The sequence below is a fragment of the Chryseobacterium salivictor genome, from assembly GCF_004359195.1.
Classification (GTDB): Bacteria; Bacteroidota; Bacteroidia; order Flavobacteriales; family Weeksellaceae; genus Kaistella; species Kaistella salivictor.
Map to the genome: position 1 here is coordinate 576,714 of NZ_CP037954.1, position 461,373 is coordinate 1,038,086.

General features: G+C 37.7%; 403 protein-coding genes, 10 tRNA genes, 6 rRNA genes, 1 other RNA gene and 1 pseudogene (2 of these 421 running past the window's edge). 185 read left to right on the forward strand and 236 right to left on the reverse strand.

The genetic code is table 11. The features are described 5' to 3' along the window. The 3 genes from NBC122_RS02695 to NBC122_RS02705 all read left to right on the forward strand — a co-directional run. Positions 1-3,314, forward strand: partial view of a translocation/assembly module TamB domain-containing protein gene (locus tag NBC122_RS02695; protein WP_133441038.1) — the 3' portion only. The gene continues 1,624 nt to the left of window position 1, outside the view; only the last 3,314 of its 4,938 coding nucleotides appear in the window; its start codon lies beyond the left edge, outside the window; its stop codon occupies positions 3,312-3,314. Beyond that, positions 3,314-5,659 (forward strand): translocation and assembly module lipoprotein TamL, encoded by a 2,346-nt coding sequence (gene tamL, locus NBC122_RS02700; protein WP_133438899.1) that lies wholly within the window; start codon positions 3,314-3,316, stop codon positions 5,657-5,659. The genes NBC122_RS02695 and tamL overlap by 1 nt, the downstream gene beginning before the upstream one ends. A gap of 102 nt (positions 5,660-5,761) precedes the next feature. Next, positions 5,762-6,673, forward strand: a complete 912-nt coding sequence (locus NBC122_RS02705; protein WP_133438900.1) for a YihY/virulence factor BrkB family protein — start codon at positions 5,762-5,764, stop codon at positions 6,671-6,673. 396 nt (positions 6,674-7,069) lie between these two features. On the opposite strand, the gene NBC122_RS02710 is transcribed toward NBC122_RS02705, so the two are convergent. From NBC122_RS02710 to NBC122_RS02725, 4 genes are all read right to left on the reverse strand, one after another. Further along, positions 7,070-7,144 (reverse strand) — tRNA-Glu (locus tag NBC122_RS02710). A 25-nt stretch (positions 7,145-7,169) separates the two neighbouring features. After that, the gene (gene rpsT / locus NBC122_RS02715; protein ID WP_133438901.1) at positions 7,170-7,424 is read right to left on the reverse strand and encodes a 30S ribosomal protein S20; all 255 of its coding nucleotides are present in this window, start codon (positions 7,422-7,424) and stop codon (positions 7,170-7,172) included. 89 nt (positions 7,425-7,513) lie between these two features. After that, positions 7,514-7,585: transfer RNA gene (locus NBC122_RS02720), tRNA-Glu, on the reverse strand. A gap of 60 nt (positions 7,586-7,645) precedes the next feature. After that, positions 7,646-8,935 carry an N-acetylmuramoyl-L-alanine amidase family protein gene (locus tag NBC122_RS02725; protein WP_133438902.1) on the reverse strand — a complete coding sequence of 430 codons (1,290 nt, stop codon included), beginning with the start codon at positions 8,933-8,935 and terminating at the stop codon, positions 7,646-7,648. Between the two features lie 66 nt (positions 8,936-9,001). On the opposite strand from NBC122_RS02725, the gene NBC122_RS02730 reads away from it, so the two are divergent. From NBC122_RS02730 to NBC122_RS02740, 3 genes are all read left to right on the forward strand, one after another. Then, on the forward strand, positions 9,002-11,587 hold the full coding sequence (locus NBC122_RS02730) for a putative LPS assembly protein LptD (protein ID WP_133438903.1): 2,586 nt from the start codon (positions 9,002-9,004) through the stop codon (positions 11,585-11,587). A 126-nt stretch (positions 11,588-11,713) separates the two neighbouring features. After that, complete coding sequence (locus tag NBC122_RS02735; RefSeq protein ID WP_133438904.1) at positions 11,714-12,094, forward strand: Rid family detoxifying hydrolase; 381 nt, start codon at positions 11,714-11,716, stop codon at positions 12,092-12,094. Continuing rightward, entirely contained in the window at positions 12,095-12,538 is a 444-nt protein-coding gene (locus NBC122_RS02740) for a hypothetical protein (RefSeq protein WP_133438905.1), read from the forward strand. It abuts the gene before it with no gap. Positions 12,539-12,685: 147 nt separating this feature from the next. Here the strand turns inward: NBC122_RS02740 and NBC122_RS02745 are convergent, their stop codons facing one another. Continuing rightward, positions 12,686-14,197, reverse strand: coding sequence for a trypsin-like peptidase domain-containing protein (locus tag NBC122_RS02745; RefSeq protein WP_133438906.1), 1,512 nt, complete (start codon positions 14,195-14,197; stop codon positions 12,686-12,688). Between the two features lie 306 nt (positions 14,198-14,503). Here NBC122_RS02745 and NBC122_RS02750 point away from each other — a divergent pair, with 306 nt between their 5' ends. Continuing rightward, a complete protein-coding gene (locus NBC122_RS02750) occupies positions 14,504-15,418 on the forward strand; it encodes a dimethylarginine dimethylaminohydrolase family protein (protein ID WP_133438907.1) in 915 nt (304 codons plus the stop codon). A gap of 285 nt (positions 15,419-15,703) precedes the next feature. Here the strand turns inward: NBC122_RS02750 and NBC122_RS02755 are convergent, their stop codons facing one another. After that, complete coding sequence (locus tag NBC122_RS02755; RefSeq protein ID WP_133438908.1) at positions 15,704-16,366, reverse strand: copper homeostasis protein CutC; 663 nt, start codon at positions 16,364-16,366, stop codon at positions 15,704-15,706. A gap of 75 nt (positions 16,367-16,441) precedes the next feature. On the opposite strand from NBC122_RS02755, the gene ctlX reads away from it, so the two are divergent. Further along, on the forward strand, positions 16,442-17,365 hold the full coding sequence (gene ctlX, locus NBC122_RS02760; protein ID WP_133438909.1) for a citrulline utilization hydrolase CtlX: 924 nt from the start codon (positions 16,442-16,444) through the stop codon (positions 17,363-17,365). A gap of 343 nt (positions 17,366-17,708) precedes the next feature. On the opposite strand, the gene NBC122_RS02765 is transcribed toward ctlX, so the two are convergent. From NBC122_RS02765 to nadD, 3 genes are all read right to left on the reverse strand, one after another. Continuing rightward, positions 17,709-19,925, reverse strand: coding sequence for a TonB-dependent receptor domain-containing protein (locus NBC122_RS02765; RefSeq protein WP_133438910.1), 2,217 nt, complete (start codon positions 19,923-19,925; stop codon positions 17,709-17,711). Between the two features lie 339 nt (positions 19,926-20,264). Next, positions 20,265-20,606 (reverse strand): DUF3817 domain-containing protein, encoded by a 342-nt coding sequence (locus tag NBC122_RS02770; RefSeq protein ID WP_133438911.1) that lies wholly within the window; start codon positions 20,604-20,606, stop codon positions 20,265-20,267. A 162-nt stretch (positions 20,607-20,768) separates the two neighbouring features. Beyond that, positions 20,769-21,353, reverse strand: coding sequence for a nicotinate (nicotinamide) nucleotide adenylyltransferase (nadD, locus tag NBC122_RS02775; RefSeq protein WP_133441039.1), 585 nt, complete (start codon positions 21,351-21,353; stop codon positions 20,769-20,771). Positions 21,354-21,587: 234 nt separating this feature from the next. Here nadD and NBC122_RS02780 point away from each other — a divergent pair, with 234 nt between their 5' ends. After that, entirely contained in the window at positions 21,588-23,090 is a 1,503-nt protein-coding gene (locus tag NBC122_RS02780; RefSeq protein WP_246012427.1) for a BamA/TamA family outer membrane protein, read from the forward strand. Positions 23,091-23,136: 46 nt separating this feature from the next. On the opposite strand, the gene NBC122_RS02785 is transcribed toward NBC122_RS02780, so the two are convergent. The 9 genes from NBC122_RS02785 to NBC122_RS02825 form a co-directional block, all read right to left on the reverse strand. Then, a complete protein-coding gene (locus NBC122_RS02785) occupies positions 23,137-24,135 on the reverse strand; it encodes an MlaD family protein (protein ID WP_133438913.1) in 999 nt (332 codons plus the stop codon). Position 24,136: 1 nt separating this feature from the next. Then, positions 24,137-24,853, reverse strand: a complete 717-nt coding sequence (locus NBC122_RS02790; protein WP_246012429.1) for an ABC transporter ATP-binding protein — start codon at positions 24,851-24,853, stop codon at positions 24,137-24,139. Positions 24,854-24,889: 36 nt separating this feature from the next. Further along, positions 24,890-25,672, reverse strand: a complete 783-nt coding sequence (locus NBC122_RS02795; protein ID WP_133438915.1) for an MlaE family ABC transporter permease — start codon at positions 25,670-25,672, stop codon at positions 24,890-24,892. A 785-nt stretch (positions 25,673-26,457) separates the two neighbouring features. After that, entirely contained in the window at positions 26,458-26,613 is a 156-nt protein-coding gene (locus NBC122_RS14525; protein ID WP_246012431.1) for a hypothetical protein, read from the reverse strand. Positions 26,614-26,901: 288 nt separating this feature from the next. Then, positions 26,902-27,009, reverse strand: a 5S ribosomal RNA gene (gene rrf, locus NBC122_RS02805). Between the two features lie 173 nt (positions 27,010-27,182). After that, a 23S ribosomal RNA gene (locus NBC122_RS02810) occupies positions 27,183-29,945 on the reverse strand. A 367-nt stretch (positions 29,946-30,312) separates the two neighbouring features. Then, positions 30,313-30,386, reverse strand: a tRNA-Ala gene (locus NBC122_RS02815). Between the two features lie 93 nt (positions 30,387-30,479). Continuing rightward, positions 30,480-30,553, reverse strand: a tRNA-Ile gene (locus tag NBC122_RS02820). A gap of 212 nt (positions 30,554-30,765) precedes the next feature. Beyond that, positions 30,766-32,282: ribosomal RNA gene (locus tag NBC122_RS02825) — 16S ribosomal RNA — on the reverse strand. A 1,351-nt stretch (positions 32,283-33,633) separates the two neighbouring features. Between NBC122_RS02825 and NBC122_RS14645 the strand changes: the two genes are divergently transcribed. Together NBC122_RS14645 and NBC122_RS14650 are read left to right on the forward strand one after the other, a co-directional pair. Next, positions 33,634-33,912, forward strand: a complete 279-nt coding sequence (locus NBC122_RS14645; RefSeq protein WP_165983182.1) for a transposase — start codon at positions 33,634-33,636, stop codon at positions 33,910-33,912. A gap of 28 nt (positions 33,913-33,940) precedes the next feature. After that, on the forward strand, positions 33,941-34,195 hold the full coding sequence (locus NBC122_RS14650) for a transposase (RefSeq protein WP_262709576.1): 255 nt from the start codon (positions 33,941-33,943) through the stop codon (positions 34,193-34,195). A gap of 18 nt (positions 34,196-34,213) precedes the next feature. Here NBC122_RS14650 and rrf (NBC122_RS02840) read toward each other — a convergent pair. The 13 genes from rrf (NBC122_RS02840) to leuS form a co-directional block, all read right to left on the reverse strand. Then, positions 34,214-34,321: ribosomal RNA gene (gene rrf / locus NBC122_RS02840) — 5S ribosomal RNA — on the reverse strand. Between the two features lie 173 nt (positions 34,322-34,494). Continuing rightward, positions 34,495-37,257 (reverse strand): 23S ribosomal RNA (locus NBC122_RS02845). A 367-nt stretch (positions 37,258-37,624) separates the two neighbouring features. Then, a tRNA-Ala gene (locus tag NBC122_RS02850) sits at positions 37,625-37,698 on the reverse strand. A gap of 93 nt (positions 37,699-37,791) precedes the next feature. Beyond that, positions 37,792-37,865, reverse strand: a tRNA-Ile gene (locus NBC122_RS02855). A gap of 212 nt (positions 37,866-38,077) precedes the next feature. Next, positions 38,078-39,594 (reverse strand): 16S ribosomal RNA (locus NBC122_RS02860). The 16S, 23S and 5S rRNA genes sit together here with 4 tRNA genes alongside, the layout of an rRNA operon. Before the next feature lie 988 nt (positions 39,595-40,582). Then, a complete protein-coding gene (locus tag NBC122_RS02865) occupies positions 40,583-42,247 on the reverse strand; it encodes a tetratricopeptide repeat protein (RefSeq protein ID WP_133438917.1) in 1,665 nt (554 codons plus the stop codon). 102 nt (positions 42,248-42,349) lie between these two features. Continuing rightward, on the reverse strand, positions 42,350-43,222 hold the full coding sequence (locus NBC122_RS02870) for a PstS family phosphate ABC transporter substrate-binding protein (RefSeq protein ID WP_133438918.1): 873 nt from the start codon (positions 43,220-43,222) through the stop codon (positions 42,350-42,352). Next, positions 43,212-43,409, reverse strand: coding sequence for a C4-dicarboxylate ABC transporter (locus tag NBC122_RS02875; RefSeq protein ID WP_246012433.1), 198 nt, complete (start codon positions 43,407-43,409; stop codon positions 43,212-43,214). The genes NBC122_RS02870 and NBC122_RS02875 overlap by 11 nt, the downstream gene beginning before the upstream one ends. Positions 43,410-43,482: 73 nt before the next feature. Next, positions 43,483-44,322 (reverse strand): energy transducer TonB, encoded by an 840-nt coding sequence (locus NBC122_RS02880; RefSeq protein WP_133438919.1) that lies wholly within the window; start codon positions 44,320-44,322, stop codon positions 43,483-43,485. A gap of 30 nt (positions 44,323-44,352) precedes the next feature. Then, a complete protein-coding gene (locus NBC122_RS02885) occupies positions 44,353-44,922 on the reverse strand; it encodes an ExbD/TolR family protein (RefSeq protein ID WP_133438920.1) in 570 nt (189 codons plus the stop codon). A 7-nt stretch (positions 44,923-44,929) separates the two neighbouring features. Then, positions 44,930-45,532, reverse strand: a complete 603-nt coding sequence (locus NBC122_RS02890) for an ExbD/TolR family protein (RefSeq protein WP_133438921.1) — start codon at positions 45,530-45,532, stop codon at positions 44,930-44,932. Positions 45,533-45,610: 78 nt separating this feature from the next. Continuing rightward, positions 45,611-46,480, reverse strand: a complete 870-nt coding sequence (locus NBC122_RS02895; RefSeq protein ID WP_133438922.1) for a MotA/TolQ/ExbB proton channel family protein — start codon at positions 46,478-46,480, stop codon at positions 45,611-45,613. Positions 46,481-46,735: 255 nt separating this feature from the next. Beyond that, positions 46,736-49,549: a leucine--tRNA ligase gene (gene leuS / locus NBC122_RS02900; protein WP_133438923.1), complete on the reverse strand. Its 2,814-nt coding sequence runs from the start codon at positions 49,547-49,549 to the stop codon at positions 46,736-46,738. 96 nt (positions 49,550-49,645) lie between these two features. Between leuS and NBC122_RS02905 the strand changes: the two genes are divergently transcribed. Both NBC122_RS02905 and NBC122_RS02910 read left to right on the forward strand, forming a co-directional pair. Then, on the forward strand, positions 49,646-50,398 hold the full coding sequence (locus tag NBC122_RS02905; protein ID WP_133438924.1) for a glycosyltransferase family 2 protein: 753 nt from the start codon (positions 49,646-49,648) through the stop codon (positions 50,396-50,398). Next, positions 50,398-51,009, forward strand: a complete 612-nt coding sequence (locus tag NBC122_RS02910; protein WP_133438925.1) for a deoxyuridine 5'-triphosphate nucleotidohydrolase — start codon at positions 50,398-50,400, stop codon at positions 51,007-51,009. The genes NBC122_RS02905 and NBC122_RS02910 overlap by 1 nt, the downstream gene beginning before the upstream one ends. Before the next feature lie 13 nt (positions 51,010-51,022). Here the strand turns inward: NBC122_RS02910 and NBC122_RS02915 are convergent, their stop codons facing one another. The 5 genes from NBC122_RS02915 to NBC122_RS02935 all read right to left on the reverse strand — a co-directional run bounded on the left by NBC122_RS02915 (position 51,023) and on the right by NBC122_RS02935 (position 55,114). Beyond that, the gene (locus tag NBC122_RS02915) at positions 51,023-52,273 is read right to left on the reverse strand and encodes a 3-deoxy-D-manno-octulosonic acid transferase (RefSeq protein ID WP_133438926.1); all 1,251 of its coding nucleotides are present in this window, start codon (positions 52,271-52,273) and stop codon (positions 51,023-51,025) included. Next, positions 52,273-52,758 (reverse strand): hypothetical protein, encoded by a 486-nt coding sequence (locus NBC122_RS02920; RefSeq protein WP_133438927.1) that lies wholly within the window; start codon positions 52,756-52,758, stop codon positions 52,273-52,275. The genes NBC122_RS02915 and NBC122_RS02920 overlap by 1 nt, the downstream gene beginning before the upstream one ends. Positions 52,759-52,807: 49 nt before the next feature. Next, the gene (locus tag NBC122_RS02925) at positions 52,808-53,518 is read right to left on the reverse strand and encodes a C40 family peptidase (protein WP_133438928.1); all 711 of its coding nucleotides are present in this window, start codon (positions 53,516-53,518) and stop codon (positions 52,808-52,810) included. Positions 53,519-53,534: 16 nt separating this feature from the next. Next, on the reverse strand, positions 53,535-54,182 hold the full coding sequence (locus NBC122_RS02930; protein ID WP_133438929.1) for an O-methyltransferase: 648 nt from the start codon (positions 54,180-54,182) through the stop codon (positions 53,535-53,537). Between the two features lie 95 nt (positions 54,183-54,277). Continuing rightward, the gene (locus NBC122_RS02935) at positions 54,278-55,114 is read right to left on the reverse strand and encodes an OmpA/MotB family protein (RefSeq protein ID WP_133438930.1); all 837 of its coding nucleotides are present in this window, start codon (positions 55,112-55,114) and stop codon (positions 54,278-54,280) included. Between the two features lie 89 nt (positions 55,115-55,203). On the opposite strand from NBC122_RS02935, the gene tilS reads away from it, so the two are divergent. Both tilS and NBC122_RS02945 read left to right on the forward strand, forming a co-directional pair. Next, positions 55,204-56,505: a tRNA lysidine(34) synthetase TilS gene (gene tilS, locus NBC122_RS02940; protein ID WP_133438931.1), complete on the forward strand. Its 1,302-nt coding sequence runs from the start codon at positions 55,204-55,206 to the stop codon at positions 56,503-56,505. A gap of 41 nt (positions 56,506-56,546) precedes the next feature. Beyond that, complete coding sequence (locus NBC122_RS02945) at positions 56,547-58,616, forward strand: protein-disulfide reductase DsbD family protein (protein WP_133438932.1); 2,070 nt, start codon at positions 56,547-56,549, stop codon at positions 58,614-58,616. Positions 58,617-58,728: 112 nt separating this feature from the next. Here NBC122_RS02945 and NBC122_RS14310 read toward each other — a convergent pair whose 3' ends face one another. The 7 genes from NBC122_RS14310 to NBC122_RS02975 form a co-directional block, all read right to left on the reverse strand. Next, positions 58,729-58,875 (reverse strand): hypothetical protein, encoded by a 147-nt coding sequence (locus NBC122_RS14310; protein WP_165983183.1) that lies wholly within the window; start codon positions 58,873-58,875, stop codon positions 58,729-58,731. After that, on the reverse strand, positions 58,859-59,446 hold the full coding sequence (locus tag NBC122_RS02950; protein WP_133438933.1) for a zeta toxin family protein: 588 nt from the start codon (positions 59,444-59,446) through the stop codon (positions 58,859-58,861). The genes NBC122_RS14310 and NBC122_RS02950 overlap by 17 nt, the downstream gene beginning before the upstream one ends. A gap of 31 nt (positions 59,447-59,477) precedes the next feature. After that, positions 59,478-60,191 carry an AAA family ATPase gene (locus NBC122_RS02955; protein ID WP_133438934.1) on the reverse strand — a complete coding sequence of 238 codons (714 nt, stop codon included), beginning with the start codon at positions 60,189-60,191 and terminating at the stop codon, positions 59,478-59,480. A 67-nt stretch (positions 60,192-60,258) separates the two neighbouring features. Then, on the reverse strand, positions 60,259-61,086 hold the full coding sequence (locus NBC122_RS02960; protein WP_165983184.1) for a GLPGLI family protein: 828 nt from the start codon (positions 61,084-61,086) through the stop codon (positions 60,259-60,261). Beyond that, positions 61,076-62,242 (reverse strand): hypothetical protein, encoded by a 1,167-nt coding sequence (locus tag NBC122_RS02965; protein WP_133438936.1) that lies wholly within the window; start codon positions 62,240-62,242, stop codon positions 61,076-61,078. Before NBC122_RS02965 ends, NBC122_RS02960 begins: the two co-directional genes overlap by 11 nt. A 352-nt stretch (positions 62,243-62,594) precedes the next feature. Then, on the reverse strand, positions 62,595-63,101 hold the full coding sequence (locus NBC122_RS02970; RefSeq protein WP_133438937.1) for a hypothetical protein: 507 nt from the start codon (positions 63,099-63,101) through the stop codon (positions 62,595-62,597). Between the two features lie 98 nt (positions 63,102-63,199). Further along, entirely contained in the window at positions 63,200-63,730 is a 531-nt protein-coding gene (locus tag NBC122_RS02975; RefSeq protein WP_133438938.1) for a hypothetical protein, read from the reverse strand. Between the two features lie 540 nt (positions 63,731-64,270). Here NBC122_RS02975 and NBC122_RS02980 point away from each other — a divergent pair. Further along, positions 64,271-64,492, forward strand: coding sequence for a PspC family transcriptional regulator (locus NBC122_RS02980; protein ID WP_133438939.1), 222 nt, complete (start codon positions 64,271-64,273; stop codon positions 64,490-64,492). 41 nt (positions 64,493-64,533) lie between these two features. Then, a complete protein-coding gene (locus NBC122_RS02985) occupies positions 64,534-65,046 on the forward strand; it encodes a GNAT family N-acetyltransferase (protein WP_133438940.1) in 513 nt (170 codons plus the stop codon). A gap of 51 nt (positions 65,047-65,097) precedes the next feature. Here the strand turns inward: NBC122_RS02985 and NBC122_RS02990 are convergent, their stop codons facing one another. The 3 genes from NBC122_RS02990 to NBC122_RS03000 form a co-directional block, all read right to left on the reverse strand. Continuing rightward, complete coding sequence (locus NBC122_RS02990; protein ID WP_133438941.1) at positions 65,098-65,829, reverse strand: SIMPL domain-containing protein; 732 nt, start codon at positions 65,827-65,829, stop codon at positions 65,098-65,100. A 129-nt stretch (positions 65,830-65,958) separates the two neighbouring features. Next, positions 65,959-66,723, reverse strand: a complete 765-nt coding sequence (locus tag NBC122_RS02995; RefSeq protein WP_133438942.1) for a carboxypeptidase regulatory-like domain-containing protein — start codon at positions 66,721-66,723, stop codon at positions 65,959-65,961. After that, positions 66,723-67,520, reverse strand: a complete 798-nt coding sequence (locus tag NBC122_RS03000; RefSeq protein ID WP_133438943.1) for a hypothetical protein — start codon at positions 67,518-67,520, stop codon at positions 66,723-66,725. The genes NBC122_RS02995 and NBC122_RS03000 overlap by 1 nt, the downstream gene beginning before the upstream one ends. A 459-nt stretch (positions 67,521-67,979) precedes the next feature. Here NBC122_RS03000 and ssrA point away from each other — a divergent pair. Next, positions 67,980-68,378, forward strand: a transfer-messenger RNA (tmRNA) gene (ssrA, locus tag NBC122_RS03005). 172 nt (positions 68,379-68,550) lie between these two features. Here the strand turns inward: ssrA and NBC122_RS03010 are convergent. From NBC122_RS03010 to NBC122_RS03065, 12 genes are all read right to left on the reverse strand, one after another. Next, the gene (locus NBC122_RS03010; protein ID WP_133438944.1) at positions 68,551-69,114 is read right to left on the reverse strand and encodes a DUF4468 domain-containing protein; all 564 of its coding nucleotides are present in this window, start codon (positions 69,112-69,114) and stop codon (positions 68,551-68,553) included. 50 nt (positions 69,115-69,164) lie between these two features. Next, positions 69,165-69,764 carry a hypothetical protein gene (locus NBC122_RS03015; RefSeq protein ID WP_133438945.1) on the reverse strand — a complete coding sequence of 200 codons (600 nt, stop codon included), beginning with the start codon at positions 69,762-69,764 and terminating at the stop codon, positions 69,165-69,167. A gap of 84 nt (positions 69,765-69,848) precedes the next feature. Then, the gene (locus NBC122_RS03020; protein WP_133438946.1) at positions 69,849-70,082 is read right to left on the reverse strand and encodes a hypothetical protein; all 234 of its coding nucleotides are present in this window, start codon (positions 70,080-70,082) and stop codon (positions 69,849-69,851) included. Positions 70,083-70,095: 13 nt separating this feature from the next. Continuing rightward, the gene (locus tag NBC122_RS03025) at positions 70,096-70,395 is read right to left on the reverse strand and encodes a hypothetical protein (protein ID WP_133438947.1); all 300 of its coding nucleotides are present in this window, start codon (positions 70,393-70,395) and stop codon (positions 70,096-70,098) included. Positions 70,396-70,406: 11 nt separating this feature from the next. Further along, positions 70,407-71,666: a hypothetical protein gene (locus tag NBC122_RS03030; RefSeq protein WP_133438948.1), complete on the reverse strand. Its 1,260-nt coding sequence runs from the start codon at positions 71,664-71,666 to the stop codon at positions 70,407-70,409. Positions 71,667-71,757: 91 nt separating this feature from the next. Then, entirely contained in the window at positions 71,758-72,159 is a 402-nt protein-coding gene (locus NBC122_RS03035) for a hypothetical protein (protein WP_133438949.1), read from the reverse strand. An 11-nt stretch (positions 72,160-72,170) separates the two neighbouring features. Continuing rightward, on the reverse strand, positions 72,171-72,449 hold the full coding sequence (locus tag NBC122_RS03040; protein WP_133438950.1) for a helix-turn-helix domain-containing protein: 279 nt from the start codon (positions 72,447-72,449) through the stop codon (positions 72,171-72,173). A gap of 105 nt (positions 72,450-72,554) precedes the next feature. Then, the gene (locus NBC122_RS03045) at positions 72,555-73,277 is read right to left on the reverse strand and encodes a hypothetical protein (RefSeq protein ID WP_133438951.1); all 723 of its coding nucleotides are present in this window, start codon (positions 73,275-73,277) and stop codon (positions 72,555-72,557) included. 41 nt (positions 73,278-73,318) lie between these two features. Further along, positions 73,319-73,633: a helix-turn-helix domain-containing protein gene (locus NBC122_RS03050; RefSeq protein WP_133438952.1), complete on the reverse strand. Its 315-nt coding sequence runs from the start codon at positions 73,631-73,633 to the stop codon at positions 73,319-73,321. Further along, a complete protein-coding gene (locus NBC122_RS03055) occupies positions 73,615-73,953 on the reverse strand; it encodes a type II toxin-antitoxin system RelE/ParE family toxin (protein WP_133438953.1) in 339 nt (112 codons plus the stop codon). The genes NBC122_RS03050 and NBC122_RS03055 overlap by 19 nt, the downstream gene beginning before the upstream one ends. 48 nt (positions 73,954-74,001) lie before the next feature. Next, on the reverse strand, positions 74,002-75,330 hold the full coding sequence (locus NBC122_RS03060; RefSeq protein WP_133438954.1) for a tyrosine-type recombinase/integrase: 1,329 nt from the start codon (positions 75,328-75,330) through the stop codon (positions 74,002-74,004). A gap of 775 nt (positions 75,331-76,105) precedes the next feature. Further along, positions 76,106-77,701 carry a BspA family leucine-rich repeat surface protein gene (locus NBC122_RS03065; protein WP_133438955.1) on the reverse strand — a complete coding sequence of 532 codons (1,596 nt, stop codon included), beginning with the start codon at positions 77,699-77,701 and terminating at the stop codon, positions 76,106-76,108. Between the two features lie 374 nt (positions 77,702-78,075). Between NBC122_RS03065 and NBC122_RS03070 the strand changes: the two genes are divergently transcribed. Beyond that, the gene (locus tag NBC122_RS03070) at positions 78,076-79,365 is read left to right on the forward strand and encodes a tetratricopeptide repeat protein (RefSeq protein WP_133438956.1); all 1,290 of its coding nucleotides are present in this window, start codon (positions 78,076-78,078) and stop codon (positions 79,363-79,365) included. Positions 79,366-79,431: 66 nt separating this feature from the next. Then, positions 79,432-79,911, forward strand: coding sequence for a helix-turn-helix transcriptional regulator (locus NBC122_RS03075; protein ID WP_133438957.1), 480 nt, complete (start codon positions 79,432-79,434; stop codon positions 79,909-79,911). A gap of 411 nt (positions 79,912-80,322) precedes the next feature. Here NBC122_RS03075 and pckA read toward each other — a convergent pair whose 3' ends face one another. The 6 genes from pckA to NBC122_RS03105 form a co-directional block, all read right to left on the reverse strand. Beyond that, complete coding sequence (gene pckA / locus NBC122_RS03080) at positions 80,323-81,927, reverse strand: phosphoenolpyruvate carboxykinase (ATP) (RefSeq protein WP_133438958.1); 1,605 nt, start codon at positions 81,925-81,927, stop codon at positions 80,323-80,325. Between the two features lie 128 nt (positions 81,928-82,055). Next, the gene (locus tag NBC122_RS03085; RefSeq protein ID WP_133438959.1) at positions 82,056-82,952 is read right to left on the reverse strand and encodes a GYDIA family GHMP kinase; all 897 of its coding nucleotides are present in this window, start codon (positions 82,950-82,952) and stop codon (positions 82,056-82,058) included. Between the two features lie 13 nt (positions 82,953-82,965). Continuing rightward, positions 82,966-83,844, reverse strand: a complete 879-nt coding sequence (gene fabD, locus NBC122_RS03090) for an ACP S-malonyltransferase (RefSeq protein ID WP_133438960.1) — start codon at positions 83,842-83,844, stop codon at positions 82,966-82,968. A gap of 56 nt (positions 83,845-83,900) precedes the next feature. Then, on the reverse strand, positions 83,901-85,841 hold the full coding sequence (locus tag NBC122_RS03095; protein WP_133438961.1) for an amino acid ABC transporter substrate-binding protein: 1,941 nt from the start codon (positions 85,839-85,841) through the stop codon (positions 83,901-83,903). A gap of 36 nt (positions 85,842-85,877) precedes the next feature. Then, positions 85,878-87,464, reverse strand: a complete 1,587-nt coding sequence (gene bshC / locus NBC122_RS03100; RefSeq protein ID WP_133438962.1) for a bacillithiol biosynthesis cysteine-adding enzyme BshC — start codon at positions 87,462-87,464, stop codon at positions 85,878-85,880. Between the two features lie 9 nt (positions 87,465-87,473). Next, a complete protein-coding gene (locus tag NBC122_RS03105) occupies positions 87,474-89,402 on the reverse strand; it encodes a putative porin (RefSeq protein WP_133438963.1) in 1,929 nt (642 codons plus the stop codon). Between the two features lie 148 nt (positions 89,403-89,550). On the opposite strand from NBC122_RS03105, the gene NBC122_RS03110 reads away from it, so the two are divergent. Next, a complete protein-coding gene (locus NBC122_RS03110; RefSeq protein ID WP_133438964.1) occupies positions 89,551-90,246 on the forward strand; it encodes a hypothetical protein in 696 nt (231 codons plus the stop codon). Positions 90,247-90,498: 252 nt separating this feature from the next. Here NBC122_RS03110 and NBC122_RS03115 read toward each other — a convergent pair whose 3' ends face one another. The 10 genes from NBC122_RS03115 to rimP all read right to left on the reverse strand — a co-directional run bounded on the left by NBC122_RS03115 (position 90,499) and on the right by rimP (position 111,416). Continuing rightward, positions 90,499-91,680, reverse strand: coding sequence for an IS256 family transposase (locus tag NBC122_RS03115; RefSeq protein WP_133438965.1), 1,182 nt, complete (start codon positions 91,678-91,680; stop codon positions 90,499-90,501). A 242-nt stretch (positions 91,681-91,922) separates the two neighbouring features. Further along, entirely contained in the window at positions 91,923-93,347 is a 1,425-nt protein-coding gene (locus tag NBC122_RS03120; protein WP_133438966.1) for a RagB/SusD family nutrient uptake outer membrane protein, read from the reverse strand. Between the two features lie 12 nt (positions 93,348-93,359). Further along, positions 93,360-96,212: a SusC/RagA family TonB-linked outer membrane protein gene (locus tag NBC122_RS03125; RefSeq protein WP_133438967.1), complete on the reverse strand. Its 2,853-nt coding sequence runs from the start codon at positions 96,210-96,212 to the stop codon at positions 93,360-93,362. Between the two features lie 388 nt (positions 96,213-96,600). After that, a complete protein-coding gene (locus tag NBC122_RS03130; RefSeq protein WP_133438968.1) occupies positions 96,601-98,112 on the reverse strand; it encodes a RagB/SusD family nutrient uptake outer membrane protein in 1,512 nt (503 codons plus the stop codon). Positions 98,113-98,123: 11 nt separating this feature from the next. Then, positions 98,124-101,057: a SusC/RagA family TonB-linked outer membrane protein gene (locus NBC122_RS03135; protein ID WP_133438969.1), complete on the reverse strand. Its 2,934-nt coding sequence runs from the start codon at positions 101,055-101,057 to the stop codon at positions 98,124-98,126. A gap of 311 nt (positions 101,058-101,368) precedes the next feature. Next, positions 101,369-102,976, reverse strand: a complete 1,608-nt coding sequence (locus tag NBC122_RS03140; protein WP_133438970.1) for a RagB/SusD family nutrient uptake outer membrane protein — start codon at positions 102,974-102,976, stop codon at positions 101,369-101,371. 11 nt (positions 102,977-102,987) lie between these two features. Continuing rightward, positions 102,988-105,867, reverse strand: coding sequence for a SusC/RagA family TonB-linked outer membrane protein (locus tag NBC122_RS03145; protein ID WP_133438971.1), 2,880 nt, complete (start codon positions 105,865-105,867; stop codon positions 102,988-102,990). A gap of 772 nt (positions 105,868-106,639) precedes the next feature. Continuing rightward, positions 106,640-109,519, reverse strand: coding sequence for a translation initiation factor IF-2 (gene infB / locus NBC122_RS03150; RefSeq protein ID WP_133438972.1), 2,880 nt, complete (start codon positions 109,517-109,519; stop codon positions 106,640-106,642). A gap of 75 nt (positions 109,520-109,594) precedes the next feature. After that, positions 109,595-110,842, reverse strand: a complete 1,248-nt coding sequence (gene nusA / locus NBC122_RS03155) for a transcription termination factor NusA (RefSeq protein ID WP_133438973.1) — start codon at positions 110,840-110,842, stop codon at positions 109,595-109,597. 106 nt (positions 110,843-110,948) lie between these two features. Next, entirely contained in the window at positions 110,949-111,416 is a 468-nt protein-coding gene (rimP, locus tag NBC122_RS03160) for a ribosome assembly cofactor RimP (protein WP_133441042.1), read from the reverse strand. 188 nt (positions 111,417-111,604) lie between these two features. Between rimP and NBC122_RS03165 the strand changes: the two genes are divergently transcribed. The 7 genes from NBC122_RS03165 to NBC122_RS03195 all read left to right on the forward strand — a co-directional run bounded on the left by NBC122_RS03165 (position 111,605) and on the right by NBC122_RS03195 (position 118,723). Next, on the forward strand, positions 111,605-112,915 hold the full coding sequence (locus NBC122_RS03165; protein WP_133438974.1) for a UDP-glucose dehydrogenase family protein: 1,311 nt from the start codon (positions 111,605-111,607) through the stop codon (positions 112,913-112,915). 30 nt (positions 112,916-112,945) lie between these two features. Further along, positions 112,946-113,923 carry a hypothetical protein gene (locus NBC122_RS03170; RefSeq protein WP_133438975.1) on the forward strand — a complete coding sequence of 326 codons (978 nt, stop codon included), beginning with the start codon at positions 112,946-112,948 and terminating at the stop codon, positions 113,921-113,923. 36 nt (positions 113,924-113,959) lie between these two features. Further along, positions 113,960-114,808 carry an ABC transporter permease gene (locus NBC122_RS03175; protein WP_133438976.1) on the forward strand — a complete coding sequence of 283 codons (849 nt, stop codon included), beginning with the start codon at positions 113,960-113,962 and terminating at the stop codon, positions 114,806-114,808. A 102-nt stretch (positions 114,809-114,910) separates the two neighbouring features. After that, complete coding sequence (locus tag NBC122_RS03180; protein ID WP_133438977.1) at positions 114,911-116,137, forward strand: ABC transporter ATP-binding protein; 1,227 nt, start codon at positions 114,911-114,913, stop codon at positions 116,135-116,137. Between the two features lie 12 nt (positions 116,138-116,149). Beyond that, positions 116,150-116,983 (forward strand): FkbM family methyltransferase, encoded by an 834-nt coding sequence (locus tag NBC122_RS03185; protein ID WP_133438978.1) that lies wholly within the window; start codon positions 116,150-116,152, stop codon positions 116,981-116,983. Then, positions 116,983-117,828 (forward strand): glycosyltransferase, encoded by an 846-nt coding sequence (locus NBC122_RS03190; protein WP_133438979.1) that lies wholly within the window; start codon positions 116,983-116,985, stop codon positions 117,826-117,828. Before NBC122_RS03185 ends, NBC122_RS03190 begins: the two co-directional genes overlap by 1 nt. Further along, positions 117,794-118,723: a glycosyltransferase gene (locus NBC122_RS03195; protein ID WP_165983185.1), complete on the forward strand. Its 930-nt coding sequence runs from the start codon at positions 117,794-117,796 to the stop codon at positions 118,721-118,723. Before NBC122_RS03190 ends, NBC122_RS03195 begins: the two co-directional genes overlap by 35 nt. Here NBC122_RS03195 and NBC122_RS03200 read toward each other — a convergent pair. Next, positions 118,698-119,567, reverse strand: a complete 870-nt coding sequence (locus tag NBC122_RS03200; RefSeq protein ID WP_133438981.1) for a glycosyltransferase family A protein — start codon at positions 119,565-119,567, stop codon at positions 118,698-118,700. The two genes, NBC122_RS03195 and NBC122_RS03200, sit on opposite strands and share 26 nt — an antisense overlap. Before the next feature lie 112 nt (positions 119,568-119,679). Between NBC122_RS03200 and NBC122_RS03205 the strand changes: the two genes are divergently transcribed. After that, the gene (locus NBC122_RS03205; RefSeq protein ID WP_133438982.1) at positions 119,680-120,798 is read left to right on the forward strand and encodes a glycosyltransferase; all 1,119 of its coding nucleotides are present in this window, start codon (positions 119,680-119,682) and stop codon (positions 120,796-120,798) included. A gap of 53 nt (positions 120,799-120,851) precedes the next feature. Here the strand turns inward: NBC122_RS03205 and NBC122_RS03210 are convergent, their stop codons facing one another. Then, positions 120,852-121,847, reverse strand: coding sequence for a glycosyltransferase (locus tag NBC122_RS03210; protein WP_133438983.1), 996 nt, complete (start codon positions 121,845-121,847; stop codon positions 120,852-120,854). A 133-nt stretch (positions 121,848-121,980) separates the two neighbouring features. On the opposite strand from NBC122_RS03210, the gene NBC122_RS03215 reads away from it, so the two are divergent. The 6 genes from NBC122_RS03215 to NBC122_RS03240 all read left to right on the forward strand — a co-directional run bounded on the left by NBC122_RS03215 (position 121,981) and on the right by NBC122_RS03240 (position 127,619). Further along, positions 121,981-122,802 carry a glycosyltransferase family 2 protein gene (locus tag NBC122_RS03215; protein ID WP_133438984.1) on the forward strand — a complete coding sequence of 274 codons (822 nt, stop codon included), beginning with the start codon at positions 121,981-121,983 and terminating at the stop codon, positions 122,800-122,802. Between the two features lie 97 nt (positions 122,803-122,899). Then, the gene (locus NBC122_RS03220; protein ID WP_133438985.1) at positions 122,900-123,919 is read left to right on the forward strand and encodes a glycosyltransferase family protein; all 1,020 of its coding nucleotides are present in this window, start codon (positions 122,900-122,902) and stop codon (positions 123,917-123,919) included. Positions 123,920-123,924: 5 nt separating this feature from the next. Then, a complete protein-coding gene (locus tag NBC122_RS03225) occupies positions 123,925-125,064 on the forward strand; it encodes a glycosyltransferase (protein WP_133438986.1) in 1,140 nt (379 codons plus the stop codon). Positions 125,065-125,304: 240 nt separating this feature from the next. Further along, positions 125,305-125,865, forward strand: coding sequence for an acyltransferase (locus NBC122_RS03230; protein WP_133438987.1), 561 nt, complete (start codon positions 125,305-125,307; stop codon positions 125,863-125,865). A gap of 4 nt (positions 125,866-125,869) precedes the next feature. Then, the gene (locus NBC122_RS03235) at positions 125,870-127,042 is read left to right on the forward strand and encodes a glycosyltransferase (RefSeq protein ID WP_133438988.1); all 1,173 of its coding nucleotides are present in this window, start codon (positions 125,870-125,872) and stop codon (positions 127,040-127,042) included. Between the two features lie 19 nt (positions 127,043-127,061). Next, positions 127,062-127,619: a serine acetyltransferase gene (locus NBC122_RS03240; RefSeq protein WP_133441043.1), complete on the forward strand. Its 558-nt coding sequence runs from the start codon at positions 127,062-127,064 to the stop codon at positions 127,617-127,619. A 295-nt stretch (positions 127,620-127,914) separates the two neighbouring features. Here NBC122_RS03240 and NBC122_RS03245 read toward each other — a convergent pair whose 3' ends face one another. From NBC122_RS03245 to NBC122_RS03260, 4 genes are all read right to left on the reverse strand, one after another. Beyond that, entirely contained in the window at positions 127,915-128,268 is a 354-nt protein-coding gene (locus tag NBC122_RS03245; RefSeq protein ID WP_133438989.1) for a hypothetical protein, read from the reverse strand. A 140-nt stretch (positions 128,269-128,408) separates the two neighbouring features. Beyond that, the gene (locus tag NBC122_RS03250; protein WP_133438990.1) at positions 128,409-129,290 is read right to left on the reverse strand and encodes an SDR family oxidoreductase; all 882 of its coding nucleotides are present in this window, start codon (positions 129,288-129,290) and stop codon (positions 128,409-128,411) included. Between the two features lie 257 nt (positions 129,291-129,547). Beyond that, a complete protein-coding gene (locus NBC122_RS03255; RefSeq protein ID WP_133438991.1) occupies positions 129,548-132,475 on the reverse strand; it encodes a M16 family metallopeptidase in 2,928 nt (975 codons plus the stop codon). Positions 132,476-132,608: 133 nt separating this feature from the next. Beyond that, positions 132,609-133,943: a dihydroorotase gene (locus tag NBC122_RS03260; protein ID WP_133438992.1), complete on the reverse strand. Its 1,335-nt coding sequence runs from the start codon at positions 133,941-133,943 to the stop codon at positions 132,609-132,611. 332 nt (positions 133,944-134,275) lie between these two features. Here NBC122_RS03260 and NBC122_RS03265 point away from each other — a divergent pair, with 332 nt between their 5' ends. From NBC122_RS03265 to ribA, 9 genes are all read left to right on the forward strand, one after another. Then, on the forward strand, positions 134,276-135,727 hold the full coding sequence (locus tag NBC122_RS03265; protein ID WP_133438993.1) for a lipopolysaccharide biosynthesis protein: 1,452 nt from the start codon (positions 134,276-134,278) through the stop codon (positions 135,725-135,727). A 2-nt stretch (positions 135,728-135,729) separates the two neighbouring features. Next, a complete protein-coding gene (gene dut, locus NBC122_RS03270) occupies positions 135,730-136,161 on the forward strand; it encodes a dUTP diphosphatase (protein ID WP_133438994.1) in 432 nt (143 codons plus the stop codon). A gap of 70 nt (positions 136,162-136,231) precedes the next feature. After that, the gene (locus tag NBC122_RS03275) at positions 136,232-137,260 is read left to right on the forward strand and encodes a sugar phosphate nucleotidyltransferase (RefSeq protein ID WP_133438995.1); all 1,029 of its coding nucleotides are present in this window, start codon (positions 136,232-136,234) and stop codon (positions 137,258-137,260) included. A 97-nt stretch (positions 137,261-137,357) separates the two neighbouring features. Beyond that, a complete protein-coding gene (locus NBC122_RS03280; RefSeq protein ID WP_133438996.1) occupies positions 137,358-138,152 on the forward strand; it encodes a DUF4292 domain-containing protein in 795 nt (264 codons plus the stop codon). After that, positions 138,149-139,732 carry a peptidoglycan DD-metalloendopeptidase family protein gene (locus NBC122_RS03285; protein ID WP_133438997.1) on the forward strand — a complete coding sequence of 528 codons (1,584 nt, stop codon included), beginning with the start codon at positions 138,149-138,151 and terminating at the stop codon, positions 139,730-139,732. The genes NBC122_RS03280 and NBC122_RS03285 overlap by 4 nt, the downstream gene beginning before the upstream one ends. Before the next feature lie 34 nt (positions 139,733-139,766). Further along, positions 139,767-139,973, forward strand: coding sequence for a Sec-independent protein translocase subunit TatA/TatB (locus NBC122_RS03290; protein ID WP_133438998.1), 207 nt, complete (start codon positions 139,767-139,769; stop codon positions 139,971-139,973). Between the two features lie 11 nt (positions 139,974-139,984). Further along, positions 139,985-140,605: a DUF4254 domain-containing protein gene (locus NBC122_RS03295; protein ID WP_133438999.1), complete on the forward strand. Its 621-nt coding sequence runs from the start codon at positions 139,985-139,987 to the stop codon at positions 140,603-140,605. Continuing rightward, positions 140,593-141,048 carry a hypothetical protein gene (locus NBC122_RS03300; protein WP_133439000.1) on the forward strand — a complete coding sequence of 152 codons (456 nt, stop codon included), beginning with the start codon at positions 140,593-140,595 and terminating at the stop codon, positions 141,046-141,048. Before NBC122_RS03295 ends, NBC122_RS03300 begins: the two co-directional genes overlap by 13 nt. Positions 141,049-141,059: 11 nt before the next feature. Continuing rightward, positions 141,060-141,662: a GTP cyclohydrolase II gene (ribA, locus tag NBC122_RS03305; RefSeq protein ID WP_133439001.1), complete on the forward strand. Its 603-nt coding sequence runs from the start codon at positions 141,060-141,062 to the stop codon at positions 141,660-141,662. A 4-nt stretch (positions 141,663-141,666) separates the two neighbouring features. On the opposite strand, the gene deoD is transcribed toward ribA, so the two are convergent. Next, positions 141,667-142,374 (reverse strand): purine-nucleoside phosphorylase, encoded by a 708-nt coding sequence (deoD, locus tag NBC122_RS03310; RefSeq protein WP_133439002.1) that lies wholly within the window; start codon positions 142,372-142,374, stop codon positions 141,667-141,669. Between the two features lie 148 nt (positions 142,375-142,522). Next, entirely contained in the window at positions 142,523-143,041 is a 519-nt protein-coding gene (locus tag NBC122_RS03315) for a hypothetical protein (RefSeq protein ID WP_133439003.1), read from the reverse strand. Between the two features lie 109 nt (positions 143,042-143,150). Between NBC122_RS03315 and NBC122_RS03320 the strand changes: the two genes are divergently transcribed. The 4 genes from NBC122_RS03320 to NBC122_RS03335 all read left to right on the forward strand — a co-directional run bounded on the left by NBC122_RS03320 (position 143,151) and on the right by NBC122_RS03335 (position 149,177). Beyond that, positions 143,151-144,881, forward strand: a complete 1,731-nt coding sequence (locus tag NBC122_RS03320; RefSeq protein ID WP_133439004.1) for a glycoside hydrolase family 3 protein — start codon at positions 143,151-143,153, stop codon at positions 144,879-144,881. Between the two features lie 46 nt (positions 144,882-144,927). Continuing rightward, positions 144,928-146,061, forward strand: coding sequence for an N-acetyl-alpha-D-glucosaminyl L-malate synthase BshA (gene bshA / locus NBC122_RS03325; protein ID WP_133439005.1), 1,134 nt, complete (start codon positions 144,928-144,930; stop codon positions 146,059-146,061). Positions 146,062-146,120: 59 nt separating this feature from the next. Continuing rightward, positions 146,121-147,383, forward strand: a complete 1,263-nt coding sequence (locus NBC122_RS03330; protein ID WP_133439006.1) for a DUF2851 family protein — start codon at positions 146,121-146,123, stop codon at positions 147,381-147,383. Between the two features lie 105 nt (positions 147,384-147,488). Next, on the forward strand, positions 147,489-149,177 hold the full coding sequence (locus NBC122_RS03335) for a putative transporter (RefSeq protein WP_165983186.1): 1,689 nt from the start codon (positions 147,489-147,491) through the stop codon (positions 149,175-149,177). A gap of 148 nt (positions 149,178-149,325) precedes the next feature. Here the strand turns inward: NBC122_RS03335 and yajC are convergent, their stop codons facing one another. Genes yajC through nusB form a run of 3 tightly spaced genes read right to left on the reverse strand, consistent with a single transcriptional unit; the run spans position 149,326 to position 151,052 of the window. Continuing rightward, on the reverse strand, positions 149,326-149,652 hold the full coding sequence (yajC, locus tag NBC122_RS03340; RefSeq protein WP_133439008.1) for a preprotein translocase subunit YajC: 327 nt from the start codon (positions 149,650-149,652) through the stop codon (positions 149,326-149,328). Positions 149,653-149,665: 13 nt separating this feature from the next. Next, entirely contained in the window at positions 149,666-150,145 is a 480-nt protein-coding gene (locus tag NBC122_RS03345) for a DUF1573 domain-containing protein (RefSeq protein WP_133439009.1), read from the reverse strand. Position 150,146: 1 nt separating this feature from the next. Then, positions 150,147-151,052 carry a transcription antitermination factor NusB gene (gene nusB / locus NBC122_RS03350; protein WP_133439010.1) on the reverse strand — a complete coding sequence of 302 codons (906 nt, stop codon included), beginning with the start codon at positions 151,050-151,052 and terminating at the stop codon, positions 150,147-150,149. Between the two features lie 200 nt (positions 151,053-151,252). Here nusB and NBC122_RS03355 point away from each other — a divergent pair, with 200 nt between their 5' ends. Both NBC122_RS03355 and NBC122_RS03360 read left to right on the forward strand, forming a co-directional pair. Next, entirely contained in the window at positions 151,253-152,914 is a 1,662-nt protein-coding gene (locus NBC122_RS03355; protein ID WP_133439011.1) for an ABC transporter ATP-binding protein, read from the forward strand. A 113-nt stretch (positions 152,915-153,027) separates the two neighbouring features. Beyond that, positions 153,028-153,363 (forward strand): DUF3276 family protein, encoded by a 336-nt coding sequence (locus tag NBC122_RS03360; RefSeq protein WP_133439012.1) that lies wholly within the window; start codon positions 153,028-153,030, stop codon positions 153,361-153,363. 18 nt (positions 153,364-153,381) lie between these two features. Here NBC122_RS03360 and NBC122_RS03365 read toward each other — a convergent pair whose 3' ends face one another. The 20 genes from NBC122_RS03365 to topA all read right to left on the reverse strand — a co-directional run bounded on the left by NBC122_RS03365 (position 153,382) and on the right by topA (position 178,679). Next, complete coding sequence (locus NBC122_RS03365; protein ID WP_133439013.1) at positions 153,382-154,599, reverse strand: hypothetical protein; 1,218 nt, start codon at positions 154,597-154,599, stop codon at positions 153,382-153,384. 64 nt (positions 154,600-154,663) lie between these two features. Then, a tRNA-His gene (locus tag NBC122_RS03370) sits at positions 154,664-154,739 on the reverse strand. 34 nt (positions 154,740-154,773) lie between these two features. Further along, positions 154,774-155,493 carry a bacillithiol biosynthesis deacetylase BshB1 gene (bshB1, locus tag NBC122_RS03375; RefSeq protein ID WP_133439014.1) on the reverse strand — a complete coding sequence of 240 codons (720 nt, stop codon included), beginning with the start codon at positions 155,491-155,493 and terminating at the stop codon, positions 154,774-154,776. A gap of 19 nt (positions 155,494-155,512) precedes the next feature. Continuing rightward, complete coding sequence (locus NBC122_RS03380) at positions 155,513-156,187, reverse strand: hypothetical protein (RefSeq protein ID WP_133439016.1); 675 nt, start codon at positions 156,185-156,187, stop codon at positions 155,513-155,515. Then, positions 156,184-157,053 carry a dTDP-4-dehydrorhamnose reductase gene (gene rfbD / locus NBC122_RS03385; RefSeq protein ID WP_133439017.1) on the reverse strand — a complete coding sequence of 290 codons (870 nt, stop codon included), beginning with the start codon at positions 157,051-157,053 and terminating at the stop codon, positions 156,184-156,186. The genes NBC122_RS03380 and rfbD overlap by 4 nt, the downstream gene beginning before the upstream one ends. Next, complete coding sequence (locus tag NBC122_RS03390) at positions 157,053-157,541, reverse strand: acyl-CoA thioesterase (RefSeq protein WP_133439018.1); 489 nt, start codon at positions 157,539-157,541, stop codon at positions 157,053-157,055. Before NBC122_RS03390 ends, rfbD begins: the two co-directional genes overlap by 1 nt. Positions 157,542-157,602: 61 nt before the next feature. Next, positions 157,603-158,097 carry an OmpH family outer membrane protein gene (locus NBC122_RS03395; protein ID WP_133439019.1) on the reverse strand — a complete coding sequence of 165 codons (495 nt, stop codon included), beginning with the start codon at positions 158,095-158,097 and terminating at the stop codon, positions 157,603-157,605. A gap of 33 nt (positions 158,098-158,130) precedes the next feature. Beyond that, positions 158,131-158,775 (reverse strand): OmpH family outer membrane protein, encoded by a 645-nt coding sequence (locus tag NBC122_RS03400; protein WP_133439020.1) that lies wholly within the window; start codon positions 158,773-158,775, stop codon positions 158,131-158,133. A gap of 11 nt (positions 158,776-158,786) precedes the next feature. Next, positions 158,787-161,324, reverse strand: coding sequence for a BamA/OMP85 family outer membrane protein (locus tag NBC122_RS03405; protein ID WP_133439021.1), 2,538 nt, complete (start codon positions 161,322-161,324; stop codon positions 158,787-158,789). Positions 161,325-161,352: 28 nt separating this feature from the next. Continuing rightward, a complete protein-coding gene (locus tag NBC122_RS03410) occupies positions 161,353-162,105 on the reverse strand; it encodes an isoprenyl transferase (protein WP_133439022.1) in 753 nt (250 codons plus the stop codon). A gap of 3 nt (positions 162,106-162,108) precedes the next feature. Continuing rightward, positions 162,109-163,014 carry a type IX secretion system protein PorG gene (gene porG, locus NBC122_RS03415; RefSeq protein WP_246012435.1) on the reverse strand — a complete coding sequence of 302 codons (906 nt, stop codon included), beginning with the start codon at positions 163,012-163,014 and terminating at the stop codon, positions 162,109-162,111. 155 nt (positions 163,015-163,169) lie between these two features. After that, the gene (locus tag NBC122_RS03420) at positions 163,170-165,656 is read right to left on the reverse strand and encodes a polysaccharide biosynthesis tyrosine autokinase (protein ID WP_133439023.1); all 2,487 of its coding nucleotides are present in this window, start codon (positions 165,654-165,656) and stop codon (positions 163,170-163,172) included. Position 165,657: 1 nt separating this feature from the next. Beyond that, entirely contained in the window at positions 165,658-166,521 is an 864-nt protein-coding gene (locus NBC122_RS03425) for a polysaccharide biosynthesis/export family protein (protein ID WP_133439024.1), read from the reverse strand. A gap of 32 nt (positions 166,522-166,553) precedes the next feature. Next, on the reverse strand, positions 166,554-167,675 hold the full coding sequence (locus tag NBC122_RS03430) for a glycosyltransferase family 4 protein (RefSeq protein ID WP_133439026.1): 1,122 nt from the start codon (positions 167,673-167,675) through the stop codon (positions 166,554-166,556). Between the two features lie 5 nt (positions 167,676-167,680). Further along, a complete protein-coding gene (locus NBC122_RS03435) occupies positions 167,681-168,787 on the reverse strand; it encodes an EpsG family protein (protein ID WP_165983187.1) in 1,107 nt (368 codons plus the stop codon). Between the two features lie 40 nt (positions 168,788-168,827). Next, positions 168,828-169,817: a glycosyltransferase family 2 protein gene (locus NBC122_RS03440; RefSeq protein ID WP_133439028.1), complete on the reverse strand. Its 990-nt coding sequence runs from the start codon at positions 169,815-169,817 to the stop codon at positions 168,828-168,830. Positions 169,818-169,821: 4 nt separating this feature from the next. Beyond that, complete coding sequence (locus tag NBC122_RS03445; RefSeq protein ID WP_133439030.1) at positions 169,822-171,363, reverse strand: hypothetical protein; 1,542 nt, start codon at positions 171,361-171,363, stop codon at positions 169,822-169,824. Between the two features lie 63 nt (positions 171,364-171,426). Beyond that, positions 171,427-172,503: an arginase family protein gene (locus NBC122_RS03450; RefSeq protein WP_133439031.1), complete on the reverse strand. Its 1,077-nt coding sequence runs from the start codon at positions 172,501-172,503 to the stop codon at positions 171,427-171,429. 83 nt (positions 172,504-172,586) lie between these two features. Beyond that, on the reverse strand, positions 172,587-175,694 hold the full coding sequence (locus NBC122_RS03455; RefSeq protein WP_133439032.1) for a T9SS type A sorting domain-containing protein: 3,108 nt from the start codon (positions 175,692-175,694) through the stop codon (positions 172,587-172,589). Positions 175,695-176,120: 426 nt separating this feature from the next. After that, positions 176,121-178,679 carry a type I DNA topoisomerase gene (gene topA, locus NBC122_RS03460; RefSeq protein WP_133439033.1) on the reverse strand — a complete coding sequence of 853 codons (2,559 nt, stop codon included), beginning with the start codon at positions 178,677-178,679 and terminating at the stop codon, positions 176,121-176,123. Between the two features lie 127 nt (positions 178,680-178,806). On the opposite strand from topA, the gene NBC122_RS03465 reads away from it, so the two are divergent. The 8 genes from NBC122_RS03465 to trpS all read left to right on the forward strand — a co-directional run bounded on the left by NBC122_RS03465 (position 178,807) and on the right by trpS (position 187,074). Beyond that, on the forward strand, positions 178,807-179,307 hold the full coding sequence (locus NBC122_RS03465) for a DUF2062 domain-containing protein (protein WP_165983188.1): 501 nt from the start codon (positions 178,807-178,809) through the stop codon (positions 179,305-179,307). A 69-nt stretch (positions 179,308-179,376) separates the two neighbouring features. Continuing rightward, the gene (locus tag NBC122_RS03470) at positions 179,377-180,828 is read left to right on the forward strand and encodes a sensor histidine kinase (RefSeq protein WP_133439036.1); all 1,452 of its coding nucleotides are present in this window, start codon (positions 179,377-179,379) and stop codon (positions 180,826-180,828) included. Positions 180,829-180,920: 92 nt separating this feature from the next. Continuing rightward, positions 180,921-184,304 carry an isoleucine--tRNA ligase gene (gene ileS / locus NBC122_RS03475; RefSeq protein ID WP_133439037.1) on the forward strand — a complete coding sequence of 1,128 codons (3,384 nt, stop codon included), beginning with the start codon at positions 180,921-180,923 and terminating at the stop codon, positions 184,302-184,304. Between the two features lie 48 nt (positions 184,305-184,352). Next, positions 184,353-184,733 carry a TraR/DksA family transcriptional regulator gene (locus NBC122_RS03480; RefSeq protein ID WP_133439039.1) on the forward strand — a complete coding sequence of 127 codons (381 nt, stop codon included), beginning with the start codon at positions 184,353-184,355 and terminating at the stop codon, positions 184,731-184,733. An 83-nt stretch (positions 184,734-184,816) separates the two neighbouring features. Continuing rightward, positions 184,817-185,065: a DUF6576 domain-containing protein gene (locus NBC122_RS03485; protein WP_133439040.1), complete on the forward strand. Its 249-nt coding sequence runs from the start codon at positions 184,817-184,819 to the stop codon at positions 185,063-185,065. A gap of 2 nt (positions 185,066-185,067) precedes the next feature. Next, entirely contained in the window at positions 185,068-185,268 is a 201-nt protein-coding gene (locus tag NBC122_RS03490; RefSeq protein ID WP_133439041.1) for a DUF2683 family protein, read from the forward strand. Continuing rightward, positions 185,268-185,906, forward strand: coding sequence for a lipoprotein signal peptidase (locus NBC122_RS03495; RefSeq protein WP_133439043.1), 639 nt, complete (start codon positions 185,268-185,270; stop codon positions 185,904-185,906). The genes NBC122_RS03490 and NBC122_RS03495 overlap by 1 nt, the downstream gene beginning before the upstream one ends. 199 nt (positions 185,907-186,105) lie before the next feature. Then, the gene (gene trpS, locus NBC122_RS03500) at positions 186,106-187,074 is read left to right on the forward strand and encodes a tryptophan--tRNA ligase (RefSeq protein ID WP_133439044.1); all 969 of its coding nucleotides are present in this window, start codon (positions 186,106-186,108) and stop codon (positions 187,072-187,074) included. 52 nt (positions 187,075-187,126) lie between these two features. On the opposite strand, the gene NBC122_RS03505 is transcribed toward trpS, so the two are convergent. From NBC122_RS03505 to NBC122_RS03525, 5 genes are all read right to left on the reverse strand, one after another. Further along, entirely contained in the window at positions 187,127-187,822 is a 696-nt protein-coding gene (locus NBC122_RS03505) for a YjjG family noncanonical pyrimidine nucleotidase (protein WP_133439045.1), read from the reverse strand. A 202-nt stretch (positions 187,823-188,024) separates the two neighbouring features. After that, positions 188,025-188,615: an RNA polymerase sigma factor gene (locus NBC122_RS03510; protein WP_133439047.1), complete on the reverse strand. Its 591-nt coding sequence runs from the start codon at positions 188,613-188,615 to the stop codon at positions 188,025-188,027. Positions 188,616-188,791: 176 nt separating this feature from the next. Then, positions 188,792-189,283: a hypothetical protein gene (locus NBC122_RS03515; RefSeq protein WP_185145775.1), complete on the reverse strand. Its 492-nt coding sequence runs from the start codon at positions 189,281-189,283 to the stop codon at positions 188,792-188,794. A gap of 70 nt (positions 189,284-189,353) precedes the next feature. Beyond that, on the reverse strand, positions 189,354-190,634 hold the full coding sequence (metK, locus tag NBC122_RS03520; protein ID WP_133439049.1) for a methionine adenosyltransferase: 1,281 nt from the start codon (positions 190,632-190,634) through the stop codon (positions 189,354-189,356). Positions 190,635-190,822: 188 nt separating this feature from the next. Continuing rightward, positions 190,823-191,776, reverse strand: coding sequence for a hydrogen peroxide-inducible genes activator (locus NBC122_RS03525; protein WP_133439051.1), 954 nt, complete (start codon positions 191,774-191,776; stop codon positions 190,823-190,825). A gap of 90 nt (positions 191,777-191,866) precedes the next feature. Here NBC122_RS03525 and NBC122_RS03530 point away from each other — a divergent pair, with 90 nt between their 5' ends. From NBC122_RS03530 to NBC122_RS03555, 6 genes are all read left to right on the forward strand, one after another. After that, the gene (locus tag NBC122_RS03530; RefSeq protein WP_133439053.1) at positions 191,867-193,357 is read left to right on the forward strand and encodes a catalase; all 1,491 of its coding nucleotides are present in this window, start codon (positions 191,867-191,869) and stop codon (positions 193,355-193,357) included. Positions 193,358-193,469: 112 nt separating this feature from the next. Further along, positions 193,470-194,237 (forward strand): enoyl-CoA hydratase/isomerase family protein, encoded by a 768-nt coding sequence (locus NBC122_RS03535; protein ID WP_133439054.1) that lies wholly within the window; start codon positions 193,470-193,472, stop codon positions 194,235-194,237. A gap of 73 nt (positions 194,238-194,310) precedes the next feature. Next, on the forward strand, positions 194,311-194,700 hold the full coding sequence (locus NBC122_RS03540) for a deoxycytidylate deaminase (RefSeq protein ID WP_246012437.1): 390 nt from the start codon (positions 194,311-194,313) through the stop codon (positions 194,698-194,700). A 22-nt stretch (positions 194,701-194,722) separates the two neighbouring features. Beyond that, a complete protein-coding gene (xerD, locus tag NBC122_RS03545; RefSeq protein WP_133439056.1) occupies positions 194,723-195,631 on the forward strand; it encodes a site-specific tyrosine recombinase XerD in 909 nt (302 codons plus the stop codon). Next, the gene (locus tag NBC122_RS03550) at positions 195,628-196,143 is read left to right on the forward strand and encodes an NUDIX domain-containing protein (RefSeq protein ID WP_133439057.1); all 516 of its coding nucleotides are present in this window, start codon (positions 195,628-195,630) and stop codon (positions 196,141-196,143) included. Before xerD ends, NBC122_RS03550 begins: the two co-directional genes overlap by 4 nt. 64 nt (positions 196,144-196,207) lie before the next feature. Further along, positions 196,208-196,888 (forward strand): RluA family pseudouridine synthase, encoded by a 681-nt coding sequence (locus NBC122_RS03555; RefSeq protein WP_133439058.1) that lies wholly within the window; start codon positions 196,208-196,210, stop codon positions 196,886-196,888. Positions 196,889-197,076: 188 nt separating this feature from the next. Here the strand turns inward: NBC122_RS03555 and NBC122_RS03560 are convergent, their stop codons facing one another. Together NBC122_RS03560 and NBC122_RS03565 are read right to left on the reverse strand one after the other, a co-directional pair. Next, complete coding sequence (locus tag NBC122_RS03560) at positions 197,077-199,269, reverse strand: outer membrane beta-barrel protein (RefSeq protein WP_133439059.1); 2,193 nt, start codon at positions 199,267-199,269, stop codon at positions 197,077-197,079. A gap of 124 nt (positions 199,270-199,393) precedes the next feature. Continuing rightward, a complete protein-coding gene (locus NBC122_RS03565) occupies positions 199,394-201,670 on the reverse strand; it encodes an aconitate hydratase (protein ID WP_133439060.1) in 2,277 nt (758 codons plus the stop codon). Positions 201,671-202,449: 779 nt separating this feature from the next. Here NBC122_RS03565 and NBC122_RS03570 point away from each other — a divergent pair. The 9 genes from NBC122_RS03570 to NBC122_RS03610 all read left to right on the forward strand — a co-directional run bounded on the left by NBC122_RS03570 (position 202,450) and on the right by NBC122_RS03610 (position 211,866). Continuing rightward, positions 202,450-202,824 (forward strand): DUF2752 domain-containing protein, encoded by a 375-nt coding sequence (locus NBC122_RS03570; protein WP_165983189.1) that lies wholly within the window; start codon positions 202,450-202,452, stop codon positions 202,822-202,824. Positions 202,825-202,854: 30 nt separating this feature from the next. Further along, a complete protein-coding gene (locus NBC122_RS03575) occupies positions 202,855-203,613 on the forward strand; it encodes a WG repeat-containing protein (RefSeq protein ID WP_133439062.1) in 759 nt (252 codons plus the stop codon). Positions 203,614-203,817: 204 nt separating this feature from the next. Beyond that, entirely contained in the window at positions 203,818-205,935 is a 2,118-nt protein-coding gene (locus tag NBC122_RS03580; RefSeq protein ID WP_133439063.1) for a TonB-dependent receptor, read from the forward strand. Between the two features lie 117 nt (positions 205,936-206,052). Next, a complete protein-coding gene (locus tag NBC122_RS03585) occupies positions 206,053-206,817 on the forward strand; it encodes a hypothetical protein (RefSeq protein ID WP_133439064.1) in 765 nt (254 codons plus the stop codon). Continuing rightward, entirely contained in the window at positions 206,784-207,299 is a 516-nt protein-coding gene (locus NBC122_RS03590; protein WP_133439065.1) for an acyl-CoA thioesterase, read from the forward strand. Before NBC122_RS03585 ends, NBC122_RS03590 begins: the two co-directional genes overlap by 34 nt. A 101-nt stretch (positions 207,300-207,400) precedes the next feature. Beyond that, a complete protein-coding gene (locus tag NBC122_RS03595) occupies positions 207,401-208,336 on the forward strand; it encodes a 2-hydroxyacid dehydrogenase (protein WP_133439066.1) in 936 nt (311 codons plus the stop codon). Between the two features lie 80 nt (positions 208,337-208,416). Further along, on the forward strand, positions 208,417-209,676 hold the full coding sequence (locus tag NBC122_RS03600; protein WP_133439067.1) for a serine hydrolase domain-containing protein: 1,260 nt from the start codon (positions 208,417-208,419) through the stop codon (positions 209,674-209,676). Between the two features lie 28 nt (positions 209,677-209,704). After that, positions 209,705-211,411, forward strand: coding sequence for an Ig-like domain-containing protein (locus NBC122_RS03605; RefSeq protein WP_133439068.1), 1,707 nt, complete (start codon positions 209,705-209,707; stop codon positions 211,409-211,411). Continuing rightward, on the forward strand, positions 211,408-211,866 hold the full coding sequence (locus tag NBC122_RS03610) for a heme-binding domain-containing protein (RefSeq protein WP_133439069.1): 459 nt from the start codon (positions 211,408-211,410) through the stop codon (positions 211,864-211,866). Before NBC122_RS03605 ends, NBC122_RS03610 begins: the two co-directional genes overlap by 4 nt. Positions 211,867-211,941: 75 nt before the next feature. Here NBC122_RS03610 and NBC122_RS03615 read toward each other — a convergent pair whose 3' ends face one another. From NBC122_RS03615 to NBC122_RS03630, 4 genes are all read right to left on the reverse strand, one after another. After that, positions 211,942-212,274 carry a hypothetical protein gene (locus NBC122_RS03615; protein WP_133439070.1) on the reverse strand — a complete coding sequence of 111 codons (333 nt, stop codon included), beginning with the start codon at positions 212,272-212,274 and terminating at the stop codon, positions 211,942-211,944. A 126-nt stretch (positions 212,275-212,400) separates the two neighbouring features. Next, on the reverse strand, positions 212,401-213,126 hold the full coding sequence (locus NBC122_RS03620; protein WP_165983190.1) for a carboxylesterase family protein: 726 nt from the start codon (positions 213,124-213,126) through the stop codon (positions 212,401-212,403). Beyond that, positions 213,107-213,922, reverse strand: a complete 816-nt coding sequence (panB, locus tag NBC122_RS03625; RefSeq protein WP_133439072.1) for a 3-methyl-2-oxobutanoate hydroxymethyltransferase — start codon at positions 213,920-213,922, stop codon at positions 213,107-213,109. The genes NBC122_RS03620 and panB overlap by 20 nt, the downstream gene beginning before the upstream one ends. A gap of 173 nt (positions 213,923-214,095) precedes the next feature. Further along, positions 214,096-214,809 carry a Crp/Fnr family transcriptional regulator gene (locus tag NBC122_RS03630; RefSeq protein WP_133439073.1) on the reverse strand — a complete coding sequence of 238 codons (714 nt, stop codon included), beginning with the start codon at positions 214,807-214,809 and terminating at the stop codon, positions 214,096-214,098. Between the two features lie 91 nt (positions 214,810-214,900). On the opposite strand from NBC122_RS03630, the gene NBC122_RS03635 reads away from it, so the two are divergent. The 8 genes from NBC122_RS03635 to NBC122_RS03670 all read left to right on the forward strand — a co-directional run bounded on the left by NBC122_RS03635 (position 214,901) and on the right by NBC122_RS03670 (position 223,762). Further along, positions 214,901-217,291 (forward strand): heavy metal translocating P-type ATPase, encoded by a 2,391-nt coding sequence (locus NBC122_RS03635; RefSeq protein WP_133439074.1) that lies wholly within the window; start codon positions 214,901-214,903, stop codon positions 217,289-217,291. 117 nt (positions 217,292-217,408) lie between these two features. Then, complete coding sequence (ccoS, locus tag NBC122_RS03640; protein ID WP_133439075.1) at positions 217,409-217,630, forward strand: cbb3-type cytochrome oxidase assembly protein CcoS; 222 nt, start codon at positions 217,409-217,411, stop codon at positions 217,628-217,630. A 5-nt stretch (positions 217,631-217,635) separates the two neighbouring features. Beyond that, positions 217,636-219,915, forward strand: a complete 2,280-nt coding sequence (ccoN, locus tag NBC122_RS03645; RefSeq protein WP_133439076.1) for a cytochrome-c oxidase, cbb3-type subunit I — start codon at positions 217,636-217,638, stop codon at positions 219,913-219,915. A gap of 24 nt (positions 219,916-219,939) precedes the next feature. Then, entirely contained in the window at positions 219,940-220,131 is a 192-nt protein-coding gene (locus NBC122_RS03650; protein WP_133439077.1) for a cbb3-type cytochrome oxidase subunit 3, read from the forward strand. A gap of 19 nt (positions 220,132-220,150) precedes the next feature. After that, a complete protein-coding gene (locus NBC122_RS03655; RefSeq protein ID WP_133439078.1) occupies positions 220,151-221,026 on the forward strand; it encodes a c-type cytochrome in 876 nt (291 codons plus the stop codon). An 89-nt stretch (positions 221,027-221,115) separates the two neighbouring features. Further along, a complete protein-coding gene (ccoG, locus tag NBC122_RS03660; protein ID WP_133439079.1) occupies positions 221,116-222,564 on the forward strand; it encodes a cytochrome c oxidase accessory protein CcoG in 1,449 nt (482 codons plus the stop codon). Between the two features lie 8 nt (positions 222,565-222,572). After that, positions 222,573-223,028 (forward strand): FixH family protein, encoded by a 456-nt coding sequence (locus tag NBC122_RS03665; protein ID WP_133439080.1) that lies wholly within the window; start codon positions 222,573-222,575, stop codon positions 223,026-223,028. Next, complete coding sequence (locus NBC122_RS03670) at positions 223,019-223,762, forward strand: sulfite exporter TauE/SafE family protein (RefSeq protein WP_133439081.1); 744 nt, start codon at positions 223,019-223,021, stop codon at positions 223,760-223,762. The genes NBC122_RS03665 and NBC122_RS03670 overlap by 10 nt, the downstream gene beginning before the upstream one ends. A gap of 111 nt (positions 223,763-223,873) precedes the next feature. Here the strand turns inward: NBC122_RS03670 and serS are convergent, their stop codons facing one another. The 10 genes from serS to NBC122_RS03715 form a co-directional block, all read right to left on the reverse strand. After that, positions 223,874-225,142 carry a serine--tRNA ligase gene (gene serS, locus NBC122_RS03675; protein ID WP_133439082.1) on the reverse strand — a complete coding sequence of 423 codons (1,269 nt, stop codon included), beginning with the start codon at positions 225,140-225,142 and terminating at the stop codon, positions 223,874-223,876. 68 nt (positions 225,143-225,210) lie between these two features. Further along, on the reverse strand, positions 225,211-225,705 hold the full coding sequence (locus NBC122_RS03680; RefSeq protein ID WP_133439083.1) for a hypothetical protein: 495 nt from the start codon (positions 225,703-225,705) through the stop codon (positions 225,211-225,213). A 147-nt stretch (positions 225,706-225,852) separates the two neighbouring features. Beyond that, the gene (locus NBC122_RS03685; RefSeq protein ID WP_133439084.1) at positions 225,853-227,115 is read right to left on the reverse strand and encodes an MATE family efflux transporter; all 1,263 of its coding nucleotides are present in this window, start codon (positions 227,113-227,115) and stop codon (positions 225,853-225,855) included. A 1-nt stretch (position 227,116) separates the two neighbouring features. Continuing rightward, entirely contained in the window at positions 227,117-228,253 is a 1,137-nt protein-coding gene (locus NBC122_RS03690; protein WP_133439085.1) for a glycosyltransferase, read from the reverse strand. 71 nt (positions 228,254-228,324) lie between these two features. Continuing rightward, positions 228,325-228,822, reverse strand: a complete 498-nt coding sequence (locus tag NBC122_RS03695; RefSeq protein ID WP_133439086.1) for a hypothetical protein — start codon at positions 228,820-228,822, stop codon at positions 228,325-228,327. After that, positions 228,812-228,988: a hypothetical protein gene (locus NBC122_RS14315; RefSeq protein WP_165983191.1), complete on the reverse strand. Its 177-nt coding sequence runs from the start codon at positions 228,986-228,988 to the stop codon at positions 228,812-228,814. The genes NBC122_RS03695 and NBC122_RS14315 overlap by 11 nt, the downstream gene beginning before the upstream one ends. Beyond that, positions 228,988-229,770 carry a (Fe-S)-binding protein gene (locus NBC122_RS03700; protein ID WP_133439087.1) on the reverse strand — a complete coding sequence of 261 codons (783 nt, stop codon included), beginning with the start codon at positions 229,768-229,770 and terminating at the stop codon, positions 228,988-228,990. The genes NBC122_RS14315 and NBC122_RS03700 overlap by 1 nt, the downstream gene beginning before the upstream one ends. A gap of 69 nt (positions 229,771-229,839) precedes the next feature. Next, positions 229,840-231,168, reverse strand: coding sequence for a 4Fe-4S dicluster domain-containing protein (locus tag NBC122_RS03705; RefSeq protein ID WP_133439088.1), 1,329 nt, complete (start codon positions 231,166-231,168; stop codon positions 229,840-229,842). An 11-nt stretch (positions 231,169-231,179) separates the two neighbouring features. Next, positions 231,180-232,130, reverse strand: a complete 951-nt coding sequence (locus NBC122_RS03710; protein ID WP_133439089.1) for an MlaD family protein — start codon at positions 232,128-232,130, stop codon at positions 231,180-231,182. A gap of 129 nt (positions 232,131-232,259) precedes the next feature. Then, on the reverse strand, positions 232,260-234,401 hold the full coding sequence (locus NBC122_RS03715; protein ID WP_133439090.1) for a SurA N-terminal domain-containing protein: 2,142 nt from the start codon (positions 234,399-234,401) through the stop codon (positions 232,260-232,262). 235 nt (positions 234,402-234,636) lie between these two features. On the opposite strand from NBC122_RS03715, the gene lon reads away from it, so the two are divergent. From lon to NBC122_RS03760, 9 genes are all read left to right on the forward strand, one after another. Beyond that, complete coding sequence (gene lon, locus NBC122_RS03720) at positions 234,637-237,042, forward strand: endopeptidase La (protein ID WP_133439091.1); 2,406 nt, start codon at positions 234,637-234,639, stop codon at positions 237,040-237,042. 75 nt (positions 237,043-237,117) lie between these two features. Next, entirely contained in the window at positions 237,118-238,227 is a 1,110-nt protein-coding gene (locus tag NBC122_RS03725) for an AI-2E family transporter (RefSeq protein WP_133441046.1), read from the forward strand. A gap of 294 nt (positions 238,228-238,521) precedes the next feature. Next, a complete protein-coding gene (pgi, locus tag NBC122_RS03730; protein WP_133439092.1) occupies positions 238,522-240,162 on the forward strand; it encodes a glucose-6-phosphate isomerase in 1,641 nt (546 codons plus the stop codon). 29 nt (positions 240,163-240,191) lie between these two features. Next, complete coding sequence (locus NBC122_RS03735) at positions 240,192-241,076, forward strand: bifunctional 5,10-methylenetetrahydrofolate dehydrogenase/5,10-methenyltetrahydrofolate cyclohydrolase (RefSeq protein ID WP_133439093.1); 885 nt, start codon at positions 240,192-240,194, stop codon at positions 241,074-241,076. After that, positions 241,069-241,701 carry a 7-carboxy-7-deazaguanine synthase QueE gene (locus NBC122_RS03740; protein WP_185145776.1) on the forward strand — a complete coding sequence of 211 codons (633 nt, stop codon included), beginning with the start codon at positions 241,069-241,071 and terminating at the stop codon, positions 241,699-241,701. Before NBC122_RS03735 ends, NBC122_RS03740 begins: the two co-directional genes overlap by 8 nt. 34 nt (positions 241,702-241,735) lie before the next feature. Beyond that, positions 241,736-243,109: an exopolysaccharide biosynthesis polyprenyl glycosylphosphotransferase gene (locus NBC122_RS03745; RefSeq protein WP_133439094.1), complete on the forward strand. Its 1,374-nt coding sequence runs from the start codon at positions 241,736-241,738 to the stop codon at positions 243,107-243,109. Positions 243,110-243,146: 37 nt separating this feature from the next. Beyond that, entirely contained in the window at positions 243,147-243,899 is a 753-nt protein-coding gene (locus NBC122_RS03750; protein WP_133439095.1) for an MlaE family ABC transporter permease, read from the forward strand. Next, on the forward strand, positions 243,899-244,708 hold the full coding sequence (locus NBC122_RS03755) for an ABC transporter ATP-binding protein (RefSeq protein WP_133439096.1): 810 nt from the start codon (positions 243,899-243,901) through the stop codon (positions 244,706-244,708). Before NBC122_RS03750 ends, NBC122_RS03755 begins: the two co-directional genes overlap by 1 nt. After that, on the forward strand, positions 244,701-245,318 hold the full coding sequence (locus NBC122_RS03760) for an outer membrane beta-barrel protein (protein WP_133439097.1): 618 nt from the start codon (positions 244,701-244,703) through the stop codon (positions 245,316-245,318). The genes NBC122_RS03755 and NBC122_RS03760 overlap by 8 nt, the downstream gene beginning before the upstream one ends. Positions 245,319-245,356: 38 nt before the next feature. Here the strand turns inward: NBC122_RS03760 and NBC122_RS03765 are convergent, their stop codons facing one another. Together NBC122_RS03765 and NBC122_RS03770 are read right to left on the reverse strand one after the other, a co-directional pair. Continuing rightward, positions 245,357-245,683 (reverse strand): DUF1049 domain-containing protein, encoded by a 327-nt coding sequence (locus NBC122_RS03765; RefSeq protein WP_133439098.1) that lies wholly within the window; start codon positions 245,681-245,683, stop codon positions 245,357-245,359. A gap of 73 nt (positions 245,684-245,756) precedes the next feature. Beyond that, positions 245,757-246,566 carry a M48 family metallopeptidase gene (locus NBC122_RS03770; protein ID WP_133439099.1) on the reverse strand — a complete coding sequence of 270 codons (810 nt, stop codon included), beginning with the start codon at positions 246,564-246,566 and terminating at the stop codon, positions 245,757-245,759. A 100-nt stretch (positions 246,567-246,666) separates the two neighbouring features. Here NBC122_RS03770 and NBC122_RS03775 point away from each other — a divergent pair, with 100 nt between their 5' ends. After that, positions 246,667-247,197 carry a DUF4251 domain-containing protein gene (locus tag NBC122_RS03775; protein ID WP_133439100.1) on the forward strand — a complete coding sequence of 177 codons (531 nt, stop codon included), beginning with the start codon at positions 246,667-246,669 and terminating at the stop codon, positions 247,195-247,197. Between the two features lies 1 nt (position 247,198). Here NBC122_RS03775 and meaB read toward each other — a convergent pair whose 3' ends face one another. Further along, entirely contained in the window at positions 247,199-248,182 is a 984-nt protein-coding gene (gene meaB / locus NBC122_RS03780; protein WP_133439101.1) for a methylmalonyl Co-A mutase-associated GTPase MeaB, read from the reverse strand. Between the two features lie 234 nt (positions 248,183-248,416). Between meaB and NBC122_RS03785 the strand changes: the two genes are divergently transcribed. From NBC122_RS03785 to NBC122_RS03800, 4 genes are read left to right on the forward strand one after another with little or no spacing between them, the layout of a single operon-like run. Further along, positions 248,417-248,728 carry a cytochrome c family protein gene (locus NBC122_RS03785; RefSeq protein ID WP_133439102.1) on the forward strand — a complete coding sequence of 104 codons (312 nt, stop codon included), beginning with the start codon at positions 248,417-248,419 and terminating at the stop codon, positions 248,726-248,728. Between the two features lie 13 nt (positions 248,729-248,741). Beyond that, positions 248,742-249,083 (forward strand): tRNA-binding protein, encoded by a 342-nt coding sequence (locus NBC122_RS03790; protein ID WP_133439103.1) that lies wholly within the window; start codon positions 248,742-248,744, stop codon positions 249,081-249,083. A gap of 19 nt (positions 249,084-249,102) precedes the next feature. Continuing rightward, positions 249,103-249,801, forward strand: a complete 699-nt coding sequence (locus tag NBC122_RS03795; RefSeq protein WP_133439104.1) for a 3'-5' exonuclease — start codon at positions 249,103-249,105, stop codon at positions 249,799-249,801. Between the two features lie 15 nt (positions 249,802-249,816). Further along, positions 249,817-250,143 carry an SUF system Fe-S cluster assembly protein gene (locus tag NBC122_RS03800; protein WP_133439105.1) on the forward strand — a complete coding sequence of 109 codons (327 nt, stop codon included), beginning with the start codon at positions 249,817-249,819 and terminating at the stop codon, positions 250,141-250,143. A 40-nt stretch (positions 250,144-250,183) separates the two neighbouring features. Here NBC122_RS03800 and NBC122_RS03805 read toward each other — a convergent pair whose 3' ends face one another. The 3 genes from NBC122_RS03805 to NBC122_RS03815 form a co-directional block, all read right to left on the reverse strand. After that, positions 250,184-250,588 carry an OsmC family protein gene (locus NBC122_RS03805; protein WP_133439106.1) on the reverse strand — a complete coding sequence of 135 codons (405 nt, stop codon included), beginning with the start codon at positions 250,586-250,588 and terminating at the stop codon, positions 250,184-250,186. 139 nt (positions 250,589-250,727) lie between these two features. Continuing rightward, positions 250,728-251,135, reverse strand: coding sequence for an OsmC family protein (locus NBC122_RS03810; protein WP_133439107.1), 408 nt, complete (start codon positions 251,133-251,135; stop codon positions 250,728-250,730). Positions 251,136-251,163: 28 nt separating this feature from the next. Next, positions 251,164-252,012: a hydroxymethylglutaryl-CoA lyase gene (locus NBC122_RS03815; protein ID WP_133439108.1), complete on the reverse strand. Its 849-nt coding sequence runs from the start codon at positions 252,010-252,012 to the stop codon at positions 251,164-251,166. Between the two features lie 186 nt (positions 252,013-252,198). Between NBC122_RS03815 and pepT the strand changes: the two genes are divergently transcribed. Next, on the forward strand, positions 252,199-253,458 hold the full coding sequence (gene pepT, locus NBC122_RS03820; RefSeq protein ID WP_133439109.1) for a peptidase T: 1,260 nt from the start codon (positions 252,199-252,201) through the stop codon (positions 253,456-253,458). A 111-nt stretch (positions 253,459-253,569) separates the two neighbouring features. Here pepT and NBC122_RS03825 read toward each other — a convergent pair whose 3' ends face one another. The 10 genes from NBC122_RS03825 to NBC122_RS03875 all read right to left on the reverse strand — a co-directional run bounded on the left by NBC122_RS03825 (position 253,570) and on the right by NBC122_RS03875 (position 267,006). After that, positions 253,570-254,136, reverse strand: a complete 567-nt coding sequence (locus tag NBC122_RS03825; protein ID WP_133439110.1) for a hypothetical protein — start codon at positions 254,134-254,136, stop codon at positions 253,570-253,572. 104 nt (positions 254,137-254,240) lie between these two features. Beyond that, positions 254,241-254,627 (reverse strand): hypothetical protein, encoded by a 387-nt coding sequence (locus tag NBC122_RS14320; protein WP_165983192.1) that lies wholly within the window; start codon positions 254,625-254,627, stop codon positions 254,241-254,243. Positions 254,628-254,917: 290 nt separating this feature from the next. Next, entirely contained in the window at positions 254,918-255,982 is a 1,065-nt protein-coding gene (locus NBC122_RS03840; protein ID WP_133439112.1) for a transposase, read from the reverse strand. Between the two features lie 914 nt (positions 255,983-256,896). Further along, positions 256,897-257,667 carry a hypothetical protein gene (locus tag NBC122_RS03845; RefSeq protein ID WP_133439113.1) on the reverse strand — a complete coding sequence of 257 codons (771 nt, stop codon included), beginning with the start codon at positions 257,665-257,667 and terminating at the stop codon, positions 256,897-256,899. A gap of 874 nt (positions 257,668-258,541) precedes the next feature. Continuing rightward, complete coding sequence (locus tag NBC122_RS03850; protein WP_133439114.1) at positions 258,542-259,873, reverse strand: quinol:cytochrome C oxidoreductase; 1,332 nt, start codon at positions 259,871-259,873, stop codon at positions 258,542-258,544. Positions 259,874-259,888: 15 nt separating this feature from the next. Then, positions 259,889-260,599 carry a c-type cytochrome gene (locus NBC122_RS03855; protein ID WP_133439115.1) on the reverse strand — a complete coding sequence of 237 codons (711 nt, stop codon included), beginning with the start codon at positions 260,597-260,599 and terminating at the stop codon, positions 259,889-259,891. After that, on the reverse strand, positions 260,592-261,113 hold the full coding sequence (locus NBC122_RS03860) for a DUF3341 domain-containing protein (protein ID WP_133439116.1): 522 nt from the start codon (positions 261,111-261,113) through the stop codon (positions 260,592-260,594). The genes NBC122_RS03855 and NBC122_RS03860 overlap by 8 nt, the downstream gene beginning before the upstream one ends. Next, complete coding sequence (gene nrfD / locus NBC122_RS03865; RefSeq protein WP_133439117.1) at positions 261,100-262,500, reverse strand: NrfD/PsrC family molybdoenzyme membrane anchor subunit; 1,401 nt, start codon at positions 262,498-262,500, stop codon at positions 261,100-261,102. Before nrfD ends, NBC122_RS03860 begins: the two co-directional genes overlap by 14 nt. Before the next feature lie 18 nt (positions 262,501-262,518). After that, positions 262,519-265,617 (reverse strand): TAT-variant-translocated molybdopterin oxidoreductase, encoded by a 3,099-nt coding sequence (locus NBC122_RS03870; RefSeq protein ID WP_133439118.1) that lies wholly within the window; start codon positions 265,615-265,617, stop codon positions 262,519-262,521. A gap of 21 nt (positions 265,618-265,638) precedes the next feature. Continuing rightward, the gene (locus tag NBC122_RS03875) at positions 265,639-267,006 is read right to left on the reverse strand and encodes a c-type cytochrome (RefSeq protein ID WP_133439119.1); all 1,368 of its coding nucleotides are present in this window, start codon (positions 267,004-267,006) and stop codon (positions 265,639-265,641) included. A gap of 186 nt (positions 267,007-267,192) precedes the next feature. On the opposite strand from NBC122_RS03875, the gene NBC122_RS03880 reads away from it, so the two are divergent. After that, positions 267,193-267,741 (forward strand): SPOR domain-containing protein, encoded by a 549-nt coding sequence (locus NBC122_RS03880; RefSeq protein ID WP_133439120.1) that lies wholly within the window; start codon positions 267,193-267,195, stop codon positions 267,739-267,741. 87 nt (positions 267,742-267,828) lie between these two features. Here the strand turns inward: NBC122_RS03880 and NBC122_RS03885 are convergent, their stop codons facing one another. Together NBC122_RS03885 and NBC122_RS03890 are read right to left on the reverse strand one after the other, a co-directional pair. Then, on the reverse strand, positions 267,829-268,515 hold the full coding sequence (locus NBC122_RS03885; protein WP_133439121.1) for a response regulator transcription factor: 687 nt from the start codon (positions 268,513-268,515) through the stop codon (positions 267,829-267,831). Between the two features lie 77 nt (positions 268,516-268,592). After that, complete coding sequence (locus tag NBC122_RS03890; RefSeq protein WP_133439122.1) at positions 268,593-270,143, reverse strand: sensor histidine kinase; 1,551 nt, start codon at positions 270,141-270,143, stop codon at positions 268,593-268,595. A 187-nt stretch (positions 270,144-270,330) separates the two neighbouring features. Here NBC122_RS03890 and NBC122_RS03895 point away from each other — a divergent pair, with 187 nt between their 5' ends. Beyond that, a complete protein-coding gene (locus NBC122_RS03895) occupies positions 270,331-270,825 on the forward strand; it encodes an SRPBCC family protein (RefSeq protein ID WP_133439123.1) in 495 nt (164 codons plus the stop codon). A gap of 27 nt (positions 270,826-270,852) precedes the next feature. Here NBC122_RS03895 and NBC122_RS03900 read toward each other — a convergent pair whose 3' ends face one another. From NBC122_RS03900 to NBC122_RS03915, 4 genes are all read right to left on the reverse strand, one after another. Next, complete coding sequence (locus tag NBC122_RS03900) at positions 270,853-271,203, reverse strand: hypothetical protein (protein WP_133439124.1); 351 nt, start codon at positions 271,201-271,203, stop codon at positions 270,853-270,855. Continuing rightward, the gene (locus NBC122_RS03905; protein WP_133439125.1) at positions 271,193-273,289 is read right to left on the reverse strand and encodes a S9 family peptidase; all 2,097 of its coding nucleotides are present in this window, start codon (positions 273,287-273,289) and stop codon (positions 271,193-271,195) included. The genes NBC122_RS03900 and NBC122_RS03905 overlap by 11 nt, the downstream gene beginning before the upstream one ends. Positions 273,290-273,373: 84 nt before the next feature. Continuing rightward, positions 273,374-274,114: a uroporphyrinogen-III synthase gene (locus NBC122_RS03910; protein WP_133441048.1), complete on the reverse strand. Its 741-nt coding sequence runs from the start codon at positions 274,112-274,114 to the stop codon at positions 273,374-273,376. A 12-nt stretch (positions 274,115-274,126) separates the two neighbouring features. Then, positions 274,127-274,768: a DUF4271 domain-containing protein gene (locus tag NBC122_RS03915; protein WP_246012440.1), complete on the reverse strand. Its 642-nt coding sequence runs from the start codon at positions 274,766-274,768 to the stop codon at positions 274,127-274,129. Between the two features lie 143 nt (positions 274,769-274,911). Between NBC122_RS03915 and NBC122_RS03920 the strand changes: the two genes are divergently transcribed. From NBC122_RS03920 to NBC122_RS03935, 4 genes are read left to right on the forward strand one after another with little or no spacing between them, the layout of a single operon-like run. Continuing rightward, a complete protein-coding gene (locus tag NBC122_RS03920; protein WP_133439126.1) occupies positions 274,912-275,628 on the forward strand; it encodes a polyprenol monophosphomannose synthase in 717 nt (238 codons plus the stop codon). After that, entirely contained in the window at positions 275,625-275,993 is a 369-nt protein-coding gene (locus NBC122_RS03925) for a DUF4296 domain-containing protein (protein ID WP_133439127.1), read from the forward strand. The genes NBC122_RS03920 and NBC122_RS03925 overlap by 4 nt, the downstream gene beginning before the upstream one ends. A gap of 1 nt (position 275,994) precedes the next feature. After that, positions 275,995-277,131, forward strand: coding sequence for a tRNA guanosine(34) transglycosylase Tgt (gene tgt, locus NBC122_RS03930; RefSeq protein ID WP_133439128.1), 1,137 nt, complete (start codon positions 275,995-275,997; stop codon positions 277,129-277,131). A 20-nt stretch (positions 277,132-277,151) separates the two neighbouring features. Beyond that, positions 277,152-278,246, forward strand: coding sequence for an LptF/LptG family permease (locus NBC122_RS03935; protein ID WP_133439129.1), 1,095 nt, complete (start codon positions 277,152-277,154; stop codon positions 278,244-278,246). Here the strand turns inward: NBC122_RS03935 and NBC122_RS03940 are convergent. Continuing rightward, the gene (locus NBC122_RS03940; RefSeq protein ID WP_133439130.1) at positions 278,240-278,956 is read right to left on the reverse strand and encodes a biotin--[acetyl-CoA-carboxylase] ligase; all 717 of its coding nucleotides are present in this window, start codon (positions 278,954-278,956) and stop codon (positions 278,240-278,242) included. The genes NBC122_RS03935 and NBC122_RS03940 overlap by 7 nt on opposite strands. Positions 278,957-279,043: 87 nt before the next feature. Between NBC122_RS03940 and rsfS the strand changes: the two genes are divergently transcribed. The 7 genes from rsfS to NBC122_RS03975 all read left to right on the forward strand — a co-directional run bounded on the left by rsfS (position 279,044) and on the right by NBC122_RS03975 (position 286,522). Then, positions 279,044-279,406 (forward strand): ribosome silencing factor, encoded by a 363-nt coding sequence (gene rsfS, locus NBC122_RS03945; protein ID WP_133439131.1) that lies wholly within the window; start codon positions 279,044-279,046, stop codon positions 279,404-279,406. 51 nt (positions 279,407-279,457) lie between these two features. Then, entirely contained in the window at positions 279,458-281,455 is a 1,998-nt protein-coding gene (ftsH, locus tag NBC122_RS03950) for an ATP-dependent zinc metalloprotease FtsH (RefSeq protein ID WP_133439132.1), read from the forward strand. A gap of 115 nt (positions 281,456-281,570) precedes the next feature. Further along, positions 281,571-282,152 (forward strand): LUD domain-containing protein, encoded by a 582-nt coding sequence (locus NBC122_RS03955; RefSeq protein ID WP_133439133.1) that lies wholly within the window; start codon positions 281,571-281,573, stop codon positions 282,150-282,152. A gap of 61 nt (positions 282,153-282,213) precedes the next feature. Beyond that, positions 282,214-283,092 (forward strand): phosphatidate cytidylyltransferase, encoded by an 879-nt coding sequence (locus tag NBC122_RS03960; protein ID WP_133439134.1) that lies wholly within the window; start codon positions 282,214-282,216, stop codon positions 283,090-283,092. A gap of 1 nt (position 283,093) precedes the next feature. Further along, on the forward strand, positions 283,094-283,747 hold the full coding sequence (locus tag NBC122_RS03965; protein ID WP_133439135.1) for a phosphatidylserine decarboxylase family protein: 654 nt from the start codon (positions 283,094-283,096) through the stop codon (positions 283,745-283,747). 90 nt (positions 283,748-283,837) lie between these two features. Continuing rightward, positions 283,838-284,389: a hypothetical protein gene (locus NBC122_RS03970; protein WP_133439136.1), complete on the forward strand. Its 552-nt coding sequence runs from the start codon at positions 283,838-283,840 to the stop codon at positions 284,387-284,389. A gap of 3 nt (positions 284,390-284,392) precedes the next feature. Then, entirely contained in the window at positions 284,393-286,522 is a 2,130-nt protein-coding gene (locus tag NBC122_RS03975; RefSeq protein ID WP_133439137.1) for a cation:proton antiporter, read from the forward strand. 4 nt (positions 286,523-286,526) lie between these two features. Here the strand turns inward: NBC122_RS03975 and NBC122_RS03980 are convergent, their stop codons facing one another. The 4 genes from NBC122_RS03980 to NBC122_RS03995 form a co-directional block, all read right to left on the reverse strand. After that, positions 286,527-286,778: a DUF3820 family protein gene (locus NBC122_RS03980; RefSeq protein WP_133441050.1), complete on the reverse strand. Its 252-nt coding sequence runs from the start codon at positions 286,776-286,778 to the stop codon at positions 286,527-286,529. Positions 286,779-286,812: 34 nt separating this feature from the next. Continuing rightward, on the reverse strand, positions 286,813-287,895 hold the full coding sequence (locus NBC122_RS03985) for an AI-2E family transporter (RefSeq protein ID WP_133439138.1): 1,083 nt from the start codon (positions 287,893-287,895) through the stop codon (positions 286,813-286,815). A gap of 80 nt (positions 287,896-287,975) precedes the next feature. Next, on the reverse strand, positions 287,976-288,704 hold the full coding sequence (locus tag NBC122_RS03990) for a beta-carotene 15,15'-monooxygenase (protein ID WP_133439139.1): 729 nt from the start codon (positions 288,702-288,704) through the stop codon (positions 287,976-287,978). 67 nt (positions 288,705-288,771) lie between these two features. Then, a complete protein-coding gene (locus NBC122_RS03995; RefSeq protein WP_133439140.1) occupies positions 288,772-289,494 on the reverse strand; it encodes a hypothetical protein in 723 nt (240 codons plus the stop codon). A gap of 56 nt (positions 289,495-289,550) precedes the next feature. Between NBC122_RS03995 and NBC122_RS04000 the strand changes: the two genes are divergently transcribed. Together NBC122_RS04000 and NBC122_RS04005 are read left to right on the forward strand one after the other, a co-directional pair. Continuing rightward, positions 289,551-290,528, forward strand: coding sequence for an aminodeoxychorismate synthase component I (locus NBC122_RS04000; protein ID WP_133439141.1), 978 nt, complete (start codon positions 289,551-289,553; stop codon positions 290,526-290,528). Further along, positions 290,512-291,138 (forward strand): aminotransferase class IV, encoded by a 627-nt coding sequence (locus tag NBC122_RS04005; RefSeq protein ID WP_133439142.1) that lies wholly within the window; start codon positions 290,512-290,514, stop codon positions 291,136-291,138. Before NBC122_RS04000 ends, NBC122_RS04005 begins: the two co-directional genes overlap by 17 nt. A gap of 5 nt (positions 291,139-291,143) precedes the next feature. Here NBC122_RS04005 and menD read toward each other — a convergent pair whose 3' ends face one another. After that, positions 291,144-292,811, reverse strand: coding sequence for a 2-succinyl-5-enolpyruvyl-6-hydroxy-3-cyclohexene-1-carboxylic-acid synthase (gene menD / locus NBC122_RS04010; RefSeq protein ID WP_133439143.1), 1,668 nt, complete (start codon positions 292,809-292,811; stop codon positions 291,144-291,146). An 88-nt stretch (positions 292,812-292,899) separates the two neighbouring features. Between menD and NBC122_RS04015 the strand changes: the two genes are divergently transcribed. From NBC122_RS04015 to NBC122_RS04025, 3 genes are all read left to right on the forward strand, one after another. Continuing rightward, positions 292,900-293,850 carry an isopenicillin N synthase family dioxygenase gene (locus NBC122_RS04015; RefSeq protein ID WP_133439144.1) on the forward strand — a complete coding sequence of 317 codons (951 nt, stop codon included), beginning with the start codon at positions 292,900-292,902 and terminating at the stop codon, positions 293,848-293,850. A gap of 255 nt (positions 293,851-294,105) precedes the next feature. Further along, positions 294,106-295,488 (forward strand): phosphoglucosamine mutase, encoded by a 1,383-nt coding sequence (gene glmM / locus NBC122_RS04020; RefSeq protein WP_133439145.1) that lies wholly within the window; start codon positions 294,106-294,108, stop codon positions 295,486-295,488. 367 nt (positions 295,489-295,855) lie between these two features. Further along, positions 295,856-297,226 carry a tetratricopeptide repeat protein gene (locus NBC122_RS04025; protein ID WP_133439146.1) on the forward strand — a complete coding sequence of 457 codons (1,371 nt, stop codon included), beginning with the start codon at positions 295,856-295,858 and terminating at the stop codon, positions 297,224-297,226. 72 nt (positions 297,227-297,298) lie between these two features. On the opposite strand, the gene NBC122_RS04030 is transcribed toward NBC122_RS04025, so the two are convergent. The 5 genes from NBC122_RS04030 to NBC122_RS04050 form a co-directional block, all read right to left on the reverse strand. Continuing rightward, positions 297,299-298,591, reverse strand: coding sequence for a DUF6080 domain-containing protein (locus tag NBC122_RS04030; protein WP_246012441.1), 1,293 nt, complete (start codon positions 298,589-298,591; stop codon positions 297,299-297,301). 12 nt (positions 298,592-298,603) lie between these two features. Continuing rightward, positions 298,604-300,148 carry a protein adenylyltransferase SelO gene (locus NBC122_RS04035; protein ID WP_133439147.1) on the reverse strand — a complete coding sequence of 515 codons (1,545 nt, stop codon included), beginning with the start codon at positions 300,146-300,148 and terminating at the stop codon, positions 298,604-298,606. Between the two features lie 75 nt (positions 300,149-300,223). Beyond that, positions 300,224-302,605: a penicillin-binding protein 1A gene (locus tag NBC122_RS04040; protein ID WP_133439148.1), complete on the reverse strand. Its 2,382-nt coding sequence runs from the start codon at positions 302,603-302,605 to the stop codon at positions 300,224-300,226. 8 nt (positions 302,606-302,613) lie between these two features. Continuing rightward, positions 302,614-303,078: a gliding motility lipoprotein GldH gene (locus tag NBC122_RS04045; protein ID WP_133439149.1), complete on the reverse strand. Its 465-nt coding sequence runs from the start codon at positions 303,076-303,078 to the stop codon at positions 302,614-302,616. Next, positions 303,071-304,378 carry a PSP1 domain-containing protein gene (locus tag NBC122_RS04050; protein WP_133439150.1) on the reverse strand — a complete coding sequence of 436 codons (1,308 nt, stop codon included), beginning with the start codon at positions 304,376-304,378 and terminating at the stop codon, positions 303,071-303,073. The genes NBC122_RS04045 and NBC122_RS04050 overlap by 8 nt, the downstream gene beginning before the upstream one ends. A gap of 388 nt (positions 304,379-304,766) precedes the next feature. On the opposite strand from NBC122_RS04050, the gene NBC122_RS04055 reads away from it, so the two are divergent. The 7 genes from NBC122_RS04055 (at position 304,767) to NBC122_RS04085 (ending at position 311,308) form a co-directional block, all read left to right on the forward strand. Next, complete coding sequence (locus tag NBC122_RS04055; RefSeq protein WP_133439151.1) at positions 304,767-306,005, forward strand: OmpP1/FadL family transporter; 1,239 nt, start codon at positions 304,767-304,769, stop codon at positions 306,003-306,005. A gap of 14 nt (positions 306,006-306,019) precedes the next feature. Beyond that, positions 306,020-307,555, forward strand: a complete 1,536-nt coding sequence (locus NBC122_RS04060) for an SGNH/GDSL hydrolase family protein (RefSeq protein ID WP_133439152.1) — start codon at positions 306,020-306,022, stop codon at positions 307,553-307,555. 88 nt (positions 307,556-307,643) lie between these two features. Continuing rightward, positions 307,644-308,582 carry a ribose-phosphate pyrophosphokinase gene (locus tag NBC122_RS04065; RefSeq protein ID WP_133439153.1) on the forward strand — a complete coding sequence of 313 codons (939 nt, stop codon included), beginning with the start codon at positions 307,644-307,646 and terminating at the stop codon, positions 308,580-308,582. A 48-nt stretch (positions 308,583-308,630) separates the two neighbouring features. After that, positions 308,631-309,266, forward strand: a complete 636-nt coding sequence (locus tag NBC122_RS04070) for a 50S ribosomal protein L25/general stress protein Ctc (protein WP_133439154.1) — start codon at positions 308,631-308,633, stop codon at positions 309,264-309,266. 348 nt (positions 309,267-309,614) lie between these two features. Next, positions 309,615-310,160 carry an energy transducer TonB gene (locus NBC122_RS04075; RefSeq protein ID WP_246012443.1) on the forward strand — a complete coding sequence of 182 codons (546 nt, stop codon included), beginning with the start codon at positions 309,615-309,617 and terminating at the stop codon, positions 310,158-310,160. A gap of 65 nt (positions 310,161-310,225) precedes the next feature. After that, positions 310,226-310,771 (forward strand): DUF3575 domain-containing protein, encoded by a 546-nt coding sequence (locus NBC122_RS04080; RefSeq protein ID WP_133439155.1) that lies wholly within the window; start codon positions 310,226-310,228, stop codon positions 310,769-310,771. A gap of 105 nt (positions 310,772-310,876) precedes the next feature. Further along, the gene (locus NBC122_RS04085; RefSeq protein WP_133439156.1) at positions 310,877-311,308 is read left to right on the forward strand and encodes a nucleoside deaminase; all 432 of its coding nucleotides are present in this window, start codon (positions 310,877-310,879) and stop codon (positions 311,306-311,308) included. 134 nt (positions 311,309-311,442) lie between these two features. On the opposite strand, the gene NBC122_RS04090 is transcribed toward NBC122_RS04085, so the two are convergent. The 4 genes from NBC122_RS04090 to NBC122_RS14655 all read right to left on the reverse strand — a co-directional run bounded on the left by NBC122_RS04090 (position 311,443) and on the right by NBC122_RS14655 (position 316,141). Beyond that, positions 311,443-312,204, reverse strand: a complete 762-nt coding sequence (locus NBC122_RS04090; RefSeq protein ID WP_133439157.1) for a type III pantothenate kinase — start codon at positions 312,202-312,204, stop codon at positions 311,443-311,445. Between the two features lie 68 nt (positions 312,205-312,272). Then, a complete protein-coding gene (locus NBC122_RS04095; protein WP_133439158.1) occupies positions 312,273-314,117 on the reverse strand; it encodes a M1 family metallopeptidase in 1,845 nt (614 codons plus the stop codon). 123 nt (positions 314,118-314,240) lie between these two features. Continuing rightward, positions 314,241-315,923 (reverse strand): DUF6909 family protein, encoded by a 1,683-nt coding sequence (locus tag NBC122_RS04100; protein ID WP_133439159.1) that lies wholly within the window; start codon positions 315,921-315,923, stop codon positions 314,241-314,243. A gap of 83 nt (positions 315,924-316,006) precedes the next feature. Further along, a complete protein-coding gene (locus NBC122_RS14655) occupies positions 316,007-316,141 on the reverse strand; it encodes a hypothetical protein (RefSeq protein WP_262709571.1) in 135 nt (44 codons plus the stop codon). A 100-nt stretch (positions 316,142-316,241) separates the two neighbouring features. Between NBC122_RS14655 and NBC122_RS04105 the strand changes: the two genes are divergently transcribed. Both NBC122_RS04105 and NBC122_RS04110 read left to right on the forward strand, forming a co-directional pair. Further along, positions 316,242-318,440: a glutamine synthetase III family protein gene (locus NBC122_RS04105; RefSeq protein WP_133439160.1), complete on the forward strand. Its 2,199-nt coding sequence runs from the start codon at positions 316,242-316,244 to the stop codon at positions 318,438-318,440. A gap of 324 nt (positions 318,441-318,764) precedes the next feature. Further along, the gene (locus NBC122_RS04110; protein WP_133439161.1) at positions 318,765-319,451 is read left to right on the forward strand and encodes a C40 family peptidase; all 687 of its coding nucleotides are present in this window, start codon (positions 318,765-318,767) and stop codon (positions 319,449-319,451) included. Positions 319,452-320,167: 716 nt separating this feature from the next. On the opposite strand, the gene rodA is transcribed toward NBC122_RS04110, so the two are convergent. The 5 genes from rodA to NBC122_RS04135 are packed head-to-tail and all read right to left on the reverse strand — an operon-like array spanning position 320,168 to position 325,814. Further along, positions 320,168-321,397, reverse strand: coding sequence for a rod shape-determining protein RodA (gene rodA, locus NBC122_RS04115; RefSeq protein ID WP_133439162.1), 1,230 nt, complete (start codon positions 321,395-321,397; stop codon positions 320,168-320,170). Continuing rightward, positions 321,394-323,409, reverse strand: a complete 2,016-nt coding sequence (locus NBC122_RS04120; protein ID WP_133439163.1) for a penicillin-binding transpeptidase domain-containing protein — start codon at positions 323,407-323,409, stop codon at positions 321,394-321,396. Before NBC122_RS04120 ends, rodA begins: the two co-directional genes overlap by 4 nt. Next, positions 323,406-323,912, reverse strand: a complete 507-nt coding sequence (locus tag NBC122_RS04125; RefSeq protein ID WP_133439164.1) for a rod shape-determining protein MreD — start codon at positions 323,910-323,912, stop codon at positions 323,406-323,408. Before NBC122_RS04125 ends, NBC122_RS04120 begins: the two co-directional genes overlap by 4 nt. After that, positions 323,909-324,760: a rod shape-determining protein MreC gene (gene mreC, locus NBC122_RS04130; protein ID WP_133439165.1), complete on the reverse strand. Its 852-nt coding sequence runs from the start codon at positions 324,758-324,760 to the stop codon at positions 323,909-323,911. Before mreC ends, NBC122_RS04125 begins: the two co-directional genes overlap by 4 nt. Positions 324,761-324,788: 28 nt before the next feature. Beyond that, the gene (locus NBC122_RS04135; protein ID WP_133439166.1) at positions 324,789-325,814 is read right to left on the reverse strand and encodes a rod shape-determining protein; all 1,026 of its coding nucleotides are present in this window, start codon (positions 325,812-325,814) and stop codon (positions 324,789-324,791) included. Positions 325,815-326,063: 249 nt separating this feature from the next. Between NBC122_RS04135 and hemA the strand changes: the two genes are divergently transcribed. Genes hemA through hemE form a run of 4 tightly spaced genes read left to right on the forward strand, consistent with a single transcriptional unit; the run spans position 326,064 to position 330,038 of the window. Next, the gene (hemA, locus tag NBC122_RS04140; protein WP_133439167.1) at positions 326,064-327,338 is read left to right on the forward strand and encodes a glutamyl-tRNA reductase; all 1,275 of its coding nucleotides are present in this window, start codon (positions 326,064-326,066) and stop codon (positions 327,336-327,338) included. After that, entirely contained in the window at positions 327,325-328,239 is a 915-nt protein-coding gene (hemC, locus tag NBC122_RS04145) for a hydroxymethylbilane synthase (RefSeq protein WP_133439168.1), read from the forward strand. Before hemA ends, hemC begins: the two co-directional genes overlap by 14 nt. Positions 328,240-328,287: 48 nt before the next feature. Next, the gene (locus NBC122_RS04150; RefSeq protein ID WP_133439169.1) at positions 328,288-328,977 is read left to right on the forward strand and encodes a uroporphyrinogen-III synthase; all 690 of its coding nucleotides are present in this window, start codon (positions 328,288-328,290) and stop codon (positions 328,975-328,977) included. A 32-nt stretch (positions 328,978-329,009) separates the two neighbouring features. After that, positions 329,010-330,038: a uroporphyrinogen decarboxylase gene (gene hemE, locus NBC122_RS04155; RefSeq protein WP_133439170.1), complete on the forward strand. Its 1,029-nt coding sequence runs from the start codon at positions 329,010-329,012 to the stop codon at positions 330,036-330,038. A 64-nt stretch (positions 330,039-330,102) separates the two neighbouring features. Here the strand turns inward: hemE and NBC122_RS04160 are convergent, their stop codons facing one another. Both NBC122_RS04160 and NBC122_RS04165 read right to left on the reverse strand, forming a co-directional pair. After that, entirely contained in the window at positions 330,103-330,606 is a 504-nt protein-coding gene (locus NBC122_RS04160) for a GNAT family N-acetyltransferase (protein ID WP_133439171.1), read from the reverse strand. 11 nt (positions 330,607-330,617) lie between these two features. Continuing rightward, positions 330,618-331,091, reverse strand: a complete 474-nt coding sequence (locus NBC122_RS04165) for a YdeI/OmpD-associated family protein (RefSeq protein ID WP_133439172.1) — start codon at positions 331,089-331,091, stop codon at positions 330,618-330,620. Between the two features lie 71 nt (positions 331,092-331,162). On the opposite strand from NBC122_RS04165, the gene NBC122_RS04170 reads away from it, so the two are divergent. The 6 genes from NBC122_RS04170 (at position 331,163) to NBC122_RS04195 (ending at position 336,199) form a co-directional block, all read left to right on the forward strand. Then, the gene (locus NBC122_RS04170; RefSeq protein ID WP_133439173.1) at positions 331,163-331,594 is read left to right on the forward strand and encodes an META domain-containing protein; all 432 of its coding nucleotides are present in this window, start codon (positions 331,163-331,165) and stop codon (positions 331,592-331,594) included. A gap of 101 nt (positions 331,595-331,695) precedes the next feature. Then, a complete protein-coding gene (gene hflX, locus NBC122_RS04175) occupies positions 331,696-332,916 on the forward strand; it encodes a GTPase HflX (RefSeq protein ID WP_133439174.1) in 1,221 nt (406 codons plus the stop codon). A gap of 98 nt (positions 332,917-333,014) precedes the next feature. Beyond that, a complete protein-coding gene (locus NBC122_RS04180; RefSeq protein WP_133439175.1) occupies positions 333,015-333,935 on the forward strand; it encodes a glutaminase in 921 nt (306 codons plus the stop codon). A gap of 1 nt (position 333,936) precedes the next feature. Continuing rightward, positions 333,937-334,647 (forward strand): DNA alkylation repair protein, encoded by a 711-nt coding sequence (locus NBC122_RS04185; protein ID WP_133439176.1) that lies wholly within the window; start codon positions 333,937-333,939, stop codon positions 334,645-334,647. Beyond that, entirely contained in the window at positions 334,647-334,982 is a 336-nt protein-coding gene (locus NBC122_RS04190) for a DUF6122 family protein (RefSeq protein ID WP_133439177.1), read from the forward strand. The genes NBC122_RS04185 and NBC122_RS04190 overlap by 1 nt, the downstream gene beginning before the upstream one ends. Positions 334,983-335,122: 140 nt before the next feature. Continuing rightward, complete coding sequence (locus tag NBC122_RS04195; protein ID WP_133439178.1) at positions 335,123-336,199, forward strand: calcium:proton antiporter; 1,077 nt, start codon at positions 335,123-335,125, stop codon at positions 336,197-336,199. Here the strand turns inward: NBC122_RS04195 and NBC122_RS04200 are convergent, their stop codons facing one another. Continuing rightward, complete coding sequence (locus NBC122_RS04200; RefSeq protein WP_133439179.1) at positions 336,200-336,583, reverse strand: group III truncated hemoglobin; 384 nt, start codon at positions 336,581-336,583, stop codon at positions 336,200-336,202. It abuts the gene before it with no gap. Positions 336,584-336,795: 212 nt separating this feature from the next. Between NBC122_RS04200 and NBC122_RS04205 the strand changes: the two genes are divergently transcribed. Continuing rightward, entirely contained in the window at positions 336,796-337,764 is a 969-nt protein-coding gene (locus tag NBC122_RS04205) for an ion channel (RefSeq protein WP_133439180.1), read from the forward strand. 5 nt (positions 337,765-337,769) lie between these two features. After that, positions 337,770-338,261 (forward strand): YkgJ family cysteine cluster protein, encoded by a 492-nt coding sequence (locus tag NBC122_RS04210; RefSeq protein ID WP_133439181.1) that lies wholly within the window; start codon positions 337,770-337,772, stop codon positions 338,259-338,261. A gap of 226 nt (positions 338,262-338,487) precedes the next feature. On the opposite strand, the gene gdhA is transcribed toward NBC122_RS04210, so the two are convergent. From gdhA to NBC122_RS04225, 3 genes are all read right to left on the reverse strand, one after another. Continuing rightward, on the reverse strand, positions 338,488-339,846 hold the full coding sequence (gdhA, locus tag NBC122_RS04215; RefSeq protein ID WP_133439182.1) for an NADP-specific glutamate dehydrogenase: 1,359 nt from the start codon (positions 339,844-339,846) through the stop codon (positions 338,488-338,490). 186 nt (positions 339,847-340,032) lie between these two features. Next, positions 340,033-341,142 carry a DNA-processing protein DprA gene (dprA, locus tag NBC122_RS04220; protein ID WP_133439183.1) on the reverse strand — a complete coding sequence of 370 codons (1,110 nt, stop codon included), beginning with the start codon at positions 341,140-341,142 and terminating at the stop codon, positions 340,033-340,035. A 28-nt stretch (positions 341,143-341,170) separates the two neighbouring features. Next, positions 341,171-341,941 (reverse strand): rhomboid family intramembrane serine protease, encoded by a 771-nt coding sequence (locus NBC122_RS04225; RefSeq protein ID WP_133439184.1) that lies wholly within the window; start codon positions 341,939-341,941, stop codon positions 341,171-341,173. A gap of 150 nt (positions 341,942-342,091) precedes the next feature. On the opposite strand from NBC122_RS04225, the gene NBC122_RS04230 reads away from it, so the two are divergent. Beyond that, on the forward strand, positions 342,092-343,201 hold the full coding sequence (locus NBC122_RS04230; protein ID WP_246012445.1) for a DUF3078 domain-containing protein: 1,110 nt from the start codon (positions 342,092-342,094) through the stop codon (positions 343,199-343,201). A 64-nt stretch (positions 343,202-343,265) separates the two neighbouring features. Here the strand turns inward: NBC122_RS04230 and NBC122_RS04235 are convergent, their stop codons facing one another. The 9 genes from NBC122_RS04235 to NBC122_RS04275 form a co-directional block, all read right to left on the reverse strand. Beyond that, positions 343,266-344,801: a YifB family Mg chelatase-like AAA ATPase gene (locus NBC122_RS04235; RefSeq protein WP_133439185.1), complete on the reverse strand. Its 1,536-nt coding sequence runs from the start codon at positions 344,799-344,801 to the stop codon at positions 343,266-343,268. Between the two features lie 133 nt (positions 344,802-344,934). Beyond that, a tRNA-Val gene (locus NBC122_RS04240) sits at positions 344,935-345,009 on the reverse strand. A gap of 42 nt (positions 345,010-345,051) precedes the next feature. Then, a tRNA-Val gene (locus tag NBC122_RS04245) sits at positions 345,052-345,126 on the reverse strand. Between the two features lie 517 nt (positions 345,127-345,643). After that, positions 345,644-345,718, reverse strand: a tRNA-Val gene (locus NBC122_RS04250). 52 nt (positions 345,719-345,770) lie between these two features. Continuing rightward, entirely contained in the window at positions 345,771-347,009 is a 1,239-nt protein-coding gene (locus tag NBC122_RS04255; RefSeq protein WP_133439186.1) for a bifunctional folylpolyglutamate synthase/dihydrofolate synthase, read from the reverse strand. Between the two features lie 205 nt (positions 347,010-347,214). Next, positions 347,215-348,069: a ferric siderophore ABC transporter substrate-binding protein gene (locus tag NBC122_RS04260; protein WP_133439187.1), complete on the reverse strand. Its 855-nt coding sequence runs from the start codon at positions 348,067-348,069 to the stop codon at positions 347,215-347,217. A gap of 34 nt (positions 348,070-348,103) precedes the next feature. Further along, on the reverse strand, positions 348,104-348,502 hold the full coding sequence (locus NBC122_RS04265; RefSeq protein WP_133439188.1) for an ExbD/TolR family protein: 399 nt from the start codon (positions 348,500-348,502) through the stop codon (positions 348,104-348,106). Next, positions 348,502-349,182: a MotA/TolQ/ExbB proton channel family protein gene (locus tag NBC122_RS04270; RefSeq protein ID WP_133439189.1), complete on the reverse strand. Its 681-nt coding sequence runs from the start codon at positions 349,180-349,182 to the stop codon at positions 348,502-348,504. The genes NBC122_RS04265 and NBC122_RS04270 overlap by 1 nt, the downstream gene beginning before the upstream one ends. Positions 349,183-349,275: 93 nt before the next feature. After that, the gene (locus tag NBC122_RS04275; protein ID WP_133439190.1) at positions 349,276-349,737 is read right to left on the reverse strand and encodes a hypothetical protein; all 462 of its coding nucleotides are present in this window, start codon (positions 349,735-349,737) and stop codon (positions 349,276-349,278) included. Between the two features lie 350 nt (positions 349,738-350,087). On the opposite strand from NBC122_RS04275, the gene NBC122_RS04280 reads away from it, so the two are divergent. From NBC122_RS04280 to NBC122_RS04290, 3 genes are all read left to right on the forward strand, one after another. Beyond that, positions 350,088-351,881 carry a DUF885 domain-containing protein gene (locus tag NBC122_RS04280; protein ID WP_133439191.1) on the forward strand — a complete coding sequence of 598 codons (1,794 nt, stop codon included), beginning with the start codon at positions 350,088-350,090 and terminating at the stop codon, positions 351,879-351,881. A gap of 202 nt (positions 351,882-352,083) precedes the next feature. Further along, entirely contained in the window at positions 352,084-354,324 is a 2,241-nt protein-coding gene (locus tag NBC122_RS04285; protein WP_133439192.1) for a PAS domain-containing sensor histidine kinase, read from the forward strand. Positions 354,325-354,331: 7 nt separating this feature from the next. After that, the gene (locus NBC122_RS04290; protein WP_133439193.1) at positions 354,332-354,685 is read left to right on the forward strand and encodes a response regulator; all 354 of its coding nucleotides are present in this window, start codon (positions 354,332-354,334) and stop codon (positions 354,683-354,685) included. Positions 354,686-354,724: 39 nt separating this feature from the next. On the opposite strand, the gene NBC122_RS04295 is transcribed toward NBC122_RS04290, so the two are convergent. Next, positions 354,725-355,342 (reverse strand): endonuclease III domain-containing protein, encoded by a 618-nt coding sequence (locus tag NBC122_RS04295; RefSeq protein ID WP_133439194.1) that lies wholly within the window; start codon positions 355,340-355,342, stop codon positions 354,725-354,727. A 32-nt stretch (positions 355,343-355,374) separates the two neighbouring features. On the opposite strand from NBC122_RS04295, the gene bcp reads away from it, so the two are divergent. After that, positions 355,375-355,827 (forward strand): thioredoxin-dependent thiol peroxidase, encoded by a 453-nt coding sequence (gene bcp / locus NBC122_RS04300; RefSeq protein WP_133439195.1) that lies wholly within the window; start codon positions 355,375-355,377, stop codon positions 355,825-355,827. Positions 355,828-355,890: 63 nt separating this feature from the next. Here the strand turns inward: bcp and NBC122_RS04305 are convergent, their stop codons facing one another. The 4 genes from NBC122_RS04305 to NBC122_RS04320 form a co-directional block, all read right to left on the reverse strand. Then, positions 355,891-357,111, reverse strand: a complete 1,221-nt coding sequence (locus NBC122_RS04305) for an aminotransferase class V-fold PLP-dependent enzyme (protein WP_133439196.1) — start codon at positions 357,109-357,111, stop codon at positions 355,891-355,893. 318 nt (positions 357,112-357,429) lie between these two features. Continuing rightward, entirely contained in the window at positions 357,430-358,569 is a 1,140-nt protein-coding gene (locus NBC122_RS04310) for a serine hydrolase domain-containing protein (protein ID WP_133439197.1), read from the reverse strand. A 96-nt stretch (positions 358,570-358,665) separates the two neighbouring features. After that, on the reverse strand, positions 358,666-360,207 hold the full coding sequence (locus NBC122_RS04315; RefSeq protein ID WP_133439198.1) for a glycine--tRNA ligase: 1,542 nt from the start codon (positions 360,205-360,207) through the stop codon (positions 358,666-358,668). 105 nt (positions 360,208-360,312) lie between these two features. Beyond that, a complete protein-coding gene (locus NBC122_RS04320) occupies positions 360,313-360,807 on the reverse strand; it encodes a hypothetical protein (RefSeq protein WP_133439199.1) in 495 nt (164 codons plus the stop codon). A 90-nt stretch (positions 360,808-360,897) separates the two neighbouring features. On the opposite strand from NBC122_RS04320, the gene NBC122_RS04325 reads away from it, so the two are divergent. Beyond that, the gene (locus tag NBC122_RS04325; protein WP_133439200.1) at positions 360,898-361,905 is read left to right on the forward strand and encodes a quinone-dependent dihydroorotate dehydrogenase; all 1,008 of its coding nucleotides are present in this window, start codon (positions 360,898-360,900) and stop codon (positions 361,903-361,905) included. Between the two features lie 37 nt (positions 361,906-361,942). On the opposite strand, the gene NBC122_RS04330 is transcribed toward NBC122_RS04325, so the two are convergent. After that, the gene (locus NBC122_RS04330) at positions 361,943-363,187 is read right to left on the reverse strand and encodes a DUF445 domain-containing protein (protein ID WP_133439201.1); all 1,245 of its coding nucleotides are present in this window, start codon (positions 363,185-363,187) and stop codon (positions 361,943-361,945) included. Positions 363,188-363,303: 116 nt separating this feature from the next. Between NBC122_RS04330 and msrB the strand changes: the two genes are divergently transcribed. Together msrB and NBC122_RS04340 are read left to right on the forward strand one after the other, a co-directional pair. Then, positions 363,304-363,798 carry a peptide-methionine (R)-S-oxide reductase MsrB gene (gene msrB, locus NBC122_RS04335; protein WP_133441054.1) on the forward strand — a complete coding sequence of 165 codons (495 nt, stop codon included), beginning with the start codon at positions 363,304-363,306 and terminating at the stop codon, positions 363,796-363,798. A 24-nt stretch (positions 363,799-363,822) separates the two neighbouring features. Further along, positions 363,823-364,005 (forward strand): CPXCG motif-containing cysteine-rich protein, encoded by a 183-nt coding sequence (locus tag NBC122_RS04340; protein WP_133439202.1) that lies wholly within the window; start codon positions 363,823-363,825, stop codon positions 364,003-364,005. A gap of 113 nt (positions 364,006-364,118) precedes the next feature. Here the strand turns inward: NBC122_RS04340 and NBC122_RS04345 are convergent, their stop codons facing one another. The 3 genes from NBC122_RS04345 to miaE all read right to left on the reverse strand — a co-directional run bounded on the left by NBC122_RS04345 (position 364,119) and on the right by miaE (position 366,817). Beyond that, positions 364,119-365,495, reverse strand: a complete 1,377-nt coding sequence (locus NBC122_RS04345) for a tryptophanase (RefSeq protein WP_133439203.1) — start codon at positions 365,493-365,495, stop codon at positions 364,119-364,121. 88 nt (positions 365,496-365,583) lie between these two features. After that, positions 365,584-366,207, reverse strand: a complete 624-nt coding sequence (locus NBC122_RS04350; protein WP_133439204.1) for a DUF502 domain-containing protein — start codon at positions 366,205-366,207, stop codon at positions 365,584-365,586. Between the two features lie 73 nt (positions 366,208-366,280). Next, positions 366,281-366,817 (reverse strand): tRNA-(ms[2]io[6]A)-hydroxylase, encoded by a 537-nt coding sequence (gene miaE / locus NBC122_RS04355; protein ID WP_133439205.1) that lies wholly within the window; start codon positions 366,815-366,817, stop codon positions 366,281-366,283. 179 nt (positions 366,818-366,996) lie between these two features. On the opposite strand from miaE, the gene NBC122_RS04360 reads away from it, so the two are divergent. Beyond that, the gene (locus NBC122_RS04360; protein WP_133439206.1) at positions 366,997-367,242 is read left to right on the forward strand and encodes a hypothetical protein; all 246 of its coding nucleotides are present in this window, start codon (positions 366,997-366,999) and stop codon (positions 367,240-367,242) included. A gap of 37 nt (positions 367,243-367,279) precedes the next feature. Here the strand turns inward: NBC122_RS04360 and NBC122_RS04365 are convergent, their stop codons facing one another. Continuing rightward, complete coding sequence (locus NBC122_RS04365; protein WP_133439207.1) at positions 367,280-368,371, reverse strand: acyltransferase family protein; 1,092 nt, start codon at positions 368,369-368,371, stop codon at positions 367,280-367,282. Positions 368,372-368,505: 134 nt separating this feature from the next. On the opposite strand from NBC122_RS04365, the gene NBC122_RS04370 reads away from it, so the two are divergent. The 3 genes from NBC122_RS04370 (at position 368,506) to rpmA (ending at position 369,614) form a co-directional block, all read left to right on the forward strand. Further along, complete coding sequence (locus NBC122_RS04370; RefSeq protein ID WP_133439208.1) at positions 368,506-368,736, forward strand: hypothetical protein; 231 nt, start codon at positions 368,506-368,508, stop codon at positions 368,734-368,736. 165 nt (positions 368,737-368,901) lie between these two features. Beyond that, positions 368,902-369,330, forward strand: coding sequence for a 50S ribosomal protein L21 (rplU, locus tag NBC122_RS04375; RefSeq protein ID WP_133439209.1), 429 nt, complete (start codon positions 368,902-368,904; stop codon positions 369,328-369,330). Positions 369,331-369,356: 26 nt separating this feature from the next. Next, positions 369,357-369,614 carry a 50S ribosomal protein L27 gene (gene rpmA, locus NBC122_RS04380; protein ID WP_133439210.1) on the forward strand — a complete coding sequence of 86 codons (258 nt, stop codon included), beginning with the start codon at positions 369,357-369,359 and terminating at the stop codon, positions 369,612-369,614. A 246-nt stretch (positions 369,615-369,860) separates the two neighbouring features. On the opposite strand, the gene thiL is transcribed toward rpmA, so the two are convergent. Next, on the reverse strand, positions 369,861-370,919 hold the full coding sequence (thiL, locus tag NBC122_RS04385; RefSeq protein ID WP_133441055.1) for a thiamine-phosphate kinase: 1,059 nt from the start codon (positions 370,917-370,919) through the stop codon (positions 369,861-369,863). 31 nt (positions 370,920-370,950) lie between these two features. After that, the gene (locus tag NBC122_RS04390) at positions 370,951-371,490 is read right to left on the reverse strand and encodes an acyl-CoA thioesterase (RefSeq protein WP_133439211.1); all 540 of its coding nucleotides are present in this window, start codon (positions 371,488-371,490) and stop codon (positions 370,951-370,953) included. 197 nt (positions 371,491-371,687) lie between these two features. Here NBC122_RS04390 and NBC122_RS04395 point away from each other — a divergent pair, with 197 nt between their 5' ends. Together NBC122_RS04395 and NBC122_RS04400 are read left to right on the forward strand one after the other, a co-directional pair. Continuing rightward, a complete protein-coding gene (locus NBC122_RS04395; protein ID WP_133439212.1) occupies positions 371,688-372,902 on the forward strand; it encodes a BaiN/RdsA family NAD(P)/FAD-dependent oxidoreductase in 1,215 nt (404 codons plus the stop codon). A gap of 65 nt (positions 372,903-372,967) precedes the next feature. Continuing rightward, a complete protein-coding gene (locus tag NBC122_RS04400; protein ID WP_133439213.1) occupies positions 372,968-373,285 on the forward strand; it encodes a bacteriophage spanin2 family protein in 318 nt (105 codons plus the stop codon). Positions 373,286-373,344: 59 nt separating this feature from the next. Here NBC122_RS04400 and uvrB read toward each other — a convergent pair whose 3' ends face one another. The 5 genes from uvrB to NBC122_RS04420 form a co-directional block, all read right to left on the reverse strand. Then, positions 373,345-375,336, reverse strand: coding sequence for an excinuclease ABC subunit UvrB (uvrB, locus tag NBC122_RS04405; RefSeq protein ID WP_133439214.1), 1,992 nt, complete (start codon positions 375,334-375,336; stop codon positions 373,345-373,347). Positions 375,337-375,454: 118 nt separating this feature from the next. Further along, the gene (locus NBC122_RS04410) at positions 375,455-375,592 is read right to left on the reverse strand and encodes a type II toxin-antitoxin system YafQ family toxin (RefSeq protein ID WP_246012449.1); all 138 of its coding nucleotides are present in this window, start codon (positions 375,590-375,592) and stop codon (positions 375,455-375,457) included. 168 nt (positions 375,593-375,760) lie between these two features. Continuing rightward, positions 375,761-375,913 carry a toxin-antitoxin system HicB family antitoxin gene (locus NBC122_RS14325; RefSeq protein WP_165983193.1) on the reverse strand — a complete coding sequence of 51 codons (153 nt, stop codon included), beginning with the start codon at positions 375,911-375,913 and terminating at the stop codon, positions 375,761-375,763. Positions 375,914-376,013: 100 nt separating this feature from the next. After that, complete coding sequence (locus NBC122_RS04415) at positions 376,014-377,384, reverse strand: M56 family metallopeptidase (RefSeq protein ID WP_133439215.1); 1,371 nt, start codon at positions 377,382-377,384, stop codon at positions 376,014-376,016. A 3-nt stretch (positions 377,385-377,387) separates the two neighbouring features. Further along, positions 377,388-377,756, reverse strand: a complete 369-nt coding sequence (locus tag NBC122_RS04420) for a BlaI/MecI/CopY family transcriptional regulator (protein ID WP_133439216.1) — start codon at positions 377,754-377,756, stop codon at positions 377,388-377,390. A 133-nt stretch (positions 377,757-377,889) separates the two neighbouring features. Here NBC122_RS04420 and NBC122_RS04425 point away from each other — a divergent pair, with 133 nt between their 5' ends. Together NBC122_RS04425 and NBC122_RS04430 are read left to right on the forward strand one after the other, a co-directional pair. After that, positions 377,890-379,131, forward strand: coding sequence for a PQQ-dependent sugar dehydrogenase (locus NBC122_RS04425; RefSeq protein ID WP_133439217.1), 1,242 nt, complete (start codon positions 377,890-377,892; stop codon positions 379,129-379,131). A gap of 53 nt (positions 379,132-379,184) precedes the next feature. Then, the gene (locus NBC122_RS04430) at positions 379,185-379,697 is read left to right on the forward strand and encodes a DUF6646 family protein (RefSeq protein ID WP_133439218.1); all 513 of its coding nucleotides are present in this window, start codon (positions 379,185-379,187) and stop codon (positions 379,695-379,697) included. A 112-nt stretch (positions 379,698-379,809) separates the two neighbouring features. Here NBC122_RS04430 and NBC122_RS04435 read toward each other — a convergent pair whose 3' ends face one another. The 5 genes from NBC122_RS04435 to NBC122_RS04450 all read right to left on the reverse strand — a co-directional run bounded on the left by NBC122_RS04435 (position 379,810) and on the right by NBC122_RS04450 (position 385,879). Continuing rightward, a complete protein-coding gene (locus tag NBC122_RS04435) occupies positions 379,810-381,933 on the reverse strand; it encodes an elongation factor G (protein WP_133439219.1) in 2,124 nt (707 codons plus the stop codon). A gap of 436 nt (positions 381,934-382,369) precedes the next feature. After that, on the reverse strand, positions 382,370-382,522 hold the full coding sequence (locus NBC122_RS14330; RefSeq protein ID WP_165983194.1) for a hypothetical protein: 153 nt from the start codon (positions 382,520-382,522) through the stop codon (positions 382,370-382,372). Continuing rightward, the gene (feoB, locus tag NBC122_RS04440; RefSeq protein ID WP_133439220.1) at positions 382,522-384,555 is read right to left on the reverse strand and encodes a ferrous iron transport protein B; all 2,034 of its coding nucleotides are present in this window, start codon (positions 384,553-384,555) and stop codon (positions 382,522-382,524) included. Before feoB ends, NBC122_RS14330 begins: the two co-directional genes overlap by 1 nt. Before the next feature lie 37 nt (positions 384,556-384,592). Next, entirely contained in the window at positions 384,593-384,847 is a 255-nt protein-coding gene (locus NBC122_RS04445) for a FeoA family protein (protein ID WP_133441057.1), read from the reverse strand. 141 nt (positions 384,848-384,988) lie between these two features. Further along, positions 384,989-385,879: a GLPGLI family protein gene (locus NBC122_RS04450; RefSeq protein ID WP_133439221.1), complete on the reverse strand. Its 891-nt coding sequence runs from the start codon at positions 385,877-385,879 to the stop codon at positions 384,989-384,991. 129 nt (positions 385,880-386,008) lie between these two features. On the opposite strand from NBC122_RS04450, the gene NBC122_RS04455 reads away from it, so the two are divergent. After that, complete coding sequence (locus tag NBC122_RS04455) at positions 386,009-386,506, forward strand: DinB family protein (protein ID WP_133439222.1); 498 nt, start codon at positions 386,009-386,011, stop codon at positions 386,504-386,506. Between the two features lie 58 nt (positions 386,507-386,564). Here the strand turns inward: NBC122_RS04455 and NBC122_RS04460 are convergent, their stop codons facing one another. Beyond that, a complete protein-coding gene (locus NBC122_RS04460; protein WP_133439223.1) occupies positions 386,565-387,437 on the reverse strand; it encodes a GLPGLI family protein in 873 nt (290 codons plus the stop codon). Between the two features lie 8 nt (positions 387,438-387,445). Continuing rightward, the gene (locus tag NBC122_RS04465; protein WP_133439224.1) at positions 387,446-390,172 is read right to left on the reverse strand and encodes a TonB-dependent receptor; all 2,727 of its coding nucleotides are present in this window, start codon (positions 390,170-390,172) and stop codon (positions 387,446-387,448) included. A gap of 163 nt (positions 390,173-390,335) precedes the next feature. On the opposite strand from NBC122_RS04465, the gene NBC122_RS04470 reads away from it, so the two are divergent. Next, positions 390,336-391,217: a cupin-like domain-containing protein gene (locus NBC122_RS04470; protein WP_133439225.1), complete on the forward strand. Its 882-nt coding sequence runs from the start codon at positions 390,336-390,338 to the stop codon at positions 391,215-391,217. A gap of 175 nt (positions 391,218-391,392) precedes the next feature. On the opposite strand, the gene NBC122_RS04475 is transcribed toward NBC122_RS04470, so the two are convergent. From NBC122_RS04475 to NBC122_RS04495, 5 genes are all read right to left on the reverse strand, one after another. Continuing rightward, complete coding sequence (locus tag NBC122_RS04475) at positions 391,393-393,090, reverse strand: M14 family zinc carboxypeptidase (protein ID WP_133439226.1); 1,698 nt, start codon at positions 393,088-393,090, stop codon at positions 391,393-391,395. A gap of 193 nt (positions 393,091-393,283) precedes the next feature. Then, a complete protein-coding gene (gene lepA / locus NBC122_RS04480) occupies positions 393,284-395,080 on the reverse strand; it encodes a translation elongation factor 4 (RefSeq protein WP_133439227.1) in 1,797 nt (598 codons plus the stop codon). Between the two features lie 247 nt (positions 395,081-395,327). Continuing rightward, complete coding sequence (locus tag NBC122_RS04485; RefSeq protein ID WP_133439228.1) at positions 395,328-395,837, reverse strand: hypothetical protein; 510 nt, start codon at positions 395,835-395,837, stop codon at positions 395,328-395,330. 9 nt (positions 395,838-395,846) lie between these two features. Next, positions 395,847-396,392, reverse strand: a complete 546-nt coding sequence (locus tag NBC122_RS04490; protein WP_133439229.1) for a hypothetical protein — start codon at positions 396,390-396,392, stop codon at positions 395,847-395,849. 12 nt (positions 396,393-396,404) lie between these two features. Further along, positions 396,405-396,956, reverse strand: coding sequence for an RNA polymerase sigma factor (locus tag NBC122_RS04495; RefSeq protein ID WP_133441058.1), 552 nt, complete (start codon positions 396,954-396,956; stop codon positions 396,405-396,407). 103 nt (positions 396,957-397,059) lie between these two features. Here NBC122_RS04495 and NBC122_RS04500 point away from each other — a divergent pair, with 103 nt between their 5' ends. The 4 genes from NBC122_RS04500 to porW all read left to right on the forward strand — a co-directional run bounded on the left by NBC122_RS04500 (position 397,060) and on the right by porW (position 401,549). Next, positions 397,060-397,812, forward strand: coding sequence for a Rossmann-like and DUF2520 domain-containing protein (locus tag NBC122_RS04500; RefSeq protein ID WP_133441059.1), 753 nt, complete (start codon positions 397,060-397,062; stop codon positions 397,810-397,812). Continuing rightward, entirely contained in the window at positions 397,802-398,320 is a 519-nt protein-coding gene (locus NBC122_RS04505; RefSeq protein WP_133439230.1) for a KdsC family phosphatase, read from the forward strand. The genes NBC122_RS04500 and NBC122_RS04505 overlap by 11 nt, the downstream gene beginning before the upstream one ends. 21 nt (positions 398,321-398,341) lie before the next feature. Continuing rightward, the gene (locus NBC122_RS04510) at positions 398,342-398,911 is read left to right on the forward strand and encodes a Maf family protein (RefSeq protein ID WP_133439231.1); all 570 of its coding nucleotides are present in this window, start codon (positions 398,342-398,344) and stop codon (positions 398,909-398,911) included. Positions 398,912-398,987: 76 nt separating this feature from the next. Beyond that, positions 398,988-401,549 carry a type IX secretion system periplasmic lipoprotein PorW/SprE gene (gene porW / locus NBC122_RS04515; protein WP_133439232.1) on the forward strand — a complete coding sequence of 854 codons (2,562 nt, stop codon included), beginning with the start codon at positions 398,988-398,990 and terminating at the stop codon, positions 401,547-401,549. A 14-nt stretch (positions 401,550-401,563) separates the two neighbouring features. Here porW and tsaB read toward each other — a convergent pair whose 3' ends face one another. From tsaB to rpiB, 7 genes are all read right to left on the reverse strand, one after another. Next, the gene (gene tsaB / locus NBC122_RS04520) at positions 401,564-402,259 is read right to left on the reverse strand and encodes a tRNA (adenosine(37)-N6)-threonylcarbamoyltransferase complex dimerization subunit type 1 TsaB (RefSeq protein WP_133439233.1); all 696 of its coding nucleotides are present in this window, start codon (positions 402,257-402,259) and stop codon (positions 401,564-401,566) included. Between the two features lie 48 nt (positions 402,260-402,307). After that, positions 402,308-403,057, reverse strand: coding sequence for an SDR family NAD(P)-dependent oxidoreductase (locus tag NBC122_RS04525; protein ID WP_133439234.1), 750 nt, complete (start codon positions 403,055-403,057; stop codon positions 402,308-402,310). 111 nt (positions 403,058-403,168) lie between these two features. Continuing rightward, positions 403,169-403,540, reverse strand: a complete 372-nt coding sequence (locus tag NBC122_RS04530; protein WP_133439235.1) for a YraN family protein — start codon at positions 403,538-403,540, stop codon at positions 403,169-403,171. 14 nt (positions 403,541-403,554) lie between these two features. After that, the gene (locus tag NBC122_RS04535) at positions 403,555-404,487 is read right to left on the reverse strand and encodes a S66 peptidase family protein (RefSeq protein WP_133439236.1); all 933 of its coding nucleotides are present in this window, start codon (positions 404,485-404,487) and stop codon (positions 403,555-403,557) included. Further along, entirely contained in the window at positions 404,475-405,167 is a 693-nt protein-coding gene (locus tag NBC122_RS04540; RefSeq protein ID WP_133439237.1) for a LysE family translocator, read from the reverse strand. The genes NBC122_RS04535 and NBC122_RS04540 overlap by 13 nt, the downstream gene beginning before the upstream one ends. A 68-nt stretch (positions 405,168-405,235) precedes the next feature. Next, positions 405,236-407,389, reverse strand: coding sequence for a ribonuclease R (gene rnr, locus NBC122_RS04545; protein ID WP_133439238.1), 2,154 nt, complete (start codon positions 407,387-407,389; stop codon positions 405,236-405,238). 33 nt (positions 407,390-407,422) lie between these two features. Continuing rightward, positions 407,423-407,854: a ribose 5-phosphate isomerase B gene (gene rpiB, locus NBC122_RS04550; protein ID WP_133439239.1), complete on the reverse strand. Its 432-nt coding sequence runs from the start codon at positions 407,852-407,854 to the stop codon at positions 407,423-407,425. A 618-nt stretch (positions 407,855-408,472) separates the two neighbouring features. Here rpiB and NBC122_RS04555 point away from each other — a divergent pair. Next, the gene (locus tag NBC122_RS04555) at positions 408,473-409,663 is read left to right on the forward strand and encodes a phosphoglycerate kinase (protein ID WP_133439240.1); all 1,191 of its coding nucleotides are present in this window, start codon (positions 408,473-408,475) and stop codon (positions 409,661-409,663) included. Positions 409,664-409,930: 267 nt separating this feature from the next. Here NBC122_RS04555 and NBC122_RS04560 read toward each other — a convergent pair whose 3' ends face one another. From NBC122_RS04560 to NBC122_RS04585, 6 genes are all read right to left on the reverse strand, one after another. Further along, positions 409,931-410,749, reverse strand: a complete 819-nt coding sequence (locus NBC122_RS04560; protein ID WP_133439241.1) for a class I SAM-dependent methyltransferase — start codon at positions 410,747-410,749, stop codon at positions 409,931-409,933. A 45-nt stretch (positions 410,750-410,794) separates the two neighbouring features. Beyond that, positions 410,795-412,654 carry a tRNA uridine-5-carboxymethylaminomethyl(34) synthesis enzyme MnmG gene (gene mnmG, locus NBC122_RS04565; RefSeq protein WP_133439242.1) on the reverse strand — a complete coding sequence of 620 codons (1,860 nt, stop codon included), beginning with the start codon at positions 412,652-412,654 and terminating at the stop codon, positions 410,795-410,797. A 148-nt stretch (positions 412,655-412,802) separates the two neighbouring features. Then, the gene (gene ybeY / locus NBC122_RS04570; RefSeq protein WP_133439243.1) at positions 412,803-413,216 is read right to left on the reverse strand and encodes an rRNA maturation RNase YbeY; all 414 of its coding nucleotides are present in this window, start codon (positions 413,214-413,216) and stop codon (positions 412,803-412,805) included. A 3-nt stretch (positions 413,217-413,219) separates the two neighbouring features. Next, complete coding sequence (locus NBC122_RS04575) at positions 413,220-415,385, reverse strand: patatin-like phospholipase family protein (protein WP_133439244.1); 2,166 nt, start codon at positions 415,383-415,385, stop codon at positions 413,220-413,222. Then, a complete protein-coding gene (locus NBC122_RS04580; protein WP_133439245.1) occupies positions 415,386-417,830 on the reverse strand; it encodes a bifunctional UDP-N-acetylmuramoyl-tripeptide:D-alanyl-D-alanine ligase/alanine racemase in 2,445 nt (814 codons plus the stop codon). It abuts the gene before it with no gap. Then, positions 417,827-418,417 carry a thymidine kinase gene (locus NBC122_RS04585; protein ID WP_133439246.1) on the reverse strand — a complete coding sequence of 197 codons (591 nt, stop codon included), beginning with the start codon at positions 418,415-418,417 and terminating at the stop codon, positions 417,827-417,829. Before NBC122_RS04585 ends, NBC122_RS04580 begins: the two co-directional genes overlap by 4 nt. Before the next feature lie 61 nt (positions 418,418-418,478). Here NBC122_RS04585 and NBC122_RS04590 point away from each other — a divergent pair, with 61 nt between their 5' ends. The 7 genes from NBC122_RS04590 (at position 418,479) to NBC122_RS04620 (ending at position 425,525) form a co-directional block, all read left to right on the forward strand. Beyond that, on the forward strand, positions 418,479-419,504 hold the full coding sequence (locus NBC122_RS04590; RefSeq protein ID WP_133439247.1) for a hypothetical protein: 1,026 nt from the start codon (positions 418,479-418,481) through the stop codon (positions 419,502-419,504). A gap of 17 nt (positions 419,505-419,521) precedes the next feature. Then, the gene (locus NBC122_RS04595) at positions 419,522-420,898 is read left to right on the forward strand and encodes a UDP-N-acetylmuramate--L-alanine ligase (RefSeq protein WP_185145778.1); all 1,377 of its coding nucleotides are present in this window, start codon (positions 419,522-419,524) and stop codon (positions 420,896-420,898) included. A gap of 99 nt (positions 420,899-420,997) precedes the next feature. Next, positions 420,998-421,732 (forward strand): 16S rRNA (cytidine(1402)-2'-O)-methyltransferase, encoded by a 735-nt coding sequence (gene rsmI / locus NBC122_RS04600; RefSeq protein ID WP_133439249.1) that lies wholly within the window; start codon positions 420,998-421,000, stop codon positions 421,730-421,732. Between the two features lie 10 nt (positions 421,733-421,742). Next, positions 421,743-422,486: a 3-oxoacyl-[acyl-carrier-protein] reductase gene (fabG, locus tag NBC122_RS04605; protein WP_133439250.1), complete on the forward strand. Its 744-nt coding sequence runs from the start codon at positions 421,743-421,745 to the stop codon at positions 422,484-422,486. 278 nt (positions 422,487-422,764) lie between these two features. Continuing rightward, a complete protein-coding gene (gene egtB, locus NBC122_RS04610) occupies positions 422,765-423,916 on the forward strand; it encodes an ergothioneine biosynthesis protein EgtB (protein WP_133439251.1) in 1,152 nt (383 codons plus the stop codon). Continuing rightward, a complete protein-coding gene (gene egtD / locus NBC122_RS04615; protein WP_133439252.1) occupies positions 423,913-424,866 on the forward strand; it encodes an L-histidine N(alpha)-methyltransferase in 954 nt (317 codons plus the stop codon). The genes egtB and egtD overlap by 4 nt, the downstream gene beginning before the upstream one ends. Continuing rightward, a complete protein-coding gene (locus NBC122_RS04620; protein ID WP_133439253.1) occupies positions 424,863-425,525 on the forward strand; it encodes an aspartate/glutamate racemase family protein in 663 nt (220 codons plus the stop codon). Before egtD ends, NBC122_RS04620 begins: the two co-directional genes overlap by 4 nt. Positions 425,526-425,600: 75 nt before the next feature. Here NBC122_RS04620 and NBC122_RS04625 read toward each other — a convergent pair whose 3' ends face one another. Next, positions 425,601-426,641: a GMP reductase gene (locus NBC122_RS04625; protein WP_133439254.1), complete on the reverse strand. Its 1,041-nt coding sequence runs from the start codon at positions 426,639-426,641 to the stop codon at positions 425,601-425,603. Between the two features lie 58 nt (positions 426,642-426,699). Continuing rightward, positions 426,700-427,464: a 5'/3'-nucleotidase SurE gene (gene surE, locus NBC122_RS04630; protein ID WP_133439255.1), complete on the reverse strand. Its 765-nt coding sequence runs from the start codon at positions 427,462-427,464 to the stop codon at positions 426,700-426,702. 218 nt (positions 427,465-427,682) lie between these two features. On the opposite strand from surE, the gene NBC122_RS04635 reads away from it, so the two are divergent. From NBC122_RS04635 to NBC122_RS04665, 7 genes and pseudogenes are all read left to right on the forward strand, one after another. Then, entirely contained in the window at positions 427,683-429,965 is a 2,283-nt protein-coding gene (locus tag NBC122_RS04635) for a DUF5686 family protein (protein ID WP_133439256.1), read from the forward strand. 156 nt (positions 429,966-430,121) lie between these two features. Further along, the gene (locus tag NBC122_RS04640) at positions 430,122-432,242 is read left to right on the forward strand and encodes a carboxy terminal-processing peptidase (RefSeq protein WP_133439257.1); all 2,121 of its coding nucleotides are present in this window, start codon (positions 430,122-430,124) and stop codon (positions 432,240-432,242) included. 143 nt (positions 432,243-432,385) lie between these two features. Further along, a complete protein-coding gene (locus tag NBC122_RS04645) occupies positions 432,386-433,699 on the forward strand; it encodes a 2TM domain-containing protein (RefSeq protein WP_133439258.1) in 1,314 nt (437 codons plus the stop codon). Further along, positions 433,699-433,980: a 2TM domain-containing protein gene (locus tag NBC122_RS04650; protein WP_133439259.1), complete on the forward strand. Its 282-nt coding sequence runs from the start codon at positions 433,699-433,701 to the stop codon at positions 433,978-433,980. Before NBC122_RS04645 ends, NBC122_RS04650 begins: the two co-directional genes overlap by 1 nt. 4 nt (positions 433,981-433,984) lie before the next feature. Then, a complete protein-coding gene (locus tag NBC122_RS04655) occupies positions 433,985-434,275 on the forward strand; it encodes a 2TM domain-containing protein (RefSeq protein ID WP_133439260.1) in 291 nt (96 codons plus the stop codon). A gap of 256 nt (positions 434,276-434,531) precedes the next feature. Then, positions 434,532-434,836, forward strand: a pseudogene (locus NBC122_RS14535) (methyltransferase family protein). Between the two features lie 9 nt (positions 434,837-434,845). Continuing rightward, entirely contained in the window at positions 434,846-435,589 is a 744-nt protein-coding gene (locus NBC122_RS04665; RefSeq protein ID WP_133439261.1) for a LytR/AlgR family response regulator transcription factor, read from the forward strand. A gap of 631 nt (positions 435,590-436,220) precedes the next feature. Here the strand turns inward: NBC122_RS04665 and NBC122_RS04670 are convergent. Both NBC122_RS04670 and NBC122_RS04675 read right to left on the reverse strand, forming a co-directional pair. Next, positions 436,221-436,628, reverse strand: coding sequence for a hypothetical protein (locus NBC122_RS04670; RefSeq protein ID WP_133439262.1), 408 nt, complete (start codon positions 436,626-436,628; stop codon positions 436,221-436,223). 3 nt (positions 436,629-436,631) lie between these two features. Beyond that, on the reverse strand, positions 436,632-437,423 hold the full coding sequence (locus NBC122_RS04675) for a hypothetical protein (RefSeq protein ID WP_133439263.1): 792 nt from the start codon (positions 437,421-437,423) through the stop codon (positions 436,632-436,634). A gap of 309 nt (positions 437,424-437,732) precedes the next feature. On the opposite strand from NBC122_RS04675, the gene NBC122_RS04680 reads away from it, so the two are divergent. After that, the gene (locus tag NBC122_RS04680; protein ID WP_133439264.1) at positions 437,733-439,028 is read left to right on the forward strand and encodes a DEAD/DEAH box helicase; all 1,296 of its coding nucleotides are present in this window, start codon (positions 437,733-437,735) and stop codon (positions 439,026-439,028) included. A gap of 124 nt (positions 439,029-439,152) precedes the next feature. Here the strand turns inward: NBC122_RS04680 and mnmA are convergent, their stop codons facing one another. Next, on the reverse strand, positions 439,153-440,340 hold the full coding sequence (mnmA, locus tag NBC122_RS04685) for a tRNA 2-thiouridine(34) synthase MnmA (protein WP_133439265.1): 1,188 nt from the start codon (positions 440,338-440,340) through the stop codon (positions 439,153-439,155). Between the two features lie 305 nt (positions 440,341-440,645). On the opposite strand from mnmA, the gene NBC122_RS04690 reads away from it, so the two are divergent. Next, on the forward strand, positions 440,646-441,185 hold the full coding sequence (locus tag NBC122_RS04690; RefSeq protein ID WP_133439266.1) for a hypothetical protein: 540 nt from the start codon (positions 440,646-440,648) through the stop codon (positions 441,183-441,185). Positions 441,186-441,534: 349 nt separating this feature from the next. On the opposite strand, the gene NBC122_RS04695 is transcribed toward NBC122_RS04690, so the two are convergent. Then, the gene (locus NBC122_RS04695) at positions 441,535-443,649 is read right to left on the reverse strand and encodes a prolyl oligopeptidase family serine peptidase (protein ID WP_133439267.1); all 2,115 of its coding nucleotides are present in this window, start codon (positions 443,647-443,649) and stop codon (positions 441,535-441,537) included. A 322-nt stretch (positions 443,650-443,971) separates the two neighbouring features. Between NBC122_RS04695 and NBC122_RS04700 the strand changes: the two genes are divergently transcribed. From NBC122_RS04700 to NBC122_RS04735, 8 genes are all read left to right on the forward strand, one after another. Then, on the forward strand, positions 443,972-444,166 hold the full coding sequence (locus tag NBC122_RS04700) for a hypothetical protein (RefSeq protein WP_133439268.1): 195 nt from the start codon (positions 443,972-443,974) through the stop codon (positions 444,164-444,166). Between the two features lie 832 nt (positions 444,167-444,998). After that, entirely contained in the window at positions 444,999-446,402 is a 1,404-nt protein-coding gene (locus NBC122_RS04705; RefSeq protein WP_133439269.1) for a nucleoside recognition domain-containing protein, read from the forward strand. Between the two features lie 63 nt (positions 446,403-446,465). Continuing rightward, positions 446,466-446,828: a four helix bundle protein gene (locus tag NBC122_RS04710; protein ID WP_133439270.1), complete on the forward strand. Its 363-nt coding sequence runs from the start codon at positions 446,466-446,468 to the stop codon at positions 446,826-446,828. A gap of 43 nt (positions 446,829-446,871) precedes the next feature. Next, positions 446,872-447,258 carry a hypothetical protein gene (locus NBC122_RS04715; protein ID WP_133439271.1) on the forward strand — a complete coding sequence of 129 codons (387 nt, stop codon included), beginning with the start codon at positions 446,872-446,874 and terminating at the stop codon, positions 447,256-447,258. 6 nt (positions 447,259-447,264) lie between these two features. After that, positions 447,265-449,052 carry a MutS-related protein gene (locus NBC122_RS04720; protein ID WP_133439272.1) on the forward strand — a complete coding sequence of 596 codons (1,788 nt, stop codon included), beginning with the start codon at positions 447,265-447,267 and terminating at the stop codon, positions 449,050-449,052. A 156-nt stretch (positions 449,053-449,208) separates the two neighbouring features. Continuing rightward, positions 449,209-450,558, forward strand: coding sequence for a TolC family protein (locus NBC122_RS04725; protein WP_133439273.1), 1,350 nt, complete (start codon positions 449,209-449,211; stop codon positions 450,556-450,558). Between the two features lie 76 nt (positions 450,559-450,634). Next, positions 450,635-451,225 (forward strand): SprT-like domain-containing protein, encoded by a 591-nt coding sequence (locus NBC122_RS04730; RefSeq protein ID WP_133439274.1) that lies wholly within the window; start codon positions 450,635-450,637, stop codon positions 451,223-451,225. Between the two features lie 2 nt (positions 451,226-451,227). Then, entirely contained in the window at positions 451,228-452,310 is a 1,083-nt protein-coding gene (locus tag NBC122_RS04735; protein WP_246012451.1) for a mannose-1-phosphate guanylyltransferase, read from the forward strand. Between the two features lie 50 nt (positions 452,311-452,360). On the opposite strand, the gene NBC122_RS04740 is transcribed toward NBC122_RS04735, so the two are convergent. The 4 genes from NBC122_RS04740 to NBC122_RS04755 are packed head-to-tail and all read right to left on the reverse strand — an operon-like array spanning position 452,361 to position 455,106. Beyond that, a complete protein-coding gene (locus tag NBC122_RS04740) occupies positions 452,361-453,323 on the reverse strand; it encodes a glycosyltransferase family 9 protein (protein WP_133441061.1) in 963 nt (320 codons plus the stop codon). Then, positions 453,323-453,742 carry a SufE family protein gene (locus NBC122_RS04745; RefSeq protein WP_133439275.1) on the reverse strand — a complete coding sequence of 140 codons (420 nt, stop codon included), beginning with the start codon at positions 453,740-453,742 and terminating at the stop codon, positions 453,323-453,325. Before NBC122_RS04745 ends, NBC122_RS04740 begins: the two co-directional genes overlap by 1 nt. 38 nt (positions 453,743-453,780) lie before the next feature. Then, positions 453,781-454,878 (reverse strand): glycosyltransferase, encoded by a 1,098-nt coding sequence (locus NBC122_RS04750; protein ID WP_133439276.1) that lies wholly within the window; start codon positions 454,876-454,878, stop codon positions 453,781-453,783. 9 nt (positions 454,879-454,887) lie between these two features. After that, positions 454,888-455,106 carry a uroporphyrinogen decarboxylase gene (locus NBC122_RS04755; protein WP_133439277.1) on the reverse strand — a complete coding sequence of 73 codons (219 nt, stop codon included), beginning with the start codon at positions 455,104-455,106 and terminating at the stop codon, positions 454,888-454,890. A gap of 159 nt (positions 455,107-455,265) precedes the next feature. Between NBC122_RS04755 and NBC122_RS04760 the strand changes: the two genes are divergently transcribed. Then, positions 455,266-457,785, forward strand: coding sequence for an ATP-dependent Clp protease ATP-binding subunit (locus NBC122_RS04760; protein ID WP_133439278.1), 2,520 nt, complete (start codon positions 455,266-455,268; stop codon positions 457,783-457,785). A gap of 81 nt (positions 457,786-457,866) precedes the next feature. Here the strand turns inward: NBC122_RS04760 and NBC122_RS04765 are convergent, their stop codons facing one another. After that, complete coding sequence (locus tag NBC122_RS04765; protein WP_133439279.1) at positions 457,867-458,370, reverse strand: superoxide dismutase family protein; 504 nt, start codon at positions 458,368-458,370, stop codon at positions 457,867-457,869. 35 nt (positions 458,371-458,405) lie between these two features. Here NBC122_RS04765 and NBC122_RS04770 point away from each other — a divergent pair, with 35 nt between their 5' ends. Together NBC122_RS04770 and NBC122_RS04775 are read left to right on the forward strand one after the other, a co-directional pair. After that, a complete protein-coding gene (locus NBC122_RS04770; RefSeq protein WP_317127520.1) occupies positions 458,406-460,742 on the forward strand; it encodes a TonB-dependent receptor in 2,337 nt (778 codons plus the stop codon). 108 nt (positions 460,743-460,850) lie between these two features. Further along, positions 460,851-461,373 carry the 5' portion of a hypothetical protein gene (locus tag NBC122_RS04775; RefSeq protein ID WP_133439280.1) on the forward strand. The gene runs 119 nt beyond the window's last position, so 523 of the gene's 642 nt are visible here — the first part of the coding sequence; it begins with the start codon at positions 460,851-460,853; the stop codon falls past the right edge of the window.

A 461,373-nucleotide genomic window follows, 5' to 3' on the forward strand; every position in this document is an offset into this window, starting at 1 on the left:
ATACAAATCTGGTCGTAATTTCCACTTTAGGAAATGCCGGAATTCGAGCATCAGTCGATATGAAACGTAAAAATCAGGAACGTTACGATGTTCGGGCGAACCTGCAAAATTTACAAATCGGAAAAATTATTCAGAATAAAGATGTTGGTTCCATCACCGGACAAATCGCGGTGAAAGGACAAAATTTCGATCCCAATAAAGCGAATGCCGACATTAAAGGAAACATCAAATCGGTTGCTTACAAAGGTTATACGTACCAAAATATGGCGCTGAACGGAAAAATAAATCATGGCGCTTATGTTGTTAATCTCGATTCTAAAGATCCAAATGCGGACTTAAAATTATTGGCTTCCGGTAATTTTTCGCAAAAAGAACCTACCATTAAAGTGAAAGGAACGATCCGAAAACTGGATTTACACCAACTCGGTTTTTACGAAGATCAAATGATTTTGGCCGGAGATATCGACGGCGATTTCACGAGTTTAAATCCCGACGCTCCGAACGGATATTTGAATTTAAAAAACTTTGCGATTTCTGACACCAAAGATATTTTTCCGTTGCAGGAAGTTTCTCTAAAAGCTGTTTCAACCGCAGATCAGAATCAAATTACACTGCAATCCCAAATCGCAGATATCGATTTGACAGGGAAATATAAATTGACACAAATCTTAGGTTCGCTGCAAAACACGATTAACCAATATTATCAGTTTCAAAAGCCGGGAACGAAAGTTGAAAAAATCGATTCAAACCAGTTTTTTACTTTTAATGCTAAAATTAAAGACGATAATTTACTTCGGAAATTTGTTCCAGAATTAACGGAATTTGAACCGATCACTTTGGCTGGAAATTATAATGCCGATTCCCGGAAATTAGAAGTCAGCGGACAAATTCCGCAAGTGACTTACGGTGCGAATAAAATCAGCGGCGGCGTTTTAACCATTAATAATTTGAATGACGCCTTGGTGTATGATGTGAAACTGGCAGACTTTAAAAATGAAAAAATTGCTTTAATGAAATTAAGTTTAAATGGCGACATTAAAGACAATCTCATCTCCTACAACGCTTCTACCAAAGACCAGAAAGACGTTACTAAATTTTTAGTTGCGGGAAATGTTGAAAAAATCGGCGACCTTACCAAAATCAGTTTAAATCCTGATGGTTTAACTTTGAATTACAACAACTGGCAAGTTTCATCTGATAACTTTATCCAGTTAAGCAGCAAAGGAATTTTGGCTAATAACTTTGCAATTTCAAATAACGGAAGTGAAATAAGTGTTCAATCTGAAACAAATATTCCAAACAGTCCGCTCAATATTGACATTAAAAACTTCAAGATTGAAACGGTAACGGAACTCATTAAAAAAGATTCGCTTCTGGCAAAAGGGAATATTAATGGAACTGCACAAATCCGCGACTTGCAAAACAATATGACTTTTACGTCAGATATTGATGTGACTGATTTGTATGTTTACGGAAGTCCGGCCGGGAATTTAGAAATTAAAGCCAATAACCAATCTTCGGATTTAATCCGTGCAGATATCGCACTTTCCGGCTTTGATAATGATGTAAAACTGGGAGGAACTTACAATACCAAATCCAGCGATTTGGATATGAACCTCAACATGAATCAGCTTCAAATGAAAACGGTTCAGGGATTCTCGATGAATGCCATTGAAAAAGCTGAAGGTTATCTTTCCGGAAATTTAAAAATAAGCGGAAAAACCGATGCGCCAAATATTTTGGGCGGAATTAAATTTAACGAAGTTGGTCTGGGACTAACCCAATTGGGAAGCCGTTTTAAAAACATTAATGATGAAATAAAATTCACCAACCGTGGAATTGATTTCGATAGTTTTAAAATTAAAGACGAATCCGGAAATGCCATTGTAATCGACGGAGCCGTGCTTACCAAAACGTATAAGGATTTTGCTTTTAACTTAGATGTAAAAGCGAGAAACTTTAAAGTAGTCGATTCTGAAAAAGACAACGACAAAATAATGTATGGCGTTCTCGCGATGAATGCAGATTTAAAAATCCGTGGTAATCTGGATTTACCAAAGGTTGACGGAAATTTAAAGGTGACCGATAAAACCGATTTCACTTTTGTTTTACCGCAATCTTCACCTGCTTTGCAAGAGCGTGAAGGAATTGTAGAATTCATTGATCAAGATCAAATTGCTTTACAAAAAACTATTAAAGCAGATTCACTAACCGACCAAAGCCAAATTAAAGGAATGGACGTGAACGTGAATATCGAAGTCGTTAAAGAAGCGAAAATCTCTTTAATTATCGATCAGGCGAATGGTGATTTTGTAAAACTTCAAGGTGAAGCACAGTTAACGGGCGGCATCGATCCTTCGGGAAAAACAACTTTAGTCGGCATTTATCAGGTTGAAAAAGGAGCGTACGAAATGTCGGTAAGTTTACTGAAAAGAAAATTTGAAATCGAAAAAGGAAGCACCATTACCTGGACAGGCGAACCGATGACGGCGAACTTAGACATTACCGCAGTGTACAAAACGGATGCGGCGCCACTCGATTTATTACAGCAGCAACTGGCCACCGCTTCTGCCAGCGAACTCAATCAGTACAAGCAAAGAATACCCTTCAACACTTTACTGATCATGAAAGGTGAATTGCTGAAACCTGTGATTACTTTTGACATCACCACTTCTAAGGAAAACAATTCTGTCTCTTCTGAAGTGATTGACAATACGACGGCGAAACTCGATCAGTTGCGGCGCGAGGAATCCGAAATGAATAAACAGGTTTTTGCCTTGCTTCTTTTAAACAGATTCGTGGGTGAAAACCCTTTCCAAAGTGAAACCGGTTTGTCGGCTTCTACTTTAGCGAAACAAAGTGTGAGTCGGATTTTATCGGATCAGCTGAACAATTTGGCTTCGGATTTAATTGGTGGCGTAGAATTGAATTTTGATCTGGAATCCACTGAAGATTATTCCAGCGGCAATAAAAATGAAAAAACCGATCTGAATGTCGGCCTGACCAAAAGATTATTTGATGACCGCCTAAAAGTGACGGTGGGAAACAATTTCGCTTTGGAAGGAGATGCCAGACAAAATGAACAGATGACCAGTATCGCAGGCGATATTACTTTGGATTACAGTCTTTCTAAAAACGGCAGATACATGCTGCGTGCTTACCGTAAAAACGATTATCAGGTCGCCTTGCAAGGACAGATTATCGAAACCGGAGTTGGATTTGTCATCACCTTAGATTATGATCAATTCAGGGAAATATTCGAACGTTCCAGGAAAAATAAAAATTTCAGAAAACAAAATACGTCTTCAAAATAATGATAAAACTGAACAATTCTTATTATAAAATAGTCACGACACTTTCTTTGGCATTCCTAATTTCATCCTGTAGCAATACTAAATTTCTGCAGGAAGGTCAAATGTTATACACCGGCGCGAAAATCAACATTAAAAATGATACGCTCTCAAAAAAAGAAAAATCAAATTTAAAAGAAGCGATTCAGGAGCAACTTCGCCCGAAACCGAATTCTTCTTTTTTAGGTTTAAGGCCTAAACTTTACATTTACAATATCACCAAAGAACCTAAAAAACAAAAAGGAATTGGCTACTGGCTGAAATATAAAATCGGAGAAAAACCCGTTTTGCTGGGTGATGTCGATCGGGAATTCAATAAAAAGATCATCGTAAATTATTCTGAAAACAAAGGTTTTTTTAATGCAAAAGCGTCATCAGACACCATTTCTAAAAATAAAAAAGCGCAGGTTATTTACACCTTAAAACCTGGTGCAAGATATTTGATCAGCAAAGTTAATTTCCCCGAAGATTCTACCGTTATCAATTCTGAAATCCAATCGATAAAGGATAAAACTTTTTTAAAAACAGGAAATCCTTCCGATTTAGACATAATCAAAGCAGAGCGTGAGCGAATTGATGAACATCTAAAAAACCGTGGTTTTTATTATTTCAGTCCTGATAATATTATTGTTCAGGCAGACAGTACCGTGACCAAAAAACCTGAAGTTGAACTTTTCGTAAAACTGAAAAACAATACGCCGGCATTGGCAAAAGACCAGTTCACGATAGACAAAACGATCGTTTTTGCAGATTATGATATCAGAGACGTAAAACTGGGGAAATATGGAGTTCCTTATAATACCGATTCTGTAGAAATATACAACAACATTCACATCATCGATCCTAAAAATAAATTCAAACCGAAAATTTTCGACCGTACGCTTTATTTTGACAAAGGAGATCTGTACAACCGAACAGACCACAATCTTTCATTGAACCGACTGATCAGTTTAGGCGTTTTCAAATTTGTGAAAAATGAGTTTATCGTTTCAGATTCACTGAATCATCAATTTGATGCATATTATCTTTTGACACCGAGACCTTTTCAGTCTTTGCGTTTAGAAACTTTAGGAAAAACCAATTCCGCCAATTATACCGGTGGAGAAGTTAATCTGAACTGGACGCACCGGAATTTTTTCCGCGGCGCTGAACAGTTAAAAGCGGCTATTTATGGCGCAGCAGATGTTCAGGTCGGCGGTCCAAAAGACGCAAACAATATTGTCAGAGTCGGTGCCAATGCGCAACTTTCTATTCCGAGAATTGTGGCGCCGTTCCGATTTCATTCTTCAAGTGCTTATGTTCCGCGAACGAACATCAATATCGGTTATGAATATCTGAGCAGAACTCAATTGTACACTTTGCACAGTTTCACTACTTCATTCGGATATCTTTGGAAAGAAAACGAAAGAAAGGAACATGAATTAAAAATTTTGGATGTAACCGTTGTTGCCCCACAAAAGGTAACAGAGAAGTATCTGGAACAAATTAAGGGAAATCCATCGAAAGAAATCCCGGCAAATCCATCGCTTCAAAGAGTAATTGACAAACAATTGATTTTTGGTCCCACTTACAGTTACACCTATACCAATACGATGCTTCCGAAAAAGAACACTTTCTATTATAAAGGAAGTGCAGATTTGGCAGGAACAATCACCGGTTTAGTGAGTGGCGCCGATGCAAAAGCCGGAAAACAAAAAGAACTTTTCAATATTCCTTTCAGTCAATATGCGAAGATGGAACATGATTTCAGATATTACAGAAAGGTGAACGATAAAAGTACTATTGCTACGCGGTTTATTGCAGGAATCGGATATCCTTACGGAAATTCAATGACAATGCCTTACGTAAAACAGTTCTTTGTGGGCGGAAGTAATAGTATTCGTTCCTTCAGAGCCAGAACTTTAGGGCCGGGAAGTTATGATCCAAGAATCCAAAATGCGTCTTTCTTTTTTGATCAGTCCGGAGATATTAAATTAGAACTGAATGCAGAATACCGCGCGAATATTTATAAGTTTTTAAATGCCGCCGTATTCGCTGATGCAGGAAATGTCTGGCTCGTGAATGAGGATCTTACCCGTCCGGGTGGAAAATTCTCCAAAGACTTTGTAAAAGAAATCGCAGTTGGTGCCGGCGTCGGATTAAGACTTGACTTTTCAATTCTTATTTTAAGACTGGATTTGGCAATGCCTCTCCGCATTCCTTATTATGAAGAAGGCGACCGCTGGACTTTTAATAAAATTGATTTTGGAAGCAGTGCCTGGAGAAAAGACAATTTGATTTTGAATATCGCAATTGGTTATCCTTTCTGATAATTTGATGAAAAAAGTTAGACCACATTACTTTTTGAAGTATTCTTTGGTAACTCTATGGTAAAAAAAATAAGTGTTTTACTCTAAAAAAAAGATAATGAGATGAAGAAGTTAACTTTTTTATGGACGACTTTAATGGAAACCTTCACCGAATGGAATAACTCGCCGGCGGGTAAAGACGCTGCGAGTTTGGCCTATTATGCGATTTTTTCGATTCCGGGATTATTGATTATCATTATTTGGATTGCCGGAAACTTTTTCGGGGAAGAAGCCATTCGTGGTGAAATCAGCCATCAGATCAACAGTGTGATGGGACAGGATGCCGCCCAAAGTATCGAGGACATGATCGCAGGAGCGTTGATAGACCGGCAGAATATCTTCATGAAAGCATTGGGAGTCGCTTCGCTGATTTACGGTGGAACGACTGTTTTCTTTCAGCTTCAAAAATCATTAAATAAACTTTGGGATGTAGAAGCAGCACCGAAAAAAGCCATTATCAAATTTTTACTCGACCGCGCCAATTCTCTGGGAATGATTATCGTGATTGGTTTTTTATTAATGATTACGATGGTTCTTTCTTCCCTGATCAGCCTGCTGAATAATTTCATCATGTTTCGGTTAGGATTTGAAACCTATGTTTTAATGGAGACCGTGAATTATTTGTCTGGATTTATTCTGGTCATCCTGGTTTTCGCTTTTATGTTTAAGGTTCTTCCGGATGCAGAAATTTCATGGAAAGCGGTTTGGCCGGGCGCATTTCTTACGGCACTTCTTTTTACCGTCGGCAAGTTTTTGCTCAGTCTTTACTTTTCAGAACTGAAACCAACCTCCGCTTTCGGGACCGCAGGAACAATCGTTTTAATTATGATGTGGATTAATTACTCCTGTATGCTCATCTTTTTTGGCGCAGAATTTACTAAAGTGTACTCCCGGAACAAAGGAATTAAGATCGTGCCGTCCCGCCATGCAAAATGGAGTGCAGAAAAACTATATCACGAATCATTAAAAGAATAACTTAATCCTCCTCGGAAAGACCTAAAAACCTGTAACGATTATATTCATCACAGGTTTTTTTGGCTGGAATTAAAATATTTTGATAGAATTTGCTGATGATTAGTCTACAATAATAAGCCAACTTTTTTTTTGCTGATGATTAGTCTACAATAATAAGACAACTTTTTATCAGCAAGAAATAAATTGTGCAGCGAAAAATGATAGTGAATAATGCCGCTTTTTGAAATTATGTTGATCATTTTTCTTTAACCTGCGTGATAAAAAGCTCATCGCCTTGAGAAATGCAAGCATTTATTAAAACATTGATATCCTAAGTTGGTTCCATGATATTGTAAATTTAGACAAACCTATGAACAGGGCACAAAAAAAACTTCCGAAAAATTAATTTCGGAAGTTTGGTAGCCCGTAGGGGAGTCGAACCCCTCTTACCAGGATGAAAACCTGAGGTCCTAACCGATAGACGAACGGGCCAGTGCGTCTTTGCTTTTTTATATAATTACGCTAATTTATTAACGTGCTTAGTCAACTTACTTTTAAGGTTGGCCGCCTTGTTTTTGTGGATGATGTTTTTCTTCACCAACTTGTCTAACAAAGAGATTACTGATGGCAACTGTAAGGTAGCGGCAGCTTTATCTTCTTCATTTCTCAATACTTTCAAAACCGTTCTAGCAGTCTTGTGGTAATATCTGTTTATTACTCTTCTCTTTTCGCTTTGTCTGATTCTTTTCAGAGCTGATTTATGATTTGCCATATCTTCTTAAAACTTGGGTGCAAAGATAATAATCTTTTTTTAATTACAAAATCTTTTTTAATAAACTTTTCAAAAACTTTCATCTTTAGTAGCCTATAAGGGAATCGAACCCCTGTTGCAAGACTGAAAATCTTGAGTCCTTACCACTAGACGAATAGGCCTTTGCTTTGAGGACTGCAAAAATAGAAATTAGTTTTTAATCCTGCAACATTTTTTCAAAATTATCTTGAAATTTTTTGAATCACCGAATTATTAATTCCTTTTCCCTCCAGATCATTTTGCACTTTTACCGCTTCTTCTAAACTGGAAAACTTGCCGTAGGTATAGTAGAACTTGCCTTTCTCCTTTGTGCGGATCACGTCTTTCAAGGTATTGAGCACCGCAGAATTGGCACTTAATTTCTGATCACTCACCGCAACTTCTAAAGTATAATAACCAATACCTAATTTCTGATGGGGTACAAATGATATCGCCACAGCATTTTTAAAGCCGGCATCTTTAACCGTTTTTAAATTATTATCCCGAACAGAGGCCAAATTAGTCACGCTATAATAATACTTATACAAATCATTGTCTTTGATCGTTAGAACGTAATTCAGGCCTTTTAAAGCCGGATCACTGCTGTTATACTTCATCGGTGATGACATCAGTAAAATTCTGAAATCATTTTTCAAAGCGATTTCTGCCGGCCTCTCTGGTTCTTTTGGCACATTTACAATGCTTCCATTTCTTTCAATCGCTTTTTTATAACTTACAATAGCGTCATAAATACTTTCCGCAATTTCATTTTGACCCTTGTCCGAGGCCAAATACATTCCTTCCTCGTAATTACTGATGAAACCGGTTTCAATTAAAACAGAAGGCATCGCGTTTAACCGCAGCACGTGAAGATTCTGTTGTTTTACTCCCCGCGAAAACCGCTGATTCTTTTTTTCAAAATTCCCTTCTACAAAACTGCCGAAGAGAAGACTGCTTTCTAAATATTTACTTTGCTGAATTTTAAGCGCAATTAATGATTCAGGAGATTTCGGATCGTACGAAGCAAAGGTCTCGCGGTCTTTTTCATCCAGGAAAATCACATCATTTTCTGCTTTGGCCACTTCAAGATTTGTTTTATTCTGATCTGGACCCTGCACAAAGGTTTCGGTTCCATATGGCGAAGTTTTCGTACTTGCATTGCAGTGAACGGAGACGAATAAATCTGCTTTACTCCGGTTCGCTAAGGTAGTCCGATCGGTTAATGACGGAAATTCATCGATTTTCCGGGTGTATATGATTTTAAAATCCTTGCTTTTTTCGAGCATACGCCCTAATTTCAATACCACAGCCAGGGTAACATCTTTTTCCCGTAAAGTTCCAAGTTCACTGTAATACCTGTTTGCCCCATGATCAGAGCCACCATGCCCCGCATCCAGGACAATCGTGAACTTTTTTTGAGCACTGGGAAGAATAAATATCAATGAGAAAAAAAGGAATAAATATTTTTTAAAAGAAAAACTATCAGTAATCATCGGTAAATTTTAAAATTTATATTAATTTTGACGGCAATATATAATATATAATAGAATAAAAGCGCTTTGGTCAAAACTGGCTTCAAAAATATACCTCTCGTTTTAATTATCCTAATTTTTAACAATTTTTTAGCACATCTGCATGCTCAAAATTTGACTGGAAATAAGATAGTTGCTAAGACTGTACCCAAATCTGATACGGTTGTTCTAAAGAAAGAACAGTTGCAAGCAGTGGTGAAAACAAAAGCCGACCGCACCAGAAACGACATCCCAAAAAAGATGACCTACCTGAACAAAAATGCGCAGGTGAAATACCAGGACATGACCATCGATGCCGATTACATCTCTATTGACTGGGACAAGTCGCTGGTCTTTGCAAGAGGAGAACTCGATTCTTTGGGGAAGATTATAAAACCTGCAGCCGCCATTCAGGGAGGCAAAACTTACGAGTACGATGAGTTCACCTACAACATCAAAACCCGCCAGGCAATCGCTTTCAATGCCCGGACTGAGGAAAGCGAAGGGGTAATCGTTGCCGAAAAAACAAAGAAATATAACGATTCGGTCTTCTTTATGAAAAGAGGAAAATATACCACCGACGAATATTTCATCAAGAAAAAAGATACGATCGCGGATTACTATTTGCTCGCTCCCAACATTAAATTAATTAAAGGAAAAAATAAATCGCAGGTCATTACCGGACCGATTCAGATGTATATCGAACAGGTTCCTACGCCTTTGATTATGCCGTTTGCGATTTTACCCTTTTCGGATAAAAGAAGCGCAGGGATTTTAATTCCAAGTTTTGGTGAAAGAGAAGATGTTGGATTTTTCCTGAATTCTCTGGGCTATTACCAACCAATCGGGGAACATTTTGATTTCAAAATTCTGGCCGACCTCTATACCAAAGGAAGCTGGAATTTAAAACCTGAAATCAATTATAAAAAGAATTACAAATATACGGGGAACTTTTCTGCGGATATGGGAACAACTGTACGTGGGATAAAGGGTCTTGCCGATTATTCCAAAACCGGAACGTACCGGATTGCGTGGCGACACCAGCAGGACTCCAAAGCCAATCCATTTCTTACTTTCTCGGCATCCGTGGATGTGGTGAGCAACAAGTTCTATAATAATACCGTAAATAATAATTACGCCTTTAATCAAAACAACCTCAACGCGCAACAGAATTCATCAGTCAGTATTGTTAAAAGATTTCTGACTTTACCGGTCACCATTACAGGAACTTCTTCTTATTCTCAGAATTTCTCGACCGGTTTATCAGATTTAAAACTTCCGCTCATGAATGTGGCGATCAACCAGTTTTATTTATTCAAACCAAAGACGGGAATCCGACAAGGCTTATTAGAAAACATTACGGTAAATACAGGGCTGAACCTGAATAATTACGTGCAGACAAATGAGGGCGAGCTGTTTACCAAAGCGATGTGGGATAAAATGCAAACCGGACTCCGAAACAACATTACCTTAGGAACCAATACCACTATTGCGAAATTTTTCACATTCTCGGTTTCTGCGAATGTAGATAATGCGCTGACCACCAAAACACTGACGAGAAATTACAACCCACTTACCAATAAAGTAGAGGATCTGCTAAACAATAAAATCGCAGGATATTCTTCTTTCTCCACCAGCACGAGTTTACAGACTGTTCTGTACGGAATGTTAAATTTCAAAAAAAATTCATCCATTCAGGCGATTCGTCACATGATGACGCCGCAGATCGGCTTCAGTTATTCGCCGGATTTTTCTGCGGCCAGTTTCGGATATTATAAAAATTATTATAATGACCGTGGGGAAATGACGCCCTACTCTATTTTTGACCGCGGGATTATTGGCTCTCCCAACTCAGGTTTAGTACAGGCGCTAAGTTTTTCGGTCAATAATAATTTAGAGATGAAAGTAAAGTCTAAAAAAGACTCTACCGGAACGAAGAAGCTTAAGATTTTTGAAAGTTTAAATTTCAATACCAATTACAATTTCGCGGCACCCAATCATAAATGGTCGCTGTTCAGTTTCAGCGGACAAACCACCTTATTTGAAAAATTGAATTTGAACACCAACTTAACATTGGAGCCCTATCAGATTATTTTTGCCCCAGGAAGTGAAACCGGCATCAGAACAGAAAACTTCGGACATTTCAGCATACAGGGTTTCAATGCACAACTTTCTTATCCGTTGAGTGAAGCCATCTTTGGTGAAAAAGAAGAACTCGCGAAGAAATATAAAACCAAAGGAGAAATACGGAATGAAGATTATTATTTTGATGAAGATCATTACGCCAGATTTAAACAGCCCTGGACTTTAAATGTAAATGCACAGTATGGTTACACCCGAACCTTAACCCGATTCGGGAACAATGTAGCGTCATTAGGACTAGATGGCAGCATTAAATTAACGCCTTTTTGGAATATCACAGGAAACTTATATTACGATATTGTCACCAAAGAAATCGCGACCACGCAGTTAGGATTCTCCCGTGACCAAAGAAGTTTTACCATCAACTTTAACTGGATTCCCTATGGACAGTACAAAGTGTACGATTTCTTTATCGGAATCAAAGCCAACATTCTGCGTGATGCAGTGAAATATAAGGACCGAAGTTTCACCCAACCCAATGCGCCATTTTAAATTTTAAAGAATTAAACTTTAGTTTTATATTTGCCAAAAATCAATCCTATGAAATCGCCATTATCAAATACTGTAAACAAACACAAATAGAGGCGATTCCATATGACTTAAAAAAACTACCTACTTATGAAAAAGATTATCTCTACTTCGAAAGCTCCAGCTGCGATTGGACCTTATGCACAAGCGAATTTTGTGAATGGAATCCTTTATATTTCCGGGCAGATTCCCTTTAATTCAGAAACTGGCAAAATAGAAGAAGACATTGATAAAGCGACTCATCAGGTGATGAAAAATTTAGAAGCGATTCTTACTGAAGCAGGACTCACCTTCGATAACGTGGTGAAAGCAACTATTTTCCTGAAAAACATGGATGATTTCGCCGTGATGAATGACATCTATGCCTCTTACCTTAACCCGGAAAGTTATCCGGCAAGAGAAACAGTTCAGGTATCTTGTTTACCGAGAAATGTAGACATTGAAATCTCTATGATCGCACATCAATTTTAAATGAACTTTCTAAGAAATACATTTGCAGTTCTCACAGGTCTGGCTGTGGCGGCAATTCTTATTTCACTGGGAATAAGGCTGAACTCATCGTGGATTACCTACGGGGAATACGCCCCTTTTCAACGATGGGAAACACTGTTGAAATCGATGGAGCACAAACCTTATTTTTTTGTAGCCTTACTCATTTCTTCCGGCATTGCGGCGACCGTAGGCGGTGTTGTTACTGCAGTTATTGTAAAATACGCGAAAGTGGCTTATGCCATATTAATAGGTTTTATCTTGCTGTTTATGGCGATGCTGGACATCATTATTTTCCCGTATCATCCAACCTTTTATAAAATTTTAATCTTCCTTACCTTCTTCCCTTTTGCATGGATCGGCGGCAAGATTACAGAGGTAATTTATGAAAGAAAAAAAAGACAGCGACGGAAACTTAACAAATAAAAAGAAAGTGTCTCAATACTCCAACTAACCCTCAGAGATTCTAATATTTGAACCCTATGCTCGAACAGGAGTCCGTGAGAAAACCATAAAAAAAGCCGTTTCATATAGTTATGAGACGGCTTCTTTTTTATTTGTTAATCAATCCAGTTAAGGCATTTTGAATCCTCTTGTCGTAATTCTGCCCATTTCGTCAACATATTTCACCTGTACGTTTCCGCTGTAACCCTGCAGAATTTTCTCAATGTCTTTTTGGGAATTCACGGGTTTACCGTTCACTTCGATGACGATGTAATTATCGACAATTCCGATTTTCGACATTTCACTGCCATCCTGTACATTTTTGGCAATAACGCCACTGGTTAAACCATAATCGGTTTTGAATTTTTCACTTAATGGTTCGAATTCTGAGCCGATTTTCTCGGTAACACTTAAATCCGCCTTGCTTCTCAGTGAAGTTCCCCCTGTCTGGTCTTTCAAAGTCACATTTACGGTGCTTTGTTTTCCGTTACGCAGATAACTGACTGCTACTTTATCGCCTGGTCTTTTACTTCCTACCGCAAAGGACAGGTCATAATAACTGGAAACCGCCGTATTATCAACTTTGGTAATAATATCACCCGTTCTTAAACCGGCATCTTCAGCTCCCCCTTTATCGGCAACTTCAATTAAATAAACACCGTCCCCACTTTTCAGATTGCTTTTTTTCTGCTGATTGTAGGCGGCAACAGTTCTTTCATCGGAAAGATCCAAAGGCACTACGCCCAAAAATCCTCTCTGTACCAATCCAAACTGTTTGATATCTTCAACTACTTTTCTTGCTAAATTCGATGGTACCGCAAAACCGTACCCTTCATAATAACCGGTTTTGGAAGAGATCGCAGAATTAATCCCGATCAATTCACCATTCGGATTAACCAGCGCTCCACCTGAATTTCCCGGATTAATGGCCGCATCGGTCTGAATAAAGCTTTCAATCGGCGATTTAGACTGCTGGCTGAGCAAATCGATACTTCGTCCTTTTGCAGAAACAATCCCTGCGGTAACCGTAGAATTTAAACCCATCGGATTTCCGACTGCTAAAACCCATTGCCCGACTTCTACATTATCGGAATTCGCAAAATTAAGGTAAGGCAATCCTTTTTCCTCGATTTTTAAAAGGGCGATATCGGTGGTAGGATCCGTACCTACCAAATTGGCAACATAAGACTTCTTGTTAGAAAGAACGACTTCTAATTTGGTTGCACCGGCAATTACATGGTTGTTAGAAATAATATAACCGTCCGGCGAAATGATTACTCCAGAACCCATTCCGGTAGGCATATTAGGCGGCGGAGCCTGTTGCTGCTGTCTTGGATTTCCGCCAAAAGGATTGAAAAAGAAATCAAACATATCCTGATCACTTGTTCTGCTTTTTTTGTTGGAAAAGTTTTTGATACTCACTACGGCTGGAACTGTCATTTTGGCAGCTTTCACGAAGTCATCGCCTACTCCCGCCATATTAAAAGAGGCGTATTTTGCATCGCTTGTCTTGGGAGCAAAATAATTAAAATCTGAATCATGGTTTTTTACATTAAAGTAATTGAATGCGCCAAAGGTTGTGGCTCCAGACATTACTCCTACTACTGCATACGGAATCAGTTTTTTTAAGGTGTTTCTCATCGTCATAAAATATTTAAAACGTTATATTTAATTGTTTACTAAACAAATTTAGTGCTAAATCAGTATTCATAAAAAGGGGTTCGTTTCAACTTTAACTAAACATTAACAACAATTACCATATTTTAAATATTTTTATATAAATTCACCTTACCTATCCTGTTTTTTAACAATTTCTTGAGAATCATTTCCAATGACAAAATAGCAGATAAATGATGACAGACAAAAAAATCTTTGTTATATTTGAAACCTATTCTTAAAATCAAAACAAACTAATTACTTCTTTAAATTTCTAATCAGCAATATCGTATGAAACTCAATATCAAAAATGAAACAGGAAAGCTTAAATCGGTTGTTCTGGGGCAGCCTAATTCTTTAGGAGCCATTCCCACTTTAGAGGAAAGTTACGATGCGAAATCTTATGACACCATTCAGAAAGGCATTTATCCTACCGAAAAAGAGGTCATACATGAGATGAACGAATTTGAAAAAATATTAAAAAAATACGGTGTTCAGGTATTCCGTCCGGAAATTATCGAAAATTACAATCAGGTTTTTGCCCGTGACGTCGCTTTTGTTATTGATGACAAAATGATTATTTCTAATGTGATTGCCGACCGTGCGGATGAACAGGAAGCCTACCGTAAGATTTTCGAGGAAGTGAAATGGAGAGACATCATCAATCTTCCAGAAACAGCCCACATCGAAGGTGGCGACGTAATCGTCTGGAACGATTTTCTTTTCATAGGAACCTGTTTTTCTGAAGATTACAGAAATTTCAAAACCGCCCGGACCAACGAATACGCCATTAATATCCTGAAGGAGTATTTTCCTAAAAAAAGAATTCTTGATTTTGAATTAAAGAAAAACGACCGCGAACCTTATAAAGGGATCTTGCATCTCGACTGTACTTTCAATCCTGTCGGGACCGATAAATGCATAATTTATAAAGACGGTTTTGTGGATGAAAGCGATTATCTTCTGATCCTGGATATTTTCGGTGAAGAAAACTGCTTTCATGTGACCGATGAAGAAATGTTCGAAATGTATCCTAATATTTTCTCGATTTCACCGGAAATCGTCGTTTCCGACTCCTCATTTACAAGAATGAACAATCACCTGAGAAACGAATGGGGAATGACGGTGGAAGAAATTCCGTATCGTGAGATTTCGAAAATGGGTGGCTTGCTCAGATGTTCTACGATGCCTTTGGTGAGGGAATAATTTTAAAAATAGAATTCTTTTTTAACCGCAAAAGAGACAAAAAAGTAATGTGAAAATAGATTGCCAAAAGAATTCAAAAAAAACAGAATTTTTATTCCACTTACATTTTGCAATCTTTTGAGTTACTTATTATAGCAGAATGCTTTTGTATCTTTTGCGGTAAACATTTTTTCAACTGAATGACGCTAAATTTACAAAAGTCAGATTTTCAATACCATTTTTTTGAACTTTTAAATTTCTTTCAAGTACAAAACTTTGGTGTCTTTTGAGGTTTAAATAAAGGTTCTAAGAACTTAACAGTTTCAACTTTTTAATTTCATCGTCGGTAACGAAGGTATCATAATCCTTTATCGCAGAAGAATGAAAACTTTTTCCGCCCGTAAACTTTTTTAATTCCAAAATATTTTTGGAACGTACGCCGCCGCCAATCAGAATCTCAATTTGATCAGAATATTTTTCAATTAAAGTTTTCAGCATCTCTTTTCCTTCCATGGCTGTTGGTTTTCCACCGGAAGTGAGCACCGTTTTGAAACCTAATTTAATTAAAGTTTGAATAGATTTTTCCAAATCTGCGGTCCGGTCGAAAGCACGGTGAAAAGTACACGGCGTTTCTCCGGCAAGCTCGAGAAGTTCCTTATTTCTGACTACGTCAATTTCGTTGTCAGAAGTCAATACCCCAAACACAAAACCGTCTGCTCCTCCTTCTTTAAAAGTGATAATACTGTTTTTCATCTGAACAAATTCATCCTCAGAATAAAAGAAAGGCCCACCTTTGGGACGGATCATCACATAAACAGGCATTTTATAATTTCTTTTGAGATGCAAAAATTCGTAGAAGTCGGGAGTGGTACCGCCGAGCTCCTGATTATCACAGAATTCGATTCGATCCGCCATCGACTGGCAGGCGGTTTCCGCAGAGGTCACTTCAAAACAGGCAATTTCTAACATAGGTTTTTTATTGTCTATAAATTTAAGTATTTTTGTGACATAAAGGGGTGAATATCCTGCTAAAACATACAATTCATGCAAACAGCCAATACCGTTCTGATGGTAGAACCGATCGCTTTCGGTTACAATTCTCAAACTGCTCAAAACAATTATTTTCAGGTTGAACAAAAAGAAGCCGATATTCAGGAAAAAGCGCTTCAGGAATTCAATAATTTCGTTGCAAAACTTAGAGACAAAGGAATTCAGGTGATTACGGTGAAAGATACTTTAGAACCCCATTCCCCGGATTCTATTTTCCCGAATAACTGGGTGAGTTTTCATGAAGACGGAAGAGTGGCTTTGTACCCGATGTTTGCGCCCAACCGGAGAGTTGAAAGGCGCGCCGATATTTTAGATACCGTTCGCAATGAAGGCTTTGTAATTAAGGAGGTCGACGATTTATCATCTCCCGAAAATGAGGACAAATTTCTGGAAGGAACGGGAAGTATGATTTTCGACCATGACTATAAAATCGCCTACGGTTCTGTTTCTCTCCGTTTAGATGAAGAATTATTCCGTGATTTTTGTAAGCAGTTTGACTACACGCCGGTTGTTTTCCATTCGTATCAAAATGTCGGAAATCAAAGATTACCCATTTACCACACCAATGTGATGATGTGCGTTGCAGAACAGTTTGTGGTAATCTGCCTTGATTGTATCGATGATGAACTGGAAAGGGAAAAAGTACAGGAAGTCATCAAATCAACCGAAAAAGAAATCATTGAAATCACTGAAGAGCAGCTTCACCAGTTTGCAGGAAACATGTTACAGGTTCAAAATGGAGAAGGAACGCAATTTTTAGTGATGAGCGAAACGGCTTACAAATCACTGACTCCGGAACAAATTCAAAGAATAGAGAATTACTGCGAAATCATTTATGCCGATCTGAATACGATTGAAGTCAACGGCGGCGGAAGCGCAAGATGCATGCTGGCGGAAGTTTTCCTACCGAAGAATTAATATCAGTTATTGTGGACGAATACGAAACATCTTTTCCACAGCAATTATTTATAAGCGAACCAAACTGCAGTTTATTATAAAAAAGAAGCCACTTTATTGAGTGGCTTTTTGTTTGCAGTGTTGAATTAAAAATCCGATTTCTGACTAGTTTTGGTAGCGTTCAATGTCGGAAGAGTTTCCGTGGCTGAAGGCTACGATACTTTTTGTAACACCAATTGATTTTTACTGCCGCAGCAAAACTTTCCAACCAGATTAAAATCCCAACCCTTTTAAACATCAAAAATCCACAACATAACGTCATGGATTTTTTTTACAATTTAATATGAAGTATGAAAAATTTAAATTATCTGGTTCTGTTTTTAATGTCTTTATCAGCGCTGTCGATAGTTCGAACTTTTTTCACCTTCTGGTTTCCAAAGTTATAGACAATGGTCAGTTCCACTCCTCTTCTGTATTGATTTTGATTGACATAATTGTAATTCCCGTTTTGTTGGTAATCTTCAATAACTATTTTATGCGTATTTAAAACATCATCAAGTCCAAGCGAGAAAGTCCATTGATCCCAGATTTTTTTAATATTCAAATCTAAACTCATCAAACTGTGAAGTTGTCCCAATTCAATTTGCTGTTGGTCAACATAAAAATAATTCATCCCTAAAAACCAGGTTTTGTTTTTGTCGAGACGGATATTATTATTGGTTTGGATCAATAAACTATTCGACGCTATATGATTTTCGTAGGTTGGAAAAATATCGCCTGTCAGGGGATCCTGATTCAAACTTCCATTGTTCATATTCCGTTGCACACCGATATTAAAATTGGATGTCAAATATCCTTTAAAGAAAGTTTTCTGCATTCCAAGCATCGCACTCAACTGCTGTTTGTCACCGAAATTCGTCCGGATGTATCTCAGCTGATTTTTCCCGTCGATCACGCCTTGCAAAGGAACCTGGGTGATCTGATCTTTGGTTAAACTGTGACTCAATATCAGAAAATAAGAACTTTTATACATATAAGTCAATTCCTGATTATAGACCGAAGATGCTTTTACAAAAGGATTGTTTTGGGTATAATTAAATTCGGTTAAAATATTCCGCACCGGATTGAGTTCCCAAAAACTTGGTCTTCTCATTCTGCTGGAAAAGGCGTAGGAAATAGTATTCTTGTCATTAATTGCATAATTCATACTCAGATATGGCAGCAGCTTGTCATAATCTCTTTTGATATTTCTGAGGTTTTCATCCTGCGCATTATCAGAGTGGCCTTCGCTGTTGGTCAGTTCATACCGGGCGCCCAATTTACCGGAGAATTTTGGGGAAAATACTTTTTCAACCGTAAGATAACCGCCAAAAATATTCTCATCATATAGGAAATGGTTAGGTTGTGGATCTACAACATTTGTAATATAGTTGTACGTATCGTATTTGGTGTCATTATCAGTTTTTGTCTTGTTGAAGTTTCCACCGAAAGAAACAGTTAAATCTTTTTTAAACTTCTGAACATAATCTGCGGTTGCCGAAAAATTATGGATGACTTGCGGCTGTTCCTGATAAATTTTCAGAAGCCTTCCGCCATCATTTCCATTTTGATCAGAAGCGATGGTGAAATTATTCGAATTTTGAAATCGTTTGTACAGTAAACCTGCAACATTCAGATTCAGTTTACTTCCCAGAGAATCGGTCTTCAACTCGTAATTTAAATTCGCGGAATTGTTATAAGAACGCGCGTCTTCTTTACTTCTCGTCCAGGTATAATCGGTTTCATTTTTAACGGAATCGGTCGTGGTATTAAAAAGATTGACGGTGGAATTATAACTTCTGTTCGCCCGTGAATTATACGTTAATGCCAAACTGTTCTTGTCATTCAACTGATAATCAATATTCAGGTAACCTCCTAAATTTTTATTCGGATCTGTAATTCTTCCTTCAGACTGGTTGGTCGCGGTGCTGTTTCCGTTTTTTAAAATATAATATTGCTCCTCTATATTTTCACTGGTGTTGATGTTGGTGCTGATTCCCAACTTGTCTTTTCTGTAGTTCAGGCTTAAACCGGCACCTGTAGAATTGTAATAATTTTGCTGATTATTCATTCTCAAACTTCCGTTCAGACCGTTGCTGGCCTTCTTTTTCAAAACAATATTGATGATTCCGTCGGAAGATTCCACTTTATATTCACTTCCGGGCATGGTAATCACTTCGATTTTTTGGATATTTTCTGCCGGCGTGTTTTTTAAGAACTGAACCAAAGATTCTGCATCCATCTGCGTAACTCTTCCGTTGATGTAAATGACGGCGTTGGATTTTCCGGCAATTTTTAAAGTTTTATCGTCGGTAGAAGACACCAAAGGAGTTTCTTTTAACAGTCCGAAAGCAGTATTTCCTTTAGCAACTGGCGAAGCCGCAACATCATATACAAAACGGTCGCTTTCTTTTTTGAACACTTTTTTGGTCATTACGACTTCTTTGATTTCCTGCACTTTTGCAGAATCATTTTTTTGAGTTCCCTGTGCTAAAGCAACAAATCCGGTAAGTAGTGGGACGGTGATGATAAGTTTTTTCATGGCGTTTAATTTTAAAAAAAGAAAAAAAAGGAAGCGGTGTTATTAGTTTAGAGCAGGTTATTAGTTTGGGTTATTGGTTTTTTGCTTCCTTCTTTTATTCAGTTATAGTTTTTTTAGTAGTATTACTATGCAAAGATATGTCATTTATTTAGTATCATGCAATACAAAGTAGTGAATAAACTTAATTAAAACAACTAAATAACTGATAATCAGTAATAAAAATTTTTACTTTTTTAGAAGCTACAAATAGAAGACAACCAAACAGACCAAAACATTACCCTAAAAAACAAAAAAAGAGCAGAAATTTCTGCTCTTTTAAATAATGTGCTGCTAATCAGTTTATTCCCTGTCAAGCCTTGCCAGTTTTTTATCAACCCAAATCGTAGCGAAAGGGAAAAACGCCGACAGTAAAGCAAATACGGTATCTTCATCGTCCCAGGTATAGATTTTTCTGGCAGGAATTAAAAGCAATAAGTACAATGTAAAAAATAATCCGTGGATGTTTCCGATGATGATTATAAAAACCGTCGGCCACAAACCTTCCTGATCATACCGTTTCCAAACCATGGCAACGCAATAAAGTAGAAAGCAGGAAATGGCTTCGGCAACGCAAATCTGTTTAAACCATTTAACAATTTGCTCATGGCTATATTTTGCAAAAAAATTCTCGATAAAATGCATAGAAATCTTTGTTAAAAAACTTTAGTTAAAGTGAAGCAGCAAATTTAAGAATTATAATATTGATAAGATGAAACTGATGTTTTTCAATATTGCTTTTTGTGAACTTTAAGAAATATTTTCACGGACTTTAATAATCATAAAACTATTGTGATTTAAAATTTCCTATTTATAAAAATTACTTCCGTCCAGATACTCAAAAACTTCAGGCGGCAGCATCGGCCTCACGTTCTTACCGTCTTTAATCATCTTGCGGATTTCAGTGGCAGAAAGTTCGATAATAGGCGCTTTAATTAAAGAAACATTTTCGTGTTGTAGATATTCGTGCGCTTCTTTCGACTCCTCAAAAACTCTTGGATAAACGATGATCTGATGGTTTTTAATTAAAGTTTCTGCGTTTTTCCATTTTGAAAGACCGTTTAAATTATCTTCGCCCATAATTAAGGAGAAGGAATAATCCGGATATTTCTCATGCAGGTAAGTCAAAGTATCGATCGTATAACTCGGAATGGGCAAAGAAAACTCAACATTGGAAGCCCGCATTTTCGGATAATTCTTCACGGCAAGCTGCACCATATCCAAACGGTTATGATCTTTCAGTAAAGATTTTTTATCTTTAAACGGATTTTGCGGACTGACCACAAACCAAAGCTCATCCATATCCGTATTTTCAACAATATAATTTGCCAAAATCAAATGACCAATGTGAATGGGATTAAAACTCCCGAAAAATAAACCAATTTTTTTCATAAATAAAAGTACTGAAATGCGCAAAGTTAAGCGCCATTTCATTGAAAACAGTTAATTTGATAAAGATAAAAAAATATTGCTGAACATATAATAAACGCCCACAAATTGAGTTCAAACAAAGAAACAATTTTATTGAAAACCCTATTTCACTTTTTTTTCCTTTTTTCCTGTGTTTTTCTTAAAGCGCAGACAAAAGAATATTGGTTAATCGACGTACAGACGAACAAAAAGACGATGGCAAAAGATTCTGCTTCTGCGGTGAAATTCCTAGATTCTTTAACCCAAAACCATTACTATTTTACCGAAATAAAAAAAGTAAAAAGAGAAGGTAATTCAACACAAATCTACTTTAATAAAGGAAAAAACTACAATGAAGCACAGGTCAACCTTTCCGGTGAAATTGTAAAGAGCTTTAAATATAGACCGGAGTTTTTTACCAAGAATTTAGATTCTTTAAAAAAGGAAATCAGCGAAAAATATAGAAATCAGGGATTTGTTTTTAACCGCGTAAAATCTGAATTTAAAGGGCTGAAAGAGGAAATTGCACAAATTGAGATTTCTGTCGCTAAAGGCGAACAAAGGAAAATTGACGGCATTGTTTTGAAAGGTTATGAGAAGGTTCCGCACCGTTTTGTGAAGAATTTAGAAAAGGAATATCAGGGGAAAAGCTATCAGGAACAAACGTTAGCCAGCTTGGCACAGTCGCTGCAAAATCATCCTTTTCTATTATTGGAAAAACCACCGCAAACTTTATTTACCAAAGATTCTACTCAGGTTTTTCTTTTTCTGCAAAAGAAAAAATCCAACTCGTTCGACGGCGTTATCGGTTTTGGAAACGATAAAACGGAGAAATTTACTTTCAACGGAAGTCTTAATCTGAACTTTAGAAATATGTTTAATGGTTTCGAAACGGTAAATATTTTCTGGCAAAGAAATCCGGACAAAGGCCAGACTTTCGATTTGCAAAGTGATATTCCTTATTTGTTTAAATCAAATATTGGTGGGAATTTTAAAGTCAATATTTTCCGTCAGGATTCTACTTATGCGAACGTAAAATTAACGCCGACTTTCTATCTGCATTTGCGGAATAATCAGAAAATCGGATTGCGGGGAACCTTTGAAACATCCACCGTTCTAGATTCTCTGTACGTTCAGGGAAGAGATTACGATAAAAAAGGAATTGGAATGTGGTACGATTATTCCCAACCATCCGATGTTGAATTATTTCTCTTCAAAACCCGTCTCCGTGCCGAAGCTGATTATATCGCGACCAGTTATACGGCCGAAAATATCAACGCCAGCCAAACCAATTATTTCTTTTCGGGAGAAAGAAACTTCCATATTTCCGGGAATAATTATTTAAATTTAAGAGGAGAAACTGCGCTTCTGAATTCCAAAAACGATTTTGCGGTCAACGAATTATTGCGGTTCGGAGGTTGGAATTCTTTCCGGGGATTTAATGAAAATTCGCTGTACGCTGATTTCTACTATTTCGGAACTGCCGAATACCGCTATCTGGCCGGAAACCAGGCGTTCTTCGATGTCTTCGGCCAGTACGGCGAACTGCACAATAAAAACTTAGGACTAAAACCGAAATTGTACAGTTTGGGATTAGGTTTTAATTTTATTCTGCCAATTGGTTTAATGAGTTTTCAAATCTCCAATGGGAGTGAATTTGGAAATCCTATAAAATTCGGCGACACCAAAATCCACTGGGGAATTTTGAGCAGGTTTTAAAATAAAATTACTTTTCTATTGCTAAGGAACTAATCGACATTAAAAATTATTTTAATTTACTGCGTTTGATACTGTCCTTTTTTTTCTGTTCTGCCTGCTTTCTAAAATAGCCACGGAAAAGGAAATTGTGTTTTAGGGCTTCCAAATTATCGTTCAGTTTTTCGGTGGCTTTCTTGATATTAACCATCGTTGAATCTATATTTTTTGGTAAATCCTGATCCCCGGTAATATAATTGAGTGCACCTTTTCCGGATTTCATTTCCCTGATGTAATCATCCAGATTTTCCGTCATATCATTGATATGATTACTCGATTGCTCAAGATTGGCAAATACTGTTTTAATTTGTTCAGCCGATTCTTTATCACTCAGCAGCACTGCAGCAGCACTTTGGTCATAATTTACTTTAGAAATAATGGTATTTATTTTGGCAATCGCAGCAGAAGTACCCGCAGTCGATTTTTCGATCTGAGCCACGGACTTGCGGATGTTTTTTGCCATCAATGTATCACTCAGCATGATTCCCATTGTCCCTTTGCCTTCGAGAATTTTATGGGTAATTTTTAATAAATCCTGGGTCAGCAACGCGGCGTTTTTGTTGGTTTTACTCAGGGTGGCAAGCATCTCATCAGTCGCAATCCTGAAGCGCACATGAATCGTATCTCCGGACACTACCCGCCTTGCGTTCGGATTTTCTCCAGGAACGATGTTCACCACCATGCTGCCAACCAAACCATCGGAAGCAACTGAAGCAACTGCATCTTTCCTAATGAAGCGGCCTGCTTTTGCATCCACCGACATTTGAACTGATATTCTTCCTCCTTTCATCATTTCAATATCGCTGACTGTGCCTACATTCACACCGGAATAGCGTACATAATTTCCCGACTGCAATCCATTTACGTTCGTGAAAACAGCATAAAGCTTAATGGTTTTACTAAACATCTGCTGTTGCTGGCCAATGAAATAAAGGGCAGCAATAAGAAGTACGGTTCCGACCACTACAAAAATACCGACTTTTACTTTCTCTCCAGATTTTTCCATCATTTTAGTTTTTAAAGAATGCCCGCACTTTTTCGTCTTTAGAAGCAGAAAGTTCCGCAAAAGTTCCTTCAATATAATTAATGCCATCGATCAGCAAAATCATTCGGTTCGCGATTACCCTTGCACAATCTACATCATGAGTGATGATGAGCGACGAAGTACGGTATTTGTCCTGGATCGTCCGCATCAGTTGGATAATTTCCTTTGCTGTGATTGGATCCAAACCTGTTGTGGGTTCATCATACATAATAATTTTCGGTTTCAGAATTAATGCCCGCGCCAATGCCACTCTGCGCTGCATGCCACCTGAAAGTTCGGAAGGCATCAAATCGATGGCATTTTCCAAACCGACATTAGCCAAAGCTTCTCTAACCAAAAATTCGGTTCCCTGAAAATTTTTAATTTTATCTTTATGATGCCGCAGGGGAAATTCAAGATTTTCGCGAACGGTCATCGAATCATACAGTGCGCTTCCCTGAAAAAGAAAACCGATCTCGGTACGCAGCATATCCAGTTCGTCATGTCCCACTGCAGTAATATCGTGATCATTAATAGTGATACTCCCGCTATCGGGCTGCATCAAACCCACAAGACATTTAATCATTACCGATTTACCCGCACCCGATTTACCCATGACCACTAAGTTTTCTCCTTCATAGAGTTTCAGGTTGAAACCATTAAGCACATGATTGTCACCAAAACTTTTATGGAGGTTTTTCATCTCCAGGACGATTTTTATGTTTTTTACGGTATTCATCTACACATCAAAAAAAATATCGGTTACAAATACAGCAATAAAATCAATGATAAACAAAAGCATCGATGTATACACCACAGCAGAATTAGATGCATCTCCTACTCCTACAGTACCATTGGAGCAGTTGTATCCTTTATAACAACCGACCAGACCAATAGCAAACCCAAAAAAATAAGTTTTTATCGTTGCCGGAATAATATCGCTAAAACTAAGTGCACTGAAAACTTTGTTGAAATAGAGCATATAAGAGACATCTCCTTTCATATTTTCAATAATAGCCGAACCCAGCAGCGAAACAGCATCTCCCATAATGACTAAAAGCGGCAGCATTAACGTGGTGGCTGCGATCCGCGTAACAACTAAATATTTAAAAGGATTGGTGCCGGAAACTTCCATAGCGTCGATCTGCTCGGTAACCCTCATAGAACCGAGTTCGGCCCCAATTCCCGATCCGATTCTGCCGGCACAGATAAGGGCGATAATTACTGGGCCGATCTCACGAACGATCGAAATACTGACCATATCCGGCATCCAGGATTGCGCGCCAAACTGTATCAAAGTCGGCCGCGATTGTAATGTAAATACCAGTCCCAAAATAAAACCCGTAACTCCCACCAATAATAAGGAACGGTTTCCCATATTATAACATTGCCGGATAAGCTCCTTAAACTCAAACGGTGGCTTGAAAACTTCCCTGAAAAAGCGTCCCGCAAATAAAGTCATATCTCCTATTTCGGAGAAAAATGATTTTGCGTTAGCCGATATGGAATTTGGATTGAACATACAAAAAATGTATTAATCAAAGTTAGTAATTATTCAGGCTAATTATAATGACTTTATGAAAGTTTAATACTGTAGAAATTTTATTAAAAAAAGCAAAAAAGATATTTTATCGGTTTTCAAATCAAATAATATTATTGAAAATCATATTTAACCGAATGTTTTTCACGAAGGTTTACCTCTCCGAAAAATAAGCAGTCTGTATTTTGAAATGCGGAATGTTTTTATCTACCTGCAATCAAATAGTATTTCTAAAGGTTCAGCATTATGCGACGAATTTCAGAGTAAGTTTCTATCGAAATCAATGGTAATTTATTTAGGTAGATCAGCCGTTTTATACCCTTTCAATTTTACCACAATCTACTTCACATATTTCCGCACAAATAAATATCGATCTGTTTAGGTGGAAAAGCAACGATGCAGTATACTTTTAAAAGAATCGCTATTATCCTGCTCTATATAGAAATCATTTAACTGCAATTCGTGTGGTTCCGTTTATTAATCACTTCCGACGTTTGCGGAAATCACGGGCTGCTTTAGCTTGAAAGCAAGGTGGTTGTATCATCCTGGTTTTCCACACAATGTATATTTAAAGGTTTAAAATCCATTTTTCAAATCATCGTCAAAGCTTTCATCTGGTTTGTTGCATCTTTCTAACAGGACAAAATCTTTCCACGGGCAATCAGGTCCGTAACCTGAGCAATAATCAAAATGAACGTCTTTTGGACGAGATAAACTGGCGACTAGTTCACTCTTTTCAATGAGTTTAGAGTACAAAAAAACCTCAATCAAATAAATGATTGGGTTAAAAAACTGGTTTCGTGTCTTGTTCTTGGTACTTTTAAAATCATCTCTTTGCCAAATCCCCTGGCTTTTCTCTCCCGGTATCCATTGCCATAGTCTCCTTCATTCTCCTGCTGATGAAGATGTCTTTCACTTTTCATAAAAGCATTTAAGGTTAATTGCATCAATAAGTTGCTCCCATTTTCAGAATTTGCGACATTTAATAATAAATCCGAAATTTGTTCTGTGTAAAGTTCATAAGTCTGTACATTTATTTGTTGTAATTTAAAAATACAACTTTTTACTTTACACACTTTTTTAGTACAGTATCAACTTTTTGCTTAGTCCCCAAGTTTTGAAACTGATCCTTTTCTTTTTTATTTCAGTATTTTCTCTGATTTCAGGTCACAAAAAAAAGCCCATCAAAATAAATTGATGAGCTTTAAAAAAACTGGCGGCGACCTACTCTCCCGCGTTAGCAGTACCATCGGCGCTAGAGGGCTTAACTTCTGTGTTCGGAATGGGAACAGGTGAGCCCCTCTGCTAAAACCACCCTAAAGGTTGTTTTGTACAAAAGGTTGTACAGTATATGTATATTAGTAGGTTATAGATGCTAGGTGGTAGACCGTGGTCTATCATCTATCCGTCTATCATCTTTTAGTCTAACTAAAAAATCGATAAAAACGTTCACAAAGAGCAAACCTTGTTGCACTTCCAAGTACCTTAATTAGGCAATAAATCTACGGGTAATTAGTACTACTCGGCTATGACATTACTGCCTTTACACCTATAGCCTATCAACGTTGTCATCTCCAACGACCCTTAAAAGATGTCTCATCTTGAGGCAGGTTTCGCACTTATATGCTTTCAGTGCTTATCCTTTCCAAACGTAGCTACTCAGCGGTGCTCCTGGCGGAACAACTGATACACCAGAGGTTTGTTCAAATCGGTCCTCTCGTACTAGATTCAAGCCCTCTCAAACATCTAACGCCCGCAATAGATAGAGACCGAACTGTCTCACGACGTTCTGAACCCAGCTCGCGTGCCACTTTAATGGGCGAACAGCCCAACCCTTGGGACCTTCTCCAGCCCCAGGATGTGACGAGCCGACATCGAGGTGCCGAACCTCCCCGTCGATATGAGCTCTTGGGGGAGACTAGCCTGTTATCCCCGGAGTACCTTTTATCCTATGAGCGATGGCCCTTCCATACGGAACCACCGGATCACTATGTCCTGCTTTCGCACCTGATCGACTTGTAGGTCTCACAGTCAAGCACCCTTATGCCATTACACTCTACGCACGGTTACCAAGCGTGCTGAGGGTACCTTTGAAAGCCTCCGTTACTCTTTTGGAGGCGACCACCCCAGTCAAACTACCCACCACGCAATGTCCTTCCGTTAAGAAGTTAGGCTCCAAATAAACAAAGGGTGGTATTTCAACGTTGACTCCACCGACACTAGCGTGCCAGCTTCAAAGTCTCCCACCTATCCTACACATTGTTTATTCAAAGTCAATACGAAGTTATAGTAAAGGTTCACAGGGTCTTTTCGTCCCATTGCGGGTACTCGGCATCTTCACCGAGACTACAATTTCACAGAGCTCATGGTTGAGACAGTGCCCAGATCGTTACACCATTCGTGCAGGTCGGAACTTACCCGACAAGGAATTTCGCTACCTTAGGACCGTTATAGTTACGGCCGCCGTTTACTGGGGCTTCAGTTAATTGCTTCGGTTACCCTAACAACCTTCCTTAACCTTCCAGCACCGGGCAGGTGTCAGACCCTATACAGCATCTTTCGATTTAGCAGAGTCCTGTGTTTTTGATAAACAGTCGCCTGGGCCTCTTTACTGAGGCCAGCATTGCTGCTGGCGTCCCTTCTTCCGAAGTTACGAGACTATTTTGCCTAGTTCCTTAACCATGATTCACTCTAGCACCTTAGGATTCTCTCCTCGACTACCTGTGTCGGTTTTGGTACGAGTTGCTTCACTTCGGCTTTTCTTGGAAGCACTTTCCCTACAACAACTTCGCCCGAAGGCTAGGTCTTGACTATTCCGTCAGTCTCCAGTAAGTACGGCACTCCGTCCCCTTTTTAGTGTGAGCAAGTATGGGAATATTAACCCATTATCCATCCACTTCCCCTTTCGGGTTCGCGTTAGGTCCCGACTAACCCTCAGCTGATTAGCATGGCTGAGGAAACCTTAGTCTTTCGGTGAGGGGGTTTCTCGCCCCCTTTATCGTTACTTATGCCTACATTTTCTTTTCTGTCCGCTCCACAACATCTCACGACACTGCTTCGGCGCAAACAGAATGCTCCCCTACCAGATATAATTCAAAAATTATAAATCCATAGCTTCGGTACTATACTTATGCCCGATTATTATCCATGCCGAACCGCTCGACTAGTGAGCTGTTACGCACTCTTTAAATGAATGGCTGCTTCCAAGCCAACATCCTAGCTGTCAATGCAGTTCAACCGCGTTATTTCAACTTAGTATAGATTTGGGGACCTTAGCTGTTGGTCCGGGTTCTTTCCCTCTCGGACATGGACCTTAGCACCCATGCCCTCACTGCTGCGAAACATTTATTAGCATTCGGAGTTTGTCAGGAATTGGTAGGATTTGACTCCCCCGCATCCAATCAGTAGCTCTACCTCTAATAAACTTGTCGCAACGCTGCACCTAAATGCATTTCGGGGAGTACGAGCTATCTCCCAGTTTGATTGGCCTTTCACCCCTACCCACAAGTCATCCGAAGACTTTTCAACGTCAACCGGTTCGGTCCTCCACTTTGTGTTACCAAAGCTTCAACCTGCCCATGGGTAGATCACAAGGTTTCGCGTCTAATACTACTAACTAAGCGCCCTATTCAGACTCGCTTTCGCTCCGCCTCCGTACCTGAAGTACTTAAGCTCGCTAGTAAAATTAACTCGTAGGCTCATTATGCAAAAGGCACGCCGTCACCCAACTTGTGGGCTCCGACCGCTTGTAGGCGTACGGTTTCAGGTTCTCTTTCACCCTTCTATTCGAAGTGCTTTTCACCTTTCCTTCACAGTACTTGTTCACTATCGGTCTTTCAGGAGTATTTAGCCTTGGAGGATGGTCCCCCCATATTCAGACAGGATTTCACGTGTCCCGCCCTACTCATTTATCATCTATGTATGCCTTTTAAATACCGGGCTATCACCGTCTATGGCTGTTCTTTCCAGAACATTCTTCTAAACATATAAAGACTTTTGGGCTAATCCGCGTTCGCTCGCCACTACTTACGGAATCTCTTCGATTTCTTTTCCTCCGGGTACTTAGATGTTTCAGTTCTCCGGGTTTGCTCTCTAATAAATTAGAGTGACTGGTCTTCAACCAGCCGGGTTGCCCCATTCGGACATCTGCGGATCAATTCGTGTGTGCCGATCCCCGCAGCTTTTCGCAGCTTACCACGTCCTTCGTCGCCTCTGAAAGCCTAGGCATCCGCCATACGCCCTTAACGATTTCTTTCCTAATAATATATTAGTTCAGTTTTTTGTCTAACATTGCTGTTAGACTAGTTTTATTTAAACTCGGCACTCGAAAGTGCTCGGTTTTCTCTTTGTGATGTTCTTATCGTTAATGTCAATGATCTTGTATCTTATTAATCGTCTAATGAACAGAAATTGTTTTTGGCTCTTTCCGTAACTTTTAAACTAAACGCTTAATACGTGAATAATTAAGGTATCGCTCCTTATAATAAACATTCTATTATGTCTATTCTGCCTCCTCTGGCATCATTCTTAATTCTATATTGTAAATATCTTCTGTGCTTGCTTCTTTTTGAAGCGTTTCGTTACATCTCTGTAACTATTCTCACTATATTGCTATAGTATCGTGGAGAATAAGGGAGTCGAACCCTTGACCTCCTGCGTGCAAGGCAGGCGCTCTAGCCAACTGAGCTAATTCCCCGCTAGTCTGAGTAGGTGAGTGATCAGTAATTGAGTCTTTGAGTACTGCTACTCTACAACTCATCTATTTTACAACTCCTGTACTCGCAATTAGTAGTCTCGGGCAGGCTCGAACTGCCGACCTCTACATTATCAGTGTAGCGCTCTAACCAGCTGAGCTACGAGACTCTCAATGAGTAATGGGTGATGGGTAATTAGTAATGTTTTTACTTAATTCCTCCCTCATACTCTATCTCCTTCCCTGATTACTAATCCTAGTGGGTATATTTTTTAAATAATCAACCGTCCAAATAAGAAAAAACTGAAGCTAACTTTGAGCAAGTGCTCTGATACTTGCGTATCGTGTTGTTTGTTTATACTCTCCTAACGGAGAGTCTCAAAAATGAGATGTTCCAGCCGCACCTTCCGGTACGGCTACCTTGTTACGACTTAGCCCTAGTTACCTGTTTTACCCTAGGCAGCTCCTTTTACGGTCACCGACTTCAGGTACCCCAGACTTCCATGGCTTGACGGGCGGTGTGTACAAGGCCCGGGAACGTATTCACCGCGCCATGGCTGATGCGCGATTACTAGCGATTCCAGCTTCATAGAGTCGAGTTGCAGACTCCAATCCGAACTGAGACCGGCTTTCGAGATTTGCATCACATCGCTGTGTAGCTGCCCTCTGTACCGGCCATTGTATTACGTGTGTGGCCCAAGACGTAAGGGCCGTGATGATTTGACGTCATCCCCACCTTCCTCTCTACTTGCGTAGGCAGTCTCACTAGAGTCCTCAACTAAATGTTAGCAACTAGTGACAGGGGTTGCGCTCGTTGCAGGACTTAACCTAACACCTCACGGCACGAGCTGACGACAACCATGCAGCACCTTGAAAAATGTCTTGCGAAAGGTCTATTTCTAAACCGGTCATTTCCCATTTAAGTCTTGGTAAGGTTCCTCGCGTATCATCGAATTAAACCACATAATCCACCGCTTGTGCGGGCCCCCGTCAATTCCTTTGAGTTTCATTCTTGCGAACGTACTCCCCAGGTGGCTAACTTATCACTTTCGCTTGGTCTCTGAGACTTGCGCCCCAAAAACGAGTTAGCATCGTTTACGGCGTGGACTACCAGGGTATCTAATCCTGTTCGCTCCCCACGCTTTCGTCCCTCAGCGTCAGTTAAATTATGGTAACCTGCCTTCGCAATTGGTGTTCTAAGTAATATCTATGCATTTCACCGCTACACTACTTATTCCAGCTACCTCTAATTTACTCAAGACCGACAGTATCAACGGCAGTTTCATAGTTAAGCTATGAGATTTCACCACTGACTTATCGGCCCGCCTGCGGACCCTTTAAACCCAATAAATCCGGATAACGCTTGCACCCTCCGTATTACCGCGGCTGCTGGCACGGAGTTAGCCGGTGCTTATTCGTACAGTACCTTCAGCTATCTACACGTAGATAGGTTTATCCCTGTACAAAAGAAGTTTACAATCCGTAGGACCGTCATCCTTCACGCGGGATGGCTGGATCAGGCTCTCACCCATTGTCCAATATTCCTCACTGCTGCCTCCCGTAGGAGTCTGGTCCGTGTCTCAGTACCAGTGTGGGGGATCTCCCTCTCAGGACCCCTAAAGATCATCGACTTGGTGAGCCGTTACCTCACCAACTATCTAATCTTGCGCGTGCCCATCTCTATCCACCGGAGTTTTCAATATTAAATGATGCCATCTAATATATTATGGAGTATTAATCTTCCTTTCGAAAGGCTATTCCCCTGATAAAGGTAGGTTGCACACGTGTTACGCACCCGTACGCCGCTCTCTCTATTCCGAAGAATAAATACCGCTCGGCTTGCATGTGTTAGGCCTCCCGCTAGCGTTCATCCTGAGCCAGGATCAAACTCTCCATTGTATGTTTGTCTGACTCACTCAAAGTTATTATCGCTTTAGTTTTTCCTTACTTTTTTGGTTGTTATTTGTATGTCAATGATCTATTGTTCTTTTCGCTTATATCCGGAAACTCTTTCTGTCGTTCGTTCCGAATTGCGAGTGCAAAAGTATAACGTTTTTTATTAATGACCAAATGTTTTTGAAAGAAATTTAAAAGTTTTTTAAGTAACCAATAATCTCTCCTCATACCCATCCAATCCGCTTCTCCTTCGCTCCCATACTCTTTCGATTTGGGATTGCAAAGATAAGAAGTTTTTGTTAATCCACAAGCTTTTTTAAAATTAAATAAAAGAAATCTAATACTCCTACCCTTTCTATATTACCTGCTCTGTCTACTTCGCTACTCTGTTTTTTAGAGTGGTGCAAATGTAAACACACTTAAAATATCTCGCAACTCTTTTGTGAACTTTTAGTAACATTGAAGAAAATATTTTTATAATGCTATGATTGACAGAATGCTACAGCTTCATAAAGTTATCCACTTTATCAAAAGTATCCATTTTGCGGTAAGGATAGAAGCGGAAATCCCGCAGCAAGCGCAGGCTTTAGCCAAGGCGTGAGGAATTGAAACGGATAGCCCGACCCGAAAGTGGGAAAACGATACGGTGCTTGGCTAAACCCGCAGAGCAATAAAAAGTACATTTGTGCTGGATAAGTAAATAAATTTTGGATCACTTTTCTTTAGTAAAAGAATAAAACACTATCAAAACGAATAGAATTTGAAAAGTTTTACAATAAAAACATAATGATGGATTTTTAAGCTTGGAACTTATTTCGCATTTATAATTTAAAGAAGATTTACTACAGCATGACTAAGTAATGAGTGTATTAAAGAGATACATTAGTTTCTCTTCTAATATTATCGCAAATTTCGGTCAAGTCTATATGATTTCCAGGTGATCTGGATTATCCTCAGTATGAAATATAAGAAGATGTCGAAATCTTAAAAGCTGAAGTTAAAACTTATTTTTTCTGAGAGAAAGAGTAAAACTTGGGAAAAAAGATAAATGTCAAAATTTTGCTATATGATAAATAAAACAGAAGTCCTAAAATTTTATTACCTGAACTTTTGATTCACCATTTTGAGATTGTGCAATTTCAAGAAGTAAATAAAGTACTGCATCTTTATTTTGAAGAAAAAAAATGTTTCCCAAAGGGTTTTCTACTTGAAATAACAGTCGATAACTTTCCACTTGCATAAAAAGTTACTAAAACTACATATCATACGCCGAAGATGATGGGTGTAAAATCCGCAGCCATTATTATACGGAATTGCAATCTCATGGACAAAGTAACTCGCATAAAACAGAATTTTGCAGAGTTTTAAAAAATCAGCCGATACAACTCCTGAAATTGAATTTTTTGAAAATGGTGATACCAGAAAGCAACTCTGGGTAAGAAGCCGATATTTTCTCTATAAGACCAGGGAAAAGTGGACATCAACACAAAATGAAAGAACGAAAATACCTTTCTCTCACTATCCTGATTTAGAAAAAGCATATAATTTATCAGACGGGGTGAGGGAAATTTACAATCAAAATATTCAAAAGTCTGTAGCAATCCTAGAATTGCACATTGGTTCAAAGAAGTAGAAGAATGTGGGTTTCATTTTTAGTACTCATGAAGACCAGTATAAATCATTATAATGATATTCTCAATTATTTTGACCAAAGAAGTACCAATGGTTCGGCAGAATCTTTTAATGCAAAAATAAAAAACTTCAGATTACAAATTGAGGGGTATAAGACAAAGTGCTTTTCCTTTTCAGATTATCCAAAATTTTTGCTTAGTCCCCAAGTTTTGCTACTGATCCCTTTCTTTTATATTTCAGTATTTTCCCTGATTTCAGGTCACAAAAAAAGCCCATCAAAATAAATTGATGAGCTTTAAAAAAACTGGCGGCGACCTACTCTCCCGCGTTAGCAGTACCATCGGCGCTAGAGGGCTTAACTTCTGTGTTCGGAATGGGAACAGGTGAGCCCCTCTGCTAAAACCACCCTAAAGGTTGTTTTGTACAAAAGGTTGTACAGTATATGTATATTAGTAGGTTATAGATGCTAGGTGGTAGACCGTGGTCTATCATCTATCCGTCTATCATCTTTTAGTCTAACTAAAAAATCGATAAAAACGTTCACAAAGAGCAAACCTTGTTGCACTTCCAAGTACCTTAATTAGGCAATAAATCTACGGGTAATTAGTACTACTCGGCTATGACATTACTGCCTTTACACCTATAGCCTATCAACGTTGTCATCTCCAACGACCCTTAAAAGATGTCTCATCTTGAGGCAGGTTTCGCACTTATATGCTTTCAGTGCTTATCCTTTCCAAACGTAGCTACTCAGCGGTGCTCCTGGCGGAACAACTGATACACCAGAGGTTTGTTCAAATCGGTCCTCTCGTACTAGATTCAAGCCCTCTCAAACATCTAACGCCCGCAATAGATAGAGACCGAACTGTCTCACGACGTTCTGAACCCAGCTCGCGTGCCACTTTAATGGGCGAACAGCCCAACCCTTGGGACCTTCTCCAGCCCCAGGATGTGACGAGCCGACATCGAGGTGCCGAACCTCCCCGTCGATATGAGCTCTTGGGGGAGACTAGCCTGTTATCCCCGGAGTACCTTTTATCCTATGAGCGATGGCCCTTCCATACGGAACCACCGGATCACTATGTCCTGCTTTCGCACCTGATCGACTTGTAGGTCTCACAGTCAAGCACCCTTATGCCATTACACTCTACGCACGGTTACCAAGCGTGCTGAGGGTACCTTTGAAAGCCTCCGTTACTCTTTTGGAGGCGACCACCCCAGTCAAACTACCCACCACGCAATGTCCTTCCGTTAAGAAGTTAGGCTCCAAATAAACAAAGGGTGGTATTTCAACGTTGACTCCACCGACACTAGCGTGCCAGCTTCAAAGTCTCCCACCTATCCTACACATTGTTTATTCAAAGTCAATACGAAGTTATAGTAAAGGTTCACAGGGTCTTTTCGTCCCATTGCGGGTACTCGGCATCTTCACCGAGACTACAATTTCACAGAGCTCATGGTTGAGACAGTGCCCAGATCGTTACACCATTCGTGCAGGTCGGAACTTACCCGACAAGGAATTTCGCTACCTTAGGACCGTTATAGTTACGGCCGCCGTTTACTGGGGCTTCAGTTAATTGCTTCGGTTACCCTAACAACCTTCCTTAACCTTCCAGCACCGGGCAGGTGTCAGACCCTATACAGCATCTTTCGATTTAGCAGAGTCCTGTGTTTTTGATAAACAGTCGCCTGGGCCTCTTTACTGAGGCCAGCATTGCTGCTGGCGTCCCTTCTTCCGAAGTTACGAGACTATTTTGCCTAGTTCCTTAACCATGATTCACTCTAGCACCTTAGGATTCTCTCCTCGACTACCTGTGTCGGTTTTGGTACGAGTTGCTTCACTTCGGCTTTTCTTGGAAGCACTTTCCCTACAACAACTTCGCCCGAAGGCTAGGTCTTGACTATTCCGTCAGTCTCCAGTAAGTACGGCACTCCGTCCCCTTTTTAGTGTGAGCAAGTATGGGAATATTAACCCATTATCCATCCACTTCCCCTTTCGGGTTCGCGTTAGGTCCCGACTAACCCTCAGCTGATTAGCATGGCTGAGGAAACCTTAGTCTTTCGGTGAGGGGGTTTCTCGCCCCCTTTATCGTTACTTATGCCTACATTTTCTTTTCTGTCCGCTCCACAACATCTCACGACACTGCTTCGGCGCAAACAGAATGCTCCCCTACCAGATATAATTCAAAAATTATAAATCCATAGCTTCGGTACTATACTTATGCCCGATTATTATCCATGCCGAACCGCTCGACTAGTGAGCTGTTACGCACTCTTTAAATGAATGGCTGCTTCCAAGCCAACATCCTAGCTGTCAATGCAGTTCAACCGCGTTATTTCAACTTAGTATAGATTTGGGGACCTTAGCTGTTGGTCCGGGTTCTTTCCCTCTCGGACATGGACCTTAGCACCCATGCCCTCACTGCTGCGAAACATTTATTAGCATTCGGAGTTTGTCAGGAATTGGTAGGATTTGACTCCCCCGCATCCAATCAGTAGCTCTACCTCTAATAAACTTGTCGCAACGCTGCACCTAAATGCATTTCGGGGAGTACGAGCTATCTCCCAGTTTGATTGGCCTTTCACCCCTACCCACAAGTCATCCGAAGACTTTTCAACGTCAACCGGTTCGGTCCTCCACTTTGTGTTACCAAAGCTTCAACCTGCCCATGGGTAGATCACAAGGTTTCGCGTCTAATACTACTAACTAAGCGCCCTATTCAGACTCGCTTTCGCTCCGCCTCCGTACCTGAAGTACTTAAGCTCGCTAGTAAAATTAACTCGTAGGCTCATTATGCAAAAGGCACGCCGTCACCCAACTTGTGGGCTCCGACCGCTTGTAGGCGTACGGTTTCAGGTTCTCTTTCACCCTTCTATTCGAAGTGCTTTTCACCTTTCCTTCACAGTACTTGTTCACTATCGGTCTTTCAGGAGTATTTAGCCTTGGAGGATGGTCCCCCCATATTCAGACAGGATTTCACGTGTCCCGCCCTACTCATTTATCATCTATGTATGCCTTTTAAATACCGGGCTATCACCGTCTATGGCTGTTCTTTCCAGAACATTCTTCTAAACATATAAAGACTTTTGGGCTAATCCGCGTTCGCTCGCCACTACTTACGGAATCTCTTCGATTTCTTTTCCTCCGGGTACTTAGATGTTTCAGTTCTCCGGGTTTGCTCTCTAATAAATTAGAGTGACTGGTCTTCAACCAGCCGGGTTGCCCCATTCGGACATCTGCGGATCAATTCGTGTGTGCCGATCCCCGCAGCTTTTCGCAGCTTACCACGTCCTTCGTCGCCTCTGAAAGCCTAGGCATCCGCCATACGCCCTTAACGATTTCTTTCCTAATAATATATTAGTTCAGTTTTTTGTCTAACATTGCTGTTAGACTAGTTTTATTTAAACTCGGCACTCGAAAGTGCTCGGTTTTCTCTTTGTGATGTTCTTATCGTTAATGTCAATGATCTTGTATCTTATTAATCGTCTAATGAACAGAAATTGTTTTTGGCTCTTTCCGTAACTTTTAAACTAAACGCTTAATACGTGAATAATTAAGGTATCGCTCCTTATAATAAACATTCTATTATGTCTATTCTGCCTCCTCTGGCATCATTCTTAATTCTATATTGTAAATATCTTCTGTGCTTGCTTCTTTTTGAAGCGTTTCGTTACATCTCTGTAACTATTCTCACTATATTGCTATAGTATCGTGGAGAATAAGGGAGTCGAACCCTTGACCTCCTGCGTGCAAGGCAGGCGCTCTAGCCAACTGAGCTAATTCCCCGCTAGTCTGAGTAGGTGAGTGATCAGTAATTGAGTCTTTGAGTACTGCTACTCTACAACTCATCTATTTTACAACTCCTGTACTCGCAATTAGTAGTCTCGGGCAGGCTCGAACTGCCGACCTCTACATTATCAGTGTAGCGCTCTAACCAGCTGAGCTACGAGACTCTCAATGAGTAATGGGTGATGGGTAATTAGTAATGTTTTTACTTAATTCCTCCCTCATACTCTATCTCCTTCCCTGATTACTAATCCTAGTGGGTATATTTTTTAAATAATCAACCGTCCAAATAAGAAAAAACTGAAGCTAACTTTGAGCAAGTGCTCTGATACTTGCGTATCGTGTTGTTTGTTTATACTCTCCTAACGGAGAGTCTCAAAAATGAGATGTTCCAGCCGCACCTTCCGGTACGGCTACCTTGTTACGACTTAGCCCTAGTTACCTGTTTTACCCTAGGCAGCTCCTTTTACGGTCACCGACTTCAGGTACCCCAGACTTCCATGGCTTGACGGGCGGTGTGTACAAGGCCCGGGAACGTATTCACCGCGCCATGGCTGATGCGCGATTACTAGCGATTCCAGCTTCATAGAGTCGAGTTGCAGACTCCAATCCGAACTGAGACCGGCTTTCGAGATTTGCATCACATCGCTGTGTAGCTGCCCTCTGTACCGGCCATTGTATTACGTGTGTGGCCCAAGACGTAAGGGCCGTGATGATTTGACGTCATCCCCACCTTCCTCTCTACTTGCGTAGGCAGTCTCACTAGAGTCCTCAACTAAATGTTAGCAACTAGTGACAGGGGTTGCGCTCGTTGCAGGACTTAACCTAACACCTCACGGCACGAGCTGACGACAACCATGCAGCACCTTGAAAAATGTCTTGCGAAAGGTCTATTTCTAAACCGGTCATTTCCCATTTAAGTCTTGGTAAGGTTCCTCGCGTATCATCGAATTAAACCACATAATCCACCGCTTGTGCGGGCCCCCGTCAATTCCTTTGAGTTTCATTCTTGCGAACGTACTCCCCAGGTGGCTAACTTATCACTTTCGCTTGGTCTCTGAGACTTGCGCCCCAAAAACGAGTTAGCATCGTTTACGGCGTGGACTACCAGGGTATCTAATCCTGTTCGCTCCCCACGCTTTCGTCCCTCAGCGTCAGTTAAATTATGGTAACCTGCCTTCGCAATTGGTGTTCTAAGTAATATCTATGCATTTCACCGCTACACTACTTATTCCAGCTACCTCTAATTTACTCAAGACCGACAGTATCAACGGCAGTTTCATAGTTAAGCTATGAGATTTCACCACTGACTTATCGGCCCGCCTGCGGACCCTTTAAACCCAATAAATCCGGATAACGCTTGCACCCTCCGTATTACCGCGGCTGCTGGCACGGAGTTAGCCGGTGCTTATTCGTACAGTACCTTCAGCTATCTACACGTAGATAGGTTTATCCCTGTACAAAAGAAGTTTACAATCCGTAGGACCGTCATCCTTCACGCGGGATGGCTGGATCAGGCTCTCACCCATTGTCCAATATTCCTCACTGCTGCCTCCCGTAGGAGTCTGGTCCGTGTCTCAGTACCAGTGTGGGGGATCTCCCTCTCAGGACCCCTAAAGATCATCGACTTGGTGAGCCGTTACCTCACCAACTATCTAATCTTGCGCGTGCCCATCTCTATCCACCGGAGTTTTCAATATTAAATGATGCCATCTAATATATTATGGAGTATTAATCTTCCTTTCGAAAGGCTATTCCCCTGATAAAGGTAGGTTGCACACGTGTTACGCACCCGTACGCCGCTCTCTCTATTCCGAAGAATAAATACCGCTCGGCTTGCATGTGTTAGGCCTCCCGCTAGCGTTCATCCTGAGCCAGGATCAAACTCTCCATTGTATGTTTGTCTGACTCACTCAAAGTTATTATCGCTTTAGTTTTTCCTTACTTTTTTGGTTGTTATTTGTATGTCAATGATCTATTGTTCTTTTCGCTTATATCCGGAAACTCTTTCTGTCGTTCGTTCCGAATTGCGAGTGCAAAAGTATAACGTTTTTTATTAATGACCAAATGTTTTTGAAAGAAATTTAAAAGTTTTTTAAGTAACCAATAATCTCTCCTCATACCCATCCAATCCGCTTCTCCTTCGCTCCCATACTCTTTCGATTTGGGATTGCAAAGATAAGAAGTTTTTGTTAATCCACAAGCTTTTTTAAAATTAAATAAAAGAAATCTAATACTCCTACCCTTTCTATATTACCTGCTCTGTCTACTTCGCTACTCTGTTTTTTAGAGTGGTGCAAATGTAGGATTACTATCTGTATCCCGCAACTTATTTTGGGACTAATTAGGAAATGTGAATAACTAATATTGCAACTTATTAATTAATAGTAAAATACAAAATATTTAGAGTTATCCACTTTATGTGAGGCAGCATTTTTTCAGCAGCAAGCACACATTAATCCCAGCATATACAAGCATTCTGGGTGCTGACCGGCTTTGTCTGTCCGCTATTATTTGCAGCACTGGCAACTTAAAAACTGAAAAGAGGCGAAATTTCAACCCATGTTTCCAAGGAAATGATGGGAATATTCTAAAAAAGGCTTTATTATATAAAGAGTAGATTGTCTTTAAGAAAAAAAACATCTATTAATACAGAGATTCCCCCATTTGTAATGTATTCCCTCCTCATTATTCGCTGTGTTTTTTTTTAAAATCATTTCATCAGCAATTCTGAACCACCCAGCTATATCGTCATCAACATAAAACAAAGATAATTGGCATTAACAAGAATATAATTTCTATAACCATTTTTAGAATTTGCTAAAGCCATTCAAAACAAAAATCCCACTCTTTCGAATGGGATTGTATATTATTGAATTAAATATTATTTATTCAACTGCTTGTTCAGATCAATTGCATCCTGATAAGAAGGATTTAACTGCAATGATTTACTCACGTAATCTTTGGCTTTTGCCGGATTAGTATCTTTTTCTAAATAAGCTACTGCAAAATACGCGTAAGAAAGAATCTCTTTGCTGCTTTCAACTTCTGCAGGCTTCACAGTTGCAATAAATTTCTCGTAAGCGATTTTAGCCAATTCTTTATGGCCAGCTTGCTGCTGCGCATAGCCTTGACTATAATAAGCTGGTGCCCAGTCAGGCAACAATCCACTCATTTTTTGCCAAGAGAGAATCGCGCCGTTCCAGTTCTTAACTTCCTGGTATGCGTTTGCCAACTTGAACAATGCATCAGTATCCTGAGGATTTGCGGCCACTTGTTTTTTCAATGCTTCGATTTCCGGACTGGTCGCTCCTGCGTCGACAGCAGCTTGATTGACGCCACCGCCACCTTTGATTTTCACCAATTCGTCATCCCACTTCATGGTTTCATCTTTAGCTGCTTTGGCAATCGCGATTTTTTGCTGTGCTTCTGCATTTAAAGCTGATTTTTTAACAGGATCTGTTTCCTTTTGTGCTAATCCTGCAGCGATAAGACCCATTAATCCTTCATCAGATGTTTTAACTCTCGATTTGTCGGCTTTGCTAATAAACGAATCCATGCTGATTTTTGCACCAGCATAATCTCCATCAGCATATTGTAGATAAGCTCTTAATTTAAACTTAATAGGATCATCTACTTTATCAAATACTTTATCCAAATACATTTTCGAGTTTCCATAATCTTCATTAGTAAAGAAAAGTTTAGAAATTTCTAACTGGGTATCAGGATCTTCATCTGCATATTTTGCATAATTGATCAAATCCTGAGTTGCCAATGCATTTTCCTGATATCTGATGTCATAAGCAGCTTTTGCTTTATAAGCAGGAGCATACGTTGGATCTGCCAGAATGGCTTTATCGATATTTTCTTTAGCAGGTTTCCATTGCTGGGCTTGCATCCAAAGTGTTCCAATTCTCGTAAAAACAGAAGCTTTGTTTTTTGCACTTGGCAAAGCTTTCTCGTAAGCAGTCATTGCAGAGCCTGCAACTTGTGGACTGTTTGTCAATTTCAGACGGTATGCATCCCCAAGCGTATAATAATAATGCGCAGGCGTTCCATTTTTAGCAGATTTCTCTATGGCTTTGTTCAAATAATCAATTGCCATGTCAGCGCTGCCCGTACCACCGAAAAGGGTAAGTGCTTCTGCAGCTCTGTAAAGTACTTCGGGATCTTTTTCTTTAGAATCCTTCACAATATTTTGAATTTCAGCTATTGCCGATTTATCTCCTTTTCCTAATCGAATAGATGCTAATCCAATTTTATTAAGATTACTTTTTTTATCTATTTGTAAACCTTTATCGAAATCTTCTTTTGCTTTTTCAAAGTTGGGTTCAAACTGAGTTAGATAGGAATTTCCTAAATAAAAATAATTATCTGCAGTGGCAGATTTTGCAACCATTTCTGTAAAAATCTGTCTGGCATGGGCATACTTGTGACTGTCTGCACTATTAATCCCTTCCTGCAAAGTTTGACCAAAAGCAAAATTGCAGAAAATACCAACTGAAACCCCGAAAGCAATCTTCTTCGTTAAATTCATTATATCTTTCATTTTAAATTGTTTAATATGTTTTGTAAAAACTTTCTATCGATAACACCCAATTTTTATACCAAAACTGCAGGTGATGATAGTGAACGCTAATTTTATAAAAATTTAACGCATCTGTACTTCTCTTTTAAAAATATAGTAAGGTTGTAAACCCTCTTTTGAAACTACAATCTGCCCAAGCTGGGTACAGGAGAACCGGATAAAACCATTTGCCAAACCAAAATACTTTTCATTGGTCAGAAAATACAAAATACGAGCAAAAGGATAAGACATATCGACCAGATTTTCTACCCGTGGTTCAAAAGATTTACTATCCTGAACAACCTTCAAAATCTTGACCGATTTTTTTAAATTTTCGGATTCCGGATCGTAAGGTCTGCTGACCGTATTTAAGCCAACAGCTCCGATTTTATCTGGAAATTTATTTAATTGTTCTATGATATTTTTATTTCCATTAATAATAGAAAACTTTAATTGATCCGGTTTAGTATTTAATTTCTGAGCGACGAAATTAAGGTTGCTCGAATTGGTTCCATCAAAAATAATATTCTTTTTGTCACTCGTCAACTCCTGCTTAATTTCTTCCATGGTGATTGATTCTCTTGGAGAATCATTTGGAACGACAAACACCACTGCGTCAGCGGCGAATTTTGCCGGAAGCCAATCCAGACCGGTTTCTTTATTGTAAGCTTTTTTTTCATCTTCGCTTAATTCCCGAGACATTACAATCACGTCAACTTTTGCTTCTAATAAATCTAAAAAACAAAAATCTTCTTTTTTAATTTTCAAATTAATCTTGGCGTTGGGATAAAGTGCCATATACCGCTCAGACAATGCTTCTGAAACACTGGCGAAAGATTCATCTACTTCCATAGTGATTTCACCTTGCTGAGGACTACCCACAACAACATCCGGTTTCTTTTTGCATGATATCAACAGTGCAAAAATACTTATCATTAAAACCAGTTTATTCTTCATTTCGGTATTCTCTGATTCTATAGATTGCGCGAATGATTCTAAAGACACCGTACAGCACGAAGAGGCCTCCTAATGGATAAGCGACATTCGGTTCTAAAAAGATGACGAAGAATTTATAAACTATTACCACGATTCCTAAAAGAACATAGAAAAATCCGGCAACTATGGAAAGCCAATTAAATATCATATCCCACAAAACTACAAAAAAAATAAAAAAGAGAAGCTTTCACTTCTCTTTTCTATTCGTATAATTAAAAATCTTATTCGAACTGCATTGTTAGAGGTAATCTGTAACGATATCTTACAGCTTGACCATTAATTTTTGCAGGAGACCATTTATTTTTTACAGACTTCACAGTTCGCACTGCTTCAGCGTTAAATGTTTTGTTAGGGCCGTCAGCTTTAACATCGGTAATTGAACCATCCCGTTCAACTACGAAAGTAATTGTTGTTTTCACAACACCTTCATCCCCTTCCATTGCTCCGGTATCAAAATTGTTTTGAACACTGGATCTAAACTTGTTAATTCCACCCGGGAATTCAGCTAACTGCTCTACTTCCGTATAAACCTGCGTTTCTGAAACCTGAGGTTTTACTTCTACCGACTGCACCTTTCCGGTTGATGGAGGCGGTGGCGGCGGTGCATAAGCAGGAGCTTTCACTCCTTCCTGAGCCACAACTCCTGTCGTTGTTTCCAACTGTTTTGAAATTGGCGGCGGTGGTGTCTCTACCTTAGGCGCTTTTACCGGCTCCGGCACTACGTTCTGAATCACCTCAATTTTAGGTTCTTCTTTTGGTGGCGGTGGTGGCGGTGGCGGTGGTTCGTTGGGCGTTTCTATAATTTGCTCCTGTTCCGGAAGAATGTCAATTAAATTGGCATTTACTTCTGTTGTTTCTTTCGCCGTCATTTGTTTTATTTTCATAATTACAAATGGGGTAATTGCGCAAACAAGGAATAAAACCGTTCCGAAGATGAAAGCTTTGGTAAGGACTGATCTATAACTTGTTCTTAAATCAAATGCACCATACGCTTTATTTCTATTTTCAAATACAATCTCATCCAAGGTAGGAGTCGTATTGTAAGTGTGTTCATCTGCCATTATTCTGTCTTTTAATATTAAACGTATCTTCTAGTTGGTCGGTTTAGCAGGAGCAGTTTTTGATTCCCCTACTTTTTTCTCATAAACAGCTTCTTCCCAAGGTTTAATATCGGTAATACCGTATATTTCATTTTTGGTAATGGCCATTTCATCTAGCATATCTACGAAATTTTTATATACTGCATCGTCCGTTGGCTTAATGATCACCGTAAATTTGGCTGGATCTTTTGCTCTGGCTTTTGCCTGCTCGATTACTTTTGTAATCCCTTCTCTATCAAAAGTAGTTTCATTAAGAGTTGCTTCTGTAAGCTCATCTCTTGATAACTGGTGATAGAAAATCTTATTGTCTTTCCCTAAAATTATTGAAATAGAGTTTGATAAGTCAATTTCTGTATCAGGTGGTTTTTGGTTTTCTTTCGGTTTTGCCGGAAGACCTAAATCCATCACATTCGGTTTGTTAAAAGTGGTCACTAACATAAAGAATGTAATCAAAAGGAACGCCAAATCCACCATGGGGGTTAAATCTACGTGGGGTACCTGCTTTTTCGAGCGTACCTTTCCGCCTTTCCCGCTGTTGTCTTTTACTTGTACTTCTGCCATTTCTTAATTATTTTGCCACTTCCTGACTTGTTATTAACCAGAATTTCAAGAAATCAATATCTCTCAATCCTTCAAATAAAGATTTAACTTTAGGATACTCAGTGTCCACATCCCCTTTGATTGCTAATTTGTAATCAGGGTTGATGGCCAAACTTTGTTGTACCCAATCTATTAACTGTTTATTTGTACTATCCATAGGGATTCCCGTTTTGCTTTTAAAAGCTTTACGGTCTTCCTCTGAAAGATCCAAGAATCCTTTAAGTTGATTCATCGGAACTCCAATTGACTGAACATTGGAAAAAGCAACTTTTTCCGGGTCAGTAAATTTCATACCATACTTCTCTCCCATTTTATCCAACAGAGCAATTCGCTCGGTTCCGTTTTCAACTGGTGTAAAATAGAATCTTCCGTCCTGTGTGCTCAAAATAGTCATTAAACTCGCATCTGGAAGAAGCTTTTCAGATATAGAAGATGGCGTGGTTATCGTCTCGATATCAGGTTTTGCAAACTGAGCCGTGAGGATAAAGAATGTAAGGAGTAGAAACGATACGTCGGTCATCGCCGTCATATCTACCCTTATATTATGTCTTTTTGGTTTGACTCTCGCCATTGTAAATTATTTTTTATTAAACTTCTGTTTTTTTTGAGATTTTTTGAAATTCAAATCATCTCTATCATTGCTGAATTCTTAGTGGAATTCGGCAAATGACTGCTGGATTGACATTGCGATTTCGTCAATTTTGAACGTTAATCCGTCAATCTTAGAAGTAAAATAGTTATAAAGAATAATTGCAACCGCAGATGTACCAATACCTAAAGCAGTATTTACTAACGCTTCAGAAATACCGATTGATAATGCAGCAGAATCTGGAGTACCTCCACCAGAACCCAATGCGCTAAATGCTTTAATCATCCCGATTACTGTTCCCAATAGTGCTACCAAAGTTGCTACGGTACCCAAAGTAGAAAGAATCATCATGTTTTTCTCTAACATTGGCATTTCAAGAGTTGTAGCCTCTTCGATCGATTTGTTAAGTGCTACCATTTTCTGCTCTTTGTTCATGGTAGTATCATTGGATAATGCTTTGTAGGTGGTTAATCCTTCTTTCACTACATTTCCGATAGATCCTTCCTGTCTGTCGCATTCTTCGATTGCTTCATCAACTTTGTTTTGATTCAATAATCTTCTTACAGTTAATACGAAATTATCAACGTCTCCTTTTCCTGTTGCTTTACCTAACACTAAAGCACGTTCGATTGAGAATACGATTACGATAATCATAAAAGAAATAAGAATAGGTACGATTGGTCCTCCCATGTAAATAACTCCCATAAAACCATTACCTGGGTGTAATTCTTTGGTTTCTAAACCTGAAAAAGCTACAGATGAAAGACCATCAAGCCTTGGGTCAGCTTTAAAATTACCTGGGTTACCTAATACAAAGATGTAAATAGCGATTCCTATTAATATAAGAACAGGGATTATTAACGCCGGATTTAAACCTCCTAATTTTTTAGCAACTACTTGCTCCTCGTTGTTTGAAACATTCATTTCCATACTAAACTAAATTATAATTGTTATTTTAAATTTTCGAGTTGTAAAATAAAGTTAAAATATTTAATAATGCAAGTCTTTAAGGATCATTAAATTTAAATTTATGCAATGTTACGATACATTAACATTGAATTATTGATAATAATTGAATTAAAAAATGATTATAATTTTCAATTTCAAAAATACCTTTAAAAAATCACACAAATTACATGCACTTTTTTATGATTGCACCATAAAAATATTTTTCATTATTTATTTTCAGAGAACAATATTAATTATTTTTTTCGGTACAATGATTACTTTTTTTGGATTATTTCCCTGTAATTGTTCCATTGTCCGATTATCAGCTAAAACTATTTCCTGAATTTCAGGTACTGATAACTCTGCGGAAAGACTTAATTTAAATCTCATCTTCCCATTAAAACTCACCGGATATTCGATTTCATCTTCTATCAAAAACTTTTCTTCAAATTTGGGGAAAGGCGCAAACTCGATCGACCCGGTATGTCCTAATTTGCTCCACAACTCCTCTGCAACATGTGGAGCATACGGCGAAACAATAATTGCTAAAGATTCCAGGATATTTCTTTTATTGGTTTTCAGCTTCTGCAATTCGTTTACCGCAATCATAAACTGCGAAACTGAGGTGTTAAATGAAAAATTATCAATATCCGACACCACTTTTTTAATTAGTGTATGCAGGATTTTATATTCCTGTTTTGATGGTTCATCCTCTGAAACTTCGAAATCATCTCCATTAAAATAAAGGTTATAGAACTTTTTCAAAAATCCGTAAACCCCACTTAAGCCTTGGGTATTCCACGGTTTTGACTGCTCCAACGGACCAAGGAACATTTCATACAAACGCAGACAGTCTGCGCCATATTCGTCACAAATATCATCGGGATTTACGACGTTGTATTTGGATTTGGACATTTTTTCGACCTCGCGTTCGCAAATGTATTTCCCATCTTCTAAGATAAATTCAGCATCAGCGTATTCTGGACGCCAGTTATTAAATTTCTCTGTATCGAGTTCATCGGTTCCTCCTTTTAATAAAGAAACATCAACATGGATTTTTTGAACCTGGTAATCTTTTGCTAAACCTTTAGAAACAAATTGGTTCGTTCCATCAATTCTTAAAACATACGCGCTCATCCCCAAAATCATTCCCTGATTAATCAGTTTTTTAAACGGTTCTTCATGATCAATGTAACCACGGTCTTTCATAAACATATTCCAGAAACGGGAATACAGTAAATGTCCGGTGGCGTGTTCGCTTCCGCCAATATACAGATCGACCTGTCCCCAATAATCTGAAAGATTTTTATCGGTAAAGACTTCTTCGTTTTTAGGATCCATATATCTTAAGAAATACCATGAACTTCCTGCCCAACCCGGCATCGTGGATAATTCTAAAGGAAAAACCTTTTCATCGTCGATCAGATCAGTCGAAACAATTTTCTGATTTGCTTCATCCCAGGCGAAATTTTTAGCGTTTCCTAAAGGTGGATCACCATCTTCAGTTGGAAGATATTTCTCAACGTCAGGTAATTCCAACGGCAACGCTGAAACCGGCAAAGTGTACGGCATTCCCTCTTTATAATAAACAGGAACCGGTTCTCCCCAATATCTCTGGCGGGAAAAAATCGCATCCCGCTGTCGGTAATTGGTTGTCCTATGACCGATATTTCTCTTTTCAATCTCAGAGATAATTAATGATTTAGCGTCATCATATTTTAATCCATTTAAAAATTCTGAATTCACACAAACAGAATCTTTCGAATCAAAAGACTCTTCCTGAATATCATTGTCATTTTCAATAACATTAATGATCGTCAAACCGAATTTTTTCGCAAAACGGTGATCGCGTTCGTCATGTGCAGGAACAGCCATTACCGCGCCTGTTCCATAACCCATCAACACATAATCAGAAATATAAACCGGCATCTCCTGATTGGTAAACGGATTCAAAGCATAACTTCCGGTGAATGCACCACTCACATTCTTCACGTCAGACATTCGGTCCCGCTCCGTTTTCTTAGAAGTCTGTTCGATATAATTTTCAACCTCTTCTTTTTGACTTTCTATCGTTAAGCTTTTAACCAAAGGATTCTCAGGTGCCAAAACCATAAAGGTTGCCCCGAAAATCGTATCTGGACGCGTGGTGAAAACGGAGATTTTTTCTGCAGAATCTTCAACACCGAAAGTCACCTGCGCACCCTGAGATTTTCCGATCCAGTATTCCTGCGCATCTTTCAGCGGTTGGGGCCAATCCAAAGAATTTAAACCTTGCAGTAATCTTTCAGAATAGGCAGTGATTCTCATGCTCCACTGCATCATTTTCTTTTGAAAAACAGGAAAACCACCTCTTTCAGATTTCCCATCTTTTATCTCATCATTCGCCAAAACAGTTCCTAAACCCGGACACCAATTTACAGTAGTTTCTGCACGGTAAGCTAAACGGTAGTTTAACAAAATATCCTGTTGATCCAGCTCAGAAGCACTTTTCCATTCTTCTGCAGTGAAATCTAACTGATCGTTTTGAACCGCTGATAAATTTTGAGTTCCGTGGTTTTCGAAATGACGAATCAATTCTTTAATATCTTCTGCTTTATCAGTCGTTTTATTATACCAGGAATCGAAAAGCTGAAGAAAAATCCATTGTGTCCACTTATAAAAAGAAGAATCTGAAGTTCTCACTTCTCTGCTCCAATCAAATGAAAAACCGATTTTACGCATTTGCTGTTCGTACCGCGTGATATTTTCTTCCGTTGTTACCGCAGGATGCTGACCGGTTTGTATCGCATATTGTTCCGCCGGAAGTCCAAAGGAATCGTAACCAATCGGATGCAGGACATTATAACCCTGATGCCTTTTATATCTCGCATAAATATCTGACGCGATATAACCCAGCGGATGACCAACATGTAAACCCGCACCGGAAGGATAAGGAAACATATCCAAAACATAAAATTTCGGTTTATCAGTTGTATTTTCAGTTTTATAGGTTTGATTTTCTTCCCAGAATTTCTGCCACTTTTTGTCGATGGATTGATGGTCGTAAAACATTTCTTGATTTTAATTAAGTCACAAATTTAAGGTTTTGAAATGAATTTCTGAATGAAACTAATTATCGTAAATTTGAACCTTAAACTTTAAAACACAATGCCCGAAGTTTCCATCATTACGCCCTGCTATAATTCTGCAAATTTCTTAGAAGAAACCATTCAGTCGGTGCTCAATCAAAAATTCACTGATTGGGAATGGTTGGTCACAGATGATTGTTCTTCGGATGATTCTGTGAAAATAATCAAGAAAATTAATGATTCGCGAATTACCCTGACGGTCGCAGAAAGAAATGGTGGCGCTGGTCATGCCCGAAATTTATCTCTGGAAAAAGCCACAGGAAAATTCATTACTTTTTTAGATGCTGATGATTATTGGGAACCCGACTTTTTAGAGGAAATGGTTTCGTTTATGAAAAAAGAAAAAGCCGAACTCGCCTATTCCAATTATGCGAGATGTGATAAGAGTTTAAATCCAAAAATAGCAGATTTTCAGGCAGACAAAGAGGTTACTTTTGATAACCTGTTAAAAACCTGTCGCTTATCTTTATTAAGTTCCATGTACGATTCTGAAAGAGTAGGCAAAGAATATTTCCCGGCTGGAAGCAAACGGGAAGATCATGTCATGTGGCTGAATTTATTAAAGAAAATTCCGGTCGGAAAACCATTGCCGAAAACCATGGCAAAATACAGAATGCACGCAAGCAGCATTTCCAGAAAAAAGACCAACATTATGAAAGACCAGTATTTGGTGTATAAAGATTATATGCATTTTTCTACCTTAAAATCCTGGTATTACACGGCGAATTGGGCATTAAACGGATTTATGAAATACTCTAAATTTTTTAATTAATGGAATATTCAAAAGAATTTAAAGAAGCGATTTCAAATTTCACCTCTCAGGAAAAAGATAAATTGATTATCCGTTTGCTTAAAAAAGACAGGATTTTATCGCACCGGCTTTATTTCGAACTCATCGATCCGGAAACTGCCGATGACAAGAGAAATCAAATGGAATCTCTCATCAAAAATGAAGTTTCGGTTGCCGTGAAAAAATTCGGACGAACCAAATATTTCCTGCCAGCGATTCGAAAAGTGAGCGCAAAAATAACAGAACATGTTAAGATTACAACGGATAAATTCGGCGAAGTTTCTTTAACGCTTTTATTAGTGAGTGAAACATTAAAACAAGCCCCAAAAACCGGTGATCACTACAAATTATATATTTATCTCCTTAATAAAATATTCCGTTCTTTTGTTTTAACTAAAAAATTAGATCCTGATTATTATTTAGATTTACGGGAAATTTTTGAAGAAGTTCATCAGCAAATTGTAAAAAATAAAAGCCTGGAAGATCTCACGTTGCACAACGGATTATTTCTAAGTTGGTTCGATCCTGAAAACATTCCTGACCACATTGATTTAATTCTGAAAGGAATCAAGGCAGAAGGATTATTGCGCTGAGAAAAATTTTACGCTATTGTTTAAGCTGATGCTTTTTCACAATCTGTTCAAGAATAATTTCGGAAGCTATTGGCTGTTCTTCAATAAAATTCCGGGCATTATTTCCCATCTTTTTTAAACCGGCATCATCTTTTAACAAACCTAATAAATAAGGAGCGGCAAAAAATTCGTCTTCAAAAGATTGCCCACCGTTTCTGGCAATAAGCTCGTCAGCTTCCGGATTTTTCGTGTATTGATTTCCGAAGAAAACGGGAATTCCGAAAGTGGCTGCTTCTAAAATATTGTGAAGCCCTTTTGAATGAAAACCACCGCCAACCACTGCTAAATCACCGTAAGAATACAATTTGGAAAGCAGTCCGATACAATCGATAATCAGCACTTTTACATTTAAGAAGCGTACAGATTCTTTGTCGGTAATCTGGGAATAAAGAATCGCCGCCGGAAATAATGTTTTCAAATGAGCGACCCTTTTTAAATCGTGAGGTGCGATAATTATCTTCACGTCTTTATTTTTTGCAGCGATAATTTCTGCCAGCCGTTCTTCCGCCTCCCAGGAACTTCCAAAGATAACCGTTTTGTGACCTTGCGTAAACTCGCCGATAAAATCCACCGAATTATCTCTCTCGCGCAGCTTGCGAACCCTGTCGTACCGGGTATCTCCTGTGGTCATCGAATTACTCAAGCCAATTCCCTTCGCCAGCGCAGTTGAATGTCTGGTTTGATGGAAAAAGAAATCCACATTTTTTTTCAGCTGTTTTGCAAACCAACCTCCATAGACTTTAAAGAAAATTTGTGTTTCATAAAACAACGCCGAGACAACGTATATTTCTGCTCCCTGCTTTTTCAGTTCTTCTAAAAGATGATACCAATAATCATATTTTACGGTAAAGAAAATAGCTGTTTTAAAATTTGAAGTAAACTCTTTCACCCATTTCTCGGTATCGAAAGGAAGATAACAAATCACGTCGGCAACCGTATCTTTTTTAATGAGATTCTCGTAACCCGATGGTGAGAAAAAGGTAATTAAAATTTTATGATCAGGATATTGATCCTTCAATTTTTCCAGGACAGGAAGTCCCTGTTCATATTCTCCCAAACTCGCGGCATGCATCCAGATTACGTGATCTTCCGGAGAGAATTCAGCCTTCACCAAATCACAACTCTGCCTTCTTCCGGCCAAACCTTTTTTTAATTTATAATTAAAAACGGCTCCAATTCTCATGAAGGAAATCAGCAAACGGATGAAAAGGTTGTAAAAAAACATTAATGGGTAAGGTTTTGCGAACCGGTTCTTTTAGCAATCCGAACAGAGTAAGCCACCATGGTGATTACTCCTAAAAAAAGAACAACGATCAGATAATTGTTAATTGGGCTTAAAGCATCATTTTCGCCTAATCCGATAGAGACACTTTCGTAAGTAATGACGGTCAAAAGCAACATAACTATCAGCTGGAAAACGCTCAGTGTTCTCTCTGCCTTTCGGGTCTTCTTTTTATTGTTTTTAGGCATTTTCAGAAAAAGAGAATTGATGATTTTCGTGAGATAAAAATTCAGTAAATAAATAAAAGAAGCAACTGCCGCGAAAAGCCAGATCAGTATCCGAGGCACAAAAAAGCTCGGTTTTTCATCCCATCCTAAACGCACAGGAACTGACACAGGCAAACTTCGGAAATTCATAAAAATATAATCCCAGATAAAAATCAACAGACAAAAAGCGATAATTTGCAGATAAAAGGGTAGTTTTTTCATGATGATTAAAAATAAATAGCGAGCCCTAAATTAAGCATTATATTTTTTTTTAAAAAATACTGCGCAAAAACCGAAGTTTATGGGTGTGTTTATTCAATTCTTTATTAAAAATCCCGGTGGAATCCAGCGAGTCGATTCTCACCTTTCCGTAGGCATGAATTATTTCCTGATTATCGAGCATCATTCCAACGTGAGAAATTTTTCCTTCTGCATCTTCAAAAAAGGCTAAATCTCCGGGTTTACTTTCTTCGACGAAACTCAAGACCTCGCCTATTTCCGATTGATGTTGAGCTTCTCTTGGAAGAAAAATTCCGTGAACTTTATAAATGAGCTGTACAAATCCGCTGCAATCGATACCGAAAAAACTTCTGCCACTCCAGAGAAAAGGTACATTTAGGAATTGCTTAGCCGTTTCCGAAATAGTTCCGACCTTTAAGAATGAACGTTCCGCTTTTTCAGAATTCACTTCACTCCCTATCGACAGCAGGATTGCACCTTGCGAAGTGTTATACATCTGAATGGTATTCAGTACCAGTTCCGTCTTTCTTTCAAGGAAATATTCTTCGGAAATCTCACAAATCTGCTGTGCATCAATCCAACCTTCATAACCATCAAAATCCATTTTTACTTTGACGAACTTTCCTGTACTTTCAAGAATATCAAACGTTTCGCCGTAAAGAAGCTGCGAAGTCATTTCTGACTGATGAGATTGTTCTGCGCGGATTGCCGCCACCGAAACCGTACAAATTCCTTTGTTCATCGTTATTCCTAAAGTTTTATTTTTTTCTGATTAAGTGAAGTCCGTCCCGCAAAGGTAAAATAACATTTTCGAAATTCTCCTCTTTTGAAACCATGTCATTCAGTTCTTTTATTATTTGCGTTGATTTTTGTTTTGGATGCTCTTCTAAAACCTTTCCATACCACAATACATTATCAAAAAGAATAACTGCACCGCTTTTGATTTTGGGTTTTATTAAATTGAAATACTCAACATAATTTTCTTTGTCAGCATCGATGAAAACAAAGTCAAATATCTCCTCTGTTTCTTCTAAAAAAACTTTGGCATCTTTTAACTGAAAATCGATCTGATCTGCAAATTCACTTTCATTAAAATATTTCCTGGGTAAATAGGCCAATTCTTCATTAATGTCTAAAGTGGTTATTTTCCCTTCTTTTGATAAACCTTCGGCTAAACACAAAGTCGCATAACCGGTAAAAGTTCCTATTTCCAGAATATTTTTCGGCTGCAACATCTTCGACAAAAGCGCCAGAAATCTTCCCTGCAGATAACCGGAAATCATGTGCGGCTGCGTCGTTTTCTGGAAAGTTTCTTTTCGTAATCTTTTCAGAATATCGGGTTCTGCCGAGGTGTGATTTTCTAAATAGCGGTCCATTTCGGGACAATTTTCTTCAAAAAAACTCATTGGGTATTAATTTAAGTCAAATTTAAGCATTTAAAATAAAAGCGCTGTTAGAGCTTCAACCTCTAACAGCGCTAAAAATATATCCTGAAATTTGTTTAGTTTTTCACTGGAGCAATATCCATTAACTTCATAAATTCATCTAATTTAGGCATGATGATAATTTCTGTTCTTCTGTTCTCCGCTCTTCCGGAAACAGATGCGTTGGTGGTTTTCGGGTTGTACTCGCTTCGTCCGCCAGCCGTAATTCTCGCTGGATTAACGCCGAATCTTGTCTGAAGAACTTTCGCCATTGATGTTGCTCTCAACGCTGATAAATCCCAGTTGTCTTTTGGTAAATTATTAGAACTCAACGGAACATTATCGGTATTTCCTTCGATCAATACAGAATAAGTATCGTAATCGTTAATCACTTTCGCGACTTTTCCTAACACATCCTGTGCGGCAGGTAAAATGTTATAATCTCCCGTTTTGTACAACATATTGTCAGACAGAGAAATCATGACCACTCCTTTTAAAACCTTCACCTGAACATCGTTATCTGCGATATTATCCAAAGAACGTTTTAATTTATTAGACAAAGCCAAGTTCAAACTGTCGTTTTTAGAATTGGTAGAAATTAATTGCTTGATGTATTTGTTAGAAGAATTGATCTCTCCAATTAATTTATCAATATTCGCAGAACCTTTTCCACTATTTGATAAACACGCATCGAGGGAAGATTTCAAAGCATCGTTTTGTCCTTTTAGCAAAGCATTTTCGCTTGCCAGACCGGAATTAACACCTTTCAAATCCTGAATCTCACGTTGTCTCTCACCAACATTGGTAATACACTGGTTGTAATTTGTATTCAATGCATCAAACTGCTTCTTGCTTACACAAGAAGTCATCAATAATGCCATTCCCAGAACGGCTCCTATTTTTCCAATATTCATAATAATCTTTTTGTTCGTCCAAAAATAGAGAATTCAATTTGAACAGAAGAATTATCTTTGCTAAATATTCCTTAAAAAATCCTTAAAAATTGGTTAACTCAAAGACTTTTCAGCATGCTTTGGAAGAAATCTCCGCTGATTACCGGAATGCAAATTTTCTACTTGCAGTTAGTGGTGGCGCTGATTCTATGGTATTGCTTCATTTATTTAAATCAACGGATTTAACATTGCAAGTCGCTCATATTAACTATAAACTCCGTGGAAGCGATTCTGATGAAGACCAGAAGTTAGTACAGGAGTTTTGTAAAAAACACACGATTCCGTTTCATCTATATCAAGTTTCCGAAAAAGACAACCAACCCAAAAATTCGATACAGGATTGGGCGAGAACCATTCGGTATGATTTCTTTCGGAAAATTCAGCAGGATCAAAAACTGGACTTTATTGTCACCGCACATCATCTGAATGACCAACTGGAAACTTTCATCATCAATCTTTCAAAAGCATCCGGAATTAAAGGATTAAGTGGAATTCCTGCGAATGAAAACAAAATTCTGAGACCGCTGCTTGGTTTTTCTAAACAGGAAATTTATGATTTTGCTAAAGAAAATAAGATTGAATTCCGGGAAGATTTATCCAATCAAAAAAATGATTATTTAAGGAATAAAATCCGCAACGAAATCGTGCCGCACCTGCTGAAAGTCAATGAAAATTTTTTGGAAAACTTTGGAAAGAGCATTTCATATCTCAATCAATCCAAAAATTTCATTGAAGAACAAATTTCAGGGATCGAAAAAGAAATTATCATCCATCAGGAGGATTATTTAATAATGAAGAAAGATCTCTTTTTTAATCAAAGTAATTTTGTCCGGTTTGAAATCCTGCGAAAATATGGTTTTAATGAAGGTGAAGAAATTGAAAAAATCCGAAAAGCAAAAACCGGTAAGAATTTTATTTCCAGTGAATATCAGCTCACCATCGACCGTAAAATCTTGATTTTAAAAAAGATTGCGGATGAAATTGAAACAGAGGATAAGGAAGAAATTATTTTGACTTTAAATGATGAAAATCAAATCCTGATTCCCGACCTGGTTCTTTCAGAAATTAAAGAATTAGGAAAAATGGAATGGAAATTTGATGCTGAAAAAATCCTGTTTCCTTTAAAGTTAAGACGAAAAAAGGATGGCGATTTATTCTTTCCAATAGGAATGATAGGCAAAAAGAAGATCTCAAAATTTTTTAAGGATGAAAAAATCCCTATTTTAGCCCAGCAAAAAATCTGGCTTTTGTGCGACGGTGAAGATCGTATATTAGGAGTGCTCCCGTTGCGCCAGGACAGAAGATTTGTAGCATCTAAAGAAAGTCCAGAAATCATAAAAGTAAAATCATAGTGTCCGGTAAAGCAAGCGGACCGCAAAAAAGTAAAGTGAAAATGAAATTTAAAAATTGGTTTATCCTCATCGTCCTTTTCCTTTTTCAAGGAATTAGCGCACAAATAAAAGATCCTGTAAAATTCAAATACCAAATTAATTCATTACCAAACAATGAATATGAAGCCGTTTTAACCGCCACGATTGATAAAAACTGGCACATTTATTCCAAAGATTTGCCACCAGATTCCGGGATTCCTACCGAAATGAAACTCAGTTCCAAAGACGGGATCAACCTCATCGGGAAAGTCGCAGAAGTGGGTAAAAAGCATGATGAATTTTCGGAAGCTTTCGGCGCTCAAATCGTTTATTATTCTGACAAGGTTTTATTTAAACAGAAATTCAGCCTTAAAAATAATGCAAAACCGGCAAATGTTGTTGCTGAAATCACCTATCAAACCTGTGATGACCGCGTTTGTCTGGCACCGAATACTTTAGAATTCGAGCAGAAAGTAATTCCCATTGCGGCTACCGAAACAGTAAGTACAACCGAAGAAATCACCGCGACGGCCATTACCGGCGAAAATAAAGACAGCATCCGAACCATTGAAATTCAGGAAACAACAATTACTACTCCAATTCCTGCAGTTCAGGAAGGTTTAAAAGTAGCCTCTATTGATTTCGCCAATCCGCAAACAGATTGTGGAATTGTTCAGGAAAAAAATTCAGAAAATTTCTGGACGTATCTGCTATTAGGATTTTTCGGCGGATTGATCGCTTTGTTGACTCCATGTGTTTTTCCGATGATTCCTCTGACGGTTTCTTTCTTCACCAAAGGATCGAAAGACAAAGCAAAAGGGAAAAGAGATGCCTTTATTTACGGATTTTTCATCCTCTTGATTTTTGTATTACTAAGTGTTCCGTTTCATATTATTGACGGAATTGCCGGAAATGTTTTCAATCAAATTTCCACAAGTGTTTGGTTGAATATTGTATTCTTCATCATATTTCTGTTTTTCGCCGGAAGTTTCTTCGGCTATTACGACATTACATTACCGAGTTCGATTGCCAACAAATCTTCGAAAGCAGAAGATGCAGGCGGAATTATCGGAATCTTTTTCATGGCTTTAACGTTGGTCATTGTTTCATTTTCATGTACGGGACCCATTTTAGGAAGTTTATTGGGAAGTTCTCTTACCGGTTCGGCAAATATTCCTATGTTACTGACTTTTGCTCTTGCAGGATTTGGATTTTCATGGGCAATCGTTTTTGGATTGCTGGCTTTGTTTCCACAGGCTTTGCAAAGTTTACCAAAATCTGGAGGTTGGATGAATACGGTGAAAGTTGTTTTAGGTTTCATCGAATTAGGACTGGCTTTAAAATTCTTATCAAAAGCAGATTTGGTTTCCAAAACATTCTTCCTGAAAAGAGAATTATTTATTGTGATCTGGATTCTGATTTCGATTGGTTTAGTTCTTTATTTATTCGGGAAAATCAAATTTCCACATGATGATAAAAAAGCTAAAATTTCGATGACCAGAAAAGTGATCGGCGTTTTAGGAATCGGATTTATCATCTATTTAATTCAGGGATTATTTCCCGGAGAAAGACCGAAGCTGCAATACCTGAGTGGAATTTTGCCTCCAATCAATGTGAGTTATCTCCATGATGAAAAAGACGGGATTTTAGGAATGCATCCGGAACATGATTATTTCAAAGCCATTGAAATTGCGAAAAAAGAAAACAAACCCTTGTTGATCGACTTTACAGGTTACGGTTGTGAAAACTGCCGTAAAATGGAGGAATTCGTCTGGAGCGAACCGGATATTTTACCGATTTTACAAAACGAAGTAATATTAGCCTCTTTATATGTTGATGATAAAGAAGCGCTTCCAGAAAACGAGCAAACCTCGGTTGACATGGGCAACGGACAAAAGAAAAAAGTGAAAACGATTGGTGACAAATGGAGTTTGTTCCAGCAGATCAACTTTAATAATAATTCCCAGCCGCACTATGTTTTGGTAACACCGGACGGAAAAGTAATCAATACGCCCGTTTCCGGATATATGCCAAAAGAGGATTTCAAAGCCTTCCTGGAGTGCGGGATTGCTTATTTTAAGACGAAGAGATGATAGCCTTATAGAGAATAGACGAAGAGACAATAGATTTTAGTTTTGATATAAAAATAACCGGCAGTGATTGCCGGTTATTTTTATGGTTAAGATTTTAAAATCAACTCTGAAGTTATGGTTTTATTTTCACTATTTTATCATCTTTAATAACCACAATTTCACCATTATTTTTTCTTTTCAGTTCAATCATTTTATCATACGCTTTTTCAAGCCCTTTTATGATTTTATTCTTTCGTTGAATTTTATCTTGTTTTGTCATGATATTTTTTTAAGGTGTTAAATTTTTCTTGATGAACGATAAAAACATTTTCGTCCCCATATTTCTCAGCAATTAAGTGATGGCTTCCTTCTGAATTATCAAAAATTAGAACCTGGTCAACAATTGAAAGATAAATATCAAATAAGTTTTTAATGCCGTTCAAATACCTTCTCTCAATAACTTCAGGCGGAATATTATGCCCTCCTTCCTTTACTCTTAATTTTACCCGCTCTTTTGCCAAGTCCGGATTTTTAAGCCAGAAGAAAAGTAAAATCGTGTTATATCCCTGTTGTTTTGCTTTTAAAATTTTTTGTTTATATGTTCTCGTTGCTAGAGTTGTTTCAAATGCGAAATTTTCCTCATTGTTAAAGAGCTCATCTATTCGCTTCAGCATAATTCTACCGGCTTCAAAAGCAACTTTTTCAGGCTGAAATGGCGACAACCCTTTTGCTATTTCATCGGCGTTCACAAATTCTTTACAATCAAGGATTTCAGGTAAAATAGTAAAAGACGCTGTGGTTTTTCCAGCACCATTACAACCAGCAATTATATAAAGATTTTTCTCACTCATTAATACAAATTTACGCTAAAAGATCTTGCAATCATTTATTTTCTTCCTTTTCTAATTTTGCGATCAGTAAAGATTTTATTTTCGTAAAAGCATAATCTTTTGCTTCGGCGAAAGAAACATGATACAACCGCTCAAAATTCTTCAGATGTTCGGGAAAAGATTTCAAAAGCCTGTCATAGTAAGAGTCCAAGACAGCATCATTGGGCATTTCAAAATTAATTCTGAGCTGAAATCTTCTTAACAAAGCAATATCGATAATTTCGGCGTGATTGCTAGCGGCGATAAGCATAGCATTGGCCGGATAATAATCGATGAGCTGAATAATCGTATTGACCAGTCTTCGCATTTCGCCAACATCTTTATCATCGCTTCCTCTTTCCTTACCGATCTGGTCGAATTCATCCAGGAAAAGAACTGCTTTTTCCCGGGCAGCTTTATCGAAAACCTGTTTCAGATTCTGTGAAGTCTCCCCAATTCTGGAACAGACCACATTACTCAGGTTCAAAATCATGATAGGCTTTCCGAGTGCGTGAGCGATGGCTTTTGCGGTCGTGGTTTTTCCGCAGCCGGAATGTCCCTGCAGTAGAATTTTGTTATTCACCGGCAAACCGTATTTGGTAAGTTCGTCAACATATCTGTGTTCTTTGATGAGTTGCTGAATATTTTGGTGATTGTATTTATTCAGGAAAACATCTTCTAAAGAAACGGCTTCTCTGTCATTGATAATAAGGTCGAATACATTCATGATTGCTGATTTCTAAGTGCAAATTTAGGGAAGATTTGGGAAATTAATGATTTGAAGAAATCAAAATCTATGGATAAAAAATCGCCATATTCAAATTAATAGGATTATTATATTTTTTGATAATATTTCTCAATCGATCGTTCACTTCCCTACTATTTGAAGAATTGACAATTGTTCCATCGTTCAGATAAAATTCATTATTACTGGAATTTCCTGTTCCGTTTTTTATAAAATTCACAGGAGATTCATAATATTTTAATTTTGCACTTTTATACTTTTCCCAAGTTACGGGAACACTCATTTGATGCGCTATTTCAAGATATTGATTTCCTGCCGGTTCTTTTATTTTTTCCGATTTTGCTAAAGAAAATTTATAATTGTTTTTATCGTCCGAAATCTCGGTAATTAATCCCGGCAGGCCATGAAATTTATAAGGTCCTTCCTGAAAAGGGAATTCTGTAGTAAACCACGCAATCCAATTTCTACCTCCCCAAGTTGTGGTGGCTTTTTGAAGTATTAAATCTTTGACCAACTTTTTATCGGTGCTTAGTTTCCAGATTTGGGAATCTTTTGTTTGCAATCCGAGAATTGTATTTTCTAGCAAATCGTATTCGCTGAAATCTGAACTTCCTTTTTGATGTTTGACAATGGTGGAAGTATTCAGTTTCATCTCTTTGGGAAAAGGAATATTATTTGCGACCAAGGAATCTGCAATAAAATAATCTCTCGTGTAGTAAAGAACTTCATTCCCGGTAATATCTAAATGGTAGTTTTCTTTGGTGGTCAGGTTCATGGTAGAATCTTTTTTGTACTCAACATCATAAATAAATCGGTGAGTTTGCGCATTACCATAAACACTGCAAAGTATGATCAAAAAAATAAAATTAGTTTTCATCTGCTTTATCATTTATAAAGTTTAATTCTTCCTCGCTTAAATTCACAAGCCCTTTGTCATCACTAATCTTCATGTTTTTCCAGAAATAACCGTTAATATCAACTGGATTCTGAACGCCACGTTCTTCAGTCGGTTTAAAACTTTTGAAAATGATATCTCTGGCATTCCGATATTCAAAAACTTTATCACCCATTGCATATTTAATACCCTCGTATCTAATGCTTATTTTGGAAGGCACGTATTTTTCTCCGCTTTTATAAAATTCAAAAATATAAGTTCCATCCGGCGACTGGCGTTGGTATTCAAAACCATCTTCATCTTTAAAAACCTCCAGACTGGCATTACTCTGCTTAAAATTCATTTCGAATAAAGTAATTACCTTATCTGCTTTGTTATATCTGAACGTTCCAGTATAAGTGATGTTGTCAGTCATTTTAATTTTATAAGAAATTTCCTGTTCGAATTCATTTTCGTAAAGTAGTTTACCGGAGGTTACCGCATTTTTATTTTTACTGCGTCGCATCATATAAAAAAGTTCATAGTCAAAAAACATACTTCCGACAGGTTGATGACTTACCTTTTGTGGTTTTACTTTAATATTAAAGTCATTGTTTTCCAATTTTAAATATCTCAAGGTGTCAATTTGTAATTGCACAAAATTTTTATGCTTCCCATTAAATGCTTCTTTCGCATTATATTGTCCATCTCGGGTCCAAAATTTCCCGTCTGCTACCACCAATAATTTCATTTTATTATTTTCAAATCTTTTTTGAGAATAAGTGACATCAAAGATGGCGGGCTTATCATAATATCTGTTTGTATAATTTTTGGAAACATCTGTAAAAATCTTTTTGATGTCAACCGAAACTATTTTCACCTCATCTATATCATTGTAAAGCGGTTTTAGTTTTATACTTGATTGAAATTTGGAGGTTTTCAAGGTTTCATATCCGGTGAAAGAAACTTCAAATTGTTTCGCATCTTTCGGAAGCGAAATAGAACCATCATCATTAGAATAGAAAATCTGATCTGCCAGAATAATTCTCACATTGGGAATTGCCTTACCTGTTTCAGCATCCTCGATTTTGACTTTTTTAAGAGTTTGAGAATTGAGTATTGAAAAAGAAAATACAAAAAAAAGTAAAATTTGCTTCATAAAATAAGTTTGTTAGTGGAACATTTAAAGTTCGTCTAAAATTATATTAATTTTGAATACAAAAGTGATAAGGAAAAGATAAATTTTCGGAGATTTAGTTAATTATTACTAATTAATAAGCACTATAAAATCATTACTGTTAAAAACACCAAAAAGAAATTTCTAAATAAAAAATAACCAACACAAAAATGCAGGTTATTTTGAAAATATAACTGAAAATTATTTTAGCCCGGATTGAGCGGGTTTGTCTGAGCTCTTTTTCTGCGGTTCCTGAACCGCAGAAAAAAGCGAGCCGTGAAAGCCGGACCGAATTTCATAAGTAGCAAAAATCCTGTTGCTCCTAAAAAACAAATTAATTAGTAATCGGAAGACTGCTGAATCCAATCGAAGTTTTCACTGAAATATCGGAAGTAGGCGATTGCTTCAATACATACACCAACCGCTGCTGAACGCTGCCCGATTTCATCATACGGTCTAAAGTAGCCGAAGTGCTTACATCCAGCGAAAGTGAGCTTCCAACATTATCCGGAATATCTTCCCGTGAGGCAACCAACACTTCATTGCTGCCATTATTAGAAAGATACACTTTCACCGATTTGAAAAGCCCGACACTGGTATTTGAATTTACAGAAAGGGTGGCATTGGAAACGCGGATATCTTTTACATTAGCTCCCGCTCCCGTTAACTGATTAATACTTTGCGCCGCAGAAATACTGGATAATGTAGTGTTTGCCGGAGATCCCGAAGTGACCAAAACCGTTGCATTATACGGAAAGGTATTCTGCAAAATCGAAGAAACAGTGGAACAACTCGCGAGAGTCGCAGTGGCAACAATCGCAGATAAAAAAATATTTTTCATAACTGTAGTAATTTAATTAATTTCTCATATCCAGAAATTGTACCAAGTCTTTCTTTTAACAAAATCTTAACGGTAGGCGGAAAATATTTTGAAAGTGATTATTCTAAATTTACGGTGAATTTTCCTTTGGCTTCACCTGACGCCATATTGCTTTTCCCAATGATGAGCCAGATTTCTCCTTTTTCTTTGATATCATATTTTATTTCTCTGCCGAAAGGACCGTCATAATGGCCGTTCGCCAATTTAATTTGGTTAAAACGGATGTTCATATCAGAATTTTCCGGACTTATTTTTCCGATGAGTTGTCTTCGGTTAAAATCCCGGATTTTCACAACCATCTGCTGATTTTCAGTGGTGAATTCATCGGAAAGCAGTATTGGAAGTTGATCAGCATTAATGGTCTGAATAATTTTATTCCCGCCAACCGTTCTTTCTGTTTTGAATGACTCTTTTAGGGCGTTGTTTTCGTCAATAGAAACAATTCCGTTTGCGGCGGAGTCCATTTTATTATGAATAGCCTTTTGCTCTGAAACAATGACAGAATCATTATCTACGGTATTTTCCGATACTACTTCCTTTTTCTGACACGACATGATTATTAAGGGAAGGATTGCAAGAATTTTTTTCATTGATTTTATTTTAAAGATTCGTGAAAGAGCGTTTTGGGAAAGAAATGTTTTTTCCCATTATATTTTTAATTTGGTTAAAATCTCTTTTTCCTAATGTTGATCGTACTTTTCATCTGTATAATTCAGCAATTGTCTTTCATTAGAATCAAAACCTGCCGAGGAAAATTGAACTCAGAACCATATTATTTGGATTGGTTATTTCGGACAGTTAATAAAACAACGAGCCAAAATTGTTCCATAATAAAACCAACATTTGACTGATTACAAGGCATTCTTATTACTATTAATTTTGGATATGGGACTGAATATTTAGAAAAACCATAATTCACCACGATTAAGATAAAGCTGCAAAATCGCACGCGCAAAGTCTTTAAATCAATTCAAACAATCTTTTACCTTGCTAAAAACCGCCTTTTCTAAATCCTCTGAGAGAATTCCTGATACTCAAAACCCTGTTACTTCCTCACTTTCATTTAATCTTACCGCTGATGAAATTCAGACAGTCGCTAAAAATAATTACCTTTGTAGTCAATAAAAAAAATGCTGAATAATTTAAGACATAAAATGGAAAGACAATGGTTTGGAGTGCTCACAAGAATGGGCGCCAAACTGGGAATTCCGGTTTCTAAACTTCGGGTATTTTTTATCTACTCCACTTTTGCAACTGCGGGCGTTTTCTTTCTCATTTATTTGGGTTTAGCCTTTACCCTGTGGATTAAGGATATGTTTATCACCCGACGGCCAAACGTTTTTGATTTATAATAATACGAATTCCACGAATTTTCACAAATGAAACGAATACGATGATTTGGTTTGAAGAATTGCAGATGCGTAAAAAACTTTCGAGAATTTATGCGGCTTACGAAAGCACTTTTCCGGAAGACGAACGAAGAGAGCAGAAACAATTTCTCGCTTTATTAGAAAATCCTGACTGTTTTATTTTCGCCGTAAAAAACGATGATGATTTTGTCGGTTATTTAATTCTTTGGAAATTAGAAAATTCCTGTTTTTTGGAACATTTCGAAGTCTTTGAAGAATACCGAAATCTGAAATTAGGTTCGCAGATTTTAGCAGAATTAAAGGAAAAATTTGGCAATATCGTTTTAGAATCTGAACCGAATTCTTTAGGTGAAATGGCTGAAAGAAGAATTAATTTTTACATCAGAAATGGTTTCTCGGTTATTTCGCAGGATTATATCCAACCGAGTTACGGGATTGGCAAGAATTCAATCAATTTATTTTTGCTGAGTAATTTTGCCGTGGAAAACGTGAAGAAAATTGAAGAAGAACTGCTTTCTAAAGTTTATCAGTTGTAAAAAAAAGTGATAAAGCTTTTTGTAGAAATACAACTTTAGCAAAATAAAACATTAATCAACCTCATATTCCAGCTTAATTGTAATACGCGCCTCCTTGTCTTTGGACGAAGTATTAAACGTCCCGCCATAAGAATATTCTTCCGTGGAATTGGGTGCGGTGATTTGGGTAACACCCATCGTAGCTCTTTTTAAATGTCCCAATTTTGAACCGGAATTTTCGGCGATTTTTTCTGCGCGCTGTTTGGCATCTTTTGTGGCATCGGCAATCATCTGCTGTTTGACGTCGGCCAATTTGGTGTAGAAATAATTCGGTGGAGAAGAAGTAAATTCGATTCCCAAATTGATAATTTCGGTAATGTTTCGCGAAAGATTTTCGATTTTCGCCACCTCTTTGCTGTTGATAGAAACAGTTTGTGAAAGTTGGTAACCTGCAAAAGTCTGATGACTGGATCCATTAGAATCATTGGTATAAGTGAATTGCTTCTGAATATCTACGGCCGAAAAAACCATCTTATCTTTCGGAATTCCTTTGGACACCAAATAATTTTCAATGATCTTTTTATCGTTTGCCAATTCGTCGTAAGCGGATTTGAGTTCGAAACTGTTACGGGAAAAATTTCCGCTCCAGGTAATAAGGTCTGAGGTAAATTTATTACTTCCCAATCCGGTAACAGAAATGGTATTATCCGCTCTATTTCTATTTTTAATGGCGCTGCCTAAAAACGCAAGACCGATGATGAAACCTGCTGCCGCAATGGCGATGGCGATAATGTTTTTATTCATAACGAAGTATTTTTATGATTGCGTTTCGCAGTTTGTTTAATGAAGTTTAAAGGTAGGAATAAATTATTTTACTTTTTCACAAAATAACTCAGCATAAAAAAGCATTTTAAGGGAACAATCATCATTTGCTTATCTGTTTAAATATTGCGGAAGCGTTTCTTCTAAAAGGAAAAGTACTTTTGATAAATTTCCTGCTTTAATCAATTTGCTGATTTCAGGTTTAATTCCGATGGAGAACTGAAGGAATTCTGCTGTCTTTTCGCCAGGAATTTCCATTTTGGTAAAATATTCATCGCCTACTTTTCCCCTAATCCATGAAATATTATCCTGAAGATCTTCATACTTATATAGCTGTCTCATTCTTCTGCCATCACCTGAAATATTTTTATATAAAGTATTTAGATTTAAATTACTTGCAGCAAAAGCCAAAACCCCTACTTTTTCAATGGTCGGAGGCGGGGTTTCTCTTGGTTTCTCAGGCGGTCCCGGAACGCCGACTTCTCTTTGAAGCTGTGCGACTTTATCAAATTTATTTAAATTTCCCGTATCATGATTCAGATCACCGGTCAATCGAACAGCCGGAATTTTCACTTCTTCAATTTCCTGAACACTCCGAATAAGTACAATAGAAAATGAACTGTAAAAACTCTGCGAATTCACTATTGCAGAGCCTCTTTCAAAACCCTGTCTGATGAACCGCAATTCGTCACTTACAGAAGCTTCGATGGTAAATTCACCGTTGAAATTGGTAAACACTTCTTTTTCTGTTTTCATATTAAAAACCATCACTGCCACAAGCGGATTTTGCTCTTCATCGGCAACTGTTCCCGAAACTTTCTGAGAAAATAATGAGGTGGAAAAAGAGAGGGCAAGCAATAAAATAATTCTAACCATTAAGAACCTACTTTGTGGGTTTTGATATACTCTTTGTAGGCTAATTTCATAAGCATATCAATGGCCGAAACATCAAAATTCTTACGGTACAGTTTTGCCAAAGAATAATTCTGATCGGCATAGATGAGAAAGCGGTCGATTTGTTCTTCGTCCCAGCCTTTGGAAGTATAGAAACTTAAATCAACGGTGTTTTTTACGCGGCGATAAAACTCCTGGGTTTCTGCATAATTCGCTGTAGTTATAGGCGGCGTTTTTGCTTTCCTGATTAATCCGACTACCGCAGAAGCAATCCCTAAAACATTTACCTGTCCTGCATTATAATTCGGTGCCGCAAAAGCGGATGGAGTCGAAAGTTTCGGCGCTACTTCAGTCGGCGGTGTCCTCATATACGATTTCATATCTGAATTTAAAGCGACCACTTTCTTTGGTGGATCTAAAGCCTTAATATCTTTCTTTAAATTTCCGGTTGCCTGAAAAGTCAGGTCAATTTCTGCAATCTCGTAAGGTGATTTTGTGAGGACGATATTTAAAGGTGCGAGGAAATTCTGCGCTGAAATTTTAGAAGAGTTTCTGTCGTAACCACTTTTTATAAAACGGAGTTCATCGGTTTGTTTCGCTGCAATCATAAAGTTTCCGTCTTTATCAGACAATACTTTTTCATCGGTTCGAGTATTAAAAATAACGACACTTTGCAAAGCAGTATTGAATTCGGAACTTACTTTTCCAATAATATATTCTTGCGAAAAGAACGACACCGAAAAGCTGAAAAATAAAAGAAAAAGTAGTTTTGTTTTCATTCCGTATATTTTAGTAAAAGTAATCTGATATGGGATTGGTTTGATGTTTTTATTTTCAGATCGAGGAAAGTTTAACCAGCTTTAACGGGTTTTATGATTTTTTTAGAATTGTATATTTCTTTTTTGTTAAAATTTGTAATGAAATTTTCTCACGATTTTCGAAACAGGACTAATTTCAGGACAATTATGGAGATTTGAACGCAGAACCATCTGCATTGCATAAAAAATTGCGAAAAAGTTTCTTCTTTGCTTAAAGATTGAAGTGAAAATCTTTTTTCGTGTTGGTTTCTTTTTCAGTGCAGTGAGTTGGCATCGGAAAAATAAACGATAACGGATCCACCTGAACGGATAAGATCGACAATTTGAGATAGGGACTTAGAGTGCGGAATGAAATATACGTTTTGAAATAAATATTATTCTGGAATAAATTTTGCTTATCTTTGTTGTCTTATAAACATTGGGGTTGACTGGTTTCGACAGCAAGATCAATGGGTAAGGTTGCATGCAGAGAACCGTGACGCGATCTCTTTAATCCCTTGTCACAAAATTTTAACTGGCGACCAAGAGTTTGCTCTTGCAGCTTAATCCGAATTACAGTAGGATTCAGCGCTCTCCCGAAGATAGTAAGGAGGCAAGATGTCTCTCAAATGCTTCGTTCTGCGGCGTTTGATTTCGAGGCATAGCAATGCGGAAATAAGTTCTGAGAAACTTCGGCTCAGGATCGAAAACCAAAGAAGTTAAGTTGAAAATTGGGTGTCTGTGCTCTGTTTTCAGTCGAAAATTAATTGCAGAATAAGCATGTAGAAGTCTTATGTATTGCTTGTTTGGACGAGGGTTCGAATCCCTCCAACTCCACTTAAACTAAAATAACTCATTGTAAATCAGTGAGTTATTTTTTATTTAGTCAGTATTTAGTCAGTATCTTTTAATTTCAACTTTTTTCTACCTTTTTACGGTTTCCGAAAACTCCACAAAAAAACTCACTAAATTTACAGTGAGTCATTTTGTAATTAGGGCAATATCTTTTAAACTACCAATTTTCCGACTTTGCAGAACTGCCATTTAAAATATACTCCTTTAAAGAACTATTAAGACCGTCAAAAAAGGGCGGTAAGTTATGTAACTGTTTATAAACCCCTTTTAACTCACCTTTTTTATTATAAACCGTTGGGCCGGTCTGCTCTAAGTTATACCATCCTGCAGCAACATATGCTCCAATTCGAGGTCTGTAGTAATTAAGATTAATTACAGAAAATTTATATCTATCGTCCTTTACATAAATTTCTATTTCGTACTTAATTTTAATACAATCGAAAATAAATTTGTTGTCCGGGTTTTGGCACATTACCTCTGCAGATACACCATCAAATCTAACATAGTCATTAACTACAGACCCCTTTAACACATAGTCAGGGTTTTTATAGGTCTTTTGCAACCATTCGTTTACTTTCGTGTAAATTTCTGCAGCGGAATGCCCCGGAATAACTGTTACAACATATTCAGAAAGTCCCTTTTCTTTTGAAAAGTCAAATTTTTCCTGCCCAAAAACCGTAGATGAAAGAATTACGGTAAAAAATAAAATCAGTTTTATCATATCTTTATGTTTATATCAAATCTAATAAAAAAACCGGGAACGGATCCCATTTATTTTTTAAAACTCTTAAACAATTTCAAATACTCATCTGCATTAAATTTATTTTCGTTTTCCTGCAGTTTCTTACTGATCCGGGCAAAACGTTTTGTCACCTTACCGTTATAATACTGTTTGAAATACTTACTGTATAATTCAGTATAAAGTTTATCATTAAAATCCTTTGCAAATATTCTGTTCCATTCCCTCCACTTTTTAGATTCTAATTGTTTCTCATACATTAAACCCGGTAAGGCGGAACGGTGTTTGAAATATCCATTTATCAAATGTAGTTTTCTGCAGACCTTACCAGTATAAGGGCAAACAAAAAACCAAATTAAACCTTTGCCGAGGTTAGACGGGCGTGTTATTAGTTCAATATCATATTTTATCTTTTCGGTATTGTTGAAAGTATAATCTACAGTTAAACTTCCGTTGGTGTCCCCTGTTACCACTTTAATACTAATACTGTTTTTAGTTCCGTTTGATGACGTCCAAATAATGGAACCCGTTTTAGTCTGATCAGGTTTTATATATTCGTGTTTCGATAAAAAAGAAATATCAAAACTTTTTAAATCGTTTACCGTTGTCGGAAAGTTTCCCCATCTGCCCATAATATGTAATTTATTTGAATGTTAGTTTTTATAAAGTTTCCCAGCTCTGAAATAATAACCTAAATTATTAGAGAAAACGGGATTTTAATCTTTGTTCCTGTAAAGTGTTGTTATATCAAATAACGGCTGTTCTACAGTCAAACTTTCTTTGCTCTCAATACTTTTTAAGGTAGGCAAAACAAACCGGGTAATTTCTAATATAAACTTAATACGGTCTTTGGGTTCCAGTTCCTGCAAATCCTTTGCTAATTGATCAAAATTATCTGTTAAGATACTTTGGAACCTTTCCCGGATTCCGTTAGTTTTTTCATCATCCATTTTTAAGGGCTCTTTATCTAGATTGTGAAAGTTTTATTAAACCCGCAATAAAATTTGCAGTACTGTCTATTTCGTCCGGTGTTTCGATATTGTATTCTCTGCAAAGGAATTTAAAAGTAAAATAGTATTCCAATAATTCGTCAAATTCTGTAAGTTCCATAAATTCCGCTCCGTCCACCTCATCGGGTAACACTCCGTTAATGCCTATCTTATCCATTATTTGCCTCTGCAGCTGGTCACAAAAAATGATAAAATCGTTTTCAGTCAGGACAAATCTGTTTTCATCGTTTTTAGAAAATCTGAAATAATTCATAATTAATATTTTTAGTTAAAATTAAATTGTAATTGTTGTTTAGGATAATTCCTCTGTTCAAATTTTTTCCGGTTGTGTATCTCATTAAAAAACTTATTCCGTACGTTGTGCGCTATGTAATAAAACTGATCAGGCAAACCTAAACCCCATTTATCAAAAGTTAAATATTTTTCTTTTAATCGTTGGTAAGTTTCAGGCTCCGTTTCACTGTAATATTTCAAACCTGCAGAACATATAAATTCACTGCCTTTTTTCTGCATTGAAATATTAAGTTTGGTTACTTCACAAAGTCGGACTGTTTCCCGTTGGTTGGGTGTGTTAGATTCCATCTTTACTATAGGTGGAAACTGCACAAGGGCTTTGGGTGAAATTGGGGCGGTCTGCAGTTCGGTGTGTGCCAGTGTTCCGGTTGCTGAAATCGTGGAAACTGCACAAATTTTTAACTGATCCAATTTATCCGAAATCCTTTTATAGATGAGGTTTTGCAGTCCTTTTTCACCTAACATTTTGTAATATTTCTTTTTAGTGTTTACAAAGGTGTTCCGGTGGTTATTTTCCAGTATTTCTAACCAAAAATCAGTATTACAAAACCGTTTCCCTTTTTTCGTCCGTTTATCAAAAATTAAAACGTTATTCCATTCTGATAATAATACTTTTAATAATACGCTGTAGGTGGTCGGTTTTAGCAAATCTGAAAGGGTTTCAATGCCTTTTGATAACAAGTATTTACTTTGTCGGGTTTTGCCCTCAAATCTCATTAAATTAGGTTGTGCATATTCAGGATAATTAAGAGTTTTATTATATGCCTTTACTCCGAAATAAGACGTTCCGGCAAAATAACATTCTGCCAAATCCGGATATTTAATAAATTGGTTTTTATTGTGAAACCGTAACCATTTCACCACCTCCGAAACATTGCCGGGCGTTTCAAAATTAACTCCAAATTCGAGGTTATTAATATAACAGTCATCAGGAACCAAACCGAACCGGGAAACAAGATTTTCGAGCGTATTAATGCAGTCATTTACTGTAAAATCGTTGGCATTATGCAAACCATTATTAAAAAGTTTGTGCAAACTCCCGGAAACCTCCAATTTATTTGGGTGTTTAGACAAAATCAGATTTACATACTGTCTATTATCTACAGTTCTAATTTCACCAGTATTTTTATTTACAAAACTATGCTCACTCTTATAAACCAAATCTGAATGGCTCCAAATTCTTTTAATCAGATCAGTATTTTTTATTTCAAATTTGATATAATCTAACATTGTTTAGTATCTTTGTTTTGACAAATGGTTTACCAGTTGCTAGGTTTGAACACCTAAAGGGAATGCAGTTTTGCACTCCTTTTTTTGGGCTCTAAAAATTATTGATGAGGTGCTGTATTAATCGGTTCCGGTAATCGGGGTTTCCTTTTGGATAGAATTGTTTACAGACTATTAAAACCATCGTTTCCCAGTCGTCGCGTACATATACCAATATTAAAGATTTAACGTTATTAACGGGCAAATCTGAATAATAGAAATTAGGCGTTCCCGTTGGTCTTAATCCGGCTAAATTGCATTTAGTCCAGTTGTTGGTGTTCCGGATTCTTAAAAGGTTTTCGGCTCCGGTAATGGAATTAAAACCGTTATTCTTTTCGGTGCGGATCAGATCAGGCAAAAGACCGGTGCGGTCTGCAGAATTTAAAACATATTGCCGGAATGTCTTTTTTACGGTGTCTATTCCGTAAACCAGTTTATAAGTGTCAGGTGTGAACATTGCAATAAATATTAATCGTTAATAATCATTGCGTTTTCAATCTCATCTAACCGGTAATAAACCCGGGAACCCAGTTTGTAACTTTTGATAATGTTACGTTTTCGGTATTCGTGAATAGTGGGTTTTGTAATGCTGAACCGTTCGCAAATTTGATCTGCAGTATAGTAGCGGTTCGGCTCATTGTCTTTGAAAGACTGTTGTAAATCATTCAGTAAGGCGGTCTTAACTCTACTTACTAATTCGTTTAGAAAATTATCGGGCGTTATGCCGACGAAATTAATTGTTTCCATAATATCAGATTTAATTTTGTTTCGTTTAATCTGATACAAAGGTTTCCTAAGTAATTTGCTAAGTATACTTATTTTTAATTGACTGAAATAAAAAAGACAAACTGTTTAGTTTGCCTTATCTTTTATTTTGAATTTGTTATAAATTTCGTTTGCCCTTTCTTTTGTTTTATAACTATAATAGGGACTATTTCTATGAGTAGGTTCGGAACGTATGAGATAATTACAATATCCCGTTAAAGTTCCTTTTTGGTTATCTATCCCCGTTATGGCTCCCAGTATTTCGGCTAAATGAGTGGCATTGTCTGAATAGTCTAATTTACCAGTAAGAAAATTAATAATTCCCAGTTTGTCAAGTACTATTAACTTTTCTTTTGGTGAAAGTTCGTTTTTACCGGAATAGTCGTTTGCAGAACTGTCCGAGGGCTCCGATGACGTAATACTTGAAATCTTTAATCTAATTAATTCGCTATTTATAAACTGTATAATTTCTTCAGTATTTACTTGCCAGAACATATAAATTGCATACCAGTTAGCCTTACAAACTTCACTCAATAATTTTTTTTCGTTAGTATTAGGATCTATTTCTGGATTATCTTTTACGAAGCCCTGCAATAAAGTTTGGTTAATCTCAATATTGTACATCATCCGATTACGACCTTCTTCACCCAGAAAGTCTTCTTCGTTTTGTTCCAATCCTTCTGAAGTTTCTCTATAAAGCTGTCGCAGTCCCTCCAAATACTCTCTGTAAGATTCGATACCAGAGTTTTCAAAATCTGTCAGATAATTTAGTTTGAAAGCGGATAAACTATAGTAAGTTCCTGATTCCATAATTACGGTTTGCATGTTTCCTACGTGAGTTTATATCCAATTTATATCAACTTCATTTTTAACCCCAGCGCATTAATAATCTGTATAAAGTTAGAAATCTGCAGATCGGTTTTGCCCTGTTCTATTTTGGCTATGTATGCCCTTTCTTTGCCTATTTTATCGGCTAACTCCTGTTGGGTCAGTTTCTTTTCTTTCCGGGTTTCCTTTATCAGCTCACCATAATAAAAAGATAATGCCTTTGCGCTGAAATCTTCCCGGTCAGGTGTTCCCACTTTACCAAACTTTTTATCTAAATAATCGTTTGCGGTGGGTAATTCTCTTTTTATTCTTTCTAAATCTAATTTCGGTCTTTCCATTGCTCTAAAATTTTAAGTGCCTTTTTTATTTGTTTGTCGTAATCCTTTGTAGATTTTTTAATAAACCCCGAAATCAATAATATGTTTTTGGCTTCAATAATATTTTCGTGATCTATTGCAAAAGTCAAAATCCTATATTCATTATTAATTTGCAGCCTAATTTCATAAAGATTCTCATTAGTCAATTTCTTTACAAAATTCGACGTTAAAACCTTTTGGGTCTGAATTAGATCATAGATATAACTGATTTTATCCTGCAGCTTCTCATCTGCCTGATCAAAAAATTCATCATATTCCTGGGTTCGGTATATTTCTCTCATACAAAGATAATGCAAATGTAATTAATTAATTACAATTTATGTTTTAATTTAGTTGGCGGTTTTGGTTTCGGGGGCGGTTTCGGTTTCGTCTATTTGTTGGGCGGTTTTCCAGTATTGCAGTATTTCTTTTGACTGATCGTTAAAATCCTTACCAATATAATTTAAAAATTCCTTTTCGGTTTTGTGTCCGGTTACTGCCATAATGATGGGCGTGGGAACCTTAATATAATTGTGGGTTGCAAAACTCCGTCTGCAGACGTGAGAAGAAATAATTTCACAAATAGGATATTGACCGTAAATAAATCTTTTATTAATTGCATCGTATTTTTTACCAAAGTCCATTCGGTTAATTTGTGCCTTTTTTGCTATGGTTCGCAAATGGTTGTTAAAGATTGTTTTTGCACTCTCAATATTATCAGAGAATATGGGCGGAAATTGTCCGTTCCTTTTTTCGATTATCTTTTTTACTTCGTCGTGCATCGGGATTAAAACCCCGTTTTTGGTCTTTTGTTGGTGTAGGTTAATGAATGTATGCCCGTCTATATTGGTGAACATTTTGGGTGTCATTGTGAGCAAATCAGACGCTCTTTGCCCGGTATAAAATCCAATAATTAACCAGTCTTTGGCTGTTTCTAAATTGGTCTCTAAAAAAGTAAGTTTCTGTATGGTCTGCAGTTCCGTTTCTGTAATAAATATGGTGGGCGTTTCGGTGGTGTAACCTTTAATTTCATCAATATTTTTATTGACTTCAATATTTAAGGTTTTGGCGTGGTTAATAATGGTTTTAGGATATTTTATATAACGTCCTATTGTTCCTTTAGCTATTCCCTGCCCCTCTAAAAACAGTTCAAATTTATTAGATACTGATACGTCCCAGTCAGATACTTTTAACCGTTGGTTTTGGGTTTTTAGAAAGTCTTTTATTTTACCAATAATGGTAATTTGTTTTTTAGTGGTGGCGTCTGCAATTCTTTTGCCCCGGTTTTTGCGGAATGGCAAAACATCTGTTTTATAATAATCTAAATAGTTATCCAAAAAATCCAACTGAACCAAACGACGTCCACCGGTATAATGGGCGGTTAATATTTCATCTAACCAAATACCGTTAATTATTTCGGTGTCGTTCCGTTTTCGGTATTGCTCCAAAACAAAAGATTCAATTTTGATCAGGTTTTTTTTCACCTCATCAATATGTTTTAAGGTGGTTTTTTCTGCAGACTGAATATTTTTAGGTTTCCCCGTCTTTGGGTTCCAGTAATCCGGGTTTATGGTTTCCCGGGTTTTGCGTTTAAATGATTCCTTTGCAGAAATTGAAAGACGAGCGTAAATAGGGGCATTTTCCCCTTTTGACTGTAGAATAAATTTTATAGTTGCCATAATTGTTAGTTTGAACAAATCAAAGATACAACTTAGTCAGTATCTAGTCAGTATCTAGTCAGTATATTTTAAACCTATTTAAACTTATCTTACTACTCATCATATTTAATTAGCCCTTAAAACCCCATTAAATAAGGGTTTCCACTACTTAGGTAAAAAATAGAAAATCGGTTGAATTAAGGTAAATTAAGGATTTATAGTCCCTCCAACTCCACTTAAAAACCTGTAAATCTATGATTTACAGGTTTTTTTTTAAAAGTGCTAATCTTTTACTGCACAAAAGAAACCCAATACAAACTTGCCGATGTAACCAAGACCAAATGGGAATATTTACACGTTCAAAAACAAACACTACTGCACAGATGATTTTCGAACGCTTCAAAGGAGAGATACCCTCCGATATCGTAGCACATACAAACAATTTGCGGATAAATATTGGCTCGAAGGAGGAGCTTTTATACCGCAGGCTCCTCTTTTCCGTCAGTCTATTTTAATTCAATTTGAAAAGACAAATAATGTAAAAATACTACTTTTACCATAATGCTTGCCCACATTTTAGAGATACAAAATGATTAAGGACAAAAAAAAATAATCCCCGACACGAATTCGTATCTGGGATTATTTTTTTTTGACTTTTCAAACAGCATTATTGAGCAGTCTTAAGCGTCGCAATTTTTTCTTTTTATAAGGTTTAAACGAACATATTTTGACGTTGCAAAAAACATTTCGGTAAACTTTGAAGAAAAATGACTGCCGCTCTTTAAAGGAGTAACTCTTATTCCTTCACAATCTTTTTGCTGATCACTTTGCCTTCTTTCGTAGTGGCAGAAATAAGGTAAACGCCTTTAGCTAGATGGGCAACATCCGCTGTCTTTACAGAGGCTGCAATTCCTTTTACCATTCGCCCCGTAAGGTCTGTTATCTTAATATTAGATACTTCTTCCGAGAAATGAAGCCTGTCTTTTACCGGATTTGGGTAGAGCTTCACATTTTTTTCGCCAAGGTCTGTTACAGATAAGGTGCCGTTACAGGTGCTGTCATAGGCATCTCCATAGATATTCCAGCCTTTGCCGCCTTGGACTGCAGATTTTGTAAGAAAGTCTCTGTATACCTTTCCCTCTTTGCCGTATTTTAATCCTGGTGGATTAAAGGTTCTGCCAATGGGTGTATCACTGTTTTCCGCCCATCCTTTCAGAGTTTTACTGTAATTTTCGCAGTTTAATCCCGCAGAAGATAAAAGTCCAGTTAAATTCACATCTTTATTTAAAGTCCAGCTGCCGAGGTTCTGGTTAAAAACGGTAGCGCCATTAAACATATCACTCATATTATATACATTTACCGTATTCCATCTGCCAAGATTCTGGTTGAAATTTTTAGCTCCTTTAAACATAGCGCTCATATTGTTCACAGCAGCGGTATTCCAATTGCCAATATCTTGGTTGAAAGCGGTAGCTGCGGTAAACATATCGCTCATTAATGTAACTTTTCCGGTGTCCCAATTTCCGATGTTTTGGTTGAAGGCCGTAGCTCCATAAAACATAGCGTCCATATAGATAACTTTAGAGGTATTCCAATTTCCGATGTCCTGGTTGAATTTAGTTGCTCTAGCAAACATTCCAGACATATTGAGAACATTAGTAGTATTCCAACTTCCGATATTCTGGTTAAAAGAATAAGCTAATCTGAACATAGAGCCCATATTAGTAACGTTATATGTATTCCAACTCCCGATGTCTTGATTAAAAACGGAAGCTTCATTAAACATACTGGACATATTGGTAACATTCGCAGTGCTCCAACTTCCGATATCCTGATTGAAAGCTTTAGCTCCATAAAACATGGAGCCCATGTCGACAACATTTCCTGTATTCCAACTGTTGGCATTGGGAATAGTGGTTATTGATGAACATCCGTAAAACATTTCCCTCATACTTAAAACCGCAATAAAATTAGGGACATCTGTGGCCGTTATTTTCAGTTTGGAACACTCGCTGAACATGCCGGATAAATAAAGGTTCCATGTTTGAGGTCCCCACTGCTGCAGCTCGGTAAACTTGTTTTTTACATCAGCCGGTATATCCTTGTTACCGAAATCAAATTTGAAAGAATAATTTAGAATAGGAGTTATCGTTACAATATATTCCCCTATGGACGGTAATTGTATAATATTAACACTGGAATGACAGGTTCCGCTTCCCGTAACCGAGGCATTATTAGCTTTTACATAAGTATAATTAAAACTGCCTTTTGAGGCAATGGTAATTTCTTTGGAATTATCGTTGTTGGCGTTCGTATTCCACTTGGTGATGATCTGTGCGTCGATCCAAACCATGGTCATAAATAAAAAACTGAAAAGTAATGTTTTCCTCATAGCATTGATAATAAAAATTTTGTGTTAATAAATAAGGGATCTATGTAAAATTGTGTTTTTAATTTTTTTATTTTAAGTCCATCTTTCGATGATTTAAAAAACTGACATTTTTCGGAATATCTTCTGGAACATTCATTTTCTGAATCAGCGCACAAAACTAGATATCACTCTTTATAAAACATAAAACAGAGCGTTACAAAAGCGTTACAAAACATAAAAAAATGAAAACCAATACAATGCAGCACACGAAAATAGGTTCGAAATAATTTTATGCTGACTTTTCTGTAATATTCACTGAAGTGGCGTTAATTGTTTTCTTAAAACTTATCTTTGTCTGTCATATTCATGAGAAACTTCTACAACTTCACTAAAAAATGACAAGGCCTGCAAAGATTTTATTTTTAAGTTTACTCTGTTTTTTTCTTCCGTCCGGCATTTTTGCCCAGCATCAAAAACTTCTTGATTCTCTGGAACGTCTTTCGCCCATCGAGAGGCAGAGGGTTATTTATGGATATGCAGAGTCCAAAGCTGATGAGTTGAATCCAAAAGAAAAGCGTCTGATCTTTTTTGAGCAGATCCGGAAGTTTGCAGTTCAGAAAAAAGACCGGGACCTGCTCCTGCATCTTCAGTTGATGAAAAGAAAACAAAGCGAAGTCATGGATTTTCCCAGAGCAGAACGGGAACAGAAATGCAGAGCATGTATAGAAAAGCATAAAGATTCCGGCGATTTGCTTTTTCGGGCATTTTGCCACCACGAGCTGGGACAGATTTTGTTTCAGAACCAAGACTACGCTCAGGCTTTTGATCATGATCTGAAAGCTTTGGAAATCTATAAGAAAATAGGGTACCAGAACGTTCCCAACATCGGAAAAATTCTTCACGAGATTGCCTTGCATCACTACTTTTTTCAGGATTATGAAGAAGTGATAAAACTGATGCGGATTTCGCTCCGTTTTCCCCCGTTCAGCGAAAGCCTGGATATCCAGCGTTACAATAATCTGGGAATGTCTTACATGAATCTCAAAATGAATGATAAAGCCAGATATTTTCTGAACAGAGCCATTATTGCGGCCAACCAATATCAAAATGAGGTATGGAAAGGGATACTATATGGCAACATGGGAAATTTGTATTTTAAGGAAGAAAAATACAATTCGGCTTTGGTCTATTACCGCCGGAATTTCGAATTAAACAAAAACGAAAGCAGGCACTCAACGGTAAAGATCAATTCACATAGTAATATGGCAAAAGCGCATCTTGCTTTGGGTAACATCGCTCAGTCAGATCAATTTTTGAAAATGGTGGAAAATTCTCTGAATATACTGCAGACCGACCCTTCTTATAATGGTGCAAAGCACGTGGGAGAACGCCAGCAAATAGAAAATGCTAAGAAATTATACTTCGAGACCAAAATAAATTACCTGAAAAAAACTGGCGGTTTCCCGGAAGCGGTGAAATATCAGGACAGTCTGATGAACCTCCACAAAGATATCGATGCAAAATACAACGCTGCAGTAGGAAAAATGGCATCCCATAGGTTGACCATCCGAAACAAAGAGTTGCAGCTTGCTCACAAAGAACAGGAAAAATTAAAACAGAGGCTGATATACTCAACTTTGATTCTTCTGGTTTTGGTTATGGGAGGTATTGGCTACTTCAACTAATACAAATCCCGACAAAAAAAGAAACGCCAAAACGCAAGGCTTATCGCAGAGAGCAGAATCTCGGTTTTGGAGAAACAAAAGGTTCAACAGCAACTGGCACATACGAAAAAGGAAATCAATCACTTTGTTTCCAGAATCAATGAGCAAAACCAGATGGTTTCCAATTTTGAAACAAAACTGGAAAAACTAAAGAATCTGAAAAACGACGAGCAAAGAAATATCCGTGAAAAACTGGATAAAATGAAAAAAGTAAAAATCCTGACCGATGAAGACTGGATCGGCTTTCAGAATAATTTCGATGCCATTTTTCCTGATTTCACAGATATTTTAAAAGGCAACTCGCCGGATATGACCGCTTCCGAAATGAGATATCTGATGTTGATAAAACTCAAGTTTTCTCATAAAGAAATGGCCCGGGCTTTAGGGGTTTCCGATAATGCGATACGGGTAACCTGGAGCCGTGTCCGCAAAAGACTTAACGGAACTTTAGAGGATACCCCTGAGGATTTGATAAAAAGATTATTTACAAGAGAAAATGCAGTGTAGAAGAGCTGAATAAAACAGCTGATTTGACATATAGGTAAGCAGAGAATAGCGTACCCATTAATCACAAACAACATTTCATCATTATTTTAACTGTTTGTCCATAGTATTAGTCATTACAAAACCCAGAGATAAACGGACTCAGATGTTCACCTTCGAACGTTGCGCAAACTTACTGTTATCCTGAGGTACGACTAAGTCATATAAATCAGAATAGGCACTTAATTGAATTTTTTGCTGTTGTAATAACATAGGTGAATCGCCGTTAATCAGTATTAAATATACGAAAAAAAGAGCGTAAACTCTTCTGTTTACACTCTTTTTTAATTATAAATAAATCCAATTTTTGAAGAGACTTTTTCAGTGGCCTCCCTTTTGGTCGGGGGAATCTCTATATAAAATAATTTATTAATTCTAAAGTTGCGGTCCTGCTTCTACTAATCTTCTCGCCTCATCATTATCACAATATTGTTCGAAGTTTTTGATGTAACGCGCTGCCAGATCTTTCGCTTTAACCTCCCATTCAGAAGCGCTTGCGTAAGTTGATCGTGGGTCCAGGATCCCTTCTGAAACATTTGGCAATGCAGTAGGGATTTGCAAATTCATTACAGGAATTGTTATTTTTCCTGCATTGTCGATTGATCCATCAATAATAGCATCGATGATTGCACGGGTGTCTTTCAAAGAGATTCTTTTTCCAGTTCCGTTCCAGCCGGTGTTTACCAAATAAGCTTTTGCACCGTGTTCTTTCATTTTCCCGATTAAGGTTTTAGAATACATGGTCGGGTGCAACGTTAAGAATGCCTCACCAAATGCCGGAGAAAATGATGGTTCCGGTTCTGTAATCCCTCTTTCTGTGCCCGCTAATTTTGAGGTATATCCACAAAGGAAATGGTATTGTGCCTGATCTTCGTCTAATACAGAAACCGGCGGCAATACTCCAAATGCGTCTGCTGACAAATAAACAATCTTCTTAGCATGTCCTGCTTTTGATGGCAATACAATTTTGCTGATATGATAAATCGGGTAAGAAACTCTGGTGTTTTCGGTAATTGAATTATCGGTGTAATCTGCCTCTCCATACTCGTTAACGACCACATTTTCCAACAGAGAATCTCTTCTGATCGCTTTGAAAATATCCGGTTCTTTGTCTTCTGAAAGGTCGATTACTTTTGCATAACAACCGCCTTCAAAGTTGAAAACTCCGTTGTCGTCCCAGCCATGCTCATCGTCACCAATCAAATATCTTTTTGGATCTGCAGAAAGCGTTGTTTTACCGGTTCCTGAAAGACCGAAGAACAAAGCAACATCTCCTTCTTCACCCACATTTGCAGAACAATGCATCGATGCCATTCCTTTTAGCGGAAGGTAATAATTCATAATGGCAAACATGCCTTTCTTCATTTCTCCTCCGTACCATGTTCCGCCGATAATCTGTATTCTTTCGGTCAGATTGAACATCACGAAATTCTCAGAATTCAATCCCTGTTCTTTCCAGTTTGGATTGGTTGTTTTAGAACCGTTCATCACGATGAAATCCGGCTCGCCGAAATTTTCCAATTCAAAGTTAGAAGGACGGATAAACATATTGGTCACGAAATGGGCCTGCCATGCAACCTCCATAATGAAACGGACTTTCAGTCTTGTATCAGGATTGGTGCCGCAAAATGCATCAACCACATATATTTTTTTGGACGAAGACAATTGCTTCAAAACCAAATCCTTACAACTTTCAAAAATTTGCGGAGTGGTTGGTAAGTTGACTTTACCATCCCAATGAATGGTATCTTTGCTTACATCGTCTTTTACAATAAAACGGTCTTTCGGTGAACGTCCGGTAAAGACACCGGTTTTTACAGCCACAGCTCCAGATTTGGTCACGGCACCTTTTTCGAAACCCGCATTTTTGCAGGACATTTCCGCAGTGTACAATTCTTCGTAGCTCGGATTATAAGATACTTCTTCGTAACCGGTAATCCCGAGATTATGGAGTTGTTGGATGATTTTAATGTTCTTCATAATGTCTTTATATTTCTGATTTTTTATTACAACACAAATTTAATCATTAATAGGTTTAATGATGTTTTAAAAATAATGATATTCATCAGAATCTGCAAGAAATTTTAAAATTAGCAAATGATTGATTTTCAGTAAATTAAATCTTCAAACGCAAAGACAGTGGAAAAACCCTTTCCCCGAAAATAATCCTCAAAACCTAAAAACTTTGAACTCATTACAAAATCTCCACCCCAAGCTCCTAGGCTTTTCACGAAACCGGGGCAGTTTTCGAAATGCTTTTCTTTTACCGTTTCAATTCCGAGGAAGTCGCTCAATTTACTTTCGTGTAAGATCATTAAATCTGAAAAATTTTCTAAAGATTTCGCCTCTAAAACCTGATGCGTAATTTGCGAAAATTCTTCAATAAGCTCAGCTGATTTTTCTCTGGACCGATAGAGATTAATCCCTTCCCGGCTGTTTTGCTTTTGGTTGAGATGAATGAAAATTAAATCCTTTTTAAAATCGGGATCAAAATCGATTTTCTGAATAATCCTTTCAGGTTGATTTTGGTAGAGAATTGCAGACTTTTCCTGTGCCACCGCTATATCGTAACCGCTTCCTCCCAAACAGGATTCATTGAGTCGGAAAGCGTCGACTGCTGCCCATTGTGCCAAATTATTCATTAAAGTAGAACTGCTCCCCAAACCGAAATTCGCTGGAAACTGTAAATCCGTCTTTATAGAATAAGAAGTGTTACTCTTTAATTTAGAAGCAGAAAGTTCTTTAACTTTCATTAAAACCTTTAAAATAAATTCGGCTGACCCGGGAATATTCGTATTGAGCACGGTTCCGTTACGATAATCCAAAGTTGCATTCAGCCAGGGTTTGCCCTGATGAAGTGCTGTCCAATGAACTAATGATCTGCCATCGGGGTTTTCTGAAACAAAAAACTCCTGCCCCCATTTTGTAGGAAGAGCAAGAGCCAAGGCGCCATCGAGGACGACATATTCAGACGTGAGCAATAATTTTCCGTGGGAAAAAATCATACCCGTGTTTTTTTTAAATGGCAGAAGAAACTTCTACGGTATTATTAATTTTTTTAATTAATCCCTGCAAAGTTTTTCCAGGACCCACTTCCACGAAAGAAGTCGCCCCTCTTTGAATCATATTCTGTACAGACTGCGTCCATTTTACCGGTCCCGTTAACTGTGCAATCAGATTAAGTTTAATTTCATCAGGATCAGTCACTGCGGTTGTAGTGATGTTTTGGTAAACCGGCATTGTCGGTTTGTAAAATTTGGTATTGTGAATGGCTTCAGCTAATTTTTCCTGTGCAGGCTTCATCAAAGGGGAATGAAAAGCGCCGTTTACTGGAAGCATTAAGGCACGTTTTGCACCCGCATTTTTCATGTTTTGGCAAGCCAGTTCTACCGCCGCAGTTTCACCTGAAATCACCAGTTGTCCGGGACAGTTGTAATTGGCAGGAACCACGATTCCGGGAGTTTCTTCACAGATTTTTTCCACAAGATCATCAGCAAGACCGAGGATCGCTGCCATGGAACTTGGGTTGGCGTCACACGCTTCCTGCATTGCTTTTGCACGCGTAGAAACCAACTTCAAACCGTCTTCAAAACTTAAAACTCCGTTGGCCACCAACGCAGAAAATTCGCCCAAAGAATGGCCGGCAACCATTTCCGGCGCCACGCCGTTCAGGGCAGTTTTCAGAGCAGCAACAGAGTAGATGAATATCGCAGGCTGCGTAACTTCGGTTTTTTTCAGATCTTCTTCTGAACCATTAAACATGACCGAAAGAATATCGAATCCTAAAATTTTATTGGCAGAATCCATCAAATCTTTGATGTCTTTACGGGATTCATATAATTCTTTTCCCATCCCGACATATTGTGAACCTTGTCCAGGAAATACAAGTGCTTTCATAAAGTTATTTACAGATATATTTGGCTTAAAATAATTTTTATCACCAGTGTTTTTTATTAATTAGGAATCAACCGTATCACGCGGTATCCTTTGTTGACGTATGCTCCGTTTTTTGTTTTTTCAAATTCAAACTTTGTAGCCAATTGTGTTTGCACTTTATTCATTTGTTTGAAAATTTCTCCTTTTTTATTCTCGCGGCTCAACATATCATTGACGACATCAAAACCGATGACCGCGTATTTTGAGGGGGTTTTACAATATTTCTTTTTGTAAGCTTCCAGAATTTGTTTTTCGAAAACGCCGTCGGTATCTATTTTCCGGTCCATTATATATACCAGATTACTTTGGCTCAATTCATCTATCTTTTTCTCAAACATTGGAGAATAGTACATGCTGAAGGATTTCAGTCCATCGACTTCTTTGGAAAGAGCAATCATTCTGTTGGCAAATGCATCTCCGGCATCATCATTTTTATTTGCTAAAATGGCAATAACAGGTGCTGGTTTTCCGGTCATCATATTTTGATCAGGCTGAATATCGGCGGCCGATTTTACCAAAATAATATTTGCGTTTTTTAAATTCTTTTTCAGATTGGTTTCCAGATACTTTGCATAGGTTTGATCTGCGTCTGCAACAATATAGATTTTCTGATCCGAGAAGGCATCTTTTACTTCCTTCACAATTCGGTCTGCATACACGAAATCACTTGTTTCAATAATGATCAGATTCTGGTAAGACCACAGATCTTCTGAATTTGCAAAAGGTGCTACTACAGGTATTTTGCTGCTTTTCACATAATCCAGAACCTGTAACACATTGGATTTAAAAAACGGGCCGATAATTAAATCAGTATTATCTCTATTGATTTGGGTTAAAGAATTTATAAAACTTTTCTCGTTGCCGGCATCAATTATCTTGACATCCAAGCTTTTACCACTTTTTGTATTTTGCTCAATGGCTAATTTTGCACCAGCGAGAAAGTCCAGAGACAAAGTTCTGTATTTCGAATCATTGCTGTCAAAACCAAAAGGAAGCATAATTACAACATTCAGCGCATTTCCGGATTTCTTAACATAGGCAGAATCCAATTTCTTAATTTTCAAAACCATTCCGGATTTCAAACCTTGCGATAAGTTCGGGTTCAAAGACAATAAATCATCCAGTGTGATTCCGAATTTATTCAAAATCCCGAATACGGTATCACCTGCCTGAACGGTATAAGTAACATAATCATCCGCAACCGATGTTGTAGAATAAGTTGGCGCGGAAGCGCTCTGTGAAACGGCCGTCGTTTGCACTTCTGACTTTTCCTGTTCAGAAGACCCCATTCCTTTTACCTGAATAACATCACCAGGCTGCAGCCCTTTTTCTTCCAAACCTGGATTCAACGCGAAAAGTTCCTTTTGATTTAAATTAAATTTGCGGGATAATTTATAGTAATTGTCTTTTGGCTGAACGGTATAAGCGTTTTCGTCATTTGCTGCAACTGTAACGGCGGCAGGAGTTTTTTCAGGTTCGGGATCTGGTTGTGAAACCGTTTTTGCAGGTTCCGCTACTGCAACAGCACCTTGCTGAGCATCACCAAATTTCTGAATATTGGCTAATGGTAAAGTTACTTCGTCACCGATTTTCAGGTGGGAATCCAGTTCAGGATTCAGGGTTCTTAACTCGGTTTCGGAAATCTGATATTGCTTGGTAATCCCGTAAATCGTTTGCTTCGGTTTCAGGATGATTTTTCCTAATTTAGCGGCAGATGATACAGCTTTTTGCGGTGTCGATACGGCAGTTGCAGCCGACCTGTTAATCACCAAAATATCGCCGACCGATACTTTACCGTCTTTTGAACTGGGATTTAATTTCACCAAATCATCAACGGTCATGGCATATCTTTTCGCGATATTATAAGGAGTATCTCCCTTCACCACGGTATGGGTTTTCTGGGCAGACAAACCTGCTATTGCTGTGAGACCAGCTAAAATAAAAAACTTTTTGATCATCTTGTAGAAAATATTTACAAAAATACTGCTTTAAAATTAAATAGTAAAAATTATTAATTCTGAGTTTTCAACCTCCAATGCGTCATAACAATTATGAAGCCACTCATTGCCAAAGTCTGAGTAGAATACAGAAAAATTATAAGTCCTTTCCTGCCAGGTGTTTCCCGGATGAATCTTGAGGAACAAATTTTCTAAGCGTTCCAGTTTTTCCCTGTGTTTGATTTTCTCGGCGCGGAGCAGTCTTTTTTTCATTCGGTCAAAAGATTTCAACTGTCGGGTCTGTTCGGCTTCCACCAGATTCGCAAAGGTTTTCTCGGTTGATCCTGCTTTTGCTTTCAAACGGATGAACTGGTCTTTTAACTGCGTTTCCTGTTGATTTAACAAGGGTAGAATTTCATTGTCGTTTAATAAAATATGCTTGGTGACGGCCGCAAAATTTCTGAAAAAATCATTAATTTTCAAACCTAAATTTTCAGCCTTCGAAACCGTTTTTTCAGCAATCATCAACATAGAATTTCTTGGAATAAGGATCGGGAACGGGAGGCCGAGTTTTTCAAAATAATCCCGCAGTTCCAGCCAATACATGATTTCGGCATTCCCACCGACGTAGGCAATATTGGGCAAAATGGTTTCCTGATACACCGGCCGCATCAAAGCATTCGGGCTAAACCGTTCCGGATGATTTTCTAATTCGTTTAAAATTCCCTCTTTACTAAAAGATATGTCTTTATCAACGAGAACAAATTGGTCATGTTCAAAAGCAATCCTGTCCCGTGTTTCTGAAAGATAAAACAGATTAATCTCGCGCGGATTGACCTGAACCTTTCCGTATTTTCCGCTTAAGAAATCAACCGTACTTTTTGTGGTTTCAAATAAATTTTGGTTCAGCAGTTCATCCCTGAAAACCGTTTTCATTTCCCTTTTCAATTTCGCTTCATCTCCATCAAGAACCAATAAACCGTAGTCCGCAAAAAGTTCGTGCACGATAATTCTGGTTGCTTGTGAAAGTGTATTTCCTTTTTTATAGGCGCGCTTTAACAATAAAATGAGTTCAGTCCCGAAAACCGAATCTTTGAATTCTTCTTCAAACTGAGCAATAAAAAAGTCATCTTCCACCATAATTCTGCCGACTGCGCCCCCTGATTTTGCTTTGGTTTCGTAATAATTATTTTCCGTTTTGAAATGATTGATTTCTTCAAAATCATGATCTTCCGAAGCCAGCCAAAATAAAGGGACGAAATTCTTAGCCGGAAATTTTGCGTTTAAAAACTCCGCCAATTTAATGGTCTGTAAAATTTTATAAATAAAGAAAACCGGACCGGTAAAAAGGTTTAACTGATGACCGGTTGTGACGGTGAAAGTTTCTTCTAATGCTAAATGCTTCAGATTAGATTGCTGTTTTTCCGACTGTGGAAAATCGGCATATTGATTTTGTAAAACTTCGCAAAGCACTTTCCTTTTCCCCGAAGAGAAAGATTTCTCTTTTTGTAGAAACTGCTTTTCAATATTTTCAAGGTTAAAAAACTGCGGTTCGAAACCGGCAATTTTTTGCGTCAGAAAATCTTTAATAAGCAAAGGAATGCCCTCAATTTCTAAAAAAGGAATGTTGGTTAGTTTTTTCACAATTATTTTTTAACTAAATAAATACCATACAATTCCCAGATTCAACCGGAAATCATACAACGGATAATAAGGTGCGGTAAATGATTTATTCTTCATAAAGGTAGTGTTGAGGTGCTGCGCTTCGATGAAGAAAAACATTCTTTTCACTTTCATATTAAAATAAACATCGGCAATTGGCTGCCCACCAATCGCGTACGAATTTTCATTAGGCAAAATAAATTCATTCAGCACCGGGAAAAATTCACGGGAGGCAAACTTTGAAAAATAATAAACTTTAACTCCGGTCTGAATTTCGGCAGCGTTTTTAAATGCTTTGGTCTGGTAAAAAAGATTGGCTCTTCCGACAAAATTCGGCATCGGCAAAAGTTCTTTATTATTGATCGCAGATTGGAAAAGCACTTTCGGATTGAGATGGAATTTACCATAAGAAAATGTTGCGTCGCCACCGATCTGGGAAATATTTACCGAGGAAGAACTCTGCTGTGGAAATGCTTCTGCATTCAAATAAGTATAATTATCGATTCTGAAATAATTGGCAAAAACACTGCTTTTAAACCATTTCAAATTCAGGTCACCACCAATTTCGGTAATGCTTTGGTTTTTCGGGTCTGCAAAATAATAATTAAATTTTTTATAAACCGAAGGATTGAGCAGCAAATTAAAACTTGGTGAAGCCGACTGGAAGTTCACTTTTGCATTGACGAAATAATCGGGAATGGGTTCAAACCGCACCACGTTTTGAGAACGGATAAAACTGCCGAATTCTTTTCCGGTAGAGAATTCCAGATTTGAATTTAGTGCTATTTTATCCCAAAGTTTCACCACCAGATTTCCGACAGCACCAATTCTGTTTTCCGAAATTTCCTGAGGAAAACCCAAAGCAGCCGGAAAAGGCGTACCAACTCCCAGTTTGATCATTTGATGGCGAACTCCTGCATCCAACTTAAAGTTTTCTTTATCAAAAAGAATGCTTACCGTATTGCTCAAATTTTTTGAATATTTTTTTAAAGAGGCCGGATAATCATCCAACTCTAAAGGATCGCTGAAGTAATAGCGCTCCGGCGAAGATTGATTATAATAATATTTATTCGTCTGACTGAAAATGGTATGCCGGATTTTAAACGGAAATTTTTCTGAATTGAAAGGTTTAAATTCATGGCTGAAATAATAGCGCCGGTACGCAAACTGCGAATTGGAACCGCTCAGGTTAACCTGCAGATTTTCGCGGTTGTTAAAGTCGGAATTTCCATTGAGAAACAAATCCAGATCGGCGATTCCACCATTCTCCTGATTGTTGACGTTCTGATGAATAAAATGCGCAAAGGCTTCGTATTTGCCGTTTTTTGAAAGGTAGTGTCCGGAAAACAGGACTTCATTATTGGCAGCCAAAGAGTTGAGATAATGGCCTTGTGAGCGAAGTCCGGTATATTCTACGGCGAAGTTGAATTCTCTGCCGATATTTTGGGTGTAGGTGGATTGCAGAACCGCTCCATTCCGCACCGAATTGTGGTAAATAAATGAGGCGGTTGGTGTTTTTACATCATAATACCTGATCTCCTTAATTCCTTTAATAAAATAAGATTTATTGGCCGGAAGCAGCGACAGGTTTTGCTCCGTATCTACTTCGAATACCAAAGGATTAAATCCTGAACCGACATTGGCGAACTGAACTTTGCCGAAATTATCCCGGTTATTGTATTGAGAAAATATAAAAGTTTTGTCGTGGGTAAAAACCGTATCGAAGATTTTCTTCTCCGAGAACTGTGTTCTGTAGGTATAATCGTAAATGGTTGGTTTAAAAATTTTCAGCGAATCTTTGAATCCCGAATCGATCACTAAGGTGTCACCGGGTTTCACACGGTTAGAGTCAGTTTTGTTAACAATCTGTGCATTCAGGTTATAACTAAAAAGGAATATGCAGAAAAGGATGAATCTCATTCTATTTGTTTGGTGTACAAATGTAAGAAATATGGGGAAATAAAAAAGGGAGGTGAATTTGACGACCTTTCAGAATAAATAACAATCATTTGCCGTTTCCTATTAGAAACAAATCATTATATTTGTTTCTAACAACAATTACTTAAAAATGAAAAAGACACTCTTATTACTTCTGTTTCCTATAGTATATAACGCACAAGTTATGACTGATGTATCTGTCTTCAATAATTCAAATGGAAGTGTTTTCGATGTTAAAAACACCAATTTTAAATCATACGAAGGCATTGATGGCTCCCCATATATTGATGAAGCATTTTCAATTATCAAAATTAAAGGATATAACGAAGTCCTCCCTCCGGTAAGGTATAATGCATACGAGGATGAAATGGAATTCAAAATTGACAATCAATTAAATTATGTTCAAAAAGTACCAGAAATGAACTTTACTTTTTTGAACAGTGCTAAAAAATATGCCCTGAAAAACTATACCCTAGAGGGAATTACCACCAATGGATGGCTTGTAGAACTTGTCCAGGAAGATGGTCCTTTTAAGCTTTATAAAAAAGAAAGGGTCCAAATAGTAGAGTACAATAATAATACAACTAACACGTACTTGAAGCAGAAAAACCCTTATTTTGAGAAGACAAAGGATCTCCTTATTCTGTTTGATGGGCATAATTACATTAAGTTTCCTAAAAACTCAAAAGAATTTAAGTTATGGGTGGATAATAAAGGGATAGATTCTGCTTTAAAAAGTTCTGAAGATTATTTCAGGAAGAATAAAATTAACTTCAGCAAGGATTCTGATCTTGTCAATTTGGTAATGTATATGAATACTTTATAAAACATTTTGGCGCAGGTAATTCCAAAATTAGGAAATTGGGCAACACTTTAAATTATTGAAAAACTTTCAATAATTTTTTTTGTTTTTTTATTATAGTCTGAAATAGAACTTTGTTTTAAAATTAAGGTAGTGTCTTAAAAAGTGTGTAAAAAAAATGTTGTTGTTGTTGTTGTTGTTGTTGTTGTTGTTGATTTGGTTTAGAAATGTGGGTAACTTTAAGCGAAGCGTAAAAAAGTTATCCATATTTCTAAATCAAACCGCTACTTCTATTGTTTGCTTTTTTTTAAGTTCCTCTATTTCTCGAAACGCTGTTACTGGATAACTGTAAGATTTATATTCTTTTTCCATCGCAACAGAACCCATTAAAAAAAGTATTGATTCTGGACTAGGCATCGCTCCACGCATTTTTAAAACCCTTTTGTAATCCCTGTTCAAGCGCTCGATCCAGTTCGTTGTATAAATCATTCGCTGGATCGAGGGTGGATAATTTAAGTAGGTAAAATAAGCGATGTTTCGCTCGTTTGAGAACGATTTCAAACTTGAATAACTTTTTTGGTACTTCTCTACAAAACTACACAAATTTTTAAATGCTTCTACAGCAGTGATACTTTTTGTTTCAATAGCAAATATTTCCAGTAGTTCTTTACCAATTTCCAGTCTTTTTGTACGTGGAAAAACTGCTAATATATTCCGTTTGATATGCACCACACAAAGCTGATGTGAAGCATTGGGAAAGGATTCTGCAATCGCATTCTCAATTGAAGTCAAACCATCTGAAGCAATTAATCCAACACTTTGTACACCTCTTTCTTTTAGGGATTCCAGTTCCATTTGCCACAATGTAGCACCTTCTGTTGGATGATTGACAATACTCAGAACTTCTCTTGATCCGTCTTCTTTGATCCCCAAAATCGTGTAATAACCTTCTTTACTAACTGATTTGTCTCTTCGTGTATGTACAAAAGTAGCATCAATGTAAAGTACCAAATAATGTGATTCTAATTTTCGTTTTAGCCAAATATCAACTTCCTCACGACTATCTTTCATCAGATAACTAATCTGCTGTTTGCTGTATTCTTTGCCATAAATCTCTTCGTATACATCGCTAACCTGCTCCGTGGTTAAGCCACGACGATATAAACTGAAAATTAATTTGCGGCGTTCTTCATCTTCGTTGCGAAGTACATTTAATAAAACTGGATAAAATGTACCATTTCTTGTTCTTGGTACTTTTAAAATCATCTCTTTGCCAAATCCCCTGGCTTTTCTCTCCCGGTATCCATTGCAATAGTCTCCTTCATTCTCCTGCTGATGAAGATGTCTTTCACTTTTCATAAAAGCATTTAAGGTTAATTGCATCAATAAGTTGCTCCCATTTTCAGAATTTGCGACATTTAATAATAAATCCGAAATTTGTTCTTGTGTAAAGTTCATAAGTCTGTACGTTTATTTGTTGTAATTTAAAAATACAACTTTTTACTTTACACACTTTTTTAGTACAGTATCTCCTATGGTATTATCAAGTCGCCTTAATATTTTTTTGGATTTTTCTGAGCAGCACAAAAGAACCAGATGAATCATTCGCACTCTGCATAGATCGAATACTACAATATTTAATTATTACATAAAAAAAGGCTCTCAAATTTTGAGAGCCTTTCAAATTCACATTGAATTATTTAGTTATCATAACCTGGATTTGAAACTACAGGAGTTCCGGAAATATCAGTTTCTGATCTAGGAATTGGGAAAGCCAATTGGTTAATATTTATACTAGCAGGTTTGAATGAAGTATCACCCCATCTCAATTGATCCCACTGTCTGAATCCTTCACCAAGTAATTCTTTTCTTCTTTCTACCTTAATCATGTTAAGATTAACGGAAGTTATCGCATCCAATTGTTCCTGAACTGAAGTTACCGTAGTACCCACAGTTATTGGTCCTAATCTATTGGCTAAAATTTCTTTGTAATATTTTAGTGCTTTTGCAGGATCTCCACCGTTTAATTCAGCTTCAGCTCCATTTAAAAGTACTTCTTCATATCGGATCATTTTAATATTATCCGCCCCAGTTCTATTTAAATATTTACCTCTGGTACTGTAAGAAAGATAATTTACTCCACTCACTTTGCTTACCAGATTTCTTCTAATATCATTAGTTGCATACAATGCCAAGGTTGATTCATATACCACCAAATTTTTGTATCCGTTGTAGCTTAGAATCTGGTTGTAGGAACTTGTAGAAAGAGAAGAATCAGTCCCTACTTCCAATTCGAAAATTGAGTTAGGAGCAGCCCCTCTTAATGTAAAATCAAAAGATGGCTGATAAAGATCCCTTGCCACAACGCTGTATTTACCATACAACTCATTGGTTAATGTTCTTACTTTGGCATAGTCTCCTTTGTAAAGATAAAATCTAGACATTAACACTTTTAAGGCGTTAATTGAAAGCTCTGTCTTATTTGACGGAGTATCATTTGCTACTTTCGCTGTCATTACTGCCAAAGCTTTATTGAAATCTGCTTCGATTTGAACTTCAGTCTGTGCAATAGTACTTCTCGCTTGCAGAGCTTTAGGATCATACTTCGTTGGTGTTACCACTCCAAGGGGACCACCCGTATATTTCTGACCATAAAGTCTTAACAAATCAAAGAAACCCTGTGCTCTGAGCGCATAAGCCTGTCCTTGGTAATACTCCGCTTTTGCAACGTCAGCTGCGGTACCTGTCAACTTAGCTAAATCAGTATTAATTACAATATTTGTTTTACCCACCATCGTATAAATTTGATTATACGTATCTCTAGCGTAAGCATCACTAGAAGTCATGTTATATTGTCTCACACTATTAAAGTAGCCACTTCCGCCATTACTAAACATTTCATCCGAACGGATTTCTCCAAATGCAAGGTAGTCACGTCCATAATACGTAGCTGATCTCATTGATACGTAAGCTCCTCTCACAAAAGATTGGATTTCCTGTACTGTCTTTAGATCCGATTGAATAACTGACTGTTGAAATTCTCTTTCAACAAAGTCATTACTACAAGATGTTGCTGCTGTTAATACCCCGAGAGATATAACACCTATTTTTAATATATTTTTCATTTTTTTTATCTTTTAAAAGCTTAAATTAACACCAAATAAAAATGATTTAAGAATTGGTAGCCCTAAATTTGACGCTCCAGAAAGGTTAATCTCAGGGTCAAATTTCAATCTATCATCAAAGGTATGTGTCCAAGCGTTATTCGCCATTACATAAATTTGTGCACCTGTTAGACCTGTTCCGTTCAACAACTTATTTTCAAACGAATAAGAGAACTTCGCATTGCTTAATCTGATATAATCAGAATCATATAAGACACGGTCTGATACTCTGTAAGAATTCTTATTTCCGTAATAATACATTGGTTTTGGATTGGCTGCAGTTGTATTTTCCGGAGTCCAGTAGTTCCCCATTACATCTGCATATCCTGGGTAGTAATCGGAGTAATATCCATCAGAATACAAGTACGAAGCCCAGTCATCAAGAATCTTTCCTCCAAATCCATAGGTAAATTGTAGGTCTAATGCAAATCCTTTGTAGCTCATTTTTGTATTAAGTCCACCGTAAAGATTACTCAACATCGATCCTTGAACTGCTTGTTTAGCGGCAAAATAATCGTTTGTAGTTTCGCCACCTACGCCATCTTTGAACCATAATGGATCTCCGTTTGCAGCATCTACACCAGCCCATTTTCTAAGATACCAAGTTCTTACACCTTCACCAACTCTCAGGGTAGTTGTTCCACCATTCACATCACCTCCATAGAGTTCTGTAATTTCGTTTTTCAAAGTTGAGAGATTGAATCCTAAATCCCATGAGAATTCGTTTCTATCACCTCTAAATATATCTGCATTCAACGCAAATTCAAAACCTTCGTTAACCAAAGTACCAATATTATCTACGTACGAGGTAAGACCTTGTGATCCTGATAACGGCAGGTTATAAATCAAATCTTTTGTTTTCTTGTTAAAATATTCAGCAGATAAGGTAACTCTGTTATTCCAAAAACCTAAATCTAATCCTATGTTTAATGGATTAACTGTTTCCCATGACAGATTTGGATTATATAGTCCTGAATACCCACCTGCAGCAAAATCATTATAGTTGCTAGTAAATGAGTAAAGAGCATAAGGATTCGCACTAACTTGGTTTCCTAGTTTACCATATGAAGCTCTGAATTTCATCTGAGAAATCATATTGATGTTTTTGATGTAGTCAATTTTAGCAAGGTCTAGACCAACCCCAGCAGACCAGAAATTACCTGCTTTCTTTTCAGGAACAAATTGAGAGAGAACATCTCTTCTAAATGAAGCATCTATCAAGAACAATCTTTTATAGTCATAGTGTCCTGTTACCGCATAACCATATCTTGAACTGTTACCTTTTGTACCTTCGTAACCATAAGGAACGATAAAGTTAGATAATGTTTCAAGCGTTGGTGTTCCTACAGTAATTCCCGTAGCTGCTAAAAATTTATTATCGGTTTTATAGGCTTCTTGAATTAAAGTAGCACCGACATTATGTACTCCAAATTTACGATTCCAATCCAAGATGTTTTGAACGTTGAAATTAAAATACCTGTTATTTGATGTTCTTTGGTAACCACCGTAGGTGTAGCCATCTCCGTGCAATGGGTTCCAATATGTATCTTCTTCGATATTGATATACTCCGGAGAGAAGACAAATTTATAAGTTAAATCCTTGAAAATTTCATACTCAACTCCTAAATTAGCATACGCTCTTAAAGTTCCTGCTTTTGAATAATTCTTTTCTTGGAGGTATGGAATATTGTATAATCCATTAGAAAGTCGTGAGTTACTTGCTGCCCAATACCATGATCCGTCATCGTTTTTAGTTCTGTCGGTAGGTCTGTTAAAATATTGCGCTAAAATAGGGTTTGAAAAAGCACCACCCTGACTTAAAGTTTTCAAATTTGAATGAGAAACCTGAAAATCACTTGTCACTTTTAATTTATCAGTTGCCTGATATCCAACTTTTGTTGTAAATGCCAATCTGCTGAATGCAGAATTTTTAACAATACTTTCTTGACTAAAATAATTCGCAGAGGTATAATACGTTAATTTATCATTTCCTCCAGACATGTTGAAGTCAACATTTTGCTGATATCCTGTCTTTTGGGTCTCTCTTCTCCAGTCAGTATCATTAGTGGAAGTGAAGATATTTTGCAGATCAGCACCTTCTCCGCCCGCTTCCAAAAAAGTATAAACTTCACCAATGTTTGCGAAGGTTTGCCCCCAAGACGGTGTTGCATTATAAGTATTCATTACTGACTGTGCCAAATACTCTCTCCATTGAGCTGTATTGAAAGCTTTGTGCCCTTCAATAGCCCTCTCGTTCATACCTGTGTTCATTGAAAGGTTAAATCTCGCCTTTCCTTTTTTGCCTGATTTTGTGGTAATAATAATTACCCCAGCTCCTGCATCAGCACCATAAACGGCAGTAGAAACTGCATCTTTCAGCACTGTAATATTTTCAATATCATCAGGGTTCATACTTGCCAAAATATTAGCTGTCGTATTTCCCGTAGTTAAATCCCCCGAAGCAACTCTCACACCATCCACCACATAGATAGGAGACACTACTCCATTAATAGACGACACTCCTCTAACACGTACGCTGGCCATACCTCCAGGCTGGCCCGAAGAACTTCCTGTTTGCACACCAGTTACTCTACCTTGCAGCATTTTATCTACAGAAGCAACCGGAACATCTTTAATCTTGTCTGCCCGCATAGTACTTGCTGATCCGGTCATTTCCTGAACAGTTCTTTTCTGTCCAAAACCCACAACCACAACCTCTTCAATGTCGCTCACTTTTACAGTGTCTGAAGTAGTCTGTGCTGAAGCCATAATAGCCCCAACAAAAAACATGGCTCCAACGCTCAATGTTTGTAATTTCAAATTCATATTAACACATTTTTAATATTTAAGCTACAAATATGTTAATTATATTTAACATAACCAAATTAAATATATGATTCACATTATATGAAAACCCTTCGGGAATTATTATAAATTTATCATTATTATGTCCTAATGATAAAAATACTACCACTCTATGCTTTTTTAAGATATTTATGATAATTTTATCATAAATATTTGATAAATTTTGTTTCCTCAGCATTTATTGAAAACTTTAAACTTAGTTTCCACAGGAAAGCACGAGGGTAAGGATTACTTACAAATTTGGATTGAAAGTTTTGATAACGATAAACATAAAAAAACCGCCATTGCTGGCGGTTTCTCTTATTGAAAAAATTCTATTGAAGATTTACTGTATCTTTCAGATTAGCTTTTATAAATCATTTTGCTTCACCAATCCTTTAGAAGCATCAATTTCACCTTGTGGTATCAACCATGTCCATCTTTTGTCTCCTGCAGGAACAGTAAGCAAGTTGTTTGTTACAGCGGAGACCTGATTGGTACCCGTTCTGTCTAAAGGTAAGTTCAATCTTTTGAGATCTAGGAATCTGAAACCTTCCCCCCAAAGCTCCAGTCTTCTGCTATTAAGGATCTCATCGACATAAGCTTGACCGGTTGTGGTAGCGCCAGCATAAGAAGGGTTTCTATTTTTCTCGAATTCGTTAAAAACGATCTTAGATTGTGCCTCTTTATTATCTCTAGCCAAAGCTTCTGCTTCAATCAAGTACATTTCTGCTGCTCTCATGAATGGAATATCTCCTAAACTTGTATTATTATCAATCGCGCCAGATGAGTTTGTTGATAAGAATTTCTGAGAAGTGTAAGGCACTTTCAAATAAGTTGAAGGCAAATTAAGAGCTGTATGAGCGCCCGTCGGGTCAATAACTTGAGTTCTCACATCTGTAGTTGCAAACTTAGCGTACAATAAATTGTTCACTACTTTTGGAGCCTGACGAATCTGAGATGAGTTATAATTTCTAGACATATATGCCATAAAGTTTCCAAAATAATCAGAAGTGGTATCTAAAGGCTTATATCCCCATAACCATTCAGTATTATCATAACTATTGAATCCTTTTTTATAATCAGCATTCGTCATTAATGCAAAACCAGCTCTCGCTTCTTTGGCATAAGTAGCCGCCTGTGAATATTTCCCTTGAGTTAAAGCTACTCTAGCCATCAAACCTTTTACAACGCTCGCATTAAAATGCGATTTATTTGTCCTTGCTTTACCAGAAAGCAATCCAAATGATGAAGTAAGATCATTATTGATAGAAGTATAAACTTCTTCTAATGACGCTCTAGGAATTGCTTCGAACTCTAGATCTAACCTTAACGGAACTCCCATTTGAGTATTATTACCACCAGCAACATATCTATTTGCATAAATTTGAGAAAGCATGTAGTAAGAGAATGCTCTAAATGCATAAGCTTCACCCATTAATTTATCTTTAACAGCCTGATCACCTGCAACTGCTGGAGTTTTAAGGATTACGATATTGGCCATTCTGATCTGCTCATAATAGAAATCGTAAGGGTAAAATAAGTTTCCAGAGTTTGCATTGGCATTATCCAACCATCTGATTGTACTCACATACCAGTTTGGACCGGCAGCAGGGAAAATTAAATCCTCACCCATGACGTCCATATAAATCATAATTCCGGTATTCCCGTTCTGACCCTGACTAGAGTTTTGTCTTAAATACATATTTCTATGCATTCCGTTAATAATAGTACTTATATTCTCGATAGAACCAGAAGCCAACTGCTCACTTACAGAATCTGTTGGACCTGTTTCCAAATAATCTCTGTCGCATGATGAAACCATGCTCAATACTACTGAAGCAGCAGCAAATAAGATTGTTTTTTTATTAATAAATTTCATTTTTCGATTTTTTAAAAAGTTGTACTTAATCCAAAAGTAATAATTCTGGCACTAGAGTATCTAGGGTTTACAGTTCCGTTAAATGATTGGTAAGGCTCTAATCCCTGTCTTTTACTTGACAACCAGAGATTTTCACCACTTACAAATAGTTTCAGACTGTTTATTCCTACATTTTTCACTACATCTTTATTGAAGTTATATCCCAATGAAGCATTCCTCAACATCACATAACTTGCATCCACCAACCATCGGGAAGATCCTGCATTAGCTTCAACTGCTGTAACTGAATTAAGTACCGGCACATCTGTTATTTGACCTGGAGTCGTCCATCTGTCTAACAAATCTACGTGTGCTGCTCCACCTTGTAGGTAAGATACCATTAGGCCTGCATAGTTCGTATCATAGATTTTACCACCAAACTGATAGTTAAATGCTGCTGACAACTCAAAATTCTTAACATTTAAAGTAGTAGAAATATTCCCGAAGAAATCTGGAATTGCAGAACCTTGGTACTCATATTTAGCTTTTGCTTGTTTTGTTGTTACAAGCGTGCCATTCACGGTTCTAACATCTGCCGCTTTTAAATCCGGATATAAAGTCTGATCTAAGACATACAATGCTGCTCCATCACTAGAATCTACTCCATACCAAGTTTTCAGCCAGAACGCATACAGGTCTTTCCCCACCATCAATTTCTTACTTCCGTTAATAATTGACTCCTGTGGAAGTTTAGTAATCTCATTTTTGTAAGAGGTACCATAAGCATTAACGGTCCATTTTACATTTTGGTTTTTGATTACATCTACACCGATTGTGAGCTCATATCCTTTATTGGTAACATTACCAACATTGGTCTGGATACTGTTTCCAGGAATACCAGGATTCAAAGGAGTTGGAACAGGGAAAAGAAGATCTCTTGTTTCTGAGTTATAGTATTCTATCGTCCCTCTTACGCGTCTGTTAAATAATTCAAACTCCAAAGCGATATCTGACTGGGCTTTAGTTTCCCAGGAAATAGATGGATCCGCTACATTTGACAAAATAACTCCCGGTTCCGTACCATTATTATACCCTAAATCGAATACAGATTGGTAAGGATACCATGAAGATAAAGCATCGTTTCCTACTTCACCGTAAGACCCTCTTAATTTTAAGAGATTAATCGCTTTAATATTGCTGATGAAATTTTCTTTAGACATCACCCAACCTGCACCGGCAGACCAGAATGAAGCCCATCTAACATCTGTTGCGAATCTAGAAGAAGCATCCCATCTGATAGATCCTTCTAATAAATATTTCTCAGAGAAGTTATATTTTAAGCTACCAAACCAGCTTTCTTTTGTTCTGGTGTCAATTTGAGAATTGATGCTTGTATTGTCTACAAATCCACCAAATTCATACGCTCCAGCGACACTTTGGTTTCTTTTATAACCATATAAATAATCACGTAAAAAAGCACTGTTTTCATGACCTGCAAGAGCAGTAAAAGCATGATTACCAAAAGACTTGTCATACGTTAAAACTTGATTAAAAGTATAATCACGGTTAAAATAAGCAGTTCTTGAAGCAGACCCAACACCGATAGCATCACCTATAAAAGTATTGGTAAAGATTTTATTAAGAGTTCCCCTATAGTTATATGCACCATTAGTTCTGAAGGTTAATTCAGGAAGTAATTTCATTTCTGCATATACATTTCCTTGGGCATTATAAGTATTAGTGGTGTTATTATTTAATAATGTTTCCCAAACGATGTTACGTCCTGATGCTGCATCCGGACCTCTCATTGCACCGGCATCATAAAGCACTTCTCCATCTGGACCGTACATTCTTTCCCCGGTTACCGGATCATGCTGGTATGGGCTATAAATAGGCCCCATCCGTCTTGTCCAGGAATATGGATTAATAAAAGAAGAACTGCTGTCGACACCATCTACGGCATTACCGCCACTACTTACCGAAGCATTTAAGCTTGTTCCTAATTTCAACCAAGATTTAACTTGAGAATCAGCGTTAAGACGCAATCCGATTCTTTCGAAGTCTGATTTAGTAATATATCCTTCCTCTTTTAAATAACTCAAAGAAGAAAAGTAAGTACTTTTATCATTACCACCTGTAAAGCTTAAGTTGTGATCCTGCCTAACTCCAACACCAATTAGAGGTTCCGCCCAGTCAAAATCATTGTATTTCAGTTGTGCATTAGGATTTAAAACCCCGTCTACAACTAACGTACTATTTGGTACGTTAAAAACATTAGTTTTTAAGTTTCCTGTTATCAAGTTAGCAGAAGCCCAGGCGTTTGAGGCTGCAATACCTTCAGCTGGAGTTGACGTTCTTCTACCATTTCTCATTGCCTCCCAAGCTAACACATAATAATCAGCAGGACCCACTCTGTCGTATTCTTTAATAAATCTACTGCTAATACCAGTACTGGTATTCAAAGTTATTTTTGAAGAATTTTTCTTACCTCTTTTAGTGGTAATCATAATTACTCCATTCGCAGCAGATGAACCATATAGTGAAGTCGACGCCGCATCTTTCAATACGTTCAAACTTTCAATATCGTTAGGATTAATCGAATTCAAGTTTCCCGGAAAAGGAACACCATCTACAATAATTAAAGGCTCATTTGAAACTGAATAAGATCCCGTTCCTCTAATTCTAATAGAAATCCCATCACCTGGTTGCCCACTACCGGAAGCAACTTGAATACCAGCACCAGCTCCGTCTAAAGCTTGCAGCACATTTGAAATTGGACGCTCCTCAATCTCTTTAGCACCAACCTGTACGTTTGCTCCTGTCAAAGTAGACTTTTTCTGAACACCATATGCAACAACTACAACCTCTTCGATATTCTGAGTTTTGGTTGAGTCCTTTTGCGCCATAACTGCCTGTCCTGTAAAAAACAAAACCCCGGCAGTTAAAACTTTTAATTTCACATTCATATTAACACATTTTAATATTTAAGATGCAAATATGTTAATTAGTTTTAACATGAGCAATAGAGAATTTCATTTTCTACTATAATAGTGTCCATTTATATGTATATTTTGAGTATTAAAAACACATTATGCATTTAATATTCAAAATATACACTCTTTAAGTAATTTTTAATCCATTCAAGCTCGCCTTTTTAATAATGTAATATTTAAAAAAAACATTATTTAGAATAATTATAAACATAAAAAAACCGCCATTGCTGGCGGTTTCTTTTGAAAAAATACATTTGATATTTCTTATCAAAATCTGACTTTAATTAATAACCTGGATTTTGCTGAGCAGCCAAAACAGGATTAGCACTCGTTTCCAATGTTGGGATTGGCCATACATATTTATGATCAGCATAAGGAATAGCCGGGACATCAGTAGTTTTATAAACATATGGAGTTCCGATTTGGTAATCCGCATAGGTTGGATTCTGACCATTTCTGTATTTCGCCGGAATTCCAACTGCTGGCGTAAGAGCATCCTGCTGTAATCTATGGATGGTGTTCCACCTCAATCCCTCTGCCAGGAATTCGATTCTTCTTTCCAGTAACACTGCATTTACAGCCGCCGCTGGTGTTGTGAAAGCAACATACTGCTCTGTTGCAGGATTTGTTAGAGATCGGTTTCTCACCGAATTCAGGTCTGCCAAATACGTAGCATCACCCAACCTTGCCTTAGCCTCAGCTCTGTTCAGCAGAACTTCTGCATATCTTAAAAGCGGTGAAGCATCCGTCAAAGTACTTGTATCCTTGTATTTATTCGACAGCAGAAATGACGGTTGCGAAGGCTGAGTAGGAGTACCAGCAGTCATTACAGTTTTTACTAGATTGGCACCTCTTCGTTTATCTGTTGCCAGCCATGATGGCTGATTCCAGATTACAGGGCTGATTGCGATTAAAGCTCTACCATTATATTGTGAAGCCAAAGCACCATTTACACTTGGATTGTTGGTTGCAGAATTTTCCAAAGAGAAAATACTTTCAGTATTACCGTAATTGTTAGCAAAAGGAGTATTCGGATCCGCAGTCAGTGTATAAAGACCATTTAATTTATTGGCTTCTTCAATGACTTTCGGATAATCCGCTTTGCTTAAATACACTCTTGTTTTTAATGCAATCGCTGCCTCTTTAGTTGCGTATACTATGGCGTTTTTAGCAGATCTTGCCGCCTTAGAAGTCATCAACGTTTCTGCCTTATCTAAATCCGCTAAAAGCTGCGTGTAATTCGCGGCTACAGTTCCTCTTGGAAGACTTGCATTCTCTTCAATAGTTGGCAAAGAGTTGCTTGCTTTCAACCTATAAGGAACCCCAAGGTGCGATGCATCTGCAGTATGTTTATAAGGCCGCGCAAAGAAGTTAAGCAATTCATAATGACTGAATGCCCTAAAAAACAAAGCCTGTCCGATATAATCATTCCCTTCTGCTTCCGGAATAACTCCACTCTGAATAGCCTTGGTAACGCCTTCGATCACAAGATTAGCCCTGTTAACTAGCCTGTAAGTATCTACCCAGTAGTACACGGTATTTAATGCCCCTGAAGGATCCCAAGTCCCTGTATAAGTTATTGCATAGAAAGAAGCTGTATTCACCATATCTTCGCCCCTCATGTCGTTTTGCTGAAAATAAGCGGCACCAAAAGGATAACCCCTACCTGCGGATGATGGATTTGCGTTATTATACTGCCCGATTGCCGCTGCCTGATACATCCCATTCACCGAGAGGATGATGTTTTCTTTGGAGCTGAAAGCCACCTCTTCACTAATCTGATTATGAGGTGTAAGTTCCATAATATTCTCCCTGTTACAGCCGGTGAGAGTGAACGCAGCAACTGCCAGTGACAAAAAATACTTTTTTGTTTTGATATTTTTGATATTCATATTAATAATTTTTAGAAAGTTGCATTAATTCCGAAGGAAATTGTTCTTTGTCTTGGTACTGCATTATAATCCATTCCCAGATTTTCCATCTCAGGATCAATCCCTTTATAATTGGTAAACATTATTGCATTCTGCACAACGCCATAAATCCTAAACTTAGTTAGATTGATACTGGACAGCATTGCAGGATCTAAGGAATAACCGAGGGTAATGTTATCAATTTTCACGAAGTCACCCTTCTCCACAAATCTAGAAGTAGCCTGGCCATTTAAATTAATGAAATTTCCTCTACCTCCATGTAATTTCGGAGTCCAACCATCTCCAGGATTGCTGGCACTTTGCCATCTTCCTAAGATTTCAGATCCGTTGTTATAAAAGTCCTGGTTGAGCAATTCTCTTCTTGTAACATTAAAAATATTATTTCCCCCGCTAAATCTTGCCATTACACTAAAATCAAATCTCTTATATTGTAATGTCGTATTCACAGAACCAAAATAGGTTGGAAGCGTATTCCCTAATATTTGTCTATCATCATTTGTCAATGAAGAAGCGGTTCCCAGGTTACCTGGATTGGTAGGATCAAATAAATAATAGCCCTGATTGGCAATATTCGCCTGCACCAAAGAACCATCAGCTTTATAGTACACCGGATTACCGTTTGCTGCATTCACTCCCCAATATTTATATCCGTAAAGGGATCTTAAAGATTCTCCTTCTCTGATAAGATAAGCGGTTTCGCCGTTTTGGGATTGAATAATATCCTTACCATCTACCAAACCTGTAACTTTATTATCCATTAAAGTCAAATTACCTCCAATACTCCATTTCAGATTTTCATTTTTTAAGATATCAGCGTTCGCGGAAAATTCGAAACCACGATTCTCCATACTTCCAATATTTTTATTGACCGAATTACCCGGAACCCCTAAAGAAGGCGATAATGGTACTGCAAGAATTAACCCGTCATTCTCATTAACAAAATAATCAGCACTAAATGTAATTCTGTTTTTCAATAATCCAAAGTCTGCACCTAAGTTTTTCTTTGTATTTGTTTCCCATTTAAGCTGATCATTCCCTGCCTGCGAGTAGCCAATACCATTATAATCAGCATATTTAAAACTATTATACAATCCTAAATATGGATAATTTCCAATATCGGTATTTCCCACTTTTCCATAAGATGCCCTCAGTTTCAATTCAGAAAGCGTGTTAAGATCCTTCATAAAACCTTCATTTGAAACTGTCCATCCCAAGGAAACTCCTGGGAAATTACCCCATTTATTCGCCGTTGGTAAAGAAGACAAACCATCTCTTCTGATTGTTCCCTGAACAAAGTATTTATTCGCAAAATTATAGCTCAATCTTGCAGCATAAGAAATTAGACCGTTCTCCGTAGCACCTCCACCGGAATATTGAGTTGCATATGAACCAGAAATCACCCCTACATCACCAAAGAAATCAGAGGACAATCCCTGACCATCAGCAAAAAAACTGTTTGTTTTCTGCTTTTGGTATTCATTAACCAAAACCACATTTAAGTTATGTGATCCAAATGTTTTGTTAAAGTTCAGGATATTTTGAATATTCCACCGATCAAGGTTCAGGTAATTATTATCGATATACCCTCCTCTTGAAAAACCGTCACCGTGAACCCTATTCCAATAGAGAAACCCGGTAGTGACAGAACGGTCTTTACTTACTTGCAGTTTGTAATCTAACCAGTCAGTAATTTTCACATCTCCCGCTATACTCCCAATAAATCTGGAAAGATCAGAAGTGTATTTATTATTATTCACAACATAAGCGATGTTTGTAAGATCACTGGTAATTGGGATTAAGTTATCCCATTGACCAACTCTGCTTACGGTGCCTTGCGTATAAATATTATAACCAGTAGGTGTTCTGGTATCATATATCGGTGTATTAGGCAATTGACGCACTGCACTAAACATTGCTCCGGAAATTGAATTATATCCATTATTCAATCCTTTATAAGATGTTTCCGAGTAGGCAAAATTAGTACTGAGTTTAAACCAATCTGTAACCTTTTGATCGGCGTTCATTCTCAGTGAAATTCTCTCCATGGCATTTGGGGTAATCACCCCTTCCTGCTTTGTATATCCTAGAGATGCGTAATAGTTACCCTTTCCGAGCCCACCAGTCATCGACAAGAAATGATCGGTCTGCGTACCTGCTCTAAGCACCGCTTTTTGCCAATCAGTATTATAATCGCTTCCTTTAGCCCATACTGTTCCAGCTGCTTTTGCTTTTTCATTAGAAATTGTCAAGAAGTCGGGAGTCTCCAGTAGATCCAATTTCTTCACTACACTTGCTACACTGAACATGTTATTATAAGATACCGTAAATTTTCCGTTTTTCCCTTTTTTTGTAGTAATCAAGACAACCCCATTAGCGGCGCGAGAGCCGTAAATTGCAGTTGCTGCCCCATCTTTCAGCACGGTCATCGATTCAATATCAGCGGGATTAATATCCGCCAATGCATTGGTGTAAGTATTCCCGCCACCGGTATCGCCGGCAAAAATAGGAACTCCATCAACCACATATAATGGCGATGTACCAGACGTTATCGTATTCACCCCCCGAATACGCACTGTTGGCGCTCTGCCAATATCGCCTGAGCTACTTACCACCTGTACGCCCGATGCCCGACCCGCTAATTGCGCTTCGAACGTAGGAGTATTCAAATTGGCGATATCACTTCCTTTCACGGTTGTAATAGAGGAAGTTACATCTGCCTTCTTTTGGGTCCCATAGCCGACTACAACAACCTCCTCAATATTTTGAGTTTTAGTTGAGTCCTGCTGTGCCACTAACGCCTGTCCTGTAAAAAACAAAACACCTGCGGTCAAAATTCTTAATTTCACATTCATATTAACATATTTTAATATTTAATTGGCAAATATGTTAATAAAATTTAACATCAGCAATACCCTTTTGTGAAGTTTATCACAATAACTTAAATTAACAACCTATAAAACATCATTTTACTAAATTAATAACAGATATCGCATTGTATATTAAATTTCAACTAAAAAATATCAATTTTTATCAACACAAAAATATTACATCAAACGCTAATCTATATCCATTCTAAATAATTACCCATCAATAATGTTATTTTGTTGTAAAAAACAATAAAATATTTAGCTTTTCGTTTAAATTTAACACCCATAATAAGACAGCAATGATAAATTGAAAATAACGATTATCAGAAAATCTTATGATCATCCACATTTTAAAAACATTAAATATACAGGAACAGGGATCCTCAAAAAAAATAATATAGTAAAACACAGTACTTTAAATTTTCACAGGATTCTTTTCGGGAGTTGAAAAGCTAACTTTTGACCATAGCCCTTTAACATCATTCTCATGAACTCCTCATGAACTATCCATGAAGTATCCATGAAGCATCTATGGAGCATCCATGAAGCAATATTGTGCGTGACCCGTCCTAAAATAATTATACAGATTAATAGATAAATCCTGATATCACTATTTCAGGGCAAGACACTCGAACCCATTCTGAAATAGCCGATACAAATCATCTAGGCACTTTAGAAGTTTCTTCTTGACCTAAAAATATCTTTCTTAAAACAAAAAAACCTGCTAAGCTAGCAGGTTTTAAATATATTTAAAGAATTACTTTAATTTTTTCTTTACAGAAATCTCTTCGTAAACTTCCAGAATATCGCCAACTTCAATATCATTGTAGCCTTTAATATTCAGACCACATTCGTAGCCTTTGGTTACTTCTTTTACATCGTCTTTGAAACGTTTCAAACTTTCAAGTTCTCCATCGAATTTTACGATACCGTCGCGTAACAAACGAATTTTCGAGTTTCGGGTTACTTTTCCGGTAAGAACCATACATCCTGCAATAGATCCTACTTTCGAAATTTTGAACACTTCACGGATTTCTACGTTCCCGATTACCTGTTCTTTTATTTCTGGTGAAAGCATTCCTTCCATCGCTTCTTTTACCTCGTCAATTGCCTTATAGATAACTGAATAGGTTCTGATCTCGATTTCTTCTTTGTCAGCCAGTTCTTTTGCATTAACACCTGCTCTCACATTAAAGCCGATCATAATTGCATCTGAAGCCGCTGCTAATAAAACATCTGATTCAGTAATCTGACCTACTCCCTGGTGAATAATTTTCACGCTGATTTCCTCGGTAGATAAACTTTGAAGCTGATCTGAAAGTGCTTCTACAGAACCATCCACGTCCCCTTTCAGGATAATGTTCAATTCTTTGAAGTCTCCTAACGCAATACGTCTTCCTAATTCGTCTAACGTTACGTGTTTCTTGGTTCTAACGGATTGCTCACGCTGCAACTGTTCTCTTTTGGTTGCAATTGTTTTGGCTTCCCGTTCATCTGCAAATACCCGGAAACGATCTCCGGCAGTTGGTGCGCCATCTAACCCCAATACCGTAACCGGCATCGATGGTCCTGCCTCTTCCATCGGTTTCCCTCTTTCATCAAGCAATGCTTTTACTTTACCATGATTTTTACCTGCAAGTACATAGTCACCTACTTTCAACGTTCCAGCCTGTACCAGTATTGTGGAAATATATCCTCTACCTTTATCTAAAGAAGCCTCGATTACGACACCACTAGCATTTTTATTTGGGTTGGCTTTTAATTCTAATAATTCCGCCTGCAATAATACTTTCTCTAAAAGAGCGTCCATATTATTACCAAACTTGGCAGATACTTCCTGTGACTGTACATTACCACCCCACTCTTCTACCAGAACATTCATGGCAGAAAGCTGCTGGCGGATGTTGTCTGGGTTAGAGTTTGGCTTGTCCACTTTATTAATAGCAATAATCATTGGAACTCCCGCCGCCTGTGCGTGAGAAATTGCTTCTTTCGTTTGTGGCATCACATCATCATCAGCTGCGATTACGATAATTGCAATATCTGTAACCTGTGCCCCTCTGGCTCTCATCGCGGTAAACGCCTCGTGACCCGGTGTATCTAAGAATGTTATTCTCTGACCATTCTCCAGCTTCACGTTATAAGCACCAATGTGCTGTGTAATTCCACCGGATTCACCAGCGATTACATTTGTTTTTCTGATATAATCGAGTAACGAAGTCTTACCGTGATCTACGTGTCCCATTACGGTAACGATCGGCGCTCGGGTAATCATATCCTCCGCAGTATCGGTATCTTCTTCCAGTGCAGATTCCTCTACATCGGCATCAGAGAATTCAATGTTGTATCCGAATTCGTCAGCAACAAGTAATAAAGTATCAGCTTCTAAACGCTGATTCATGGTTACCATAACTCCCAGTGAGAAACAGGCAGATATTACTTCTGTTGGACTCACGTTCATTAATGAAGCTAATTCACCTACGGTAATAAATTCTGTTATCTTAAGAGTTCTGTCTGCTGCATCGATCTCATCCTGACGCTCATCCTGTTCTCTTCGGTAAACTCTTTTCTCTTTTCTGTATTTGGCTCCTTTATTTTTCCCTGCCTTGCTGGTCAGTTTTTCTAAAGTTTCCTTAATTTGATTTTTAACTTGCTCGTCAGTCAGTTCGACAGGCATTACAGGACCTCTTCTTACAGGACCTCTGTTGGCGCCTCCACCACCCTGATATCCAGGTCGGTTGCCACCACCACCTTGACCAGGCGGACGATTCCCACCCTGACCAGGAGGACGGTTGCCTTGACCTTGTCCAGGAGGGCGATTACCCTGAGTCCCCTGCTGAGTTGCCCCACCAGTAGGATTGGGTTTTTCAATACGCTTTCTTTTCTTCTTGGCAGCGGCTGAATTTGCGGAAGGTTTTGGTTTATTAAACTGTGATAAATCCACGGTTTGTTTCAGGATTTTCACCCCTTCCAATTTTTTATAAACCGTTTCAATTTTATCCGATTCAGGCGGTATTACCGCTTCAGGTTTCGGAGTTTCTACGGCCGGCGGCGCTGGAGTTTCTACCACTGCAGGCACAACGGGTGCTTCCTGTATTTTTTCTACAGGTGCTTTTTCCGTGATGGCCTCTGGTTTTTTGGATTGATCGTTCTTGGACGATCGTGGCTTATGGCCTTCAATTTTCGACAAATCAATTTTATCCAAAACCTTAAATTCCTGTTTTTCAGAAACAGGTGCTTTTTCAGCAACAGGTGCTTTTTCAACCACAGGTTTTGGCTCTTCCGCTGGTGGAGCTGGCTGCTCTTTCTTCACTTCGGATATCTTTTGATCTAAGTCTATTTTACCTAAAATCCGGGTTTCAGGTCTAAGACTTGCTTTGGCTCTTATTACCTCAGGTTGTGATGGCTCGATTTCCAGTTTTTCTTCCGGAACTTTAGCGATCACCACCTCATGAGAAGCTTTTCTCTGTTCCCCGTCTTTGCGGAACTCAGCTTCTAATGCAGAATATGCCGATTCTTCCAATTGAGCGTTCGGGTTACTTTCTACCTCGATTCCTTTGGCATGTAGAAATTCTACAAGTCTTGTCATCGAAATATTAAATTCCTTAACCGCTTTATTTAATCTAATTTTTGGCATGTATACTTTATACTTTTATTTTAATTTTTGGCAAAGTTAACCTATTTTAACTTTAGATACAGTATTTAGAATTTTTTAGTCTTCTAACTCTTCTTTCAGGATGCGTTTTACCTCCGCAATGGTTTCTTCTTCTAAATCTGTTAAATTAACCAACGCGTCGGTTTCTTTATCCAGAACACTTTTTGCGGTATTCAGGCCTACTTTCTGGAACTCGTCGATAATCCACTGTTCGATATCCCCTTCGCCGGATCCTGCGAATTCTCTTAATTCAACATCATCATCTTCACTTGTCTCCCGGTATACATCAATGTCGTAACCGCTTAACCAGGAAGCCAATCTGATGTTTTGACCTTGCTTACCAATGACTCTCGAAATTTCTTCTACCGGTGTATAAACCAATGCATAGTTCGTTTCTTCATTGATCTCAATTTTATTAATGGTAATATTTCCCAAGGCTCTTTTCACCATGATTTCAGGGTTTTTTGACCACTGAATAACATCAATGTTTTCGTTTTTCAACTCGCGGACAACGCCGTGAATTCTGGAGCCTTTTACTCCAACGCAAGCTCCAACCGGGTCGATTCTGTCATCATAAGCATCTACCGCGATTTTCGCTTTTTCACCAGGGATACGGACTACTTTTTTCAAAATAATAGTACCATCCTGGATCTCCGGTATTTCCATTTCCAGTAATTTCTCCAAAAATCTTGGTGCCGTTCTGGAAACGATAATCTGAGGTTTTGAACCTTTAAAATCAACACTTTCTACAATCGCACGAACGCTTTCTCCTTTTTTAAAGAAGTCCGAAGGGATTTGATTTTCTTTTGGCAAGATGAATTCATTTTCTTCATCATCCAACAAAATAACGTGTTTGTGACGAATATGGTGCACTTCACCAATTACGATTTCACCAATTTTATCTCTAAACTGATCGTATAAAACCGCATTATTATGTTCCTGAAGTTTGGTCGCCAAAATTTGTTTCAGCGTAAGAATACTTCTTCTTCCTAATTGTTCGATAGGAATTTCTACGGTAAAATCTTCACCGACGTCAAAAGTTGGATCTATTTTTTTTGCTTCTGAGATTTCTATTTCCAGATCATCATCTTCAGACATTTCGTCTGCTACAATCGTTTTATTTAAAAATATCTGAAAATCTCCTTTATCTGGATTTACAATGACATCAAAATGATCATCAGAATCGAATCTTTTTCTCAGTAAAGTTTTCAATGAGTCTTCGATAATCGCCATCAGATCTATCTTGCTGATGTTTTTGTCTTCTTTGAAATCGCCAAATGCTTCAATCAATGCTAAACCGTCCATTTATCTATGTTTTGTTTAAGGTTTGAAATATAAAGTTTTTACCCTTTAAATTTAATTCAATTTATCATAAAAGAGTGCCTAATTATAAATTATCACTCTTTTGTTTTTAGAACTTTATCGCAACAAGTGCTTTTTTAATATCGGAATAAGGGATCTCTTTTTCTTCAACCACATCTACTTTTCCTTTTCCTATTTCTTTTGGTTTTCGGTATTTCAGAACCAAGGTGATTTTATCTTCCTCCACTTTCGTTAACTCGCCTTCAATTTCCGAAGAATCATTCATTACCAACTCCAGGGATCTGCCAATGTTTTTACGGTATTGCCTTGGCATATTAAGTGGTTCACTTAATCCGGCGCTCATCACTTCCATCGAAAAATCATGTTCATCACGATCCATATTGAATTCAATCGCGCGGCTTGCATCTAAACAGTCCTGAAGCGTCACTCCATGGTCACCATCTAAAATCACCCGAATATGATCGGTCACAGAAAATTTAATATCAATCAAAAAAAGATCTTCTCTTTCTGCTAAAAAATCGTTTAATAGTTGTTCTATTTGCGCTTTAAACTCCATATCTTTCTCAAATACTCTTACGAAAAAAGGCTTTCTTCCGAAGGCCTTTTCATTATAATTTCCGTAAATCTTTTGCAAATATACACATTTTAAATAAAATATCAAAATAATTACATTTTATTGAAAGCGCAATAAACACCAGAGAAACGATTAATTCTTATATTTGCAGCAATAAAAAAACTTGCATTGTGAATATTACGATCGTTGGAACAGGTTATGTAGGCCTGGTTACCGGAACTACTCTGGCAGAATTGGGAAACACGGTTTACTGTGTGGATATCGACGCCAAAAAAGTAGCGCGCATGAAACAGGGAAGCGTTCCTATTTATGAGCCGGGTCTCGAAGAAATGTTCCTTAGAAATATTCAGGCACAACGATTATTTTTCACCACCGACATCAAAGAAGCCCTTGACAAAAGCGAAGTCATTTATCTTGCTTTACCGACTCCACCGGGAGAAGACGGCTCTGCCGATCTTTCTTATGTGATTTCTGTAGCCAACCAAATTGGCGAAATGATGACGGACTACAAAGTGATCGTGAATAAATCTACCGTTCCGGTGGGGACTGCGGATAAAGTTCGCGAAACCATTGCTGCTAAAACAAAAATACCATTCGATGTGGTTTCTAATCCTGAATTTCTCCGGGAAGGATTTGCCGTAGAAGATTCTATGAATCCTGCGCGCGTGATCGTAGGAAGTGAATCTGAGAAAGCCCAGGAAGTGATGGCAAAGATTTATCAACCATTTACCAATACCGGAATTCCTATTATTTTCATGGATGAAAAATCTTCGGAATTAACCAAATATGCCGCGAATTCTTTTTTGGCCGTAAAGATTACTTTCATGAATGAAATCGCCAACTATTGCGAAAAAGTAGGTGCCGATGTCGACAAAGTCCGTTTAGGAATGGGTTCTGATGACCGGATCGGGCATCGGTTTCTCTTCCCGGGAATCGGTTATGGCGGAAGTTGTTTTCCGAAAGATGTGAAAGCACTCATCAAATCCGGAAAACAGGAAGGCTTTGATTTCCAGATTTTAGAAGCAACGGAAGAAGTGAATCAGAATCAAAAAATAATTCTGGTTTCTGAAATTGAAAAGTATTTTAAAGGAAATATAGAAGGAAAGAAAATTGCACTCTGGGGGCTGGCTTTTAAAGCGAATACCGACGATATCCGGGAAGCATCTTCTTTAGACAACATCAAAATTCTTCTGGAAAAAGGTGCCGAAATCACCGCTTACGATTCTATTGCCGAAGATAATGTACGCCAGGTTCTTGGAGATCAAATTTCTTATGCTAAAGATATGTACTCCGCTCTGGAAGGGGCAGACTGTCTTTTGATCGCTACAGAATGGAGTGAATTCAAAAACCCCAACTTCGAACTGATGGCGCAGAAGATGAAAAACAAAGCGATCTTCGACGGCCGGAATATGTTTGCCCTGGAACAGGTGGAAGATAAAGGGTTTTTCTACAAATCGATCGGTAGAAAAACTTTAAGATAAAGTTTTTTAAAAAATATAAAGCAATCCAATTTGAAATTAAATTTATTTTCAAAAATTATATTTGCAGTTCTGTTGGCTTTCACGGTTAACAGTTTTGTGTATTTTGGATTCGCGAATATCTACTCTTCCAAAATTTTTACTTATCCGAGTTTTCAGGAACAGTTTCATTCCGGAATTTATCAGTACAGGATTTTAAGCGGTTATTTTTTAATTTGGATTTATGATTTTTTATCCATTTTAAATATTGATTACAAAATATTAAAGTTAAAATTTCTGAGCGCCAATTCTGAACCGCAAATGTATCTGTCCTTTTACCTTCTCAACACTTTCTTTATTATGTTATCGGCAATTATATTAACTTTAATTACCGAATCCAAAAACTTTATCGCGACCAACTCTGAAAAGATCCTCATCACTTCGGTGGCGATATTCAGCATTGCTTTATCTCAATTCGTGGTGGTTCCGTACGATATCCCGAGTTACTTTTTTATATTGCTTTTCTTTTATTGCTTCATTGGGTATTTAGAAAAACAATCCGTTTCAAAATTAATCCTTTTAAGTGCGGTCATCATTATTTCTACTTTTAACAGAGAATCTTCAGCGTTGTCCCTTTCATTGGCCGCCACCTTATTATATGCAAAGTTTGGGATGAAAAAAGAAACCTTTTTGCCAGTTATCGTTTTGGGAACCGCATTCCTCAGCGTTTATTCCGGACTCAGATTGATGAGTGACAATTTCACGACGAACGATGGCAATTTATTTGTTCAGAATTTCACGCAGCCTAAAAACATTTTAGGATTATTATTTTGGCTGGTGTTTTTTACACTTCCCTTGGTACTGGCCAAAGATCAAAAAACGGTAAAGCTGATTCTTGTGTTCCATTTACTTTCTGTACCGTACTTGCTATTGTGTTTCTACACGGGAATATTATATGAAATCCGCTTATATATTCCACTTTTGATAACATCTTTATCATTAAGCAGGACAGAACTTACTGGAATTCATTAATTTATCTTATTTTTGATAAAAATTTATCAAACACAAATGAGCGAAAATCAACAGCAATGGACGGAAACTATTGAATCCAGCCACTCTTTATTCGACCTGAAGCTTGCGGAAGTTTGGCGGTACAAAGATTTGGTGTATATGTTTGTGAAAAGAGATTTCATCTCAAGTTTTAAGCAAACGGTTTTGGGACCGGTTTGGTTTTTCATCAATCCTATATTTACCACGGCTGTCTATTTAATCGTTTTCGGAAATATTGCCAATCTTTCTACCGATGGCGCTCCCAAAATTTTATTCTATCTGGCGGGAGTCACCCTTTGGAACTATTTTTCAGCCTGTTTAACGGGAACCTCCAATGTATTTACCGGCAACGCCGCCATCTTTGGCAAAGTGTATTTCCCCAGACTGGTGATGCCTTTATCGATTGTGATTTCAAACCTTATGCGTTTTGGGGTGCAGATGTTACTTTTTATCGGTGCATTTTTATATTTTTATTTTAAAGAGGAAGTTCACCCGAATATCTGGATTTTAGCGACGCCGTTTTTAATTGTACTAATGGCTGCATTTGCATTGGGAATGGGAATGATTTTTTCTTCTTTGACCACCAAATACCGGGATATACAAATGTTATTGAGTTTTGGCGTAAGTTTATTTATGTACGTGACTCCTGTAATTTATCCGCTTTCGGCTCTTCCTGAAAAATTGAGAACAATTGCTTATTACAATCCGCTTTCCGGGATTTTCGAATGTTTCAAATATGCCTGGTTAGGCGTAGGCGATTTCTCCGCGTGGATGCTGGTCATCAGTACCGTTATTATTTTTATTTTACTGGCAATCGGCACCGTTGTCTTTAATAAAGTCGAAAAAAGTTTTATGGATACCGTTTAAAAGACCCAAGTAAAAAGTAAAAAGAGCCAAGTAAAGATTGTGAGGAAAACACGTCATAATTACATCAATAGTTTTTAAAGAAAATTTATTAAAGAACACAAGATGCTCGCATTAAAGGCAGAAAACATATCAAAACAATACCGGCTCGGACAGGTGGGAACGGGAACTTTATCCCACGACCTCAACCGTTTCTGGCATCAGATCCGTGGAAAAGAAGATCCCTATTTAAAAATCGGTGAAGCCAATGACCGTGCTTCCAAAGGAGTAAGCGATTATGTCTGGTCTTTGCGGGATATTAATTTTGAAATCGAACAGGGCGACGCCGTGGGAATTATTGGCCGGAACGGCGCAGGAAAATCAACTTTATTAAAGCTGTTAAGTAAAGTCACCAAACCGACCACAGGGAAAATTTTCACCAACGGCAGAATTGCTTCTTTATTAGAAGTCGGCACAGGATTTCACCCGGAAATGACGGGCCGCGAAAACATTTATTTAAACGGCGCAATTCTGGGAATGACCCGAAAAGAGATTAGACGCAAATTTGATGAGATCGTTGATTTCTCCGGCGTTGAAAGATATATCGACACGCCTGTAAAAAGATATTCATCTGGAATGTATGTTCGTTTGGCTTTTGCGGTCGCTGCTCATTTGGAGTCCGAAATCCTGATTGTCGATGAAGTATTGGCGGTGGGTGATGCAGAATTCCAGAAAAAATGTTTGGGAAAAATGGGCGATGTGAGCAAAGGGGAAGGCCGAACGGTTTTGTTTGTGAGTCATGACCTCAACGCGGTTTCTCAAATCTGCAAAACCGGCATTTTACTAAATCAAGGTTTGGTTGAATACAAAGGAAATATAAGAGAAACGGTGACTACTTACCTTAATGCTGACAATGATGACGTTATCTATCTGAATAACAAAAACAATTCGGGCAAGAAAATGTTCATCAAAGAAATTCTGGTAACGAAGGACAATGGAGCGGTCAGCAAACAATATCTATACAATGAACCCATCCATTTTAAATTTCAGATCGGCATTAATGAAAATGTAACGAACTGCAGTTTTTTCGTTACGATACTGGACTCGAGAAAACGAAGGGTATTTTCCTGCGAGCGGGAATCTGTAAATGATTTAATGACGCTAACAATTGAACCGAATACTTTAGTGCGAGGAAAATATTCCATCCACGCATTTATTAACCAGCCGAAAATTGCTCAGCTCGATGTGGCGGAAGATGTTTGTAAATTTGTAGTCACCGATCCGGATTCCTATTTATCAAAACATGGTGAATATGATTATGGGGCGGTTTTCGGTAGATATTCCTGGAAATAAAAACCACAATTCATGATTAATTTATTAAAAAAAGTCTATCGTCTTAACAAAAGAGCTTTTAATGAATACAAAAGCAAGGACTTGTTGCACCCTAAGACAGGAATATCCGAGAGAGAGCGTAAGCGCCTGCAAAATTATCCTCCATTTACAGAAGGAAAAGTAAATCTTTTTGGAAAGCCGATTTATTTTACTGATGCCGCCGGATTTCTTCATTCCCTGGATGAAATTTTCGCAGACGAAATTTATAAATTCACTACGGATAGAGATGATCCATATATCATCGATTGTGGCGCAAACATGGGTCTCAGCATTTTATATTTCAAGAAATTGCACCCAAAATCCAAGATCATCGGTTTTGAACCAGACGAAAACACTTTTGACGTTCTTCAGAAAAACACACTTGAATATAGTGATTCTGTGAAAACACATAAGGAAGCTGTCTGGACTGAAAATACAGAACTGACTTTTTTTTCAGAAGGCTCACTCGCCGGATCTACAGTGGTTGACTTTTCAAATAAAAATGACACTAAAAAAGTAAGGGCAATTGATTTCAAAAAGTATTTAGATCAAAAAATCGACTTTCTGAAAATTGATATTGAGGGAGCCGAAAACCAGTTAATTTTTGATATTAAAGACCATTTAGTCAATGTGAACAAAATGTTTTTAGAATATCATGGCATCATCGGTGAAACCCAAAATTTAGGAAATATACTAAACTTGCTAACTGATGAGGGTTTTGAATACTACATCCGTTTAGCGGGAGAAACGATTAATTATCCTTTTTGTGATGAGAAACCTGTGAGTTTCAATCAGCAGCTAAACATACTCTGTTACCGGAAAAAATAATGATTTCAATAATAATCTCTTCATACAGACCCAACTGCTTTAGCGATGTAGAAAAAAACATCGCAGCGACTTGCGGGGTTACCTATGAACTTATAAAGATTAATAATCCTGGGATTATGGGAACCTCCGAAGCATATAATAAAGGGGCTCTTGAAGCCAGATATGATATATTGCTTTTTATTCATGAGGATATTAAATTTATGACTCCCAATTGGGGCAGACTGCTTATAAACCATCATCTGCTAGAAAAAGCTGGAGTGATAGGATTAGCTGGTGGAATATACGTCCCTTCGGCACCTGGGGGATGGTTCACGGATAACGAACATGCATTGATCAATATAATCCAGGGTGAAAAAGATGGCCCTAAAAAGAAGATACAGACGTTTTCTGAGGTTCAAAAAGCTTTTGCACTAGACGGAGTTTTCCTGAGTATTAAAAAACAAATCTTTGCACAATACAAATTTGATGAACATCTTAAAGGACATCATGGATATGACACAGAAATCACTCTTAGAATTGCAAAAAGATATTTCAATTATGTTATTTCTGATATTTTAATAGAACACTATTCCGCTGGAAAACCCGATTTGGAATGGAATAAAGCAAATATTTATATCCGAAAAAAATTAGGCTCAAATTTTCATAAGGAATCCAATGATGAACTTGAATTAACGTTATTCGTAAATTACCTCCATCAGTATTTTAGTCAAAATAGAATTAATCTAATTTCCATTTTAGAAACATTCCAATTTTTCCCGATCCGAACCAGTTTCAGAACAAAAAAGATTATTTTGAATAAATACTATAATTTTGTTAAGTTTCGAAATTCTTACCACCGTGAATAATTTAGCGATCATCATCCCTTTCTACAAGAAAAAGTATTTTGAAAAAACTTTGAAGTCTTTGGTTAACCAGTCAGAGAGAAATTTCTCAGTATATATTGGGAATGATAACAGCCCGGATGATATAGAAGATTTATTAAGTGAGTACGCTGACCAATTAAATTTTAAATATAAAAAATTCAGTCAAAACTTAGGAGCAGATTATCTTACGCTCCAGTGGGATCGGTGCATTGCACTTTCTGATAAAGAAGAATGGATCATGATTCTGGGAGATGATGATGTTTTGGGTGGTAACTTCGTGGAAGAATTTTACAGTCATCTGGATCGTGTAGAAACTTCTAAAATTAAAGTCATCAGATACGCCTCTCAACTTATCGACGAAGCTGACAGAAAGACATCGGAAATCTATTACAATCCCGAATTGGAAAAGGCCGGAACATCTTATATCAGAACATTAAAAGGTAAAGGACGAAGCACTCTTTCCGAACATATTTTTGCGCGCTCCGCTTATGACAAACACGGTTTCAAACATTTTCCTGTCGCTTTTGGCAGTGACAATGTTGCCTGGCTGGAATTTCCCGATATGGAAAACATATATAGCATTAATACCGCGGTCGTGAGCGTCCGGATTTCAAAAGAGCATCTATCTTCCCGTGAAGACAATGGTTTGAAGTATAAAAGAAGAGAGGGAATTTATCTCTTCAACCGGTATATTATCGAAAATTATGCGCTTTTTTTTACTAAAGAAGAGAAGTTTTTAATTCTTAAAAAAGCGTACAGAAATTTAAGATTTGCCACCCGTAATAAACTCAAAACTTTTGAATTTCTATTTTTCATGTTTAGAAAAATCGGTTGGAAGACGGTAGATATTATCAAAAACAACCGGTATAAAGATTAAGTTTTTTCATCAGTTTACTTTTAAAAACTTTAAAAGTCCATTTCAGGTGTATTCCTTCCAGTTTTTCCCACCAGGGAATGTTTTTATTTTTCAAAGCGATATCCCAATAATTATTAGCCAACTCTTCCTTTTCCTCACAGGCCTTTGCTGCATTAAGTTTAGTGTTAAAAGAAAGCATCGCATATCTAGGGTTTTCCATTAATCTTTGATACAGATTCTGACTTAAACCGTCTTCCCGATATTCTCCAAAAGCCAAAATATAATCCGTAAAAAGAATATTATGGTTTTTAATAATCGGTATGAGCTGCACGCTTTCCTGACAAAATTTTTCATTCTCAAAAACAGGAAATGGATATTTTTTAATGACCTCCATTTTCAAAACGTAAACCATTTCCCCGGCAAAACTCCATTTATAGCTATTATAGTGTGTCCACCGTTTGCTGCCAAATTCTTTATTTTCACCGACCCTATCTTCGGGCGCATGAATAAAAGTAAAGCCACCAAACTCTTTACCTTCTGCCTCCTCAGATAATTTCTGGCAAATTTCCAGGCAATTGCTGCTTACAAAATCATCGCTGTCAATGGGCAGATACCATTTTCCCAGTGCGTTTTGCAGGGCCGTATTAATTGCAATATGTTTTCCCTGATTCTTTTGTTTGATATAACGAACAGGAAAATCTGCGGCAGTAATAAAATGCGAAACCAACTCTTCTGTACCGTCAGTTGACCCATCATCAACAATCAGCCATTCAAAATTACGAACGGTTTGTTTCGATAAACTTTGAAAGAGACGGTCAAGTAAGTAACTTCTATTGTAAGTTGGGGTAAAAACAGTAAACAACATCTGTGTTTTATAATTGAACCAAAATTACATAATAATATTACAAATCATTAAAACTAACTCCAAAAAACACCATTATCCCTAAAAATTGTAACTTTCAGCATAATTTCCATTCATGAAGAAAAAAATACTTTTTGAAGTCGATATTAAAGACTGGGCTTTCTATTTTATGGTGAAATCATGGTCGTCAAAATTGGCCGGTGAATACGACTGTTACTACGTTTGTAATGACATTTACCGCATTAAAGAACTGCCGAAAATGAGCCGGATTAAGATTGCTCTTCTGAATACCATTTCTAAAATCCGCTTTAAAATATACCGAACATTTTCTAATCAGAATAAAAAAGTTCAGTTTATCGATTCTTCCGGAAATTACTCTTTTCCAAAATATACAAAACCGCTCGTAACGCCTTTTAGTGACGAGACAAAAAAGGTTGAAATCTTAAATTTCGATTATCTGGTTTCGATGGCGTATTTTTTTCAGTACGTTGCAGAAATCCCATTTAAAGGCAGAAAAAATCTGATTGGGATTTTTAATGATTCCTTTCCTCATCTCGGACCCGAAAACGATTTAAAAACTAAAACTCACGTCAATTCTCTTTCCCGGGAAGCGTTTTTTAATAAATACTTAAAGTCGTACGATTTTCTTTTACTTGCCAATGACAATCTCATTCGCGCTTATCAGGAATATACTGAAAATTTAGAGTTCGCTCTGGGTATTTACAAAGAAGAATTTTTTGGTAGAACTAAAATTAAAAGTGAAGTATTTACGTTAGGCTGGACCGGAAATCCGCACCGGGTTGTAAAGGGTTTTTTTGAAGTCATCGAACCTGCCGTAAAAAAAGTTCTCGAAACCGGCAGAAAAGTTCGGTTAAAAACTTCTTTCAATGCATCTTACGAAGAAATGATCGAATTCTATAACGATGTGGATCTTGCCGTTATTGCATCGAGTGGCGATGGTGCTCCTACGATGTTTTGTGAAGCGAGTCTTTCAGATATTCCGTCCGTATCCACATTTATCGGACTGCCATCGATGGTGATCCAGGATAAAGTGAACGGCCTTTTTATCAATCGTGATATTGATGAAATGGCAAATGCAATTATTTACCTTTACGATAATCGGGATATTCTGGAAGGTTTTTCAAAAAGAATTAAAAAGGATTATCTGAACATCATGAGTAATGAGAAAAATATTGCCAAAATCAGAAAAGTGTTGCAGAAATTAGAAAGTTGAGAAGTGTTATTCATAAAAATGGACAAGAATATATTGCTAAATCTATTTTTAATTTACCGTTCATAACGCCATTTAAAAACCATAAATCCCAACTCAGTAGGAAGTTGATTGAACAAATTCAGTTTCTTCGAACTACTGGGATAGTCTGCTGATAAATAATCGCGCAAAGAAAGGCTTGAAAGCATTTTATAGTTCTTATAACTCTCTTTCCAAAGTTCTTTATTTTTCTGTGCCTTCCAATTCATCTGAAGCGTTAAGGATTTGTAATGAATCAAATACTTAAGGATTAAATTTTTCCTGGCTCTGTTGGTTTCTTTCTTATACTCATCATCGATGTACCGGCCGATGGTAAACCAATTATCAAAGTTTCGCTTATCCCGGTTATGGATTACAGACTTATCATGTAAATAATAAGTGTAGGTCGTATCCTTTTGAAAAGCTACTGAATTTAATTTTAAAGTGAGCTGAAAGGTCCAAAGTTCATCTTGCGCGAATAACCCAGGCACGAAGTAAATTTTTTCCTTCTGCAAATACCTTACAATAAACAGTTTATTGACCGCTGAACTTAATATTTTACCCTCAGCGAATGCTTCAAATACCTTCTCGTTTCCGACGATGGTTTCTAAGTGATTCAACCGGCCCATGCAGAAATGATGATGGCCGGTTTTAAACTGCTTACATTCGATTTGCGAAACGACCATTTCTGCTCCGGTACGTTCTCCAACCTCTACCAGTTTCATGATGCAATCAGGCGAGATGGTGTCATCACTGTCCAAAAAAAACAGATATTTGCCCTTTGCGGTATCAATACCTTTGTTTCTTACAACTGATAAACCCGAATTTCTTTCTAAGTGAATAATCTTCCATGTTTCAAGTTGGTGTTCTGCAATAAAACCCTCTGCAATCTGTACGCTGTTATCAGGAGTATTGTCATTGATCAAAGTCACTTCGATATCAGAGTAAGTCTGTGCCAGAACTGAATCCAGACATCCTTCCAGAAAATCGGCACAATTATAAAGCGGGATGGATATTGTGACTAAAGGATTCATCAATTTCATTTTTTCAAAAATACTTAATAATTCTTAAATTCATATCTTTGAAATACTGAAAAAAAGGAACGCAAATACAATACTGCTTCATTTTTTTTGAAATTGGCAGATATTCTATATTTAAAAACCAGATATGTTATTCTCCATACTTGTAGCGCATTATAATAATTTTGAGTATTTCAAAGATTTCTATAAAAACGTTCTTTGTCAGACTTATCAGAATTTTGAAATCATCATTGTTGATGATCAATCCACCGATAATTCATTAGAAAAGCTAAAGAAGTATACCGCTGAAGATCCGAGAGTGAAAATTTTCGAAAACGAAACCAATAAAGGGGTTGGCTTTACAAAAAGAAAATGTGTAGCAATGGCCAGTGGCGAAATATGCGGCTTTATAGATCCTGACGATGCGGTAACAGAAAACGCGCTGGAATTAAGTATTAAAAGTTACCTGGACAATCCCAAAATTGTAGGAACCTATTCACAAATTATGTTGTGCGATCACTTGCTTCGTCCACAAAGGGTGTATGCAAGAAGCAGAAAGGTGATCAATGGAAACCCACTTTTCTTTAACATAAATAATGAAATTTCCCATTTTTTCACTTTCCGCAAAGAATCTTATCTTAAAACGGCTGGCATCAATCCAAATCTTACAGCTTCTGAAGATTTTGATCTGTATTTAAAAATGTACGAAGTTGGTGATTTGACTTATATTCCTAAACCTTTATATTTTTACAGATTACACGATAAAGGAATTTCCCAGGACAAATCCAAAACGGAAAAAGTTCACAAAAACTGGAATGAGATGTTAAAGGAGGCTTGTAAAAGAAGGAATATTAAAAAAATTGGAAATATTATTTTAACAGAAAACAGTGATTTATCAAAAATTATATTTGAAAAAGAAAACACATTTGCCGCTAAAGTGCAGAGAAAAATAACCGCGTTTTTACAGTGACCATTTTCATTTTAACTTTAATTAAATATCTACCGTCCAGTATTGATTATTGCGTTACTTTTATTAATTATATTCGCCTAAATATTCATCATCACAAATGATAACCATCCTCATCAAATCCTTTAACCGCCCGTTTTATCTGGACCGTTGTTTATCCAGCATTCATCGGTTTGTGAAGGGGAATTATAAAGTGAACATTCTGGATGATGGAACGCCCGAGAAATATTTGAATAAAATTAAAGAGAAATATCCCGAAGTAAACATTCAACGATCCGGGCAATACCATCAAAAAGTTAAGATAATTCAGGAAAATTTAGAAACCGGAAAAGAAATAGATGGTTTTCAGATTCCCACTCAATTGTGGATCGATGCCGTAAAAAATGCGACCGATTTCGTTTTGGTTACCGAAGATGATGTTTGGTTTACAAAGCCAGTTGATCTGGAAGAAATAACGACTCAGATGAAAACACATGAAACCGCTTTGGTAAAACTGGGCTGGCATGGAAATACTGATGCTTTTAAAAAACTGGATACATCGATGATATCAGAACATTTAAACCGCTCCTATCCGAAAAAACTATTCACGTCCAACCGCTGGGTGATGGATTTGTTCATGCACAATAAATTCAAATTTTTCTCCCTCCTGTATCGGTTAGGTTTAGTAGACCACTTTACCCAACAAAAATATTGGCACCTGAATTCTATTTTGATGGGAGTCTGGCAAAAAGACTATTGGTTATATGTTTGGAAAGATGTTCAGGGAAGAGTCGACGAGAAAATGCAGTTGCGAAATGCGGCGGTGTGGTTTCATGAACATAAAAAGAACCTCAACATGGTTGCGATGAGCCGGGAAGAATGTATGAAAACAACCTTTCAATCATCGGCAACGAACTCTTACCACAAATCTGATTGTGATTTTGATGTCAATTACTTTAATCACTTAATAAACGAAGCCTGGCTTAATGAATCTTTTGATGTGATGCAAAATTTCCCGCAGGATATCAGTTTAAGTTACTTTGAGAAATTTTTAGATAAAAAAATCAATCGAGAAGAATTTCGAAAGTGGGTTGCACAATTTAAAGATCTATACCGAAGCTTAGGGGCGACCGTAGACTAAACCGAATGGAACAGAATATACCTAAAAAGAAAATTTTATTTCGCCACCGTTCATTGGAGATGGGTGGAATCGAGAATGTATTGCTTGCCATTTTAAATCATCTGGATCAGTCAAAATATGAAATTACTTTATTGTTAAACTATAAACAGGGCGAATTTCTGGATAGAGTTCCTGAAGGAATTAGGGTTTTGAGTATTGGAAAAGGCACCCAAAATTTCTCTAAAAACACAACTATTTACTTATTGCAAAAGAGTTTGCGAAGATTAAAGTATTTCCGGTTTCAAAAAAACCCAAAAGCATTTTACAGAAAACATCAACTTTTAAATTTAGATTTTGAAGTAGCGTTCAGTCATTATATGTTTGATGATATTTTGAACAGTCCGAATCTGAAAAGCAAAAAGATATTTTGGTTTCATGGTGATTTAAGAAATTCCGGCTTTACCGTTGCAGAAAACAACCGGTTCGTGCAGCAAATGGCGCAATTTGATACAGGTGTTTTTGTTTCTCACTTTTCTAAAAACAGTATCGAAAAGACTTGGGGCGTTGTTTTAAATAATTCACAGGTCATTTATAATCTGATGCTAATAAATGAAATCCTGGAAAAATCACAGCAGACTCAACAGGATTTCGGTAAAATTGATTTCGTTTCTGTTGGTCGATTGTTTCATCAAAAAGGCTTTAAAGATTTACTATCGGCACACATTCGCCTCATAGAAGAAGGATATCCTATTAAAACATTATTGATTGGTGAGGGGAATCAGCGGGCAGAGTTAGAAAAAATAATTCAAGATCATAACGTGGCAGATAGTTTTATTTTGGGTGGATATCAACAAAATCCCTATTTCTATATCAAAACAGCATTCTGTTTTATTTTACCTTCTTATAGTGAAGGATACGGCCTTGTAGTCGCAGAAGCACTGTTGCTCGACACTTATGTATTATCTACAAACGTAGGGGGAATTCCGGAAATTATAGCATCTGAGGATCACGGGGCATTATTTTTACCCGGACCTGAGAATGTTTACACCGCAATGAAAAAAGTTTTAAATGAGAAAGAGTCTGTTGGTGGGAAAAGCAACTCTAAACAAAAAACAATCAAAAGAAATCAAAACACTTATGATCAATTAAATGATCTTTTTAAATAATCATAAGTTGCCTTATTCATCATACTTATCACGATTACACGTTGAATGAGTTTGGTTTTTCCCGCAAATATCCTAAAGTTTTCAATTTTCTCATCAAAGCATTTTCGTATTAATATTTTCGGTGCCCATCTTGTAAAAATTCATAAAGCGTACATCTAAACTAATATTTTCTAAAATTTCCAAATTATATTATTCCCAAAAAAACGGAGTATATTTGCTATGGCAGCAAAAAACTAACAGATGAATTTACTCTACCGAATTATTCTAAAAGCTGAAGACATTTTTAAAAGACTTCGTGACAAAGCCTATATCGAAATCTGCAAATCCCGTGGATTGAAAGTCGGCAAAGACGTAATTTTTATCGAAGCTCCAAAATTCGGGTCAGAACCGTATTTAATAGAAATCGGTGACCGCACAAAAATCACTGCAAACTGTACTTTCATCAATCATGATGGCGCAATGTACGTGATCCGCTCCATGGAAAAATACCGGGATGCCCGAAATTTCGGACGAATAAAAATTGGTAAAAACTGCTTTATTGGAAACAATTGCACGATTCTTCCCGGCGTTGAAATGGCCGACAATTGTATTTTGGGCGCCGGTTCAGTTTTGAATTCATCAACTCCACCGAACTCGGTTTTTGCTGGAGTTCCGGCAAAATTCATTTGCACTGTTGAAGAATACGGTGATAAAGCTTTGAAAAACAATGTGATTTACGCGAGAGAACTGGAAAATATCCGTCCAAATTTAGATGCTTATATTAAAGAAAATTTACCGCATACGTACAAACCAGTAAAATAATTCTGTGGCTGCAAAAAAGAAAATCCTCATCAGAATTGGCTCTCTCCGTCACGGGGGCGCAGAAAAAGTACTGGTGACTTTGCTGAAAAATCTACCGAAGGATCAATATGAAATCGATCTTTTATTAAATTTACATTCAGGAAAATATCTCGCCGAAGTCCCAAGCTGGATTACTGTTTTGTATCTGAACAAAGGTGAAATGATTACCACCAACCGACTTCAGGATTTACCGGTGAAAGCTTTTCGGGTTTTGTATCAAAAGGTTTTGAAAATGTTTCCTAAAATTTTTTACCAATTTATTTTAAAAGGGAAAAAATACGATATTGAGTTTGCAGCCATTCATGGAATGCGCGATGAGATTTTGAATTCTCCTTTAAAATCATCAAAGAAAATTATTTGGATTCATAATGATTTAAAGAAAACCGAATTCCATCACTATACCGATGAAGAAATCCGGAAGTTTTTCGGCTTCGATAAAATCATGGTCATTTCTGAAAAAATACAGCACGATTTCGGAAATTTAGCGGCGACAGAAAAAGAAAAACAGAAAATTGTCAGAATTTATAATCCTTTAGATACTGAAGAAATTTTGGTGAAGTCAAAAGCTGGAAGCTGGAAGCTGGAAGTTGGAAGTCGGAACTTGAAAGATGAAATTCCTGTTTTTATTTCGGTAGGAACCGTTTTTCCGCAGAAAGGATTTGACCGGTTGCTGAAAGTTCACAAACGACTTTTGGATGAAGGATTTAGTCACAAAATTCTCATTCTGGGCGATGGTTATGATTTTGAAAACATCAAAAAACTAAAAGAAGAACTAGGCGTTTCTGAAACCGCTACTCTTTTGGGGTTTACCGATAATCCTTATCCTTATTTTAAAGAGGCTGATTATTATATTTTAAGCTCGAGATATGAAGGTTTCCCGACGGTTTTGTTTGAAGCCATTACTTTAAAAAAGAAAATTATTGCGACAGACGTTTCCGGTGTCCGGGAAATGCTGGAAGACGGGAAACTGGGCTTAATCGTAGATAATTCGGAAGATGGAATTTATGACGGCATGAAAAAAGCACTTCAGAACCCTGAAGATTTTAAGGCGTATTCTGCACAACTGGAAAATTATGAAATGCCGTTCAACTTAGAAAATTCGATCAATGCAATCATCAGAATTATGGATGAATTATAAATCTTTTATCTTTGTTCTAATGTCTGAAAAAACTACCCTTCAAAAAGATTTTTACCGGGAAAGCGGAAAATGGCTTTCTACATTTCAAATTTGGATGAAATGTTTCAGCCCCAATCTGCATTTTATTTATCTTTTAAGAACCACCCAAAAATATCCGAAAAATACTTTTTTAGGGAAAATATGGCGTTTGATTTTGAGACATTATCAAATTAAATATGGCTTCCAGATCTATCCGGAAACCCAAATCGGCGAAGGATTATATCTTGGTCACTGGGGAACTTTGGTCATCAATCCGAAAGTGAAAATCGGCAAAAACTGCAATATTGCTCAAGGCGTTACGATTGCACAGGCGAACCGCGGCAAAAATGAAGGCGTCCCCGAAATTGGCAACGAAGTCTGGATCGGTCCAAATGCTGTGATTGTTGGGAACATCAAAATCGGCAATAATGTTCTGATTGCTCCGAACGCTTATGTAAATTTCGATGTACCAACAAACTCAGTTGTAATAGGAAATCCCGCCACTTTTTCAATGAAGGAAAACGCTACTTCCAACTATATTAATAACAAAATTTCCTAGAATTTTCACCACAAGTAATTAATGGTGACCAGACTGTCCGCTTGCAGAGCGGGTTTCAATACCATCATTTAGATAGAAATATGGTTTAAGTGCTTAAGTACAACTGTACTTTGGCGCGTCATTTTGTGTAGAGAAATTCAGAGAAACTACAACCGCCAGGGCAACTAGTGGTTTGAAAAGCTTAAGATTCATGTGAGTGATTTTGATAATAGGTTTAAAAAAAACCCAACATTGTTACAAATGATGGGTTTAACTTATCTATTCCTTTGCTAACTAACTGCATTTATTGCAGAACTTAAGGTGGCGACTGAATAGTCCCCATATGTTTAAACGCATTTCCTAAAACTGCCGCAATGATAACGGTTCCCACTACAACCGAACCTCCAACATATAAAGCAGCTGTTTTAGCAGCTGAAAACTTTCGTTTTTTCGGGTTGGTAAATTCGCTATTTGCGATGGTAAACTGTTTACTGTTTTTTAAAACAACCAGCGAATCCTGCCTAATTTCAATAAGCTGTATTTTACTAATTCTTTTATGTTCATCTGTTATCTTATAAATCCCTCCACTTTCTGTTGGTATATTCTGAAAATTACGGTAAGAATAACAACTCGAAAGGGCTAGCAACACAACAACCAGGATAATTGACATTCTCATAATCATTTGATTTAAAATTTATTTTCTTTATAAAAAGCCTTTAACCACAAATAACAATGTTAAAACTACACAAAAACAACTTAAAAAAGATATTTTATATGGTTATAAAACTTAAATTACCCTCCAAAACATTGCTAATTTGATTTCTTCGCTTTAATCATCGCCTCCAACATATCCCACATTTCCTGCGGAATTTCTTCGAGCATATTGAATTCTCCGGCTCCCTGCAACCATTCGCCACCATCGATGGTTACGACCTCACCATTCATATAAGCTGAATAATCTGAAACCAGATAGGCCGCCAGATTCGCTAATTCCTGATGCTCGCCCACTCTTCTCAACGGAACCTTTTTGCGCATATCGAATTTTTCCTGCAAGTTTCCGGGTAGTAATCTATCCCAAGCGCCTTTGGTTGGAAATGGTCCCGGTGCAATAGCATTGAAACGGATTCTGTATTTAGCCCATTCTACCGCTAAACTTCTGGTCATAGCCAAAACCCCGGCTTTTGCACAAGCGGACGGAACAACGTACGCAGAACCTGTCCAGGCATAAGTGGTGACAATATTTAAAACGGTTCCCGGGATTTTGTTATCGATCCAGTATTTTCCGATGGAAAGGGTGCAGTTTTTTGTTCCTTTTAAAACAATATCCAAAATGGAATCAAATGCGGAGTGCGTTAACCGTTCGGTAGGTGAAATAAAATTTCCGGCTGCATTGTTTAAAAGAATATCGATTTGCCCGAATTCTTTCACAGCAGCATCTTTCATGGCTTCAACCTCCTCCCAGTTTCTGACGTCACACGCCACACACAAAACTTTTCCGCCGGTTTCATCTTCAAGTTCTTTTGCCGTGGCCTGAAGTTTTTCTAAATTCCGGGAAGTGATTACTACCTTGGCTCCCAACTGAAGGAAATATTTGGTCATTGCTTTTCCAAGTCCGCTTCCGCCGCCGGTTACGACTGCTACTTTATCTTTTAATGCCCCTTCTTTGAGCATCGGCTGAGTGTATAAGTTCATAATTTTATTGTTTTTGTAAATTTAAGAGAATTTGCCGGAAGAAAGTTACGAACAATTATGCGGAGGATAAAAGAAGGATCTTTTTGCGGGAACTGGTTGGGAAAGTGCTGTTAGGGCTCTAAGCTCTAACAGCGCTCGCTACTCTTCACGCCCGGAGACAGACTCAGGATAAACTTAGGACGAAAAAGGCGCCCCAAAAAATAAAAAAACTGCTCCAATTTTGAAGCAGTTTTAAATTATCAATTATTTCAGTTCATTTAATATCCGAAAAGTTCTTCGAGAGAAATTTTCTTTACTTCGCCCAGTTTCTCCATATCTTTCAAAGGAACTTTTTTCTCGGACGCAACGATGGCGTAGGTGTAAGGTTTCCCTGAAAAATGGGTCTCGTGGAAATTCTTCAAATCCTGCATATTGATTTTATCTACAGAATCATAGATTTTTTTTCTGGGATCTTCAGTTAAACCCAACTGTTGAGCCGCCAGATAATTGAAGATGATTTTGTCTTCGGTAATTCTTTCGGTCTGAATATCTTTTCTAACCTGAATTCTTGCCAAATCTAAATTGACAGGCAAATTCGGCATTGTGGTTAGAAGTTCGTTCATCGCCGTGGTGGCATCATTAAATTTATCAGCCTGACTTCCGACATAACTCATCATATAATACTCCTGATCTTTTTTCTGCGGCTGCATATAAACACCGTAAGTGCTGTAAGCCAACGCCTTACTCTCTCTAATGGTCTGGAAAACAATGGAGCCCATTCCGCCACCAAAGTAATTGTTAAAGACTTTGATAATGGTGTTTTTATTAGGGTCGTAATTTTCGGTATTTCTAATCCATCGTGTTTCTGCCTGAACCATCTCGTAATCGGTAAAGAGAACCTGGTTTTTGGTTTGTGCCGTTTGATTGAAAACTTTCGCCGGAGCGGCCACCGCAAACTTGGCAGGAATCTGATGCACGTTTTTCAGTTTGTTTTCTACATCTTTAATGGAAACCGGTCCGTAATAAATCACGGTTTGCTCATAATTATTCAGATTTTTAATCCTGTTGACCAACTCCGCAGACGTTACAGAAGCCAGGTCGGAATCGGAAAGAACATTATTAAATTTATTGTTTTTTCCGTAAATCGCGTAACTCGTTAAACCCTGAAGAATAGCACCTTTATTGGCTTTCACATCTTTTCTCGATTTTGCGATTCTTTCTTTTAATCCTTTTAATGCAGCATCGTCGGCTTTTACATTTTGAATTAGATCTTCATATAATTTCACTGCTTTATCAAAATTCTCCTGTAAACCTTCGATAGAAACCGTGGTATATTCTTCGCCTGTTGAAACATCGAAACTACACGCGATCTTGTAAAATGCTTTCGAAATTTCTTCGGCAGACATTTTATCGGTACCCAAAAACTGAAGATACTGCGAGGCAAGCGGCTGTTTCAAATCGTTGAGAGAACCCAGTTTATAGCGGTATTTCAACCGGAAAATCTGATTGTCTTTATTGGGAACATACAATATTTCAGCTTTTCCTAATTTTGCTTTCTGGATATCTTTGTTATAATCTAAAAACACAGGAGCTGACGGAGAATTCGGCATATTTGCAACCATTTTCACAAAATCAGACTGTAAAGCTGCATTGGTTTCCACCGGTGTAATCTGTGGTTTTTCAATCTTAACGGTTTGAGTAGATTCGCCTTTTCTTTTCAAAATGGCAACATAATTTTCGCCTAAATATTTGTTTGCAAAACTTACGATATCAGCTTTCGTAATCTTTGATAAATCATTCACGTAAGCAACCTGGTCTCTCCAGTTTAGTTCAGAAGTAAAAGCGTCCATCAAAGCACCTGCACGGTCGCCATATTTTTCTGATTCGTAGATTTTACCCTTTTTAATATTATTGATAATGGAAGTTATCAAATCATCATCAAAGTTTCCTTTTTTCAGATTATCAATTTCACCCAAAACCAGAGTTTTCACTTCTTCCAGACTTTGTCCGTTGGTTGGTGCCGCATTCAGATATAAAATTCCGTAATCAATCAATGTAAAGGTAGAAGCTGAAGCGCGCAACAGTTTCTGTTTTTTCACTAAGTTTAAATCCAATAAACCTGCTTTTCCGTTGGTTAAAATTTGCCCAACCAAATCGGCGATCAAAACATCTTTGTCTTTATTTCCCGGCAATCTGAAACCGATGGTTAAATTTTCGGCATCCGGTCCGGTAATTTCTTTGATGATTGGTTTCGCAATCGGCGTTTCCGGAATGAAAGTATATTTAGGAACTTCTTTAAATTTCATATTTGAAAAAGCTTTATCCACTTTCGCAATTACTTCATCTGGATTAAAATCTCCGGATAAAATCACGCCCATATTATTGGGCACATAATAATTGTTGAAATATTTCCTGATTTCTACCAATGAAGGGTTTTTCAAATCTTCTACTGTCCCAATTGTTGTCTGCTGCCCGTAATTGTGATTTTTGAATAATTCAGAAAAAAGGGTTTCGAAAACTTTACTGCCATCGCTGTCCAAACTTCTGTTTTTTTCTTCATAAACCGCTTCCAATTCGGTATGGAAAATTCTTAAAACAGGATTTCGGAATCTCTCGCCCTGAACCGCCAGATATTTATCCAGAGAACTGCTCGGAACGTCATCGGTATAAACGGTTTGTTCGAAACTCGTAAACGCGTTGGTTCCCTGCGCTCCCATGGAAGTCATCATTTTATCGTATTCGTTTGCGATCGCAAACTTACTCGCAACACCGGAAACAGAATCGATTTTCTTATAGATCGCTTTTCTTTGATCCGCATCTTTGGTCTTGTTGTATTGCTCATACAGCGCATCAATTTTATCCAACTGCGGTTTTTCTTTTGCCCAGTCCAGAGAACCGTATTTGTCGGTTCCTTTGAAAAGCATGTGTTCCAGATAATGCGCTAAACCGGTATTGGTTCGCGGATCGGTTTTACTTCCGGCTTTCACGGCGACGTACGCCTGAATTCGCGGATCTTTTTTGGTTGGACTCAGAATAACAGTGAGACCATTTTTCAAAGTGTAAAATCGGGCATTCATGGGATCATTGGTCACGTACTTATACGTGTATCCGTTTCCTGATGCTTCTTTCCACTGAAACTGATTCTGTGCAAAAGCCTGCACCGAAATCAGCAAAGCAGCAAGAACTAAAGTGAATTTTTTAAACATAGATTATATTTTATGAGATTAGACGAAATTATTTCAGAATTGTTTCAAGAATGTATAAAATTATAGTAAAAAATTTTTCAGAGTGATTATATTTAACAAAACTCAGGTTCAGCTTTTTTGGATTTGAAAAGAATTATCTTTCAAAAAGCAATCTTTCGCCATGCTTTTCCTCAGAAACTTTTCCGTTTTCGAAAGCCAGAAATCCATTGACAAAAGTGTGCGTGATTTTGGAATGAAAAGCTGTTCCTTCGAAAGGACTCCAACCGCATTTGTATAAAATATTTTCTTCGGAAACTGTGTAACTTTGGTTCAAATCAACCAAAACCAAATCAGCTTTATATCCTTCTTTAATAAATCCCCGCTTTTCAATCTGGAAAAGAATTGCCGGATTATGACACATTTTTTCCACAATTTTTTCTAAAGAAATTTTATCATTTTTAAAGTTTTCGAGCATGACATTTAAAGCATGCTGTACCAAAGGTCCGCCGGAAGGTGCTTTCAAATATTTTTGCGATTTTTCCTCTAAAGTATGCGGCGCGTGATCGGTGGCAATTACATCAATTCGATCATCCAGAAGTGCTTCCCACAAACCGTCTTTATCTATTTGGGTTTTTACCGCAGGATTCCATTTGATGAAATTCCCTTTGGTTTCGTAATCTTCATTGGTAAAAGTGAGATGATGGACACAAACTTCCGCCGTTATTTTTTTCTCCTTTAAAGGAATATCATTTCGGAAAAGCGCTGTTTCTTTTGCCGTAGAAAGATGGAAAATATGCAGTCTCGCACCCGTTTTTTTTGCCAGCTCAACCGCTTTAGACGAAGAAATATAACACGCTTCTTCACTTCGGATCAAATGATGGGCAGTTACAGGGATATCTTCGCCATATTTCTCTTTAAAGATTTCGGTATTTTTTCTGATAGTCGCTTCATCTTCGCAATGAACGGCGATCAGCATTTTGGTGCTGCTGAAAATCTTTTCTAAAGTATCCGGATTATCTACCAACATATTTCCTGTCGAAGAACCCAAAAATAATTTAATTCCCGCCACATTTCGCGGATTGGTTTTCAGAACTTCTTCGAGATTATCATTGGTTCCGCCCATCATAAAAGAATAATTCGCGAATGATTTTTCGGCGGCAATTTTATATTTATCTTCCAAAAGTTCCTGAGTGACTGCGTTCGGGACGGTATTCGGCTGCTCCATAAAACTCGTAATTCCACCGGCGATTGCTGCTCGGGATTCACTTTCGATATCGCCTTTCCATGTTAAACCCGGTTCGCGAAAATGCACCTGATCATCAATAATTCCCGGCAAAAGATATTTCCCCGAAGCATCAATTATTTGATCCACATTTTCTTCAGAAATATTTTTTCCGATTTTAGAAATCAAATCATTTTCGATGAGAATGTCACTTTCAAAAATTTGATTTTCATTGACGATTTTGGCGTTTTTAATTACAATTTTCATTTTACAGGGAGAGAGATTTAGTGGTTTGGAAAATTAAGATTCGCTTTCGGAAATCAGCTTTCACAAATTTAATATTTAAAAACGATTAAAAAACGCTTCCTCTTCATTTCAAATAAATTAAAATTAATGAATGAATCAAAAGCCACAAATTCACGAATATTCTTTATTCTTTAAATTAAAAAGCACCTACTTAAAATCGGCAATTCATTTAAACAGAGTAAAATAGATTCGTGTATTCGTGGCAAAAAAAAATAATTTATTTAGAGTAATCTGAATTTTGAAATGTTTTCAGCTCAAATCTATTTAATTATATTTGCAGAAATTCAGAAATTTTGTATAAAAAATTATTGGGACAAACCGCGATCTATGGTCTAAGCACTGTTATTATCCGATTATTCCCATTTATCATCAGTCCTTTTGTCACTCACGCATTTGGTCCGCAGTCATTGGCGCCGTTTATCGATTTTTATTCGGTGGCCGGAATCATCATTGTTTTGCTTTCTCACGGTATGGAAACTACGTTTTTCAGGTTTGCCGAAAAAGAAGATGACATCAGGAAATTGATTTCCACTTCTACGTTAAGTGTCGTCGCAGCGTCATTTTTATTTATGTTTTTCTGTTATATTTTCCGACAGGATTTAGCAGTCGCCTTCAAAACACCTGATCAGATCAACCTTTTAACCATGATGCTTTTCGTGCTTGGTTTGGATGGACTTTCTACCATGCCATTTGTCATTTTAAGAAAAACCGGCCGCCCCAAAAAATTCGCTTTAATTAAAATTATTAATGGCGTTATTAATTTTCTTCTGGTTTTATTTTTCATCGTTATTTTACCAAAATTAGGAGCAAAAGGGCTCTTCGGATTTACCTATCATAAAGAGTTTGGAATCGGATATGTATTTGTCGCCAATTTAGTTGCGAGTGCCGTAACATTTATTCTGCTGTCACAAGAAATAAAGTCAGTACGGATCGGTGCTTTTGACTGGAAGCTCTGGAAGAAAATGATGGCATATTCCTGGCCCATTACGATTGCTGGTTTAGCCGGAGTGATTAATGAAACGATGGATCGCCAGTTTTTGAAATATCTTTTACCGGACGGAACCAATACAGAACAAATGGCAATTTACGGAGCAGTTTGTAAAATCGTGACTTTCCTTACCTTGTTCCGGCAAGCGTATCTTTTGGGAATTGAACCTTTCTTTTTTTCCCATGCTAAAAATGAAAACTCCGGACAAGCGTATGCAAAACTGATGGATATGTTCGTCATTGTAAACTGCATTATTCTGCTGGCTTTATGCGTTAATTTGGATTGGCTTGCGAAATTATACCTCGCAAATCCTGCCTATAATGTTGGAATATCAATTGTGCCGATTGTTTTGATCGCCGCTGTTTTTCTGGGAATTTATCTGAACATGTCGGTTTGGTATAAACTTTCTGACAAGACAATTTTTGGTGCTTATATTTCGGTTTTAGGAGCCGCCGTAACGGTTGCGGTGAATGTGTATTTTATCCCGTCTTACGGATATTGGGCTTCAACATGGGGAACTTTTTTAAGCTATTTCTCGATGATGACGGTATCGTATTTCCTTGGTCAATATTTTTATCCGATTCCTTATCACATGAAAAAAATAATGGGATATTTGAGTTTAAGCATTTTCTTCTCGCTCCTCTCTTATTATGTGCTCGGCGGCAATTTACTTATAGGAAATTCATTATTATTCGTATTTTTAGCCATTGTTTTTTATGTGGAAAAAGAAACTTTAAAAAAAATCAGAAAAGCTTAAATATGAAAATAAAAATCATCAATAAATCACAACATCCTTTACCGCAATATCAGACAGCACTTTCTGCAGGAATGGATCTGTACGCTAATTTGGAAGAAAGCATCACTTTAAAATCTTTGGAAAGGAAATTAATTCCCACCGGACTGTTTCTCGAACTCAGTGAAGGTTTTGAAGCACAGATCAGACCCAGAAGTGGATTATCTATAAAAAACGGAATTACAGTACTGAACGCGCCCGGAACCATCGACGCGGATTACCGCGGAGAAATTGGGGTTATTTTAGTAAATTTGTCCACCGAAGATTTCAACATCAATAATGGTGACCGGATTGCTCAAATGGTAATTGCCAAATATGAAACCGCAGAATGGCTGGAAGTTGCTGAAATCAGTGAAACTGAAAGGGGAGCCGGAGGATTCGGAAGCACCCATTTATAAATATTAAAAAAGTCTCTTTCTATAAATTGATTTCAATCATAAAAAATCAGACAAAAAAAACATACAAACTATGAAAATTATCGTTCCTATGGCTGGTCGTGGTTCCAGATTAAGACCACACACTTTAACCGTTCCGAAACCATTAATCCCAATTGCAGGCAAACCCATTGTTCAACGCTTGGTTGAAGATATTACAAAAGTAGCCGGCGAAAAAATCGATGAAATCGCTTTTATTATTGGAGATTTCGGAGCAGAAGTTGAAGCGTCTTTAATTCAGATTGCAGAAAGTCTGGGGGCGAAAGGAACCGTTTATACGCAAGATGAACCATTAGGAACAGCACACGCTATTAAATGTGCGGAACAGTCAATGCAGGGCAATGTAGTTGTTGCTTTTGCGGACACTTTGTTTAAAGCAGATTTCAAATTAGATAAAAATTCAGATGGTGTAATTTGGGTGAAAAAAGTAGAAGATCCTTCTGCATTTGGCGTCGTAAAATTAGACGATTACGGGTTCATTACTGATTTCGTAGAAAAACCTAAAACTTTTGTCTCAGATTTGGCCATTATTGGAATTTACTATTTCAATTCTGCCGAAAAACTGATGAGCGAAATTAATTATATCATGGATAATGGTATTAAACAGGGCGGTGAATATCAACTGACAACCGCTTTAGAAAATCTTCGCCAAAAAGGAGCAAAATTTTCATTGGGCAAAGTTGATGACTGGATGGACTGCGGAAATAAAAATGCAACCGTGGATACCAACGGGAAAGTTTTGGAATACGAAAGAGAAAATGTTTCGCAATTTCCTGCTTCTGCAAAAATTGACAACTGTATGATCATCCCACCGTGTTTCATCGGTGAAAATGTGGAAATCTCCAACTCGAAAATTGGACCGAGGGTTTCTATCGGAAACAACACGAAGATTATCAACTCGAATATTGACAATTCTCTGATCCAGGAAAACACCATGATCGACCACGGAAATCTAAGCAATTCAATGATCGGAAATTCGGCAGAATACTATGGCGTTGCCCGCGAGATCTCTCTGGGAGACTTTTCTGTTCTGGATTTTCTTTCGAACCATAAAAATCTTTAAACCGATATCAAACTGATTCGCCATCAACCACACGAAACAATTGGTGTGGTTTGGCGTTAATATTGTAAACTTTCCCGAAAGTTTAAATAAAATTCAAATGAAAAAATATATCCTTGCATCTGCATTCATGATTGCGCTGATTTCCTGTAAAACAAAAATGGCTGTTGAAAATCCGATCAGCACCACTGCGCCGGTTGCTTCAGGCGCTAATTTTTTCAGCAAAATTAATGAGAAGACAGATTTTCAGCAATTGAAAATCAACTCCCGGATTACCGCAGAAACAGGTAAATTCATTCCTCCATTAGACGCCACCATTTATATTGAAAAAGATCAAAAAGTCTGGATCAATATGATCGCCCTGTTTTTAAACGTAGGAAGAGGAATTGCAACTCCTGAAGGAATCAAAGGATATGAAAAATGGAACAGGACCTACATCGAATCCGATTTCTCTTATTTGAATTCACTATTGAATGTCAACTTCATCGATTACGGTGCTTTTCAAAATCTTTTATTAGGAAAAACATTTATTCCGGTTAATGACAAAGACTTTAAACTCACCAAAAACGCTCAGGGTTACCTTTTAACTTCTGAGAAAAATTTAAGTTTTCAAACTAACGGAAAGGTCTCTGAATATTCGGCTACATTGACTTATAATAACGAAATGAATCTTGAGAATGTTTCTTTGCAAAAAATAGATGCACCTGATCAGCTCGAAGTTTCCTATTCTAACTGGGAAAATTTTGAAAACATACAACTTCCTAAAAATGTTAAAATAATAATAAAAGGCTCAAAAAACAGCCAGATTTTACTGGAAAATACGAAATTTGAGAGTTCGAAAATGGAAGCACCTTATTCCGTTCCCAATAATTATACGAAAACTGAGATTAAATGATCAAAAGAATAAGCTTTTTAATAGGAATTTTTCTGTTCGCTTTTTTTTCTGGGCAGAAAAAAGAACAACTTCAAAAGCAAAATGCTGAACTTAAAAAACAAATTTCGACCATCAATGCCAATCTGGCTAAAACCCAACAACAATCAAAACTTTCTGTCGCTTACCTAAACGAAGTCGAAAAGAAAATTGGCCTTCGCGAAAAGGTATATACCAATACGCAAAAGGAAAAACGATTGATTGAGGACGAAATTTACCTGCGCCAATTAGAAATCAACCGCCAAAACCGGGAACTTGCGGTCCTGAGAAAAAACTATGCGGAAGTTCTCGTTAAAGCCTATAAAAATAAAGGTGCACAAAATAAAGTAACTTTTATTTTATCCTCTAAAAATTTAGGCGAAGCACTCAGAAGAATTCAATATTTAAAAGATTACTCGGATTATCAGGATAAAAAAGCGGCAGAAATTTCCACCGCGGCAAAAGTTCTGCAGGAAAACATCACCTTGAAACAGAAATCTGTAAAGGACAAAGAAATGATTCTTACCAATCAGCAAAAGGATTTGTTGACCATTGAAGCTGAGAAAAAAACAAAACAGTCGCTCTTAGAAGAATTTAAGAAAAACGAAGTTCAACTTACCAATGAGCTGAAACAAAAGCAGGCAGAATCTAAACAGCTGGAAGGTCAAATCCGATCAATTATTGCTGATGAGATAAGAATTGCAAAAGCAAAAGAAGAGGAAAACAGAAAGGCAGAAGCTGAAAAAATACGGGTGGCAAAAATCGCTGCTGAAAGAGAAAAAGCAAAAATAGAAGCGGAGAACAAAGCGCGAATGGAAGCCTTGGCTTTAGAAAAAAAGAAAGCAGACGATGAAGCAAGAAAACTGAAAGAAATCTCTGAAAGAAAAGCAGCAGACGAAGCCGAAAAAGCAAAACTAGCCGCTTTGGCAGATGCAAAAAAGACAGAGGATTCTAAAAAAGCAGCAGAAGCCGAAAAAGCGGAAGCAAGAAGACTGGCTGCCGCAAAAGACGCTGCCGAAGCTGCCGCAAATGCAAAAGCCGCTGCCGACAGAGCATCTACTGCCCGGGCAGCAGAAGCGACAATGGTGAAGAAAAACGATGATGAAAAGAAAGCGGCAGAAACAAAAGTAATGACGAATTATGGCGTTACAGCAGCGATCGGAAATAACTTTGCCGCGAACCGCGGAAAAATGGGAATGCCCGCCTATGGCACCATCACCCACCGTTTCGGAAGACAGCCTCACCCGGTTTTCAAAAATATTGTTGAGGAAAACAACGGTATTAAAATTGCGGTATCAAAAGGAACAGTTGCAAAATGCGTTGCTCCCGGAACCGTTTCCCGTGTGGTTGCATCTGCAGACGGTTCCAAAACCGTCATTGTAAAACATGGTGATTACTTTACAATCTATGCAAACCTCTCCAGCACAATGGCATCGGCAAACCAGCAGGTCTCAGCAGGAACATCTATAGGGTTAATCGGCGAAGATTTCGACGGCAGTTATACCTTAGATTTCCAGATCTGGAATGGCAGCAGTCCGGTTGATCCATTAGGTTGGGTGAATTAAAAAAATAATATAACTTTGTACAAAATTTTAAAAAATGAATACACTTACAATATTGGCACTTTCCTGGCAACATTTATTAATCGTCGGAATCATTATTTTGGTTTTTTTCGGTGGTAAAAAAATCCCGGAAATGATGAGAGGATTAGGTTCTGGTATCAAAGAATTTAAAGATGCTGTGAAAGAAGAGGACTCTAAAAAAACTGAAGAACCAAAAAGCAACTCCAGCTCTACGACCCCTTAAATTAGATTTTAATGATTTTTACAGAAACTGCGTGGAAGGTCTTCAACCAATCGATAATTGACTATCACATTACTGATAATGTAGACACTCCAGTAAATAATCCCTATTCAAAAGATAGTTTGGAACATCTTTTGTATGCAAAGAATTGGATTGATACCGTTCAATGGCATTTGGAAGACATAATTCGTGATGAAAACATCGATCCAACTGAAGCTTTAAAATTAAAGAGAACAATAGACGATTCCAATCAGAAAAGAACTGATTTGGTGGAGTATATCGACAGTTGGTTTCTAGAGAAGTATAAGAATATTTTACCAAATGTCGACGCTAAAATTAATTCGGAGACTCCTGCCTGGGCAGTAGATCGCCTGTCTATTTTAGCATTAAAAGTCTATCACATGAAACTTGAAGCTCAACGTGAGTCCGCAAGTGATGAGCACAGAAAAAATTGCTCCGTAAAATTAAACACTTTACTGGAACAGCAAGAAGATCTTTCTGAAGCAATTGACCAATTGCTTTTTGATATAGAGAACGGCAATATTAAGATGAAAGTGTATAAACAAATGAAAATGTACAATGATGAAAGTCTTAATCCGATCCTTTATCAAAATGTAAAAAAATGTGTAAACTGAACTTTGGCTACATTATATTATTAATGCTCGCTTTATCCTGTTCTGCGGAGAAGATCAATCTTTCCCCAATTGGCGCAGTGAGTGTTCAGGAAGAAATGTACTCTTACGGTGACAGAAAAAATCTCATCGTTTATTCAGCTGAAATTACCAATCTGATCGCATCATTTCCTAAGTTTAGAAATGAGACCGTAAACGCTGAAGTAGCGAAACTCAAATATTATCTAAAAGATTATATCGGTGCTATGGATGCCTATAATATCAACGGACGAAACAACGCGCACCGCAATTTCGAAAAATCGTACAAAAACCTTCAGATTCTCAGGAAATATTTGAATAAGGACGATGATCAGATTCTCAACCGATACCTGGTAAGAATTAAAACCAATATGACTTTTCTGGAAAGCAACATTTCAAAAGATTCCACCTCGAAGCCCTCAAAATAGCAACAAACTCCATGTTAAAAATTCAAGCAGAATCAAACGTTCCGACAGAGTACGGGGAATTTCGTATGATTGCATTTTCTGAATCTGACCAAGATTGGATGCCTCATATGGCAATTATTGCTAAAAACACCGATTTTACAAAACCGATTAATGTACGTTTTCATTCTGAATGTATTACCGGCGAAGTCTTTCATTCCAAGAAATGTGAGTGCGGCCAACAACTTGATGCGGCAATGAATTTCATGCACAAAAACGGCGGGATTATCATCTATTTAAGACAGGAAGGAAGAAACATCGGCATCATCAATAAACTGAAAGCTTATGCTTTACAGGAAAAGGGTTTCGATACGGTAGAAGCCAACTTAGAACTTGGTCTTCCTGCTGATGACAGAAATTTTGGTGTTGCAATAGAAATTTTAAAGATTCTAAATGTTAAGGAAATTAATCTATTAACGAATAATCCGCAAAAATTAAAATTTGTAACGGACAGCAGCATCCGCCTGAATAAAAGAATTCCTTTGCAGATGGACTCTACAAAGGAAAGTGAAGCTTATTTGAAAACTAAAAAGGATTATTTCGGTCATCTTCTGGATGACGAAAATAGCGCTCATTAATTCTTTACATTTTAATAGCTGTTTCTAAAGCCAACTCAATCATTGGCGTCAATGCTGTTTCCCGCTGATCGGCAGAAATCTGATCTCCTGTAGGAATCACATCTGAAACCGTGAGAATCGTTGCCGCATTTTTCCCCAAATACTGTGCATTAGCGAAAAGTGCAAAAGCTTCCATTTCTACTGCCGTACAGTTATATTTTGTAGCAATCTCCGGAAGTGCCAGATTTTTTCTGTAGAAAATATCACTGGTATGAATATTTGTTGCTTTTAAATTTAAAGCTAATTCTTTCGCAGAATCATTGATTAACCCGAAAGTGTTTCCTTGGTGAGACAACAAATCCTCTTCAATTTCCCAGGCAAACTTTGCATAAGTAGATTCGCTTGCCGCATGTTCAACATTTAACAGATCGTAAACTTTCAAATCGGTAGTATATGCACCGCAGGTTCCAATTCTGATAATCGTATCGACATCAAATTCTGTAAACAGCTCGTAGGAATAAATCCCGATGCTTGGGATTCCCATACCACTAGCTCCCACGGAAACTTCTTTCCCTTTGTAAAGTCCTGTGAAATAAAAAACATTTCTGGTTTTACTTACCAATTTCACATCCGTTAAGAAATTATCGGCGATGTATTTTGCTCTTAAAGGATCACCTGGCTGTAAAACCGTTTTAGCAATTTCTCCTTTTTTGGCTGCAATGTGAACACTCATTATTTATCTGTTTTTGATTAATTATTAAAGTGATAAAGTTACTAAAAAATCACCGATTACAGAATCGAAACCGGTACTTTTAACCTGACTTTTAGCACAAAAAACCACAGTAAAAACTGTGGTTCATGTTTATTTTAAAGATTAAAATTTACAGGTTCTTTACTTTAGAATCATCAATTTTAAAATAAGTAATCACACTGTTATAGTCCGAATAATCTACATTAGCATTTTTTGCACCTGAAGAAGCAGGCACTAAAACCACTCTGAAAGTCTGAGTGTTCAAATATTGAGGAGTTGTAGAAATGTCATAATTTCCGCTGGCATAAATCATTATATCATTTTTGGTAAAGTCAAAATCATAATCCAATTCATTGCCGTTATTTAAATAAAGTGTTCTTGGAATAGACTGCCAAACCGGAGAGCCATCTGAAGCAGTTCCTGTTTTTCTGTAAATCAACACAACATCTGTATTATACAAAGGTTTTGTAAATGACCTGCTGATGAAATATCCATCCTGAGCATTATACGAAAAATTCACATTATTAATATCCAGTACTACCGAATAAGTATCGTTGTCATTGACTAATACGTCATCGTTTCTGTTGTCACAGCTAATCGCTATTATTCCGAACATTGCAATCAGCATTAGGGTGAAGTATTTTTTCATTTTAAAAAAGATTAAAGATTATTATGTTTGGTCAGTCAATTTGTATGCCATTAGGAAATACGTTTTAAAAATTAAAAATTGTATTTTTGTTTCCATTATTTCTAATAGTATGAAAAACATCAAGATAAAAGCCTCTTTTTTTACAACTGCATTCCTATGCTTTAATTTCATTGCAAATGCGCAATATCATCCCAAGAATATTTCACCGGCAGAAACCCAAAAAGCGAATCAATGGGTAGAAAAAACCTACCAAACGCTCTCTCAGGACGAAAAACTGGGACAGCTTTTTATTGTTGCATTGTATACCAATAAAGGAGAAGATTATATCAATAACGTGAGAAATATCGTCGTGAATGATAAAATCGGTGGGTTGATTCTGATGCAGGATGACGCCGCACGGGAAATTAATTTGGTGAATGAATTCCAGCAAAAAGCAAAAATCCCTCTGATGATTGGGATGGATGCAGAATGGGGCGTTTATCAAAGAATTGCTGCTGCACACAAATTCCCTTGGGCATTGACACTCGGAGCAATTCAGGACAAAAATCTCATTACAGAAATGGCGGCAAAAATCGCTGAAGACTGCAAAAGAATGGGCGTCAACTGGGATTTCGCACCGGTTGTGGACGTGAATACCAATCCCAATAATCCGATCATCGGAAACAGAAGTTTCGGTTCAGAAGTTTCTAATGTGATCAGCTCTGCTTTAGCTTATTCTAACGGATTACAAAATAACAACATCTTAGCAGCGATCAAACATTTCCCGGGACATGGCGATACCGATCAGGATTCACATCTGGATCTTCCCGTCGTTTCTCATTCTCTGAAAAGATTAAATGAGGTAGAACTCGCTCCCTTTAAAGCGCTGATGGATAAAGGAATTGGCGGCGTTATGGTCGCTCATCTTTACGTTCCTGCCTTCGAAAAAAAGGAAGGAGTTCCCGCCTCTATATCCAAAAATATCATCACCGGTGTTTTAAAAGAACAATTGGGCTACAAAGGTTTAATTATTACTGACGCGTTAAATATGGGTGCGGTTGCAAGCAGATTTAAAGCCGGCGAATTAGACGCATTGGCGTTCGAAGCAGGGAATGATATTATGCTGTTTTCTCAGGATGTGGCCACTGGAAAAAAACTGATTCAGCAGGCGATTGACAAAGGGCAAATCCCACAGCAGAGAGTTGAAGAAAGTGTAAAGAAAATTTTACTGACAAAATATTACCTTGGTTTAACCCAATATACACCGGGAAATCCGGCAAACATTAATGAAGATTTAAATAATTCCACGCATTCAGAAATCGTTCAGAAAATGTACGCAAATGCACTGACTTTAATTAAAGATGATAAAAAAATGCTGCCGCTGAACTGCAAGGAAACGTATTATTATGTTCCTTTAGAAGAAGCTCCGTACCAGACTTTTCTGGATCAGTTAAATTTAAACAATACCATCATTGTAAAAAAAGCTTCGGAAATTTCTACAATTCCTGCCAATTCCAAAGTAATTGTAGGCTTTCATAAAGACAACTCGTCGGCTTACAAACCTTATCTAATATCTGCAGAAAGCAAAAAAATTCTGGGTGATTTAAGTAAAAATCAAAACGTAATCTTAAATGTTTTCGGTTCTGCTTATGCTTTAAGAGATGTTGAAATTTCCAGTGTTTCTACAGTTTTGGTTTCTTATGAAAACAATGATGATTCGATGATTGCGACTGCAAAAGCGTTTTCGGGACAAACGAAAATATGGGGGAAACTTCCGGTTTTGGTGAATGAGCGTTTAAAAGCAGGAATAGGTTTAGAACTCAATTCCTCTTCCAGAATCGACTTGCCTTTAAAAAATTAATAAAAAAACAGAATTGAGTAATTTCAATTTAAAAAAAATAAATAAAATGAAAATCGGAATTCTCTGTTATCCAACTTACGGTGGAAGTGGCATCGTTGCTACAGAACTTGGTATGGCGCTCGCTGATAAAGGGTATGAGGTACATTTTATAAGTTCTGCGCTGCCGGCAAGATTAGATATTACCAATCCCAATATTTTTTTCCATAAAGTAAATGTGCAGACGTATCCGCTTTTTCAATACCAACCGTATGACATTGCGCTTTCGTCGATGATTTACCGCGTGGTGAATTTGTATAAACTGGACTTACTGCATGCGCATTACGCAATTCCATATGCATATGCGGCGTTTACCGCCAAACAAATGTTGAAAGAAGAAGGAAAAGACGTTCCTCTGGTTACGACCCTTCACGGAACGGATATTACGTTGGTAGGTCAGCATCCGAGCTACAAACATGCTGTGGAATTCTCTATCAATCAATCAGATACCATCACAAGCGTTTCCGAAAGTTTAAAAAAAGATACTTTACAGTTATTTAAAATCACCAAAGAAATCCAGGTAATCACCAATTTTATTGATAATACTGAATTTAAAAAGGACAGTATCTGCCAGCGCAACCATTTTGCAACGAAAGATGAAAAGATCCTGATTCACGTTTCCAATCTTCGTCCTGTGAAGCGTGTGCAGGATGTTTTACAGATTTTCAAGAATGTCAACACAAAAATAAAATCAATGCTCATCATTATCGGCGAAGGTCCTGATATGGAGATTGTCAATGAGTTTTTAGAGGATCATCCGGATTTGATTGGCAAAGTTCGCCTGCTCGGAAAAGTAAATGATTTATATAAAATTCTGCAGCTTTCGGATGTATTTCTACTTCCGTCGGAACAGGAAAGTTTCGGTTTGGCGGCGCTGGAAGCGATGGCCGCAGAAACGCCGGTGATCAGCTCTAATGCCGGCGGAATCCCCGAAGTGAATATTCAGGGCGAAACCGGTTATCTCACCGAAATCGGCAACGTAGAAGCCATGAGCAACTACACTATAAAACTGTTGAGCGACGAAAGTCTTTTGGCTCAAATGAAGAAAAACGCCAAAGAACAAGCTTTAAGATTTGATCTAAAAAACATTCTGCCCATCTACGAAAAAATGTATGCCGATACGCTGAATCGTTTTAAAATATAGTTATTTCACCTTTTTTATTCAGAATTTGCTTTGTTACTTTGTAATTAAAGTTTTCTGATATGAATGAAAAACTGCTTCAATATTTGTGGAATTTCAAAATTTTCAACAGTTTTGATTTTAAAGATGTGGAAGGAAATGAGCTCGAGATCTTAGATTTCGGCAGGTGGAATTTCGACTCGGGACCGGATTTTCTTTTGGCAAAAATAAAGACGAACGGTTTGGTGATCGCAGGAAATATAGAGCTTCATGTAAAATCATCGGACTGGATTTTTCACAAACATTCGGGCAACCCCGAGTTTGAAAACATCATCGCCCACGTCGTTTTCATCCATGATGTTGAGATAGAAGAATTCAAAAACAAGAATATTCCGACCCTGGAACTGAAAGACTATATCGATGAAAATGTGTTTTCAAAATATAAAACGCTGTTACAGGAAACCCAATTTATTCCGTGTGAAACCATTTTTAATTCTAAAAATTTCCCCATTAATTTTCATGAAGAAACTTTACTGAAAAAACTAGATGAGAAATCGATTGAAATTGAGGAATCATTAAAACAACATCAAAATAATTACGAAGCCATATTATTCCAGCAACTGGTTTACGCTTTTGGTTTAAAAGTAAATGCGCTTATTTTCAAACAACTGGCAGAAAGCATCGACTATAAAATTTTCAGTAAAATTCGGCAAAATCAAACGCAGCTGGAAGCTCTTTTCTTCGGAATCTGCGGCTGGCTCGACAAACCGACTGATGAGCAATCCAAAATTTGGAGACGGGAATTTGAGTTTTTAAAAGTTAAATATCAATTACGCGATTTCTATATTCATCCGAAATTTTCAAAACTCCGGCCGCCGAATTTTCCAACAGTCCGGCTTTCGCAACTGGCGTCTCTGTACCATCAAAACCAAAATCTATTTTCAAAACTCATTAATGCGAAAAACATCGACGATATTCATCAGCTCTTTCATAAAGTGAAAGCCAGCGAATATTGGGACAACCGGTTTAATTTCGGAAAAATATCGTCTGTAAACGGCAAGAAAACTTTAACGAAAGATTTCGTTGAATTGGTGCTGATTAATGCCGTTTTACCTTTAAAATATACCTATCATAAAAGCACCGATGAAAATATCCCGGATGAAATTCTGACGATCTACCAAAGTATTGCAGCGGAGAAAAACACCATTATCGATCAGTGGAAAACATTAAAAGTAAAACCAAAAAACGCCCTTGAAACCCAATCTCTTCTTTTTCATCATCGAAACTTCTGCGAGAAAAAAGAGTGTTTACGCTGCAGTATTGGAATTCGGCTAATGAATGCTTAACCAACCTGCAACGCCAACTTCCAAATGCTGATAGAATTCATTCCAAGGATTTCTCTATTGCAGATTTTTAACAGTAATTTTGTTAATAAACTAAAAATAGAGAAGATGTTTGATTGGTTAAAATTACTTTTATTACCCGGCGAAAACCCAACGGTAACGCAATCTATTGTCGCCATAATGCTCGCCATCGGGACCGGTGTTTTTTTGGGAAGATTAAAATTAGGGAAGATTACTTTCGGTGTTTCGGCAGTGATGTTTACGGGATTAATTTTGGGACATTTCGGCTACCGGATTCAGCCCGGGATTTTAGATTTCATCCGTGACTTCGGTTTAATCCTTTTTGTTTACGGAATTGGTTTACAGGTCGGACCTTCCTTTTTCTCGTCTTTCAAAAATGAAGGTTTAAAGTTTAATATTCTGGCTGTTTCCTGTGTTCTTCTTGGCGGTATTATTACCGTAGGTCTCTTTTATCTCACCGGCCTCAAAATAGAAGATTTAGTAGGAATCATGAGTGGTTCGGTAACCAACACGCCCGGATTAGGAGCCGCTAAAAACACGATCGAAGAAATTACAAATTCGTTCCCGGATAAGAAATTCGGTGACCCCACCATTGGTTACGCGATTACTTATCCGCTGGGAGTTTTCGGAATTATAGCGACCATTATCATCTCTAAACTTTTATTAAAAATCAATCCGGATGAAGAAATGAAGAAATTCCGGAAATCAAAAATTAACCGGGAGCTGCCTTTGGTTCATAAGAAAGTCCGGATTACCAATCCGTATTATTTTGGAAAAACCCTGCACCAAACGATCAAAGAGTTCGGTAGAGAAATTGTTATTTCACGATTAAAACACAGCGGAACCATTGTCGTACAGTCTCCGACCATGGATGTTCAACTGCATGACCGGGATGTGCTGATGCTGGTAGGTTTAGAAAAAGATCTTGACGATTTCATCGCAACCGTTGGCCGACCGTCGTCGGATTTGTTCATCGAGTCTGATAAACAGATTCTGAAGAAAAACATTTTCGTTACCAATCCGAAAATAATTCATAAAAAACTCTCGGAGCTTGATCTATACAACACGTTCGATTTAAAGGTTACACGGGTTTTCCGGGCAGGGAAAGAAATTCTGCCGCGACCTTCCCTGGAACTGTTTTACGGAGATAAATTACGCGTTATCGGTTCTAAAGAAGGCATCGAAGAAGTTGCAAAAATCATCGGAAACTCTGAAAAGAAATTATTGGAACCGGATTTTTTATCCTTATTCGGCGGATTATTATTGGGCGTCATTTTGGGTTCGATCCCGATTGTAATACCAAGTTTGCCGGTTCCTATTAAATTAGGATTCGCTGCCGGACCTTTGATTGTGGCGCTTTTGATATCGCGTTATGGCGGGATCGCATTCATCCATTCTTATATTAATACCGGGGCTACTTACTTCATGAAAGACTTTGGAATCTGTCTTTTCTTTGCGGCGGTAGGCATTCATGCAGGGGACGGTTTCTATGATAATTTTATTCAGTATCATGGTTGGCTCTGGTTATTGTATGGTTGTGCAATTACCTTTATTCCATTGATTTTAATGGTCATTATCGGCCGGTTTATTATGAAAATCAACTTTCTTCAATTGGCTGGCATTATGAGCGGAAGTTATACCGATCCGGCGGCACTTTCCTTCAGCACGAATTATTTAGATTCCGATATCCCCATTCAAACTTACGCTCAGGTTTATCCTTTAGTAACGATTTTCAGGATATTTGTAGCGAGTTTACTGATTCTTTTCTTTAGTTAAATTAAAGAAATTGAGTAGTCATTTAATCATTGACGACTTGACTATATTAAAAGTTTATTGAACTCTGTTTCAGTATTCTTTTTTTGCCCGAAAAACAAAAAAAAGCAACCTCACTGAGATTGCTTTATAAATAGTTCTTTCGAAAATATTATTTAGTTTCCGAAGCGTTATCCGGGAAACGCTGTTGTGTAAATTCTCTTGAAATCGCTGCTTTTTCAAACTTCAATTTTCCGGAAAGGGTTTCGATAATAACACCATCTTCCTGAATTTGTGCGATTCTACCGTGCATTCCAGAAGTAGTAACTACTCTGCTTCCTACTTTTAATTCAGACTGAAAGTTTTTTTCCTGCTTCGATTTTTTCATTTGCGGACGGATCATCAGGAAATAAAACCCGACGAACATCAGTCCCATCATGATCATGGTCGGCATCATAGAACCTTCCGGTGCTGCGGCCTGTAAAAATATTGTTATCATTATATTAATTTAATTATGGTTGAATATCTGCAGAAAAGCCAATCACAATCGGTGCTTTTTCTACATTTGCATATATTTCTGCCTGTTTGTTAACGAGTCCGTCGAAATTAGAAGAATCGAATTTTAAAGTAATTTTTCCTTTTTGTCCCGGAAGAATCGGCTCTTTGGTATAATCAGGAACGGTACATCCGCAACCCGGTTTTACCTGAGAAATAATTAGGGGATTTTTTCCGGTATTGGTCACTTCGTAGGTGTGTTCTTTATGTTCTCCTTTTTTAATTTTTCCGAAATCGAACTGCGCTTCAGAAAGTGCAATGTTGGTTAAAGGTTTAGACTGTGCTTCTTTCACCATATCCTCGTGAGAATCGATATTCGGTTCAGCAACCGGAGCAGCGCCCTGCTCGATGACGAGTTGATCTGCGCTCTGGTCTTTTTTACAACTTACTAAAGCTAAAGCCACAACAAGTGGTGCTATTTTAATAAAATTTTTCATATTAACTTCTGTTTAAATCTTTGGTGTATTTATCTAAAATCCCATTGATGAAAATGTTGGAACGGTCGGTTGAAAACACTTTAGAAATTTCGATATATTCATTAATAATAACTCTTCCCGGCGTTAATGGGAAATAATCGAGTTCCGTAATAGCTGCAATCAGAATGATTTTATCCATTAAAGCCACACGGTCCAGCTCCCAGTTATCTAATCTTCCTTCCAGTTTTTTCTCATTTTCTTCCCAATGGTTCAGGGATTGTTTTAAGAGTTTACGGGCGAATTCACGGTCCTCTTCATCTTTAATCATTTTAATTAAAGTATGGCTCGGTTCATTTTCTTTAAAAAAACCAATGGTTTTCTGCATCATCGAATTGGCGATATGGAAATCATCTGCCCAACTCAATTCTTTTCCTTCAAGATGGTCATGAAAATCATCGTTTTCAGCGATATACCTTAAAAATAATTTCCCGATAAATTTCTGGTCAGCTTCGAAAGAATGTCCTTCTTCTTTCATAAAATCCTGATATCTTTTACCGGCCGACATTCTCTGAAACGTCTTCACCAGCAATTCATCATAGATATCCCATTTTAAATCCTGATTTTTAGAAGTAAAAGAAAGGCGCTCGTCATTTTCTTCTAATTTAATTAAAACCTGATTGTTGATGAATTTTTGGTTGGGATTGGTTTCTTTATCAGTTTGAATATACTTATTTTTACCGATTTCGATTTGCCGTTCTGCCAGATCTTTCAGCGCCACCAAAAAATTAAGTTGGTAAATGTAAAGATGATAGATTTTATCGATTTCTGAGAACATGTTTTTCTCTAACACATCGAATTTAATGGGATTTTGATAATATGAATACAGCGATTCTACTACCTTTTCACGGATTTGTCTTCTTCCTAACATTTCAAAGAGCTTTTTAGGGTGCAAAGATAATAAAATTGTTCCAAGTTGAGACTTATAAGATGTAATTTATACCAAACAATAATCTGTTCCGATCATACCCAAGCATCCGTTTTTTCTCAACTACGACAAAATATCAATTTTCAATTTCTTATTTTTGCAGAGGTTTCTAGGCAAGCAAACCGCTAAAAACCTTATGATTTATGAACGCACTGAAAACCCTTAATCCCTATTTCTGGAAACATAAAAACCTGTTGTTTTATGGTTTTCTATTCATTATTGCCAGTAATTTTTTCAATATATTTAAAGTACAGTTCGTAGGAAAATCCGTGGATGAAATATCAAACACTAACAGTTTAGGTTTTAATAAGCAGGTTTTAATTTATGTTGCGATTATCGTAGGTTCTTCATTACTGACGGGATTTTTCACTTTTATGATGCGCCAAACCATCATTGTTGCGTCCAGAGAAATCGAATATGAACTGAAAAATAAAATCTACAATCATTATCAGGAATTATCGTTAACCGACTTCAAGAGAACAACCATCGGTGATCTGATGAACCGCTTGAGTGAAGATGTTGTTGCCGTAAGAATGTATCTCGGGCCGGGAGTAATGTACGTCGTCAATTTACTGATCCTGTTGATCATTACGAGTATTTATATGCTCAATACGAATGTAGAAATGACTTTGTGGTCTCTTCTGCCGTTGCCTGTTCTTTCTTTTCTCATTTACAAAGTAAGTTCGATTATCAATAAAAAATCGAAAATTATGCAGAAGAGCCAGTCTGCGATTTCAACTTTTGTACAGGACAGTTTTTCGGGAATTCGGGTGGTGAAATTTTTTGCGAAAGAAAGTTATATCGAAAAAAGTTACGGAACCAAAGTAAAAGATTATCAGGACAAATCGCTGGATCTTGCCAAAACAGAAGCCTATTTTTTCACCATTATTCTGTTTGTCATTGGATTATTAAATGTGGTCATTCTGTTAATCGGCGGCCAGAAATATATGGCGAATGAGCTCTCGGTCGGCAAGATTGCAGATTTCTTTCTGTACATTAATATCTTAATTTTCCCTTTCTCTATGGTCGGTTGGGTAACTTCTGTGAATCAAAGGGCAGAAGCATCGATGGCGAGAATTAATGAATTTCTCGATATGAAAACTGATATCATTAATACCAATAATGAAGTGTATCCGATAAAAGGAGATATCGAATTTAGAAATGTATCTTATGTTTACCCAAATACCGGAATTAAAGCCCTGGAGAATTTAAGTTTCAAAATTGAAGCCGGTAAATCGTTAGCCATTATGGGAAAAACCGGAAGTGGTAAATCAACTATTGCCCTTTTACTTTGTCGGTTAATCGATCCTACGGAAGGGGAAATTCTTATCGACGGAAAAAATTTAAAAGATCACAATTTAGAAAACTACCGGAAATTCATTGGCTATATTCCGCAGGAAAGTTTTCTTTTTTCAGACACCATTGAAAACAATATTGGATTCGCCATCGACAAACCTTCTCATCAGTTGGTCGAAAAATACTCGAAAAAAGCAGATGTTCATAAAAATATCGTAGAGTTCAAAGATCAGTACAAAACGATGGTTGGCGAGCGCGGCGTGATGCTTTCCGGCGGACAGAAACAGCGGATCTGTATTGCAAGAGCGTTAATTAAGGAACCGTCTGTTTTGATTTTTGATGATTCATTATCGGCATTGGATACGGAAACCGAAGAAAACATCCTTCAAAATATTGAAAATGAAATCCAAAACTGCACTTCAATCATTATTACGCACCGAGGAAGCAGTGCAAAACGCGCAGATAAAATCCTGAACCTCACTCCGATAGAAAATGAAAATCTGAATTAAGTGATAGTTTCTTTATGGATAAGCCGCTTTTTTTCATAAATAATTAAAAATAAATTCCACAATTAAAAGAAATCTTTTATATTTGTTATACAAGATTTGAAAAATAGCTACAAATGAGTGATTACAAGGAACGCCATGAAAATGAAATTTTCACCAAGGTATTGAAGGCAGGAAGAAGAACCTATTTCTTTGATGTACGGGAAACCAAAGCAGGAGATTATTATTTAACGATTACCGAAAGCAAAAAGAACTTTGGTGAAAATGGAGAAGCCACTTTCGAAAAACATAAAATTTATCTATACAAAGAAGATTTTAAAAGTTTTGAAGAAATGTTTAAAGAATCAACAGATTTTATCATCGGTCAAAAAGGCGAAGATGTAATTTCTGAAAGACATGACAAGGATTTCAAAACCCGGTCATTCACGATAGAATCTGACGAAGAAGTATAAGTAAAATTAGACCACATCTTAGGATGCGGTTTTTTTTTGCCTAATTTTAAAATAAGAACCGTTTTCGTCCTGAAAAGATTTAACTATTATTACAGTAAAGATTGGATAGAAGAGCAGAAAGTATCTCGGCATTGGCGCAATAGTGTAGAAGAACAGTGAAAAAAGATAAAAACTTAATGTAAACATTAATAAGTAATTGTTTTTAGCATCTTTCAGTCTTTTCATTGCCAAAATTAAGACCGCCTGGAAAATCACAAAAAATATGCTGTAAAAAATATAAATTCGATATTTAGATAATCCTTTATAATCAGGAAAAAATTGTAAAAAATTAATTGCAAGCTTTTGAACTGTTAATTTCAAAAACAAACCTGGATGCTGATCTATAAAATCTTTATTCAGAGCGGACAGATGCTCATCTACCTCTTTCTCACCTTTCAATTCCTTGTATAAGAGGCCTATAGACTCCTTTCGCTTAGTTTCAGGAGCGTAAGGAAAGTTATAACTCGAAAAAATATCGTAGACCTCATTGTAGCCCTTTGCAAAATTATAATTAAGGGACGTAGAATAGGTAAATTTGCCGATGTAAATATAATTCCTAATAGTCCAAGGTAAATACGCCAGAAAAACAAAGACAAGAATCTTGATGAAATTAAGCACGCTGATTTTTCGAAGGAATAAGTAGATGAGTCCAGATAATATCAGTATAAAAATAAATTCATATCTAATATATAGTCCTGCGATACTTATCACTGCTATATAAATCATATTTTCTATTTTCACATCCTTTTCATCATAAATTTTATAAAGTAAGGCAAAGAAGACACACAATATACTTACTGAAAGGGAAAAGGAACTTATACTTAAGCTACCTACCAATATGGGCGGAAAAAACAATACCGATAAAAAGAGAATAATGATTCTCCATTGATGAAGTCCATCTTTCAGAAATGTCTTAAAAAGATAATGTAGGGAAAAATAATAAATGATTGCCTGAATGAAACAGGACACTTTTATCCAGGAAGTAAAACCAAAAACCTTTTTACAAATCAACAGATAGTACGAATAAAATGGGGGCATATACGCTGTCGGAACTCCTAACAGTCTATATCCTTTATCCATTAAAAAATCATTCATAATGGCTTTCCACTCATTCTCTAATTGCACCTCTTTTTGTAACGAAATCAATAAAACAGTTACGTAAAGTAAAAAAAGAATGTAATATATTTTATTTTTCATAGGGAATTTCATTCTTAAACTTAGAAAACGAAAAAACGCACTGATAATCAATGCGTTTTAACTTGGGTGAATGAGGGGTCTCGAACCCCCGACCTCCGGAACCACAATCCGGCGCTCTAACCAACTGAGCTACAATCACCGTTTGAGGTTGCAAATATAATACTTTTCGATATACTACAAAATTATTCCGTCAAAATTTTTGAAAGCAATCAATTTTTCTGTCGTAAACCCCTCTGCAAAGGCCACTCCAGACAGCCGACCCAAGTCCTGAGCCCGGTAAGTGAGGCTTTCCAGGAAGTCTTTGGAAGCAATCGGCGTCATCGGCTCATCAGAATTCGGATCGTAAAACTGGGTTTTGAAAGCAAGACAAGCTTCAATCTTCTTCGGCATGAAATCTGAAATATCAACCACGAAATCCGGTGTAATGTGCTTCCACTGAATATAATGGAAAATATGTTTCGGGCGCCACGCTTCCTGATTTTCATTTTCCAAATGAGTTTCTATTTTGACAAGCCCCGAAAGAAAACAGGCATCAGAGACCAATTTCGCTGCTTTAGCATGATCAGGATGGCGGTCGTCAACAGCATTGGCCAAAACAATCTCAGGCTGATATTTACGGATCATTTTCACAATCTGCATTTGGTACTCTTCTGTATTCAAAAGAAAACCATCTTTCATTTTCAGATTGGTACGGTCAGAAATCCCTAAAATCTTTGAGGCGTTTCCGGCTTCCTCTGCTCTGGTGACATTTGTTCCGCGGGTTCCGAGTTCACCTTCGGTTAAATCAACGATAGCAACCGTTTTCCCTTCTGAAATCAGTTTTGCTAAAGTTCCGCCGCATCCCAGTTCTACATCGTCAGGATGTGCTCCAATTGCTAAAATATCTACTTTCATATCGTTAGAATATCATTATTTAAAAATTCTGATAGATGGTGGTTAAAAACTCTCCGTAAGACCGCTCGAGTCTAATGATATCTCCGGATTTCAAATTAATTCCCGGCTTTCCGTTTTCATTCGAATTTACCGAAAGACCGGAAAGTTGGAAATATTGAACCGGTTGGTTTTGTTGCGCTCCAATTTTTATACTGGATCCCAAAAGTTTCCGGGTCGATATGGTATAAACTTGTCCCGGTGCCAATTTTAATTCGGTATACGTCCTTGGTTCAAAAACCATCTTTTTATTATTAATGGAAATGGTTTGTTTGGTATAAGGCGATGAAATGAAATACACCGTGTTGTCTTCTTTAGGGAAATCTGAAGCTGAAACATAATACAGCCTTAATTTGTAATGAATCGGATTGAATTTAGATAAAGTTCCGTCAATCTCTTCAAAAGGCTGGTAGGAAAAAGCGTTCGCTCCGATTTCCTTTGCTTTTTTATAGATCATGCCAAATACGTTGGCGTCGTTATCTGAAAAGCCCTGAACTTCAACTTCTCCCAAATATTCTGAAGGAGTCGACTGGGGATTTATTTTATAAAAAACCTTATCACCGTTTGGATGAGATTTTACCACTTTGTTCAGCACCACATTTTGTGCAAAAAAGAACGGTGACAAAGCTATTAAATATAAAAAGAGGAATTTTTTCATTCGTGAGTTGTTGTTAAAGTTTCGATACAATCCTGTAGGGAATGTTCCCAGTGGATGGGTTCGATCCGGTACACCTTTTCTATTTTGTCCAAAGCCATCGTGCTCCGTCTCGGGCGTTTCGCAGGTGTTGGAAATTCTTCGGTGGTAATGGCTTTCAGTTTAATCCCGGAGTTGGAAAATTCTGCAATCTTAGAGGCAAATTCAAACCAGTTGGTTTCCGGGTAATTTGAAAAATGGAAAATCCCGAACATTTTCGGATCTGACTGAATAATTTTCATGACGGCGTTTGCCAAATCATTCGCATTCGTCGGTTGGCCAAACTGATCGGCAACAATTCCCAATTCATCTTTGGTTGAAAAGAGATTCAACATCGTTTTTACAAAGTTTTTATTAAACTCCGAATACAACCAGGAAGTTCTGATGACCATCGTTTGCGGATTATTTTCCAGAGCGAGTTCTTCGCCTTTCAATTTAGATGCTCCGTAAACGCCTTGTGGATTGGTAAAATTATCTTCTGAATAAGAAATATTGCTTTCACCATCAAAAACATAATCGGTCGAAATATGAATTAAAACGGTTCTCGAAGCTTTACAGGCTTCCGCTACATTTGCGACTCCATCAGCATTGACAGCAAAAGCTTTGTCGGCTTCTTTCTCTGCCAAATCTACGGCGGTATAGGCCGCAGCATTGATACAAAAATCAGGTTTATAGTCCTCAAAGAAATCTTCAACTGCCCTCCGTTCGGTAATATTCAGTTCTTGAGAGTCAGCGAATCTGAATTCAAACTGATTTTCAAAATCTGGTGCTAATTTTTTAAAACAGCTTCCTAATTGTCCATTGCTGCCAATTACAAGTATTTTCTTCATTATAGATTTGCCTTTTTGTTTTGTTTTCTAAAATACGATGCGCGGCTTTTAAAGTCTTTTTCTTCCAAATCGACCAGAAACTTTTCAAATAACCGTCTGGTATCTTCCGGATGAACATCAGATTTCCGTGTTTTCATATTGAAATAAATCACGGTCACCCACAAAAGACAGTGAATAGTCTTACCGTCTGCACTTTTCATTAAAATTTCAACTTTGGAAAGACGGTCACCCACTTCAATGGTTTTGCTGGAAATAAGAACTTTTGCATTATACCGGACTTCTTTTAAATAGGCGATTTCATTTTGAATGGTAATCCAGGTACAGCCTGTTTTTCTGGTATATTCTTCATAGGTAAATCCATAACCGGCTTCTACATGATCTTCTCTGGCGTTGAGCATGTATTCCAAATATTTCACATTATTGAGATGGCCGATCGGATCGCAGTCGCTAAAACGGATTTTTGACAGGTTTGAAATTTCTTTTTGCATGGTACAAAATTAAAAAACCATCCCGGATAAATGGGATGGTTTAGGATAATAAAACAATCTCTTAAAGTCCTAATTCTTTCTTTACTGCTGCGGTAGCGTCTGGTCCTCCTTTATAAATCAATGCACCTGCATCAATAATAAATTCATAACCGTTTGCTTTTGCTACTTTTTCTACTGCTTTGTTCAATTTTTCGATAATCGGTTTAATCGCGGTATCTCTTTTTTGCGCCAAATCGCTTTGAGCAGTAGTCTGAATCTGCTGTAGGTTTTGTTGTTTTTTCTGAAGTTCAGCTTCTTTAGCCTGTCTTTGAGCTTCGCTTAATTTTGCTCCTTCAGCTTGATACTGTTGTACTTCTTTTTGAAATGCTTCTGCTTGTTTATTTATTTCATCACCTTTAGTTTTACTAAAAGTTTCCAGATCAGTCGTCATTTTCTTAGTTTCTGGCATTACAGCTAATACAGCTTCATAATCCATACTTGCAACTTTCTGCGCTTTTGCAACTCCTACGGTTGCAAACATCATTACTGCTGCAAATAATACACTTAATTTTTTCATAATTGAGGTTAAATAAATTTATAGTTTGGTTTGTTAATTACTTTGTTTTGTTTCTTCACCAAAAGCTTTACTCCCTTTGGCTTTCATCACTCTTATCTTTTCAGTTCTTTCCTCCGTCGCATTTCTTTTCCCTGGTTTAGCTTCGGTTTCTGTGTTTTTCGCGGGAGAATTTTTCAGCAGCAAATCTAACACTTTATCTGTATAATCATATCTTTTATCTAGGAAAATCACACTGATGTTATTGCTTTTATCAAGAACTATGCCCAAAGTATTTTTCTCTGAAACGGTCTTGATTGCTCCCCAAATGAGATCCTGGAACGGCTTGGTCAAGTTAGATCTCGCATTATTGATTTCTCCCATCGACCCAAAACGATTATTGATCATTCCCTTAATTTTCTTATCCAGATCATCAACTTCTTTTTGACGGAGTTTCAGCTGATCCCCGATGAGAAGAACTTTTTCATTTTCAAGGGTTGTTTTTTTCTTTTCAAATTCCGTCTGCAAAGTTTGAATTTCATTTTGCCAATTGGTAATCTGCTCATTCAGCCGCACTTCTGCTTCTTTATACTGTGGCAATTTACTGAGGATATAATCCGTATCAACAACTCCGATTTTCTGGGCATTTGCAAAAACTGTAAAACACAGAAGAGGAATGAATAACAATAGAAACTTTTTCATTTTTATTAAATTTATAGTGACTGGTTCATCAGGAAGTGTGTTTTCCAACCTGAAGGTTCAGTTCCCATAAGAGTTTTATCAAATCCGTATGCGAAATCAAATCCGATCAATCCGAAAGCTCCCATATAAACTCTAATACCTACGCCTGCAGAACGCTTCAACTGGAAAGGATTATAACTTCCGAAGGAGTTGTACGCATTTCCTCCTTCGAGAAAAGAAAGTGCATAAATCTTCGCAGTTTGGTTCATTGAGATCGGGTAACGCAATTCCAGGGCAAATCTGTTATAAATGGTTGCTCCACCGTAAGGCGTAACATCATCGATGGTTCCTCCTGTGGAAGAAGCATTTTCGTACCCACGAAGCGGTACCAGTTCTCTTCCGTCATATCTTCCTCCGAAAAGTCCGGTTCCTCCGACGTAGAATCTCTCAAATGGCGGCGCTCCCAGTTCTTTATTATAACCGTTTAAGAATCCCATTTCAGCGGTACTTCTTAACACCATTTTCCCTACAACGGTGTTATAAATATCGGCTTTCATTTTAACTTTGTAAAACTCGAGCCATTTATACTTGTCAATCGCTGACATTGTTGAATAATCTTTATTGCTAAAGAGTGAATACGGCGGCGTAAATTTCACAGACGCTTCAATATTCGAACCTTGAGTCGGGAAAATAGGATCTAAACCTGCAGAGTTTCTGCTTAATCCTATATTTAAACTAAAGTTCTTTGCAGATCCATAATATTCGGTCGTATTCCCAAACTGGAAAGGATAGTTTTCGAAATCATAACTCTGATACTGAATCCCAGTGTACAAAGAGAAAAAATCATCCGGCCATCTTAAGAGTCTGTTTAAACCGGCGCTTGCCGAGAAAATATTTAATTTTTGTGTTACCCCAAACTGATCCGAATAACGGACTAAAGACTGGTTAACTCCCACTGATAATGCAGTCGGCTTTGTCCCGAACAACCATGGCTCTGTAAATGAAATCCCATAATTCTGGAAGAACTGCCCAGCCTGCGCCTGAATAGATAAAGTTTGTCCGTCACCCTGTGGAACAGGTTTGAAATCTTTAAATTTCAAAAAGTTTTTCAGTGAGAAGTTATTAAAAGTAAGCCCTAAAGTTCCGATAAATGAACCTCCACCGTACCCGGCCTGCAACTGAATTTGCGACGAGCCTTTTTCTACCAGAGTCCAGTGTACATCTACCGTATTATCCTGCGGGTTTGGTGTAATTTGCTGACCAACCTGCTGTGGATCAAAAAACTGCATTCCTGCTAAATCAAAATAGGTTCTTTTAATATCGCTTTTAGCGAATAAACTTCCCGGTTTTGTTCTTAATGAACGAAGAATTACGTGGTCATGCGTGGTGGTGTTTCCACTCCAGGTGACTCGGTTCCAGGTTGCTTTTTCGCCTTCATTAATTCTGATTTCAAGGTTAATGGAATCACCTTTTACTGATTTTTCAACCGGCGTTACATTCGAGAACAAATATCCATTATTCATATAAGTGGACTTGATGTCAGAATCATCTTCTTTACCGCCGTCTTCCCCAACTTTTTTGTTGAAACCAACTGCGTCATAAATATCGCCTGTTTTGTATCCCAGTACTTTTTGTAAATAATCGGTAGAGAATGCGGTGTTTCCTAAGAAATTAATGTCTCCGATATAGTATTTTTTACCTTCGGCAAGTTTTACATTAATTTCAAACTGATTCTTTTGATTTCTCCACACCGAATCAGAAACGATTTGTGCGTCACGGAAACCTAAAGAGCGGTAATAGTTGATCAAGTTCCCTTTATCATCTTCATACTTTTCTTCGATAAATTTGGAAGGTTTTAAAATTCCTTTGATACTTAAACTTTTTTGTTTGGTATCTTTAAATCCGTTCTTGCGAAGTTTTTTATCAGAGATGCTTTCGTTGCCTTCAAATTCAATATGGCTGATTTTGATTTTTCGGCCTTTATCAACGGTGATTGTCCAATCCACCAAATTAGGATCGCCTGCATTCACCTGGTCCTGAATCGTGACTTTAGCATCGGCAAAGCCTTTTTTAATGTATTCCTGCGGGATATTGGTTTTAAGTGTTGACACTAAATTCTGAGTGATTTTGGTTCCCGGCTTCAGATTATTGTCTTTCGCCATTTTTTCACTTTTCGATTTTCCAATTCCTTTGCCTTTAAATTTAACTTCTCCCAGATCTTTTAAATCCTGAAGGTTAAAACGCAAAACAACCTGATCGCCTTCGATGCTTTCAACATATACCTCGACTTCCGAAAAAGACTGAGTTTCCCAAAGTTTTTTAATCGCGTTGCTGATTTTTTGACCCGGAATTTCTACGCTCTCGTTTTTATTAAGACCTGTAAATCTTAAAATTTGAGCGGGCGTATATTTTTTTACACCATCTACGACAATGTCTTTCAGGATATAAGTTCCGGCTTCGTCTTGAGCGTGAACAGGATTGTTTTCCTGGGTGTTTTGCTGGGGCGTAATCTGTCCATAAAAATGGGCTGATGCCACAAACATGATGATGGGTAAGAATTTAAACTTCATTTTTTATCTTGCTAACTATTTCTTATTTCTATATTTGTTCGTCAAGCTGCTCGCTTGTTTTACCGAATCGTCTTTCTTTGTTCTGATAATCATAAATGCATCTGAAGAAATCTTCTTTGCCGAAATCCGGCCAAAGAATATCTAAAAACTGCAGTTCTGCGTAGGCAATCTGCCAGAGCAGAAAGTTACTGATTCTTACTTCGCCACTGGTTCTTACCAATAAATCAACTGGCGGCAGATCTTTGGTATATAAATGTTTTTCAAAAACTTCTTCGGTGATATCTTCTTCGTTCAGCTGGCCACTTTTTACTTCGGCACTGATCTGCTTTACGGCGTTCAAAATCTCTTTCTGTGAACCGTAGCTTAAAGCCAAAACAAGATTCCCCCGATCATTATTTTTGGTAATTTCTACCAGTTGCATTAATTGCTCCTGCACCAATGGTGGCAGTTTTTTGATATCGCCGATGATGTGCATTCGCAGACCTTTGCTAAATATATCTTCCGCTTCCAAAAGCAGGGTTTCTGATATCAAACTCATCAGCGTGCTTACCTCATCCTGAGGCCTGTTCCAGTTCTCAGAAGAAAAAGTGTAGAGCGTAAGGTAAGGAATATTAATTTCGTTACACGCATTCACTGCATTTCTCACTGCCTGGATCGCGTGCTTGTGCCCGAAGGTTCTTTCCTTCCCGCGGGATTTTGCCCATCTCCCATTCCCATCCATAATGATGGCAACGTGTTTTGGGAGATGATCCGGATTTAATTTTTCTTTTATCGACTGCATTTTTTAATCACAATAACATGGTGGTCTTCCGAATGAATAACTTAAACCTATCGAAACAGAGTTCACCCAATCTTTAGAATTAATATTTCCTATTTGCCTGGCTTTAAGAATATCAGCTACTCTGGCTTCGGCAATTTCCTTATAAGGAGTTTCCTGCAAAAGAGATTTGCTTTTACTTCCCGCAATATCTTTGTTATAAGTTACTTTTACACTTGTCTCATCGATCACGCTGTAATCAATGGAGTCTGAAAAGGTAGGTCTGAACATGAACTCACCAAATAAAGCCCAGTTATAATTAAATTTATATTTCAAGCCCACTCCAAAAGGAATAGCCATGGTTAATTTGTTTCCTGAAGTGTAAGTTGTATTGGTTACAAAATCATTAGGATCATTTGGCGCTATAGCTGCCCCAGACGTTCTGTTAAAATCATTTTCTACAATCAGTTGCGGGGTATTGGCAAGCATGGCTCCCAGACCTCCGAAGATGTACGGACTCAATAAACTCTTCTGCTCCTCATTGACCGGAAAAAAATTATACTCGAAAACCAGATCCGCTTCTAAAATAGAGTTGGTCCCCCACAGCTTCCTGTTTCGCCGGTATTGTTCTTTTGCCAGAGCATCAATAAACTGAATGTGACTGTAGCCCAAGTTTAACCTTACCGTTTGATAAGGGTTAAAATTCATCCGGTAAAGGATACCTCCGTAGAAAGGAATTCCATAGTCAGAAATATTTCTAGTAGGTTTCTGTAAAGTATAATTGGTTCTGCCGATATCCCCAACTAAATTACTCATCCCCAGCTGCACTCCTACTTCATGACGCTGACCTTTGTAGCCAACTGAAATAAAAAACAATGCGATGAGCGTATAGATCACTTTTTTCTGCATGAATGACTGTACATCAATTTTCATAAATAATTTTGCAAATATAAAACATTTTTACCGTAAGGAAATTCTTAATTTTTAGTTAAATAACCTCAAAAAAGCATAATTTCTTGATTTGAAAACGATGAATTTTAGTTTTTATGATTTTTTAAATAAATAACCCGCTAAATGGGAAGGTTTTTTTATCTGGTTTTTCCCAGTATTTTATTCATTTTATTTCTAATCCTGATCAGGGTTGGCTCCTCATAATGAGCATCTTCTTCGAAATAACCATAGCCATAACCGTAGCCGTAACCATACCCGTAGCCGTAAGTATTGTCTGCCTGATAATCGTTATAAACCAAACCAAGGTTCTGCACTTCATGGTGATGATACTTTTCTGTAATCATTTTCAACATGTGCTTTTCTGTATATTCGTGTCTTACGACATAAATACTGGCATCTGCGAGCTGCATGAGTTCAAAGGAATCTGCAACCAGTCCTACCGGTGGCGAATCGATAACAATAAAATCATAGTGATTTCTTAATTCTTTTATAAATTCAATATTACGTTTACTCATCAAAAGCTCTGACGGATTTGGCGGAATGGGTCCCGAAGTTGCCACGTCAAGATCCGGGACAGAAGTTTTATTAATGATTTTATCCATTTCAACTTCGCCGGTTAAATAGTTGGAGATTCCGTAGTGGTTATTAATTTTAAAATCGCCAAAAATCTTAGGCTTTCTCAGATCCATTCCCAAAAGAATTGTTTTCTTGCCACTTAAAGCCATTACTGACGCAATATTAATTGAAACATACGTTTTTCCTTCACCACCGACTGATGAGGTCACCAGAATGACTTTGGACCTGTTATCTTCTTTATGTAAAAATCTGAGATTCGCCCTGATTCCCCGGAACGCTTCGGAGATCGAAGACCGCGGCTGTTCTAAAACAGTCAGATTATTATCATGGCTGCTTCTCCCTATAACGCCTAAGAGTGGGATTTTTGTCGCTTGCAGTAATTCTTTGATATTTCGTATTCTGCTGTCCAGCAACTGGCCGAGCCCCAAAATAAGCAAGGGTAAAATCAGCAGTCCGCCAATAATGGTGTAGGTGATTTTGGCAATATCCGGAGCGATAGGTCCCTGTCCCAAATTTTTAGCAGGATCAATAACATTGATATCGGATTTATTGGTAGCCACTCTGATCTGCGTCTCATTCTGCTTGGCAAGCAGCGTGTTATAAGTCGCTTCGATCATGTTGTATCCTCTTTCGGCATCCAGATACCTGCGCTCTTTTTCGGGATACGAAACCAGATCAATATTTGCTCTGGCGATTTCGCGGTCTATTTTCGAAATTTCATTAAGATAGGTATTATAATAATTTCGAAGCGACCCGTTGGAATTCGTTTTCGCTTCATGTATCAACCGGTTAATTTCCCGCATGGGCTCTGAGGCTGGCGTATAGATCAAGGCAAGTTCGCGCCGCTTGGCATATAAAGCTTTCAGTTCTGAAACTGTTGCATTGAAAACACCATCCTCTACACCAGCTGTATTGGTACTGATCATGCGGTCTAAATTCTGCGATTCCAAAGAATTTTTAATACTGTTTAAAGAGTTGATCCGCGTGAGGAAATCTGCTTTCCGGGCATCAAGATTTTTTATATTTTCCAGAGATTTTTCGTCGCGGTCCTTGATGTTATATAATCCTTCTGAAACTTTCATGTGGTTTAAAACCGTTGCACTGGAATCTAATTTTTTGCGGATATTGATCAGGTTATCCAGCAGATACTTTTCGGTATTTTTATCGACCACATTTCTGTCGATTAATCTTTTTTTCTCGAGTTCGTCGACCGATGTATTAAGAAAATTAACTGTACCATTCAGGTTAAATCCTTTTTTACCGATGATCATAATGGTATTGATTTCTTTATCGAAGTCAACTGTAATGGTACTCACCAAATTATTAACCGCATTATTAACCGTGGTCAGCGATACGATAATATTGTCAAATATAATTTCGCTTGGATGTGGGTTTTTTATCAATTTGAATTTAAGATTCGGCGATGTGTACCATTGGTTCAGAGCAATGATTTTATTTGCCGGTCTCTGGTATTTCGGTATGGTTTTGAAACCTTCTGTTTCGTAGGAATACACCGAATTAGATTCGCCTTCTTTTGGCAATTCAATTTCAAACTGATCTCTTCCTTTAGGAATAATTGTTATGGGATAATTTACCTGTTGAGGATATGATTTATCAATCTCAAAGAAAACCGGTGAATCATATTTATCAAGGTATGTTTGTTTGATAAGCCCTTTTGTTGCATAATTGGCATATAAATCCAGTTGTTTTACCAAGTATTCATTGTGTGATCTGGAAAGCAACATTTTTTTCAGATATACTCCATCCTGATTACCGGTTTGTCCCCAGATGAAATTAATCGACTGATTGGGAGTGAAATAACTTGCTGAATTATTGGAGATACTTAAAGACAGATTTGAGGCATAGACCCGCTGTGCGTAATACTTGCTGTATACCACCGAAATCCCATATCCTAAAGCAGCCATCAGAAAAAACCAGTACCAGTTTCTCAGTACTTTTCGGATAAAATGTTCGACATCAAAAATTGCAAATGACCCGATTTTATCCTGGGCTGCAGTCGCACCTGTATTTTCTTTTCCGGGAATCATCTTAAAGCTTTGTAAAGATTAAGTAAATCGTGAGTGCGGTAGTAACAAGGGAAACCCCGGTAGTCAATGTCTGAATAGGATCCTTGCCAAATCCATTCAGGTTTTTAGACCGGGTATTCAGAAATATTTCGTCACCATTCTGTACCCAATAGTAGGGAGAATTCATTACATCTTCGCGGGTTAAATCTATTTTGGCTCTTTTAATTCCTTCCGGTAACTTTCTATGAATAACAACATTCGTGCGGTCAATGGTTCTGTTCAAACCTCCGTTAATTGCTAATGCTTCGGTGATTGTTAATGTATTTTTATGTGCTTTTTTCTCGCCGCCTATTCCCACGGTTTCTACATCTCCTAAAATATAATACGTAATGCCGTCAATATTCAGCCTCGCTTCAGATTTGCCTGCTACAAAATTCTCATTTACTTTATCCTGAATTTCTTTGGTCAGCTCTTCCACTGTCCTGCCTTCCGCTTTGATGTAACCGATTCCGAAAACGTTAACGTCTCCATTAGAATCCACTTTCAGCCCGTTAAAATAGATAGTTGTATTACCGCCCTGCCCGGATCCCTGATTAGAAATATTCATACTTGCTGATCCCGCGCTGCCGACCTGCGCTCCGTTTGGCGCCGACGCATTTAGTGCCGAATAGAATTGTGCAGCATCACCTTGCGGCGTGGTCACGATATTGAGTGTTAAAATATCATTTTTGGTAATCCTGTAAACAGGAATATTATACGGAACCAAACCTTCTTCATTAATGACCAAACTTTCGTTAGGCTGCATATACCGTACATCTTTACTTGAAATGCACGAAAAAAGGAAAAAAGGCAGAAGCATCAATAAAGCTGTTTTAAGTATTTTCATCGTAAGTATGTTGTTTGCAAATTAACAAATAATTAATGGGTTTTTTCTTTTGTATATAAAATGATACGCGGAATGTATGCTCCTGTAAATCCCAGTGTTAAGATCACCAGCAGCAAGACATTCACATCAATATGTCTTAAAAAATAAGCAGCCATCACCACGAATAAATAATATACTAAAATGTAAAAAGAAGACCGGCGGTGAGTTAAACCCAGCATTAAAAGCGCATGGTGAATATGGTTTTTGTCAGCAATAAATATTGACTGTTTTTTAAATAAACGGATAAAAATTACATTTAAAGTATCTACAATCGGGAGAATTAAAATAGCTACTGTTACCGCCGGCGCACTTTCCAGGAAATATCTTGGCACCCCGGGCAATTTTTTATCAATGAAAATATCGATAAAGCAGATTGCAGTAAAGGCCAGTAAAAACCCCAAAATCATCGAACCCGTATCCCCCATAAAAACCTTATTATTTCTGGAATCAGAAAGATTATAATATAAAAAACCGAGTACCGAACCGATAATTACAGCAGATAGCACTACTAACGGATAATTATATTCCCCTAAGCGGAAATAGCTGATTCCAAACAAAGCACTGCAAATAATTGAATATCCGCCTGATAAACCATCAATACCATCAATTAAATTAAATGCATTGATTAAAGAGATAAATGTGAAAATACTAAAAATCACACTGAAAGTATAGCTCAGTTCGTAGATGCCGAATAGACCAAAAAAACTTCTCACCCTTACATCAGAGCCCAGAACCATTAATGAAGTGACGACAATTTGCGCCAGCAGTTTCTTGTAAGCCCGCATTACCACAACATCATCCATCACGCCGATATACAGCAAAATGACCAGCGAAGCGAATAAAAATTTATAGAGTTCAAAAAGTTCAAATGCAAAAATAGACGCGCATACCGCCAAAGAATAAAAAATTGCAATTCCGCCAAGATTGGGTATTTTCCGGAGATGAGAACTTCGTGCTCCGGGTTCATCCATCAGATTTTTTCTTTTAGAAATCTTCACAATGGTAGGAATAGAGAAAAAGGTCAACATAAAAGAAAACAGCAAACCCAGCACTAACTTTGCATAAAACAGGGAAATTCCCAAATTTGCTAACCCATCTTTAACTATATCATTCATCGTAATTACCAAAGTGCGTTAGTATATTTATCTGATGAGAACCCGCCTTTGTCCCCGTTGCCTTTGCCAAAGTAGAAAAACATGGCAATAAAGTAGCTCATAAAACCAAGATAAAGGATTTGTCGCGTTCTGCCTTTAGTCGCATACACAAGGCTCGTCATGCAGAACATGGTCACAAAAAACATATAAGCGCCGGGAAGCCGGACGGCAAATATTTCGTTTGACCTGAAAAAATAAAAAAGAGCCAGACCAAAGACCGCTAAGTTCCGCATGTATTCATACCACAAAACCTCCTCGCAGCCTTTTTTATCAAATTTAATTAAAATTCCGATAAATATTAATTTGACAATATCATTCAAACCAGTTTCCACTTCCGTTCCGTAGTAATGGTCATTTAAATAGCCGGTGTACGCATTTGAAAGATCGTCTGGCGCAAGGGAGCTGAACAAACCTCCGCCCAAACGGTAGAGCTCAAAAGGAGAGGATAAAAGCGCAATGATTAATACCCAGAAAATTCTTTTGCTGTTCATCGGAATTTTTACAATCCAGTAGGCGGGCAAAAACACAATCGATGTCTTGTGAAAACCCAGTGCAATGTACATGCAGAGTAAAAACAGAATCAGATTCCTTTCTTTGATAAATTTGAAAGAGGCCACGCAGACCGCAATTCCCAAACCCTGCCGCATCTGTCCTGAATCTTCAAAAAACATGATCGGCATAAAGTAAAACAGTAAGGCTAAAGTAGGAAAAGCCACGTTCTTATAAATCGCGGTAAATTTTAAACTCACCGCGATGAGCGCCATAATAAATGTTACAATGTAAAACGGCATTCCGATATCGAAGACCAGTTTATTAATCAGGACAAAAATCCATTCTATTTCCTCGGAATTGGGGCGGAAAAGTGCCTTGTCGAAAACATCTCCGTACGAAGTATATATTGCAAAGCCCGAGAAAAGCACCTTGTACACCGGATAATCAGCGCCCGCATTGAGCCGGAAACCTACAGCCGCAACTATTAACACTCCTGCAATCCAAACAAAAACACTCTGCTTCTTCTCTAACCTGAAAATCTCCCAATAACTCGCAAATGCAAGAAAGAGAAAAATGATCATAAAAATAGGATGTAGAATTGGCATCAATAATGTTGTGTTTTTATATTAATTTTCTCATCAATTGACCGAGCCCCGAAAAATAAAGGATATAATAAATTTTTTTCCTTAAAGACAAAGATAAGAGATAATTCTTTTCAAATCGTTGATAGATTAATATTTCTTTCATCGAAATATGATGATTTTCAACAAAGGTCTTCAGCACTTTTTCCATCTTCTGATAAGCGTCCTCTTCGTTTACAAAAGCCAGGTAGGCCAGATAAGTATAAACGCCCTCCAAAATATTGAAATTCTTAAGTTCTGCCTTTCTATCTGCATACTGTGATTTTTCAAAAGCAGCATTCACCTCTTCTACCGCTTTCAGAATATCTAATCCTTTTCTGCTATGGTTTTTTGTGATAGAACCGGTTCGTTCTAAATATTGATAATGGTAATTCTGCGTTTGTGCAACCGTTTTACACTTCAATAATAATTGGGGAATCAACTGAATATCCTCAAAATGAACGCCTTTTTTAAATCTGCTGTTTTCAAAAAGTTCTCTTTTGAAAATTTTATTACAGGCGAAATAAGAAAGATCTGAAAAAACGGAAAAATTTTCCCGCAGATCTATTTTTTCAGGCATATTAGGAATCTGCGTCAGTTTTTGAGTGACATTTCCGTGCTGATCAACTTTTTGCAGATTGCATATCACCATTTCTGCTTCATGTTTTTGGGCCAAAGAATACATCTCATCAAACATCGTTTTCGAAACCTCATCATCACTGTCTACAAAACCGATAAATTCGCCCGTTGCTTTATCTAAACCATAATTCCTGGCATCGCTCAAACCCCCGTTTTCTTTAATAAAGGATTTTATTTTTAAAGGAAATTGTTCTTGAAATTCATCAATGATCTTTTGAGACTGATCCGGACTTCCATCGTTTACAACCAGAATCTCGATATCCTTCAAAGTCTGATTCACCAAAGAATCCAAACATTTTCTAAGGTATTTCTCCACCTGATAAACCGGAACAATTATCGAAATTTTCGGCATATCATTATGGTTTTTCGGAACGTTTTTTATAGAGAAAATAATCTTTACCGACCGGTCTTATCTGGTAAATCCATTTTAAAACTGACGGCGCATTATCGTGAATTCTTGCGATAGGATATGTTTTTACCAGTTCGTAATCACGGTCAAACTTCTCCCTGTTTTCCGGCTTCATTTTATAAAAACTGTTGATATCTCCTGGCTTTTTAGCAATGGTCAGAATATAATCGGGATGAAACTTTTCCACTGAATTCATCCACCAGTATTCTTCATCTTTCAGCATTTCATCATTTATCCTGGCATTCACCAAACCGACCTCATCGTAAGTATAAAGTCCCGTATAGAAAGGAATAATCCCAGCCGGCTCCAACAAAATCGATTTTCCGATACCCACTTTATCTTTATTAATATCTGCCGCGATGCTCATCCTCTGCCGTTCTTCCATATAGCCGACCGTGCAGGACTGCAGCATTTGAAAAACATACAACCCAACAAATACAATAGAAATCCCCAGCAGAACAATTTTCTTTTTCCAGGTATTAACGCTCAAAAAATAATACAGAATTACCACAAAAAGAAAAACCCGCGGAATCCAGTAATACCAATCGAAGTACGCTTTAAACAAAGAAAAGACGGTAATTTTCGCCAGCGCAAAAACAAGAACCGAAACCAATATTACTTTGGAAGTTAAAGTTCCGGCTTTTTTGTTTTTAATAATTTTAAAAACCACATAACTCAAAAAGACAAGGAAGGCAACGAAAAGCAAAAAGCTGAACAATCCGTATTTCTTGATCAAACCACCATAATACGCCCATTGGTAAAGCAAAAATTCAATACTGTTATTCTGCATTAAATTTTTATAGGCGATTTTTTTGGCCGTAATCGTATGATTTACAATTTCGCCGAAATACAGATAATTGAAACCAACCACCGTTGCAACTCCTGTGACGCCGCCTAAAACATAAATAAAGTTAATTTTTCTTTTAAGATAAAAATCTGCTAAAAAGAAAATCCCAAGAAAAATCACGGCATCCATTCTTGTCCAAAGCAGAAGAACCGGAAACAGGAAATAGGCCCATTTTTTATTTTTATAAAGTCCGAAATAAATGAGTCCATTATAGAGGAAAAACAAAATCCCATACTCCATTCCGAGAAAAGAAGCGGTTAAGGCAGGCGGTGTGATATTGAGCAATAAAACAAAAAAACCACGTTTCATCACCTCATCCGGAAAAAGAATTTTCGCCAGCCACCATGATCCGACCGCAAACAGAATTCCACTAAAAACAAGCAGAGGATCAATAAAATTTCGGCCAAAAATCAGCTGGAAAAACGCTGTTACAAAAACATATAAATGCGTAGTAGAAGCAGAAATTCTTTCATCACCATTAAAACCAATGACTCCGTATTTTACAAAATTTCCCGCAACCCGCCATGTAATAAATGAATCTTCCTGAATATTCCCGGTAAAAAGCAAAGGGATCTTCACCAAAACAGCAAGAAGAATAAGCATGAAAGGAGCGTTGAAAACCCTGGACAGAATTATTTTCATTGGTGTGTTTAAAAAGCTAAAATAAGTATTTTAATCTATCCGCGTCATCTGCCCCGAACCGGGTTAATTTCTCAGAAAACGGGGATTTATGAATCCTCTTTTTGCGGCTTCATAATCCGACAGCGAGCACGGAATTAAATTTTCTTCTTTCTCCTCATCACCGAAATACCACAGATCGCTGAAGGTCTCCCGCTGGAAAGCATATTTCCGGTCATCGATCATCAGCCAAAAGGTTTCAAATGATCTTTCAACCGGATGAGATTTCTGAATATTAATTCCTTCGATGAGGTGCCAAATCATTTGTGCTAAAAGCTGATGATTCAGAAAGTACCGTGAATTGGCATTATAATTAAAGATTCCTGCAGATTTTAAGTTCTGGCTCAGACCGGTTTCTTTCATATAAGCGCAGATTTCTCTTTTATTTAAACCGTTGACTTGCGGATTTACAGAAAAACCATCGCCCATACTTTCTACCGCGTCACAGTTTAAAGTCACCAAATCTGCACGGCGGAAAAACGGCTCTGTTTTTTCGGTACTGTTCATTAATTCCGCCAAACGCACGACATCGAACTCTACTTCTTTCATCAGTTTCACCGAATCCATTTCATTCAGGTGTTTCTGATAACCAAGATGGTGGTAATTTTTAATATCGAAAGTTTTGGAACTTAAAATTTTAGAAAGAAAATTTTTCTCTGTCAACTCTTCACCATCATTTGCCAAGGAAATAAGATTGGAAATCTGAGTATAACTACTGTTTTTCTGATGAAAACTCAAGGCAGAAAAAAGCGTAAAAGTCAGATCATTGCTGCCGCCAACAACAACCGGAATCGCATTTTTTTGATGACACACCGACAAAACTTCCTGCAAAACATAATGCGTATCCTGATGAGACCTTCCGGAAATCAGATCTCCCAAATCACAAACCGGAACTTCAAAATCTAATTTCGACAATTGATAGAGTTCTTTTCTCACCTGTCTAAAATCGAGAATTTCTGCTGTGCCATTTTCAATTCCGCGGTAATCTGAGCAAAAAATAAGCACGATCCCGTTTTCTTGTATTTCATTGGAAATAATGTTTCCGAGTTGCCATTTTTCGGTTTTCACTGCTTTAGGCGGAAGGAGAATGTCTTCGAGGTTCATAGTAGGAATTATTGATTTTGAACAAAAATAACAAAAAAAGCACCACCAAACGGTGATGCTTTTACTTTAAAATTAAATAATAACTATTGCTTGATTATTTTCTTGGTAATGAAAGACTGATCCTTCATTATAATTTTAACAATGTAAATTCCGTTCAGTAAATTTCTGGCTATTACACTTCCATTTTCTACTTTTGTTTTCAATACTAATTTACCGCTTAGATCATACAGTTCGACAAACTGCGCGTCTTTGCTGTTAATTGTAAATTGATCTTTAAATGGATTGGGATACAGATCTACAGGCTTGCTGTCCGTCGGAATTACAACTTCCTCCGAATTCAGGACTGCTCCTCCATTAACGTGCGAGGTCGGCACTCCCAGCAATCTTTTTTCATCTTTGGCGCATCGAACAGACATTCCCGCCTGTGGATAAACGGCAGTTCCGGTTTGCATCTTTGTTCCCTGAAACTGCATCGCAAGGGCATATCCTGTATTGTAATCCGCCATAGAAGCAGTCCAAACGCCGGATCGGTCAAACGATATTTTATTTTCGCCAAGCTCGCCGCGAATTCCGTCTTTCGGGAAATTTCCGATTGGGAAGAGTGCATTTTCAAATTTCCAGCCGTTATTTCCGGCAACAGTTCCGGAGTAATAGTTGGCGATATCGTGCCACTGATCCTGAATAACGCCCGCTTTTCCATAGGCATCTTTCTGGTAACCGTTGAACCATGGGGAATTCCCTTTGGATCCTGTATAAAGGTTGGTTAAAGTAACATCCGGTACCCGCCATCCTTCAGGGCAAGGATCGAACGGTGATTTTTTATCGGCGTGTCCCCATCGGTTGTCTGCAGCGGCTCTTTCATCTGAAACCCAGTCTCTTACTTTCGTTAAATCATTGCTGTAATGATTTCCGCCATCATATATTTTTCCTGTTCCCGAATGATATAAGAAACGCAAAGGATTTTGAACTGAATAAAGTATATTTTCTGCTACTTTTTTGTGTTTCCTGGCATTTTTAGATCCATAATTTTCGTAAGCCACGGTTTGGGCATTCAGATAATCATCGGCACCAGTTTCATTAAAACTAAGAAGCATTCCTTTAAAAGCATCCCCGGGTTTCAAGTTCGTACCGTTACCGGAGGAAGTATAAATTACTTTTGGATTCCCTTCCTGAAATAAAGGCAGTGGATCTTTTCTTCCCCACTGGTAATGAAGACCATTTGCTTTTCCTGATTCCAAAGCATTACTTTCTGCCCCTAAATTCCTGTCCATAAAAACAGTGAGCATCGGAGGCGACTTGCTTGCTGTTGGATTCACAAAATTATAAGAAGTCGGTGCGGGAGTTTCCGTAAGATAAGTAATTGGCTTCGCGGTGGGATCGTCGTTGGTAGCCCAAATATGCCAACTCCAAAGTGCAGGACTGTTTACATCACCGTTATGAAGAGAGATTACCGCGTTTCCGGTTTCGCCAGGCACTGTATTTACCGCAATCACCGAGTTTCTTAAATCTGCCGGATTGGGTTTAAGTGTAACTTCGGAAATTAAATTTTTATTAGTGGTCCAAAGTACTTTCGCCTGTAAATTGTCCGTCGGTAAAGTTCCGTGGTCAGAAAGATATTGGTTATAAACAGAAAATGCTTTATTAACAGGAATCTCTATATTTCTTTCATTAATAATGATGTATGAGTTCGGATCATCCAATCCTACGCGGTAGTCTTCTTTTTGGGAGATATAATATTGGGTGGCAAAATCACCGATTTTTGAAAGATTGGGATCTCTCATACATTTTACGGCATTTCCGGATTTTGTAGGATTGGTCTGATTCACAAAAATCTCATGAAGACCCACAGAAGTGGTGCTGCGCATCGGATCCGAGATCATAGAAAATAATCTTGCTCCATCGTAAGCATAAGTCGCACTCCAGATTCCTCCGTTTGCGGCATTATCCTGAAACACAATCCCTACAGGTGCATCAGGCGAGACCGAATTGGGATAATAAACATAGCCGCCTGAAACCGGCACAAGTCCTAAATTCCGCACTCCACCCTGCGCGTTGCTGAAATCCATTCCTAAACCAGGATACACTTTAACACCATCTAATCGGGCATTAACAGCATTTGGAGAAATTTGTCTCGCAGCCACATCTATGTCATCATTTGCACCGCTGTTTTTTCTTCCGAAAAAAGACAAATTATTATTCATTGTTTCCCTTCCATAATAAGACGGAATTCTCCAGCCATTGGGACAGGGATCCAATTCTGATTTTAATTCGTAGGAACTGCTTTCCTTTTTTAAAGCGGTATCAGAACTGCTTGCATTGCTGTTTCCGCCTTTTGCATTGTCTGACCACAAATCCCAGGTCTTATAATCAGGACTTGCTCCCGCAACTTTATATCTGCTGCTGGAAAACCAGTTGCCATTCGCATCAGTATTCACGATATAGGTAATGGGATTATTTACTGAATATTGAATGTTTTTTTCAATTTCATCAAATGGCCTCACCGCAATCGGAATTGTATTCACCGGATCGATGCCGGGGTGTTTTAAAACACCTACTTCCCCGGAAATTTCGTAGAAGTTGGCGTCTTTGTACACCAGCGGTGGAAAAGGATCCTTCCTTCCCCATTCATACATTAATCCACCCGACTTTTGCCATTGATTGTCTAAAAAACTGTTGCTGGCTGCACCCAGATTACGATCCATATACTGAACAGTAATCAGTTTTCCGTCAATATCAGTTTCAAATCCCTGGGTATAGGCCACTCCGTTTTCCGGATTATCGGTTACCCAGATATGCCAGCTCCAGTAAATGGTCCCATTCACTTTGAAAGCGACCACTGCATTCCCCTTGCCTTTTCCTTTATTTATTTCTACAATAATTTTCGAATCAGACGGTTTTGAGCCACTTTCAATACTTAAATTCTCCACCAATCCGGGCACGTCTTCCCAATACAGAGAAGCGGTTTGCACTCCTGCGGGGATCGGACTTGGAGCGCCATTCGTTTTTAAATATTCGTAATTAGCCCACATTTCATAGGCCTTTAAAACGGGAATTTTTATACCGCCGTAATTATTGGCATCTGCAAGATCTACATCGTAAATGTAACTATTGGGTGCCTTTGCTCCATTAGAAGTTTGCGAATAGAGAAAACTTGCGAAAAAACAATAAATTATTAATTGATATTTAATCATTTGTAAAAAAATTATAGAATTATTATAATTTTTTTAACATCCTTTGTGTGTTTTGTGTCGGTTTTTTTCGTATTTGTGACGAGCCAAATTTAATAAGATTTCGATACAAATGCCCTCTTTTTTAAAAAAGAAACGCTGTTTAAATTTTATTAAATGTGCTCAGTTTTTCACATTCCATCGCTCAGTTTAGTACAAACGTGCTTTTTCAGAGAACAAAAACTTTCAGAAACCAAACTCGAAACCACATTTAAAGACCTGTGTTTAAATTAATTATCATCAAAATAGGGAATTTTGACGCTAATTTTGGAATTGAAATTCATTTTTAAGTCCCAAAAAATAAGGGGAACGCTCAAAATTTTTTTTTAAAACAAAAAAAATCTTCAAATGACAAGCATTTGAAGATTCTAATTTTAAAAAAAGTGCGGTTTATTTCTTTTTCGGTGCTGCTTTTTTTACAGGAGTTTTTTTAGCAGCAGGTTTCTTCGCAGCCGCTTTTTTAGGTTTCTCTTTAAAAGCATTTTTATCCTGAGCGGTAATCCAGCTTTTCACTTCTTCCAAAGAAACTTCGGCCAGTTCTTCGGCAGTAAATTTTTCGTCTTTTTTATTTTTAGGAATTTTAAAAATGTTTTTTCCAAGTTTTACAATAGGACCCCATCTCGCATTTTCTATAGAAATTTTTTCTGCTTCCCACTGCTGAATATAGCGGTTCGCTTCTTTTTCCAACTTGGCTTCAATCAATTCATTAATATCACTTTGCGAAAGATTTTCAAAATCATAGCGCTTGGGAACATTGATGAACATTGATTGAAATTTAATAAAAGGCCCGAACCTGCCTGTCCCTTTGGTGACCGGTTCTCCTTTATAAGTCGCAATTGGTGCATCGGCGAGTTTCTTTTCATTGATGATTTCCTCTGCTCTTTCCTGAGTGACAGAAAGCGCGTCTTCGCCTTTAGGAATACTGATGAAAGCATCGCCCCATTTCACGTAAGGTCCAAATCTTCCGACGCCAATCGTTACCGTTTGACCTTCGAAATCATTTAGGTCAAAAGGGATTTTGAATAATTCCAAAGCTTCTTCTAAAGTAATGGTTGCGATATTCTGGGTCGCCATCAAACTTGCGAAAATTGGTTTTTCCTCATCATCCTGTTCGCCAATCTGCACCATGGGTCCAAATCTGCCGATTCTTGTCAACACGTTTTTCCCTGATTTTGGATCTACTCCTAAAATTCTTTCACCGTTTGCACGATCCGCATTTTCTTCTACATCAGCAATTCTCGGATGAAAGTCTTTGTAAAAACCCTGTAAAACATCTTTCCACTTTTCTTCGCCATTTGCGATAAGGTCAAAATCCTGCTCTACTTTTGCCGTAAATCCATAATCAAGGATTTCTGCAAAATTCTGGGTCAGGAATTCATTCACAACTTCACCAATATCGGTTGGGACAAATTTATTTTTATCTCCACCAAACTTTTCGGTCAACACTTCTTTTTTAAGATTGGTTTTCCCCAAAGTCATCTTCATGATTTCGCGCTCCTGTGGAATAATTTCTCTCTTATCCACGTATTCGCGATTCTGAATCGTCTGAATGGTCGGCGCATACGTTGACGGTCTTCCAATACCGAGTTCTTCTAATTTCTTAACCAAACCGGCCTCGGTATATCTTGCTGAAGGACGGGAGAATTTCTCGGTCGCTTCTATTTTTTTATACTCTAAAGCTTCACCAACAGAAACTTTCGGCAATAATTTTTCGTTGTTTTCCTCATCGTCATCCTCGGCTTTTACAATGCCATAAGCTTTAAGGAAACCATCGAAGATAATCACTTCTCCCTGCGCTTCAAAATGCTGTGGAAGTTTTGAATTCCCGATTTCAATAACTGTTTTCTCGATTTTGGCATTCGCCATTTGAGATGCTAAAGTTCTTTTATAGATTAACTGGTATAATTTATTCAATTGCACATCACCAATCGTTTTCACTGAAAAATCGGTCGGACGGATTGCTTCGTGAGCTTCCTGCGCCGTGGCTGATTTGGTGGTGTAATTTCTTGGATTAGAATATTCTTCGCCATACTCTGAAAGAATCTGCGCTTTTGCTCCGTTAATCGCTTCCTGAGAAAGATTCACGGAATCGGTTCTCATATAAGTAATATATCCTTCTTCGTACAATCTTTGAGCAACTCTCATCGTGGCAGTTACACCGTAACCCAGTCTATTACTTGCTTCCTGCTGTAAAGTTGACGTTGTAAATGGTGCCGAGGCGGTACGGGTTCCCGGTTTTGTCTCAACATTTAAAACTTTGAAATCCGTATTTTGACATTGATTTAAAAAATCTTCTGCTTCTTTTTCCTGTACAAAATCTTTCTTGAGTTTTGCGGTGATTTCCTGTTTAGCGTTATTAAGAAAAATACCTTCGAGTTTAAAAGTAGATTTCGGCTGGAAACCTCTGATCTCCAATTCTCTTTCTACCACCAAACGCACGGCGACGGATTGAACACGTCCTGCAGAAAGTCCGGTTTTTACTTTTTTCCAAAGAACCGGCGACATTTCAAAACCTACAATTCTGTCGAGAATTCTTCTGGCCTGCTGTGCATTGACCAAATTCTGATCGATCGCTCTGGGGTTTTCAATCGCTTTTAAAATGGCATTTTTTGTAATCTCATGAAAGACAATTCTTCTGGTATTATCGTCCTTCAATTTTAATTCCTGCGCCAGATGCCAGGCGATAGCTTCTCCTTCGCGGTCTTCATCGGAAGCCAACCAAACAATGTCTGCTTTTTTCACTGCGGCTTTCAGTTCGGTTACCAGTTTCTTTTTATCTGCAGAAACTTCATAATCGGGTGTAAAAGTTTCCAGGTCGATTCCCATTCCTTTTTTAGGCAAATCCCGGATATGACCGAAACTTGATTTCACCTCGAAATCTTTCCCTAAATATTTTTGAATCGTTTTGGCTTTTGCCGGTGATTCTACAATCACTAAATTTTTTGACATCCTCGAAATTTTTGCAAAAGTAGAAGTTTTTTTTTAATACTGCGTTTTTCACTTTTATTTCACCGCTTTTACTTTAGAAATAAAAAAGAAACAAAACCCTTACATTTGCGGTAAACAGAAACCGATTTTGAAAAAATTCATTCACAATACCATTCAAAGTCAAAAGGTTTTCTACCGCTATTTCCGCAAAAAAGGACTCAAAAGATTCTTAAAGGAGAATGTTTTAGAAAGCACCGGCAGCAATGAAACCAAAGCAAAATCGATTGCCTTGGGCGTTTTTATTGGGCTTTCGCCATTTTGGGGTCTGCATTCTTTTCTGGCAGTTACTTTATCTGTGTATTTTAAACTGAACAAGCTTTTGACTTTTATGTCCGCACAGGTTACCTTTCCTCCTTTGATTCCGTTAATCATATTTTTATCAATGATGGCGGGCGGTCCTTTTGTGAGCAATACCACGAGTTTAGAAAATCAAAGTTTCGATTTTGAATTCATCAAAAATAATTTAACACAATATATTATAGGGAGCTTTATTTTATCGGTAGGCTGTGCTGTGATTCTCGGCTTTCTGTCTTATTTCATTCTTGAAAGATTTAATCCGCAGTCAAAAAATGACGTAAAAAAAACTTAAAAATTCTTAATCCAATTGATAACCAGAAATTTAAAATACATACTTTTGCAGCAACCTTGGTAAACAAATATGTCACAAGTATTCAACACTATTATTGAGCGAGATACTTATGGCAGCATATTATATGCTGTTCTCGGCGGATTGCTTTTACTATCTATTTATCATTTGGTGCTTTTTTTTCAAAACCGGGATAAATCTTATCTTCTTTACAGTTTCTACACTTTTTTTTCATTTTTAGCTTATATTCCGGTTGCCGAAGGTGGCTTTCTGTTTGACCTTTCCAAATATTTCAATCTTGATTTCCGGTCGAAACAGTTTTTCACCATCATTTTCAACTGTCTTTATTTTTTGTTTTTCGTTCAGTTTTTGAGGGTGAAAAAGCGGAGTAAAAAATGGCATAACATCATTGTTTATCCTGTTTTTATTTTAATAACGATCGCGACGGTTACTTTTCTTATCCTGAAGTTTGGCATTTCAGATTTTTATTTTGATTCTTTTAAAGGAATATTTCCTTATTTAATAGCCGTTCACACAATAATTTCCTTTTATATTCTCACCAAGGTTAAAAATAAACTTAAATATTATATTATTTTTGGTGGAATTATGCTATTCATCTGCTCTATTTTGGGAGAACGTTCGGTTCGGGAATTCCCTTTTTTAAATTTAACGGTAAGAATGGGTGACTTCATTTATTTTGCCGGGTTGGTTGTTGAAAATATTGCTTTTTCATTTGCCTTGGGACACAGGCAAAGAATGAACTATCACGAGAAAGTTGCTTATAACAGAAACCTGATTTCGGAAATGAAGAAAAATGAAGAGCTGAAGGATAAAATAAATCTGCAGCATCAGAAGAGACTTTTAGCAGAAAATGACCGCATCAAATACCAGCAGGAAATTTCTGCCCTGAAACTTTCTATTCTGCAAAATCAGATGAACCCTCACTTTATTTTCAATGCTCTTAATTCAATAAAATATTACATTTTAGAGCATGACACCGAAAATGCAGTGAATTACCTCACCAAGTTTTCGCAAATCATCCGGACGATTTTGGTTTCTTCCACCGTGAAAGAGTTTACTTTAGATCAGGAGTTGCACACGATTAAAGTGTATGTAGATATTGAAAATTTAAGATTTACCAAAAAAATTGACTTCAATATCGTCATTGATGAACAAATAAATTCGGAAAAAATAAAACTTCCGCCAATGGTTTTGCAGACGTTCATTGAAAACGCGATTTTACATGGTGTTGCCACGCTGGACCATAAAAAAATCACTATCGATGTTTTGCGCAAAAACCAACATCTCGAAATCCGAATCAGTGATAACGGAGTTGGCAGAAAAGAAGCGGCAAAAAACCGAAGCCGCCGTAACAATTCGAGTAAATCATTAGGAACTAAAATAGCCGATGAAATGCTGAAAAACTATTTCGGACCTGAATCATATAAAATCAAATACTACGATTTGCACAAAAATGATCAACCCACAGGAACCATGGTGGTTTTAGAAATTCCCATTCCATAATCTTTAGCACATTCTGTACCTCATAATTCCGAGAAAATCATTATATTCGCAACCTTAATTAATTAGAATAATTCTTATTGAACTGTTTGAAAATGAAGAAGTTTACCGAATATAAAAATCTAGATTTAACCACCATTGCCGAGAATATTTCCCAATTTTGGCAAGAGAACCAGACTTTTAAAAAATCTGTCGAAATCCGCGATGGCAAGCCAGAGTATGTATTTTACGAAGGTCCCCCTTCGGCTAACGGAATGCCGGGAATTCACCACGTGATGGCGAGAGCACTGAAAGATATTTTCTGCCGCTACCAAACCCAAAACGGGAAACAGGTTTTCCGGAAAGCGGGTTGGGATACGCACGGTTTACCTATTGAACTTGGCGTAGAAAAAGAACTGGGAATTACGAAAGAAGATATCGGCAAGAAAATTTCTGTTGAAGATTATAACCAGGCCTGTAGAAATGCAGTAATGCGCTACACCGATGTGTGGAATGACCTTACAGAAAAAATCGGTTATTGGGTAGATTTAAATGATCCCTATATCACCTACGAACCGAAATACATGGAAACCGTTTGGTGGCTTCTGAAGCAACTTTACGATAAAAAATTAATGTACAAAGGATACACCATCCAGCCGTATTCTCCGGCAGCAGGAACAGGTTTGTCTTCCCACGAATTAAATCAGCCGGGAACGTACCGCGATGTTTCAGACACGACTGTTGTGGCACAGTTCAAAGTGAAGAATTCTTCTTTGTTTGAAGATATTAAAGAAGATATTTCAATTCTTGCCTGGACAACCACTCCCTGGACTTTACCCTCCAACACCGCTTTGGCAGTAGGAAGAGACATTGAATATGTTTTGGTGAAAACCTTTAACCAATATACTTTTGAACCCGTTACTGTTGTTTTAGCGAGTGTACTGTTACAAAAGAATTTCGGTAAAAAATATTTTGAAGGAACCGACGAAGATTTTAATAATTACAGTCCAGAAAACAAAACCATTCCTTATCAGGTTTTGAAGGAATTTACCGGTAAAAAATTAGCCGGAACAGAATACGAACAATTGATTCCATGGTTTTTACCTGCCGAAGATGCTGACAAAGCTTTCCGTGTGATCATTGGCGATTTCGTAACCACTGAAGATGGTACAGGAATCGTACATATCGCGCCCACGTTCGGTGCAGATGATGCGCGTGTTGCCAAAGAAAACGGAATTCCGCCAATGTTGATCAAGGATGAAAACGAAAATCTCGTTCCTTTGGTAGATTTACAGGGCCGTTTTGTAAAAGGAGGAAATACTCCGGAACTATTTGCAGGAAAATTCATTAAAAATGAATATTACGATGACGGCACTGCTCCCGAAAAATCCTGGGATGTAGAGCTGGCGATTCTTTTAAAAACCGAAAACAAAGCCTTTAAAGTAGAAAAATACGTTCACAGTTATCCACACTGCTGGAGAACTGACAAACCGGTTTTATATTACCCTCTGGATTCCTGGTTTGTAAAAATGACCGCGGTGAAAGACCGTTTGGTTGCATTGAACGAAACCATCAACTGGAAACCGAAATCAACCGGTGAAGGTAGATTTGCAAACTGGCTGGTCAATGTAAACGATTGGAATCTTTCCCGTTCAAGATACTGGGGAATTCCTTTGCCAATCTGGAGAACCGAAGATTTAAAGGAAGAAATCATCATCGGATCTGTAGAAGAATTGATGGCAGAAATCAAGAAATCGATGGATGCCGGATTCATGACCCAAAATCCGTTTGCCAATTTTGAGGTTGGCAATATGTCTAAAGAAAATTATGCGAATATCGATTTGCATAAAAATATTGTGGATGAAATCATTCTGGTTTCAGCTTCAGGAAAACCGATGAATCGTGAATCTGATTTGATCGATGTTTGGTTTGATTCAGGTTCAATGCCTTATGCGCAACTGCATTATCCTTTTGAAAATAAGGAAATGATTGACGAAAGAAAAGCTTTCCCGGCAGATTTTATCGCTGAAGGAGTTGACCAGACCAGAGGTTGGTTTTACACTTTGCATGCGATTGCAACAGCAGTTTTTGATTCTGTAGCGTACAAAAACGTAATGTCAAACGGTTTGGTTCTGGACAAAAACGGCCAGAAAATGTCGAAACGTTTAGGCAATGCTGTTGATCCATTCACCACTTTACAAAAATACGGTCCCGATGCCACGCGTTGGTATATGATTGCAAATGCAAATCCTTGGGAAAATCTTAAATTCGATTTAGAAGGAATTGATGAAGTCAGAAGAAAATTCTTCGGAACTTTATATAATACGTATTCATTCTTCGCTCTTTATGCGAATGTTGACGGATTTACTTATGCTGAAAAAGACGTAGAAAACCGCCCGGAAATCGACCGCTGGATTTTATCTGAATTGAATTTATTAGTCAAAGAAGTCACTGCTTTCTATGAAGATTACGAACCAACGAAAGTCGCAAGAGCCATTAATAATTTTGTTAATGACAACTTAAGCAACTGGTACGTAAGACTTTGCCGCAGAAGATTCTGGAAAGGCGATTATTCTGAAGATAAAATTTCCGCGTATCAAACGCTGTATATTTGTTTAGAAACAGTTGCTAAAATTGCAGCTCCGATTGCCCCGTTTTTTATGGATCAATTGTATCAGGATTTAAATAAAATCACTGGAAAGAATAATGCAGAATCGATTCACTTAACCGATTTCCCGAAAGCGGATGAAGGTTTAATCGATCAGGATCTGGTAGAGAAAACGCACCTGGCGCAACAAATTACGTCGATGGTATTTTCACTAAGAAAGAAAGAAAACATCAAAGTAAGACAGCCGCTTCAGAAAGTGATGATTCCGGTTTTGGATCAAAAAACAGAAGCGCAGATTTTAGCCGTTTCCGACTTGGTAAAGCAGGAAGTAAACGTGAAAGAACTTCAATTAATTAATGCGGATGAAGCTGCAGATTTAATTGTAAAACAGATTAAACCCAACTTCAAGACTTTAGGTGCGAGGCTTGGAAAAGACATGAAAACCGTTGCAGGAGAGATCACCAGTTTTACAGCCGACCAAATTTCAACTTTGGAAAAAGAAGGAAAAATGGATATTCACGGTTATGAAATTTCATTAGACGACGTGGAAATTTTCACCAAAGACATCCCGGGCTGGACGGTAACAAGTGAAGGAAAACTAACCGTGGCACTGGATTTGACCTTGACCGATGAATTAAAAGCTGAAGGAATCGCCCGCGAATTCATCAACAGAGTTCAGAATTTAAGAAAAGATAAAGAATTCGACTTAACGGACAGAATTACAATACGTCTGGAAGAAAATAATCCTTTCGAAAAAGAAATTATCAATAATGAGGCATATATTTCAGCAGAAGTATTGTCAGATAGAATAGAAATTGTAAATTCACTCTCAAATTTTGAGGAGATCGAGATTGATGAGCTCAAATTTAAGGTAGATGTTCAAAAAAAATAACAAAACACGATGACCCGTTGAAACGGGTTTATTTAAAAAAATACAACTATGGCAGAAGACAGACAAAAGTACAGCGATGCTGACTTACAGGAATTCAAAGTGATTATTCAGGCAAAAATAGATAAAGCAGAAAAAGATTTAATGCTGATCAGAGAAAGTTTCATCAATGACCAAAATAATGGAACTGATGATACCTCGCCAACCTTCAAGGCTTTTGAAGAAGGTGCTGAAACGCTGAGCAAAGAGCAAAACTCGATCCTGGCCGGAAGACAGGAAAAATTCGTGCGTGATTTGAAAAACGCGTTGATTCGTATTGAAAACAAAACCTACGGAATTTGTAGAGTTACCGGGAAATTAATTCCCAAAGAAAGGCTGATGGCAGTTCCACATGCTACTTTGAGCATCGAGGCAAAAAATATGCAGCGATAAATTTGACCGTGTACCATGAATAATGTACAAAGTACGCTGTATTTCCCTATACAGAATACTTTGTGCATTTATCTTTTACATTCATGAATACCCTACTCATCTTACTTGCCGTGGCCGTGATTTTAATCTATTTCTTCCGAAAAGAGATTAAAGAAAAAATCAGCCCAAATCCGAAGAAAAACTACACCATCGATGATCAGTATAATGCTGATAAAAAAGACCGTGAAAAGGAAATTGACAAAATCCTAAGCAAAATAGGAAAAAACGGATTGAATGATCTGTCATCGGAAGACAGAAAAAGACTCGACGAACTTTCAAAAAAAATAAAATAAAAATGGAATCACTTATAGTTCACCCAAAAAATCAAATGGAACTCAATGCACTGAAAAGCGTGATGAAAGATATGGGCATTAAATATGAAAAATTTCACACCAGAAATCACAACGCTGCTCCGAAATTTGAACCAAAAACACCGTCAGATAAATCCGCGAAACCTGCCAGAACTTTCAAAGGTAAACCAAAGAATGACTTGTAATGAAGAAAATAGCATTAATTACTTTTATCATTCTTTTGATCGATCAGGTTTCAAAATTTTATATTAAAACGCATTTCAATCTTGGAGAAAGCGTTCCTGTATTTCCAGGTTTTAAACTGACTTTTGTAGAAAATCCGGGGATGGCTTATGGCTTTCATTTCGGCGGATTGATCGGAAAATACTTTCTGGTCATCGTCCGCGTATTTTTAATTGGCGGGATGGTTTACCTGTTCAGCAAATGGCTGAAAGAAGGCGCGAGCAATTATTTATTAATTCCGATGGCGATGATTTTCGCCGGCGCAATTGGTAACTTAATCGACGGGATGTTCTACGGAATGATCTTCGACAGCGGAACCCTTTATGACGAAAGTATCGGACGATGGATTGAATACGGCGGGATTTCGAAAACCGTTCCTTTCGGCCAGGGCTATTCTACTTTTATGAAAGGCTGTGTCGTTGATATGCTTCATTTCCCATTGGTCGATTGGCATGTTCCACCAACTTTTCCCTTGATTGGCGGGAAACATATTGAATTCTTTAAATATATTTTTAATGTTGCAGATTCTGCCATTACAGTAGGCGCTGTATTATTATTGATTTTCAGAAAAAAAGCGCTGCCAAATGGGTTGGATTTTTAAAATGATTAAATGAGACCTACTAAAATACAGTCACAGCATTCCTGATACTCACGGTATTGGGAATTTTTATTACCTTCCGGGGGAAGTCATATGATTGAATAACTTACCCGATCAAAACAAGCCTAATAAACTGCAAAAATCCACGTTTGCCAAAAGAGGTTTTGTTTTGTATTTTTGCTCCTAAATTAGATCAACATACATGTCCAGAATACTTACAGGAATACAGGCAACAGGAACACCGCATTTGGGAAATCTTTTAGGAGCGATTATTCCCGCCATCGAATTATCTAAAAAGCCGGAAAACGAATCTTTTTTGTTTATCGCCAATCTGCACTCTTTAACACAGATCAAAAATGCAGCAGAACTGAAACAAAATACCTACGAAATCGCAGCAGCATGGCTTGCCTGTGGTTTAGATACCGAAAAAACTTTTTTTTACAGACAAAGTGATATCCCGGAAACCTGTGAATTGACCTGGTATTTATCCTGTTTTTTTCCTTACCAGAGATTAACGCTGGCGCATTCTTTTAAAGACAAAGCCGACCGTCTGGATGATGTGAATGCCGGGTTATTTACCTATCCTGTTTTAATGGCCGCAGATATTCTGCTGTACGATGCCGAAATTGTTCCGGTCGGAAAAGATCAGCTGCAGCACCTGGAAATGGCGCGAGATATGGGAGCGAGATTTAACCATCAAATGGGCGAAGTATTCGTTTTACCTCAGGCAAAATTACAGGAAGATACGAAATACGTTCCGGGAACCGACGGCCAGAAAATGTCGAAATCGAGAGGGAATATTATTAATATTTTCCTGCCGGAAAAGGAGTTGAAAAAACAGGTAATGGGAATTGAAACCGATTCAAAATCTCTTGAAGATCCGAAAGATCCTGCAACAGACAAAGTTTTTGCCTTGTACGAATTGATTGCAACCCCTGAAGAAACTGAAACTTTAAGACAAAAATATTTAGCCGGAAATTTCGGGTACGGCCACGCCAAAACAGAATTGCTGAATTTGATTTTAACGCGATTTGCAAAGGAAAGAGAATTGTTCACTTACTATATGAACAACTTGCCGGAGCTCGAGGAAAAATTACAGGAAGGAGCAGCAAAAACGAAAGTAATTGCTCTGGAAACATTAGCGCGGGTCCGAAAAAGCGTTGGCGTTTAATTCAGTTCAGACTAAGAAAAAAACCTTTCCGATTTTGGAAAGGTTTTTCTTTTTATAAAAGTTGTTTTAACTCCATTAATTTCCTGATAACTTTCACGTCATCTGCTTCAAATTTATCATCGAAGACGTCGAAATAAATAACCTCCAAGCCAAACGATTTCCCGCCTTCTACATCGGCAATCCAGTCGTCACCAATCATGATGGATTCCTCAGCCGAAGCACCGGCTTTTTTCAAAGCGTAATCGTAAATCTCAGGCTGAGGTTTTCTGATGTTGATTTCATCTGCACTTGTTATGGTCTGAAAATAATTCTGAATTCCCGAAAGTTCACATTTCTTATGCGTAACTTCTTTAAAACCATTGGACAGAATATGCAGTTTATAGCCTTTATCATAAAGGTATTCCAAAATTTCGAAAGCTCCTTCGACCAGATCATTATAATTAATGATTTCATCTAAGAAATTATTCTCAAAGGTTTGAGCCAACTCGAAATCATCAATCCCAAAAAAGAGGAAAGAATCATAGAAACGGTGTTTTCTCAAATAATCTTTATCTATTTCTCCGTCGCGGATCTGTTCCCAAAGCCGCTCATTGATGGTGAAATATTCCCGATGAAAATCATCGAACTCTAAATTATATTTATCACGGACCTGTTGTCTTTTAAAAATTTCCTTTAAAGTTAAAAAGGCGTTTCCGCGGTGATCCCAAAGGGTATTGTCAAGGTCAAAAAAAATGTGCTGAATTTTCATACGGCACAAATTTAAGAAAATAAGATCAGTTTTTAGAAACAATAAGGTTTTTTGATTTCAATTTTATTACCTGAATGCTCTGAGAATAGCGGAGCAAAAAATCAATGGTCTGTTTCTTGGGTATCAATCGTTTTTCGTTTAAAGTGTCAATTTTTTTCATACGCGAAAAGTTTAACTTAAAAACGAAAAAATTTGAATATTATTATCTGGTTAAGACAATTTGATGTTCATCCATAATTTTTCTCAAGTTGATGAGGGCGTAACGAACCCTACCCAATGTGGTATTGATGCTGGCACCAGTCTGATCTGCAATCTCTTTAAAAGACAGCCCGTCGAAAAACCGCAGCCGTACGACTTCCTGCTGATTTTCCGGCAGATAATCAAGCATCCTCATCAAATCTTCCTGAATTTGCCTGCTGATCAATTGGTCTTCAATGTTTTCTTCCTTCCCGGCGATGAGATCAAAAATAGAAAACTCTTCATTATCATAACTTGTTTCCGAGACTTTGTTATGCTTGGCTTTCAGCCGGAAATGATCGATAACCAGATTGTGTGCGATTCGTTTTGCCCATAAGACAAATTTGCCTTCTTCGTTATATTTGCCTTCTTTCAGCTTAACAATAATTTTCATGAACGTATCCTGGAAAACATCATTTGCCAGGGTCTCGTCCATTATTTTATAAAAAATGAAGGTGAAAATTTCTTTTTGGTGTCTTTCAATAAGTACGGCGAGCGCTTTTTCGTTGCCGTTTTTGAAATTCGAGATCAGCCAACTGTCTGTATGATTATCCATAACTCTATTCTGTATTTATTCAGGAATTTACAGCCCATTATAATCGGGCTTTTAAAATTCAGATATTAAAAAACTAATAGAGGTTTATGATCTATAAAATGTACTTTATTGTGAATGGCTAAAATAGTAAAAAAGTGAATACTCTGTTAACTAATTAATAAAAAAATACAAAAAAATCATTTTAATAAATCATGAAGCATGACTAATGGGAGATTTATCGTAAAATTAAAATTAAGTCCTTTCAGTTCTTTTCCATTAATCCCCGCCCGATCAATCGGGAAAGCGTACCCTCCGGTGAAGTCAATCAACCCAAATAAAGTGACTCCTGCTTTTGGTGCGACATATTTCGTAGTTGCTTCGGCTCCTGCCAAAAAATAAATGGAATGGTATAAATCTACATTCCTTTCAAAATTGAGCAAGATATCACCCTGAATTTTGGGCACGACAGCAAATTGGCCATTGACGCTGCCAATCATTCCGGCAACTCCTAAGCGGTAAATCATATCGTCATTTTTCAGAAAAAGCAATCTTCCGCCCAGCTCTGCAAAACTTTGATTTTGATAAACATATCCCACGTGAACCATTTTGTGAACAGTGAATTGGGCTTTCGAAATTCCGAAAAACATAAAAAATAACAGTATTGAAAAAACAGATCTCTTTGCCATCATTGAATATTTATTGGGGATAAAGTTAAAAAAAACTGCTTTAACATTTCTGTAAAAGCAGTTCTTATATTTTTTAAAGATTAAATTCTTTTTTTATTTCATCAACTTTGTCGAGTTTCTCCCAAGTAAAGAATTCTAAATCTTTAATGGTGAATTCTTCGCCGGTTGCTTTTCTAAAGGTTTTATCAGCAACATAAGGTTCTCTTCCCATGTGGCCATAAGAAGCGGTTTCCTGATAAATCGGATTTCTCAATTTTAGATTCTGCTCAATTGCATAAGGTCTTAAATCAAATATTTTCTGAATTCTTTCTGAAATGTCGCCATCATGCAAACCTAGTTTTGAAGTTCCGTAAGTATTAACGTACAGACCACAGGGTTCAGCAACACCAATCGCGTAGGAAACCTGTACCAAAATCTCATCTGCAACTCCTGCTGCAACTAAGTTTTTCGCAATATGACGCACAGCGTAAGCCGCACTTCTATCTACTTTTGACGGGTCTTTTCCGGAGAAAGCACCACCACCGTGCGCGCCTTTTCCACCATAAGTATCTACGATGATTTTTCGTCCCGTCAAACCTGTATCACCGTGTGGACCACCGATTACAAATTTTCCGGTCGGATTAATGTGGTATTTGATCTTATCGTTGAATAAATCCTGAATTTCTTTCTTTTGTTTTGCTTTCACTTTCGGAATCAAAATTTCGATCATGTCTTTCTCGATTTTTGCCGACATCGCTTCGTCGCTTCCAAAATCATCGTGCTGGGTGGAAACCACGATAGAGTCTATCCTAACCGGTTTATGGTCATCCGAATATTCGATGGTTACCTGTGACTTGGCATCAGGCCGAAGATACTTTACAGCATCGTTTTCTCTTCTTAAAACAGCTAATTCTTTAAGGATGGTGTGAGCCAGATCAAGGGCCAGCGGCATATAGTTATCGGTTTCGTTGGTCGCGTAACCAAACATCATTCCCTGATCTCCGGCTCCCTGTAAATTGGCTTTGGTATCGAAATCATCACTTTCCTGAGCCCGGTCTACTCCCTGATTAATATTGGAAGACTGCTCGTGAATACAGGAAATAACTCCACAGGAATCCCCCGCGAACATGTATTCTCCTTTTGTATAGCCAATTCCGTTAATTACTCTTCTGGCAATATCCTGTACATCAAGATAAGCAGTCGACTTTACTTCACCTGCCAAAACGACCTGCCCTGTGGTGACCAGTGTTTCACAAGCCACTTTGGATTGGGGGTCATTGGCGAGGAAGTTATCGATTAAGGCATCTGATATTTGATCAGCCACTTTATCTGGGTGCCCTTCGGATACCGACTCAGAGGTAAATAAATAAGACATATTTCTATTGTTTTTTTAATTAAAAAAATAGAAGAAAATAAGGTGATTGCAAGAGAAACTAAAAGAGAAAATCGGTTTTAGCATTTTTTAATGAGGTTGCAATCAGTACAAATTTTTCCTCCGGTAAATTATTGGTGCAAATTTAGCCACTATTTATTAAAGCACAAAATTTATTTTGAAGTTAAAAATTATTGCGGTTTTATTCCGACAAATTCATTCGGGCTTTTATTGTAATTAAGTTTGCTGTTCAACGAGCCCGCAATAAACTCAATCAGTTCGTCTAAAATTTTCTGCTTGTATGTTGGTTTATAATAGATTACCGAAATCTCGCGGTAAGGAAAAGGAGCCCTGAATCTTTTGACTTTCTTTTTCTGCTGATCGGTTAACTGTTCTACAGCGAGTTCCGGCAGAATACTGATGCCACCTAATTTATCGACCAGCTGAACCAAGGTATTAATATTGGAAGCAACGAACTCAAGATTCTTCGGCTTTACCGTATTTTCCTTTAATTCACAAATGTTTTCAAACTGGGTTCTCAGACAGTTTCCTTCTTCCAGAAGCCACACTTTCTGCACATCGATATCTTCCGGAACCACGAAGCTGTCCTTCTTTTCTACCGTACTGTCCTCTGCCGCATAAATCATGAGTTCTTCATTAAATAAAAAATCGTGATAAAATTCATTGGCAGCGGCGTAAGGCGTAGAAATAATTCCTGCATCGAGCTCACCGGTTTTCAATGCTTTGATGATATTCTCGGTGGTCATCTCCTTAAGATTGAGTTCGATTTTAGGATGGGTTTTTAGAAAGTCAAAAATTTCCGTGGGTAAAATAAATCCAGAAATCGTAGGAAGCACGCCCAAATTAAGTTTGCCCGCCAAAACATTATTGAGCAGATTCGCTTTACTTCTTAATTCATTAATTGCGTCCACCACTTTTTTTGCCTCTAAAATAATTTGTATTCCTACATCCGTTGTTCTGATGGGATGGGTGGTGCGGTCAAAAATTTTAACATCCATTTCGTCCTCAAACTTCTGAATCATTGCACTCAATGTTGGTTGGGTAATGAAACAGGCCTGAGCGGCATTGCCAAAGTGCTTATATTTATCTACTGCGATAAGGTATTCCAGTTGCTGAATATTCATGAGGTTAATTTAGTCAAGGTCAAATATACTTAGATTTTGCCAAATTGTAATTATTTTTAAATAAATTTGAGGTTTATTAAAATCAACAATATGAGCGATCGCAAACTAACCAACTCGTCCGGAATTGCTTATTATGACCACGAAGATTCTCAGACAGCAGGCCCAAAAGGACCGGTTTTATTACAGGACTTCATCTTACAGGAAAATTTGGCTCATTTCGTTCGGGAGAGGATTCCCGAGAGAGTCGTACACGCAAAAGGTACTGGCGCGTACGGGAAATTCACCGTAACCCATGATATTTCACAGTTCACCAAAGCCCAACTCTTTTCTAAAGTGGGAAATTCCTGCCGGATCTTCACAAGATTTTCTACCGTAGGCGGCGAAAAAGGAAGTGCAGATACAGAAAGAGACCCGAGAGGTTTTGCCGTAAAATTTTATACCGAAGACGGAAATTGGGATTTGGTCGGAAACAATACGCCGGTATTTTTCATTAAAGACGCTAAAAAATTCCCGGATTTTATTCATACTCAAAAACGCCTTCCAAAAACAAATCTTAAAAGCGCAACGATGATGTGGGATTTCTGGAGTTTTAATCCGGAATCACTGCATCAGGTTCTCATATTAATGTCGGATCGGGGAACCCCATATGGCTACCGGCACATGCATGGTTTTGGGTCTCACACTTTTTCAATGATTAATGCTTCGAATGAAAGAGTTTGGGTGAAGCTCCACTTTAAAACAAAACAGGAAATAAAAAATTTCAGTCATGACGATGCCGTGAAAATGAAGGGAGAAAATCCGGATTTTGCACAGGAAGATTTAATGACCGCCATTGAAGAAGGCAACTTCCCAAAATGGACCTTATATATTCAGGTAATGACCGGTGAGCAAGCGAAAGAATTCCGCTGGAATCCTTTTGATGTCACTAAAGTATGGTTCCACGACGAATTCCCTTTAATTGAAGTGGGCGAAATGGAACTGAATGAAATTCCAGTCAATTATTTTGCGCATGTAGAACAGGCTACCTTTTCACCGAGCAATTTAGTTAACGGAATCAGTTTTTCACCTGACAAAATGCTGCAGGGCCGGCTTTTTTCTTACCCAGATGCACACCGATACAGAGTGGGCGCAAACTCCCATTTGCTTAAAGTAAACCGCTGCCCGTTTACAGTGAATAATTACCAAAGAGACGGCGCGATGGCAGATTCCAGCCAATATAAAGACGCTCCCAACTACTACCCCAACAGCTTTGATGAAATCAAACCGCAGTCTGCGTACAAAAATTTCGAAGAAGATCTGGACAGCAATCATGTTGCGAACTTTAACCGGAATGAAAATGATGATGATCATTACACCCAGCCAGGATTATTATACACCAAAGCAATGAATGAAACCGACCGCCAAAATTTGGTCTCAAACATTGTAGCGTCGATGAAAGGAATTACCGGACCGAAAAGAGACGAGATTATCAATCGTCAGTTGTGCCATTTCTTCCGGGCAAACATCGAACTGGGAATGAAAATCGCCATGGCCTTACAGGTCAATATCGATTCGAACATGATGAGTCATTCTACAAAATAGAACATCATTTCCAAAGAAATTGTCTTAAAAAAACCAGTATTGCCCTCAGCCCGTCAAAGTGGGAAAAATTCATTAATTTGCACAGTACTAAAACACTTAACAAGGTATTACAATGTCGTACGAAAATATAATTTTAGAAACGGACCAAAAAACAGCAGTAATTACAATTAACCGTCCGCAAAGTTTAAATGCACTTAATGCAAAAACCATTTTGGAACTGAGCCGGGCTTTAGACGAAGTTTCTGCAGATCCGCAATACAGAGCAGTCATTATCACCGGCAGCGGTGAAAAATCTTTCGTTGCAGGAGCAGATATCAAAGAATTTTCCGATTTCGGAACTGCCGCTGCTGAAGACTTAGCCAGAAACGGACAAAACATTCTTTTTAATAAAATTGAAAACCTCAACAAACCTGTTATTGCTGCCGTAAATGGTTTCGCCTTGGGTGGCGGTTTAGAATTAGCCATGGCCTGCCACATTCGGTATGCTTCAGAAAACGCAAGATTGGGATTGCCGGAAGTTACTTTAGGATTAATCCCGGGTTATGGTGGAACACAGCGGTTGCCAAAATTAGTCGGAAAAGGCCTGGCCAATGAATTGATTTTCTCCGCAAAGATGATTCCCGCACAACGGGCAAAAGAAATCGGTTTGGTTAACGAAGTTTTTAGTTTAGAAGAACTTTTACCAAAGACCAAAGAACTTGCAAATACCATCGCTCAGAATTCACCTATGGGAATTTCCAAAGCAATTGCCGCCGTCAATCAGTATGACAGTGGCCACGGTTTCGAGACCGAAATAAAATCGTTTGGTGAACTCTTTGAAATGGAGGATAAAAAAGAAGGAGTTGCTGCTTTTTTAGAAAAAAGAAAACCATCTTTTTAAAAAAATAATTCCCCTGAATCTTAAAAACAATAAATTTTTGATAGTAACCAAATTTGACATTGCTTATTTAAAAATGGCAAGTGAATGGGCCAAACTCTCCTACTGCAAACGCAAGCAGGTGGGAGCGCTCATCGTAAAAGACCGCATGATTATTTCAGACGGTTATAACGGAACTCCTTCCGGCTTTGAAAACTGCTGTGAAAATGACGCCGGCGAAACCCACTGGTTTGTTTTGCATGCCGAAGCGAATGCCATACTGAAATTGGCCCGCTCTACCCAGTCTGCAAAAGACGCCACACTCTACCTTACCTTATCGCCCTGTAAAGAATGCAGCAAACTCATTTTGCAGGCAGGGATAAAAAAACTGGTCTATGTGGATCATTATAAGGATAATGATGGAATTGAATTCCTAAAAAATCACGGAATTGAAATTTTACAGGTACCCTATGATGACTTAAAATAAAAATACAAAAACACAGATTACAATGACTTGGGATGAAAAAATTAAAGACTTCGAAACTTTTTTAAAATTTGAAAGAAACTTTTCAGACAATACCATAGACGCTTATATACGGGACATCAGAAAACTCCAGGATTACGCAGAATTCGATCTTGAAAACACCGGTCCTTTAACCATTACCTACGAAAATATTCAGGAATACCTTTATCAGCTTTCCAAAAAGAAATTCAGCGAAAGAAGTCAGGCAAGGTGGATCTCGTCCATTAAATCTTTCTTTAAATATCTGGTCGAAGATGAAGTTCGCGACGACAATCCCGCCACTTTACTGGAAGGGCCGAAACTGGGAATTTACCTCCCCGATACTCTGAGTTTTGACGATATAGACAAAATTATTCGAGCCATCAATACAGACACCGATTTGGGACAAAGAAATAAATGCATGATCGAAGTTCTCTACGGTTGCGGATTACGCGTTTCTGAACTCATCGATTTGAAAATCTCCAATATTAATTTTAAAGAATCTTATTTAAAAGTTGATGGAAAAGGAGACAAATCGCGGTTCGTTCCTTTAGCAAAATTTACCTCCAACTTAATTAAAACGTATCTGAACACGGTTCGTTCTAAGGGTAAAATCAATAAAAAACATGAAGACATTGTTTTCCTGAACAGCCGCGGATCGGCGATGTCCAGGGTGATTGTTTTCATCATCATCAAGGAATTAACCGAAAAAGCAGGCATTAGAAAAAGGATTTCACCACACACTTTCCGTCATTCTTTTGCAACTCACCTTTTACAGAACGGCGCAGATCTGCGCTACATCCAGGAAATGCTGGGCCACTCCAGTATTACAACAACCGAGATCTACACCCATTTGAAAAACGAAGAATTACGCGATGTCATTCTTAACTATCATCCAAGAAACAAAGGAGAATGAGTGATTTAAAATACTGTCCGAAATGCGGGAAACCCACTTTAATGTGGGACGGCGAAAAAAAATGGAGTTGTTCCAGCTGCGATTATGTACTCTATCACAATGTTGCAGGAGCAGTGGCCGTCATCATCAAACATGGCGAAGACATTCTTTTTACCCGAAGAAATCAGGAACCGAAAAAAGGGAAACTCGATTTGGCCGGCGGATTTGTAGATCCAAGAGAAAGCGCCGAAGAAACCTGCGTTCGTGAACTTTTCGAGGAAATGAAAATGAAAGTGGACATTTCTCAATTAAAATATCTGGCAAGCTTACCAAACACTTACGAATACAAAAACATTCTATACAATACCATCGACTTATTTTACGAATATGAAGTCCCGGAAAAAGTAGAAGCAAAGCTTGAATTATCTGAAATTTCTGAAACAGTCTGGATTAAAAAAAACGAGATTGATATCGAAGACATCGCTTTTGATTCTCAGAAAACATTTTTCATACAATACAATCTCCCTAAATAACTGTTCTGCTTTCTTCGCGGTTCCGATGTTTTTTTTAGCGTAAATTTGCAGTTCGTAAATTCCCATTATGCAAGAACAAATCGTTTTCGAAGACAATCATCTTTTAGTTATCAATAAAAAAGCTGGGCAACTCGTTCAGGGAGACAAAACCGGCGATTTATCTTTGCTTGATTTAATTAAAGATTTCATTAAAAAAAGAGATCACAAACCTGGAAATGTTTTCCTGGGATTGGTTCACCGTATCGACCGGCCTACTTCCGGACTGGTCATTTATGCCAAAACTTCCAAAGCACTTTCCCGTTTAACGCAAATGGTGAAAAACCGCGAAATCAAAAAGACATATTGGGCAGTCGTTTCCAAAGCTGAAATTCCACAAAAGCAAAGACTGGTGCATTATCTTCTGAAAAACGAGAAAAACAATAAAACAACTGTTTTCCCGAAAGCCACCGAAGGCGCAAAACAAGCGGTTCTGAATTACGAAATCATTAAAACGCTGGATAATTTCCTGCTGCTGGAAGTTGATTTGGAAACCGGTCGCCATCATCAGATCCGGGCACAATTATCGAAAATTGGCGCTCCGATTAAAGGCGATTTGAAATACGGTTCGCCACGCTCTAATCCCGACGGCGGCATTCATCTGCATGCGAGAAAGCTGGAGTTTATCCATCCTGTCACTTTAGAAAAACTATCCGTCACGGCGCCCGTTCCTCAGAATGATCCGGTTTGGAAAGCGTGTGTAGATTGATAATTTGTCTAAAAAAACATTGAATCTTTTAACCGCAAAAGAGACAAAAGACGCTAATTGATCAGCTTCGAATCGTGATGAAAAAGAACTTTAAAAGGTTGCAAAAATATTATTCTATATAATTTCTACCATCTTTAGGCTAACCTTATTAAATCAAAACTTTTGTTTTTTTTGCGGTAAAAAAACCTTTACTGAGCTGGTGCAACAACTCCACCATTACTATCATTCGGATTATTTTGTTTTAAAATATTGGCATCTTCTTTTGCCAGTTTATTTTTGGTCGGAATTTTATAATTCACAGAAAAACCAAAGTTTCTCGTATCGGTTTTATTATAAAGAAAAACACTTTCTCCTTCTAATGGTCTGGAATGAAGTTGAGTTACTTGCGTATTGAAAAGATCATTTCCGTAAACCGAAAGAGTTAGTTTATCATTCAGGAATTTCTTCGTGAAGGTCAAATCAAATTTTTGATTAAACGGCTTTTCTGACTCGAAATAATAGTAGCCTGCTTTTTTCGATAACACATTATAATTCGCAGTCATTTTTATCTGAGAAGGAAGTACTACTTGCGCCATCAGGTTCACAACCCACATTCCCTTCGGATCGATTTCTTTAATTTCATGCTTCACATAACCCGCATAAACATACAGAAAATTGATTTTATCAGGATTGAAATTCATCTTCATTATTTCACCGAAAGGCTTAGTGAAAATCATAAACGGAATTGGCATACCGACATTAAAATTATGAATTCTCATGTTCGGAATATTCACCTGCTTATTTTCGATAACGTCTCCTTTTCGGGAAAGCAATTGCGCTACTTGATTGTCAATCGAAGAAACATTATAACCGATAAAAGCGTAATCAAACGCCGAAAGTTTAATTTCGAAATTATCAAAAACCGTTGGCTGCAAATAAGGATTTCCCGTGATCGAAGAATTGGGGCCTTCAAATGTATTGTTATTTGGATTTAGTGCGGAAATACTTGGCAGAGTGATTTTCTTGTTATAATTCAAAGCCAGATAAACCTGATTCATCAGATTGTATTGGATACTTGCATTCGGAAACAGCTTGAATTTATTAAAAGGAATCAATGCTTCTTCCTGCAAAACCCCATCTGAATCGGTCAGTCTTGTCGTTCCCGAAATGTCGTAATTTTCCGCTCTGGTTCCGAGCGTAAAATCAAATTTCTTCAATTTTGCCTGAAATTCCAGATAAGTAGAAGCGGTATTTCTCTGATATTCAAGGTTGGTAATTCCTTTACTCTCGGTATCGAAAATCTGGTTTTCATACAAACCCCCAAAACTCACTTTCCCTTCATCTAAAATTTTTACCGGCTGCGAAAAATCTACTTTGAAGTTGGAAACCTGCATTAAAGAAGTATTATCCAGAACCCTTCCATAACTTTGGTTGCCATAAAAAGTTGAATTATTGTAAATATTATCCTGATAGAAATCATTGTTTGACCGCGTATATCCTGCCTGGAAATCTAACTTTTTATTCTTATCATCAAATCTTTTTTGATAACTGATAACGGCTTCCTGACGAAGTGAATTCGTTTTTGCCGCATCCAGTGCCGTATATTTATTTAAAACCTTATCCGACAGCAAATAGGAACCATCACTTAAAGTAAGATTATCATTATTGTTGTTATAAACGTCATAATTCAATAATAATTTATCAGCACCCAAATCAAAAGTAAGTCCGGCTTTTGCAAAAGTTCCGCGGGCAATTCTATCCGTATTTGACAAAACCAGATTATCCTGATTGCTGTTCATTTCACTTTCACGGTAGCTTTGACCCACTCTCAACTGCCAGCCGAAATATTTATTTCTGGCATTTAAACTTAAAGAATTATTGGTTCTGCTGCGGAATTTTTCCTCATTCGTAAAGGCATAATTCCCGGAGTAAGTCGCAGTTAAATATTTATTAGCGTTTTTATTGGTAATGATATTCATGATCGCACCACCGGAAGAAGCAGGAAACTCTGCGCCGGGCTGCGTAATCACTTCAATTCTTTCGATGGAGTTTGCGGGCATTCCTTCCAGAAAAGAAGTCAGATCGTTGCTTGAAATATTTAAAGGCCGACCGTTCAGATAAACCGCAAGCATTTTCCCCTGATACATCATTCCGGCAATATCGGTAGCGACCAATCCCGGAAGTTTTTTAATTCCTTCCATCGCGCTCCCGGTATTGAGACTTTCCTGTTCTGAAAAATCAAAAATAGTACGGTCCGCTTTTTGTTCAACGGCTTTTTTAGTTTTGGTGATAACAACGCCTTCTATTTCCTTTTCTTTGGTTTCCTTCTGAGGTTTTTCCTGTGAAAAATAGAATTGAGAAAACAATAAAGCAATAACTGCAACGGTAATTTTTTTGGTCATAAATAGGTTTCTATTCAATTAGACAACGATATATCAGAAAAGTTACAATCATATATATTTTAAAATACGAAATAAAAAAACCGCCCAATTTCTTGAGCGGTTTATTATAATTAATCTTAACTAATTAAGCATTTCTTGCAGCTTCAGCAGCGATCAGATTCAAGGCAGATCCTGCTTTATACCAATCGATTTGCTGAGCGTTATAAGTATGGTTGGTGATGACCACATCTTTAGTTCCGTCAGCGTGAACCAATTCCAAAGTCAACGGTTTTCCTGGCGCGAACTGCTCTAAATCTAAGAAGTTAATCGTATCATCTTCCTGGAATTTATCATAGTCTGCTTTGTCAGCAAACGTTAGACCAAGCATTCCTTGTTTTTTCAAATTCGTTTCGTGGATACGCGCGAAAGATTTTACCATGACGGCTTTTACACCAAGATGTCTCGGCTCCATGGCAGCGTGTTCTCTGGAAGAACCTTCACCATAGTTTTCGTCACCAACGACAATGGTTGAAACGCCGGCAGCTTTATAAGCCCTTGCTACAGCAGGAACTTCACCGTACTCGCCTGTAAGACTGTTTTTCACGGTGTTGGTTTCCATATTGTAAGCATTAACTGCTCCGATCAACATATTATTGGAAATATTATCTAAATGTCCACGGTATTTTAACCACGGTCCTGCCATAGAAATATGGTCGGTGGTACATTTTCCGAAAGCTTTAATTAAAACTTTGGCACCGGTAATATTTTTTCCGTCCCAAGGCTGGAAAGGCTCTAATAACTGCAACCTGTCTGAAGTTGGGCTTACCGCAATCTGAACGGTAGAACCGTCTTCAGAAGGCGCTTGATATCCATTGTCATCAACGGCAAATCCTTTTTCAGGTAATTCAAAACCTTTCGGCTCGTCTAATTTAATCTGTTCACCTGCCTGGTTGGTTAAAGTATCTGTGATCGGATTAAAATCCAGTCTTCCTGCAATCGCAACGGCAGCTACCATTTCCGGTGAAGCCACAAATGCGTGCGTATTTGGATTTCCATCTGCTCTTTTCGCAAAGTTTCTGTTGAAAGAATGGATGATTGAGTTTTTCTCTCCTTTATCAGAGCCTTCTCTGTCCCACTGACCGATACAAGGTCCACAGGCATTGGTAAAGATTCTTGCGTTTTCGAATTTTCTGAATGAATCTAAGAAACCATCTCTTTCAGCAGTGAATTTAACTTGCTCAGAACCTGGGTTAATTCCCAAAATCGCTTTTGGCTTAACGCCTTTTGCAACAGCATCTTCAACGATAGAAGCGGCTCTTGATAAATCTTCATAAGAAGAGTTGGTACAGGAACCGATCAGCGCCCATTCCACTTCAATTGGCCATCCGTTTGCCACCGCTTTTTCATGGAATTCAGCAACAGGAGTTGCTAAGTCTGGTGTGAAAGGTCCGTTTAAATGTGGCGTTAATTCATCTAAGTTGATCTCAATAACCTGATCAAAATATAATTCAGGATTAGCGTAAACTTCAGCATCACCGGTTAAGTGATCCGCGATGACATCAGCAGCATCTACGACATCCTGTCTTCCGGTTGCCGCTAAATATCTTCTCATGGAATCATCATATCCGAAAGTAGAAGTGGTTGCTCCAATTTCAGCACCCATATTACAGATCGTTCCTTTTCCGGTGGCAGAAAGCGAGTTCGCACCTTCACCGAAATATTCTACGATACAGCCTGTTCCTCCTTTCACGGTAAGAATCCCGGCCACTTTAAGAATAATATCTTTTGCGGAAGCCCAACCGCTTAGTTTTCCTGTCAATTTGATACCGATTAATTTCGGCATCTTCAGTTCCCAAGCCATTCCAGCCATTACATCAACAGCATCTGCGCCACCAACGCCAATTGCCACCATTCCCAAACCACCGGCATTTACCGTGTGGGAGTCGGTTCCGATCATCATTCCACCCGGGAATGCATAGTTTTCTAAAACCACCTGGTGAATAATTCCTGCGCCCGGTTTCCAAAAACCAATACCATATTTGTCGCAAACAGAACTCAGGAAATTAAATACTTCTGAGTTTTTGTTGATACCATCCTGTAAATCGGCTTCAGCACCGACTCTTGCCTGAATAAGGTGATCAGCGTGTGCGGTAGAAGGAACAGCAACTTTTGATTTTCCGGCCTGCATAAATTGCAATAACGCCATCTGTGCGGTCGCATCCTGCATTGCTACCCGATCCGGTGCGAAATCTACGTAAGAATTTCCACGCTCGTACGCCTGCGTTGCGCTGCCTTCCCAAAGATGGGTATAAAGAATTTTCTCTGCAAGGGTAAGCGGTTTTCCCACAGCTTTACGAGCCGCTTCGATCCTTTCCGGATAACGCGCATACACCTCCTTAATCATATCAATGTCAAAAGTCATATCTGTTGGTTTTTTATTATCTTTTTTAGAAAGTCAAAAATACGAATTATTTTAAGTTTAAGTCCCTAATGTCATTTAGAATAAAAATAAATATGATGTTTTATTTCTATTTCCAAAAGCATCCTGATGTTTTAATACGGTATCATGACCCACATAACAAAAATTCAAAAAACATATTTTAAACCGTAAAAGAACTAAAAAGTCCAATTCAAAAAAAGTTAAAAACAAATAGTGAGCAACAGTAGCGTAATCCTTATCCATATTGCTTTTGAACAGTTTTATTTTATCACTTCCAACTTCGTTGAATCTTGAATAGGCGATAGATTTTTTTTCGTGTACTGATCACAATATTACATCATAACGGGATCTGTTCCAAAGGAAGGTAAAAGCTACCCTGAACAGTCCCACTGGAGTCTATGGCGAAAGTACGCGTTAACTACGGGTTAACCTACGCGGATCACTTGCAGCAAAGACTTTGGAAGAAATTAATAAGTAAAAAAGAGACACTTAACAAAAAGTAAAAAAAAACACAATATCCTTTCTGTCAATCAGTTGTAAAGATACAAAAAAACTTAAAGCCTGTTTACATAAAATTACAAATAGATTTAGAAACGAAAAATTTGCAGAATAAAATATGATCCGGGAATTATCTGGTTTCACTTTTCGGGTACAAAATTGATATTTAATAAATTTCAACCGCTCTTATTATTTTAAAAAATAAAATCAACTGTCAAAAAAAGAACGTATTTTTCCGTTCATAATTGATTTAAGAAATTGCAGTGGTCAGAAGAAACCTTCAAATCAGTATTTATTTCACCTTCGCAATCTTGCTGGGGTTGCTCTACTATTTTTACAATCCTGCGTATTATCAGCTATTCCCGAACTGTATTTTCAAAAGCTTGACGGGATTAAGCTGTCCCGGTTGTGGCGGACAAAGAGCGACTCACGAATTACTGCACCTGAACTTCAAAAATGCTTTTGCCTACAATCCTTTGCTCGTCGTTTCTTTGCCGTACGCCTTAGCGGGACTATTATTGTACCAAACCAAATTAAAAGAGCGCTTCCCCAAAACCAAGCAGTTTTTGTACGGTCAAAAAGCAATTTTAATTGTTTTATTAATGATAATGCTGTTCTTCATTTTCCGGAATTTATAAATTCCTATTTTTGCAAATTATTTCCAATTAATGAAAAATATTTTCACTGTACTTTTATTAAGTTTTTCAACGGTTCTTTTTGCACAGAAAAAAACGGTTAACACAAAAGTAAACCTTAAAAAAACAGCTGCTGAAAAAAAGACAGTTCCAAAAGTTAATTCAGATCTCATAAAAATCAACGATTCTATTCCGGCGCTTATTCCTTATAAAAAAGAAGGGCAATCCGGCTTTATCAATCAGAAAGGTAAAATCATCATTCCAGCAATTTACAGCAATGTGGGCTTTTTCACTGAAGACTGCAACCTCTTGAATTCTCTCAACAGTAAAGTTCAGAAATTCGGTTCAAAAGAGTACGCCTCCGTGCGGCTCGATGGTAAAGATTACAGAATTGATATGACCGGAAAACGGGTCTATCATTTTAATGAGAGCGATTTAGGACAATGTCCTTTTCAGTTTAAATCACAGTTATTTCATGCCTATATTTTAAATAAAGCCTACGGAATTATCGAAGATTCAAAATTCCACGATGCTTCAGATTACCGGCACTTCACCATTTATCCCCAATTCCAATACCTTCATATTCTGGAAGGAGATGATCTGAAAAACCCGATGATCATCGCCGTGAAAAATGATCAGTTCGGAATCATCGACGTTACCGGAAAAGTCATTATTCCATTTGAATACGAAGACATCAAAAGAAATTACAGCTGGAAAATCGGCCGTTTGTTTGAAGTGACGAAAGACGGCGAAAATTACTTCTTTATTGACATTGCCAACAAGGCATATTGAGAAAATAGTTGTAAGTTTACACCCAGAAATTAAAGGGGTGCTGTGAAAAGCTGAGATTAGACCCAATGAACCTGGAACAGGTAATGCTGTTTAGGGAAAACATAAGCAATAAGTAATGATTAATTAGCAATATTACTTAGAACCAATTACTTATTGCTCATGATAATCGCCCCTTTTATTCAATTAATCTTAAAAATTAAAAGAATGAAAGGATTTATTTTTTTAGGACTTCTCGCAGGTCCATTCTACTTTGCACAAAACACCGTGCAGGATTCCCTCAAAACCAAGGAAATTGAAAGCATCAATTTTCTGAAACGACTGCCCGTCACCAAAGAAATCATCAACGTTGAAAAAGATTTAGGTTCAAAAAATCTCGGTCAGGATTTACCGATTTTACTGAAAAACCAAATGTCTGTGATTTCGACTTCCGACGCCGGAAACGGCATTGGTTATACCGGATTTAGAATTCGTGGTGTTGGCGGAACAGCAATCAATGTAATGCTGAACGGCGTTCCGTACAACGATTCGGAATCTCAGGGAACCTTTTTTGTAAATGTTGGAGATTTAACGAGTTCTGCGTCTCAAATCGTGATTCAGCGTGGCGTCGGGACTTCTTCAAATGGGGTTTCTGCTTTTGGGGCGAGCGTCAACGTGATTACCAGAAGTCCCGAAGAACAGTTTTATGTAAAATCTGATGATTCATACGGATCTTTTAATACCTATAAATATTCGGCAGAAGTAGGAAGTGGCAAATTCTGGAAGGACCGATTATCATTAATGGGAAGATATACCACCATTCACTCTGATGGTTATATCGACCGTGCTTTCTCAGATTTAAATTCTTATAATTTCACTGCGCTTTTTGAAGAGAAGAAAACCAAAATCAGACTGATGGCTTTTGGTGGAAAAGAAAAAACCTACCAAGCCTGGAACGGAATCGACAAAGCCATCTGGGAAACCAACCCGAAACTCAATTATTCCGGAGCAATTTATGATGCAGACTGGGAAAATATTGTTGGTTTCTACGCCAACGAAACCGATAATTACCGCCAAAACCATTATCAGTTATTATGGGAGCAAAACTTTAACAATCACTGGAATCTAGAGACGACTTTTCATTATACCAAAGGAAAAGGATATTATGAAAACTACAAACAGGACGCAAAGTTTTCTAAGTATAATTTACCGGACTTAACCATTGATAATCAAACCATTAAAAGAACAGATTTCATCCGTAAAAAATGGCTCGACAATGATTTTTACGGAGGCGTTTCTACCCTTTATGGAAAGTTTGAAAACCTCGACTTAAATTTCGGAATCGTTGGAAACCAATATTTTGGAAAGCATTTCGGAAATGTTACCGGCGTTTATTTTCCAGAAATCTTCGAACATGAATATTATAGAAACAACGGAACAAAAACCGAATTCTCAGGCTTCGCAAAAGCAATCGTGAAATTAAACACGTTCGAACTCTACGGAGATCTGCAGGTGAGAAACATTAATTATAACACTGAAATCATTCAGCAAGGTGATAATGAAGGGGTCGGATTAAGTAAAAACTGGTTATTTTTTAATCCAAAAATGGGCGTGAATTATAAAATCAATTCCGGGAAATTATTCTTTTCTTATGCCCACGCACACCGGGAACCGAACCGTGACGACATTTTCGCCAATCCGGAAATCAAACCTGAAAAACTTCACGATTTCGAAGCAGGTCTGGAGAAATCATTTGGTGCGGTTTCTTTCACCACCAATTTATATTATATGAATTATGTGAATCAATTGGTTTTGAACGGTCAGATTAATGACATCGGCGAATTCATCCGCGTGAATTCAGGGAAAAGTTACCGGATGGGAATCGAGGTCGGCGCTTGGGCAAAACTTTCACAACAGTGGACTATTTCCGGGAATTTCACTTTAAGTAAAAATGAAAACAAAGACTTTAAAAATGAAACTGATACCGGATTTGAAAGTTTAGGAAATACTCCCATTTCTTTTTCACCAGATTTCCTGGGGAATATTTCAGTTAATTATTCACCAACATCAAAATTCGCCTTAGGACTTCAAAACCAATATGTTGGAAGCCAGTTTTTAGACAACACGAACAACGAAAACTTAAAACTGAATAATTATTTTCTAACCGATTTTAATGCGAAATATACTTTAAATCTAAAAAGAACTGAAGTTGATCTCAAATTATTAGTCAACAATATTTTCAATAAGAAATATGTGAATAACGGTTTTGTTTATGATCAGAATCCTTTCTACTTTTCACAAGCGGGAACGAATTTCTTATTCGGCATGAGTATTAAATTTCAATAATTAAAAATTAACGAAACACTACTCATGTTTTTTCGCAATGATCTGATTGAAGACTGCTTTTTGGGCAGTCTTTTTTATTTTTGATTAAATGAATCAAAAAACATAAATTTGCCGAGTATGAATTTTTCCTTACATCTTCTCGAATATCTAAAAAAACAAGGTAATGTTTCCATTCCTGGTTTTGGCACTTTTTATCTGCACACTATTAACGCTGTGCTGGATAAAGAGGGAAAAAACATTTTGCCACCGGGAACAGAAACAGCATTCAAAACAGATATTTCAGAAAACACAAATGACTTTGCGCAATATCTTTCAAAGCAAAGAAACATTCCGCTCATCGATGCTGAAATCGAAATTAAAAAGCAACTTAATTATTGGAACGCAACACTTCTCAAAGACCAAAAAGTAGAAGTAGATCATTTAGGAACTTTCTTCCTGGAAGACAGCAAAATTTTTTTTCAAGGAAACAGAGCTGAAAACCTTTCCGCCGATTTTTATGGATTAGAAGAAATAAACCTTTCGGACATTAAAAACAGCACGAAGAAAACAGGCAATTCCTACACATTAAAGACTTCTTTTTTATGGATTACACCTTTACTCATCGGAATTATAGCACTGACCTATTTCGGAGTTACCCAACCGGAAATGATTTTCGGCAGGAAATCTTTTTATAAAGAAACGCCAAAAAAAGAAGTAAAGCCCATTAAAACAGATACCGTAAAAAGAGATTCGCTCAAAGCAGTTCAACTGGCTGCGGATTCTATAAAAAATGATTCTTTGCAAAAAGCAATCGCCCCTGTAAAAACTCCAGCTAAAAAATGGAGTTCAAAAACCTATTCAAACTCTCAATGGAAAAAACCAAAACAGCATCAGAATCGCTGACCATAATGACCAATATCGTTTTGCCAAATGAAACGAATTCCCTGCGGAATCTTTTCGGCGGCGAACTTTTAGCAAAAATGGACCGGTGTGCGTCCATCTCTGCGGCAAGACACTGCGAAAGACGTGTGGTAACAGCTTCGGTAAATCACGTCTCCTTTGACAAACCCATTCCGGAAGGTGGAATCGTGGTTTTGGAATCGAAAGTTTCCCGTGCTTTTTCAACTTCCATGGAGATTTATGTGGATGTTTGGCTGGATGATCCGATCAATCAGAAGAAAGTTCATACCAATTCCGGAATTTACACTTTTGTCGCGGTAGATGAATTCAACCGCCCTATTCCCATTCCGAAAATGACCCCGGAAACCGAAGAAGAAATTCAAAGATTTGAAGCGGCATTGCGCAGAAAGGAACTTTCCCTCATTCTGTCCGGAAGAATGAAAGCTGCAGATTCTGTGGAACTTCGGAAACTTTTTGGTTCATAAACAAGAATACTTTAACACTGATAGATACGCACAATAGTGCAAATTTAAATAGTGTCTTTCGTGTAAATAATTTGTGAAATTTCTTTTTAAAACACAAGAAAATGAAAATCCTGCTCCTCGATAAAAACCATCCTTTAATTACAGAACAGCTTTCTGCAAAAGGATTTTTGTTTGAAGAAGATTTTACATCGGCTTATGAAGATGTTTTAAAAAAAATCGGGCATTACGACGGAATTATTATCCGAAGCAGAATTCCCATTGATCAAAACTTTCTGGAACATGCAAAAAACCTGAAATTCATTGCCAGAGTAGGCGCCGGAATGGAAAACATCGATGTGGAATTTGCGAAGAAATCAGGAATTCAACTGATCAGTTCGCCGGAAGGAAACCGCGATTCGGTTGCGGAACACGTTTTGGGAATGCTTTTGATTTTAATGCACAGATTATTTATTTCTTCTCAGGAAGTAAAGAATGGAATCTGGAAAAGAGAAGAAAACCGCGGCGATGAAATCCTTGGAAAAACAGTCGGCCTTATCGGTTATGGAAACATGGGAAAAGCCGTCGCAAAAAGGTTTTCAGGATTTGGGTGCAAAGTTATTTTCCATGATATTTTACCCGACATCGGCGACGAATTTGCCACGCAGGTTTCCTTAGACACCTTAAAAAAAGAAGCAGATATTCTCAGTATTCACCTTCCGATTACGAAAGAAACTCATTACATCATTGATGAGAAATTCATTGCGGAAATGGCAAAAGATTTCTATTTCATCAATACGGCAAGAGGAAAAAATGTAAAAACGAACGATTTAGTAAAAGCCTTAAAATCCGGTAAAGTTAAAGGAGCCGCGCTGGATGTTCTGGAGTTTGAAAAAGCATCTTTCGAAAATCTGGATACTGAAAACGACGATTTACAGTTTCTGCTCCAATCCGAAAAAGTAATTGTGACGCCGCATATTGCAGGTTGGACGGTTCAAAGCAAACAAAAACTGGCACAGGTTATTGTAGATAAGATTTTGGCTCAGTTTTCCGGGCATTAACAAATTTTTATGACTTCGGTCTTATTTGTTTTTACGAAAATCCCCTATATTGCGGAGATTTTTAAGCCAAAACTTTTTTAATGAAACTTTCCAAATCCTTCCTTTTCCTTCTTTTAATTACACTGGTTTTACTCTCCTGTAAAAAAGAAAGTTCTGAAGAAGCGCAAATCAAAACAACTTTACCCAATTACGGAAATGTCGATTTAGACGATGTTTTTACCCGCAAAGACAATAAGCTGGAGAACAAAGATTCCATTACTGCTGTACTACACCGTTACTATAAAAACGTTTGGGAAAAAGGAGATTTGTGGGGCGGATTTATCGTTGCCAAAGGTGACGAAATTCTGTACGAAAATTACCGCGGTTTTGCTCAGGACAAACAGCAGGAACCTATTAACGATACCGTTGCCCTACATGTTGCCTCGGTTTCGAAAACGCTTACCGCAATGGCAACGTTGAAATTAGTAGAAGCCGGTAAAATTAAACTGGAGGATCCTTTAACCAAATATTTCCCAAAATTTCCTTATCCGAAAGTGACGGTCTTCACGCTTTTAAGTCAAAGAAGTGGTTTACCGAAATACGAGCACTTCGTTGATAAAATAAAACCGGCACCGGCAGAACTTTCAAAAAAATTCCTGACCAATCAGGATATTTTAAATATGCTGATTCAATACCAGCCGGAACTTGCCCGGAATACAGACACGGGTTTTATGTATTGCAATACCAATTACGCTCTCTTGGCTTTGCTCATCGAAAAGGTGACCGGAAAAACATTCCCCGAGGCGATGAAACAAATGGTATTTCGTCCTTTAAAAATGAAAAACTCATATATCTTTCAGGAAAAAGATACATTAACCGCTGCGAAATCTTTTTATCAAAGAGGTCCAAAAGTTTATCCATACGATCAACTTGATTTGATTTATGGTGACAAAAATGTCTACACAACACCACGAGATTTGTTGAATTTTTCAAAAGCCCTTTATTCAAAAGAATTCCTGCGCGCCGATTTAAAAGAAAAAATTTTCGAACCTTACAGCAACGAACGTCCAGGAATCAATAATTACGGCTTAGGTTTCCGGATGAAAATATTTAATAATAATGAAAAACTCACCTATCACAACGGCTGGTGGCACGGAACCAATTCTGTATTTGCCCATTTATTAAAATCCAAAGTGACCATTATCGCAATCGGCAACAAATATTCTACGCGGGTTTATTCGGCATTGGCGCTGTCGGGGTTGTTTGAAAACCTGCCTTATGAAAAGGAAAAAATCAAGAAAATGCTGAATGAAACCGATACGCTGAAACAGAATCAAGCGAATGACAGCTACAGTGAATAAATTTCTTAATTTTGTACAAATTCCTTTCATGAAAAGATTATTCTTTCTGGTTTTCATCAGTCTTCTATTAACCTCCTGCGCAAGAGTCGGCTCGCCGGTTGGAGGCGCGAAAGACAGCATCCCGCCAAAAGTTACCGGAAGCAATATCGACAGTCCGAGAGTGAATGTTCCGCGCGATATCAAGGAACTCAGAATCGATTTTGATGAATATATCACCCTGAAAGACATCAACAAACAGCTGATTATTTCGCCGCCGTTAAAACAGATTACCAAAATGCTGCCTTCCGGAATGGCCAATAAATTTCTGCTGATTAAATGGGCAGATACTTTAAAAGAAAACACCACTTATAACTTTAATTTCGGAAACGCGATTGTAGATAATAATGAAGGGAATCCTCTCGGATATTATAATTTTGCATTTTCTACGGGTTCTAAAATAGACAGTCTTTACATCAGTGGTGAGTTGAAAACCATCTTTAATGATAAAGATAAAAAAACAGAAGAAGAAAATTTGGTCGTCGGACTTTATCAGGAAAAAGATTCGATGGATTACCGCCAAAAGCCTTATTATATTACGAAAGCAGATACTGACGGCTACTTTGAACTCAACTATTTAGCGCCAGGAAATTACCAGCTTTTAGCTTTTGAAGACAGCAACTCCAATTCGGTATATGATAGCGGAAAAGAAAAGGTAGGTTTCTTAAAAGACAAAATTACTTTAGATAAAAGTATTTCCGGTTTAAAAATTAATCTTTATCCCTCAAAAAAACCATTGAAATATATGGAAATGAAAGAGGTTCCGGGTGGAGTTTTAATGACTTTCGAAGGACAGCCGGATGAGGTGAAAATCATTTCATTAAACGAAAAACTGAAAGATTATAAAGTGACCCATTTGCCAAAATCAGATTCTGCAATGATCTGGTTTAATGCAACGGAACAAAATGTTGGAATTACCAGCAATGAAAATCTAAAATTCAGTTATGACAACGGCGTTAAAAAAGACAGCGTTTCGCTTTTCTACCGTTATAATACAAAGAACGAAATGTCGGTATCCAATAACCGCGGAAATTTACTGGCACCACAACAGGACTTCGTGATCACTTCTAATTATTTCGTAGATAAAATTCAACCCGAAAAATGGTCGTTGGTTTCTGATAGTATTAAACAGGATTTTACGGCAGAAGTTTCCGAAAAGAACCCTTTTGAAATTCATATTAAATCGAATTTTAAAGAAGGGAAAAAATACGCGCTTACCATTCCAAAGGAGACCCTGTCTTCATTCTATGAAACCATTAAAAAAACATACCGTTTTGAATTTGAAGCCGATAAAACAGAAAACTTTGGTGATCTATTGTTGACTTTAGAAAACGCACCTGAACATAAATTCTGGATTCAACTGATCAACGAAAGCGGAGCAGTCACCTATTCAAAATACGGAACTGAAAAGCAGATTAATTTCAAATCGCTGAAACCTGGGAAATATGAACTCCGCATTTTAGTTGACGAAAACGAAAATGGTCTTTGGGATCCTGCAGATTTCGCAAAAGACATTTTTGCAGAACCTGTTTATATTTTCGATAAAAAAATAGAGGTAAGGCCACTTTGGGAAATTCGTGAAACCTGGGATCTTTTAAAAGAAAACGGCAAAGATGCTTTAAAAGAAACCACAAAAGAAGTTGAAAAGCCAAAGAGTATTAATGCCAAAGAACCTCTAATTATAGCAAGCCCGAAATGAAAACTTTTTTAAACATCCTTTATTGGTTTCTGATTGCGATCGCGTTGATACAGTTTATTCCGATTGACAGAACCAATAAACCCGTGGATTCAAAAGTAGATTTTGTAAAGGTTTACAACACGCCGAAAAACGTACAGCAACTCCTGAAAACAGCTTGTTACGATTGCCACAGCAACGAAACTGTTTATCCGAAATATGCATATGTCGCACCGATTTCCTGGTCTGTAAAACATCATGTGAATGAAGGGAGAACCTATCTGAATCTTTCTGAATGGGGAAACTTCAACCGGGACTTGAAAAAAGACATGCTTAAAAAAACAGTTAATGCACTGAAAGTGTACAGCATGCCAATGCCGGGTTATATCGCCCAACATCCGGAAGCAAATCTAAATAAAGAGGAAAGAACACTGCTCATCCATTACTTCGAAAACATTTTAAACACAGAGAATTACTAGATTTTCTTTACGCTAAAAAAGGACTAACGCGATTGCATCAGTCCTTTTTTCTATTCCATTTTTAATAAAATCAGCTTACTGTTGTCTCGGTGCTCTTGGTCTGCTGAAAATTGACATTAAAACTCCTGCAAAAAGACCAACCGTTTTCATCGCTGCGACCTGCGAATCAACCGGGATAAAAGCTCCAATGATGCAAAGTCCCGCCGCTGCGTACATCGGATAGAGAAAATTTTTATTGGTTAATGTCGGAGCCTGTACAAAGAAACTGGCACCAATTAAAATGTAAAATAATTTCTGGTACAGAAAGTCATTGATTTCCGGTGAAAGAAGATTGAAAAATCCAACCAGGATGCACAGTAAAGCACCGATCGATAAAATTCCCTGAATAGTTGCTGTATTTGTTTTCATTGTTTATTTTTTTTGATTAAAAAGCCATTGAGGCACTGCATCTGCGAGTTTCGCAGATAATATATTGTTATGGTATTTATCTTTAAATTCCCAAAAAAGAACCTGTCCTTTTTCCTTCATCTCTTCCTAAAACTTTAAATTACTTTGGGGGAAATTATCCGTGTCTAAACTTCCATGAACAAGCCATATCGGTGTTTTAAGAAGTTTTTCGTTATGGTCAAATTGTGAAATTCCCGAAATATTAATTGCTGCTGCAAACAGATCCGGTCTTGTGGAAATCGCATTAGAAACAGTTGCTCCGCCCATCGAAAATCCCATCACGTAAATTCGGGACCGGTCGATATGTTTTGAATTTGCTAATGAATCGATAGATTTTAAAAGCAGATCCAAATATTCATTCGACTCCGAAGCAGAAACTCTGCGTTTTTCATCCAGATGATAATTGGAAGAACGCACAGGAAATTGCGGTGACAAAACAAACGACGGATATTTCTTTCTGTTTTCCGGCAGCAGCCACATTTTAGACAAAACTCCCATTTGAGATTTGTTGTCAGTGCCAACTGCGCCGGAGCCATGAAACACCACGATCAGCGGATATTTTCTCTCCAACTTTATTTTTTCCGGGCTTAGCATTCGGTATTTTAAGGATTCTTTTCCATTGCTGAACTGGCCTTCTTCAAATTCAGAATCATCTAAACTTTTAATAAAGGAAATTTTGGCAATACTTCGGGCTGAATCTTTCGAACCGTGGATTTCTGTCTTTTTTCCAAACTCTGTTTTTTGAGAAATACAGGATTGAAAAAGACAGAATAAAATAAGTAAAGAAAAGAACTTAATAACTTTCGTTTTCATTAGGAAAATCCCCGGTTTTAACATCTTTCACAAAACTGGAAACTGCGCCCGTAATTTCGGTATATAAATCAAGATATCTTCTTAAAAACTTTGGCGAAAAACCTTTGTTCATGCCGACCATATCGTGATAAACAAGAACCTGCCCATCACATCCTGCGCCTGCTCCAATCCCAATGGTTGGAATTGAAATGCTTTCTGAAACTCTTTTTGCAAGATCAGCCGGAATTTTTTCCAGAACTAAAGCAAAGCATCCTAATTCTTCAAGCAATTTTGCATCACTCATTAATTTCTCAGCTTCTTCATCTTCTTTTGCTCTTACCTTATATGTTCCGAACTGGTAAATCGACTGCGGCGTAAGACCCAAATGTCCCATCACAGGAATTCCGGCGTTAATAATTTTGGTAATCGATTCTTCAATTTCTTTTCCACCTTCAATTTTCACTGAATGCGCACCTCCTTCTTTCATCATTCTTACGGCAGATTCCAGGGCTTTCTCAGAATTACTCTGGTAAGAACCAAAAGGCAGATCTGCTACGATCAAAGCACGGTCTACACCACGAACCACACATTGGGTGTGGTAAATCATCTGATCCAAAGTAATGGGAAGTGTTGTTTCATGTCCGGCCATAACGTTGGCTGCAGAATCTCCGATGAGGATGGCATCAATTCCACCGGCATCCACCATTTTAGCAGTTGTGAAATCGTATGCGGTAAGCATGGTGATTTTCTCTTTGTCGAATTTCATTTTTCGCAAAGTTTCGGTGGTGATTTTTTTTATTTCTGAATGTACAGACATAATTTAATGTGATAATGGGTTGATGTTTGTGATGATATGCTGATGTGGATGATGTGAAAATGTGATTGATGGGTTGACCGATACTTACAGATCGATTTAAAATATTAAAAATAAGTCAATTAATAATATTAAAAGCAGTTCCTGAAGTAACTCATCAGCAAATCAAAACAGGATTAAATGATCACGTGCCCCAACCTAATTAGTTTTTCGTGGTTCAGGATTTTGATGTTTCTGCCTTCCACTTCGATGAGTTTGTCCTGTTTGAACTCAGAAATCAAACGGATTGCACTTTCAGTCGCGGTTCCGATGATGTTGGCAATTTCTTCTCTTGTTAAAGAAATCTTGATAAATCCTTCAGGATCTGTTCCTAATTTCTGTTCTAATAAAAGCAGGATTTCTGCCAGTCTTTCACGCACGGTCTTTTGTGCTAAGAAAGTAACGGTATTGGAGGATTCGCCCAATTCGAAAGCGATTTTCTGCAGCATTACAAATGAAAACTTTGGCGCTACTTCCAACATTTGAAGAAATAAATCAGACGGTAAAAAAGTCGCTTCCACTTCGGTCATTGCCTCCGCTTTCGCCTGAAAATCCTCACCGCAAAGTAAGGAACGGTATCCGATTAAATCGCCCTCTTTAATAAATCTAAGAATTTGATCTTTACCGTAAACTCCCTGTTTAGAAAGCTTTGCAGTTCCTTTATTTAAAAAATAAACTCCGTTTGGGATTTCACCATCTTCGAAAATAATTCCACCTTTATTAAATTTTAAAATTTGCTTGGCAGCAATGTATTTTTCATAATCTTCTGCCGGGAGCATTTCTTTGAAAGATTCATCATTAAATAGTTTCTGTAAATTCTCCTCGATTTGGGTTTGTTTCGCTAACGACATAATTGCATGACATTTATCAGCAAAAATAGGATATTTAAAACCCTAACACAAATATATTTATCATAATTTTGCCACTTCAACTTTAAATAAATTGTCAGAAAACTGTTTTCACTGTGGGCAAACCACAGACAAAGAGCTTATCAACTTCGATGAAAAATCCTTTTGCTGTAATGGATGCAAATCGGTGTACGAAATCCTGAATATGAATAATTTGGGGAATTTCTATGAACTTAATAAAAGTTCCGGAATCAGGCCAAATGATGATAACACTTCGCAATTCGATTATTTAGACACCCCGGAAGTATTTGCAAAAGTAACCGATTTCTCAGAAGGCAATACTTCTTTAGTTACTTTTAAAATTCCTGTAATTCACTGTTCGTCATGCATCTGGCTTTTAGAAAGCTTACAGACTCTGAATGGGAACATCAATTATTCTCAGGTCAATTTCACCAGAAAAAATGTTCAGATTTCCTTTAATCATCAGGAATTAAAACTTAGCGAACTCGCCAAGTTCCTCACGAATCTCGGATATAAGCCGGTCATCAATCTGGAAACTGCCGACAAAAAAGAAGAAACTTTCGATAAAACTTTAATTGTAAAATTAGCCATTGCCGGATTTGCATTTGGAAACGGAATGTTTTTAAGTTATCCGGAATATGCCGAACAAGTAATGGGTACCACCGATTTCTGGATGGATACTTATAAAAATCTGTTCCGGTTTATCATGTTCCTTCTGGCGACTCCAGTCGTTTTTTATTCTGCTTCCGATTATTTTAAATCTGCCTGGTTTGGACTGAAAAACAAGATTGTAAACATCGATGTGCCAATTGTTTTGGGAGTTCTGATGCTTTATGGCCGAAGTATTTATGAAGTTTTAACCGATTACGGTCCCGGATATTTCGATACTCTATGCGGTCTTTTATTTTTCATGCTGATGGGAAAACTCTTTCAGAAGAGAACTTACAGTGCTTTATCCTACGACCGCGACTATAAATCCTTTTATCCTATCGCCGTTACAAAAGTAGATTTCGAGGGGAAACAGCAAAATATTTTATTGAATGAGTTAAAAATCGGTGACCGGATTATGGTCCGCAATCAGGAAATCATTCCGGTTGATGCGATTTTAATTCAGGGTGAAGGAAATATCGACAATAGTTTTATTACTGGAGAAAGTGCTTCGATACCGAAAAAACCGGGCGACAAAATCTTCGCCGGCGGAAAACAGGTTGGTTCTGTATTGGAACTGGAAGTCATTAAAAACGTTAATCAAAGTTATCTGACGCAACTCTGGAATAAAGAAGCCTTCAAGAAATTCGAAACCGGTCTCGACACGATGACCAATGACCTCAGTAAATATTTTACTTTTATCATTTTGGGAATCACGCTTATTGCAGGAATTTATTGGGGACAACACGATTTCGAAAAAATGTTTCAGGTGGTTGCAGCGATATTGATTGTGGCTTGCCCGTGTGCTTTGGCACTTTCTGCTCCCTTTACTTTGGGGCATATTATGCGGATCATGGGACGCAATAAATTTTATGTAAAAGACACTTTAACAATTGAGAAATTAGCAAAAATCGACACACTGGTTTTCGACAAAACAGGAACGATTACACACAATAAAAAAGCGAATGTCGTTTTCGAAGGTGAAGAAATTTCTGAATTTGATTTAAAGAATTTAAAAAGTTTATTAAAAAATTCAAATCATCCTTTATCAAAAAGTTTATATCATTTTCTGGAAACTCAGGAAGAATACTTCCCAACGGAGAATTTCGCGGAAACCCCGGGGAAAGGATACATCGGTACCGTCAGAGGAAAAAACTATAAAATAGGATCGGCCACTTTTATCGGGCAACCGTCTAAAAACCTTGAGACTGCTGTTTATATTTCAAGAGACGGTCAGTTTTTAGGCAAATATATTTTCACCAATGAGTATCGGGAAAATATGTCGGAAATGTTTTCAGAATTAAATGATTATCAAATTCATATTTTAAGTGGTGATAATTCTTCGGAAGAAAGTTCATTAAAGCATTTGGTCCCGAATGTAGATAAAATGAAATTTAACCAAAGTCCGGAAGATAAACTGAATTTCATAAAAGCCCTGCAGGATGACCACAAAAAAGTAGCGATGCTTGGTGACGGACTGAATGACGCAGGAGCTTTAAAACAAAGTAATGTAGGAATCGCTGTGGCAGATGACACCCATTCTTTCACGCCATCATCTGATGTCATTATGGGCGGTGATCAAATAAATGAGCTGAAAAAATATTTTGATTTATCGAAAGATGCAGTAAAAATTGTGAAATTCACTTTTGGAATCAGTTTATTTTACAATGTAATCGGGCTCTCCTTCGCTGTTACGGGGCATTTATCTCCGTTAGTAGCTGCGATTTTGATGCCCATCAGCTCTATCAGCGTCGTCATCTTTACATCCCTGGCTACCTGGATCCGATCGGCTAAATATTTTAAAATCAACCAATAAACCCACTTTGACCAATTATTTAGAAATATTTTAAATTAACGACATTTAACATTTAATGATGAATATCATAATTTTTAAGTAAATTTGAACCGGTTAAAAACTAAATTTGCAAAAGATATGGATATATTATATTTAATGATTCTTTGCAGTGTCTCTTTAGCTGTAATTTTCTTGATCATTTTTATAATAAGTGCAAGAAATGGCCAGTTTGAAGATGATGAATCCCCCGCAGTCCGCATATTGTTGGATTCAGAAATTATTAAAGAAGATTCACCCGTTTCTAAAGAAGCAGAATCAACAGAGAAGTTAGATAAAAGAACAGAAGAAAAAAGTGATTAGTATATATGGAAACACAGAAGTTTAGTTATGACAATAACATTGTGCGAGCCTTCCTTTATGCAACAATAGTATTTGGTATTGTTGGATTTTTATTAGGCCTTACGGCAGCATTAATGTTATTCTACCCAGAACTTCCGGAATTCTTTTTCGGAACAGATGATGCAACGATTGTAAGTTTGCGAAGTGGAAATCTACAAGGTCTTATCAACAGCCACGGTGCTCTTGGTTTTGGCCGTATCAGAATGCTGCATACCAGTGCGGTAATTTTTGCATTCGTTTGTAATGGTTTTTTCGCGGGAGCGTACTACTCTATGCAGCGACTCCTTAAAACAAGAATGTACAGCGACACCCTTTCCTGGATCCATTTCTGGGGCTGGCAGCTGATGATTGTATCCGTTGTTATTACTTTTTTAATGGGTATCAATACTTCAAAAGAATACGCAGAACACGAGTGGCCAATCGATATTTTGATTTTAGTAATCTGGTTGGTTTTCGGATTCAACATGTTCGCAACGATTATAAAAAGAAGAGTCCGTCACCTGTATGTTGCCATCTGGTTTTATTTGGGGACATGGGTTGCGATTGCGATGCTTCATATTTTCAACAACTTAGAAGTTCCTTTATCATTTACAGGCTGGAAATCTTACTCCGCTTATGCTGGAGTTAAAGATGCTCTTGTACAGTGGTGGTATGGTCACAATGCAGTAGCGTTCGTATTGACCACGCCGGTTTTAGGATTAATGTATTATTTCTTGCCAAAAGCTGCCGACAGACCGATCTTCTCTTATAAACTGTCGATTATTCACTTCTGGTCATTGATCTTCGTTTATATCTGGGCAGGTCCTCACCACTTGCAGTACACCGCAATTCCTGGCTGGGCACAAGCTTTAGCGACGGGATTCTCGATTATGCTGATCGCACCATCTTGGGGTGGAATGCTGAACGGTTTGTTAACCCTTCGTGGAGCGTGGGATAAAGTTCGGGAAAACCCAATTCTTAAATTCTTTGTCGTTGCAATTACCTGTTATGGGATGGCAACTTTCGAAGGACCAATTTTAGCAACAAAAACTTTAAATAAAATTGGACACTACACTGACTGGGTAATTGGTCACGTGCACATTGGTGCACTGGGATGGAATGGTTTCATGACTTTCGGTATGATCTATTATTTGATTCCAATTATGTGGAGAACAAAAATATGGTCTGTAAAATTAGCTAACTGGCATTTCTGGCTGGGAACTTTAGGAATTATTTTCTACGCTGTTCCTTTATATATTGCAGGATTTACCCAAGGATTAATGTGGAAACAATTTAATCCGGACGGAACATTACTATACAAAAACTGGCTGGATACTGTAACCGCAATCATCCCTTATTATCAAATGAGATTCGTTGGTGGTTTGCTTTATATTGCCGGAGCTATCCTGATGTGTGTGAACGTTGTTGCAACGGTTAGAAACGGTTCATTCCAAAAGAACGTTCCTGCGGAAGCTCCCGCTTTAGCAAAAATTTCAAATCAGAGAAAAGAAGGAGAAGGTCTTCACCTTTGGATAGAGCGTATGCCGACACTACTTACCATATTATCTTTTGTTGCGGTAGCTATCGGTGGTTTTGTAGAAATTGTACCTACTTTATTAATTAAAGAAAATGTGCCGACGATCGCAGCGGTAAAACCTTATTCACCGCTTGAATTAGAAGGTAGAGATTTATATATCAGAGAAGGATGTAACTCCTGTCACACCCAAATGATCCGACCATTCCGTGATGAAGTTGTACGCTTCAACGGTAAAAATGGTCAGTATTCAAAAGCGGGTGAATTTATCTACGACAGACCTTTCCTTTGGGGATCAAAAAGAACCGGACCGGATTTGCACAGAGAAGGCGGTAAAAACCCAAGTTCGTGGCATTACAAACACATGCTGAACCCAAGAGTAACTTCAGCCGGATCGATTATGCCGCGTTACCCATGGTTAATCGCAAGAGATTTAGACAGAAGCCAAATGGTTGCTAAAATCGAGCTGATGAAGAATACATTCGATGTACCTTATACCAAAGCACAAATCGATTCTGCAGATTCATGGGCAGACAATCAGGCAAGTTTCATCGTTAAGCAGATCTTCTCGGAAGCAGCAGACGTGAAAAACGCTTACGAAGCTAAGAAAAAAGCAGACGGTGCGAACTTTGTTCCATTAGAGAAAAAAGAGATTATTGCATTGATCGCTTATTTGCAGAGACTTGGAACTGATATCAAAACAACTGAAATTCAAACCGCAAGTATAAAGTAATTCATCTAAAAAGGAGCTAAAATAATGATACCTCAAAGCGTAAAAGACATTTTATCAAACGGCGAAAATGTAGGTTTTTACCAGACATTATCGATGATCCTATTTTTAATTTTCTTTTTAGGTATTATCTTTTATGTTTTCTCGCGACCGAAAAAACATTACGATAAAGAAGCAAATGCCCCTTTAGATGATGATATTGAAGATCAAAATCTTTAATTTAAAAAATTAAACTATTATGAGACAAAGAACGCCCGTATATGTAAACATTGCCGTAATACTTACGATTTTATTGGTCGTGTATTATATGTTTGTGCAGGAATCAGCATTCCTATCTTCTCCCTATTTTTGGGGCACAGTGGTAATCAGTATAATTCTTGCAATGATTCAGCATGCAATTGGCGACCTGATCGAAAATGATCAATTCAAAAAATTAACTGATGCAGAGAAAAGCGAATACATCACTGCTAAAAAAGTACCTTATTTCAAAGGATTATATGCAAGTGCTTTTAAAAAGCAGTCTACCACCGAAGAAAAAGACATCCTTATCGACCACGGTTTCGACGGGATTATGGAGTTAGACAATCAGTTGCCAAAATGGTGGTTAGGTCTTTTCTATTTTGGAGTTGCATACTGTGCGGTTTATATGATTTCCTATTTCACCACAGATTTTGCACATCAATATGTAGAATATGATGCGGAATATAAAGCGCAGACCGCGAGCATCGCAGAATATGTTAAAAACACACCGCCGCCGACCATAGAAAATGCAGTATATTCTCCAGACAATATCGCAGCAGGTGAAGAAGTTTTCAAAACAAACTGCGTGTCCTGTCACAACGAAGGAGGAAGAGGAGGAATTGGTCCGAACTTAACAGATAATACCTGGATCAACCAACCGGAAAAAACATTGTTTAAAAATGTCTTCCACGTTGTAGAAAACGGAGTTGCCGGAACTGCGATGCAGGCATGGGGCAAAAATGGTGTACTTACCGGTTTCGACATTCAAAATGTTGCAGCCTATGTTTACCATATCAACCAGGAACAACCTCCTATTACGGCATCAGAAGGTGGGGCAGCTCCGCAGGGAACTCCTGCTAACTGGGAAAAATAAGAACTAAAAACAAAATTACTATGAAAACATAATTCGTTATCTTTAACAAAAGAAGGTAACGGATTATGTTTTTTTAATTTAAGAAAGAAATGTCAGAAGATAACAATTTCAAAGGCGGACAAGGACAGGTAGTTGAAGCCGAAACTTTCAGAGATTCCGTGGGTACCATGGAACAGTCTGGAAAACGGAAATGGGTCTTTCCCAGAAAACCACAGGGCAGATACACCAACTACAGAACACTGGTGGCCTATTTTTTACTTGCCCTTTTTTTTGCGCTTCCGTTCATTAAAATTAATGGAAATCCTTTTTTACTTTTAAATATTCTCGACCGTAAATTTTTTATTCTCGGTCAACCCTTTTTCCTGCAGGATTTTTTCATTCTTGCCCTCGGAGCAATTACCTCGATAGTATTTATTATTCTTTTTACGGTAGTTTTCGGAAGAATTTTTTGTGGCTGGGTTTGTCCGCAAACCATTTTCCTGGAAATGATTTTCCGTAAAATAGATTATCTTGTCGAGGGTGACCGCAACAAGCAGATGAAATTAGACCGGCAGGAATGGAATGCCGAAAAAATCGGTAAACGTGCATTGAAATATTTTATATTTCTGATAATATCTTTAATTATCACCCACTGGATGTACATGTACATCGTTGGTTATAAAGAAGTTTTCAACATCATGCAGCAAGGCCCTTTCGCGAACTTCTCAAGCTTTTTAGTAATGATCATCTTTACCGCCGCGTTCTACTTTACCTTTGCCTGGTTCAGAGAGCAGGTGTGTACATTGGTTTGTCCATATGGAAGATTGCAGGGGGTATTAATCGATAAACAAACCATTAATGTTTACTACGATTTCAAAAGAGGAGAAAACCGCTCAAAATGGAGAAAAGGCGAAGACCGTTCCGCAGAAGGAAAAGGAGACTGTATCGACTGTAACCAATGTGTCGTAGTTTGCCCAACCGGCATCGACATCAGAGATGGTCAGCAATTAGAATGCGTCAACTGTACTGCCTGCATCGATGCCTGCGACGAGGTAATGGTAAAAGTGGGTCTTCCAAAAGGTCTTATCCGGTATGCAACTGAAGATGAGATCGAAAAAGAAGTTCCTTTCAAATTCACCAACAGAATGAAAGCGTATACGGCTGTTTTATTATTAATGGTGGGTTTCTTAGGGTTTCTGTTAAGTAACAGAGGTTCACTGGAAGCTAAGTTCATCAAACCTGCAGGATCTACATTCTTTGTCAGAGACGGTAATATTACCAACATCTACAATTATACTTTCCTGAATAAATCTACAAAAGATCAAATGGTGACCATCAAAGTAATCGAACCGCAACACGGTAAAATTACACTGAGTGGTGAGGAGAAAATTCTTCTTAAAAAAGATCAAATAACAAAAGGTACAGTGAACTTAAGTTTTCCTGAAAATGAAATAAAACTGTCGAAACAAAAAGTGAAAATCGGCGTTTACGATCCATCAGGAAAATTACTCGACTCTTTCGAAACCAGTTTCGAAGGACCATTTAAAATTCAATTCTAATTAAAAATATGTTTAAAAAGTTAACGTGGGCACACGGCGTAATTATCGCATTAGGTTCATTTATAGCATTTATTTTGTTTATGGTTTTTGGGTTTACCTATGGCCAGCAAACCTCCGAGTTAGTTTCAAATGACTACTACGGTGACGAACTGCTTTATCAGGAAGTAATCGATGCTAAAAGAAATGCAGAACATCTGGCTGAAATTCCAAAATACCAGGAAATGGCGGCAGGAATGAAAATCACTTTCCCAACCGAAATCGTGCCGGAAAATAAAAATGTAAAATTTGAACTTTTCCGCACCGACGATGCCAATCTGGACGTGAAAAAAGAAATTAATTTAGATACCAACAATGAAATTCTTGTCCCAAAACAGGTCATATCAAAAGGTTCATACACTCTAAAAATAAAATGGTCTCATGATAAAAAACCTTATCAGGTAGACTACGACGTTTTATGGAAATAGCACTTATCATTTCTGCACTTGGGTTGGGATTTGCGTCGGGCTTTCACTGTATTGGAATGTGTGGTCCCATTGCTTTATCGCTGGGACTTACCAAAAAACAGGCAACTAATTTCTATCTCCAAAATTTAACGTATCAGTTTGGAAGGATCATCACCTACTCTATTTTAGGAGCGATTTTAGGAATTATCGGGCAAGGTTTTGAAATGGCCGGATTTCAACAATACCTGACTATTGGTGTCGGGATCCTGTTAATCCTGATGGCGGTATTTTCTTTCGGAGGGAAAGATTTCGCCTCAAAAATTCCTTTTCTGACTACTTCATTATTAAAAGTTAAATTAAATTTATCTAAACTCCTTCAAAAAGCGGACTACCGCTCAAGATTTGCAACCGGACTTCTCAATGGACTTCTGCCTTGCGGTATGGTTTATATGGCATTAACTGCGAGTTTGGTCTCAGGTGGAATTTGGCAAAGTGCATTATTTATGGGACTTTTCGGATTAGGAACATTGCCATTTATGTTTATGGTAGTACTGCTGGGGAATTTGATGACTACCGCTTTCCGAATTAAAATTCTAAAATTCGTTCCTGTGATGATGATTGTTTTAGGAGGTCTTTTTATTCTTCGCGGTATGGAAGTCGGCATTCCTTATCTTTCTCCAAAAAAAGAAGCAATGCAGGTCATCCACAATGATTCTCCTGACCATTTGAAAGGAAACCATGAAAGCTGTCATTAATATTTTTGAGAAACTCTATAAAGTTTAAAATAACACTTACAGCCGATTTTAAAAAATAAAAAACCATCGGAATTCCGATGGTTTTTAGTTATTGTAAAGATTTTAAGACTTCTAATTTATTAAATCAAATTTGGCATATTCTGCAACTTTCGCCGGAAGTTTAATTCCGTTTTCTGTTTGATTATTTTCTAACAATGCTGCCATAATCCTTGGTAAAGCCATCGCAGAACCATTTAAAGTATGAACCAGCTGTGTTTTGCCGTCACCTTTATATCTGCATTTCAATCGGTTTGCCTGAAAAGTTTCAAAATTAGAAACCGATGAAACTTCTAACCACATTTCCTGAGCAGCACTCCAGACTTCAAAATCGTAAGTCATCGCTGCAGCAAAACCGGTATCGCCTCCGCACAATCTCAAAATCCTGAAAGGCAATTCTAAATCGACCAAAATTGATTTCACATGTTCTACCATTCCTTCTAAAGCAGCATACGAGTTCTCTGGTTTTTCAATGCGGACAATCTCTACTTTTTCAAATTGATGCAATCTGTTCAAACCGCGAACATGAGCGCCGTAACTTCCGGCTTCTCTCCGGTAACATTGTGAAAAGGCCGTGTTTTTTATCGGCAGATCCTTTTCATCCAAAATCACATCACGGTAAATATTCGTCACCGGAACTTCTGCTGTAGGAATCAGGTACAAATTATCTTCATTGATGAAATACATCTGCCCTTCTTTGTCCGGCAACTGCCCGGTTCCGTATCCTGACGCTTCATTCACCACGTGTGGCGGATTCACTTCCATATACCCGGCATCTACATTTTTATCTAAAAAATACTGAACCAAAGCCCGCTGTAATCTTGCCCCTTTCCCCAAGTAAACAGGGAAACCTGCACCTGCGATTTTCACGCCCAGTTCAAAATCGATGATATTATATTTTTTCGCCAATTCCCAATGCGGAATCGCGCCTTCGCCCAAACCTTCAACATCATGAGACTGATAAATAATTTCATTATCATCCGCGCCATTTCCGGCCACTACTTTTTCGTAAGGAATATTAGGAATTAAATAAAGAATTTCTAAAAGACGTGCTTCAGCAGCTTTCAGTTTTTGTTGAAGATCTTGTGCATTTTCTTTAAATTCCGAAGTTTTCGATTTGGCAGCTTCGGCCTCCTCTTTTTTACCTTCCCTCATTAACAGACCGATTTCTTTGGAAATGGTATTCATTTCTGCTAAATTCTGATCCAGTTGGAACTGCAATTTTTTTCTTTCGTCATCTACAGAAACCGCCTCACCGACCAATTCCGTTTGTTTGAAATTTCTTTTATGTAAACCTTCTAAAACGCGTTCTTTATTATCGCGCAAAAACTGAACTTGTAACATATCCTAATTGATGTATATTTCTGTGAATTTCTTCCTGACAGTAGAAGAATGAACTGCAAATTTAGTGATTATTTGACGATTTTTACGGTATTTGGCTGCCCGTCAACTTTAGTAAACTGAAGCACGCCGTTATACCAGATTTTCGAAACCTGAAAAAGTTCCGGTGTTGATTGATATTGAACTGTCATGGTATCATTGGTAATCCGGTTTGAATTATTAATTTTCTTCGTAAGCTGTAACGCAATTTTGGACTCATACGTTTTGGAATTTCCAGAGGAATCAATCCCAATTCGTTTTGCCCCAGCGAGATATTCAATATAATTAATGGTATCTGCATCCTTCTTCATTGAAACTGAAACCGGAGCATTATCTGTCAGTCCATAAACATCATTCATTGAAGAAGAAATATAAGATCCCGGTATTTTCGCATTCAGCATATCCTGTCCCAAAGAATCGATGTACAAATTGATGACCTGATCTATTTTCTGCACCGGTTCCTCCTCATTTCTACAGGAAAGGAAAGCAAAAAACACCAACAAAGTTATAAAAAACAAATTTTTCATTGATACAAAGATAAATAAATATGTATGTTCGCTTTTACTAAAAAAAATTATAATGCTAAGATTCCCAAAGATTATATTTACAAAACCCTGTTTTTAAGTCTATTTTTAAGTTCGTAAAAGCGTCATCATAAAATGATAATTTTTAATTTAAGATAACTTTCTTACTATCTTTCTTAGGTAAAGATTGAGATCTGATTTGGAAATGAGATAATCTTGAATTTTAAAATTGGTTATCGAAAAAAATTTCCAAAAAAGCACCCCTGATGAAACACAATAAGAAACTGTAGTAACTAAACAAGCGCCAAATATCCCCCATTTAGGAATAGCATAAAATGACAAACAAATAGTAATTAAAAATCCTATAACTGATTTAACATTTAATATTCCTAACCGATTGGTTCCCGCAAAATAATACCCTATAATATTGCTTACTGCGATGGCGACAATTCCAGGTGACAGCAATAATATAATCTTTTTGGTTTGATAAAAATCTTTACTGAAAATAACTGTATATACCTTTTCCGGAACCAAAAGCATGATTGCGAGAAAAAACACAGTTACAAATAACGTAATTTTCAGAGACGACTTTGTTTTTGTAATGGAATCCTGTTCATTTTTACTGTTAATTACGTCTGCATATAAAATAACTGCGAGACTTCTACTAAGGGTCCATATCGCTTCGGAAAACGCTACTCCAATAGAGAACACTCCAACGGTAGCGATTCCTTGGAAATATTCTAAAAAATAGAATGAAAGCCGGTAGTTTAAAAATTGAATAAACGCACTTAATTGTGTTTTCCAACCATAACTGAACATTGCTACAATTATTACAATAGAAAATGTAAAATTTGAAAGTTTAGATTTACTTAATATTTGAAAGCTGCTCAAAAAAAACAATATCGTATAACAGAAAATCTGGGCAATAAAGTAAGTTGCAACATCTTCAAAACCTACAACATAGATCAAAACTATAAGAAATAAAAAATGGACCAACTGTTGTAAAATCGTATATAAATTAAAGCGACGGATATCTTTTCTGCCAATAAATAAATTGATATTGGCCGAGAGCAGCGAAAACAATATTGATATAGGTATTAAGTACAAAAGATAGTCATCCTGCCGAAAAACTAAAGAAAAGGTCAATGGCACGACAACTCCTACAATGATTGACCAAAGATAGGCGTAGAGTAAAACCTGCTCCGTTTTAAATTTCGAGGAAAAATAAGAAATACTGCTGCCCGAAAACACGCTGCTGAAAAAGCCTACAATTGCCGCATTGGCAATAAGAATTGCAATTACACCTTTTCCCTCGGTTCCCCACATGTTCGTGGAAAAAATAACCAAACCAAAACTTAATACTAAAATTAAAAATCGGGAAATAAAGGTTTGAACGATTGTAAGTTGTTTCATCTTAATCCTTATGAATAAAAAGCGTTACGAAATCCGTAAAAGAACGTCGAATAATTTCCCAATTATATTTCCCTTCATATTCTTTTCGCGCAGCCACGGCGTGTTTATCATATAAATCCGTATTCTCGATATACTGAATGATATAATCTGCAATTAAATTTGAATTTTCCGGATTGACTAAATACCCGAATTTAGAAACATTTACAAATTCTCTCGTCGCTTTGAGATCAGTGTAAATGACAGGTTTACCGGCAGCGGCGTAATAGAAAATCTTTATCGGTAAACAGTGATTATTTTCAATATTGCTGGTTCGTAAGTCAAAACAAATATCTGCTTCCGAAAATGATTCTGTAAACTTTGCAAATGGAGTAGGTTTCTGAATTGAAACATTTGCCCATTTATACATTTTTACTAAATTTTCAAAATGGAACTGTTCTCCTTCCGATCTTGCTCCGCCAATAATAAGAATTTTAATTTGAAGAAGGGGTCTTTTTTTTCGTAATGCTCTACTAGCATTAAAGAAGTTATCTATTCCTTTTTCCTTGGAAATTTCGCCAGTATAACAAAGTGTAATTTCATTGGCTTTTAATTTTTTAATGTTTTTTTGAATATAAATTTCGCTCGGAAAATAGGGCAAAACCAACTTTAATTTGCGGGGAAAAAGATAGGCCAAAGGAAACTTCTTCGTGTGTTCGCCGAAAATAAATGCCGAACTTATAAAACCAGCATATAACTGAATGAGGCCGAATTTTATAAAATGAAATAATTTACCAAAAAAAAAGTAATTTTTAAGCATCCTTTTAGACGGGTACCACTCGGTAATGTCATACAAAACAGGCGCTTTCCGGTATTTCGTATACTCTTTTGTAGCAATCACTGCTAAAGGTTCCGAACAGATAATACAATCTGGCGAAAAACTAGTGCATATATTCCTGAATTTTTCAGTCTTCTCTTTACTAGAAAGCGTCAATATTCCAAATGACTGAATGAGGACACCTTCAATAACGCCTTGAAAATCAGAGCACAGACTACTTACCATAACCTCATGGCCTTGGGACTTTAATTCCTTTGCCTGATGATAAAAAATTCGGTCATCATCATAATTATGGGCCGTAGTTAAAAAAAGTATTTTTGCCATGTATATAAGAAAAATCCAATATTTAGCCTATCCGGAACCTATTTTAAAACCAAGGAATATTGAGAGTAGATTTACGTGAGATCGGTGAATGTCCCAGCCCAACTTCTCCTCAGGGGCAATAGGAAATCGCTTAAAAAAGCAACATAAGTATTTTTAGAAAAATCGAATACTTCGATGTCCGTTGAGATTTCGCCATTCTTCAAACCACTTCGGAAATCCTGTAATTTCATGGTTTTAATTTCTTCGTTTTCCACAAAAGTTGCTTTCATGCGGTCAAATAAACCGAGTTGAAATTCCTGATCAATCCTTTTCATCACAACGCCTAAAGCGTCAATTGAACAGCCCGAGGCCACTTCTATCTCTTCGTCAACACAAATAATGATGAATTGGTTTTTCTCAATTTTAAAGGAAGATGACAATGGTTTCCCATGTGCTGCCCATGTTGCCAAAAAATCATATAATTGCTCGGTAATCACTTTACTTTCTTTCGCTGTAAAAGGTCTGGAAGCCGGATAAATAATTACCCGGTAATCATTGGTTTCTACGATGGTTGATTCTTCAATTTTCATTTTTCTGCTTCTTTTTTAATTCAATAAATCCCAGAACGATCATCATAAGACTTGCTCCCGCACTCCATAAATTAATTTTGTCGGTATCGAAATCTGCTGACCAAAGGTTAAGCACCAATAAAAATGCACCTGCAATCATCAAAAAATAAGGAATGTTCTTTCTCATTATAAATCGTCGGCTTCTGCTAAAAGCTCGGCGATATCTTTTACGGAAACTTCCGTATTATTAAAATGTTTCACACCATCAGTCATCATCGTATTACAGAACGGACAACCGGTTGCAATAATATTCGGGCTTTCCCCTAACGCTTCTTCTGTTCTTTCAACGTTGATATCTTTATTTCCTTTTTCGGGTTCTTTAAACATTTGAGCGCCGCCTGCGCCGCAGCACAAACCGTTGGATTTACACCGTTTCATTTCCACCAGTTCTGCATCTAATTTTTGCAAAAGCTGTCTTGGTGCTTCATATTCGCCGTTTCCCCGTCCAAGATAACACGGATCGTGGAAGATGATTTTCTTTCCTTTAAAAATACCGCCTTCAATTTTCAGGCGACCTTCTTCCATTAATTTTCTTAAGAATTGAGTGTGATGAAGAACTTCATAATTCCCGCCCAATCCCGGATATTCATTTTTAATGATATTAAAACAGTGCGGACAGGCGGTAACAATTTTCTTTACGCCATACCCGTTCATGATTTCGATATTGGTGTGCGCCATCATCTGAAAGATAAACTCGTTACCGGCACGCTTGGCAGGATCTCCGTTACAGGATTCTTCCTGACCCAATACGGCAAATTCTACCCCGACTTTATGCAAAATTTTACATAATGATTTGGTAACTTTCTTTGCGCGGTCATCAAAACTTCCCATACAGCCTACAAAAAATAGAACCTCTGGCATTTTTCCTTCGGCAGCATAATCTGCCATTGTTTTTATAGTGAAATCCATAATTAGTTTACCCATTTATCAATATAACAATTTACCGATAAATTGCTATGCTGCTACATTATTACATTGTTATTCGCTTGCCCACTTCAGTCGGTCAGCCTGATTGTACTGCCATGGAGCGGCGTTGTTTTCTATATTGGACATCATCTGATTGAGCTCCTGCGGTGCTGCAGATTGCTCCATGACTAGGAATCTCCGCATCTCGATAATAATAGAAAGCGGATCGATCAGAATCGGACAGGCTTCTACACAAGCGTTACAAGTGGTACACGCCCAAACTTCTTCTCGTTGAATATGGTCGTCTAATAACTTCTTACCGTCATCTACGAATTTTCCATTTTTGTTGATGTTTCTGCCCACCTCTTCGATCCGGTCACGGGTATCCATCATAATTTTACGTGGAGACAATTTCTTGCCCGTAATATTTGCCGGACAAACGGCCGTACATCTTCCACATTCTGTACAGGAATAGGCGTTGAGAAGCTGAACCTGTTTTAAATCGAAGATATCGCTGGCGCCAAATTTTTCGGGAACTGCGTTTGGATCTGCATCCGGTGTTGCGGCGTAGGGATCAGCATTGGGATCCATCATTAACTTAATTTCTGCGGTAACAGAATCTAAATTATTAAATTTCCCTTTCGGTTCCAAATTGGCGTACCACGTATTCGGGAAAGCCAAAATAATATGAAGGTGTTTCGAATAATACAGGTAATTCATGAAGAATAGAATCCCTATAAAGTGAAACCACCACGCTCCTCTTTCTGTAAAAATTAAAGCTCCGTCACCAAAGTTCTGAAAAATTGGGCCTAATAAAGTTGAGGAAACCGGAAAACTACCATTAGCAGCGAGAACCTGTCTTTGCTGCAAAACCCAGTCAGAAGAATTCATGGTTAAGAAGGCAACCATTAAGGCAAACTCAATAATCAAAATCCAGTTTGCATCATGTTTCGGCCAACCAAAAAGCTCCTTCATCGTCAATCTTTTGACCCCGTAGAAATTTCTTCTGATAAAAAAAACGACCACCGCAATGATAACAAGAAAAGCTAAAATTTCTAAAGTCGCCGTAAAAGCACCGTATAGAGAATCACCAAAAATAATTGCTAAAAACCGGTGGGTTCCGAAAATCCCATCGACAATTATTTCGAGCAGCTCGATATTGATAATAACAAATCCCACATAAACGATCACGTGAAAAAATCCGGCAATAGGTCTTTTTCCCATTTTACTTTGACCGAGAGCTACTTTTGCCATGGTTTCCCACCGTTTCGATTTCTGGTCAGAGCGGTTGCTTTCTTTACCGAGTTGAATGTTGCGGTAGATTTCCTTCAAACTTTTAAAAAAAAGGCCAAACCCTACAACCAGGGCGATGAAGAAAATAATATTGTCAATATACTGCATATTGAAGGGTTTTAGTCTTTGTTATTTTTCCCGAAAACCGAGAAATTCAAATATCTTTTTGGATTTGCTTTTAAATCTTCTACCAATTTATTCATGTTTTCGGCAGTTTGATTTAGGTTATCGTAAAGTTGCTCATCTTTTGTGAGTTTACCAAGACTTCCTTCACCGTTTTGTATGCCAGAAATAATACCGTTCATTTTATCTGCAGTAAGACTTAATTTATCAATGGTATTATTTAATTTTTTCACATCAACTTCATCAGCTACCCGACCATATTTATCGATTGCAGCTTTCGCACTTAAAGTGGCAAGATTGGCGTTGTCCAACACTTTTTGTATGCGCGGATCGCTGTTTGCAAGTAGTGAATTGGTCTGTCTGGATGTTACTTCGAATGCCGCAACGGTTCTATTTAAGTTATTGAGCAATTCCCGGATTTCTGCACGGTTCTGTTCATCAAAAATTTTATTGGCATTATTCGTTAATGAATCCACTCTTTTCAAAACGGTTTGTAACTGGTCTTTTACGGGACCTACCTGAGACGAAATATTGTTCATCATCGATAATTGGAAGCTTCCGGAAAGGGTATCACCATCTTTTGCCATAGGTCTGCCGTACTGCAGATTCAGCCGCATTTCTTTTCCAGACATCAAACCGGGTTCAAAAATCTCTAAAGTCGATTTTTTGGAAAACTCAAAATTATCATCAATTATTACCTTTACCACAAAATGAATTCGGCCGTCTTTTTCGGTAACAGGAATGATCTTGTCAACCTGACCAACTTTCAAACCGTTTATAGACACTGGATTAGAAGCCGCTAACCCCTCAACATTGTCGAACTTGGCATAAAAGATATTATCGGTAGTGAAGAGACTTTTTCCCTTCATAAATTGGAATAAAAATACGAATCCAATAATTGCTAAAATAGCGATAAGGCCTGCTTTTATTTCTTTTGTGAATTTCACTTTTCTTTAAATTTTAGGGAACAAATATAATACATTTTAAATAAACCGCCGACAGAAGCAAGAAAACTGAAAACAAAAAAAAGCGACCTTTTACAGTCGCTTTCATCAATTATTTTATTTATAAAATCACTATTGTGAAACTTTATTATAAATTTCGATTCTATAATCTTTAATTTTTGCGTTGTCTTGTAAGCTTTTCAATAATGCCTGACCGAACTGCTGCGAACTTTGTCTTGCAATAGCTTCAGTCATTTGCTTTAGGTCTCCCGGTTGTTTATTGGTGGTTTCGGATTTTTTCAAAACGACATATACTCCAGTCATTCCTTCAACAGGATTAGAAAGTTTGTTTTTCGCAACTCCAAATGCGGCTCCGGCAACCTTAGGCTCCATTGCTCCATTAACCTGTGGGTTCAGCATATTTACCTGTGCAGATTGTTTGGCTACTCCAAACTGTTTCGCGATTTGATCTAAGTTTGTCGCTTTGGCTGCATTGATTTTATCAGAAATCTGCTTGGCCATCAATTTGTTTTTCACAATCGGTTCGATTTGCTCTCTTACCGCTTCCGGATTTGCTGTTCCCGCATCCTGGATTCCATTTACATAAGCAATAACCTTATCGCCTGTTCCATCAACCGTAAAAATATCGGTATCTCCTTTTTCTCTTTTCTTATTAAACGCCCAAGCGATGATTTCCTCATCTTTGTCTGTTCCTAAGCCAGGAAGTTGCCCCTGGAATCTTCCAACTTCTGTCGGATTAGAGAAGTTATAATTGTTTTTCTTCGCAATGTTTGCAAAATCATTGAAGCTTTTTCCCTGAACCTGCTGGATAAACTTGGTGGCTTTCGTATAGACTTCATTTTCCGTTTTGTCAGAAGCTTTAATCGCTTTTACTAAGTTAGCCACTTTATAAGTCATGGCACCTGATTTCTTATCTTCGATATTGATGATATGGTAACCATACTGCGTTTCTACAACCGAAGTTGCGCCTTTTCCGTTGGTCGCCAGGAAATGTAAATATTCTGGAACGAATGGTGTAGCAGGTGTAGTCCAGCCTACGCTACCTCCCTGTGCTGCAGAACCCGGATCGGAAGAATATTTTAAGAATTCTGTAAACTTGGATGGATCCGCTTTCACAACAGCACCAATTGAATCGGCCAATTTCTTAGCCTGCTCTTTGGTTCTCGTTGCATCTCCGCCTGCCTGATTTCCTTTATAGCTAACCAAAATATGACGGGACAATGTAGAATCTGATGGTTTTTTATCTAACAGTTTAGAAACCACATAGAAATTCTGTTCTTTGTAAGGTCCGAAAGTTGCACCAACACTCGCAGTTGCAACCTTGTCTCTAATCGGCATCGGCAACTGATCTTTCGAGAAGTAGCTTGGGTTAAATGGCAAATCAGAATTCAAAGCAATAAACATGGAATCGTTTTTTGTGTTTTGAAAACTTTCTTTTCCGCTCAGGTCATTTCCTTCCGTAAATAATTTATTGATATCTGCCTCGGTAGCTGCATCATCCTGCGCACTGGGTGCAGCCGGAAAATATACAAGACCTAAATTTCTACTCGCCTCTCTCTTGAACAGGATCGGATGTTTCTTGATATAATCAGCCAGATCATTGGTCGTTACTTTAACCGGATTTTTTTTAGCATATTCCGCATAGTCCACTTTTACAAAATCGATGTCTGCAAGTTGATCTCTTTGCTTCATGATTTCTTCTGCTTCTTTTTTGCTTGCGGTAATCCCGGTAGTAACGTTAGCGAAAAGTTGTCTCGCCATCATTCTGTACTCGATCGATTTTCTCGTTTTCAACCAGTTATTATATGCTTCAAGGTTGGTTCCTTTCATTTGCTCTACCTGACCTTTGATCTCCTGAACCTTGAAATTACCTTTCTCGTCAAACAATTCTTTATTCTGTGCAAACATAGGATCAAACTGCAGTTGATTCCAGAACATATCTTCTGTTAAAGTCAAACCCATTTTTTCAAACTGTTGCTTGATGAGTTTAGACTGTACCAGCAATTGCCAAGCCTGCTCTTCCAAACCTTTTGTAGGCTGGCCTTGCTGTTGTGCTTGCTGCTGAAGCATAAAAAGTTGATCATCGAAATCTTCTTTAGAAATCTCTTCACCGTTTACTTTACCGTAAACACCTGGCTCTGCGCCAAATAACTTTTCAAGACTATCCGGATTAACCACGAAAGCCAACATTGCTACTGCAATAATTCCCATCAAAAGCCAGGGTCTGTTTCTTATTTGTCCTAAAATTGCCATCTTTTTTGTATAATTTTATCAGTTTGCGAAAATACACATTTTTAACAGATTAGAAAAAAAATTGCACACTTATTTAAAACTGTCTGTAAAGTGGCGGTAATTTTGTCTAAATTTTTGCTTGGCATAATGCTTGTCAATTTATGCAAACCTTTTTAATACCCGCACATATAAGACAAATACGGGTAATCACCTTTAATTATTTATAAAAAATGACAATTTGTCATTCCATAATATTATGACAGAATTTGAAGACATCAACTTTGATGAAATTTTAGACGACGCTTTCGGTATTATATCAGAAGGAATTAACATTACCGATATGTTGGATACAGAAGAAAACAGTGAACAAACCGTATTTCCAATCCTTCCGGTAAGGAACATGGTGATGTTTCCTAAAGTAATTATTCCCATTACCGCAGGGAGAGAAATGTCCATTAAACTGTTAGAAGAAGCACAGCGAAACAATGAGTTCATAGGTATTCTCACTCAAAACAATTCCGGTATTGAAAATCCTACCACCGGTGATTTATTTCAAGTGGGAACATTGGCGAAAATCCTTAAGATCATTAAACTTCCGGAAGGCAATATCACCGCCATAACGAGAGGTTTCCAAAGATTTAAAATAAAAGAATTCACCGGAACAAAACCGTATTTTACCGCAGAAATAACCAAACTCAAAGACACTTCCAGCAAGAAAAAAGAAGAGTATGAAGCGTTATTGGATAACATAAAAGACTTGGCACTCAAAATAATCGACATCGATCCAAACATTCCGAACGGCGCCAATTTCGCGATTAAAAACATTTCCAATAATGAAGATCTTCTGAACTTCGTTTGTTCCAACGCTAATTTTTCACCAGATCAAAAGCAGAAATTGCTGGAAGAAAAAAGCCTGATGATCCGTGCTGAAAAGTGCTACACTCTGATGCATGATGAATATCGAAAACTTGAACTGCGAAGCCAGATTCACAATAAAACTTCCAAAGACCTCGACAAACAGCAACGGGAGTATTTCCTGAATCAACAAATCAGAACCATTCAGGATGAATTGGGCGGCGGTCCCGAATCTGATGTTGATGAACTTTTGGAAAAAGCCAAAAAAGTAAGATGGAACGATGAAGTTGAGGAACATTTCAAAAAAGAAATCAACCGGCTGCAAAGACAAAATCCGAATTCTCCGGATTATAACGTTCAAAGGAACTACCTGGATTTCTTCACAGAATTACCTTGGGAAAAATACTCAAAAGACGTTTTTGACATTATTAAGGCCGAAAAAGTTTTAGACAAAGCCCATTATGGTTTAGAAGATATTAAAAAGAGAATTTTAGAACACATGGCGGTTCTGAAACTCAAAAACAATATGAAATCGCCGATTCTCTGTTTAGTTGGCCCTCCGGGAGTTGGGAAAACGTCATTGGGAAAATCGATTGCAGATGCTTTGGGCAGAAAATATGTGCGGGTTTCCCTGGGCGGACTGCATGACGAATCTGAAATCCGTGGCCACCGCAAAACCTATATCGGTGCGATGGCAGGGCGAATTCTTCAATCCATTAAAAAAGCAGGAACCTCCAATCCTGTAATTGTTTTGGATGAAATCGATAAAATCGGACAGGGAATTCATGGCGATCCAAGTTCTGCATTATTAGAAGTTTTGGATCCGGAACAAAACAATTCGTTCTATGATAATTTTCTAGAAATGGGTTACGACTTATCGAAAGTGATGTTTATTGCGACTGCAAACTCTCTTTCCACCGTTCAAAGACCACTTCTTGACCGAATGGAAATTATCGAAATCGCGGGTTATACTTTAGAAGAAAAAGTAGAAATCGCCAAACGACATCTCATTAAAAAACAGCAGGAAGAAAATGGTCTAAATGCAAAATCATTCAAACTTGGCAACGCGGAACTGAAACATATTATCGATGCGCACACTTCAGAAAGCGGCGTTCGTGGTTTAGAAAAACAAATCGCTTCCATTGCGAGATGGGTCGCTTTGCAAACTGCGATGGAAAAAGAATATGATCCGAAAATAACCATAGAAAAAGTGGACGAAATCTTAGGGGTTCCCCGTCCTAAAAGTCTGTCAGAAATTACCGGAGTTCCGGGTGTTGTCACCGGTTTAGCCTGGACTCAGGTTGGTGGCGACATCCTCTTCATCGAAAGTATTCTGAGTGAAGGAAAAGGAAACCTGACCATGACCGGAAATCTTGGAAATGTGATGAAAGAATCTGCCACGATCGCGCTTGAATATATTAAAGCAAAACACGACGAATTGGGAATTTCTTCAGAAGATATCCAGAAAAACAACATTCACGTTCACGTCCCGGAAGGCGCAACACCAAAAGACGGACCGTCTGCCGGAATCGCAATGCTGACTTCGATTGTGTCGAGTTTTAAGAATAAGAAAGTCAAATCACATTTGGCGATGACCGGCGAAATTACCTTGCGTGGAAAAGTACTTCCTGTGGGCGGAATCAAGGAGAAACTTCTCGCCGCGGCAAGAGCCGGCATCAAAGAAATCATTCTTTGTGAAGCCAATAGAAAGGATGTAGAGGAAATCAAAAAAGATTACCTTAAAAATCTGAAAATCAATTATGTACAGCGAATGAGCGAAGTCATTGATCTGGCCATTGAAAAATAGAAAAACAGAAAACGCTTCAATTTATTTTGAAGCGTTTTTTTATTAAAAAAAGAAAATTTGTCGTTATTTTGTGATATGAAAGATATTAAACTCCCTTTTATTGCTAAATTAGCCTTGGTACTCATCAGTATTTTGGCTTTAGGATATTTGGCCAAAATCGGCAAAGGCGTTTTAGCACCCCTCTTTTTCGCTATTTTAATGGCATTGTTATTTCTTCCTTTTGCCAATTTTCTGGAGAGAAAACTGAGGTTCTCAAGAACAGTTTCTACCTTTTCATCGCTTTTGATCATGTTGCTTTTTTTGACAGGATTAATCTATTTTTTCTCCACGCAATTAAGCGATTTTGTCAATGATTTTCCCATTTTGAAAGAGCAGGTTACAAGGTCATTTAATGAATTTCAAATCTGGGTTTCCCAAACTTTCCATCTCAATTTTGCCAAACAAATGAGCTATATCAATCAGGCATTAGATAAATTACTTTCTTCTACAGGACTCATTTTAGGCTTCACCGTTTCGATGTTTTCATCGACGATGGCGTTTTTTCTTTTCAGTGCCTTATTTTTCATCTTCATCCTGAATTACCGGCGTGTTTTATACCAGTTCATTATATCTATCTTTCAAAGCCAACATTTTGAGAAAGTAAATGAAGGAATTGTTGAAATTCAGAAAATCATCAAAAATTATATTTCCGGATTATTTATTCAGATTATTATAGTCAGCAGTTTAACGAGTATTTTGCTTTCCGTTTTAGGAGTAAAATATGCCATCCTTTTAGGCGTTTTAACCGGCTTGCTGAATGTAATACCTTACATCGGCATCCTATTCTCCTGTTTAATCGCATGTGTGATCTCTTTTGCAACCGGTGGAACTCATATCCTTTTTGTCCTGATCGGTTACGTAGTCATCCATTTGATAGACGGGAATATAACCCTGCCTTTGGTGGTAGGTTCAAAAGTAAAAATCAATCCCCTTTTTACTTTTATCGGCCTTTTAATCGGTGAGGAATTGTGGGGGATTTCCGGTATGTTTTTGAGTATTCCTTTTTTAGCAATTCTGAAAATTATTTTCGAAAGAGTTGAAGGCTTAGAACCTTGGGGCAGAGTTTTAGGGGAAGAAACGAAAGTAAAAAAAGCGCGTAAAAAATACAAAATCACTAAAAATATTACTTTGGAAGAAAAGGAATAGTCTAAAAATCTGTTTATTAAGCTATTGTATTTTAAAATTGATTATTTGTAACTCCAGGAAAATAATTCAAAAATCTCAGTTTTGCTTGATTTAAATCCAAATTTTAAAAAGCGGTGATTGCGGCGAAAGATTGACAGAACCTACTTCTATAAAAAGATTAATTACAGACAAAATAAGTTTTTGAAACCCACAAGCCTTACTCTCCTTATATTTCTTGGAGGTTTTATTTTTCCGTAAATTTGCGATTATTTTTAAAACATCAAAGTTTAAAATCTCTAATTTAAAATCTCTCAAATGTTACCCAAAATAAATCCTACCCACACCACAGCCTGGAAAAACCTCCACGAACATTTTGCTCAAAACGATTTCGATCTGCGCACTCTTTTTCTACATAATCCTGAACGTTTTCAGCAGTTTTCGGTTAAAAGAGAAGATTACCTTTTTGATTTTTCTAAAAATTTAATCGATCAGAAGACCTTTGATCTTTTACAAAGTCTGGCAGCAGAATGTGATTTAAAATCCGCAATCGAAGCCATGTTTTCCGGTGAAAAAATAAATGAGACCGAAGGACGGGCAGTTCTTCACACCGCATTACGGGATTTTTCAGACAAAGAGATTTTAGTGGATGGAGAAAATATAAAACCGGCGATCAAAAGAGTTTTAGACCAGATGAAAAACTTCTCCGGTAACGTTATTTCCGGCGAACACAAAGGTTTTTCAGGAAAAGAAATTACCGATGTCGTGAATATCGGAATCGGCGGCTCAGATTTGGGACCGGTGATGGTTTGTTCAGCATTAAAGCATTTTAAAACAAGATTGAATGTTCATTTTGTTTCGAATGTTGATGGAAATCACATCGCAGAAGTTTTGAAAAATTTAGATCCGGAAACCACGCTTTTCATCATCGCTTCTAAAACTTTTACGACTCAGGAAACGATGACCAATGCAGAATCTGCGAAATCATGGTTTTTGAAATCGGGAAAACAGGACGAGGTTGCGAAACATTTCGTGGCACTTTCTACCAATATCGAAGCCGTGAAAAATTTCGGGATCGCCGAAGAAAACATTTTCGAATTCTGGGACTGGGTTGGCGGAAGATATTCACTCTGGAGTGCGATTGGCTTAAGCATCGTACTTTCGGTAGGTTACGAAAATTTCGAACAGCTATTAATGGGAGCGAATGAAACCGACATTCATTTTCAAACCGCAGATTTTAAAGAAAATGTTCCGGTATTAATGGGACTTCTCGGAATTTGGTACCGTAATTTCTTTGATGCCGGAACGTATGCGATACTGCCATACTCTCAATATTTAGATCGTTTTGCAGCATATCTTCAACAGGGAGATATGGAAAGTAATGGAAAATGTGTAGACAGAAATGGTGAATTTGTAGAATATGAAACCGGCCCGATTATTTGGGGAGAACCAGGCACCAACGGTCAACACGCTTTTTACCAGTTGATTCATCAGGGAACAGAATTGATTCCGGCTGATTTTATTGCTTATGCAAAATCATGCAATGTGGTTTCTGACCATCAGGAAAAATTATTAGCAAACTTTTTTGCCCAGACAGAAGCATTAGCTTTCGGAAAAACCGAAGAAGAAGCAAGAACAGAATTAGAAAAATCAGGCATTTCGGAAGAAGAAATTCACAGGTTGGTCAACTACAAAGTCTTCCACGGAAACACGCCAACCAACTCATTAATTATCAATGAACTAACCCCATTTTCACTGGGACAGCTGATCGCCTTATATGAACATAAAATATTTGTTCAGGGCGTGATTTGGAATATCTTTAGTTTTGACCAGTTCGGCGTAGAATTAGGGAAAGTTTTGGCAGGGAAAATTTTATCTGAATTAAAGAATAATGAACCTGTTACCACTCATGATTCCTCTACAAATGGTTTGATCAAATATTTCAACGAGAAAAAGTAAATCTAAAATAAATCTAAAGTAAAAACGAAATGGCACAAATTCTCGATGGACTGAAAGTCTCCAAAGAAATAAAAGAAGAAATACGCATCGATGTTGACAAAATTGTTCAACACAATAGACGTCCGCCACATTTGGTAGCGATTCTGGTTGGGAAAAACGGCGCAAGCATGACTTATGTGAATAATAAAATCAAAGATTGCAAAGAAGTTGGTTTCAAATCTTCCCTAATCGATTTTCCAAGCACGGTGTCCGAAGCGGAACTTTTGGAAAAAATCGATGAACTCAATAAGTCGAAAGAGGTAGATGGATTTATTGTTCAGCTCCCTTTACCAAAACAAATTGATCAGGAAAAAATCATCATGGCAATCGATCCAAGGAAAGATGTAGATGGTTTCCACCCGGAAAATTTCGGAAAAATGGCTTTGGAAATGGACACCTTTTTACCCGCAACTCCATTTGGAATTTTGACTTTATTAGAAAGATATCATATCGACACCAAAGGCAAACACTGCGTGGTAATCGGCAGAAGCAGGATCGTAGGAAAACCGATGAGTATCCTGATGGGAAGAAAAGATTTCCCCGGAAATTCTACGGTCACCCTTACGCATTCTTACACTCCTCATATCGAAGAATTCACCAAAAAAGCAGACATTATCATTACCGCTTTGGGCGATCCCAATTTCTTAAAAGCAGATATGATTAAAGAAGGCGCAATCATCATCGATGTAGGAATTACCCGCGTTGAAGATCAATCTGAAAAAGGATACAAACTGGTGGGCGATGTAGATTTTGAAAGTTGCAAAGAAAAAGCAAGTTGGATCACTCCCGTGCCAGGCGGAGTGGGTCCTATGACACGGGCCATGTTGATGAAAAACACAATTTTGGCTTATAAAACCTCAGTATATAATGATTAAGAAAGAAGAAAATATTTTATTGGAACAAGGTAAAATGCTCCCCGTGATGGAGCATTTTTACACTTTACAGGGCGAAGGTGCCCATACCGGAAAAGCCGCCTATTTCATCAGACTGGGAGGCTGCGATGTCGGCTGTCACTGGTGTGACGTGAAAGAAAGCTGGGATCCCAATTTGCACCCTTTGATGGATACTGTAGAAATTGCAGAAACTGCAGCGGGTTTTTGTAAAACCATCGTTTTAACCGGTGGCGAGCCTTTAATGTGGAATCTGGAAATCTTAACCAACAGACTGAAAGAACTTGGTTGTGAAATTCATATCGAAACTTCCGGGGCGTATGAAATGAGTGGGACGCTTGATTGGATTACCCTTTCACCAAAGAAAACAGGCTTACCAAAACCAGCAATTTATGCTAAAGCCAATGAGTTGAAGATGATTATTTTCAATAATAATGATTTAAAATTTGCGGAAGAACAGGCAGCGAAAGTTTCGGCAAACTGCGTTCTCTATCTTCAAAGTGAATGGAGCAAAAGAGATGAAATATATCCGAAAATTACCGATTTTATCCTGGCAAATCCAAGATGGCAGGCATCGGTACAAACACATAAATATTTGAATATTCCATAAATTACATTAGATTTACTTCTAATTAAAAGGCTATATGCAAAGAATCCGATACTCCAGATACTTCAGAACCGGCTTTATTCTTCTTGACGTCTTGGTGATAGCGGCAGTTTTTGTCTATTTTTTTCTGCGGAATAATGATCACCTTTTTTCAGAAGAAACTTCGGAGCAAAATATATTATCGATTATCCTGCTGATTTTTTACTGGATTTTACTCAGCAGCAGAACAAAATTATACTCCGTTGCCAGAAATATTACCTACACTCTTTATTTGGAAAGATTTGTTACCCATATCTTTATTTTCATTTTCGGCGTTATTTTATTGGCAAAAGTTAGCAATAATGAATTTCTGAAGCAAGACCGGTTTTTACTGGGGTTATGTCTGTTTCTTATTCTGCTCATCATCAAATCTACCCTGTTTTTTGCTTTAAAATACATTAGAACTTTAGGTCTTAACTATCGGAATATAATGTTTCTGTCAAGTGATTCATCGTCAGAAATATTAAAAAATATTTTAACAGAACGAAAAGATTATGGATTCAAAATTTATGATTATCCGGCAGATGACCGGTTTAATTTTGAAAAACTCGCAGCATTCTGGAAAGAAAATGGAATACACACCATGTATATTTCTACTGAATTCAAAAAGTACAATAAAAAACAGGAAGCAGAAGTTCATGGTTTAGCAGAAAGCCACAAAGTACGGATCTCGCTAATTCCCAGCATCATAGAAAACAACTTCTTTCAATATGATTTGGAATATACGGAAACCCAGCCTATATTGGTACGGTCTAAATTTCCTTTGGATTATTTAACGAATGTTGTTTTGAAGCGGACATTCGATCTCCTGTTTTCAGTTTTAGTACTGGTATTTATAGGCTCCTGGCTGTTTCCGATTATCGCGATATTAATTAAACTGGATGGTGAAGGCCCCGTCTTTTTTGTCCAAAAAAGATATGGCTTTCATGATGAAGTTTTTAATTGTATAAAGTTCCGTACCATGCATATCAACAGTGAATGCACGACTAAAACAACGGAAGAAAATGATCGCCGGATCACAAGAATCGGCAAATTTCTCCGAAAGACCAGTTTAGATGAAATGCCGCAATTTCTGAATGTTTTAAAAGGTGAAATGTCAGTCGTAGGGCCGAGACCGCACATGCTTTTGATCGATGATTTTTACAAATTAAAAATTGGCCGTTACTCCATAAGAAGTTTGGTGAGACCAGGTGTTACCGGCATGGCTCAGGTAAACGGGTTGCGCGGCGACACGGGAAATATGGATCTTAAAATGCAAAAAAGAATTCTAGCAGATGCGTTTTACGTAAAAAACTGGACGTTAAGTTTAGACTTGGTTATTATTTTGAAAACGATTTTTTTAGTCGTCGGCGGAGATAAGAATGCCAATTAAAACCCTATTAAAAAATAAAAAACACTAATTTTGCAACATGTTAAAAAATCTGTTGAGCCAAGTTGGCGCATATTTCTTTCTCTTATCGAAAACATTAAAAAAGCCACAAAAGGCTTCGATATTTGGTAAATTATTCATGCGTGAGATTTATGATCTGGGAGTTAATTCGTTCGGCTTAGTACTCTTTACTTCCACTTTCGTGGGAGCAGTTGTAGCTATTCAAATGTTCAATAACTTCAATGCATCGTCATTTCCGATCCCCAACTCTTTTATTGGTTATGCAACCAAAGTTGTTCTGATATTAGAATTTGCACCAACTATTATATCTGTTATTCTTGCCGGTAAAGTAGGGTCCTACATTGCATCAAGTATCGGAACAATGCGTGTTACCGAGCAAATTGATGCTTTAGATATTATGGGAGTTAATTCTCCTAACTTTCTGATTTTACCTAAAGTTTTAGCCAGTGTCATTTTTAATCCTTTACTCATTGCAATCAGTATTGTTTTTGGAATTTGGGGCGGATATCTGGCGGGAACTGCTACAGGAAGCTGGAGTAAAGCAGATTATATCACCGGAATCCAAATGTATATGCCACAACATTTTATATGGTATGCCTTTTTCAAAACAGCCGTATTTGCTTTTTTAATTGCAACAATTCCTGCTTATTTTGGTTATAATGTAAAAGGCGGCTCGCTGGAAGTTGGCCGCGCAAGTACACAGGCTGTAGTTTGGACCATTGTCGCCATTATTATTATGAACTTAATATTAACTCAAATGTTCCTCAGCTGATGATAGAAGTAAAAGATTTAAAGAAACGTTTTGATCAGGTAGAAGTATTAAAAGGAATTACGACAACCTTTGAAACAGGCAAAGTGAACCTCATCATCGGTCAGAGTGGCTCTGGAAAAACAGTATTTCTAAAGAGTCTGCTGAATGTTTACCAACCAACTTCCGGTGAAATATTATTTGACGGCAGAAACATCAATAATATGTCACGGGACGAAAAACAGCAGCTTCGCTCTGAAATAGGAACCGTCTTTCAGGGAAGCGCACTTTTCGATTCGATGACAGTGGAAGAGAATATTACTTTCCCTTTGGATATGTTTACCAATTTGACTTTCAGAGAAAAGAAAAGAAGAGTCTTCGACGTTATTGGCCGTGTCCATCTGGAAAAAGCCAATCGTAAATATCCATCGGAGATTTCCGGAGGAATGCAAAAAAGAGTTGCCATCGCAAGAGCAATTGTCAACAACCCGAAATATCTTTTTTGCGATGAACCAAACTCTGGTTTGGATCCCTATACTTCAAATATTATTGATGATCTACTTTTGGAAATCACTAAAGAATATAACACTACAACCATCATTAATTCCCACGACATGAACTCTGTGATGACGATTGGCGAGAAAATTGTATATCTCCGTCTTGGGATAAAAGAATGGGAAGGTAACAAAGACATCCTGATCAATGCAGGCAATAAAAACCTTATCGATTTCGTTTATTCATCAGAGTTATTTAAGGAATTACGCGAGTATTTCTTAGAGACCAAAAAAACCTCAATAGATAATATAATAACAAAACCCCATTCTAATGAATAAATTATTCAGTTTCGTTCTAATTGGTGCAAGTGTTCTGGGTTCTGCACAGATTAAATTTGCAGCAAAAGCCAACTTACTTTTCAAAACCGACAGTCCTAGTTGGGAAAGTGCCGTAAAAACATACAATGATTCCAAAAAGAACAGTGCAGGCTTCAATGTTGGTCTTTCCGCGAAAGTTAATTTACCAGCGTCACTATTTTTAATGCCGGAAATTTATTACACTACTTTTAAATCAGAAATCGATGTGCCGAGCCCTAATGGTACTACCGCTACTACTATAGAAGCAAAAAGCAATCGTGTGGATGTACCTGTCCTTTTGGGATATAAGCTTTTAGGAGACAACTTAGGAGTATTTATTGGTCCGGTTGCATCTTATAATCTTTCTACAGATAATCAGTTCAAAGACTTTAAAGAAAATGCCACCAAAGATTTCACAGTAGGATATCAGTTTGGAGCACAGGTTCAACTTCAAAAACTGATTGTGAATGCAAGATATGAAGGTGCTTTCAGCAGCGATCAAAGAAATTTCATTAATAACAATACCAACGAAACGATTCGTTATGACAGCCGACCAAGTTTGTTTATGGTAGGTTTAGGGTATGAGTTTTAAGAAAAACCAAACTTTAAGAAAAAAAAGAATCCTCTGAATTAATAATTCGGAGGATTTTGGTTTTCTTCTGTCGTGGTATAAGTTACGGTCTGTTGCCTTGCCAATTCAGCCGCCTGCTTTTCAAGGTCTTCTTTTTCTTTCCGTAGCTGTTTTAATTCTCTCCGCTTTTCTTCCTGTTTTAATGCGGTTCCCTTGCTGATATAACCGACAATTCCTCCGATTATTAAACCAATTCCAATTCCTGCAAGAATACCCATTAAATTAGTGGGCTCAAAAAGCTTAACCGCAGAAAACTGCGGCGTAATATAATACAGCAAAAAAGCTAAACCCAGTAAAAGAAATCCTATAAATGTTAAATTTTTCATGTCGGTATAAATTAAAAAACCTTTCCAAATTTAAGAAATTTTCGGAAAGGTTTACTATAAATTTAATTAAGTGTTAGATTTTGCCGCCAGCAGCTGCATAATATTGCAGGGCTTTTGACATGTGTTTTTCTAAATCTGCTCTTCTGGTATCTGGATTAGGGTGAGTTGACAAAAACTCCGGAGGTCTGTTTCCTGTAGAAGCCGCCTCCATTCTTTGCCAGAAAGGTTGCGCTTCTCTCGGATCATAGCCAGCCATACTCATTAAATAAAGTCCCATTTCATCAGCTTCTAGCTCCTGGCTTCTTCCGTATTTCAATAAAGCAACCTGAGCACCGAGCGGATAAGCCTGTTGGAAAATTGACGCTAGCTGCCCATTGGAAATAGTACTTCCTAAAATGGCGCCGCCATATTCTGCGATCATGGCTTGTGAAATTCTTTCATTTCCGTGGCCAGCAAGTGCGTGAGAAATTTCATGACCTAAGACCACCGCTAAACCAGTATCAGTTTTAGTAATAGGTAAAATACCCGTATATACTGCTACTTTACCACCAGGCATACACCAGGCGTTAACTTGTTTATCGTCGAGTAAATTAAATTCCCATTGGTAATTCGCAAGATCTGCTTCTCTGCCAATTCCCCGGTAATAATTGTTTGCGGCGTTCTTAATCCTTAAGCCGACATTCTGTACGCTCTTCGCCTGAGTCGTTCCCGAAATAACTTTTGCCTGAGACAGCGCCTGTTTGTATTGCTGCAGAGCCATCGCAGAAATCTCCTGATTATTGGCCAATTGCAAAGATTTACGCCCCGTGATTGGGTTGGTGGTACACGCAATCATCATGGCAGATACAACACCTATTCCTAGTATTTTGTTAATATTTTTCATAGTAGTCTAAATTGATTTTAAAGGATTAAACAATTTTTATTCCAAATCATGAGTTAGTAGTTAATATTGCATAATTTTTGTACATTTATAAAAAAATCACATGAAAAATCTACCCAAAATACTGATTGCTCTTTTGACGATTACTTTAGTATTATCATGCAGTTCCCAGAATAATATCCCATCGGCAAACACAAGCGCTCTGTTACAATCCAATGAGTTTACTTTTGTAGCTGAGCATGCAAACCCTAATAACGCAGACGTTATTAATGTTTTAAATTCGCTTCCCAATGGTTCCTCCCAAATGCTCAATTTAGATTCCGGTTACACCATTGAAATCAGAAAAGATAAAATAGATGTGACCCTGCCTTACTTCGGACGAATGTACACTCCAAACATAGATCCCAGTAAAAATTCCTACAGGTTTACGTCAAAGGATTTTACAATTACTAAAAAAGAAGGTAAAAAAGGAAGTTCTGTTTTCAACATCATCGCCAAGGATCAACAAAACATTATTACATTTAATATGGAAGTATTCAAGAATGGGAAAACTTATGTATCTGTAGACTCCAATGACAGACAACCGATTTCCTATGATGGATATATTACTGCGAATTCGACCACAAAAAATTAATTTACCGGCCTATTAATTTCTCGACAAAAATTTTCGCTTCTGTACTTGGATTTGATTTCAATTCAGAAGCATTTTTTTTATGCTCTTCGTAAAAGTTTTCTGTCGGTTTATCCGATTTTGTTTTTTGCAGAATATATTCCTGCACCCAGTAGTCAAAGCGTTTCTCCGCTTGTTTTTTTCGGGTCTCCTCAAAAGAATGATTTGAAATTTTCAAATCAATAAACTCCTGAATCTTTTCATAAACTTCTTCCAAACCTGTATTATTCAAAGCAGAACCGAGCAGAACCGGAACTTTCCAGTTTTTTTCTTTTGACGGCAAGAAATGGAGCGCGCGCATTAATTCTACTTTTGTATTTTTAGCTTTAAGACGGTTATCTTCCTCAACTTTATTAATGAAAATAAGATCGACCATTTCCATAATTCCACGTTTGATTCCCTGGAGTTCATCGCCACCGCCAATAATTTTTAAAAATAAAAAAACATCGGTAATATCAGAAACCAAAACTTCACTTTGTCCAACGCCTACAGTTTCAATTAAAATAAAATCATAACCTGCAGCTTCACAAATCAACATGCTTTCAAAAGTCGCATTGGCTACTCCACCCAAAAATCCCGAAGTGGGACTCGGCCGGATGAAGGCATTCCTTTCTCTGGCCAACTCTTCCATTCTGGTTTTGTCACCCAAAATAGATCCTTTGTTTAATGACGAACTCGGATCAATCGCTAAGACCGCTACTTTTTTCCCGTGTTGAATGGCCAACTTCCCAAAACTTTCAATGAAGGTCGATTTTCCCGCACCGGGAACTCCTGTAATTCCGATTCTGACTGATTTTCCAGTAAAAGGCAATATTTCTTTTAAAAGTTCCTCTGCTTGCGCGCGGTGTTCCTCTTTTTTACTTTCCACCAACGTGATTGCTTTTCCGAGCAATCGTTTGTCGCCGGACTGTATTCCTTTTATCAGGTCTTGGTTAGAAGGGGTTTTCATTGAGTCAAAAATACAATACTTTTACGAAATAAATTCTGTAATGCCCAAAAGAAGCAGCCGGGAACTATTTTAATTAAATGTGAATACCAATAAGAAAACATGCGTTGTAATAACGCATATCCGATTTCAGATAAAAGTTATCATTTATTGCCATTGCCTTAATTTTCTACGACTAAAACAAATCTAAGAAGAAATTTACTTATTTTTGAAATGAATTAATATTAAATTAATAAAATGAAAAACCAAAAACGAAGCAGAAACCAGACCGCTCAAAACTTATTAATCGCTGTATTTGGTGCGGCAGGATTAATGGCCTCCTGTAGTCCAAAATCCGCAGTTAAAGGAACAAAAGTGATGACCGCGGAATATCTCTCACAAGGCAAAGTTATTTTCGATAATTCTTGCGGAAAATGCCATGACTTGCCCAACCCAACAGATCATTCTGCCCAGAACTGGGTAGGAATTATGAATTCGATGGCTCCAAAAGCAAAGCTGAATGACAAACAACATCAAATGGTGTACGACTATATCGTATCTGTAAAATAGAAATAATTTTTGAATGATTAAACCTGAAATCAGCTGGACCGACTTTGAAAAAATTGATTTAAGAACTGGAACAATCGTTTCCGTTTTGGATTTTCCAGGTGCAAAAAATCCTGCCTATCAATTGGAAATCGATTTTGGCAATTTAGGAATTAAAAAATCTTCAGCTCAGATCACAGAATTATATACAAAAGAAGACCTCCTCGGAAAGCAAATTATCGCCGTGGTCAATTTTCCTAAAAAGCAAATTGCCAACTTTTTCAGCGAATGTTTGGTCCTGGGAGTTTATGGCGACAATAAAGAAGTGACGGTTCTCACCTCCACATTACCCGTGAAAAACGGTTTGCAAATTGGCTGAAAGCTTAAAAACTAAAATTATGATCCAAAACATCCCGTTAGAAAAAGTATTATTTCTGGATATTGAGACCGTTCCGCAATTTGGAAACTGGGAAGATTTAGATGAAACCAACCAATATCTTTGGGATAAAAAAACAAAATTCCAGCGGAAAGAAGAATTTACCGCAGAAGAATATTACCGCGAAAGGGGCGGAATTATGGCAGAATTCGGTAAAATAATCTGTATTTCTGTGGGGATCGTAGAAAAATCCGGCAAGCTGATGGTAAAGAGCTTTTACGGTGATGATGAAAAAAAATTACTGGAAGAATTCGGCGAAATTTTTAACAGACCAAAACTGCGCGACGTCATTCTCTGTGCGCACAACGGAAAAGAGTTTGACTTTCCATGGATTGCCAGAAGGTTTTTGATCAATGGAATGCAACCGCCGGTTCCCTTTCAGATGTTCGGGAAAAAACCGTGGGAAATCCCTCATCTCGACACCATGGAACTTTGGAAATTCGGCGACTATAAATCATTTATCTCACTGGAATTATTGGCGCATCTCTTCGGAATCCCAACACCGAAAGACGATATCGACGGTTCAATGGTAGCATCAATTTACCATATAGAGAAAGACTTATTTAGAATCGTTACATATTGTGAGAAAGATGTCTTAACTTTGGCAAATGTTTTTCGGCGCATGCGCCAGGAAGACCTTTTAGAAAAGAGTGAAAATTAAATGTTCCCAAAATAAATGAAATATACAGACGACAAAATTGCCGAAATCGGTGAAAATATTATTACAGCCCTAAAAACAGTTTACGATCCAGAAATCCCTGTCGACATTTATGAATTAGGATTAATTTATGATGTACAAATTTCTGATGAAGGTAAAGTAAAAGTAATTATGACTTTGACAACACCCAATTGCCCGGTGGCAGAAAGCTTACCTGCAGAGGTCAGAGAGCGCGTCACCGAAGTGGAAGATGTGACAGAAGTTGATTTGGAACTCACCTTTGAACCTTCCTGGAACAAAGACATGATGAGCGAAGAAGCCCGGTTCGAATTGGGAATGATTTAAAATAAATGCCGGAAATTTCCGGCATTCGTTATTTAAGGGTTTATCCTTCAAACTCAAACATCACTGTTTTCTGAACATTGGGATGTATGGATAGTGCTACAGGACAGTTCAGTGCTGTTTCTTCTATAAATTTCTTTTCTTTATCCGTAAACTTTCCAGGAATTCTCACGATACAGAAAATCGTCCCTATTCTCTTCGGTTCGGGATGGGTTGATTTTTTCAACTCACAGGTGGCTCCGGTGATGAAGATCCCTCTGGGCTCGCCCAAAACCGCCACCGCCATTAACATCGACTGGCCGTAAGATATTCCGAAAATATCAGAAGGGGAAAATAATTCTGAAGTACCGCCTTCTCTTAATGGAGCGCAGGTTTCAATGGTAGCACCCGATTTCTCATGTTGCGAAACTATTTTAAAGTCGCCCAAATAGGTAATTGTTGAAGTCATAATTTGTGTTATTTTGATATAAAGATAACAAAAGTTTTATCACAAACTATAATTTATAACCTGCTATTAATCAGATATTAAAAACAAATACTTTTTTATATATTCTGTCTTTTTCGAAATGACAAAATCCAGAAACAGACTATGCTGAGTAATTAAAACTGACTGTTTTTTTTACCTCAGAACTCAGTGACAATGCAACCGGACAGTTCATCGCAGTTTCTTTGATGAACTCCTTTTCACTATCCGAAAAGTTTCCTTTAAAATGCAGGTCACAAACAATTTCCGCAATTTTTCTCGGTTTTGGATTCATATTTTTTTGGATTTCTCCATAAGAACCGTCAATAATAATTCCCTTGTCTTTTCCCAAAATCGCAATCGTCGTCAGCATGCACTGCACTAGAGAAGTTGCACAAAGATCCGTAGGTGAAAAAGCTTCTCCTTTGCCGTGATTGTCGGTAGGAGCATCGGTGAAAATTTTCGATCCTGACTGCAGATGCTCGGATTCGCACCGCAAATCAGTAAGGTAAGTTACTTTTGAAGTTGCCATAAATTGCAGGTTTTAATGGTGATAAAAATTAAAAATGAAAAATATCTTTTGCTTTATTATAAGCACTTTCGAAATGGAGTAAATTTAATGAATGCTCGATTTTTTCTAAGGCCATAAAATTAATCACCTGCTCAGTGGGCATATTTCCGACCAGATCATCTTTAGCCATCGGACAGCCGCCGATTCCTTTAATTGCAGAATCGAATCTGCGGCAACCATTATCGTACGCAGCTTTTAATTTTTTGTAAGAATCTTCATGGCGGTTATGAAAATGCGCTCCAAAATCAATTTCAGGATATTTTGCCGGAATGGTTTTAAAAAGCAGTTCGATTTGTTCTAATGTACCTGTTCCGGTCGTATCGGAAAGTAAAATATTTTTAATACCAATATCATTAAATCTTTGCGCCCAATAATCAACATCAGCCGCTTTCCAGATTTCACCGTAAGGATTCCCGAAGGCCATCGAAAAATAAACGTTCAACACCCGGCCATCTGATTCTAAAAGTTCTGTGATTTTCTTAATATCTTTAAAGGCTTCTTCCTGATTCTTATTGGTATTTCGGTATTGAAAAGTTTCGGAAATAGAAAAAGGAAACCCTAAGATATCTACCGATGGATGTGCAAGCGCTTTCTCAGCCCCGCGATAGTTGGCAACAATTACGGAAAGTTTGGTATTCGAAACCCCTTTATCAATCTCATCGACCACGGTTCCGGAATCGGCCATCTGCGGAATTGCTTTCGGGGAAACAAAACTGCCGCAATCCAGCACATCAAACCCTACTTCCATTAACGAATTAATGTAATCAATCTTCTTTTGCGTCGGGATAAATTCACCCCAACCCTGCATTGCATCTCGTGGACATTCAGTTAGAAACATTTCTATTTTTTGATGTTCTCAAATATACCAAAACTTTAAAAAAGGTCTGATTAAAATTTAAATACTTTTAAAAAGTTGACTATCAGTAATTTAAATAAAATTCAATTACAGAAACAATAAAAATAATTACAACATATTTGCCTTAACCTTCGCCTAAAATTTTAACTTTGTTTAAAATATGCAATTATGATAACCATAGATTTTAACCTCGACTGGAAACTGAAATTACAAAACCGTTTTATTAATTATGTAAAAATATATTCAACCAGCGATCCCGAAAGTGAAGCAACGCCTTCAACGCCGCAACAGTGGGATATTGCCAAATATATTTTTGAAGAACTGAAAACCTTGGGTCTGAGTGATGTTTCCATGGATGAGCACGGCTATATTTACGCTTACGTGCCTTCAAATCTGGAAAACGACGATGAGCCGGTAGTCGGATTTATATCGCATTACGACACCTCTCCTGACTTTAACGGAGAAAATGTAAAACCACAAATTTGGGATGATTACGACGGTGGCGACCTGGTTTTGAATAATGAAACCGGATTTACCCTTTCTCCTTCAAAATTTGAAAGATTAAAAGATTACGTTGGCAAAACATTGATTACGACCGACGGGACAACTTTACTGGGCGCTGACGATAAAGCAGGTATTGCAGAAATCGTTACCGCGGCAGAATATTTATTGGCACACCCGGAAATTAAACACGGCCGAATCGCCATCGGATTTACCCCCGATGAAGAAATCGGAAGAGGTGCACATAAATTTGATGTGAAAAAATTCGGCGCAGAATGGGCGTACACCATGGACGGCAGCGAAGTTGGAGAACTGGAATATGAAAATTTCAATGCCGCCGGAGCCGTGGTGAAAATCCACGGTTTGAGTGTGCATCCCGGTTATGCCTTCGGGAAAATGGTAAATGCTTCTTTACTGGCAGCAGAATTCATTAAAATGCTTCCTGAAAACGAAACGCCTTCTACCACAAAAGGATTTGAAGGTTTTTATCATTTAACCGATTTAAAATCTGAAGTTTCAGAGGCAAAAATTCAGTATATCATTCGCGATCATGATCATGAGAAGTTTGAAGCAAGAAAAAAATTCATGACGGATGTGGTCGCAGAATTCAACAAAAAATTTGGAGCCGGAACTGCCGAAATTGAAATCAAAGAACAGTATCTCAATATGAAACAGCAGTTTGAGGGAAAAATGCATATTGTAGACATTGCAGAACAGGCCATGAAAGACGCCAACATCGAACCGAAAATAAAGGCCATCCGCGGCGGCACAGACGGCGCACAGCTTTCTTATATGGGATTGCCGTGTCCGAACATTTTTGCGGGCGGATTAAACTTTCACGGACCTTACGAATATGTTTGCCTGGAATCAATGGAAAAAGCGGTGAAGGTAATTGTGAACATTGCGAAAGCCATCAAGAAGAGATAAACCGGAACAATTCTTATTAAAGCCATCACTGTGATCAGTGGTGGCTTTTTTTTGTTCTTTTAGTTTTATGGGTACGAGCGTGACGCTCGCAGCAGCGGGGGCTTTGTTACTTTATTTATACTTCGTAATTATATATTTACCTCCATAATCATCAAATGAAATTAAATAATTATTTATAAACATTTTGTACAAGATTGTTTGATTTTGGTTTAAATCGATATCTTTTGGATAAAAATAAAAAGTTTCATTATTTATTTTTTTCAAATATTTTTTTTCTATTTGGTTGGCAGAAGTTTGTATTATATTATTATCCAAACTAAACATTATCACTTCATATTTTTGCACTTGGTTTGTTTTTAAACTAACTTCTTGTTTTAAGGCTTTATTTAAAAAATTATAAAATGTTTTGTAATTATTTTTATAATAACTGCTATAAATATCCTGTAACTCCAAAGCATTAATAGATATCATTTTGTTATTATCTAATTTCAAATATAATAAGTTTGTCGCCTTTTCTGCGATATAAGATATAACACTATCGTTGTTCCCATTATCAATGATTGATATTTCTCTAATTAACTTATCATTTATATGAATTTCTGATTTGGAACAAGAAATTAAAATAAATACTATCGATAAGAAAGCTGGTTTAAATTTAAATTTCACAGTCGATTTCATTTTTATTGTATTCTGTTGCTTTCAGGTAAACCAGTTTTTTTTCTTTCTTCCCTAATTTTTTGACCTGGTAAAATGTAGTTTGATGGATTAGGATTTACTTTGTCTCAATCATAAGTCGTCCGTTTCGGTATCCCTTCTATTTCTCTTGCTCGCTTTTCTGTTTGAACAGCTCTTTGTTCATTTGGATCTCTTGCTGTTTGTCTGTCAGAATATTTTCCATCGAATGCATTCTCTATCTCATAGTCATACTGATGCTGTTTTGGCAGATGGATTTTGAGAATTCTGATAATAGCCTGCCCTAAGACGGTTCGAGTCATCATATACGTAACCATATCTCCGTAAAATACCGTCATTAGCAGTTGCCCAATCAACTTCTGCAATATTGCCCCACCGCTGCCGCACGAATCCTTTAGTGTGGCTATCGCACAACTTTTAAAGACCAATCTCAACTGGTTTGATCTGCTGTTGCCAAAATTGATGTTTTTTGACATTTGAATTTCTTTTTCCTGCTTGTCCAAACATCCAGAGCAGCCATTGGCTACGCCGAATCACTTCGTTACTTTCCTGCTTTTTAAAAGCTTTCAACCATCCAATCACGCCGGATTTCTGGCTTCAAACTGTATCCCACACTGACAACACCTCCAGCCCAAAAGCATCTCCCCCGGTCAATAAACATCTTTTCCCATGAACCGTCGGATAAAATGAAACCCTAGCTACCGAAAACAAAATCCCGTTACCCGCTGCGCATTCTATGATAAAATCCAAATAAAAATCGTTAAAATTAAGATGCAAATTTGTAAGTGTTGATGTAAGGAGTTTCTCGACTTATTACTGCAAAAACTCTGCTGATTAGTTTGCATCTTATGTTATTTAAAACCAGCATGGAGTTTTTTCCTTCAAGCTTTTTCTTCTGGTAATATTCTTTTAATTGAGGGTCGTATTTAATTGCGGTCATTGCACACATTTGGAGCAAAGATTTCATTTTTTTATCTGCCATATGATTTACTTTGGTTCTGCCTTTTATGCTTGTTCCAGAACTATATTCAAAAGGAGCTATACCAGAATAGCAAGCAAATTTTCGCCAATTAGCAAACATCGTAAATCCTTTTGTTGCAATAATTAAATAGGTACTGGTTTTCTCTCCTAATCCAGGGATTGATTGAATGAGCCGATTTTGCTGATCCAATTGTTCATCAGCTTTAATGATTTCTTTAATTTTAATTTCTATTTTTTGAAGCGTTTTTTTTATCACGTTGATCAGAGATTTATTGATCCCTACTACTTCTGCAAACACCTTTTTATCAACAAAATTTTCATTTTCTTTGGTCGTTTCTAGAAGTAATAATGCTTTTAAAACTTTTTCTCTTTCGGTGAAAAGAATTTTTAATTTTTGAATATTAATATCAGATACATTGAAAATTTTCAACTTATCTAGATTCCTAAAGCTATAAAACGCAATATCTTTGGCGTCCGTTTTATCCGTTTTTCCTCTAGAAATTCCTTTGGATCGTTTAATTTCAATGGCGGGAACGACCCATAGATCAAATTTCAAATCTGTTGAAACATTAATTAAATGATTGGTATAAATACCTGTGTTTTCACAACAGAATAAGACTTCGCGAATGTCAATTTTTCGTTTAATAAGAGCTTTGATGAAAAGTTTGATGGACTTTGCATCGTTATCCAATACAAAATGTTCGGATTCAAGGGTTTGACTGTTCAATAGATTTACATCCAATTTCAATTTTGAAACATCAATCCCAATGTGGAAGCAATAATTTTTCATAACTTTGGATTTAGGATAAACAAAATGTTGAACTTCTTTAGAGCCTTTATTAGACCACAATGTCTATCATTCTATTTGAAGCTGTTCAACGGGATTCAAGGAGAAGGCAGAGGACTAATGCGCAGCATGGTTCTTAACCAGCAAAGTCTAAAGTTCACCTCTGCTTTCCTTTGAATAAATTTAAGATTTTTATTAGAATTCAAAGTAAAGGCAAAGTCTCCGACTTTGAGCCTCTTCGATCTCACTCCTCACCATTATTATATTTCCAAAACTCATTAGTTTCAGTGATGTTTATAATCGAAGAATCTGCCAATTTTATATTTTACAATCCTTTTCCGAAACATAGTTGCTTGCTTAAGAATAAATATAATGTGGTGCTTTTTCAACCAAACCTGCTTCAATGGGATTACGAGGGATATAATTCAGTTGATCCCATAGGAAAGATAGCGTATAAATTTCTTCTGCGTTATTTCTATATTTCAAAAACTGACAATTTTTATTTGTGCCGTGAGTTTCGGTTGATTTTCGAAAACTTTGAACCATCCAATCACGCCGGATTTCTGGCTTCAACTGTATCCCACACCGACAACACCTCCAGCCCAAAAACATCTCCTCCAGCCAATAAACCCCCGCTGCGCAAAGTCTCCGACTTTGAGCCTCTTCGATCTCACTCCTCACCATTACTATATTTCCAAAACTCATTAGTTTCAGTGATGTTTATAATCGAAGAATCTGCCATTGTTATATTCAGCAATACTTTTCCAGAAAAGCAGTTGCTTGCTACACAATAAATATACTGCGCTACTTTTTTAAACCAGCCTCCGCTCATGGGATTAAGAGAGGTATAATTCAGTTGATCCCATACAAAAGATAAGGTATAAATTTCTTCCGCGTGTTTTCAATATTTCAAAAATTGACAATTTTTATTCGTGCACTGACTTTCGGTTGCTTTTCGAAAACTTTCAACCATCCAATCACGCCGGATTTCTGGCTTCAACTGTATCCCACACCGACAACACCTCCATCCCAAAAGCATCTCCCCCGGTCAATAAACATCCTTTCCCATGAACCGTCGGATAAAATGAAACCCTAGCTACCGAAAACAAAATCCCGTTGCCTTCCGGTATTGTATCGAAAAGAATCTCAAAAGAATCTTCTTTGAAATCAGGGGCGATAATCATTGGGGCCGCAAATACCTGTTGGTAAGCAAGCGCCTCAAAATCAAAACGGATCAAACCGACACGTACTTCCATAGCGTCTGCTTCCTCAGGAAATCCGGTTTCATCCGCTCTAAAGTCATGCACTTTTAAACTCCGGCTTTCCCAGTCAAATATATAGGGACACGGTAAAATAGCAGGCCGCTGAGGGGTGAAAATAAAATCCTCTAAAAGCTGTTTCCCCGATGTTGAAGAAATCCCATGAAAAACCGACCGCTTTCCTTTTTCTGAACTGTGATCACAATCTCTGATTGTTAAAAACAACTTCATAAGCCTCTGGTGTAATTTGCCGTCTTTATGACCGGCAAGAAAAGGTGCTATGGATTTTTTGAATTCCTTATTCACCTTAGAACAGGCCGTAAACTCGCTGCAGGTTTCACGTACCCTCGCCATATTTTTACCGTTCCTGATCGCATCACCGTTAAAACCGCCACCCGACATACGCGCCAGTGGTTCTCCGTCCTGCACATAAAAGTTCACCTCTCCTATCGTGCCTTTAAGTAAAATACCCCCGATCTGCTTTGCCATTGTAATTTATATTTAACATTGTTATAGTGATCGCTTCCTCTGGTCATCTCCATAGCAACCCGCAGTGTATGCTGACTGTATGCTGACTGTATGCTGACCTGACTCCTCATATAAACCTTACAATAAGCAGACAATTCTCTATCATCCGAACCCTGTTGAGGTTCCCTGAACATTTAATCCAAATCATTCACATGAAGAATAAAACCGCTTATATATCCAGACTAAATTAGTAAATTATTTTCAATTACACAGCAAATCAAACACTTATAAAGCCAAACACATGACAAAGTCACAAACAATACAAAAATATAATAACTTCTGTATTTAAAACGATATCTTACTTCCACAGCATTACCAACTTCGTGTAGCATTACTGTTTAAAGAAATCTACTTTGGCTAACAGCCTGTTTAAATTTCATCAAAATTTCCCCTACCCTTACTTCGGCTTCGCTCAGCATAAAAAAGGGAGTAATTTTGATGAAATTTTCAGAGAATTTTTCCACCTTTTAGGGTTGGGAAAAAGAAAAATTCTTTGAAAGTTTCATTTTTGAATAATTTTTAAACAGGCGCCAATTGTAAAGTCTTTACGCCGTAAAAAGCAAGAAAAAAGCCCGTTGGTAGATGAAATCTTGGCCTCGTCCACGACAGGATTAAAAATATTCATGATCCTTAAAACGGATATGCATAAAATGAATTCGACCTTTTACATCAATTAATTCTGGGATCTATCGTACAATACAATGGTTTGACTTTACATTTACCCAAAAACAGGCGCTCATTCCGAAAGCCATTCGTTTACAGAAAATAACACAAAAAAAATCCTGACAATTAAATATTATCAGGATTATTACTATTGATTAAAACCATTAGAACTTTAGAAAGGGTATTCGTAAATTTTAGATTCGTGTAAGAAAGGGTTTCCTTCCGGAATTAATTTCAGTTTAGCCAAGGTGGTCATTACAACAAAGATGAAAGATCCTAAACCAAACAATACAGCCCCAAGATTGGTTAATAAACCGGTGATGTTTTGCCAGAAAGGTCCAACTGTTCCGGGCATTACCATATTATAATACACCAACCAGTGTCCGGTAATAACTATTACTGCCATCGTGGTCATCACGGTGTAATTTCTCTTGATGCTTGAACTTACCATTACCGCTAAAGGAACTGCAAAATTGAATAATAAGATGGACCAGAACGCCCATGAATAATATTCAAATCTACCGTAGAAATAATTTACTTCTTCAGGAATATTGGCGTACCAATACAACATAAACTGCGCAAACCAGGTATAAGTCCATAACATTGTAGATGCAAAAAGGAAAACTCCTAAATCGTGCAGGTGGTTATCATTGAACTGAGGCAAAAATCCTGCTTTCTTCAGATAAACACTGATCACCATAATTACAGCAATCGACGTTGCCAATGCACTTACCATCGCATACCAGATATACATTGTAGAATACCAGTGCGGGTCAATAGACATCAGCCAGTCCCACGCCCAGGCTGCTGAAGCGAACCCGAAGAATGCAATGTAGCCAACGCTCCAGCTGTAGTAGCTTGCATATACTTTTCTGCTTTTTGTTTCATCTACTTTTTTAGAAAGAGACTTCAGTTTCCAGGCAAAGAATGATGCTCCCAACACATAGATCAGCGTTCTTACAACATAAAAAGGAATATTTAAAAAGGTCTTCTTTTCAAAAAGAATCGGATCAAAATTAACGCTTTTCGGATCGGTCAACTCAGGATCCATCCAATGGAAAAGATGTCCGATATGACTGACGTTCAACAGCATTATAATAATAATAACTGCACCTGCCCAAGGGATAAATGATGCTACCGCTTCCATCACTCTAAGGATAATAATGGACCATCCTGCGTGCGATGCGTTTTGAATACTGTAGAAAAATAATGCACAGCAACTTAAAGCAAAAAGAAAAACTGCAACCGTATGAACTGCTGCCAAAGGCTGATTTTTAAACTGCATTGTTGCATGCTCCAAATGGGCTGCGTGATCTTGTGGCCCCAACAGTTCGCTGGAATTGGAAGGAGTATTATTTCCGCCGGCGTGAACTGCCTCCATCATATGTTCAATCTGGGCATCATCAACTCCATGGTTCATAAAGTAACCTGCTCCAAAAAGAACTGCTCCCAGGAGAATGAATACGATTGAATATAATCTTAATTTAGGTGAAAAACTATACATTTTTTTTACTCTTTTTTATTTTTTAGGACTCGTACTAGATTCTGCTGTTTTCGCCATTGGGGTAGCATTTGCAACCGCTGGGGTTGGAGCAGCAGTAAGCCCTCCTTTAAATTCATTCATAATATACAAAGCGACTCTCCATTGATCACCAGGTTTTAATTGTCCCGCATAAGATCCCATTGAGTTTCTGCCGTGGGTCAAAACATAATGAACTGAACCAATGGTAATTTCGCGGTCTGCATATTTAGGAACTCCTGAATAAGCACCGCTTTGCACGATCGATCCCTGTCCGTCACCGCCGGTTCCGTGACAAGCCGAACAGGTCTTGTTGAAAAGGTCTTTCCCCCTTTCCAAATCTTTTGCCTGATTTGCAGGATCTAGTGGAGAAGCTGTTATTAATTTAGAAGCATCATATCCTTCATTATATTCAAGCACAGTCATTGCAGTATTTGCGGCTGCATCTGTAAGTCCTTCTGGATTTTGTGCTACTGTTCCGTCTACGGGTCCTAAGCCCGTTCCGCCTCCTTGTTTAACAAATGCCGGAATTTCGTTCTCATGGTCAGAATAGGCAATGTCAGCTTTCATCAGGGGGTCATAAGCAACCGGAAAATACATGTCGGGGAAATAGACCAAAGGTGGATTTCCCTTGCTGCAAGAACTTAAAGCAATTGCGGCACATCCTAAGATAGCTGTAATTTTAAATATATTCTTTGTCATTTTAAGCATCTTTTACAGTTATTTCTTCAACTCCGGTATCAATCAGAATTTGTTTTACTGCATCTACATTATCGGTAACAAATTCCATCATAAATTTATCATCGGTTGTTCTCGGATCAGGATTCTGAGGAGGACAGCCGGGATACATTTTATTTCTCGCCAGGAAAGTAAGGGACATCATGTGCGCCGCACAGAATACCATTAACTCAAACATCGGTACAACAAATGCCGGCATATTGGTTCCCCATTTAAAAGCGGGTTTACCACCGATATTCATCGGCCAGTCATGATTCATGGTATACCAGGTAACGAGAATCCCAATCGTTAGACCATATACTGCATAAATAAAAGCAGCATCAGAAATTCTTGTTTTTCTAAGACCTAAAGCTTTGTCAAGACCATGTACAGGAAACGGCGTGTAAACTTCGTTTATTGCAATTCCTTTATCATTGAACGCTTTTACGCCATCTAACAAATCATCGTCATCGGCATAAATACCGTATATTATTTTAGTGGTGCTCATCTTCTTCTTCTTTTGCTTTATAGGTTTCACCTGATATTTTCAAGATCGTCTTCAGTTCAGCCTGCGCAATGACAGGGAAGGTTCTTGCGTATAATAAGAACAGTACTCCGAAGAAACCAATTGTTCCTAAATAAACCCCTACATCAATGATGCTCGGTTTAAACATCGTCCAGGAACTTGGCAGGTAATCTCTCGCGATGTTGATAACGATAATATCAAATCGTTCAAACCACATTCCGATATTAATAATTAATGCAATGATAAAAGTTGCCATAATATTGGTTCTCACTTTTTTGAACCAGAATAATGCCGGTACGACCAGATTACAAATAATCAACGCCCAGAATGCCCACCAGTACGGACCGGTTGCAGCTCCCGGAGATAGATACGTAAAGTCTTCATATCTTGAACCGGAGTACCATGCGATGAAATATTCAGTTGCATAAGCTACCGTTACCATACCTCCTGTTACGATAATTACAATGTTCATAATTTCGATATGGTACATGGTAATATAATCTTCTAGGTGAGCCACTTTTCTTGCGACCAATAAGAGCGTCTGCACCATTGCAAATCCTGAGAAAATTGCTCCTGCAACGAAGTACGGCGGATAAATAGTGGAGTGCCATCCTTTAATTACCGAAGTAGCAAAGTCAAAAGATACCGTGGTGTGTACCGAGAATACTAGTGGTGTTGCCAAACCTGCCAAAACCAAAGATAATTCTTCAAATCGCTGCCAGTGTTTTGCTTTTCCACCCCAACCGAATGAAAGGAAGGTATAGATTCTTTTGGTCCAGGGTGTTTTTGCACGGTCTCTGATCATCGCAAAATCCGGAATCAATCCCATGAACCAGAATACACTGGATACTGAGAAATACGTAGAAATTGCAAATACGTCCCAAAGAAGCGGCGAGTTAAAGTTGGTCCAAAGTGAACCGAACTGGTTCGGTAAAGGGAATACCCAATATCCTACCCAAACTCTACCCATGTGAATGACCGGGAAGATAGCCGCCTGAACCACCGCGAAAATAGTCATCGCCTCCGCAGAACGGTTAACAGACATTCTCCATCTTTGTCTAAATAATAAGAGTACCGCAGAAATAAGAGTACCGGCATGACCGATCCCTACCCACCAAACGAAATTGGTGATATCCCAACCCCAGTTGTTAGTTCTGTTAAGACCCCAGGCACCAATACCGGTACCGATGGTGTACGCGATACAGCCGAATCCATAGATGAATAGAGCAAGTGCGATCCAGAAAGAAACCCACCATAGTTTTCCTGCTCTTTCTTCTATAGGTCGCGCGATATCGTTTGAGATATCATGATAAGTCTTGTGACCAATTATTAAAGGTTCCCTTATCGGAGCTTCGTAATGTCCTGACATTTTTTACCTATTTATTATTTAAACAATATTTTCTTTTCTATTTCTCACTTTGGTATGGTAGAATACGTTTGGTTTTGTACCAATTTCCTCCAGCAAAGTATATCTTCTGTTGGTGCCGAAAAGCGCTCTTACTTCAGAACTCTTATCATTCATATCACCAAATTTCATTGCCCCTGTAGAACATGCATCCACACAAGCGGTAGAGAATTCCCCATCTCTGATGACTCTTCCTTCTTTCTTAGCTTCCAGAATAACATTCTGTGTCATTTGAATACACATCGAACATTTTTCCATAACCCCTCTCGTTCTTGTTACAACATCAGGATTCAAGACCATTCTGCCAAGATCATTATTTTGGTTAAAGTCGAATTTATCGTTAAGGTTATAAGTAAACCAGTTGAATCTTCTTACTTTATAAGGACAGTTGTTGGCACAATACCTGGTACCGATACATCTGTTATAAGCCATTTGATTCTGCCCCTGCTTACCGTGGGAAGTTGCTGCCACAGGACATACCGTTTCACATGGAGCATGGTTACAGTGCTGACACATTACCGGCTGGAAAATCACATCTGGATTCGTCGCAGGATGGTTTAATATTCCACTTTCTTTATCCAGGAAATGACCATACATTCCAGGTACATTTAGATCTGCCGTAACAGCTTCTTCCTGAGAAAGTTTACCGTCTTTATTTAAATCAATATGAGCGGGAATATCTGTAGTATAATACCGGTCAATTCTTAACCAGAACATATCTCTCGACATTCTTACTTCATCTTTACCAACGACAGGTACGTTATTTTCTGCCTGACAGGCGATAATACATGCACCACAACCCGTACAAGAGTTTAAGTCGACTGATAAGTTAAAGTGAGGCCCATCGGTATCATCAAATGCATCCCAAAGGTCAATTTTTCCTGCAGCCGTAGCTTCTCCTCCGATTGTATGATATTCCAACGGTTTGTTCCATCCTAGTTTTTCGTCATCAAATTTTACGTTTAAGAAAGTATCCAAAAGAACTTCTCTCGCGATTTCATAACGACCCATCAGGGTATTTTGCAACTGCATTCCTGCAAATTCGTGCTCTTTGCCAGTGTTCTCAATTTTAACATCTGATAAAATTAAGTTTGAACCGTCAAAAATAGGATAAGCATTCACACCGGTTTCGGCAACTTTTCCTGAATTCTTTTTACCGTATCCTAATGCCAGTCCTACTGCTCCATCAGCCTGACCTGGTTGGATATATACAGGAACATCTTTAATACTAACACCGTTCACCGTAAGGTTAACTACCGAACCATCCAACTGCATTCTTCCGTTCAGATCATTTTTGATTCCTAATCTTGCAGCGTCTTTTGGCGAAATGGTTAAATAATTATCCCAGGTCATTCGGGTAATCGGGTCTGGCAATTCCTGTAACCATGGATTATTCGCCTGAGTTCCGTCTCCTATGGCTGTTTTGGTGTACAATACCAATTCCAGATCAGAGGCTTTGAAACCTGTCAATTCAGAAATGGCCTTTGCAGCATCTCCGCCGGCATATGAAAGCGTAGTCGTATTGCCGCCATCGACAACTCCGCTATAAAGCGCTTTATTGAAAGGAGTACCACCAATTAAAGTAGCAGCATTTGCTTTCAGATAATCATAATAATTATTGTTCGGGCTGTCTTTTCCATTCATCCAAACCAACAGCGATTCTTCAATCTGTCTTGATTTAAATATCTTTTGAATGGTCGGCTGCATCAAAGTATAAACACCAGTTTGCGGCGCCATATCTCCCCAGCTTTCTAACCAGTTCGCCACCGGAATAACAGCTTTCGCTGCCTTATACATTTCGTTTTTCTTATCTGCTACTGCGATAACATAAGGTACTTTTTCCAGAGATTTTCTGAATTCTTCACCTTTATTATTAGAATAAATCGGGTTGACATTATTGGCGATCAATACACCGACCTGTCCCGAATTCATCCATCCTAAAAACTCCTGATATCTTGCACCGTCAAACTCTTTTAAGAAGTTCGCTTTTCCGGTGAAAGCATTGGAGGCTAATTTCTGATTAATTAAATTGGCTAAAACATGAGCTGCTTTAGAACCGTCAGCGAAAACAACAGCGTTGCTTCCTTTTGCCTGTAATTCTTTTACAATCTCGCCTGCTTCTTTGCTTACGCTTCCTCCGTTAAGTCCGTTATAAACTTCTACTAAAACTTTATTTACAGCACTAGGCTTAAGTCTAACTCTTGTATCAGCATTGGCTCCGGTCAAAGTCATGTTGGATTCTACCTGAATGTGTCTCAACATATCCGGACCTGGTTTTCTTGCTGCGGCGTAAGAAGTTTCTAAAGAACCTCCGTTAAATTCCCCTAAGAAATCAGCCTGGAAAGAAACCACCAATTGGGTTTTCGATAAATCATATACCGGCAAAGATCTCTGCCCGAATACTTCCTGCGCTGCATCTAAAGCCGCACTGTGTGGAATCGCGTCGTACGTTACGAGTTCTGCTGTTGGATATTTTGCTTTGAAATCACCAAATAACTTTTTGAAAGTCGGTGAAGGGAATGAATGCGATAAAACAACGATTTTCTTTCCTCCAGCTTGCGCCTCAGTTAAACCTTTTAAAACAAAACCGTCTACTTTATCGAAAGTTTCATCTTGCCCGTCTAGTTTTGGCTGTTTAACTTTATCGTTATCATATAATGAAAGAACTGCAGCCTGAGCTCTTGCACTTGTTTTACCTAAATCTTTTGCAGACGGATTCGGTTCAATTTTAATTGGCCGGCCTTCTCTGGTTTTAACTAAAACACTTGCAAAATCGAAACCGTCGAAATAAGTGGAGGCATAATAGTTAGGAACCCCCGGAATAATTTCGTGTGGCTTTACCACATAAGGAATTGTTTTGATTACCGGCGCTTCACAAGCTGCTAATGTTACCGCCGCCGTAGAAAATCCTAAAAGTTTTAAGAAATCCCGTCTTGAAGGTCCTGATTCAGTTGATTGATTTCCGTCCGGCTTTTCACCCACCGGAATTTCAGTCTGAAATTCTTTTCGAGCCAACTTACCGTTTAAGCTCGGGTCCTTCAGTTCTTGAATACTTCTGAATTGTATTTTATTTGAAGCCATTGATACTTCTAATTTTTGTTATTAATAATGACATTTACCACACTCAAGACCTCCAATTGCATCTACAGTGATTTTCGCACCTGACCCATACTGTTTTTTCAGTTTGTCATGTAGATTTTTGAAGTACTCTTTATTATAACCATTGTTCATATCTACCTCAGTAGTTCTGTGACATTCGATACACCAGCCCATCGTGAAATCATTGGCCATTTGTACCACATTCATGGTATCCACCTGTCCGTGACAAGCTTTACAAACGACATCGATTTTCGCATTAGGGTTTTTCTGATTGTAAGAATTAAGAATGGCCTGTTCTCCTGCCACAACGTGCTGTGCGTGGTTAAAGTAAACAAAATCCGGCATATTGTGAATTCTCGTCCATTCTACAGGTTGTGTTTTACCCGTATATTTCTGCGAAGAAGGATCCCATCCGGTGGCAGCATATATCTTCTGTATTTCACCGTCATAGAACGCTTTGTCTTTTCCTGGCTCCATATACTTCCCGTTATATTCGGAAATCGTTCGGTGACAGTTCATACACACATTCATAGATGGAATTTCGGAAACCTTACCGTATTTCGCTGAAGAATGACAAAGCTGACAGTCGATTTTGTTTTCACCTGCATGGATTTTGTGAGAGAAATAAATCGGCTGTTCCGGTTTATACCCTTTGTAAACCCCAATCCACATCAACCAGTTCCACAATCCGTACGCAGCAAATATGCCTAAAAGCACTAAGATTCCTTTACCGATGTAATCATATTTTCTATAGAGATCTCCAAAAGAAACCGCTCGGGTAGCATTCAATCCTGTTAATTCGTCTGTTTGCTGCAGCTTAACCAATTGCTTTAATTTCAAAAGCAGCCAAATCAAAAGACCGCCAATCGCCAAAAGGGAAAGCAGAATAATTTTTGAATTCATCGACTGCATTTTTGCCGCCTCTAAAGCAGCAACCGAATTGGTATCTGCCGCTCCTGCTCCAGTTGCTTCTGCTGCAGGTTCCGGCGCCGGTGGATTTGAAGTATACGCTAAAATATCATCAATTTCCTGATCCGTTAGATTAGGAAATGCTGTCATTTCAGTTTTATTGAATTTTTCGAAAATTTCGTTTGCGTACTTATCGCCTGATGCTCTTAAAGCTTTATTGTCTTTAATCCACTTATGAAGCCAATCAGTGTCTAAATTCTGCTCCTTTTTAATCAAGTCTACTATGCCTCCTAAAGCCGGACCAACAAGCTGTTTATCCAGTGCGTGACAGGCGGTACAATTTGCTTTAAAAAGCTTTTCACCATTCTTAGCATCTCCTTGAGCGTAAATAGAAGCACTGGTCGACAGCAATAGACCTATTGCGATGAGACCTCTTTTGTAATGCTTTCTCCAACTAATCATTTATAAAATCTTGGGTTAGTAAATTATATTGAGTTTACTTTCAACTTGGCAAAAATAAGGTTTTTAAGATAAATTTAACAGCCGTTGTAATTGCCATTATGTCATTTTGCCTAATTTGTAATGCTTCTAAATAACAAATGTTGGTATAATTTTTATTTGTTTTAAATTTGCTGAAAATAATATTTAATGAAATCATTTTTTAAAATAATTGCGCTCTTTACCTTATTGTCCTCAAACATCTTTGAAGCACAGCAAGTTGTGACCAAAGATACCATCTCCGGAACCCCCCTTTCCATCATGATGGACCAAAAAGTAAGTGATTTATTGCGAAGTGTTGAAGATAAGTGCACCACCAATACAAGCGCATCCCCGACAAATTCGGAAAACGAATATTCCGATAATTCTGGAAAAACAACAATTCCTAAAATAACGGTACCCGAAAAGGAACTTACCAACGCAGAAATTTGCCGTAAAAATCCGAGAATCATGGGTTTCAAAATTCAACTCGCAGTCGTGAAAAGCAATGAAGAAGCCAGAGAAGTCGGAATGTTTTTCAGAAGAAGATTCCCGAATATGAAAGTGGAAACAGATGCTTCTTTACGACCAAACTATAAGGTACTGGCCGGAAGTTATTTCACCAGACAAAGTGCCGCCGGTGATTTAGCACAGATCAAAAAGTTTTTCAAAGACGCAGTGGCGGTTCAATACCGCGTTTTCTGTGTAGAAGCAAAATAACATTATTATAATAAATAAAAGCCGCCTCCAATATGGAAAGCGGCTTTTTTATGCGGAAAGGTTTTCACACCAGTCCGTTGTTTGCATTTAGTTCTTTACCAACAAACGGAATCCTTCTCCGTGTACGTTGATGATTTCCAAACCATCGTCTTCTTTCAGCAACTTCCTAAGTTTGGCAATATAAACATCCATACTTCTGGCGGTGAAATAATTTTCTTTCTTCCAGATCTTTCTTAAAGCCAAATCTCTCGGCATAAAATCGTTTCTGTGCTGACACAGCAATTTCAGCAGTTCATTTTCTTTTGGTGAAAGCTTGTACTCGTTATCATTCACTCTTAACTGACGCAACATCGAATCGAAGAAAATATTACTGATCTTAAACTGTTCCTGCTCATCATTTTCTGTCGTAGCACTTCTCTGCAGAATCGCTTTGATTTTATATAATAAAAGCTCCGTATCAAATGGCTTCGTGATATAATCATCAGCGCCCAACTGATATCCTTTCAAAATATCTTCACGCATATTTCTTGCGGTAAGGAAAATAATCGGTATGTTTTTATCGATTCTTTTGACATCTTCTGCCAAACTAAATCCATCTTTCTTCGGCATCATCACATCGAAAATACAAATATCGAATTCGTTTTCCGTAAATTCCTTTAGACCCTGTTCGCCATCTGTAGCCAAGGTTACTTCAAAATTATTTATCGATAAATAATCTTTTAAAACCGCACCAAAACTTTGGTCGTCTTCTACTAATAAGATTCTGTTGCTCATAATTTTTTGTATTTACTGTTCTAAGGTTCTCACCTCAATTTTTTTTTTAAGAATATCCTGCTGAGTTTATATGTATTTTAAACATTCATCGGCAGTTTTATCGTAAAGGTACTTCCCTTATCTTTTTGAGAATCTACGATAACAAGGCCTTTGTGTAATTCCACTATTTTTTTCACGTAGGAGAGGCCAAGCCCCTGCCCTTTCACATTATGAATATTGCCGGTTTCTTCCCGAAAGAATTTTTCGAAAATCCGCAACTTATTCTCCGTTTCCATTCCCATTCCTTTATCAGAAATTTCAATCACGTACCAGTTGCCCTCATTTCTGGTCATTACTTTAATCTCAGGAGCATCAGGCGAATATTTATTGGCATTATCTAATAAATTGACCAGCGCATTGGAGATATGAAACTCATCAATTCTGAACTTGTACCGTTCGGCATTAAATTCCTGGGTTAAGGTTCCGTGTCTCTGAGCCACGATCAAACCAAAAGACTCTGTTGTTCTCTTGATTAAGGCCCGGACATCAGTCTCCTTTAAAAATAAATTGACTTCATTCCGTTCCAGTTTCGACATATTCAAAACGTTCTCGACCTGCTTTTTCATCCGCAGATTTTCCTGCTTGATCAGACCGGAATAGTATTTTACTTTATCGGGATTGGTCGCAATTTTATCGTTCGCCAAAGAATCAGTCGCCACAGAGATTGTTGCCAAAGGAGTTTTGAACTCATGCGACATATTATTAATAAAGTCAGTTTTGATATCTGCAATTTTTTTCTGACGCATCATATAATTAATAGAGATAATATAAATCCCCAAAATCGTCAGCAAAGACATAAAGGTCCCCAACAGCATGGGTAAATTATTTTTCGCCAGGGAATAGTCTTTCCGCGGGAAAACTACTGCCAAAGTGTATAAGGGCCTTTCCTTACTATCGGTAAAAAGTGGATAGGTATAATTGTTTTTTTCTTTTTGATCAGCGAAAGTAGCATTGACAACTTTTGTCATTTTATTGTTTCGATCCATCACCGCAAATCCAAAACTCGTATCGAGACCATTTAATTTCAACTCTTTGGCCAAAACAGAGTCTAAGGTTTTTGCATCAACCCTTTTATCAATCGGCAGATTCGAGGCACTCAGTTTTGCAAATTCCCGTAAAGCGTACGTATTATTATTAATATCCTTGCTCATCTGCGCCGTGAGCGGCTCTGAGCTGTTCGGCCCTTTATTGATTTTCAGAATCCCTTCATCGGTGTACAGTTTCGTCAATTTCAAACTGTCGCCTTTCTGCGAAATGGGAAAGTTTTGATTTTCTACAATGCTTTTCTGAAACGTAAGAGTTGACGTATTGGCAGAATCAGAGTTCTGCTGAATATAGGTTTGGGTAGGCTGATTGCTGCTGTCAACAACATTTTTACCGAAATTTTTAAAATCCTGGTTCAGATATTTATCTACTTCAAGCTGCGAAACTTTTAAGGCAGAAGATTCCAAAGAAGAATATACCTTATTGGAAAAATCCTGATTGAGCGCGCTGTATAATTCCTTGATCCAATACAATTGCAAAGTGACGAAGACGATCATCGAAATGGTCATCAATACAGATATGAACGGAATAAACTTATTGTTCATTATTTCTTTTTAAAAATGAATTGTTAAAATTAGTCATTTTAAGAATATAATAACAAAAGAAAGGCCAAAATATTGTGTTTAATTTCACAAAACACTTTTATTTAACAAAATATACTGAATCCTCTGTTTTTTATTCCATTTCACGGCTTTTCTATTAAAAAACGATATATTTGATAAAAATCAAATAATGAAAACGAAAATAATTTTTAATAAAGATGACAATTCTGCTTCCATTTATATCATGACGATTTTTCACACTTCCGTTGATAAAGTCTGGAATCACTTTACGCAGGCCGAATTACTTGATCAATGGTGGGCGCCAAAACCCTGGAAATGCAAAACTTTGAAAATGAATTTTCAGCCGGAAGGAATTTGGAATTACACGATGATCGGTCCGGAAAATGAGAAAAGTTTCAGCGGAGTGCAGTTTCATGAAATAAATTTCCACCGCTGTTTCGACTATTCTGCGTTTTTTACTGATGAAAACGGATCTCTAGACAGCAAATTCGCGCCAAGCAATTGGTTAATCGGCTTCACCGGCGTGGAAGAAGGAACGAAATTAACGGTAAACATTCATTTTAAAACAACGGAAGACATGGCAACCCTTTTAGAAATGGGCTTTGAAGACGGTTTCAAAATGGGACTTCATCAGCTGGAAGATTTACTGAATAAAAAAGACTGATTTCAAAAAACCAGTCTTTTATTTGTTTTAAAAAAGTTCTTCATCAATAAAATATTGAATAATCGCTTTCTTCATGAGAATCTGCTGCTCATTCGGTTTCAGCTCCGGGAGAGCAGTCACTTCATCGAAATGCGGATATCCGTCATCGTCGTAATGCGAAAATTTGTAATATCCAAAAGGTTCGAGTAAACGGCAAACTGCGATATGCAGAATATTCAGTTTATCATCTTTCGTATATTTCTGTTGGCCGCTGCCTAATTCCTGCACCCCGATCAAAAATAAAATCGTGTCGATCTGCGGATGTTTATCGGTATCGAAGGTTTTTACGAAAAACTCTTCGACTTCTGCCCATAGCTGGCTTTCTGATTTACTTTCCATCAATTTTATTTTCTAATTTCATTAAAAACGCATATTCAAAAGCATCTTCTTTTAAAGATTCAAACCTTCCGCTGGCTCCGCCGTGACCGGAACTCATATCGGTTTTGAAAACCAGCATATTGTCATCGGTTTTCAGTTCCCGAAGTCTGGCCGTCCATTTTGCAGGTTCCCAATACTGAACCTGTGAATCGTGCAGACCCGTTGTGATCAAAATATGGGGATATTTCTTGGCCTCAATATTATCATAAGGAGAATACGATTTCATATAATGGTAATATTCCTTCTCTGTCGGATTTCCCCATTCATCAAATTCGCCGGTGGTCAAAGGAATTGTTTCGTCTAACATGGTGGTTACCACATCCACAAAAGGTACCTGCGCCACAATTCCGTTGAAAAGTTCCGGCTCCATATTGATCACTGCACCCATTAAAAGTCCGCCCGCACTGCCACCCATCGCATAAAGATGTTTTGGGGAAGTGTAATGTTCTTCCACCAGAAACTTTGCAGCATCGATGAAATCATAAAATGTATTTTTCTTTTGAAGCATTTTTCCGTCTTCATACCATTCTCTGCCCATATATTCTCCGCCTCGGATGTGGGCAATCGCATAGATAAAACCACGGTTCAGAAGTGAAAGCCGTACATTAGAAAAACTGGCATCGATGGTAAGCCCATAACTTCCGTAGCCGTAAAGCAATAAGGGAGTTTCTGCAGATTTCACGGTGTCTTTATGATAAACCACAGAAATCGGAACTTTTTTTCCATCTCTGGCAGGCGCCCAAATTCTTTCTGAAATATAATTTTCCGGTAAAAAATCACCGCCCAATACTTCCTGCTGTTTCAGGAGTTTGGTGGTTTTTTCTTTCATATCGTATTCGAAAGTAGAACTTGGCTGAGTTAAAGAGGTATAACCAAAACGAAGTTTCTCGGTATCGAATTCCAAATTTAACCCAATATAAGCCGTATAAGTAGGATCTGAAAAAGGCAGATAATGGAAATCATTATTTTGGGTGTCGATAATTTTCAGCTGCAAAAGTCCCTCGATCCTTTCCTCCAGAACCAAATATTTTTTGAAAATCTCGAAACCTTCCAGCAAAACTTCTTCCCGATGCGCAATCACTTCAACCCAGTTTTCAATTCCGGGATGAGCAACTTTAGTTTTTACAATTTTAAAATTCGTCGCTTCATCTGCATTGGTAATAATATAAAACTCATCTTCAAAATGTTCTACCGAATATTCCAGATCATCAATTCTCGGCTGAATAATCTGCCAATCTGCCATGACATCATCTGCAGGAATAAAACGCTGCTCATCAGAAATCGTGCTCGAACTGGAAATGAAAATATATTTTAAAGATTTGGTTTTAAAAACATTCACATCAAAAGTGTCGTCTTCTTCATGAAAAATCAACACATCCTGTGAAGAATCGGTTCCCAACTGATGCAGAAAAACCTGGAAGGCACGCAAACTCTCATCTTTTCTGATGTAGAAAATATGCTTGTTATCATTGGCCCAAACTGCCTTTCCTGTCGTATTAGGAATCTGATCCTGTAGGATTTCGCCAGTTTCAAGATTTTTGAAATTAATAGTATAAATTCTTCGACCCATATTGTCAGAAGAATAACTCATTAATTGATTGTCCGGTGAAACTGCTACACTGCCCACTTCGAAAAACTTCTGACCTTCTGCTAGAATATTCACATCCAGCAATAATTCTTCTTTATTTTCTAAAGTCTGAAATTTTCTGGTAAATAAAGGATGTTCTTTGCCTTTCTCATACCGAACGATATACCAGTATTCATTAAAAAAATAAGGAAGCGATTCATCATCTTTTTTATACCGGGCTTTCATTTCATCAAAAAGCTGCTGCTGAAAATCTTCGGTGTCTTTCATTACCGCATCGGCATATGCATTCTCTTCTTCCAGATAGTGCATCACTTCTGGATTCTCCCTTTCGTTCAGCCAAAAATAAGAATCGTCTCTCCGGTCATTATGGATTTCCAGAGTTTTCGGTATTTTTTTAGCTTTTGGAGGAAGCCTGCTTTCGGAGATTTGTTCTTTATTGATAGAATCAGGATTGCTCATCTAAAGTTTTCATTAAAATATAAAAAACCGACTTAATCTTAGAAAAAGGCGGTTTTTTGATTATGTTATTTAAATCCGAAGAAATTATTTCTCCAAATTTCTGATATATTTTTCAATTGCCATGGTCATTGATGGCGTTTCTTTGCTGGGTGCCATTACATCAACTCTTAATCCTGCATCTTTTGCTGCCTGCTCTGTCGTTGCACCGAAAACAGCAATTTTTGTCTGATCTTGTTTAAAATCTTTAAAGTTTTCTCCTAAAGATTTGATTCCCTGGCGGCTGAAGAAGACCAACATGTCGTAATCGGCAATATTAGTTTCACTCAGATCACTGCTTACTGTTTTGTACATGGTGGCTTTGGTCCAGTCAATTCCGGAAGATTCCAAAACTTTCTGAATGTCGGGGCTAAGGATATCTGAAGCCGGCAATAGATATTTCTCAGACGGGAATTTCTTGAAAAGCGGAAGCAGGTCGGCAAAAGTCCGCTCACCAAACGCAATTTTTCTTTTTCTATAAACAATATGCTTTTGCAAATAGTTGGCAATGGCCTCTGACTGGCAAATATACCGCATAGAATCAGGCACCGCAAAGCGCATTTCTTCGGCAAGACGGAAATAGTGGTCGATCGCATTTTTACTGGTAAAAATTATACCGGTATATTGCGACAGATCAATTTTCTGCGTTCTGAGTTCTTTCGCATCTACTCCTTCCACATGAATAAAAGGCTTGAAATCTATTCTGATTTTTTCCTTTCGGGCAATTTCCAGATATGGAGAAGATTCATTTGGTGCGGGCTGTGAAACCAATATAGATTTAATTTTCATCATTAAAATTTCTTAAAGATATAATACTTTCCATAGAACCAAAATAGGCGCGAATTGGAGGGTGCAAATATACAAAAATTTATAATACCACTTTTCCGGTAACAGATGACCGGGAGAGAGCAGATAAAAGAAAATTTTAAATATAAAAACACCGATAAAACCTATAAAATAATAATCAAACAACTGTAAATCACTTACTTCATAAAAATACTGATAAACACACAAAGCCATTAACACAAATGAAAGCATAAAATAAAACTTCGAGGCAGTGAACTGAAAAAGCGCCCATCTTTTCATACTTCCGGTACCTGCATAAAAAACATAGGACAAGGTACTTTTAAGACCATAAAATGCAGAGAGTGAAAAAAGAGTGAAGCCAAACTTGTTCAGCTCATATCCAAAGAAATGAATATCACTGATTTTTTTCGGAACAATGGGAACCGACCTCGAAATCAGCGCAGCAAACAAAAGCGTAAAAACCACTCCAATAATCAGCCAGCTCAAAAAATTATTAGAAGAATCCTCGAATTTCTGCATCAAAAAGACCCTCACCGAAGAATCACGGTGAAGATACAAAAGCATGAAAACATAAAGCAATATACAACCGACGATGATAAATACCACCCAATCGTTTTGCTGCACAATTCTTACCAAAAGTAATTTTTTGCAAAATTAAGAATATTAAAGGAGATGTTCAGAAAAATTAAGCCTATTTAATTTGGAATTAATCTTGATGCTCTAAATCAGCCTTTAATAATAACGGCGGAAAAGTTTATCTTTGCACCTTAAAATTTAAGATGAAAAAACTCGTCATCATTCCAACTTATAATGAGAAGGAAAATATTGAAAATATAATTTCTACAGTTTTTGCGCTGAAGGAGGATTTTCATGTCTTGATTGTAGATGATTCATCACCCGACGGAACAGCAGATATTGTAAAAAAACTGCAGAGCACCTATCCCGACCAACTCCATTTAATCATAAGAAAAATAAAAGATGGTCTGGGAAAAGCTTATATCCATGGATTCAAATGGGCTTTGCAAAACAACTACGATTACATTTTCGAAATGGATGCCGATTTCTCGCATAATCCAGCTGATTTAAAAAAACTGTTTGAAGCCTGCAAAAATGCGGACATGAGCATCGGCTCCAGATATTCAAAGGGAGTAAATGTCGTCAACTGGCCGATGGGAAGAGTACTGCTCTCCTATTTTGCTTCAAAATATGTTCGGATGATTTTGGGAATTCCCATTCATGACACCACCGCTGGATTCGTTTGTTTCTCACGAAAAGTCTTGGAAGAAATAGGTCTGGATAAAATCAAATTAAAAGGCTATGGCTTTCAGATTGAAATGAAATTCCGTGCGGTTAAAAAAGGATTTAAAGTCGCAGAAGTCCCTATCATATTCACCAACAGAGAATTGGGCGTAAGCAAGATGAATGGCGGAATTATTCATGAAGCCGTTTTCGGTGTTTTAAATTTAAAGTGGAAATCGATGATCGGTAAATTATGAGAAAAGGAATAGTGGTGATTTTTTCATTTTTAATGTTGGCTTGTTCAGAACTCATCGACAAACCGAAAAACCTTGTACCCAAAGACACCATGGCCGAATTGCTGGCCGAATTTGCAATGAATGAGCAATTGACTGTGGTTGTAGAAAATGTTAATTTAGATAACGCAACCCGGTATGCGCTTCAACAAAAGAAAATCAAAGGAAACGATTTTGTTGAAAGCTATAAATACTACACCGCCACCGGAGAAATAGAAAAAATAGTAGACAACGCTCAGGATATCGTTTTAAACAAAGATCCTGCCGCGAAAATCTATATCGAAAAGAAATTAAAAGAAAATAAAAACTTACCTGCATTTGCAAGATAATATGAAGTCCCCATTTTTCGAAATCAACAATACCACGACCGGTAAAGCAAGAGCCGGCACCATCATTACAGACCACGGCACGATAGAAACACCGATTTTCATGCCGGTAGGAACAGTCGCCTCTGTAAAAACCGTTCACCAGCGGGAACTAAAAGATGACATCAAAGCGCAGATTATTTTAGGAAATACCTATCACCTCAATCTTCGCCCGAAAATGGACATCATGCAGCAGGCAGGCGGTTTGCATAAATTCATGAACTGGGAATTGCCCATCCTCACCGATTCTGGCGGCTATCAGGTATTTTCTTTATCAAAATCAAGAAAATTAAATGAGGCCGGTGTGAAATTTAAATCCCATATCGATGGAAGCGCTCATTTTATCTCGCCCGAAATTTCAATGGAAATCCAGCGACAGATCGGCGCAGATATTTTCATGGCTTTTGATGAATGCACGCCTTATCCCTGCGAATATAATTTAGCGAAAAAGTCAATGGAAATGACGCACCGCTGGCTAAAAAGATGTATCAAATGGACGGATGAAAATCCTGAAATTTATGGACACAAACAACACCTTTTTCCAATCGTACAAGGCTCCACTTACGCTGATTTAAGAAAAAAATCCGCAGAATTTATTTCGGAACAAAACGCTGTAGGAAACGCAATTGGCGGACTTTCTGTAGGAGAACCCGAAGAAGAAATGTACCGAATCACCGACATTGTCACCGATATTTTGCCGGTAGAAAAACCGAGATATTTAATGGGCGTCGGAACACCGTGGAATATTTTAGAATCAATTGGTTTGGGAATCGACATGATGGATTGCGTAATGCCTACCAGAAACGCCCGAAACGCAATGTTATTCACCTGGCAAGGCGTGATGAACATGAAAAACAAAAAGTGGGAAAGTGATTTTTCACCTTTAGACGAATTCGGAACAAGCTATGTAGATTCACACTATTCGAAAGCGTATGTCCGTCATTTATTTGTGGCAAAAGAATATTTGGGAAAACAAATTGCATCGATTCATAATCTGGCTTTTTATTTAGATCTGGTTCGCGTTGCGCGCCAGCACATCATCGCCGGAGACTTCTATGAATGGAAAACTTCAATCGATCCTATCCTCAGACAAAGACTTTAAAAAAAATACGCACCGGATTTATGAAAATAATCGACCTTTATATCATCAAGAAATACCTCGGCACTTTTGGGTTCATGTTGGGGTTATTGACGATTATTATTTTGGTCATCGACGTTCAGGCAAAAGCACCAAGAATTGAGTCAAACGGATTTACCGTAACTGAATTCCTGATTGACTTTTACCCTTATTGGATTGTCAATCTCATCATTACATTCATGTCGATCCTGGTTTTTATTTCCGTTATTTTCTTTACTTCTAAGATTGCCAATAATACAGAAATCGTTGCCATCATCAGTTCGGGAGCGAGTTTTCACCGGTTTGCCCGACCTTATTTTATAACCTCAGGTGTTATTGCGGTTGCCGCTTTGCTGATCAATCATTTTATATTACCACTAGCCAACATTAAAAAGAATGAATTAGAACCTTATACTTACAGCGCGAAAAACCGAGAAGAATTCACAGGAAATGCTGAAGTTGCCACCCAACTTTCGAAGACAGAATATATTTTTATTAAAAGTTACAATAAAAAAGAGAAACGCGGTTCTGGCTTTTTCTACCAGAAATTCGATAAAAACAGAAAGTTAATTTATCAGCTGAATGCGGCAGATTTCTATTGGGAAAAAGATAAAAAGCAATTCTTAATGAGCAATTATCTTGAAAAAACTTTCCTTAAAAACGACACCGAAAAATTAGCCCAGGGAAACTCAATGACCAAAAATTTCGGGCAGACACCGGAAGAACTTTTCCCTGATGTTTTATTAGGCCAAAACAAAACAACGCCGGAACTAATCAAATTCATCAATCGGGAAAAAGAAAAAGGAAATGCGAATCTGAATAATTATCTGAATGAACTGTACCAGCGCACCTCGATGCCATTTTCGGTCATTATTCTCACCGTTTTGGGATTGGCACTTGCCTCCCAGAAAAAACGCGGAGGACTGGGAATGAATCTCGCCATAGGAATTGCCCTGGCTTTTGTGTTTGTATTTTCATTTGAAGTACTGAAAGTGGTTTCAGCCAATAAAACACTGTCACCATTGGTTGCGATGTGGCTGCCCAATTTGATCTTCGGACCGCTGGCTTTATATCTTTATTTCAAAAGAGCCAATCAGTAAAGAAGCGCAATTTCTTTATGAAAGAATTTCTGCAATCCATCATGTTCTAACTCCACCCAAAGAAACCCCTCTTTATCGACCGTTCGAATAATGCCATTTTGTCTTGATTGACCCATTTCAAAAACAGAGATCAAATCCTTTCGGAATAACCTGTCATTCAGTTTTTCAAGCACCGATTCCTCAGAAACTTCCTTTGTCAAATTTTCAACCAAATACTCATGAAGTGCTTCCGTTAAAATTTCAAGATTGAATCGAATTCCCGTTTGAGTAAGGAGTGATCCTGCTTTCGGAAGATGTTTAAAGTTTTCTTCCAAAACATTCAGCCCAAATCCGATCAGAAAATAGGGTTTCCCTTTCATCATTTTCTTTTCAATTAAAATACCGGAAACCTTTTTGTTTTTAATGATAATATCATTTGGCCATTTAATTTCAACGGCATGTTTTGTCAGAATGGCAAGAAAATCAGCCAATACTTCAGCGGTATGAAAATTGAATAAATGATTGGGTAATTTAATGAGTTCATCGGGAACTGCAACAGAATAAGCAAGACTTAAATTGTGGCCGGATTCCCAGGAATTACCATACTGCCCTTTGCCTTTGGTTTGATTAAAAGTGTAAACGGCTTGTATATCAAGAGTGTCATAAGAAATAAATTTCTCAATTTCATCGTGGGTGGAAGAACATTCTTTAAGGTACAACAAGCACATCATTTATGAAAACTTTAAGAGTTAGATTTGGTAAATTTGAGACTATTTAAATAAAAAAACAATAAATTTGCAGATTATACAAAATTTTTAATGAACAAAATCACAGAAAAGCAGCTACTAATCGACAAAATTGTAGAAGCAATACAAGATACAAAAGGGGAAGACATTATGATCTTCGACTTATCAAACATCGAAAATTCGGTAGCACAAACATTCGTCATCTGCACCGGAAACTCTAATACCCAAGTTTCAGCTATTTCAGGAAATATCCAAAAAAAGGTTCGGAATGACTTGCAGGATCGCCCTTGGCATGTAGAAGGAAGTGAAAACTCACTGTGGGTTTTACTGGATTATGTCTCCGTCGTGGTGCATGTATTCCAGCGGGAAACCAGAGAATACTATGATATAGAGGAACTCTGGGGAGATGCAAAAATAACCAAAATCGAAAATTAATTACTGATAGTTGACGAAAACAATTTTTCGCCAAAACTTTTATAAAAAGATATGAACAACAATAAAGGATTTAACTGGTTTTTCCCAATCGCGATTATAGCCATTTTACTCTTTTTCTTTTCGAATATGAATGGGGATTCCTCAGCAAATTCATTAGACGAAGAAGGGTTCTATACCTTAATGACAGAGGGGAAAGTTCAGAATGTACTCATTTATAAAGATACCGAAAAGGCTGATGTTTTTCTTACACCAGCAGCTAAAAAAGCATTAGATTCGAAGCAGGTTGCAAAAGAAAGAAGTCCTTTTTCGGCATTTGACTTTTCTCCAAAACCAGACTATACAATCAGTTTCGGAGATTTACAGCTTTTCCTGGAGAAATTTGATAAAATCAAACAGGATAACCCCGCGATAGTTACTAAAAAAGACTACGGCATTGGCAAAAATCCGATGACCGAGTTACTGTTTACTGCAATATTCTGGATCGCAATCATGGCGCTTTTCTATTTTGTGATTTTCCGCAAAATGATGGGCGGCGGTGGCGGCGGTGGCGGTGGCCAAATTTTCTCCATCGGAAAATCCAAAGCTAAACTTTTCGACGAAAAAGATAAAGTGCAGGTTTCCTTTAAAGATGTCGCAGGCTTAGAAGGCGCGAAAGAAGAAGTTCAGGAAGTGGTAGACTTCTTGAAAAACTCTGAAAAATACACCAAATTAGGTGGAAAGATTCCAAAAGGAGTATTGTTAGTCGGTCCTCCGGGAACAGGTAAAACCCTTTTAGCAAAAGCTGTTGCAGGGGAAGCGAAAGTTCCCTTCTTCTCCCTTTCAGGTTCTGATTTTGTGGAGATGTTTGTAGGAGTTGGAGCGTCCAGAGTAAGAGATTTATTTGCTCAGGCAAAAGCGAAATCACCGGCAATTATTTTTATTGATGAGATTGATGCCATTGGTAGAGCCAGAGGAAAAGGAAACATGACTGGTGGAAATGATGAAAGAGAAAACACATTAAACCAATTGCTTACCGAAATGGACGGTTTTGGAACCGACACCAACGTAATCATCATGGCGGCAACCAACAGAGCCGATATTCTGGATAAAGCATTGATGAGAGCAGGTCGTTTTGACCGTTCGATTTATGTGGACCTACCGGAATTACACGAAAGAAGAGAAATCTTCGATGTGCATTTGGCGAAAATAAAATTGGAACCCAATATCGACAGAGAGTTTTTAGCAAAACAAACTCCCGGATTTAGTGGTGCCGATATCGCAAACCTTTGTAATGAAGCCGCACTAATTGCAGCAAGAAATTCACACGAAGCCGTTACAAAGCAAGATTTCTTAGACGCTGTTGACAGAATCATCGGTGGACTGGAAAAGAAAAACAAAGCGATTAAGCCATCTGAAAAAAGAAGGGTCGCTTATCATGAAGCAGGACACGCAACAATTTCCTGGCTGGTAGAACACGCAGCACCATTACTGAAAGTCACCATCGTACCGAGAGGCCGTTCATTAGGCGCAGCCTGGTACCTGCCGGATGAAAGGCAATTGACGACCACTGAACAAATGAACGATGAACTGTGCGCTACATTGGGTGGTAGAGCTGCAGAGCAGACCATCTTCGGAAATATTTCTACAGGCGCGCTTTCTGATTTGGAAAGAGTAACCAAGCAGGCACAGGCAATGGTAACCATTTATGGTCTGAATGAGAAAGTCGGAAATATCTCCTACTATGACAGCACCGGCCAATCTGAATACAGTTTCGGAAAACCTTACTCAGAGCAGACTGCCAAAATGATTGATGAAGAAATTTCTAAAATCATTGAGACCCAGTACCAAAGAGCATTGCAAATTTTAAGAGATAATAAAGATAAGCTGGATGCGCTTGCCACAAAACTTCTCGAGAAAGAAGTAATCTTCCGCGAAGACTTAGAAGAGGTATTCGGCGACAGAGCATGGGATCCGGAATTAACTGAACATCCTGTTTCCAATAGCCACAAGGCGAAAACTCCAGTGGAGGAAGCAGAGGTTATCGCACCGGAATCCAATACGCAACTTTAATAAAATTAAATCCTGATTATTTAAATTCATATAAATAATCAGGATTTTTGTATTTAATTGATTAAGTAAACAAATATTTTCTATTTTTGTAGAACAATCGCATAATTAAGAGGAATTGAGTCTATTTAAAAAATTGGTCGGAAAAATACTGAATCAACCTGAAGAGGATGACGAGCAGGATTTGATTAAACTTGGAGATCAGTTGAAAAACGCTGACCTCGACTATAAGTTTGCTCAATTATTTACCCATTCCGGAGGTTTTTTCAACTATTGTGCAGACGAAGCAGAAGCGCTGCAGACTTTGAACCACATTCTCAAAATAGAAAGCGTAAAATCTGTTTTCTGCTGGGACAATGATTTAAAAAATTTCCTTGATGTAATTAATGTCCCTTATACTACCGAACTCGAATTGTTTAATGACTGCGCTTTTATCACTTGCGAATATTTAATCGCTTATGATGGCCGGATCATGCTTTCGCACAATAACATTCTGCATTATCACTCGTCACGGTTACCGGAAAAAGTAATCATCATGGCAAACGTGTCCCAAATTGTGACGAACCTGAATGACGCGATGAGCAAAATCAAACGCAACGGAAATATTAGAAACCTTACTTCAATCAGTGGAAGTAATTCTAAATTAGACACTCCGAACAAAGACAATACAAAACTTTTCTTACTTTTGCTCGAAGATTAAGCTCTTCGGATAAAGGATCTTTTACAATGCATATTTTCATCAATATTTAATCATATCAATTTTGGATAAAAATTTAGTGCTGCGACTTTTCGGTGGTCTTCTATACGGTTTGGTCGTTGTTCTCTGTACTACCTCATTGGGGGCAGAATTCATTAATGGTTTCTCGCCGGGTCTTGTTCAGCAACAAAATCTTTATTACGGCTTAATCACTTTTTTCCTTTTCATGGGCGCATGGGAATGCGTGAGGATGATGAAGTTCGATCCGAAAGGCTGGGAAAAATGGGTGGTTTTCCCGTTGATTCTTTTTGTGTTTTATCAGTTATTTTCCAAAAGGTATTTCAATCACGGTTTTTATTTCAATTTTAATTTATCCGAAATTTTGGCCATTGTACTGATAATCATTGCGGTAGTAACCTTGTTTCGTTTTCCTAAAGAACTTTATTATGACAGCGGGAAACTTATTTTTACCGTTATCTACACTGCACTTCCGTTCGGATTTGCGCTAGGTTTACCCAAGTTTTCTACCATAGAACACACCTTTACTTTAGAAGTGTTTTTCCTGTTCGTTTTAATTTGGAGCAGTGATTCATTTGCCTATTTCACAGGAAAATTTTTGGGAAAACATAAAATGGCTCCGAAAATTTCACCTAAAAAAACCTGGGAAGGATTCGCTGGCGGCGTTTTCTTCACCATCATTCTTGGCTATTTTATCGAATTAAACTACCCTGATTTAAGAGGGAATTATATCATCGTTGGATTTTTAGTTTCCGTTTTTGGTCCTTTAGGCGATTTGGTCGAAAGCCAGTTAAAGCGAACTTTCGGCGTTAAAGATTCCGGAAATGTCATTCCGGGACACGGCGGTATTTTAGATCGGTTAGACAGTTTTATTATCTGCGTACCTGTCGTATATTTGTACTTTATTTTAGAAAAATTAATATAACATGAAACTACACAAAGAATCCAAAGGAACCATAATCGTAGCGAGTCTACTTTTTGCAGTCATTGGTTTACTGTCAATTTATTTCTTAGAGATGTGGAGTTTGGCCATCATCATTCCTTTACTGATTATTTATGGATTGATCTTCTGGTTTTTCCGCGTTCCCCATCGGGATATCCTGAATCACAAAGAAAACGTAATCGCTCCGGTGGACGGGAAAGTTGTGATGATCAAGGAAGTGGATGAAGATGAATTCATCCAAGGAAAAGCCATCCAGATCTCGATTTTTATGTCACCTTTGAATGTTCATATTTGCCGCTACCCCGTTTCTGGTGAGGTTATTTATAAGAAATACCATCCCGGAAAATACTTAGTCGCCTGGCATGAAAAATCCTCCACAGAAAACGAGAGAACAACCATAGCTATAAAAAGTTTAACCAATCATACAGTGGTTTTCCGCCAGATTGCAGGTTATGTGGCAAGGCGCATTGTATTTTATTGTAATGAAGGGGATCAGGCAAAAGCCGGTCACGAATTCGGTTTTATCAAATTCGGTTCCCGCATGGATATCTTCTTACCGATCGATACAGAAATCACCTGCAAAATCGGCGACAAAACAAAAGGGGGAATTGATGTTATCGCCAAAATGAAAGAATAATTTCTGAGAAAATATACAACCTACCATCCCGGAATTTTTAATTCCGGGATTTTTTTTATACTTTTAAAGTCAATCATAAATTTTTTCTGAATGAAATCCCTTATATTATTTTTGTTTACGTTCACTTTAATGCTGACTTCCTGTAATAAACAGGGACAGGAAAACCAAATAAAAGAGCGGGAAGCAGCGCTTCTTATCAAGGAGGAGAAATTTGCTGAGAAAGAACAGGATTATGAAGCTTTGAAAATGCTGCGCGACAGTTTAAAACACCTTCCAACCGATACGATAAATGCCGTAAAAATTCCCGAAAAAATCCTCGGAAAGTGGAACGGCAAAATGATTTGCACCGAGTCTAACTGCTCAGAACACGTCATCGGCGACCTGAGAAATGACCTTTGGGAATTTACCGGAGATCATTTGAAAATTACGAATAAAAGCGGCGGTGAAAAAATATATACCGGGAAATACAACGGCTCCGAATTAAAATTAACTTCAGAAAACAATTCTCCGGCCACCAACCAGTCCGTCATTACTTTACAGCTGTCTGACCAGACGACGGGCAGAATAAAAGGCAGCCGTGAATTTACCGGCAACAACTGCATCTCGAAATTCTCTGTAGAATTAGAAAAAATCAAAAACTAAAATATGCTCACTCTCTTAAAAGTGTCTCAATTCGATCTTCCGTTAGAAGATCCGGTTCTTAAGTTTTTGGTTGTTTTAATCATCATTCTTTCGGCCCCTCTTTTACTGAATAAAATTAAGGTCCCACACCTGTTGGGGCTCATCATCGCAGGAGCAGTTGTTGGCCCGAACGGTTTCAATATACTCACGCGGGACAGCAGTATTGTCGTCACAGGAACCACCGGATTATTGTACATTATGTTTCTCGCCGGATTAGAAATTGATTTGGCAGAGTTTAAGAAAAACAAATACAAAAGCATGGGCTTTGGTGCTTATACTTTTATCATTCCTTTTATCATTGGAATCGCCGCGGCACATTTTATTATGGATTATAACTGGCTCACCTCCTTTCTGTTTGCCAGTATATTTTCTTCGCACACGCTTATATCGTATCCCTTGGTCAGCAAGCTGGGAGTTGTTAAAAACCGGGCAGTAAATGTTACCGTTGGAGGTACCGTAATCACCGATATTCTTGCCCTTTTGGTTTTAGCAATCGTTGTGGGAATGACAACCGGAGAAGTGAACGCTGCATTCTGGACCAAACTTTCTGTGGGAATCATCATTTTTGCACTGATTGTTTTAATAGGATTTCCAATCATCGGACGATGGTTTTTCAAAAAAGTAAGCGACAAAATATCGCAATACATCTTCGTATTGGTCATGATTTATTTCGCAGCACTTCTGGCTGAGCTGGCGGGGATCGAAGCGATTATTGGTGCGTTTCTGGCGGGATTGGCATTGAATAAACTGATTCCGCATTCATCTTCATTAATGAACCGCGTCGAATTTGTCGGAAATGCGATTTTTATTCCTTTCTTTCTGATAAGTGTAGGAATGCTGATTGACGTTACCGTCTTTTTCAAAGATCTGGAAACCATCAAAGTCGCCCTGCTAATGATTACCATCTCCATTGGCGGAAAGTATCTGGCTTCCATTGCGACGCAGAAAACCTTCTCCTTTACCAAACCGGAAGGCGGAATTATTTTCGGACTGAGTTCAGCTTCGGCGGCAGCTACTTTAGCCACAGTAACAGTCGGTTACAATATCATCATCGGTGAAACATATCTAGGCGAACCCATCAGATTACTCGATGAAAGTGTTCTCAATGGAAGTATTCTTCTCATCCTGATTTCGTGTACAATTTCGTCTTTTGTAACCCAGAAACATGCGGAAGAGTTGGTAAAAGCTGATAACGAAAACACCATTTCAGACAATAATCCCGAAAGAGAAAACATCTTATTGGCGGTAAACCATCTCAATACCGTAGATCCAATGACCAATCTTGCCCTGCTGATTAAATCCAAAAAAACGGCAGAAAATCTATTTGTCTTAAATATTATCAATGAAGAAAAAAATGACTCTTCAAAGAAAAACGCAGAAACTTTATTAAATAAAACAGTCGAAATCGGCGCTTCTGCAGATGTGAAAATAACGCCCATAACCCGTTATGACACTGACGTTATTGATGGAACCAACAATGTGATTAAAGAATATTCGGTCACCGATTTAATGATCGGCATCGATGCGGAAAAAGGGTTCTCACCAGGATTTATCTATAATCTATACAGTGGATACCTGAATAATAATGCCACCAATATTCTGATTTATCATGCCAGACAACCTGCATCGACTATTCAGAAATATGTGGTTATTTTGCCGGAAAACGCCACCAGGGAACCTCACTTTTTCCATGCATTATTAAAAGTTTGGAATCTGGCGCGAAATTCTGGTTCCAAAATAGAATTCTACGGAAACGATGCAACCATTGCGATGCTTGAGAAAATTAAAAAGAAAGTAAATATCGACGCCAGTTTTATTATTTTTAATGACTGGAATGAGTTGCCGAAACTCTTTGATAAAATGAAGGACGATGACGCTTTAATTTTGTTCATGGCACACCGCACGATGGTTTCTTATCAGCCGCAAATGCAGCTGGTTCCGGATTACCTGAACACTTATTTCCGCCAACGGAATTTCCTGTTGATATTTCCGGCTCACGAAGACGAAATAGAATACAGGAAAGATACGCGCGATATCGCTAATGCCGATGATTTTGTAGAAATTGGGAAAATTGTTGGGAAATTATTTAAATAAGAAACTAAAATTTAAAAACCTTTTTCTTGGTCGGCGCTTGTGGAACCTTACCCCGCAACGGCGTGAGAAGATCCATCAAGCCATTCATTTTTATTTCGTAAATGGTAGAAAGTTGCATTCCTAACTTTCCGGGTGGCATTCCCTGGCGTTGAAACCATTCTAAATAATTGATGGGTAAATCCACCAACAGAACTCCCTTATGTTTTCCAAAAGGCATTTCAGTTTTACAGATTTCTTGTAATATTTCGGGGCGCAGTTCAGGAATCATCATGATTTTTAGGAAAGATGTATTAAATACTTAGATCTATTTTCTTTTCAATTTCTTTCGGTTCAGGCATGATAATCTCTCGGTCGTTTTCTGAAAATTCATCGCGGTAAACCTGAATTAATAAAATGGTGATGGAAATTAAGATCGGTCCGAAAATTAAACCCATAAAACCAAAAAGATTGATTCCCATAATAATTCCAAATACGGTGTTAAGCGGATGAATATTTTCAAGTTTCTTTAACAAGGTAAATCTCAGCAAATTATCCGTTAATCCCACAATGACCAGACAGTACACCGCCAGTCCTAAACCCGGACCTACATTTCCTTCGGCAATCATGAAAATACAAACCGGAATATAGACGATTGCAGCTCCAACAATCGGAAGCATGGAGGCCACACAAGTCAATGCAAATAATAAAATCGCACTGGGAGCACCAAAAATAAGATAACCAATTAAGGCGATCAATCCTTGTCCAATCGAGACCACCGGGATCCCAATTGCGTTAGCCATAACCATTTTTTGAATTTTCTCACCCAATAAATTCACGTTTGCTCTCTTTAAAGGAGCTGAACTTTTCAGTAATTTTTCAAAAAGAAGTGGCTTTTCCAACATAAAATATAGGATAAAATACATCGAAGCGACAACTGTTAAAGTATTGAATGTACCACTTAGCGCCGCAGTAGAAAATTTAGCGACGTTATCTTTAAGTTTGGTTAAATTTTCATTGCTCAGGATATCAACATGGGTTTTAGCATAAATAAAATCATGAATCTTATCGATGAAAATATTGAATTTTTCCATGTAAACCGAAGCATTCCCCAATTTCTCGATAAGCAAACCTCCGATAAAATAGATAGGCAGAATCAAAACCACCAGCGTTCCCAATATAATAACCATTGAAGCGACCCAGGGTTTCCACTTCAACGTTTCCTGTAAATACAGATTATACTTTCTCGTAATAACATAAAGCGTAATCGCACCTAGAAGCGACGGCAAGAATAAGGATAGATGAAAACAGATTAATCCAGCAAGGACAACAATCAACACAAGCAAAAAAAACTGCTTGATTTTTACTTCACTGATTTGATGTTTTCTATTCGGCATAATTGATTATTAAAAAAAGCAGTGGTTTAAGACCACTGCTGTCAAATGTACAGATATTCTTTAAAATACCGAAGTTTTATTTAAATTTTCACCGTGATTGGTCGTGGCCTACCACAGAAAGCACAATAAGCGGAATACATGACTACCAGATAAAACAACATCGTGAAAACAATTCCGATTCCACATAGAAAAATGCCCGCAGCACTGATTAAGAGCCCAAGAAAACTCGATCCCAAAAATGTTCCGTAATTTTCTTTTGCAATAGAAAATGACTTGCCCAATGCCTCCGAAAAACTGGCGTTTTCAAATAATAAAATTGGATAACCTAACAGAAAGAAAGGAAGAATAAGAAATACCGGCAAAAAACACAACATCGCTGAAATGACCATCAAAATGCTGGTTATCAAAGAATACAAAATAATATTTAAAAAATTTTGTCTGAATCCGATAAACAGATCAGAGAACCTTATCGATTCCTGCAAATTGTATTTGTTGGTAATGTAAATAAGCCCTACATACAGCGGTGCAGAAAGCAAACTTACCAAACCTGAAAGGCCGGAATAAAGCCCAAATCTTGGTATCGACCATAAATTTGGAAAACTACCTTCAGAAGATTTTATTTCTTCCATCATGTCTGCAGAGTTAAAGCCTGAAATTGGCTGCACTAAGAGAGAAACAGCAAACGAAATAAGAACCGCTGCTATTGCATAAAGAAATACGCCTTTATACATTTCGAAGGCATGGGAAATAATTGCGCCCGCCGATTTTTCGGGTCCGGTCGGCTGATCAAATTCTTCAAGAGTATCCATAGTTTTATTTTTAATGTTCTCAAATTTATCATTAAAAATTTATATGGTCAAAATTTCGCAAAACATTCTACTCATTTTCTTTAAAAAACTGCTGATATAAAGTATATATCATCGCATGCCAGAAAGGAAAGGTGAGCAAAAACCCAAATCCGAACAGCAATATTCCGGATAGACTAAATAATACGGCAATCATCACCGAAATAAGAATCGTGGTGAAATCCTGTTTTAATCCTTTAAAAGTTAACTTAATGCCTTCAATGGTATTTACATTCATAAAAAACATCAGAGGAATTGAGAAAAGGGTGAGAATAATCCAGACAAGCCCCAGTATTACTAATGAGTTGGCATAAGAAAAGACAATCATCCAAAAAAGGTAAAATCCGAAAAACTTGAAGAAATCAAAACCCAGATAACCTGCGAATAAATCATTCAAACCTACTTTTTCCTTAAGATCTATTTTTCTGTAAATTTTATAAAAACCCACATTTAATGGATTTAACAAAGCGAAAAGAAAGAAAATCCCTAAAAGGAAACCTTGAGTTTGCGGCAATTTTGCAATCTCTTCCATCTTTTTATTAAATGCCGGAAAATCGGTTTTTACCAATTCACTGTATTGGGTCACCTCATCCCACAGTCCAAAATATCTGAAGAGATAAAAATATCCCAGAAAAAACAGTGAAAAGTACAGCAAGCTAAACGACAACTGATAAAATAAAGTGCTGTTCCAGTACGTAAATGCCGTTTTTAAAATCTTCTGTATGCTGACCTTTTGCGGGTAATTATTTTCCATGCTGCAAAAATAAGCAAAACCTAAAGATTAACTCCTAAAAAGAGTATTTTTGCCCAATGCTAAAAAACAGTCATCCCAACTTTGATAAAATGGATGAACTTTCCCAAAAGAAAGTTCCCTTCTTTTTTATGGTTGATTTTTTAGTAGAGAACGTTCTGGTTTTTACGGAAAACGAATTAATAAAAAACAGCTTATATATTGATTTTCAAAACAATACAGATATCCCTGATCAACAAGAGAACCAAACCAATATTCAATTAAAATCATTTCCAGAAAGTGAAGAGATTTATAAAAAAGGATTTGATAAAGTTCAGCAAAATCTGAAACTGGGAAATTCATACCTCACCAATTACACGTGCAAAACCGAAATTGAAATCAACCTCACCTTAACGGAAATTTTTCATCGGTCAAAAGCAAAATACAAAGTTCTTTATCACGATCAGTTCGTCTGTTTTTCTCCTGAAACTTTTGTTGAAATTATTGATAATGAAATCTTTACACATCCGATGAAGGGAACAATTGATGCCTCCACCAAAAATGCAGCTGAAGTTTTGAAAAACGACATTAAAGAAAAAGCCGAACATTATACAGTGGTCGATTTACTCCGGAATGACCTGAGCATGGTTGCTGATGAAGTGAAAGTGAATGAATTTCAACGAATCGATTTCATCCAAACCAATAATAAAGATTTGTACGCGATGAGTTCAGAAATTTCAGGCAAACTGAAAGCCGAATTTCAAAACAAAACAGGAAGCATCATGAAAAAATTACTTCCTGCCGGTTCCATTCTCGGTGCACCAAAACCAAAAACATTAAATGTCATTCTGGAAGCAGAAAATCACAGAAGAGGATTCTACACTGGCGTTTGCGGTTGGTTCGACGGTAAAAATCTGGATTCCTGCGTGATGATCCGGTTCATCGAAAAAGAAAACGGAAAACTTTATTTCAAAAGTGGTGGTGGAATCACTCATTTGAGTAATTTTGCCGATGAATATCAAGAAATGAAAAATAAAATTTATGTCCCAATTCATTGAAAGCATTAAAGTAGAAGACAAGCAGATTTTCTTACTGGATCAACATCAGAAACGCGTCAATGAAACGTTTTCTAATTTTGGCAAAGAAGTCACCATCAATTTAGAAGAGATTTATAAAAGCCTGGAACATGATGAAGATGGTCTTTATAAATTTAAAATCGTCTACGATCTGACGGGGAAATACAAAACACAGATGATCCCGTATGCGATGTCCGAAATTTCTGATTTTAAGTTAGTTGAAAACAATTCCTATGATTATTCCTTCAAATTTGAGGATCGGAAAGAACTCGAAAAGATGAAAATTTTATCGAAAGCCGCGGAAATCATCATCGTAAAAAACAATCACATTACCGATTCTTCCTATTCTAATCTTTTATTTAAAAAAGGGAAAGACTGGTTTACGCCAAAAACCTATTTATTAAACGGAGTTCAGAGACAACATTTACTCCAATCGAAGAAAATTAAAGAAGCGGAAATTACGCTGCAAAACATGAGCGAATATTCTCATTTTCAAATCATTAACGCAATGAATACTCTGGACGATAATTGCAGCTATCCGATAGAAAAAATAAAGAATTTACCTAAACAGTCTGAACACATCGGACTGTAATTCCGTTACGATTTCAAAAATTCGAAATAGCCTTTTAACACCTCAGCATTTTCTATATCCGAAGTGTCAACTTCCAGAATTTTCGGCTTCTCATCCTGTTTAAAGAAGTGATCTAAAACCCGCGAAAGCGTGTCCTCATCATCAACTTTGGTATAAGCAAATCCAAAATGTTTTGCTAAATATTCTGTATTTTTATGATGTTTTGTCAAAATAAATTCGTCCAAAGCATTGGTCGAGCTCGGTCCGGGAATAATTTTAAAAATATCTCCGCCGCCATTATTAAAGATAATAATCCGGGTATAAGGCGGAATATAATTGTTCCACAAACCATTGATATCATAGAAAAAACTCATATCTCCCGTTACCAGAACAGTTTGCTCTTGCGATTTCATTGCAAAGCCCATCGCGGTCGACGTGGAACCGTCGATTCCGCTGGTTCCGCGGTTGCAGTACACATTATTTTTCTGAAAATCAAAAAGTTGCGCATACCGGATCGCAGAAGAATTACTGATATGCAGATTGATTTTTTCCGGTAATTTTGCAGAAAGCAGTTCGAACAGTTTAAAATCTGAAAAACTTGTCTGCTCACAATATTGCGTGTGTTTCAAATCTCTTTTATCACGCAGAACATCCCACAGGTTGAAGTATGGACTAGGTTCCAGTGAAACAAACTTTAATAATTGAGCAAAGAATTTTTCAGGAGTTGCTTTTATTTTTTCAGTCAGGGCAAAGAAAGTATCAGGGTGCCAAACCTCATCAATATGCCAGTGACATTTCGGATTCGCTTTTCGCAGGAACTGTTTTACTTTTTTTGAAACTACATTTTGGCCAACCGTAATTAATAAATCCGGTGCGTAAGTCGTGAAATCCGCCTCATTAAAATTAAAAATATAGCGGTCAATATGTGCGAAAAACTTATCGTGTTTCAAATTGGAATTGGCTTCCTTCAAAACAACAACAGTATGATTTTTAACCAATTGCGACAACTGCATTTCCAGCTCTTCACTATAATCTCTTGTGCCGACCAGAATCATAATTCTTTTAGAAGTATTCCATTCTGCAATTATATTTGAAGGCAAATCATAAGCCGTTTCTCGGATGGTTTTTTCTACCGGCGGAAAATTCGGCAGTTCCGAAACCATATTGTACAAAGGTTCTTCCAGCGGAATATTGATATGAACCGGCCCCTGTTTTTCAAAACAGACCTCGATGGCTTTTTTAATTAATGCGAAATTATAATCCCCGGCATTTTCTTCTGAATCTTCCAACAACTGAAAATCTCCGTAGGAATGTTGCTGATATAGATCTTTCTGGCGAATGGTTTGTCCATCGAATATATCGACAAAATCAACAGGTCGGTCTGCCGTCAAAATTAAAAGCGGTGTATTTGAATAAAAAGCTTCCGTAATCGCCGGATAATAATTGGCGGCGGCAGAACCGCTTGTACAGGTTATTGCTACAGGTTTTTTCGCACTTTTCGCCATTCCCATTCCAACGAAAGCCGCACTTCTTTCATCTACAATACTGTAGCAGTTCAATTCATCCATTTCGGAAAAGTGAATGGCCAACGGCGCATTCCGGGATCCGGGCGAAATAACGATATCGGAAATTCCGTATTCTTTTAATAAATATGCTAAAATCTGAATGCTTCGTTTGGACGAGAATTGTTTCATAATCTAATGGATTGTGGCAAATTTACTGATAATTAAAATTTTAATCTAAAAAAACTTAAATTTGCAAACGAATTCTTAATCAAACAAAATGAAACAGATCCCAAGTGTGGATTTGCGTGATTTCCTTTCGGGTGAACCGGAACGCAAACAAAAATTTGTAAATGAAATCGGAAAAGCATACGAAGAAATTGGCTTCGTTGCGCTAAAAGGTCACTTCTTAGACGACCGGTTGGTTGATGAACTTTATGGCGAAGTAAAACAATTCTTTGATCTTCCAGTAGAAACAAAACAGAAATACGAAATCCCCGGAATCGGCGGACAGCGTGGTTATGTAGGTTTCGGAAAAGAAACCGCAAAGGGTTTCAAAAAAGGAGATTTAAAAGAATTCTGGCATTTCGGACAGTATCTGGAAAACGGCTCAAAATACGCAGCAGAATATCCGGATAATGTGGAAGTTACAGAAAATCCCAAATTCAATGTTGTTGGAAAAGAAGCCTACCAAATGTTGGAAAAAACCGGCGTTTATGTTTTGCGTGCTTTGGCTTTGTATCTTGGTTTAGATGAGTTTTATTTCGACAAATTTGTCGCTGAAGGAAACTCTATTCTGAGACCAATCCATTATCCGCCGATTACGCAGGAGCCGGACAATGCAGTTCGTGCAGCTGCGCACGGCGACATCAATTTGATTACGCTTTTGATGGGCGCGCAGGGAAAAGGACTTCAGGTGATGAATCACGATGGAGAATGGATCGATGCAATTGCACAACCAGACGAACTGATGATCAATGTTGGCGATATGTTGTCGAGACATACCAATAACAAACTGAAATCTACGATTCATCAGGTGGTAAATCCACCGAGAGAAATGTGGGGAACTTCCCGTTATTCCATTCCGTTTTTCATGCATCCGGTGAGCGAAATGCCGCTGAATGCATTAGAAAACTGTGTGGATGAGAACAACCCGAAATTGTATGAAGACACTACGGCAGGAGAATTTCTGCACGAGAGATTGATTGAACTTGGTTTGATCAAAAAATAAATTCATCTTTTGATAATTTAAGGAACGGGCAATTTTGTCCGTTTTTTTTATGATCAGGCACTTCAATAATCAAACACAAGCCGTGCAATAAAAATGGAGCCTGAAACACTTAATCAAAAATGGCGCTGTTTTCTGTTATTTTAAATTTTGCAAAACTGTGGTTAAATCTTCGTATTTTTGCAAAGTTTTAAACAGCATTTTCCAGACATCTCAAAAATGCTGAAATGAAGAACCACAATTAAATAATTTCAACGTATGTCTTTAATAAAATCAATCTCAGGAATCCGCGGAACCATCGGTGGGAAAGTTGATGAAAATCTAACCCCGCTTGATGTGGTAAAATTCACGTCCGCTTTTGGGACTTGGCTTCAAAATAATAAAAACAAAAAAAATTTAACCTTAGTCGTTGGTCGCGACGCCCGAATTTCCGGTTCCATGGTGAATTCGTTAGTTTGTGCAACTTTGCAGGGCTTGGGCATTCACGTGGTAGATTTAGGACTTTCTACAACGCCAACTGTTGAGGTAATGGTTCCGGAACTCAACGCAGATGGCGGAATTATCCTCACCGCTTCGCACAATCCAAAACAATGGAACGCGCTGAAATTATTAAATGAGAAAGGCGAATTCATTACCGGTGAAAATGGCACCGAAGTTTTAGCATTAGCAGAAAGTCAGGATTTTGAGTATGCCCAGGTTGATGATTTAGGAAAATACGAAACCAGAGACGACGCTTTCGATATTCATATTCAAAAGATTTTGGATCTGCCGATGGTTGATGCCGAAGCCATTAAAGCTAAAAAATTCAAAGTCGTTGTAGACGCTGTAAATTCTACCGGCGGAATTGCCATTCCTCAGTTGTTAGAACATTTCGGGTGCGAAGTCGTGAAATTATACTGCGAACCGAACGGCCATTTTCCACACAATCCTGAACCGTTAAAAGAACATTTAGGAGACATTTGCGAACTGATGAAAACCGAGAAAGCAGATGTTGGAATCGTAGTTGATCCAGACGTTGACCGCTTGGCTTTGGTGGATGAAAACGGTGAGCTTTTCGGTGAAGAATACACTTTGGTCGCTGTTGCAGATTATCTTTTGAAAAATAAAAAAGGCGCAGCGGTCTCTAACCTTTCTTCGAGCCGTGCTTTAAGAGACGTCGCGCGTACGTTGGATTCCGAATATTTCGCAAGCGCTGTGGGAGAAGTCAACGTAGTTACTTTAATGAAAGAAAAGAATGCGGTTATCGGTGGCGAAGGAAATGGAGGAATTATTTACCCTGAACTTCATTACGGTCGTGATTCTTTGGTGGGTGTGGCTCTATTTTTGACGCATTTGGCAAAAGAAAACAAAACGGTTTCAGACCTCCGGGCGACTTATCCAAGTTATTTTATGGGTAAAAAGAAAATCGAGTTAACTCCCGATATTAATGTTGATGAGCTTTTAACTAAAGTGGAAAAAGAGTATCAAAATGAGGAAATTTCAACCATTGACGGCGTGAAAATCGATTTTGAAAACAATTGGGTACATTTGAGAAAGTCAAATACAGAACCGATTATCAGGATTTATACCGAAGCATTTACACAAGAAGAAGCCGATCAGTTGGCAGATCAAATGATCGGAAAGATAAAAAGTCTGATTTAAAAATGAAAAGATAAAGTGCGAAGACAGATGTTTTCCGCAGATTTTTGATTTTTCAGATATAAATTATTAAGTTTATTTAAATTTAAAAAAACAATCATCTCAATCAATCCGGAAAATAAAAAAGAATTGTCAAAAATCAGTACTTGTTCTTAAAGCTGTCGGAGTGGATTTTGTTGAGACTGGAGAATTTTAGGGTAAAGATTTTGTAAAAAAAATTAAAAAATCTAGACAAGAGATAAAAGAGGGGAAACCCAAAAAAAGTGCTCTTGAGATTTATGGAAATAAAAAAGGATAGTATTAATAAAAGAAAAAACTTTTTCAAAAACTACAAAGTAATTTTAGCAATTGAAAAAAGATAACAAATATTTTGGAAGAATTTTTTGAAAATGAACTTGTTGAAAAGTTCGAAGCAATGGTTGAGAATAACGATGAATTCTACTTCGAAACCGAAGAGTACGAAGAAATCATTATTTATTACCTCGAAATGGGGGATATCTCCTTCGCCGATATGGCAACGAAATATGGGTTGAAAATTCACCCGAACTCCCTTGATTTAAAAGTGAAACAGTTCGAAGTTCTTTTGGAACTGGAAAAATATCCTGAAGCCAAAGAACTGATGACGGAACTGAAGGAATCCTGTATGGATAATACAGACTTTCTGGTGTGCTGCGCCAAATACTATTCTAACCTTGGAAATCCAAGACGCTCCATTGAGTATTGCGAGAAAGGGCTGGAACTGGAAGAGGAAGAAAACTTCCTGCATAATTTCATCGCCGATGAATTTGTCAATTTGGAGGATCCGTTTAAAGCTTTGAAGCATTATAAACTGGCTCTGAATTTCGATCCCCAGGATGAGTATTCCTTAGAAAACGTGATGTCCTGCTATAACCAATTGAAGAGAAGCGATGAAGCCATCGAGTTTCTGAACGGTTATCTGGATAAATTTGCGTTCTCAGAAACCGCCTGGTACGAATACGGACAGTTTTACTTTAACAGGAAAAACTACGAAGAAGCGATTAAAGGTTTCGATTATCTTTTGGCAATCAATCCGCAGTCCGTGGGAGTTTACGCCAACAAAGCGGCCTGTTTCGAAGCGATGGGCGAATGGCTGAAAGCCATCTCTGTGTACGAGGAAATGCTGGCGTTGGAATATACCAAATCATTTACTTTCTATAAAATTGGATTGTGCTACAAAGAAAACAAACAGCCGGTTTTAGCCTTAAACTATTTTCAGAAATCATTGCGGGACGATCCCCAGTTTTATCTGTCGATGATGGAGCAATCGTACGTTTATGAAGAAATGGGCGCAATGAAGGAAGCCCTACATTTTGCAAAAGAAGCGGTTTCTTTGAACGAATCGAATTTGGATTATCAGAAAAGACTTGCTTTTCTGTACATCGAAGGTGGGAAGTTTGAAGAAAGTTTAGTCTGCCTGAAAAGGCTGGTTGATTTCGAACCGGGGCGTTTCTACAATTGGTATGCTTATTCAGAGGTATTAATGTTGATTGGCGAATTTGAAGAAGCTGTAAATGTGCTGGTAGAAGCGACAAAATCCCATCACAGAGCCGAACTGTTTTATCAGTTAAGCAACTGTTACTTCCAGCTGAACAGCCAGAAGAAAGGCAGGGAAGCATTGGCAACGGCTTTAAATCTCGATCCTCACTTGCTCGAAGATATGCAGCAAAAATATCCTTTTCTTAAGGAAGAAGTGGATAAAGTAAAAACCAAAAAGAAATAATTTTTTTTAAATAAAATTAAAACGCATTTTTCAATGCGTTTTTTTTTGTATTAAAACAGAACTGAAATAGAATTATCGATAATACATTTCCAGAAACTCAAAAAACTCAGCCATTCTGAAAATATTATTAATGATCAGGTAAAAGAACAGAACAGAAACAGTACCGTACAAAAACGACAGCGTTTTCGGCGAATCTTTATAACCATAAAACAGCCAGCCCAGAAGCAACGGAATTACAAATATAAAATGACCGCCGTAAATATAAGAAGTGTGCAATCCGAATTTTAAAATGCAGTGAATGACAATATCCACCAAAAAAGAAATCATCAGAATTTGAACGAATTTATTTTTAAAGTTTTTGGCAAAACTCCACAATACAAGTGTTAAAACCGCTGCCACAAACAGATACGGAACCGCAGAGGAATACACATCCATAAAAAGCGCTTTGTACTGGAATCCTTTTTTATTGTGATAATCCCGTGTCGCAAAGCTGCTGAACAGTATATTACCGCCAAAAAACCAGGACACCATCATGTCCCAAACCGGCGTAACTTTTGGGTTAGAAAACTTTTCGTATTGTTCACCGGATTTATTTAAAAAGTTTAAAAACTTAAAATCCAGACGGTACAAAAACAATAAGACAAATACAGAAACGGAGATTGCAACGCGTAAAACAAGATTTCCAAATTTCCGCCAGTTGCGGAAAACCATCTTTTCAAAAAGAAGCGGAATATAAACTTTAACAATATTCGTTACCGTTAATCCACCGATTGCAACGCCTGCCAAAGCCAAAGCCGCAGCGGAAATTTTTTCTTCCTTTCTCAATTTTAAAGCGGCATAATAATTAAACAAAACCAGAAATAACAAAGTGTAAGTGTAGGTTTCCGGGGTGAAGGAAAGCAAAATCGGCGTGGTGAAAAAAGAGAAAAAGAAAAGAATCAATAAAGAAATCTTTTGGGGTAACGCAATAATATTCTTTAAATATTTGTAAATCTGAATTAAACTTAAACTCACCGCAAAGTTGCTGCACCAAGCCAAAACCAGCCGGAAGGTTTCATCTTTCTTTCCATGAGAAAACAAGTACGCAAACTCCCGGATCCAGTTGAAAAAATAGTTTGCCAGAGGATGTCTCTCAAATCCCCCACCCGTCATGACAATTGCCCGGTTGTCAAAACTAAAATAAGCATCCCACGGAATTCGGTCATCAAAAACAATCCGGTAATTCAACGCAATTGTGGTTCCCAAGAACCCATACGCTGTAAGGAACAGTAGAAATAAAAACAATTCGAATTTTGTTTCCGGGAAAACAGTTTTCAGAAAACCGGTTAATTTTTGTTTCAGATTCAAGGTAATAATTTTGCGCAAAAGTAAGAAATTTTAAGAACTGCAGGAAAGGGTTGAACAACCGGTTTGTCCATCATACTGCGGCGGTCGTTTTACAGAAAACTCCGGGTAGATTTCCTGGTAAGGGTTTTCTAAGGCAGTAAGCAGTTTGTTCAGCAATTCTTTTTTTCCTTCATTCAGCTCATTGATGCATTCAAAAAGCAGATAATTTCTAAGAATGAATTTAGGATTTGTTTCTTTCATTATCATTAAAGACTCCGTTTTTGAAATTGAATTTTTCGCCAGCCGACTTAGATAAAGACTGAGAAATTCTCCAAATTTTTCAAATTGCTCTTCGGTTGTTTTTGAATAGAAAACCTCTTTAAAGTGGATTTTAAAATCAACATTTTCCGAGTATGCTTCCAGTTGTTTAAAAAATAAAGTATAATCAATTTCTAAATCCTGCATGAGTTGTTGTGCTTTGGTGAATAATTCGTCATCACCTTGCTGCAGTTTATCGAGACCGAATTTTCTAGCCATCATTTCATCATGCCTGATCCAAAAGTCGGTATTGAAATCATTCAGGGTTTTTTCTAATTTCTTTTCATCTTTAATTAAAGGAAACAAAGCATTTGCCAGTTGCCAAAGATTCCATTGCGCGATTTTTGCCTGATTCCCAAAAGCGTATCTGCGGCCGGGTAAATCGGTCGTATTTGGGGTAAAATTCAGATCATACTCATCCAGAAAAGAAAACGGACCGTAATCAATCGTTAAGCCGAGAATCGACATATTGTCGGTGTTCATTACTCCGTGAACAAATCCAACGCGGTACCATTTTACAATCATATCGGCCGTTCTATCGGCAACTGCCTTAAAGAATTCCGCATATTTTTCCGGACCGGTGCTGTGGATTTCAGGGAAGTAATTTTCAATTGCAAAATCGGCGAGTTGTTGCAAAGTTTGATTTTCACCTTGGGCAGAAAGCAGTTCAAAATGTCCAAGCCTTAAAAAACTCGGTGCGGTTCTGGTCATGACAGCGCCTTTTTCATAAGCGGCATTCCCATCATATAACATGTCCCGAACAACTTGTTCTCCGCTGACAGAAAGGGATAACGCACGTGTTGTCGGAATTCCCAAATGATACATCGCCTCACTCATTAGATATTCCCTAACGGAAGACCGGAGAACGGCTCGGCCGTCTGCGTGCCGGGAATACGGAGTTGCACCGGCACCTTTCCATTGTATTTCTGTGTTTTCACCTTGGGCATTTTTAATCTCTCCGGCGAAAATGGCACGGCCATCTCCTAATTGTCCCGCCCAGTTGCCGAACTGATGCCCTGCGTATGCTGTTGCGTAAGTTTTCATACCGCTCGGAAGAGATTTTGCATTTAAAAAATCTTCATCGGTCTGGTTTCCCATTTTTTCTAAACCGATTTCGATTGCAAGTTTTTCATTAAATATAATCAGTTCAGGGTTTTCAAAACCGGCAATTTCTACGGTAGAAAATACGGCTTTTGGTGTTTGCCTTTGCATGGGATTTCCGGAAAGATCGCCGGGAAAAAGCGTCAAATATTGTTGGGTAATATGATCTAAATTCATAATTCAAAGTTCGTTAAAAAAAACATCCTTCCAAAAGATTGAAAGGATGTTTTCTATTTATTGTATAGATTGCTGTTATTTGTTAAAATCGATATCGTCGCCGGTATTGATATTTTCATTAACGTTATCTTCTTTTCTTGCCGACGGTTTTTTGACTGGATTTATGGGCTCTTCCTGCTTTGGATTCTTGATTTCATCGATGGTTTGCAAACCTCCATCGTCGCCATAGCCACCAAGTCCATTCAGATCGCCGCAATTTCCGGTCCAGTTAGATGGTTTCACAAATTTATCTTCGGGTGAAATTCCCAGTTCTTTATCTGCCCAAACTTTTTTCATGTAAATCGCCCAAATCGGTAAGGCCATTTTCGCACCCTGTCCTTCACCTGTTCCACGGAAATGCGTCGCCCGGTCTTCCCAGCCAACCCAAACGCCCGTTGCAAGATTCGGGGTAATTCCCATAAACCAACCATCGGAGTTATTTTGGGTCGTTCCCGTTTTACCTGCGATTTCAATTCCTTTCGGAACTCCTCTTCGCGCTAATTCTCCGGAAGCTGTTCCGAATTCTGTTACGCCTTTCATCAAATCGATCATGGTGTAAGCGTACAGTTCGTTCATCACTTCCCTCGATACAGGTTTTACTTCTTTAATGACTCTTCCGTTGGCATCTTCGATTCTCCAGATCATTTCGGGCTTAATGTAATTTCCGTAATTGGCAAAAGTACTGTAAGCGCCCAGCATTTCGTATATCGTAATATCTGAAGAACCTAATGCCACCGCATATTCATTCGGAATTTCTTCGGTTACTCCCAAATCACGGGCAGTCTGTATAACACTTTTCACACCGGTCATTTCTATCAACCGAACCGCTACGGGGTTTTTAGAATGCGCAAGTGCATCTCTTAAAGTTAGATTTCCGCCTGAACCCTGCACTTTCCAACTTCCTTTGACATAAGTCGCATTAGAAACGGTAGAACAAGGCGTCATTCCTAATTTCATAATTGCGGTGGCATAAACAAACGGTTTAAAGGTTGACCCTACCTGTCTTTTACCTTGTTTTATGTGGTCGTACTGAAAATGCTCCCAGTTGATTCCTCCTACCCAGGCTTTTATCTCACCTGTTGCGGGAACCATCGACATCAATCCTGCCTGTGCAATTTGTTTATGATACCGGATAGAATCCCACGGCGACATTTCTACTTCTTCTTCACCAGCCCAAGTAAATCTCGAAGTTTTGATCGGTTTTTTAAAATCGAGCATAATTGAATCTTCCGGCACACCAGCATTTTTCAATTGCTTGTATCTTCCAGTCCGCTTCATCGCACTGAGCATGATGGAGCTGATCTGACTATCATTAATTAAATAAAAAGGTCTTTGTTTTCTGCCTCTCTGTTCGGCATCAAATCTACTTTGCAGATCGGTTAAATGTTCTTTAATCGCCTCTTCAGCATAGGTTTGCATTTTCGAATCCAGCGTGGTGTAAATTTTCAGACCATCTTTAAATAAATTTAAAGTTTTGCCGGTATTCTTTTCATAATCTTTTATATAGCTCTCGATTTCTTTTCTCAGATAATACTTGTAGTAAGCCGAATAGCCTTCATCAATAGATTTAACGGGATGAAAGTCAACATCGATAGGCGTTGCCACCGCTTTTTCATAGGTTGACTGATCGAGATAACCCGTTTTCAACATCTGATCAAGCACCACATCTCTTCTGCGTTTTGCTCTTTCCGGATTCCGCATAGGATTATTTGCAACCGGTGCTTCAAGCATTGCTACAAACATGGCAGCTTCCGGCAAAGTGAGTTGACTTGCTTTTTTATTAAAATAAATTCGGGACGCCATTTCGATTCCGTTGGCGTTATTTACAAAATCAAATTTGTTGAAATAAAGGGTGATGATTTCTTCTTTGGTATAGCGCTTTTCTAAACTTACGGCAACGACCCACTCCTTTAACTTCTGAAAAGATCTTTGTACACTGTTTTGCGACGCTGCTCCTGTAAACAACAGCTTTGCCAACTGCTGGGTAATGGTAGAACCACCACCGCGTTTTCCGCCAAAGGCAACTGCACGCGCAACTGACTGCAGATCAATCCCGGAGTGCTCTTTAAACCGTTCATCTTCTTTTGCCTGCAAGGCATAAATTAAAAAGGGTGGCAATTCCTTATAAGTAATCGGTTGCGTTTTTTCTTTTTCAAACTTGCCCAACATCTGCCCATCTGAAGAATAAATTTCAGATGCCACATAAATATCCGGATTTTCAAGTTCTTTTACATCGGGCATGTCACCAAGAAAACCTTGCGACACGGCAAAAAATATTCCTGCGATTCCCACGATGAGAAGAATGAGTGCAGTCCAAACAAATTTCACCCATTTTTTCCAGCCAGTGTTTTTGGCTTTTTTTGGAGGAAGCGGAAATTTTTGTTGCGGTTTACTTCCTTTGTTCTGTGTGTTTTCCATAAATAAGTTTACGGTTGTGCTGTTTCTATTTTTACGCCAATATCTTCAATTCCGGGCAGGTTATCATTTCTCATCGCCTGAATAATCCCGATGGAATAATCACCGTTAGCCGGAAATTTATAATCTAATTTATACTGAAAGAGGGTTTCTTTGGTATCGCCGAAACCTTTTCCTATCCACCTGCCGTTGGGTTCTGCCAAAATATAATTCAGGGTATCTGTACTCTTCTTTTTCGTCTGCCCATCATGGAAATTAACTATCAACCTGATATTGCTGTACGGATAATCGTTATTATTTCTTACAACAAATATAATATTTTTTGCTTTTTGAGCATCTGTTACTTTAAAGTCAAATTTCTGTTCTGCTTTTTTGTCCCATTTTCCATTGAGATTATTCACGAACACCTGTTCAGCATCTTTGCTGCAACTGGCAAGAAAAAGCAAAACGAAAAAAGCACCCATTATCTTATGCATTGTCATCACGTTTTGGCTGAGGCTTCTTTTTAAAGTTTTTGGGCTTTTGTTGAGGTGGCTTTGCATTTGACTGGACTGGTTTATTAACAGGCTTTTCAGCTGGTTTTTCAGAAATTCTCTTTCTTTTTTCGCCTTGATTTGCCGCCGGTTTGTTCTCTGACTTTTGCTGGTTGTTTGGCTTTCTTTTATTTTGATTTTTACCTGTGTTTTTATTTCTTCTTTCGAAGCGGTCCATATTATTTTCCTGAATTAAATCTACTGATTTCACAGGGATATCATGAACTTTTACGTCTTCCAAAGGTGGTGCTTTCTCGCCTTTTTTATTTTTGGCAATCATCTTTTTCACATCCTGAACATCCAAATCATACCATGCCATTGAATGATCTGCATAAGCAAACCACATTCTCTTTTTGAAGACATCAATTTTAATACAGAACGCTTTTCCTTTTTCGGTATCAATGGTTGTTGACGATGGTGGAAAATCGCTCAGCGCATCCAAATAACTGTCGAGTTCATAGTTAAGGCAACATTTCAGCTTTCCACATTGGCCGGCTAGTTTCTGAGGATTGATGCTCAGTTGCTGATACCGTGCCGCATTAGTATTTACAGAACGGAAATCCGTCAGCCAGGTTGAACAGCACAACTCTCTTCCGCAGGACCCGATGCCTCCGACTTTTGCTGCTTCCTGCCGGAAACCGATCTGTTTCATATCAATCTTAGCGCGGAATAAAGAAGCGAATTCTTTAATCAGCTGGCGGAAATCCACCCGCGTTTCTGCGGTATAAAAAAAGGTAACTTTCGTGCCGTCACCCTGGTATTCCACATCGGTGATTTTCATTTCAAGATTGAGTGCATACGCAATCTTTCTGGCCTGAATTTTTACGCTTTCTTCTTTTCCGCGGGCATCCTGCCATACCTCAATATCTTTTTGGTTGGCTAAACGGTAAATTTTCAGAGGGTTTTCTTCAGAGACATTTTTCTTTTTCATCTGAATTTTTACCAATTCTCCTGTAAGGCTTACTACACCTATATCGTGACCCGGACTAGATTCTACTGTGATAACGCTTCCCATATGAAGCGGTAATTTATTGACGTTTTTATAAAAAAATTTGCGATCGTTCTTGAATCTTACTTCCACAAAATCTGTTTGAGATTGAGATGGATTGTTAATATTCGAAAGCCAATCGAAAACACTTAATTTATAGCTATTCCCGCAAGTATCTACACTTCCACAGCCATTCGCGGATTTTGTTCCGCATGAATGGGACGAATCGCCGGATGTTTTACATCCACAACTCATATTTATATTTTTATTATATGTTGCAAATTTACTATATTTTTTTTTGTATATTCCAATGAGAGTGAATTTAACAGTGTACATTTTTTAATTATACACAAATAAGTCAGTATTTTATGAATAATTTAATGTTTTTTAAAATACTATGCAGATAATACAATTTAAAAATAAAAATACTTTTTGCCTTTATTGATTTCATTTAAATTAAACAAAAACTATATTTTGGGGTAAATCAATTTCATAAATGCTATTAATTAAGCATTTGCAGCTTTACTAAATAACGATTAGAATTAAACATTAGGCATGAAATAGCATTTGTTTAAAATAAATTAAGAATAATTAACATTTGTTTAGAAATTAATTTTATATTTGGAACATTAATAATGATTTTATGAAAAAAATAGTTTTAACAACAGCATTGTTGGCTGGGGTTCTTGCTCACGCCGGAGGCTTTAGAGTTTCTTTACAAGGTGTAAAGCAATTAGCAATGGCTCACACAAGCGCGCATGCGGAGGATGCAAGTGTGACATTTTTCAATCCTGCAGGAATGTCTTTCATCCCTTCTAAATTAAGTGTTGCAGCTGGTGGTTTTGGTGCCAAATCAATTGTAACCTACCAAAATTTATCTACTCTTGAATCTTATGAGACCAATAACCCTCTTGGAACTCCGGTTTATGCTGCGATAGCGTATAAAGTTTTAGACAATGTTTCTGTAGGATTTAATTTATCTACACCGTTTGGCAGTACTATTGAATGGCCTTCTGACTGGGCTGGCCGCGAAATCGTACAGCGCCTGGAGTTGAAAGCCTTTTATTTTCAACCGATGATTTCATTTAAATTAGCGCCTTGGGCTTCTGTGGGTGGTAGTTACATCTATGCAAAAGGAAGTGTAAACTGGGACAAAGCGGTGACTCAGTTAGGAGGAACCCTTAACCTGACAGATGATAAAGCGTCTGGTAGCGGTTTTGGCATTGGTTTTTATTTCCAACCTGATGAAAAATGGGACATAAGCATTGCTTACCGCTCACCGATAGATATGGAAGCGAAAAATGGAAAAGTAAGCTTCGATATTTCTCCGGCTCTATATCCTTCTTTAGGTCTTGATGCCGCCGGAACAGATTCTTTCAAAGCAACCTTGCCTTTAGTAAATGAATATACTGTAGGTGTTACTTACAAGGTGACTCCGAAATGGTTGGTTTCTGCAGACTTTAATTACAGCGGTTGGGACCGATACAGCCAGCTTACTTTGGATTTTGCAAATGCACCGATTGGGAATCAGCCGAACGATCCAACAGTTTTGGTTAGCCCGAAGAATTTCAAAAGCACCCAGACCTGGAGAGTGGGAACTCAGTATAAAATCAATGATATGATTGCAGCACGTGCCGGATATTATTATGACCAGTCGCCATATACGGATGAGAATTTCCAGGCGGAAACACCATCTTTCGACTCTAATGTTATTACGGCCGGTTTAGGATTTAACATTGCTAAAGGATTTGGAGTAGATGTCGCAGGAGCAATTGCACTTCCAAAAAGCAGAGACGTGAAAAACTCTTTTAACAACTTCTTCGGACAGGCGAAAGCGAAAGCGTATTATTTCGGTTTAGGTCTCTCATATAACGTATTTTAAGATTTAATTTAATTATGAAAAAAATATTAATTTCAACAATCGCTGTTTCAGCATTATTTTTTACAATAAGCTGTGAAACAGATTTTGATACCGATGTAAGCAGCATTCAGGTTACCAATGGAGAAGCAAACTTTTCCAAATATGTTTCACTGGGAAACTCTTTGACCTCGGGATTCAGAGACAACGCTTTGTACATTGACGGACAAAATGATTCCTACCCAAATATCATGGCCCAGCAAATGAAACTTGCAGGTGGCGGCGCTTTCGTGCAACCATTAATGGCGGATAATAACGGTGGATTGATCCTTGGCGGAACTGTAGTACAGGCTACCAAATTATATATTAAATCATTTACAAACGGTGCTCCTGATATTGTGAATGTAAATGCGACGCCAACTACAAATGTTGCTACAAAAATTACAGGTTCACTAAATAATATGGGAATACCGGGTGCGAAATCCTTTCACCTTATCACTCCTGGATACGGAAATATTGCAGGCGTCTCAACAGGAACAGCAAATCCATATTATGCAAGATTTTCATCAAGTGCAACTTCCAGAGTGTTGGATGATGCGATTGCTCAAAAACCAACTTTCTATTCTTTGTGGATTGGAAACAATGATGTTTTAAGTTATGCTACAACCGGTGGAATGGGTACAGACCAAAAAGGAAATACCAACCCAGCGACTTATGGTCCAAATGACATCTCTGATCCGGCCGTGGTTGCAGGGTCAATTCAAACTATTTTACAAACTTTTAAAAATTCCGGCGTCACCAAGGGAGTTATTGCAAACATTCCTTCTGTCACTTCAATTCCTTACTTTACTACTGTTCCTTACAATCCGCTAACACCGGCAGCTTTAGGAGCAAATCTGAGTGTTTTGAATGCCAGTTTGTACACCACATTAAAACAAGCACTTACCGCTTTTGGGGCTGGAAATAGAATTAATTTACTTTCTGCTACTGCTACCAACCCAGTTTTAATTAAAGATGTGTCTTTAACTAATCTGTCTGCGGAACTTACCCTTGCATTAACTCCATCATTGGGAGCACCAACAGCAGCTGCTTTTGGTCAGATTTATGGTCAGGCAAGACAAAGCACCCCAGGGGATTATATCCTGTTGCCAACGAAATCAGTAATTGGTTCTACAGTGTCGGGAGCACCAGCTTCGATCAATGTTTATGGTATTTCATATCCTTTGGAAAATCAACATGTTTTAACAGAAGCAGAAGCAGCTAAAGTAAAAGCAGCTGTTGATGCATATAATGCTTCTATAAAATCACTTGCAGACAGCTATGGATTAGCTTTCGTAGATGCAAATGCGAAAATGAATGAATTGAACGGCCTGTCCGGAATCCAGTTCGATGGTGTGAAATATACCGCAAAATTTGTTACAGGAGGAACTTTCTCTCTGGATGGAGTTCACCTAACAGGAAGAGGATATGCAATTGTTGCCAATGAATTTTTGAAAATGATTAACCAAAAATATAAATCCACTTTACCAATGGTAGAGGTGAATAAGTATCAAGGAGTAACATTCCCGAAATAAATAAATAAAAATCATTAAACTTAAAACCACTTGAATTCTTCGAGTGGTTTTATTTTTTTTAAATTTGCACATCTAAAAAAAAGTAAAAATGGCTGAGCAGGCAAGTTATTTATTCTCTACCAGGACGAGCAAAGTTTTGGCGGAAAAAATTGCACAATTTTATGGGCAAGAAATGGGGAAAATTAATTTCCAGGAATTTAGTGATGGGGAATTCGAACCCGTATTGGATGAATCTGTTCGTGGTGGGCGGGTTTTTTTAATTGGATCCACTTTTCCACCGGCAGACAATCTTCTTGAGTTACTGCTCATGATTGATGCAGCCAAACGAGCATCTGCAAAAAGTGTCACGGTAGTTTTGCCTTATTACGGTCTGGCAAGACAGGATCGAAAGGACCAACCCAGAGCTCCAATCGGCGCTAAACTGGTTGCAAACCTACTCACCGCAGCTGGTGCAACCCGTGTGATGACCATGGATTTACACGCAGATCAAATCCAGGGATTTTTTGAAATTCCGGTAGATCATCTCTATGCCTCTACGATTTTCATTGAGTATATCCAGCAGTTAAAGTTAGAGGATCTTACGATCGCTTCACCGGATATGGGCGGTGCAAAAAGAGCAAAAAATTATGCAAGTCATCTTGGGGCAGACGTGGTAATCGCCTACAAAGAAAGAAAGAAAGCCAACGTTATCGAAGAAATGTTTTTGATTGGTCATGTAGAAGGGAGAAATGTAATCCTTATCGATGATATGATTGATACGGCGGGAACCCTCTGCAAAGCGGCAGATATTCTGATGGCTAACGGAGCGAAAACTGTCCGGGCAATGGCAACACATGGTGTGCTTTCGGGGAAAGCGTATGAAAACATTGAGAACTCCAAACTTTTAGAAGTGATTGTCACCGATACAATTCCTATCAAAACAGAATTATCTTCAAAAATAAAAGTATTGTCCTGTGCAGAACTCTTTGCAGACGTGATGAAAATGGTTCATGAACACAAATCGATAAGCGATAAATTCATTATTTAAAAAAATAATTTATATCTTTGCAACCTTAAAATTTTTTAATATATTATAATGAAATCAATTACAATTCAAGGTACAAAAAGAGAAAGCGTAGGCAAGAAGTCTACTAAAGCCTTACGTGATGCTGAATTAGTTCCTTGTGTTGTTTACGGAGGCGCCGAAACTTTAAATTTTTCTGCAGAAGAAAAATCTTTCAAAGGTTTGGTATATACTCCTGAAGCACACACGGTATCTATTGAGGTTGACGGAAAAACCATTCCTGCCGTACTTCAGGACATTCAGTTCCACCCACTGACAGACAAAATCCTACACGCTGATTTCTATCAGTTGTCAGATGATAAACCTGTGGTGATGGAAGTTCCGGTAAAACTTACAGGACGTTCAAAAGGTGTTGTTGCCGGTGGTGCAATGAGACAGTCTTTCAGAAAACTGAAAGTGAAAGCAATCCCTGCAAACCTTCCAGACGAAATCGTGGTAGATGTTACTCCACTTAAAATTGGCAGCAAACTTTATGTTGGCGATATCAAAACAGAAGGATTCTCTTTCATGCATCCTGCCAACGCAGTAGTAGTTGCTGTTAAGATGTCCAGAACTGCAGCCAAAGGCGGTATGTCTGTTGACGAAGATGAAGAAGAAGAAACTCCAGCAGGAGACGCTCCAGCTACGGAAGAAACAAGTGCAGAATAAATCTACACTCAGTGATATAAAGTCCCGCCCAGCAATGAGCGGGACTTTTTTATAGATTCTGATGAGCCGTTTTATTTGGGCAGCTTCATCCGCCCTCCACTCCCGCTTTTTTCACGCCACTGCGTTCTGTGAAAAAGAGCTCCGTTCAGGTCGGGCTGCAGGATCAGGCATTTTTTCGAAACCCGTCCTTAACTTAAAAGCCAGTTTCTAACTTTAGTAGTCAAGCTTCTCATTTATTTTAATTATTTTTACTTTTCAAAACAAATTGTTGTGCTTACAAAACGGCTAAGTTTATTTTTTATATTGATTTTCTTTTTTTCTTCTGCTCAGCAGAACGAAGAATTTAAAATGGTGAAAAATTATTTTGATTATCAGCGTTCCATGCTGAACACTGAATTCCGGAAGCGATTCGATAATGAAGTTACCACCAATGATAAAATGGCGGTTGAAAAGGATTTTCACGAGTTTATGCGAAAACTCGACAGCCTTCAGAATAACGCTTTGATTCACGCTTTAGTAAAGGTCAAAATACGGGAAGATTTAAACCAACTTCAAAAGCAGGTGCCATCTTCCGGCAATAATCCGGAAAAAGCTAAAGTAAGCAGCAATGCAGCTTATCCCGGCGGTTTCAATAGCATGCGCCAGCAAATCGCAGAGCGGTTTTATACCAATGCGGTTCTAGCTGACCATAAAATGATGAGAACAGACTTGCTCTTTGTTGTTGAAAGAGATGGGTCAATAACTTCCGTAAAAGCAGAAGGAGATAATTCCACCTTTAACCGCCAGGCCGAAATTGCCCTTTATCTTCTCCCGGAAAAATTTGCTCCGGCTTTCATTAATGGAACAGCGGTGCGATACCGTTTCAGACTGCCTTTGTCCATGAATTTCGAATAGCTTAATAAATTTAATTGCAATAAACATTTCGTATTGGAATTAACTTTATATTTGATGAAAAAAATATGAAAAACTTTTTACTGATTGGCACTCTTCTCTTTGCATTTAGCGTTCAGGCACAAAATACTGCTGACCAAAGACAAAATGACATTATAATCAGTCCGATTGAATTAATCGCAGGACCGGCTTTGAATGTATCTTACGAAAGGTTGCTGAATAAAGATTCCGGTATAGGTATTAACGCCTTGTTGCTTTTAGATAATAAAGACAATGGAGATGGTTTGCAATCGCAAATTTCACCTTATTACCGAATGTATTTTGGCAAAGGATATGCTTCTGGATTTTTTGTGGAAGGTTTTATACCGATTACCACGTCAAATGACTCGGTGTACACTCCTTACGTTGGTCCCGGTTATTATGCATCTTCTTATACATATCAAAAGAATACGACCGTAGGAGCCGGAATTGGTTTTGGTGGAAAATGGGTTGCCAGAAGAAATATTGTTTTCGAAGCAAGTATAGGAATTGCCAGAAGATTTGGGATGAAATCTGAATATTCTGATACGCCGGTTACAGGAAAAGGAATGCTGGGAATTGGTTATCGTTTCTAGTAAGATAAATATTTTAGAAAAAGGTTTAGTTTTGTACTGAACCTTTTTTTGATTAAAAGTATCCTTTTAAATTTACAACCAAAATCCATCACTAATCTGTTAATTATGTTTACCGACGAATACTATATGAAAATGGCGCTACAGCAGGCGCAGATCGCTTTTGAAAAAGAGGAGGTCCCCATCGGCTGTGTGATCGTTTCCAATGACCGGATATTGGCCAAAACCCACAACCTGACAGAGACTTTGAATGATGTTACTGCGCACGCGGAGATGCAGGCGATTACCTCTGCAGCAAATTACCTAGGCGGCAAATATCTGCAAAACTGTACGATGTATGTCACGCTCGAGCCTTGTGTAATGTGCTCCGGGGCGTTAAGCTGGTCGCAAATTTCTAAAGTCGTGATTGGCGCGAGAGATGAACAAAGAGGTTTTATCAATAAACATTTACAGCTGCATCCAAAAACAGAAATTGTTGTAGGCGTGATGGATCATGAATGTTCCGTAATTGTAAAAGAGTTTTTTAAAAATAGAAGATAGCGAATCGCTTCTGGTGAATTCTTTCAGGTCAATTTCTTCGGGTGAATTTTCAACAGAGAGGATTCCACGCGCGGATGCTTTGGAATAATTCACTTTTGTTCACCGCTCATCCTAAAGCGATTCGCTATTCACATTTATAAATCTTTTCCTAAATAATACAATCCTTTCAAAGTATGCAATCGGTCCGCAATCTGAATCTTGTCCGTTAAAGGTTTGTAAACATGGGAAACACCGCCGGTTGCGATCACGAAACATTCATCTTCAACTTCATCATTAATACGGTCCACAAATCCTTCAACCATTCCTAGATAACCATATACCATCCCGCTTTGCATACAGGAAACGGTATCTAAGCCCAAAACGGATTTCGGTTTTACCAGTTCGATTTCCGGCAGTTGTGCGGTGTCGTGAATTAAAGAATTCAGAGCAGTAATAATTCCCGGAGCGATAATCACTCCGAGGGTTTCTCCGCTTTCATTAATGCAGCTCGCCGTTAATGCTGTACCGAAATCAAAAATAATTTTCTTTTTACCAGCAGGATAAAGATGATGTGCGGCGACCAAGTTGGCATAAATATCGGTACCCATTTGTTTTGATTTTGACTGAACTTCTGACGGAGTATTTCGATCAACAACAGTTGGTTTTTTACCGTGAATTTTCTGAATCGCTCTTGAAACGTCGTAAGTGAGCTGAGGAACTACCGATCCAATAATTATTTTGTCGATATTTTCAGCTTCAATTCTATGCGTTTGATACATCATCATAAACTGCATCTGCATTTCATCGCTGGTTCTATACGGTTTAGTATTTAAAATCCAGGATACATCGCAGTTGTCGTCATTAAAAAGTCCGAATCGGATGTTGGTGTTTCCTATATTGATTATGATCGAATTCATTTCTTCTTATTTTCCCGTAAGTTTCTCTTACGGATATTGCTTTTGAATGTTCGGATTTCTCTTCGCCGTTATTTTACTTCTACCAAATTATCTTCCAGATTCACATCTGCCAACCGTTGAGAAAAATCAATTCCCAAGGCAGAAATCTGTGATTTATTATAAGGAATCGTGAAGGTATAATCTTTCTGCGTCCAAGGCCAGTAAGCTTCAGTTTTGAAATCACCGTAAATATCTTTGGTTTTCCAGGTGTGCGTCATATTTAAAGGAATCTGGTAATTCACGACTTTTTTATCAGTCGTTAAAATGGAAAAGTCAATAGGCATCGGAATTGTTCCTTTATTTTCTAAAATAATGGTGGTCGAGCTTTCGTTGTATTTCACCTCTTTAATTCCGTAATCAATGGTTTTGGTGGTGTTGATCCAATAATTGAGGAACCACTTTAAATCCATTCCCGAAACTTTCTGTGCGATGTGCATGAAATCTCTGTCCGTTGGATGTTTCAAGTGCCATTCATTATAAAATTCTTTCATGACCAAAGCCAGGTTTTGTTCTCCCATAATATAGCCCAGCTGCACCAAAAAGAGTTCACCTTTTACATAAGTTGCGAAAGAGTAAGCGCTTCCATTATCGTGATGGTCTCCTAACCAGACGGCAGGTTCTTCAATTCCTTTTTTCACAAAATTCCTGTACCGGTCCAAACTTCCCGTAAACGGATTTGCCTGTGGTGTTTTTGGTGGAAATAACTGGTACATCACAGAATCATCATAATAACTTGTAAAACCTTCATCCATCCACGGCCGGACACTTTCGTTGTAAGCCATAATCTGCTGGTTCCAGGAATGCCCGCCTTCATGAACCATTAAACCTACAAGACCGTCTAAACTTTTCGCTTCGCCCAGAATCATGGTGCACATTCCATATTCCATTCCGCCGTCGCCACCCTGAATAAAAGAGTATGAAGGATAAACGTATCTGCCGAAAGTAGCATTCATTATTTGGAAAAATTTGGTCACATATGGTTTTGACTCGTCCCAGTATTTGGTCTTTTCAGATTTTTGATAAACGAAATAAACTTTCGGTCCGTCTAAAACCACAAATGAATCTACGGTATAATCACGGTCTGCAGCCCAGGCGAAATCCAACATGTTTTTGGCAGTCCATTTCCAGGTGGTTTTGTTATTTTTATCGGCTTTAATGGTGGCTTTCTTATCATAACCTTTTACTTCCAAAGGGTTTTCTAAAGTTCCGCCCGCTCCGATCACATACTCTTTATCGATTTTAATGTTGACTTCAAAATCAGAAAAAGGGGCGTGAAATTCTCTTCCGATATAATCAAAAGTTGCCCAGCCATCATAATCGTATTCTGCAATTTTCGGATACCACTGTGTGACCGTCATATCGATTCCTTCGCGGTTGTTTCTGCCGGCACGGCGAATCTGCATCGGGATCACTGCGTCCCATTCCATCATAAATATGGTTGACGAATTGGCTTTTATCGGAGAATCCAGATACACTTTCATCACCGTTTCCTGGATTTCAAATTTCAAGTTTTTTCCATTTTGCTTGATCCAGTGTATGTTTTGCGCACCTTCTTCATCTTTGGGAATTGAAGCTAAACGCGAAATGCCATTATTCTGTAATCTCGAATCCCCATTTTTACCTTGACCCGCAATTCTTTGATCCATCATGGATCCCGGCTTAAAGGCATTCCAATAAAGGTGAAAATAGACTACATCCAATTCATCCGGGGAATTGTTGGTGTACGTCAACGTTTGATTTCCGTTGTAGGTGAAGTTTTTCGCATCCACATCAATATCCATTTTGTATTTGGCGTATTGCTGATAATAGGCGTTTTTCTGCGCTGATAATATTCCGAAAAATAAAGTAAGAATAATGAGAAACCCTTTGTTCATAATGATTTTTATTTTAAAACGGAAAGATAAGAATTTTTGATTTTATGGAAAGGATTAAGAAAAGAAAAAACCCTTTCAGCATTTTGAGTCGCCGAAAGGGTTGTTTTTATATTTTATTAAAAATTATTTTTTAGCAGATGTTCCGCTTTTTAAAATTTTCTCTAATATTCTTAACGTAATTAAATAAGTCGGCTTCACACCTGTTAATCCTAAACCACCAGAAGATAGTGTAGAACCGGTTTCCAGAGGGTTATCCGACGCATAATACGCGTACATTACGAAAAGATCTTCTGAAATATGGTGGCGGATTTTCGAGGCTACCTGAATGGCTTTCTGATAATGTGCACCTTCCATTTCCAGCCCAATCGCTTTCCAGGAAGTGTCCATGAAATAACGGAGAATATCTTTATTCTGAAGAGAAGTTCCCAAAACGGTAACCATCCCGCCTTCGAATGCCCGTAATTCGTCATCTTCGAAATCTGCTAATTTCAAAGCATTTTCAAACGGATAATTATCTGCGGTTCCTTCAAATACGTGAGAAGTAGGAATCATAATATCTCCTTTTCCGCCCATCAAAATTCCGGCTTTCCCCATTATCGAAATGGATTTTACCTTCATCGTATAGATTTCGCCGTTATAGTCATAAGGACGTAAAAGTTCGTCCATTACTTCGTAAGCCTGCTCACCGAATGCATAATCGAAAACCATAATCACATCGTCTCCCGAATAATTTAAGTCTGCAAATGGTGTATTTTTCAAATCGGTTTTTGCCAAATCGATAATCTGAACGTCGATATTGCTTCCGCTTTGATCGTGAATGTAAATCAAACCGGCATCTTGGGAATGCACGAGAACTTTTTCCTGTAAGGTTTTCTTGTTAGAAATTTCTTCGTACATTTTATAGTCCACATTCTTAGTCACCTTTTTTCCGATAGCATCATTTGCAAAAAGCATATTTTTCACAGAATGCATGTTGGCAGAAATAATATGTAAAGGTCTCATCTGCAGATTATTTTCTGCTAAAACCTGTTTTACTTTATTCGCCCATTTTTCGCCAAAGAAATGGTGGCCTACTCTTTCTCTGAGAATTGCCGAGAAATGAACTTCTCTTTCTCTGATTTGTTTATAATCGTTAAAACTTTCGTTTCCTAAATGATAAATGATTTTGAAAAGACGATCCGGATTTTTATCATCACCGAAACTGTTATAAGCGTTCAAAGTTTCATCAAAGGTTCGTCCTAACAATGAAGAGAGGTGTATCAGTGCCACTTCTTTCTCTTTTCTGCTCATTTTTTTATCGCCTGTTGCAACTTCTTCGATAATTTTCCAGGCTCTGCTTGGTTTGTCGCTGCGTTCAGAAAGGAAGGCTAGTTTGCGGATTTTGTCCGCTTCAATATAAAGGAAAGTAAGGTGAGTGAGAATATCGTAAATTTCAGAACGGCCCAAAAGAACTTCGATGTTCATTTGATGTTCGTCGATCCGATAACAGTTTCTTCTTCTTTTTTTAGGAACAATAACTTCGAAGCTTCCTTTGTCGAAACCTTCATCAGAAGTAAGATGAATGAATGAGCATTCCTCAATCCCTTCCGGAAGTCGGTCTAAAACATACAGAAGTCCGTCTAACTCTATTTTGTTCGGAACTCCCATTGTTCCATAAATTTCCGGGTTGATGATCATAAGTAGTGACCGGAGGCTTTCTCCGGAGATCCCGGCAGGTTTGAAAAAACCGCGATAGAATAAGTGCCGCATAGAAACATAAAGTCTTTCGATTGCTTCAGTGGTTTCTCTTGCTCGTGAATTTACCATAGTGTAAAATTTCATACAAATATAAGGAAATAGTTCTAATTTTTTACGCTCCCCAATGGATTCTGTTCATTCTTAATCATTTGTTAATGATAAGATTCATTCTGCTCTTTATCTTTTTCATCCGACCGGGCCAGACTGTAATTATCTGCAAAACATTTTCCGCTGACTTTTTTCAATAAATCATCGTATTCATTATAGTTAAAAAAGAATGGATTCAATATTAAAACTTATATTTCACAAATGACCCCATAAAATTTATAGGCAAATCTATTTTGTTTATCTATTTTTTGTAATTTTACCCCATCAAAAACACACCAAATGTCAAATTTAAGATTTAAAGCATTAGAATTACTTTCTCAGAAAGATTATAGAAAAGAAAATGCAGTGGAAGTTCCTGCAAAATTATCTTCCCTTTTTTGTGAAAACGTTTTCTCAGAAGAAACGATGAGAGAATATTTAACCAAAGAAGCATTTATGTCCATTCAGAACGCCATTAAAAGCGGACTGAAAATCCAAAGGGACGTCGCAGATCAAATCGCAGTGGCCATGAAAGACTGGTCGATAAGCAAAGGAGCTACCCACTACACTCATTGGTTTCAACCTTTGACTGGATCTACCGCAGAAAAGCACGACTCCTTTTTTACTCCATTCGAAAGTGACCGCGCCATTGACCGGTTTTCCGGGGGAATGTTGATTCAGCAGGAACCGGACGCCTCCTCTTTTCCAAACGGCGGAATTAGAAACACTTTTGAAGCGCGTGGTTATACAGCTTGGGATCCAACTTCGCCCGCGTTCATCATGGGAACAACTTTATGTATTCCTTCCATTTTCATTTCCTACACCGGCGAGACTTTAGATTACAAAGCGCCTTTGCTTAGAGCATTACATGCCGTAGATGAAGCTGCGACAGATATTTGCCGTTCTTATTTTGACAAAAATGTAACCAAGGTGATTCCTACTTTAGGTTGGGAGCAGGAATATTTCCTGGTTGATTCTGCATTGTATCAATCAAGACCGGATTTGGTCATTACCGGAAAAACCCTTTTGGGGCATTCTCCCGCAAAAGGCCAACAGTTAGACGATCACTATTTTGGCTCGATTCCTACGCGGGTAATGAACTTCATGAAAGAGCTGGAAATCAAATCAATTCAACTGGGAATTCCTGTAACGACGCGTCATAACGAAGTTGCCCCGAATCAGTTTGAATTAGCTCCGATGTTTGAAGAAGTAAATGTCGCCGTGGACCACAATTCATTATTGATGGATTTAATGGCAAGAGTTGCACACAAACATCATTTCCATATTTTATTCCACGAAAAACCATTCGCAGGAGTGAATGGAAGCGGAAAACACAACAACTGGAGTTTGGCCACCGATACCGGTGAAAATCTTTTAAGCCCAGGAAAAAACCCTAAAAAAAACCTACAATTTTTAACCTTCTTCGTCAATACGCTGAAAGCAGTTCATGATTACGCAGATTTATTAAGAGTGAGCATTGCTTCCGCAGGTAACGATCACCGTTTAGGTGCCAATGAAGCGCCGCCTGCTATTATTTCTACCTTTATCGGTTCGCAGTTATTTGGCGTTCTGGAAGAACTTGAAAAAGTAAAAGACGGGAAATTATCTCCTGAAGAAAAAACAGACCTTAAATTAAATGTGGTGGGTAAAATTCCAAATATTTTATTAGACAACACCGACAGAAACAGAACTTCCCCATTTGCCTTTACCGGCAACAAATTTGAAATCAGAGCGGTTGGATCCTCTGCGAATTGCGCTGAAGTGATGACCGTGATGAACGCTATTGCCGCCAAACAGTTTAAAACTTTTAAAATAGAAGTCGATGCTTTGGTGGAAAGTGGCTTGAAAAAAGACGAAGCAATTTTTAACGTATTAAGAGAATACATAAAAGATTCTAAGAATATCATGTTTGAAGGCGACGGTTATTCCGAAGAATGGGCCATCGAAGCCGCCAAAAGAGGACTGAATAATTTGAAAACAACTCCAGAGGCACTGAGCAGAGAGTTGGATCCGAAATTTATTGCATTATTTGAGGAGCTTGGCATTTACACTCACCGTGAAATGGAAGCGAGAAATGAAATTAAATTAGAGAAATACTCAACAGTAATCGCTATTGAAGCAAGAGTAATCGCTGATATTGCAAGAAACCACATTATTCCCTGCGCCCTTAAATATCAGAACCGCCTCATTGAAAATGTGAAAGGACTAAAAGAAATTTTCGGAGATACCGAGTATCAAACTTTGGCTAAAGAACAGATGAGCCTGATCAGAGACATTTCAGGGCATGTAAGCATCATTAAAGTAGAGGTTGAAAATCTACTTGAAGCAATTGAAAACGCAAAATCAAAAAGCAATTCCCGGGAAATGGCCGAGTCTTTTTGTGAGGAAGTCATCCCATTTTTTGCTAAAATCAGAAACTCTTCTGATGAGCTTGAAATGATGGTTGACGACGAATTATGGCCACTGACCAAATACAGAGAACTTTTATTTACAAGATAAAACAATAGCTAAATTGACTCCAAAGCCCTATTTATAGGGCTTTTTGCTGTTTACAAAACCGCCTTTTCCATTCGATAGAGCAATACAATAAAGTCAATAGATTAAACACATAAATGTTAATGAATCATAATATAAATAAAAACGCAACCCCTTAAATAAAGGGATTGCGAAGAATATTCTTTTAACATTAGGAAAAATAATGTTAAAATGTGTTAAAACAGGTGACAACGTAGGGTGTTTTCACCCTCGGTTTTACCCGATTACTTACTTTTGTAATGCTTTAAAAAACAAATAATAAGTTTTAACACAGGTAATCAAATATATATGAAGAAAAGAGTTTTGTTTTATTGTGCTGCTGTGTTCACTACATTATCAATGCAGTCTTGCGTAACCAATTATGTAGTTTCTACACCAACGACTTACGCTAATGAATACAAATCGAATGCCAAACTAGCAGCGATAGACAATAAGAAACTGGCACTAGCAAAAGAACAATTATTAAGCAGCTTTAAGGATGAGCAATTGGTAGCATCTAAAAACTTAGAAGCTATTGTGAAGAACGAAGAAATTGCAAAAGCAGTTCGGTTCTCACAAAAGATAGATGATATCCTAACTGAAGCAGAAACCTATTTAGGAACTCCGTATCGATACGGTGGGATGACCAGAAAAGGAATTGACTGTTCCGCTTTCGTTCTATCGGTTTTCGGTGCAACTGCAGGCATGAGCTTGCCTAGAGTAGCAGCCTCCCAAGCACAGGAAGGAGAGAAAGTAGAAAAAAGCAACCTTCAGAAAGGAGACTTGGTATTCTTTTCACATGGTAGAGGTAGAATTTCACATGTAGGAATCGTGGAAAATGTAACAGAAAATGGCACAGTCAAATTCATTCACGCCGCAACGTCCAAAGGAGTAATGATTTCTTCGCTCGATGATTCTTATTGGGGACCCAAATTCAGATTTGCCAAAAGAATATTATCACAAGACGATTTCAACAGCAACATCGCAAATAATTAAAAATAGATAATTGATTTTTTAAGAAAACCACCTTTTTAGGGTGGTTTTCTTATTTCTTAGGAGCAACGGAGGTGTCGCTTCTTACCCATCCCAACCCGCAGTCCGCTGTATCCTCCATTGCTGTCACGAATTCATGGGATAGCGCTCCCATCGGGGCTAGAATAACTGGTGGGACTCATATTCAAATGATTTCTGAACGGGAATTTTTTTAGCAACAACCGTCAGCAAAAAAAATGAAATGCGTATCTGTAATTAGTAATAGTAAAGATTTTTTCTGCTATTTTCTAAGTGTAAAGTCTTTGGGTCTTTAAAAAAACCAGAAAAAGCATATTATAAATAAAATCTTCGACGAGATTAAAAAATTTTATTTGTGATTTTAAGACAGATATACATTAAAAGAAAAATGTTCTCGATCAATTTCAAAACCGTTCATTTCCAAACAATAACAGAAATATACAGTTCAGGCTTTTAATAAATATTTAATTATAGAAAAATAGATATAGTATCTGGCTGATTTTAAGCGGCTGCTCAGATTTAATACTATTCTTCTGCTCTTTAAAATCTTAATATTTAAAAAAGGTCATATGAATAGAAAATTTTATATTTCCCCAGCGGTCTTTTCTTTCTGCAATAAAATAAAAATCAATCAGGAATTTAAAATAAATTTAAACCTTTTCTAAAGGCAATAGAAACCTCTTTAATTTTGCAAATTGCAATTAAACCAAACTGTTTCGGTCCGTGTAATTTAGTTTAAAGAAAATAAAGGTCAACATCGAAAATGCCAGCAAAGAGCTCCCACCATAACTGAAAAACGGCAGCGGAATCCCCACCGTTGGGAAAAGCCCCATCACCATTCCCAGATTGATCGAAAAGTGCATCAGCAGTATAGAAGCGAAACAATAACCAAAAACCCGGTTAAAGGTAGATTTCTGCTTCTCTGACAGATAATAAATTCTTCCTATAAACACAGAATAAACGATCACAAGCATTGCGCTGCCAAAAAAGCCCCACTCTTCGCCAACGGTACAGAAAATATAATCTGTGCTTTGCTCTGGAACAAATTTCCCTTGCGTTACAGAACCTTCACGGTAACCTTTACCGAAAAATCCGCCTGAACCAATCGCAGTTTTCGAATAAAGTAAATTATATCCGGACGTATCCCGAAAAGCTCTTTCACCTTTGTATAAAACTTCTATCCTTTCTCTTTGGTGTTTGGGCATTTTCTCTAAAATAGAGGGAGCTCCGTATGCTAATCCACAAAGAATTCCGACGCCACCAATGATTGCCGCTACGGACAATACATTCCAATGAATTTTATAAGAATTTAAAAAGAGAACAATGGCGGTTATTACAACTATGGCGGCCACCACATAAATAGGATCAATGGCAAGCGCGACCAGAAAAACAGCAGCGAAAATCAGTCCCACACCGAAAACCCATCCCGACATTCCTTCCCGAAATAAGGCGATGAAAAAAGCGGTGAAAACCAATAAGGAACCCACATCTGGGATTGCCAGAACCACCACAGCCGGAACTCCTATAATTGCTAAAGAAGTCCAGAGGGATTTCTTATATTTTAAATTAAAATCAGGACCGGAGACATAGTTGGCCAACATTAAAGCAGTACCTATTTTTGAAAACTCCACAGGCTGCAAACTCAACGCGCCAAATTTGTACCAGTTTTTCTGTCCCAAAATTTCTGTCCCAAAAGGGAATAGACCAATGAGCAAAAGAATACCGCCGATATAGATGATGCCAGACATATTCTCGAAGAACTTTGCTCTCGTCGTAAATATTATGAGCCCCACAAAAACAGACACTCCAAGCCAAACAGCTTGTCTTGTTCCGCTCGCAGGTTCCACACTGTAAATATTTGCTACAGCAAAACCGCACAGCAGAAAATAAAGAGAAAGTCCTAATTTATCAATACCCTGTGCCCACTTCATCTTTTTGCGCTGTTTTTTAATTTCTGTACAATAGAATCCCTCTTATAAAGCAGTTGTTTTTTCTGTTCAGTATCTTTGGTGATTCTCAGGCGATCCTCAACTTTTTTCAGATTTACGGAATCTTTATTCGGTTCTTTATAAAGCCCTTTTCTTTTAAGCTCTACATCCCACTGTCTTTTGTACTCGGGCATAAAACTCGCATTCACTAATTTTTTATAAAGGTGTTCCCGTTTTAAATCTCCGGTTAAATACTTCTCTGCTATGACTGCAGCTGCAGGACCTGCCCATGTTCCGCCGAAGCCAGCATGCTCCATAACAGCAGCAATTACAATTTTAGGATGATCTGCAGGAGCTGCCAAAACAAATATTGAATTGTCTTTTCCCTGAGGAACCTGTGCGGTTCCTGTTTTCGCCAGCATCGTAAAATCATTGGATTTTAAACTTCTGGCTGTTCCGTGCAGCACCACGGCTTCCATTCCTTTCATAATCGGATCGAAATATTTCGGATCTACCAATGTTTTATGTTTTACTTTAAATCTTGGATCCGGATTGGGTTTTCCGTCAATTGCCTTTACAATATGGGGCGTAAAATACCAGCCGCGATTAACAATTGCCGCCACAGAATTCGCCATTTGCAGTGGAGTTAACAAAACATCACCCTGTCCCATACCATTAAAAATAGAACCATTCATGGTGTAGGCCGAACTCCAGTCTTTTTTGCCACCACTTCTTTTCTGGTAAAATTCACCGGTCGGAATTCTTCCTTTAGAACCTACCGCCAAGTCATTATTAAGGAATTCCCCGACACCGAAACTGCTCATTATTTTTTTCCACTCATTCACTCCCCTCGTTGGATCGCCTGGATATTTATTCATAATGGCAATAAAAGCATACGAAAAATAACAGTTACTTGAGACCTGAATAGCCGGGATTAATGGATCAGCTCCACCATGACCTTTCACGCGTAAACCCCTATAATTAAACCCGCCTCCACACGGAAAAACCGTATTTTCATCCATCACTCCCATTTGCATAGCAGCGGCAGCAGTAAGCAATTTAAAAGTAGATCCCGGCGGATAAGCTGCCTGAAGAGACCTGTCAAAGGTGGGCCGGTTATTATAAACCGTATCCATTTGTAAACGGTACAGGTTTTTTGTTTTTTCAGAACCCGAAAAAAGATTCGGATCAATATCCGGACCCGTGGCCAGCACCAAAATCTCGCCGTTGCTGGGATCAATTGCCACAATTGCACCTTGCTTATTGACGAGCATTTCTTCTGCCATACGTTGCAAATCGTAATCAATCGTCAGCTTGATGTCTTTACCTGTAATGACCTCTTTGTCTAAGGCTCCATTTTTATAAGAACCGATATTCCGCAAACGGATATCTTTTTGGATATACTGAATGCCCTTTACGCCACGAAGTTCATTCTCATAAGATTTTTCAATTCCCGTTTTCCCGATGAAATCTCCCGGAAGATAATACACAGAATCTTTTTTCAGCTCTCTTTCATTGACTTCATTCGTGTACCCCAAAAGGTTTCCGGACGTAGAAACTTCATATTGCCGCTGAGGCCTTGACACGATACTGAATGCCGGATATTTGAAAATGATTTCCTGTATTCTTGCAATTTCCTCACGACTTAGATTTTTCATAAAAGTCATCGGCGTTAATTTCGAAAAATATTTTTCCTTCTTAATAGCATTGATATTTTTGATGAAATCAGCTTTGCTGATTCTCACCAAATTACAAAAATCGATGGTATCGAAGTCCGGTTTTAATAATGCCGCCGTAAAAGAGATTTCATAAGCCGGCTGATTTCCTACCAGTATTTTTCCGTTCCGATCAAATATGACGCCACGCTGGGGAATAATGTATTCGGTTTTTATCGAAGTATTAGCAGCGTTCAGCGCATATCGGTCTGTGAATAACTGCAAATAAGCAAGCCTTGCTATAAAAATTATAGCAATTAAAGATAAAACAACGGAGATTTTTAAAAATTGCGGTTTCAGACTTTTTGTTTGATTTTAAATGCTAAAGCATAAATAATGATAAAGATAAATGAAATCCCACTCGTTGCCAAAACATTAAGGAAGATATCGAAAAATCTACTGAATTTAAAGATTTCAATATATTGAACAAGTGCCTGATGAATAAAGATACTCATAAAGACAAAAAGAAAAAACTGAGACCACTGCAAAGAGTGGAAAGAGAAGAAATCTGTAGAAGTATCCGTAGAAGTTCTGAAAATAAGGGTTCTAAAATAAGCAATGACCGTTGTCGCAAACGCATTGATTCCCCAAGTGTACAAAAAGGCATCAATTCCTAATCCCAAAATAAAACTCAACAGCAAAAACTGGTATTTATTTCGAAAGAAAGGATAAAACATAACGAACACCGGATATATAACAGGCGTATATTTTCCAAAAAGGGTGATACGGTTAAGCACAAAAATTTGTAATGCGATGAGCAAAACAATAATCAAAATATCTGTAAAAAGCGTTCTACTTATCATTTCTCTCTTTTTATTGTCGCTTGCAAAGTATCTTCAATTTTACGGACTTCTGCTTTTTTCAGGTTTTTAACTACGTATATTTTGTTGAGCTTTCCCATTTTTTCACTCAGTTCCACCGAGATATCCCAGAAGCCTGTTTTACTATCTACTTCATAACCGGCAATTTTACCAACCATAATACCTTGCGGGAAAATAGCAGATTTACCGTCCGTTACAATCGTATCGCCAACCTGAAGCGGAACATATTTTGGTATATCCGACAGATGCATAATTCTGGAATCATCTCCCCGCCAGGTGAGTGTTCCGAAATAACCAGATTTTTTGAGCGACGCATTGATTTTAATTTTATTCAAACTTAAAATCGATTGTACCAAAGAAAAGGAATCAGTAGTATTAATGACAATTCCGGCAATTCCCCCGGGCGCCATAACACCCATTTTGGGCATCACTCCATCTCTTTTTCCGCGGTTAATGGTAAAGTAATTGTCTTTTCGGTTGATGCTGTTAAATACGATTTCGCCATCGACAAAAGTATAAATTTGTCCACCTCCGACGGTGTCGTGCACTTTACGGAATTCAGGATTAGTTGCTGCATCTTTGCCGTAAAGCTGCATCATTAAACTTTTATTTTGTGCAATCAGCTGATCATTGGTTTGTTTCAGTTTCAGGTAAGAAGCCCCTTCATCGATATATCCAGAAACCCAGGAATTAAAGGCAGCAGATTGCCCTGCAATCCACGACTGTTGCATTGAGTTTCTACTGAAAATCAATACCACAGCTATGAGTTGCAGAAATATAAAGAAGACGAATAAACCGTTCTTCGAAAATAATCTCAGCAAAAATCCCATCTGTTTAGTTTCGTGAAAAAACGATTAATTACTTAATTAAGAAGTTGAATTTATCCATGTTTTTCAAGGCGATTCCGGTTCCCCGAACTACAGCTCTTAACGGATCTTCGGCAACAAAAACAGGCAAGCCGGTTTTCTTATGAAGTCTGTCTGCAAGGCCTCTTAACAAAGCACCACCTCCGGCAAGATAAATTCCGGTTTTGTAGATATCAGCGGCCAATTCCGGCGGAGTCAGTGAAAGGGTTTCCATTACGGCATCCTCAATTCTAACAATCGATTTGTCCAGAGCCCGCGCGATTTCTTTGTAGTTCACCATGATTTCTTTTGGCTTACCGGTAATTAAATCACGGCCTTGAACCGGAATATCTTCAATATCAACATCAAGATCTTCAACGGCAGAACCCACTTCGATTTTTATTCTTTCGGCAGTTCTTTCACCAATATATAAATTGTGATGCGTTCTTAAATAATAGGCGATATCATTGGTAAATACATCTCCGGCAATTTTCACAGATTTATCACAAACGATCCCTCCAAGAGCCACAACAGCGATTTCGGTCGTACCACCACCTATGTCGATGATCATATTCCCTTCTGGTTTCTGCACATCGATTCCTACACCGATTGCTGCGGCCATTGGTTCATAGATCAAACGGACTTCTTTCGCATTTACTTTCTGGGCAGAATCTCTTACCGCCCGTTTTTCTACCTCGGTAATTCCGGACGGAATACAGATTACGATCTTTAAAGTCGGCTGAAAAAGTTTTCCTTTGATACCGGGAATTTGTTTGATGAATTCTTTGATCATGTGCTCAGAAGCATGGAAATCAGCGATTACGCCATCTTTCAAAGGCCTGATGGTTTTGATGTCTTCATGCGTTTTCCCCTGCATGTGTTTTGCTTTCTCCCCAACTGCAATTGGTTTTCCTGTCGAACGCTCGATTGCAACAATCGATGGTTGATCTACTACAATTTTATTATTGTGTATAATTAGTGTGTTCGCAGTTCCTAAATCAATCGCAATGTCTTGCGTGAACATATCAAATAACCCCATTTTTATGCTAAATTTTTAAAGTGTACAAAGATATAGATTTAGAACCGTTCTAAAAATTAGATCGCCCCTAATTTTGGTTAAAATTTTATTAAAATTTCTGTATTTTATATAGATAACTTTTTAATTACCATAATATTTCATTTCTGAAAAAAAATAGTCTCAAGAATCGGGATATAGATTTTAGTGATAATCTTCATATCTGATATCCTTCACCAATTCAATTTAAAACCTTAAATTTGCGATTGCTCTATGACTAAGGATAATAACATTCACCAGACTGCTAATTTTGCCGTTCTCAGCGTCAGTTTCGAAAAAGCTGATGCAGAAATACGGGGCAAATTTGCTTTCTTTGATGAGCATGTAAAATATTTCGTCAACCAAATTCATGATTTGAATTTGGGAGATGCTTTTGTGGTTTCTACTTGCAACAGAACCGAAATTTATACGACCACTCAAAATTATCTTCTGATTGCAGAATTGTACTGTAAAATCGTAGGCGTAAGCATCACCGATTTTATGAAATATGTAAATATTCTGAAACGGGAAGAAGCCCTTAATCATCTATTTCGGGTAGCAGCAGGTTTAGAGAGCCAGATTATTGGTGATTTCGAAATCATTGGGCAAATCAAAAATGCCTATCACCGGTTTAAAAAAGAAAAGAAAAATTCCAATCCTTTTCTAGAGAGATCGATCAATTCTGCCATCCAGATTTCCAAAAGAATTAAGAACGAAACAGGAATTTCTAATGGAGCAGCCTCCGTTTCCTATGCTGCAGTTCATTATATCCTGAAAAATCAAATCCAAATTTCCGATAAGAACATTCTGCTTCTCGGGGTGGGAGAAATTGGGCAGAACACCGTGGAAAATCTGGTAAAGCATGTTTATAAACCCAATGTGAAAATTGCAAACAGAACTGCAGAAAAAGCAGAAAAAATTGCCGAGAAATACAAAATCCCCCATATCGAATTCGACCAGCTACAGGACGAGTTGACCAAAACAGACATTTTGATTGTCGCCACCGGAGCACAGCATCCGATTATTAATAAATCGCATTTCCCCAATGGCAAAGAAACTTTGATTATCGACCTTTCGATCCCAAACAATGTGGAGAAAAATGTTACAGAGAACGAAAATGTAAGTTTAGTCGATATCGATCAGCTGTCCCTTCATATTAATGAAACCATGGTTCAGCGTCAAAAAGAAATTCCAAAAGCGGAAGAAATCATCAAAGAAATGTCTAAGGATTTTCTGGAGTGGGAAAAGAAAAGAAAACTGGCGCCCAACATCCATCATTTCAAAGCCATGTTGAAGAATATGGAGCGGAATGAAATGCATAAAATTCACAAAAAACATCATTATGTGGAGGTAGATGATATGCAGCTTTCAGAAAAAATGATTCAGAAAATCACCAACCGTTTCGCAAAATACATCATCGATAATCCCTGGAAGGCCGATGAAATCAGTAAATTAATGCACGAGATTTTAGTAGAACAACCAAATAAAGAGTTCAATGAGAAGCATTAAAATAGGCACAAGAAACTCGCCGCTCGCATTGTGGCAAGCAAGAGAAGTTGCCAGAAATCTGCAAAATAACAATTACAAAACCGATATCACTCCGATTGTTTCGACCGGAGATAAAAACCTTACCGAACCTCTTTATGCAATGGGGATCACCGGAGTTTTTACTAAAGATTTGGATATTGCTTTATTAAATAATGAAGTGGACATTGCCGTGCACTCTCTGAAAGATATTCCGACTCAGCTTCCTCATAATATAGAGATTGTCGCTGTATTGAAACGCGATTTTCCACAAGATGTTCTGGTAAGAAAATCGACTTCCAAAAATAAAGAACTGCATGAGTTGAAAATTGCCACCAGCAGTTTAAGACGCCGCGCGTTCTGGGCAAAATATTTTCCGGAAACCGAGTTTTGTGATATCCGCGGAAATGTACAGACCCGTCTCCAGAAATTAGAAGATCAGGATTTCGATGCGACTTTGTTTTCATTAGCAGCAATTGAAAGAATGAATTTAGCAGTAGATTATGAGTTTCTTCCAATGATGATTTCTGCGCCGGCACAAGGTGTGGTTGCTGTAACCGCAAGAGCTGATGATCATGAAATCAAAGAATTATTCGAAAAAGTAAACCATCGGGAAACTCAGATTTGTATCGACATTGAAAGGAATTTCTTACGAACTCTGGAAGGAGGTTGTACCGCACCAATTGGTGCTTTTGCAGAAATCAATGACAAAGATGAAGTGAGATTTGTCGGCAGACTGTGTTCATTAGACGGTAAAAAATGCATGGAAATCGATGAAATTTTCACCTGGAATGATCAGGAAAATTTTGGAGAAAAATTAGCTCATATCATTTTAAAAGACGGCGGAAGAGAATTGATGCAGGAGATTAAACTGCACCTTCAATAAAATCTGCAACAGTATTATATAATAGGAATTATTGATAATTTATTTGTAATGAATATTCTGTTTACAAAAATGCTCGATGAAAAAGAAGTTTCCGATATCCTTGGAAACCATTTTTCAAGTCATTTTTTAGAGGTGATTAAAATCAAACTTCTTCACCTTGCGCCATTCCCTCTCGGGAATAATTCGCTGATTTTCACCAGTGTAAATGGAGTAGAATCATTTTTTAAAAATGGTTTTAAACCTCATGAAAATTTCGCCGCAAAAAATTATAACAAAATTTACTGCGTCGGCAGGAAAACCAAAATGCACTTGCGGAAATATGGTTTTGGCGTATTTAAAACGAAAAAAAACGCAAAAGAACTTTCAGACTTTATTATTGAAAATTGCTCCAAAGAAAAATTCATTCATTTCTGCGGAAATTTAGCCTTGGATATTCTTCAGGAAAAATTACCCCTGCAAAATATCGCCTATAAAAAAGTAGTCGTGTACGAAACAGAATTGCTGTATCCTAAATATGAAGGAAGTCATGATGCCATTGCTTTTTTCTCGCCAAGTGGCGTGCGGAGTTTCATTAAAAACAACAGTTTAGACTTTCAGCAAATCTATGCAATTGGTGAAACTACTGGTGCAGAAGTTAAAAAATATACCACCCAAAAAATATTTACAGGCAAAGACAATGACCTGAATGCTTTGCTTAAATTAATTAAAAAAGAAGGAGAAAAGATAAGCTCCTGTTAAGAAACGTCGGTTTCTGATTTTATTTAAAGATTATGATTAAAAACGATTTATATTTAAAGGCATTAAGAGGAGAAACCGTTGAGCGGCCTCCGGTTTGGATGATGAGACAGGCGGGAAGGTTTTTACCCGAATTCCGTGCAATGCGTGATGAATATGATTTCTTCACCAGATGTCGCACGCCGGAACTGGCTTCAGAAATTACCATGATGCCGATTCGCAGATATCCATTGGATGCGGCGATTTTGTTCTCAGATATCTTGGTTGTTCCTCAGGCAATGGGAATGAATTTCGAGATGCGGGACGGAATTGGACCTTGGCTTGAAAAGCCGATCCGTACTTTAGAAGATGTGCAGAATGTTATTGTTCCTGATGTTGATGAAACTCTGGGATATGTTTTTGATGCCATCGAACTGACTTTGCATAAATTGGATAATAATATTCCATTAATCGGTTTTGCCGGTTCGCCATGGACGATTTTATGCTATTGTATCGAAGGAAAAGGCTCCAAAGCATGGGATGTTGCAAAGAGTTTCTGTTTCAGAAATCCTGAAGCCGCCCATTTATTATTACAGAAAATTACAGATACTACGATTGCTTATCTGAAAAGAAAAGTAGAGAAAGGTGTTTCGGCTGTTCAGGTTTTTGATTCCTGGGGCGGTGCCTTGTCCCCGGAAGATTATCAGATTTTCTCCTGGCCGTATATCAACCAGATTGTAGAAGCGTTAAGTCCGTTAACTCACGTGGTTGTTTTTGGCAAAGGATGCTGGTTTGCTTTAGAAGAAATGACTTTATCTAAAGTTTCTGCGTTGGGCGTTGACTGGACAATTACTCCGGAACTGGCACGAACGCTGACCAATCACACCATGACTTTGCAGGGAAATTTCGATCCTACAAGATTGCATTCGTCACCGGAAACGATCACAAAAATGGTCACCGAAATGATTAACCGTTTCGGAAAAGACCGTTATATCGCGAATCTCGGTCACGGGATTTTACCGAATATTCCTCTGGAAAATGCAGAAGCATTCATCAGAGCAGTTGTGGACTGGAAACCAAACTAGAAGTTTAGTTTAAAAATATTTGCCACGAATGCACGAATTTTTTATTTGTGAATTCGTGGCTTTATTATTTATCAAGTTCGTAATACAGCAATTCTACCTCATCATCAGGAAGGCGAACAGTAGATTGGTATTGAAATCCCAGCTTTTCAATGAGTTTTTGAGAGGCGATATTTTCTTTTGAAGTAATGGCAGAAATCTTTTTTAAACCAAATTCTGAAAAGGCAGTTTCCAGTAACTGACGCGCAGCTTCAAAACCGTATCCTTTTCCTTCAAATTCGGGTAAAAATGAAAAACCGATATCGTGAACTTCCAAACCTTCTCTTTCAAAAATCCCGACGCTGCCAATTTTCTGACCTGTAGATTTCAACATGATAAGATAATTCCCGTATCCTAATCTTTCGGCCTGAGGAAGAAATTTAGCGATGATGTAATTTTCAGCATCTTTAACGGATTTAATATTCCGGTCTCCAATAAATTTTATAAAGTTCGGTGAGTTATACAGTTCGAAAATAAATTCGGAATCGTCTGTTGACATTGGCTTTAGCAACAATCTTTCTGTTTCTGTCATTTCTGTTTTTTTTAAATTCCTTTTTTTCCGTCAAGAATCATTTCTATCATTTTAATTTTTCTTTTTTCGCGGGTTTCCGGTTTTTTCGCTTCTACGATCCAGCGGATATATTCTTTTCGGTGCGTATAACTCATAGCGTCAAACAATTCTTTAGCCTTTACATTTTCATTAAAAACCATTTGAACATCTTCCGGAACAATCACGATTCTTTCCTCTTTGTCTTCCCAAATTCTGACCGAAACTTCATCACCGAAAGATTTCCCAAGTTGTTTCCGGACTTCCTGAGTTAAGCCCAAAATATGACCCTCGCTTTTCATCTTTACTAAACTGCCGCGATATTCAACTTTCTCATCAAACAGCGCTTTTATTTTCACTAACCCTTTTTTGCCAAAGCATTCTTCGGTCGGGAAAGGGAATTCAACATACGCCGCATTGATTTCTCCGCTTTGTAAAACAGGACCTTTAAACAAAATAATATCTGTCATTTTTAAAAAATTAGATTCAAATTTATAAAAATTGATGGCACAGATATGGATTAAATAAAGAAAATTTTAAAATGAAAAAAACAGTATCAGGATTCATCGCCATTTTCGTCCTTTTATTCCTCGCAAATTGTACCGCTCAAACCAACTTTTCCGAAAATATAAAAAGAAACTGGATGTTGGTGGAATTTCAGGACTTCAGCAAAGATTTCATGGTGAGCAGCAAAGCGCATCTTAATTTAACTGATCAAAAAGAGCCGGGACGTTTCTCCGCAAATATGGGTTGCAACAATATGTTTGGTTCCGCAAATTTCAATGCAAACGGGACGGTGAAATTTTCAGAAATTGGGAGTACGATGATGTTTTGTGATAAAGCGATGGAGTTGGAATCTGCCTTTGGAAGAGAACTTCCGAGAATGACGAACTATAAAGTTAACGGGCATTACCTTACTTTAACCAATGCTGCGGGAAAGAAAATGAAATTTGTCGCTACTGACTGGGATTAAGAATTATAAAATATTTCTAAAAAATCTCTGCTAATTTGAGCTGAGATTTTTTAATGGTTAACTCAAAGTATTATCTTTGTACAAATGCCGAAAGGAAATTTATGCTAGAAAAAAAAGAACATTTATACGAAAAAGCCGTTTTAGTCGGCTTAGTTACACAAAATCAAAGTGAAGAAAAGCTCGTAGAATATATGGATGAGCTGGAGTTTCTGGCTTTGACAGCAGGAGCGACTATTGACAAAAGATTCGTTCAGAAATTAACACAAGCAGATTCCAAAACTTTTATTGGAAGCGGAAAAGCGCAGGAAATAAAAGAATACGTAAAAGAACACGGAATCGGAACGGTGATTTTCGATGACGAACTTTCGCCTTCACAACTGAAAAATCTCGAAAGAGAAATGGAAGTGAAAATTCTCGACCGAACCAATTTGATTCTCGATATTTTTGCTCAGAGAGCGCAAACATCTTATGCAAGAACTCAGGTGGAACTTGCTCAGTATCAGTATTTACTCCCGCGACTGACCAGAATGTGGACTCACCTTGAAAGACAGAAAGGGGGAATCGGAATGCGCGGTCCCGGTGAAACAGAAATTGAAACCGACAGAAGGATTATCCGCGACAGAATATCATTATTAAAAGAAAAACTGAAAACCATCGACAAACAGATGGCAACGCAAAGACAAAACCGTGGCAAAATGGTTCGTGTAGCGCTGGTTGGCTATACCAATGTCGGGAAATCTACGCTGATGAACGCGATTTCTAAATCTGACGTTTTTGCGGAAAATAAGCTGTTTGCAACTTTAGATACAACTGTACGAAAAGTGGTCATTGGGAATTTACCTTTCTTATTAACGGATACTGTAGGGTTTATCAGAAAACTTCCAACCCAATTGGTAGAGAGTTTTAAATCAACTTTGGATGAAGTCCGTGAAGCCGATTTATTGATTCATGTGGTTGATATTTCCCACGAAAGTTTTGAAGATCACATCAATTCCGTCAACCAAACTTTAATGGAAATCAATGCGCATCAAAAGCCGATGATCATGGTTTTTAATAAAATAGATGCTTTTGCTTACGAGAAAAAAGACGAAGACGATCTGACTCCGGAAACCCGAAAAAATATTTCTCTTGATGAGTGGATGAAAACCTGGATGTCGAAATCTCAGTATCCAACCGTATTTATTTCTGCGCTGAACAAAGAGAACTTCCCGGAAATGAAAAAGTTAATTTACGACGAGGTTCTGAAAATTCATACCGCCAGATTCCCTTATAATGATTTCCTGTTTGAATATCATGATGATGACATGGAATTGGAAGACTAAAATCTAAAAGAGCGTGAGAGTTCGTTTCTTTAAAAATGCTTAATTTGTTTTAAGCATTTTTTTAAAACTTAAAATGTAAATAGTCCTATTTTTATTGAATGAAATTAGATTATCAGAAAATTACTTCAAAAGTGTATGCGGATATTATTGCCAAAGAAAATCATGGTAAAGTCCCAGACTATATTCCTGAACTCGCATGCATCGATGAAAATAAATTTGGCGTCAACTTTACCGATTTAAAACACAACAGTTTTGGCTGCGGTGATTCTGAAGAAAAATTTTCCATACAGAGTATTTCCAAAGTTTTTGCATTGTCTTTTGTTTATGAAAAACTGGAAGAAAAACTTTGGGAAAGAGTAGATGTAGAACCTTCAGGAAGTGCATTTAATTCTTTGATTCAGTTGGAAGCAGATAACGGAATCCCCCGAAATCCTTTTATCAATGCGGGCGCTTTGGTTATTTGCGATATATTACTGGAAATTTGCAACAATCCAAAAGAAGAACTACTTTCTTTTATTCGAAATCTCACAGAAGATGAAGAAATTTTCTTTAATGAAAAAGTAGCTTCGAGCGAGATGCAGAACAGTTTCAGAAATGCAGCGATGTGTAATTTCATGAAATCTTTTGGAAATATTAAAAATAAACCGGATTCGGTTATTGAACTTTATTGCCATCTTTGTTCGATAGAAATGACTTGCAAACAACTGAGCAAAAGCTTTTTATATTTGGCAAATGAAGGTAAGAAACCTTCCGGCGGAATGCAGATTTTATCTTCGAGTAAAGCCAAAAGAATTAATGCAATTTTGCTCACTTGTGGATTTTATGATGAGTCAGGCGAGTTTTCTTTTCTCGTAGGATTGCCAGGGAAAAGTGGCGTTGGAGGAGGAATTATAGCAATTTATCCTCAGCATTATTGCATCACCGTCTGGAGTCCGAAACTCAATGAAAAAGGGAATTCGTACCGCGGCATGAAATTCCTGGAAGAATTTACAACCCTAACCGGCGAAAGTATTTTTTAAAATGATTGAAGAAATTAAATCCGCGCTACAAGATCTTTCCATTCCCGAAAAGAAAGCGTTTTTACCCAGATTTTTCAAAGCCGGAAAAGGCGGATATGCAGAAGGAGACCAATTTATCGGCGTTACCGTGCCCGATCAAAGAAAAGTTGCCAAAGAATATTGGAACAGAATTTCATTAAATGAATTAGAACAGCTGCTGTCGTCAGAAATTCATGAACACCGCCTCTGCTCATTATTAATGCTGGTTTCTAAATTTGAAAAATCAAAGGATACAAAAGAAAAAAAAGAAATCGTCGACTTTTATTTAAAAAATAAAGAGCATATCAACAATTGGGATTTGGTCGATACTTCCTGTTACAAAATTTTAGGCCGATATTGTTTTGAAAATCAAGAGGATTCAATTTTAATAAATTTGTCTGAAGAAGATAATTTGTGGAGCAAAAGAATCGCTGTGGTTTCAACGATGTTTCACGTGAAAAAAGATTCTTTTCAGCTGCTTAAGAAGTTGGTCATCACAAATCTAAATCATCCACACGACCTGATGCACAAGGCGAACGGCTGGCTTTTGCGGGAAATGGGCGGGAGAAATGAAGAGCAACTTTTGGATTTCCTCCAACTTCATTATCAAAAAATGCCACGGACAACGCTTCGGTATGCCATTGAAAAACTGGACGAAAATCTTCGTCAGGATTATTTAAAAGGAAGGATATAATGGAAAACGTTTTTTACATCAGAGAAATCATCCATTATTTGATGCACTTTATTGTGCCGCTTTTTATTGCAAAAATTTTCTTTAAAAATAATTGGAAACACGCCTATTTTCTGATGCTCGCAACGATGCTTGTCGATTTGGATCATGTCTTCGCCGATCCCCTTTTCGATCCCAATAGAAACAGTATTGGTTATCATCCGCTGCATTCTTACTGGGCAATCGCTGTGTATTTTCTGGGAAGTTTATTTCTTAAAGGGAATTACAGAGTCATCGCAATTGGTTTGCTTTTTCACATGTTCACCGATTTTCAGGATTATTGGCTGTGGAAAAATTGAGTTCGGCTAAGTTGAACTCCATTATCTATATCTCTAATTACGATATGAAATTTGAAAAAATAAAAAGGATAAGCATAAAATTTTTTCAATTTTATTATTTATTTTAAATTTAATTTTTCTATATTATCACAAATCGAAATATGAAATTAAAAAAGTTTATTCACTGGACGGTACTTGTACCGCTTTTATCTGCTGCTTTCTATCTTTTGGGCTTCTTAAATAACACTCCTCTTACCAATATTATAGGGGCTTTGTTATTATTTTCAAGTGTGATGGCAGCAGTGCATCATGCCGAAGTTATAGCGCATAAAGTAGGTGAACCTTACGGAACCGTCATTCTCGCAATTTGCATCACGATTTTAGAAGTGGGATTAATTATTTCCTTCATGCTTTCCGGTAGCGAAGGCGCGCTCACTTACGCCAGAGATACCGTTTTTGCAGCGGTAATGATTATTCTCAATGGTATTCTCGGTATTTGTATCTGGGTGGGGAGCAGAAAGTATAAAGAACAGTTTTTTATCGCTAATTCGGCAACAACTTATTTGGTAAGTTTGGTGGCGATTTTGGTGCTCACACTGATTTTACCGAACTATACCTCAACGAAACACGGTCCTTTTTACAGTAATGCGCAGTTGGTTTTTGTTTCCGTTGCCTGTCTTACTATTTACGGAACGTTTTTAATGTTCCAAAACGTTCGGCACCGCAATTATTTCGTTGTCGAAAAGGAAGATCAGACTCCTCACGAAGCAGATCCGCCATCAGTTCCAAAAGCTTTAGTCAGTCTATTTTTATTGATTATCTGTCTGGCAGTCGTTATTTTCATGGCCAAAGGACTTTCGCCGGTGATCGAAGAATTTGTAGAAAGTATTGGCGCACCGCATGAATTGGTGGGAGTAATTATTGCATTTGTCGTTTTGCTTCCCGAGGGTTTAGCCGCAATACGTGCTGCCCGGAACAATCAAATTCAGTCTTCCATTAATTTAAGTTTAGGCTCGGCTCTGGCCAGTGTGGGTTTAACGATTCCTACCGTATCGGTCGTGTGTATTATTTACGACATTCCCTTTGTTTTGGGACTCGGCATGAAATCAATTATCCTCTTGGCGCTGTCCGTATTTATTGTGATGCTGTCGCTAAGTCGGGGGAAAACGAATCATTTGTACGGAACCGTACTTTTGGTCAATTTGGCAGCGTATATTTTTACGGTAATTGTACCTTAATTATCTGGTTTTTCGGGCAATTTCCATTTTGTGAGCCATGAGGTTTGCTATATTTTTTGCTTTGTAAACAGCCAATTCCGCCATTTCGCCGGAGAAATTTTCTTCGACCGTTGCAGTCCATAACGTAATCCAATGCTCGAAATGAAATTTTTCCATGGGAACTTCAGCATTGATGGGGAAATGCACTGCCATGGGGTTTCCTTTGTAAGAAATCTGTCCAAATAAAAGCGTTTCCCAAAAAGAATACATCTTGGGTAAATGATGCGCCCAGTCGACTTTTGCCACGTCATTAAAGAAAAATCCTATCGTATCGTCATTTTGAACTTTATCATAGAAACGATTCACCAAATCCTCAATATCCTGCCGTGTTTCCAATTTTTTCATAGTCCAAAATTAGGCAAAATTTTCAGGTAAATCTTATGACTGTAATCACTGTATCTGATTTGGGCGGACAATTCGTGCTATCCGCTCATACTCCTCAGTCGGCGTCTCCACTTCGTTCCGTCGCCTCCTTGTGGGGTAACCGCTTCTATCACGGCCGCAGATTTCGCAACAAAATCAACTTCAGTTTCCCGATTTTCGACTAATTTTGCAGTATGGCAACTCTAAAAAGTAAGTTTTCCCATTTACAGTCCCGTGACGACACTGGCTTCAGTTCCAATGCCAGCGGTAGATTCGTACATAAAAATGGAATGCCGAATGTTAGAAGAGCAGGTTTATCAAACCCATTACAGAAATACAGTTGGTACCATACCATGCTGGATTTACCTTCCTGGAAGTTTATTCTCCTTCTGATTTCAGGATATATTCTGGCCAATCTGTGTTTTGCTACGATTTATTACAGCATTGGTATCGAGCACCTTACCGGAATTGATGAAAGTACGCCTCTCAGTGAATTTACCGATGTTTTCTTTTTCAGTGCCCAAACATTTACCACGGTAGGATACGGTCGAATTGCGCCGGTCGGATTTTTAGCAAGCATGGTTGCTACTTTCGAAGCTTTTTTAGGATTGCTGGGTTTTGCCATTGCCACCGGTTTATTCTATGGAAGGTTTTCCCGGCCTCAGGCGTTTTTAAAATTCAGTAAAATTGCATTAATTGTTCCTTATGAGGGAAGTAGCGCTTTAATGTTCAGAATGGCACCTTATAAAAATAATCTTTTAACAGATGCTCAGGTCATCCTCACCTGCGCTATCGATGATACAGATGAACACGGGGAATTAAAAAGCAAGTTCTTTACTTTAAAGACGGTCATCAGTCAAATAAATATCCTTTCCCTAAACTGGACGGTGGTTCATAAGATCGATGAATATTCTCCCTTCTTTGAATTGACCAAAGAAAACTTTGAAACGATGGATGTTGAAGTATTTGTGCATCTTCGTGCATTTGATGAAGTATTTTGTAACACCGTAGTGCAGCGGACTTCTTATTCGTCTCACCATCAGGAAATTATCTTCGCTCAAAAATTCAACAAGATGTACGCGCCATCCAAACGACAAAAAACAACAGTCTTGAATCTGGACTTAATCGATTCTTACACTCCTTATTCTCCCTATTCCATTTAGTAATTATGAATTTAGATTTCTATAAAACCCAGGCTATTCAAAAACAGAAAGAACACAAAAAATTTCTGGACTGGATGAAGAAAAAACCACCCAAAAATCTCGATTATACCGTACAGGAAACTCATGATGAGGTTTTCGGAAAAATAGATTGCCTGCAATGTGCAAACTGTTGTAAAACGACAGGCCCCCTTTTCACTCCAAAAGACGTTGAAAGAATCGCCAAACATTTAAAAATGAAAACTGCGGATTTCGAAGATAAATTCCTCAGAACAGATGAAGACGGCGATCAGGTTTTACAAAATCTTCCGTGTTGGTTTTTAAATGAAGATAATACGTGTTCTATCTACGACGTCCGTCCCAAAGCCTGTCGGGAATTCCCACACACCGACCGCAAAAAAATCTATCAGATTAATAATTTAACGATACAGAACACCGTCGTTTGCCCCGCTGCTTTTGAATTTGTAGAGCGGTTACAAGAAAAATTAGAAAAGAAATAATCGTTATTAAATTCTCTTAAACTTTAAAAAAGCACATTATTATCGCGCAGAAATCCAGAAAAAAAAGTATAGAATAAAATAATGGAGTGCAGCTGTAAAAAGCACTTAATTAAAATAATAAAAAGCATTGAAAAATCAATGCTTTTTATCCTTTCACTTTACTTTTTTTCCCATTTTCCCGGGACAGGTTTAAGAAAAAAGCCGAAGTATAACTCCGGCTTCTGTTTTACACGACACCTTGCGCCAGCATTGCTTCGGCAACTTTCACAAAGCCCGCAATGTTCGCACCTTTCACATAATTTACGTAGCCATCTTCTTCAGTACCATAATCGCGACACGCTTTATGGATTCCGATCATAATTTCCTTTAATCTTGCATCAACTTCTTCAGAAGACCAGTTCAACCGAATTGAATTCTGAGTCATTTCTAAGCCTGATGTTGCTACGCCACCAGCATTGGAGGCTTTCCCCGGCGAGAACAAAACTTTGTTATCCAAGAAATAGTTGATTGCATCCAAGGTAGAAGGCATATTCGCCGCTTCGGTTACGCAGATTACACCGTTGGCAACTAATGTTTGTGCATCTTCCAGGAATAATTCATTCTGCGTTGCAGCCGGAATCGCAACATCACATTTTACACTCCATGGCCGTTTTCCTGCATAGAACTTAGCACTCGGGAATTTCTTTGCGAAATCTTCGGCCCGGTTATTTCCAGAAGCACGAAGCTGCAGTAAATAATCAACTTTTTCTCCGGAGATGCCGTCTTCATCATATACATAACCATCAGGTCCGGAAATCGTCACTACTTTTCCGCCTAACTCATTTACTTTTTTTACCACGCCCCAGGCAACATTTCCAAAACCGGAAACAGCGAAGGTCTTACCTTTAACTTCCTGCCCGATTGTTTTGAGCATTTGTTCGCAGAAATAAACAACACCATATCCTGTCGCTTCAGGACGGATTAATGATCCGCCGTACGCCAGTCCTTTCCCGGTTAATACACCGGTAAACTCATTTCTGATTTTTTTGTACTGGCCAAATAAATAACCAATTTCTCTTGCTCCCACTCCGATATCTCCCGCGGGAACATCAGTTTCAGGGCCGATATATTTGCACATTTCAGTCATAAATGCCTGACAAAAACGCATCACTTCCATATTGGATTTTCCTTGTGGATCAAAGTCCGAACCGCCTTTCCCTCCGCCCATTGGCAGGGTTGTCAGCGAGTTTTTAAAGGTTTGCTCAAAAGCAAGAAACTTAAGCACAGATAAATTCACGGTTGGATGGAAACGGATTCCTCCTTTGTATGGACCGATTGCAGAGTTCATTTGAATTCTGAACCCCCGATTCACCTGAATTTCACCAGCATCATCAACCCATGGAACGCGGAAAATAATGGTTCTTTCTGGCTCTGCCATTCTTTCCAGAAGTTTCATGCCATCATATTCTTTGTGCGTTGCAATGAAAGGAATCACTGTATTGGCAACTTCTTTTACGGCTTGTAAGAATTCCGGCTCGTTTGGATTTTTCGCTTCAATGTTTGCGATAAATTCCTGAATTTTTTGCTCTGTGTTATAATGTTCCATATGCTAGTGAGAATTATTACTAACAAATTTAATTTTTTTTTCAGAACATTCAATAAAAAATTTAAATATTAGGAAAATATCAATAATATTAATGTTTATTTTTATTAAATTCATAAAAACATCATTAATAATGTTAAAAATTTAAGGTTAATTGTTTTTTAGTATTTTTTTAAAAATGAAAAAAAGCTAAAGCGCAAGATATTGTCTACCCGAAAGTGCTTTTATTAAACCCAGAATTTCTAATTGTAATAAATCAGGCAAAATTTTATAGGTTGGTATTTCTAACCGTTGTGATATTTCGTCCAAGGAAAACGGAGTTTTTTTATCCAGGATAGCAAGGATATTTTCCTGCTGTTCAGGCAGTACAATCTTTATTTCAGAACTGGGAAAAAGTTCGCCGGTTTTTGCCGTTTCGTTTTGAAAACCAAGCTGATCGACGAGTGATGGAATCGTAGAAATCACCGCCGCCTTGTTTTGAAAAATAAGCTGATTGCAACCTTGGCTGTATTTCTCGTCGATTCTGCCGGGCAACGCATACACTTCTCTGTTGTAATTATTAGCAAAAGTTGCTGTGCTGATCGAGCCGCCACCAAAAGCAGTTTCTACAACAACCGTAGCAGGCGTTAATCCTGCAATGATGCGGTTTCGCTGTATGAAATTCTCCCGATCCGGCTTTTGAGAAGAATTGAATTCAGTAAACAAAACGCCGTTTTCTTCGAGAATTTTCTGCGAAAGTTTTCGGTTTCTGGAAGGATAAAGGGTGTGAAAACCGTGCGCCAGAACGGCAACAGTCTGAATTTTATTTTTTATGGAAATATCGTGAACCTCAGCATCGGCTCCCAGGGCCAAACCACTGACGGTGGTGATGTTTTCATTTTTAACCGCATTTAAAAAGTCTTCAATAAATTGTTTTCCGTAGTTTGAAATATTTCTGGTACCAACGATGCTCACAGCTTTTTTTGAAGAGTCGAAATCTCCTTTTTGATAGAGAATAGCGGGCGCGTCGTCACATTCATTTAAAATTGCCGGTAAATCTCCGAGATGACGCAGGTTAATTTTAATATTGTTTTTGAGGCAAAATTCAATTTCTTTCTCTGCAAATTTTAAGTGGTCGGGATTTCCGATTTCAACTGCAATTTTTCTTCCGATACCAAAAATAGTTTGTAAACCTGATTTTGAAAGATCCCAAACCTCTTTCGCCGAACCAACCTCTGCCACTAATTTTCGGAAAATCACATCTCCGATTAAAGGGCAGCGCCGCAATGCGATAGCGTAAAGGGTTTCTTCGTGACGCATAATGAAGTTTTACCAAAATTATCAAAAATTATTCATTTTTACGGAGTTCATCTAAACGTTCCCATACATTTTCTTTCTTTTTATAAGGAAGCTCCATAAAATCTTCAGGATGATTTTCTTTGTATTCCTGCCATAGTTTATCGTCTTTTTCACTGTAATAGTTAGGAAATTCCCAAATGTATTTTACTTTTTTTTTACCTGATTTCCGGAAAATAAATGCCATTAATATCCCAATAGCTGCACCGGATAAATGGGATTGCCAAGACACCCTGCTCGGTTCTGGCAGCTGAGAAAATAACTCCTCTGGCAAAACGCCCCAAATTAAACTGCCGTAATACAACGCAACGAGCATCGAAACGGTTAAGAATTTCACATTCCATCGGAATATACCACTGAAAAACAAGAAAAAAGCCAGTACGTAAACAATTCCACTTGCACCGATGATACAGACATGGTTGAACTCTCCGTTGTAAATATCAATCGGAGGTAAAAGCCAAACTAAAAAACCTGTTAAAACCCAACCCAGAAATAATATTTGTTTTGCAATAAAAGGATAAAATTGAAATAACAGAAATATTAAAACAAAAACAGGAATGGAATTGCCAAAGATATGATCAAAGTTTCCATGAAGAAAAGGCGACAGGAAAATACCTTTCAGTCCGTAAGGATTTAGCGGAATGATGGCGCCTGAACAACCACTGAACCAACCGATGTGTTGTAAAAAATATCCCAGCCACATCGCCGCAACCACGATGGCTGCGTAAAGTAAGGCTTTAAAATTAAGTTGGTTTCTGAGCATGGTTTATTTTTTGACAAAACGCTGACCAAAATTATTATTAAGTAATTATGGCTAAATCTTTTATAAATGTAATTAAAATCAGACAAAAAGTACGAAATAGTAAGAGAGTGCGTTTTTTAAATTTATTTGTTTGTCTTAAATTTGCCAACTATGAGAAAGTTGTATACTGTTATTATGTCATTGGGTTCATTGGCAGCTTATTCCCAGAAAGATAAAAATATCCTGATCGAGATTGATTCTATTTCACAAAGCAGATGGAAAGCTACTGCGCTGAATTTAGACAGTCTGGCTAATCCGAAGCTGGAAAAATTCACTCCTGTATTTAGGGATACAATTGTTATCCGCGACCGCGTCACTATTACCGGAAGCGAGAACGATATCCCCGTTACTCCTTATAATATTTTACAATTAAAAGATCCTATTAAATGGTTTTATTATGGCCAGAATAACCTGATATTCAACCAGTCTTCATTTTCCAACTGGAATTCCGGGGGCAACAATAATATCGGAATTATCGGGAAAATCAATTATACATTAAGTTATAAAAACAGAAAACATTTCTTAGACAACAATATACAATTGGGGTACGGTTTTGTATCTTCTCAGGGAGAATCATCGAGAAAAACAGAGGATTATATTAATATCATGACCAATTACGGCTACGATATCGGAAAGAATTTCTACTTATCCACCGGTTTTCAGTTTCTATCGCAATTCTCATCAGGATATAATTATGCAGTGACGCCAAATCCTTCTTTCGGGGACCGGATTTCCCGCTTTATGTCACCGGGCTATATCTATACCGGGGTCGGGATTTTGTATAATCCAAACGAAAATTTCCAGATGATCGTCAGACCTGTAAATGGTAAGTTTACTTTTGTCACCGACCCTTTACTGCAGCAGGCGGGCAGATATGGTTTAGAGAAAGACGGCCAGTCGGTGAGAGCTGAAATTGGTGCTTTGGTGAATATTGTTTACCGATTAAAGATTTACAAAGACATTAATTTAGTGAATCAGCTTAATTTATTCAGCAATTACGCCTTTCACCCGGAGAGAGTTGATATTGCCTACAATGGTTCTCTCAATTTTAAATTCAATAAATTTATCAACACCACCATCGCCTTAGATCTGCTTTACGATCATGATCAAATCAAGAAGCTTCAGTTAAAACAAACTTTGGGTGTTGGCTTTTCTTATAATTTTGGTTTCGAAGTTAAAGAAAAGAATAAAAAAATGATCAAGCCTTTCGTTGCGAATTAATCTGCGAATACTGTGATTTAAAATCATTAAAAGATAATTTACCGCTTCATTTGGAGCGGTATTTTTATACATTCCAAAATTCACGGTCTAAACTGCGGTACTGAATTGCTTCTGAAATATGAGCGGCATTTAATGCGTCTGCCTGTTCCAAATCGGCGATGGTACGGGAAACTTTTAGAATTCTGTCAAAAGCACGTGCAGACAAATTCAGTTTTTCCATCGCTGTTTTAATAAGCAATTGGGAATCTTCATCGAGTTCGCAAAACTTCTCAATTTCCCGCGGCCCCATTTGCGCATTATAGTGAATATCGCATTCTTTATAACGGTTGCTTTGAATTTCGCGCGCCATCAAAACCCGCCTTCTTATTTCATCACTCTGTTCTCCTCTTCTTTTATCGGCGAGTTGCTCAAATTCTACCTTCTGTACCTCGATATGAATGTCGATTCTGTCGAGCAACGGGCCGGAAAGCCTGTTCATATACCGCTGCATCTCGAACTGTGAAGAAGTATTATTGGGATCATCCGGAAAAAAACCACTGGGACTGGGATTCATGCTCGCTACCAGCATAAAACTTGCCGGATAATTCACCGTGAACTTCGCACGGGAAATAGTGACTTCCCGATCTTCTAAAGGTTGGCGCATCACCTCTAAGACCGTCCTTTTAAATTCCGGCATTTCATCCAGAAACAAAACACCGTTGTGCGCTAATGAAATCTCGCCAGGTTGCGGATAACTGCCGCCTCCAACCAAAGCGACATCTGAAATGGTGTGATGTGGACTTCTAAACGGGCGAACCGTCATTAATGAGGTTTCTGCTCCGATTTTCCCCGCGACAGAATGTATTTTAGTTGTTTCCAGAGCTTCCCTTAAAGTCAAAGGCGGAAGTATGGTAGGAACCCGCTTTGCCAGCATCGTTTTTCCACTTCCGGGCGGCCCGATTAAGATAATGTTGTGACCACCTGCCGCCGCCACCTCCATCGCGCGTTTTGCGGTTTCCTGGCCTTTTACTTCTGAAAAATCATTGGGGAAATGATGTGCTTTTTCCTGAAACTCTTTCCGGATATCAATCGTCGTCCGCTCCAGTGGAATCCCTTCATTAAAGAAATCCACGACCTCTTTGATATTGTCAACGCCATAAACTTCCAGATCGCTCACGATGGCAGCTTCCCGAATATTAAGTTTGGGCAGGATGATTCCCTTAAACCCTTCTTCTTTTGCTTTGATGGCAATCGGAAGTACTCCTTTTATGGGCAACAGGCCCCCATCCAGCGACAACTCGCCCATGATGATGTATTTGCTGATTTCTTCGGCGTTAATTTGTTCAGAGGCGGCAAGTATTCCCAGAGCTATACTCAGGTCATAGGCCGAACCTTCTTTCCGTAAATCAGCGGGCGCCATATTGATCGTTATTTTCTTGCCGGGAATTTTAAATCCGATATTTTTTAATGCTGCCGATATCCGGTAACTGCTTTCCTTAATCGCATTATCCGGAAGACCGACCAAATGGTAACCAACGCCGCCGGTATCTACATTAACTTCAATGGTAATAGTCTGCGCAGAAACTCCGAAGATGGCACTCCCGTAAATTTTTACTAGCATGTTCTGTGTTTTGAGATTAAAATTAACAAATTAATCTCAATCTTTTGAAAAAGAATTGCGTTTGTAAAGTTTAAGTTTTTACAGGAAACGATTTAAAAGCAAAAAATCCCACAGATAGTGAGATTTTTTGAAGTGGGTGGTACTGGGTTCGAACCAGCGACCTCTGCGATGTCAACGCAACGCTCTAAACCAACTGAGCTAACCGCCCTTAATTAAAAATAAACCTCAGATAGTTCTGAGGTTTATTGGGTGGGCCCTGAGGGATTCGAACCCCCGACCCTCTCGGTGTAAACGAGATGCTCTGAACCAACTGAGCTAAGAGCCCGATACCATCTTATGATTTTTCAAATTTTGGTTTTGCAAATATACACTTTTTTTCTAATCTTCAAAATGATTAATTTAATGATCAAGTTAAAACTTGGAGAGAAAGATAGAAATATTTAATTTTGAAGAATGTTACTTCTTAAATTACTGCTGATCTAAACAACCAATAAAGAGGAGCCAGACCTTCAATTATTCTCCAAATACCGATATTCACATCCTTAAACAATGATAGGAGTCAGCATACAGTCAGCATAAGGTCAGCATAAGCCAGGGGTTGGTATAGGGATGAGTGCACTTTGGTTATCTGGAGAAATGGGTGCAAATGAACATAGCTTGCGGTGTCCCAATATCTTTTTAGCGCCTGCACAGAAATCCGATTGCTGACTAAGGATTGTATCATTTTCAGACTATCCAAAACTTTTTGCCTAGTCCCCAAGTTTTGAAACTGATCCGTTTTGATACTGATCCACCAACTGCTTTACATAAAAAAACCTCAGAATAAACTGAGGTTTCCTGGGTGGGCCCTGAGGGATTCGAACCCCCGACCCTCTCGGTGTAAACGAGATGCTCTGAACCAACTGAGCTAAGAGCCCGATACCGTTTTTGATGTCTCAAATTTTGGTTCGGCAAATGTACAAAAAAATTCTAATCATCCAAATTTTTTTCTAAAAATTCCCCGACCACAAAGTTGCTTCCGCCAATGAAAATCATTTCTTCTTTTTTAACTTCTTGTTTTGCAAAAAGATAAGCCTCCTGAACCGTGGTAAAAATTTTATAATTTATTTTTGATTTTTTCAATAAATCTTCATAATCCTCTGGGTGACGTCCCCGGTTGTTAGTCGGTTTTGCAAAATAGAAGGTGGAATGCTCAGGAAGAATCTGTAAAACTTCATTAATATTCTTTTCAGAAACAAATCCTAAAATGATATGTTTGAATTTCGGGATCGAATTAAGCTGTTCAAAAACCTGTTCCAAGCCAGCCCGATTGTGTGCAGTATCGCAAATAATGAGCGGATCGGTCGAAAATTCAAACCACCGGCCGATAAAGTTGGTGTTTTTGTAAACGTTTAAAAGTCCGTTTTGAGTATTTTTATCTGAAATATCCAGTCCCAAATTTTTTAATTCTTTAATTAAAGCCAATACGACCTTAATATTCTTCTGCTGATAATTTCCTTTTAAATCAGATTTAAAATTATTGCTAATAAGGGTCGCATCAATGAACTGAGCGTTTTTTTCTATTGCTGTATTTTCAATGATATTTTTAACGACTGAATTTTCGGCACCTGAGACAACAGGAATGTCTGGTTTAACTATTCCGGCTTTTTCGAAGGCAATTTCTTCAATAGTGTTTCCCAGCAAATCCTGGTGATCCAGAGCGACATTGGTAATCGCAGAGATCATCGGTGTAATGATGTTGGTAGAGTCTAATCTGCCGCCCAAGCCAACTTCGATAATGGCGTAATCTACTTTTTTCCGGTAAAAATATTCAAAGGCCATAACCGTAGTGAACTCAAAAAAAGAAGGCGTAATTTCCTGAGGTAAATTTCTCAGTTTTTGAATGAATTGGTACACGAATTCTTTGTCGCAGTTTTCACCATTAATTTTTATTCTTTCGGTAAAATCAATAAGGTGTGGTGAATTGTAAAGTCCAACTTTGTAGCCAGCTTCCTGCAATACCGATGCAAGCATATTGCTGGTCGAACCTTTCCCGTTGGTTCCACCGATATGAATCATTTTCAGTGTTTCCTGTGGATTACCGAACAGGTTACAGAGCTTTGTGATATTCTCCAGTCCCGGCTTGTAAGCCTTTTGACCGTCGGTTTGGTAGCTCGGCATCTGTACGAAAAGCCAGGCGATTGCTTCTTGATATTGCTGATTTGTCATGGTACAAAAATCCTGAATATTTTTGGTATTTCATTATTTTTGTTGTGATTCTGCTCTTTATTTTAGAATGGCGTTGTGGCCGACTTCTGCGGAGCTCTTCTTTTTAAAAAGTAAAAGAAAAAAACAGGTCATTATTTCATAAAAAGGCAGGAAATGGAAAATGAAAAATATACTTTCAACAAAGTTAAATTGTCGCCCAAAGATATTAAAAAGTAATGCTGTACACTCCTGTAGATGAGGTGTTGGATTTTTCTGCTTTCACATACTGCTTTACCCAACTCACAGAAGCTGAAACAACGCACGGATCAGAAATACCGCCCGAACGCCTTGCAGAACTTACATTTCCTGCTTTGTCGACCGTATAAGCGATACTGATGCTGCCACTTGCAGAACAGCTGTGAGAAGGTTGCGCACCGCCACGTCCCATGGTTCCGGGAATAAAACCGACCAGTTTTCTGTCGATGCCGATTTTACTGTCACCGTTACCTTCGCCGCCTAAAGGATCGCCAGAATTGCCTGGAGCTGCTGAGGTTCCCTGGGTGCCGGTTTTGGTTCCGCGACCTTTCAAAAGGTTTCCAATTGCCGCAGTTCCTTTGCCATCACCGGTTCCCGTATTTGCATTTGGAGTTGTTGCCTTTGCGGGATTTGTTTTTGCGGGAGTCACTTTCGCAGGAGTGTTTTTGGCAGGCATTTTTGCTTCCACTTTTACCACTTTCTCTACTTTTGGAGTTGAGATTTTCGTATTGGTTCCGGTAATTATTTTTTCTTTAACAATGGGCTTTGCCACTTCTTTCACCGGTTCTGGTTTTACTTCGGGAGTAACTTCGGTATTCGCTGCCAGGCTTCCTTCCTGGTTTGCAGGTTCCTCTACCTGAGCTCCTTCTTTATTGTCACCAAAATTGATGAGCATTGTCATGATTTGTTCCGGTTTTTCGGTAATTTTAGTAAACTTATAGAAGAACATTCCCAAGAAAAGCAACAGCGAAATAAGAACCGTAATGACTGCGCTTCTTCTTCTGTCTTTTTCTTCGTTTTTTTTATGCTGAATGATATAATCCATTTTTTAAGGAATTCTTTTCGAAAGAATGAACCGCTTATTTTTCCTGAGTGGTTGCGATTGCTAAATTAAACTGATGGTTTTCTGCAATTCCCATTACGAAAACAACATCTTTGTGTTTGGTGTTTTCATCTGCCCGGATGGTGAAAGATGGTTTCTCTTCCCCTTTCAAAGTGTTGACCAAATATTCTTCCAACTGTTCTTTTGGGATTTCCTTATCATTTACAAAATACCTGCCGTCTTCTTTAATCGTCACGACTGATGGATCCTGAGTGCTCGGATTGCTGGTATCGGCTGTTGGCAGTTTTACTTCAATAGCGCTTTGGCTGATAGCAGAACTGGTAATCATAAAGAAAATCAACAACAGGAAAATAATATCTGTCATCGACGCCATGCTGAACTCGGCATTGACTCTGTTTCTTCTTTTCAACTCCATTACAGCGGGGTATTTAAAGTATCCAGAAAGTCATTCACATGGGTTTGAATTTTTAAAACCAAACGGTCGACATTGGTTACTAAGATGTTATAGAAAAAGTAAGCAGGAATACCGACAAACAAACCGACAGCTGTAGTTGCCATTGCTGTATAAATCCCGGATGCCAGCAGTTTTGGACTTACCGCGCCGGTTACATTTGAGATTTCAAAAAACGCCATTATCATCCCGACTACCGTTCCCAGGAATCCCAACATCGGAGCTGCACCGGAAGCGGAGGCTAAAATATTGAGGTTTTTTTCCAGTTTCGAAACTTCTAACTGACCTTGGTTTTGCATCGCATTTGAAATATCGGAAATAGGTCTCCCGATTCTGGCTAACCCTTTTTCAATCATTCTTGCTTCCGGAGAATCGATGGTTTTACAGTAATCAATCGCGGTTGTGATTTTGCCTTCCTGCACGAAATCTTTAATATTTTCTAAAAAGTTAGGCGTTTGCTTGGACGCTCTTTTAATGAAAAAATATCTTTCAAGGAAGATATAAAGCGCCAAAATTCCCAACAGAAAAATAGAAATCATAATAATATTCCCGATGAATCCTCCTCCGAAAAGAATTTCCCAAAGTGAAAAAACATGTGTTTCTGTCGTGGTATTGATGATTGGCGTTGGAGTTTGTAAAAACATATGTTTGTTTTGATTTTAAAATTGAACGTCAAAATTACCTTAATATTACAGGATTTAAGGTAATTATTTTATTATTGTGAAACAAAAAAAGAACTAATCTTCTTCTACAACGATTTCGTCCTGCTTGAAATTGCATTTCAATTTAAACGGAATTGGCTGCTGGGAACCGGTGTAGAAATCGGTAATTTTTCCTTCCCAGAAAAGCTCAAGTTCGTCAGATGAATTATTTTTAAAGGTGAGTTTACTGTCTCCAAGGAAAGCATCTTCATCGTCGAAGAGATCTACCGCTGTGAAATTATCTGCGTCTGAATCACTAATTTCGAAATATTTTTCAACGAGTTCTGCATCTTCTATCGGGAAGTCGAAAACATTCATTGAAACTTGCGGGAAATTATACTGCAAAGAATCATCGTCTACATGATCCAACGAATCATCGGTAATGATTTCTACTTCCAAAAAATGTTGAGTATTGCTGTAAACCGCTTTGCAATAGGTGTTCTGGATGTGGTATTTAAGGGTTTCATCCGGATGATAGATTTTTAAAATCCCTTTCATTTCTATAAGGAAAAAATTGAGTTAAATAATTGATCAGCGAAACTGACAGAGCAAAGATAAAAAATAGATTGATTGCGCAAAATTATTTATTGTAAATTTCATTTTTCGGTTTGCGGTTGAAATCAGAGGAATCCTGTCCGGGTAAATGAATTGAACTTTTGCCACGCATTTTTAAATAAATCTTGGATTTCTAATTTTTAAAAATAAAAGGGAATGCTTTGAACCACGCTTTTCGTGAATTGGTGGCTTTTATTCACGTCATTAATTTCATTTCATTTGGTCTTGAGTTAAATTTATAATAGCTAAACTTTAAACAAAAAACTTAATTTAGCATCTTCAAAATATAAAAAATGAAAAACTTACTATACACTGCTTTTTTTGGCGCAGTTTTCCTGACCGGATTTACAGGTTGCAAGAAATCAGACTCTCCGTTAACCAAAGTCACTCCAATGGAAGTTGATTCTATTGCGGCCGATTATTATGAACAATATTTAAAACTTTACCCTTTAGAAGCTACTTCCCAAGGAGATTTGCGTTATAACGACCAGCTGCCGATCAATATTGACAAAGACTTTATTTCTGGTGAAATTTCTTTCTACAATTCGGTACAGAATCAATTAAAAAAACTGGATTACAAGTCGCTGAGTGATGATGATAAAACGGTTTATGATGTACTCGATTATACTTTAAAAGACAAAATCGAGCGGTATGCCTATCATCCGGAATACATTCCTTTTACTCAGTTTGGCGGATTACCCCTCGACTTTCCATTATTAGGAAGTGGCGAAGGAAGTCAACCCTTTAAAACAGAAAAAGATTATGAGGACTGGCTGAAGAGAATGGAAAAATTCCCCGAATGGATGGACACTGCAGAAGGAAATTTCCGCGAAGGCATTAAAAACAGTTTCGTTTTACCGAAAAAACTTGTCGTGAAAATGATTCCCCAAATGAAAGCCGAAGAATTGACAAGTTCTGATTTCGATAAAAATATTTTCTTCGGACCTGTAAAAAATTTCCCGAAAAAATTCAGCACTGCGCAAAAACAAAAACTAACTGCACTGTACAAAGACGTAATCTCTAAAAAAATAATTCCGGCCTATACCAAAATGGCAGCTTTTCTGGAAACCGAATATTTGCCCAAAGCAAGAAATACCGATGGGATAAATGCGTTGCCAAAAGGAAATGAGATTTACACCTACTACACCAAGAGTTGGACTACCACAACAAAAACACCGGAGGAAATCAATAAAATCGGTTTAGAACAAGTGGCAATGCTCCGCACAGAAATGGAGAAAGTAAAACAGGAACTGGGTTTTACCGGAACGTTGGAGGAATTCATCACTCACGTAAAATCTGATCCCAAAGCAATGCCTTACAAAACCGAAAAAGAAGTCATCGCTGCGTTCAACCACATTTTAGCTAAGATTACTCCAAAATTAAAAAACATGTTTGGGGTAACACCAGTAACGCCATTTGAAATTCGCCAAACCGAAAAATTCAGGGAAGCTACTGCAAGTGCAGAATATATTCAGGGAACCCCAGACGGAAAACGGCCGGGAATTTTTTATATCCCGATCCCCGATCCTACAAAATTCAATGTGACTTCCGGGATGGAATCCTTATTTCTTCACGAAGCAATTCCGGGACATCATTACCAGATTTCGTTACAGCAGGAAAACACCCATCTTCCAAAATTCATGCGGTTTGGTTGGTTCGGTGCTTATGGCGAAGGTTGGGCGCATTATTGTGAAACACTGGGACCAGAATTTGGGCTCTACACCGATCCTTATCAGAAAATGGGATATTTGAGCGATCAGATGTTGCGCGCTGTGCGGCTGGTAGTCGATACAGGAATCCATAGCGGAACCATGAACCGTGAAGAAGCTATTAAATATTTTCTGACGAACATCTCCTACGACGAAGCAGGTGCAACCGCAGAAGTAGAGCGATATATGGCCATGCCGGGACAGGCTTTAGGCTATAAAATTGGCTCGCTGAAAATCCGTGAACTGCGGGATTTATATCAGGATAAATTGGGAAGTAAATTCAGTTTAGCCAAATTTCATGACGAGGTTTTAAATCAAGGTTGTCTGCCTTTGGATGTACTCGATCGGAAAATGCAAAACTGGGCAAAAAAACAGTAAAAATTTTCATTACATAATCAGATTAAATCCGTTGAATTGTTCAACGGATTTGTTTTTATGCTGACAGTATCTGCAATTAGCACAGTGTTTTAAGTGAATTCTGAAATCGAAACAGAAAGGGTTTTATTCTATAAAGAAAGTTAAAATAGTTTAAGGCAATAGTAAATAAATGAGTATTTTTACCAGTTAAAATTCAACTTATATGAAAGCCAATTTTCCTCAAATTCCAATCTCGTTGAAAGAGAATGTTCTGGAGAATGTTCTGCAAAAAACACCTTTTGGATTTTCATTGGTAAATGAGCATTATGTCTTCGAATTTGCAAATGATGAATGGCTTAATATTGTTCAGAAAACGAGGCAGGAAGTATTGGGAAAGAAAATGTTCGATATTTTTCCCGAAACTGAAATTCAGCTGCTTTCCATCTTTGATCATGTAAAAAAAAACAAAGAGCCGTTTTACTCCCCTGAGCACAGTATAAAACTAAAGCGTGCGGGCGTTTTACAGGATGTTTTTTTCAATTTTGTCTATCAACCTATTTACAGCGAGTGCGGTGAATTGCAGTGCTTTGCAATAGTGGCGATAGAAGTAACAGGTTTGGTAGGCATCCGGAACAAAATAAAGGACGAGGAAGAAAGGCTGCGATTGGCAACCGAAAGCTCACATACAGCGACCTGGGATTTAAACTTGAAAAATTCCGAAATTATTCATTCATCTTACCTCTCTCAAATTTTCGGATATGAAAATGATGATGAAATCAGTCATCTTAAATTAAGAACACATCTTGTAGAATATGACCGGATAAATATTGTAGATAAAGCTTTTCAACGTGCTTTGAAAACGGGTAAATATCAATATGAAGCCAGAATAATCGATAAAAAAGGAAATTTAAAATGGGTTTTTACCAACGGTAAAATATTCCCGGACGAAAAAGGCCAACCGGCCAGAATGCTTGGCGTAATGCAGGATATTACCGAAAGAAAAAACAATGAAATACTGCTACAGGAAAGCCATCATCAATTAAATACGGCTCTGGATGCTACCAAATTAGGCAAATTCGATATGGATTATGAAACGCAGCAAAAATATAATTTTTCTCCCCGGTTTTTATCCATTTTAGGATATGATGCCGATACAGAAACAATTGATTCTAAAGTTTTTGAAAGTCATATTCACCCAAAATATCTGAAAATTCGTGCCGCAGCTTTAAAGCAGGCAAAAGAAACCGGCGACCTTTTTTATCAAACAAAAATAATTCTGCGGGAAGGACAGGTGAAATGGATCGAAATATACGGCAGGCTTTTAGAAAGTTACAAAGGCAGTAAACCTTATATTTCGGGCACCATGCGGGACATTACAGACCTTAAGGAGTTTGAAAGCAGCATTAAAGAAAGCGAGAAAAAATACCGTTTCCTCGCAGATGCCATTCCCCAAATTGTCTGGATTGGCGAAAGCGATGGCCGGCTCACTTATTTTAACCAGGCCACCATGGATTATTCCGGCAAAAACTACAATACCTTTCTGGAAGAAGACGGTTGGCTAAGCATTGTACATCCCGATGAAAGAGCTGAAAATCAGAGACTTTGGATGAAAAGTGTCACTACAAAAACGCCCTTTACCTATGAGCACCGATTTCTAGGTAAAAACGGTGAATACCGGTGGTTTTTGAGCAGGGCAACACCGCAGCTGGATGAAATGGGAAATGTAAAGAAATGGGTGGGAACCAGCACCGATATTGATGAAATGAAGCGGCTTGATCAGCATAAAAATGATTTCATTAAAATTGCCAATCACGAATTGAAAACGCCGGTCACCACCATAAAAGGCTACGTGCAACTGCTCAAGAAAATGCGCGGCGATTCCGAAGATAAATTTCTGGTCAACTCTTTAAATACCATCGAAAATCAAATCAACAAGCTTAATCAGTTAATGGGCGAGCTTTTGGATATTTCCCGTATCGAATCCGGGCAGCTTCCTTTACATAAAGGCGATTTTTCGCTGGTAAAACTGGTGACAGAAACCATAGAAGACATCAAGGCTGCCGACCAAAGTCATCAGATTAATTTTGAACTGAGCCATACGTCAGATGTCGAAGTATTTGCAGATAAAGACCGGATTACACAGGTTTTAAATAATCTTCTGACCAACGCAATCAAATATTCCCCTAATAAAAAAGAGGTACATGTGAAACTTTTCATTGATGGAAAGTGTGCGGTAGTTTCTGTCGAAGACTTTGGAATCGGCATGAACGAAGAGGAATTAAGTAAAATCTTCGAGCGTTTTTATCGCGTTTCCGGTAAGGATGAAGTTACTTTCCCGGGTTTTGGCATCGGATTATTCATTGTAAAAGATATTTTGGATCGCCACCACGGAAAAATCTGGGTCGAAAGTGAAAAAAACAAAGGCAGTAAATTTTACTTCTCATTGCCTCTTTTCAAAAATTAAATAAATTATGAAGATATTAATAGTTGATGACAATAAGGATATATGCCAGCTTATCGAAAGCATTTTGCTTGCTGATGGTTACGATATTCAATCATGCTGCAATCCTTCAGAGTTCCATGAAAAATTAAAACATGCTAAGCCTGAACTAATTATTACCGACATGCTCATGTCTGGTTTTGATGGGCGAACTTTAACCAAAGACATAAAAAACAATTCCGAAACTGCAGACATAAAAGTGATGTTAATGTCTGCTCATCCGGATGCAGCGCAGATCTCCAACGAGATCGGCGCTGATGATTTTCTGGCTAAACCTTTTGAGATAGACGATTTGGTCGATAAAGTAGAGCGCCTTTTAAATTAAAACCACTCCCTGAATTTTAGAATCTCACGCTGACAAAATTTATTCAAATAACATTTTCGTAATAAAATCATTTTCCTTATTTCCTCTTGCCGGTGAATATTCCCGGCCGTAGAAAATGATTTGCAGGTGCAATTTATTCCAGATTTCGCGGGGGAATAATTTTTTCGCATCTTTCTCCGTTTCTACCACGTTTTTACCGGAAGTTAATTTCCACTGAATCATCAACCGGTGAATATGGGTATCAACCGGGAAAGCCGGAACACCAAAAGCCTGACTCATCACCACAGAAGCGGTTTTATGGCCAACACCGGGAAGATTTTCGAGTTCTTCAAAAGTCTGCGGAACAATTCCATCATGTCTTTCGACCAGAAGTTCAGCCATTCTTTTTAAATTTTTAGCTTTCGTATTGGCTAAACCGATTTCTTTAATTAAATATCTAATTTCATCAACTTCTAATTCCATCATTTTAAAGGGATTGCCCGCAACTTCGAAAAGTTTTGGCGAGATCTGATTCACTTTTTTATCCGTTGTCTGAGCGGAAAGCGCGACTGCAACCAATAAAGTAAACGGATCACTATGGTCGAGCGGAATGGGAACGATGGGATATAATTTTTCCAGTTCTGTCATCACTATTTCTGCTCTTTGCTTTTTCGTCATTTTAATTCTAAATTTGAACAAAATTAAACATTATGTTGAAAGTAGGCGATCAATTACCAGAATTCGAAAGTATCAATCAGGACGGTGAAACGGTAAAGTCATCCGATTTTTCCGGAAAAAAACTTATCCTATTTTTTTACCCAAAAGCAAATACGCCTGGCTGTACCGCAGAAGCGTGTGATTTAAACGATAATTTTTCACAACTTAAAAAAGAAGGATACCAATTATTAGGCGTTTCTGCAGATCCTGTAAAAGCCCAAAAGAAATTCCATGAAAAATTTGGATTCCAGTATCCATTACTCGCCGATGAAAATAAGGAAGTCATCGAGAAATTTGGTGTTTGGCAACTGAAGAAATTCATGGGCAAAGAATTCATGGGAATCGTTCGTACCACATTTATTTTTGATGAAAAAGGAAGCTGCACGCGCGTTATCGAAAAGGTAAAAACCAAGGAAGCTGCGAAACAGATTCTCGAAACCGTTTAAATTAAAACAAAACTTTCGCCACGAATGCACGAAGTCTCTTTATCCGTGCATTCGTGGCAATTTTTACATCAACATTCGCTGTGCTTTTTTCACGCCTTCTGCCAAAATATCGATTTCTTCAAAAGTATTATAAACCGCGAAACTCGCACGAACTGTACCGGCAATATTGAAAAATTTCATAATCGGTTGTGTACAGTGGTGACCGGTTCTCACCGCGATGCCGAGTTTGTCCAGAATCATTCCGACGTCGGAAGCAATACCGATTCCTTCCAGATTAAAAGAAACCACGCCGGTTCTATTGGCTTTTTCGCCGTAAATTTTTAAACCTTCAATTTCCAGTAATTTTTTCTGAGCGTAATCCAGCAACGCATTTTCATGGGTCTGAATATGTTCATGACCGAGAGTTTCCATGAAGTCAATGGCCGCGCCTAAAGCGATATTCCCGCCAACATTCGGGGTTCCGGCTTCAAATTTAAAAGGCAGATCGGCGTAAGTCGTTTCTTCAAAAGAACACGTTGCAATCATTTCACCGCCACCATGAAAAGGTTGAATTTTTCTAAGGATTTCTTCTTTTCCGTACAGAATTCCCGTTCCCATCGGCGCATACATTTTATGTCCGGAGAACACAAAAAAATCACAGTCCATTTTCTGGACATCGATTTTGAAATGCGGAACAGATTGGGCGCCATCAATCACAACCATCGCGTTTGAATTTGCTCTGGTTTTTGCGATAATTTCTTCGATAGGATTGATCACGCCCAAAGCATTGGAAACCTGGTTAAGAGAAACAATCTTCGTTCTTTCACTCAAATTTTTATCTAAAAAATCGAGCTGAAGAATTCCGTTTTCGTCCATTGGAATTACTTTCAGTTTCGCGCCGGTTCTTTCACACAACATTTGCCACGGAACGATATTCGAGTGGTGTTCAAGATAAGAGATAATGATCTCGTCATCTTTCTTAACCAAATTCGTTAAAGCATAGGCGATAAGGTTGATTCCTTCGGTAGTTCCTTTGGTAAAAATAACTTCAAAATCATGTTTAGCATTAATGAATTTCTGAACTTTTCTTCGGGAAACCTCCATCTCTTCCGTCGCTAACTGGCTCAAAGTATGAATTCCGCGATGTACATTCGCGTTAATGGTAGAATAATACTTTTCCCAACTTTGAATAACGGAAACCGGCTTCTGAGAAGTAGCGCCGTTATCGAGATAAACCAAAGGTTTGCCGTTAACGGTTTGAGTGAGAATAGGAAACTGACTGCGAATATTTTGGATGTCGAACATGATGCTTATTTAGAATGCTTCAAATTTACGGAAATTTAATTTGAATAATCTTTATATTTAAGAGTAAAGAGAATAGAAAAAAGAATAAAGACGATAGCAAAATCCTAAAATTTCTGCCGCTTAAAAACGCAACTTTTTAAATAAATGATCTGCAAATCGCTTTAAAAAAATGCGATCGATAGTTTTGATATTCCCCTTTGCTAAGTGAAATCGAAGATTCGACGAAGTCAAACGCCTTTGCGATCTTAATTTATTAAACAGAATGCTTGATAAAACTTTGCGTCTTTGCGTTAAAATATTCTCCCAGCATAAAAGTTATCAATCAAAGTTTTTTACCACTTCATTCACATAAAACTCAACTTGTACTGGTCTTCCTTTTTCATCAAAAGTTTCCCTTTTATCCATTCCTGTGCGTACAATTACCATTTGCTTTTCCGGAATCACAATGATATACTGGCCATATAATCCGCGGAAATAATAATGCTTAACCACAGCGTCATTGTTGATCCAAAGTCCTGAGCCATAAGCTTCACCGGATAATTTGGTCGGCGTCCGCATCTTTTCAATAAAGTCTGAATTAAGGATTTGTTTCCCACCAAATTCACCATCATTTAAAAATAACTGTCCAAGTTTTGCAAAGTCTCTCGCATTGGAATTGATGCAGCAGAACGTTTTTTCCATACCGAAATCATCGGTATTCCAGGTGGCGTTGTGTTCCATTCCGAGCGGTTGCCATAAATTTTCCGAAGCATATTGCGCAACAGTTTTATCGATCGATTTTCTCAGGGCAAAACCCAGAAGTTGCGTTGCACCGGACTGATATTCGAATTGTGTTCCGGGTTGATTTTTAAAGTCGCGAAGAAAAACGGCTTCTTCCAAAGACTTTCCATAATAGGCTTTTGCGTTGGGCAGAAATGGATTGTTATAATCTTCTTTCCAGTTCAAACCGGCTTCCATTTCAGCTAAATTAGCGAGCGTTAACGATTTCCCGAATTTTATATTATTATATTTCTGAAAAAAATTGGAGAATTTTTCATCAAAACTTTTGATCTTTTTCTGTTCGATGGCTTTACCCACAAGCATCACCGTTATACCTTTCGCCATAGAAAAAGAATTAGTGTGTGAGTTTTGATTATAACCGTCCCAATATTCTTCGTGAACTAATTTCCCGTTTTTAATGATGAGAAAAGAAGCTGTTTTTGATTGTTTTAAATCTTCAACGAGACTTTTCGGTAAAGTCTTTTTATTGTAGAGCGAATCTTTCACCCAGGGAGCTGAATTTCCTTTTGCAATCGTGTGAGACTTGAAATAAGCTCCATCATCAATGGAAGAACCGGTTTCACCGCGCAGATAAGTTTCACGGATACCTTTGAATAAATAATCATATCCAAAAGTATAGGCAAGCGCAATCAAAACTGCAAAAAAGATAAGAATACCTTTCAGGATTTTTTGTAACATATCGGGAGTTTAATGACAAATTTAATGTTAATTATCTTTAAAATAAAAAAGTCCCGGATTGCTCCGGAACTTCTCATTAAAAATATTTTTAAAGACTTAAATCTTAGAAAGTAAATTTCTGAAATTCGTTTTCTCGTCAATGATTCTTCGCAAATCAGCAACAGCAACTCTTTCCTGTTTCATGGTATCTCTATCCCGCAAAGTCACGGTATTGTCGGTTAAAGAATCGTGGTCGATTGTAATACAGAAAGGCGTTCCGATTGCATCCTGGCGTCTGTATCTTTTTCCGATGCTGTCTTTATCTTCGTAGATCATGTTGAAATCATATTTCAGATCATTGAAGATTTTCTCACCGTATTCGCCTAAACCGTCTTTTTTCATTAAAGGTAAGATCGCTGCTTTTACCGGAGCCAAAGCCGGAGGAAGTGAAAGAACTGTTCTTTCTGAACCATCTTCTAAAACCTCATCTTTCAGACAGTTGGAGAAAATTGCCAGGAACAAACGGTCTAAACCTACCGAAGTTTCTACCACATAAGGAACGTAATTTTCATTTCTTTCCGCATCGAAATACTGTAATTTACGGCCAGAATGTTTTTCGTGCGCACTCAAATCGAAATCGGTTCTGGAGTGAATTCCTTCCAGTTCTTTAAATCCAAACGGAAATTTAAATTCGATATCTGAAGCAGCATTTGCGTAATGTGCCAGTTTTTCGTGATCGTGAAATTTATAATTCTCAGCGCCTAAACCTAATGCCAAATGCCAGTTCAAACGTTTCTGCTTCCATTCTTCATAGTAACCCAGTTCGGTTCCCGGCGGCACAAAAAACTGCATCTCCATCTGTTCGAATTCCCTCATTCTGAAAATAAACTGTCTCGCAACGATTTCATTTCTAAAGGCTTTCCCGATTTGGGCAATTCCGAAAGGCAATTTGTGTCGCGACGTTTTCTGAACATTTAGGAAGTTGACGAAAATCCCCTGTGCCGTTTCCGGTCTCAAATATAAATCGGTCGCAGAATCCGCAGAAGCGCCTAATTTTGTTCCGAACATTAAGTTGAATTGCCGAACATCCGTCCAGTTTTTTGAACCGGTATCAGGATCAGCAATTTCTAATTCTTCGATTAAAGATTTTACGTCGGCAAGATCTTCTTTTTCAAGAGATTGTGCCATTCTCGAAAGAATAGTTTTTTGTTTTTCCCGATATTCTAAAACGCGCGGATTCGTGCTTTCAAATTCATTTTTATCAAAAGCTTCACCAAATCTTTTGGCCGCTTTATCGATTTCTTTTTGTGCTTTATCTTCCAGTTTTGCACAGTAATCCTCTATTAAAACATCGGCTCTGAAACGTTTTTTCGAATCTTTATTGTCAATCAAAGGATCATTAAAAGCATCAACGTGGCCAGAAGCTTTCCAAATCGTGGGATGCATAAAAATCGCGGTATCAATGCCCACAATATTATCATTTAACTGCACCATCGCTTTCCACCAGTACTGTTTGATGTTGTTTTTCAGTTCCACTCCATTTTGTCCGTAATCGTAAATCGCCGAAAGACCGTCATAAATTTCACTGGAAGGAAAAATAAAACCATATTCTTTCGCGTGCGAAATCAATTTTTTGAAAACATCTTCTTGTTTTGCCATCGTTTTTAGAATTTATGCAAAAATAGGGAATTTAATACGGATTATAAATGACAAAAGAGACAGAAGTTAAATCTGTCTCTCTATCTATTTTTTAAGTGATTTTTTTTAGAAATTATAGCTCAGAGCCAAACCATTTCCGGCACTTTCTAATTTGAAATATGGTTGAAAAGCCGTTGTTCCGCCGTTTTCAAGTTCAATTGCTTTTTTAGCATTTTTATCCGCTGCAAGAGCGAACGGGATTCCTATCCCAATTAACCCAACTCCCGTACCAATGAGACTCCAGGCGGTTGAATAGTCCGGCTTTACCTTGTAAGGATCGCCAAACATATTATAAACTGTTTTTGTATTTGCCTGCGCAATCATCTCAGCGATACCCAAGCCGAGTGAAAATCCTCCTGTGTAAGCAAAAATTTCACCGGCCGTTTTATTGGTTCGTGCTTTTTTGAAATAATCTCTTGCTTCAGAATTTTGAAAAACCTGCTCATACTGAGAGAACTTGTATTTTGTTCCGTCTTTGACTAATCGGTTTTTCTCCATACTTACCTGAGAAAATGCAGTTTGAAAACAAATTGATAAACCCAACAATAGAATTTTTTTCATGAAATTTTTTTGCTAAAATAGAAATTATTTTCATTGTGGTCAATTACTTTCAATCCTTTTAATTTGATTAAATTTGTCAAACTTTTCTCCATGTACAAATCTTTTATCCGTCCGGTTCTATTCCAATTCGATCCTGAAGAAGTTCATTATTTTACTTTTTCATTATTAAAGAATTTCCCTTTTCTCACCAAAATATTTCTTCCAAAACCTATCGAGGACAAAAGACTTGAACGGGAAGTTTTCGGTTTGAAGTTTAAAAATCCAGTTGGGTTGGCCGCTGGTTTTGATAAGGATGCGAAAATGTTCAACGAACTTTCCGATCTTGGATTTGGTTTTGTAGAAATCGGAACATTAACGCCGAAACCACAGGAGGGAAATCCAAAAAAAAGACTGTTCCGACTGAAAGAAGATTCTGCGATCATCAACCGGATGGGTTTTAATAACGGCGGAGTAGATGCAGCGGTGGAACGTTTAAAAAAAAATAAAAACGTGCTCATCGGCGGAAATATCGGTAAAAATAAAGTTACGCCCAATGAAGATGCCGCAAATGATTATATCATTTGTTTCGAAAAATTATTTCCGGTTGTCGATTATTTCGTGGTGAATGTGAGTTCGCCGAATACGCCCAATCTTCGGGAACTTCAGGATAAAGAACCTTTAACAAAGTTACTCGGCACGCTGCAGGCATTAAATTCAAAAAAGGAAAAACCGAAACCGATTCTTTTGAAAATCGCACCGGATTTAAGCGATGACCAACTTTTAGATATTATCGATATCGTGAAAGAAACTCAGATCGCCGGAGTCATTGCGACGAACACGACCCTTTCGCGCGAGAATTTAATTTCAGAAAATAAGAAAGAAAACGGGGGCCTTTCCGGAAAACCTTTAGCAAAACGTTCTACAGAAGTCATCAGATTTCTTTCCGAAAAAAGCGGAAAAGCTTTTCCCATTATCGGAGTTGGAGGAATTCATTCTGCGGAAGATGCTTTAGAGAAATTAGAAGCCGGCGCCAGTTTGGTGCAATTGTATACAGGATTTATTTATGAAGGACCGGAATTGATTCATGAAATTAATCAAAAGATTTTGGAGAAAATGTAAGCGCTGTTAGAGCTTTAAGCTCTAACAGCGCTCTCCATCAAATGAAAAAATTCACCACCGTATAAATAATCAAACCGACTAAACCGCCGACTAAAGTTCCATTTACGCGGATAAACTGCAGATCTTTTCCCACTTCCAGTTCCAGTTTTTTACTCAGGTCTTTTCCTTCCCATTTTCCGACGGTAGAACTGATTAATGCGCCGAACTGATGCGTATTTTTCAGGATGTATTTGTAAGCGGTCACGCGAATCCAATGGTCAATTTTATTTTGAAAAACTTCATCGGTCTGTAGATTTTGGGAAAGTTCATTCAGGTTTTTTCTGATGTAATTTTTCAAAGCCGAATTTTCTTCTTCCAGCTCTTTCATTAAAGATTTTTTGATGGAATTCCAAATGTCGGTGGAATACTGCAAGATTTTTTCATCTTTTAGAAAGTCATTTTTAACGTTTCGGAATTCTGAAACCCATTTGTCTTCCGTTTTAATTTCTTTGGAAAAAGAATAGAGTTTCTGCGTGATTTCGTGTCGTAGAGAATGATTTTGGTCGAGTTCAACTTCTTCGAAAAATTTTGAAAGTCCACTGGTAATTTTGTCGGCAATATTATTATCAACAAACTTCGGAATCAAAAAATAACTCTCACTTTTTACCCGTTCTTTCACCATTTCCTGGTTATTCAGGACATATTCTTTGATTTGTTTGGATAAATTGGTGATGAATCTTTGATGGTCTTTTTTGTCGAGAATATATTCAAGTCCGTTGCCGATGATTTCATTGATCTTTAAATCCTCAGCCATTTCTTTCGCCTTTTTGCCAATGAAATTGACGACTTCGGTATCGTCGAGTTTATTTAAAATATTCAGAATGATACCCGAAACTTCCTTCATTAAATTTTCCTGATTGCGCTCCTTGGAAAGCCAGTCTCCCACAAAATGTGAAACCTTGATTTTCTGAATATAAGGACGGATATTTTGGGGTGAAAGAAAATTATCAACCACGAAATTTCCGAGATTATCGCCAATTCTTTCTTTGCTGTTTTCAATTAAATTGGTGTGCGGAATTTTAATCCCAAGTGGATAGTTAAAAAGTGCGGTAACCGCGAACCAATCAGCCAAAGCCCCCACCATTGCCGCTTCTGAGAACGCACGGATATAGCCGATCCAATGGGCAGGATTTTTCTTTTCCAAAATCGTCATCATCACAAAAACAATGGCCATCAAAACGAAGAGTCCGGTGGCAAACATTTTGTACTTTCTTAGCTGTATCTTTTTTTCTGTATCATTCATTGTTTCAAATGTACTAAATTTGACTCGCAAAACTTAAATTGATTCAGTTTCACAAAAAATTTATTGTAAAATTTATGAAAATTATATTGTCGATATTAGTTTGCCTTTCGCTGCAAATGTGTTCTCAAGTTAAACAACCCGAAAAATCTACCTCAATGGAAAATTCAACTACAAAAAATAATCCATACTATTCCCGGACAGACCGTACCAAACTGAACGTCCCCAATTCTGAGTGGAAAAAAATACTGCCGGCTGATGTATATGCTGTTGCCCGCGAAGCTGCGACCGAAAGACCCGGCACAGGAAAATATAATGTGTATGATGAAAAAGGCGACTATTACTGCGCAGTTTGCGGAAATCATCTGTTTCGTTCAGATGCCAAATTTGCCTCTACTTGCGGCTGGCCAAGTTTCTTCGAAGCCGATAAAGAAGGCACGGCTTACAAAAGAGATTCCAGCTACGGAATGGAAAGAATTGAAGTTTTATGCAAAAGGTGCGATTCTCATTTAGGTCATGTTTTCAATGACGGCCCAGCCCCGACAGGAACGCGGTATTGCATGAATTCTGTCAGTTTGGAATTTGTGGGAGATAGTGAAAAAGCCGCAAAGTAGGAATCACGTTATTTACCACAGATCATGTTAGAATATTTTTATACTTGCCCATACTGTTGGGAAGAAATTTCTGCGCTTTTGGATCCCTCGGTTTCCAATCAAACCTATATCGAAGATTGTGAAGTTTGCTGTAATCCGATAGAATTGCACGTGCGTTTTGAAAACGAGGAATTGGTAGGCTTTGATGCTGTGAATATTGAGCAGTAAATTCTGAGCAAAAAGCATGAATTGATATGATCTATTCTGAAAAGAAATAAATCTTAGAAAGCAAAAACCCCGACGAAAGCCGAGGTTTTTTATTTAAAGAAAAAAGCGAAAATTTAAGCTTTTTCTAATTCTACGGTAAAATGTCTTAGGATTTCAGATTCCCAAACAATGTTGTATCCTTTTTTAATTTCATCTCTTCGGTCGTAAACGTTTTTGATCGCCACCGCAATATAATCCATATGGTTATTAGTATATGTTCTACGAGGAATTGCCAGCCGAACCAACTCTAATTTTGGATAACGGTTTTCACGTGTTTCCGGATCGCGGTCGGCCAATAAAGTCCCGATTTCTACGGTTCTGATTCCGGCTTCTTTGTAAATTTCGTTCGCTAATGTTTGTGCCGGATATTCTTCTCTCGGAACATCAGGTAAAAATCCGAGAGCATCGATGAAAACTGCATGGCCGCCAATTGGTTTCTGCACCGGAATCCCGAATTCTATTAATTTATTTCCCAGATATTCTACTTGCGAAATACGGCTTTCCAGATATTCAAATTCAGTGGCTTCATTCAAACCAACGGCCAGAGCGGCCATGTCTCTTCCTGCCATTCCGCCATAGGTAATAAACCCTTCAAAAATAATGGTGAAATTCGATGCTTTCTTGAAAATCTCAGCATCATTCAAAGCGATAAATCCACCAATGTTTACCAGGCCATCTTTTTTAGAGCTCATGGTCATTCCCACTCCGTAAGAAAATGCTTCTTTTGCAATTTCTTTAATGGTTCTGTTTTCCTGCCCTTTTTCTCTCATTTTAATGAAATAAGCATTCTCCGCAAATCTCGCAGAATCGAAATAGATTGGAATTCCATAACGGTCTGAAAGTTCTTTTACGGCTTTCATGTTTTCTAAGGAAACCGGTTGTCCGCCTGAAGAATTACACGTAATGGTAATTAAACAAAATGGAATTTTTTCTTTTGGATACCTTTTATAAACGTTTTCTAATTTCTGCAAATCAATATTTCCTTTGAAAGGATGAGGATTTTCAATGTCAAAAGCTTCGTCAATGGTACAATCAACAGCGTGCGCTTTTCTGATTTCAATATGCCCTTTTGTGGTGTCGAAATGGGAATTTCCTGGGACAATATCACCATCTTTTACCAAAACAGAAAACAAAACATTTTCTGCGGCGCGTCCCTGGTGTGTCGGAAGTAAATATTGATAACCTGTGATATTCTGAACGGTTTCGTGCAGTTTGTCAAAACTTCGGGAGCCTGCATAACTTTCGTCACCGGTCATCATTGCTCCCCATTGCTGGTCGCTCATTGCGCCAGTTCCGGAGTCGGTTAACAGGTCGATAAAAACTTGGGAAGATTTTAAATTAAATAAATTGAAGTTGGCTTTCTTTAGCCATTCTTCTCTTTCTTCTTTTGTTGATTGGCGAATTTCTTCAACCATTTTTATTCTAAAGGGTTCTGCGTAAGGAAGTTTCATAAAGTTGTAAACAATTGGTAATGAGTAATTTAAAATAAATTTAATCAAAGAACGAAAAGTCGGTTCATTGATTATTACTGATTACCAATCATTCCGGCGCTTTAAAAACATTATCATCAGAATGGAAACCGGCCACTCCCCCACTCACGGCAAACTTCATTGCCTGCGCGGCAGTTACATTTTCTAAAGTAACAATATTGCTTGCCAAAACGAAAACTACCCAGCCAGAAACTGCGTAAGAATGAGGCAGATACACCGATACATAATTAGGAAAACCTACGGATGAAAGATCACTTTGGGTCAAAAAACCGATGCGCCAAACATCAGGATTATCTGAGGTTTTGATGAGCACGGGTTGATTGAATTTTTTTTTATCGCCTACGAAAGAAGTCATCACGTCTTTCAGCGAAGTGTAGATGAATTTAATTCCGGGCGTATGTTCCAGGATATAATCGAATGTATCGACCACAACACGACCGATTATAAATTTGCTTCCCAGATAACCGATTAAAGTGGTCGAGAAAATAACGATCAGAAAAGTGATTCCCGGATAAAACTGTTGGGATATTGCCGGGATGATATTATCAATACTTGAAACGATATACCAAATGATCCAAATCGTTAAGGCAAACGGTCCTATAATTAATAAACCCTGAAAAAAGGATTTTGCGAAAGTATTCAGTATCTGTTCAAATCGTTGTTTGGGTATCATGCGCGGTGCTGGTAATCATTAGAAAATTATGATGTAAAAATAGGTAAATTTTTAATGGGTTTTCCTAAAAATATTAACCGTGAATGGTTTCTTTTTTACCATAAGATTTAATGATTTCTGCTTCATAATCGAGCCATTCTTCCCAACGCTGATTTACCTTTTCAACGTCCCCCAACTGTCTTGCAAAACCAATAAAGGTAGTATAATGTCCGGCTTCAGAAATCATCAGATCTTTATAGAATGTTTTGAGTTCTTCATCTTTAATATTCTCTGTCAAAACCCTAAACCGTTCACAACTTCTGGCTTCAATCATGGCAGCAAAAAGCATTCTGTCGATAATATATTCCTTTCGGGTTCCCTGCACAATGAATTTGAACAGCTGTCCTACATAATCATCTTTGCGTTCCCGGCCGAATTCATAACCGCGCTTTTTAATAATCTCATGAACCATTTGGAAATGTTCCAATTCTTCCTGTGCAATTTTCAAAAGCTCCGTAACGATTTCAGGGTATTCCGGGCACATGGTGATGATTGTAATCGCATTCGTAGTGGCTTTCTGCTCACACCAGGCATGATCGGTAAGGATCTCCTCTAAATTTCCTTCTGCAATATTTGCCCCTCAGTTTAAACATGGATTGAATTTTTGCGTAAATTTAATGAATAAAAAATAGTGCATTAAATTATTTATAATTATTAAAAAATAAACTTAATTAAATTTTAACTGAAGTTAATTCTTAAATATGGCACAAATGTTGAATTATCAACAATAACATTAAAAAACAAACTATTATGAACACCGTATCTTTAAAAAACCAACTCAACAAATTCGGAATTCTGATGCTTACTTTCTTCTTTAGTGCATTAGCTTTTGCGCAGGAAGCTACAAAAACGCCTAATATGGACGTGAATGTCACTACCACTAAAACAACCACGACTGAACAATGGTATACCAATCCGATCTATTGGATTATCGGAGGACTGTTCGTTATTATCCTTATAGCGATCATTGCAAGAGGCAACGGTAGAAGAGATTAGTTTTCCTTATCTGTAAAATCAATTGACTGTTTCGGTGTTAGACCGAAGCAGTTTTTTTTCGTAAAAATTCAAGAATTCTCCAGCCAACAGTGTCCAGTTTTTTTAATCCTTTGGCAATAACAACGGCCAACAAAATATTGACCCCAAATATGACAGCTGCCAAAATCCACCATGGCAAATATTCTTTCAGCGGAACAACCAGAAAATAAATAAGTGAGGAGCTCATTCCCTGTGCGAAATAAAAGAAAATAGCGTTTTGTCCGATATAAGTCAGGAAGTTGTTTTTTTCAATTTTCAGTCGGTTGTATAAAACAAACAGGGTTAATAACGAAAAACTGGCCCAGAAAACATACAGTAATTTCGGTGGAAATTTCGCTTTATTCATTTTCAAAAATAATTCTTCACCATAATTCCAAAATAGAAAAGCCAAAATAAAAAGTAAAATTCCATATAAAAAAGGAAACACTTTGGATGGGATTTTCTTTCCTTTGGATTGATGAGCAATTAAGAATATTCCTAAATATAATGCCACATAGCCAACTTGTCCCGATGGATAATAGTGCGGAAATACATTAAAAATTAAAGTTAAGCCCAAACAAATTCCAATAAACCAATTGATATGTTTTGGAAAAAATCTCAGAATTAAAACACCAAGTACCGTTAAAATAAAATATACTTTTAAATACCAAAAACTGCCCATCACCACCGGAAAAGTATCCGCATTGGTATATTGATGAAGATACCAGTTGCCAAGATTTTGCCATTGCGGAACATCAGAAATACTTTGCGGAACATATTTGGAGCCGAATGTGGAATAAAAATCTTTCATCCAATCTAAACCGAAGACATTTAAACCAAAAACTTTAAATAAATAGTCGAGAAAGAAAAGAAAAGTCACGAAAATCATATAGGTGATCTGCAGTTTCAGCAACCGATACAGCGTTTTTTCGATATTCGCCCCGGAAGTTAAACCACTTAATGCGTAAAATAAAGGAACATCTATGAGCAAAGACAGAACACGCACTTCTGTAGGGACATAGTATTGACCGGACCAAAATACGGTATGGATGAAAATGATGGCGAGCGTGGCGAAACCTTTCGCAAAATCAATGTATAAATCTCTTTTCATAGTTTATTTGAAAATCAAATTTAAATAAAAATTTCTTGAATTGGTTTTCTAATTTTCGTTGGTTGGGATAATGATTATAAACAGTAAAGAATAGATTTAAAAAAAAAATCATATTTTTATTGAAAATTAATACCATGAATAAACAACTTGTTGTTATAATTGTTTTACTTGCCTTGATAGCAGGTTTACTAATTGGAAGTTATTTAAACCAAGATAAATATGAACTAAAATATATTTTCAGTCAAGAGTCAGGAATGCGTGCAACTGAAGCTCTTCTTTTAATAAATAAACAAACAGGGGAAATAAAAGAAATTTCAAATTATGGTGAAAATTATAAAAATGGACAAACACTTTATAAGCCATAAATACAAAATACTTGGTTATAGTATCAGTAAATTTTTTAAATCTGAAGACTAATGTTCAGCAACTTATATTCATACAAACAAGTAAATTTATTTACATATTTGTAGTATAACTCAGAAATATTTATTACTTTTGCACCTCGAATTAACTAACAAAATTTATAAACAATGTTTGCAATTGTAGAAATAGCAGGGCTTCAATATAAAGTTGAGCAAGACCAGAAGTTGTTTGTAAACCGTTTGAAAGGCGATAAAGGAGGAAAAGTTTCTTTCGATAAAGTTCTTTTAACTGTAAACGGTTCTACAACAATCGGCGCCCCAGCTGTAAGCGGTATCACTGTTGATGCTGTAATCCTGGACCACTTAAAAGCTGATAAAGTAATCATCTTCAAAAAGAAAAGAAGAAAAGGATACGAAAAGAAAAACGGTCACAGACAGTCTTTAACTCAAATTCAAATTACTGGAATCACTGGTTTCGACAGTAAGAAAGAAGAGAAAAAAGCTGCACCGAAAGCTAAAAAAGAAGCAGCAGTTTCAGAAGAAGCTCCCGTTGCTAAAAAAACAACGAAAAAATCAGACAGCGAAACCGCTGAATAATTTTAACCAAAAAACCTTAAAATAAAATGGCACATAAGAAAGGAGTTGGTAGTTCCAAGAATGGTAGAGAATCGCATTCCAAGAGATTGGGAGTTAAGATTTTCGGAGGACAAGAAGCTATCGCCGGTAACATCATCGTAAGACAAAGAGGTACTACTCACCACCCAGGTGAAAACGTAGGAATGGGTAAAGACCATACTTTGCACGCTTTGGTAGCAGGAAAAGTAGTTTTCAGAAAGAAACAAAACAACAGATCATTCGTATCTATTGAACCAAACGCTTAATTATAAAGTGTTTTAAAATATAAAAAGTCCCAGTCAGAAGATTGGGACTTTTTTGTGATCTGTTATTTAGAAATTATTTTCGGAATAGATTATACAACTTAAAAAGCCTAAATGCTTTTAAACAAATAGGCTTTTTTTTCACACTTCAATTTCCGCAGAAAAACCTGAACATTCTTAATTCCTTAACTAAAAACTTAATGGTAAAAATGGATTTTCAAATCCTTTCATTTAAGTTTTATCTGCGATTTACTGTCCTTTATTCAGGAAAGCATCCCAACCTTGCGCGTTCAAAGCAACCAGTTCGCCACTTCCTCTCGCTACCAAATAATTTCCCTGCTCTAAATCTACTGCGTGACCGATAATCGTAAAGTCCGGATGGTTTCTTATTTTTTCGAAATCAGCCGGCGCGATTGTAAATAACAATTCGTAATCTTCGCCGCCGTTCAATGCACACATTACAGGATTTAAGTTTAATTCTTCTGCCGTAGAAACCGTTAAAGAATCCATCGGGATTTTTTCTTCGTAGATTCGGAAGCCCACTTTACTCTGATCCGATAAATGTAATGTTTCAGAAGACAAACCATCAGAAACATCAATCATAGAAGTGGGATGGATATCCAGTTCTTTCAGTGCTTTCTTAATGTCCATCCGCGCTTCCGGCTTGAGTTGTCTTTCGAGAATATAATCATATCCTTCCATTTCGGGCTGCATATTTGGATTGGCCAGAAATACAGAATGTTCTCTTTCCAAAATCTGCAATCCCATATAAGCGCCGCCCAGATCGCCTGTTACGACCAACAGATCATTAGGTTTTGCGCCGCTTCTTTTTATTAAGTTTTCAGAATTTTCCAGCCCAATTGCTGTAATTGTAATCACCAGTCCGGATGTAGAACTCGTGGTGTCGCCGCCGACCAAATCGACCTTGTAATGTTTGCAGGCCATATAAATTCCGGCATAGATTTCTTCCAATGCTTCCACGGGAAAGCGGCTCGAAACCGCCAGAGAAACCAAGATTTGAGTGGGTGTAGCATTCATTGCGGCAACATCACTCAAATTAACGACAACCGCTTTGTAGCCCAAATGTTTCAACGGAACATAGCCCAAGTTGAAATGAACGCCTTCGGCCAAAACATCAGTGGTTACGACTACTTTTTTACCGTCAGGATTGATGACTGCGCAATCGTCCCCTACAGAAACTTCTGTGGAAGGATTTTCAAAACTAAAGTTTTCGGTAAGATGTTTTATGAGCCCAAATTCTCCATATTTGGAAATCGGAGTTAATTCAGGGTTTTTATCTTCTAACATTATATTCATAGATTTAAAGAGGTTTTAGAAATTATTGCTCGTTCTGTTGCTCTTTATCTTTTTTCCAGATAAAGGTATTTCTTTTATGAAAAGGCTCTACATTTTCCGGTTTGAAAGGCAAATCTTTTAAGTCCTGTCTTGTCAAAGTTTTTACGTGTTCGCTTTTGAATTCATTCATCACTTCCAGCACGTCATCGGGTGGCGCTGTCGATTTTCTCAACATCGTATCAATCCAGACTCCTGTGGCTTCAGCTGTTGCACAATGCGTTCCGTCGGGTAGATAAAACTTGTGAACAAACTGGTAAATACTTGCATCGTCAGACATTCCGGCGATTTCCAAGGAAACAAACACCGTTTGATCCGCATAGATTTCTTTAAAAAAAGAATACCGCTCATGCAAAATTACAGGTCCAATTCCCCATCGGGTCAATTCTTTCAAGCCCATTTTATGCGAATTCATGAACGCCATTCTGGTTTGCGCACAATACATGACGTAAGAAGAATTTGCCAGGTGTCGGTTCGCGTCGATATCGCTCCAGCGAACTTCGAATTTATAATGATAATCAGACATTTTTACTTTTTTTTAATTTGGGATCCCGTCCTTAAAAGGCGAGAGAGAGGGCGCAGATTCGCCTCCATTGAAGCATAATTTATAATTAACAAAAATAAGCATTAATGATGGTTTAGAAAAATGGTATTTTTGCAACTCATCAGTAAAAGCCGGTAAAAAACGTTTCTTACCCCCAAATTCGACTTATTCCTTCCATTATGACAAAAAAGAAAATCATCATTATCGGCGGCGGCGCAGCAGGATTTTTCTGTGCAGCGAATCTCGACGAAACCCAGTTTGATGTAATCATCCTCGAACAAAATTCTGATGTTTTGCAAAAGGTGAAGATTTCCGGTGGCGGAAGATGCAATGTTTCGCATGCCTGTTTCGATCCAAAAGAACTGGTACAGTTTTACCCGAGAGGAAATAAAGAACTGTTAAGTGTCTTTCATAAATTTCAACCAGGCGATACGATGGAATGGTTTGAAAAACGAAATGTTTCGTTAAAGATTGAAAATGACAACAGAATTTTTCCTGAAAGCAATTCATCGCAAACGGTTATCGATACCTTAGTGGACGAAATTTCCCATAAAAATTTTCAGATTCATTCGAAATCGGTGGTTTTGGAAATTGCACAGAAAGAAAATCAATATTTAATCACAACCAGCACCAATAGCTATCTTGCTGATTTTGTTATTTATACAACCGGAAGTTCTCCGAAGTCTTTAAAAATGATTCAAAATCTCGGTCATAAAATTGTAGAGCCGGTTCCGTCTTTATTTACTTTTAATATTAAAAATGAAACATTGAAAGATTTAATGGGAACGAGTTTTCCTCATGCAGAAGTCGCTATTCCCCAGTTAAAAATGGATGAATCCGGCCCGATGTTAATTACTCATTGGGGACTTTCCGGTCCGGCCATTTTAAAACTTTCGGCGTGGAAGGCGCGAGAACTTGCCAATTTAAAATATCAGTTTGAAATCGTTGTCAATTTTTTAGGAATCGATTTAGAATCTGCCGGGGAAACTTTTAAAAACTTTCGCCAGGAACATCCTAAAAAAACCGTTGGAAGTTCGAAAATATTTGATATTAGCACCCGTTTTTGGCATCGTATTCTTTGGTTGTCGAAAGTAGATTTAGATAAAAATATTTCTAACATTTCTGGTCAGGAACTGCTGAAAATCCTGCAAAATCTTTGTGAGAATAAAATGAAAGTCAATGGAAAGTCAACATACAAAGATGAATTCGTGACAGCAGGTGGAATTGATTTAAAAGAAATCGATTTTAAAACCATGAAATCTAAACTGCTTCCTCACTTTTATATCGCCGGAGAAGTCTTAAATATCGATGCAGTTACCGGCGGATTTAACTTTCAGGCGTGCTGGAGTGAGGCTTGGCTGATCGCCCAAGATTTAAACTCCCAGCCATTTTAAAATCGGATAAAATCAGGTGTCTGTAAACATTAATTTTATTAAATTTGAACAAATTAAAATATAGAATGAAAAACATATTTGCTTTTGTCTTATTTCTTATCATGTTGACTTCCTGCCAAACCCGCGTGGTAAGTATGCAGAAGCCGCTGAAAAACAACTCGCTGGAACTCTACCAGAAATATACCGTTCAAACGAATGACGCTAAAGTGATTAAGCTTGAAGTTTTAAAATTAGACGATGAAAATATCTACGGAAAATTAAAATCCGGCGAAGATGTTATTATAAAAAAGAGCGATGTTCGCGAAGCTAAAAAATTGGATTTATTTTCTTCGATAGCGCTTGCGGTAGCTGCGATTGTGGCCGTTATTATTGTACCGATCTAACCGGTAAATTAACAGATAAAAAAGGAGTGAATTTAATTGGTTCACTCCTTTTTTTTTCATTAAGCTTTCAGCGCATTGATCTCATCTCTCAATTTGGCCGCTTTGATAAAGTCCAAATTCTTGGCGGCGGCTTCCATGGCTTTTTGTTTTTCCGCCACTAATTTTCCGATGTCATCGCTGCCGTATTTCGCTTTCTGTTCAGCAACCTCCTGCAAAATTTGTTTTTGGGTATATTTTTCATCGGGAAAATCTTTACTTCTTCCCACCAAAATCTCGGATATTTTTTTATTCAAAGCAGTCGGAACCTGGCCGTGCTTTTCATTGTATTCAATTTGTTTGCGCCTTCTATAAAGCGTTTCGTCGATGGTTGCCTGCATTGATTTCGTCATCTTATCGGCGTACAGAATCGCCTTTCCGTTTAGATTTCTGGCGGCTCTTCCGACGGTTTGCGTCATTGATCTTCTGGAACGAAGCATGCCTTCTTTATCGGCATCTAAAATAGCGACCAGAGAAACTTCCGGTAAATCTAAACCTTCTCTCAATAAATTGACGCCGACCAAAACATCAAACAAACCAACACGCAAATCCTGCATAATCTGAATACGGTCCAAGGTTTCAACATCTGAGTGAATATACCGCGTTCTGATGCCGAACTTGGTGAAATACTTGGTTAATTCTTCTGCCATTTTTTTGGTCAACGTTGTAACCAAAGTCCGCTCGTCAACTTCCGCCCGTTTTTGAATTTCTTCCATCAAATCATCAATTTGATTTAAAGAAGGTCGGATTTCAATCACAGGATCCAGCAAGCCTGTCGGACGAATAAGCTGCTCTATATATTCTCCGCCACTTTTTTCAAGTTCATAATCGGCAGGCGTTGCAGAAACGTAAATCACCTGATTCTGAATTGCTTCAAATTCTTCAAATTTCAACGGACGGTTATCCATCGCCGCCGGAAGACGGAAGCCGTGCTCCACCAAAACTTCTTTTCGACTCCGGTCGCCGCCATACATCGCATGAACCTGCGGAATCGTAACGTGGCTTTCATCGATTACCATTAAATAATCTTTAGGAAAATAATCCAACAGGCAGAATGGTCTGGACCCCGGTAATCTGCCGTCAAAATAGCGGGAATAATTCTCGATTCCGCTGCAGTAACCTAATTCCTTCATCATTTCTAAATCGAGTTCTGTGCGCTCCTGCAGGCGTTTTGCTTCGTACGGTTTTTCGATATCATTAAAGAAATCCACCTGTTTTACCATGTCATCCTGGATTTCCCGAATGGCACTTACTTGCGTTTCTTTCGAGGTTACAAAAAGGTTTGCAGGATAGATTTGGATCTCATCGAAATTGTCCATTACATTTCCGGACAGGGGATCAAAACTTTGAATAGTCTCGATCTCGTCACCGAAAAACTGAATCCGTATTGCATTATCCGCATACGCCGGAAATACATCGACAACGTCACCTTTCACCCGGAATGTTCCGCGTGTAAATTCATTTAGGGTTCTGGCGTATAATGCATTAACTAAAGAATGCAGAAGATTGGTTCTTGTAATTTTCTGATTTTTCTCAATTGAAATAAGCGATTTATGAAATTCAGCCGGGTTTCCAATACCGTAAATACAGGAGACGGAAGCGACAATGATAACGTCTCTTCTACCGGAAAGCAAACTCGCTGTCGCAGAAAGCCGTAGTTTTTCTACTTCTTCATTGATGGATAAATCTTTTTCAATATAGGTATTGGTGGAAGCAATAAATGCTTCCGGCTGGTAATAATCGTAATAGGAAACAAAATATTCCACGGCATTATCCGGGAAAAACTCTTTGAATTCTACAAATAATTGAGCAGCCAACGTTTTGTTATGCGCAAGCACCAATGTGGGTTTCTGCGTATTGTTTACTACATTGGCAATGGTGAAGGTTTTCCCGGAACCGGTAACTCCCAGAAGGGTTTGGTATTTCTCACCGATTTCCAGACCTTCAGTCAGTTTTTTGATGGCAGTTGGCTGATCGCCTGTAGGTTTATATTCCGATTGAAGTTTAAATTCCATGGTGCAAAAATACGGAAAAGAAAGGAAGCAATACTTATTTTACATTTTTAGAATTTCGGCATGTGAGCTAATTCTGATGAGATGAATTTGCTTATTTCCTCATCAAACTGCAGCCAAATCAAAGCAAATCTGGAAGAATATGACATTCCCAGTGATTTTTATAATTGCCTTTCAATGGATGTGGTTTCATTCTTTCTGGCATCCCGTTCGTCCCGTCATTCATTAAATATTGGAAAATTTTTGGGGTTTCATCCAATTTTTTGGATCTCTTTTTATTTTTTTTAAACCTTTTTGAACTGCGTCTTAAAATTTTATTTTGAACTTACTCATTCAGTAAATCTTTCATTAAATCATCAACATCAGAATATGCTTTTCCAGAACTATTTTTTATCATTTCTCCCGTTTCTTCTATCGCCGCGACGGTTTATTCATTCGGTTCGAAATATTCTGAACTTTCGAACAAAAGAGTTTCGATATAATTATTTACACTGCGGTTTTCTTCTTTTGCTTTATTTTGCAAATGGGCGTATAAATTCTTACTTAATCTTATCGATGTTAATTTCTTTTCTTTTATCATAATTGTATTTTTATGTATTTGAATTGTAATACATAAAAACACTAACCAAATTTTTCACATAAAAAAAGGAGCAAATTAACTTCGCTCCTTTTTCAATTATTTATTTTGCAAACTGCATTGTTAAAGGAAGTTTAAATCTGTATTTTACCGCCTTCCCGTCTTCTGTCGCTGGAGTCCAGATATGTTCCGCACTAATTAATTTTACCACTCTTTCTGCTTCGCGATTGAATAACTCGTTTGGTCCTTCTGCAACAATGTCAGTCATTTTTCCATTTTCATCGATATTCGTATAAATTGTTGTTTTCTGTATGCCGATTTCTCCTTTGAATATAGAAGTATCAAAATTACTCTGAATTAAGGTTCTAAAAGCATTAATGCCATTCGGAAATTGTGGTAGAATTCCTTTAAATTTACTTGGTGCCGAAACTGGAGCGGCTGCATCTTGAGATTGTTTTTTCTTAATGGTATCGTTTTTAAATGCAGACTCATCGCTTGTTCGTTTTGAAAATCTAATAATTTCTTTCTCAGATTTCGTAACCTTCTTTTTCTCAAATGATATAACATCTTGTTTTTCATTTTCAGGAGAAGTCAGGTCGGGTTTAGCAGATGTTTCAGTCTGTGCATCAATTTTTTCGGTAAAAAACACAAATAAAATTGCAAGTATTGGCAGCAAAGCAAATTTCTTTATGCCTGTAAATTTGGAATTTTTAGAAGTCATCATAATAAATCGTTTTTTGGTGTTATTAAAATTAAATTGCTGTGTTAGATTATAATTTTGTGAAACTGTGATTTCTTTTAAAATTAAATGCTGATAATTTTGAAGATCATAATTGTTTTGTAAAACATATTGGTCGGCTAAAAATTCATGGTTGGTCATCATCGCTTTTTTGTAAAAGAACAATGCGGGATTGAACCATGAGCATATTTTTAAAAACTCCACAAACAGAATATCAATGCTGTGCTTTTCAATCACATGGCATTTTTCATGTAAAAATATTCTTTCATCAATTTGCTGATCAACTAGATATTTTCTGCTTAAATAAATAGTTTCAAGAAAACTGAAAGGCGCATAATTTTGATTGATAATGAGCATTTTCTGATTTTTATAGTTTCGCTTTTCACCTTTTAACAATAAAAGTCGAAAGATTGAGTAAATGAATTTCATCAAAAAGAAAAGGGAAATAACCAAGTAACCAATCAGCAAAAATTGAATCCAATTAACTTCCGTTGCAGGATTATTTACTGTAGATGGCTGAAATTCTAAAACAGCATCACCGATTAATAAATTTGGTTTTCCGATAGTTTTAAAAGGAGAGTTGAATGGTATAAACGGAATAATATAGGCGAAGATTAAAGTTGACAGAAGAAAAATTCGGTTGAATTTAAATGTTCGCTCTTTTTCTAAAAACAAGTGATAGAAAACAATTAGCAAACCAGAAGAAATCAATATTTTAAAAATTAGGGTCTCCATTTTTTAATCTTTTATTTGATGATCGATAATATCCCGAAGGTCTTTCAGTTGGTCTTGGGAAAGTTTTTTACTACTGGCGAAAAAAGAGGCAAACTGGGAAACTGAACTGTTGAAAAAACGATCAATCATAACATTCATCTCGTGATTGAAATAGGTTTCCTTATCTACTTTCGGGAAATACTCTCTAGAATTACCAAAGATTTTGTAACCCACTAAATTTTTAGTTTGCATTCTTTTTAAAAGTGTTGCAATGGTTGTAGATGCGGGTTTTGGTTCAGGATATATTTCTAAAATATCTTTCATGAATGCCGTTTTCTGCTCCCATAATATATCCATGATCTGCTTTTCTGCTTCCGTTAACTTCTGTTTCATTTCTACAAGTTTATATTCTCTTCTACAAATGTAGAATAATATTTTAATTCATCAAACTTTTTCCAAATAATTTAATGATTATTAACCTAGAACATTTTTTGTAACTTTAAAAAACAATTAAATACGCTTTATTATGAAACATCTAATCATTAAAAGTTATGCAGTTTTAATGCTTTTACAAATAACATCCTGCAATGGAAATTCGAAAAGGAATTCTATTGTAAATGATACAATAACTCAAAATAGAACACTCCAAAATCCCGAAACGGCAAAAAAGAATTCTCCGGGATATCGACCGGCTTTTGCGGGACAAACCAGAACTGCAGGCGTGAAAACTTCAACTCCCTTCCAGGTCGAAATCATTAATAAAGATTTAGGAAAGCCCTGGGGAATAACTAATCTTCCAGACGGCAGATTCTTAATTACAGAAAAATCAGGTTTTATGAATATTGTTTCCGCAGATGGAAAAACTACTGCTAAAGTTGAAGGTTTTCCTGCTGTTGACTCAAGAGGGCAAGGCGGATTATTGGATGTCGCTCTTGATCCCGATTTTAAAATTAACAGAATGATTTACTGGACGTTTTCTGAACCGGCTGCCGGAGGAAATCACACTGCTGTCGCAAAAGGAAAACTTTCTGCTGATGAAAAAATGATCGAAAAAGCAGATGTTATTTTTAGAGCAACCCCAACCTACGATGGAAAACTGCATTACGGCAGCCGCCTGGTTTTTGATAAAGACGGGAATCTTTTCGTGAGCACCGGCGAACGTTCAGATTTGGCAACAAGACCTTTAGCCCAAAATACCATGGCTTATTTAGGCAAAATTTTAAAAATCACAAAAGACGGAAAACCCGCACCGGGAAATCCATTTGTTGGAAATCCAAAATATCAACCTGAAATCTATTCTTATGGCCACCGGAATCCGCAAGGTTTAGCTTTGGATCAAAATGGACAGCTTTGGGAATCAGAAATGGGACCGAAAGGAGGTGACGAAGTCAATCTGATTGGACCCGGAAAAAATTACGGTTGGGGAGATGTAACCTACGGAATCGAATACAGCGGCAAAAAAGTGGGCGCCGGAATTCAGCAGAAACCGGGAACGGAACAGCCCGTTTATTATTGGGATCCATCGGTATCCATGAGTGGAATTACCTTCTATACGGGAAATATCGGTGAGTGGAAAAATGATATGATGCTCGGCTGTTTGGGTGGTGAGAAAATTATACGTTTAGTTATAAAAAATAATAAAGTTGTGGGCGAAGAATGGCTGTTGGAAGATCAGAATGAGCGTTTTCGCGATGTGCTTAACGGACAGGACGGAAACCTCTATTCCATTACTGACAGCGGGAAACTGTACAGGATTTCAAAGAAATAAAATAAAAACGGAAAAGCCTACCTTTGCACCCGTTAAAATCTAACAGAGAAATTATGAAAAAAATATTTTTGGCTGTAATGACAGCAGTTTTTGGAATGGCAAATGCACAAACGGATGCGTTCAGAGGAGCAGGTGACACGCGTTACCAAATTGGGATGAATATTCAGGATGGAGGAACAGGAGTGATGACATCGCTGGATTATGGTTTAGGCGAAAGTTTCTCGATTGGTGCACAGGCAGGATATTTATTGGGAGCTAAAGTAGCTGACGGTTTTAGCAAACCTTCTTTTGGCGACCGCTTCGACATTAAAGCCAGATTCAACGCCAATCTTGGCGGTGTTTTAGGATTGCCGCAAAATATAGATGTTTATCCGGGGCTTAATTTAGGTCTAAAAAACTTTGGAGGTCATTTAGGAGCGAGAGTTTTCTTTGATAAAGGTTTTGGCCTTTTCGCAGAAGCGCAGGTTCCTTTTGCTAAATACAACGACAATGATAAAGTGTATAAAAATTTGAACAACCAGTTTCAAATGAATGTTGGAGTATCTTTTGATCTTTCAAAAAAATAATATCGGAAGACTGATATTGCAAAAACCTCGGCTTTCGTCGAGGTTTTTCTTTAAAAATAATTTTATTCATCAGTTCACTTGGCTCTTTTTACTTTTTGCCTTGGTTCTTAACTTAGGCTTCTTCCAGTTGAGAATGTTTTTTAATTAAATTCTGCTGAACATTTGGTGGAACCAATTGGTATTCTGAAAACTTCATGGTGAATTTCGCTCTTCCTCCTGTAATGGAGCGCAAGGTAGAACCGTAATCATGAAGTTCTGCCAGAGGTACTTCTGCTAATATTTTTTGATAATGACCTTCCGAATCCATTCCTGAGATAATGGCGCGTCTGGTTTGCAAATCTCCCATGACATCGCCGGTATCTTCATCCGGACAAAGGATTTCTACAGAATACATGGGTTCCAGAAGTTGAGGATTCGCCTGATGAAACGCCTTTTTAAAAGCACCCGCAGCGGCCAGTTGGAAAGAAATATCATTGGAATCTACGCTGTGCATTTTTCCGTCATAAACAATGACCCGAATGTTTTGAGAACGGGATCCTGTCAAGGGTCCTTCGCTCATCTGCTGCATAATTCCTTTTTTAATGGCTCCGATATATCGGTTATCGATGGTACCGCCGACGATACACCAATAAAAAGCCAGTTTTCCGCCCCAGGGTAAATCTTCAATTTCTTTTTGTCGGATATTAAAGCCGGTTGGTTCATCCATTCCGTCATAGAAATTTTCAACTCTCATGTGGATTTCACCGAACTGACCGTTACCGCCAGATTGCTTTTTGTGGCGATAGTCGGCATCTGCTTTTCCGGTAATGGTTTCCCGGTAGGAAATTTTAGGTTCTGCAAAATTCATCTTCACGCCGAAATCATCCTGTAGCCGTTCTTTCACCAAATCGAGATGCAATTGGCCCTGACCGTGAAGAATCGTCTGTTTCAGTTCAGCGGACTGTTCTACTTTCAAAGTTGGATCTTCTTCCTGAATTTTATGCAAAGCCGTCACCAGTTTTTCCATATCGGCTGCGGCATCGGTGTATATTGCTTTTCTGATCCGGCTTTCCGGAAATTCCATCGGACGGACTTTTCGGTTTAAACCTTTTGTATTTAAAGTATGGTTAGAACGCGCGAATTTTAATTTCACGGTCACGCCTAAATCGCCCGCTACCAACTCATCAACAGGAATCCGGTCTTTTCCTTCAGCGACAAATAATTGCGAGATCCGTTCTGTTTCGCCATTCTCCGCATTAACCAATTCATCGCCGGGTTTTAATCTGCCACTTAATACTTTAAAATAAGAAATCATCCCAACTTGTGGTTCAGAAATCGTTTTATAAATAAAAACCGTTGTTTTATCATCAGAGTTATAAGAAACTTCGTCGCCATTTTCCAGTTTTCTGGCAGGTCTTTCAGCGGGTGAAGGAGCGATGTCATCTAAGAATCCCATCAGCCGGCCACTTCCCATATCTTTTAAACCGCTCGTTACAAATACCGGAAAGAACTGCTGTTTTGCTAAAGCCAACGTAATCCCTTTTGCTAATTCTTCTTCAGAAAGATAACCTTCTTCGAAATATTTTTCCATTAAACCTTCTTCATTTTCAGCTGCGATTTCAACCAAAGCATTGTGCATTTCGTTGACCCGGCCGATTTCACTGTCGGGAATTGGTTTTTTCTCTGGTTTTCCGCCGTCTGCAGGAAATTCGTACATCACCATTCTTAAGGCATCAATAATTGAATTGAAATTAGAGCCGGCGTTATAAGGATATTGAATGGGTAAAAGTTTGTTTCCAAATCTTTCTTTTGCCTGTTCTAAAGTTTTCTCGAAATCGGCTTTCGGATGGTCCATTTGGTTGATGACGAAGATCGCGGGAGTCTGATATTTCTCGACATATTCCCAAACGAGTTCGGTTCCCACTTCTACGCCGTTGGCTGCATTCAGCACGATAATCGCGGTGTCTGCAACTTTTAAAGAAGATACTACTTCGCCGATAAAATCATCGAATCCCGGCGTATCAATCATATTGATTTTATTATTCCGCCAGTTGACGAACATTTGATGAGAAAAAAGTGTTTTCCCTTTTTCATGTTCCAAATCAGTATTGTCGCTCACCGTGTTTTGCCCTTCTACACTACCACGGCGCTTAATCGCCCCGCCTTCGTACAACATGGTTTCAATCAATGTAGTTTTGCCACTGTCGGAATGTCCGAGCAAGACCACATTTCGTAGATTTTTGGTATTAGCACTCATAATATTTGATTTTAATAATTTAAGGATAATACTAAAAAGGAAATGTCCAGCACTTGATTTTTAGGGAGATAAAGTTACGAAAGATTTGGATTGATTGTATTGAAACTTAATTTTTGAAGAGATGATAAATAACATAGTAAGAGTCCTTTAAATAAAAAAGAACGGAAAAATTGCCGTTCCTGTAAAGGTATAAGAATCATTTTTTAGTGGATTAAAGCTCATCTCTAAAATCCCCAAACGAATGCATGCTATGACTTCATCGGACTTTATAGTTGTCAAATCTCTAAATTGAATATTTTATATAGTAATACAAAACACCCGGAACTTTGAATTTTTGGTGCTTAAATTAGAATTAATTTTATTGGCCTATCAGTTAATTTTTCCTAGTTTTATAAGTTACTGAAAATCAATCACGAGTAGGCAGCGGGGAAATTTATCAACAACCACAATCCGAATCACAACCCGGTTTTCCTTTGTTTTTGAATTTCCTGGAACTGAAATTTTTAGCAACGATTTTAAACAAAGAATAACCCGCTGCCAAAACAATTACAGCGATAATGACATATTGAAAAACAAGAGAATTGTCCATTATTTAAAAATTTGATAAACAATCAGCGAGGCAATATAAGCCAGACCCGACATGCCGAAAAGCTGCGCCACCGTCCATTTCCAGGATTTGGTTTCTCGATATACCACGGCCAAAGTTGAAACACACTGCATCGCAAAAGCGTAAAAGAAAAGAATCGAAATTCCTGTTGCAAAGCTATAAATTTTCTCTCCGTTTGGTTTCACGTCTGCCCGCATTTTATCGATGATTTTTCCTTCCGGTGCTTCATCATCTAAACTGTAGAGCGTCGACATAGTTCCTACAAATACTTCTCTCGCCACGAAACTTGTTAAAATTCCTACGCCCATTTTCCAGTCATAACCAAGCGGTGCGATGACCGGTTCTATTGATTTCCCCATTTTGGCGAGGTAAGACTGTTCTAATCTTACATCGGTAGCGACAAAATCTTTCTTATTTTGCGTTGGTCCGATATAAGAGAAAAACCAAATTACGATACTGAATAAGAAAATAATCTTTCCTGCACCGGTAATAAATTCCCAAACTTTACCCAGGACAATTTTAAAATCATAACCGAAAAGCGGCATTTTATAGGAAGGCAAATCCATCACTAAAAAAGATTTCGCGTTGCTTTTAATAATTTTCTTTAGAATTAAAGAGGCCATTAATGAGGTGAAAAATCCAAGAAAATACATCGCCATCAAGGCAATAGCTTTATAACTGATTCCGATAAAGAATTTGCTGGGAATAATCAGTCCGATGATGATACTGTACACCGGAAGTCGTGCCGAACACGTCATAAAAGGAGTTACCAAAATAGTAATCAACCGTTCTTTCACATTCTCGATATTCCGTGTAGACATAATTGCCGGAATGGCGCAGGCGGTTCCTGAAACCAACGGTACAATACTTTTCCCATTCAAACCAAACGGCCGCAGAAACCGATCCATCAGGAAAATAACTCTTGCCATATAACCCGAATCTTCCAGCAAATAAAGGAAATAAAGCAGAATCCCAATCTGTGGTGCAAAAACCATAATGCCGCCCACTCCCGGAATAATTCCGTTTGCGATGAGCGAATTAATAGGTCCAGCAGGCAGATGTTCATTAGCAAAACCGGACAGCCAAAGGAAAAAATCTGAAATCCAGTTCATCGGATATTCTGCCAAAAAGAAAACGCTTTGAAAAATAACCAATAAAATCAGTCCGAAAATCACATATCCCCAGAATTTGTGAACCAAAACCCTGTCTAATTTTTCGGTCAATAATTCTTTGAACTGTGGTTTTTTGGAGAGTACTTTAGAAATGATCTTATCGATTTCCTGATACCGTCTGATGGTTTCCTGCGTTTGTAATCTTTTCGGAATCAAACATTTAACCTCATCATTATTCAACTGATCATGAACGGTTTCTAGCTTTCCCAAATAGGTGTCGGACGAAAGCAAAGTCCAGACTTTATATTGATTTTCTTCTTTTGTTTCTGCTAATATTTTAAAAACCAATCCTTTATGTTCGGTTGGAATATCGAAAGAAACAGTATCGGATTTGGTAAAATTTCCTTTGTGAATTTCGGTTCTTAATTCTTCAATTCCCTGATTTTCTTTGGCGTTGGCCTGTAAAACAGTAACGTTTAATTCTTTGGAAAGTTGGTCGACATCGATATTGATCCCGCGTCTTTCAGCCTGGTCGATTTGGTTAACCACCAATAAAACGGGAATTCCCAAATCCTGAATCTGCTGGAAAAGAAGCAATCCTCTTTTGATACTTAAGGCTTCTAAAATATAAACGACGCCCGAATAATTCTTTTGTTCCTCGACCAGAAATTTTGATAAAATGGCTTCATCTTCAGAGCTCGGATAAATGCTGTAGGAACCGGGTAAATCGATGACTTCTACATTTTCGCCCTGATAATCGTAATCTCCAGAATGGCTGGCCACGGTAACTCCGGCGTAGTTTCCTGTTTTTTGCTTTTTGTTACAAAGTAAATTAAAAACGGTAGATTTTCCCACATTGGGATTTCCCACCAAAAGGATTTGTTTTTTGTTTGAAGTGTTCATTCTCCGCTCGATCTAATTTGAGATTTACCGTGATTGTTTAAGATAAAGTTTCCACGATGATAAACTGCGCTTCTTCTTCGCGAAGTGCAATTCTGCTTTTTTCGTCACCAAACTCTATATACAGTGGTCCTTTGAACGGCGCCTGATACAGGATTTTGAAAACGGTTTCGGGGAGCAGACCCATTTCAATAATTTTATTGGGCATTCTGAGGTCGTCGTTTTCATAGCCCAGAATTTTCCCCGATTTATTTCTGGGAAAACAGCATAATTTATTTGATTTATCTCCTTTCAACACTAAAATTTTGATGCGCAAATATACGTTATTTAAATTTAATCTAAATAAGGAATTATCGTAGAAATGACCACAATCATAAAAAACCTCAAAACAAAATATGTTTTGAGGTTAAAAAATATAATTTAGTGATAAAAGTGCTTATTTTTTAGCTTTTGCAGCAGGAATTTCGATAGGATTATCATTGGCATTGAAGAAATCATTTAACATTTTTTCCTGTTGCTTCACCATTTGTCCAATAGTTAAATCACTTCCCGGAATCTTTTGCGACATCACTTCAGAAGTTAAATACGGCCTTGCAGTTGCCATCGGGTCTTTCTTGAAATCACCAAATGTTCTCTCAAATTTATCCCGGGAAACCTCGACTACTTTTCCACCATCCCCACCTGGAGAAACAGTTTCCAAATAGGTAGCTTCTTTAAAATCCGGAACTTTCTTATTTCCTTTCAATTCCCAGGAATAGTTATTTCCATCATCGTTAACTTTAACAATCAAGCCCGGTAAACCATAGAATTTATAAGGTCCATCCTGCAATGGAATATCGGTGGTGAACCATGCCGTCCATTTTCTTCCTCCATATTCTGTGGTTGCTTTCTGCGCATTATAGGCACCGATTTTTTCTTTTTGATTTTCAATTTTCCAGTTGAATTTCAGCTCTTCATTATATCCGATATTCATTGGTGTAAAACCATTGGCAACACGATCGCTGTACTGTACTTTCATTCCCGGATAAAATTTGTAAACTTTCTCTGAAAACTTCGGCATGGTTACACTTTTGGAAATGTCTTTGAATGTTCCCGCTTTCTGCATTGCTTCAACCTGAATTTTCAGAATTGAATCCTGTGCCAGTAAAGTATAATCTCTGTAAATAGATCTGTCTTTTACAACATCTAAAACAGTCATCACTTTATCTAATTTCGCTGAATCTTTCTTCGGTTTAAAGGTGAGTTCGTAAAAGAACCGGTTGGCTGTTTCTTGTGCATTTAAAGCAAAAAATGCCGTGAATGCAAATACTGTGAATATCTTTTTCATGTTTACTATTTAATTAGTTAGTAAACTTTTTAAAAGATTTGTTACAAAATTTTAAGATTAATTTATAATTCATTGTGACTTGCAGGTCAGAATTTCAGTTTAACTTTATTCTCTAAAAATGAATAACCTATGAACACTTTACCGATTTTAAAAAAAGAACTGCAGCAGGAATACGAAACGACCAAAAAATTTATCGACCGTTTCCCGGAAGGAAAAAATGATTTTGCTCCTCACGAAAAAAGCATGAAAATGATGCCGCTGGCCACGCATATTGTAGAAGTTTTTGGCTGGCCGGATTATATCCTGAAAACCGACAAACTTGATTTTGCTGCAGGTGATTATCAACCAACCGTTCTCAACACAAAAGCTGAACTGCAACAAAAACTGAATGACGATTATACTACTTCGAAAAATGCGTTAGAGAATTTAACAGAAGAAGCGCTCGACGGAAGATGGACGATGAATATGGGAGACCAGGTGCTGGCGGATTATAACAAATATGAAGCAATTCGGCATGCACTGAACCAAATCACCCATCACCGTGCGCAATTGGGTATTTATTACAGGTTGAACGATATTCCGGTGCCGGGAAGTTATGGGCCGACTGCTGACGAAAAAACTTCTTAGTGTTGAAATGATAAATAATAAAACCCGCCTTAGGTATAAAGCGGGTTTTCAATTTTAATTAGGGAATCAGTTCGATTTTATTGTTGTTTCTTTTCATTTCCTCTTTTGCGTTTTTCTCGAGTTCGCGGAGGACTTCTTTCGGCTCCGATATTTCTTTGCCATTCACTTTGATCATCACTTTCGAATTAGGCCTGGAAAGAATTTCCCGCATTCCCTGAACGGGATCATTTTCATGCTGACTCAGCTGTTTCACATATTGTTTGCGATTAACTTCAATCGGCTTTTTCCTGGTAAACGGAATATCTTTTCCCTGGGTATTGAGTTCTTCCGGTGCGATTTCAGGGATTTTTTTAATTCCTTTCAGTTCCATCTGGTGGCTTCCAGTTTGGTCGGACATTTCGACAATTAATCCCGGAAGGCCGGAAAACTTATACGGTCCGTCCTGAACCGGGACATCGGTTGTGAACCATGCCGTCCACTTTCTTCCGGCAAAATCGGTGGTTGCTTTTTGAACGCTGAAGGTTCCCAGCTGTTTTTTTGCGGATGAAATTTGCCAGATGGGTTTTCGGTCCTCTAATACTTTATAGGAATCGTTGCCTACATTCACGATCAGATAGGTTTTGTATTCCGGATAGATTTTCTCTACTTCGCCATTTACTTCACCGCCAAAACTTTGTCTTGAAACTGAAATACTCTTCATTCCTGAAGCCATCTGTTTCTTGATACTTTCGTTTATGATAGAATCGTTATCAAATGTTTTTTTACTATAGTATTTGGATCCATTTTTATTGATATCCAGATACATCCATTCGGTTTTCAAACTGTCGGTTTTGGTAGAATCCGGACGGAATTTATATTCATAAATCACCCGGTTGTTTTGTGCTGAAACCATTAAACCCAATAAAAGAAATAAAGCTGCTAATTTTTTCATGGTTGATTTTATTTAAAATTAAATTTAACGGTAAACATTACCTGACTTGGGCGAATTTCAATGCTATTTCGTGTTGTTGAGAAATAAGTTGTGTTGTAGCTTATGGTTTCATACAGTTTTCTGTTAGCGATATTCAACCACTTGATTTCGAAATCAATTTTCTTCTTTGCCCAAGTATATTGGTAAGAAAGGTCGTAGAAAGAATTCCGAAGATTGGTCGCACCCTGCGAAGTCGTAACATCGTCCCAAACAAAACCGACGGTGTGGTTTTCTATTGGATAAAAGAATAGGTTCATATTATGATTCCAGCCAGAATTTCTGTTCACATTATTTCGGTAATCATCGCTGTTTTTATTCCAGTTCAATGAAACATTATAATCCAGGCTCATCCATGAAAAGTATGTGTTATTGAATTTAAGCGCTAAACTCTGCCCATTGCTTTTGTTTTCAATATAATTATCAACATTATTCTCATCCACCAAAATACTGTAAGAATTAGAATCTCTGTTGCTAAAGTTTACTGATGCATTGGTTTTGAATTTCGGGAAATATTTACCCACTTCAGCGCTTTCACTTTGTGAATAAGAACTGTTATCATTATATGCTAAAGTCACAGCAGACGCTCCGGAAAGGAAAGGTGTTGATTTGGTAATAATATTTTTCTTCATATCATTATAGCTGTACCGAACATTGAAAAATAAATTATTCAATGGATTTCTATACTCCAACCGGGCTGAAGAATTGATATTTCTGTTTTCCGGTAAAAGATTACTGTTTCTAACATTTAAAGATTTAGGACCCGTTAAAATCGAGCCGTCATAAACCGATCCGAAATTTCCGTAACTGTAGTTGATTCCACCAAAAGCAGAAACTTTATAAAAGGACGCAAAATCATAACTCCCATAAAAAGTTGGTTCGAAAACAGTTTTACTGATTTCAGAATCTTTGGCTCTAAGTTCATCTTTGTAATCCATGTTATACATGTTCAAAGGCAAGGTTAAATTCAGGTTAAAGGCAGATCCTTTATAGTTCAGCCCGACCTGGGTATAAGGATTGATTTCATTCCAGATCATACGGTTTTGGAAACGGTCATCTAATAAATTCCGGTCACCATACAATTGCGAATTCATGTCATTAAAAGATAAATTCAAACCAACCTCTGGAGTGATGGTCCATTTTTTATGAGAAAACCCAACCGAGGCCGAATGATTTGCCATAAATGTTTTCAAAGCAATACTTTGATCTAATCTGCCATAATGAACACTCTCAGAATCGCGACCAAACTGTTTGTCAAGGTCAAAGAAATTTTCATTGGTAGCAGACAAATTCTGACGGTCGGTCTGATAAGAAATATAACTCATGAAATTCACCAGTTTTTCTTTCCATGGAATAATCGTACTGAGTGAGTTCTTAAAAACGCCCGTTGGCGCACTCAGCGCTTCATCCAGAGAAATGTTTTTTAATGAAGGATCCGCAACAGCCATATCATATCTCGTTCCTGAAAATCCACGATCTTCATTCCAGAAACCATTCCAGGTGGTGGTATTCTTAAAAAATCCTTTTTTTGCATTTTTAGTAAAAATGATTTCACCTTTAGCAGCGTTGCTATAAAGATTATTGGATTCTTCATTCGTAATTTTTCCGGCTTTAAAGAAACCCGTGTCCTGTTCATAAACAGTTTCCCGCTTAGAATCCCTGCTAATTGCATTGTTGGTATAACTCGTACTTGCTTTTAATTCCCACTCTTTACTTTTAAAAGGATTGGTCAAAACATTGGCAGAGAAAAAATGCACATTATTCATCAAATATCTTTTTTCAGGAATATTTGGAGTGCTTGCTTTATCAACACTTAACCAATAATTTCCGGCAGATTGTCCTCTTCTGCCTTCCCAACGATTTCCGAAAGCCAACATATTCCCTTCCTTCTCCACACTTTCGCCGTTATTATTCGCTTTGTAATTCACCACCCACTGGTTCTTCTGACCGAAAAACATGGGAGTTAATTTCACATTCCACAACAAAGGATCCAGTCCTGCTCCCACTTCTCCGCGGCCGGTCATGGTTACAGATTTCTTTAATTTTATATTAATGGCAGCGCTTTCAGAAGGTACTTTATCCTGTAGAATTTTTACCGGCTGATGATTTTCCATCACCTCCACTTTTGATACCGCTCCGGTTGGCAAAGAATTGTTAATGGTTCCGTAACCGCCTTCCATCAAATCTTTTCCGTTGACATAGAATTTATTGATCGGTTCGCCCTGATAAAGAACGGTTCCATCTTTATTCACGTCGATTCCCGGGATTTTTTTCAAAACATCGGAAAGCGTACGGTCCGACTTGCTTTCAAAAGCTTTAATATCATAAGAAATAGTGTCTCCTCTTTTGGTAATCATTTTCGCCTTCAACTTCACCTCTTTGATTTCCGTAGCGTCGTCTTGCAAAGTAAAATTCTGCGTTTGATTTTCATTTTTAACCACTTTCTGCAAAGGTTTTTGATTAAAGGCTTTGACCTTCACATCCACATTTTGCTCTGCCGAAGTAAAAGTTACCTTAAACTCCCCTTTAGAATTGGTAATCGAATAAGCGATAATTGCATCTTTCCCCGGTTCTTCTACAGTGACGCTTGCACTGGGAATCGGCTGACCGTCAGTATCTAAAATTTTTCCACTGATGGAAGACTGCGCCCAGGTCAATACAGAAATAAACAAAATAAAAAGAGTCGAAATTTTTTTCATGAAAACATTTATTAATAAGTACTTTAATCACACTGTTTGTTACACACAAGTGATAAGATGCCAGATTCAGCAGAAAGTTAAAGAATGTTCTTATTTACAGTTTTAACATAAATTGATGGCGAAATCTTTTTTTTAGTAATTTTGCCCTCTAACATTGCTCAATATGGGACTTCACTTACAACCGATTGATATTCTGGAATCGATCACCAAAGAAGAATTTCGCGAAAAATATCTGCTGCCAAGAAAACCGGTGGTTATTAAGAATATGGCGAAAAACTGGCCTGCGTACGAAAAATGGACCATGGAATATATGAAAGAAAAGGTGGGAGATGTTGAAGTTCCGCTTTATGATTCTTCGAAAGCTGATCCGGCCGCGCCCATTAATTCATCGGCACAGAAGATGAAGTTTACAGATTATATCGATTTAATTAATGAAAAACCAACCGATTTGCGCATTTTTCTTTTCGATCCCATAAAAGAGGCTCCGAAACTTTTAGAGGATTATATTTCTCCAAAAGATTTAATGGGTGGTTTTCTCGACAAATACCCCAACATGTTTTTCGGCGGCAAGGGATCCGAAACGTTCCTCCACTTCGATATTGATTTGGCGCATATTTTCCACACCCATTTTAATGGCAGAAAACATATTTTGCTTTTCGATTACAAATGGAAAGACCGGCTTTATAAAATTCCGTATGCGACTTACGCATTAGAAGATTACGATATTGCCCATCCTGATTTCGAAAAATTTCCGGCTTTAAATGGCGTAGAAGGAATCGAATGTTTTCTGGAGCACGGCGACACGCTGTTTATGCCGACCGGCTGGTGGCATTATATGAAATACCTCGACGGCAGTTTTTCGATCTCCCAAAGAGCCTGGGACAAATCCTGGGCGGTAAAAGCGCATTCGTTGTGGAATCTTACCATACAAAGGAATTTCGACAATTTTATGAAAAGCAGATTCAAGAAAAAATACATGGACTGGAAAGAGAAAAAAGCCATCGAACGGGCGAATTACGCCTTGAAAAAAGGTTTACCGAAATAAGTAGTTTCTAAGTCACAAAAATATTGATTTTCAATAATCTAAAATTAGCGTTTTAAAGAAAAAATAAGAATAATGCTTAATCTTATTTTTCCTTTAAGCTGTTATTAAAAATACTTTAATTGTAAACTTTTGTGACTTTTGTGGTTAAGAAATATCGAAAATGGCTTTTTTGTTTCTATTGAATTCTGTAGATCGGATAAGTTCCAACACTTCCTTCGTAATATTCAGAATGTTTGTAAACCCATTCTAATTGGGCTTTTCCATCTTTTGCAAAGTCGGGATTTGCTATTTTTTCCATTTCAAAAGCTGTTCTTAAAACCTGATTGTTTTTCAACAAATCTGCGGCGGTATCTTCGAAAACGTAATCGGAGTAATATTCTTTCTGTCCCAGAATTCCATCAAAGAAATTCCAGTTGAAGAAAGAATCAGTCGCTTCCGGTTCTAAAGTTTCGAGTAAATATTTTACGCCATTTTGCCTGGTAGAAACCAATAAATCGCCTTTTCTGAATTTAAAATTTTTCGTGTCAGATTTCACTTGCGTGTCGTAATGAAGATAATGTCCTTCGTACGGATTTTTCACCGTTTTGAAATCCGAAACCCTGTATTGTTGCGCGAAAATGGTAGAATCTTGCTTCAGTTCTTTCATCGCAATATTATTTCTTTTCAAATATTCGACCACTTTTTTCTCCGATTTTGGAATTACGTAATAGTTGGGAACCGCAATTTCTTTTGTCGCGATATATTGGTCGTAAAACTTTACTTTTCTGGTAAATGGTTTGTTTCTGTCATAGAAAAGTCTGGGTTTCCCGGAAACTTCGCTCATTTTTTTTCCGGCTTCAAAACCTTTAAAATCGATCATTTTAAATTTCGTGCTATCCACTTTCCACTGAATGGGATATTTCATTTTTGGCTGATAATTTTTCAAACTTTCAACCATTAATTTTTGAATTTCCCGGGCGTTTTTTGAAGTATAATCAATGGAACTCAACATATTTTCATAAGTCGTACGAACACGATCTTTATAAGGTTTCAACATGTGCGTTTCGGCAACCGTTCCCATCGTGTTAAAAAGCGTGGTATAACCTGTCACATATCTCGGCGAATCCATAAAAGTTGGAAAACCTTCATCCGGAGAATCGCCATGAATATTGACGTAAGGCGTGGATAAAATCCCTTTTTTTTCTAAAGTCTTGATAATCTCCGGCTGCATTTTTTCATTGAAATAATTTCCCAAAGTTTTTCCCAAACGCTCTTTATTCGTAGAAATATAGGTGAATAAATACTGATAATCTGCGCCGTTACTTACATGATTATCAATAAAATAAATCGGTTTAAAATACTGAAAAATTTGTTGAAAAGCTTTGGCATTTTCGGTATCATTTTTAATGAAATCGCGGTTTAAATCATAATTTCTCGCATTCCCACGAAACCCATATTCTTCCGGCCCGTTTTGGTTGGCGCGGCTGAATTTTCCTCGTCGCAACATCCCCGAAATATTATACGCTTGAATCACGACAATTTTTAAATCTTTGACCGAAATTTTCCCGGTGGCGAAATCCCTCATCATCATCATGGCGGCATCAATTCCGTCGGGTTCGCCGGGATGGATTCCGTTGTTGATAAGGATTGTGGGGACCTCTTTATTTTTTGACGGATTAAATATTACCACTTTTATCGGTTCGCCATTATCATCCGTTCCGAAAGACTCTACGGAAATGGTTTTGAAATTTTGGGCCAAATCATCATAGAATTTCACCATTTCATCATAAGTGGTGGTTTGGTTTCCGTTTCCTTTTTCGTAAGGCGCTAAATACTTTATTTGGGAGAAAAATGAGGCAGAAATAAAAAGGAAAAGAGTTGGTAAAAATTTCATAGAAACAAATTTAAAATAGGTGGTACGAATTTAAATAAAAAATTCCTGAACGGATTCAGGAATTATATATATATTAATCAAAATTTTGATCGAGTGAAAATCTGCGCACCGACTTGAACGGAGCTCTTTTTCTGACGAAGAATGAGGAAGAAAAAAGCGGGAGTGGAAGGCGGATTAAGGCGCCCAAATAATTTTAATCATTCAGTTTCAAAACCGCCATAAATGCCGATTGTGGAACCTCTACTCTACCGATTTGCTTCATTTTCTTTTTCCCTTCTTTTTGTTTTTCCAACAATTTTCGTTTTCGGGAAATATCTCCACCATAACATTTTGCGGTAACATCTTTTCTTAATGCTTTGATGGTTTCTCTGGCGATCACTTTCGCTCCCAAAGCTGCCTGAATCGCAATATCAAACTGTTGTCTCGGAATCAGTTCGCGCAATTTCTCACACATTCTTTTTCCGATATAATATGCGTTGCTGTCGTGGATCAAAGAAGAAAGTGCGTCGACCATATCGCCATTGATCAGAATATCCATCTTCACCAATTTGGAAGCGCGGAAACCGATCGGATGATAATCGAAGGAGGCGTACCCTTTGGAAACCGATTTTAAACGGTCATAAAAGTCGAAAACAACTTCTGCCAATGGCATATTGAAGACCAGTTCTACCCGATCCGAAGTCAAATAACTTTGGTTCACAATTTCGCCTCTTTTTTCAATACACAAGGTCATCACCGCGCCCACATAATCAGATTTGGTAATGATGGAAGCTTTGATAAACGGCTCCTCCACACGATCCATGGTCATAGGATCCGTCATCTCAGATGGGTTGTTGATCAAGATCATGGTGTCCGGATCTCTTTTGGTATAACCGTGGTACGAAACGTTGGGAACAGTTGTAATAACGTCCATGTTGAATTCGCGGTCTAATCTTTCCTGAACAATCTCCATGTGAAGCATTCCGAGGAATCCACAACGGAAACCAAAACCTAGTGCTGCAGAACTTTCCGGTTCGAAAACCAAAGACGCATCATTCAAACGGAGCTTTTCTAAGGAGAAACGCAGTTCTTCGAAATCCTCGGATTCTATTGGATAAATTCCGGCGAAAACCATTGGTTTCACTTCTTCAAAACCATCGATAGGTTCTGTGGCACCTTTTTCAAAAGTGGTGATGGTATCTCCCACTTTTACTTCACGGGCATCTTTTATCCCAGAAATAATATAACCTACGTCGCCCGTTTTAATTTCAGCTTTCGGTGTTTGTTTTAGTTTTAACGTTCCAACTTCATCCGCTTCGTACATTTTGTTGGTCGCCATGAATTTAATTCGCTGACCTTTTTTAATGCTTCCGTTAACGACTTTGAAATAAGCTTCAATTCCCCGGAAAGGATTGTAAACGGAATCAAAAATCAATGCTTGAAGCGGCCCGTCTTCATTACCTACCGGTGCAGGAATTCTTTTGACAATATGCTCCAACAGTTCGTGAACACCTTCGCCTGTTTTTCCGGAAACGCGCAAAACGTCTTCGTACTCGCAACCAATCAGGTTCATAATTTCATCGGTTACTTCTTCCGGATTTGCAGAAGGTAAATCGATTTTATTCAAAATAGGAATGATCGTCAAATCATTTTCCAACGCCAGATACAAATTACTTATCGTCTGTGCCTGAATACTTTGTGCAGCATCAACGATCAGAAGCGCACCTTCACAGGCCGCAATGGAACGGGAAACTTCGTAAGAAAAATCTACGTGTCCCGGAGTGTCAATCAAATTAAGAATATATTTCTCACCATTTAATTCATAATCCATTTGAATGGCGTGTGATTTAATGGTAATTCCACGCTCTTTTTCAATATCCATATCATCCAGTGTTTGGGACTGGAGTTCTCTTTGGGTTACCGTATGGGTATATTCCAAAAGTCGGTCTGCCAAAGTGGATTTACCGTGGTCAATATGTGCAATGATGCAAAAGTTCCTTATGTTCTTCATCTATAATTATCGTAAGGTGCAAATTTAATCTTTTTTGGTGGATTTTATAATAGTTTCGTAAGGTTGCTGTCGCGTCAGGGATTGAACGGGAAAACCCTGCAGTTCGCGAAGGGAAATTAAGACAAAAAGAATTGCGGTGAAAACAACATCTGCGGATTGGCTTCGCAGTGGAAGGGATCACACAAAAAGAACGACCTCTACAAAAAATTTATAGAGGTCGCTCAAACATTAAAAAAATAAACTATTACTATCGCCTGCGCTGCGGACTCGGATTGTTGGGTCCGGCTTGTTTTTTATCTAATATTTTATTGCGCATTTTCCCTTCAGTTTGATACATTTTTAAAACCTGTTGCGGGGAAATTACTTTCATGAATTTTTGCGCGTAATTTTTTCTGTTATCGAGAAGTTGCTGACCAACCTCAAAACTTTGATTAAGTTGCCTGGTTGCTTCCTCATCAGTCATATTTTCGTAATCTTCACTGGGGGTAAACTTCGATTTTATATCGTTTTGTCTGTCCTGATATTGGGTATACAGATGGATAAATTCCGGCTGATTATTTTGTGGAACTGCTAATTCGGCGACAATCATTTTCTCGCGAAACTCTTTCAAAAGCGACATCCTTTCACTGGGATTCATCTTCTGAATCACTTCTTTTCTTTGTTCGGGCTTCATACTTTTCCAGTCGTAGTTTAATTGTTGTGCAAAACTAAACTGTATTGCTAAAATGAGAATTAACGCTGCTGCTATTTTTTTCATGCTGTTATTTTAATTATACAAATCCAGATAAATGTCTTGTTCTGTATTTCTCCCTACATCTGCCAATTCTGCAGAAGTGAAACTTGCAAGTATCTGATCTACCTGAACTTCAGGATTTTGTGAGGTCTTCTGTCTACTTTGATTGGCAAAACCTGCATTTCCTTTTGCTGAAATAGTGATTTGCTGCTCTTTATTTTCTTTTTGATGAGCCTGCGCCACAGAAGTTAAATCTTTTTCCAAAATATGCAATGCAACTGCTTCTTCAGTTTGAGGCTTATTCTCTGATAATGTTAAAGTTACAGAATTACTTCCTTTCGAAGCATTTTGGCTGATCAACTGAGATTCTCCTCCAGTCTCTGAATTGATAAAAACAGTTACTCCAACTAAAAGTGCAACTGCAGCCGCCGCTCCGTATGCCCAATCTAAACTTATAATCCTACTGCGTGAAACAGGAACAGTTTCCTGCAACACTTTGTTTTGCATGTCTTCAAAAAAACCATCAGGTGTTCTGAAAACATTTTCCCGTTTTAATTTTTCGATATCAAATTCTTTCATTTCTAAAGGCTCTTATTCTGTGTAATTCTGTTTTATAAAGTCTTCTACTTTCTGCTTGGCGTAGTGATAATTGGTTTTCAATGTGCCCACCGACATCTCCAAAATCTGAGATATTTCTTCGTAGGGCAAATCGTCGTAATACCTCATATTGAAAACTAATTTTTGCTTTTCGGGCAGGGTATTAATCGCCTTTTGCAGCAAAACCTGAATTTCATCTGCATCAGGCTGTACATTTTCTGCTACTAAATTTTGCAAATGATTCGTAGAATCCTCATCGGATTTCTGCATTTTTTTTATTTTGTTCAGTTGCTGCAAAGATTCATTGGTTGCAATCCGATAAAGCCAGGTGTATAACTGACTTTCCTGCTTGAACTGGTGAAAATTCTGATAGGCTTTAATAAAAGTGTCCTGCAAAATATCCTGTGCCAAATCGTGATCCACTACAAACCTCCGGATATGCCAATACAACCTGCTCTGATAAGCATCCATCATCAGGCGAACTCCTTTTTCACGGGATTTGTCGCTGGACATCAACTGGATAATTTCGGTTTCCTGGATCTTCATGGAGATGCTTACGTGGTTTGGATGGTAAATATATTTAAAAGTTAAATAACACTTCAATTTTTAGTCCAAACCAAAATAAGTATCTTTGTTCATATTCCTTTTTATGAAGATTGTCATCATCGGTTCTGGAAATGTCGCCTGCCATTTGGCCAGAGCATTTCAAGAAAATAAAATTCCGGTTTCCCAGATTTTTGGACGAAACGAAAGCGATTTAAAATCTATTTCCCACCAATTACAAATTCCCTTTTCTACCGACTATTTAGCAGATGCCGATTTATACTTTATCTGCGTAAGCGATGCTGCTATCGGAGAAGTTTCAAAATTAATAACGAATGAAAAGTGCTTGGTAGCGCATACTTCAGGATCTTTACCCAAAGAAATTTTAGAAGGAAATTACCGGAAAGCCAGTTTTTATCCGCTGCAGACTTTTTCCAAATCGAAGAATATCACCTATTCTGAAATTCCCTTTTTTGTTGAAGCGCAAAATAATCAGGATTTAGAACTTTTGAAAAACCTTGCCTTAAATATTTCAAAAAAAGTAATGGCTTCAACTTATGAAAAGAGAAAATATATCCACCTGACTGCGGTTTTTGCCTGTAATTTTGTGAATCATCTTTTTGCAAGAGCTAAGGAAATTTCGGATTCACAGGAAATTCCGTTTGACTATTTTTTACCTTTAATTAAAGAAACGACGGAGAAAATAGAAATCTTAGAACCTAAACTGGCACAAACAGGGCCGGCGGTGAGAAATGACCAACGGGTTTTGAAACTTCATGAAGAACTGATCACCAATGAAGAGCAGTTGAAAATTTATAAAATAATGAATGAATCGATAAAGAAAATGTATGAGTTATAAATCGAATTTAAAAAATATAAAAGCCTTTGTATTTGATGTTGACGGCGTTTTTACGGATGGAAGCGTTTATCTGATGCCCGATGGAAGCATGTGCCGCGTGATGAATGTACTCGATGGTTATGCCGTAGTGAAAGCCAGAAAATACAATTATCCGATTTGTGTAATTACCGGTGGTGATGATCCCATGGTGAGAAACAGAATTAACTATTTGGGAATTACCGACTATTATGCAAAGATTGGCGATAAACTGGAAAAATTTGAAGAATTCAAAAAGAAATATAATTTACAAAACCATGAAATTCTGACCATGGGCGACGATTTACCCGATCTCGAAATGATGAAAATTTCCGGAATTTCAGCGTGTCCCGAAAATTCGGTGGCTGAAATAAAATTGATGTCCCATTATATATCGCCGGTTCAGGGTGGAAAAGGAGCAGTAAGAGATGTCATCGAGCAGGTCATGAAAGTTCAGGGAAAATGGCTGGAAGACGATACAAGAAGTACTTAATTAATTGATTTTAAATTTTATATGAAAATATTATTAGCCTCAAATTCACCGCGCAGAAAAGAATTATTAAAAGAATTAGGTTTCGGTTTTGAAACCGTTTCTGTGGATTGCGACGAAATTTATCCTCCCGGTTTAGCAGTCGATAAAATCGCTGCTTATCTTTCAGAATTAAAATCAGATGCATTTCGGTCTTTAAAAGAAGGCGAGTTATTAATCACCGCAGACACCATTGTTGCGCTCGATGAAGAAATTTTGGGGAAACCAAAAGATGAATTTCACGCCAAAGAAATGTTGCAGAAGCTTTCCGGGAAAACGCATCAGGTTTATACCGGAATAACGTTGAAAACTTTAACGAAAACAGTTACCAGAACCGATGTTGCTCATGTAGAATTTGATAACATTAGTAATGAAGAGTTAGATTTTTATATTGAAAAATACAAGCCATTTGACAAGGCAGGAAGTTATGGAATCCAGGAATGGTTGGGGATGACAAAAATCAAAAACATCCAGGGAAGTTTCTACACCATTATGGGACTGCCAACCCATTTGATCTATTCTCTTTTAAAAAATTTCCAACAAGCCTCTTCCTAAAACAAAAATCATTATTTTTACAAACTTAACGGGTATTTTAATAATAAAATACTGATTTGAAAGTTATTATCTGATAATGAAAAAAACGATACTTTTCCTTTTAACAGTCACGGTTTTTAATTCGTGTTCCACCCGAAAGAAGACGAACGATTCTGTATTTATGAAAGGATTTTTCTCTTATTACAATACGCTCTTTAACAGTAAAGATGCGCTGGAAACGGAATTGAAAAACAGAGACAAAGCCCATAAAGACAATTTCTATGCGCCGTATATTCAGTTATTGACTTATGATGAGCAACCTCTGGGAACCAATTTCCAGTCGAATTCAGGTGGAATGTTTGGGAATGATCCAATGAGTTCAGAATTATCAGCAGTAAGCAGAAACCGAAATTCAGTAGGTCCACCTTCTCCTCCGGGAGGTTCGTCATCATTGGGTTCGCCAGGATCTTACGCCATGAATGGCCATAATTCGGGAGCGAGAAAAGGTGCTTCTATTCTGGAAATCTCGGAAGCAAAAGCACTGAAAGCTATCGCCAACTATTCCGTGATGAAAGGCGGTGAGGAGAAAAACAAAAAAATGTTCGATGCTTATATGCTGTTGGCTCAATCGAGATTATACAGAAATAAACCATTGGAAGCTTTAGACGGGCTGAACTTTGTTTTTGCCAATATGAGAAAAGATAAAAGAATTCCGCTAGCCCGGATTTATCAGGCACAGGCCTATTCTAAAATGGAAGATTATCACCGTGCAGAAGAGGTTTTCGCGGATTTGAAAAAAAGCAAAATCAAAAAAGAATACCGTAAACTTTTAGAGATATATTATTCTGAAATGTTATTGCAATCCGGTAAAAAACAGGATGCTGTGAATGAACTTGATGATGCATTCGCTGTTAATAAAAACCGAAAATTACGAAGCAGAATCGCTTTTTTGCGCGGACAGATTTTATCAGAACTTGGCAGAAATGAAGAAGCCAGAGAAAGCTTCGCATTGGCTTACAAAAACGCCAATGACTTCGAATTTGAAGTGAAATCGCAAATTGAAACCGCAAAGACCTTTAACGGAAAGGATGATGATTACCAAGGCGCCAGATCTTATTTGGAAAAAATAAGTAAAAAAGGAACCTACGCTTCCCGTAAAAATGAGTTCTATTACGCGTTGGGTTTAATGGCAAAAAAAGCCGGAAAAAAAGAAGAAGCCAAAGAATTTTTCACCCAGTCTCTCAAAGAGAAAGTTTCTGATCCGCAAATTCGCGGTCTGACTTATTACGAAATAGGAAAAGCCTATTTTGAAGACTCCGACTATCTTTCTGCAGGTGCTTTTTTCGATTCTTCATTGGCGGTAATGACTTATCAGCCTGCAAAAATTCTTTTGGAAGAACAATCGGGGAACATTAAAAAAGTTTCTGCGAATTATTATTTAATCAAAAGAAACGACAGTATTTTAGCTTTAACTAAAATGCCTGATGAAGAAAGAATTGCATACTTTAACAAATATATCGAAGGCATAAAAACGAAGGAAGCGCACGAAGAATTAGAGCGAAAGAAAGAGGAAAGAGGCAAAGGTTTTGATACCGGCGATTATTCTGCCAACTCACTTTTCGCTGGAAAGACAGGCGGCTTTGAAGACTTTGGTTCAAACAAAGGCGGATTTTATTTTGCCAATCTCGGTACGGTTGCAAAAGGAGAATCTTCCTTTAAACAAATCTGGGGAAACCGTTCTCTGAATGATAACTGGCGAACTTCAGCCAGAAGTGCTTCCATAGAAGATCTGAAAAATGAAGCGATGGGAATTACGGCTGCACCTGATCCCAGAAGACTGGAACCCGGTTTTTATATCGAGAAAATCCCGACAAAAACGGCAGATATTTTGGCCTTGAAAAAAGCCAGAGACACTGCCAGTTTAGGAATAGGAAGAATGTATGAAACTTACTTTTCTGATACGCCTCTTGCGACAAAAACCCTCTATGATCTGGTCGATACCCGGCCGGAAGAAGATCTTAAACTTCAGGCCCTGTATCAGATTTTCGCCTTTAATTACGAGAAAAATCCGCCTGCTGCAGAACGGGCAAAGCAGATGATTTTAGATGAATATCCTTATACTTCTTATGCGGAATTTGTTCGGAATCCTAAAAATAATTCGTTCTCACAATCGGCAGAAGAAGTAGAAAAGTTATACGCTCAGGCATTCGATCTTTATGATAAAGAAAAGTATAACGAAAGCAGAACTTTGATTGATGCTGCCTTGGAGAAATATCCGAAAGATGCTCTGGTTCCAAAGTTTTCTTTGTTAAATGCGTTCAACAGCGGAAAAACTGCCGGCAAAGAAATCATGATTTTACAGTTAGAACAAATTGCGCTGAACTACGCCAAAACTTCTGAAGGCGAAAAAGCCAAAGAAATGCTGAAGTATCTGAAAAGTGATTTAGAAGTAGAAGCGACAGATGACTCAGGAAATGTAATTAATCCTAAACAGCCGGCCGCTCCCGTGGAAAGCCAGAAGGGCATACCTGCAATCGAAAGCGATGATCCCCCAAGTGTACCAAGCTTCAACGGTAGAAATGCTAAACCAAGATCTAAAAATTCACCTGAAACAAATGCGGTACAAGCAACTGCAGTTGAAAAACTACAATTAAAATAAACAAAAAGCGAAGATTATTCTTCGCTTTTTTTCTTTTTAACTCCTTGAAAATCTTTCAGATAAAAGGGTTCGAAATAAGCGACATCTTCAAAATCTTTCCGGTTAAATTTATCGACTGCTTTTTTAACTAAATATTTCGCTGACGGATAAACGGCTTCATTAAAATCGGCGTTTGGCAGCCGTCCACCAAATAAAGAGAGCAGTTCTTTGAGTTTCTTAGCGCCGTCTCCTGCGAACAAAATCTTTTTATCCTGATATTCCTGATAAGAGTTTTCATCTAAAACCTTCGCTTCCGTCCCGGCAATCATCTTGCCGGATTTTCCGTCAAAAACGGCGGAATAAACCTCCATTCTTCTGGCGTCGATCACTGGAATGATCACCTCATAATTCCCGTTTAAAAACGGCTCTATCATCGTTTCTAAAGAATTGACGGCAATCAAAGGAATGTTTAATCCAAAACAAAAACCTTTTGCGGAAGAAGCGCCAATCCGCAAACCCGTATAAGAACCTGGACCTTTTCCCAGGGAAACAGCATCAATATCTTTCAAAGAAAGTTTGGCTCCTTCTAAAGCCCATTCAACAAAGGTGTGTAAACTTTCAGACTGTTTATAATTTTCGGAAACTTCTTCACACAGACACAGCAATTCTTCGCCGTCAGAAATAGCAACAGAACAGTTTTTAGAGGAAGTTTCAAGGTGGAGAATTTTCATATTTTAAATCTAAAATTTAGGAATATCGCAATTTAAGAAAAAATACAGTTATTTTCGGTGAATGGTTCGTGGCTCACTTTGCGCACTCGGATAAATTGTTAAATCTGAAATCATAACGTGTTTCGGTGCGTTGATACAATACGAAATAGCGTCGGCAATGTCCTCAGCTTTTAAAGCTTCGTAACCCTGATAAACTGTTTTTGCGCGGTCCTCGTCGCCCTTAAATCTCACTTTTGAAAAGTCAGTTTCTACAGCGCCAGGCTGAATATTGGTTACTTTAATTCCAAATTCGGTCAATTCCAAACGCATTCCTTCAGAAATGACATCGACGGCTTTTTTCGAAGCGCAGTAAACGACCCCGTTCGCATAAGTCTGTCTCGCCGCAACAGAAGAAATATTCACAATATGTCCGGCATTTCTTTCTTTCATGCCCGGCATCACCATTTTCGACACGTATAATAATCCTTTAACATTACCATCGATCATCATGTCCCAATCATTAATATCGGCCTCAATCAGTGATTCTAAACCATGTGCGTTTCCCGCATTGTTAATGAGAATATCAATATTTTTCCAATCAACAGGAACGGAATCAAAGGCGGTTTCCACTTCATTATAATTGCGCTGATCAAAGTTTAAACTAAAAATTTCGGTATGAGCTGAAAGTTCTTTTTCCAATTGGTCTAAAACTTCAGTTCTGCGGCCACAAAGAATCAATCTAAATCCCTGTTTTGCCAGAAGTTGCGCGGTAGCTTTTCCGATTCCGGAAGTTGCTCCAGTAATGAGTGCTGTTTTCATAAAAATTAAAATTTTTAAAATGTAACAATCTATCAATAAAACAATGTAACTGTCATTGATAGCTTATTTGATATTCCTTTAAATTGGTACATTAATATTAATACATTGCTCTTAATTGGCATCGAAACTCTGAAAAGCATCTTCGAGATGTGTAATCTGTAATCTTCCTCTATCGTCGGGCAACACAGCGATGATATCAAACCGAACTTCCTGATCAAGGTTTCTGTCTTTCATGAAGAAATCGGCAACCATCACCAATGATTTTATTTTCTTTTTCGTCACCGCTTCCTGCGGTTCCATGAAAATATCGCTTCCTCTGGCTTTCACTTCCACAATGATTATTTGCATCTGAAACTCTGCAATAATGTCGATTTCTGCTTTTTGATAGCGGAAATTTTTAACCAAAATCTTATATCCTTTTTCTTCTAAAAAAGAGGTGGCCAATTCTTCGGCCAGATTTCCAAATTCGTTGTGTTCTGCCATAATGATTGGCTTTATTATTTAAACTGAACTTTTACCTGATCTTCAATTTGCATTTTTATATCTGCACCGATAATCAAAGGTTTATTGTCAAAAATATGACCGTTTGGAAAACCAAACAGAGTAGGGAAGCCGTATTTTTTTAACCGGTCTGAAATGAGCTGATAAGCAAAACCGTCAAAACTTTCTGCGTAGTTTTTATTATCTTTTTCGTCGCCCATATAGGTCATTCCACCGATAATTAAACCTTTAATTTTCCTGAAAACTCCTGCCAGTTCCAAACTTATCATCATGCGGTCTAATGCATAATAATTCTCGCCAATATCTTCTATAAAAAGGATTTTATCTTTAAAATTAAAAGAGTAGGGCGTTCCTAAAAGTGCATAAATCAGGGCTAGATTTCCGCCAATTAATTGACCTTCAGCCGTTCCTTTTTTATTTAATGGATTACTTTCTACTTTATAATCCGGTTTTTCACCTTTTAAAATATCAAAAATCAAATCATAGCTTTCATCGGAAACTCCAAAATTTGAGGTTTTAATGGTTTGTCCGTGAATAGAGACAAAATTGTTTTTCAACAAAAAACTCTGAATCACAGTGTTATCTGAATATCCAATGTACCATTTCGGGTTTTTCTTCAATTTTGAAAGCTGCAGATGTCCTAATAAATGCTGGCAACCGTAACCTCCTCTGGAAGCCCAGACAGCAGAAATTCCATCATTATTAAAAGCCCAGTTCAGATCAGAAATTCTCTCTTTTTCAGTTCCGGCGTAGGAATAACCGTTCGAAAATTCAGTATAAAGATGTTTCCCTAAAACCGGTTCAAAGCCTTTTTGCCTGATTATTTCCAAACCCTTTTGCAATTGCTTTTCTTCTACCGCGCCTGCAGGAGAAATAATGGCAATCTGATCACCCTTTTTCAAGGATTTTGGGAATATCATTTCGTCCATTTCTGAATGTGTTTTTGACCGGTTTTTTCAGCCTCCTCTAATTTTTTATCAAATTGATTGAATTTTTTGAAGCTTTGTAAGAAAATAAAAATACTGAAAGCAACCAGAATATAACCAACTCCTTTTCTGATTCTGTTGGCCACCGTTTGGGTAAGTTTATCATGAAATATTTTAGCCAAATAAATTTTAAAGAAATCAATTACAAGATAAGTTCCTACGACAAGTCCCATGTATAAAAGAAAATCCTCAGTTTTAGGATATGCATTTCTAACTGAAATTACCGTCACCAACCAAAAAAGAACAACACCAATATTTAAAATATTAAAGAAAAAACCATTCAGAAAAGTTTTAATATAATTCTGATTGATCAGTTTATCTTCACCCGGTAAATGCATTTTCGTTTTCGAAACGACCATATAAAGAGCATAAATAAAGACAATAAAGGCGGTAATTCTATAAAATCCCGGATGTTTATCGATAATTTCTACCAAATCGCCACTGGCAAAATATGCAGCTGTAATGCATAAAATATCAGCCAATACGACGCCACAATCCAAGGTGAACGCATGTTTGGGACCACGTGAAAAACTTGTTTCGATCAGCAGAAAAAAAATCGGCCCGATGAAGACAATACTCAACATAATTCCTAACCCGACGGCTGAAAGTATAAGTTCTATCATTAATAATGTTTTGAAAAAGAATTAAATTTTACTCAAATTCATTTTACAGTGAGGTGCAAAAATACGGTTTACGATTCAATGATTTTAAAATCCAGCTGTTTTTGGATTAAATTCGCTTTCATTACCCTAATGGTAACTTCGTCACCCAATTGATATTTATTGCCTGTGCGGCTTCCGTAGACGGCGTGATTTTTCGCATCATAAGAATAAGAATCATCCATTAAATCGCGTAATTTAATAAGACCTTCCGCACCGTTTTCAGGAATCTGCACCCAGAATCCAAAATCGGCAACTCCGGAAATAACACCGGTGAAATCTTCGCCCAAATGTTTTTCCATAAACTTAACCTGCATGAATTTAATGGAATCGCGTTCGGCATCAGAAGCCAGTTTTTCCATTGAACTGCAGTGTTTGCATTTATCGTCGTATTCCTGTTTTTGTGGTGATTTACCACCGTCTAAATAATGCTGTAATAACCGGTGCGCAATTAAATCGGGATAACGGCGGATAGGAGAGGTGAAGTGGGAATAATAGTCGAAGCCCAAACCATAATGTCCGATAGGATCGGTAGAATAAATCGCTTTACTCATCGAGCGCATCGCCAGGGTTTCGATCATATTTTCTTCGCCTTTTCCTCTGATATCACTTAATAATTTATTGAGAGATTCCGCTACTTTTTTAGTATTCGCCAGATTCATGGTATAACCAAAAGTTCCTACAAAATCACGTAATGCTTCCAATTTAGCCGGATCCGGATCGTCGTGAATTCTGTAGATAAATGTATTATTGGTTGGGACGCCTTTTTTATTTAAAGAGATATATTCCGAAACTTTTTTATTAGCAAGCAACATAAATTCTTCAATCAAGTGATTTGAATCTTTACTTACTTTAAAATAAACCCCTATAGGTTCGCCTTTTTCATCTAAATTAAACCGGACTTCGCTACGGTCAAAGGTAATGGCACCGTTTTCAATACGGGCTTTTCTCATGATTTTTGCAAGCCGGTCCAAGGTTAAAATTTCTTCTGCTAAATCTCCTTCCTCGGTTTCAATTCTTTCCTGCGCTTCTTCGTAAGCAAATTTACGGTCAGAATATATGATGGTTCTTCCAAACCATTGGTTTTGAATTTCTGCTTTGTCATTTAATTCAAAGACGGCAGAAAAAGTGTATTTTTCTTCATTCGGGCGAAGGGAGCAAACATCGTTGCTTAAAACCTCTGGTAACATCGGAACCACACGGTCAACTAAATATACCGAAGTAGCGCGTTTATACGCTTCTGCATCCAGAACTGTTCCCGGAACTACATAATGCGAAACATCGGCGATATGAACTCCAATTTCCCAGTTTCCGTTATCTAATTTTTGTATAGAAAGTGCGTCATCGAAGTCTTTTGCATCTTTGGGGTCAATGGTAAAAGTACAGATTCCACGCATATCGCGGCGTTTTGCAACTTCATGATCATGAATTCTACGGTCGATATCCTGGGCTTCTTTTTCAACATCTTCCGGAAATTCATAAGGCAATCCGTATTCAGCTAAAATAGAGTAAATTTCTGTTTCATGTTCACCCGGAGCACCGAGTACTTTGATAATTTCACCTTCTGGATTTTTTTCTCCGGCTTTCCAGGCAATCATTTTAACAATGACTTTATCACCATCTTTTGCACCACCAATTTTACCCTGCGGAACAAAAATATCAGTATTGATGTGTTTTTTATCGCCTACTACAAAACCGAAATCTTTATATTTAATAAATTGAAACGTTCCCACGAACTGATCGCGTTTTCTTTCAATAACTTCCAACACAGAACCTTCTACTTTTTTCCCTTTAAAATGATAGGTGACAATAAGAACGGTATCTCCCTGTAGTGCGTCTTTTACGTTTTTAGAATGTACGAAAATATCATCCTCTAACCCAGCAACTTTTACATAAGCGTTTCCGGTTTGGTTAAAATCGATGGTACCGGTTAAAGTTCCTTCAATCTTAATATTGATGATGAATTTTCCTTTTTCGACTTCCTTAATTCTTTGATCTGAAAGTAGTTTATGCAACGACTGAATTACCAGTTCGCGCTGTCTGGGATTTTTATAATCAATACCGTCTGCAATCTGCTTGTAGTTATAGATTTTTCCAGATTTTTCGTTCATAAAACGCAAAATCAGTCGCCCGATTTCCTGCAATTTATGATTATTTTTATCTGAGAAATATTTTCCTTTTGCCATAAAGTATGGGTTGTATTTATATATAAGAAAGTTTTAGCAGGTCGAAATCTTTTCAACTCTGTTCTGATGTCTGCCTCCTTCGAAAGGAGTATTGAGGAAGGTATCTACAATGTCTATAGCCAAATGACTTCCGATAAAGCGGGAGGGAAGCGCAATCATGTTCGCATTATTATGTTGACGGGCAAGAGCGGCAAGTTCGGGCATCCAACACAAGGCACATCTAATTTTCTGATGTTTATTGGCGGTGATAGAAACTCCCTGACCACTTCCGCAAATAAGAATTCCTAATTCATTTCTTCCCTGCTCGATAGAATCCGCCGCAGGATGCACAAAATCGGGATAATCCACAGAGTCTGGGGAATAAGTGCCGAAATCTTCCACTTCAAACCGGCCTTCCAAATGTTTTTTTATGATTTCTTTGTATTCGAAACCTGCATGATCGCATGCTATTGCTATTTTTTTCATGACTATTTTTTAAACCTCAATTTTCAGTTCATACAAATTTAAGATTATTAATATAAAAAGCATTCGATTAGTGATTAAATCTTTGTATTCCATCTATATTAACATAAAACAAAAGCTGATTCCGGTGGTTTTTAAGTAAAATAAGGTTTTGGAATAACTTGGGGAGAACTTACAGAATGCATGTGGATAAGTTCCTAGAACATTGTCTTTCACATTCAGATATAAATTCATAATGGACTATATTTTCGGTTAAGCCCAAATAATCTTTTATAAAATTGTCGGACTTCAATTCCGAAGTTATTAAGATTTGGGTTATAAATATATCTCCCAAATTATAATTACTCACAAATATGGATAAGTCGTTAAAACACCTATTAATCAACTAATTAAAATGTTAACAAAACCTGATTAATTTAACTGATAAATGTGGTCAATTAATAAAGTTTATTTCTCCACATACTACCGAACTACAACAACACTACTCAATTTCTTTATTTATAAAAAAAAGATAATGTAGATAAGATGAGTATTTGTGAATTGTGGAATTTTAAATCGAAATTAATTTTTAATCGGGGGAATAAATAGTAAATTTGTGAAACTTAAAACGGAGAAAATTTTATGAAAACAATTAACGATTTTAACTTCAAAGACAAAAAAGCACTGGTGCGAGTAGATTTCAATGTTCCGCAGGATGCTGATTTGAAGGTAACCGACAGCACAAGAATTCAGGCGGTAAAACCTACGGTAGAAAAGATTTTGAATGATGGAGGATCGGTAATTCTAATGACGCATTTGGGGCGGCCAAAAGGTAAAGTATCAGGAGAATTTTCTTTAAAAAATATCCTTCCCGAAATTGAAAAAGTTTTAGGAAAACCGGTGAAATTCTGTGCAGACTGTATCGGTGACGAAGCAATAAAGATGAGTGCTGACTTACAACCGGGAGAGATTCTTTTGTTAGAAAATCTTCGTTTTCATAAAGAAGAAGAAGAGGGTGATATTGACTTTGCCAAACAATTATCTGAGCTGGGAGATGCGTATGTAAATGATGCTTTTGGAACTGCGCATCGAGCGCATGCTTCGACTGCAGTTATTGCTCAGTTTTTTTCTTCAACTAAGTTTTTCGGTTTATTGATGGCGAAAGAATTGGAAGCGATTGAAAAAGTATTGAAAAGTGGTGAAAAACCTGTTACTGCGATTTTGGGAGGTTCTAAAGTTTCCAGTAAAATTACGATTATAGAAAATATTTTGCCAGCAATTGATAATTTAATTATTGGTGGAGGAATGGCTTTTACGTTCATTAGAGCATTAGGAGGCGAAATTGGGAATTCCCTCGTAGAAGTAGATAAACAGACGTTGGCTTTAGAAATACTGGAGAAAGCCAAAACGGAGAATGTAGCTGTTTATTTGCCGGTTGATTCGGTTATTGCTGATGAATTTAATAATGATGCAGAAAGAAAAGAAGTTGATATTTTTGAAATTCCAGATGGCTGGATGGGCTTGGATGCAGGAGTTAGATCAAGAAAAATATTTCATGATGTCATTATGAATTCCAGAACTATTTTATGGAATGGCCCAATCGGCGTTTTTGAAATGGCTCATTTTGCTGCAGGAACGGTTGCTTTAGGTGACAGTATCGCGGAAGCGACGAAACTCGGTGCATTTTCACTTGTCGGTGGTGGTGACAGTGTGGCTTTCGTTAAGCAGTTCGGCTATGATGATCAGGTAAGTTATGTTTCGACCGGAGGAGGAGCGATGCTTGAAAGTTTAGAGGGTATGGAACTCCCTGGAGTAAAAGCAATCAACAGTTAGTTTTCAAATTTAAAGTTACCATAAAAAAAGTTTCCTGTAAAAAGGAAACTTTTTTTGTTAGAGTTTATTTTTTTTATCGATTCAAATTACTGCGATATTTTAATTTATAATAATTTTTAAATGTTCCTTTCTCAATATTTTTTGACTTTTAAATTTTAAAAAATAGACTTGTTAAATTTATAAATGGGAAGAGAAAACAGTAAAATTAAGTTTTTTGTTCAAATCAGCTCAAAATTGACTTTCATAAATACATCAAAAATCGAATAACTATTTTTTTTCGATAATATATATCAAACTCGAATATTCGCCGGTTTTTGATGCTTTTATGTTAGAAATCAGTCCATGGATCATTCCTTTTAACCAGTAAAGTGGAGATTTTTTATATTTTTCACTTAACATTGAAATATAGAAGGAGTCGAGTAGGAGAGGTTTTATTTTTTTGATTTTCCAGTATTTGTTGTTCATCAATTTTTGCATGCCCGATTTTGAAAAATGATAAAGATGTCTGGGTACATCATAGGCGGCCCAAAATTCTTTATATTTCAAAGCATCATAAGAAGCTACATTAGGAACTGCAATAATCAAGACGCCGTTTTCTTTTAATTTGCTGTAAAATGCTTTTAGTATTTCGTCTTGATTTTCAATATGTTCGAATACATGCCAAAGCGTAATTGCATCTAAAGATTCTTCTTTAATAAAATCAATATTATTGATAATCTTAGTTTTACGTACCTTTTGAATCGCATATTCACTGGCGGATTCGCTGGGTTCAAAACCAAATGTTTCGAAATCATCTTCAATATATTTGAGGAATTCGCCGGCACCGCAGCCGTAATCCAAAACTTTTTTATATTTTCCTACAAAGTCAATCATAAGGTTACGTTTGTAATTTAGATTGAAATTCTGTAGAAATTTATAAGCGGTTTCTTTGAGAGATCCGGAATCCTGATGGTGGGAAATATATTCTGCACTGTCATAATAGTCAGAAATATTTTGAGGTACGGGCGATGTTTTCAGAACTCCGGGAATGGCAGTTTCTTTAATTTCAAACTGTTCTTGAGTTAGAAAAAGGTCTTTAACTTTCATAGATAACAGAGCAAGTATAATTTATAAAATGTTTCACGTGAAACATTACTTTAAATAGATTAATAAAATATTAATATCAGCAGGGGAAACACCGCTAATTCTTGCTGCCTGTGCAATCGTTTTTGGCCTTATTTTATTGAACTTTTGTTTCGCTTCTGCAGAGAGTGATTTTAGATTATCATAATTGAAATCATCTGCAATTTTGATAGTTTCCAGGCGCGATAATTTTGCAACGTTATCTCTTTCTTTCTCAATATATCCTCTATATTTAATGTTGATTTCAGCCTGTTCCTTTACTTCGGTAGAGTAATGCTGAGTCGCTTCTTTAATAAAATCAATTTCTTCTAATTTTGCTAAAGTCATATTCGGTCTCGTTAAAATCTGAGCTGAACGGTAAGCCTGATCAACTGCTGCGGAAGAAATACTTTCAAGGATTGGATTAATGATTCCAGGTTTTAAAGAAGTATCTCTTAAAAAGCTCTCTAACTGATTGCTTTTTGCAATTTTGTCTTGTACTTTTATAAGTCTTTCTTCTTTTGCTAAACCTAAATGATAAGATTTTTCGGTGAGTCGGATATCAGCATTATCTTGTCGTAGCAGCAGTCTGTATTCTGCTCTTGAAGTGAACATGCGGTAGGGTTCATCAGTACCTTTTGTGATGAGATCGTCGATTAAGACACCGATATAGGCCTCGTCTCTGCTTAAAGTAAAAGCTTCTTTTTCATGAACTTTATTATGAGCGTTGATTCCTGCAATTAATCCTTGTCCAGCTGCTTCTTCGTAGCCCGTTGTTCCATTAATCTGACCAGCGAAATAAAGATTTTCGATGAGCTTTGTTTCTAAAGTATGGTTTAATTGAGTAGGAGGGAAGTAATCGTATTCAATAGCATAGCCTGGGCGAAATACTTTTGCATTTGCAAAGCCGGGAATGTGCCGCATTGCTTTAATTTGAACGTCTTCGGGGAGTGAAGAACTGAAACCGTTCACGTAAATTTCAACTGTTCTCCATCCTTCCGGTTCTACAAATAACTGATGGCGTTCCCGTTCAGCAAAGCGATTGATTTTATCTTCAATACTGGGACAGTATCTTGGACCTATACTTTGAATGGTACCGTTGAACATGGGACTTCTGTCGAATCCTTCGCGTAGTATTTCATGAACGGTTTCATTGGTGTAAACGATATGGCAGCTTATCTGTTTGGTTAGTTTTGGACTTTCCAGATAAGAGAAGTTTTTAGGATTTTCGTCTCCTTTTTGTTCTTCCATCTTTGAATAATCCAGTGATCTTCCGTCTACTCTGGGAGGAGTTCCTGTTTTCATACGGCCTGATTCAAAACCGAGAGTAACCAACTGTTCTGTGATGCCGAAGGCGCGAGGTTCTCCCATTCTGCCACCACCCAATTGCTTATCGCCAACATGAATTAATCCGTTTAGAAATGTTCCGTTGGTTAAGACAACAGATTTTCCTCTTATTTCAAGTCCTAAAGAAGTGATTACTCCTGCAACTCTGTTGTTTTCGATGATTAAGCTTTTTACCATGTCCTGGAAAAAATCCAGATTAGGGGTCTTTTCAAGGGCAATTCTCCATTCTTCTGCAAATAACATCCGGTCATTTTGTGTTCTCGGAGACCACATTGCCGGACCTTTAGAAAGGTTGAGCATTTTGAACTGGATTGCAGATTTATCTGCAATGATCCCAGAATAACCACCCATCGCATCTATTTCCCGTACAATCTGTCCTTTTGCAATTCCGCCCATTGCAGGATTACAGGACATTTGCCCGATGGTCTGCATGTTCATTGTTATCAACAAGGTTTTGGAACCAAGGTTGGCAGCAGCAGCAGCAGCTTCTGAACCAGCGTGGCCAGCGCCTACTACAATAACGTCGTATATTTCGTTTATCATTTTGATGTATTGATATGTTCCACGTGAAACATTACTAAAAATTAGGTTAAAATTTCTAAACTTTAGCCCCGATAGAAGTGGTATCTATTGTTTTCCTGAGATGCCTGAAACAGGCAAAAGAGGGACGATAAGATATTTGACAGCGGGATTAAAATCCTAAAATATTTAGATAGAAATCTTCTTTATTCCGCATTTCAGATTTTTCTTCGTCTGTTTTATCTTTATACCCACACAGATGAAGAAGGCCGTGGGCTAAAACTCTGTGTAATTCTGAATTGAAATCTTTTGCATGCGATATCGCATTGTCGGAAATGCGGGGCAAAGATACAAAAATATCTGCCGAAATAATTTTCCCTTTCACATAGTCGAAGGTGATGATGTCTGTATAATAATCGTGTTGGAGGAAATCACGGTTTATTTTAAGCAGTCCTTCATCCGATAAAAAAATGTAGTTTATTTTACCCACTTTCTTTTCTTCTAAAGTAATAAGTTTTGTTAACCACTCACTCGTTTTGGTGGTGATTTCTATTGGATCGACGTCTTCAAAGAAATACTGTATCATATTTTAAAACCAATGTCCCAGAATTATACTGAGAATCCCGTTTTTATTTTTTAATGGTTGACTGTAATTAATTTTTATCTGTCCGAAAGGTGATCTATAACCTGCCGTAAGTCCTGCCGAGGATTCTGATATATGTAAAATATTATCAACCTTGTGGTCATCAAAAAGGTTAGCAAATGAAATATTGGTGTCTATAAAATAGCTTTTTGCCACTCTGAATTGAAGTGTATTTGATGAACTTAGGATGTTTCTGCCAATAACCTCACCGAATTGATAGCCCTGAAAGCTTACTAGATTACCTAAATTTTGTTCAAAAATACCTCCTAAACGATAATTGTAATAGGGACTTAAATTATCACCAATTGTAAATCCACCAACTAACCCAAGACGGTAAGTAAGCCAGGAATTGATGGGAAAATTCAGCTGGGTAGTTATTTTTGCCTGTAACGTCTTCCCATCATCATATTTGTGCAGGATATCTAAAACTTTCCCTTCTACATTCAATAAAAAACCTTTAGTAGGAAAATTTCGGTCATCCTGAGTATCACTTTTAATGAAAGCGTAGGCATTGATGTAATTTTCAGATGCGGTAAAGGTTGAACTTCCAAAGGGTTTAGATTCAAAATAATCATTACTTAGACCTGCACCCACAGCGTATTTATCGCGCCAAATCGATTGAAGAAATATTTCGTTCCGAAACCAGTTCCACTTGTCATAAACATTACCAGTTTCATCGTTTAGATCCATTGATATCCCTGATGCATAAACACCCAATCCCGGAATGTAACCATTGTCAATAAAATAATTAAAATAATACCGCGGCCGGTCACCCACTACAACATCCAGGGAAACGGTTGAATTGCGAAATAGAAGTCTTTTGGCTGTAGCATTAAGCATTAATCCGGTTTTGAAAATTTCATCGTAATGCAGTCCAAAACGTAAAAAGAAGCGTGTGTCATCTTCTGTAACATTTAATTTCAGGAAATTTTTATTATCCTGCTCAACGATATCATAATTGATTAAACGGTAGTTATTTGTCGCATATAATTTATCAATCATTTTGTTGATTCCGCCGTAGGTTTGAAGAGAAGGGACCTTCAGATTCATTTTACCTAAGACATAGTTCTCTTTAAAAATATAACCGTTAAAAAGAATGAGACTATCGATTTTATAGACATTAGAATAGACGGTACTCATGGGTGCGCGCAGCAATTTTTGATCTTTTTTTGGCAGTAATGAAAGGGTCTGCATGTATTTCTGGGCCTCTACGTAACCGGAATCAAGAATGGCTTTTTTGGCATCGTAACTTGTTGCTCCCATCCCTTCCAAATTTGGATGGATATTGATGTCTGTATAATTGTACTGTATTTTTGTTTCTTTCTGAATTCCAAAATCAATCACTTGGTTTAAAATGGATATTGCCGACTGTAAATCTTTTCTACTGGCTAAACCTTGGCTCAAATCTACTCCAATGACGATATCAATCCCTTTCTCTTTTAATGGTTGAGATGGATAATTTATGGTCATTGCTCCATCGATGTAGAGCGAGTCGCCAATTTTTACCGGATCCATTAAAGACGGAAAAGCAGAACTTGCCATAATAGCACTTACCAGATCGCCACTTTCAAAGAGTTTCATATCCCCACTTTCAAGATTCGTGGCCACACACATAAAAGGAATAGGTAACTTAGAGAAATCGGTGATGGTAGAAACGTTTTTAAAGAGTTCTTTTAACAAATAGATATTCTTTTGACCGGTAGAGATCGCTTTTGGCAAAACGTTGATTTTCCCATTTTTTATAGGTACCGTAAGAATGTAATTATCAACCGATTTATTAAAAAAGGTAGTTTCCTGTCTCGTCTTTTCGTTAGCAAGAATCGAGTAAAAGTCTGTGTCCATCACGATTTTTTCGATTTCTTTTCCGGTATAGCCGGAAGCGTATAATCCCCCAACAATTGCGCCCATACTCGTTCCGGAGATGTAATCGACCTTCACGCCTAAAGAATCAAGAACCTTTAAAACACCGATGTGTGCAAATCCTTTAGCTCCTCCTCCAGAAAGAGATAAGCCAATCTTGGGGTGCTTAGGGATGGTAAAACCTTCCTTAATCTGTGCATTTAAAGTAATAGCGAGTAATAAAAACAGAAAACAGATACTACATTTTTTCATTTAATCTTTGATATAAATACGTTTAACTCGTCGGGATATAGACGTTAATACTTCATAAGAAATTGTTTTACAATAGGAGGCAAACTCTTCAAGCGATGGACTGGAGTTAAAGATAATAACTTCTTCACCTTCTTTCGCTACAAAATCTCCTAAATCAATCATCATCATATCCATACAGACATTCCCGACAATCGGGAAAAGATTCTTTCTAATTCCTACAAAACCGGCATTATTTCCTACCAATCTTGGGATTCCATCTGCATAACCAACGGGAATTGTTGCGATATTGGTATTCTCCAATGCTTTAAATTTTCGGTTATAACCGACCGATTCACCTTTATTTACAGTTGATATTTGTGAAATTACCGTCTTAAAGGTAACTGCACTTTTCAGTTGTTTTTTAATTTCAGGATGGGCGGAAACTCCCACCATTCCAATACCAATCCTAACCATATCAAATTGATAATCAGAGAAATTGACGATTCCTGAAGTGTTAAGAATATGTCTAATTGGCTGATCATTAATCCCTTGAATAAGTGCCAGTGAATTTTCATTAAAGATATGAATTTGTGCTAAAGTATATTCCTTTTCCTGATCATCATCAGATGAAGATAAATGACTGAAAATAGATTTTACTTTAACGTTCATAGAGTTCAACTTTTCAATGAGCATACTCAGTTCATCTTTCTTAAAACCAAGACGGTGCATTCCAGTTTCTAACTTGATATGAATAGGATATCGATGTTGAATTCCTTTCTGAATAAGCTTTTCATTAAACAGTTCGAGCACCCGAAAACTATAAATTTCCGGTTCCAGATTATAATCGATGATGATATTGTAACTGTGCTGTTCCGGATTCATTACCATAATCGGCGTTGTAATACCGTTTTTTCGTAAATCTACGCCTTCATCTGCATAAGCCACGCCTAAATAATCAATGTGATGGTGCTGCAGAAATTCCGCAATTTCGTAACCGCCTAAACCGTAAGAATACGCTTTTACCATCGCCATCATTTTGGTTTCAGGTTTCAGTAATGCTTTATGAACATTAATGTTATGGAGGATCGAATTTAAATTTACTTCTAACACGGTATCGTGTTTCTGTAACTCAAGATAAGATTTTACTTTATCGATTTCAAACTTCCGTGCACCTTTCAGTAAAATTAAATGATTTTCTATTTGGTTAAGATATACGTTGTCAATAAGTTCTGCCGTGTTACTGAAAGTAAAAGTTTTAGCATCAAACAATCTTTCCAGTTTAGTGATTTCGTTTCCGATGAGAAAGACGGACTTAAAATGTTGCTCATTGGTTAGAGCAGCGACTTCCTGATATAGCTGGTCTGCATTTTTACCTTCCACAAAATCGGTCAGGATTAAAACTTTATTCGGTTTATTATATTCGTTAATATGCTGAAATGCAATTTTTAAAGAATCTAAATCAAGATTGAATGAATCATTGATAATGAGATTATTCCTAATTCCATTCACGCTTTCCAGGCGCATTTCAACCGATTTCAAAGAATTCAGTTTCTCTACAATTTTGGAGTTATCAAAACCAAACTCTTTCAAAACTGAAATCACACACAACACATTGCTTATCGTAGCTTCATCTCTTTGGTTAACAGGAACAGAAAATTCTTCTTCAAAATATTGAATGAAGACCTCTTGCGATCTGTTTTTCCAATCATTTTTGATAAAGACCTTATTGCGGTTTTTAAAACCAAATGATATTAATTTTTTACTTGAATACCGCTCAGTTATTTTATTATAAACCAATTCATTATCTCCATTAAAAATGATCGTTTCTGAATTTTCAAATAATCTAATTTTTTCATCAATAAGATCTTCAGCAGAGTCAAAATTTGAAGAATGTGCAGAACCGATATGGGTAAGAACGCCGATTTGTGGCGGGAAAATATCTTCAAGAATTTTCATCTCCGCATGTTTTGAAATTCCAACTTCGAAAATTCCTAACTGATGTTTTTTATTAATTTCAAGCAAAGAGAGCGGAAGACCCAGCTGTGAATTGAAACTCTTCGGACTTTTTACGGTCGCATAATCATGAAATAACGATTGATATAGCCATTCTTTAACAATAGTTTTACCGTTACTACCCGTAATTCCGACTGTTTTTAGGTAAAATTGTTTCAGATGATATTTCGCAATTTTTTGGAGAAATTGTATGGAGTTATCAACAATGATCCAGGTGATATTTTTATAGTCGGAATAATAATGTTCAGAGATGATGATGTCGATTCCTTTTTCAATGGCTGACTGAATATATTTTTCGCCGGAATTTTTTGAAGTATTGATCGCAAGAAAAGCAGTATCATTCACGGAAAATAATGTTCTGCTGTCGTAGGCTATATTTTTGAGGTGTAGATTTTCATCACCAATTAATTGGGATCCTGTAATTTCTGCAATTTGTCTGGTCGTGTAATTCATTTTTTTTCGTTGTTCAGAAACTCTTCATTGAAAACTTTTCTGCTGACGGCTTCATAACTTTCAGTTTCACCCAACTGCACCAGATCTGTATTGGTGGAGGTTCTCATAGAATGGTTGGCGAGATTTCCGGTTCGTTTACAGATGGCGTGTACTTTCGTAACATATTCTGCGGTCGCCATTAAGTTCGGTATAGGACCAAATGGTCTGCCCATAAAATCCATATCCAAACCGGCGATAACTACCCGTATTCCGCTGTTCGCCAGTTTGTTGGCAACTTCTACAATACTTTCATCGAAGAATTGTGCTTCATCAATTCCCACCACATCGCAGTTAGAACCTAGTAATAAAATCTCGCTCGGACTTTCTACAGGAGTGCTGCGGATTTTATTCTGATTATGAGAAACCACGTCTTCATCTGCATATCTTGTGTCCAGCTTTGGTTTAAAGATTTCCACGTTTTGTCCTGCCATTTCTGCACGTCGCAACCGCCGGATTAACTCTTCAGTTTTTCCCGAAAACATCGAGCCGCAGATAACTTCCATCCAGCCGCTTTGTTTTGCGTGATTTATTGTATTTTCTAAAAACATTTGTTAATTTAGCCGTAAGATTTAAAAGCCCAAAATTACGGAAATTTAATAAGATTCTGATATGCAAAGTCTCCAAGATATATACGATAAAATTTTTTTTGAAACCAAAACAATCCTCGAAACACTCTGTAAAATTAATTCAAAAGATGAACTTCTGGCAAAACAGGATTTATTTACCGAAGTGACAGACAGAATTGCTTTTTTAAGAATTTTAGAAAAAAATGAAGACAGCTTTGCCCGCATTTTATCTGGTGAAAATACCGATAATCAATTTATTAATGATCATGTAACGATCGATGAATCACCTGAACACACCGGATTTAATGAAAATGATTTTGCAGACGATCATATTGAAGAAGAAGTAAAATTCACCAATGAGTTGAATGATTTTGAAGATGAAATTGAGACCGAAGAAAAAACGGTCCATAATTCTTGGGATACTGAAGGTTGGGAAAAACCAAATGATGGAATTCAAACAGATTTTATTTCAGAACTGGATTTAGGAAATGATGAAGAAATCCCTTTAATTATTGAACAGCAGGAAGCTCATTATGCAGAGAGAGTTGCGCAGAAAGAAAGAGAGTTGGAAGAATTGGAGGAGCGAAGAAGAAAAATCGTGCAGTTCAGTAAACACGAATCTTTGGTTGAAAACACCACTGAAATTCCTGAAGATAAAGGAGAAAGTGCACACCAACAAGCTGAGAAAAAATTTAAGCTCGCAAATATCAAAGGCCTGAAAATGGTGCAGCAATTATTTGATATCGATTCTTTGGAAGAGCAAATGCCAGCGAAAGAGCGCAAGGATGAAGGCAGTTTATTGAAATCTAATATTAAAACAGATTTTATGCAGGCGGAAAGAAAAAAAACGGAATTCAAACTCGACCTTAATGATAAAGTAGCATTCGCCAAGAGTTTATTTGCCGGAAATGAGGAGGAACTAAAGGAAACCATCGAAAAACTAAACAGCTTCAATACTTTGGAAGAAGCTAAACAATATCTGAGCGAAATTTATTACCGAAAAGACTGGAGTAAAGTTGACGAATACGCACAACGACTTTGGAATCTGGTAGAAAATAAATTTATGTAAGCCCTGAAACTTTGAATATGATAAGAAATATAGCAGATTTCCAAAATGTCTTTTTCATAGGCGTTGCGGGAGTCGGAATGAGCGCCATTGCTCAATATCTAAAAGGAATTGGAAAAGAAGTTTCCGGAAGCGACCGCTATTTTCATCCCGGCGAATACAACAAAACCAAGGAACAGTTAGAAGCCGAAGGAATAAGATGTTATTTTCAGGACGGAACCGGAATCACTGAAAAAACCGATTTAATCGTAGTTTCCACCGCCATTGAAGATACCGTTTACGAAGTTCAGAAAGCCAGAGAACTCGGAATTCAAATTATTAAAAGAAGCGAACTGTTATCGGTTATAGCTGAAAGTAAAAAAACAATTGCTGTTGCCGGAACTTCAGGGAAATCGACCACTTCGGCGATGTTATACCAAATCTTATTAGATGCTGATTTTGAACCGAGTATTATTTCCGGTGCAGGATTGACAAGCATTATCAAAGAAGGAAAAATAGGAAATGCTGCGGTTGGAAAAGGAGAATGGTTAATCATCGAAGCCGATGAAAGCGACGGTTCAGTCGTTCAGTATAAACCGGAAATCGGACTGCTTTTAAATATTGATAAAGATCATCAGGAAATCGGTGAATTGATTGAATTATTTACCATTTTTAAAAGAAACACAAAAGGTTTATTCGTTGTAAATCAATCCAATACATTGGGTAAATCATTGTCGGCGAATTCGGAAAATGACTTTGGATTTCAAAATAAAGAGGCTGGTTATTCTGCTGAGAATTTTAACCAGGAGGGTTTTTCTTTAACCTTTGAAGTTCTGACCCAGAAATTTCAGATGAATTCTATAGGACAACATTCCGTGGAAAATGCAGCGGCTGCAATTGCTGTGGCTCATCAGATCGGCATTGATTTGAGAACCTGTGCCGAAAGTTTAGCAAAATATGAGGGAATTTACCGGCGCCATCAAATCCTCGGACAGAAAAATGGAGTTTGGGTCATTGATGATTATGCCCACAATCCTGCGAAATGTGCCGCTTCGATTAAAGCCTGTCAACCTTTGGCGGAGAAAGTGATTGCGTGGTTTCAGCCTCATGGTTACGGACCGACACGGTTTTTGAAAGACGATTTCATTCAGGAAATTTCCGAGGCATTAAGACCACAGGATGAAATTTGGATGAGCGAAATTTTCTACGCAGGAGGAACCACTGTGAAAGATATTTCAGCCAATGATTTAATCGAAGGAATTAAAGCAAAAGGCAAAAACGCCCATTTTATAGAAGACAGAAACCAACTGCTGGAAGCTCTAAAACCGGAATTAAAACCCGGAACAGTTTTATTGTTAATGGGTGCGAGAGATCCTGGTTTAGAGCATTTTTGCAAAGAACTGTATGATCATCTGTAATGCGTTGCAATTTATCCCAATGAAAATGAGCGTTGGAATTTATTCCAACGCAAATCAATATAATATGTTGGAATTCATTCCCATAGAAAAAAATAAAAAATGAGCGGACTCCTATATTTTGTTCCAACACCGATTGGGAATTTAGAAGACATGACTTTCAGAGCGGTAAAAATTCTGAAAGAAGTCGATTATATTTTATGTGAAGATACCCGGACTTCGGGTTTTCTTTTGAAGCATTATGCAATATCCAAACCATTGAAATCGTATCATTTACATAACGAGCATCAGACGACGCAGAAAGTAATTGACGATTTAAAAAACGGACAAAACATTGCCATTATTACCGATGCAGGAACACCGGGAATTTCAGATCCAGGTTATTTGTTGGCAAAAGCAGTTTCCGATGAAAAATTAGAAATGCAGTGTTTACCGGGAGCAACAGCTTTTGTTCCGGCTTTGGTGGTTTCGGGATTACCGAATAATGAGTTTTTATTTGCAGGATTTTTACCCCAGAAAAAAGGAAGGCAAACCAAACTTAAACAGTTGGCAGAAGAGAAAAAAACCATCATTCTTTATGAAAGTCCACATAAGATAAATACCACTTTAGAACAGATCAGAGAATTCTTTGGTGAAGAGACAAAAGTGAGTTTAAGCCGCGAAATATCAAAGAAATTTGAAGAAACTAAAAGAGGGACAATCAATGAGTTAATTGACTTTTCTAAAAGTAAAACTTTAAAAGGCGAAATCGTTTTAATTATCAATAATGTTGATACGAAAGAAGATGAAGACGAGAAACCTTTGTCTAAAAATAAATACAAAAACCTAGAAAAATAAACGAAAGAATATGGGATTATTAGAAGGAAAAGTTGCCCTCATCACAGGAGCAACACGTGGAATCGGAAAAGGAATCGCAGAAGTTTTTGCGAAAGAAGGAGCAGAGGTTGCTTTTACCTACGCCGGTTCTGTCGATAAAGCAAAAGCTTTGGAGCAAGAATTAGGAAAGATAACCAAGGTAAAGTCTTATCAGTCAGATGCTTCCGATTACGATGCGGCTCAGCAGTTAGCTGCGGATGTGCTTGCAGATTTTGGTAAAATCGATATTTTGATCAATAATGCCGGAATTACGCGCGATAATTTAATGCTCAGAATGTCAAAAGACGATTGGGACACCATCATAAAAGTGAATTTGGATTCGGTATTCAACCTGACCAAAGCGGTAATCAAGCCGATGATGAAAGCAAAATCGGGGTCAATTATCAATATGACGTCGGTCGTTGGAGTAAAAGGTAACGCTGGACAGGCCAATTATGCGGCGTCAAAAGCCGGTGTAATTGGTTTTTCAAAATCGATCGCACTAGAACTGGGTTCCCGGAATATCCGTTGCAATGCGGTGGCTCCAGGATTTATTGAAACTGAAATGACGGCTGCTTTAGACGAAAAAACCGTGCAGGGATGGAGAGATGCAATTCCTTTGAAACGAGGCGGTCAGCCGGAAGATGTGGCGAATGCCTGTGTTTTCCTGGCGAGCGATAGGTCCAATTATATCACAGGACAGGTTTTAAATGTTGATGGTGGAATGTTGACTTAATTCTGTAAATTTCTTTTAAAGGAGCTACAAAATTTTCGCTTCTTATAAAATGCAGTCCAGCTCTCCGCTATATCTTTTTCTTTTTCGGGAAAAAAGAAAAAGGATGCCGCTTCGATCTGGGCTAGATTCCAATGATGTTTTTCTTACTAAAAATTTATCGTACGCCACTTTAGATTTTTAGTAAGAATTTTTTTGTTATTTATTAGTAATCAGTTGATTATTTTTCGTTGCGGAATATTTTTTGTATTTCAAACACTTATAATTTTTAGTCAAAATTTATGAGTGTTCTATTTCAAATATTTCAAAACACGCGGGCACAAACCGTTTCCCTTTGTGAGCCTCTTGAAATTGAGGATTACATTCCTCAGCCTGTTGATTTTGCAAGTCCTCCAAAGTGGCATCTCAGTCACACCACGTGGTTTTTTGAGGAGCTAATTCTTAAAAAATTTCTAGCCGGTTACAGGGTTTTCAATCCTCATTTTGGTTTTTTGTTCAACAGTTATTACCACACTTTGGGCGATCGAGCCATTCGCACCGAACGGGGAACAATCACGCGCCCGACGGTGAAAGAAGTTTACGAATACCGGAAATATGTCGATGCCCATATCGGAAAATTGTTACAGACCAATTCCAGTTCCGAATTAGAGGAACTTCTTATTTTAGGAATTAATCATGAGCAGCAACATCAGGAACTCCTGATTACGGATCTGAAACATACCTTTTCTTACAATCCTGTTTTCCCTGTGTATAAAGAGAAGTTCAACCTTACCGCTCAGGAAAATAGCGATACCGGTTGGATCAAAATTCCTGAAGGAATCTACGAAATTGGTTATAAAGGAGATGGTTTTCATTTCGATAATGAAAAAGGAAGACACAAAGTCTTTTTACATGAATTTCAAATTTCAAAAGCTTTCGTTACCAACGCAGAATTTCTTGAATTCATGGAAGCCGGCGGCTATGAAAACTTTAGATTCTGGCTCGATGAAGGTTGGTCTTGGATAAATGAAAATCAAGTAAAATCGCCGCTTTACTGGAAACAAATCGAAGGAAAATGGTTTTCGTACACGTTAGAAGGACTAAAACCCATTGAGCCCAATCATATTTTAACCCATATTTCTTTCTACGAAGCTCAGGCTTTCGCAACCTGGAAAGGCCTCAGATTACCGACCGAATTTGAATGGGAAGCCGCCGAAGACCAACTGGATTGGGGAAAACGCTGGGAATGGACGTACTCTGCCTACCTTCCTTATCCTGGTTTTCGGATTGCAGAAGGAGCGGCCGGAGAATACAACGGAAAATTTATGGTCAGTCAAATGGTTTTGCGGGGAGCTTCAACTGCAACACCCAAAGGCAATGAAAGAAAAACCTACAGAAACTTTTTTCACCCAAAACACCGCTGGCAAGTCACCGGCATAAGATTAGCAAGATGACAGAAAACGACCCATTTTTAAGAGATGTTAAGGCTGGCCTCAGCCAAAACCCCAAATGTATTTCATCGCATTATTTCTACGATAAAGCAGGAGATGAGCTTTTCCAGCAAATTATGGAAATGCCCGAATATTATCTGACCAATGCCGAACTGGAGATTTTCAGCCAACAAAGCGAAGCCATCATCCAGTCTTTTGAGATCAGCAATACTGAAGAATTTGAATTGATCGAACTGGGAGCCGGCGACGGAAAGAAAACGCAATACCTGTTGCAAACTTTACTGGAAAAGAACTTTAAATTTAAATATATTCCGGTCGATATTTCAAAAAACAGCCTTTCTGTAATTACCGAAAGAATGCAGAACTTATTTCCCAACTTAAAATGTGATCCGAAACAGGGAGATTATTTTCAGGTTTTAGACCAGCTTTTTTCTTCGGATAAACCGAAAGTTATTTTATTCATCGGCTCCAGTTTAGGGAATATGCCGGACGGAATTGCAGCTCAATTTTTACATAAGATTGCAGCTCATTTAAAAAAGAATGAAAAACTGCTTCTGGGATTAGATCTTTTAAAATCAAAAGACATCGTTCTCCCGGCATATAATGACGCTTCCGGAATTACCAGTGCCTTTAATTTAAATCTATTAAGAAGAATTAATAGAGAACTGGGTGCCGATTTTGACCTTGAAAATTTTGAACATGCACCCGAATATACTGAAAAAGAAGGCATTGCAAAAAGCTATTTGAGAAGCAAAAAAAAGCATTCCGTCTTCATCAAAGAATTGGAGGAGTATTTTGACTTTGAAGAAAATGAAACAATTCACACCGAGATTTCCAGAAAATACACCGATGAAATTTTACAGAATTTACTCAAGGATTCCCAGTTGGAAATCACCCGCAAATTTTTGGATTCAAAGAATTTTTTTGCGGATTATATACTTACTAAAAAATGAAAGCAGATCTGGCCCGTCGTGGAATTTTAGGATTAGGTTCAGCTTCCACCAAATATTATCTTAACCAAATACACCGGAAATACCAAGAATGTCATTCTGAGTTTTCAACATGTCCGTTGCTGTTATACCAAATTGATTTTCAGGAGATAAACCCATTTTTACCCAATGATTTTAAAGTCCTGATTCCGAAACTGAAAATTATTCTCGAAGAGATGGCAAATCTTGGAATTACAAAATTACTTATTCCCAATATCACGCTGCACGAAACCCTGGATCAGATAAAAAGCCCTTTTGAAATCTGTCATCCTGTGCAGTTAACTTTGGATTATTTAACGCAAAACCGAATTTCGAAGATTTTCCTTTTTGGAACCTTATATACCATGAATTCTGAATATTTAGCAAAGAAATTTTCTGAAAAAGGAATTGTTATTTTAAAACCGGCCTCAGAAGATCAAATTTGGGTGGATAATTTCAGAAAAGAAGTTTACCAAAATACAGCATCTTCTGCACAGCAATCATTTTTTAAAAATTTAATTAAAAAATATTCGGTACAAAATCCTGTTGTAATCGCATGTACAGAGCTATCCATTTTTGCTTTAAAAAATGAAAAAGCTTGCATCGATATGGCTGAACTGCAGATTGAAAAATGGTTGGAATAAAAACCGTTCTTCTTTCGGAAAAAAAATAATGCTCCGAAAAATCAGAGCATTATTGATGATATTCGGATGAAGATTTTAACTTCCAAAAACCTGGTTTTCCTGTTCCGCTACCCGAATAAAAGTCGTTCTTTTTGAAAGTTCCCGCAATTGAGAAGCGCCAACATAAGTACAGGTTGATCGCACGCCGCCCAAAATATCTTTCACGGTTTCAGCAACGGCGCCTTTGTAAACCACTCTCACGGTTTTTCCTTCTGAAGCGCGGTATTCTGCAACGCCGCCCGAATGTTTTTCCATGGCAGTTTGCGAACTCATCCCGTAAAAAAGCCGGTATTTTCTGCCGTTTTCTTCTACGATTTCTCCGCCACTTTCGTCGTGTCCGGCGAACATTCCACCCAACATCACGAAATCTGCGCCGCCGCCAAAGGCTTTTGCCACATCGCCCGGAACTTTACAGCCGCCATCCGAAATGATATGGCCGCCAAGTCCATGCGCGGCATCTGCACATTCTACAATCGCAGAAAGTTGCGGATAGCCGACACCGGTTTTTATTCTCGTCGTACAAACCGAACCGGGCCCGATCCCGACTTTGATGATATCGGCACCCGCCAGAATTAATTCTTCTACCATTTCGCCGGTCACTACATTTCCTGCGATAATCGTTTTATCAGGAAAAATCTGACGCATTTTTTTTACAAAGCCCACGAAATATTCAGAATAGCCATTGGCAACATCAATGCATAGAAAATTAATCTTTGGATGTGCATGCACTATTTGCTGAATTTTTTCCTCATCCGCTTTGCTAATTCCTGTACTCAAAGCGATATAATCGTAAATGGAATCTTCTTGATTTTTAAGAAAATCCGACCATTCACTTAAAGTATAATGTTTGTGAATGGCAGTGATAATTTGATCTTTTGCCAAAGCTTCTGCCATCTCAAAAGTTCCCACGGTATCCATATTGGCTGCAATTATGGGAACACCGGTCCATATTTTCTGGGAGTTTCTGAAAGTGAATGTTCTTTCTAAACTTACTTGTGAACGCGATTTAAGAGTCGACCTTTTCGGACGGATCATCACGTCTTTGAATCCTAATTTGAGTTCGTTTTCTATGCGCATTTTTTAAATTTTAAAAATTAAAGAAAGGATAAGAGTTTAAGAATCAGTAGGGCTGTTATTATTCCAATATAGTCCGAAGATGGAGTAAATGTTCGTGAGCCGTCATATCAAATTTTACCGGAACGATCGAGATATAACCATCAGCAAGTGCTGTTTCATCAGCATCGTGACCATCATCCATATTATTGAAATAACCGGTGAGCCAGAAATATTTTTTACCGTGTGGATTAATTCTTTCATCGAAATTTTCTTCCCATTTGGCATTGGCCTGCCGGCAGACTTTTACGCCTTTTATTTCTTGTTCTGCTAATTTAGGAATATTGACGTTGAGAACAATTCCTTTCGGCAAAGGATTTTCTAATACTTTTTTCACAATATTCTGAATGTGTTCTTTGGCATGGGAGAAATCTGCATCCCAGGAAAAATCCAGGAGAGAGAAACCGATGGCCTGCAAACCTTCTACACCTGCTTCTACCGCGGCACTCATCGTCCCGGAATAGATCACATTGATGGAAGAGTTCGCGCCGTGATTAATTCCTGAGACCACCAGATCGGGTCTTCTGGTCAAAATTTTATCCAGGGCAAACTTTACACAGTCCACCGGTGTTCCGCTAAGGGAATAATCTTTCTGCGGACCTTCTAAATTGATTTCTTCAAAAGTTAAAGTGGAATCAATGGTGATGGCATGACCTTTTCCGGATTGTGGCGAATTGGGAGCAACCACGATGACCTCGCCAATTTCGTTCATAAATTTCACAAGATTTCTAATTCCGGGAGCGGTAATTCCGTCGTCATTGGTGACTAATATTAATGGTTTTTCCATGAATGTAAAATGATTTTTCACAAAAATAATTCTTTAAAAAGACAATCCGGGCATTCTTAATAAAGTTTAATGTTTTTTGGCACTGTAATAGAAGTAAAGCTTTGAATACTACTTTTTTTATTAAGAAGCTGGAGATTACAGGACGACGTGAATTTTTATATTACTTTTGCCAGTTGTCTGAGACGTAAATTTTAAACGATTTTTGACCGCATTTATTTATGAAATATTTTAGAATTATTTTTCTGCTTCTTATTTTAACTTCTGTATTTGCATTTTCTCAGGTGAGAGAAACCAATATCGATGAAGTGCAAATTAAAGTTTCTAAGAAAACTAAAAAGAAAGATAATCCGGCATATGCTATTTTACAGGAAGTCTGGAAACGGAAGAAAAGCAACGGGCTGTCTCAGTTCCATGATTATCAGTACGAAGAATACGAGAAAATCGAGCTGGATCTCGCCAATCTGGATTCTACTTTTACCCGGAAAAAGATTTTCAACAAGGTGGGTTTTATATTTAAATACGCAGATACTTTAGACCAGGCCAATCATTTGTCACTGCCGGTTTACTTTAATGAAACCCTTTATAAAAATTACGGAAGAAACGAACCTGACAGAAAAGAGAAGCGGGAAATTTTGGCCAATAAAACATCGGGACTTTCGAGCAGTGATGCGATGGCCAATACGGCGAAAAATCTTTATAAAGAAATCGATATTTATGATAATGTCCTCAATTTCTTCAACATCGGATTTACCAGCCCCATTGCCACAGATGGTTTTTCGGCGTACGATTATCAGCTTTTAGGCGAAGAAAGTATCAATGGTAATGATTGTTACCGAATTACCTATTCACCAAAAAGAAAAGATGTATTGTCGATGTACGGCGTACTATATATTTCAAAAGAAAATTATGCGGTCGTAAAAGCGACTTTAAAATCAACAAAAAGCATTAATGTAAACTTTGTAAATAGTTTTTATTACGATTTAGAATTTGACAATCCGAATGATGCTGTTTTTTTACCAAAGAAAAAGTACCAGGAAATTCAAATGTCGGTTTTCGGCAAGAAAGAAAATTCGAAAAGTATTACTGCTAAGAAAACCGTGATTTTCTCTGATTACCTTTTTGATCAAAAATTAAGCGACACGGTTTTTGAAACTAAAGTAACTTCTTTAACGGATGCGGAATATATCAAAGACGAAGCTTATTGGAAGGAAAACAGGAAAGAAGAATTATCAAAGTCTGAAGCGAATGTTTATGCGATGATGGATGAACTTCAGGAGGTTCCTCAGTTTAAAAAAGCAGTCAAAATATACGAAGTTGTTTCATCCGGTTATTACAATGCTTTTAAAGCCATCGATTTTGGGGACCTTTATTCCGTCATCGGATTCAATGAAGTGGAAGGTTTCCGGTTACGGGTAGGTGCAAGAACTTATTTTTCTGCGAATGACACTTGGCGGGCGGCTTTTTATACCGCGTATGGATTCAAAGATCATCAGCTGAAATATGGCCTCGAATTCCGGAAAATGTTTAACCGTGACAATAGATTTACTTTAGGCATCGGAACGAGGCGGGATATTTTACAGTTGGGAGCGCAACTGACCGGTGACGAAGGAATCATGACGCGCTCTTTCGCTTCGTCGGGAGTTTTGAGTTCCGGTACTAATTTTTATTTGAGTTCTGTGAATCAGGTAAGTGCATTTGCGTCAATCGATCCTTTTAAAAATTTTACGGTGCGATTAGATGCCACGAACCAAACCACTAAATCGGCACTTCCGGAAAAGTTTTCTCTAGATTTTTATAAAAACAATCAGCGGTATTCTGAGCTGAATGATTCGAAGTTGGTGCTAAGTCTTACGGCGAGACCAGGAGCCGTTTTTTCGCAATATGGCGTAGACCGTTATGAACACAGCACTTTGGCACCAACGGTTATGTTGAAATATACCCAGGGATTAGAGGGCGTTTTCGGGTCAGATTTTAATTACAGTAAACTGCAGCTTTATTATTATCAGCCGATTCTTTTAAAAAGCTTCGGACGACTGATGCTGAATGTGGAGGCCGGTAAAAACTTCAATAAACTGCCGTTGGCTCTTCAAAATATTATTCCGGGAAATCAGTCTTATAACCTTATGCCCAATACTTTTGCTTTGCTGAATTACTACGAGTTTGTGGCGGATCAGTATGTAACTTTTCAGGCAGAACATCATTTTAACGGAAAAATCCTGTCTTATATTCCTTTGATTAAAAAATTAAAATTAAGAGAAGTCGCTTTTTACAGAACTGCGATGGGAAGCTTAATGGAACGTTCTGCTTTAATGAATGCGGGAAATCAGAATCTCTCGGCGCCGGAAAAGAAACCGTATTATGAATATGGTTTTGGAATCGAAAATATCGGCTTTGGCAATGTGAGAATTCTTAGAGTAGATTTCAACTGGCGGGGAAACTATCTTGAAAATCCCAACGCTAAAAAATTCGGAATTAAGTTTGGCTTCCAGTTTTATTTCTAAGAAGATGATTTTGTATAAAATTGAAATGAATTCTGTAAAATTTTTTAAAAATCTTACTTTATTCTAAATAAGGTACTAATTTTGATACATTGAAAAATTCTGTAACATTTATGGATTAGTTTCAACAAATTATATATTACATTATTTAACAACTATATGTTCAAAAAATTTAACCTCAATAGATTATTGCTTTTCATTCCGTTGACGAGTTTGGTGTTTTGTTTTAACACCCCAAAAAATGACGACGAGAAAATGTCGACCATCATGATCAGCGTGAAAAATACGCTCAGTTATTTGCACTATTCGCCAAAACCTATTAACGATGCTTATTCACAGGAAGTTTACAAGCATTATTTTGAAATGGTAGATAACTCAAAAAGATACTTTCTGCAGTCCGATATGGCAGAATTTGCGCAGCATTACAGTAAACTCGATGATTATCTTAATCAGGGGGATTTAAGATTTTATAAATTAACCGTTGATAGGCTGTATCAGAGAGTTGATGAAATAGATAAAATCACCCAGGATATTTTAAACAAACCGATCAATTTAGATGAAGATGAAACGCTTGTTTTAGAACCGAAGAAAAAGAATAATCCCGCCAATCAGGCCGAACTTGCCGCAGAGTGGAAGAAATATATCAAGTATAATATTCTGCAGGAAATGGAATCTTTGACGGCGAAAGAAGAAATGCAGAAAGAGAAAAAAGATTCTGTACAGAAATTTAATTTAAAAGATACCATCAAACTTGAAATTCTAACTCCCGAAGCTAAAAGAATTAAAGCAACAGAAGAGGTGAAAGATCTGGTAACAGACACTTTCCGCAGGTTCAAGAAAAGAAATAAAATGGATTGGTTTACCGTTTATATGAACGCGTACACCGAAGTTTTTGATCCGCACACCAATTATTATTCGCCGAAAAACAAAGAAGATTTCGATACCCAGTTTAAAGGAAAAATCATCGGAATCGGTGCGGTGATCCAGGAGAGAAAAGGCTATCTTTATTTGGGTGAACTGACCATCGGTGCACCAGCCTGGAAATCGAAACAGCTTTCAGCGGGTGATAAAATCTTAAAAGTGAGATCCAGCCCGGATCAGGATGCCGTGAGTGTCGTAGGAATGCTGGTAGATGAAGCGGTAAGGCTGATTCGCGGTAAAGAAGGAACGAAGGTGGTTTTGACCGTGGAAAAGAAAGATAAATCAATCAAGGAAGTAACCATGACCCGCGAAGAAGTAGCCATTGAGGATACTTTTGCCAGAAGTATTGTCGTGGATGCGCCGGATGGTAAAAAATATGGCTTTATAAGTCTGCCAAGTTTCAATGCCGATTTTGAAGACCCGAAAGGGAGAAATGCTTCTGATGACATTAAAAATGAACTTGTTAAATTAAAAGCCCAAAACGTTCAGGGAATCGTGCTTGACCTTAGAAATAACGGCGGCGGAAGTTTAACGGAAGTCGGTGATATCATGGGCTTGTTTATGAATGCCGGAGCTTATGTTCAGGTGAAAGACGGTAACGGAAAAATTCAAACGCTTAAAAATAAAACGAATGCCCCGGTTTGGACCGGTCCACTGGTGATTATGCAAAATGAACTTTCTGCGTCAGCATCGGAGATTTTGGCGGGAGCAATGCAGGATTACGGCCGTGGACTGATCCTCGGTTCGCCGCAGTCTTTCGGAAAAGGAACGGTTCAGACTTTTGTTGATCTGAACAGATTCCTGAATTCGACCGATGATTTCGGATCTTTAAAGCTGACCATTCAAAAATTCTATAGAATTTCTGGAGAATCCAACCAGAGAAAAGGGATCGTTTCTGATATTCAAATGAAAGACTTCTATACGTATGCCGAGATTGGTGAGCGCTACGACGAATATGCGTTGGCTTGGGATAAAATTCCGGCCGCAGAATACCAGCCTGTCAATTATTTCTCAGCAGCAGCTTTACAAAAAGGAGTGGAAGGAAGATTGAAAAACAACAAAACCTACCAACTGATACAGGAATCAGCGCAGTGGAAAGAAAATCTGGATAAAGAGGAAACGATTTCACTCAATCAAAAGAAATTCAATGAAGTTATGCAGACCAGAAAATCACAGATCAAGAAATTTAAAGGTCTGGAAAAATTCAATAACGGTTTGAAATTTACCTTGAACCCAGATGAAGCAATCCGGGAAAAAACGGATGAAGCTTTCACCAAAAAAACAGAGAACTGGACTAAGAATCTTCAACGGGATTTATACCTTCAGGAAGCCATCAACGTGATTTCAGAAATGAAATAGATTGCTGAACTTAATGATAGAGCAACCATCGGATTATCCGGTGGTTGTTTTTTTTTGCCCTTCAGTGACCAAAATTTACCGTTCAGTAAAAAAATATTTTATTTACCTTTAATCACGCATACATTTGTACCAATCAATAGATTATGAACAGAAAGAGTTTAATCACGATATCATGGATAACGTTTTTTATCGGAACGCTCACTTTTGTGTTTTTTACCGATGAAAAAACACCGGAGCTCTATCTTTTAAACATGGTGATTGCAGGTTTGTACAGCTTTACAATCTCCATCGGAAACGGCTTGGTTAATGATTTTCTGAACAGAAAATACTCCTGGGTGGAAGATACCCGCACGAGAACGGTTTTGGGGATTATAGGAACGCTGCTTGTGAATATTGTTTTGGTTCTTTTCTGTAATTACGTCAATTTTATTATTTATCAGAAACAGGACTTCGCTGAATTCTTTTCCGGCACGATGGGTTTTGTGAATTGGTTTACCATTAATATCTCCTTGCTGATTTCTGCCGTTTTACATGCAAAAGGATTTATAGAAGCCTGGAAAAGTTCGACCAGACAGGAAGTCGTACAGCAGAAACTCATCGCAAAATCTGCCAACGCACAATTTGAAAGTTTAAAGAACCAACTCGATCCGCATTTTCTCTTTAATTCATTAAATGTTTTAAGTGCTTTAATCGACGAAAACCCAAATCAAGCACAAAGATTTACCTCGTCGATGTCGAAGATTTACCGCTACGTTTTGGAACAGAAAGACAAAGAGTTAGTGACCGTAGAAGAAGAAATAGAATTTGCAGGAACCTATTGTGATTTATTAAAAACGAGGTTCGAAGACAGCGTAACTTTCGACTTTAATGTTAATGAAAAAGATCTGAAATCGTACGTCGTTCCATTATCGCTGCAGCTGCTTTTAGAAAACAGCATCAAACATAATTTTGCCACCTCCGGCAAACCATTGAACATTGAAATCTATTCTGAGAACGGTTATCTTTTTATCGAAAATAATTTACAGCAAAGAGAGCAGATGAAAGAAAGCGCTGGAATTGGGCTTTCAAATATTGTTCAGCGTTACGCTTTACTTACAAAACAAAATGTTTTCATCGAAAAATCAAGTGATTTCTTCAGAGTGAAAATTCCAATTCTTACCCAAAAAAAAACAGCAATGAATATACCGCTTTCGCAAGAGTCGATTGCCTATCAGAGAGCATCGAAAAGAGTAAAAGAACTGAAAGGATTCTACGGAAATCTCCTCTCGTATTGTTTGGTCATTCCTTTCCTGATTTTTATAAACGTGCGGACTTCGCCGGACTACCACTGGTTTTGGTGGCCGATGTTCGGTTGGGGGCTTGGTTTGAGTTTAAACGCAGTCAAAGTGTTTGGAATTAGCAGCAACTGGGAAGAAAAACAGATCCAGAAAATTTTAGATAAAGAAAATTCAAAATAATGGAAAATTTAACCAAGCAAGAAATAGATTATTCTATCGCCAAAGAACGAGTCAGTCAACTCAAAAAATTCTATGTAAGTTTTACTGTTTTTGCCATTGTGTTGGCGATCCATAGTTTTAGGAATTATTATTTAACAGGAGAAATTACATTTTTAAGTTTTAATAAATTTTCGGGTATTTTTTGGATTTGGGGACTTATTTTAGCGATTCGGGCAGTGAAGATATTCCTCTTTAATTCAAGCTGGGAGAAGAAAATGATGGACAAACAATTTAATAGATAATACCATGGAAAATTATAACGAAAACGACCTTCGGTATATCAGAGCGAAAGAACGTGTGAAAAAGATTAAGGGATTTTATATCCACGCTACTGTTTTTGTATTGGTGAATTTATTTATCATCGCCGGCAACAGGCAGTCTGGTGAAACGCTTACTGATATGGATAATTACTGGACAGCGATCATCTGGGGAATCGTCCTCGCCGCTCATGGAATCACGGTTTTTCTTCCCAATATCTTTCTCGGCAAAGATTGGGAAGAAAAAAAAATTAAAGAATTAATGGATCAATTCAAATAGCATGAATACAATAATAAATATCATTATGGTTCTGTGGGGGCTTTCAGAAATTTATCTTCTCCTGAGAATGAGATCAGGAAGTGCTGATGCAAAAGGGAAAGACCAAAAGTCGCTTTCACGTTTATGGCTGGTCATCGGTTTCAGTATTTTTTTCGGGATTTTTGTTGCTAAGGCAACGGGTTTTCCTTTTTATCAAAGGGAAGGAATACAGTTGGTCGGTGTGGTTTTTCTTTTCCTGGGCGTTGTATTTAGGTTAATGGTCATTAATAATTTGGGGAAATATTTCACGGTAGATGTCACGATCAGAGAAGACCATCAGTTAATAACCAACGGCTTTTATAAATATGTGAGGCATCCTTCGTATTTTTTTCCCTGCTCACTTTTGTGGGTTTGGCGATCGTTTTAAACAATTATATTTCTGCAGTTATTCTGGTGGTTCCTGTATTTCTAATGTTTCTCTACCGGATAAAAATCGAAGAAAGGGTTTTGACAGAACGGTTTGGGAAAGAGTATACCGATTATATGAAGAAAACTAAAAAACTTATTCCTTTTATTTATTAATTTTAAAATATGATAAAAACCGTCATCATTGAAGATGAAAAACCTGCTGCCCGAAAACTTGAAAGATTAATCAGTTTATTCACTGATTTAGAATTAGTTGCAACGCTTAATTCTGTGGAAGAAGGTTTGGATTGGTTTCAGAATAATCAACATCCGGATTTGATATTTTCAGACATTGTTTTAGGCGACGGATTATCTTTTGATATTTTTGAAAGAGTTCCCACCAGAAGTTTTATGATTTACACAACGGCTTTTGACCAATATACTCTGAAAGCTTTCAAGCTGAATTCCATTGATTACCTTTTGAAACCGATTATGGAAGAAGATCTGGAAAAAGCCATCAATAAATTTAAAAGTTTCCTACCATCAGAATCGTCTAATAATTCATTGGAAATCAAATCTTTAATTAAAGAAGAGAAACAGAAATTATCCCGTGTTTTAGTCAAGATCGGTTATAATTTAAAGATTGTTCAAACCGATGAGGTTTCCTGTTTTTACAGCGAAAACAAAATCGTTTACCTTCAGACCAAAGAGAGAACTTATCCCACCGATTTTACTTTAGATGAGTTACAGGAAGTTTTGGAGGAAAAGAAATTTTTCAGAGTAAACCGACAGTTCATCATCAATTCCAATTTCATTAAAAATATTCATATTTCGCCTTATTATAAAGTGGAAATGGAGTTTCAGCCGGAAGAAGAAATCACGGTGAGCCGCGATCGGGTAAAGGATTTTAAAGATTGGTTGTCTAATTAGAGTGGGGGAATATGAAGGAGTTTTATTTTTTAAATAATTTTTAAGCCTCAGAAAAACACGTAAACTGTCGCTCTATTAAAGATTTAAAAAAAAAGCAGTTTTTAAAAAAACTGCTTTTTTAATTTTAAAAATTAAAACTCGGCGGTCTACCAAATGTTGCCGAAGTTATAGCTGTAAAGTTGAAGGATTTAATGAGCTTTAGTTCCTAGTTTATTATTGGACACATTGATTTTAACTTTTTTTTTAAAGTTAAGAATTATTAATAATATTGAGGATAAGAGAAAAATTGCAAAAGGAATTACAAAACCTATATTAAAATTAGAAAATCTATCAATTCCATCCAGGTATATAGAGCAAAAAAATAAAGATATAATGCAAAAAACAACAGTATATCGATCTAAATAACTTCTACTTCTGTATAAAAGGATTAAATTTCCTAATGTAAAAACAGAAAGTAATCCGCCTTGCCAAAAAATGTTATTGAAATTTTGAAAACTAATAATATCATGTAAAAACTGATAAAGATATACCACTATAATTCCAAAATTGATTGATGTATGCATCTGCATTCCTTCAATTAGTAAGAATGAAATTATGCAAATTATTTTAAGAAATTTCATAGACGCAGATTTTAAGGACAGTTTCTTTGGGTTTGGGCAGCATTGCTATTGGAACTTTGAGCCATGTTTTCTATCAAACTAGCGACAGTATTAGGAGTGTCAATTCCGCTAGTATCACAATTAACTCCCGCAATCATTAAGGCATATGTTGCGAAGTCACTACAGTTATTTAATAATAACTGATAATCACTTTCTGAAAATGCAATAGTAATACCAATAATTTGCTGGAGCTGTGTTGGGGTAATTGTGCCTGCGTTCCAAGCATAGGTGTATGGATGACCGCTATCATTATTAAATACACTAGGTCCAGTGTAATTATATGGTGCGCCAAGCTTAGGATAAAATCCAAATGTCATTGTATTATTTCCTTGGGAAATTGAAATAAATGCATGGCCTACTCCATTATTAGTTATAAACATTTTTTAAGCATATACGGTCAAAGTTGCAGATTGGTTAATATTCAAACAACTCAGAAATTTCTTAATGTCAGCAATAGGATTTTTAGGAGGAGGTGGTGTAAGTAAAGATTCAAATTCGGGATCAAAACCACCGCCACCGTCACCACAAATTTCGGGATGACAAATCTCCATTTGATCTGGATTTCCGGAACCGGGAAAACCCGTCCCATCGTTTATATAGTCACAACTTGTCATACTATATGAAATATCTTGACAATCGCCATATCCAGGAGGACATCCTACAGTAAATGTCATAGTTTTACAATTGATTGCAATAATTCTTGAATTTTCACCTGCTAAATTACCCGATTCTTTAAAACTTGTAATGTTATAAAAGATTAATTTTTCCAAAAAAGATATTAATTTTTTGTCTTTCCTTTCAATGAAGAAAATCTTATTGTCCTTTAAAATAGCATGCATCGTTGATACGACATTATTTTCTTTTAATATGGGTATAATTACAGAGTGATGTTCCTTATTTTCTAATGAAATTGCATAGTCCCAATAAAGCTTTCCATATTTTGTTTCGAAATAAGAAAGGTCTGTGTTGCTTAAAAATGTTTTCTGTATAATCTTAATTAAGGTAGTATCTGTCTTAAACGGTAATTTTTTTTGGTATTCTTTAGTGGTTAAATTTTTAGCAGTTAAATTTACTGTAGTTGTAGTTTTTTGAGTTTCAGTTTCTTGTCTACACGAATTAGTTAATAAAATAAATATACTTACAATAATAATGGATGGAATGAGATTTTTTTTCATATAAATTATTTTTTAGTTTATGTATCACTATTTTTTAATATTCTTACTGATTTTTTTGTTGTAAATAACTGATAGTTATTAAGTTATGAAATCATCTTGTATAAATCGAATTTAGTAATTATTTTTGAGTTCTTTTTACCATTCGCATCTTTTTCATTGTTATTTGGAATTATTCTGATTGGGATGTTTAGTATAGTAGGGCTTTCATATAATGTCACTTCTTTAGAAAAAATCTAAATAAATAGTCTAATAATAACACAAGATCAGCGAATTCACGAAAACTGTGGTTATCTTTGTAAAAAAATAAGCATGTCCACACTGATATCCGACTTAGGAATTATTCATCCACTTCAAAAAGCCTTAACCGATTTAGAAATAACGGTTGCGACTGATATTCAGGATCAGGTTATTCCGGTGATTCTTGGTCAGAATGAAGATTTGGTTGCACTGGCAAAAACCGGAACAGGTAAAACTGCCGCTTTCGGACTGCCGCTGATACAGTTGGTCGATGTTGATAATAAGAATATTCAAACGGTTATTTTATCGCCTACCAGAGAACTGAGCCAGCAGATTTTTAATAATCTTAAAGATTTTGCCAAATATATTCCTGAGGTTTCAATCGTCTTGCTGACAGGAGGAAATACGGTGAAATCACAAATAGAAGAGTTGAAATCTCCGACGCATATCATCGTGGCAACCCCGGGCCGTTTTTTAGATCTGTTGGAAAAAGGAGCACTGGACATTAAATCCCTGAAAAACTTGGTTTTGGACGAAGCTGATGAAATGTTTCAGGCTTTAAAAGATGATTTGATGCCGATTTTGAAAGCGATGCCTAAAAACCGCCGCACTTATTTATTCAGTGCGACAATGCCAGGTGAACTGAAAGATATCGTTCATAATTATATGTCGAAAAATGCGGTTTCCATTAACTCTGAAATGGCGACCGTCGGACATCAAGGTATTGATCACCAGTATATTGTCGTAGAGCCGATTGAGAAATTAGATGTGCTTTTACACTTTTTAAACTCGCAGGAAGGAGGCAGAGGAATTATTTTCTGTAAAACCAAAGCAGCCGTTAATAAACTGGCGAAAAATCTTGCGATCCGTAAAATCTCCTCTGGCGCTTTGCACGGAAGTTTAACGCAGGGAATCCGGGACCGTATTATGGATCAGTTCCGCGAAGGATATATCGATATTTTGGTGGCTACCGATTTGGTCGCAAGAGGTATCGATGTCAAAGAATTAGCCTATGTGGTGAATTATCATTTGCCGGACACGCATGAAGCTTATGTGCACCGCAGCGGAAGAACGGGCAGAGCAGGAGCAAACGGACTTTCGATGACGATTATTCAGCAGGAGGAAGTGAAAGAAATTGCCGGTTTTGAACAAGAATTGGGTATTAAATTCAAAGAGATAAAAAAAGCCGATGCCGAAGCGATCGAATGGAACAATACTTTGGTTTGGGCGAAAAAAGTCTTCAAAACAAAACCCAACCGCGAGATTCCTGATGAGGTAAGACAGCAGGTTAAAACCATTTTTCATCATTTGACAAAAGAAGAATTGATGGATAAAGTGCTTTCAAATTATCTGGCAGAAAACAATTAAAAAATCAGCAGAAATCGGCTGATTTAAGCCGGTAATTTCATTGAGGATTTGTGCGGGGGCTCGAAATTTGTAAACTTTCTACAATCTATAAATAAACGAATTTGAAAATCCTGCACTAAGCTTACTAAGCGATTACACCGCTTCCCACCAATTCATCGTCCAGATACCACGCTGCAAACTGCCCCTCTGCAATGGCAGATTGTGGGTGTTCAAATTCAATATAAAATCCATCTTCAAACTGGTAAAGCGTCGCTTCTTCCAAAGGCTGTCGGTACCGGATTCTGGCCTGTACTTTCATGGATTCTCCATTTTGCAAACGCAGATCGTCACGAACCCAGTGAACTTCAGAGTTTTCGATTTTTAAAGCTTTGCGGAATAATCCCGGGAAATTTTTCCCTTCGCCCACAAAAATCGTGTTGGTTTCCATATCGCGGGAAATGATGAAACAGGATTCCACATGGCCGCCGATGCCCAGACCTTTGCTTTGCCCGATCGTGAAATAATGTGCACCCTGGTGTTTGCCAATCACTTTTCCGTCTGATTTTTCGTATTTTATTTTCTTGGAAAGAAACTGTAATTCCGCTAATTTTGATGAAAATGCGGGTGTTTCTTGATGAAAATCACCGAAATTTTTAAAAATTTCTACAATTTCACCTTGTTTTGGTTCCAGTTGCTGTTGTAGAAATATGGGTAAACTCACTTTTCCGATGAAGCACAATCCTTGTGAATCTTTCTTATCTGCCGTCACCAAACCCATTTCTCTGGCGATTTCCCGGACTTCAGGTTTCGTCAATCCACCGATCGGAAACAGCGATTTCGACAGCTGATCCTGACTCAATTGACACAGGAAATACGACTGATCCTTGTTGTTATCTGCTCCGGCTAAAAGATGAAAAATCTCCTTGCCGTTTTCATCAAAGGTAGAGTTCACCTGTGCGTAATGTCCCGTTGCAACTTTCTCAGCACCAAGCGATAAGGCTGTTTTCATGAACACATCAAACTTCACTTCTCGGTTACACAGAACATCGGGATTCGGCGTTCGGCCCATTTTGTATTCATCGAACATATAATCCACGATTTTCTCCTTATACAGTTCGCTCATATCGATGACCTGATAAGGAATCCCAAGTTTTTGCGCCACCATCAGAGCATCATTACTGTCCTCAATCCACGGACATTCATCTTCCAAAGTGACTGAAGCGTCATTCCAGTTCCGCATAAAAAGCGCCACCACTTCATGACCTTGTTTTTGCAACAGATAGGCTGCAACACTCGAATCTACACCTCCGGAAAGGCCAACTACAATTTTCATATTTTAAGGAAATAAATTTTTGATGATAGGCATCAAAAGTTTTGCAAATTTACGACAATAATTACACAATTTCTCAGGAGCTACAAGACTCGTAATCGTTCGGGAAGCCCGTCCCGCTGTCCGCTGTATCTTTATCTTTTCTAACGAAAAAGATAAAGGATGCCGCTTCCATCGGGGCTAAGAGAAAGTCTTTTCATTATTTTGAAATTTTCAAGGGATCAATTCTTCACCAACAAAGTAATTATAGAAATTTTCGATTGTAAAAAAAGACTTATTTTTGATTATTAATTCTTTAAAATTGTTCAATGAAAAAACTCCTTCTTCTTTCGCTGTTGTCCGTCGCCTTTTCCGTAAAGGCGCAAATAGGATCAACTAAAAATTTCGGTGAACACGATTCCAAATGGACTTTCGGCGGTTCGGCGGGATTAGGCGGAAGTTTTGGCAGCAATAATGGTGGAACATCTGTATATATTTCTCCCAGAATCGGGTATATGCTTACCGAAAGTTTAGAAACGGGTCTCGCTTCTAACTTTACCTGGACTAACGCGAAATATTATTCGTCCAGCACCGTCGGTGTCGGTCCTTTTGTGAATTACTACATTGGCAGAAATTTCTTTTTAAGCGGAATGTTTCAGGAATATTTTTTCAACCAGAAAAATAAACTGACAAATGTGAAATATTCGGGTGACGAAGCTGCCCTTTACCTTGGTGGCGGCTATATGCAGAAAATTGGCGACCGCGCCTATATGCAGATTGGCGGGATGTATAACGTTTTATACAAAGAAGACAAATCCGTTTTCGGAAGCGGATTTATTCCAAGTATCGGAGTTGTTTTCGGCTTGTAGTTATAAATAATCTGAGATACTCCGTAGATGCTTCATGGATGCTTCATGGATACTTCATGGATAGTTCATGAGGAGTTCATGACAAGGATTCTACCAAAAAAGAGATGAAATGTATATTTTGAAAAATTCACAGAAGATATTTTGAAAAATAAAATAACTATTTTTAAATGATACTTGAATGTTTTTACAACCTCTGAGCAGATTTTAAAAATGAAATAAATCTGCATAATCTGTTAAATCAGCGGGCGCATATTTAATATTTCTATCCGTATGTTCTCGTACAAATCACTAAAAACAAAACTTCCCGGAAAATCATTTCCCGGGAAGTTTTTATTACAATAAGTTTAATTTATTTCTTCAAAGTCTTAAAGCCCATTTCATAAAGTGCAAAACTCAAAATATCAGCGTTTTCGCCAATAACCTGTTCTGTACTTCTTCCTGCGCCGTGTCCCGCATTGGTTTCGATTCTCACCAAAACAGGATTACTGCACGATTGTTTTTCCTGCAATTCCGCACCGAATTTAAACGAGTGTGCCGGCACAACGCGGTCATCGTGATCGCTTGTGATAATCATGGTTGACGGGTAGCAAACTCCTTTTTTAACCTGATGAACCGGTGAATAAGATTTTAAATAATCGAACATTTCTTTGCTGTCTTCGGCAGTTCCGTAATCGTAACTCCAGCCCGCTCCAGCTGTAAATTTGTTATAACGCAACATGTCCAGTACACCAACACCAGGGAAAGCTACTTTCGCCAGATCAGGTCTCATGGTCATGGTGGCACCAACGAGAAGTCCACCGTTTGAACGGCCGGAAAGTGCCATGTGATCTTTGGAAGTATATCCGTTTTTCTGCAAATATTCGCCGGCTGCGATGAAATCTTCGAATACATTTTTCTTCTGCATTTTCGTTCCTGCATCGTGCCATTTTTTGCCGTACTCGCCGCCACCACGGATATTCGGAACCGCGTAAATTCCGCCGTTTTCCATCCAGATCGCATTCACTACCGAGAAGGAAGGTTGCAAACTGATGTTGAATCCGCCGTAAGAATAAAGAATGGTCGGATTTTTTCCGTCGCGTTTCAATCCTTTTTTATAATTGATCATCATCGGAATTTTCGTTCCGTCTTTTGAAGTATAAAATATTTGTTCTGAAATGTAATCTTCCGGGTTAAATTTCACCTTTGGTTTTTGATAAACTTCAGATTTTCCGCTATCCGCATTGAATTTGTAAATGGTTGGCGGCGTAATATAGTTGGTGAAAGAAAAATACAGATCTTTCTCTTTTTCTTTTCCGCTGAAACCTCCTGCTGTTCCGATTCCTGGTAAGTCGATGGTGCGGATTAATTTACCGTTGTAATCAAATTGCTTCACCGAAGTTACCGCATCCAGCATATATTTTGCGAAGATAAATCCTCCGCCTGTTGAAACGCTGAGCACGTTTTGGGTTTCAGGAATCACATCAGTCCAAACGGTCGGCTGATTGATGTTGAATTTCACCAAACGCATATTCGGTGCATTTTTATCGGTCAAGGCGTAAATGAAATCGCCTTTCGAATCGACCACATTGGTATTAAAATCATAGCCCTTCTGAACAGGAATAAAATCGGTTTTATTTTTTAAGTCTTTAATATACAGTTCATTGCCGTTTGTTGCTTCAGATGCTCTTAAAAATTCAAAGCGTTCATCATCAGAAACCCCAACGCTCATATAGCGCCTTTTGAAATTTTCGCCGCCGATAATTAATTGATCGGCACTTTGTTTCGTTCCTAATTGATGGAAATAAACTTTGTGCGTATCGGTTTTAGCAGAGAGTTCACTCCCTTTCGGTTTGTCGTAACTTGAATAAAAGAAACCTTCATCGCCCCGCCAGGAAGCTCCGGAAAATTTAACATCAATAATCGTTTCATCAATCTTTTCTTTAGTTAAAGCATTGATAATGATTATTTTATTCCAGTCACTTCCGCCTTCGGAAATAGAGTAGGCAACCAGATTTCCTTTTTTATTAAAGGAAACGCCTGCTAAAGAAGTGGTTCCTTTTTCCGAGAATTTATTAGGATCCAGAAAAACTTCGGTCTTGCCGTTTTTATCAGTCCGGTACAAAATGGATTGCGCTTGAAGTCCGTCATTTTTATAAAAATAAGTAAAATCTCCTTCTTTAAACGGTGCGCCGATTTTCTCATAATTCCAGATATCTTTCAGCTGTGCACGGATCTCTTCACGGAAAGGAATTTTTGCCAGATAATCATTTGTAAAAGCGACTTCTCTCTGAACCCAGTCTTTGGTATCTTCGGCGCGGTCATCTTCTAACCAGCGGTATGGATCCTGGACTTTGGTCCCGAAATATTCATCGGTATGTTCTACTTTTTTCGTTTCCGGATAGTTCAAATTTTTGGTCATTTTCTGCGGTGCGCAAGAGGCAATCATTAATCCAGCTGCACCAAGAGCCAATGTTTTTACATTCATATATTAAGAATTTTCTCAAAAATAAGATTTTTTACCGGAAGAAAAAAAACAGGAAACACGAAAAACCTATATCCGATGCTCATTTTGGCAATGAAAAGCCTGTTTTTTTATTACCTGTTTAATCTTTAATCCTTTTTGGTTTTTAATACACAAATGTATTTTTATAGACAGGAATCCCCAATAAATAGCTGCGAAATAAAAGGCTCGTTTAGTGATTGTTAAACTTTTTTAATATTCGTGCCCCCAACTTTAACAAACTTTAAAACAATTCATGATCTGAAAGGAATACAATTTGCTTAATTTTATACTCATAATTAAAGATATGCGAAAAGAAACAGGAATTATATTAGCGGGAAGTGTAGGCGTTCTTATTGGCCTTACCTTATTTGGTGTCAGAAAATTTTTATTAAAAAAAAGTAAAGAATATGATGAATATTATGCAGATTTTCATCGCCATTTTGAACGTAAAAACAAAGACGAAGCAAACGACGGTGTTGAGTTTTTAGCCGTACGGTAAGTTATTTAAAAGTGTAAAAAATTCTGTTTTCATTGAAAGCAGAATTTTTTTATGCCTGTTTTTGAAGTCCTTCCATAACATTTCTGATAAATAATTTCGTGCTTAGAATTATTTTGCCACTAATGCACGAATTGAATGAGAACATTTTATTAGGAATGAAAATCTGTATATTTGACTGAGTTTTTGTTATAATCCAGACAGAAAAATTCGTGCATTTGTGGCATGGATATGTGCCACTAATGCACGAATTCAATTAACTCAAAGAGAATACCTCTTTTTTATGAATGAATATCTACATATTTGACTGAATTTTTTTTTTTAATCCAGGAGAAAAAATTAGTGCATTTGTGGCATGGATAAGTGCCAGTAATGCACGAATTCAATTAACTCAAAGAGAATACCTCTTTTTTTATGAATGAACATCTACATATTTGACTGAATTTTTTTTAATCCAGGAGAAAAATTAGTGCATTTGTGGCATGGATAAGTGCCACTAATGCACGAATTCAATTAACTCAAAGAGAATACCTCTTTTTTTATGAATGAACATCTACATATTTGACTGAATTTTTTTTTAATCCAGGAGAAAAATTAGTGCATTTGTGGCATGGATAAGTGCCACTAATGCACGAATTCAATTAACTCAAAGAGAATACCTCTTTTTTTATGAATGAATATCTACATATTTGACTGAATTTTTTTTTTAATCCAGGAGAAAAAATTAGTGCATTTGTGGCTTTTGTCATGCATAAAGACTTTGTCGCGATAATTTGCCGTCCCTAATTCCGTTAAAAATAAACTTTTTAGTTACTTTTACTCAAATTTTTAATTCATGGTTTTAAGCAGAATTTGGAGCGCGTTTATTATTGTCGCCATCATTGTCGGAAGTATAAAATATTTTTTTTCCGATTCCTACAAAGCGATTTATAACGATATGGTCGTTGGTAAAAGTGGCGATACCGTGCAGATAGCCACTCATAATATCGATGAATTAAGTCCTGAAATTAAAAATGCCTTATTGCTGAAACCCGTTTTTGAACAAAATAGAATTCATTATAAAACGGATTCTGCAAAATCAAAAGTTGCCGTTTATCGTGTTCAGCAAACTGATGGCGTTATCGGAACTTCTGAAACTGCGGTGAAAATCTGTTTGGGTTTAATCGGGATTATGACGCTCTTCATGGGATTCATGAGTATTGCCGAAAAAGCTGGTGGAATCAATCTGCTGTCCCGAATGATTCAGCCTTTTTTCTCCAAATTATTTCCGGAAATTCCGAAAAACCATCCGTCTTTTGGGCACATGTTACTGAATTTTTCGGCCAACCTTTTGGGTTTAGATAATGCCGCAACACCTTTTGGCCTGAAGGCGATGGAAAGTTTACAAACCTTAAACCCCGACAAAGACAACGCAAGTAATTCCCAAATTATGTTTCTCTGTCTGCATGCCGGCGGATTAACTTTAATTCCGGTTTCTATTATTGCAATCCGTGCTTCGATGGGCTCTCATACGCCAACCGACATTTTTCTGCCTTGTATGATAGCGACATTTGCGGCAACTTTGGCAGCGATGATTGTGGTTTCTATTTATCAGAAAATCAATTTGTTACAGCCGATTGTCATTGCGTATGTTGGTGGAATTTCTGCAATTATCGGCTTATTGGTTGTTTATTTGGTGAGTTTAAGCAAAGAAGGACTCGATAATTTCAGCATGCTGTTGAGCAACGGAATTATTCTTCTCATTTTCTTCGCGATCGTTTTGGGTGCACTTTACAAAAAGATAGATGTTTTCGATGCTTTTATTGATGGCGCTAAAGAAGGATTCTGGACTTGTGTGAAAATCATTCCTTATCTGGTCGGAATGCTCATCGCAATTTCTTTGTTAAGAACTTCCGGCGTTTTCGATGTTTTAATTGATGGAATGAAATGGGTCGCACAAGTTGTCGGTTTTGACACAAGATTTGTGGATGGTTTGCCGACTGCTTTAATTAAACCGCTTTCAGGTTCGGGAGCGCGCGGAATGATGGTCGACACGATGCAGACTTTCGGCGCAGACAGTTTTCAGGGAAGATTAGCCGCGGTTTTACAGGGAAGTTCAGATACCACTTTTTATGTAATTGCCATTTATTTCGGTGCCGTAGGAATTAAAAACACTCGTTATACCGTTACAGCAATGCTTTTGGCAGATTTGGTGGGGATTATCACTTCGGTTATTTTGGCGTATATTTTCTTTGCATAATCGGGTGCAAGATTCAGGATGCAAGGTACAGGGAAAGAGGTTATATATTTAAAAATTTGAGATATGAGTTACCATAAACTTGACATTTATAACCTTTCTTTTGAGTTGTTTATCGAAACCCATCGACTCTCTTTTCAACTGCCAAAATATGAATTATATGAACTCGGAAGTCAGTTAAGACGTTCATCAGATTCTGTTAATTCTAATATTGTCGAAGGTTATGGAAGACGAATGTATAAAGCCGACTACATTAGATTTCTTGTATTTTCGCATAGCAGTTGTGATGAAACCACCAATCATATATTAAAGATTATTCGTCTATATCCTGATATTACAGAATTTAATGAGATACTTGAAAAATATAAACTTTTAGGAGGAAAACTCCATAATTATATAGAATACGTCAAAAATAATTGGCGCGCATAACCCTGAACCATGCAACCTGAAACTTGCACCAAAATAAATAAATATGATCCACGACAAAGACTACATCATCAGAATAGTAAAACAGTTTTCAGAATTCCTTTCTAAAATGATTTTGGGAGGAAGCAACGGCGACCTTTTAGAACTTCAAAGGATTTTTGATACCAATATGAACGATACGTTTAAAATGGATTTTGAAACATTGGCTTCAAAATCTGCTGACGAAATTGTTCAGTTAATCAATGACAAAGACAAAAGCCATCATATTCCATATTTTGAATTGTTGGGAAACCTATTCTACTTTAAAAATAAAGAAAATCCGAATCCCGATTTTGCGGCAAAAGCCATCGTTTTCTACGAAAAATATTTACAGACCAGCGGTGTTTTTTCGATGCCGGTTGTAAGTAGAATCGGGGAGTTGAAAAAAGGATAAAACGGAATGGAAGAATTATATGAGCTTCTTGCTGAAAAAAAGAAAACCTTACAGAAATTCCAGAAAAAGCTGACCGTTTTAGGCTGGATCAGAGTGGCAGTATTTCTTTCTATTGCTTATTTTTTATTAAAATATTTCATTTTTGAAAGTGGTTTGCAAAGTCATTTGTATTTGGGGATTTTCTTCACGGTTTTATTTTTCATTTTGGGATATTTCCTTTTAAAGGTAAAACAGCAACTGCAATTTTATAAAGATTATCTTCATATTGGAAATCAGATCATCACCAAAACAGAATTCGATACAGGTCTTGCTTTTGAGGAAAATATTGACAATCATCCTTATGCCAAAGATCTGGATATTCTGGGCAAAAACTCGCTCTTCAGTTCTATTAACTACTGCCAAACGGTTTTAGGTAAAAATAAACTCAAAGATTTTCTTTTAAATTTAAGTTTAGAAAAAGCAAAAATAGTCGCTAAGCAAAAATCAATCACCGAACTTTCTCAAAAGACTGAATGGTACATTCATTTTCTCACTTTAGCGAAATCGCTGGATATCAATGGTGAAATCAATCATCCTGAACCTAAAGAACCTGTTTTTAAAAATGCCGTTTTAGCAAAAATTGCGGTCGTTGTAATTCCTGTTTTAACTTTCGGTGTTTTGCTTTCTTTGGCTTTCATCAGTATTCCCTCTTTATATCTGACTTTAATTTTCGCGGGTATTTTTGCCTGTTCCCGAGTTATTTTAATGTTTTATGGTAAAAAAATCGAATCCATTTCCGGGACTTTATCTTTTAATTCTGAACAGTATGAGCAGTTTTTAGCGGTATTTTCTCACATCGAAAAAGAACAGTTCAAAGAAGAACTGAATCAAAAGCTGCAGAAGAAATTTGTTTCGGGGAAAAGCAAATCGTCGCGCAAAGAAATCGAAAAACTGGCGCGTCTCCTTAGAAATTACGAAAACGGACAAAGTAATATCGGCGTCATTCTGAATAATTTCTTCCTTTGGAAACTGAACTTTGCCCTGAAAATTGAAAATCAGATTAAAAATATTGAACAGGATTTACCGCAATGGTTTGATGCTTTTTCAGAGTTTGAAGCGTTGATTTCTTTGGGAATTTTCAAATTTAAAAATCCGGAATATCAATATCCGAAAATTTCTGATTCCGGCGAAAAGTTGAGCGCAGAAAAAATAATTCATCCTCTTTTATATCAGCCAGAAGTGGTTTCCAATGATTTTCAGATCTCTCAAAATACAGAAATCTCAATCATTACCGGTGCAAATATGACGGGAAAATCTACGTTTCTGCGAACGGTGGGAATTAATTTAGTGCTGGCAATGAACGGTTGTCCCGTTGCTGCAAGAGAATTTCGATTTATTCCGATGAAACTTTTTACGTCGATGCGAACGAGTGACTCTTTAAACGATGGAACTTCTTATTTTAATGCAGAGATTCTTCGTCTCCGAAGTCTGGTCGAAAATTTAGAGAAAGGAATCCCGCAGTTCATTATTTTAGATGAGATTTTAAAAGGCACCAATTCCCAGGATAAACTCACTGGTTCCGAATTATTCTTGGAAAAATTAATGAAAAGCAAAACCCTTTTTTCCTGCCTCATTGCCACCCACGATTTGGAACTCACCAAAATCGAACAGAAATTTCCTGCTGAGATTAAAAACTATTGTTTTGAATTAGAGCAAAAAAATGGGGAATTGGAAACCGATTATAAACTTCGAAACGGCGTTACCAAAAGCATGAATGCGATTTATCTGATGAAGAAATTCGGGATTATTGAGTAACGTTATTTAAATTTTAACTTATAAGTTGTGACTTATATATTTAAAATAAAAGTAACCGGAAGTTTTAAGATTTTAATGCTGAGTTTAATTTAAATAAGTGCTAAAGTAATTTGTAACAAATCACCAAAAATTCCGTCTTATTCTCTAAAATGATCAATGAAGAAATCTGCTGTTTTTTTTCTGAGTTTGCTGTCCGCTTTTGTGTTTTCTCAAAAAGTATGGACGTTGCAGGAATGTGTGAATTACGCTGTAGAAAACAATTTACAAGTTATTCAGAACACTTATAACAAGAAACTTCAGGATAATTCTTTACAAATTGCCAAACGGCAATATTTGCCGGGAGTTTCCGGAACCATCAACAATAATGTCAGTTTCGGACAGGGTATTGATGTTTTTGGAACCACCAACCGGAATGATAATTTTAGCAATAGAGCGAGCGTTGGCGCCGATATTTTGATTTATAATAATGGCAGATTAGAAAAGAATATCAGAAAAACTGAGTTTGATGTTGAGGCCAGCAAATTTGATATCGAAAAGATCAAAAATGATATTTCACTTCAAATTGCACAGCAATATCTTTCCATCTTACTGAACCGGGAAATTACCAAAATTTCGGAAAGTGCTCTGGATAATGCAGACAAACTCTACAAAAGAGCAAAGATCACTACGGAAGTCGGCACCACGCCACAAACGATTTTGGCAGAAGCGGAAGCGGCTCTGGCCCGGGAAAAACAAAATGTAAAAACCGCACAGATCAACACGGAGCGGAGTTTGTTTGCGTTAGCGATGCTTTTGCAACTTCCTGATTATAAAAATTTCGATATTCAGAATGTCAATATTCAAAGTGAGATCGAGGCTCCATTATTTTCCGCTGACCAAATTATTGAAAAGGCATTTGAAAATCAGCCTCAAATAAAATCCGCAGAAGTAAGAATAAAATCCGCAGAAGCACAAACCGAAATTACAGAAACTGCTTTTTGGCCGACGGTAACCGCAAGCGCAGGAATTGGAACTTCCTATTTTAATTCTCTTGTGACCAATTATGCCGGGCGTGATATCAACGGAAACCCGATTAAAGAAAGTGGTTTTTTCAAACAGTACAAAGATAATTTCGGACAACAGCTCGGCCTTTCTGCCAACATTCCTATTTTCAATAAAGGGATTACCCGATTAAATGTTGAGCAATCGAAAATTAATGAAGATATTGCAAAAAATGCTTTGCTTCAACAAAAGCAGCAGGTTTTACAGAATGTGCAGCAAGCCCAGTTTGACGCAGAAAGTAATTACCAGGCCTATCTCGCAGCTTCACAAGCCGTGAAAAGCGCGAAGCTTGCACTGGATTTTGCAGAGAAAAGCTATAACGCCGGAAAAACGACGATTTACGACTTAAACATTGCCCGGAATAATTACGCAAATGCCCAGGGAAGTGTCGAGCAATCGAAGTTTAATTATCTGTTTAGTTTAAAACTGTTGAACTTCTATGCCGGAATTCCTTTATCTTTATAGAAATTTTTGGAGAAATTCTTAATCCTTTAAAAAAGTGGGAAAAAAGAATTTCTTACTTTTAAACGGAAGATAAAAAATGTCGATTTCGCTTTTAGAAAAATATTTACCGGACCAATGTTTACCGCATCTCAAGAAATGGTTTGGCGGTTATCCCATCCATATCAAAATCACCAGAGGTAGAAATTCCAAACTGGGCGATTATCGCAAAATGCCGGACAAATCGCATCAGATCACCATCAATTCAACCTTACAGCCGCAGCTTTTTTTCTTTGTTCTGACTCATGAGCTGGCGCACTTATTAGCATTCGAAAATTTCGGTCACCGGATTTCACCACACGGAGCGGAGTGGAAACATACCTTCAGAACAATGCTTTTAGAAAGTATTTCGGTGTATGCTGAAGATTTAAAACCCATTATTTTTAAATTTTTAAAGTCTCCCAAAGCCAATTTTATGTCGAGTCCGGATCTGGTAAGATACTTCCACATCGAGGATTATGAAGATGAAACTTCGTATATTGAAGATCTGGATGTAAAAGACCGGTTCATTTACAGAAAGCAGATTTATATCATTGAAGAAAAACGTAAAAAAAACTATCTTTGTACACAGCTCGATACCGATAAAAAATATATTTTTAAACCTTTGGCACGAGTAGAAAAAATAAGTTAAATATGTCTATGTCAAATAATTACTGTGTGATAATGGCAGGAGGAATCGGAAGTCGGTTCTGGCCAATGAGCACTCAAAAATACCCAAAACAGTTTCAGGATATTTTAGGAACAGGCCGAACGATGATTCAGCAAACCTACGATAGAATTAAAAAAATTGTACCAGTTGAAAACATCTATGTTATCACCAATAAGGAATATATCTCGCTCACGGCCGAACAATTGCCCGAAATTAATCCGGAAAATATTGTAGGTGAACCGATGATGAAAAATACGGCAGCCTGTAATATTTATATGGCCAAAAAGATCGCCGATAAAGACGCAGATGCCAATATCATTGTGCTTCCCGCAGATCATTTAATTTTAAAGGAAGAGACTTTTCTGCAAAAAGTAGAACTCGCTTTTAGTTTGGCAGAGGAAAATGATTATCTGATCACTTTGGGAATTAACCCAACACGTCCTGATACCGGTTACGGCTACATTCAGTTCGTTGAAAACAACAATTCTGACTATTTTAAAGTTAAAACCTTTACCGAAAAACCCGATTTGGAAATTGCCAAAACCTTTCTGGAAAGCGGTGACTTCCTGTGGAATGCCGGGATTTTTGTCTGGAATGTAAAATCGATTCTTTCTGCGTTTGACCGTTATTTGCCGGAAATGACCCAGAATTTTGAAAGCTGCGAGTACAATTCGAAAGATGAAGAGCGGTGTATTGACTTGATTTATCCTAAAGTAAATAAAGTTTCGATTGACAACGGGATTTTGGAAAAAGCAAAAAACGTGTACGTTATTCCTGCAGATCTGGGTTGGAGCGATTTAGGAACCTGGACTTCAATTTATGAAAATGCCGAAAAAGGGGAGCATGAAAACTCGGTCAATACGAAACATGTGGTCACCTACAACTCAAAAGGGAATTTAATTAAGTTGAAAAATGTGAATAAAGCCGTTGTGATCGATGGATTAGAAAATTTCATTGTGGTGGATACCGAAAAAGCACTTTTAATTTGCCCGAGAGAAAATGACCAGCTCATCAAAGATTATGTGCATGACCTGAAAACATTGAAAAAAGGTGAGAAATTTATGTAAAAAAAGGTCATAAAAAAAAATTCCTTTCATTGAGTTGAAAGGAATTTTTTTTATACCAAATCGATAATCCTTTGAATATTAATTTCTTCTAAACAGGCCCAGTCGCCGCGATAACATTCTTTATCACCAAAAACAGAGCAAGGTCGGCAGGTTAAATCCTTGACCTGAACGATGTCGTTTTCACTTTGTCCGTAGCCTAAAAATCCGGCGTAAGGATGGGTAGATCCCCAAACGGAAATGCATCGGGTTCCCACCAGACTTGCCAAATGCATATTGGCAGAATCCATCGAAATCATTACTTCCAGTTCTGCGATTTTTTGTAATTCTTCTTTTAAATTCAGTTTTCCTGCTAAATTTTCGGTATTGGGGATTTGCCGTTGCCAGTCGCCGAGAACGGTGATTTCATTTTTGCCGCCGCCAAAAAAATAGACTTTATGGTTTTGTGCCAGGATTTTAACGACCTCAAAGGTTTTTTCTAAAGGAAGCATTTTTCCTTTGTGCTGCGCGAAAGGTGCAATTCCGATTCCTTTTTTGGTGATGTTTTTCTGTGGATATTGATGAGAAAGTTCGAGGTTGAAATTCATCGCACGGAAGACATCTGCGTACCGTTCGCTGGTCGGTTTTAGCTTTTTTTTATCCAGATTCCAGACATCTGTAAGGGCTTCCTTTTCCTCTTTTCCTTTGTTGATTTTAAAGACTTTGAACCCATTTTTAATAAAAAATAAATCGAGGGTCTTTGTTCGGATCACATCGTGTAAATCAGCAATATAATCGGGTCTGTATTCTTTTAATAAAGTTCTGCCTAATTTTCGCAGCCCCCAGAAACCTTTGTAATCGTCGACATCAATTCCCCTGAAAATAAGATTAGGAATGCCTTCAAATAAATCTTTGAAGTTATCCCGGGAAACCATGACCACCTGTACATCGGGATTCTGCTGAAGAAACTCGGTGAAAACGGGAACGGTCATCGCGACGTCTCCGAAAGCGGAAAAACGATATGCTAATATTCTGATCAAGACTTTAATTGAAAGGCGACTGCGTAAAACTTAATTTGCTTGGTCATTGCCATCAAACCATTGGCTCGTGACGGCGAAAGGAACTCCTGCAATCCGATTTCTTCAATGAATTTAAAATCAGAATCTAAAATTTCCTGGGTTGTATGACCGCTGTAAATAGAGACTAAAAGTGAGATGATTCCTTTGGGTAAAATCCCGTCAGAATCAGCATTGAAGTATAGTTTTCCCTCTTTGAATTCTGCATCAATCCATACTTTTGACTGGCAGCCTTTAATTAAATTGTCATCGGTTTTCCGGTCTTCAGGTAATCCTTTCAGTTCTTTCCCAAGATCGATAATGTATTCGTATTTCTGTTCCCAATCTTCCATAAATGCGAATGCATCTACGGTTTCCTGCTGTTTTTCTTTGATGGTCATTGCTCAGTTCAATTTGTGCAAAGATAAGAAATTCGGTGTTAGAAATTTTCTTCAACAACCTGTTTGAATAAGGCGAGGATTTTGGGTTCTTCCTTTTCCCAGCACAGCTCCTGTGAAGCTCTTTCCAATTCAGGCTGATAGAATTCGCGTCCTTTTGCAATAACTGTTTTTATTTTTTCTGCAAGATTAAGCGGATCGTGATTTTCAACAATTTCTCCCACTTTAAACTGGTTGTAAACCCGCATCATTTCAGGGAAATTGATTAAAACCAAGGGAACCCTTGCCTGAATACAGTCTGAAACCTTATTAGGTAAGGAATAAAGATAGCTGACACCACCGTTTTCTTCAATGCTTAAAGCGACATCCGCCGTTTTCGTTAGTTTTCTAAGTTCTGTTGGAATTAACTTTCCTAAAAACACAACTTTGTTTTCCAATCCTTCTTTTTTTACAAGCGCCTCGTATTCCGTTCTTTTGGGGCCGTCGCCGGCAATTTTAAAAATAACATTGTCTAAATGTCTGGTGGCTAAAATGGCTTGAGAAATTCCCCTCGACTGGTTAATAATTCCTTGATAGAGCAGGATTTTTGGATTATTTTTCGGTATATCAATTGGCTCTGAAATTCGCCTTGGGATATTTCTTACAACCACAGGATTTACGCCATATTGATCAGCGAACCATTCTGCGTAGCTGTAACTTTCCGTCATCATATATTTGATGTTGGGCACCAGTTTTTGTTCTAAAAATCTCCATATTTTTTGCGAAATTTTACCTTGGATGGCAGGCATTTCAGTAAAGATTTCATGACTGTCAAATAGAAGTGGGATATTTAATTTTTTAGAAATGAGTGTATTGGGCAACAGCGCATCCAAATCATTCGCAAGGAGGATGGTGTTTTTATCGGCATTCTTTTTAAGTTCTTTATAAAGTTTCCAGTTGAATTCTGCGTAGGCAGTTTTTAACGAAGATGAAAAATGTTTTATCCGAAGGAATTTATAAGGACGGTGCATTGCTCCCGCGCCTCCCCAATCATTTCCTATTAAAAGTACTTCATATCCATTTTTATGCAAAGTTTCGCACACCTTTTCAATTCTTTGGTCGGTATACAAACTGCTAAATGCTGAAACAATAACTTTCATAATGCGTATTTACGATTTTTTCACCAGATGATAAACCTGAATACCGCAAAGCACAGCGTTGGGAATAATAATCGGCCAAAGATAATTGCTGTAAATACCATATAACACAAACAGGACACAACCGATAAGATTGATAATTCTGATTTTCTTGATGTCCTTCAGCGCAAAACTCAAAACGATGAAAAAAGATGCAGCGTAACCGATGTAGTTGGTAATTTCGGGAGTCATAGTATTCTTTTTTGAGAGACAAACGTAATGATTTTCACTGAAATAAGAAAATCATTTCTGCCATTTAGTCTTGAATTGATTTTGGTAAAGAATTTGTAACTTACATAGAGAATTTAAAGATTTTTATCTATCTTCAATTAACAGACGAGAAACAATAATATGGATAGTCAATTTTCAAACGGTTTGAATCAAGTTTTCAAACACAGTAAAGACGAAGCAAGACGCTTGCACAGCGAGTTTCTTAATACAGAGCATTTCATCTTAGGAATGATTAAAACAGACAACTCTGCCAAGGAGATCATGCATAATTTGGGAGCCGATTTAACCCAAATCAAAAGAAAAATCGAAACCATGGCCGTGGCCAGTTTAAACCCATTTTCTGCAGAAAGTGAAAAGATATCTTTTACCAAAATGGCTGACCAAGCCGTGAAAAGGTCGGAATTGGAATGCAGACAGTACCAAAGTTCAGAAGTGAATACCGTTCATTTGTTACTCGGTATTCTTTATAAATCAGAGGATCCTACGACCAGTATTTTAAGTTCGTACGATATCGATTATGAAAGAGTAACCAAGGAATATCAGACGATGTTGAAAAACTCAGGACAAAGTCCTAAAATGAGTGCATACGATGATGACGAAGAACGGGAGGAATTCGGACAAATGAGAAGACCTACCGGCAATATTGGCACCGGTAAAAGCAAAACACCCACTTTGGACAACTTCGGAAGAGATCTTACCACGCTTGCCCGGGAAGGAAAACTGGATCCGGTAATCGGTCGTGAAAAAGAAATCGAAAGGGTTTCACAGATTTTATCCAGAAGGAAAAAGAATAACCCTCTTTTAATCGGGGAGCCTGGTGTTGGTAAATCGGCAATAGCAGAAGGTTTAGCTTTACGGATTCAACAGAAAAAAGTTTCCCGGGTTCTTTATGGAAAACGCGTGATTACTTTAGATCTGGCAAGTTTAGTGGCTGGAACAAAATACCGTGGTCAGTTCGAAGAGAGAATGAAAGCCATCATGACCGAACTGGAAAAAAACCGCGATGTCATTTTGTTCATCGATGAATTGCACACGATTGTTGGAGCAGGAAGTTCAACCGGAAGTTTAGATGCTTCCAATATGTTTAAACCTGCGCTCGCAAGGGGCGAAATTCAATGTATTGGTGCCACGACTCTTGACGAATACCGACAGTATATCGAGAAAGACGGTGCTTTAGAAAGACGTTTTCAAAAGGTAATGGTAGAGCCAACTACCGTGGAGGAAACCGTACAGATTTTAAATCAAATTAAAGACAAATACGAAGACCACCACAATGTGACTTATACCGATGAGGCGATTCTGGCTTGTGTGAATTTAACCGCACGGTATATTACCGACCGGTTTTTGCCGGATAAAGCGATCGATGCAATGGATGAAGCAGGTTCCAGAGTGTATATTAAAAATATGAAAGTTCCTACCGAAATCATCGAACACGAAAAAAGCATCGAAGAAATTAAGGAACTGAAACAGGCAGCAGTTAAAAAGCAGGATTACCTTGAAGCACGAAAACTAAAAGATGAAGAAGAGCGCTTGCAGATGGAACTAAATGCAGCGCAGGAACAGTGGGATAAAGATGTCAAAGAGAAAAAAGAAATCGTAGACGAGGAAAGTGTCGCGGAAGTGGTTTCTATGATGAGTGGAATTCCGGTAACCAAAGTCGGTAAAAACGAACTCGATAAACTGGCACAGATGGAAACGATACTTAGCGGAAAAGTAATTGGACAGGCGGATGCGGTGAAAAAAGTGGTGAAAGCCATCCAAAGAAACAGAGCCGGTCTGAAAGATCCAAACCGTCCGATCGGAACTTTCATTTTTCTGGGAACAACCGGTGTTGGTAAAACAGAACTTGCAAAAGTAATGGCTCGTGAACTCTTTGACTCTGATGAAGCTTTAATCAGAATCGACATGAGTGAATACATGGAAAAATTCGCGGTTTCCCGCTTGGTCGGTGCGCCTCCGGGATATGTGGGTTATGAAGAAGGCGGCCAGCTGACCGAAGCGGTTCGCAGAAAACCTTATGCGGTGGTGCTTTTAGATGAAATTGAAAAAGCCCATCCCGATGTATTCAATATCTTGCTGCAGATTTTAGATGAAGGTTTTGTAACCGATTCTTTAGGCAGAAAAATAGACTTTAGAAATACAATCATCATTTTAACCTCTAATATTGGAACCAGAGATTTAAAAGATTTCGGCGACGGAGTCGGTTTTGGCACCAATGCGAAGAAATCAAATACCGATGCAAGAGCCAGAAGTACCATTGAAAATGCCCTGAAGAAAGCTTTTGCTCCTGAATTCTTAAATAGAATTGACGACATCGTGATCTTTAATAACCTAGAAAAAGAAGATATTTCTAAAATTATCGATCTGGAATTGGCTAAACTCTACAGCCGTCTCGAAAAATTAAACTACAAAGTTGAACTGACAGACGATGCTAAAGAATTTATCGCTGAAAAAGGTTGGGACAAAGACTTTGGAGCCAGACCTCTGAAACGTGCCATCCAGAAATATATCGAAGATCTTTTGGCAGAAATGTTGGTGAACAAACTGCTGACCGAAGGCGGAACGGTAGTCTTGAAACTGAATGAAGCCAAAGACGGTTTAGAAGGTGAGCCTGTTAAAACTAAAGCAACGGCAAAATAACTTTTCAATTAACCTATAAAAAAAACCGTCCTGTCAGTATGTTGACAGGACGGTTTTTTATTTTAATAAAAGCAGGATGTTTTATTTAATTTCTATACATCCAACTCTGCCACCTGCATTTCCGGTGGGCTGGGTATGGAAATCATCTTCACCTGCATGAATGATAATTGATTTTCCGATAATATTTTTGGAGTCATCCTTACACCCCAAACACCAGTTGTCGGTTTTGAAAACCAGTCTCGCAGTTCCATCTTTGTCGGCAACCAGATTCCCGATGTCGCCCATGTGAAATTCGCCATGTTCCCATTTTCCGTGTTTTTCTGCCGTGGGATTCCAATGTCCGCCTGCAGAACTTCCGTCAGCCGCCGAGCAGTCTCCTTTTTCATGAATATGTACGGCGTGGATCCCCGGAGTTAATTTGTAAACATTCAGGTCCATTTCGACATTTTTACCCGTTTGAGAAAATGCAGCCGTTCCCTGAGTGGCGGTTCCGCTTTTAGAATTGATGACATAAGACTTTGTGGTGGTGCAGGATACAGCAACAATTGCGCTGCATAGCAACATAGAAAATGAAGAGATTTTCATAATATTTATTTTGAGGTTAATGTAAATAATTGTTTTTGAATAAGCTAAAAGATAATTTAAAATACCATTCGGTTTACAAATTTAACCATTCGGTAGATTATATTTTCATCAAAAGCCATTCCGTAATAGATTTGCGGTATAAAATTCTCATCATGCAGCCTTTCATTATTTCTAAAGTTCTCCTTTTTGTGTTTTTTTTGGCAGGCATTTTTTCCAATGCACAGATTACGGTGTCGGGGAAAGTTAATTTCAAAAATAAAGGGATCAAAGATATTTCGGTCACTTTAAAAGATACTTACGACGGTGCAACAACTGACGAAAATGGAAACTATTCTTTTGAAACCACTGAAAAAGAAGCGCAGGTCTTGGTTTTTTCAAATTCTAAATTTGTCGAAGTTGAGAAACCAATTTTGATCGGAACGGAAAATCTTAGCGTTAATTCTGATCTTGAAGAACAGATTTCTGAAATTGATGCCGTAGTTATTTCTGCCGGTTCCATTGAAGCGAGTGATAAAAAAAGAGCGACGGCACTGTTAACTCCAATTGATATTTACACCACTGCGGGTGCAAACGGACAAATTTCTTCCGCTTTGGAAACGCTTCCCGGAGTTCAGAAAATCGGTGAGACCGAAGGATTATTTGTCCGCGGCGGAACCGGCGAGGAAACTAAATTTTTTATGGATGGAAATTTAGTCAACAATTTTTTCGGAAATTCAGTTCCCGGGATCAAAGCGATGGATCGGTTAAATACGTCTTTATTTAAAGGGAATGTATTTTCCAGCGGCGGATATTCTGCTGTTTACGGACAGGCATTATCTTCAGTTTTGGTCTTGGAAAGTATCGGTTTCCCGGAAAAGAATTCTGTAGAGTTAGGGATTTCGCCTCTATTTGTAACTGCGGGATTTCAAAATGTAAACGGAGAAAAATCGAAGTCTTTTGGTGTTTTTGGTTCGTATTCTAATCTGGGATTAATGACGAAATTAATTAAATTCAATAATGATTTTACCAAAGCTCCCGAAAGTTTTGGGACCAACTTTAACTTTAGATTAAAAAATAAAAAAGGAGGAATCCTGAAATATTACGGAAGTTTTGACACCAATACAATCGGATTGCAGACAGAAAGTTTAGAGCCGAATATCGATTTTGATCAGACTTTTTTAAAAGGGAAAAACACTTTTCATAACTTATCTTTCAGGCAGAAATGGGGCGAATATGTGATGAATTTAGGAAGTTCTTATACTTTTAATTCCAATTTTATTCACCTTAGCAATACGTATGAAAACGCAGAAATTAATCCAAATTCAATAGAGATTAAAGGAAATTATTTCAATGTGAAAGGCGTGGTAGAAAGAAAAATCAATCGGATTTCAGCGGTTAGAGGCGGTACTGAATTTAATCAGGCCCGCGAAATAACGGATATTGAAATATCGCCCGTTCCTTTTCAGTCCCATCATCAAATTACCTCTTTTTTTGCCGAAACAGATTTAGGTTTCAGCAACCATTTGTCAGCGAAAGTTGGTGTAAGAACTGAATATTCATCAGCAGTTAATCAATGGAATCTGTCGCCAAGATTGGCGATGGCGTACCGGATTTCAAAAAGCTGGACCAGTTCTCTGGCGTATGGAATTTTCTATCAAAACCCGGAACAGAAATATTTCGGAAACAATCCGTTGAATGATCAAAAAGCCGAACATTATATTTTGCAGGTTCAGAAATCGGAAGAGGGCAGAAGTTTTCGCCTGGAAGCTTTCTACAAAAATTACAGCGATTTAATTAAAACAAAAGTCCTGAATTATCGTCCCATCGCCATTAATAATAACGGAAATGGTTTTGCCAAAGGTTTCGAAATTTTCTGGCGGGATAAAAAGTCAATCAAAAATATCGACTACTGGATTTCATATTCTTATCTGGATTCCAGGCGTAATTTCCTGAATTATGACCAAAGTTTATTTCCCAATTTCGCGGCAAAACACACGCTTTCTGTCGTGGCTAAAAAATTTGTCACCGACTGGAAAACCGGTTTTAATCTTTCTTATTCTTACGCTTCCGGAAGACCGTTTTATAATTTTCGAACAGAAGAAAATGGAGAGTACTATTTGAACAGTCAAGGGAAATTAAAAGATTTTAATGCTTTGAATTTCAGTTTAAATTATCTGCCAAATCTGGGTAAAAAAGACTCCAAAGCATTTACAGTATTGGTATTGTCTGTGAACAATATTTTGGGACAAAAGAATATTTACGGCTACCAGTTTTCAAATGACGGCTTAAGAAGTAAACCGGTTTTACCGTCTGCCAGCACTTTTGTTTTTATCGGAGCTTTCATCAATTTTGGTATTGACAGAACGCAGGATGCAATAAATAACAATCTTTAATACGGTTCAGAAAAGAAAATTAACCCTTCGGAGAGAAAGAATTTCATCCGGCTTTTACCTCAATTACCTTTGACTTATCAAAACCATAATCATCAAAAATTTAAAACAATGAAAAAATTAGTATTAATAATGTTTGTCCTTTGCTCAGTAAGCATTTTTGCCCAAACGGCCTTTGAAAAAGTGATGACTGAAAAAATCGAAAAATTAGAACAGTCTAAAACGGCGGAAGATTTTACTGCGGTTTCAAATGATTTTGTAAGAATCGGTGATAAAGAAAAAACAGAGTGGCTGCCTTATTATTACGCTGCTCATGCCATGATTGAAAAAGGCAGAAGTTTAATGCGTGCCGGAAAACTTTCAGAACTGGACGCTGTTGCGGCAGAAGCACAAACTTCTTTAGACAAAGCATATTCACTGAGTAAAGATAATGCAGAAATCCTGATTTTACAGAAAATGATTCACGGTTTAAAAATGATGGTCGACCCGCAATCGAGATTTATGAGCGAAGGAATGTTGGGCGCAGATGCTTTAGGAAAGGCAGAAAAACTGGATTCCGGAAACCCCAGAATTACTTTATTGAAAGCAGAAGATACGTATTATACGCCGGAACAGTTTGGTGGCAGTAAAACAA

Coding starts and splice junctions, on each gene's coding strand:
- tamL (WP_133438899.1), top strand. CDS start 3,314: ATGATAAAACTGAACAATTCTTATTATAAAATAGTCACGACACTTTCT.
- NBC122_RS02705 (WP_133438900.1), top strand. CDS start 5,762: ATGAAGAAGTTAACTTTTTTATGGACGACTTTAATGGAAACCTTCACC.
- rpsT (WP_133438901.1), bottom strand. CDS start 7,424: ATGGCAAATCATAAATCAGCTCTGAAAAGAATCAGACAAAGCGAAAAG.
- NBC122_RS02725 (WP_133438902.1), bottom strand. CDS start 8,935: ATGATTACTGATAGTTTTTCTTTTAAAAAATATTTATTCCTTTTTTTC.
- NBC122_RS02735 (WP_133438904.1), top strand. CDS start 11,714: ATGAAAAAGATTATCTCTACTTCGAAAGCTCCAGCTGCGATTGGACCT.
- NBC122_RS02740 (WP_133438905.1), top strand. CDS start 12,095: ATGAACTTTCTAAGAAATACATTTGCAGTTCTCACAGGTCTGGCTGTG.
- NBC122_RS02745 (WP_133438906.1), bottom strand. CDS start 14,197: ATGAGAAACACCTTAAAAAAACTGATTCCGTATGCAGTAGTAGGAGTA.
- NBC122_RS02750 (WP_133438907.1), top strand. CDS start 14,504: ATGAAACTCAATATCAAAAATGAAACAGGAAAGCTTAAATCGGTTGTT.
- NBC122_RS02755 (WP_133438908.1), bottom strand. CDS start 16,366: ATGTTAGAAATTGCCTGTTTTGAAGTGACCTCTGCGGAAACCGCCTGC.
- ctlX (WP_133438909.1), top strand. CDS start 16,442: ATGCAAACAGCCAATACCGTTCTGATGGTAGAACCGATCGCTTTCGGT.
- NBC122_RS02765 (WP_133438910.1), bottom strand. CDS start 19,925: ATGAAAAAACTTATCATCACCGTCCCACTACTTACCGGATTTGTTGCT.
- NBC122_RS02770 (WP_133438911.1), bottom strand. CDS start 20,606: ATGCATTTTATCGAGAATTTTTTTGCAAAATATAGCCATGAGCAAATT.
- nadD (WP_133441039.1), bottom strand. CDS start 21,353: ATGAAAAAAATTGGTTTATTTTTCGGGAGTTTTAATCCCATTCACATT.
- NBC122_RS02780 (WP_246012427.1), top strand. CDS start 21,588: ATGGCAAAAGATTCTGCTTCTGCGGTGAAATTCCTAGATTCTTTAACC.
- NBC122_RS02785 (WP_133438913.1), bottom strand. CDS start 24,135: ATGATGGAAAAATCTGGAGAGAAAGTAAAAGTCGGTATTTTTGTAGTG.
- NBC122_RS02790 (WP_246012429.1), bottom strand. CDS start 24,853: ATGAAAAACCTCCATAAAAGTTTTGGTGACAATCATGTGCTTAATGGT.
- NBC122_RS02795 (WP_133438915.1), bottom strand. CDS start 25,672: ATGTTCAATCCAAATTCCATATCGGCTAACGCAAAATCATTTTTCTCC.
- NBC122_RS14525 (WP_246012431.1), bottom strand. CDS start 26,613: ATGAAAAGTGAAAGACATCTTCATCAGCAGGAGAATGAAGGAGACTAT.
- NBC122_RS14650 (WP_262709576.1), top strand. CDS start 33,941: ATGAAGACCAGTATAAATCATTATAATGATATTCTCAATTATTTTGAC.
- NBC122_RS02865 (WP_133438917.1), bottom strand. CDS start 42,247: ATGAAAGATATAATGAATTTAACGAAGAAGATTGCTTTCGGGGTTTCA.
- NBC122_RS02870 (WP_133438918.1), bottom strand. CDS start 43,222: ATGAAGAATAAACTGGTTTTAATGATAAGTATTTTTGCACTGTTGATA.
- NBC122_RS02875 (WP_246012433.1), bottom strand. CDS start 43,409: ATGATATTTAATTGGCTTTCCATAGTTGCCGGATTTTTCTATGTTCTT.
- NBC122_RS02880 (WP_133438919.1), bottom strand. CDS start 44,322: ATGGCAGATGAACACACTTACAATACGACTCCTACCTTGGATGAGATT.
- NBC122_RS02885 (WP_133438920.1), bottom strand. CDS start 44,922: ATGGCAGAAGTACAAGTAAAAGACAACAGCGGGAAAGGCGGAAAGGTA.
- NBC122_RS02890 (WP_133438921.1), bottom strand. CDS start 45,532: ATGGCGAGAGTCAAACCAAAAAGACATAATATAAGGGTAGATATGACG.
- NBC122_RS02895 (WP_133438922.1), bottom strand. CDS start 46,480: ATGGAAATGAATGTTTCAAACAACGAGGAGCAAGTAGTTGCTAAAAAA.
- leuS (WP_133438923.1), bottom strand. CDS start 49,549: ATGTTTTACGACCATCAATCCATCGACAAAAAGTGGCAGAAATTCTGG.
- NBC122_RS02905 (WP_133438924.1), top strand. CDS start 49,646: ATGCCCGAAGTTTCCATCATTACGCCCTGCTATAATTCTGCAAATTTC.
- NBC122_RS02910 (WP_133438925.1), top strand. CDS start 50,398: ATGGAATATTCAAAAGAATTTAAAGAAGCGATTTCAAATTTCACCTCT.
- NBC122_RS02915 (WP_133438926.1), bottom strand. CDS start 52,273: ATGTTTTTTTACAACCTTTTCATCCGTTTGCTGATTTCCTTCATGAGA.
- NBC122_RS02920 (WP_133438927.1), bottom strand. CDS start 52,758: ATGAAAAAACTACCCTTTTATCTGCAAATTATCGCTTTTTGTCTGTTG.
- NBC122_RS02925 (WP_133438928.1), bottom strand. CDS start 53,518: ATGAACAAAGGAATTTGTACGGTTTCGGTGGCGGCAATCCGCGCAGAA.
- NBC122_RS02930 (WP_133438929.1), bottom strand. CDS start 54,182: ATGAGTTTTTTTGAAGAAAATTGTCCCGAAATGGACCGCTATTTAGAA.
- NBC122_RS02935 (WP_133438930.1), bottom strand. CDS start 55,114: ATGAATATTGGAAAAATAGGAGCCGTTCTGGGAATGGCATTATTGATG.
- NBC122_RS02945 (WP_133438932.1), top strand. CDS start 56,547: ATGAAATTTAAAAATTGGTTTATCCTCATCGTCCTTTTCCTTTTTCAA.
- NBC122_RS14310 (WP_165983183.1), bottom strand. CDS start 58,875: ATGACAAAACAAGATAAAATTCAACGAAAGAATAAAATCATAAAAGGG.
- NBC122_RS02950 (WP_133438933.1), bottom strand. CDS start 59,446: ATGAGTGAGAAAAATCTTTATATAATTGCTGGTTGTAATGGTGCTGGA.
- NBC122_RS02955 (WP_133438934.1), bottom strand. CDS start 60,191: ATGAATGTATTCGACCTTATTATCAATGACAGAGAAGCCGTTTCTTTA.
- NBC122_RS02960 (WP_165983184.1), bottom strand. CDS start 61,086: ATGAAAACTAATTTTATTTTTTTGATCATACTTTGCAGTGTTTATGGT.
- NBC122_RS02965 (WP_133438936.1), bottom strand. CDS start 62,242: ATGAAGCAAATTTTACTTTTTTTTGTATTTTCTTTTTCAATACTCAAT.
- NBC122_RS02970 (WP_133438937.1), bottom strand. CDS start 63,101: ATGAAAAATATTTTTTTATCTGCGATTGTTGCCACTGCGACTCTCGCG.
- NBC122_RS02975 (WP_133438938.1), bottom strand. CDS start 63,730: ATGAAAAAAATTCTTGCAATCCTTCCCTTAATAATCATGTCGTGTCAG.
- NBC122_RS02980 (WP_133438939.1), top strand. CDS start 64,271: ATGCTGAATAATTTAAGACATAAAATGGAAAGACAATGGTTTGGAGTG.
- NBC122_RS02985 (WP_133438940.1), top strand. CDS start 64,534: ATGATTTGGTTTGAAGAATTGCAGATGCGTAAAAAACTTTCGAGAATT.
- NBC122_RS02990 (WP_133438941.1), bottom strand. CDS start 65,829: ATGAATAAAAACATTATCGCCATCGCCATTGCGGCAGCAGGTTTCATC.
- NBC122_RS02995 (WP_133438942.1), bottom strand. CDS start 66,723: ATGGTTAGAATTATTTTATTGCTTGCCCTCTCTTTTTCCACCTCATTA.
- NBC122_RS03000 (WP_133438943.1), bottom strand. CDS start 67,520: ATGAAAACAAAACTACTTTTTCTTTTATTTTTCAGCTTTTCGGTGTCG.
- NBC122_RS03010 (WP_133438944.1), bottom strand. CDS start 69,114: ATGATAAAACTGATTTTATTTTTTACCGTAATTCTTTCATCTACGGTT.
- NBC122_RS03015 (WP_133438945.1), bottom strand. CDS start 69,764: ATGGGCAGATGGGGAAACTTTCCGACAACGGTAAACGATTTAAAAAGT.
- NBC122_RS03020 (WP_133438946.1), bottom strand. CDS start 70,082: ATGGATGATGAAAAAACTAACGGAATCCGGGAAAGGTTCCAAAGTATC.
- NBC122_RS03025 (WP_133438947.1), bottom strand. CDS start 70,395: ATGAATTATTTCAGATTTTCTAAAAACGATGAAAACAGATTTGTCCTG.
- NBC122_RS03030 (WP_133438948.1), bottom strand. CDS start 71,666: ATGTTAGATTATATCAAATTTGAAATAAAAAATACTGATCTGATTAAA.
- NBC122_RS03035 (WP_133438949.1), bottom strand. CDS start 72,159: ATGTTCACACCTGACACTTATAAACTGGTTTACGGAATAGACACCGTA.
- NBC122_RS03040 (WP_133438950.1), bottom strand. CDS start 72,449: ATGGAAACAATTAATTTCGTCGGCATAACGCCCGATAATTTTCTAAAC.
- NBC122_RS03045 (WP_133438951.1), bottom strand. CDS start 73,277: ATGGAATCAGGAACTTACTATAGTTTATCCGCTTTCAAACTAAATTAT.
- NBC122_RS03050 (WP_133438952.1), bottom strand. CDS start 73,633: ATGGAAAGACCGAAATTAGATTTAGAAAGAATAAAAAGAGAATTACCC.
- NBC122_RS03055 (WP_133438953.1), bottom strand. CDS start 73,953: ATGAGAGAAATATACCGAACCCAGGAATATGATGAATTTTTTGATCAG.
- NBC122_RS03060 (WP_133438954.1), bottom strand. CDS start 75,330: ATGGCAACTATAAAATTTATTCTACAGTCAAAAGGGGAAAATGCCCCT.
- NBC122_RS03065 (WP_133438955.1), bottom strand. CDS start 77,701: ATGAGGAAAACATTACTTTTCAGTTTTTTATTTATGACCATGGTTTGG.
- NBC122_RS03070 (WP_133438956.1), top strand. CDS start 78,076: ATGACAAGGCCTGCAAAGATTTTATTTTTAAGTTTACTCTGTTTTTTT.
- pckA (WP_133438958.1), bottom strand. CDS start 81,927: ATGAAGAACATTAAAATCATCCAACAACTCCATAATCTCGGGATTACC.
- NBC122_RS03085 (WP_133438959.1), bottom strand. CDS start 82,952: ATGATTTTTTCCCACGGAAAATTATTGCTCACGTCTGAATATGTCGTC.
- fabD (WP_133438960.1), bottom strand. CDS start 83,844: ATGAAAGCACTTGTATTTCCTGGACAAGGTTCACAATATGTCGGGATG.
- NBC122_RS03095 (WP_133438961.1), bottom strand. CDS start 85,841: ATGATCAAAAAGTTTTTTATTTTAGCTGGTCTCACAGCAATAGCAGGT.
- NBC122_RS03105 (WP_133438963.1), bottom strand. CDS start 89,402: ATGAGATTCATCCTTTTCTGCATATTCCTTTTTAGTTATAACCTGAAT.
- NBC122_RS03110 (WP_133438964.1), top strand. CDS start 89,551: ATGAAAAAGACACTCTTATTACTTCTGTTTCCTATAGTATATAACGCA.
- NBC122_RS03115 (WP_133438965.1), bottom strand. CDS start 91,680: ATGAACTTTACACAAGAACAAATTTCGGATTTATTATTAAATGTCGCA.
- NBC122_RS03120 (WP_133438966.1), bottom strand. CDS start 93,347: ATGAAAAATATATTAAAAATAGGTGTTATATCTCTCGGGGTATTAACA.
- NBC122_RS03125 (WP_133438967.1), bottom strand. CDS start 96,212: ATGAATTTGAAATTACAAACATTGAGCGTTGGAGCCATGTTTTTTGTT.
- NBC122_RS03130 (WP_133438968.1), bottom strand. CDS start 98,112: ATGAAATTTATTAATAAAAAAACAATCTTATTTGCTGCTGCTTCAGTA.
- NBC122_RS03135 (WP_133438969.1), bottom strand. CDS start 101,057: ATGAATGTGAAATTAAAAGTTTTAACTGCCGGGGTTTTGTTTTTTACA.
- NBC122_RS03140 (WP_133438970.1), bottom strand. CDS start 102,976: ATGAATATCAAAAATATCAAAACAAAAAAGTATTTTTTGTCACTGGCA.
- NBC122_RS03145 (WP_133438971.1), bottom strand. CDS start 105,867: ATGAATGTGAAATTAAGAATTTTGACCGCAGGTGTTTTGTTTTTTACA.
- infB (WP_133438972.1), bottom strand. CDS start 109,519: ATGCCAAAAATTAGATTAAATAAAGCGGTTAAGGAATTTAATATTTCG.
- nusA (WP_133438973.1), bottom strand. CDS start 110,842: ATGGACGGTTTAGCATTGATTGAAGCATTTGGCGATTTCAAAGAAGAC.
- rimP (WP_133441042.1), bottom strand. CDS start 111,416: ATGGAGTTTAAAGCGCAAATAGAACAACTATTAAACGATTTTTTAGCA.
- NBC122_RS03175 (WP_133438976.1), top strand. CDS start 113,960: ATGAGCGAAAATCAACAGCAATGGACGGAAACTATTGAATCCAGCCAC.
- NBC122_RS03180 (WP_133438977.1), top strand. CDS start 114,911: ATGCTCGCATTAAAGGCAGAAAACATATCAAAACAATACCGGCTCGGA.
- NBC122_RS03185 (WP_133438978.1), top strand. CDS start 116,150: ATGATTAATTTATTAAAAAAAGTCTATCGTCTTAACAAAAGAGCTTTT.
- NBC122_RS03190 (WP_133438979.1), top strand. CDS start 116,983: ATGATTTCAATAATAATCTCTTCATACAGACCCAACTGCTTTAGCGAT.
- NBC122_RS03200 (WP_133438981.1), bottom strand. CDS start 119,567: ATGTTGTTTACTGTTTTTACCCCAACTTACAATAGAAGTTACTTACTT.
- NBC122_RS03205 (WP_133438982.1), top strand. CDS start 119,680: ATGAAGAAAAAAATACTTTTTGAAGTCGATATTAAAGACTGGGCTTTC.
- NBC122_RS03210 (WP_133438983.1), bottom strand. CDS start 121,847: ATGAATCCTTTAGTCACAATATCCATCCCGCTTTATAATTGTGCCGAT.
- NBC122_RS03215 (WP_133438984.1), top strand. CDS start 121,981: ATGTTATTCTCCATACTTGTAGCGCATTATAATAATTTTGAGTATTTC.
- NBC122_RS03220 (WP_133438985.1), top strand. CDS start 122,900: ATGATAACCATCCTCATCAAATCCTTTAACCGCCCGTTTTATCTGGAC.
- NBC122_RS03225 (WP_133438986.1), top strand. CDS start 123,925: ATGGAACAGAATATACCTAAAAAGAAAATTTTATTTCGCCACCGTTCA.
- NBC122_RS03230 (WP_133438987.1), top strand. CDS start 125,305: ATGAATTTACTCTACCGAATTATTCTAAAAGCTGAAGACATTTTTAAA.
- NBC122_RS03240 (WP_133441043.1), top strand. CDS start 127,062: ATGTCTGAAAAAACTACCCTTCAAAAAGATTTTTACCGGGAAAGCGGA.
- NBC122_RS03245 (WP_133438989.1), bottom strand. CDS start 128,268: ATGTCAATTATCCTGGTTGTTGTGTTGCTAGCCCTTTCGAGTTGTTAT.
- NBC122_RS03250 (WP_133438990.1), bottom strand. CDS start 129,290: ATGAACTTATACACTCAGCCGATGCTCAAAGAAGGGGCATTAAAAGAT.
- NBC122_RS03255 (WP_133438991.1), bottom strand. CDS start 132,475: ATGTTTAAAAAATTCACTTTAGTTCTTGCTGCTTTGCTGATTTCGGTG.
- NBC122_RS03260 (WP_133438992.1), bottom strand. CDS start 133,943: ATGAAAATTGTAATTAAAAACGCCAAAATCGTCAATGAAAATCAAATT.
- dut (WP_133438994.1), top strand. CDS start 135,730: ATGAAAATAAAAATCATCAATAAATCACAACATCCTTTACCGCAATAT.
- NBC122_RS03275 (WP_133438995.1), top strand. CDS start 136,232: ATGAAAATTATCGTTCCTATGGCTGGTCGTGGTTCCAGATTAAGACCA.
- NBC122_RS03280 (WP_133438996.1), top strand. CDS start 137,358: ATGAAAAAATATATCCTTGCATCTGCATTCATGATTGCGCTGATTTCC.
- NBC122_RS03285 (WP_133438997.1), top strand. CDS start 138,149: ATGATCAAAAGAATAAGCTTTTTAATAGGAATTTTTCTGTTCGCTTTT.
- NBC122_RS03290 (WP_133438998.1), top strand. CDS start 139,767: ATGAATACACTTACAATATTGGCACTTTCCTGGCAACATTTATTAATC.
- NBC122_RS03295 (WP_133438999.1), top strand. CDS start 139,985: ATGATTTTTACAGAAACTGCGTGGAAGGTCTTCAACCAATCGATAATT.
- NBC122_RS03300 (WP_133439000.1), top strand. CDS start 140,593: ATGTGTAAACTGAACTTTGGCTACATTATATTATTAATGCTCGCTTTA.
- ribA (WP_133439001.1), top strand. CDS start 141,060: ATGTTAAAAATTCAAGCAGAATCAAACGTTCCGACAGAGTACGGGGAA.
- deoD (WP_133439002.1), bottom strand. CDS start 142,374: ATGAGTGTTCACATTGCAGCCAAAAAAGGAGAAATTGCTAAAACGGTT.
- NBC122_RS03315 (WP_133439003.1), bottom strand. CDS start 143,041: ATGAAAAAATACTTCACCCTAATGCTGATTGCAATGTTCGGAATAATA.
- NBC122_RS03320 (WP_133439004.1), top strand. CDS start 143,151: ATGAAAAACATCAAGATAAAAGCCTCTTTTTTTACAACTGCATTCCTA.
- bshA (WP_133439005.1), top strand. CDS start 144,928: ATGAAAATCGGAATTCTCTGTTATCCAACTTACGGTGGAAGTGGCATC.
- NBC122_RS03330 (WP_133439006.1), top strand. CDS start 146,121: ATGAATGAAAAACTGCTTCAATATTTGTGGAATTTCAAAATTTTCAAC.
- NBC122_RS03335 (WP_165983186.1), top strand. CDS start 147,489: ATGTTTGATTGGTTAAAATTACTTTTATTACCCGGCGAAAACCCAACG.
- yajC (WP_133439008.1), bottom strand. CDS start 149,652: ATGATAACAATATTTTTACAGGCCGCAGCACCGGAAGGTTCTATGATG.
- NBC122_RS03345 (WP_133439009.1), bottom strand. CDS start 150,145: ATGAAAAATTTTATTAAAATAGCACCACTTGTTGTGGCTTTAGCTTTA.
- nusB (WP_133439010.1), bottom strand. CDS start 151,052: ATGTTAGGAAGAAGACAAATCCGTGAAAAGGTAGTAGAATCGCTGTAT.
- NBC122_RS03355 (WP_133439011.1), top strand. CDS start 151,253: ATGAACGCACTGAAAACCCTTAATCCCTATTTCTGGAAACATAAAAAC.
- NBC122_RS03360 (WP_133439012.1), top strand. CDS start 153,028: ATGAGTGATTACAAGGAACGCCATGAAAATGAAATTTTCACCAAGGTA.
- NBC122_RS03365 (WP_133439013.1), bottom strand. CDS start 154,599: ATGAAAAATAAAATATATTACATTCTTTTTTTACTTTACGTAACTGTT.
- bshB1 (WP_133439014.1), bottom strand. CDS start 155,493: ATGAAAGTAGATATTTTAGCAATTGGAGCACATCCTGACGATGTAGAA.
- NBC122_RS03380 (WP_133439016.1), bottom strand. CDS start 156,187: ATGAAAAAATTCCTCTTTTTATATTTAATAGCTTTGTCACCGTTCTTT.
- rfbD (WP_133439017.1), bottom strand. CDS start 157,053: ATGAAGAAAATACTTGTAATTGGCAGCAATGGACAATTAGGAAGCTGT.
- NBC122_RS03390 (WP_133439018.1), bottom strand. CDS start 157,541: ATGCAAAAAGAAATTTCAAACCTGTCAAAAATCCGTTTTAGCGACTGC.
- NBC122_RS03395 (WP_133439019.1), bottom strand. CDS start 158,097: ATGAAAAAATTAAGTGTATTATTTGCAGCAGTAATGATGTTTGCAACC.
- NBC122_RS03400 (WP_133439020.1), bottom strand. CDS start 158,775: ATGAAAAAGTTTCTATTGTTATTCATTCCTCTTCTGTGTTTTACAGTT.
- NBC122_RS03405 (WP_133439021.1), bottom strand. CDS start 161,324: ATGAAGTTTAAATTCTTACCCATCATCATGTTTGTGGCATCAGCCCAT.
- NBC122_RS03410 (WP_133439022.1), bottom strand. CDS start 162,105: ATGCAGTCGATAAAAGAAAAATTAAATCCGGATCATCTCCCAAAACAC.
- porG (WP_246012435.1), bottom strand. CDS start 163,014: ATGAAAATTGATGTACAGTCATTCATGCAGAAAAAAGTGATCTATACG.
- NBC122_RS03420 (WP_133439023.1), bottom strand. CDS start 165,656: ATGATTCCCGGAAAAGAAAATACAGGTGCGACTGCAGCCCAGGATAAA.
- NBC122_RS03425 (WP_133439024.1), bottom strand. CDS start 166,521: ATGAAAATACTTAAAACAGCTTTATTGATGCTTCTGCCTTTTTTCCTT.
- NBC122_RS03430 (WP_133439026.1), bottom strand. CDS start 167,675: ATGAATGATATAGTTAAAGATGGGTTAGCAAATTTGGGAATTTCCCTG.
- NBC122_RS03435 (WP_165983187.1), bottom strand. CDS start 168,787: ATGATCATTTTTCTCTTTCTTGCATTTGCGAGTTATTGGGAGATTTTC.
- NBC122_RS03440 (WP_133439028.1), bottom strand. CDS start 169,817: ATGCCGAAAATTTCGATAATTGTTCCGGTTTATCAGGTGGAGAAATAC.
- NBC122_RS03445 (WP_133439030.1), bottom strand. CDS start 171,363: ATGAAAATAATTCTGTCCAGGGTTTTCAACGCTCCTTTCATGCTTATT.
- NBC122_RS03450 (WP_133439031.1), bottom strand. CDS start 172,503: ATGAACCTCGAAGACATTCTCCTTCCGCCTAAAGCAGTGAAAACCGAA.
- NBC122_RS03455 (WP_133439032.1), bottom strand. CDS start 175,694: ATGATTAAATATCAATTAATAATTTATTGTTTTTTCGCAAGTTTTCTC.
- topA (WP_133439033.1), bottom strand. CDS start 178,679: ATGTCAAAAAATTTAGTGATTGTAGAATCACCGGCAAAAGCCAAAACG.
- NBC122_RS03470 (WP_133439036.1), top strand. CDS start 179,377: ATGTCACAAGTATTCAACACTATTATTGAGCGAGATACTTATGGCAGC.
- ileS (WP_133439037.1), top strand. CDS start 180,921: ATGAAGAAGTTTACCGAATATAAAAATCTAGATTTAACCACCATTGCC.
- NBC122_RS03480 (WP_133439039.1), top strand. CDS start 184,353: ATGGCAGAAGACAGACAAAAGTACAGCGATGCTGACTTACAGGAATTC.
- NBC122_RS03485 (WP_133439040.1), top strand. CDS start 184,817: ATGAATACCCTACTCATCTTACTTGCCGTGGCCGTGATTTTAATCTAT.
- NBC122_RS03490 (WP_133439041.1), top strand. CDS start 185,068: ATGGAATCACTTATAGTTCACCCAAAAAATCAAATGGAACTCAATGCA.
- NBC122_RS03495 (WP_133439043.1), top strand. CDS start 185,268: ATGAAGAAAATAGCATTAATTACTTTTATCATTCTTTTGATCGATCAG.
- trpS (WP_133439044.1), top strand. CDS start 186,106: ATGTCCAGAATACTTACAGGAATACAGGCAACAGGAACACCGCATTTG.
- NBC122_RS03505 (WP_133439045.1), bottom strand. CDS start 187,822: ATGAAAATTCAGCACATTTTTTTTGACCTTGACAATACCCTTTGGGAT.
- NBC122_RS03510 (WP_133439047.1), bottom strand. CDS start 188,615: ATGGATAATCATACAGACAGTTGGCTGATCTCGAATTTCAAAAACGGC.
- NBC122_RS03515 (WP_185145775.1), bottom strand. CDS start 189,283: ATGATGGCAAAGAGATCTGTTTTTTCAATACTGTTATTTTTTATGTTT.
- metK (WP_133439049.1), bottom strand. CDS start 190,634: ATGTCTTATTTATTTACCTCTGAGTCGGTATCCGAAGGGCACCCAGAT.
- NBC122_RS03525 (WP_133439051.1), bottom strand. CDS start 191,776: ATGAATATTCAGCAACTGGAATACCTTATCGCAGTAGATAAATATAAG.
- NBC122_RS03530 (WP_133439053.1), top strand. CDS start 191,867: ATGAGCGATCGCAAACTAACCAACTCGTCCGGAATTGCTTATTATGAC.
- NBC122_RS03535 (WP_133439054.1), top strand. CDS start 193,470: ATGTCGTACGAAAATATAATTTTAGAAACGGACCAAAAAACAGCAGTA.
- NBC122_RS03540 (WP_246012437.1), top strand. CDS start 194,311: ATGGCAAGTGAATGGGCCAAACTCTCCTACTGCAAACGCAAGCAGGTG.
- xerD (WP_133439056.1), top strand. CDS start 194,723: ATGACTTGGGATGAAAAAATTAAAGACTTCGAAACTTTTTTAAAATTT.
- NBC122_RS03550 (WP_133439057.1), top strand. CDS start 195,628: ATGAGTGATTTAAAATACTGTCCGAAATGCGGGAAACCCACTTTAATG.
- NBC122_RS03560 (WP_133439059.1), bottom strand. CDS start 199,269: ATGACCAAAAAAATTACCGTTGCAGTTATTGCTTTATTGTTTTCTCAA.
- NBC122_RS03565 (WP_133439060.1), bottom strand. CDS start 201,670: ATGACTTTTGACATTGATATGATTAAGGAGGTGTATGCGCGTTATCCG.
- NBC122_RS03575 (WP_133439062.1), top strand. CDS start 202,855: ATGAAAAATATTTTCACTGTACTTTTATTAAGTTTTTCAACGGTTCTT.
- NBC122_RS03580 (WP_133439063.1), top strand. CDS start 203,818: ATGAAAGGATTTATTTTTTTAGGACTTCTCGCAGGTCCATTCTACTTT.
- NBC122_RS03585 (WP_133439064.1), top strand. CDS start 206,053: ATGAATTTTTCCTTACATCTTCTCGAATATCTAAAAAAACAAGGTAAT.
- NBC122_RS03590 (WP_133439065.1), top strand. CDS start 206,784: ATGGAAAAAACCAAAACAGCATCAGAATCGCTGACCATAATGACCAAT.
- NBC122_RS03595 (WP_133439066.1), top strand. CDS start 207,401: ATGAAAATCCTGCTCCTCGATAAAAACCATCCTTTAATTACAGAACAG.
- NBC122_RS03600 (WP_133439067.1), top strand. CDS start 208,417: ATGAAACTTTCCAAATCCTTCCTTTTCCTTCTTTTAATTACACTGGTT.
- NBC122_RS03605 (WP_133439068.1), top strand. CDS start 209,705: ATGAAAAGATTATTCTTTCTGGTTTTCATCAGTCTTCTATTAACCTCC.
- NBC122_RS03610 (WP_133439069.1), top strand. CDS start 211,408: ATGAAAACTTTTTTAAACATCCTTTATTGGTTTCTGATTGCGATCGCG.
- NBC122_RS03615 (WP_133439070.1), bottom strand. CDS start 212,274: ATGAAAACAAATACAGCAACTATTCAGGGAATTTTATCGATCGGTGCT.
- NBC122_RS03620 (WP_165983190.1), bottom strand. CDS start 213,126: ATGAAAACGAAAGTTATTAAGTTCTTTTCTTTACTTATTTTATTCTGT.
- panB (WP_133439072.1), bottom strand. CDS start 213,922: ATGTCTGTACATTCAGAAATAAAAAAAATCACCACCGAAACTTTGCGA.
- NBC122_RS03630 (WP_133439073.1), bottom strand. CDS start 214,809: ATGTCGTTAGCGAAACAAACCCAAATCGAGGAGAATTTACAGAAACTA.
- ccoS (WP_133439075.1), top strand. CDS start 217,409: ATGGATATATTATATTTAATGATTCTTTGCAGTGTCTCTTTAGCTGTA.
- ccoN (WP_133439076.1), top strand. CDS start 217,636: ATGGAAACACAGAAGTTTAGTTATGACAATAACATTGTGCGAGCCTTC.
- NBC122_RS03650 (WP_133439077.1), top strand. CDS start 219,940: ATGATACCTCAAAGCGTAAAAGACATTTTATCAAACGGCGAAAATGTA.
- NBC122_RS03655 (WP_133439078.1), top strand. CDS start 220,151: ATGAGACAAAGAACGCCCGTATATGTAAACATTGCCGTAATACTTACG.
- ccoG (WP_133439079.1), top strand. CDS start 221,116: ATGTCAGAAGATAACAATTTCAAAGGCGGACAAGGACAGGTAGTTGAA.
- NBC122_RS03665 (WP_133439080.1), top strand. CDS start 222,573: ATGTTTAAAAAGTTAACGTGGGCACACGGCGTAATTATCGCATTAGGT.
- NBC122_RS03670 (WP_133439081.1), top strand. CDS start 223,019: ATGGAAATAGCACTTATCATTTCTGCACTTGGGTTGGGATTTGCGTCG.
- serS (WP_133439082.1), bottom strand. CDS start 225,142: ATGTTACAAGTTCAGTTTTTGCGCGATAATAAAGAACGCGTTTTAGAA.
- NBC122_RS03680 (WP_133439083.1), bottom strand. CDS start 225,705: ATGAAAAATTTGTTTTTTATAACTTTGTTGGTGTTTTTTGCTTTCCTT.
- NBC122_RS03685 (WP_133439084.1), bottom strand. CDS start 227,115: ATGAAACAACTTACAATCGTTCAAACCTTTATTTCCCGATTTTTAATT.
- NBC122_RS03690 (WP_133439085.1), bottom strand. CDS start 228,253: ATGGCAAAAATACTTTTTTTAACTACGGCCCATAATTATGATGATGAC.
- NBC122_RS03695 (WP_133439086.1), bottom strand. CDS start 228,822: ATGAAAATTGAAGAATCAACCATCGTAGAAACCAATGATTACCGGGTA.
- NBC122_RS14315 (WP_165983191.1), bottom strand. CDS start 228,988: ATGAGAAAGAACATTCCTTATTTTTTGATGATTGCAGGTGCATTTTTA.
- NBC122_RS03700 (WP_133439087.1), bottom strand. CDS start 229,770: ATGGATTTCACTATAAAAACAATGGCAGATTATGCTGCCGAAGGAAAA.
- NBC122_RS03705 (WP_133439088.1), bottom strand. CDS start 231,168: ATGCAGTATATTGACAATATTATTTTCTTCATCGCCCTGGTTGTAGGG.
- NBC122_RS03715 (WP_133439090.1), bottom strand. CDS start 234,401: ATGGCAATTTTAGGACAAATAAGAAACAGACCCTGGCTTTTGATGGGA.
- lon (WP_133439091.1), top strand. CDS start 234,637: ATGACAGAATTTGAAGACATCAACTTTGATGAAATTTTAGACGACGCT.
- NBC122_RS03725 (WP_133441046.1), top strand. CDS start 237,118: ATGAAAGATATTAAACTCCCTTTTATTGCTAAATTAGCCTTGGTACTC.
- pgi (WP_133439092.1), top strand. CDS start 238,522: ATGTTACCCAAAATAAATCCTACCCACACCACAGCCTGGAAAAACCTC.
- NBC122_RS03735 (WP_133439093.1), top strand. CDS start 240,192: ATGGCACAAATTCTCGATGGACTGAAAGTCTCCAAAGAAATAAAAGAA.
- NBC122_RS03740 (WP_185145776.1), top strand. CDS start 241,069: ATGATTAAGAAAGAAGAAAATATTTTATTGGAACAAGGTAAAATGCTC.
- NBC122_RS03745 (WP_133439094.1), top strand. CDS start 241,736: ATGCAAAGAATCCGATACTCCAGATACTTCAGAACCGGCTTTATTCTT.
- NBC122_RS03750 (WP_133439095.1), top strand. CDS start 243,147: ATGTTAAAAAATCTGTTGAGCCAAGTTGGCGCATATTTCTTTCTCTTA.
- NBC122_RS03755 (WP_133439096.1), top strand. CDS start 243,899: ATGATAGAAGTAAAAGATTTAAAGAAACGTTTTGATCAGGTAGAAGTA.
- NBC122_RS03760 (WP_133439097.1), top strand. CDS start 244,701: ATGAATAAATTATTCAGTTTCGTTCTAATTGGTGCAAGTGTTCTGGGT.
- NBC122_RS03765 (WP_133439098.1), bottom strand. CDS start 245,683: ATGAAAAATTTAACATTTATAGGATTTCTTTTACTGGGTTTAGCTTTT.
- NBC122_RS03770 (WP_133439099.1), bottom strand. CDS start 246,566: ATGAAAAATATTAACAAAATACTAGGAATAGGTGTTGTATCTGCCATG.
- NBC122_RS03775 (WP_133439100.1), top strand. CDS start 246,667: ATGAAAAATCTACCCAAAATACTGATTGCTCTTTTGACGATTACTTTA.
- meaB (WP_133439101.1), bottom strand. CDS start 248,182: ATGAAAACCCCTTCTAACCAAGACCTGATAAAAGGAATACAGTCCGGC.
- NBC122_RS03785 (WP_133439102.1), top strand. CDS start 248,417: ATGAAAAACCAAAAACGAAGCAGAAACCAGACCGCTCAAAACTTATTA.
- NBC122_RS03790 (WP_133439103.1), top strand. CDS start 248,742: ATGATTAAACCTGAAATCAGCTGGACCGACTTTGAAAAAATTGATTTA.
- NBC122_RS03795 (WP_133439104.1), top strand. CDS start 249,103: ATGATCCAAAACATCCCGTTAGAAAAAGTATTATTTCTGGATATTGAG.
- NBC122_RS03800 (WP_133439105.1), top strand. CDS start 249,817: ATGAAATATACAGACGACAAAATTGCCGAAATCGGTGAAAATATTATT.
- NBC122_RS03805 (WP_133439106.1), bottom strand. CDS start 250,588: ATGACTTCAACAATTACCTATTTGGGCGACTTTAAAATAGTTTCGCAA.
- NBC122_RS03810 (WP_133439107.1), bottom strand. CDS start 251,135: ATGGCAACTTCAAAAGTAACTTACCTTACTGATTTGCGGTGCGAATCC.
- NBC122_RS03815 (WP_133439108.1), bottom strand. CDS start 252,012: ATGTTTCTAACTGAATGTCCACGAGATGCAATGCAGGGTTGGGGTGAA.
- pepT (WP_133439109.1), top strand. CDS start 252,199: ATGATAACCATAGATTTTAACCTCGACTGGAAACTGAAATTACAAAAC.
- NBC122_RS03825 (WP_133439110.1), bottom strand. CDS start 254,136: ATGAAATCGACTGTGAAATTTAAATTTAAACCAGCTTTCTTATCGATA.
- NBC122_RS14320 (WP_165983192.1), bottom strand. CDS start 254,627: ATGTCAAAAAACATCAATTTTGGCAACAGCAGATCAAACCAGTTGAGA.
- NBC122_RS03845 (WP_133439113.1), bottom strand. CDS start 257,667: ATGGCAAAGCAGATCGGGGGTATTTTACTTAAAGGCACGATAGGAGAG.
- NBC122_RS03850 (WP_133439114.1), bottom strand. CDS start 259,873: ATGTATAGTTTTTCACCTAAATTAAGATTATATTCAATCGTATTCATT.
- NBC122_RS03855 (WP_133439115.1), bottom strand. CDS start 260,599: ATGCTTAAAATGACAAAGAATATATTTAAAATTACAGCTATCTTAGGA.
- NBC122_RS03860 (WP_133439116.1), bottom strand. CDS start 261,113: ATGAGCACCACTAAAATAATATACGGTATTTATGCCGATGACGATGAT.
- nrfD (WP_133439117.1), bottom strand. CDS start 262,500: ATGTCAGGACATTACGAAGCTCCGATAAGGGAACCTTTAATAATTGGT.
- NBC122_RS03870 (WP_133439118.1), bottom strand. CDS start 265,617: ATGGCTTCAAATAAAATACAATTCAGAAGTATTCAAGAACTGAAGGAC.
- NBC122_RS03875 (WP_133439119.1), bottom strand. CDS start 267,006: ATGATTAGTTGGAGAAAGCATTACAAAAGAGGTCTCATCGCAATAGGT.
- NBC122_RS03880 (WP_133439120.1), top strand. CDS start 267,193: ATGAAATCATTTTTTAAAATAATTGCGCTCTTTACCTTATTGTCCTCA.
- NBC122_RS03885 (WP_133439121.1), bottom strand. CDS start 268,515: ATGAGCAACAGAATCTTATTAGTAGAAGACGACCAAAGTTTTGGTGCG.
- NBC122_RS03890 (WP_133439122.1), bottom strand. CDS start 270,143: ATGAACAATAAGTTTATTCCGTTCATATCTGTATTGATGACCATTTCG.
- NBC122_RS03895 (WP_133439123.1), top strand. CDS start 270,331: ATGAAAACGAAAATAATTTTTAATAAAGATGACAATTCTGCTTCCATT.
- NBC122_RS03900 (WP_133439124.1), bottom strand. CDS start 271,203: ATGGAAAGTAAATCAGAAAGCCAGCTATGGGCAGAAGTCGAAGAGTTT.
- NBC122_RS03905 (WP_133439125.1), bottom strand. CDS start 273,289: ATGAGCAATCCTGATTCTATCAATAAAGAACAAATCTCCGAAAGCAGG.
- NBC122_RS03910 (WP_133441048.1), bottom strand. CDS start 274,114: ATGAAAATTAAATCTATATTGGTTTCACAGCCCGCACCAAATGAATCT.
- NBC122_RS03920 (WP_133439126.1), top strand. CDS start 274,912: ATGAAAAAACTCGTCATCATTCCAACTTATAATGAGAAGGAAAATATT.
- NBC122_RS03925 (WP_133439127.1), top strand. CDS start 275,625: ATGAGAAAAGGAATAGTGGTGATTTTTTCATTTTTAATGTTGGCTTGT.
- tgt (WP_133439128.1), top strand. CDS start 275,995: ATGAAGTCCCCATTTTTCGAAATCAACAATACCACGACCGGTAAAGCA.
- NBC122_RS03935 (WP_133439129.1), top strand. CDS start 277,152: ATGAAAATAATCGACCTTTATATCATCAAGAAATACCTCGGCACTTTT.
- NBC122_RS03940 (WP_133439130.1), bottom strand. CDS start 278,956: ATGATGTGCTTGTTGTACCTTAAAGAATGTTCTTCCACCCACGATGAA.
- rsfS (WP_133439131.1), top strand. CDS start 279,044: ATGAACAAAATCACAGAAAAGCAGCTACTAATCGACAAAATTGTAGAA.
- ftsH (WP_133439132.1), top strand. CDS start 279,458: ATGAACAACAATAAAGGATTTAACTGGTTTTTCCCAATCGCGATTATA.
- NBC122_RS03965 (WP_133439135.1), top strand. CDS start 283,094: ATGAAACTACACAAAGAATCCAAAGGAACCATAATCGTAGCGAGTCTA.
- NBC122_RS03970 (WP_133439136.1), top strand. CDS start 283,838: ATGAAATCCCTTATATTATTTTTGTTTACGTTCACTTTAATGCTGACT.
- NBC122_RS03975 (WP_133439137.1), top strand. CDS start 284,393: ATGCTCACTCTCTTAAAAGTGTCTCAATTCGATCTTCCGTTAGAAGAT.
- NBC122_RS03985 (WP_133439138.1), bottom strand. CDS start 287,895: ATGCCGAATAGAAAACATCAAATCAGTGAAGTAAAAATCAAGCAGTTT.
- NBC122_RS03990 (WP_133439139.1), bottom strand. CDS start 288,704: ATGGATACTCTTGAAGAATTTGATCAGCCGACCGGACCCGAAAAATCG.
- NBC122_RS03995 (WP_133439140.1), bottom strand. CDS start 289,494: ATGGAAAATAATTACCCGCAAAAGGTCAGCATACAGAAGATTTTAAAA.
- NBC122_RS04000 (WP_133439141.1), top strand. CDS start 289,551: ATGCTAAAAAACAGTCATCCCAACTTTGATAAAATGGATGAACTTTCC.
- NBC122_RS04005 (WP_133439142.1), top strand. CDS start 290,512: ATGTCCCAATTCATTGAAAGCATTAAAGTAGAAGACAAGCAGATTTTC.
- menD (WP_133439143.1), bottom strand. CDS start 292,811: ATGAAACAATTCTCGTCCAAACGAAGCATTCAGATTTTAGCATATTTA.
- NBC122_RS04015 (WP_133439144.1), top strand. CDS start 292,900: ATGAAACAGATCCCAAGTGTGGATTTGCGTGATTTCCTTTCGGGTGAA.
- glmM (WP_133439145.1), top strand. CDS start 294,106: ATGTCTTTAATAAAATCAATCTCAGGAATCCGCGGAACCATCGGTGGG.
- NBC122_RS04035 (WP_133439147.1), bottom strand. CDS start 300,148: ATGAATTTAGATCATATTACCCAACAATATTTGACGCTTTTTCCCGGC.
- NBC122_RS04040 (WP_133439148.1), bottom strand. CDS start 302,605: ATGGAAAACACACAGAACAAAGGAAGTAAACCGCAACAAAAATTTCCG.
- NBC122_RS04045 (WP_133439149.1), bottom strand. CDS start 303,078: ATGCATAAGATAATGGGTGCTTTTTTCGTTTTGCTTTTTCTTGCCAGT.
- NBC122_RS04050 (WP_133439150.1), bottom strand. CDS start 304,378: ATGAGTTGTGGATGTAAAACATCCGGCGATTCGTCCCATTCATGCGGA.
- NBC122_RS04055 (WP_133439151.1), top strand. CDS start 304,767: ATGAAAAAAATAGTTTTAACAACAGCATTGTTGGCTGGGGTTCTTGCT.
- NBC122_RS04060 (WP_133439152.1), top strand. CDS start 306,020: ATGAAAAAAATATTAATTTCAACAATCGCTGTTTCAGCATTATTTTTT.
- NBC122_RS04065 (WP_133439153.1), top strand. CDS start 307,644: ATGGCTGAGCAGGCAAGTTATTTATTCTCTACCAGGACGAGCAAAGTT.
- NBC122_RS04070 (WP_133439154.1), top strand. CDS start 308,631: ATGAAATCAATTACAATTCAAGGTACAAAAAGAGAAAGCGTAGGCAAG.
- NBC122_RS04075 (WP_246012443.1), top strand. CDS start 309,615: ATGGTGAAAAATTATTTTGATTATCAGCGTTCCATGCTGAACACTGAA.
- NBC122_RS04080 (WP_133439155.1), top strand. CDS start 310,226: ATGAAAAACTTTTTACTGATTGGCACTCTTCTCTTTGCATTTAGCGTT.
- NBC122_RS04085 (WP_133439156.1), top strand. CDS start 310,877: ATGTTTACCGACGAATACTATATGAAAATGGCGCTACAGCAGGCGCAG.
- NBC122_RS04090 (WP_133439157.1), bottom strand. CDS start 312,204: ATGAATTCGATCATAATCAATATAGGAAACACCAACATCCGATTCGGA.
- NBC122_RS04095 (WP_133439158.1), bottom strand. CDS start 314,117: ATGAACAAAGGGTTTCTCATTATTCTTACTTTATTTTTCGGAATATTA.
- NBC122_RS04100 (WP_133439159.1), bottom strand. CDS start 315,923: ATGGTAAATTCACGAGCAAGAGAAACCACTGAAGCAATCGAAAGACTT.
- NBC122_RS04105 (WP_133439160.1), top strand. CDS start 316,242: ATGTCAAATTTAAGATTTAAAGCATTAGAATTACTTTCTCAGAAAGAT.
- NBC122_RS04110 (WP_133439161.1), top strand. CDS start 318,765: ATGAAGAAAAGAGTTTTGTTTTATTGTGCTGCTGTGTTCACTACATTA.
- rodA (WP_133439162.1), bottom strand. CDS start 321,397: ATGAAGTGGGCACAGGGTATTGATAAATTAGGACTTTCTCTTTATTTT.
- NBC122_RS04125 (WP_133439164.1), bottom strand. CDS start 323,912: ATGATAAGTAGAACGCTTTTTACAGATATTTTGATTATTGTTTTGCTC.
- mreC (WP_133439165.1), bottom strand. CDS start 324,760: ATGGGATTTTTGCTGAGATTATTTTCGAAGAACGGTTTATTCGTCTTC.
- NBC122_RS04135 (WP_133439166.1), bottom strand. CDS start 325,814: ATGGGGTTATTTGATATGTTCACGCAAGACATTGCGATTGATTTAGGA.
- hemA (WP_133439167.1), top strand. CDS start 326,064: ATGACTAAGGATAATAACATTCACCAGACTGCTAATTTTGCCGTTCTC.
- hemC (WP_133439168.1), top strand. CDS start 327,325: ATGAGAAGCATTAAAATAGGCACAAGAAACTCGCCGCTCGCATTGTGG.
- NBC122_RS04150 (WP_133439169.1), top strand. CDS start 328,288: ATGAATATTCTGTTTACAAAAATGCTCGATGAAAAAGAAGTTTCCGAT.
- hemE (WP_133439170.1), top strand. CDS start 329,010: ATGATTAAAAACGATTTATATTTAAAGGCATTAAGAGGAGAAACCGTT.
- NBC122_RS04160 (WP_133439171.1), bottom strand. CDS start 330,606: ATGACAGAAACAGAAAGATTGTTGCTAAAGCCAATGTCAACAGACGAT.
- NBC122_RS04165 (WP_133439172.1), bottom strand. CDS start 331,091: ATGACAGATATTATTTTGTTTAAAGGTCCTGTTTTACAAAGCGGAGAA.
- NBC122_RS04170 (WP_133439173.1), top strand. CDS start 331,163: ATGAAAAAAACAGTATCAGGATTCATCGCCATTTTCGTCCTTTTATTC.
- hflX (WP_133439174.1), top strand. CDS start 331,696: ATGCTAGAAAAAAAAGAACATTTATACGAAAAAGCCGTTTTAGTCGGC.
- NBC122_RS04180 (WP_133439175.1), top strand. CDS start 333,015: ATGAAATTAGATTATCAGAAAATTACTTCAAAAGTGTATGCGGATATT.
- NBC122_RS04185 (WP_133439176.1), top strand. CDS start 333,937: ATGATTGAAGAAATTAAATCCGCGCTACAAGATCTTTCCATTCCCGAA.
- NBC122_RS04190 (WP_133439177.1), top strand. CDS start 334,647: ATGGAAAACGTTTTTTACATCAGAGAAATCATCCATTATTTGATGCAC.
- NBC122_RS04195 (WP_133439178.1), top strand. CDS start 335,123: ATGAAATTAAAAAAGTTTATTCACTGGACGGTACTTGTACCGCTTTTA.
- NBC122_RS04200 (WP_133439179.1), bottom strand. CDS start 336,583: ATGAAAAAATTGGAAACACGGCAGGATATTGAGGATTTGGTGAATCGT.
- NBC122_RS04205 (WP_133439180.1), top strand. CDS start 336,796: ATGGCAACTCTAAAAAGTAAGTTTTCCCATTTACAGTCCCGTGACGAC.
- NBC122_RS04210 (WP_133439181.1), top strand. CDS start 337,770: ATGAATTTAGATTTCTATAAAACCCAGGCTATTCAAAAACAGAAAGAA.
- gdhA (WP_133439182.1), bottom strand. CDS start 339,846: ATGGAACATTATAACACAGAGCAAAAAATTCAGGAATTTATCGCAAAC.
- dprA (WP_133439183.1), bottom strand. CDS start 341,142: ATGCGTCACGAAGAAACCCTTTACGCTATCGCATTGCGGCGCTGCCCT.
- NBC122_RS04225 (WP_133439184.1), bottom strand. CDS start 341,941: ATGCTCAGAAACCAACTTAATTTTAAAGCCTTACTTTACGCAGCCATC.
- NBC122_RS04230 (WP_246012445.1), top strand. CDS start 342,092: ATGAGAAAGTTGTATACTGTTATTATGTCATTGGGTTCATTGGCAGCT.
- NBC122_RS04235 (WP_133439185.1), bottom strand. CDS start 344,801: ATGCTAGTAAAAATTTACGGGAGTGCCATCTTCGGAGTTTCTGCGCAG.
- NBC122_RS04255 (WP_133439186.1), bottom strand. CDS start 347,009: ATGACAAATCAGCAATATCAAGAAGCAATCGCCTGGCTTTTCGTACAG.
- NBC122_RS04260 (WP_133439187.1), bottom strand. CDS start 348,069: ATGGATTATATCATTCAGCATAAAAAAAACGAAGAAAAAGACAGAAGA.
- NBC122_RS04265 (WP_133439188.1), bottom strand. CDS start 348,502: ATGGAGTTGAAAAGAAGAAACAGAGTCAATGCCGAGTTCAGCATGGCG.
- NBC122_RS04270 (WP_133439189.1), bottom strand. CDS start 349,182: ATGTTTTTACAAACTCCAACGCCAATCATCAATACCACGACAGAAACA.
- NBC122_RS04275 (WP_133439190.1), bottom strand. CDS start 349,737: ATGAAAGGGATTTTAAAAATCTATCATCCGGATGAAACCCTTAAATAC.
- NBC122_RS04280 (WP_133439191.1), top strand. CDS start 350,088: ATGAAAAACTTACTATACACTGCTTTTTTTGGCGCAGTTTTCCTGACC.
- NBC122_RS04285 (WP_133439192.1), top strand. CDS start 352,084: ATGAAAGCCAATTTTCCTCAAATTCCAATCTCGTTGAAAGAGAATGTT.
- NBC122_RS04290 (WP_133439193.1), top strand. CDS start 354,332: ATGAAGATATTAATAGTTGATGACAATAAGGATATATGCCAGCTTATC.
- NBC122_RS04295 (WP_133439194.1), bottom strand. CDS start 355,342: ATGACGAAAAAGCAAAGAGCAGAAATAGTGATGACAGAACTGGAAAAA.
- bcp (WP_133439195.1), top strand. CDS start 355,375: ATGTTGAAAGTAGGCGATCAATTACCAGAATTCGAAAGTATCAATCAG.
- NBC122_RS04305 (WP_133439196.1), bottom strand. CDS start 357,111: ATGTTCGACATCCAAAATATTCGCAGTCAGTTTCCTATTCTCACTCAA.
- NBC122_RS04310 (WP_133439197.1), bottom strand. CDS start 358,569: ATGTTACAAAAAATCCTGAAAGGTATTCTTATCTTTTTTGCAGTTTTG.
- NBC122_RS04315 (WP_133439198.1), bottom strand. CDS start 360,207: ATGGCAAAACAAGAAGATGTTTTCAAAAAATTGATTTCGCACGCGAAA.
- NBC122_RS04320 (WP_133439199.1), bottom strand. CDS start 360,807: ATGAAAAAAATTCTATTGTTGGGTTTATCAATTTGTTTTCAAACTGCA.
- NBC122_RS04325 (WP_133439200.1), top strand. CDS start 360,898: ATGTACAAATCTTTTATCCGTCCGGTTCTATTCCAATTCGATCCTGAA.
- NBC122_RS04330 (WP_133439201.1), bottom strand. CDS start 363,187: ATGAATGATACAGAAAAAAAGATACAGCTAAGAAAGTACAAAATGTTT.
- msrB (WP_133441054.1), top strand. CDS start 363,304: ATGTGTTCTCAAGTTAAACAACCCGAAAAATCTACCTCAATGGAAAAT.
- NBC122_RS04340 (WP_133439202.1), top strand. CDS start 363,823: ATGTTAGAATATTTTTATACTTGCCCATACTGTTGGGAAGAAATTTCT.
- NBC122_RS04345 (WP_133439203.1), bottom strand. CDS start 365,495: ATGAAACTTCCTTACGCAGAACCCTTTAGAATAAAAATGGTTGAAGAA.
- NBC122_RS04350 (WP_133439204.1), bottom strand. CDS start 366,207: ATGATACCCAAACAACGATTTGAACAGATACTGAATACTTTCGCAAAA.
- NBC122_RS04360 (WP_133439206.1), top strand. CDS start 366,997: ATGAACACCGTATCTTTAAAAAACCAACTCAACAAATTCGGAATTCTG.
- NBC122_RS04365 (WP_133439207.1), bottom strand. CDS start 368,371: ATGAAAAGAGATTTATACATTGATTTTGCGAAAGGTTTCGCCACGCTC.
- NBC122_RS04370 (WP_133439208.1), top strand. CDS start 368,506: ATGAATAAACAACTTGTTGTTATAATTGTTTTACTTGCCTTGATAGCA.
- rplU (WP_133439209.1), top strand. CDS start 368,902: ATGTTTGCAATTGTAGAAATAGCAGGGCTTCAATATAAAGTTGAGCAA.
- rpmA (WP_133439210.1), top strand. CDS start 369,357: ATGGCACATAAGAAAGGAGTTGGTAGTTCCAAGAATGGTAGAGAATCG.
- thiL (WP_133441055.1), bottom strand. CDS start 370,919: ATGTTAGAAGATAAAAACCCTGAATTAACTCCGATTTCCAAATATGGA.
- NBC122_RS04390 (WP_133439211.1), bottom strand. CDS start 371,490: ATGTCTGATTATCATTATAAATTCGAAGTTCGCTGGAGCGATATCGAC.
- NBC122_RS04395 (WP_133439212.1), top strand. CDS start 371,688: ATGACAAAAAAGAAAATCATCATTATCGGCGGCGGCGCAGCAGGATTT.
- NBC122_RS04400 (WP_133439213.1), top strand. CDS start 372,968: ATGAAAAACATATTTGCTTTTGTCTTATTTCTTATCATGTTGACTTCC.
- uvrB (WP_133439214.1), bottom strand. CDS start 375,336: ATGGAATTTAAACTTCAATCGGAATATAAACCTACAGGCGATCAGCCA.
- NBC122_RS14325 (WP_165983193.1), bottom strand. CDS start 375,913: ATGATAAAAGAAAAGAAATTAACATCGATAAGATTAAGTAAGAATTTA.
- NBC122_RS04415 (WP_133439215.1), bottom strand. CDS start 377,384: ATGGAGACCCTAATTTTTAAAATATTGATTTCTTCTGGTTTGCTAATT.
- NBC122_RS04420 (WP_133439216.1), bottom strand. CDS start 377,756: ATGAAACAGAAGTTAACGGAAGCAGAAAAGCAGATCATGGATATATTA.
- NBC122_RS04425 (WP_133439217.1), top strand. CDS start 377,890: ATGAAACATCTAATCATTAAAAGTTATGCAGTTTTAATGCTTTTACAA.
- NBC122_RS04430 (WP_133439218.1), top strand. CDS start 379,185: ATGAAAAAAATATTTTTGGCTGTAATGACAGCAGTTTTTGGAATGGCA.
- NBC122_RS04435 (WP_133439219.1), bottom strand. CDS start 381,933: ATGAGTGCTAATACCAAAAATCTACGAAATGTGGTCTTGCTCGGACAT.
- NBC122_RS14330 (WP_165983194.1), bottom strand. CDS start 382,522: ATGGACAATTCTCTTGTTTTTCAATATGTCATTATCGCTGTAATTGTT.
- feoB (WP_133439220.1), bottom strand. CDS start 384,555: ATGAACACTTCAAACAAAAAACAAATCCTTTTGGTGGGAAATCCCAAT.
- NBC122_RS04450 (WP_133439221.1), bottom strand. CDS start 385,879: ATGAAAAAGATATTCACAGTATTTGCATTCACGGCATTTTTTGCTTTA.
- NBC122_RS04455 (WP_133439222.1), top strand. CDS start 386,009: ATGAACACTTTACCGATTTTAAAAAAAGAACTGCAGCAGGAATACGAA.
- NBC122_RS04460 (WP_133439223.1), bottom strand. CDS start 387,437: ATGAAAAAATTAGCAGCTTTATTTCTTTTATTGGGTTTAATGGTTTCA.
- NBC122_RS04465 (WP_133439224.1), bottom strand. CDS start 390,172: ATGAAAAAAATTTCGACTCTTTTTATTTTGTTTATTTCTGTATTGACC.
- NBC122_RS04470 (WP_133439225.1), top strand. CDS start 390,336: ATGGGACTTCACTTACAACCGATTGATATTCTGGAATCGATCACCAAA.
- NBC122_RS04475 (WP_133439226.1), bottom strand. CDS start 393,090: ATGAAATTTTTACCAACTCTTTTCCTTTTTATTTCTGCCTCATTTTTC.
- lepA (WP_133439227.1), bottom strand. CDS start 395,080: ATGAAGAACATAAGGAACTTTTGCATCATTGCACATATTGACCACGGT.
- NBC122_RS04485 (WP_133439228.1), bottom strand. CDS start 395,837: ATGAAAAAAATAGCAGCAGCGTTAATTCTCATTTTAGCAATACAGTTT.
- NBC122_RS04490 (WP_133439229.1), bottom strand. CDS start 396,392: ATGAAAGAATTTGATATCGAAAAATTAAAACGGGAAAATGTTTTCAGA.
- NBC122_RS04495 (WP_133441058.1), bottom strand. CDS start 396,956: ATGAAGATCCAGGAAACCGAAATTATCCAGTTGATGTCCAGCGACAAA.
- NBC122_RS04500 (WP_133441059.1), top strand. CDS start 397,060: ATGAAGATTGTCATCATCGGTTCTGGAAATGTCGCCTGCCATTTGGCC.
- NBC122_RS04505 (WP_133439230.1), top strand. CDS start 397,802: ATGAGTTATAAATCGAATTTAAAAAATATAAAAGCCTTTGTATTTGAT.
- NBC122_RS04510 (WP_133439231.1), top strand. CDS start 398,342: ATGAAAATATTATTAGCCTCAAATTCACCGCGCAGAAAAGAATTATTA.
- porW (WP_133439232.1), top strand. CDS start 398,988: ATGAAAAAAACGATACTTTTCCTTTTAACAGTCACGGTTTTTAATTCG.
- tsaB (WP_133439233.1), bottom strand. CDS start 402,259: ATGAAAATTCTCCACCTTGAAACTTCCTCTAAAAACTGTTCTGTTGCT.
- NBC122_RS04525 (WP_133439234.1), bottom strand. CDS start 403,057: ATGAAAACAGCACTCATTACTGGAGCAACTTCCGGAATCGGAAAAGCT.
- NBC122_RS04530 (WP_133439235.1), bottom strand. CDS start 403,540: ATGGCAGAACACAACGAATTTGGAAATCTGGCCGAAGAATTGGCCACC.
- NBC122_RS04535 (WP_133439236.1), bottom strand. CDS start 404,487: ATGGACGAAATGATATTCCCAAAATCCTTGAAAAAGGGTGATCAGATT.
- NBC122_RS04540 (WP_133439237.1), bottom strand. CDS start 405,167: ATGATAGAACTTATACTTTCAGCCGTCGGGTTAGGAATTATGTTGAGT.
- rnr (WP_133439238.1), bottom strand. CDS start 407,389: ATGGCAAAAGGAAAATATTTCTCAGATAAAAATAATCATAAATTGCAG.
- rpiB (WP_133439239.1), bottom strand. CDS start 407,854: ATGAAAAAAATAGCAATAGCATGCGATCATGCAGGTTTCGAATACAAA.
- NBC122_RS04555 (WP_133439240.1), top strand. CDS start 408,473: ATGAAAACAATTAACGATTTTAACTTCAAAGACAAAAAAGCACTGGTG.
- NBC122_RS04560 (WP_133439241.1), bottom strand. CDS start 410,749: ATGAAAGTTAAAGACCTTTTTCTAACTCAAGAACAGTTTGAAATTAAA.
- mnmG (WP_133439242.1), bottom strand. CDS start 412,654: ATGATAAACGAAATATACGACGTTATTGTAGTAGGCGCTGGCCACGCT.
- ybeY (WP_133439243.1), bottom strand. CDS start 413,216: ATGATACAGTATTTCTTTGAAGACGTCGATCCAATAGAAATCACCACC.
- NBC122_RS04575 (WP_133439244.1), bottom strand. CDS start 415,385: ATGAAAAAATGTAGTATCTGTTTTCTGTTTTTATTACTCGCTATTACT.
- NBC122_RS04580 (WP_133439245.1), bottom strand. CDS start 417,830: ATGAATTACACGACCAGACAAATTGCAGAAATTACAGGATCCCAATTA.
- NBC122_RS04585 (WP_133439246.1), bottom strand. CDS start 418,417: ATGTTTTTAGAAAATACAATAAATCACGCAAAACAAAGCGGCTGGATG.
- NBC122_RS04590 (WP_133439247.1), top strand. CDS start 418,479: ATGCAAAGTCTCCAAGATATATACGATAAAATTTTTTTTGAAACCAAA.
- NBC122_RS04595 (WP_185145778.1), top strand. CDS start 419,522: ATGATAAGAAATATAGCAGATTTCCAAAATGTCTTTTTCATAGGCGTT.
- rsmI (WP_133439249.1), top strand. CDS start 420,998: ATGAGCGGACTCCTATATTTTGTTCCAACACCGATTGGGAATTTAGAA.
- fabG (WP_133439250.1), top strand. CDS start 421,743: ATGGGATTATTAGAAGGAAAAGTTGCCCTCATCACAGGAGCAACACGT.
- egtB (WP_133439251.1), top strand. CDS start 422,765: ATGAGTGTTCTATTTCAAATATTTCAAAACACGCGGGCACAAACCGTT.
- egtD (WP_133439252.1), top strand. CDS start 423,913: ATGACAGAAAACGACCCATTTTTAAGAGATGTTAAGGCTGGCCTCAGC.
- NBC122_RS04620 (WP_133439253.1), top strand. CDS start 424,863: ATGAAAGCAGATCTGGCCCGTCGTGGAATTTTAGGATTAGGTTCAGCT.
- NBC122_RS04625 (WP_133439254.1), bottom strand. CDS start 426,641: ATGCGCATAGAAAACGAACTCAAATTAGGATTCAAAGACGTGATGATC.
- surE (WP_133439255.1), bottom strand. CDS start 427,464: ATGGAAAAACCATTAATATTAGTCACCAATGACGACGGAATTACCGCT.
- NBC122_RS04635 (WP_133439256.1), top strand. CDS start 427,683: ATGAAATATTTTAGAATTATTTTTCTGCTTCTTATTTTAACTTCTGTA.
- NBC122_RS04640 (WP_133439257.1), top strand. CDS start 430,122: ATGTTCAAAAAATTTAACCTCAATAGATTATTGCTTTTCATTCCGTTG.
- NBC122_RS04645 (WP_133439258.1), top strand. CDS start 432,386: ATGAACAGAAAGAGTTTAATCACGATATCATGGATAACGTTTTTTATC.
- NBC122_RS04650 (WP_133439259.1), top strand. CDS start 433,699: ATGGAAAATTTAACCAAGCAAGAAATAGATTATTCTATCGCCAAAGAA.
- NBC122_RS04655 (WP_133439260.1), top strand. CDS start 433,985: ATGGAAAATTATAACGAAAACGACCTTCGGTATATCAGAGCGAAAGAA.
- NBC122_RS04665 (WP_133439261.1), top strand. CDS start 434,846: ATGATAAAAACCGTCATCATTGAAGATGAAAAACCTGCTGCCCGAAAA.
- NBC122_RS04670 (WP_133439262.1), bottom strand. CDS start 436,628: ATGTTTATAACTAATAATGGAGTAGGCCATGCATTTATTTCAATTTCC.
- NBC122_RS04675 (WP_133439263.1), bottom strand. CDS start 437,423: ATGAAAAAAAATCTCATTCCATCCATTATTATTGTAAGTATATTTATT.
- NBC122_RS04680 (WP_133439264.1), top strand. CDS start 437,733: ATGTCCACACTGATATCCGACTTAGGAATTATTCATCCACTTCAAAAA.
- mnmA (WP_133439265.1), bottom strand. CDS start 440,340: ATGAAAATTGTAGTTGGCCTTTCCGGAGGTGTAGATTCGAGTGTTGCA.
- NBC122_RS04690 (WP_133439266.1), top strand. CDS start 440,646: ATGAAAAAACTCCTTCTTCTTTCGCTGTTGTCCGTCGCCTTTTCCGTA.
- NBC122_RS04695 (WP_133439267.1), bottom strand. CDS start 443,649: ATGAATGTAAAAACATTGGCTCTTGGTGCAGCTGGATTAATGATTGCC.
- NBC122_RS04700 (WP_133439268.1), top strand. CDS start 443,972: ATGCGAAAAGAAACAGGAATTATATTAGCGGGAAGTGTAGGCGTTCTT.
- NBC122_RS04705 (WP_133439269.1), top strand. CDS start 444,999: ATGGTTTTAAGCAGAATTTGGAGCGCGTTTATTATTGTCGCCATCATT.
- NBC122_RS04710 (WP_133439270.1), top strand. CDS start 446,466: ATGAGTTACCATAAACTTGACATTTATAACCTTTCTTTTGAGTTGTTT.
- NBC122_RS04715 (WP_133439271.1), top strand. CDS start 446,872: ATGATCCACGACAAAGACTACATCATCAGAATAGTAAAACAGTTTTCA.
- NBC122_RS04720 (WP_133439272.1), top strand. CDS start 447,265: ATGGAAGAATTATATGAGCTTCTTGCTGAAAAAAAGAAAACCTTACAG.
- NBC122_RS04725 (WP_133439273.1), top strand. CDS start 449,209: ATGAAGAAATCTGCTGTTTTTTTTCTGAGTTTGCTGTCCGCTTTTGTG.
- NBC122_RS04730 (WP_133439274.1), top strand. CDS start 450,635: ATGTCGATTTCGCTTTTAGAAAAATATTTACCGGACCAATGTTTACCG.
- NBC122_RS04735 (WP_246012451.1), top strand. CDS start 451,228: ATGTCTATGTCAAATAATTACTGTGTGATAATGGCAGGAGGAATCGGA.
- NBC122_RS04745 (WP_133439275.1), bottom strand. CDS start 453,742: ATGACCATCAAAGAAAAACAGCAGGAAACCGTAGATGCATTCGCATTT.
- NBC122_RS04750 (WP_133439276.1), bottom strand. CDS start 454,878: ATGAAAGTTATTGTTTCAGCATTTAGCAGTTTGTATACCGACCAAAGA.
- NBC122_RS04755 (WP_133439277.1), bottom strand. CDS start 455,106: ATGACTCCCGAAATTACCAACTACATCGGTTACGCTGCATCTTTTTTC.
- NBC122_RS04760 (WP_133439278.1), top strand. CDS start 455,266: ATGGATAGTCAATTTTCAAACGGTTTGAATCAAGTTTTCAAACACAGT.
- NBC122_RS04765 (WP_133439279.1), bottom strand. CDS start 458,370: ATGAAAATCTCTTCATTTTCTATGTTGCTATGCAGCGCAATTGTTGCT.